This window comes from Microbacterium sp. TNHR37B, from assembly GCF_001620065.1.
In the GTDB taxonomy this organism is placed as follows: domain Bacteria; phylum Actinomycetota; class Actinomycetes; order Actinomycetales; family Microbacteriaceae; genus Microbacterium.
Map to the genome: position 1 here is coordinate 110,896 of NZ_LQGV01000001.1, position 459,267 is coordinate 570,162.

Consider the following 459,267-nt stretch of genomic DNA (forward strand, 5'->3'; position numbering starts at 1 on the left):
GAGAACCTGGCCGAGCCGGAGCTCTTCGACTCCTCGATCGCACCGTTCGGCTACGGCGACGGCGGAGGCGGGCCCACGAGGGAGATGCTCGATCGCGCCCGGCTGACCGCGGACCTGGAGGGGTCACCCCGCGTCGTGGTGGCGGGGCCGCACCGCTTCTTCGACCGCCTGGACGCGGTCCTCGCGGCAGGAAGGGAACTCCCCATCTGGGTGGGCGAGCTCTACCTCGAAGCGCAGCGGGGTGTCTACACGTCGCAGGCGCGAACCAAGGCGGTTCATCGTCGGGTCGAACGCCTCCTGCGCGTCGCGGAGTTGTGGTCGACACAGGCGACCGTGCGAGAGGGTCGTCCTTACCCGGCGGAGACGCTGACGGACGCGTGGCACGAGCTCCTCCTGATGCAGTTCCACGACGTCCTTCCCGGGAGCTCGATCGCGTGGGTGCATCGCGAGGCCGAGGAGCGGCTGGGGCGGGTGGCCGCGCGCCTCGAACTCGTCATCGAGGAGGCCGTCGCCCACCTCACCGGTGGAGGCACAGAGCAGGTGTATGTCAACTCCTCACCGTTTCCGCGGCGTGGGGTGCCCGCGCACGCGATCGGCGCGATCGCCGACCCGCAGGGCGATCGCGGGCCGGTCGCCATCGAGCAAGGTGCGGAGACGGTCACCCTCGCTAATCTGGCGTTCGAGGTCACCGTCGAACTCGCGAGCGGCACGGTGACCTCCGTCATCGACAGAGCGCGGGGTCGGGAGGTGGTGAGCGCCGGTGGACGGCTCCATCTGCCCACACTGCACCGCGACGCGCCCGTCCGGTGGGACGCCTGGGACATCGACTCGTCGATCGATGCGGACGTCGAGACGCTCGACGCCGTCGCGTCGTTGCAGGTCCGAAGGAGCGAGGACGGTGCCGCCGTCGTCGAGGTCGAGCGCGCCTTCGGGCGGTCGCGAATGAGGCAGACCATCGAGCTCCCCCCGGGCGCGGAGCCTCTCCGACTGCGGACCCGCGTCGACTGGCAGGAGAGCGAGCGTCTCCTGAAAGTGGAGTTCCCCGTGGCGATCACGACGGACCGGTGGCAGGCGGAGACCCAGTTCGGACACGTGGAGCGCCCCACGCATCGCAACACGAGCTGGGACGAGGCGAGGTTCGAGGCCTGTGCGCATCGCTGGGTGCGCGTGGCCGAACCCGGGTACGGGGTCGCGATCGTCAATGAACGCACGTACGGATTCGACGCTCGAAGGATGGGCGACGGTGAGGGACGATCGTGGACGCGGCTCCGGGCGTCCCTGCTCACATCGAGTCGTTACCCCGATCCGGAGGCCGATCGCGGGGAGCACGAGTTCGCCTTCGTGATCGTGCCCGCCCCGGATCCGGTCGATGCCGTCGAGGCGGCCAACGGGGTGGCCGCCGAGGGAGGCCCCGTGCGCGGGCGGTGCGTCGCCGCGCTCGCGTGCAGCAGTGAACCGGGTGTCGTCGTGGAGACGGTGAAAATGGCTCACGACGGCTCCGGAGACGTGATCGTGCGTCTGTATGAGTGTCGCGGAGCCCACGCGACGACCGCCCTCGAACTGGGCATCGAGGTGCGCAGCGTCGTGGAAGTCGACATCTTGGAGCGTCCGGTGGTCGGAGCCGAACCGGTGCTCGACCGTCTCGAGTTCGGACCCTTCCGCGTTCGCAGTTTCCGCATTGCCACTGCCGCTGCCCCGTCAGCTGACCGAAAGGAAGACCTGTGAAGACGCTCTGGGACCTCGCCGAGGCATCGTGGACGCTGCGTGGCTGGCGGCAGAACGACTGGCGATGGGAGACGTCGTTTGCCCGCATCGAGTCGAAGACCCCGGAGATCCCGGGAGTGCCGGCACGTGTGCCCGGTTCTGTGCGGGGAGCACTCGTCGCCGCCGGCATCGTGCCGAGCCCCTACGACGGTCTCCGCTCACGCGAGTCCGAGTGGATCGAGAACCGACATTGGACCTTCACCACCGACCTTCCCGAGGGCGTCCGAGAGGCGGCACGGGCGGGCAGTCGCATCGTGTTGAGGGCGCAGAGCCTGGACTACGCCGGCTCCGTCCTCGTCGACGACGAGGAGGTCGCCACGTGGACCGGCGCCATGGTGCCCCAGGCCTTCGACCTCACCGAGGCGATTCGCGGGGGCGGGACGACGCTGACGATCGCCTTCGCGACGCTTCCGGACGAGCTCGGGCAGATCGGTTGGACCAGTCGGATCCGGGCCTGGAAGGCCCGCTTCAATTACGGCTGGGACTGGACACCGCGAATCGTCCAGATCGGGATCGTGGGCTGGCTTCGCCTCGAGGCGACGACCGGCCTCGAGATCGAGGGCTTCGACGTGCGAACCGACTTCGACCCGGACACTGGTCGGGGGATGGTCCGCTGCCGCGTATCGACCAGCCAGCCCGCCTCGGTCTCACTGACCCTGGACGGGCCGACCGGCTCCCAGAGCTGGCAGATCGCGGCCGACGGTGACTGGCACGAGTTCACCGCGGAGGGAGTGCAGCCGTGGCGCGTGCTCGTCGATGACGAGCAGGCCCTGTACACGGTGACCGCGACGGCCTCGGCGCAGGGAGGCGTCGATCACCGCATCCGACGAGTGGGGTTCCGTTCGGTGAGATGGGAACCCACCCTGGATGCTCCCGAGGGGTGCGAGCCGTGGCTGCTCCATCTCAATGGTGCGCCGATGTTCATGGGCGGAGTGAACTGGGTGCCCATCCGTCCCGACTACGCCGACCTCACGCGCGAGGACTACCTCGTCCGGTTGCAGACGTATCGCCGACTGGGGTTCACCGTCCTTCGCGTGTGGGGCGGCGCCGCGCGCGAGTCCGACACGTTCTACGAACTGTGCGACGAGATGGGATTCCTCGTCTGGCAGGAGCTTCCCCTGTCTTCGAGCGGCTTGGACAATCTCCCGCCGTCCGATCCGGCTTTCGCGGCAGAACTCGCAGAGATCGCAGTGGCCTACGTCACCGCGCTCGGCCATCACCCGTCGATCATGCTCTGGGGAGGCGGCAACGAACTCGCCGCGAACGATGCCGACAACGCGGGGTCGGTTCCCGCGACGCGCCAGCAATCGCCCCTCGCGGAGGCAGGCGCGGTGTTCGCGCGAGAGGATCCGCAACGTCGGTTCGTTCCGAGCTCGCCATCGGGCCCCCGCGCGCTGGCCTCGGCGGCGGATTTCGGCAGGGGAGTGCATCACGACGTTCATGGTCCGTGGATGCACGACGGGACGGACGAGCAATGGCGCGACTACTGGGACCACGACGATGCCGTGCTGCGCAGCGAGGTCGGATTCGACGGGGCGAGCGCGTACCCCCTCCTCGCCCGGCACGACCTCGTCGCGCCCACGGCGACGGTCGCGGACCGTGCCCGCGTCGCCGAGCTCTGGACGCACTCCGCCGCCTGGCTCCTGAGGTCCTTTCGCAGGTGGGACGGCGAGGGTGACCTCGCCGATTGGGTCGCTCAGGACCAGCAGAGACAGGCGGACATGCTCGGCTACGCCGCCGCCTCGGCTCGTCGCCGTTTCCCGCGATGTGCGGGGTTCATCGTCTGGATGGGGCACGATACCTATCCGATGCCCACGAGTCTGTCGCTCCTCGACTTCGACGGTCAGCCCAAACCGGCCGCGTGGTCGGTCGCGCGATCGCTCGGGGATGAGCCGGAGTGAGACAGGGGGAGGCGCGGTCGTCTCGACGCGCGTCCTCCCCTTCGCCCTCACGGCAGGGCGACGGCGCGACCCGAATCGTGCGAGTCCAGCGCTGCGGCGATGATGCGATGCGCCTCGAGCGCCTCGTGGGGCGTCGCGCAGCCGAATCGATCGCCGAGCTCTCCGGCGTACTCGGCCAGGAATGCGGACCACATCTGCAGAATGGAGTCGGCGAAACCGAACTCGAACAGCGGACCGGTGACGCTCGGCCATACCGAGACGCTTCCCGTGTCGGCCTGTTGCCAGACCTGCTCGCGTCCGACGCCCGGCAGGTCCACTCGCCGGAAGAACTCCACGCTCTTGGGGTTCTTGGTCGAGTACCGCACGCCGCCCTCGAGTCCCTGGACCTCGAGAGACCAGGTGTTCTTGTCTCCGAGAGAGACGCGCTTCGTCTCGACGCGCAACGAGATCTCTCCACCGGTCGCCGGAACCCGGGCCAGGAGTTCCGCATTCTCGAATGTGTCGACCGGCTCCCATCCGTCGGGCCCTCTCCGTTCCGGAACGATGTCCTGGAGGAGGCCGTACACCGACGCCGGTTCCCAGCCGAGTCGCAAGGGGATGTGCAGAGCGTGCATGCCCAGATCGTTGAGCGCGCCGGCTCGGCCGTTGTACCGTGCCTGACGTTTCCAGTTGATGGGCTTGTCGAGGTCGAGATCACTCGAGTGGAGCATGGCCGCACGCACGGAGAACGGCCGGCCCACGGCGCCGGCGCGGACGGCCTCGACGACCCATTGCGCGCCCGGGTAGAACGGGATCTCACTGGAGCAGCGCACGAAGGCGCCCGGTGTCTCTTCGATCACCCGGACGATTCGCCGCGCGGCCGCGAGATCGATCCCGAAGGGCTTCTCGGCCAGCAGCGCTTTCCCGGCGCGGATGGCGTCGATGTAGAACTGCTCGTGAAGGTCGTGGCGCACGGCGATGTAGACGACATCGATCTCGGGGTCGGCGAGGAGTCGTCGATAGTCCTCGTGGAGGCCGCGCACGGTATCGATGTCCGCGAACCACGAGAGGGCCTGGGGGTTGATGTCGGCCACCGCGGTGAGTCGGGCCTCGACCGGGTGATCCACGAGTGTCGGCCATCGTCGGATCGCGCCGGCGACCTCTCGGCCCATGAGCCCTCCGCCGATGATGCCGACGTTGACGACGCGGCGACTCATGCTGCGGCCTCCACGCGGGCGAGGGCATCCTCGACGGAGAGGTCGTCGTGGAGCATGCCCATCAGTGCGCGCGTGATCCCCGCGGGGTCGCGGTGCTGGACGATGTTGCGGCCATAGACCACGCCGTCCGCGCCTTGATCCAGCAGAGCCCGCGTGCGTGTGAGCAGTTCGCGGTCATCGACCCGCCCGCCGCCTCGCACCAGGATCGGGAGCCCGGAGGCGGCCTGGACGACGAGGTGGTAGTCCTCCACGCGATCCGTCGGGTCGGCCTTGATGAGATCGGCGCCCAACTCGACCGCCTGGCGGACGAGGGCGACGATGCGGGTGGTGTCCCCCTCGACGAGGTAGCTCCCGCGAGGGTTGTCCCGCATGACGAGGGGTTCCACCATGAGTGGCATCCCGTAGCGCTCGGCCTCGGATTTCAGAGCCTGGATCGTTCGGATGTTCTCTGCGCGGATCTCGGGGTGACCGGGGAGGTCCATGAGGTTCGCGACGATGCAGACCGCGTCCATCCGCACCGCGATCTCCACGGCGTCCGGGAAATGGGTGCTGAACAGCAGCGGGTCCAGGGGATGGCCGTAGACGTTGGCCACATCCGCGCGCAGGACCAGCGCCGGCTTGCGCCGATCGGGGATCTGCTGCAGATGCCGAGCTTGCCCCGGCGTCAGTTGGATGGCATCCGGCGCCGCGCCGACGATCGTGGTCACTGCCGCGCTGATGTCCTCGATCCCGGTGAGCACCGAGGGCTCGCCGAAGATCCCATGGTCGATCGCCACGTCGAGCGCGCGCCTCGACGCGGGGTGGAACAGTCGGTGGAGTCGATAAGCCGTCACGGGGTTTCCCTTCGCTCAGGGGACGAAGCCCCGCTGTGACGTCGATGCTATTGTGGCGAGACAACGTTGTCCAGAGGAGGTCGAGGATGACCGGATCTCGCGATCAGGCCGTCATGGTGGTCGGTCACGCCTGCGTGGATCTTCTTCCCCGGATGTCGGGACCCCCGGCTCTGGCTCCGGGCGTGCTGACCGACATCGGCCCGCTCGAGATCCGGTGCGGGGGAAGTGTCGTCAACACGGCAGAGGCGCTTCACGCCTTGGGGCGGTCGGTGCGGGTGGCTGCGGCGATCGGCGACGATCATCTGGGCGTGCTCCTGGAGCGTCATCTGCGACAGGTCGACCCCGACGCCGTGATCGAGCGCGTCGACGACGGAACCTCCTACTCGCTCGTGTTCGAGCACGGTGGAGCGAGCCGTGCGATCTGGCACCATGTGGGCGCGAATGCGCACTTCGTGGGAGAGCGACTCGACTTCCGCGGTGTCGAGCTGGTGCACCTCGGGTACGCCACGGCGCTTCCCGGACTCATCAGGGCAGAGGAGGAGGGCATTCCACCGCTTCTGGACGCCATGGCCGCAGCGGGGGCGACGCGTAGCGTCGACTTCGCGACGGTGGATCCGGCGTCTCCAGAACGTCAAGCCTGGCGAGAGCGTCTTGCCCACCTCCTGCCGCACATGGACGTCGTCAGCCCGAGCGCGGACGACCTGGCCTCGATCGGATGGCTGGCCCCGGGGGCGAAGCCTCGCGACGTGGCCGATGCCGCACGCCGTCTCGTGAACGGGGGAGCGGCAGTAGCCCTCGTGACCGACGGTGCGCGGGGCGCTCACCTGCACACGGCGGATCGCGCGCGTTTGGAGCGCGGCGGTGCCGCGCTGAGGCGCCTTGGCGCGGAATGGGAGGGTGTGAGGGAAGAGTTCCCGGCTGCGCCGGTGGCGGAGGTGGTCGGTACCAACGGAGCGGGCGACACCGCGACGGCGGGGCTGATCCATGCCCTCCTCGCCGGATATACTCCCCGAGATGCCGGTCGTCTCGCCGTTGCTGTCGCGGCTCAGCGGGTGGCAGGCCTGGATCTCCGCATCGAGGATGCATGAGGCGTCCCGGGGGTCCTGATCCGAGGGATGTGCATGGACACGACGCAGGAGGCTCGGCGCCCGACGCTACATGACGTGGCGGCGCTCGCGGGAGTGAGCATCAAGACCGTGTCCCGGGTCGTCAACGGAGTGAGCACCGTCGACAAGGGAATCGCCGAGCGCGTGCGAGAAGCCGTGACGAGCCTCGGCTATCGCCCCAACCAGTTGGCGTCCCGACTGCGGTCGGGTGCGCCGACCGCGATGATCGGACTGGTCCTGAAGGACATCTCCAACGAGTTCTACTCCTCGATCACGCTCGGGGTCGCTTCGTCGGCGCGTGCACGCTCCACGCAGCTGATCACCGCGGCCTCGGATGAGGACGTCGACGCCGCCGAGGAACTGGATCTCATCTTCGATCTCTGTCGTCGCCGAGTGGATGGGATGATCGTGATCCCGCGTGGCGGTGATTACTCGGCCCTCCAGCCGGAGATCGAGTTGGGCACCCCGATGGTCTTCCTCGATCGGCATCCCGAGGAACTGTCCGTCGACTCGGTCATGCTCGACAACGCCGGGGGAAGCCGCGCCGCGATCAACCGTCTCGTCGAACGCGGACATCGTCGAATCGGACTCGTCTTCCACGACCTCGAACTCGAACCGATCGCGGCGCGATTGGCGGGTGTGCGCGACGCGTTCGCGGATGCGGGCATCGAGGAGGACCCGGAGCTGGTGGTGTCGGGGCTGCGCGACCCGGAGTCGGCGCGCGTGGCGGCGCAGCGCATGCTGGAGATGGACGAGCCACCGACCGCGATCTTCTGTGCCTACAACCGTCTCACCGAGGGCGTGTTGACTGCGGTGTGGGAGTCGCGTTCCCAGACCCTCGTCGCAGGCTTCGACGACTTCCGCTTCAGTGGAATCGTGCCGGTGCCGCTGGTCCTCGTCGCCTACGACGCGCAGCGATACGGCCGAACAGCGGCAGACCTGCTGTTCGAGCGCATCGCGGGGGACCGATCTCCCTCCCGCAAGATCATCCTTCCGACGTCCATCGTCGAGACCGGACTCCTCTCCTCAGCTCGTCCTTGACGGGAGCAGACGGTCCTAGTTAAATGGTCGCTCAAGTGAGACAACGTTGTCCACGGTGAGGAGCTGCATGTCCACGTCGGTCTTCGGGCAGCCATCGCGCCTGGACCCGGAGAGCGCACGGGGCATCGTCTCCGCCCTGGGGATCGATGTCGACGCGGCCCGTGCACGGCTGCTGACCGGCGGGGTATCGAGCGTCGTCGTCGCCATCGACGGCGCCCGCGCCGTGGTGGTCAAACAGGCACTCGCCCATCTCGACGTCGCCACGGTCTGGGAGGCCGATCCCTCGCGATCGCAGACCGAGGTCGCTGCCCTGCACCTCTTCCACTCGATCACGCCGAATCACGTCCCCGACGTCCTCGCGTCCGTCCCCGACCGTCACGTGATCGTCATGGAGCGCGCTCCGCGCGGGTGGCGCGACTGGCGAGCCGTGCTCTTGGCCCGGCCCGGCCCGGCTGACGTGGATCGGGGTCGCGCCCTCGGACGTATCGTCGGTTCCTGGCACGCCGCGACGTGGAAAGATGACCGGCTCCGATCGGCGTTCGATCGGGAGACGGCGTTCGATCAGCTTCGGCTCGATCCGTTCCATCGCGAGCTGATCCGGCGCGGCGTGGTCTCCGCCGATGTCCTCGCGCCGCTCATCGACCAGTTGGCGCACACCCGTGAATGCGTCGTGCACGGTGATCTGTCTCCGAAGAATGTTCTTGTCGGAGATCCCGGAATGTGGGTGATCGATGCGGAGGTCGCGCATTTCGGTGCGGCCGTGTTCGACGTGGCGTTCCTGGTCGCTCATCTGGCCGTGAAGTCCTTCCACCTGCCCGACTCGAGCCACGTGCTCCGCGCCGTGGCGCACGCGTTCCGCGAGGGATACGAGGAGGCGAACCCGCAGCGCGTGACGGCCGGTGACATCGTGCGTCACGCGGCGGCGATCATGGCTGCCCGCGTGCACGGGAAGTCGCCCGCTGCCTATCTCGGCGCGTCCGAGGCGGCTCTGGTCGCATCGACCGCCCGCGAGGCGCTGGGAGCCCCCGACCCGGAGTTCGAGATGCTCTGGAACGCGACCGATCGAAGGGACCGACGATGACCACGATCGCCGCCGTCGCGGCATGGGAGGCACTCGACTCGCGGGGCAAGCCCACCGTCGCGGTGGCCGTGACCCTCGACGATGGCTCACGAGCCACCGCGCTGGCACCGTCGGGGGCCTCCGCGGGGTCACACGAGGCGCGGGAGCTGCGAGACGGCGGCCATCGCTATCGGGGCGCCGGCGTGCGGCAGGCGGTGAATCACGTCATCGACCGCATTGCACCGCGGGTCGTCGGTGCCGACGCGGATGAGCCCGCCGACATCGATGCCCTGTTGGTCACGCTCGATCCCCGTGCCGACCTCGGTGATCTCGGCGCCAACGCCGTCCTGGCGGTGTCTCTCGCGACGTGGCGTGCGGTGGCCCGGCGACGCGGGTCTCTGGCCCGGCTCCTGCAACCCGAGGGAGCGCTGCTTCTCCCGATGCCGATGGTCAACGTGGTCTCCGGCGGTGCGCACGCCGGCCGGCTCATCGACATCCAGGACGTGTTGGTCATCCCGAACGGAGCGCCCGATTTCGCGACCGCTCTGGAGTGGGCGTCCCGAGTGCGAGCGGAGGCCGCGGTCCTCGCGCAGGAGCACGGCTACGAGACGGCCGTGCTCGTCGCCGATGAGGGTGGCCTCGGCCTCCCTCTCCCGGGCAATCGCGCCGCGCTGCAACTCGTCGCGGATGCCATCGAACGTGCCGGACTCGAACCGGGGCGTGACGCGTCCATTGCTCTCGATCTCGCAGCCACCCAGCTCGTCCGCGACGGCCTCTACGAGCTCGCCGGCGAAGGCCGTCGGCTCGATTCCGCCGCCCTCGTCGCGGAGGTGGCGGAGTGGGCCGATGCGTTCCCGATCCTGTCCGTCGAGGACCTCCTCGGAGAGGACGACTGGGAGGGGTGGAGTCTCGCCACAGCCACGCTCGGCGACCGCGTGCGATTGGTGGGCGACGATCTCTTCGTCACCGATCCACGCCGCGTCGAGCGAGGAATCCTCGACAGGGCGGCCAACGCGGTGCTCATCAAGGTGAACCAGAGCGGCACGGTCAGCGGCGCGTTCGCGGCTCTCACCCGGGCGCGCGCGGCCGGGTGGGACACGATCGTCTCGGCGCGCTCGGGAGACACGGAGCAGTCCTGGCTCGCCGATCTCGCAGTCGGCTGGTCGGCCGGCCAGATCAAGGTCGGGTCCACGCACCGTTCGGAACGCACGGCGAAATGGAATCGCCTCCTCGAGCTCGAAGCGACCGAGAAGACCGTCTTCGCGCGCTCGCCAATGGGAGTGCGGCGATGATCCCGGAGGCAGCCATCTCGATTCTGAGCGCGTCGGGGAGATCGCGCGAGGCGCGGCGTCTGCTTGCCTTCCCGCAACCGCCGTTTCCTCCACAGGGTGGCGCATACTGGCTCGACGACGACGGTCGGCCCCTGCAGGACGAGCCGGTATGGACGTGGATCACCGCGCGAACGGCGCACGTCTACGGACTCGCTCATCTCGCCGGAGCGCCCGATGCGCGATGGCGAGCAGAGGTCGCGCTGCGCGGCCTCCGCGGGCCCCTTCGAGATGAGCGCGACGGTGGGTGGTTCGAGTCCTCCCCATCGCGAAGGACCCACAAGACCGCCTACACGCACGCGGCGGTGCTCTTGGCGTCGACGACGGCCCTGCGCGCAGGACTGGACATCACCGGAGAGTTGCTCAGGGAGTCGCTGGAGGTGATCGACGAGCGGTTCTGGGACGAAGAGGCAGGGATGTCGCGTGACGCGATGACACGCGACTGGTCCTCCACGTCGGACTATCGGGGTCTCAACGCGAACATGCACCTCGTCGAGGCCTACCTGGCCGTTCCCGACGAGGTCTCCCCACTCGCTCGACAGCGCGCGCTGGGGATCTGCCGGCGGGTCGTGGCGTGGGCGGAGGTCACCGATTGGCGTCTTCCCGAGCACTTCGATCTGGCCTGGGGTCCCGTGCTCGACTACGGCATCGACCGCCCGTCCGATCCGTTCACCCCGTTCGGATCGACGCCGGGGCACGGTTTCGAATGGGCACGGTTGCTCGCGGGCGCATCGGTGGAGGGCTCGGCGAAGGATGCGGCCTGGCTTCGTGAGGCCGCTCTCTCGCTCTACGATCGCGCTGCACGCGACGGATGGGCGCGGGACGGCGAGCCCGGTTTCGTCTACACCGTCGACTGGGAGGGCAGACCCGTCGCTTCACAGCGGTTGTTCTGGGTCGCCGCCGAAGCCGTTGCGGCGGCGGAGGTCCTCCTCAAGCTCACGGGGGATCCGCGGTACCACGACGATCGCCGTGTCTGGTGGCGTTACATCGACGAGTATCTCGTGGATCGTGAGCGCGGCTCCTGGCGGCACGAACTGGACCTCGGGAACCGACCCGCGAGCACGATCTGGGCGGGTAAGCCAGACCTCTACCACGCGTACCAGGCGTGCATCGTCCCCGATCTGCCCCTCTCGGCATCGGTCTCGGAAGGGGTGGCGCGTGCGCGAGTCTGACGCCGTCCGCGCGACGCTCGGTCTCCGCTTCGCCGAGCCGGTCGACGGCGCTCGGCGCTTCGCGGCCCCGGTCGCCGTGGAAGGTATCGAGCGCATCGCGGGCGGCGGATTCGGGCCGGCGGCGTGGCAGATGCCGCACCCCGATTTCACGTTCGGTGACGACTGTCTGACACTCAACGTCTGGGCGCCCGCAGACGCCGAGAGGCTCCCGGTCCTCGTGTGGATCCACGGCGGCGGGTACATCGGCGGCACGGCGGCCCAGCCCGAACTCGATGCCGGTGAGCTCGCCCTGGCACTCGGAGCGGTGATCGTGGCCGTCCAGTACCGCCTGGGGGTGTGGGGCTTTCTCGACATGCGCGCGGAGGCGCCGGGAGCAGTGGCCAACGCCGGTCTGCTCGACGTGCTGACGGCACTGGACTGGGTGCGGCGTCACATCGAGGAGTTCGGAGGAGACCCCGAGCGCATCACCATCGACGGAGCCTCGGCGGGCGCGGGCATCGTCGGAGCGTTGCTCGCTTCTCCCGTGGCGCGCGGGCGAGTGCGGGGGGCGATCCTGCAGAGCGCGCCCTTGGCGACCGTCCAGACGGAAGAGGCGTCAGCCGCCGACGCACGCCGGTTCACCGAGATCCTGGGGCAGGATCCGTCGTCGGCGTCCGTCGAGGCATTGCTGGAGGCGCAGCACCAGTTGACTCTCGAGGTCGCCCGCCAGCGCCCGGGGACGCTCGCGTGTTCGCCCGTCATCGACGGCCGTTTCCTCCACGGCTCACCCGTGGACACGCTCGCGGCAGGGCTCGGGGAAGCCGTTCCCGTGCTCGGAATGTGGAACAGCGACGAGGGGACCGCGTTTCGCGATGACCCCGTCGTCCGCACCGATGCGGCGGCACTCCAGGCGCTCCTGGCCGTGACCGCCGAGGACCTGCGGCGGCGAGAACCGGGCTGGCCGGACGATCCGAGCCGGATGCGGGTGGCCACGGAGGCGTACTTCGCGGCGCCGCTTCGTCGGGCACTCGCCGGGCACGCACGGGTCGCTCCGTCGTGGATGGCGCGGTTCGATCACCGCACCGAGGTGCTCGACCGGCTTGGCCTGGGCGCGTCGCACAGCGCGGAGGGGCCCTTCCTCTTCGGCAACCGCGATCGAGCCGCGTGGGCATTCATCGCGCCCGATGGTCCGACAGACGATGATCTTCGCATCCATGACGAGATGCAATCGATCTGGTCGCGGTTCGTGCGCGGCGGTGCCGCCCCGTGGGCCCCCATAGCGATCGAGGGGAGGCCTGTGGAGCGCGTCATCCGCTGATCCCGGTCGCCGGTCGTCCCGGCGGCATGTACCCGTTCGCCCCCATCGACCCTTCAGGAGTCTCCTGTGTACACCAGCCCTTTTCCGGACATCGAGATCCCCGACACGACCGTCTTCACCTACCTCTTCGGCTCGCTGTCGCCCCACGACGCGGCGCGCACGGCGTTCATCGATCCGGCCGACGGTGCGGAGACAACCTACGCGCAACTCAAGACTCGTATCGAGCTCTTCGCGGGGGCGCTCGCTCGGCGTGGTGTCGGTCCCGGCGCGACGATCGCTCTCCTCTGCCCCAACGTGCCGGCCTTCGCGGTCGCCTTCCACGGCGCTCTCCGCGCCGGCGCGACGGTGACCACCGTGAACTCCCTCTCGACAGCGGCTGACATCGAGAAGCAGCTGCGCGACGCCGACGCCACGTGGCTCATCACGGTCTCGCAGCTCCTGGACAACGCCGCGGTGGCCACGCGGGCGGTCGGAATCCCGAATGAACGTCTGATCGTGCTCGATGGCGCACCGGGGCACCCCGATCTGGCTGGTCTCCTCGCCGAGAGCCACCCCGCGCCCTCGGTGCAGATCGATCCGGCCTCTCACATCGCCGTGCTGCCGTACTCGTCCGGAACGACGGGGACACCGAAGGGGGTGATGCTCACGCATCGCAATCTCGTCGCCAACGTCGAGCAGTGCCGTCCGATCGTGAGCCTCACAGCAGAAGACCGCGTGCTCGCTGTCCTGCCCTTCTTCCACATCTACGGCATGACCATGCTGCTCAATCTCGCGCTGCGTCGTCGTGCGGCTCTCGTCACGATGCCGCGCTTCGTGTTGTCCGACTTTCTCGCCAACATCGAACGCCATCGGTGCACGTTCATCTTCATCGCGCCGCCGATCGCGGTGGCACTGGCCAAGCATCCGTCCGTCGACGATCACGACATGTCATCCGTGCACACGCTGTTCTCCGGTGCGGCGCCGCTGGACGGAGATACGGCCGAGACGGTGGGGCGCCGGCTCGGAGCGCGGATGCTGCAGGGATACGGGATGAGCGAGCTCAGTCCCGTCTCACACGCCATGCCTCACCAGCGGCACGACATCCCCGTCAGTTCTGTCGGAGTGATGCTCCCCAACCAGCAGTGCAAGCTCGTCGACGTGGAGACCGGCGAGGAGATCACAGAGATCGGAGAGGCCGGTCAGACACCGCCCGGCGAGCTCTGGGTCAAGGGTCCGAATGTGATGCTCGGGTATCTGAACCGTCCCGATGCGACGGCAGAGACCCTCGACGGCGAGGGCTTCCTTCACACCGGCGACGTGGCGACCTACCACGAGGGTGGGTGGTTCACGATCGTGGACAGGGTGAAGGAGCTCATCAAGTACAAGGGGTACCAGATCGCGCCGGCTGAGCTGGAAGCACTCCTGCTCTCCCATCCCGACATCGCCGATGCAGCCGTGATCGGCGTCCTCGACGACGAGCGGCAGGAGGTGCCGAAGGCCTTCGTCGTCAGGGCCGGGGGTGCGGGGTTGAGCGAGGCCGACGTGACGGCGTTCGTCGACGAACGCGTGGCGCCCTACAAGAAGATCCGGCGGGTCGAGTTCGTGGACGCCATCCCGAAGTCCGCGTCCGGAAAGATCCTGCGGAGGGAGCTGCGTCAGGGCGAGACGCACGTGGGGACGCCCGGCCCTCGATGACGACGGCGAGCCGGTGACGGGGCGACCTGATCGCTAGGCTGGCGGAGCGGGCGGCCGCGGGTGACGCCCAGACCGGACGGAGAACCATGACGAGATACGCCGACGGAGAACGGATCGGGCGGCGGAGCCTCCGCTGGGATGCCGTGTACTGCGTCGTGCTGGGAGCGGCCGTGCTGGTGGCAGCGCCGTGGGTGGGCTCGGGCGTGGCGCTTCCCGTCCCGGTGATCGCCGGCGTCGGAGCCGCCGTGATCGTCTGGGCCGGGCTCGTCGTCGGGCTGCTCCGGCGGCTCCCGCTGCGGATGGCGTTGCGCATCGTGATGGTGGCGAACGTGGTCGCCGCGGTCGCCGTCGCCTCGGTGTCGGTTGCCGCCGCGACAGGGTTCACGATCCTCGTGGTCCTCGCTGTCGCGGTCGAGGTGGCTCTGTTCGCCGCGAGTCAGGCGGCGGCCCTCCGCCTCCTGCGGCTGGCACCCGCGGGTGTCGCGTCGCGATGAGCGCCGCCGACGCGGGGGAGAGCGAGTCTCGGGCGCACCGCGCGTCCGTCCTCAAAGAGCGCATCTACGTCTCTTTCACGACGCTGGCCGTCGTCATCGCACTCCGGGCCCATGACGACCATCCCTCGGCCAGTGTGGCCCTGGGCACCCTCGCTGTGACGGTGATCGCCACGGTCGTCGCCGTCTACGTCGCCGATGTGCTCAGCCATATGGTCGTCCACGAGGGCCTGCCGCACTCCGCCGAGCATCGCCGGATCGTCACGAGCACGCTCGGCGCCGCGACGGTCTCACTGCCGCCACTGATCAGCTTGGCGCTGGCCGCGCTCGGCCTCTACTCGGCAGCCGCCGGCCTGGTGGCCGCGATGGTGTTGACGATCGCGACTCTGGCTGCCGTCGGGGTTCTCGCGGTGCGAAAGCTGGCGCTGCCGCGAGGCCAGCGGATCGCGATTCTCGTCGGCGAAGTCGCCCTCGCCACCGTGGTCATCGCCCTCGAGCTGCTCGCACATCGATAGGCAGCGCTTCTCGGCCTGCGTCGCGGGCTCGCTCGCCGTGGCCGGGACCCCTGGCCGCATAGACCGATTTCACGGCGCACGCCGCCGACGCGCGAGTCGCTCGCGACATAGGGTGAAGCGAAGAGCAGTCCCGCGCGCACGCCCCCGCTCGCTGCGCGCAGATCCGAGGCAGACGTGGCCGTTCCACAGACACGCGAACAACTCCTCGCCGCGATCGAGAAGACCTTTTGAGAGTCGAAGCGACGAGGAGCTCTACGGGGCGCCGTGGTATCGCACGTGGACGATGGGGCGGATGATCTCCTTCAACACGTCCTCGCCGTATGCCAACGCGCGCGGCCGCCTGCGCGCGTGGCTCCGCGAGCGCGCTCGATAGCCTGGTCGGGTGGAGATCCGCCTGACCGACCCGACCGACCTCCCTCTCGCAGCCGATGTCCTGGCCGACGCGTTCCGGGACTACGCGTGGACGCGTTACATCATTCCCGAAGAGGCATATGACGATCGCCTGCGCGCACTCCAGCTGCTGTATCTGGAGTACGCCAACGACCACGGGCTCGTCGGCATCGCCGCAGGCAAGGACGGCGAGGTCGACGGAGTGATCGCGCTCGTGGCTCCCGGAGCGCCGGATCCCGCGCCCGAGGCGGTGCGGCGGGTGGTCGAACTCCACGGCGACCGCATCGACCGGCTCTCTCACGCCTCCGAGGTCGATGCGCAGGCGTGGCGCCTGGAGACCCTCGGGGTCCGAAGGTCGCGACAGGGCGCCGGCCTCGCCTCAGCGCTGCTGAGCTTCGCCGACTCCCTCGTCGCCGTGCGGGGAGGCGGACCCGTGACGCTGGAGACGTCCGATCCCCGCAATGTGCGGTTGTACGAGCGTCACGGGTTCGGTGTCGTCTCGCACGAACCGGCATCGAGGCGACCGCCGGTGTGGCGGATGCGCGCAGTCATCGACGCGGACCGACCCTGACCCGCGCGGACCGACCCTGACCCGCGCGGACCGACCCTGACCCGCGCCCCGACCTGGCGCTCCCGTCAGGACGCCTGGGCCATCATTCCGACGAGCGCATCCGCGACGTCTTGCGGAGTGAGAGTCGCGAACTGCTTCTCGTCGAGGGAGTTGATCTCCAGAGTGACGATGGTGTCGCTGTCCTCGTCGTGGTACAGCGCCTGGTACCTGCCCTGCGGGTTGGTCGGGTACCACCGGGTGAGCACCCATAGGTCGAGCTTTCCGGACGTGACCTCGGTCACGGTGTTCTCCTGCACGCGAGAGCTCTTCTGGGTACGGAACTGCTCCACGGTGGTCGCTACGGCCTCGGCCGACGCGGCCTGGATCAGCTGGAGCTCGCCGGCGTAGGCGTCAGGTTTCCACAGACTGCAGATGTAGCGGTATCCCGACGCGTCGTCGCCGAACGGCCCCCACCCCGAGTCCGTGAACGTCCCCGTCTCATCGAGGATCTCCGGCGGACTGTCGGCCAGCAGGCACTTCCCGCGCGACATCACCGGTGTGCCGCTCTGGTGCCCGGCGGAGGAGGGCCAGCCCTCAGCGGTGGTGGTGCGCCACGGCTCGGGGACTCCCGTCACGCTGCCGGGATCGACACCGGGTGACGCGGTGCAGGCGGAGACCAGCAGGACGAGGGGAAGGGATGCGGCAGCAGCCCAGGAGGTTTTCCGTCGCATGAGCGTTCACTCTACCCAGGCCAGTGCCCGCGATCGTCGCGGCCGACGAGCCTGGCTGAGGGCCAGGAGGAGGAGACCGGTCCCGATGAGCGCGGTCATGACGGTGGTGCCGCCCGCGAGGAGGAGGACGACGGCGACGATCCCCGAGAGTGCGGCCCGTGCCGCCCGCTGCGGCGATGAGGTCACGCGCGGCAGCCGTCGGCGTTCGACCGCCGAGACCGCGACGGCGATCAGGGCGGTGCCGACCACCACTCCGGCCCACCAGAGGGGACGCGTCAGCCACCACTGCGGAGTCGAGGGAGAGGGAAGCACCATGCCGAAGTGCATTCCGGCCAGCGCGAGCCCGCCCGCGAGGCTCAGGACGACGGGCATGTGCCACAGATAGATCGTCATGGAGCGGGCGTTGACGAAGTCGCTGAACGCGGCGACGCGGCGGCGGGCGCTCACCCGCCCGAGCGCACCGCGTGCGAGCGACAGCACGGCCGTCTGCGCGACACCGAGGAGGAGGAGAGCGGCGGTGGGCGGATTGAGGTTCTCGAACAGGTCGGGGGAGTAGACGTTCGTCGAGACGAGCGCCGCGAGCACTCCCGCCGCGCCCACCGCGCTCCCCCAGCGCACGCGCTGGGGGAGCGCGTCGATGCGGCCGTCGGCGAGGAAGAAGCCGATCTGCTGCAGGGTCAGCCAGACGAACGCGAGGTTGAGGAAGCCGATCGCGTCGATCCCGAGGGTTGCGCGCGCCACGTCCACGAGCACAGCGCTCGCGGCCAGCGCGCCGAGAGTCGCCACCGGCGCCGAACGATGCGCACGGTGCAGCGCGGGCAGGAGCGCCTGACACAGCAGAAACGCCCCGAGGAACCAGAGCGGCTGGGCGAAGCGGAACCCCGCGACCGCGACGATCTCGGGATCGACACCCGCGACAGACAGGGCGGCCAGCGCGGCGCCGACCACCGCGACGACCAGCGCCGCCGGGAGCAAGAGGCGTTGCACCCGCCCCGCCACGAACCCGGTGCCGTCGCCGCCGCGAGCGCGGAGTGCGCCGAGACCGAGGGACCCGGCGAACCCGCCGATGACGAAGAACACCGGCATGATCTGAACCACCCAGGTCAGCGGCGCGAACCACGCGGCGCCATCGGCGGCGTTGAGAAAGACCGGCCCGGTGTCCTCCAGGACGACGCCGGCCATCAGCGCATGCAGCAGCACGACCACGACGACGCAGCCGGCGCGCACGAGGTCGATCCCGCGATCGCGACCCGCCGGGGCGGATGCGGGAGCCGGTCGCCGCGGAGTCGCGACCACGACGGTGCAGGCGATGGGATGGGCGACGGTCATGGAGTCCTCCTCGGGTGGCTCCCGAGGAGGTTATGGAAACGGTCGCACCCGGGGCATCACCCCGAGGTCTTGCGCCGCCCCCTACCGGGGAGGGAGATCACCCCGCGGCAGGCTCGGCCAGTCCGCTGTCGTACGCGAAGATCACGGCCTGCACGCGGTCCCGCGCTCCGATCTTGCCCAGCACCTTGCCGACGTGGGTCTTGACGGTCTGCTCGGCGATGAAGAGCGTGCGGGCGATCTCGCTGTTGGACATGCCCTTGCCGAGGAGGACGAGGACCTCTCGCTCTCGTTCGGTGAGGGTCGACAGGGCCTGGGTAGCCCGGGTGACGCGGGGCTTCTGGGCGGCGAACTGGGCGATCATCCGACGCGTCACCCGCGGCGAGAGGAGTGCCTCGCCCGCGGCGATCACGCGGACGGCCTGGACGAGCTCCTCGGGCAGGGCGTCCTTGAGGAGGAACCCGCTGGCCCCGGCTTGGAGCGCGTCGTACACGTAGTCGTCGATGTCGAACGTCGTGAGCATCAGGATGCGCGGCACGTGTGCGGCGGGATATCCGGGCCCGAGGATGTGGCGTGTCGCGGCGATGCCGTCCATCTCGGGCATCCGCACGTCCATCAGGATCACATCGGGGTCGAGTCGGGCCGACAGAGCGACGGCCTCGGACCCGTCGGAGGCCTGCCCCACGACGCGGATCCCTTCGTGGGCGTCCAAGAGCGCCGCGAACCCGGCGCGGACCATCGCCTGGTCGTCGGCGATCAGCACCGTGATCGTCATCACATCTCCTCTGCGGCGCGCGCCAGGGGGAGGACGGCGGCCACCGTCCATCCTCCGGCAGGATCGGCGGCGGCGCTGAGCGTGCCGTCGAGAAGGGCCACCCGCTCGTGCATGCCGCGCAATCCGTGACCTGCGGTGCGACGCGGGTCGGCGGCGTGGACGGCGGGCGAAGGGGAGTCGCGGCGGGGCTCCGTCGAGCCGGAGTCGTGGACGCGCACGGCCAGCGCGTCATCGCCCCGGCGGAGCGACACCTCGATCGCGGATCCGGGGGCGTGGCGCACGGCGTTGCTCAGCGCCTCCTGAACGATCCGGAAGCCGGTCACCTCGACGCCGGAGGGAACCATCTCCGAGACCCCCTCCATCGTCAGACTCACGCGCACCCCCGTGCGGCGGACGCCGTCGACGAGGGCGGGGATGTCCGACAGGCGAGGGACGGGCGAGAGCGCCGCGGTGTCCTCCTCGGTTCGCAAGACGCCCAGCAGATGCCGCATCTCCGCGAGGGAGGTGCGCGCGGTGGCGGCGATGTCGTCGAACTCCGAGGCGACCGGCTCCGGCAGTTCCGGAAGACGGTAGCGCGCCGTCGACGCCTGCACCTGGATGACCGACAGGCTGTGGGCGACGACGTCGTGGAGTTCGCGTGCGACCCGGCTGCGCTCCTCCACGAGTTCGCGGCGGGCCTGCTCCTGCGCGGTGAGTTCGCGGGAGCGGACGAGTTCGGCGCCGACACGGATACGCGCCGCGATCAACACCCCCACCAGGAGCGCCGCCGCCGTCACCGACGCCGTGACGATGAGATTAGCGGTGGCGGCTCCCACGCTGACGGCATCGGGGAAGATCCAGACCAGCACGAGGGCGCCCGCGTTGCTGACGCTCCACGTGAGCACGCCCCAGCGCCAGTCGTGGCGGATCGTGAGTACCAGCAGCATCAGGACGAAGGCGAGCGTGGCCGCCACCGACCACGGCCATGGCCAGGACGGATCTCGATCGGGAGAGGCCGACCACGGCAATGCGAAGGCGGCGACGCAGAACGCCACGACCGCGGTACGGGGCCGGCTGACCGCCACGAGGGGAGCGGCGCAGAGCGCTGCGCCGAGGATCATCGCCGCGGGAAGCACCGTGCCGGAGAAGACCGCCTGCAGCGGCACCAGCACGCTGAACAGGGCGACGGCGGCGAGGGCGAGAAGGCTCAGCCACACCGTTCGGCGATCGGCGCGGCGCTTTCGAGGAGTCATCGCCGGCATGTCTCCTAGTGTGTCCCACCGGGCGACGAGCCGTGCGCGGTCGCGGGCGCTGCGCGCGCGGCCGCGACCGCGAGGGGTGCGTCGACGGCGGCGACGTCCGCGGCGCTGGCGGCGGGGTCTCCCGTGCCCCTCTCGTTGCCGGCGGCAGCCGCTCGTCGCCGGCGGCGGAGGACGACCGTCCGATCGACGGCTAGCCCGACCGTGAGGGCGGCGACGATCGCCAGCGCCGCGCTCAGCACTGGTTGGTCACCCAGCCACGAGGCGGCCAGCACGCCGATCGCGGCGCTGGATGCCGCCCACCCGATGGCGGCGACGCCGCTCAGCGGAACGAACCGGCGTCGCGGATATCGCACGGCGCCCGCCGACATGTTGACCGCGACGCGGCCGACCGGGATGTACCGCGCGCCCAGGATGAGGACGGCGCCGCGTTCATCCAGGGTCTGCCGCGCGCGAGCGAACACCGCCGCCACCTTCGGCCTCCGCATCCACCGGAACCGCGTCGTCCCCATCGCGCGGCCCAGGGTGTATGCGATGTTGTCACCGATCATCGCTCCCGCCGCGGCCACGAGGCACAGCAGCACGAGCTGCGGGAACGAACCCGTCGAGACGGCCACCGCCGCCGCGGCGACCAGCACCGTCTCGCTGGGGACCGGCGGGAAGAACCCGTCGATCACCGCGGCGGCGAACAGCACGAGCAGGAGCCACGGCGATGCCGCGGCGGCGGTGATGAATGCGTTGACGACCTCCACCCCTCGACGCTAGGAATCGGGAGCGGCCCTCCACATCGCTCGCAGGTATCGACCGTGTCGTTCTCGCGGGTGATTCCCCGCTGCGGCGCGGCCTCAGGCGCGCTCGACGGGCACCTGCAGCTCGGTCAGCCAGTCCGGTCCCGGCTCGTGGCCGTCGGCATGCAGGTACACCTCGCGGCACGCGCCCACGACGCGGTAGCCGTCGGTGACGAGGGTCTCCATGAGGGTCGACCACGACTCGCCGATACCGGTCATGTCTCCGTGGTGGCGCAGGGTGGCGGCGATGGGGATCGCGGGGAGTTCCACCACGTCATACCCGTCGCCGGGCACCGGCTCGGGCTCCGCGGTGTAGGAGACGTGGACGGTCAGGTCGTTGCCGGATGTGGCGTCGTACCAGAAGATCCCGGGTTCGATGAGTCGGCGCCCCGCGGCCTCCAGCGCCCGGTCGAGACCCTCGATGAGCGGACCGATGACGGGTGACACATTCTCCGGCCCACCGCCCGGCGCGACCCCGTGCACCGCGTACACGGTGACGGCGGGGACGTGCGTGTAGACGACATCAGACATGGTGATTCCTTCCAGACGACGGAGGCGCCGCTCGATGCGCGCGAGGTCCTGCTGGGCGGCGGCGACGGACGATGTCAGCTCGCGCCGGCGTGCGTCGAGGACCGCATGCAGGACGCGGTCCTGCTCGTCGGCGTCGACGACCGTCGCGATCGCGTCCAGGCCCACCCCCAGGTCACGCAGCTCCGCGATGCGCAGCAGGACGGGCAGCTGCGCGATCGCGTAGAGGCGGTAGCCGCTTCGCGGGTCGACGCGCGCGGGGGCGAGCAGGCCGATGCTGTCGTAGTGACGCAGCATGCGCACGCTGACGCGCCCCAGCGCGGCGAACTCTCCGATGGTGTACATGATGTCCTCACTGTCGACCCTGACACAGTGTGAGGCTCAAGGTGTTCGCCTCGGCGGTCTGGGCCGATTTAGGTTAGGGTGGCCTTACCTGACCGTCGCGCCGTCTCCCGAGATGCGCCGGTCTCTTCACCCCCCCAGAGAGGTCTTCTTCGCATGCGATCTTCCCTGTCCCGTCGAGCGCTCGCCTGGGCGTCTACCGCGGCGCTCTCCGTCCTCCTGCTGGCCGGGTGCGCCGCGCCGGGCGCCGAGCCGGCGGCCAGCGCGCCCGCGGCGACCCGCACGGTCGAGCACGCGCGCGGCACGGCGACGGTGCCCGACGAGCCGCGGCGGGTCGTCGTGCTCGAGCCGGTGGAACTGGACACGGCCGTCGCGCTCGGGGTGACTCCGGTGGGGGCAGCGGTCGCCAGCAACGTGGCGGGCGTCCCGAGCTACCTCGGTGTCGACGGCGTGGAGCCGGTCGGCACGGTTCCCGAGCCGGATCTGGAAGCGATCGCCGCGCTGAAGCCCGACCTCATTCTCGGCACGGAATCCCGGCATTCGAAGCTGTACGACCAGCTCGCGGCGATCGCGCCGACGGTCTACATGCAGACGCAGGCAGACCCGTGGCAGCAGAACGTGCTGCTGATCGGGGAGGCGCTCGGGCAGAAGGAGCGCGCCCAGCAACTCGTCGACGGCTTCAACGACCGTTGCGCCGAGATCAAGGACCGCTTCGACGTCGCCGGCAAGACCGCCAACATGATCCGGCCCCGGGACGAGACGACGCTCAGCCTCTACGGACCCGTCTCCTTCGCGGGAGGAGCCCTCGAGTGCGTGGGTCTGAGCATTCCGGATCAGGACTGGGAGGACGGGCTGCAGGCCGACCTCTCGCCGGAGAACATCCTCGACGCCCGCGCCGACTACGTGTTCATCACGACCACCGACGTGGACGACTCCTCGACGATTCCGTCCGCCATCACCGAGAACGCGGCGGTGTTCCCCTCGGTGACGCTGGTGGACACGAGCTACTGGGTGTCGGGCGTGGGGCCGAAGGGCGGCGCGCTCGTGCTGGACGACATCGAACGCTTCCTCGACGCGCAGCAGTGACGACGGCCCGACTCGGGCGATCGCGCACCGGCGCGAGCGTGACGACAGGACGGCGAGGCCGGGTGACCCTCGGCTTCGCCGTCCTCGGCGTGCTCCTCATCGTCGCCGTGGCGCTGTCGCTCACCGTCGGGTCGAACCCCCTCGCCCTCGGAACCGTCCTCGACGTGCTGCGGGGCGGAGGGTCGGCGGAGGCTCGATACGTCGTCGCCGAGCTGCGCGTGCCGCGCACGGTGGCGGGGGTGCTCGTGGGCGCGGCGCTCGGAGCCGCGGGAGCACTCATCCAGGCCTACACACGCAATCCGCTCGCCGACCCGGGGATCCTCGGGGTCAATGCCGGAGCCGCGTTCGCGGTCGCGGTCGGCGTCGCGTTCTTCGGACTCCGGGACATCTCGGCGTTCGTCTGGTTGGCCTTCGCCGGCGCCCTGCTGGTCACTCTCGCCGTCTCCGTGATCGGGTCGGCGGGCCGGGGTGCGGCCGATCCTCTGCGCTTGACATTGGCGGGTGTCGCCCTCGGCGCCGTCCTTGCGGGGCTCACGACGGGAATGACGCTCAGCAACCCCGACGCCTTCGATCGGATGCGCTCGTGGAATGCGGGGTCGCTGCTCGGCCGCGACCTCGACGTCGTGGGGGCCGTCGTCCCCTTCGTCATCGCGGGACTCGTCCTCGCGATGCTCCTTGCCCCGGGGCTGAACGCCCTCGCTCTCGGCGACGACGTGGCTCGTGTTCAGGGTGCGAGAGTCGGCGCGATCCGCGTCGGCGTGATCCTCGCCGTCACCGTGCTCGCGGGGACGGCCACCGCCGTGGCGGGCCCGATCTCCTTCGTCGGCCTGATGGTGCCCCACGTCGCGCGCTGGCTGTTCGGGGTCGATCAGCGCCTGATCCTCGCGGTGTCGATGCTGTCGGCGCCGGTCGTGGTGCTGGCCTCGGATGTCCTCGGGCGGATCCTGATCGCCCCCGCCGAGATCCCCGTCGGAATCGTGACGGCGTTCGTCGGCGCGCCCGTCCTGATCGCTCTGGCGCGCCGACGGAAGGCGAGCACGCTGTGACGTCCGCGCCGCCCCGTCCCGTCCCACCCGCGATCGACCCGGGGTATCGCCGTCTCCGGGTGCGCCTGGGTCCGGTGCGACTCGACTGGCGCGTGCGCAGTCTCCTCGTCGGCGTGGTGCTCGCCGTCGTCGTCGCCGTGCTCGGCGTGCTCTCGCTCGGTCTCGGGTCCTACCCCCTCACACCGGAGGCCGTCGTCCGCGCGCTCTTCGGAGGCGGTGAGGCCCTCGACCGCACCGTCGTCACGGAGTGGCGGCTGCCGCGCACGACGGCGGCGATCGCCTTCGGCGCCTTCCTCGCCGTCGCGGGGGCGCTCTTCCAGACGGTGACTCGCAACCCCCTCGCCAGCCCCGACATCCTCGGCTTGTCCAACGGCGCCTTCACGGGGATGCTGCTGACGATGGTGTTCGTCTCCACGAGCTGGCCCGTCCTCATGGCGGGAGCCACCGGGGGAGGGATCCTCACCGCGCTGCTCATCTGGGCGCTCGCCCGACGAGGCGGTGTGCAGGGGTTCCGGCTCATCGTCGTCGGCATCGGCGTCGCGGCCCTCCTGTCGTCGCTCAACACGTGGATGCTCCTGGAGGTGGAGCTGGAGACCGCGATGTTCGCGTCGGCGTGGGGCGCGGGGAGCCTCAACGGTGTCGCGGCCCCCCAGGTCGTCGGCGCGATCGCCTGCGCCGCGCCACTGCTGCTCCTGCTCGTTGCCCTCACCCCACGCCTGCGTCAACTCGACCTGGGCGACGACGTGGCCACCGCGACCGGGGCGACGCCCCAGGGGGTGCGCACGGTCGCGCTGCTCGTGGGGGTCGGGCTGGTCGCCCTCGCGACCGCCGTGATGGGTCCCGTGGCCTTCATCGCCTTCGCCGCCCCGCAGGTGGCGCGCCGGATCGCCCGCACGCCCCACCTCTCCCTCGGAGTCTCGGCCCTCGTCGGTGCGCTCCTGCTGCTGGCGTCGGACGTCGTCGCCCAGCACGTCCTTCCCGTCACCCTCCCCGTCGGCGTCGTCACCGTCTCCGTCGGGGGGCTGTACCTCGTCCTCGTCCTCGTCCAGGAGATCCGCCGCCGTGCCTGAAGAGCTCTCACGCCCCCCATCCGTCTCCGCTCGGCTCCGTGCCGAAGCCGTCCGCCTGGGGTACGACGGCGCGGCCATCATCGAGGAGCTGACCGCCGAGATCCCCGATGGCTCCTTCACCGTCATCATCGGCCCCAACGCGTGCGGCAAGTCAACTCTGCTGCGCGGACTGTCGCGACTGCTCGCTCCACGCTCCGGTGCCGTGATCCTGGACGGGAAGGAGATCACCGAACGACCGGCCAAAGACGTCGCCCGGCGTCTCGGGCTCCTTCCGCAGACCGCGCTCGCCCCCGACGGCATCACCGTCGCCGACCTCGTCGGCCGCGGCCGGTATCCGCACCAGGGCTTCCTGCGTCAGTGGTCGGAACGCGACGAGCAGGCGGTGCACGACGCGCTCGCCGCCACCGGCACGACCGAGCTCGCCCCCCGCCGGGTGGAGGAGCTGTCAGGAGGCCAGCGTCAGCGCGTGTGGGTGGCGATGGTGCTGGCGCAGGAGACGGATCTGCTGCTCCTCGACGAGCCGACGACCTTCCTCGACATCGCGCATCAGGTGGAGCTGATGGAACTGTTCGCGCACCTCAATCGTCAGGGTCGCACGATCGTGGCCGTCCTCCACGATCTCAACCACGCCGCGCGCTACGCCGACCACATCATCGCGATGCGGCAGGGGCGGATCGTCGCGGCGGGGTCTCCCACCGAGGTGGTCACGAGTGAGCGGGTGGAGGAGATCTACGGGCTCCCCAATGTCGTGATCGCCGACCCCGTCACAGGGGGTCCGCTCGTCGTTCCCCGGGGCGTTCCCGTCCCGGCGGTCGAAGGGCCTGTCCCGACCTCTGAAGGAGAGGAGCGGTGAGCTCGGTCGCAGAGGCCGGCCGCCACTGGGAGTACAGCGCCTTCCCGGTGCGGGTCGCCGCCGTCCAGCGCCTCAGCCCCGGCTTCGTCAGGATCACTCTCGCCGGTCCATCCCTCGTCCACTTCGCCGCGTGGGGACTCGATCAGCGGATCAAGCTCGTCCTCCCCATGCCCGATGGCACGCGGCCCGAGTTCGGGCTGCTCGACGAGCCGACGCCGCATCCCCAGGAGTGGTACACCCGGTGGAAGCAGCTGCCCGTGGAACGGCGCAACGTGCTGCGCACGTATACGCCGTCGGCGATCCGCCCCGAGCGCGCCGAGATCGACGTGGACGTGTACGTTCACCAGCCGGCCGGTCCGGCATCGGCGTGGGCGCTCTCGTGCACGGTCGGCGACGAGCTCGTGCTGACGGGCCCCGACGCCCGCGTCGGCTTCACCGGCTACGGCATCCACTACACGCCGCCGAGACCGCCCTCCCGTGTGGTGCTGATCGGCGACGAGTCCGCACTGCCGGCCATCAACAACATCGTCCGACAGCGCGCCGAGAACGTGCGGTTCGAGATCTTCCTCGAGCTGGGCGATCCGGCGGACGACACGCTCGTGCCGGTGAGCGACGGCGACCGAGTGGAGGTCGTGCGGCGTCGGGGCACCGGCGGCGAAGCCCTGGAAAGCGCGATCGCGGGGTGGGACGGTGCCGAGGAGGTGGCCGCCGATCCCGACGCGTACGTCTGGATCGCGGGGGAGACCGGCGCCACCGCGCGCATGCGACGGCACCTGACCGCGGCGATGCGGATCGACAAGGAGCGGGTCGCCTTCCTCGGGTACTGGAAGCACGGCGGTCCGCTCGTCTCCTGAGCGAAGGCTCGGCGGTTCAGCTCCGCTGGAAGACCCGCTCGCCGTCGATCTCCTCGCCGGTCGCGACGAACCCGGCCCCGATGTACAGCGCGATGGCGCGCTCGTTGTCGGGGCGGACGCCGAGCAGGATCCGGTCGCAGCCCTCGAGCGACGACATGCGCGAGAGAATCTGGTCCAGGGCTGCCCGCGCGTACCCGCGGCCTTGGAAGCGCTGATCGATCATCAGGCGGTAGATCCAGTAGTTGCCGTCGTCCGGGTCGAGGGCGCACATCGCGAAGCCCACGATCTCCTCGCCGGCGCGCACGACGAGCGGAGTGCAGAAGGAGTGCTCCGCAGCCTCGTCCAGGGACGCTTCGTTCGTCGCGACGAAACCGTCCTGCTCGGGTCGGACTGAGAGGGCGATGACGACATCGCGGTCCTCCGGCAGGAACGGGGTGACGCGCACCGCGGCGGTGGCACCGTCCGGAACCCGAGTGATCTCGTAGCGGCGTTCGATGCCGGCGGTGGCCGTGCCCCACGTGCTCGCGGCGGCGTTTCGCTGATGTTCGGCGAAGGCGGCCTCGTCGGCGAAGAGTTCCTCGACGCTCCACACCCTCGGGTCGGCCGTCGGGTTCACCTCGAAGCGCAAGCATCCGGGCTCTGCCCGGGTGCGGGCGACGTGGTCGGGGAGATGACGCTCGACAGTGGCGGCTTCGACGTCGTCACGGCAGAGGAGGCGGCCGGTGAGGTGGATTCGGGGCATGTGTGGTCTTTCGTCGTCCTTCTCGGTCCTTCTCGGGCCTTCTCGGTCCTTCTCGGCGGGCCAAAAGCAGGCCGGATCGCCGCCGCACCGCCTTCCCGGCCTCCAGCGGCGGTTCGGGCCTGCTTTTCGCGCGCGGAACACGGGTGACGTCGTCGCCGGTGAGACGGCTCGCGGCGGTGCGCGGTATCCCGAGGCTATCGATACCCCGGAGGGTGGCGGTCACGACCACCGGCGCACCCGGGTAACGTGGAGCCCAACACGTGACACGGGGTGCCCGCCAGGGCTGAGATCACACCCGTCGAACCTGATCTAGTTCGTACTAGCGAAGGGATGTCGCGCCATGACGCGCACGCCACCGCCTCTGATCGACTCCACTTGTGCGGCCTGGGAGGAGGTGCGCTCCCGCTCGCCGCTCGTCCACTGCATCACCAACAGCGTGGTCATTGGGATGACCGCCAATGCCGTCCTCGCCCTCGGCGGCGCCCCCGCAATGGTCGACATCCCAGGGGAGGCGGGCCCGTTCGCGGCGGCGGCATCGGGTCTCCTCGTCAATCTCGGTACCCCCACCACCGAGCAGCGCCAGGCGACGCGTGAGGCCGTCGCCGCCGCGAAGGGAGCCGGAACTCCCTGGGTGCTCGACCCCGTCGCGGTCGGCTCCCTGCCCGTGCGCACCCCGCTCGCTCATGACCTTGCGTCGCAGTCACCCGCGATCGTTCGCGGCAACGCCTCGGAGATCATTGCGCTCGCCGGCGGCGGGGCCGGAGGGCGCGGTGTCGACGCCACCGACGACGTCGAGGCCGCCGCTTCCTTCGCGGTCGCCCTCGCCGCTCGCACCGGCGGCGCGGTCGCCGTTTCTGGGCCCGTCGATCTGATCATCGCCGACGGACGGTCCGCCCGCGTCCGCAACGGTCACGCTCTGCTCACGCGGATGACCGGGGGCGGCTGTGCCCTCGGTGCGGTGATGGCAGCGTTCGCCGCGGTCGAGTCCGACGCGTTCGTCGCCGCGACGGCAGCCTCCGTCGTCTACGGGGTGGCCGCCGACGTGGCGGCCGAAGGCGCCGCCGGTCCCGGGTCCTTCGCGGTCGCCTTCCTCGACGCGCTCGCCGGTCTCACCGCCGACGCGATTCTCGCTCGGGGTGTGGTCGCATGATCGATCTCTCGTTGTCGCTCGTGACCGACTCCGGTATCGCGACCCGCGCGGGGCACGATCTGGCGGACCTCGTGGCCGCGGCCGTGGCGAACGGCGTGACCTCGGTGCAGGTGCGGGAGAAGACTCTGTCCGGCCGCGCTTTCCTGGAGACGGTCTGCCGGATCGCCGAGGTCGTCCCCGACGGCGTTCCCGTCATCGTCAACGACCGCGTGGACGTCTACCTCGCCGCCCGTGCGGCCGGCGCCGCCGTCGCGGGCGTCCATGTGGGGCAGTCCGACCTGCCTCCCCGGCTCGTGCGCACACTCATCGGCGACGACGCCGTGCTGGGTCTGACCGCCGGCACGCCCGGGCAGGTCGTCCGGGCTGCGCGCGACGATGCGCGGATCGACTACGTGGGCGTCGGAGCGCTCCATGCCACGCGGACCAAACCCGACGCGCCGCCCGCGCTGGGGCTCGCCGGCGCGCGGACCGTGCTGGCGGAGTGCACGCTGCCGGCGGTCGTGATCGGTGGCGTCACCGCCGTCGATGTCGCGGGTCTGCGCGCCGCCGGCGCCGCCGGGGTCGCCGTCGTCTCGGCCATCTGCGGGGCCCCGGATCCCGGACCGGCCGCGCGAGAGCTCCGGCGGGCGTGGGAGGAGGCGGCATGAGCCGGGCGCGCACACACATCCCGCGTGTGCTCAGCATCGCGGGAACCGACCCCTCGGGCGGGGCGGGCATCCAGGCCGACCTCAAGAGCATCGCCGCGGCCGGCGGCTATGGGATGGCGGTCGTGACGGCGCTGGTCGCGCAGAACACGCGCGGTGTGCGTTCGGTGCACACCCCGCCGGTGTCCTTCCTCGTCGAGCAGCTGGACGCGGTGTCCGACGACGTCGAGATCGACGCGGTCAAGATCGGGATGCTCGGGGGCGCGGAGGTCATCGGTGCCGTCTCGTCCTGGCTCGACCGGGTCCGTCCGCCGATCGTGGTGCTCGACCCCGTCATGGTGGCCACGAGCGGCGACCGCCTTCTGGAGAGGGACGCTGAAGACGCCCTCCGCGCGCTGTGCGAACGCGTCGACCTCGTCACCCCCAACGTGCCGGAGCTCGCCCTCCTCCTGCGGGAATCGCCGGCGCGGACATGGCCCGAGGTGCGGGCCCAGGCCGAGCAGTTGTCGCGCACGCTCGGGGTGCGGGTGCTGGCGAAGGGCGGCCACCTCGACGGGCCCGACGCCGTCGATGCGCTCGTGGACGCGAGGATCCAGCCCCCAGACGTGGCCGAGTACTCCGCCGGGCGCATCGTCACGACCAGCACGCACGGCACGGGATGCTCGCTCTCCTCCGCGATCGCGGCCCGCGTCGCTCGCGATGGGGACTGGAACACGGCGGTCGCGGAGTCCAAGCGGTGGCTCCTGGAGAGCGTTCGCGGCGCCGACGCGCTGCACGTGGGGTCGGGGAACGGTCCGGTCCATCACTTCGCGGGGCTGTGGGAGCGCGGAGGCCTCCGCACTCGTCCGACCCTCGACGAGGTGCGCGAGGAGTGGTGGCGCTCGATCGCCGACATCCGCGCCGACATCGACCGCCTCCCGTTCGTGCGCGGCCTCGGGGAGGGCACGCTTCCTCGCGCAGCGTTCCTCTGGTATCTCGCGCAGGACGCCCTCTACCTCCGCGACTACGCGCGGCTGCTGGCGGAGGCGAGCCGGCGGGCGCCGTCGCGTGACGAGCAGGCGTTCTGGGCCCGGAGCGCATCGGGCGCGCTGGACGGCGAGCTGCAGTTGCACGACGAGTGGCTTTCCGGGGTCCCGGGCGGCAACGTCGATCCCGCTCCGTCGACCACGGCCTATCTCGACCATCTCCACGCGTCGGCCCGCGAGGGGTATGACGTCCTGATCGCCGCGCTCCTTCCGTGCTTCTGGCTGTACCAGGACGTCGGGGTTCGGCTGGAACGGCACTCGCATGCCGCGCACCCGTACGCCTCGTGGCTGGAGACGTACGCCGATCCGGCCTTCGCCGAAGCGACGGACACCGCCCTGAGATGGGTGACGCGCGCCGCCGCGCGCGCCGACGAGGAACGCCGTCGTCGAATGGCGGAGGCCTTCCGCGCGTCCGCCGTCCACGAGCGCGAGTTCTTCGCTGCTCCGCTGCGGGAGGCTGGCCCGCACGGGGTCGATTCGCGTCCATCCCTCAGTAAGTCTACAGTGTAGATAAATGGGGTCGCGAGAGCCGCGGTCTCGCGACGAAGGAGCAGCATGGGTATGCGAGTGAGCACCGAGAGGAGCGGGCTCCAGGCGCGGGACATCGCCGTGCGCCGCGGAGGCCGGCGAGTGCTGGGCGCCGCGACGCTCGCCGTCGCCCCCGGCGAGGTCGTGGGCCTTCTCGGGGCCAACGGCGCGGGAAAGTCCACGTTCATCGAGGTCGCCGCGGGGCTTCGCGTGCCGGACCGTGGATCGGTGACCATCGACGGCATCCCCGTCGGCGACCGGCGCGCAGCGGCGCGGGTGGGGCTGGCTGCGCAGGACACCGCGGTCTACCCGGTCCTGACCGCGGCGGAGAACCTCGAAGCGGTCGCCCGCCTCTACGGGGCGCGTCGCGCCGCTTCGCGGCGACGTGTTGCCGAGGTCGTGGAGATGCTCGGCCTCACGGCGCAGGCCACGACCCGCGCCGACCGCCTCAGCGGCGGGCAACGCCGGCGCCTGCATGCCGGCATGGCGCTCATTCATCGCCCGTCGGTCCTCTTCCTCGACGAGCCGACGGTCGGATCCGACGTCGAGTCGCGGCGACGGCTCCTCGATCTCGTCGGCGCGCTCGCCGCCGAGGGGGTCGCCATCGTCTACACGACGCACTACCTCCCCGAGCTCGAGGAGTTGAACGCCCGCATCGCGCTCCTGCACGACGGGGCCATCCGGTCGCTGGGCACGGTTCGTGAGGTCGTGGACGAATGGGGGAGCGGCCGCGTCGCGCTCCGGCTGCGCAACCCGCAGGACGCACCACTGCCGCCCGGATGGCGCCGGGAGGGTGATTCGCTCGTACGAGATGCGCGGGGCAGCGACCTGGCACGTGTGCTCGCGTCGGGCATCGACGGGCTCGGCGCACATGCGGGCGAGGTCGTCGACGTCCGCGTGGAGCGCTCTTCGCTCGATGTGGCCTACCTCCGGCTCCGTGAGCGGGCCCAGGCGACGGGTCGCCGCGACGAGGGCGACACGCATGTGGCGGCATAGCGTCGCCGTCGCCGCCATCGACGCGCGGATCCTCTGGAAGGATCCCGCTCCGGTGGCCGTCATGATCGTCCTGCCGCTCCTGTTCGTTCCCTTCTTCGCCCCGGGCGCGAGTGCGCAGCTGGCGACTGCGGGACGGGTCGGCGTCGACGGGGCCGCGTACGCCGTGCCGAGTCTCGCGGTGCTGTTCGCGCTGCTGTGCGTGCAGCAGGTCATCGGTGCGCTTTACCGGGATCGGCAGTGGCGCACCTGGGATCGCCTCCGCGCCTCGCCCGCGCCGCGGTCCGCGATTCTCGTCGGCAAATCGCTGACCGCGCTCGCGGCGCAGGCGGCGCAACTGCTCGTCGTGCTCGGCGGGGGCGCGGTGCTGTTCGGGTTCCGTCCGCGCGGCGATGTGCCGGCCCTGATCCTCGTGGCCGTTCTGTTCGCGACGGTGATGGTCGCCCTCGGCCTCGTGCTGTTCTCCCTGTTCCGCTCGGATGTGCATGCTCTCGTCGTCTGCAATATCGTGGCGATGGTGATGGCGGGTCTCGGCGGTGCATTCGGTCCCGTCACCGGTCTTCCCGCGGCGATGCAGAGCGCCGCCCTCGCCTCGCCGGCGTACTGGGCGATCGATGCCATGACCTCTCTCAGCCTCGATGGCGCGGGCGTGGTCGACGTCCTGCCGGCGGTGGCGATTCTGATGCTGTGGACGGTGGGGCTCGTCGCGTTCGCGGCGCTTCGGCTTCGCCGTCGCCGGGAAGGCTCCTGATGTCGCCGCGACCGGCGCGGTTCACGCGCGAGGATGCCGTCTCGGCCGCGTTCGCCCTCGCCTCTGCGCACGGCGCCGAGCACGTGACGATGCGTCGCGTCGCGGGGGAGCTCGGGGTCGACCCCATGGCGCTCTACCGCCACTTCTCTGCGCGCGACGAGCTCATGGCGGCAATCGCCGATCGTTTCTGGGAGCGGCTGGAGCTGCCGGAGGAGTCCGCGTCGGCGTCGTGGCAGGACTACGCCCACGCCCTCATGGCAGGCCTCCGCGCCCAGCTGGGACGAGATCCCGGGGTGATCCCGATCGTGGCGACCCATCCGATCGGCTCCGCGGCGGCCCTCGCGGCGGCTGACGGGGCTGTGGGTGCCCTGCTGCGGACGGGGGCCCCGGTGCACCCCGCGCTCGGCGACCTCGTGAACGTGCTGGTCATGCTCACCGTGGCCTCGGCGCTGGGCGAGTTCGCCCCCCGCGCCGGATCGCCGCCCGTCGATGCGGCGGCGGAGCGGGACGGGTCGCCCTCGGACGCCGCTGAGGGAGAGGTCGCGATGGCCTCTCTTCCCCATCTCGGCGCGTTGATGGCGGCGGGTTGGCAGGCGTCGCACGAGAGACAGTTCGACGCCGCGATCCGGGCCGTGTTGGCGGGCTGGACATGGCAGCCCTGACGACCCTGAAGAAAGGACGACGCGCATGAGGACGCTCTACATCGTCACCCACCCCGAGGCCACTCATCATGTCGAGGGGCGCGTCGGGGGCTGGTACGACTCCGAGCTCACCCCGACCGGGCTCGGTCACGCCGAGGCGGTGGCGCGCCGGCTGGCGGAGCGGATCCCGCAGGGTGCGGGCGTTCAGCTCTACACGTCCGACCTGCGTCGCACCGCGCAGACCGCGGAGGCGATCGGTCGTCGTCTCGGCGTCGCGGCGATCGAGGACGCGCGCCTCCGGGAGAAGTCCTACGGCGTCGCCGAGGGCCGGCCCCAGTCCTGGCTGGACGAGCGCTTCGTCACCCCTCCGCCGCACGGCGAGCGGCTGGAGCACGACGAAGGGATCGACGGCGCGGAGACCATGGCGCACTTCGGCACGCGTGTGTACGCCGCAATGGACGACATCCTCGCGTCTCCGAGTGAGCACCAGATCGTCTCCACGCACGGCGGCGCGCTGACGTTCGTGGCCGCGGCCTTCCTGCGGCTTCCGCTCGAGGGCCTGCAGTACTTCCGGCTGCGCGCCCAACCGGGCGGGATTACGGTGCTGCAGGAGGACGACCACTTCCACAACCGCTCCCTGCGAGAGCTGAGCGACACGACCCACCTCTCCCCGCTTTCCGCCCCCCGAGCGTCCATGACGCGCCGGGTCTGACAGGCCCGAGTCGGCGCGTCGTGGACACTCACTGGAGGGTTTAGGCGGTGGCCTCGTCCAGGGCGGCGTCGAGCTCGGCGAGGATCTCCGCACACCGGGCGACGTCTTCCGGCGTCCCGGCGAGCTCGAACTCGAAGAGAATGGGTCGACCGGACCGTGCCGCCAGCCGTCGCGCGGCCGCTTGGTAGTAGACGCCGAAGTTGCGGTTGCCGGATCCGATGATGCCGATGAGGCGTCGCCGGTTCATGGGGGAGCGGAGGAACGAGCGCACTCCCGCCGGGAGGGTGACCTCGTTGGCGTTGCCCGCTTTGTATGACGGCGTGAGCAGCACCCACGGCCCGGGAACCTCCGTGCGCCGCACCGGCGCGTGAGCGAGGTTGAACACGTCGCGCCCGTCGAGGCGGGAGAGGGCCTCAGCGAAGCGGCCGGTGAGGTTCGACACCGAGGAGTAGTAGTAGAGCGGCACCTTCGGCATGGCTCCAGTGTGGGCCGGAGCCGCCGCTCTCCGCCGGTCGAATCGACGTGACAAAGCGCGGATCACCGCGGCGCGGCATATTCACGGCGCGAACCTTGTGTGGTCAGACCACAGGGTGCATAATGAGAGGACAAGGGCGGGGAACGATCCCGACCCGAACCAGCAAGGGTGCGGATCCTGCATCCGTGCCGGGTAGGAGAACCCAATGTCCACGTCGATCGATGCTCTGGTCGAACGCGCTCAGGTCGCTCTCGCGGAGTACGCATCATTCACGCAGGAGCAGGTCGACCACATCGTCCGTAAGGCGTCTGTGGCCGCGCTGCACCACCACGGTGATCTCGCGGTGCTCGCGGTGGAGGAGACCGGCCGCGGCCTGTTCGAAGACAAGGCCGTGAAGAACATGTTCGCGTGCGAGCACGTGACGAACTCGATCATCAACCAGAAGACGGTCGGGGTGATCTCCCACGACGAACTCACCGGGATCACCGAGATCGCCGACCCCGTGGGCGTCATCTGCGCGCTCACCCCGGTCACCAACCCGACCTCCACCGCCATCTTCAAGTCGCTCATCGCCCTGAAGACCCGCAACCCGATCGTGTTCGGATTCCACCCCTCGGCGCAGAAGTGCTCCGTCGCCGCGGCCCGCATCGTCCGCGATGCAGCGGTCGCCGCCGGCGCCCCCGCCGACTGCATCCAGTGGATCGAAGAGCCCTCCATGGAGGCCTCCGGGGCCCTCATGAACCACCCCGGTGTTGCCCTCATCCTCGCCACCGGCGGTAACGCGATGGTCCGCGCCGCTTACTCCTGCGGCAAGCCGGCTCTCGGCGTCGGCGCGGGCAACGTCCCGGCGTTCATCGAGCGCACGGCGAAGGTCGGTCGCGCCGTCAACGACATCGTCCTGTCCAAGTCGTTCGACATGGGCATGGTGTGCGCCAGTGAGCAGGCGGTCATCCTCGACGAGCCGATCGCCGAGGAGGCTCTGGCCGAGTTCGAGCGTCTGCACGCCTACCGTGCGACCCCGGCGGAGAAGACGATGCTCGAGGAGTTCATCTTCGGTGTCGCGGCCGGGAGCGAGAACTGCGCGGGTGCGAAGCTCAATCCGACCGTCGTCGGCCAATCGCCGCAGTGGATCGCCGAGAAGGCGGGCTTCACGGTTCCGGAGGACACGTCGATCATCCTCGCCGACGTCACCGGTGTCGGGCCGCACGAGCCGCTGACCCGCGAGAAGCTGGCTCCCGTGCTCGCCGTCCTGCGCGCCGCCACCCCCGACGAGGGCATCGACCTGGCCCGCCAGATGGTCGATTTCGACGGCCTCGGGCACTCGGGTGCGATCCACTCCAACGACCAGGCGGTCATCGCGAAGTTCGGCGAGGTGGTCCGGGCCGTCCGCATCATCGAGAACAGCCCCTCGGCCCTGGGTGGCATCGGTGACATCTACAACGCCTTCATGCCCTCCCTCACGCTGGGCTGCGGCTCCTACGGCCACAACTCGGTCTCCAACAACGTCTCGGCGGTGAACCTCTTGAACGTCAAGCGCATCGGTCGTCGCAACAACAACCTGCAGTGGTTCAAGGTGCCGGCCAAGACCTACTTCGAGCCGAACGCCATCCGCTACCTCGCCGACATGCGGGGCCTCGAGCGGGTGACGATCGTCACCGACGAGACCATGACCAAGCTCGGCTACGTCGACAAGATCATGGACGTGCTGAACCGCCGCGAGAACCGCGTGCAGGTGCAGCTGCTCAACCAGGTGCGTCCCGAGCCGAAGGTCTCCGAGGTCCGGGCGGGTGCCGAGCAGATGCGTCAGTTCCAGCCCGACACGATCATCGCCCTGGGTGGCGGGTCGCCGATGGATGCGTCGAAGGTCATGTGGCTGCTCTACGAGAACCCCGAAGTGGAGTTCTCCGACATGTGCGAGAAGTTCTTCGACGTCCGCAAGCGTGCGTTCAAGTTCCCCGAGCTCGGCAAGCTCGCGAAGCTCGTCTGCATCCCGACGACGTCCGGCACCGGCTCGGAGATGACGCCGTTCGCGGTGATCACCGACGACGAGACCGGGATGAAGTACCCGCTCGCCGACTACGCCCTCACCCCGTCGGTCGCCATCATCGACCCCGAGCTGACGAAGGTGCTCCCGGGCTTCCTCGTCGCCGACGCCGGGTTCGACGCGCTGACCCACGCCACCGAGGCGTACGTGTCGGTCTACGCGAACGACTACACCGACGGGCTCTGCCTCCACGCCATCAAGCTCATCTTCGAGAACATCGAGCTGAGCGCGAAGGCGCAGCCGAACTCCACCGACGCCGCCGAGCTGAGGGCCCGCGAGAAGATGCACAACGCGGCATCCATCTCGGGCATGGCGTTCGGCAACGCGTTCCTCGGGATCGTCCACGCGATGGCTCACGTCACCGGCGCGACGTATCACCTGGTCCACGGGCGGACGAACGCGGTCTACCTGCCGCACGTCATCCGCTACAACGGTCGGGTGCCCTCCAAGCTCACCAGCTGGCCGAAGTACGAGCGCTACGTCGCTCCGGAGCGTTTCCAGGAGATCGCCGCCCACTTGGGCCTTCCGGCTTCGACGCCGGAGGAGGGCGTGGAGAGCTACGCCCGGGCCGTCGAGGCGCTGCGCGACCGCGTCGGGATCGAGCGTTCGTTCCAGCAGCAGGGCGTCGACGAGACCGCGTTCATCGCCGGCCTTCACGACCTCGCCATGGCCGCCTACCGCGACCAGTGCGCTCCCGCCAACCCGCGGATGCCGATGATCGAGGACATGAAGACGCTCATGGAGGCCGCCTACTACGGCACGTCGTTCGACGAGGTGCGGGCCCAGCGCAAGGGCACCCACGCCGAGAGCGAGGCCGTGACCGGCACCGTCAAGACGGTCAAGAAGGGCCGCTCGAAGACCACCGCCTGATCGGACGGGCCACTGCGGGGCCGGGGGAGCATACCCGGCCCCGCAGTGGTGCGCCCAGACCGGTGAGCCCGTGCGCGTCGGGGGCGGCCGCGCCTTTCCTCCCCAGTCGGACTATCGCCGCAGCTCTCCACAGAATTCCGTCTGATCTGCGGTTTCTCGCCGCCGGTGTCAGTGACCGCGAAGAGGATGGAGGGCATGGCGAATGAAGCGACGGTTGCTCCAAGAGACGCGCGGGCGCGCGTCGGGGCACTCGTCGATGCCCTTGCCGACACCCGTCGCCGTCGGGCTGCGCTCGACGCCGAGGAGGTCGTCCTCCTCGCGGAGGCCGTCCCGGTAGCGCAGGAGCAGAGCGACGCCCCCGGCGCGTCCTCCGTGCGTGATATCCCGCTGCGGTCGCTCTGCGCACAGATCGGCGCGATGTGGCGCGTTTCGGATCGGACGGTGCAACGCCGTATGTCCGACGCGGTGGTGCTGACGGCGGAGTTTCCTCTCACCCTCGTCGCGCTCGAGGCGGGGGAGATCTCGCGGGCGCATGCCGTGGTGATCGTTGAGGCGGGGCTTCCCCTCAACGACGACGACACCCGCGGGCGTTATGAGCGATCGGTTCTGGAGATCGCCCGACGCGAGACACCCGGGCGCACCCAGCCCGCCGCGCGGGCTTTCGCTGCGCGTGTCCACCCGATTTCGATCGACACGCGCCACGCGGTGGCCGCGGCGACCAGAGACGTCCTGGTGCGAGATCTCCCCGACGGTGTGGCGGAACTCATCGCCGCGCTGCCCGCCTACCTGGCCCACGGGGTCCGTGACCGTCTCGACGGGCTCGCGCGACGCGAGATCGCCGCGCGCGCCGCCGAGGGTGCGGCGCACGACAGGGGCAGCGGCGCTGCCCTCCTCGACGACGACGTCGCGCCCGACACCCGCGGGATCGGGCAGCTCCGTGCCGACGCCTTCGCCGACCTGCTGCTGACCGGCCATGCGACTTCCGAGATCTCCCACGCCTCCGTTCCCGAGGCCGACGCCATCGTCGCGCACGTGCAGCTCACCGTCGCCGTTCTGACGGCGCCGCCTCCACAGACGGCCACCGCCTGGTGCTCGAGCTGGTGGAGCGTCGCGAGGCGGTGTCGTTGTGACTCGCCCTCTACCCAGCGTTCCGCCCCGCGATCATGGTGATGGTCTTCACAGCGTGCTCAACGATCGCATTTTCAAGGTCCGTGCTTGTGACGCCTCTTGCTTTGATCGCATCGGTCTCGGCGAGGAAACCGGCCGCATTTGGGTTGGCGACGACGTAGGGGGCGAGGCGTCGAGCATGGCTTTCGGTCATGGAGGCAGGGTACCGGCGAGCCGCATAGCGCAGGATGGGCACTCATCAGGGAGTGAGCCGGCAAGCGGTCCTGCGACCTGCAGGCGGATTGACATGATGCTGCAGCACGTACTACCGGTGTTTGCGCGCGTCCTTCAGCGCCTGAAGCTCCTTGCGGTACTCGGATTCCAAGCTCTCCGCGCTCATATCTCCACCCGCCCACGCAGTGAGGACCAACTGCAGCGCGCGAATGCGTTCGCCCGTGTCGCTTCGACCCGGAGCGGCAGCGTTGAGAGCGGCACTGAGCCCGCGGCGCTCTGCCGAATCCGCTTCGATGAGCAACCGCGCCACCGCTCGAGCCCTGGCCTCGAAGGCCACGTGCAGATCTGCATCGTTATCGAACGTGAGCGCGGACCCCTGCGCTGCGTTCGCTGCCAAAACGTCAACCACTGCCTCACGAAGCCGAACCTCCCGCTGGCGCTTCCGCTCCGCACGATCTCGGAACGACTCCCGCGCCCACGGAATCAGAGAAGATCCAGTCAGAGCGACGACCGCGCCCAGCACCACTGCCCAGCCCTGATCCATGCCCGAACTCTAGCGAACCGAGTCTCTCACGGATGACGATGCTCACCTACCGGGAAGCCGCGCGCCGCGTTCACCGTTCGATCAAGACGATCAAGCGGTGGCGCCGCAACGGCATGCCGATGGGGTGGGAGAACCGTAACGGGCAACGATGCCGCGTCGTCGCTGAGGCGGATCTCCTCGCCTGGTGGCGTCGACGGATGACGTCAGACCCTGTTCACCAAGCAAGGCTGCGTCGGGCGCTCGTTACGGCGCCTGCTCCCTCAACTGTTCCACCAGGTCGGTGAGGATGCGCAGCGCACGAAGAAGCTGCTGAGTTTGCCGATCGGTGACGACGGTGCCATCGGTGCCACCTGGACGCGATGTCTCGATTTCGTCGAGGATGCGCTTCACCTGGTCTATGCCGTCATCGCTGAAGGGGTCGGTGGTCATCTCATGAATCTACTCGGATGTGATCTTGGCAAGTACTGCGGTTTGTTCACATGCCCGCAAGGTGACGGAACCTTCGAGCGACACTTGAGACAGGTTTGCTCTCACAGTCTGTGGAGGCGTTCTCGCCCGGAATTACGCGGGCGTAAGACGTTATCCCCAGCCCGACTCCGGCGCTTTCCACAGGCGCTGTACACAGGATCACCGGCATCTGAGTCACCCTCTCCACAGTGTTATCCACAGGCCCAGTTGGAGTTGTCTCCCTGGTGAGGAGAATTGATGCGTAGAAGCAGTGGAGCGGCTCCGAGACGCCAAATCACGGGAGCCGCCCCATACCGGCCACGACCCGACCAGCAGAGGTAAGACCCATGGACGCTCAAGAGCCTAACGAACCCAGCGATGGGGCACAGATTCACGCGGAGCTCATCCGCCGTCGCGCTGCAGCGCTACGCAAGTCGAAACGGGACTACGCCATCGCCTTCGCGAACCACGACATCGAGCCTGAGCGGATTGCCGAGATGCTCGATGAGGATGTGCAGACGGTGGTGAAGCTGATCGCCGCTGACGGACTCCATGTCTGCACCGAATGCCATTACGGCCTCCACGTGCGGTGCACGTTCAAGATCGCCGATCCGGCAGGGAACATCTGGCACTGCGAGTGCCCAGCGTGTCGGACTTGACGCGCGTTCGTTGTACCCCCCTACAGTCATGGTTGTACCGGTGTCGGCAGGGACAGCAGGCCCAGCCCCGACAGCACCCCGTGAGGCCGGATGGCCTGCTCATCCTCTTCCCGAGCACTGTCCGGCCTTCAGTGTTCCCGGTCGGGAGTCGAGCCCGTCGAGCGTAGCGCCCCGACGAGTGGCGTGCGCCGGCTCCTCCCGGCCGGGAACCTAGCCGAGCTGCAACGGCCTCGGCGCGATGAACGAGCTGGTGGTGAGATCGCCCTTCTGGCGACTGACATCGGCGTTCTCCTCGTCCCCCTCGAGAAGGTGCGGCTGTGCGAACACGGAGAGCGCCTCGATCACGTCTACGGTTGCGAACTCTCTTCGGTCGGCGAGGATCTTGGAAACCTCGCGGAGGTGCGGCTGAGGCAGGAGGACCTCTTTCGGCACTCGTGCGGATGCCGCGAGAAAGGCAGTGACCGCCTGTCACGCCTCGTAGAACACCTCCATGAACGCGCCATCATAGGGCACGGGGCAGACCACCAGGTTTCGCGAATCGTCGAGCCGAATGCCATCCCCGCTACCCTGTGACGCTGGCACGACGCCGATACGAAGACCCGCCGCGCCCGCCAACTGGCGCTGGTTGATTTTCACGGTCGTTCCGACCCAGCGGTCGCTGTCCGTCTCGCCAAGGAACAGATCAGCCTTCCATAGCCCGCTGATGCTTTGGGGAAGTTGTGCTCGCTTCCTCGGGCTCCGGAACGCCGCCGCCACTGAGCCCAGATGGCGAGTCAACTTCACGGGTCGTCCCCGCACCCCGCTCATCAGTTGAGAGTCCTTCGTCAGCGTCTCGGTGGCGGTCTCGATGAGCATCTGTGAGCCCGACTTCTCGACGCCGAACATGATAGAAGCCACGTTGTCACCGCGAACTCTGCACTTCGCTAGTGCATCGTGCACACGCTCCACCACCACGGGATCGCAACGCAGCATCGCGTCGTGGATGGCGTACTCGAACGAGATGCCCGCGTCCCCGTCACCAGGCTTCCGCAGGTCAGCCAACATATACAGCGGCACCTTTGCGTAGCCGCCGAGGGGTGCGACGACCTCCTTGCGGAGAGAGTAAAGCGCCGCTTGCAGGATGGGTCTCACAACAGCGATCACCGCCGACACTTCGTCGGCGACAGTCGCGGTCTGGACCTGGTGGCGGATTTCCATTGTCGAACCATAGCGCGAGCGATCAAGGGGCAGGGAGCTGGCTGATGAAGGTGTGCAGCGAGCCCGGATGCCCCACGCTCACCCGCGGATCCCGCTGCACCACGAACCAGCGCGCGAAGGAGCGCGCACGCGGCACCCGCCAGCAGCGCGGATACAACGGCAACCACGACAGGCTCCGCGCCGAGTGGGCACCGATCGTCGCCGCCGGCACCGTCCGCTGCGCGAACCCAACATGCGGGCGCCCCATCCGCCCCGGCCAGGCATGGGACTTAGGCCACACCGAGGACCGCACCGCCTACCGCGGCCCCGAGCACGCGGCATGCAACCGCTCAGAAGGTGGACGAGCCACCCACAGAGCGTGAACCCACGAAAGCCCTCAACGCCGGTACCTTCGGCAGGTCGACCCACAGGCGCGTGCTGTTCGTGTACGCCCCCATCCCCGACACCACGAACGTGTCACCCACCCGGTCAAGCAAAGGGGACAACGCAGCCGCCTTCGCTGCACTCACGTAGCCCACACGCTGCTCCCCCCACCAGACCGCGAGAGCCCACCCGTCGTGCGGGTTACCAGGCTCACGCCGCAACACATACACCGGGCCCCCCATCGACTCACGAAGCTCCTGCGCCACATAGTGCGCCGTCCCTTTCACCCGCACACGCGTCGATTCCAGCCCACGCAAGTCCACAGCCCCGACCGGAACCGACGATGCCGCACGGCGGCGCTTGAACGGCCACATGCCCCACACCCTAGACCCCACCGGACCCAAGCTCGAAGGGGTGGGGGACCACCCCCCCAAGCGCAACACCCACCGGACCGACCGCCCTCTGCCACGATGCCACGCCGGCGATGCTCGCCGGGCGTTCACCGATCGACACCGACACGGCCCTCCGGCTCGCCGGAACCGCGCCCGGCTGGGATCGGGTGCTTACTCACCCCATCAGCGGCGGCGTTCTCGCGGTCGATCGATACCGGCCCAGCGAGCACCTCCGTCGCGTTCTGAGTGTCCGAGACGAGCACTGCCGGTTCCCGGGGTGCCGGGTTCCGGTGCGCCGGTGCGACATCGACCACACGGTGGCGCGGGAACACGACGGGCCGACCGACGTCACGAACCTCGCCCACCTCTGCCGACGGCATCACACGCTGAAGCATCATTCCGCGTGGAGGGTCACGCAGACTCCCGGCGGGGTTCTTCACTGGACGAGTCCACTCGGACGTGACTACCCCGATGCCCCGGCGCGCACTCTCGTGTTCACCACCGACGGAGACACCTCCGGAACCGCCCCCGATCCGCCCCCGTTCTGATCGGCATCCCACCGGTGTCCGCTCCCACTCCTAGGCTGGAGTCATGCACACGCGCGCTCTCGCATCCACGGGCCGGTCGGTATCGTCCATCGGTCTCGGCACCTGGCAGCTCGGAGCCGACTGGGGCGACGTCGACGAGGCCGACGCCTTCGCGATCCTCGACGCCTCTGTGGATGCGGGCGTGACCCTCTTCGACACCGCCGACGTCTACGGCGATGGCCGGAGCGAGTCCCTGATCGGCCGTTTCCTCGCCGACCGACCGGGCCACGGCATCACCGTCGCCACCAAGATGGGGCGGCGCCTGGAGCAGGTCCCCGAGAATTACACACCGGAGAACTTCCGCGCCTGGACCGATCGCTCGCGTCGGAACCTCGGCGTCGACACCCTCGATCTCGTCCAGCTGCACTGCCCGCCGTCGGCCGTGATCGACGACGACGCGACGTACGATGCCCTGGATGCCCTCGTGGACGACGGCGCGATCGCGGCATATGGAGTCTCCGTCGAGACGACTACCCAAGCCCTCTCGGCGCTGCGCCGGCCGCGGCTGACGAATCTGCAGATCATCGTCAACCCGTTCCGGCTGAAGCCTCTCGACGAGGTGCTGCCCCGGGCCGCCGCCGCGGGCGTCGCGGTCTTCGCCCGCGTGCCCCTGGCCTCGGGGCTCCTCAGCGGCAAGTACTCCGCCGACACCCGCTTCGCCGCCAACGACCACCGCACCTACAACCGCCACGGCGAAGCGTTCGACAAGGGGGAGACCTTCTCGGGCGTCGACTTCGAGACCGGGCTGCAGGCCGTGTCCGAGCTCAGCGCGGCCCTGCCCGCCGGAGTGCCTCTCCCCGCCGCGACGCTCGCCTGGATCGCGGCGCTCCCGGGAGTCACGAGCGTGATCCCCGGGGCCCGCACGCCGACGCAGGCGCGGGCCAATGCCGCCGCGGGAGACCTCGAGGTCGACCTCACGGCCTTCGACGCGGCGGTGCGCGACGTCTACGATCGGCTGCTCCGCGCCGAGATCCACCCGCAGTGGTAGTCATCGCTCGCGCGCTTCGCCCGGACACGGAGTCGTGCGCGTCGTGATCGTCGAGTTCACCGCGCCCGTGTTCCGATGGGAGGCCCGCTCCGATGACTGGTACTTCGTCGCCCTGCCTGCCGAGCTCTCCGACGACGTCCGGGAGATCCCTCGTCCGCCCCGCGGATTCGGCGCCGTCGCCGTGCGCGTGCAGGTGGGGTCATCGGCCTGGCGCACCTCGATCTTCCCCGACGCGGAGCGTGGCGCCTACGTGCTGCCCCTCAAGCGCTCGGTGCGGATCGCTGAAGGAATCGCGGACGACGGCGTCGTGACGGTCCGGATGGAGATCCTCGATTCCTGAAGCCGCGCTGGTCGGCGGGCAGGCCCGGACACCCGTGCGCTACCTCAGGAAACACAGATTTCACATTTCTCTCAGAAATCTCATTGACAACAACATGAGAGATCTCTAATGATTGGTGGTGGAGAGGGAGTAACGTCCTCGCGGCGGGCCTCTCGAACCAACCGGCACATGTCTCGGTGACTCCCCCCGGATCCGAGATCCCCCCAGATGTGCACACCCCCCAAAGAGTGCACGCGTGTGTCGTCGTCCTGTTCACACCCCCCAAGGAGAAGGCACGCTCATGCGCACTTTCCGCAACTATGTCCAGGCTGAGAAGGCCCGTCGCGAGGAGACCGGTGACGAGGGCTTCTCGCTCATCGAACTGATCGTCGTCGTCGTGATCCTCGGCATCCTCGCCGCCGTCGCGATCCCGATCTTCCTCAACATCCAGCAGCAGGCGAAGGACAACGCCGCCGCGACCGTCGCCGCCAACGGCGCGACCCAGGCCGCCGCCCAGATGGCGAAGGGCACGGCGGCCAGCGCGGTCAACCTCAACAACCTCAAGACCGGCGACGCGACCAATGTCGTCTTGAAGGACACGTCCATCACCGACATCGACGACATCTGCGTCGTCGTCACGTACACCGGCGTGACCCCCAACAAGGAGTCGGGCCCGGGCTGCACGGCGGCGCCGACCACCACACCGTAGTTCCAGCACTTCGCCGCGAGGCCGGCCCGACCCGCACGGGCCGGCCTCGACGTCTCTCCCCGTCCCACACCTCGTCCCCCCCGGAGGTGCCCGTGCTCGCGCGCGATGACGGCGTCAGCCTCGTCGAGGTCGTGGTCGCCATGCTCCTGCTCGCCGTGCTCTCCCTCGGCGTTCTCCCCTTGATGATCGGCTTGTCGCAGCGCAGCGTCGACAATCGCACCGCACTGTCGGCCACCTCGTTCGGCCGCGACGAGCTCGCCAAGATCCAGGCGGCCTTCCCCGCGACCCCCGGCACGACCACGACGCGCTGCGCCGACCTCCTTGCCCGAGCCTCCGCCCCGGCGGTCACCGACGCCGCGAGCGGGTTCACGGCGCGCGTCACCGTCGGCGTCTCCGCCTGCCCGGCGACCTACCCCGCGGCACTTCCGGTTGCGGTGACGGTGTCCGACGCCGGCCGCGTCGTCACGACGCTCACCTCCCAGGTCCGGGTGGGGGCGCCGTGAGCATCTCCTCGTCGTCGTCCGGGGAGTCGGGTATGTCGCTCATCGAACTCCTGGTCGTCATCGTCGTCTCGGGGATCGTCCTGTCCGTCGTGGCGGCGGTCTTCGTCAACGGGTGGACGGCGCAGCAGCAGGCCTCGGCGCGCAACGCCGCGACGGCGGAGCTCAACGCCATCACCGCCGACGTCACCGAGAGCGTACGCAACGCCACCGTCACGCGGGTCAGCGCCGGCGGGACGCGCCTGGACGCCAAGGTGCTCGGCGCCGACGGCGCGACCTGGCAGTGCCGCGCGTGGCACCTCGACGCCGGTCGGCTGCGCTACAGCTCCGGAACCTCCGCCCGGTCTGCGTCGTCGGCGGCGTGGACCGCGATCGCGTCGGACGTGCGCGGCACGTTCACCGCCGGCGCCGCCTTCAGCTCCTCCGGCACCCGTGTCTCGATCGGACTGCGCATGACTCGCGGCGATGTCTCCGTCACGATCACCAGCGGCGCGGCCGCCCAGGTCGTCCAGGCAGGAGGCCCGTCATGCTGGTGACTCCGTCCCCGTCGCGCGGGCGCCGGCTCCCGCGTGAGGACGACGGCTCCACGCTGATCACGGTGCTCATCGTGATGCTGGTGCTCACCGTCGGTGCCCTCGCCCTCTCCGCCGTCATCGTCAACACGACCGGCATGCTCACCGGGTCCAGCAACCGCGCCAAGGCCCAGGCGGCCGTCGACGCCGGCATCGCCGCACAGACCGTGCGGTTGGAGAACGGCACCCTCGTGTGCGGTGCAGCGGGCGGGTCTGCGAAGGTCAACGGCGCCAGCAGCCCCAGCTACTCATACACGCTCGTCTGCGGAGCCGGGATCGCCACGCTGCGGACCACGGCCCGCGTCGGCGCCGAGGCGGCGACGCGACAGGCGGTGTTCTCGATGGCAGAAGACGCGGCCCTTCCGACCCAGGGCGGACCAGGCCTGTTCTACACCTACGGCATGAGCACCCGGCTCAACTCCTACGTGTTCGACGCCGCGCACAGCGAGGTCGGCATCGACGACTTCGTCGGCTCGGCCGGTGTCTATGCGTCCACGGGCAAGATCGAGTGCGGCTCGGGATCGGTGTTCCCCGGCGATATCTACACCAAGACCGGCGCGCTGCAACTCGATTCGGGATGCACGGTCGAGGGTAACGCCTACATCGGCGACAAGGCGAACGTCAACGGCGGCACGATCAAGGGCTCCCTCATCGCCCCCAAGAACGACAGCCACAACATCGCCGGCACGATCGGTACGACGGCCGGCACCGCGGGAGGCAACGCCTTCCTCGGCGGCACCTTCACACTCAACAACGGCACGGTCTACGGAAGCGTCACCGCCTCGGGATCGGGCACCAGCACCCTCGGAAGCGGCACGATCAAAGGGAACTTCCGCTACAAGGGCAGCTACGGCATCTGGGGCACCCCCGCCAACCAGATCGTCAAGGGGGCTCTCGTGAAGGATGCGGCGCTGGCGGCGCCGACGCTCCCGGAGATCCCCGACTGGCAGGACGTGAGCTTCACGCCCGTCAACTCATCCACACCCCCCGCCGCGTGGGCCGCCGAGGGCTATAAGCTCACCACGGTGTCGGGGACAGCGTGCGAGAAGTGGTCCGGCAACAGCGCCGACGTGACCTCTCTGGCCGGCTCGCTGACGAGCCCCATGATCTTCGACATCCGCCAGTGCAGCGGAGGGTTCGACACGAACGCGGGCGGGGCCAAGAAAGAGGTCAAGGTCAACAAGGACATCGCCGTCATCGCGACGCACTGGTATCTGTCCGGAACCAAGTTCTCCAGCGCCGACGGAAACCCGCACACGATCTTCCTCATCACCCCCGACGGGCAGCCGGCCGTCGCGGGGCCGCAATGCACCCTCCCGGCCAAGGGGTCGGAACAGCTCAACGACTCGAGCGTCGACCCGAAGATCGCGATCTACATCTACACGCCGTGTCAGATGAAGTTCAACAGCAGCCCGGCGACCTTCCGCGGCCAGGTCTACTCCGGACAGTTGGCCTTCGGCGGTGGTGTGAAGGTCGCCTTTGCCCCTCGCCACATCCCCGGGTACGACTTCGGCAAGGACGTCGAGCCGTGGCCGGGCACCGAGGGCGGCACCGGCGCGACGACCTTCACGCTCCTGTCCACGCACGATGTGGCCACGACGCCATGACCGCCGTCTCGTGGTGGGGACTGGCGCTCGGCTTCACGGCGGCGTTCGGACTCGTGATCGGCTCCTTCCTCAATGTGGTCGTCGCGCGCGTGCCCGCCGGCATCCCGCTCACCCGCGAGAGCCGCTGCCCGGAATGCGACCGTCCGGTCACGCCGTGGCAGAACGTGCCGATCGTCTCGTGGATGGTCCTCCGGGCCCGGTGCGCGGCGTGCGGAGGCCCGATCTCGGCCCGCTATCCGCTGGTGGAGGCCGCCACCGCGCTGGCGTTCCTCGCCGTCGTCTGGATCGTCGGCGACCGCGCCAGCGCCGTGGACCCGGCCGGCGTCGTCGCCCTGATCGCCTACCTCTACCTCGCCGCCATCAGCATCGCCCTCGCCCTGATCGACCTCGACACGCACCGACTCCCCAACGCCATCGTCCTTCCGTCCTACGTCGTGATCGGCCTGCTGTTCGCGCTGGCCTGCCTTCTGGGCGCGCCGGGGGAGTCGCTTCTGCGTGCGGCCCTGTCGGGTGCGGTGCTCTTCGCCTTCTATGCGATCCTCCGGGCGGTGCGTCCCGGGGGGATGGGCGGCGGAGACGTGAAGCTCGCGGGAGTCCTGGGGATGGCGCTCGGCTGGGTCGGCTGGGGTGCCCTGGTCGTGGGAGCGTTCGCCGCATTCGTCCTGGGCGGCGTCTTCGGACTCGCGCTCATCGCGACCCGGCGCGCGACGCGCCGGACCGCCGTCCCGTTCGGACCCTGGATGATCGCGGGCGCGTGGATCGGCATCTCCGTAGGTCCCCAGATCGCGCAGTGGTACGTGGGAGCCCTGACCGTCGGCTGAGCCGGAGTCGGAGAGAGAGAACAGCGGATGGCGAAGACGATCGTGGGCCTCGAGATCACCGAGGAGAGCGTGCGGGCGGTGGAGATGTCGACCGGGCGTTCGCCGCGCGTCGTCGCCTTCGGCGCGGTGCCCCTCCCGGAGGGCGCCGCGAAGGACTCCGAGGTGTTCGACACCGATGCGGTGGTCCTGGCTCTCCGTCAGCTCTGGTCGCGCGCCAAGATCACGGGTCGCCGGGTGGTTCTCGGCATCGGCAGCCGTCGGATCCTGGTGCGCGACTACACGACGCAGGCGATGCGACCCGATCTGCTCGCCCAGGCGCTGCCTTTTCAGGTTCAGGATCTCCTGCCGGTTCCGGCCGATCAGGCGGTGCTCGACTTCTATCCCGTCTCGCAGGTGGAGGACCAGGTCTCCGGCCTCCTCGTCGCGGCCGTCGCCGAGACGGTCGACGAGCTCGTGACCGCGGTGTCCCGCGCCAAACTCACCGTCGAGAGCGTCGATCTGGCGCCGTTCGCCCTCACGCGCGCCGTCAGCGGCCTCGCGGCGCCGGGGGAGACCATCGCCGCCCTGCACCTGGGCGACCACACGAGCTACGTCGTCGTGATGCGCGACGGTGTCCCGCGCTTCGTGCGTATCATCCCGATGGAGATCGCCACGGCGGCCGTCCGCGCTCGCTCTGCGCGCGCCGAGTCGTCCGCGGAAGCCGACGCGGAGGCCGAGGCGCCCCGCTTCGAGGAGGCGAGGGAGCCGGTCGCGGTGGGAGCTCCGCTGGTGCGCCGCCGGGCAGACCTGCGGGGAGCGGTCCGTCCCGTGTCGATGACGGAGGCGGAGATCGGGGTCGCGGTCTCACGGCTCGGGAGCACGCTGCGCTTCTACGCGGACCGGTCCGCGGAGGCGCCGGTCACTCGTGTCCTGGTCAGCGGTGCGGGCGCTGTCGTCCCCGGTATCGGCGACGCGCTGGCGGCGAGTCTGCCGGTGCCGGTGGAACTGGTGGGCCTGTCGACGGTGACCTCCTCGACGCTGGCGATTCCGGCCGGCGACCTCGACGTCGACCTCCTCACGACGGGCGGCCTTGCCGGAGCGGGAGTGCGCGCATGAACCCACGGTCCACCTCACCGGCTCTCCTCCTGGGCGGGCCTCCGCGCGTCAACCTCATGCCGCGGGCCGCGATCGACCGCCGGGAGCGCGCGGGCCTCCTCCGTCGCTGGGCGTGGGGTCTCGGGGCCACGCTGCTCACGGTCGCACTCCTCAGCGCCGCGGCGTACGGCCTGCAGACGATGGCCGCGCAGCGCCTCACCGCCGCCAACGCGCACACCACTGAGCTCCTCTCCGACCTCTCCGCCCTCCAGCCCGTGCGGCAGAAACTCGACCTGCAGCAGAGTCTGTCGGACTTCCGGTCCCGCGCCATGGCGTCGGACGTCCGGTGGTCAACGGTGCTCGGTGCCGTCGCCGATCGTCTGCCCGCCGGCGTCTCGATCGCCGATGTCGAGCTCTCGCCAGGCCCGGTTCCGCAGGGTGAGGATCCCACGACGCAGGTCGGCGTCTACGGTCACATCATCCTCACCAGCACGGACCCCGCCGACATCGTCCCGGTGATCCGCCGACTGCGCACGCTTCCCGGCGCCACCGACGTCGACGGATGGACACAGACGCTGGAAGAGGGCGTCTATCGTCACGACATCACCGTGACCCTCGATCAGTCGGTCTACACCGGCGCCTACCGGGCGAAGGACGGCTGAGGCATGAACAGACAGCTCATCAACCTGGCCGGAGTTCTCACCGTCTTGGCAATCCTGGTCGCCGGGGTCGTCGCCATCGCGCTGCCGATGTACGGGACCGCGCAGAGCACCGATGCGCAGACGACGACGGTCGAGAACGCCAACGACGTGTACGAGCAGCAGATCGCCCAGCTGGACCGGGCCGGAGAGACGATCAGCGCAGTCGACAGCGATCTCACAGAACTCCGCCGTGAGATCGCCGCCACCCCGCAGCTCGACGACGTGCAGCAGCTCGTCTCCGATGCCGCCCGCACCGTCGACGTCCAGGTGAAGTCGGTGACGATCGGCGACCCGGTGCCCTGGGCGGAGCGCACGACGATCACCGAGGGGGACTCGGCCTCCGCGCCGGCCGACCCCAGCGCAGAAGGGGCTGGGGCGGAAGGCGTCGAGGAGGCGACACCGGAGGCGACGGACTCCGGCGCCGACGGTACGCCCGACGACACCGCCTCGGCGCCGGCGACCTCGGCCGGCGATCCCGAATCTCCGCAGCAGCAGGTTCTGGTGACGATCGTCATCGATCTCACGGCCTCCTATACAGACACGGGGGACAGCGGTGGCTCGGGTCCGCTCGACGGCAACGCTCTCGCTGAGCGCGCGGGCCGGATGGCGGCCTTCGTCGACGCGCTCGGTCGCGGGCCCCGACTGCTATTCCCCGTGAAGATCTCTACCGACGACAAAGAACTCACCGTGACCGCCCTGACCTTCTTCCAGACGGAGGCACCATGATCGCCGACACCTCTCCTCTCGACGCTCTGCTGCGCGTCGCGGCGGACCTCCGCGCGTCCGACGTCCACCTCACCGCCAACCATCCGCCGCAGATCCGGATCGACGGTGACCTCGCGCTGGTCCCCGGATTCGAGAGCCCGACGAGCGCCAACTGGCTCGAGTCGGCGATCGGGGGGATCCTCACGACGGAACAGGTCGCGGAGTTCCGTGCGTCGGGGGAAGTCGACCTCTCGATCACGGTGCCCGAGGTAGCGCGGTTCCGTGTGAACGTGTTCCGCCAGCTCGGTCAGGTGGCCGTGGCGCTCCGGTTCATCCCGGAACGGATCAAGAGCTTCGAGGAGCTCGGCGTGCCGCGGATCGCGGCGGAGCTCGTCATGAAGCCCCGCGGCCTCGTGCTGGTGACGGGGCCGACGGGCTCCGGAAAATCGACCACCCTCGCCTCGATGATCGACGTCGTCAATCGGAGCAAGCCCGCGCACATCGTCACGGTGGAAGACCCCGTGGAGTTCCAGCACACGAGCAAGCGGGCGCTGATCCACCAGCGGGAGATCGGCAGCGACACCGCCTCGTTCTCCGAGGCCCTGCGCCGGGTGCTCCGCCAAGACCCCGACATCATCCTCATCGGGGAGCTCCGCGATCAGGAGTCGATCTCCACGGCCCTCACCGCCGCCGAGACCGGTCACCTCGTCCTCTCGACGCTGCATACGCAGAGCGCGGCGAAGTCGATCAACCGCATCGTCGATGCGTTCCCCTCCGATCAGCAGAACCAGATCCGGACGCAGCTGGGCGACACCCTCCGGGGCATCATCACGCAGACGCTCCTTCCCAAGGCGCAGTCGGAGGGACGCGTGATCGCCACGGAAGTGCTGGTCAACTCTCCGGCCATCGCCAACCTCATCCGGGAAGGGGAGATCAGTCAGATCTACTCGATGCTGCAGGCCGGCGGGTCCGTCGGCATGCACACTCTCGATCAAGACTTGCAGCGCCTCGTCGCCGACGGGTCCATCTCGCTCACCGTGGCTCGGGAGATCGCCGAGGATCCGCGCAGCTTCGACGAGACGAAGGTGCGCCCCGCCGACTACGACGCGGAGGCCTGGACGATGCACGCCTCGGAGCGCTCGGCCAGTGGCTGGGGTCTCTGATGCCACTCGTCGAGGAGTACGCCTACCGCGCGGTCGACACGACCGGTGGCGGCATCGTGAAGGGAACTCTGGAGGCCTCCAGCCAGGGTGCCGTCGCCGCGAAGCTGCGCGCGCAGGGGCTGACTCCGCTGGAAGTGACCCTCACCTCAAAGACGGGGCTGCACCGGGAGATCACGATCCCCGGCTTCGTCAAACGCGTGAAGGTCGCTACTCTCGCCGTGTTCGCCAAGCAGATGGCGGGACTCATCAACGCCGGGCTGCCCCTGATGCGCACGCTCTCGATCCTCATCGACCAGGCCGAGGACGCTCAGTTGCGTGACGCCCTCGTCAAGGTGCACGCGGCCGTCGAGTCCGGATCGGCCTTCTCGGCTGCGCTCGGTCAGCACCCGACCGTCTTCCCGCCGCTGATGGTGAGCATGGTCCGGGTGGGGGAGTCGGGCGGTTTCCTCGGTCAGTCGCTCAGCACGATCGCGGAGACCTACAAGAACGAGGCCGAGCTGCAGGACAAGATCCGCTCGGCCACGACCTACCCGCTCATCGTCCTCATCATCGCGATCGTCGGCGTCATCGCGATGGTGACCTTCGTCGTGCCGGTGTTCGAGGGCATGTTCGCCAATCTCGGGTCGGAGCTGCCGGTTCCCACCCAGATCATCGTCTCGGTCTCCCACAGCATGGTGTGGGTGCTGCCGACCGTCATCGTGCTCGGGATCGCGTTCTCGATCTGGTGGATGAAGTACCGCACCTCCGACGCCGTCCGTCGCATCGTCGATCCGCTCAAGCTCCGCATGCCGGTGTTCGGCCCTCTCGCCACGAAGATCGCCGTCGCCCGCTTCAGCCGCGGACTCTCGATGATGCTCAACGCCGGCGTGCCTCTCGTCCAGGCGCTCGCGATCGTGGGCGCGGCGTCGAACAACTACCGGATCGAACAGGCTGTGCGGGCCGTCCAGGAGTCGGTGCGTCAGGGCAAGTCGTTCTCGACACCTCTCGCCAAGGCCGAGGTCTTCCCCCCGATGGTTGCGCAGATGGCCGCCGTCGGCGAGGAGTCCGGCACGCTCCCCGACATGCTGGCCAGCATCGCCGACTTCTACGAGGGCGAGGTGCAGACCGCGACCGAGCAGCTGACGTCCTCGATCGAGCCGATCCTCATCGTGGGGATCGGGATCATCATCGGCGGCATGGTGGTCTCCCTGTATCTGCCGATCTTCTCCATCTACGGCGAGCTCGGCCAGTCCGGTTAGGTTTCCCCCAACGGCGGGGCGCGCGGAACTGGGGAGGGACGCGCGCCCCGCTTCCTCTTGCCATGGTGACTCGGGAACGTCGATGTGCCCGGATCGTCAGACGCCACCGTGCCCGGGTCGTCAGAGAGAGACGCGCAAGATCTCTTCGATCGTCGTGATGCCCTCCGACACTTTGGCGAAGCCGTCCTCGCGCAGCGACACCAGCCCCTCGTCGATCGCCGTCGCGCGCAGTTCTGAGCCGGTCGCGTGCGACACCACGAGCTGCTCGAGGCGTTCGGTCACTTCCATGACTTCGTGCAGGGCGACGCGTCCGCGGTACCCCGTGCCGGAGCACTCGGGGCATCCGACGGCGCGATACAGCACCGGGGGATCGAGTGGGTTGTGCGGGAAGCCCACCGAGGTGAGCACGTCAGGGCTTTCCGTGTAGCTCTCCCGGCACTTCGTGCACAGCCGGCGCGCGAGTCTCTGGGCGACCACGGCCGACAGAGCGGTCCCCACCAGGTAGGGCTCGCAGCCGATCTCGACGAGACGAGTGAGGGCGCTGGGCGCATCGTTGGTGTGCAGGGTCGAAAGGACGAGGTGTCCGGTCAGCGCCGCCTCGATCGAGATCGTGGCGGTCTCCTTGTCGCGGATCTCTCCGACGAGGACGACATCGGGGTCCGACCGGAGGATGGAGCGCAGCGCCGCCTGGAACGTCATGCCGGCGCGTTGATTCACCTGCACCTGGTTGATGCCGGCGATGCGGTACTCCACGGGGTCCTCGACCGTGATGACGTTGATCCGCGGATTGGCGACGGCGCCCAGCGCCGTATAGAGAGTCGTCGACTTTCCCGACCCCGTCGGTCCTGTCACGAGCAACATTCCGTGGGGCCTGCCGATCGCGGCCCGGAACTTCTGTTCGTTGCGGAGCGAGAACCGCAGGTCGCTCATCGACAGCGACTGCGCGGAACTGTCGAGGATGCGCATGACGATCTTCTCCCCCCAGACGGTCGGGAGGGTCGCGAGGCGGAGGTCGATCTGGCGGCCGTCGTGATGCACCGAGAGGCGACCGTCCTGGGGGCGGCGGCGCTCGGCGATGTCGATCGCCGACATGATCTTCAGCCGTGAGATCACGCCGTCCTGGATGGCGCGGTCGGCGCGCTGCATCTCATGGAGGACGCCGTCGATGCGATACCGCACCGTGAGGAACTTCTCGCCCGGCTCGATGTGGATGTCGCTGGCCCGATCGTTGATGGCCTGTGCGATGAGAAGATTGACGAACCGCACCACGGGAGCGTCGTCGACCTGCTCCTCGATGGACTCGGTGCCCCCGGTGCCGTCGGAGGCCGCGATCTCGCCGATCTGCTCGGACAGGTCCAACAGCTCCTCGTCGGACCGCAGCAGGCGCGCGAAGGCGGCCTCGAGCGCATCGGCGGCCACCACGACGGGTCTGACGTTCAGCTCGGTGGCCGTGGCGATGTCGTCGATCGCGATGAGGTCGGTCGGATCGGCCATCCCGACGGTGAGGCTGCGCCGGCCCCGGCCCACGGGGATCACCTGGTAGCGGCGGCAGAGGGCGGCCGGCACCGCCGAGACGATGTCGGGGGAGAGGTCCACGTCGGAGAGATCGACGAAGGGGAGTCCGGTCTGGCGGGCGATCGCCTGCGCGAGCTGGCGTTCCGACACGAGCCCCGCGTCCACGAGGCGGCGCCGCAGCTCCGCTCCTTCGCCGACTTCGGCGACGACGTCGGACACCACGTCCGCGCTGATCGCCCCGGTGTGCACCAGGCTTTCCGCGAGTCCCTTCACGGCGCCCCTTTCCCTCGAAGTATCGTATGCCTCCCCGCACGGGCGTGAAAGAACGAGATCAGTGTGAACTCTGTGACAGAAGTGTTTGGCGAGGAGGTCTTGCCCGCCCGCCCGGCTCCCGTCAACCCCCGATCCGCCGTGGGGAGTGTCGCCTAGGGTGGGCGCCATGGATGTCGCGCGCCTCACCGCTCGAGCTCTGTCCCTGAAGCCCGTCCGCGCGTTTCTGCGGTACAGCGAGCATCGTGGCCCGCTTCTGGCGGACAGCGTCACGTATCGGGCTCTCTTCAGCATCTTCGCCGCCGTGCTGCTCGGGTTCTCGGTCGCCGCGCTCTGGCTCGCGGGCGACAAAGACGCGTGGAATGCGCTGCTCGCCGCCATCGATCGAGCGATCCCCGGGCTCGTCGGGCCCGACGGCATCATCTCTCCCGACAACATCGACGCTCCGGCCGGCCTGTCTATTGCGGGGATCCTGTCGTTGGCGGGTCTGGTCGGTGCCGCGATCGGCGCCATCGGGTCTCTCCGCACGGCGCTGCACGTGATCGCCGACCGCCCGACCGACGACGTCGTGTGGTGGGCCGTGATCCTCCGGAATCTCGGGGTGGCGGTCGGTGCCGCCGTGGCGCTCGGGGCATCGGCGGCGATGACCGTTCTGGGAACGGCCGGGCTCGGCGTCGTGGCGGGATGGATCGGCCTCCCGGAAGACCACCCTTTGCTGTCGTGGGGCACGCGAGCACTTGCGATCGTCGTCACATTCGCCCTCGACGCCGTGGCGGTGGCCGCGCTCTTCCGGATCCTTTCCGGCGTCCGCGCCGACTGGCGTTCGCTGTGGGCGGGAGCGCTGCTGGGTGCCGTGGGGCTGACCGTTCTGCAGACCCTCTCCGGACTGTTCGTCGGCGGGGCGACCTCCAACCCGCTGCTGGCTTCTTTCGCCTCGCTCATCGCGCTGCTGCTGTGGGTCAACCTGTCGGCGCAGGTGATCCTCATCGCGAGTGCCTACATCCTCGAGGGGGTCGCCGAGCGACACGACCGGGTGCGGGCGCGGCACGGCGCGGACACCTTCCTGGCGCGCCGGATCCAGCGCGCCGAAGACGCGGTGCGCGTCGCGACGGCCGAGCTCGAGAAGGCCCGCGCCGACGCCGATGACGCAGCGCGCGCGGCGGATGAGAAGGCGCGCTCCGACGACCGGAAGGCACGGTCCGAAGACGAGAATGCGTCGAGTGTGTAAACACTGACGGCGTTCACGGCCCAAGGGGATCGGGCGGCCTCCTCTGAGTGTGTACCTTCGTAAGGTGCCCGAGAACGACTTCGCTGCGGCGCCCGCGTCGCACCCGCTGCATGCCACCCACCCGCTCGCGCTGGCTCCCGTGACCGGACCGGCCAGTTCGGTCGACGGATTCGTCCGCCAGTTCCTCCGCAATCTGAACTACGAACGCGGTGTGCCGTTGTCGGCCTCGAGTGTCACCGACCGCTACTACGCCTTTGCCATGACGGTGCGCGACTACCTCATGGCGCGCTGGCTCGAAGATCAGCGCCGCCAGCGCGAGCAGCAGGCGAAGGGCGTCTGCTACCTCTCCGCGGAGTATCTCCTGGGGAGGCAGCTCGACAACAACCTCTTGGCTTCCGGCCTCACCGACATCGCCACGGAGGCGATGGCCGCCTGCGGGATCGACATCGACGAGCTGCGTGCGCAGGAGGTCGAGCCGGGCCTGGGAAATGGCGGCCTCGGACGCCTCGCGGCATGCTTCATCGACTCGCTCGCCACCTTGAGCGTCCCCAACATCGGCTACGGCATCCGCTACGAGTACGGCATCTTCCGTCAGACCTTCGTCGACGGTCAGCAGGTCGAGCAACCCGACGCGTGGCTCGCGATGGACACTCCGTGGGAGTTCCCCCACCCCGAGGCCGCCCAGGAGATCTCCTTCGGCGGTCACACCGAGACCTATGACGACGACGGTGTGATCCGCAGCCGATGGATCCCTGGCTGGAACGTCCAGGCCCTGCCGTACAACTACATGGTCCCCGGCTACCAGAACGGCCGGGTCAACACCCTCCGCCTCTGGAGCGCGAAGGCCACCGACTCCTTCGACCTGCGCGTCTTCAACTCCGGCGATTACGAGGAGGCGGTGCGCGCGCAGACCTTCGCGGAGAACATCTCCAAGGTGCTCTACCCGGAAGACTCCACGCCTCAGGGCAAGGAGCTGCGCCTCCAGCAGCAGTACTTCTTCGTCGCCGCCTCGATCGCCGACTTCCTCCAGCACCAGCTCGCCGACGGCTTCGATCTCTCCGGGCTCCCGGACCGTGTGATCTTCCAGCTCAACGACACCCACCCGGTCATCGCTGTGCCCGAACTGATGCGCGTGCTGGTCGACGAGAAGAAGCTCGAGTGGGAGGAAGCGTGGCGGATCACGCAAGGCTGCTTCGCGTACACGTGCCACACGCTGCTTCCCGAGGCACTCGAAGTGTGGCCGGTCGACCTGCTCGGCCGGTTGCTTCCGCGGCACCTGGAGATCATCTACCGGATCAACGACGAGTTTCTCGCGGCCGTCCGCGAGCGTTTCGGCGACGACGAGATGCGGATTCGCAACATGTCGATCATCGGAGAGGTGCCGGTCCGCTCGGTGCGGATGGCGTACCTCGCCACGGTCGCCGGGGCCAAGGTCAACGGCGTCGCGGAGCTGCATTCCCAGCTCCTGCGCGACAAGGTCCTGCCCGACTTCAACGAGTTCTACCCGGGCAAGTTCACCAACGTCACCAACGGCGTCACCCCCCGCCGGTTCGTCCGGCTCGCCAACCCCGAGCTGTCGGGCCTGATCACCGAGGCGCTCGGCACGGGCTGGATCACCGACCTGGAGCGGCTCCGCGAGCTGGAGTCCTACGCCGAGGATCCGGAGTTCCGCGCGAGGTTCCGCGAGGTCAAGGCCGCCAACAAACGCCGGCTCTCTCACGTCCTCCACACCCGCGACGGGTTCGACGTGAGCGACGGGCACATGCTCGACGTCATGGTCAAGCGTCTTCACGAGTACAAGCGTCAGATGCTCAAGCTGCTCCACATCGTCACGGCGTACGAAGGGATCGTGTCGGGCCGTGTCGACGTCGCCGAGGTCCAGCCGCGGACGTTCATCTTCGGCGCCAAGGCGGCGCCCGGGTACGTCATGGCCAAGCAGATCATCCACCTGATCAACGCGGTCGGCTCGGTCGTCAACGCCGATCCCCGCGTCGCTGATCGGTTGAAGGTCCTCTTCCCGCCGAACTACAACGTCACGCTGGCGGAGCGGGTCATTCCCGCCGCCGACCTGTCTGAGCAGATCTCACTCGCCGGGAAGGAGGCCTCGGGGACGGGGAACATGAAGTTCGCACTCAACGGCGCCCTGACGATCGGCACGGATGACGGCGCCAACGTCGAGATCCGCGAGCTGGTCGGCGATGACAACTTCTTCCTCTTCGGTATGAGCGAGCCGGAGGTCGAAGCGCTGTGGGCCCGCGGCTACCGGCCGGCCGACTTCTACCAGGCGGACGAAGGCCTGAGGCGTGCGATCGACCTCATCGCCTCGGGAGCCTTCTCCGGCGGTGACAAGAGCGTGTTCGAGCCGATCGTCTCGAACCTCCTCTACGACGACCGTTTCATGGTGCTCGCCGACTACTCGTCCTACATCCAGGCGCAGGCCACGGTCGACGCCGCCTACCAGGATCAGGACGCCTGGACGCGCTCCGCGATCCTCAACGTCGCCCGGTGCGGGTTCTTCTCCTCGGACCGTTCGATGCGCGACTACATCGAGCGGATCTGGCACACCCCGCCCGTCCTCTGACGTCGGGGCTCACCGGGCGTAGCGCTCGACGAAGGCCCGGAGGATCGACGAGGTGTGCGCCACCGGAGTGCGGCGAACGGCGGCAAGGGTGAGATACAGCTCGTCGGCGCCGAAGTAGCCGTGGTCGGCGTAGGCGTGGATGCGGGTGGTGATGCCGTCCACGTCCAGCTCGGGATGGAACTGCGTCGCGTACACGTTGCGTCCCACGCGGAACATCTGCACCGGGCAGGCGTCGCCGCGGGCGAGGAGGGTCGCCGAGGGCGGCAGCACCGTGATCGCCTCCTTGTGGCCGACGAACGCGGTGAACCGGTCGGGGAGCGCGGCGAGAAGAGGGTCGGCGGCGCCCTCGGGTGTCCGCTCGATCTCGACGACGCTGATGGGCTCCCGATACGTGCGATCGATCACGGCGCCCTGATGGGCGCCGAGGGTCCCGACTCCGTAGCAGGCCCCGAGGAAGGGGAAGTCCCGCGCCACGACGTCGTCGAGGAGAGTTCGGAACTCGGCCTCGACGCGTCGTTGCACGGCGCTCTTGTCCTCATCGGGGTCCGAGGCGTTGAACGGGCCGCCACCGACGAAGATCCCCGACCATTCGTCGAGGTCGATGGGGCCGAGGGGGCCCGCTTCCAGGCGCACCCGGACGAGCTCGTCCTCGCTCAGCCCGGTGAAGCGCAGGAAGAGGGCATACTCCTCGTCGGCGGGGACGTCCTCGGCACGGGTGGCCAGCAGCAGGAAGGGTCTCATCGGCTGTCGAGTCTATGCGTCCCGACGGGGGAGCCGTGACGCAGGGGGCTAGGGTGGGAAGCGGAGGTCATCATGGCAATTGCGCGCCTGCACGGCGGTCCCCTCGATGGACAGCTCATCCCGGTCGACGACGTGAGTCAGGACCAGTTGATCCTGCCCTACAGCGAGACCCAGGTGGTGTACGAGCGGGCGGGCGAGGCCGAGAACACCGGGGAGGGCGACGGTCCCACCTCCGCCGACTATCACTACGTCGAGGCGCAGGACGACATCGACCCCGATCCCGACGGCCGCGACGACTGATCTTGGTCGCCGAGCACTCGCTGGAGATCGAGCGCAAGTACGACGTCGACGACGACACCCCGCTGCCTGACTGGAGCGCGCTCCCGGGTGTCGCTGCCGTGCGGGAGCCTGAGCTCCGCTCGCTCGACGCGACCTACTTCGACACCGTCGACGGTGCGCTCGCTCGCGCGGCCACGGCCGTCCGGCGCCGCGAGGGCGGCCCCGATAGCGGCTGGCACGTGAAGCGGTCGACGCCCGACGGCAAACTCGAGACGAGGTGGCCGCTCACGATCGACGACGCAGAACACGGCGGTTTCGCAGGTCCGGTACCCGCGGAGGTCATCGTCGAGGTCGCCTCGGTGGCGGCGCCGCCGTTCGCTCCGATCGCACGTGTGCGCAATCAGAGACTCGCCTTCGCCCTGGTCGATGCCGACGGTGAGCTCGTCGCCGAGTTCGTCGATGATCGGGTCGTCGCCGACGACCTCGGTGCGTCTCAGCAGACGCGGTGGCGCGAGTGGGAGCTCGAACTCGGCCCGCGGGGTCCGGAGGGGGAATCTGCGCGCGCCGCGTTCTTCCGCGCCGCCGATGCCTTGGTCATCGCCGCCGGCGGCCGAGTCTCTTCATCCTCGTCCAAGCTCGGTCGCGCCCTCGGCCGCTGACGTGCCGCCCCGGACGAGGGAACGAGGCGTCACCGCCTCTGAACGACACTGACGCCGCCCCCGGCTTCGGTGGGGCGGCGTCAGTGGGTGGAGGCCCAGGTTACCCGCTCTGGGGGCCCGGGGCCAGCCGATCAGAAGTTGATCATGTGCCCGGCGAGACCGTGGAAGGCCTCCTGCAGGGCCTCGGACAGCGTCGGGTGGGTGTGGACGTTGCGCGCGAGCTCGAGCGCCGTGAGGTCCCACTTCTGCGCGAGCGTGAGCTCGGGGAGGAGCTCCGACACATCCGGTCCGATGAGGTGGCCACCGACGAGCTCGAGGTGCTCGGCGTCGGCGATCAGCTTGACGAAGCCCACCGGCTCGCCGAGGCCGTGCGCCTTTCCGTTCGCCATGAACGGGAAGGTCGCCACCTTGTACTCGCGGCCCGTCTCCTTGTACTGCGCCTCGGTGTAGCCGAACGAGGCGACCTGGGGAGAGCAGAAGGTCGCGCGGGGCATCATCTTGTAGTCGCCGAGCGTCATGGTCTCGGCGCCGCCGATGGTCTCCGCCGCCACGACCCCCTGGGCCTCGGCCACGTGAGCGAGCTGCAGCTTGGCGGTCACGTCGCCGATCGCGTAGATCCCCTCGACGTTCGTGCGCATGTGGTCGTCGATCTCGATGGCGCCGCGGTCGCTGACCTTGACCCCGGTGTTCTCGAGCCCGAATCCGTCGATGCGGGGGGCGAAGCCGATCGACATGAGGACCTTGTCCGCTTCGATCTGGCCGCTCGCGCCGCTCTTGTTGTCCGTGTAGGTGACTGTCACCTTGTCGCCCGAGTCGACGACGGTCTCCACCTTCGTGGAGACGAGGAGGTCGATCCCGTAGTTCTTGTACTGGCGCGCGATCTCCTTGGAGACGTCGGCGTCCTCATTGGGCAGCGCGCGGTCGAGGAACTCGATGATCGTCACCTTGACGCCGTAGTTGGAGAGCACGTAGGCGAACTCCATGCCGATCGCGCCCGCGCCGACGATCACGATCGACGACGGCAGTTCGCGGGAGAGGATCTGCTCCTCGTACGTGACCACGTTCTCGCTCAAGGTGACGCCAGGAAGGAGCCGGACGGTCGAACCGGTCGCGATGATGACGTTGTCGAAGGTGACCTCTTCGACCTGTCCGTCGGACTTGGTGACCGTGATCGCCTTGGGGCCCGTGAACGAGCCGCGTCCCTCGAACTCGGTGACCTTGTTCTTCTTCATCAGGTAGTGGATGCCCTTGACGCGCCCGTCGGCGACCTCGCGACTGCGGTCCCAGGCGACGCCGAAGTCGAGGGTGAACTCACCCGAGATGCCGAAGAAGTCGGCCTTGTGCTTCAGGGTGTGCGCGATCTCCGCGTTCTTCAGCAGGGCCTTGGAGGGGATGCAGCCGACGTTGAGGCAGACGCCTCCCCAGTACTTCTCTTCGATGATGGCCGTGGACAGTCCGAGCTGTGCGGCGCGGACCGCTGCGACGTAGCCACCAGGGCCGGCACCGAGGACGACGACATTGAAATGAGGCATGATTCCAGCCTAGTCCTCGCGCAGGCCCCGTCTCCGCGTCAGGAGCACGACGAAAACCACCGCGACGACGGCGACGACGCCCACCGTGATCCACACCGGCAGCAGCTCCGTGCCATCCGACCCCGCCTCGGCGCTCTGCGCACTCGGGGAGGGGGAGGCGGCACCGCTCGGCGCCGTCGTGGAGCCGGTCCCTGCGCCGGCGACGACGAAGCTGAACTGGTCGGAGATGGGGTGCCCGTCGCTGGAGACCACGCGCCAGGTCACCGTGATCTCGCCGGAGGCGGAGCCGCTGATCGGCTGGATGACGCGAACGCCGTCGACGACGGGAGGCTCGCTGGTCAGCGCCGTCCCCGCCGCGTCGGTCACGACGACGTCGGTGGTCCCCTCGCCGGTGAGGAGCACCCCGCTGAAGGTGAGCGTGACCTCCGTCGGCATCTCGGCGACCTCCGACCCCACGGCCGGGTCCGATCCCACCAACTCGTCGTGCGCGAATGCCGGCGACGCAGCCGAACCGGCGACCAGCGCCGCCGCAAGCGCGAGCATGGCCGTCAGGCGACCTCGCAGACCGAGTCGGGCGGAGGAAACGGGGGGAGCAGAAGGAGCAGGGGTTGTCACGGGATCGACCCTACCCATCGACCCTGGGTGCGTCAGGGGATCGTCATCGGGTCCTCCACAGGGGATCCTCGATCACGGGCGTCTCGGGAGGCGTTCTGCGGCTTGTCGTTGAGCGGCGGATCCGTCAGGCTGGGGGAGCGCCCGCGGACCCCGCTCGAGAGTGTCCCGAGCACGAACTCACGCTCAGGGGGAGCGGCCGATCGGTTAGGGTGAATGAGGAGGAGGCCACCGTGGACGAGAACCGTCGACCCGACGACATCCGGCGTGGAGCCGAACCGCACGAGCGCGTCTCTCACGACACGACGCAGACGTTCGGCCATGATTCGGATCTGTCCTTCATCTCGTTCGGAAGCGAGCTGAGCGAGGTCGAGCGCGAAGCGATCGCCGCACTGCCGTCCCGTTCGGCCATGCTGCTCGTGCGCTCGGGTCCGACGGCCGGAGCGCGTTATCTTCTGGACACCGACGTGACGACCGTGGGGCGCCACCCCGAGGCGGACATCTTCTTCGACGACGTCACGGTGTCCCGCCGCCACGCGGAGCTCAACCGCTCCGGAACGGTCTTCGAACTCGTCGACCAGCGGTCGCTGAACGGCACCTATGTCAACGGTGAGCGTGTCGACCGGGCCGTCCTCACCGACGGAGCCGAGCTGCGTATCGGCAAGTTCCGTCTCAACTTCTTCGCGTCGCCGGCCGATCGCGAGCACGCCGGGTGAGCCCGGCGGCAGCATCTCGCGGTCGCGCGGCGCCGGCGGGACACCTCAGCATCGGTCAGGTTCTCGCACGCCTGACGCCGGAGTTCCCGCTGTTGAGCGCGAGCAAGCTCCGTTACCTGGAGGTCCAGGGGATCGTGTCGCCGGTGCGCACCGATTCCGGTTACCGCAAGTTCTCCCCGACCGACGTCGAGCGTCTCCGCACCACGCTGACGATGCAGCGCGATTACGGCATTCCGTTGGCGCGCATTCGTGAGTATCTCGACGACCCGGCGGGCGAGCTGGCGAGCATGCCGGCGTCGATCGTGCACGCAGCACGTCGATATCGGCGTGACGAGCTCGTGTCCGAGGCCGAGGCGAGTGCGTCGCTTCTCAGCGAGGCCATCAGCGCCGGGCTCCTGCCTGCGGCGGAGACGTTCGACGAACGAGCCCTCTCGACCTTGCGCGCTCTCGTGGCCCTGGATGCCCATGGAATCCAGCCGCGCCATCTGCGTCCTCTGCGGCAGGCGGCCGAGCGCGATGTCGCCCTCGTAGAGAGCGCGCTGGCGCCCCTCCTTCGCAAATCCGACCCGGCTTCGCGCGCTCGCGCACACGAGGTCGCTCCGGAGCTCGTGCGTCGACTCGACGAGTTGCGCGCCGGCCTCGTGCAGGCCGCACTGGAGCGCCTGGCTCCCTGACCACCGCGACACGCCGAGGCGTGAGAGCCCGATGTCGTTGCCGGGTGCCCCTCCCTCCTCTAGCGTGGAAGCGAACCACCACAACGCAGGAGGCGAAATGACCGCGCACGACGCGATCGGCGAGCCGCAGTTCACCACCGAACTGCTCTTCACCGACGGCCTCCCGCAGATGGACGACGAGGTGGGTTACCGTGGCGCCGTCGCCGCGCGGGCCGCAGGAATCACCTACCGCCAGCTCGACTATTGGGCGCGCACCGAGCTCGTCGAGCCCACCGTCCGCGGTGCCTCCGGGTCCGGTTCGCAGCGGCTCTACGGATTCCGCGACATCCTCGTGCTCAAGCTCGTCAAGCGTCTTCTCGACACCGGGATCTCCCTGCAGCAGATCCGCACCGCGGTCGAGCAGCTGCGCGCGGCGGGCATCCGCGACCTCGCCGGCACGACGCTGATGAGTGACGGCGCGTCGGTCTATCTCTGCACCTCGAACGACGAGGTCATCGACCTGGTCAGCCGCGGCCAGGGAGTCTTCGGCATCGCGGTGGGCAAGGTTCTGCACGAAGTGGAGTCGACGCTCCTCGACTTCGACCCGCAGGTGCCCGACCCGGTCGACGAGCTTGCCGCTCGTCGCGCGGTGCGTTCGGCGTAACGACCGGAGCCGTTCGCTCTCAGGCCCGCGCTTCGCCCGCGACCGGAATGCGCCCCGTGCGCATGACGCGGTCCAACAGCGCGTCGAAGTCGCCTGCCAGTTCTTGCGCGGAGTCGCCGGGCCAGATGTGGAGAGGTTTCGCGGCGCCCTGCGCCTGCTGAAGCGACGTGCGCTCGGGGAGTTGCGGCGACAGCACGAGCGGCCCGAACATGTCGCGCAGCTCCTTGATGCGGAACTGATGTTCGATCGACTGCGGACGCACGCGGTTGACGACGATGCCGAGGGGCTGGAGTCGGGGGGACAGGCCGCGCCGGATCTCTTCGATCGCACGAAGGGCCCGGTCGGCGGCGGCGACGGAGAAGAGCCCTGGCTCCGTGACGACGATCACGCGGTCGCTGGCCGCCCACGCCGTGCGCGTGAGCGCGTTGAGGGAGGGAGCGCAATCGACGAGCACGAGGTCGTAGTCGGCCTCGATCGTCGCCAGCGCCTCCTCGAGCTTCCACACATCGCGAACGCTCGGGTGGGGTCCGTCGAAGTTGATGGCGGACGGGCTGCCGATGAGGACGTCGATCGTGCCGGGGTGCACCTTCGCCCAGCCGCTGGATGTGATCGCCTGACGGACCACCTTCTCCTTGGGGTTGGCCAGCACATCGGCGATGTTCAACCGTCCGGCGACCTGGATGTCCATCCCCGTCGACACGTCGGACTGCGGGTCGAGGTCGACGACGAGGGTTCGGACGCCTCGAGCGAACGCCGCGGAGGCGAGTCCGAGTGTCACGGTCGTCTTCCCGACCCCCCCCTTGAGTGAGCTGACGGAGAGTACGTGCACGAGGCTCTACGTTACCTTCCCCTAGGCTGTGAGCACACTCAGGCGCCCCGGCGTCTGCGGCATTCGGGCGTCCGATGAACTGTGCGCCCCGGTCATCACACGTGAGGTGCGTATGTTCCGAAAGATCCTGGTTGCCAATCGCGGCGAGATCGCGATCCGCGCGTTTCGCGCGGCCTTCGAACTGGGTGCCCGTACGGTCGCCGTGTACCCGTACGAAGATCGATACTCTCTCCATCGCCTGAAGGCGGACGAAGCGTACGAGATCGGCACCAAGGGTCAGCCGGTCCGCTCCTACCTCGACGTGTCGGAGATCATCCGTGTCGCGCGGGAGAGCGGAGCCGACGCGATCTACCCCGGCTACGGGTTCCTCTCGGAGAATCCCGAGTTGGCGGCGCGAGCCGCCGAGGCCGGGATCACCTTCATCGGACCGCCGTCGCATGTGCTGGAGATGGCGGGCAACAAGGTCACCGCCAAGGAGCACGCGATCGCCGCAGGCGTTCCGGTCCTCCGCTCGACCGGGGCCTCCGATGACGTCGACACCCTCGTGGCGCAGGCCGACGAGATCGGGTTCCCGATCTTCGTCAAGGCGGTCGCCGGCGGCGGCGGGCGGGGAATGCGACGCGTCGAGACACCTGAGCAGCTCGCCCCCGCGCTCGCGGAGGCCATGCGCGAAGCGGGCAGCGCCTTCGGCGACTCGCGCGTCTTCCTCGAGCAGGCCGTCCAGCGCCCCCGTCACGTCGAGGTGCAGATCCTCGCCGACGGGGCCGGGCAAACGGTCCATCTCTTCGAACGCGACTGCTCCGTGCAGCGCCGCCACCAGAAGGTCGTCGAGATCGCCCCGGCCCCCAACCTGGCCGACGACGTCCGTGATGCGCTTCACCGGCACGCGGTGGCCTTCGCCCGCTCGATCGGCTACCAGAACGCCGGGACCGTCGAGTTCCTCCTCGAGACGGCAGGGCCGCGCACCGGCGAGGTCGTCTTCATCGAGATGAACCCCCGCATCCAGGTCGAGCACACGGTCACCGAGGAAGTCACCGACGTCGACCTCGTGCAGTCGCAGATGCGTATCGCCGCGGGGGAGTCACTGGACGACTTGGGGCTGCGTCAGGAGCAGATTCGGCTTCGCGGCGCGGCGCTCCAGTGCCGGATCACGACGGAGGATCCGACTCAGGGCTTCCGTCCCGACACCGGCAAGATCACCACCTACCGTTCGCCGGGAGGCGCCGGGATCCGTCTCGACGGCGGCACCACGGCGGCCGGCTCTCAGGTGAGCCCGCACTTCGACTCGATGCTGGCCAAGCTCACCTGTCGCGGACGGGATTTCGAGGCCGCCGTCATCCGCTCTCGCCGTGCCCTGGCGGAGTTCCGCATCCGGGGCGTCACGACGAACATCCCCTTCCTCCAGCAGGTACTCGACGATCCCGCGTTCGTCGCCGGCGATCTCAGCACCGCTTTCATCGACGAACGGCCGGAGCTGCTCACGGGCCGGGAGTCCAAGGACCGCGGCTCGAAGATCTTGGCGTGGCTGGCCGATGTCACCGTGAATCGTCCGAACGGCGAGAACCCGCTCACCGTGGACCCGGCCTCCAAGCTCCCTCCGGTCGACCTCGGCGTCGAGCCCGCAGCGGGCTCCCGTCAACGGCTTCTCGAGCTCGGCCCGGCGGGATTCGCCGCCGCCCTGCGCGCACAGACCGCCCTCGCGGTGACCGAGACCACGTTCCGCGACGCGCACCAGTCCCTTCTCGCGACCCGCGTGCGCACCCGCGATCTCGTGAAGGTCGCTCCGTACGTCGCTCGCGCCACACCCCAGCTGCTGTCGGTCGAGGCCTGGGGCGGCGCCACCTACGATGTCGCGCTGCGCTTCCTGGGGGAAGACCCGTGGGAGCGCCTCGACGCGCTGCGCGCCGCACTTCCCAACGTGGCGATCCAGATGCTGCTGCGGGGACGCAACACCGTCGGCTACACCCCTTACCCCACGGAGGTCACCGACGCTTTCATCGACGAGGCCGTCGCCTCCGGCGTCGACATCTTCCGCATCTTCGACGCGCTCAACGACGTGTCGCAGATGCGTCCGGCGGTCGAAGCGGTGTTGCAGACCGGCCGTGCGGTGGCCGAGGTCGCGCTCTGCTACACCGGCGATCTCCTCGACCCCGCGGAAGAGCTCTACACGCTCGACTACTACCTGCGGCTGGCAGAGCAGATCGTCGAGAGCGGTGCGCACGTGCTTGCGATCAAGGACATGGCGGGGCTCCTGCGGCCTGCCGCCGCCACGCGCCTGGTCACCGCTCTGCGCGAGCGCTTCGACGCGCCCGTGCACGTGCATACGCACGATACGGCCGGCGGACAGCTCGCGACGCTCCTCGCCGCCAGCGCGGCGGGTGCCGACGCGGTGGACGCCGCAGCCGCGCCGATGGCGGGAACGACCAGTCAGCCGTCGCTGTCGGCCCTCGTCGCCGCATTGGCGCATACCGAGCGCGACACCGGCATCGACCTGCGCGCGGTGTCCGACCTCGAGCCGTACTGGGAGGCGGTCCGTCACCTGTACCGCCCCTTCGAGTCAGGCCTTCCCGGCCCCACCGGACGCGTCTACCGTCACGAGATCCCGGGCGGGCAGCTCTCGAACCTGCGACAGCAGGCGATCGCGCTGGGCCTGGCGGACGACTTCGAGCTGATCGAGGACATGTACGCAGCCGCCAACGAGATCCTCGGCCGTGTCCCCAAGGTCACGCCGTCGTCGAAGGTCGTCGGCGATCTGGCCCTTCACCTGGCGGCGGTGAAGGCCGACCCGGCCGATTTCGCTCGGAATCCCGAGAAGTACGACGTCCCCGACTCGGTCGTCGGATTCATGGCGGGCGAGCTCGGGGACCTCCCGGGTGGCTGGCCGGAGCCGTTCCGGAGCAAGGTGCTCCAGGGGCGCGAGCCCAAGACCGCCGTCGCGGACATCACGGCGGAGGACCAGGCTGCCCTGGAGGGCGATTCGGTCTCTCGCCGCGGCAAGCTGAACGAACTGCTCTTCCCCGGGCCCACGCGCACGTACCGGGAGACCCGCGCCACCTACGGCGACCTCAGCGTGCTGGACACCGCCGATTACCTGTACGGGCTGCTTCCCGGTTCGGAGCACGTCGTAGAGATCGACCGGGGCGTCCAGCTGTACGTCGGGCTCGAAGCGATCGGCGAGGCCGACGACAAGGGCATGCGCACGGTGATGGCGACCCTCAACGGCCAGCTCCGCCCCGTCTTCGTTCGGGATCGCAGCATCGCCGTCGAGGCCCGTCAAGCAGAGAAAGCGGACACGACGAGGCCCGGCCAGGTCGCGGCTCCCTTCTCCGGCGTGGTGACGCTCAAGGCGGCCGAAGGCGACGTCGTCACCGCCGGCCAGCCGGTCGCGTCGATCGAGGCGATGAAGATGGAGGCGGCCATCACGTCCCCGGTCGGCGGGGTGATCGAGCGCCTGGTGACCGCGGCGACGGCGCAGGTGGAGGCAGGCGATCTTTTGGTCGTCATCCGACCCTCCGAGTAGCCTTGCTCCCTGGGCCGCGACGCGATCTGCGCGTCTGCGGCCCGGAGACCACCTGGAGTGAACAGCAGTGACGCCTGACCGCAACGACAAGACGCCCGACGACCTCGAGAACGGTGTGCTGACCACCGGCAGCATCGACACCGCCGGCATCGGGTTGGTCCGTGGCGCGACCGCACAGGTCGACGTGAGCCTGCCGACGTTGAGTGACGACGATGACGACCTGCTGCCCGACGACGGCGTGGCGCTGTCCGCGGCACCCCTCGAAGCCGAGGTCGTCGACGAGGCCGCCGACCCCGACGGGCCACCCTCCACCCGACGCGAGGCCCACCACCTCGACGACCACGACGCCAAGCACGCGGTCGAGCGGATCCATCCCCGCACTGCCGACGTCCCCCTGCAGTCGCGGCGACTCGGCGAGTTCGAGGCGGGGCGGGAGACCTCCGACCTGCTCACCGCCGACCGGCTCCTCGACCCCGCGCATGTCGTTCGCCCAGAGCCCGAAGGCGGATGGCAGCGGTTCGTCTACTCTGCAACCGCTCGCCGCCTGAACCTCGGGGACAGCAAGCGCGCCCGCGCGCGCAAGGCGCTCGATCGTCGGATCGCGGCACCGCTGGGTGGCGGTGCGAAGTTCGTCCCCATCCTCTCGCGCAAGGGCGGCGTCGGAAAGACGACCGTGTCCACCCTCCTGGGGATGGCGCTCGCGGATGCGCGGGACGATCGCGTGATCGCGATCGACGCGAACCCCGACCGGGGAACCCTCTCGGACCGCATCGGACGCTCCAGCGGGAAGACGGTGCGGGATCTCGTCCGCACGCGGGGCGATGTCGTCGGATTCAACGACCTCTCGGGCATCGTCGCGCGCGACGAGACGCGTCTGGACGTCCTCGCGTCCGACGCCGACCCGCGCGTGTCTGAGGCGTTCAACGACCGCGACTATCACGATGTCGCGTCCGTCGCGGCGCACTACTACTCCATCGTGCTGACCGACACGGGCACCGGCGTCGTGCACTCCGTCATGGAGGCGACGCTCGAACTCGCCGACGTGCTGGTGGTCGTCGCCGGGCTCAGCGTCGACGAGGCGCGCCTGGCGTCCGAGACCCTGACCTGGCTGGAGACGAACGGTTTCGAGGATCAGGTCCGAAACGCCGTCGTCGTCCTCAACACGGCGCGCCCCGGGACGCCCCTCGTGCGGGCCTCCGAACTGGAGTCCCACTTCGGCACTCGCGTGCGCACCGTGGTCCGGATGCCCTACGACGCGCACCTCGCGGCGGGGAGCGCAATCTCGTTCCGCGATCTTCAGCCTGCCACCCGACTGGCCGCCCGCGAGCTCGCGGCCACCGTCGTCGAGGGCCTGCGCATCGCGACGGCCGTCTGATGACAGTTCGAGCGATTCGCCTCTTCGGCGACCCCGTTCTCCGTGCCGTCGCGTCGCCGGTGGAACAGATCGACGATGGCGTGCGCGCGCTGGTCCAGGACCTTCTCGACACCGTGGAGCTTCCGGGACGTGCGGGTGTCGCCGCCCCGCAGATCGGGGTCGGGGTGCGCGCCTTCAGCTACAACATCGACGGAGACATCGGGTACGTCCTCAACCCCGAGCTCGTCGAGGTCTCGGGCGAGCCCCAGCCGACCGGGGAGGGATGCCTGTCGGTGCCCGGACTGTGGCACGACACCCCCCGTTATCCGCACGCCAAGGTGATCGGCATGGATCTCGACGGCAACGAGGTGGTGCTGGAAGGCGACGGACTCCTCGCGCAGGCGCTCCAGCACGAGACCGACCATCTCGACGGAATGGTGTACCTGCAGCGCCTCGACCCCGAGACGCGCCGGGTCGCGATGCGCCAGGTGCGGGAGTCCGACTGGTTCTAGTCCCCGTTCCCTTCGGAGCCGGGGGAGACGATGACGGGCCGAAGAGGTTTCCCTCTCCGGCCCGTCATCATGGCGGCTGGTCAGCCCCGCCCGTCTACCCCAGGGGAACGTTGGTCGTGGTGACCGGAACGCTGTAGAGCTCCTCGATCTGCGGAGCGAAGTCAGTGAGGATGACGTTGCGCTTGATGCTCATCTTGGGCGTGAGGTGCCCGCTGGCCTCGGTCCACTCCGTGTCGAGGATCACGAACTTGCGGATCGACTCGGCTCGCGAGACCGCCTTGTTGGCGATGTCGATCGCCCGCTGCACTTCCGCGCGCACCTTCGGGTCCTTTGCGGCGTCGGCGAGCGACATGTCGGCGGGCAGCTCGTTGTTCGACAGCCACGTGGGCAGCATCTCCGGGTCGAGAGTCACCAACGCCGAGACGAACGGCTTCTGGTCGCCGACGACCACGACCTGGCCGACGATCGGGTTCGCCCGGATCGGATCCTCCAGCGCGGCGGGGGCGACGTTCTTGCCGCCCGCCGTGACGATGATCTCCTTCTTGCGGCCCGTGATGGTGAGGAATCCCTCGGAATCGAAGGACCCGATGTCACCGGTGCGGAACCACCCGTCGTCGAAGGCCTCGGCGGTCGCCTCGGGGTTGCGCCAGTACTCCTTGAAGACGTTGATGCCGCGCACCTCGATCTCGCCGTCCTCGCCGAGGCGCACGCCGACGCCGGGAAGAACGGGACCGACGGTGCCGATCTTCGACTTGGTGGCCAGGTTCACCGTCGCCGGTGCCGTGGTCTCGGTGAGCCCGTAGCCCTCGAGGATCGTGACGCCGAGGCTGTGGAAGAAGTGGCCGAGTCGCGCTCCCAAGGGAGCCGAGCCCGAGACGGCGTAGGTGACCCGCCCGCCCATCGCCTCTCGCAGCTTGCTGTAGACCAGCTTGTCGAACAGGGCGAACTTGACCTTGGTGAGGAGGGGGACCTTCGCCCCGTCCTGCTGCAGTCGTGAGTGCTCGATCGCGGTGCGAGCAGCCGCGCGGAAGATGTTGCCCTTGCCCCCCGCTTCGGCCTTCTGCTCGGCGGAGTTGTATACCTTCTCGAAGACGCGGGGCACGGCCAGAAGGAAGGTGGGCTTGAACGAGCCGAGCGCCGGCAGGAGCTGCTTGGTGTCGGGCTGGTGACCTGTCTTCACGCCGGCGTGGATGTCCAGGATGGAGATGAAGCGGGCGAAGACGTGGGCCGTCGTGATGAACAGCAGCGTGGAGGCGCCGGGCGTCTCCACGACCTCCGCCAGGGCCTTCGCGGAGTTGCGCGCCAGCTCGACGAAGTTGCTGTGGGTGAGGACGCATCCCTTGGGCCGTCCCGTGGAGCCCGAGGTATAGATCAGGGTGGCGATGTCGGAGCCGACGGCCAGGTTGCGGCGGCGTTCGATCTCCTCGTCGGTCACTTCCCCTGCTCGGCCACGCAAGGCGTCGAGATCTCCCGTCGCCGAGGTCCAGACCTCACGCACGAGCGGGATCTCCTCGCGGATCTCGGCGATGCGGGCGGCATGTTCCTCGGACTCGGCGATCACGGCGACCGCGCCGGAGTCGGAGAGGATCCAGCTGATCTGCGAGGCGGAGCTCGTCTCGTAGATCGGGACCATGACGGCGCCGGCGAAGAAGAGAGCGAAGTCGACGAGCGTCCACTCGTAGGTCGTCCGCGCGATGTAACCGACCTTGTCGCCCGGCTGCACTCCTGCGGCGGCCAGTCCCTTCGCGAGCACGATGACCTCGCGTTGGAACTCGGCGGCGGTGATGTCCCGCCAGCCGTCTGCGTCGGGAACCGCGAACAGGGCGAGCGAGGGAGTGGCCTTCACTCGCTCGACGAGCAGATCGGTGGTGTTGGCGTCCGGGTCGGCGGGGACGACCGCGGGGACTTCGAATTGGACGGCGCTCATGGGCGGCAACTCCTTCGGTACCGGTACAGCGTCGGAAAGTGACGGGTTGGGATCGAGTGTAGCTTGCGCTGATACCCGGTCCAGCGGCGCGCGGCGGCCTCGGGGCGCGGACTAGACTTCTGCGGATGCCGTGCGGTTCGCGCCGGCGCGAGAGGAGCAGCGTGCACAGCGTCGGCATCGACATCGGCGGCACGAAGATCGCCGGGGGAGTTGTCGCAGAGGATGGCTCGATCATCGAGCAGCTGCGCGTGAGCACCCCCGACCGGCCGGCGGAGCTCGCCGATGCCGTCGCCGTGATGGTGCGGGATCTCGCGCAACGGCACGAGATCCACTCCGTGGGCGTCGCGGCCGCGGGCTTCATCGACGCGACGCGATCGGTCATCATCCACGCTCCCAACATCGACTGGCGCAACGAGCCGCTCCGCGCCGAGCTCGAGGCGCGCATCGGACGGCCGGTGACCCTCGAGAACGACGCCAACGCCGCCGGGTGGGGGGAGTACCGTTTCGGTGCGGGCCAGGGGTGCGCCAACCTCGTCATGCTGACCCTCGGGACCGGCGTCGGCGGGGCGGTGGTCATCGATGGCCGTCTGCTGGTCGGGGGCAACGGCATCGGCGGCGAGCTGGGGCACATCCGGTTCATCCGCGGCGGTCGTCCGTGCGGCTGCGGTCAGAACGGATGTCTCGAGCAGTACGCGTCGGGCCGTGCCCTCCAGCGTGAGATCGCCGACATCGCCGCCGCCGGGGGCATCGGTGCGGGCCTGGCCGACGTGCAGGACGCTCGCGGCATCGTCCCGGGCGCGGAGATGGCGAGGCTCCTCGCGGACGACGACCCGGGGGCACTCGAAGCCGTCCGCCGCGTCGCGACGGCACTCGGCGAGGCGTGCGGCGAGTTCCAGGCGGTCCTCGACCCCGAGCTCTTCGTGATCGGCGGCGGAGTGGCCGACCTGGGTGAGCGCCTGCTGCACCCCGTTCGCCTCGCGTACGAGACGTCGCTTCCCGGCTACGGGGACCGTCCCGTCGCGGACTTCGCGATCGCGACCCTCGGCAACGATGCCGGAATGATCGGCGTCGCCGACCTCGCCCGTCTTCGGGGGTGAGCGATGTTCTACTGGTTCATGAAGTACGTCGTGATCGGACCGATCGTCAAGGCGATCTTCCGGCCCTGGATCGTCGGGCGGAGCAACGTCCCGAGTTCCGGAGCGGCGATCCTGGCCAGTAACCACCTCTCGGTGAGCGACTCGATCTTCCTGCCGCTCATGATCGATCGCCCCATGTCGTTCCTCGCCAAGAGCGACTACTTCACCGGGAAGGGCATCAAGGGCTGGTCGACCCGGATGTTCATGAAGGCGACGGGCCAGATCCCGATCGACCGGACGGGAGGGAAGGCCTCCGAGGCGTCGCTCAACACCGGACTGCAGGTGCTCGGACGCGGTGACCTCCTCGGCATCTACCCGGAGGGCACGCGCAGCCCCGACGGCAAGCTCTATCGGGGGAGGACGGGACTGGCTCGCATGGCGCTCGAGGCACGTGTGCCGGTGATCCCGGTCGTCATGGTCGACACCGGCACGGTGATGCCGATCGGTCGGTCGATCCCGAGGATCGGCCGCGTCGGCATGGTGATCGGCGAACCGCTGGACTTCAGCCGCTTCCACGGGATGGAAGGGGATCGCTACATCCTCCGCTCGATCACCGACGAGATCATGGTGGCCCTGCAGCGCTTGGGCGAGCAGGAGTACGACGACGTCTATGCCTCGACCGTGAAAGACCGGCGCCCGGCTTCGGTGTGAGGTCCTGAGCCCCGTCACAGAGGGCGGACCGCGTCGTCCGCGCCACTAGACTGAGCGGATGCCCGTAACGCTCGATGCGCTCGACAACTGGCGCTCGCTCCCGATCAAGCAGCAGCCCTCCTGGTCAGATCTCGACGCGGTCGCCGCGGTCTCCGACGAGATCGCCTCGCTCCCGCCGCTCGTGTTCGCAGGCGAGGTCGACAACCTGCGCGAGCGCCTCGCGCGAGCAGCGAGCGGTCGCGCCTTTCTCCTCCAGGGGGGCGACTGCGCCGAGACCTTCGCGGGAGCGACCGCCGAGCAGATCCGCAACCGCATCAAGACGGTGCTGCAGATGGCCGTCGTCCTCACCTACGGCGCGTCGATGCCGGTCGTGAAAATGGGGCGGATGGCGGGCCAGTTCGCCAAGCCGCGCTCCAGCGACACCGAGACCCGGGGAGATGTCACTCTGCCCGCCTACCGCGGCGACATCGTCAACGGATACGACTTCACGGAGGCCTCTCGCGCCGCCGACCCCGGCCGACTCCTCAAGGGTTACCACACGGCAGCGTCGACGCTGAACCTCATCCGCGCGTTCACGCAGGGTGGTTTCGCTGACCTGCGCGAAGTGCACAGCTGGAACCAGGGTTTCGCGAAGAACCCCGCCAACGTGCGCTACGAGCGACTGGCGACGGAGATCGACCGCGCGATCAAGTTCATGGAGGCGGCCGGCGCCAACTTCGATGAGCTGCGCGGCGTCGAGTTCTACACCGGCCACGAGGGCCTGCTGATGGACTACGAGCGACCGATGACCCGCATCGATTCGCGTACCGGGACCCCGTACAACACGTCGGCGCATTTCCTCTGGATCGGCGAGCGCACCCGCGACCTCGACGGCGCGCATGTCGACTACTTCTCCCAGATCCGCAACCCCATCGGGGTGAAGCTCGGTCCGACCACGTCCACCGACACGGCCCTCGCACTGATCGACAAGCTCGATCCCGAGCGGGAGCCGGGCCGGCTCACGTTCATCACCCGCATGGGCGCCGGCAAGATCCGCGACGCCCTGCCGCCGCTTCTCGAGGCGGTCAAGGATTCCGGGGCGACGCCGTTGTGGGTCACCGACCCGATGCACGGCAACGGCATCACGACGCCCACGGGTTACAAGACGCGACGCTTCGACGACGTCGTCGACGAGGTCCGCGGCTTCTTCGAGGCGCACCGCGCGGTGGGGACCTTCCCCGGCGGGATCCACGTCGAGCTCACCGGCGATGACGTCACCGAATGCCTTGGCGGCTCCGAGATGATCGACGAGGCGACGCTCGCCACCCGCTACGAGTCCCTCTGCGACCCGCGTCTGAACCACATGCAGTCGCTCGAGCTGGCGTTCCTCGTGGCGGAAGAGCTCGAGAAGCGCTGACTCAGCGCCGCACGTCGATCGAGATGGTGATCGTCGTCCCGCGCTGCTGCAGGGTCTTGGCGTCAGGGCTCTGAGAGACGACCTCGGTGAGGTCGTTCTGCGCGATGTTCCATGGAAAGACCACGCCGCTCACCTCGAACCCGGCGTCGGTCAGCGTCTGGACGGCGCGGTCGCGGGTCATCCCGCGTACATCGGGGACCTCGAACAGCTGGGGGCCGCGAGAGATGACGAGCGTCACCCTCTCGCCGGGGCGCCACGATCCGCCGCCTTCGCGCTCCTGCATCCGGATGACGCGGCCCTTTTCGACCGACGTGCTGTACTCCTGCGTCGTCGTGACCTTCAGGTCGACCTTCTTGAGGGTGGACGTGGCAGCGGCCTCGGTGTCACCCACGACGTCGGGAACGGGACCGAGTGAGTAGCGGATCTCCGCGCTGGATCCCTGGAGCACGGTGCAGCCCTGAGCGCAGGGGATGGGGTCTGCGACACCGGCTTGAGTGATGAACACGCGGACGACGCGATCCTCGTCGAACGACGTGAAATAGGGGTTCGAGAGGGCGACGTCGATCTGCGCATCGCGCAACAGCTGCGTCACCGTCTCCACGGTCTTGTTCTCGAGCGTGGGGAGTGTGACCTCGGCCGGTCCGAGAGAGACGACGACGGTCACCCGGGTCTGCTTCTCCACTCGCGTCCCGGGCTCGGGATCGGTGCGGATGGTCTCGCCCTCGGCGACCTCGAGACTGTTCCGGCCCTCCTGCACGGAGGTGAGTTCGTGGCTGCGGAGCTCCGCGGCGGCCTCGTCGAAGCTCTTGCCACGGACATCCGGCACGCTCACGAGGGCACCCGGACCCGAACCGAACCACCAGCCCGTGCCGGCTCCCGCTGCGGCCAGCAGCAGGACGAGCACGAGCAGCCACGCGCCTGTGACCGACCGCCGGTGAGCGCGTCGTCGGAGCTTCGTGGCATTGTCGACATCCGTCGTGACGACCGGAGCCGTGAAGGATCCCGGCAACACCTTGGTGAGTTCGCCCGACGGCGCGGTCCCGTCTCCGGTGGTGACGCCCACGGCCGTCGACCGCACGACTTGGGGATGGATCCCCAACTCCTTCTCGATGTCACGCAGGCGATCGAGCATCTCTCGCGCGTCGACCGGGCGCTCATCGGGCTGTCGCTCCGTCGCCCACAGCACCAGTTCGTCGAGCTGTTCAGGAACGCCGGGATTGCGCACGCTGGGGCGCGGGACCGAGTCGGTGGCGTGCTGGTAGGCGATCTGCATCGGCTGCTCGCCCTTGTACGGCTGTTCGCCGGTGAGCATCTCGTAGAGCATGATGCCCAGGGCATAGATGTCGCTGCGGGCGTCGGCCGTCCCGCGCGTGACCAGCTCGGGAGCGAGGTAGGCGATCGTCCCGAGCAGCATCTGACCGGTCGCGGTGTTCGCGCTGGTCGCCCGCGCCAGACCGAAGTCGCCGATCTTGATCCGGCCGTCCTCAGCCAGCAGCACGTTCTCCGGCTTGACGTCGCGATGGACGATCCCGGCGCGGTGCGCCGCGGACAACCCGGAGAGCACGGCATCCATGATCGTGATCGTCTGGGGAATCGAGAGGCGACGCTGCTCCCGGAGCAGCTCCCGGAGCGTGATGCCCGGCAGATACTCCATCACGAGATAGGCCAGATCGTCGTCCTGCCCCTGGTCGAAGACGTTGACCACGTGCGGGTCGGCCAAGCGCGCGGCCGCGCGCGCCTCTTGAATGAACCGGCTCTGGAAGACGGTGTCGTCGGAGAGGTGGCCGTGCATCACTTTGAGAGCGACGCGCCGCTCGAGGCGGAGGTCGGTGGCGACGTAGACGGTCGCCATTCCGCCGCGTGCGATGCGGGCGCGCACGCGGTACCGACTGTCGACCAGGCGGCCGATCAGCGGATCCGTCTGCTGGCCCGTGCTCACGCGTCGAGTCTACGGAGCCGGAGCAGGGAGTCCGGGCAGCGGCTCGCCCCGCGGATGGAGCCGGTCAGCCCAACCGCTCGAGCCACTGGTAGGCCTGTGACTCCCACTGGCCGTAACGGTGCGGATAAGCCGAGCGTTGCACCGCCTGCGCAGCCTCGCTGAACTCCATGTCCTCCCAGCCCGCGATGTCGAGCAGCCCGCGCGTATCCGAACCGTTGGGATCGTCGGGGCCGCCGAAGAAGGCTGCCGCCGCGCGTCGGGGGTCGCGCACCTGGTCCGGCGTGCCCCATCCCGTGCTCGGACGCTGCTGGAACAGCCCCAGCGAGTCGTAGGTGCCGTAGTCGAGGTTTCGGAGCCAGGACTCCACCATCGCGGTGGCGAGGGCAATCGCGATCCCTCGGTCGGAGACGCCGCGTTCGCGTCCGACGGCGATGATCAGACGGGCGTTCTTGGTCTGTTCCGCATCCAGTCGCGCCCCGTGCGTCGCCTTCTGGGGCGAGGACGTGGAGGGTGCCGCTGCGGGACGGGCCGTTGCCTTCGCCGTCGACGGGCGTCCCGGGATCGCGAGCTTCTCACCCGGGTAGATGATCGCGCCGGTCGTGAGATCGTTGGCCCGCAGAAGCGCCGCGAGTGAGCAGTCGTGGCGGTCGGCGATCGCCCAGAGGGTGTCGCCGGAGCGCACCGTGTACGAGGTCGAGGAGGTGTGCGATGCTCGCGTGGAGCTCTTCGAGGGCTTCTCGGCGCCCGCCGAGCCCGTGCTCTTCTCCGCTGCGGAAAGCCGCAGCACGTCACCGGGCCGGATGATCGATCTCCATCCCAGACCATTCCAGGCCAGCACGTCGGCGGTACGGAGCCCGTGCGCCGCGGCGATGGCGCTGACGGTGTCTCCGCGAACCACGGTGTGGGTGCGCGGCGTCCGAGTGGTGGGCGTCGCAACGGTCGCGGACGCAGCGGCCGTGACGGCATTGCCGAGGGCGGCGATCGTCGGCGTCGCCGTCTCCATCGGTACCTCGGGGATGGTGGCGGCCGTGCCGGGGGAGCCGCTGACGGAAAGGGCGATCGTGCCCCAGACGGCGACGGAGCCGGTGGACGTGGACAGCGTCGGCAAGCGTCTCATGGGTGATCTCTCCTCCTCGTGGACCTCGAAAACGCTGTCACGGAAGTCAAGTCGAGTCAATCAAAGAGGCAGAAGTGAAAGATGTGATTTCTGTAATGTTCCGTCGAGCGTGGACCTGTGCTCCTCAGCGCCGGTTCCCTCCCCGCCGGTGCTCGGCCCCCGCGCGGAATGCGATAGTGGAGGGGTGACCGGCTCGACTCCGACGTTTCCCACTGACTGGCTGACCCTCCCCGACCTCGTCGCGGTGACGGGAGAACCGCTCGGCCGTATCCGACGGTTGCTCGATGAGAAGCACCTGGTCGCGTCGCGACGCCACGGTGCTCCCCAGGTGCCCGCAGCCTTCCTCATGGAGGGGCGCCCCGTGACGTCGCTCCGCGGGACCGTGATCGTGCTCCAGGACGCCGGCTTCTCCGACGATGAACTGATCGACTGGCTGCTGACCGAGGACGAGTCGCTCGGCCACGCGCCCATCGAGTCACTCCGCGCGGGTCGCAAGAGCGAGGTCCGCCGCATCGCGCAGGCGCTCGCCTGAGCGAACTCGCTCAGGACGTTCGAGCGACCGCCGCCCGGGCAAGGTCGCGCAGCGCGCCGACCGCGGCATTGTCCAGCGCTGCGCCGCGCAGTGCGCGATCGGCCTCGGACGCGTAGTCCGAGATGACGTCCTCGACGCGTGCGAGGGCGCCGGAGTCGACGATCGTGCGCTGCAGGGACGAGATCTGGTCGCCGGTGAGATCAGGATCGCCCAGCAGTTCGTCGAGGGTGCGTCGAGCGCCCGTGGGGAGGTTCTCCCGCGCGAACGCGATGAGGAGCGTGCGTTTCCCTTCACGCAGATCGTCGCCCGAGGGCTTTCCCGTCACGGAGCTGTCGCCGAACACTCCCAGGACGTCGTCGCGAAGCTGGAAGGCGAGCCCGATCGGCAGGCCGAATCGTCCCAGTGCCTCCCGCTGGTCGGGTGTGGCCCCCGCCAGCTCGGCGCCGATCAGGAGTGGCTGCAGCACGCTGTAGCGAGCGGACTTGTAGGTCGCGACCCGGAGGGAGCGATCAGCGTGCTCCGCGTCGTCCACGGAGAGGGCCGCGGCCTCCTCGGCGAGGTCCAGCAACTGGCCCACCGTCACCTCGCGACGCATGCGCGCGTACTCGAGCCTGGCGGCTGCGGCGGTGCCGCTGTCGCGGAGCCCCTCCTCGAACAGGTCGTCGCTCCACGCCACGAGGAGGTCTCCCAGAAGGATCGCCGCGGAACGTCCATAGGCCGCCCCGTCTCCGCTCCATCCCTGTGCGCGATGTCCGCGCTCGAGCGCCCGGTGTGCGGCGGGGCGACCCCGGCGCGTGTCGGAGTTATCGATGAGGTCGTCATGCACGAGAGCCGCGGCGTGGAAGATCTCCAGTGCCGCTGCAGCCGCGACTGCGGCCGGGTCGACCTCGACCGCGCCGCGTGGTGAGGCCCCCGCAACAGCCCACCATCCGGTGAGGCAGAAGCGGCCGCGCAGGCGCTTCCCGCCTGTGATCGTCTCGGCGGCCGTCCGCACGAATGCGATGGCATCGGGGCCCAGCTCGCGGGCCTCCTCGATGCGGTCTTCGGCGAACCTCTCCATCCGCTGGGAAACGAGCTCGATCAGGTCCACCGAAGGCATCACGGGCCTAGCCTAGTTCTCGAGCACCCGCGTACAATCGAGATCACTCGACACTTCAAGAGGGGGATGCATGCCACTGTCAGAGCAGGAGCAGCGTCTGCTGGACGAGATGGAGCGCCATCTCATGCACAACGACGCCGATGTCGTCAGCGCGCCCCGTGAAGGCCAGTCCCTCAGCTACCGCAACATCGTCTACGGCAGCGTTCTCGTGCTCGTCGGCATCGCCGGTCTCGTCGTCGGAGTGTCGACCTCCCTCATCATCGTGGGAGTGATCGCGTTCCTTGCGATGGTGGCGGGCGTCGTGCTCGCGGCGACCCCCGCGCGCGGCGGCTCCGCACGTCCGCGGTCCCAGGGAACCCGCAAGCCCACGGCCGCGGGCCCGGCCAAGGCCGGCGGCGGCAGCTTCATGGACCGCATGAACGATCGATGGGATCGACGCCGCGGCGAAGGGTGACCCCCTTCTCCGACGGAGAACCACCAGAGCACCGACCTTCGGGTCGGTGCTTTTTTTGTGCCCGCGGCGACGGCGACGTCCACCGCGCATCGTGCCGGCCTGCCTCCGGGGGAGAGCCCGGGCGCGGCTCGGCCACAAATCGATAGGAAAGTGGAGGAAAGTGGAGTAAAGTGGCGCGTACTTCAGGCGGCCGGGCGGAGAAGGGGGTGGGACGCGATGCTGTTGGGCACGTACACCCCGAAGCTCGACGACAAGGGCCGCGTCATTCTTCCGGCGAAGTTCCGCACCGATCTCGGCGACGGCGTCGTCGTCACCCGGGGGCAGGAACGCTGCCTCTACGTCTTCAGCACGAAGGAGTTCGAGCGCGTCTACGAACGGATCCGCGAAGCGCCGCTGACCAACAAGCAGGCCCGCGACTTCCAGCGCATGTTCCTGTCGGGAGCAAGCGATGAGAAGCCGGACGGTCAGAGCCGGATCACCATTCCGCCGCACCTGCGCACCTACGCGAACCTCGGCCGTGAGCTCGTCGTGACCGGTGTCGGAGCGCACGCCGAGATCTGGGACGCGGAGGCGTGGAACGCCTACGCGGAAGGAAACGAAGACAGCTACTCGGAGATGGAGCAGGAGGTGATCCCCGGGCTCTTCTGAGCCGTGGCCCCGACTCCCAGCCGCACGCCCTGACACACTTCCCCGGTGCCAGGTCGGAGCGGATGGGGATCCGGGCTCCGGGTCGGAGGCAGCACAGGTCGATGATCATGAACCCCCGCGACATCCACACTCCCGTTCTGCTCGAACGCTGCGTCGAACTCCTCGCACCGGCGCTCGACCGCGACGACGCGGTCATCGTCGATGCCACCGAGGGGATGGGCGGGCACTCGGAGGCGCTGCTCGAGCGTTTCCCGCACGCCCGCCTGATCGGACTCGACCGTGACACCGACGCCCTGCGGATCGCGGGGGAGCGCCTCTCTCGCTTCGGCGACCGGGTGCACCTGGTGCACACCGTCTACGACGGCATCGCTGAGGCCGTCGCGTCGGTCGGTGTCTCCCAGGTGCACGGAATCCTCTTCGACCTGGGGGTGTCCTCGCTCCAACTGGATGAAGCCGATCGTGGTTTCGCGTACGCGCAGGATGCGCCGCTGGACATGCGCATGGACCAGACCAGCGGCACCACCGCGGCCGATATCGTGGCGGCATACGGCGAAGGCGACCTTCGGCGGATCTTCGAACGCTACGGCGAAGAGAAGCTCGCGGGGCGCTACGCCCGCGCCATCATCGCCGCTCGGCAGTCGCGTCCGCTGCTGCGGTCGTCGGACCTCGTGGAGGTCCTGATCGCCGCCACCCCTGCCGCCGTGCAGCGCGAGAAGTCGGGTCATCCGGCCAAGCGGGTCTTCCAGGCACTGCGGATCGAGGTCAATCGAGAACTGGCCGCGCTGGAGGCGGCGATCCCCGCCGCACTCGAGCTCCTGCCTGTCGGCGGGCGCATCGTCGTCCTTTCCTACCAGTCGCTCGAGGACCGCCTCGTCAAGCGCGTGTTCGCATCGGCCACCGCCTCGACGGCGCCGCGCGATCTTCCGATCGAATTGCCCGAGCACGCGCCGCGATTCCGGCTGCTCGTGAGGGGCGCGGAGCTCGCCTCCGACGAGGAACGCGCCCGCAACCCCCGCGCGACGCCGGCACGGCTGCGCGCGGCAGAACGAGTGAGGGAGGCCGCCGCATGAGCACGAACCTCGCAGAGGACGACGTCTTCGGCGCACTTCCCCGTCCGCTTCCGGGGCCCGAGCGTCGGCTCCACGCCGTCTCGCAGGCGGCCCCGCGCCGCAAGCCCCGCCTCGTCTACGGTCTCGTCGCCGTCCTGGGCGCTCTCACGATCGCCGGGGCGCAGATGGGGCTCTCGATTCTGACGACGCAGAGCTCCTACGAACTGCGCTCGCTGACCACGGAGCAGCGGAGTGTGCAGTGGCAGAAGCAGATCCTGCAGGACGAGGTCGCAGGTCTCAGCTCCCCGCAGTACCTGGCCGCGAACGCCGCCGCGCTCGGGATGGTCACGGGCCAAGCCCCCAACTATCTGCGTCTCAGCGACGGCGCCCTGATCGGCAGCGGCAAGAAGGCCACGACGACCTCCAGCGTCCAGGCGCTGAAAAAGGCCGCGGTCTCCAACGAGCTCCTCAGCGGGCTCCCGCTCGTCACCGACCCCGACGCGAGTCTGGGGTCCCGCACGGCCTCCGAACAGAGCGTCGTCGTCAATCCGGCCTCCCCTCCTGCCATCGCCGACGGTCTGCCGACCCCGAACACGCATTGAGAACATGACCACTCGCGCCACCCGCAGCCCCCGCCGCCGCACCGTGACCGCACTGATGGTCGTCTTGGCGGTCATCGCGGTCTTCGTCGTCCGTCTCGTCGACATCCAGGTCGTCAATGCCGAAGGTCACATCGCCGCCCAGAAGGAGAAGGCGACGCAGACGAGCATCACGCTGGCCGGCACGCGAGGCAACATCGTCGACGAAGGGGGCAGCGTGCTGGCCACCAGCACCCTTCGTTACGACGTCGAGATCGACCCGTTGCTCGCGGCGAACGGGATCGACAAGCGCGACGAGAACGGCGCGATCGTCAAGGACGCCGACGGGAAGAACGAGAAGGTCGCCTGGCCCGAGCTCGCCGCCCGCATCGCGGCCGTCACCGGACAGTCTGCCGAAGAGGTCACCGCGATCGTGGTGGACGCGCTCGCCAAGAACCCCAAATCGCGCTGGGCGCGCGTGACGCGCAATGTCTCCACCGAGACCTACCGAGCCCTGGCCGATATGGGTCTCCCGTTCCTGACATTTCCTCCGATCGCGTCGCGGACCTACCCCGACGGGGCCGTGGCCGGCAACATCATCGGTTTCGTCAGCTCCGACGGAAAGCCCCTCGAGGGCGTGGAGAAGCTCCAGAACAGCTGTCTGGATCCGAAGGCCGGCTCGGTCACCTTCCAGCGTGGTCGCGACGGCGTGCGCATCCCCGGCACCGAGGTGGAGAAGCCTGCCGTGGACGGCGGCACCCTCACCCTCACGATCGATTCCGACCTCCAGTGGTACATGCAACAGCTCATCGCCGAGGAGACCAAGCGGTACAACGCCAACTGGGGCGGGATCATCGTCATGGAAGTCGCCACGGGCAAGATCCGCGCCTTTGCCGAGACACCGACGGTGGACCCCAACGATCCGGCGGCCTCGGATGCCGACGACCGGGCTTCGCGCCTCGCGCGGTTCTCGTACGAGCCCGGATCGACGTTCAAGCCGGTCACCGCGGCAACGGCCATCGAGGCTGCGGGGCTCACGCCGCTCTCGACCGTCAAGACGCCCTCGCGCATGACGTTCCCCAACGGGGCGGTCATCAATGACTCCGATCAGCACGCCACCGAGACCCTCACCCTCACCGGCGGACTCGTGCGCTCCTCGAACGTGGCGATGTCGCAGTTCGGCGCGCGGGTGGACCCCCAGACGCGCTTCGACTATCTGACCAAGTTCGGCGTGGGCCAGCCGCAGGGCCTCAACTGGTCGGGGGAGCCCGAGCAGCTGGGCTTCCGGCTCAAGCCCGCCGACTGGGACAACCAGACCTACTACACGACGACGTTCGGTCAGGCCTTCACCGTCACCGCCACGCAGGTCGCGAGCGTGTACCAGACGATCGCGAACGGCGGCGTCCGCATGCCGGCGCAGCTCGTGGAGTCGTGCACGAAGGCGGACGGCACAGTGGTCACGCCCGACCTCCCCGACCCGGTCCGGGTCATCAAGAAGGAGACGGCCTCCGAGGTCAGTCAGATGCTGGAGAACGTGTTCGCACAGGGCACGCTCGCCGAGGACATCAAGATCGATGGCTACCGCATGGCGGGAAAGACGGGCACGGCGCAGATCTACGACGGCAAGGGGGGCTACAAGAAGAACCTGTACTTCACCTCCCTCGTCGGTTACGCCCCTGCCGAGGATCCGCAGTACGTTGTATTGACGGTCTTCGACGAGCCCAAGAAGGAGCGCATGTCGTCGGCCAACCGCTCGGTCTTCACCAAGGCGATGACTCAGGTGCTCACGCACTACCGCATCATGCCGTCCGGGTCCGAGACACCCCTGCTCCCGGTCACGAAGTAGCTCGGGCGCGGACGAGGAGCACAGCACATGATCTCGATGACGCTCGCCGACGTGGCGGCCGCGGTCGGGGGGACCCTGCACCCCGCTGGCGACGACGGCGCGGAGACGATCGTCTCGGGCGTCGTCGACACCGATTCGCGGGAGATGGCCCCCGGCGGAGTGTTCGTCGCCAAGCGCGGCGAGACGACCGACGGCCACCGGTTCGTCGACGCGGCCGTCGCCGCCGGTGCCGTGGTCGCGATCGTGGAGCAGCCCGTCGACGCCCCCGTCAGCCAGATCGTCGTGGCGGATGCCGTCTCCGCTCTGGCGGACCTCGCGCGCGAGGTGGTCGCGCGCGTGCGCACGCGCGGCGCGCTGCGAGTCGTCGGGATCACCGGGTCGAATGGCAAGACGACCACGAAGAACATGCTCGCCCGGATTCTCGAGGGCGAAGGCGAGACGGTGGCTCCCCGCAACTCCTTCAACAACGAGGTCGGGGCTCCCGTCACGATGCTCCGGGTGACGGAGTCGACGCGTTTCCTGGTCAGTGAGTTCGGGGCATCGCGCATCGGACGCATCGCCGAGCTCGCCGGGCTCGTCACGCCCGACGTCAGCGCGGTCCTCATGGTGGGACTCGCGCACGCGGGAGGTTTCGGCGGCGTGGAGGCGACCCAGCGGGCCAAGACGGAACTCGTCGAGGCGACGCGACCCGGCGGTGTCGCCGTGCTCAACGCCGACGATCCGCGCGTGGCCGCGATGGCCGAGGTCGCCGCTGCCCGCGGCGTCGAGGTGCGATGGTTCGGGCGGTCGGCTCGGGCGCAGATGCGCGCCGAGGATGTCGAGGTGACCGCCGCCGGGACGTCGTGCACGATCGTGACGGAGAGCCAGCGGCTTCCGCTCCGACTGCAGGTGCTGGGGGAGCACCACGTGATGAACGCGTTGGCCGCCTTGTCGGTCGCCGGAGTGCTCGGTGTGTCGCTGGATACCGCGATCACGCGCCTGGAGACGGTCGAGATCGCCGAGAGGTGGCGGATGCAGCCGCTCGGGTCCGAGCGGGTGCGGATCATCAACGACGCCTACAACGCGAGCCCCGATTCCATGGCCGCCGCCCTCCGCACGATCGCACAGATCGCCGGACCGGGAGAGCGCAAGGTAGCCGTCCTCGGCGCGATGAGCGAGCTCGGGGAGCAGGCCGGCGAGGAGCACGATCGGGTGGGTCTGCTCGCGGTGCGCCTGCGATTCGAGCGCATCGTGGTGATCGGCGCCGCGGCGCGGCGCCTCTATCTCGCCGCGATCGGAGAGGGCTCGTGGGACGGCGAGGCGGTGTTCTTCGAGACCCAGGATGAGGCGTACGACTACCTCCTCACCGAGCTCCGCGACGGAGACCGGGTGCTCGTGAAGTCGTCGAACTCGGCAGGGCTCCGTCACCTCGGCGATCGTCTGGGAGAATCGTTCTCGTGAGATCACTGCTTGCCGCCGCGACGATCTCCCTGGCCTTCACGCTCTTTCTCACTCCGCTGTTCATCCGGCTGTTCGAGAAGCTCGGCTGGGGCCAGGTCATCCGCACGCCGGAAGACGGCCACAATCCGAATCACCAGACCAAGCGCGGAACGCCCACGATGGGCGGCATCGTCTTCATCCTGGGATCGCTGACGGGGTACTTCGTCGGGAGCTTCGCAGGAGGCACTCCGCCCACGACCTCGGGCCTGCTCGTCATCTGGATGATGGTCGGCCTCGGTCTCGTCGGCTTCATCGACGACTACATGAAGGTGCGTCAGCAGCGGAGCCTCGGCCTGTCGGGATGGCGAAAGGTGGTCGGCCAGATCCTGGTCGCCGTGCCGTTCGGCATTCTCGCCCTCAACTTCCCGAACGGCTGGGGAGAGACGCCGGCTTCTCCCTACATCTCGTTCTTCCGAGACATCCCGGCTCTGTCGTTCATGGCGCTCGGCGCGGTCGTGGGGTGGATCCTGTACTTGGCGTGGATCTCCTTCATGTCGGTCGCCTGGTCGAACGCGACGAACCTCACGGACGGCCTCGATGGCCTTGCCACCGGCGCCGGCATCTTCACCGTGTCCGCCTACAGTCTCGTGACGTTCTGGCAGTTCCAGCAGCGCTGCCACACGGCGGCTCTCGTCGACGCCTATGCCAGCGCGTGCTATCCCACGCGCGATCCGATGGGACTGACGATCATCGCCGCCTCCTTCGTCGGGGCGCTGGTCGGCTTCCTCTGGTGGAACGCGCCGAAGGCGAAGATCTTCATGGGCGACGTCGGATCGATGGCCATCGGCGGCGTCGTCGTGGCCATGGCGGTCCTCTCGCGCACCGAGATCCTCGCGGTCATCATCGCGGGTGTCTTCATCATCGGTCCGGGTTCGGTGATCCTGCAGCGGTACTACTTCAAGGCGACGGGCGGCAAGCGCCTCTTCCTGATGAGTCCGTTCCACCACCATCTCGAGATGCGCGGCTGGCCCGAGATCACGATCGTCGTCAGGATGTGGATCATCGCCGGGATGCTGGCCGTCACCGGTGTCGGCCTCTTCTACGTGGCCTGGCTCGCGGCGCTATGAGCGAGGATTCCCGTCACGAGCGCCTCGATGGCCTCACGAGCTGGCACGCCGATTGGCGCGGGCTCCGCGTTGCCGTGCTGGGCCTCTCGGTCACCGGGTTCTCGGTCGCCGACACGGTGGCCGAACTGGGTGCCGACGTCCTCGTGGTCACCGAGACGGCCGAGGAGGAGTACCGGCGACTTCTTCCCGTCATCGGGGCGCGCCTATGGACCGGCGACCTGGCTACCGTCCCGGACGAGCTGCGCACGTTCACCCCCGATGTCATCGTCGCGTCGCCCGGCTTCCCCCCTCATCACCCCGTCATCACGTGGGCACGCGAGGCGGGCACGGCGGTGTGGGGCGACATCGAGCTCGCCTGGCGGGTGCGCGACAAGGTCACCCGCGCAGACGGAGAGCCCGCCGACTGGATCCTCATCACCGGCACCAACGGCAAGACCACGACGACGCAGCTGACGGCGTCCATGCTCGCCGCCGGCGGCCTGCGTGCGGCGCCCTGCGGGAACATCGGGGTTCCCGTCCTCGACGCTGTGCGCGACCCGCAGGGCTTCGACGTTCTCGTGGTGGAAGTCTCCAGCCACCAGCTCTGGTATCTCGGGCAGCAGACCGGCGACCGGCGAGTTTCGCCCCACGCCAGCGTGTGCCTGAATCTCGCGGAGGACCACCTGGAGTGGCACGGCAGCTTCGAGGCGTATCGTGCGGCGAAGGCGGTCGTCTACGACAACGTGCGGGTCGCCTGTGTCTACAACAAGAGCGACCTCGCCACGCGCACGATGGTCGAAGAGGCCGACGTCGTCGAGGGCTGCCGGGCGATCGGATTCGATCTCGGTGTGCCCGGCCCCAGTGACCTGGGGATCGTCGACGGCATCCTCGTCGACCGTGCCTTCCTCGATGACAGACACACCAGCGCGCTCGAGTTGACCACGCTGTCCGAACTCCACGAGAGGGGACTGTCCGCGCCGCACGTGGTCGCGAACATCCTCGCCGCGGCGGCGCTGGCGCGCTCGTGCGGCGTCGCTCCGGGGGCCATCCGCGACGCGCTGCAGTCGTTCCGACTCGATCCGCACCGCATCCAGGTGATCGCCGTCGCGGACGGGGTCACCTGGGTCGATGACTCGAAGGCGACAAATCCGCATGCGGCCTCGTCATCGCTGGCGGCCTACCCCGGCGCGGTCTGGGTCGTCGGCGGCCTGCTGAAAGGCGTCGACATCGCCGACCTCGTCGCGCAGCGCGGGCCCGCGACGAAGGCCGCGATCGTGATCGGCGTCGAGCGGGCCGAGATCGTCGCGGCGTTCGAGCGACACGCGCCTGCGGTTCCGCTCTACGAGGTCGACCACGTTCAGACTGAAGACGTCATGGCGCAGGTCGTCGAGCTGGCGGCGCGCGTGGCGGGAACGGGGGACACCGTCCTCCTCGCTCCCGCGGCGGCATCGTTCGACCAGTTCGCCTCGTACGCCGACCGTGGTCACCGGTTCGCGTCCGCGGTTCACACGTGGCTCGCTCGGGCCGAACAGAAGCAGGAGGGTGCTGGTGACGACGACCGACCGCCCCTCCCCGACGACTGAGGCCGCCGCTTCTCGCGGGTTTGCGGCGAGGGTGTCGCTCGGCCGCGCGTTCGCCCCGGTGCCCAACGAGTTCCTGCTGATCGCGTCGACGGCTCTCATCCTGACGATCTTCGGCCTCGTGATGGTCCTGTCCGCCACGATGGCGAAGTCGATCTCGGCCGGTTCCTCTCCGTTCGAGGTCGTCCTCAAACAGGGGATGTTCGCGCTCCTGGGCGTCCCGCTCATGTTCGTCCTGAGCCGATTCCCGGTGACGTTCTGGAAGCGGATCGCCTGGCCTGCGCTGATCGGCGCGATCTGTCTGCAGATGCTCGTCTTCGTGCCCGGCATCGGCATCTACAACGACGGGAACACGAACTGGATCTCGATCGCGGGGGCGCAGATGCAGCCGTCCGAGTTCCTCAAGCTCAGCCTCGCGCTGTGGCTCGGCTATGTCCTGTACCGGAAGCAGACCCTGCTGGGGCTGTGGCGGCACGTCTTCATCCCGGTGGTGCCGGTCGGTGCGCTCGTCATCGGACTCGTCGCCGTGGGAAGCGGTGACCTGGGAACCGGCCTCGTTCTCATGGCGGTGCTGCTGGGTTGCCTGTTCTTCTCCGGAGTGAAGCTCCGGATCTTCCTCCTCCCGCTCATCGGCGTCGTCGTGGCAGCAGCGGTGTTCGCCGTCACGAGCCCCGACCGCATGCGCCGCATCATGAGCTTCCTCAACGTGGATTCGCTCGCGTGCTACTCGGCTGCGACGGGCGACTGCTACCAGGCGCTGCACGGCGTGTGGGGCCTCGCCGGCGGAGGGCTGTTCGGGCTGGGTCTCGGGAACTCCCGCGAGAAGTACGACTGGCTTCCCGCGGCAGAGCACGACTACATCTTCGCGATCGTGGGAGAAGAGCTCGGGCTGATCGGCTGCATCGTCGTCCTGGGCCTGTTCACGCTGTTCGCCGTGGGCACGTTCCACGTCATCCGGAAGACGAATGACCCCTTCATCCGGATCGCCGCGGGCGGGATCACCGTCTGGATCGTGGGGCAGGCGCTTGTCAACATCGGCGTCGTGCTGCGCGTGTTCCCCGTGCTGGGGGTGCCGTTGCCCTTCATGTCCCAGGGGGGCACGTCGCTGCTCTCGGTGCTCATGGCCTGCGGCGTCCTTCTTTCGTTCAGCCGGTCGTTGCCCGCGACGCCGTCGGTGCGGCCGGCGGGGCGCCCGGTAGGCTCGGTGCGGTGACGACGGGCTCTACTTCCACGACATATCTCCTCGCCGGCGGGGGCACCGCGGGTCACGTCAACCCTCTCTTGGCCGTCGCCGACGGCCTCCGTGCCCGATCCGCCGAAGACGTCGTGCTGGTGCTCGGCACCCGGGAGGGGCTGGAGTCCCGGCTGGTGCCGCAGCGTGGGTACGAGCTGCTGATCGTCGACAAGGTGCCCTTCCCGCGTCGGCCCGACGTGGCAGCGGCACGCTTCCCGGTCCGTTTCTCCCGCGCGGTGCGACAGGTGCGTCGACACATCCGTGAGCACCACGTGGACGTCGTGGTGGGGTTCGGCGGATACGCGTCCGCGCCGGCCTACGTCGCTGCGCGTCGTGAGCGCGTGCCGTTCGTCGTTCACGAGGCCAACGCCAAGCCGGGCCTGGCGAACGTGCTCGGCGCGCGCCGAGCCGCAGCGACCGGCGTCGTCTTCGCAGGCACTCCCTTGGCGGGCGCGCGCGTCGTGGGAATGCCGTTGCGGCGGGAGATCGTGGACCTCGATCGTGGCGCGCGCCGCGCAGAGGCGGGAGAACGGTTCGGCCTCGATCCGGCGTTGCCCACGCTCCTGGTGTTCGGCGGTTCGCTCGGCGCCCGCCGACTCAACGCCGCGATGGCCGGCGCGTGGCCGGCGATCGTCGACGCGGGCTGGCAAGTCCTCCACGCGGCGGGGGAGCGCGACGAGATCCTGGATCCCGGCGACGCACGGTACCGCGTGGTGCCGTACATCGATCGGATGGATCTGGCGTTCTCCCTCGCCGACGTCGTGCTCTCGCGGGCGGGCGCCGCCACCGTCAGTGAGATCAGCGCCTTGTCGCTCCCCGCGGTCTACGTCCCCTACGCCGTCGGCAACGGGGAGCAGGCGCTCAACGCTGCTGCTGCCGTGCGCGCCGGCGCGGCGCGGGTGATCCCCGACGGCGAGCTGACCCCGGCGAGATTGCGTTCCGAGCTGGTTCCGCTCCTCGGTGATGTGGACGCACTCTCGCGTATGGCCGCCGCCAGCACCACGGTCGGGACGCGCGAGGGCACCGAGAACGTCATCGCGCTCATCGATGAGGCCGTCGCGCGCTGACGCAGACGCCACCGCTGTGCGGCACCGTGTGCCAGCGCGCCGCGCCGCCGTCCGCCCAGGACGGCGACCTAGACTTGACGGGCCATGATTCGACCCGACCTCAGCCTCCCGATCCCCGAGACCATCACCGCTGCGCACTTCATCGGCATCGGAGGGTCGGGGATGTCCGGCCTCGCGGGGATGTTCCTGGACCGGGGCATCCGTGTGTCGGGCTCCGACCGCGCCGACAGCGCCGCGCTGCAGGCGCTCGCTGCTCGCGGTGCCGAGGTGTTCGTGGGTCACGACGCGGCACACCTTCCCGGCGATGTCGATGCCGTCGTCCACACCGGAGCCATCTGGCCGGAGAATCCGGAGTTCGTGCTCGCGAAGCAGCGAGGTCTGCCGGTGATCCACCGCTCTCAGGCCCTCTTTTGGCTGATCGGCGGGCGCCGGCTCGTTTCTGTCGCCGGCGCTCATGGCAAGACGACGTCGACAGGCATGCTCGTGACGGCCCTGCGGGCCCTCGGGACCGCTCCGACATTCGTCAACGGCGGCGTGATCGCCGACCTCGGGGTCTCGAGCGGCACCGGCTCCGATGAGCTCTTCGTCATCGAGGCCGACGAGTCCGACGGCACCTTCCTGCTCTACGACACCTCCGTCGCCCTCATCACCAACGTCGACCCCGACCACCTGGATCACTGGGGAAGCGGCGACGCCTTCTTCGATGGCTTCGTGCGCTTCGCCGACGCGGCACGAGAGGCCGTCGTGATCTCCGCCGACGATGCCGGGGCGCGTCGGGTCGCCCGCGAGCTCACCCACCCCCGGGTCGTCAGTTTCGGAACTTCTGCTGACGCCGATGTGCGCATCGCCGCCGTGACCACCGACGGTCCCGTCTCGTTCACCGTGCTCCACGGCGAGGAGAGCGCGCACGTCCAGTTGGCGGTTCCCGGAGCGCACAACGCGGTCAACGCGGCGGGGGCGATCGCCGTCCTCCTCACCCTCGGGCATGGACTCGAGGCAGCGGCGCGCGCGGTCGAGTCCTTCGGCGGCACCGTGCGCCGGTTCGAGCTCCACGGCGTCGAGAGAGGCGTGAGCGTCTACGACGACTACGCCCACCATCCGACGGAGGTGGCCGCCGCTCTCGAAGCAGCGCGCACCGTCGTCGGGTCCGGGCGCATCATCGCCCTCCACCAGCCCCACACCTACTCCCGCACACAGCAGATGTATCGGGAGTTCGCCGAGGTGCTGGAGTCCTTGGCCGATCACACGGTGGTTCTCGACGTCTATGGCGCCCGCGAGGACCCGGTCCCGGGCGTCACGGGGGCGCTGGTGTCCGAGGCGTTCGGCGACTCCTCGAAGGTCAGGTATGAGGCCGACTGGCAGGCTGCGGCCGACTACACGGCGTCGGTCGCGCGCGAGGGTGACTACGTCGTCACGCTCGGGTGCGGGAATGTCTACCTGATCATTCCCCAGGTGTTGCAGGCACTGCAGTCGACCCGACCCTCGCCGAGCGAGCGGGACTGACACATGCGCCGGCCGACGCCGCTACCCCCGCCCGAGCGGGAGTCGCGCCCTCGCGATCCTGACGTCGACCTGGATCTCGACGTCCGAGACCTGACGCCGCCGACAACCGCACCGAGTCACGCGCCCGCGCCGGCCACTGATGAGAGTGGCGCCATCGCCGCCGAGGACGAGCTCGCCGAGATCGTCCTGTTCGCGCCGCCGGGGGAGGAGAGGGAGCCCGCCGCCGATGCGCCGCTGGGCGTCCGTGACGTGTGGACGGCGGCGCGCGCGCGTCGACGCGCGTTGCGCGCCGAGGTCCGTCGCTTCACCGCCCGTCAGCGTCATCGCCGAATGGCGTGGATCGTCTCGGTGTCGGCGGTGCTGCTCCTGGTCGTTCTGTCTATCGGCGCCGCCTACAGCCCACTGTTCGCGGTGGAGCGGGTGAAGGTGGTCGGCGCCGCGCAGCTGGACGCCGGCGCCGTGGAACGGGCGTTGGCGAACCAGATCGGGAGACCGCTCGCCCTCGTCGACTCCGGCGAGGTGAAGGCGGCGCTGGTGGCGTTCCCGCTCGTGGAGACCTACACCCTCGAGGCCCGGCCGCCGCACGAGCTCGTGGTGCGTATCGTCGAGCGCCTGCCGATCGGATCGATCAAGTCCGCCGCCGGCTACACGCTCGTCGACGCCGCGGGGGTCGCGCTGTCCACCACGGCCGATCGCCCGAAGGATTATCCGACGATCAGCGTTCCCGGCGGTGTCACGTCGGCAGCCTTCGAGGCAGTGGGCACCGTCTTCCGGTCGCTTCCCGATGACGTCCGGAGCCAGGTCACGGCCCTGAAGGCGACGACCCCCAACGATGTGACGCTGACCCTCGGCGCCACCGACACCGACGTGGTGTGGGGCAACGCCAGCGAGTCCGCTCTCAAGGCAGTCACCCTGGAACGGATCATGATCGAGAGACCGCCCTCCGAGGTGTCGCTCTACGACGTCTCCTCCCCGCGCGCCGTCGTCGTGCGCTGACGCTGCGGCGCGAGTTTTCTCGTCGCGATTCGCGACACGCCCGCCGCCTCGCGGTGCGGGCTGCTCCTGCCGCATACCTTCAATTCAAGAAATACATACTCGGCAATTCTTTAAACCTCTGGTTGAGGTTGAAGGTTGAGCACCGTGGTGGCGAGAGCCGTTCGCCCCGTGTGCGACCAAGATGCGCCGAGCCAGAGGTTCGGGACGATACGGAGGCCGGCATGAGCCAGAACCAGAACTACCTCGCCGTGATCAAGGTCGTCGGTGTGGGCGGTGGCGGCGTGAACGCCGTCAACCGGATGATCGAGCTCGGCCTGCGAGGCGTCGAGTTCATCGCCGTGAACACCGACGCGCAAGCGCTGCTGATGAGCGACGCCGACGTGAAGCTCGACGTGGGGCGTGAGCTCACCCGTGGGCTCGGGGCGGGAGCCGACCCGGAGGTCGGGCGCCGCGCGGCGGAGGATCACGCGGAGGAGATCGAGGAGGCGCTCGCGGGTGCCGACATGGTCTTCGTCACCGCCGGTGAGGGGGGAGGAACCGGAACCGGAGGCGCCCCCGTCGTCGCGCGGATCGCCAAGTCGATCGGGGCATTGACGATCGGTGTGGTCACCAAGCCGTTCTCCTTCGAGGGGCGTCGTCGCCAGAGCCAGGCCGAGGCGGGCGTCGCCAAGCTGAAGGAAGAGGTCGACACCCTCATCGTCGTCCCCAACGACCGTCTCCTGGAGATCAGCGACCGCGGCATCTCGATGATCGAGGCGTTCGCCACCGCCGACCAGGTGCTGCTCGCCGGTGTGCAGGGCATCACCGACCTCATCACCACGCCGGGCCTCATCAACCTCGACTTCGCCGACGTCAAGTCGGTCATGCAGGGCGCGGGATCCGCACTCATGGGAATCGGATCGGCGCGGGGCGCGGACCGGGCGATCAAGGCAGCCGAACTGGCGGTCGAGTCGCCGCTGCTGGAAGCATCCATCGAAGGTGCCCACGGCGTTCTCCTCTCCATCCAGGGTGGCTCCAACCTCGGCATCTTCGAGATCAACGATGCTGCGCAACTGGTCAAGGAGGCCGCGCACCCGGAGGCGAACATCATCTTCGGAACGGTCATCGACGACACGCTCGGCGATGAGGTGCGGGTTACCGTCATCGCGGCGGGCTTCGACGGCGGCGAGCCGCAGGCGCGCATCGAGCCGATGTCGGTCGAGCGAGCCACGCCCGTGATCCCGGCCGTTCCCGCCGACGAAGCGGCACGAGAGGTTCCCGTCCTCGAGGAGAAGCAGTCGGTCGGCGTGACGGCCTCGACGACGTCCCACGACTCCGTGTTCGGCGACGACGACCTCGACGTACCCGACTTCCTCAAGTAAGTGGAGCTCGCCGAACGCCTCGCCGCCCTCGACGCCCGCATCGCCGAGGCGGCGAGGGCGGTCGGGCGCGACCCGCGTGAGCTCACCCGGATCGTCGTTACCAAGTTCCACCCACCTGAGCTCATTACGGCGTTGCGGGGTCTCGGAGTGCGAGACGTCGGCGAGAGCCGGCAGCAGGAGCTCTCCCAGAAGCGATCCCTGCTTCCTGAGACGACCGACCTCACGTGGCATTTCGTCGGGCAGGTGCAGACGAAGAAGGCGCGGGCGGTGCGCGCGGCCGCCGACGTCGTTCATTCCGTCGACCGCCACCGCCTGGCGGATGCGCTTCACGTCGCCGACCCGGAGGCGGACTCGCCGCTCGCCGTCTTCGTGCAGGTGAACCTCACCGAAGACCCCGCTCGCGGGGGTGTCGCCCCCGAGGCCGCGGTCGAGCTCGCGGAACACATCGCCCGGAACTGCGGCTCGCTGTCGCTGCGGGGAGTCATGGCGGTGGCGCCGCTGGAGGAGCCTCCGGCGCGCGCCTTCCAACGCCTGGCGGACGTGTCCGCTCGCGTGCGCGCCGTCGTGCCCGCGGCATCGGCGATCTCGGCGGGCATGTCCGGAGACTTCGCTGAGGCGATCGCGGCGGGTGCGACACACCTGCGGATCGGCTCGGCAATCACGGGACCGCGCCCGCTGCGCGGTTAACCTCGAACCAGACGAGCAAACGGAGGATGCGATGTCGAACCCGCTCAAGAAGACCATGGTGTACCTGGGCCTCGCCGATGAGGAAGAGGTCTACGACGAGCCGGCTGCGGCAACGCCCGCGCCGCGGCGAGACAAGCCCGTCGAGAAGACCGCGCCTGTGACTCCGATCCACCGCCCCGCGGTCGTTCGACAGCCGGCCGCCGGCACCGTCAGCGAGATCCTCACCGTGCACCCCAAGCAGTACCGCGACGCTCAGGGCATCGCGGAAGCCTTCCGGGACGGCGTGCCGGTCATCATCAACCTCTCGCAGATGAGCGACGCGGACGCTCGGCGGCTCGTCGACTTCGCCAGTGGTCTCTCGCTGGGTCTCTTCGGACGCATCGAGCGCGTCACGAGCAAGGTCTTCCTCCTCTCGCCCGAGAACATCGCGGTGTCGGGTGAGGGAGCGGTGGCGCAGGCCGATCCCGAATCGGCGCCCTTCGTCCCGTAGTCGTGGAGGTCGTCCGCCTCGTCGCCGGCATCGCCAACACGCTGCTGGTCATCTACATCCTCACGCTCCTCGCGCGCGTCATCTTCGAGTACATCCCCCTGTTCAACCGGGAATGGCGCCCACGGGGATTCGTTCTCGTCCTCGCCGAGATCGTGTACACGGTCACCGATCCGCCCGTGAAGTTCTTCCGCAGACTCGTGCCGCCCCTCCAGCTCGGCCCGGTGGCTCTCGACCTCGGATTCCCCCTCACGATGCTCTGCTGCTTCGTGCTGCTGTCGATCACCGGGGTGCTCATGCGTGCGTGAGCGCCCACCCGACCTTCCTCGCACCGTGGAAGGTCCCGGACTATGCTGTTCGGGTACGGCTCGCCGACCGCGGGTCGCCCGCATACGGCCCCGTCGTGAAGCTTTGAAAGAGGAAACACTATGGCTCTGACTCCTGAAGACGTCGTCACCAAGCAGTTCCAGCACGTCCGTTTCAAGGAGGGGTTCGACCCCGACGAGGTGGATGACTTCCTCGATGAGATCGTCGTCGAATGGCGCAAGACGATCGCCGAGAACGAGGAGCTGAAGGCCAAGCTGGCCGCCTACGAGTCGGGCGCCGCGCCGACACAGGCCGCTCCCGTCGCCGAAGAGGCGCCCGTGGTCGAAGAGGTGCCGGCTCCGGCTCCGGCTCCCGCCCCCGTGGCCGAGGCGCCCGCCACGGAGTCCGCTCCGGCGGCGGCCTCCGCGGGCATCATCGAGCTCGCTCAGCGCCTCCACGACGAGCACGTCGCCGAGGGACAGGCTCAGCGCGACAAGCTCATCTCGGAGGCTCAGGCCCAGGCCGCAGCGATCGTCGCCGAGGCCGAGGCCAAGGGTCGCGACGAGATGGCGCGCCTGGAGAGCGAGCGCACGACGCTCGAGACGCGCATCAGCGAACTCCGTCAGTTCGAGCGGGACTACCGTTCGCAGCTCCGCGGCTTCATCGAGGAGAAGCTGCGTGATCTCGACGTGGCCGGTTCGTCCTCGGGTGCGACGCCCGTCTCGTCCGCCGGTCACTAGGCCGCGCCTTTGACGGTCCCCGATCTCCGACCCTCCCGGGGTCGCGCTGCGGCGGCCGGCATCACCATCGCTCTTCTCGCGGTGCTGGTGCTGGCCGCCGATCAGTTGTCCAAGAACATCGCCCTGCGCGACCTTCCGTACCAGGAACCCGTCCGGGTGTGGGGGGAGTTCCTGCAGTTCTATCTCACCCGCAATCCCGGCGCCGCCTTCTCGCTCGGTGAGGAGGTCACCTGGGTCTTCACGATCGTGCTGGCAGCCGCGGCAGCCGCGATCGTGGTCCTCGCCGTCACGCGCGTTCGCTCTCGCTGGTGGTCCGTGGTGCTGGGGCTTCTCCTCGGCGGCATCCTCGGCAATCTCACCGACAGGCTCGTGCGGGAGCCCGGATTCCCCGTCGGTCACGTCATCGACTTCATCCACACCCCGTGGATGATGCCCGCGATCTACAACGTGGCCGACATGTTCATCGTCACGATGATGATCGGCGTCGCTCTTCTGGTTCTCGTCGGACTGCGACTGGACGGCACCCGTGAGGTGCGCGCCAGGCGCAGCACCGACGACGACGTCGCCGCCGATGAGTCGGTCGACGCCGGCGGCGAACGGGACTGACGTGCCCACTCGCTCGTTGCCGGTTCCCGACGGCCTGGACGGCTCGCGCGTCGATGCCGCGCTGGCCAAGATGCTGGGATTCTCGCGCACGTTCGCGGCCGAGATCGCCGAGCAGGGCGGTGTCGTGGTGGATGGCCACCCGGCAGGAAAGTCCGACCGGCTCCGTGCGGGTTCCTGGCTCGAGGTGGAGTGGACCGAACGTCGGGATCCGGTCGTCGTTCCGACCGCGGTCCCCGACCTCGGTATCGTGCACGACGATGACGACATCGTCGTCGTCGACAAGCCGGCGGGTGTCGCCGCCCATCCCTCCGTCGGATGGGAAGGGCCGACGGTGCTCGGCGCACTGTCGGCGGCCGGCTTCCGTATCGCCACGACCGGCGCCGCGGAGCGACAGGGCATCGTGCATCGTCTCGACGTCGGCACGAGCGGGCTCATGGTCGTCGCCAAGAGCGAGACCGCGTACACGGCGCTCAAGCGTGCGTTCAAGGAGCGCGAGGTGGACAAGATCTACCACGCCGTCGTCCAGGGTCACCCCGATCCCTTGGCCGGCACGATCGACGCTCCGATCGGGCGGCACCCGTCGCACTCGTGGAAGTTCGCGGTCGTCCCCGATGGCAAGGAGTCGGTGACCCACTACGAGACGCTGGAGGCTTTCCCCGGGGCGTCACTCCTCGAGATTCACCTCGAGACCGGACGCACGCACCAGATCCGGGTGCATATGGCGGCGCACCGGCACCCGTGCGTCGGTGACCCGCTCTACGGCTCGGATCCGACGTTGTCGGCGCGACTCGGACTCACCCGCCAGTGGCTGCATGCGCGCGAGCTCTCCTTCGCTCACCCGGCGACGGGGGAGTGGGTGTCGTTCGTCTCCGACTATCCCGCCGATCTCGCCCATGCGCTGGAGACATTGCGCGGAGACTGACCGCGATGGCCCCGCAGGCGATGTCGGTGGTCGGCGGAAAGATGCCGGCATGGATGAACGGGTCGGGGTGACCGGAGACAGCGTCGATGTGTCGTCAGGAACGCAGGGCGACGACGTCGACCTATCGGGAGCGCAGAGCGGGGGCATCGTCGTGCGGCCGGCAGACCGCTTCGACGACCTGGCGACTTTGGTCGGCCCGAAGAAGCCGATCTCGAACGTCTGCTGGTGCCTGAGCTATCGGATCCCGAACAAGGAGAATCGCGAGCTGCGCGGCGCCGCGCGGGGTGACCGGGTTCGGGAGCTCCTGAAGGCGGGTCCGCCAGGAGTCCTCGCGTACGCCGACGACGAGGTCGTCGGTTGGGCTGCGGTACATCCGCGAGCCGACACGAGCTTCGCGACGAATCGCCGCATCCCGCACGTCGATGACCTCGACGTGTGGAGCGTATGGTGCATCCGTGTGCGACCCGGGTGGCGAGGGAAGGGCATTTCCCACCAGCTCCTCGCAGGCGCCGTGGAGTACGCCCGTGCCCAGGGTGCCCCGGCGATCGAGGGCTATCCGGTCGACAATCAGGGGAGCAGGGTCGATCTCACCATGGCGTACGTCGGCACGCGCGCCCTCTTCGAGAAAGCCGGCTTCCAGGCCGTCGCAGAGACGACCTCGGTGCTGAACGGCTTCCCGCGCGTCGTCATGCGTCTCTCGCTCACGTGACGTGGGTGTCGAGTGGTGCGCGTACCCGTGTGATCGGTCAACGGCCGCCGTGGAAGGATGCGGGATCGTCTTCGGCGATCGCGAGGGCGATCTTGCGCACGTGCTGCGGGTCGACCTCGACCAATTCGCCGAGCCCGTACCATCCGACCTCGGTCAGCTCGCCATCGGCGGGATGCGGTTCACCCGACACCCAATCGCATCGGAACACGAGATCCAGATAATCGACGTGGTCGCCATTGGCGTACGTCACGCGGGGCAGTTGCTGGACCAGGGCGAGACGCGTCGCCCGCACATCGACGCCGGCCTCCTCTCGGCATTCGCGCACCGCGGTGTCGGCGGGCTCCTCGCCCGGCTCGACGATCCCGGAGACGCACTGCCAGGATCCGTTGTCGGCACGCCGGCCGAGGAGCACCTTCTCGTCCTTGAACACGACCGCGGTGACGCCCACGAGCGGTAAGGGCGCATGACCGACTCTCTCGCGCAGGGACAGGACGAACTCAGGGGTGGTCATAGAAGACAGCGTAGGCCGGGCTCACGCTCGCCAACCTTCACCGTCAGCTCGAAGGTGAGGTGAGCTCGAAGGCCACTCCGTCCGATCGGCCACGGTGTCGGGCGCTCTTCGTAGACTCGATACGTGGCATCCGACTCCTTCGTTCATCTGCACGTTCACAGCGAGTACTCGATGCTCGACGGGGCCGCGCGTATCGGATCGATGGTCCAAGAGGCCGTCCGGCTGGGGATGCCGGCCATCGCCGTCACCGACCACGGGAACACCTTCGCGGCATTCGAGTTCTACCGCGCCGCCAAGGACGCCGGTATCAAGCCGATCATCGGCATCGAGGCGTACGTCACTCCGGGCACGCACCGCAGCGACAAGTCGCGCGTGCGGTGGGGCGGTCCCGACCAAAGCGACGACGACGTGTCGGGCTCGGGCGCGTACACGCACATGACGCTGTTGTCGGAGTCCACGACAGGCATGCACAACCTCTTCCGCTTGAGCTCGAAGGCGTCGATCGAGGGCTACTACTTCAAGCCCCGCATGGACCGTGAGCTCCTGCAGACCTACAGTGAGGGGCTCATCGCCACGACGGGATGCCCCTCCGGGGAGATCCAGACGCGGCTGCGCCTCGGTCAGTACGATGCCGCGCGGGCCGCGGCCGCTGAGTTCCAGGACATCTTCGGCAAGGACAACTACTTCGCCGAGATCATGGACCACGGGCTGTCGATCGAGCGTCGCGTGATGAGTGACCTGCTCCGTATCTCGAAGGACCTCTCGATCCCGCTCGTCGCCACCAACGACCTCCATTACACGCACCAGCACGACGCGACCAGCCACGCGGCCCTGTTGTGCGTGCAGTCGGGTTCGACTCTCGACGACCCCAAGCGGTTCAAGTTCGACGGCGACGGCTACTACGTGAAATCACCCGCGGAGATGCGTCAGGTCTTCCGCGACCACCCGGAGGCGTGCGACTCCACTCTGTTGATCGCCGAACGCTGCGAGGTCGAGTTCAATACCTCCGCGAACTACATGCCGCGCTATCCGGTTCCCGACGGTGAGACCGAGGAGAGCTGGTTCATCAAGGAGGTCGAGAAGGGCCTCGAGTACCGATACCCCGCGGGAATCCCCGACGAGGTACGCAAACAGGCGGAGTACGAGACCAGCGTCATCGTGCAGATGGGGTTCCCGGGCTACTTCCTCGTGGTCGCCGACTTCATCAACTGGGCCAAGGACCACGGCATCCGCGTCGGACCCGGGCGTGGTTCGGGGGCGGGTTCGATGGCGGCGTACGCCATGCGGATCACCGACCTCGATCCGCTCCAGCACGGTCTGATCTTCGAGCGCTTCCTCAACCCCGACCGTGTCTCGATGCCCGACTTCGACGTCGACTTCGACGACCGTCGGCGTGGCGAGGTCATCCAGTACGTGACCGAGAAATACGGCGACGAGCGTGTCGCGCAGATCGTGACGTACGGCACGATCAAGGCGAAGCAGGCACTCAAGGACGCCGGCCGTGTCCTGGGATTCCCCTTCAGCATGGGGGAGAAGCTCACCAAGGCGATGCCTCCGGCGGTCATGGGCAAGGACATGCCTCTGGGAGGCATGTTCGATCCTCAGCATCCGCGTTATAAGGAGGCCAGCGAGTTCCGTGCGGTCATCGAGACCGACCCCGAGGCCAAGACCGTCTTCGACACCGCTGTCGGGCTGGAGAACCTCAAGCGGCAGTGGGGCGTCCACGCCGCCGGTGTCATCATGTCGAGCGAGCCGCTGATCGACATCATCCCGATCATGAAGCGGGAGCAGGACGGCCAGATCGTCACGCAGTTCGACTACCCGTCCTGTGAAGCGCTCGGCCTCATCAAGATGGACTTCCTGGGGCTGCGCAACCTCACGATCATCGACGACGCCCTCGACAACATCCGTGCGAACCGTGGCGAGGAGCTGGTCCTCGAAGATCTCACGCTCGATGACAAGGCCTCGTACGACCTCCTCGCCCGCGGCGACACGCTGGGGGTGTTCCAGCTCGACGGCGGGCCGATGCGATCGCTCCTTCGACTCATGCGGCCCGACAACTTCGAGGACATCTCCGCCGTCATCGCCCTGTACCGGCCGGGGCCCATGGGCGCCAACTCGCACACCAACTACGCCCTCCGCAAGAACGGTCTCCAGGAGATTACCCCCATCCACAAGGAGTTCGAGGAGTCGCTGGCCGACATCCTCGACACCAGCTACGGGCTCATCATCTATCAGGAGCAGGTGATGGCGATCGCCCAGCGGGTCGCCGGCTTCAGCTTGGGACAGGCAGACATCCTCCGTCGCGCGATGGGCAAGAAGAAGAAGTCGGAGCTCGATAAGCAGTTCGAGGGCTTCCAGGCCGGGATGCGGGCCAACGGCTACTCCGACGACGCCGTCGGCAAGCTGTGGGAGATCCTGCTGCCGTTCTCGGACTACGCCTTCAACAAAGCGCACTCGGCGGCCTACGGTCTCGTCTCCTACTGGACGGCGTACCTGAAGGCGCACTATCCGGCGGAGTACATGGCGGCGCTCCTGACCAGCGTCGGCGACTCCAAGGACAAGATGGCGGTCTACCTCAACGAATGCCGCCGCATGGGCATCCGGGTGCTCCCGCCCGACGTCAGTGAATCGATCCGGTTCTTCGCCGCCGTCGGCGAGGACATCCGTTTCGGCCTGGGAGCGGTCCGCAACGTCGGAGCCAACGTCGTCGACGGCATCGTCGCGGCGCGCGCCGACGCGCCCTACAGCAGCTTCCACGACTTCCTCGCCCGGGTTCCCCCGCACGTCACCAACAAACGCACCGTGGAGTCGCTCATCAAGGCCGGCGCCTTCGACTCTCTGGGGGCGACGCGGCGGGCGCTCATCGAGATCCATGAGGATGCAACCGAGCAAGCCGTGCTCGACAAGCGTCGAGAGGCCAACGGGGAGGTCGGATTCGACTTCGACAGCCTGTGGGGCGACGACGAGCCGCAGCAGGTTCAGAAGGTGCCGGAGCGTCCCGAATGGACGAAGAAGGACAAGCTCGCCTTCGAACGCGAGATGCTCGGGCTCTACGTGTCCGATCATCCCTTGGCGGGCCTGGAGATCCCGCTGGCGAAGCATGCCAGCACCTCGATCCACGATCTCCTCTCGTCGGACGACGTCAACGATGGAGACCAGGTGACCGTGGCGGGCCTGGTCACCAGCGTGCAGCACCGGGTCGCCAAACAGAGCGGAAACCCCTACGGCATGATCACCGTCGAGGACTTCGACGGCGAGGTGACCGTGATGTTCATGGGCAAGACCTACACGGAGTTCCAGTCGCTGCTGCAGTCAGACGCCATCCTCGTCGTGCGGGGGCGCGTGTCGCGACGGGACGACGGCTTGAACCTCCATGGACAGTCGGCCTTCGTTCCCGACCTCGGCGCGGTCGATGAGTCCGGCCCGCTGATTCTCATGATGCCGGAGCACCGCGCGACCGAGACGACGATCTCTCAGCTGGCGGAGGTGCTCGGACGGCACCCCGGCACCACGGAGGTCACCCTCAAGCTGCACAAGGGCACCACGGCGAAGGTGTTTGAGGTGCCCCACCCCGTCGCGGTCACGGTGGACCTCTACGGCGAGCTCAAGGGGCTCCTCGGCCCCCAGTGCCTCGGCTGAGTGACCACGCCCCCGAGTAGGATTTCCTGGACCGAACAGTCGACCCCGGAAGGACCATGTCGTGAGCGACGAGCACACCTCCCCCCGCCCCAAAGAGGAAACCGGTGGCCGGTTCGACGAACCCGTCGCGGCTGACCTGGATCAGGATGTCGCCGACGACGCCACATCGACGACGGAGCCCGGGTCAGAGCCGGTCTACGGCATCGGGCCCTTCTCCCTGCGGGAAGTCGTGCTGCTGGGTGTCTGGGCGCTCGCGTTCATCGTCTCGTTCTTCTCCGTGTGGGTCGACACCGGCCTGTCCTCGGTGGCCCTGCCGTTCGGCTCTGTCTGGAGCTCGGGGATCGACTGGATCCTGACGATCGGCGTGCCCACGGTCGCCGTGTTCCTCATCGTCCTGCGCCGTTTCTCGCCGGAGGGGATTCGTCGCGTCGGTTCGCTGGCGGTCGATCAGTTCGCCTCGGTGGCCTTCTCCGTGTCGGCCGTCGTGTGGCTGGGTATCCTGTGGACCAACATCACGCGGGGTATTCAGACCGGCATCTGGCTGAGCAGCTGGGTCGTGTGGGTCGAGTTCTTCCTGATGACCGCAGGAGTCTTCCTCACCGTTCTGGCCCCGTTCATCCGACCCTTCGATGAGGACTTCCGCGACCGACCCGAGGTGCCCGCCCACCGGAACGCTCGGCCCGTCCGTGCGGTCATCCCGCGGCCGGCGCAGCCGCGGACCGTGGCTCCGATCGCCGACGGGGCGAGCGACGAGCCCCACGCATCGTACGACGCCGCGTTCGCGCCCCAGACGGACACGGGCGTGGTGGAGACCGCGCCGCCGGCCAGCCAGGCGTTCTGGGCCCTCGCCCCCGAGGAACGAGAGGTCGTGGACGAGAACGGGCTTCCGCTCTTCACCGTTGGCCCCACGGCGTGGGCGCTGGTGATCGAAGACCGCGGATCGAGCTTCGTCGTCCGGCACGAGGACGGACGCGTGGGAGTCCTCACCGACGTGTCCGGCGTGACGCGCGGCTGACGTCCCGCGGGCGCGTCGCGTATCGCCGCGCCGGTACGCTGGAACGATGCTTCGCACGATCGATCTGCGCGGTCGCGTTCTCACGCCGACCGATCTGAGTGCCGCCGTTCCCCGTGCCGCCGCGGCGCGGGACGAGGCCTTCGCCACGGCCGCCCGTATCGTCCACGATGTGGCGGATCGCGGCGAGACGGCTCTGCGTGAACAGGCCGAGCGTTTCGACGGCGTCACTGGTCATGACATCCGGGTCCCGCAGGCGCACCTCGACGAGGCGCTGGCGGACCTGGACCTCGACGTGCGACGCGCACTCGAGGAGGCCATCTCCCGCGTGCGCCGCGCCTCGGAGGCGCAGGTGCCACCGCCGGTCGTCACGGAGATCGCGCCCGGCGCGCGCGTGGAACAGCGCTGGCGGCCCGTCCAGCGCGTCGGGGTGTATGTGCCGGGGGGCAAGGCGGTCTATCCCTCCAGCGTCGTCATGAATGTCGTTCCCGCCCACGTTGCGGGCGTCGCCGAGGTCGCGCTCGCCTCGCCGCCCCAGCGAGATCACGGTGGCCGCGTGCACCCCGTCATCCTGGCCGCGGCACGGCTGCTCGATGTGACCGAGGTCTACGCCATGGGCGGTGCGGGCGCGATCGGTGCCTATGCCTACGGCGTCGATGCGATCGGACTCGCGCCGGTGGATGTGATCTCCGGGCCGGGCAACAATTTCGTCGCGCTGGCCAAGCGCGTCGTGGCGGGTCGCGTCGGCACCGACTCGGAGGCGGGTGCCACCGAGATCCTCATCGTCGCCGATGACAGCGCGCAGCCGCGATGGGTCGCCGCCGACCTCGTCAGCCAGGCTGAGCACGATGAGCAGGCCGCGGCCGTGCTCGTGACCGCGTCGGAGGAGCTGGCTCGCGCTGTCGCCGTCGAGGTCGAGACGTTGGCCGCCAGGACCGCACACGGGCACCGTGTCGCTCAGGCCCTTGCCGGTCCGCAGTCGGCGATCGTCCTCGTCGATGATCTCGCCACCGCGACCTCCTTCAGCAATGCGTACGCTCCCGAGCACCTCGAACTGCACCTGAGAGAGCCTCGCGTGGATGACTTCGTCAACGCGGGAGCCGTCTTCGTCGGCGATCACTCGCCGGTCAGCCTCGGCGATTACCTGGCCGGGAGCAACCACGTGCTCCCGACGGGGGGACAGGCCCGCTACGCGGCGGGACTGTCGGCGTCGACCTTCCTGCGCCCCCAGCAGGTCATCGAGTACGACCGAGACGCGCTCGCGCAGGTGCAGCACGACATCGTGGCACTGTCGACCGCGGAGGCACTGCCGGCGCACGGGGCTGCCGTCACGACGCGCTTCGACGCGGCGGTCGCGCCGTAGGCTGAACTCATGCATTGCCCGTTCTGTCGTCATCCCGACTCTCGCGTGATCGACTCCCGAACGAGCGACGATGGCTTGAGTATTCGCCGTCGTCGCCAGTGCCCGGAGTGCGGCGGTCGTTTCTCGACCATCGAGACCGCGAGCCTCAACGTCATCAAGCGCTCCGGCGTGATCGAGCCGTTCAGTCGCGAGAAGGTGATGTCGGGGGTCCGCAAGGCCTGCCAGGGGCGTCCGGTCACCGACTCGGACCTCGCAGTGCTCGCGCAAGCGGTCGAGGAGGCCGTCCGACAGACCGGCTCTTCGCAGATCGACACGAACGAGATCGGCCTTGCCATCCTCGGCCCCCTGCGCGAGCTCGACGAGGTCGCGTACCTCCGGTTCGCGAGTGTCTACCAGGCGTTCGATTCGCTCGAGGATTTCGAGTCGTCGATCGCCCAACTCCGCGCGGATCACGCGCGCGGGCGGTCGCCCCAGGAGTGACGAGCGGGCGTTTGTCCCGGCGCTGACCTGTCGGCCCGTCGCGGGCAAGAGGCCTAGGCTGAGAGCCGATGTATCCCTTCATCTTCCGCGTCTTCTTCGCTCGCATGGATCCCGAACGGGCTCACCACCTCGTCATGCCGGTGATCCGCGCGTTCGGGGTGTGGCCGATCGCTCCGGTCGTGCGCGCGATCACGCGTCCCGATCCCGCCCTTCGGACGCACGCGCTGGGGCTGACCTTCGACTCCCCGTTCGGAGTCGCCGCGGGTTTCGACAAGAACGCCGTGGCGGTCACCGGACTGCGTGCGCTGGGATTCGGACACGTCGAGATCGGCACGATCACGGCCATCGCGCAGGACGGGAATCCCCGTCCGCGGCTCTTCCGCCTGATCCCCGATCGGGCGCTCATCAACAGGATGGGATTCAACAACGACGGGGCGGCCGCGGTCGCGGTCCGACTGGAACGGCTCCGCCGTCGCCGTCGGCGTCCCGTGATCGGCGTCAACATCGGCAAGAGCCGCGTCGTCGACGTCGACGCCGCGACCGCCGACTATGTCGCCAGCACCGCCCTGGTCGCCGCTCTCGCCGACTACCTCGTCGTCAACGTCTCGTCCCCGAACACCCCGGGGCTGCGAGGGCTTCAGGCCGTCGAGACGCTTCGGCCCTTGCTGACCGCGGTGCGTGATGCCGCGGGGGCCACGCCGCTGCTGGTGAAGATCGCGCCAGACCTCTCGGACGACGAGGTCGCGTCGATCGCCGGGCTCGCGGCGGAGCTGGGACTGGCGGGACTGATCGCCACGAACACGACCATCTCGCGAGACGGGCTGGAGACGGATCCGGCCGCCATCGAGCGCGCCGGCGCCGGAGGGCTGTCGGGCCCTCCGCTTCGCGCGCGCGCACTCGAGGTGCTGCGGCGCGTGAGGTCGGTCGTTCCCGAGGGCTTCTGCATCATCGCTGCAGGGGGAGTTGAGACAGCGAGCGATGTGCAGGAGCGCCTCGATGCGGGCGCTGACCTCGTCCAGGGCTATACCGGCTTCATCTACCGCGGCCCGCTGTGGGCGCGTCAGATCAACCGCGGACTGCGCCGGCGACGCCCCGCCGCGGGAGCGTAGGAGGGTCGTCGGCCACCGCCGGACGGATAAGGCCGGGCGCGGGATCAGGCCGGGCGCTCTCCGCGGCGCACCTGCGGCTTGGGCAGACGCATGAACCGCATCTGGATCGTGCGCATCGCCGCGTACCAGCCGAGACCCTTCTCGCGCCGGTCGCCCCATTTCTGCGTGCCGAGCTTCTTCACGCGGGTCCCGGTGATGATCATGTCGCCGATGACGAACAGGATGAACACCCACAGCCCGATGAATCCGTAGTAGACGATCGCGGGGTTGGGGATGAGGCTCAACAGGATCACGACGATCATCAGCGGCATCACGAGCTCTCCGATGTGCCAGCCGGCGTCGACGAAGTCACGCACGAACCGGCGCTGCGGCCCCTTGTCGCGGACGGGAAGGTAGCGCTCGTCCCCGTTGGCCATCCCGATCCTGGCCTTCTCGCGCTGAGCGGCGAGCTCCGACTTGGCCCGGGCGCGCGCCTCCTTCGTGTCGGCGACGAGGGGACGCTTGCGTGCGGCCTCCCGCTCGGCCCTCGTCGGGGTCGGGCGGTTCTTGCCGGGCCCTGCGGGAGCGCTGGGCTCGGTGTCGGGCGTGGGAGCGGCGGGAGTCTTGGCCACGGGAGCAACCTCGGTTCGGTGGAGAGCGTGCCTTCTAAGATTACCCGTATGACCTCCGAACTCTCCCGGCGGGAGCGCGTGCGCTCTGCAGCCGACGCTGCCGTCCCTTCCGCCCTGGCCGACCTGGGCGCGCTCGTGCGGATTCCGTCGGTTGCCTTCCCCGGGTTCGACCGCGCCGAGGTCGAGCATTCCGCGGAGGCCGTCAAGGCGCTCGTCGAGGGAATCGGCATCTTCGACACGGTCGAGGTGAAGACCGCCCGTGTGGCAGCGACGGGTGAAGAAGGGATGCCCGCGGTCCTCGCCACGCGGCGTGCGCGCAACGGCCGTCCGACGATCCTCCTGTATGCCCACCACGACGTGCAGCCGGTCGGCGACGAAGGCCTCTGGGACTCTCCGGCGTTCGAGCCGACGGTCCGCAACGGACGCATCTATGGGCGGGGTGCAGCCGACGACAAGGCAGGAGTCATGGCGCACGTCGGAGCACTCCGCGCGTTCGTCGACGCCGTGGGAACGGACTTCGACCTCGGCATCAATCTCTTCATCGAGGGGGAGGAGGAAGCCGGCTCCGGCTCGTTCGCGCAGTTCCTGACCGACAACGCCGACGCCCTCCGAGCCGACGTGATCGTCGTCGCGGACTCCGGCAACTGGGACGCCGCCACTCCCGCCGTGACGGTGTCGTTGCGCGGAAACGCGCGATTCCGGATGCACGTGAAGACCCTGGACCACGCCTCGCACTCCGGAATGTTCGGGGGAGCCGTACCCGACGCCATGCTCGCCACTGTCAAGCTCCTCGCCACGATCTGGGACGATGACGGCGCCGTCGCCGTCCCCGGGCTTCACGAGCGCGTCGCGGACACGCCGGAGTACGACGAGGCCACGCTGCGGGACGAGGCCGGAATCCCCGACGGAGTGAGCCCGATCGGACGAGGAACGATCCTCAGCCGCATCTGGAACAAGCCGTCGGTCACGGTCACGGGGATCGACTTCCCCTCCGTCCGCAACGCCTCCAACACGCTCACTCCGGAGCTGTCGGTCGTGATCAGTGTGCGCGTCGCTCCAGGGCAGCGCGCCGAAGACGCGTTCGCGGCCGTACAGGCGCACCTCACGCAGAACGCACCGTTCGGGGCCGAGATCTCCTTCCACGACGTCGACCTCGGCGATGCCTTCCTCGTCGACACGAGCGGATGGGCCGTCGCGCAAGCTCGCGAGGCCCTCGCCGAGGGGTACGGCATCCCCCCGGTCGACATCGGCGTCGGAGGGTCCATCCCCTTCATCGCGGACCTGGTGCGGGAGTTCCCCGGCGCGCAGATCCTGGTGACCGGCGTCGAGGACCCGCACGCACGCGCCCACAGCCCCAATGAGTCGCTTCACATCGACACGTTCCGCCACGCGCTCGTGTCTGAAGCGCTCCTCCTGGAGGGGCTCGAGTCGACGACGCTCTGACCGGGGGACCCCGCGGGGCGATCGGCGTCGTTCGGGCCCCGTGAGGAGCGGGCCGCGTAGAATCGAGTCATCCCGCCGTCCCCGCCTCTCAAAGGCACTGACGGCCCGACCATCGGGAGAGCCATGACCGACATCGCCACGACCACCGCATCCGACACGGCGCCCGCGCATGGTGTCGCGCTGACCGACGCCGCGGCGGCGAAGGTCAAGAATCTGCTCCACCAGGAGAACCGCGACGACTTGCGTCTGCGCGTCGCCGTGCAGCCGGGGGGATGCTCCGGGCTCATCTATCAGCTCTACTTCGACGAGCGCTTCCTCGACGGCGACAAGGCCGTCGATTTCGACGGTGTCGAGGTCATCGTCGACGACATGTCGGTGCCCTATCTCGAGGGCGCGACCATCGACTTCAAGGACACGATCTCGGAGCAGGGCTTCACGATCGACAACCCCAACGCGGCGGGCAGCTGCGCCTGCGGCGACAGCTTCCACTGATCGCGCCTGTCGCCCCCTCCGAGAGTCGGGACATCCTGGGCGGATGGCCTGAATCGCGTGGGAGGTTGCCCTAGACTGGCTGATGTTCGACCTTCATGACCCCGAAAGGTGCACCGTGCGCGTCAAACGTCGCCTCCGCTGGGCCGCAATTCCGCTGGGAGTCGCTTCGGCGATCACCCTCGCGGCCTGCACGCCGACCGAGCTGAACGGATACCTTCCGGGCTTCACCGACGACGGAACCCAGGCGACGAACCACACGCAGATGGTCTCGGGCCTGTGGGTCAACTCATGGATCGTGCTGCTGGTCGTCGGCGTCATCACCTGGGCGCTCATGGCGTTCGCCGCGATCGCGTATCGCCGACGCCGGGGCCAGTCGGGACTTCCCGTGCAGATGCGCTACAACATGCCGATCGAGATCTTCTACACGATCGTGCCGCTGATCCTCGTGGTCGGCTTCTTCGCGTTCACGGCCCGCGACCAGGCCATCCTCGAGGACCAGTACGAGAACCCCGACGCCTGCATCACCGCCATCGGCAAGCAGTGGGCGTGGGACTTCCAGTACACGGGGAGCGACTGCGAAGACGCCTCTGACGCGGTCTGGACCATGGGCGTCCAGGCTCAGACCAACGAGAAGGGCGATGTCACCAGCGAGCTGCCGACGTTGTACCTTCCGGTCGACAAGGAAGTGAAGCTCAAGCTCGTCTCGCGCGACGTCATCCACTCCTTCTGGATCATCGACTTCCTCTACAAGAAGGACATGTACATCGGCAAGGACAACTACTGGTCCTTCACGCCGACCCGTGTCGGGGAGTACGACGGCAAATGCGCCGAGCTCTGCGGCCAGTACCACTCGATGATGCTGTTCAAGGTGAAGGTCGTGGAGCAGGCCGAGTATGACGCCTACCTGGCGTCGCTGCGCGAGGCCGGCCAGACCGGCGACATCAACGACGCCTACGACCGCCTCCAGAACCTTCCCGGCACCGGCGGGAACTCCGAGTCCGAGGGAGAACACTGATGGCGACGACGCTTCCGCTCCAGGGCGAGACGCACAGCCGTCCGACCACTCTGCCGCCGCGTCAGGCTGCTCTGCTGAGCTCCTCCCGGGTCGAGCAGAAGGGCAACGTGATCGTCAAGTGGATCACGTCGACTGACCACAAGACCATCGGGTACATGTACCTGATCGCCTCCGTGCTGTTCTTCCTGCTCGGTGGCGTCATGGCCCTCATCATCCGCGCAGAGCTCTTCGAGCCGGGCATGCAGGTCATCCCGACCAAGGAGCAGTACAACCAGCTGTTCACGATGCACGGCACGATCATGCTGCTGATGTTCGCGACCCCGCTGTTCGCCGGCTTCGCCAACGCGATCCTCCCGCTCCAGCTCGGCGCCCCTGATGTCGCCTTCCCGCGGCTGAACGCATTCGCGCTGTGGCTGTTCATCTTCGGATCGCTCATCGCGATCGCGGGATTCCTCACCCCTCAGGGCGCGGCCGCGTTCGGCTGGTTCGCCTATCAGCCGTTGGCCAACGCCAGCTTCTCGCCGGGCGCCGGCGGAAACCTGTGGATGCTCGGCCTGGGCATGAGTGGTTTCGGAACCATTCTCGGTGCCGTGAACTTCATCACGACGATCATCACGATGCGTGCCCCCGGAATGACGATGTGGCGTCTGCCGATCTTCTCGTGGAACACGCTCGTGACGAGCATCCTCATCCTGATGGCGTTCCCGGTGCTGGCTGCAGCGATCTTCGCCGCCGCCGCCGACCGCGTGCTCGGCGCGCACATCTACGACCCTGCCAATGGGGGAGTGCTCCTCTGGCAGCACCTGTTCTGGTTCTTCGGGCACCCTGAGGTCTACATCATCGCGCTGCCGTTCTTCGGCATCGTCTCCGAGATCCTCCCGGTGTTCAGCCGCAAACCGATCTTCGGGTACAAGACGCTGGTGTACGCGACGATCGCGATCGCCGCACTCTCGGTATCGGTCTGGGCACACCACATGTACGTGACCGGAGCCGTCCTCCTGCCGTTCTTCGCCTTCATGACGATGCTGATCGCGGTGCCTACCGGTGTGAAGATCTTCAACTGGATCGGCACGATGTGGCGTGGCTCCGTAACGTTCGAGACGCCCATGGTGTTCACGCTCGGCTTCCTCGTGTCGTTCGTCTTCGGTGGTCTCACGGGCGTGATCCTCGCCTCGCCGCCGCTGACCTTCCACACGTCGGACTCCTACTTCGTGGTCGCCCACTTCCACTACGTCGTCTTCGGCACCGTGGTGTTCGCGATGTTCGCCGGCTTCTACTTCTGGTGGCCGAAGTGGACGGGACGGATGCTCAACGAGCGTCTGGGGATGGTCCACTTCTGGATGCTCTTCATCGGATTCCACATGACGTTCCTCATCCAGCACTGGCTGGGCGTCGACGGCATGGTCCGTCGTTACGCCGACTACTCGGCTGCGGACGGATGGACCTTGGGCAACCAGATCTCGACCGTGGGGGCGATGATCCTCGGCGCGTCGATGATCCCGTTCTTCCTCAACGTGTGGCTCACCGCCCGCAAGGCACCCCGAGTCACCGTGAACGATCCTTGGGGCTACGGCGGCTCGCTGGAGTGGGCAACCAGCTGCCCGCCGCCGCGGCACAACTTCACGTCGATCCCGCGTATCCGGAGCGAGCGTCCGGCGTTCGATCTCAATCATCCCGAGGCAGGCCTGCCCGTCGGCGTCGGCCCGGCAAAGGACGCGCCCGATGCGCCGGTTGTCGATCTCGCCGAGGGAGAGGTGAAGTAAGTGAAGACCAACGTCAACCTCTGGTGGATCCTCGGGGTCTTCTTCCTCCTGATCACGGTGCTGTACACCGGCTGGAACATCATCGAGCACTCCCAGCTACCGTGGTACAACGCCATCGAGTGGGTCGGATCGACGGCGCTACTGTTCAGCGTGTTCATGTCGGCGATGATCGCGTTCTACGTCGGCCGCGTCCACAAGGCCCAGGGTGGGGAGCTCCCCGAGGACGTGCTGACGTCGGACATCGACGACGGCGATCCCGAGCTCGGCGAGTTCAGCCCGTGGTCGTGGTGGCCGCTCGTCCTCGCCTTCTCCGCAGCCCTGGCGATCGTCGGACTCGCGGTGGGAACGTTCCTCCTGCCGATCGGCGTCGCCGTGTTCGTCGTGGCGATCGTCGGCTGGGTCTACGAGTACTACCGCGGGTACTTCGCGCGCTGATCGGATGACGTTCCGACTCCAGGTCGGTGTTTGCTCCGACGTGGGGCCGCATCGCGAGGACAATCAGGACTCGGCGTTCGGCGCGCCCTGGGCTGCGGCCGTTGCGGATGGTGTCGGTGGTGGCCCCGCAGGGGATCTCGCTTCGTCGGCGTTCTTGCATCGCTTGGTCGCGTTCGGCCCCGAGCTCCGAGGCGTCGACGACTTCGCGATGCGCCTCCGCGGCGCGAACTGGGATCTGGGGGCACACGTGCGTCGAGATCCTGCGCTGGCCGGCATGGCGACGACCTTCACCGGAGTCTGGTTCGATGCCTCCGGTGCGCTCCTGCTCGCCCATACCGGCGACTCCCGTGCGTACCTGCTGAGGCAGTCTCATCTCATCCGCCAGACGCGCGACGACTCCTTCGTTCAGAACCTGGTCGACCAAGGAATCGTCGCCCCCGCGGATGCCATGACGCATCCGCGTCGCAACATCATCACGGCTTCTCTGCGGGGCGACGCCGCCGACGTCATCCGTGTCGTTGAACGAGCACCAGTGAGTGGAGATCGATGGGTGCTCTGCAGCGATGGAGTCAGTGACTACCTCGACGACGACGCGATCGCCGAGGTGGTGAGCGACACAGCTGCGAACGTGCAGGAGCTTGCCGAGCGCCTCGTGGACGTCGCGCTGGAGGCCGGATCCCGAGACAACGTCACAGCGGTCGTGTGCGACGTCATCGACGGCGTTCCGAGCCTGGTGCCGCCCGTCTGGGCGGGCGCCGCCGCCGCTCGCTTCCAGGAGCAGCTCGCCGGCTGAGGCCTGTCAGGCCTCAGGACGAACCCACATCACGAGCGGGTCGAACACGCGGGGGAGCGGTCCCAACGCGCCCTCGGTGGGAAAGCCCTCGCGCACCCAGTACTCATAGCCGCCGATCATCTCGCGCACGTCGTAACCCAGCCGCGCGAACTCCACAGCGCCTTTGGCTCCCGCATTGCAGCCCGGGCTCCAGCAGTAAACGACGACCGGGGTGCTGAGGTCGATCTCTGACGACGCTCGAGCGGCGATCTCGCGGTAGGGGATATGGCGGGCACCGACGATGTGCCCCTGGTCCCACGCGTCACGGCTGCGGACATCGACGACGACCACCGCGTCGCCAGCGCGTTGTGCGGCGTAGAGATCGGAGGCATCGGTCTCATGCTGAAGCTTGCTCTGGAAATACGTCAGGGTATCGGTCATGCTTCGACGCTAGGCCCAGACGCAATGCGGCGAGGAGGGCTTCTCAGCCACTCCTCGCCGCATTCCTGCCGTGTGTCAGAAGTCAGTCGTCGCTGTCCTTCTTCGCGGACTTCTTGGAGCTCCCACCGTCCTCGTCGGGGACGATCACGTTCGAGGGGCGGTTGGCCGTCTCGCTGTTGTGTCCGTCGTCGATCGGGTGCAGCGGTGCGTCGGGAACGCCGGCACGCTCGTGCGCGCCCCGGAGCTCTGCCGCTTCCTCTTCGGCAATGTGGTCGAGCGTGTGATGCTGGTGAGCGCGAGCCTCGTCGATGTCGGCTTGCGTGACCGGCACGAGACGGTCCTCGAAGAACCAGCGCGACAGCGAGGCACGCAGGTTTTCGTGCCACGGGATGCGGCCGCGGTCGTTGGGACGCACCACCAGAGGAGCATTGGTCTCGAAGTCGACCAGCTTGACGAGCTCGTACTCGTCGACCGGCTGGTGCACCTCGATGTACTCGCCACCGGGCAGACGCACGATGCGGCCGGACTCGTAGCCGTGGAGGGCGATCTCACGATCCTTCTTCTGCAGCGCAAGTGCGATGCGCTTGGTGATGAAGTACCCGAAGATCGGGCCGAGGATCAGCAGCGCCTGCAGCGTGTGGATGACCCCTTCCATCGTCAGATGGAAGTGCGTGGCGATGATGTCCGACGAGGCCGCTGCCCAGAGCACGGCGTAGAAGATCACGCCGGCGACGCCGATCGCGGTGCGCGTGGGGGCGTGACGGGGACGCTGGGCGATGTGGTGCTCGCGCTTGTCGCCGGTGATCCACGCCTCGATGAACGGGTACAGCATGACCAGGACGATGAAGAGTCCGAGGCCGCCGAGCGGGATCAGGATGTTGAACGACCATGTGCGGTCGAACAGCACGAACTCAAGATGCGGTGGCACGAGGCGCAGGGCGCCGTCGGCGAATCCGATGTACCAGTCGGGCTGCGTGCCGGCCGACACCGGGGAGGGGTCGTACGGTCCGTAGTTCCAGATCGGGTTGATCGTGAACAGCGCGGCGATGAGGACGATCACGCCGAAGGTGATGAAGAAGAAGCCGCCCATCTTGGACATGTAGACCGGCATCATCGGGTATCCCACGACGTTGCTGTTCGTGCGGCCGGGACCGGCGAACTGCGTGTGCTTGTTCACGATCATCAGCATGAGGTGGACAGCGAGCAGCGCCACGAGGATCGCGGGGAGCAGCAGGATGTGGAGAACGTAGAGGCGGCCGACGATGTCGGTACCGGGGAACTCGCCGCCGAAGAGGAGGAACGAGGTCCAGGTTCCGATCAGGGGGATGCCCTTGATCATGCCGTCGATGATGCGCAGACCGTTCCCCGAGAGCAGGTCGTCGGGGAGCGAGTAGCCGGTGAAGCCCTCACCCATCGCGAGGATGAAGAGGATGAAGCCGATCACCCAGTTGAGCTCGCGCGGCTTGCGGAAGGCGCCGGTGAAGAAGACGCGCAGCATGTGCACGCCGATTCCCGCGACGAACACGAGAGCCGCCCAGTGGTGGATCTGGCGAACAAGGAGTCCGCCGCGGATGTCGAACGAGATCCGCAGCGTCGAATCGAGTGCCGCCGACATCTCCACACCGACCATGGGGACGTAGGCCCCCTCGTAGTGGGTCTCCACCATCGAGGCCTGGAAGAAGAAGGTCAGGAAGGTTCCCGACAGCAGGACGACGACGAAGCTCCACAGAGCGATCTCGCCGAGCATGAAGGACCAGTGATCCGGGAAGATCTTCCGGCCCAGCTCCTTCACGAGTCCCGAGAGGCTCGTGCGTTCGTCGATGTAGTTCGCCGCGCCGGCGACGAAGCGACCGCCGAGCGGCTTCTCCGTCGAGCTGTTCTGCGCGCCGGGGTTCTGTGTTCCTGTCTCAGTGACAGTGGCGGTGCTCAATGGCGCTCCCAGAAGCTCGGGCCGACAGGTTCGTGGAAATCGTCCTGCGCGATGAGGTAACCCTCCGCGTCGACGGTGATCGGGAGCTGCGGCAGCGGCCGCGCGGCCGGCCCGAAGATGACCGCGGCAGAGCGCGACACGTCGAACTGCGACTGGTGGCAGGGGCACAGAAGGTGATGCGTCTGCTGTTCGTACAGGGCGACGGGGCAGCCGACGTGGGTGCAGACCTTGGAGTAGGCCACGATCCCGTCGTACGACCACTCGAGCTTGTTGTGCTCTGCGGGCAGCTGCTCAGGCAGGAGACGCATGAGGAGCACGATGGCCTTGGCCTTCTCCTCCAGATAGCCGTCGTGGTGGCTCATCTTGGCGAGCGGCTCGGGGATCACGTGCACGGCGGAACCGAGCGTCAGGTCGGCGGCCCGGATCGGCTCGCCGCTCGGGTCGTGGGCCAGGCGCATGCCCTTCTTCCACATGGTGTGGCTGAGGAGGGCGACCGGGTCACCGGCGATCTGCTCGCGAGCGTCTCCTGCGGGGTTGCTCTGCGGGGCCAGCCCGCGGAAGAGCACGATGCCGGGTGCCACCGATGCGACGAGCGCGGCGATGAGGGAGTTGCGGATGACGGCACGGCGACCGAACCCGGACTCTTCGTTCGCGTCACGGAATGCTTGGACGGCGCCCTCGCGAGTGGTGTCCCGCCCGCGCGTGGCGTGACGGGGCTCGATGTGCTCCTTGTCCGACATGATCGCCTTCGACCAGTGGATGGCGCCGACGCCGATGGCGAAGAGGGCCAGAGCGATACCGAGACCGACGAACAGGTTGTTGTGACGGATGTCGACGATCTGCCCGCTCTCGATCGGGAAGAGCATGTAGGCGGCGATCGCCCAGATGCTGCCCGCGAGAGACAGGTAGAAGAGGGTGTACACCGTGCGGACCGCGCGCTTCATGGCAGCGGGGTCCTTGTCCGTCGTGCGTGCCCGATGCGGCGGCAGACCGGGGTTCTGCACGGGGTCGGGAACCGCGACTGCGAGCCCGGTAGAGGGCTTCCATGAAGCCCTCTCGTGCTCGAGCGCGTCTTCCTCGTGTGCCATGGTGCTCCTCGTACGTTGCGTCAGTGAAGTGTTGTCGTGGCCGTCGCTCAGTTCGACTTCGCCGTGATCCACACGGTGAGTCCGATCAGCGCGCCGATGCCGAAGATCCAGATGAACAGACCCTCGGAGACCGGACCGAGCGAGCCGAGCGAGAAGCCGCCGGCCGATTCGTTCTGCTGCATCCACATGAGCGCCGAGATGATGTCGCGCTTCTCATCCGTCGTGAGCGTCATGTCGTTGAAGACCGGCATGTTCTGCGGCCCGGTGACCATCGCGGCGTAGATGTGCAGCGGGCTCGTGGACGTGAGCGCCGGGGCGTACTTGCCCTCGGTGAGAGCACCTCCTGCTGCGGCGACGTTGTGGCACATCGCGCAGTTGATGCGGAACAGCTCGGCACCGTTGGCGACGTCGCCCTTGCCGTCGAGGATCTTCGCGGCCGGGTAGGAGGGGCCGGGTGAGGTCGACTGCACCCAGGCAGCGATCGCCTTGATCTGTTCCTCGGTGAACTGAACCGGCTTCTGCGGAGCCTGCGGTCCCTGCATCTGCAGCGGCATGCGTCCCGTGGACATCTGGAACTCGACGGCCAGCTCACCGACGCCGTAGAGAGACGGCCCGTCGGGGGTGCCCTGCATGTTCAAGCCGTGGCAGGTGGCGCAGTTGGCCTGGAACAGTTTCTGGCCGTCGTCGACGGTCAGCGTCGTCGATGCGGCAGTGGCGGGCTCGGTGGCGGCCATCGCGGCGGACGCGCCGGCGTAGACGCCGCCGCTGACGAGCAGACCGATGCCGATCAAGGCGGCGGCGGCCCACTTGCTGCGGCGTCCGGTCTGGCGACGCGTGGTCTTCGATGCCATGGAGGTACTCAGCTCCGCTCTGTTACTTGACGAAGTAGATGACGATGAACAGGACGATCCAGACGACGTCGACGAAGTGCCAGTAGTAGGACACGACGATCGAGGTGGTCATCTCCTTACGTCCGAAGTTCTTGACGGCGTAGGCGCGACCGATCACGAGGAGGAAGGCGATCAGGCCGCCGGTGACGTGCAGGGCGTGGAACCCCGTCGTCAGGTAGAAGGCCGATGCGTAGGAGTCGGCGCTGATGGGCATGCCCTCGGCGACGAGTGTCGCGTACTCCCACACCTGGCCGGAGACGAACACGGCACCCATGATGAAGGTGAGGAAGAACCACTCGACCATGCCCCACTGACGGAACTGCCAGATCGAGCCCCTGCGGTACGGCTGGAACCGCTCCGCGGCGAAGACGCCGGCCTGAGCGGTGAAGGAGGAGAGCACCAGGATCAGCGTGTTGACAGCGGCGAACGGGATGTTCAGCAGCTCGGTGCGGTCGCCCCACAGCTCGGGGGACGCGTTACGGAGCGTGAAGTAGATGGCGAACAAGCCGGCGAAGAACATGACTTCGCTGCCGAGCCAGACGATGGTTCCGACGGCGACCGGATCCGGACGCTTGACGGAGCGCAAGGCTTGGGAATAGGTCGCTGGAGTGGTCGTCACGGATTCATTATGGCTGATTCCGGGAGTGGTTTCCTCATCCCTGAAGGTGGGTTCGACTTTCGGAGGGGATCGGAATCGGATCGATACCCGCCGTGAAGCTGCCGTGAGACTGCCGATAGGATCGGTCCTCATGGCGGAGCTGTACTCGTGGCCCGAGATCCTCACGAACCTCCTCGCACGTCGCGACCTGAGCGTCTCCGAGTCGACCTGGGCGATGCGAGAGGTGATGTCGGGTGCGGCGACACCGTCGCAGCTAGCGGGATTCCTGGTGGCCCTGCGCGCCAAGGGGGAGACGGTCGACGAGATCGTCGGTTTCCGCGACGCGATCCTGGAGGCGGCGCTCCCGCTCCCGGTCCCCGCTGAGGTGCTCGACATCGTCGGCACGGGTGGGGACCGCTTCGGCACCGTCAACATCTCCACGATGTCGGCGATCGTCGCCGCGGCGTCGGGTGTCCCGGTCGTCAAGCACGGCAATCGGGCCGCCAGCTCGTCGTCGGGATCCTCCGATGTGCTGGGTGCCCTCGGCATCGACCTGAGCCTTCCGCCCGAGCGCGTCGCCGAGGTCCTCGAGGAGGTCGGTATCACCTTCGCGTTCGCCTCGGCCTTCCACCCTGGATTCCGGCATGCGGGACCGACGCGGACCGAGCTCGGGGTCCCCACCGTCTTCAACTTCCTCGGACCGCTGTGCAACCCGGCCCGCGCGGAGGCGAACGCCGTTGGCGTGGCCCATCTGGATCGAGTGCCGCTGATCACCGGCGTGTTCCAGACCCGGGGGGCCACAGCGCTCGTCTTCCGCGGAGATGACGGCCTGGACGAACTGACCACGACGGGGCACAACCGGCTGTGGGAGATCTCTCGCGGCGACATCCACGAGCACGATTTGGATCCGCGCGACATCGGCATCCCCCTCGCCGACATCGACGACCTCCTCGGCGGCGACGCTGCTCACAATGCCCGTATCGTGCGCGACGTCTTCGACGGAGCGAGCGGCGCGGTGCGAGACATCGTGCTGTTGAACGCTGCTGCGGGCATCGTCGCGTTCGACCTGTTCCAGGACGCCACTCAGGTGCAGACCCCGATCGTCGAGCGACTCGCCGCCGCGAAGGATCGGGCAGCCGACGCCATCGACGCTGGCGCGGCGAGAGCCACCCTCGAGGCATGGGTCGAGGCGACACGACGCTGATCCCTCCTTTCGGCAGGGGTTTTTCCCGGGAGCGCTCTCTGGCCGTGCGAGACAGGGCCCGCTACCGTGAGATCACCGTCCGGTGACCCGGACGAGTCATCTCCAGAGAGGACCTTCCCCCATGTCCGAAGAATCAGCCGCCACGGTCGACGCCCTCGAGCCGCCTTCGAAGAAGGTCGGGTTCGTGAAGGTCGCCGGAGTCCTCGGCATCCTGGGAGGCATCGCTCTGATCGTCGTCGGCATCGTGGTGTGGACCATGGTGTCGAGCCAGCTGCGCGCGGAGAACATCGTCGTTCCCGACGACGCCGCCGCCTTCCAGGGACAGGTCGTCGCCGGCCCGCTCACGGCCTTCGTGCAGGCCGACATCATCCAGCACCACGCCCTCGAGGCCTCGGGGGGCAAGACCTACGCCGAGCTCGACCGTGAGGACCCCGTGCGCGCGACCATGATGAACGCGTCGTTCCTGCGGGCGTCGCTGTTCACGTCGGTCGTCTCGTTCGGTGTCGCTGCGTTCGCGATGGGGATCGGTTTCTTGTCGATCATCTTCGGGGCGGCGCTCTATCGCTTGGCGCGAGTTCCGGTCGTCGTCAGACGGTCCGCCGTCACGAGCTGACCACGACCGAACGGGCCCGCGCACTGGTGGCGTGGGCCCGTTCGGCGTTTCCACCGATCAGAGGAGGCGGCGATGGAGCCGATCGATGCGCTGAACGAGATCGCGACGTTGCTGGAGCGAGAGAGGGCCTCGCGCTATCGATCGAAGGCGTTCCGCGCGGCGGCCCGCGCGATCGAGGGCCTCGGGTTCGAAGAGCTCTCCGATACGGCAGCGCTTCGCCGCCGGAAGGGGATCGGTGATTCTTCGCTCGCCGTCATCCGCGAGGCGCTCGAGGGTCGTGTCCCTCGGTATCTGGCCGAGTTGAGAGACGCGGACGCTCGGCCGGAGTCGCGCCTCCGAGGGCAGCTGCGGGGTGACTTGCATGCGCATTCGGAATGGTCCGACGGGCAGACGAGCATCGACCTGATGGTGGAGGCTGCTCGCGCGCTCGGCCACGACTACCTTGCGCTGACCGATCACTCGCCTCGACTGCGCGTGGCACGGGGACTGTCCGCGGAACGTTTGCGCGAGCAGCTCACGGTGGTGGACGGGTTTCGGTTCGATGACTTCACCCTGCTCAGCGGAATCGAAGTGGACATCCTCGACGACGGAGGGCTCGACCAGGACACCGGGCTCCTTGATGACCTCGACATCGTCGTGGCGTCCGTTCACTCGTCGCTGCGAATGGAACGCTCACGGATGACGGCGCGGCTCGTGCGCGCGGTGTCGCAGCCGCAGGTCGACGTGCTCGGTCATGTGACGGGCCGGCTCGTGCGGGGTGAGAGAGGGACGAGACCGCCCTCCGAGTTCGATGCCGCCGAGGTCTTCGCTGCGTGCGCGGCCCATGGCGTGGCCGTTGAGATCAACTCGCGGCCCGAGCGCGAGGATCCGCCCGACGAGCTCATTCGGATGGCGATTCAGGCGGGGTGCGTGTTTGCGATCGATTCCGACGCGCATGCCCCGGGTCAGCTGAGCCTGCTCGACGAGGGTGCCGCTCGCGCGGAGCGTCTGGGAGTGCCGTCGGACCGTGTCGTCACGACGTGGTCACGTGAGCGTCTGCAGGCGTGGACTGCCTCCCGCTGACCGCCTCGGCGAGCGCAACCGTCGGAAGCATTCCGTCCGCGCGCGGTGTCAGCTGCGAGCCGCGAGTGCGTCCGTCGCGCGAGTGAGGGAGGCGCCGAGCCCCCACTTCTCGGCGACCGAGGCGACGACGGCGGCATCCGGGCGGGTGATACGGGCGTCGGTAATCCCGACGGGGACTTCCAGGTCGCGGACGACGGCGACCACCCGCGGGGCGACGGCGAGATAGTCGGCGGCCTCCAGGATTTTGGCGCGAACCCCGGCGCTCAGTCGCTCGTCGCTCTCCGCGGCATCGATGATGCCGGCGAGCGTGCCGTATCGGGCGAGAAGCGTAGTCGCCGTCTTCTCTCCGATCCCTGCCACTCCGGGGAGCCCGTCGGAGGGATCGCCGCGCAGGACCGCGAAGTCCGCGTACTGGGAGGGCGTGATTCCGTACTTCTCCGTCGTCGTGTGGCCGGTGTGGACCTCGAGGTTGCTCATTCCGCGGCCGGTGTAGATGACGCGGACGTCGCGATCGTCGTCGATCAGTTGGAACAGATCCCTGTCGCCCGTGACGACGTCGACGGGGATCGTCGAGATGGTCGCGTACGTGCCGATCACATCGTCGGCCTCGTGGTGCGCAACGCCGACCACGGGGATTCGAAGCGCGTGCAGCTCGTCGCGGATGGCGGGGAGCTGGTGCTCAAGCGGGTCGGGAACGACTTCCACGTCGGGAGCCGCGACGATCTCTTCGGCAACGCGGTGTGCCTTGTAACTGGGGATGAGGTCGACACGCCATTGTGGTCGCCAGTCGTCGTCCCAGCAGGCGATGAGGTGGGTGGGTTCGTAGAGTGCGACGAGCTTCGCGATCATGTCGAGGAGTCCGCGCGCGGCGTTGATGGGGCGCCCGTCGGCGCCGGCGACGCTGTCCGGGACGCCGTAGAACGCACGGAAGTAGAGCGACGCGGTGTCGAGGAGCATGAGGCGGTCGGTCACGCAGTCATCCTGTCACGGTGGTTCGTACCGGTGGTGGCTGTTAGCAGCCGGGGGCGTGGGGGGTTTCGTGGCAGGTGTGTTGGACGAGGGCGGTGTGGGCTTCGAGGATGGTGATGCGGGTGGTGTGGGCGGGGATGTCGAGCAGGCCCGGGACGCGGGTCCATCCGTTGCCGAAGTCGACGTCGGCGCGGAAACGGATCGTGACGCGGGCGGTGTAGGTGCCGCGGTGTTCGTAGACGTGGCTAGTGGCGGTGGGAGTCAGTTGTGCTGCTCCGAGCTGGTTCCAGGTGCGGCCCCCGGTCGGGGACTGGCGGGTGGCGCCGTCGCCGTAGTCGAACAGGAACGTCTGCGGCTGGAACCGGACACGGACCGGCAGATCGAACAGCTCGCCCTCACGGATGTGTTCAGCTGCGGCGGCGACCACGTTCACCGGCATCCCCGCGACCCCCACTCCTGCCGGCTCGGGAACCAACGGCGCCACCTCCGGCGCGAACGACGCCACATCCGACAGCGTCGGCTCCGGACGCGTCACCACCTCATAGACACCGCACCTCTGCAGAGGATCGTCGCAGTTGAGTCCGTCATCAGAATCAGATTCGGTGTCTCGACCTCGGGTATCGCCGCGCTCATCTCTGGCTTTGCCGCGCTCGTTGTCCACGCGCGACTTCGAACCACTGTGGCCATTGATGTCGACGGTGCCGTCGCCGACGGACGTGTCAACCGCGCAGAGCCCCGCAGCTCGGCTTGCGGCCGAGCAGCTGCTCGCGGGGACCGTGATCTCAAGCAATCCTGCTACGAGCAACTCTACGAACATACGCCGTCCTTCGCCTTGCTCTCCGAGATGAGCGCAGTGTCCCCTGAGATCAAGAACATGACCTCCAAACCCACGACCGGTGTGCGGTCGGGAGGGGTCACGTCAGTCTCGGTCTCATCGAGGACTCGGGTCTCGCTGACATCGAGACACACATACCCGAGCAATGAGGATGTGTCGCTCCGCACCGGAGTAAGTGAATCGAGTCTGATGGCCCCATCGAGGCGGATTCCCTCACGCTCGAACTGGAGTCGTGAGAGACGTTCGCCTTCCAAAGCGCTGCCCGTGAGGTACTGGTCGGCCTCAAACGTGTGGTTCGTTGTCGCTCGATCCGAGTTGAGCGCTTCTATGTAAGAACGGTAGGTCGCCTCTGCGACGGCGGCGGTCGCAACCTTCGGAGATCGTTCGGGGGACCCCTGCGTGGGCGCAGGAACTCGAGTGGTTTCGGGCACACAGGCCATGAGGCAGATGGCTGACATGACGATGATCAGTCCGCCCGCAGCACGTTGTCTCCCCATGCGCTCACGCTAGTGACGTCTCTCTGCGCCCTTGCAGGGTTATCCACAGCCCGCAAGAGATTCGGCGTCGTAGGCTCGACCAGTGCAGTCTCCTGATGACGGAGCGGCGGCCGCGGGCAACGCCTTCTCCCGCGGAGCGCGGCGGCGCCTCCCCGACGACGCGTCGTGTCCGTGCGGTGGAGGCCGCTTCGGTGACTGCTGTGGGCCGTGGCTGCGCGGTGCCGACGCGCCCTCGGCGGAGACGTTGATGCGGTCGCGATACTCGGCATTCGCGCTTCGCGACGGCGACCACCTCCTCCGAACCTGGCACCCTGCGACCCGACCCGTGCGGCTCGAACTCGACGACCAGCTGTTCTGGGAAGGGCTGACCGTCGACGCGGTGGAAGGCGGTGCGCCGGGGGATCGACGAGGCATCGTCGCGTTCCGCGCGCGCTGGCGGGATGCCGCCGATGGCTCACGCGGAGAGCTTGTCGAACGCAGCAGGTTCCGATCCGATGGCGCCCGTTGGTGGTACCTCGACGGCCAATCGGAGTCCGTCTCAAACAGGTGAAGGATCTGGTTCCACAGTCTGCATCCGGTCTTGCCGGGCGGGGGAGCGGTTCTGATACCCTGGAGTGTCACGCTTGTGGTGTTTTCGCCATGCGTTCGTGACACGCGAATCCCATTCACACCGCTGCTGCCGTGCCTCGCTCGTTTGCGAGGGAGGAAGAAGCGTCCGCTTCGGGGCCGCAGCCCGACACCCAACCCAACAAGGACAACCCACTACATGACTACCGCAACGACCGCCCCGGCCACCAAGCAGGTCGCTATCAACGACATCGGATCTGCTGAGGACTTCCTGGCCGCGGTCGAGAAGACCCTGAAGTTCTTCAACGACGGCGACCTCATCGAAGGCACCGTGGTGAAGATCGACCGCGACGAGGTCCTCCTCGACGTCGGCTACAAGACCGAGGGTGTCATCCCCTCGCGTGAGCTCTCCATCAAGCACGACGTCGACCCGAACGAGGTCGTCAAGGTCGGCGACGAGGTCGAGGCCCTGGTTCTCCAGAAGGAGGACAAGGAAGGCCGTCTCATCCTGTCCAAGAAGCGTGCCCAGTACGAGCGCGCCTGGGGTGATGTCGAGAAGATCAAGGAGAACGACGGCGTCGTCACCGGATCGGTCATCGAGGTCGTCAAGGGTGGCCTCATCGTCGACATCGGCCTCCGCGGCTTCCTTCCGGCATCGCTCATCGAGCTGCGTCGTGTGCGCGACCTCACGCCGTACCTCGGCCAGGAGATCGAGGCGAAGATCCTCGAGCTCGACAAGAACCGCAACAACGTTGTCCTCTCGCGCCGCGCACTGCTCGAGCAGACGCAGTCCGAGTCGCGCACCACGTTCCTCAACAACCTGCACAAGGGTCAGGTCCGCAAGGGTGTCGTGTCGTCGATCGTCAACTTCGGTGCGTTCGTCGACCTCGGCGGCGTCGACGGTCTCGTTCACGTCTCCGAGCTCTCGTGGAAGCACATCGAGCACGCCTCCGAGGTCGTCGAGGTGGGCCAGGAGGTCACCGTCGAGATCCTTGAGGTCGACCTCGACCGCGAGCGCGTCTCGCTGTCGCTGAAGGCGACGCAGGAGGACCCGTGGCAGGTCTTCGCCCGCACGCACGCGATCGGTCAGGTCGCCCCGGGCAAGGTCACCAAGCTCGTCCCGTTCGGCGCATTCGTCCGCGTCGCCGATGGCATCGAGGGTCTCGTGCACATCTCGGAGCTGTCCGGCAAGCACGTGGAGCTCGCCGAGCAGGTCGTCTCCGTCGGTGAAGAGGTCTTCGTCAAGATCATCGACATCGATCTCGAGCGTCGCCGCATCTCGCTCTCGCTGAAGCAGGCGAACGAGTCGGTCGACCCGAACGGCACCGAGTTCGACCCGGCCCTCTACGGCATGGCGACCGAGTACGACGAGAACGGCGAGTACAAGTACCCCGAGGGCTTCGACCCCGAGTCGGGTGCCTGGCTCGAGGGCTTCGACGCTCAGCGTGAGAAGTGGGAGCAGGAGTACGCCGCTGCTCAGGCCCGCTGGGAGCAGCACAAGGCTGCCGTCGCCAAGGCCCTGGAGGCCGAGGCTGCCGCTCCGGCCGAGATCGGCGGATCCTCGTTCTCGTCCGACTCCTCGAACGCCGGTGGCACGCTCGCCGACGACGAGGCGCTGGCTGCACTGCGCGAGAAGCTCTCCGGTCGCTGATCGGACACGCTCAGAAGGGGCCGCGACCATTTGGTCGCGGCCCCTTCCTCGTCTGTCCCGACGGTTGGCTGTAACGTCAGAAGGTGATCATCAGCGCGGCAGCGAGCCCGACCGGCATCATCGGCCGCGGACGTGATCGCTCCCTGCTTCTCAACCAGGTGCTCCTCGGGTCGGTGGTCCTGCTGGCGGCCATTCTCGTCGTGATCTTCGACGCGGTCGCCGACGGAGTTCTCCTCATCCTGGGTGTGACCGCGGTCTTCGTCGCCACCGGGGCCGCCTTCGTGCTCCCATGGAACCGATTCCCGGCGCTCGCAATGCTCGTGCTTCCTCTCGCCGACATCGGGGCGATCGTCCTCATGCGTAGCGCCGCGCCCGATGCGGCACTCGGACTCATGTGGGCCTTTCCTGCGATCTGGATCGCCTCCGCCTTCGGTGGTTGGGGAGCGCTCCTCGGCAGCGGTCTGATCACGATCGCCTACTGGGCGCAGAACCTCGCAGACCCGGCCCAGACGATCAACCCGGGCACCTTCTTGTTTCCGGTGATGATCGGTGGCCTCGCGACGATCGCCGCGATCGGATCGCGGCGAGCGATAGCTCAACGAACACTCCTCGACAAGCAGTCCTTGTTCCTCCAGCGTTCGGTCGACCGTGCCCGTCGGCAGGAAGACCTCGTCACGGAGGTGCTGCAGGCGGTCGATTTCGGTGTGATCCGCTTGACTCCCGACGGATCGATGGTCGTCACTAATGAAGCCCACGGCCGGTTGCAGCGCGCGAGAGCGGAGACCTCGCGTGCGTATGCGGCCGACGGTATATCTCCGCTCGATGACGAGGACCTTCCGCTGGCGCGCGCACGGAGGGGCGAGGTCTTCGAGAACACCCTCGTCTGGCACGGCGATCCCGGGGATGAAAACCGGCGGGCTCTGCGCTCGACCGCACGCCGGCTCGTCGACAAGGACCTCTCAGACGCGGGCATGGTCATTGTCACCCTCGACGCGACCGCGGAGGAACTGGCGCTGCGGGCGCGCGCCGACCTGATCGCGTCGGTCTCCCACGAACTTCGCACTCCGCTGACATCGATCACCGGTTATGTCGAACTCGCACTCGACGATCCGAGCCTCTCGCCCGTCAGCCGCCGGAGCCTCGAAGTCGTGGAGCGCAACGCCGGCCGTCTCCTCGACATCGTGGCCGATCTGCTCACGGCATCCGCGGCATCGCATCAAGGCGTGGAGCTCACGCTTCGTACCGTCCCGACCGACCTGTCGACCGTCGTGGAGGCGGCGGTGGAGGCCGCCCTCCCGCGCGCACAGGAACGCAGAGTGCAGATCGACACATCCGCCGTGGAGTCGGTCTGGGCCATCGCCGACCCCCACCGGATGCGTCAAGTCGTCGACAACCTGCTGTCCAACGCCATCAAGTACAACCACGTCGGCGGACGCGTCGAGGTCGGGCTCACGGGCGACGCGAGTCACGTCTGGCTGGCCGTCAGCGACAACGGGCCGGGGATCGCGGAGTCGGAGCTTCCGCGACTGTTCGAGCGCTTCTTCCGCTCCGGCCTCGTGCGCAACTCGACGACCCACGGGAGCGGTCTGGGCCTCGCGATCAGCCGCGAGATCGTCCGCGCCCACGGCGGTGACATCACCGTTCGCACCGTCCTCCATGAGGGAGCCATGTTCATCGTGCGCCTGCCGGCGTTGTCTTCGAGAGAGGGGACGCGATCGTGATCGACCTCTTCACGGTGAACGTGATCGTGGCCGTCGTGACGATCACCGCCGGAGTGCTGTACCTCGTTGAGACCATCCTGCGCCGCGAGGTCGGAGCCGGTCGCGTGTGGGCGCTCGCGTTCCTGGGCGGCATGCTCACCGTCGTCGCCTATCTCGTGTGGCAGCAGGCGTCGGAGCCGTGGATCGCGATCGCCGTCGGCAATGCGTCGCTCGTAGCCACCTCCGGCTGTTTCTGGCTCGGTTGTCGTACCTTCAATGGGCGCGCGACCAGGTTCGCGGGAACTGCCGTAGCCGTGGTCGCCGTCGCCACGATGCTGTCCGCACTCGTCGCGGGCCCGCGAGGCGGGGAGTGGGCGGGAGCCGAGCTGATGTTCGTCGGCATCGCCGCGTTCGCCGCGCTCGGTTCGTTCGAGTCTCGCCGAGGCGCGATGGGAGCGATGTGGAGCTCGCTCGGCTTCACGATCGTGCTTGCCTTCGTCGCCGTGTTCTACTTCGGTCGGGCGGTCGTCCTCGCCGTCCTCGGGCCAGATAGCGACCTCTTTCGCACGTGGCTCAACTCGAGCATCACCGGCATCGTCTCCATCGTCCTCACCCTGGTCGCGCTCACCACCGCGACGATGCTGCGCAGCGGACGGGTCACGGTGCGACAGGATCACGACGGCAACCTCCTCCGTGTCTCGCCGGAAGGGATTCTGGAGGAGTCATCGTTTCGCGCGGCGCTGCCGACCGTTGCCGCCCGGTCCGAGGCGGCGGGCCGCGTCTTTGCCGTGGTGGCGATGCGTATGGACGACCTTGCACAGATCAGCCTCGCGTTCGGAAGCACGGAGGAGGAGGCACTGCGCACCCAGTTCCGGGCCGGTGTTCGCCGGTTCGCTCCCACGTTCGCGCTCGTCGGTCTCGGAGCCGACAACTCGATGGTGATGGCCTTCGAGCCCGATTCCGCCGCCGAAGCGGGCCGCGTCGCGAGCCGCATCCAGCGCCGACTCCTCGATGGATTCGCCGACCGGGGGAGCGCGGTGATCCCGGTGCTGGGAGTCGGAGTGGCCGTCAGCCTCGATATGGGCTACGACCCCCTCCTCCTGCAGGAGGAGGCAAGTGCCGCTGCCCGACGGTCTTCGACGAGCGTCGACGCGTCGGTGATCTTCGCCGAACCTCCGCGCGACCTGTCGGGCAGCGACGCCGCCATCGCGGGAGAGTAGTGTCCGTGCTCAGACGGCGGACGGCCCTCAGCGGGAACGCTCAGAGGGTCAACCGGTAGCCGATTCCTCGTACGGTCTCGATCCATCGGGGATGCGTGGCAGATTCGCCGAGCTTGCGACGCAGGTTTGCGACGTGAACCTCGATGGCGCGCGTGTCGTGGTCGCTGATGTACGAGATGCCCAGATGGCTCTCACCCCGCAGCATGAGGGCGAGCTCGCCCTTGCCGACCACGCGTCGGCCGGCCGCGAGAAGATCGTGGAGGATATCGAACTCGCTCCGCGTGAGATCGAGCTCGGCTCCGTCGGCGCTCGCGACACGCATGTCGGGATGCAGGCGCAGTCCCTTGTGGTTGAGCCAGCCGGCGTCATCCGGCGTCGTCACGGCCGTCATCGGCCCGGTTGCGGTCGCATCGGTCGTGGTCGTCTCCGTGCCGAGCGTCCGCGGACGCCGCAGCATCGCCTCCACTCGTGCCCGGAGCTCGCGTGGGCGGAACGGCTTGGTGATGTAGTCGTCCGCTCCGGACTGAAGCCCCTGGAGAGTATCGATCTCATCCGCTCGCGCCGTCAGCATGACGATGTACGTGTCGCTGACAGCCCGAATCCGGCGAGCCGTCTCGAAGCCGTCCATTCCGGGCAGGCTGACGTCGAGCGTCGTGATGATCGGCTGATGGTCGCGGATCAACTCGAGGCCGTCCACCCCGGTCCCCGCGGGATGCACCGTGAATCCGGCCTGGTCGAGCACCTCGGAGATGAGCGATCGGATGTCGGGGTCGTCTTCGATGACGACGGCGACCTTCGAATCCGGCACCGGGGATACCTCCGTCTGCCGGTCGACGGTTCTACGGAGGGGACCGGCACCGGCGATGATATCCCAGAAGGAGTGTCGGAACGGGACCGCCGTCGGATGTGTCGCCGGGCTCATCCGCAGACCGCGCCCGTGGAAGAGCGGTCTTCGGTGACCTGGAAGTAGATCGAGCTGCTCTGGCCCCAACCCCAGTTGGTGGGCGTCTTGGCGGTGAGCATGGGCAACTGGGCACAGGACCAACCATTGTCGGGAATGGCTTGTTGTGCCGGGGCGACCAGGCCGGCGGTCGCCCACGAGAACGGTCCGCCCGCGGTGGAGAGATCGATCGTGAACTGGATGTAGCCGCCGCCGGCGTTCGAGTTGAAGACGACCGAGTAGCCACGAGTGCGTGCGCCGGGGTTGCCCCATTCGCCCTGGAGCTGGATCGAGGTCACTGAGCATCGGCCGCCGGGCTTGGGCGTGCCGTTCGGGTTCATGGCGGTGCAGCCGATTGCGGAGGCCGGAACCCACGAGCCGCCCGTTGCAACGACGGACGCCGATGTGCTGTCGGTCCATGCGGCCGAGGTGTCGCCGATCGAGCCGGCCACACCGGCACCCGCGACGAGGCTGCCGAGTGCGATGAGGAGAGCCGTCATGCGCAGGCGCGTCAGTCTCATGAGAGTTCCTCCCTCGCGTCGCGAGACTGAGGCTTTCGACGCGTGGACACGACAACGATGCCCCCGGCCATCAGCAGACCGCTTCCGATGAGGATCAGCACCAGCGGGAGCTGAGCGCCGGTCGCCGCGAGTGCCGGTCCACCGGCCGCCGTGCCGCCGCCGGTCGCTCCCGGTTCCACGGCGCTACTGTCGACCTCGGCCTCGACCAGACTGATCAGGCCGTCCGCGGAGATGTCTGCGGTGCTGGCGTCCTCGGGAACCGTCAAGCCGAGGACGAGACGGTAGTCGCCGGGATCGAGGACCTCGCCCTTCAGCTGAGACAGCTCTCTGCAGACCCCCGTCGTGCCGCATACGGTAGCGGTCCAGGCCCCATCCCCGTCGAGCAGGAACGTGGCGTCGAACACAGCGGCGCGGACGTCGACATGAAACGGCTGCTCGTGGGAGACCGTTTCGCCGGGGAGGACAACGCCGAAGTCATGTGTCAGCGGGACCGACTGAGCGACAGCGGGCGCCGGCTGCGCAAGGGCGGACACGCCGCCGGCGACGAGGACCACGAGGCCCAGTACGAGAATGCGGGTCCCCGTCATCGCTGGGCCAGCTCTCGCCATTGCGCGCGTGTCATCGTGATGCCGGCCTCGAGCTCAGACCGGGGCGCCCCCGACGCCACCGATCCTTCCGCGTCCGCGACGAGCACCGGGCTTGCCGTCCCCCCGACCGCAGTCCCCTCGCGTGCGCCGGCCGGGACCCCCCGTTCCCGCGATGGCCGACGTGTCGGCGCCGGGAGCAACAGCGTGATGCCGAGCAGCGCGACCAGCCCGACCACCAACGGGATCGCGACCCCGGGTGTCGTCAGTCGCTGGACAGCGGATCCCCATCCGCTGAGCTGCACGGCGGGCTGCCACACACGGTCGCCGACGGTGTAATCCAGGGCATCGGACGCGGCGTTGTTGTCGCCCTTCATCGAGACCTGATACGTCCCATCGCCGGTCGCGGCGATCTTCTCGATGCGGTGCGTCACGAGGTTCCCCGTCAGCTCGGACGGAAGGCTCACGACGTCACCCACGTCGAGCCCCTTCGTCTCGACCGGGACGTCGATCAGCAGGTCTCCGGTCATGATCTGAGGCTCCATCGAACCCGAGATCACGATGAGAGGCTTCACGAGCCCCATGGCGGTCGCTCCCCAGAGGACCGCGCAGAGCAGACCCACCGCGGCGAGCGTCCACAGCACGATCTCGGCAAGGCGGCGCAGGATCTGCATCGTCATTCCTCTCTCGTGGTGTCGTTCGTCGCGGTGGGTCTGTCGGGGGTGCTTACGGGGCGACTGCGGTGCCGGTCACCGTGACGATGATCGTGCCCGACTTGCCCTGGTTGCTCGCCGCCCAGTTGCTGTCGGTCGTGACCTTCAGCTGGAACTGGTCGGAGGCGCCGGCCCCGGACTCGGCCGTGAGGGAAGCCGACAGGCCTTCCACGGTGGCGTTCGGGTTCGCGGTGAAGGTGGAGGCGGGGGAGGAAGCCCACTCGACCGTCGGCGTCAGGGCGGCACCGACGCTGCCGAGGTTCTTCACCCACAGGTCGATGGTGCGGGTCTCACCGGGGACGAGGTTCTGAAGCGCCGTGGCAGGGACGACCAGCTGGATCGACCCCTTGGAGTCCGACTCCTGCCAGGTGGTTCCGTTGAGGGAACCCTGGAGGTTGAAGGTCGCCGCCTCCGCCTTGGCGGAGAAGAAGACGTTGTCGCTCCATGCCGCGCTGGTCGCCGCGGCACCGATGCCGCCGACGGCGAGGGCCGCGAGAGTGAAGGCGAGAACAGCGCGCCGCTTGCTCTTGCGCTGCGGCTGTTCGAGAGACGTGGTGTTTTCGGGCGTGCTCATGACGTGCCTTTCGGGCTGAGAGCCGGGCGCCACGGCACGCCGACCGGCCCCCCGTTCCGGCGGGCAGTCGCGTCTGCTGGAACGGGGGATCAGGTCGGTCTGTTCGGGCAGACCGGACTGTTCGGGTAACCGAGTCGGGTTCGGGTCCAGCTCGGTGGGGGCTTCGTTTCGGGTTCGAAGCCAGCAAGGAACACGTTAGAACCCGACTCTCAGGAAACCCTCAAGGCAGGCTCAAGCGTCGCTTCGCCTTATCAGAGAACATCATCAGCGCCGCCGCATGGCATCCTCAGTGTCATGGCTCTCATCGCGCTCACCGGCGGAATCGCCTCGGGGAAGTCGACGATCGCGCACAGACTGAGGTCCCACGGCGCCGTCGTCGTCGATGCCGACGCCGTCGTGCGCGACGTCCAACGGGCGGGGTCCCCCGTCCTGGAGCAGATCCGAGACGCGTTCGGGGACGGTGTCGTCGGCCTGGACGGCGCGCTCGATCGTGCGGCTCTGGCCGGAATCGTCTTCACGGACGATGCAGCGCGCGAACGACTCAACGCGATCGTCCACCCCGCGGTGCGGGCCGAGTCAGCACGGCGGTTCGAGGAGGCGTTCGCCCACGACCCCGACGCGATCGTCGTGTACGACGTTCCGCTCCTCGTCGAGGCGCGCGCCGACGAGCCGTGGGATCTCGTCGTGCTCGCCCATGCGCCGGCGGGGGTGCGACGGGAGCGGCTCGTGAGCCTGCGGGGCATGACGGACGAAGAGGCGCGGGCGCGCGTCGCCGCTCAGACCAGCGACGCGCAACGCCTGGCGATCGCCGATGTCGTCATCGACACGGCGGGTTCTCTGGAGGAGACGCTCGCTCAGACCGACGCCTTGTGGCGTCGCTTGCGGGGTCAGCCGGGTCCGTCCTGAACGGCGGCCGCCTTCTTCCGCGCGGCGACGGAGCGGCGCCGCCGTCGCACGATGAACACCGCCGCGACGATGAGCCCGGCCAGGAGAAGCCCGGCAAGGATCGGCACGAAGATCGCCGAGAGCGTCAGCGCGAACGACGACGCATCCTCCGCGGTGGACACCAGCGGCGCCGCTAGCCCCGCCGTCGCGAGGTTGGCGAGAGGCCGCGCCGCGGCCTTGACGGCGTGAACCGCGAGCGCGAGCAGTACCCCGACGACCACCGGGACCCATCCGTTGTCCGCGAAGAAGGACGCCGGGTCATCGACGCGGACGGCCTGGGAGGCGGAGCCCGCGCCGAAGACGATGCCTCCCGAGGCAGGACGCACGACGGTCTGGATGATGTCGTTCACGGAGTCCACAGCGGGAATCTTGTCCGCCACGATTTCGATGACGAGGAGGATCCCGGTGATCCACAGCGCGATGTCGCTGGAGATCCACGCCCAGGTCTCGGGGATGTGGACCGCTGGAACCACTCGATCTGCAAGCCCGAGCACGAACAGGGGCATCCACGCGTTCAGTCCTGCCGCTGCGGCCAGACCGGACCCCACCAGGAACTCGAGCATGTCGTCCACCCTACGGGTCGCGACATTCTGAAACGGCGAGGCAATCCCTCGTTCATCTCTGCGGCGTATCGTCCGTGCACAGCGCGGAAGGAAGGAGATCGCCGATGCGACGGATGGTCGACGACCACGAGTGGGATGACTTCGCCGTCGGCGACTTCGAGTCCGGCGAAGACGACGAGGTCTGAGCCTCGCCGAGCGCGAACACCGGTCCCGGTGTCGGAGCCCCGGCCTACGCTGGAGGAATGCAGACCACCCGATCCGTGCGCCCGTTCGAGGTCGTCAGCGAGTACTCGCCCAGCGGGGACCAGCCGCAAGCGATCGCGGAGCTGGCGGCGCGCATCAACGCGGGAGAGACCGACGTCGTCCTGCTCGGCGCGACGGGCACGGGAAAGTCGGCGACCACTGCGTGGTTGATCGAACAGGTGCAGCGGCCCACGCTCGTTCTCGCCCACAACAAGACCCTCGCGGCCCAGCTGGCCAACGAGTTCCGCGACCTCATGCCGCACAACGCGGTCGAGTACTTCGTGAGCTACTACGACTATTACCAACCCGAGGCGTACGTTCCGCAGACAGACACCTTCATCGAGAAGGACTCCTCGATCAACGCCGAGGTCGAGCGGCTCCGCCACTCGACGACCAACTCGCTGCTCAGTCGCCGAGACGTCGTCGTGGTCTCCACCGTTTCGTGCATCTATGGCCTCGGCGCCCCGGAGGAGTACCTCCGCGCGATGGTCGCCCTGCAGGTGGGGGAGAGGTACGACCGCGACGCCCTCATCCGTAAGTTCATCGCGATGCAGTACAACCGCAACGACGTCGACTTCTCACGAGGCAACTTCCGCGTGCGTGGAGACACCATCGAGATCATCCCGGTCTACGAGGAGTACGCCGTGCGTATCGAGCTCTTCGGCGACGAGATCGAAGCGCTCTACATGCTCCATCCCCTGACGGGTGAGGTCGTCCAGAAGCTCGACAGCGTGCCGATCTTCCCCGCCTCGCACTACGTCGCGGGCACCGACACGGTACAGCGGGCCATCGGAACGATCGAGACGGAGCTCGCCTCTCGACTGGCCGAGCTCGAGGGGCAGGGCAAGCTTCTCGAGGCGCAGCGGCTGAGGATGCGCACCACCTTCGATCTCGAGATGCTGCAGCAGCTCGGCTTCTGCTCCGGGATCGAGAACTACTCCCGCCACTTGGACGGACGCTCCGCGGGCGAGCCGCCGCACACGCTGCTCGACTTCTTCCCCGACGACTTCCTACTCGTGATCGACGAGTCGCACGTCACCGTGCCGCAGATCGGCGCGATGTATGAGGGAGACGCCTCGCGCAAGCGCACGCTCGTCGATCACGGCTTCCGGCTTCCCAGCGCGCTCGACAACCGCCCGCTGCGTTTCGACGAGTTCAAACAGCGCATCGGACAGACGGTCTATCTGTCGGCCACGCCCGGCCGATATGAGATGGGCATCGCCGACGGGGTGGTCGAGCAGATCATCCGCCCGACCGGCCTGGTCGATCCGCAGATCATCGTCAAGCCCTCGAAGGGGCAGATCGACGACCTGCTGGAAGAGATTCGGGTGCGGGTGGAGCGGGACGAGCGCGTCCTCGTCACGACGCTCACCAAGAAGATGGCGGAGGAGTTGACCGACTTCTTGGGGGAGCACGGGGTGCGTGTGCGCTACCTGCACTCCGACGTCGATACCCTCCGCCGTGTCGAGCTCCTCACTGAGCTGCGGTCGGGTGTCTACGACGTGCTCGTGGGGATCAACCTGCTCCGAGAAGGCCTCGACCTTCCCGAGGTGTCGCTCGTCGCCATCCTCGACGCCGATAAGGAGGGCTTCCTCCGTTCGGGTACGTCGTTGATCCAGACGATCGGTCGCGCGGCGCGCAACGTCTCCGGCGAGGTGCACATGTACGCCGATAACATGACCGACTCGATGCGCTCTGCCATCGACGAGACCGAGCGCCGCCGCGAGCGGCAGCTCGAGTACAACGCGGAGAACGGCATCGATCCGCAGCCCTTGCGCAAGCGCATCGCAGACATCACCGATGTGCTGGCACGAGAGGCCTCCGACACGCAGGAGCTTCTCTCCCGCAAGAACGCCAGCGGCAAAGGCAAGAGCCCCACGCCGCGCTTGCGGCGGGAAGGCATCGCTGCGGAAGGGGCGAACCAGCTCGAGGCGACGATCGCCGACCTGTCGGCCCAGATGCTCGCTGCGGCCGGGGAATTGAAGTTCGAGCTTGCGGCCCGGTTGCGCGACGAGGTTCAGGATCTCAAGAAGGAGCTTCGCGCGATGGAGCGTGCCGGTCACGCGTAAGCGGCGCCACTCGGGCTGGGCTCGCGTCAGCGATCGAGCGACCGGTCAGGGACAGTGCATGAGCGGCTTCGGGCCGCTGCGATCGAAGGTGTGCTCCGACATCGGATGACCGCACAGCGGACACGCGCGGCCGGTGCGCTCCGGCTCCGGCTCGGTGTCATACGGACCGACGGAGGCCGGTCCGGCGAACCGGATGAGCCGGCTGTTGAGGTACGCGTACCAGCCGCCCGCCTCGCGAACGCGTTGGCGAAGGGTCGAATCCGGTTCGCTTCGTGTCATGATGATTAGTGTACTAAGGATTGGATAGGTGGATGGACGCGCGTGACGAGATGCTCGCTCTGGAGAGCCAACTGTGCTTCGCGCTCGTGACGGCCGCGCGGAACGTCGTCTCCCTGTACCGGCCGATTCTCGAGCCACTCGGGCTGACGCATCCGCAGTACCTCGTGATGCTCGCCCTCTGGGAGCAGTCGCCCCGGTCGCTCGCGGACCTCGCGGAGGCTCTCGCGATGGAGCCGGCGACGCTGTCGCCGCTCGTGAAGCGATTGGAGGCTCAAGGCAGGGTCGAGCGCAGCCGCCGCTCCGATGACGAACGCGTTCTCGACATCGCGCTCTCAGCCGACGGGCGGGCATTGCGCGAACGGGCCCTCGAGGTGCCCGGAGCGGTCATGGAACGAGTGGGGATGGACGTCGCGGAGATCGTCGAGCTCCGCGAAGCGCTGGCCAGGTTTGCGGGCCCGCGATCCCGGCATGGCCGCTCCGGAGCCGATGTCGGAACCCCGACCTAGACTTGTCCGGTGCCCATCGTCCCCGTCGCTTCCCCGTCGAAACTGAGTGTCCGTGGCGCCCGCGTCCACAACCTGAAGGATGTCGATCTCGACATTCCGCGCGACGCGTTGGTCGTGTTCACCGGCCTCTCCGGCTCCGGAAAATCGAGCCTCGCGTTCGACACGATCTTCGCCGAGGGACAGCGTCGCTATGTCGAGTCCCTGAGCTCGTACGCGCGCCAGTTCCTCGGGCAGGTGGACCGTCCCGACGTCGACTTCATCGAGGGACTGAGCCCTGCCGTCTCCATCGACCAGAAGTCGACCAACCGCAACCCGCGTTCGACGGTCGGAACCATCACCGAGATCCACGACTACATGCGGCTGCTGTGGGCGCGGATCGGTGTCCCGCACTGCCCGACCTGCGGTGAGCGCATCCAGCGACAGACCGTGCAACAGATCGCCGATCAGCTCGCCGAGCTCCCCGAGCGCACCCGCTATCAGATCGTCGCGCCGGTCGTCTCTCAGAAGAAGGGGGAGTTCGTCGACCTCTTCAAGGAGCTGTCCGCCAAGGGCTATGCCCGCGCGGTGGTCGATGGTGAACTCATTCAGCTCGCCGAACCGCCGACACTCAAGAAGAGCTACAAGCACGACATCGCCGTCGTGGTCGATCGGCTCGTCGCGGCCCCGGATCTCCTCGGCCGCATCACCGATTCCGTCGAGACCGCGCTGGGACTCGCCGGCGGCGTCATGCAGGTCAACTTCGTGGACGCCGAAGGCGACGAGGCATGGCAGAGCTACTCCGAGAAGCTGGCCTGCCCCAACGGTCACCCGCTCCAGCTGACGGAGATCGAGCCGCGCACGTTCTCGTTCAACGCCCCCTTCGGCGCATGTCCGGCTTGCTCGGGACTCGGCACGCGCATGTCCGTCGACGTCGACCTCCTGCTGGGAGATGAGGAGCTCTCGATCAACGAGGGCGCGATCCTGCCCTGGACCACTCAGGGCAAGGGGCTGTTCCAGTACTATGAGCGGCTGCTCGTCGGTCTGGCCGACGACCTCGACTTCTCGCTGGACACACCATGGCGCGACCTCCCCGACCGCGTGAAGGAAGCGGTGCTCCGCGGCGAGAACTTCAAGGTCACGGTCCGATGGAAGAACCGTTACGGGCGCGAGATGCGCTATACCTCGGGGTTCGAGGGCGTGATCCCCTACATCGAGCGTCAGTACACGCAGGCGGAGTCCGACACACAGCGCCAGCGCTGGGCGGAGTACCTCCGAGAGGTCCCGTGCCCGGTGTGTCAGGGCGACCGACTCAAGCCGGAGGTCCTCGCAGTTCGCGTCCACGGGCACTCGATCGCCGACGCATCGCGCATGAGCCTCGGAGAAGCGCAGGTCTACTTCGCGGAACTGGAACTGACCGATCGAGAGGCGCAGATCGCGGCGGCGGTGCTCCGTGAGATCCGCGCGCGGCTCGACTTCCTCATCCAGGTGGGCCTGAACTACCTGAGCCTCGGCCGCTCCGCCGGGTCGCTGTCCGGAGGCGAGGCGCAGCGCATTCGGCTCGCGACGCAGATCGGCTCCGGCCTCACCGGTGTGCTCTACGTCCTCGACGAGCCGTCGATCGGCCTGCATCAGCGAGACAATCGACGTCTGATCGAGACGCTGGTGCGCCTGAAGAGCCTCGGCAACACGCTGATCGTCGTCGAGCACGACGAGGAGACGATCGATGCCGCCGACTGGGTGGTCGACATCGGGCCCCGCGCCGGTGTGCACGGCGGCGAGGTCGTCCATTCCGGCCCCCTTGCGTCGCTCCTGGAAGACGACCGCTCGGTGACGGGCGCCTACCTGAGCGGTCGGCGCCAGATCGAGACGCCTCGCACGCGGAGGAAGATCGACAAGAAGCGTGTCGTCACGGTCGTGGGCGCGCGGGAGAACAACCTCAAGAACGTCACCGTCGACTTTCCGCTCGGCGTGCTGACGGCGGTCACCGGTGTCAGCGGCTCGGGGAAGTCGACCCTCGTGAACGGCATCCTGTATGAGGTGCTGGCGACGCGTCTGAACGGTGCGCGACGGGTGGCGGGCAAGCACACTCGCGTGACGGGTCTGGAGAACCTCGACAAGGTCGTCCACGTCGATCAGGCGCCCATCGGACGCACGCCCCGCTCCAATCCTGCGACCTACACGGGGGTGTTCGACCGCATCCGCACGCTGTTCAGCGAGACGCCGGAAGCCAAGGCGCGGGGGTATCAACCGGGTCGGTTCAGCTTCAACGTCAAGGGCGGCCGCTGCGAAGCCTGTTCGGGCGACGGCACGATCAAGATCGAGATGAACTTCCTGCCCGACGTGTATGTGGATTGTGAGGTGTGTCACGGTCAGCGGTACAACCGCGACACGCTCGCCGTCCACTACAAGGGCAAGAACATCGCTGAGGTGCTCGATATGCCGATCTCTGAGGCGGCGGAGTTCTTCGAGCCGATCCAGGCGATCCACCGGTACTTGCGGACCCTCGTGGACGTCGGCCTCGGCTATGTGCGCCTGGGCCAATCGGCGACGACCCTGTCTGGGGGCGAGGCGCAACGCGTGAAGCTCGCGACCGAACTGCAGCGCCGCTCCAACGGACGCAGTGTCTATGTCCTGGACGAGCCGACGACGGGCCTCCACTTCGAGGACGTACGCCGCCTCCTCGAGGTGCTGGGTGGTCTCGTCGACAAGGGCAACACGGTCATCGTCATCGAGCACAACCTCGACGTCATCAAGTCCAGCGACTGGATCATCGATCTCGGTCCCGAGGGAGGCGCCGGCGGCGGACAGATCGTGGCGACCGGCACCCCCGAGCAGGTCGCCGCTGTTCCCGAGAGTCACACCGGAACCTTCTTGGCGGAGATCCTCCCGACCGGAACGGCAGCGACCGCGCGCAAGGCCGGCTGAGATGGCCTCTCCGCTGTCCTATCGGCCCAAGCCGGGGGAGATCCCCACGGATCCTGGGGTCTACCGCTTCCGTGACGCCGATGGACGCGTCCTGTACGTCGGCAAGGCGAAGAACCTGCGTGCGCGCCTTTCCAACTACTTCGCTCCGCTGCACACGCTCCACGAACGCACGCGGCGGATGGTCACGACTGCCGCGTCGGTGGAGTGGACCGTCGTCGCCACCGACGTCGACTCCCTGCAGCTGGAGTACATGTGGATTCAGGAGTTCTCGCCGCCGTTCAACGTCCGGTACAAGGACGACAAGTCCTACCCCTACCTGGCGGTGACGTTGGCGGACGAAGCACCGCGGGTGATCGTGACCCGCAACCGCAAGATCCCGGGGGCGAAGTACTTCGGTCCTTATCCCAAGGTGTGGGCCGTCCACGACACGATCGACCTGATGATCAAGGTCTTCCCGATCCGCACCTGTAGCGACGCCTCGTACAAGAAGGCGATGGCCACCGGGAGGCCTTGCTTTCCGGGCCAGATCGGACGGTGCGGTGGCCCGTGCTCGATGACGGTGACGATCGAGGAGCACCGCGCGATCGTCGAGGACTTCATCGCCTTCCTGTCGGGGGGTGACCAGCGATTCACGCGCGAGCTCACGGCGCGGATGAGGGAAGCCGCAGCCGCCCTCGACTACGAGTCTGCTGCCGTCTACCGCGACAAGCTGACCGCGATCGATGCCGTGCTCAACAAGAGCGCCCTCGTGCTCGCTTCCGACACCGATGCCGACCTGTTCGGAGTGGCCGAAGATGAGCTGTCCGCCGCGGTCCAGCACTTCGTCGTGCGGGGCGGACGCGTGCGCGGAGTGCGGGCGATGACCATCGACAAGGAGCTCGACATTACGAGCGCTGAGTTGATCGACCAGGTTCTCCAGCGCACCTACGGCGACGCGGTCGCCGCTGACATCCCCCGGCAGGTGCTCGTGCCGCGCCTTCCCGACGATGCCGCCGAGCTGGAGGCATGGCTGCAGGCCCGCAGGGGGAAGCGCGTGTCGATCCAGGTCGCGCAGCGGGGTCGCAAGTCGGAACTCATGAAAACGGCGATGCTCAATGCTCAGCAGGCGCTGATGCTGCACAAGACGCGTCGTACCAGCGACTACACCGCACGCACCCGGGCACTGACCGACCTGCAGGAGGCCCTCGGGATGACCGAGGCGCCGCTGCGGATCGAGTGCTTCGACGTGTCGCACCTCTCCGGCACGAACGTCGTCGCCTCGATGGTGGTCTTCGAAGACGGACTCGCCCGCAAGGACCAGTACCGCTCGTTCTCGGTGGCCGAGACGACCGACGATACCGATTCCCTCTACCAAGTACTGCGCAGACGCCTCGCTCATGTCGATTCCGACGAAGCCGCAGAGGCCGGCGCCGGGGGAGTGGGCGATGCGATGGACACCGACTCGGCGGCGGGCGGCGACGAGGAGGCGGTGGTCGTCACCGCCCGGAAGCGCCCTCGATTCGCTTATCGTCCTCAGCTCCTCGTCGTCGACGGGGGAAAGCCGCAGGTCGAAGCGGCCGCCCGCGCGCTGCGCGACGCCGGGCACGAGGAGATCGCCCTCTGCGGGATCGCGAAGCGACTCGAGGAAGTCTGGCTTCCCGGCGAGGACTTCCCCGTGATCCTGCCGCGCACCTCTGAGGCGCTCTATCTTCTCCAACGCCTGCGTGACGAGGCGCACCGATTCGCGATCACCCACCAGCGCAAGCGCCGTAAGCGCGACATCTCTTCGGTGCTGAGCGAAGTCCCGGGGCTTGGTGATGCACGTATCAAGGCGTTGCTCCGGCATTTCGGGTCGGTGTCGGCCTTGCGGGCGGCGCCGCCGGAGGAGATCACGCAGGTTCCGGGGGTCGGGCCCGCGTTGGCCGCCGCCATTCACGCACATCTCTCGGGATCCTGACCGGGCGCTCGTCGCTCTCCGGCGGGGTATCGATAGGCTGAGACACAGCAAGAGACGGGGGAACACGTGGCAGGCGCGGCAGGCGAGGTCCTGATCGTCACCGGCATGTCCGGAGCCGGGAGGACGACGGCAGCCAACGCTCTGGAGGACATGGGATGGTATGTCGTCGACAACCTTCCGCCGCAGATGTTGCGCCCGCTCCTGGAGATCTCGGAGGCCGCTGCCGGGGCACTTCCGAAGGTTGCCGCCGTGGTCGATGTCCGGGGGAGGGACCTCTTCGGAGCGCTCCCCGCCGTCACGCAGGCCTTGCGGGGCGGCCGACCTCTGCGCGTGCTCTTCCTCGACGCCTCCGACGACGTGCTCGTGCGGCGATTCGAATCGGTGAGACGGCCGCACCCGCTGCAGGACGACGGCACCCTGTTGGACGGCATTCATCGCGAGCGTGAGCGGCTGTCGGCCATACGCGAGGGCGCCGACGTGATCCTAGACACCAGCTCGCTGAACATCCATCAACTGGCGACACGCGTGACCGACCTCTTCCGCGAGGAAGGAGACGCCCGGCACACGCTTACCGTCATGAGCTTCGGCTTCAAGTACGGACTGCCGACCGATGTCGACCTCGTCGCCGACATGCGATTCCTCCCGAATCCGTTCTGGATCCCCGAGCTGAAGGCGCACACGGGGGAAGAGCCCCAGGTGCGGGACTACGTGCTGTCGCAACAGGGTGCGCTCGAGTTCATCGACACCTACGCGCGCGCTGCGACCCGTGCTGGAGGGGTACCAACGCGAGAACAAGCAGCATTCGGTCGTGGCGGTCGGGTGCACAGGGGGCAAGCACCGCTCCGTCGTGACGGCGCTGGAACTGGCTCGCCGGCTGAGCTCCGTGCCCGGTGTCGCCGTGCGCGTGAAACACCGCGACCTCGGTCGCGAGTAGGCTGGATGTTTGCCGCGGAGACCCCGCACCCCGGACAGGAACGAAGGACCGCCGTGTCGTTGACCGCAGACGTGAAGGCCGAACTTGCAACCGTCCGCGACCCTCGCCCCACGGCGCGCGTCGCGGAGCTGACAGCGATTCTGCGCTTCTCGGGCGGCCTGCATTCGATCGCCGGGCGGGTCGCCGTCGAAGCGGAGTTGGAGTCCGACATCCTTGCCCGTCGAGCGGCTCGCGAGATCATGGAGATCTACGGCGTCCGGCCGGAGCTCGTCCACGTGCAGGCCTCCGGCGGCCGTGCCGGCGGCCATTTCGCCGTGCGGGTCATCGAGGGCGGTGAGACACTCGCCCGTCAGACCGGCCTGCTGGATCAGCGGCGACGTCCCGTGCGCGGGCTTCCCAACCGTCTCACCACGGGCTCCCGTGGCGATCTCGCCGCGATCTGGCGCGGCGCTTTCCTGGCCTCCGGCGCCCTGTCGGACCCCGGCCGGTCGGCGGCCTTGGAGATTTCCTGCCCCTCTCCGGAGGCAGCGATGGCCCTCGTGGGGGCTGGCCACCGACTCGGCATCGCCGCGAAGGCGCGCGAAGTCCGTGGTGCTCCCCGTGTGGTCGTCCGCGATGGTGAGGCAATCCGGGCCGCCTTGGCCGAGATGGGTGCCGTCCGCACGGCGCGCGCGTGGGAGGAGTTGCGACAGCGACGTGAAGTGAGGGCGGGCGTCAACCGGCTGGTGAACTTCGACGACGCCAACCTGCGCCGATCCGCGCAGGCTGCCGTCGCCGCTTGCGCGCGCGTGGAACGCGCTCTCGAGATCCTCGGCGAGGACGTGCCCGAGCACCTTCGCCAAGCGGGCGACTTGCGGCTCGCGCACCGCGACGCCAGCCTTGACGAGCTCGGTCATCACGCCGATCCGCCGATGACGAAGGACGCCGTAGCCGGTCGGATCCGTCGCCTCCTGGCCATGGCTGACAAGAAGGCAGCTGCTGAGGGGATCCCCGACACCGAGTCCGCGGTTCCGGCTGGTCTCGACGATTGACCGCACGAGGTCGACAGAAGTTCCCCGCAGCGGGAAGCAACCCCCTGGTGCGGTTGTTGACCACCAATAGACTGGAAAACAGTCCGTTCCGACAGGCCCGCCGCCCACGCGGCGGGGTCCGTCAGATTCCCTGACACGTCACTCGTCGCCGTCGTGCGACACGACAGGAAGAAGAGAACATGGCCACGTACACGCTCCCCGAGCTCCCTTACGACTACTCGGCTCTCGAGCCCAGCATCAGCGGCAAGATCATGGAGCTTCACCACTCCAAGCACCACCAGGCGTATGTCACGGGAGCAAACACGGCCCTCGAGCAGCTCGCCGAGGCCCGCGAGAGTGGGAACCTCGCGAACGTGAACAAGCTCGAGAAGGACCTGGCGTTCAACCTCGGCGGTCACGTCAACCACTCGATCTTCTGGACCAACCTCGCCCCGGCGGGCAACGGTGGGGGTGGCGAGCCCGAGGGCGAGCTGCGCGCCGCGATCGACGAGTTCTTCGGCGGGTTCGACAAGTTCCAGGCGCACTTCACGGCGGCGGCCACGGGAATCCAGGGATCCGGCTGGGCGGTGCTGAGCTGGGACCCGATCGGGCAGCGTCTGATCATCCAGCAGATGTTCGATCAGCAGGCGAACACCGCGATGGGCACCGTTCCGCTCTTCCAGCTCGACATGTGGGAGCACGCCTTCTACCTCGACTACCTCAACGTCAAGGCCGACTACGTGAAGGCGGCGTGGAACATCGCCAACTGGGGCAACGTCCAGGCCCGCTTTGACACGGCTCGCGAGAAGACCAAGGGCCTGCTGGTACTGTCATGATCGTCATGGTCATCCCTCAGAGATGACCTGGCTGGACGCCGTTGTCCACTGTTCGAAACCGCAACAATCGCGCACTCGCGCACGACACACTCAGGAGAATTTCCGTGGCTGTCAAGATCGGAATCAACGGCTTCGGCCGCATCGGACGCAACTTCCTCCGCGCCGCGCTGGAGCAGGGTGCGGACCTCGACATCGTGGCGGTGAACGACCTCACCGACAACAAGACGCTGGCGCACCTGCTGAAGTACGACTCCGTGGGCGGCCGCCTGGACGCCGACGTCTCGTACGACGCGGACTCCATCACCGTCAACGGCAAGGCCATCAAGGTCTTCGAAGAGCGCGACCCCGCGAACCTCCCCTGGGGTGAGCTCGGTGTCGACATCGTCATCGAGTCGACGGGGCGCTTCACCAAGGCCGTGGACGCCAAGAAGCACATCGCGGGTGGAGCGAAGAAGGTCATCATCTCGGCGCCGGGCACCGACGTCGACGGCACCTTCGTCATGGGCGTGAACGACGGCGAGTACGACTCGGCGACGATGCACGTGATCTCGAACGCGTCCTGCACCACCAACTGCCTCGCGCCGCTGGCCAAGGTGTTCAACGACAACTTCGGCATCGAGCGTGGTTTCATGATGACCGCGCACGCCTACACGGCCGACCAGAACCTGCAGGACGGCCCGCACAGCGACCTGCACCGTGCGCGCGCCGCCGCGATCAACATCGTTCCGGCGTCCACGGGTGCCGCGAAGGCGATCGGCCTTGTCCTGCCGGAGCTCAACGGCAAGCTGAGCGGATCGTCCTACCGCGTGCCCGTTCCCACCGGATCGATCGTCGACCTCACGATCATCACCCCCACGGAGGGACTGACCGCCGAGACGATCAACGCGGCCTACAAGAAGGCGGCTGAGGAGGGCGAGCTCGTCGGGTACCTCAAGTACAACGACGACGCCATCGTCTCCAGCGACATCCAGCTCGACCCGCACTCGTCGGTCTTCGACGCCGGGCAGACCAACGTCAGCGGCAACCTCGTCAAGGTCTCGTCGTGGTACGACAACGAGTGGGGCTACTCGAACCGCCTCGTCGACCTCACCGAGCTCGTCGCCGAGAAGCTCTGAGGTAGCTCCATGGCGCTGCGCACCCTCGATTCCCTGGGTTCGCTGGCCGGAAAGCGCGTCATCGTCCGTGTTGACTTCAACGTCCCCCTGAAGGACGGCGTCATCACGGACGATGGGCGTGTCCGGGCGGCTCTTCCGACCCTGAACCACCTCATCAACCAGGGCGCGCGCGTCATCGCGTGCTCGCATCTGGGTCGGCCCGACGGCGCTCCCGACGCCCGGTACAGCCTCGAACCCGTCGCTCAACGGCTCTCTGAACTCCTCGGAAAGCCGGTCGCCTTCGCCCGTGACACCGTCGGTCCGTCCGCGCGTGACGCCGTCGGCGCCCTCGAAGACGGCGACATCGCGGTGATCGAGAACCTCCGATTCAACGCCGGTGAGACGGCGAAGGACGAGGCCACGCGTCACGCCTTCGCTCAGGAGCTCGCCCAGCTCGGCGACGTTCTGGTCTCGGACGGCTTCGGCGTGGTGCACCGCAAGCAGGCGTCGGTGTACGACCTCGCGGAGCTCCTGCCGTCGGCGGCGGGCTACCTGATCGAGAAGGAGGTCGACGTGCTCGACCGCCTGACCGAGAAGCCGGAACGTCCCTACGCCGTGGTGCTCGGTGGATCGAAGGTGAGTGACAAGCTCGGCGTGATCGAGCACTTGTTGCCGCGCGCAGACAAGATCCTCGTGGGCGGGGGGATGCTCTTCACCTTCCTCGCCGCGCAGGGGCACAAGGTCGGCAAGAGCCTCCTCGAGACCGATCAGATCGACACGGTCAAGGGCTACATCGCCACGGCGAAGGAGAAGGGCGTCGAGCTCGTCCTCCCCGTCGACGCCGTGATGGCCTCCTCCTTCTCTGCCGATGCAGATCATGTGGTCGCCGATGCCGATGCCCTGGAGGACACCCCGTTCGGCGCCGAGGGGATGGGCCTGGACGTCGGCCCGCGGACGGCGGAGATCTTCGCCGATGCCATTCGCACCTCCCGCACGGTGTTCTGGAACGGTCCCATGGGAGTGTTCGAGATGCCCGCGTTCGCGGCGGGCACGAAGACGGTGGCCGCAGCGCTGACCGAGGTCGACGGACTGTCCGTCGTCGGTGGCGGCGACTCGGCCGCGGCCGTTCGCCAGCTGGGATTCGCTGATGACCGTTTCGGACACATCTCGACGGGCGGGGGCGCGAGCCTCGAGTTCCTCGAAGGCAAGAAGCTCCCCGGATTGGAGATCCTCGGATGGCAGTGACCCGCAAGCCGCTCATCGCCGGCAACTGGAAGATGAACCTCGACCACCTCCAGGCGGTCGCCTTCGTCCAGAAGCTGCATTGGACGCTGAAAGACGCCAAGCATGAGGACGAATCGGTCGAGGTGGCGATCTTCCCGCCCTTCACCGACATCCGCACCGTGCAGACGCTGCTCGACGCGGACAAGATCCCGTTCGCGCTCGGTGCGCAGGACCTGTCGTCCCAGGACGCGGGAGCGTACACGGGTGAGATCTCAGGCGCGTTCTTGAAGAAGCTCGACTGCTCGTACGTCATCATCGGACACTCCGAGCGCCGTGAGTACCACCACGAGACCGACGCCGCGGTCGCCGCGAAGGTGCAAGCCGCGCTGCGGCACGGCCTCGTTCCGGTCATCTGCGTCGGAGAGACGCTGGAGCAGCGTGAGGAGTCCGGGCCCACGGCCGTCTCGGTCGCGCAGCTGCGGGCGGCCCTCGATGGCGTGCCCGCCGATGCCGACGTCGTTGTGGCCTATGAGCCCGTGTGGGCGATCGGCACCGGCCAGGTCGCCTCGCCCGAGCAGGCGCAGGAGGTCTGTGTCGCCCTGCGCGCCGTCCTCGCCGATGCGCTCGGCGCCGAGGCCGCTGAGCGCACGCGTGTGCTCTATGGCGGGTCGGTGAAGTCGGGCAACATCGCGAGCTTCATGCGCGAACCCGACGTTGACGGTGCCCTCGTGGGTGGCGCGAGCCTGCTCGCCGACGAGTTCGCGGCGATCATCCGCTATCAGAAGCACGTCGGCGTCTGACGCACGGCCCCGCAAGACCCCGGCTGGCGCGACGCCGTCTCGTGTCGCGCCAGCCGGTATACTCAACCCTTGTGCGCCCGGTTTGGTCGGCGCCGCGAAAGGCTTCATCGACTGTGGATATCATCGCGCTCGTGCTGCAGGTGCTGCTGGGCATCACCAGCCTCCTTCTCACGCTCCTGATCCTGCTGCACAAGGGACGGGGTGGCGGCCTCTCCGACATGTTCGGTGGAGGCATGAGCTCGGCGCTCGGATCCTCGGGTCTGGCCGAACGTAACCTCAACCGATTCACGATCGTGCTCGCGCTGGTGTGGTTCGTCACCATCGTGGCGCTCGGGCTCATCACGAAGTTCCAGGGGATCTGATGGCAACGGGAGGAAATGCGATTCGCGGAACCCGCGTCGGTGCGGGTCCCATGGGAGAGCAGGATCACGGACATCACGCCGACCGTGTCGCCGTGTCGTACTGGGACGCGCTGGGCAACGAGACCGTTCGCTATTTCGCTGCCGGGATCACCGAAGAGGAGATCCCCGACGTCATCGACTCGCCTCACTCCGGGCTTCCGGCCGGTCGCGACAAGGAGAATCCTCCCGCGCTGGCAAAGACCGAGCCCTACAAGACGCATCTCGCCTACGTCAAGGAACGTCGCACCGAGGAAGAAGCCGAAGCCCTGCTCGGTGACGCGCTTCAGCAGTTGCGCGAGCGTCGCGGCCAGGACTGACCCGACTCTCCGATCCCACTCCCGTCCGGTTCGGACGAGGAGTCGCGGGGTCCGACGTGCGACAGGCGCTCCCCGGAATCAGAAGTCGCGGTCGATGAGCTCGGCCGGCACTTGCTTGGCGGCGTCCTCGTCGACGAAGAGGACCGTGCGCTTCACGCCTTTGGCACCCGCCGCCGGAACGCTGTCGTAGCTCGCGCCGGCCAACGCCAGTCCGAGGGCCGCTGCTTTGTCGTCTCCCGACAACACCATCCACACGCATCGGGCCGAGTTGAGGACCGGGCGGGTGAGTGTCAGTCGGTCCGCCGGCGGCTTGGGGGCCTCACGGACCGGGAGGACCGTTCGATCGGTGACCTGGATCTCTCCGCGATCCGGGAACAATGACGCGATGTGCCCGTCCGACCCGACCCCGAGGAAGCAGATGTAGAAGCGTGGCCACTCCTGTCCATCGTCGGCGTATCGAGCCAGCTCGTCGGCATAGGACAGGGCGGCATCGTCGAGGGAGATCCCGTCATCAGGAGAGGCCATGGCGTGAACGTTCTCCGACGGCACCTCGATGCGGTCCAGGAGCGCATGACGGGCTCCCCGCTCGTTGCGGTCCGGGTCGGACCGCGGGACGAACCGCTCATCGCCCCACCAGAAATGCACCCGCGTCCAATCGACGTGCGTGCGACGCGGGTCGGCGCCGGCGGCGCTGAGCACCTCGGTGCCGATGGCTCCGCCGGTCAGAGCGATGTGCGTGGTCTTTCCGGCCTCGGAACGCTTGATCAGACGATCGAGGAATCGGCGGGCCACCGCGGCGGCCAGCGAGGGCGCGTCGGGACTGATCACGACGCGCTTCTCGGTGCCGAACTCTGCCATCGCCGCTCCTACTTCGTCGCCTGCGGCGGGCCGAGCAGTTCCCACCCCGTCGTGATCACTCGACCATACAGGAGGTCCGGATCGAGCCGGCGCAGCTCCTCTGCGAGGCACTCACGGAGCGTGCGTCGGGGGAGGACGATGTCGTGCTCGGGTTGTCCGGGCTGGGTCAGAGTGGCATCGACCGGATTGCTCCGCTCGAGGACGATGTCGCCGGAAGGTCGCGTCAGACGCACCCGCTGAATGCCGTGCGGCCATTCGTCCTGCGGGGCGTAGCGCCAGTCCACGGGCACATCGAGCTTGAGGCGGAGCCAGGCGGCGAGAAGTCCCGTGGACGGCGAGGTGCCGCTCCCGACGATCTCCACCGCGGTGACGGGTTCGTACGGCGGCTGATCGAGAACAGCGGCGAGTTGCTCACGCCAGTGGGTGAGACGCGTCCATGCGAGATCGGTGTCGCCCGGCTCATGACACGTGCCGAGGGAGGCGAGGCGGTCGTTCGTGTACGGCGCGGTCGCCGCATCGGTGATCCGGCGCTGCGCCATCCGTCCGATCGGCGACTGGCTCGGAACGGCCGGCGGATTGTCGGGCCACCAGGCCACGACGGGAGCGTCGGGAAGGAGGAGTCCCGTGACGAGGCTCTCCTCGTTACTGGCGGCATCCCCCGACGCCCGCAGGACGACGACCTCGCTCGCACCGGCGTCACCGCCCACGCGGATCTGAGCGTCGAGCTTCGAGGGACCGTCGGGCGCCGTCATCAGCACGATCACGCGCATCGGGTGCTCGCGCGAGGCGTCGTTGGCGGCCTCGATCGCTTCCTCTTCCAGCCCGTGGGTGGTCACGATCACCAGGGTGAGGACACGGCCGAGGGCCACCGCGCCGCCCTCCTCGCGAACACTCACGAGCGACTTCGCGATCGTGGAAACGGTGGTGTCGGGCAGATCGACGATCATGGGCGCCTCCAAACGCGGCCGTCGCGGGCAAGGAGTTCGTCGGCGGACGAGGGACCCCAAGATCCGGGGGAGTACTGCTCCAACGGCTCGGACAGCCCGGCCCAGTACTCCTCGACGGGGTCGAGGATGCGCCAGGAGAGCTCCACCTCTTCATGACGGGGGAACAGCGGCGGATCGCCGAGGAGGACATCGAGGATGAGTCGTTCGTACGCCTCGGGGCTCGACTCGGTGAAGGCGTGCCCGTAGCCGAAGTCCATCGTGACGTCGCGCACTTCGGTGGCGGCTCCGGGCACCTTCGATCCGAACCTGATGGTGACACCCTCGTCGGGCTGGACGCGGATGACGAGGGCGTTCTGGCCGAGCTCGGTGGTCTGGTTGCGGAGGAAGAGGTGCTGCGGTGCGCGCTTGAAGACGACGGCGATCTCCGTCACCCGTCGTCCTAGACGCTTTCCGGTGCGGAGGTAGAACGGCACACCGGACCAGCGTCGCGTCGCGATCTCGAGCTTGATGGCGGCGTAGGTCTCCGTCGTGGACTGCGGGTTCATGCCGTCTTCGTCCAGGAAGCCGGTCACCTGCTCGCCGCCCTGCCAACCGCCCGCGTACTGACCGCGCGCCGTGGCGAGCGACAAGTCATCGGGGAGCCGCACTGCCGCCAGAACCTTCTCCTTCTCGGCGCGGAGATCTTTCGCGTCGAGCGAGATCGGCTCCTCCATCGCGGTGAGGGCGAGCAGCTGCAGGAGGTGGTTCTGGATCACGTCGCGGGCGGCGCCGATGCCGTCGTAGTACCCGGCGCGGCCGCCGACGCCGATGTCCTCGGCCATCGTGATCTGCACGTGGTCGACGTAGTTCGCGTTCCAGATCGGCTCGTAGAGCTCGTTCGCGAAGCGCAGCGCGAGGATGTTCTGCACCGTCTCTTTGCCGAGATAGTGGTCGATCCGGAAGATCGAGTCGGCGGGGAAGGCGACTTCCAGCGCCGCGTTGAGATCGCGGGCCGTCTGCAGATCGCTTCCGAACGGCTTCTCGATCACGACCCGGCGCCACGCGTCAGCGCCGTTCTTGTCGTCGACGAGGCCCGAATCCTTCAGCTGCTTGGCGACGACGGGGAAGTCACGCGGGGGGATGGAGAGATAGAAGGCGTGGTTCCCCATCGTGCCGCGGTCGCGGTCGAGGGCCTCCACCGTCTCCCGCAGACGGCGGAAGGCCTCGGCGTCGCCGAACTCTCCGGAGACGAACCTGATGCCCTGCAGAAGCTGCTTCCACGTCTCTTCGCGGAACGGGGTCCGGGCGTGCTGACGCACGGCGTCGTAGACGACCTGGGCGAAGTCCTGGTCCTCCCAGTCGCGACGTGCGAAGCCGACGAGAGCGAACCCCGGGGGGAGGAGCCCCCGGTTCGCGAGGTCATAGACGGCGGGCATGAGCTTCTTGCGCGACAGGTCTCCTGTCACGCCGAAGATGACGAGCGCGCTCGGGCCGGCGATGCGGTTGAGTCGGCGGTCATCGGGGTCGCGCAGCGGATTGTGGCCGCGCGAGATCTCGGCATTCATCGGGGATTGTGCTCCTACTGGGCCGCTTCGAACAGCGAGAGGACCTGGGTCTGGGGATCGGTGAGGGTGAGGGTGACCACGGGGCGTCCGAGTGCGGTGAGCACCTGGGCGTCACCGGCAGCCTGTGCGCGGATCAGCTCGCCGAACGTGAAAGGACGCCCGGGGATTTCGAGATCGACGTCGGTCGACTCGAGAATCTGCACGAAGACGCCTTCGGCGGGGCCGCCCTTGTGGAACTGTCCCGTCGAATGGAGGAACCGCGGACCCCAGCCGAACGTCGTCGGCCGGCCGCTGTCGGCGGCGACGAGCTCCCGCCAGCCGGCGAGCTGCGGCAGGGATGTGCGATCGACGTAGGCCTGGAGCGAGACGTATCCCGTGGGGGACAGCCGCTCCCACAGGTCGCGCAGGACCCCGGCGAGCGTTCCCGATGCCGCGAGCGAGGGCTCGGACACACGCACCTCGATCCCACCCTCGACGAAGGCCGGTTCGGTGACCGCCGGACGCTCGGCCAGCAGCCCGCGGGCCGCGGTCTTGGCCGCCTCGACGTCGGGCTGGTCGAACGGATTGATCTCCAGGAGGAACCCCGCGATCGCGGTGGCGTACTCCCACACCACGAACTGGGCCCCGAGCGACCCGCTGATCACGATCTCGTCCGGGTGCTGCTCCAGGATCTGGAAGTGGACGGCGTCGTCGACGATCCGGAGGATCTGCATGTCCGCCGGGGTCTGGTCGACCTCGGGCGACAACGGCGCCAGAACCACGGGCAGAATTCCTGTTCCCTGTTTGCCGGTCGACTCGGCCACCAACTGCTCCACCCAGTCAGGAAGGCCCACGATGTGCGTGCCGTCGCTGACGAGACCGAGCTTGTCGCGGCGATGTGTGCCGTCCACGCCCGCGATGGCCGCCGCGAGCACGAGCGCCGGATTGCGCGCGTCGTCGATCGCCACTTCGAGGAGGGTGGCCTCCGCTTCGTCGAGCAGCTCGCCGATGTCGGCACCCGCCAGGCCGGCCGGAACCAGTCCGAACGCCGTGAGGGCCGAATAGCGGCCACCGACGGTAGGGTCCGCGGCGAAGATGTGGTACCCGGCCTCCCGCGCGAGCTCCTCCAGAGGAGACCCCGGATCGGTGACCACCACGGTGCGCTCTGCCGGGTCGATCCCGAGGTCGCGCCATGCGGCCTCGAAGGCCCGCAATGCAGAGTCGGTCTCCACTGTGGAGCCGGACTTGGAGGCGACCACGAGCGCGGTGGCGGCGAGGTCGCCGCGCGCATCACCGTCGATCGCCGCGAGCACCTGGCTGGGGGAGGTGGAGTCGAGCACGACCAAGGGAACCCCCGCCGTCTGAGTGATCACCTCCGGCGCCAGGGACGACCCGCCCATGCCCGCCAGCACGATCCGACTGATCCCGAGGGCGCCCAGCCGCACGCGCAGGGCCTCGATCTCAGCGACCAGAGGCCGCGACACCGACACCGCCTGCACCCAGCCGAGGCGTCGCGCGGCTTCCTCAGCGGCCGCCGAGCCCCACAGGTCCGCGTCCGCCGCTGTTATCCTGCTCGCGACGAGCTCATCGATCAGTCGGGGGACGGTCGCGTCGACCACGTGTGCCACGCGGCCGGAGACATGGATCTCGAAGCTCAAGAGGCGCTCTCGGTCGACGCGGCCAGAGCCGTGCGCACCGTGTTCTGGAGGTCGTGCCACGAGACGATGAACTTCTCGACACCTTCGTCCTCGAGCACCTGGGTGACGTCGGCGAAGTCCACACCGACCCCTGCGAGGTTGTCGAAGACCTCGTGCGCGCCGGCGTAGGCACCGGTGATCGTGTCGCCGGCGATCACACCGTGATCGAAGGTCGCCTCGAGGGTCTTCTCGGGCATCGTGTTCACGGTTCCCGGTGCGACGAGCTCCGTCACGTAGAGGGTGTCGGGGAGCGAGGGGTCCTTCACTCCCGTCGATGCCCACAGCGGACGCTGAACGTTCGCCCCGGCGGCCACGAGCTCCTGAGCGCGGTCCTGAGCGAACTTCTCCTCGTAGAGCTCGTAGGCCAGACGGGCGTTGGCGATTCCCGCCAGGCCCTTGAGAGCGAGAGCCTCATCGGTGCCGATCGCGGCGAGGCGCTTGTCGACCTCGGTGTCCACGCGGGAGACGAAGAACGACGCCACGGAGTGGATGCCGGACAGGTCGGTACCCGCGGCGCGGGCTCCCTCGAGTCCGGCCAGGTACGCCTCGATGACCTCTGCGTAGCGCTCGAGCGAGAAGATCAGGGTGACGTTGACCGAGATCCCTGCGGCGATCACCTCGGTGATGGCGGGAAGGCCGGCCTTGGTCGCGGGGATCTTGATGAGGGCGTTCTCGCGGTCGACGGTCGCCCACAGCTTCTTGGCCTCGGCGACGGTGGCTTCCGTGTCGTGCGCCAGATCGGGGGAGACCTCGATGGAGACACGACCGTCGACGCCGCCGGTCTGGTCGTAGACGGGGCGGAAGATGTCGGCGGCGGCGCGGACATCGTCGGTGGTCAGGGCGAAGATCGCCGCGTCGGCGTCGGCCCCCTCGGCGGCGAGGGCCTCGAGAGCGGACTGGTAGGAGTCGTCCGAAGAGTTGCCGATGGCGGCCTGGAAGATCGACGGGTTCGTCGTCACCCCCGAGACGGTGCGGCTGGAGATCAGCTCGGCGAGGTTCCCGGAGGTGATCCGGGAGCGCGAGAGATCGTCGAGCCAGATGCTGACTCCTGCTTCGGACAGCTGCTGCGTGGGGGTGGTCATGCGTTCTCCTTGACAGTTGCGCGGGCCGCTTCCACGACCGCATCGGCGGTGACGCCGAACTTCTCGAACAGGGTCTTGTAGTCGGCGGAGGCACCGAAGTGGTCGATGCCGACCGAGCGTCCGGCGTCGCCGACGATGCTGCGCCACAGGGGGGTCGCGCCCGCCTCGACCGACACTCGGGCGCGGACATCGGCGGGAAGGACGCTCTCGCGGTAGGCCGCGTCCTGCTCCGCGAACCACTCGAGCGAGGGAGCGGAGACGACGCGGGCCCGCACGCCCTCGGCCGCGAGCGTCTCGCGAGCCGCAACGGCGAGCTGCACTTCGGAGCCGGTCGCGATGAGGATCACATCCGGCTGGCCGCCGTCGGCGTCGACGAGGACGTACGCACCGCGTGCGACGCCGTCCGTCGTGGCGAATCCGTCCTCACCGCGGGGGAACACCGGGATGTTCTGACGGGTGAGCGCGAGGCCGACGGGCCCGTCCTGACGCCGCACGATCTCCGCCCACGCGGCCGAGGTCTCGTTGGCATCGGCGGGGCGCACGACGGTGAAGTTGGGAATCAGGCGCAGCGTGGCCAACTGTTCGATCGGCTGGTGCGTGGGACCGTCCTCGCCCAGGGCGACGGAGTCGTGCGTCCACACGAAGATCGAGGGGATGTTCATCAGGGCCGCCAGACGGACGGCGGGGCGCATGTAGTCGCTGAAGATCAGGAACGTGCCGCCGAAGGGACGAGTCGGCCCGTGCAGCTTGATGCCGTTGACGATGGCGCCCATCGCGTGCTCGCGGATGCCGAAGTGGAGGACACGCCCGTACGGATCGCCCGACCACTCGTGCGTCGACCACTCCGCCGGGATGAAGCTCTTGGCGTCCTTGATCGTGGTGAGGTTGGACTCCGCGAGGTCGGCCGACCCGCCCCACAGCTCGGGCAGCTGCGCCGCGAGTGCGTTGATGACCTGGCCGGAAGCTGCTCGGGTGGACACGTCCTTGCCGGCCTCGAACGACGGGGTGGAGAGGTCTGCGGGCAGTTCGCCGGCCTCGAGGCGGTCCAGGAGCGCCTTGCGGTCGGGGTGGGCCGAGGCCCACGCGTCGAAGGACTCCTGCCACGCGGTGCGCTGCGCGGCGGCCCGGTCGGCGAGAGCGCGGGTGTGGGAGATCACGTCATCGGCGACCACGAAGCTCTCGGCGGGGTCGAAGCCGAGCACCTCCTTGGTCGCGGCCAGTTCGTCGGCACCGAGCGCGGAGCCGTGGATCTTGCCGGTGTTCTGCTTCCCCGGCGAGGGCCAGCCGATGATCGTCTTGAGGATGATCAGCGAGGGCTTGTCGGTCTCGCCCTTCGCGGCCTCGATGGCGGCGAAGAGGGCTGGGACATCCTCGACGTACTCGCCGGTCTGCTTCCAGTCGACCGTCTGCACGTGCCAGCCGTAGGCCTCGTAGCGCTTCTGGACGTCCTCGGTGAAGGCGACGTTCGTGTCGTCCTCGATCGAGATCTGGTTGGAGTCGTAGATCGCGATGAGGTTGCCCAGCTGCTGGTGCCCGGCGAGCGAGCCGGCCTCGGCGGTGACGCCTTCCTGCAGGTCGCCGTCGCCTGCGATGACGTAGACGAAGTGGTCGAAGGGGCTCGTCCCGGCGGGCGCCTCGGGGTCGAACAGGCCGCGCTCGTATCGGGCCGCGTAGGCGAAGCCGACGGCCGAGGCGAGACCCTGGCCCAGGGGACCGGTCGTGATCTCGACACCCTTGGTGTGCCCGTACTCGGGGTGACCCGGGGTGAGGGATCCCCAGGTGCGCAGCGACTTGAGGTCGTCGAGCTCGAGACCGAAGCCGCCGAGGTAGAGCTGCACGTACTGGGTCAGCGACGAGTGGCCTGCCGACAGGATGAAACGGTCACGCCCGAGCCAGTCGGTGTCGCGGGGGTCGTGACGGAGCACCCGCTGGTAGAGGAGATAGGCGGCGGGGGCCAGGCTCATCGCCGTGCCGGGATGGCCGTTGCCCACCTTCTCGACGGCGTCTGCCGCCAGGATGCGCGCCGTGTCCACCGCGCGCCGATCGATCTCATCCCATACCAGCTCTGACACCTGGTCGCCTTTCGTGAGGATGCGCCGGCAGCGGCCACGACCGCGATCGATTCCGAGCATCTCGGTCTCGACGGGGAGTGGGCGGCACACGGGCGCGCGTAGGCTTCCAGCATATCGAAGCGGCATGCCCCGAGGTTCAGCCGTTACGGCGGAGAACCTCCCCCGAGAGGCGGGTGACCGGCCCCTTCTCTCGGAGGGAGGCAGGGCCCGCTCCGGGGAACCGATGCCATAGACTGTGCGGGACTTTTCCAACACCGGCGGGGGCGATGGACATCACGACGACGCACGGCGTCCGGCAATCCGAGGGGCGCCGCTCGACGGGTCGGACCGTGCGCGCGTACGTACAGCTCACCAAGCCCCGGGTGCTCGAGCTTCTGCTCGTGACGACCGTTCCGGTCATGATCCTGGCCCAGAACGGCCTCCCCGATCTCTGGCTCGTTCTGGCCACCGTCATCGGCGGATCGTTGAGCGCGGGTTCGGCGGCCGCGTTCAACATGTACCTGGACCGCGACATCGATGCGCACATGCAGCGCACCGAGAACCGTCCCCTCGTCACCGGCGAGGTGTCCCCGCGTGGAGCCCTGGTCTTCGCATGGACGTTGGCGATCGCCTCCACGGCATGGCTGCTGCTGGCGACGAACTGGCTCGCGGCCGCGCTCAGCGCCTTCGCGATCTTCTTCTATGTCGTCGTGTACACCATCATCCTCAAGCGCCGCACGGAGCAGAACATCGTGTGGGGCGGGATCGCCGGATGCTTCCCGGTGCTGATCGGTTGGTCCGCCGTCACCGGCTCGCTCAGCTGGACGCCATTCATTCTGTTCCTGCTCGTGTTCCTGTGGACGCCCCCGCACTACTGGCCGCTGTCGATGAAGTACAAGGGCGATTACGCAGATGTCGACGTCCCCATGCTGGGCGCGACGCGCGGCGGCACCCAGGTGGGCCTCCAAGTGATCCTGTACGCCTGGGCCACGGTCGCCTCTTCGCTGCTGCTCATCCCGGTCGCGCCCATGGGGATCGTCTACACGGTCTCGGCGCTGGTGTTCGGCGGCTGGTTCATCGTCGAGTCGCATGTGCTCTACAACCGCGCGGTGCGGGGCGAGCAGGCGCGCCCCATGAGGGTGTTCCACGCCTCCATCACCTACCTGACGCTGTTGTTCGTGGCGATCGCGATCGATCCGCTGCTTCCCTTCTGAACCGCGACCCTCGCGTCGGGGGTGGCACCGTCAGCGCAGGGCGCGATGTACCCGGTCGGCGAACGGCGCGAGGGGCCGATACGTCGCCGAGAGCGCGATCACGGCTCGTCCCGTGTCGGGGCAGAGGGACAGGTGCGCCTGGGATCCCCACGTGCCGCCGTCGTGGTGGGCGATCGCGTGCTCGCCTCGTCGGTCCAAGAACCAGCAGTACCCGATCTCGAAACCACTGGACAGCTCGGCTCGCGAGCGGAGTGCGGCGTCGATCCCCCTGACGACGTCTTCTGGTCCGTCGCCGAGCGCCGCGTCGACGAGGCGACGCAGGTCCGCCAGGTCGGAGGCCAGCATCCCGGCCGCCGGCATGTGGTCTCGGAGGTAGGGCATCGGGCGCCCGCGGCGATTGCTTCCGACCTCGACGCGGCCCGCGGGATCGGCCGGTCGGTCGATACCCGTGCGGTCCATGCCGAGCGGTGCCAGCAGCCGCTCTCTGACGAGGCGCTCGTACGATCCGGAGCCCGTGGCGGCGGCGAGCGCGTCGCCGAGGAGGCCGACCCCCAGGCTGGAGTAGGAGAAGGTGCGACGCGGCCGTGCTCGCCTGATGCACTCCTCGCGCTGAGCGGCGAAAGTGGTGGCGTCGATGTCTCGCCACGGGTCCCGTCTGCTGAGACCCCATGCGACGGCGGCTTCTCGCCATTGCAGGCGTGGCAGGGTGTTCGGCAGCCCTGTGTGATGTGTCGCCGCGTCGACCAGGTGCGGCGGCGAGCCCGGGGCATCGCGCCACGGAAGCGCCTGACCGAGCGCATCGTCGATGGGGCTGTGGGGATCCACCTCGCCGGCCCGTGCGAGCACGCCCAGCAGCACTCCGGTGACCGCCTTGGTCACCGATCCGATCTCGTATCTACGGTTCTCAGCACCGGCGGGATGGCCCGCGGCCTCCCACGTGCCGTCGCTATGACGCACGGCGATGGCGACTGCGGCCGGGGAGTCACCCGCCAGAGCGATCGTCTCGGTCGGGAGGTCTCGGAAAGGGATGGAACGGGACACGGCGGCCTCACGGGTCGGAACGGTCAGGAGTCGATCTCCATCCTTCGGGCGATGCCGAGGCACCGCCTCCGTCCCGCGGAGGAGCCGGGTCCTCCTCCGGGACCGATCCGAGCTCAGCGAGGTGCGTCGGCCGTCGCCGGTTCCTTCTTCGCTGCGTCGTATCCGAGGTCGGCGTCGTAGCCGAGCTCCTCGGTCTCGACGCGTGGCTTCGGCTCGTCGGCATCGGACCAGGCGCCGGTGTCGCCGGCGATGTCGTCGTCGGTCGCGGCAGGTTCCGCGGCTGTGGGCTCAGGGGTCAGCGAGCGGAGCGCGCCGAGTGTGAGCGCCAGGGCCAGGCCCACCAAACCCGCACCGATCAGCACCGTGCCCAGGACGGCCCAGATCTGCCCGACGTAGACGTCGTTCGTCGTCGCGGTGCCGTCGGTGAGGCGGGCGTCCATTCCCCCGAGCCGGTCGAGGAGCAGATAGGCTCCGCTTCCCGCCGCGGCGAGGGAACCGACGATCAGGATCCAGAACGGAACGCTGCGCGTGAGACGGGGTGTGCGGGACATGAGGGCTCCTCGGGCGGGCTCGGGGGAGAAGTCGCCGGCTGACGACCTCCGCCACTGTGCTCGCCCGACCCGAGGGGAGCCGATGGACCCACTATGAAGCTGCTGTGTCCTGGGCCGACCGGCGGAGGCGGAGTACGACGACGGTCATGGTCGCCGCCGTCAGGGCCGCCAGGATCATGTGGACGCCCACGGCGAGTTCGGGGAGCCCGTTGCGGGCCTGGTACAGGCCGACGGCGATCTGCACGACTTCGATCGCGAGGAGGGTCGTGACCCATCGGCGCGGCGCGAGCCGGCCCATCCACGCCGCGACGGTCAACGCGAGAGTGAGGGCGAAGAGTGCGTACCCGGGCCAGGCGTGCACGTGCTCGAGCAGCGTCGCGTCGAAGCCGTTGCGCCCGGCCGTCGCATCTCCCGAGTGCGGCCCGGCGCCGGTCGTCAGCACACCGAAGACGATCGTGATCGCGAGCACGAGGGTCGTCACGTGGGTGAGGACCCCGTACCACCGCGGGACCGCTGCCACGCGAGGACCGGGCGGCACCTGCAGCCGGACGAGGAGCGCGGCGGTCACGCACACCAGGATCAGCGAGGCGACGTAGTGGAAGCCGACGATGAAGGGATTCAGCCCCGTCCACACCGTGATTCCCCCGACGACCGCCTGTGCGACGATTCCGGCGAGCACGATCCAGGAGATGGCGAACAGGTCGCGGCGATCGCGCCGCAGCGGCCACACGAGCACGAGAAGAGCCAGCGCGAGCAAGCCCAGCAGCGGGCTCATGAGGCGATTGCCGAACTCGATCAAAGAGTGGACGCCGTCGTCGACGAGGGCGGGGGTGGGAACGAGCGAGTCGGCCGTGCACAGCGGCCAGGTGGGACAGCCGAGGCCGGATCCGGTGAGGCGGACGGCCCCGCCGGTGCCGATGATGATGACGTTGCCGAGGAAGTTCAGCCAGGCGACGACCCGCAAGGGAGTCCCGATCCGCGCGACGCCGGCGCTTCGGGAGGGACGGGAGTGATCCGTCCGTCGATCGGCCTGGACCTCGGACATGGATCGCCTCCTGATATGCCGCCGCAAAGGGCGTTCGGCCACGCCACAGGGAAGGGGTTGCCTGTAGACTTGAGGGGTTGAGAGGTTCGCGCGCCGCGCGTTCTGCTCACCTCAAGTCTAGGCGCGATGTGAGCGCTGGCTGTGCCCGAGCAGTCGGACCAGCGACAACACGACCGGCCCTGAAAGCGGCATCCCCTCCTCGCCCACTCCCGAGGGTGGGGGAATGCCGGAGCGGATGACACCGTTGCGGCCGAGAAGGAGGAAAGCCATGTCGGATGTGCTCATCGACCGCCCGGAGCTCGAAGGGCTGGGGGTGTACGAGTTCGGATGGCACGATGCGGACGCCGCTGGCGCCAGTGCGCGACGCGGTCTCAGTGACGCCGTCGTGCGCGACATCTCCGCGCTGAAGTCGGAGCCCGAATGGATGCTCAAGACCCGGCTGAAGGGGCTCCAGCTCTTCGAGCGCAAGCCCATGCCGACGTGGGGCGCCGACCTCTCCGACATCGACTTCGACAACATCAAGTACTTCGTCCGCTCCACCGAGAAGCAGGCGCAGTCGTGGGAGGACCTCCCCGAGGACATCCGCAACACGTACGAGAAGCTGGGCATTCCGGAGGCGGAGCGCCAGCGACTGGTGGCCGGTGTGGCCGCCCAGTACGAGTCCGAGGTCGTGTATCACCAGATCCGCGAGGACCTCGAGGCGCAGGGCGTCATCTTCATGGACACCGACACCGCGCTCCGGGAGCACCCCGAGTTCTTCGAGGAGTACTTCGGCACGGTGATCCCCGCCGGCGACAACAAGTTCGCCGCGCTGAACACCGCCGTGTGGTCGGGCGGTTCCTTCGTGTACGTGCCGCCGGGCGTGCACGTCGAGATCCCGTTGCAGGCCTACTTCCGCATCAACACCGAGAACATGGGACAGTTCGAGCGGACGCTGATCATCGCCGACGAGGACTCCTACGTCCACTACATCGAAGGCTGCACGGCGCCCATCTACAAGAGCGACTCCCTGCACTCCGCGGTCGTCGAGATCATCGTCAAGAAGAACGCCCGGGTGCGGTACACGACCATCCAGAACTGGTCGAACAACGTGTACAACCTCGTCACCAAGCGCGCCGTGGCCCACGAGGGCGCGACGATGGAATGGGTCGACGGGAACATCGGCTCCAAGGTGACGATGAAGTATCCGTCCATCTACCTCATGGGCGAGCACGCCAAGGGCGAGACGCTCTCGGTGGCCTTCGCCGGTCCGGGCCAGCACCAGGACGCCGGCGCGAAGATGATCCACATGGCGCCGTACACGCAGTCCTCGATCGTCTCCAAGTCGATCGCCCGGGGCGGGGGGCGCGCCGGCTACCGCGGCGAGGTCCGCGTCGACGCCAATGCGCACCACTCGGCCAACACCGTCCGCTGCGACGCGCTGCTGGTCGACACGATCTCCCGCTCCGACACCTACCCGGCCATCGACATCCGCGTCGATGACGTTCAGCTGGGTCACGAGGCGACGGTCTCCAAGGTGAGCGAGGAGCAGCTCTTCTACCTCATGAGCCGAGGCATGCCCGAAGACGAGGCGATGGCGATGATCGTGCGCGGCTTCATCGAGCCGATCGCCCGCGAGCTGCCCATGGAGTACGCCCTCGAGCTCAACAAGCTCATCGAGATGGGCATGGAAGGATCCGTCGGCTGATGACCACAGCGACTCAGACCCCCGCCGCCGCGGAGGGTCACATCGACCCTGCCGCCTCGCTGACGTCCGGTCCCGCCGTCCCGGTGCAGACCCGATCGGAGCGGCCCACGTCGTTCGATCCGGACGATTTCGCGATGCCCACCGGCCGAGAGGTCAACTGGAAGCACACCCCGCTCGCGCTCGTGCGGGATCTTCTGCGCAATGAGCCCGGCCCGACCGGCGTCATCGCGGTCGACGTGTCTGCGCCCGCCGGCGTCGAGCAGCGCCGCCTTGCGGTCGGTGAGGCCCCGCGCGGAGAGGTCTTCCGTCCCGAGGACCTCCCGAGTGCCATCGCGTGGACGCAGGAGGCGGAGGCGCCCCTCATTCGCATCCCCGCCGACACCGAGCTGGAGGAGCCGGTCATCGTCCGGCTCACGGGGCAGGGTGGACTCGCCCACGCCCACGTCGTGATCGAGGCCGAGCGTGGCGCGCGCGGCACCGTCGTCCTTCAGCACGAGGGGCGCGCGCAGCAGGCGCAGAATGTGGAGATCATCGCCCGCGACGGGTCGGCGCTGACCGTGATCAGTCTGCAGCGGTGGGAGTCCGACGCCGTCCATCTCGCGGCGCACCAGGCCCGGGTGGAGCGCGATGCGCACCTCACCCATGTGGTGGTGACGCTCGGTGGCGGCCTCGTGCGGGTCAACCCGTCGGTCGAGCTCGCCGGCGCGGGAGCCGAGGGGCGCCTCTACGGGCTCTCCTTCGCGGATGCCGGCCAGCACTTCGAGAGCCAGGTGTACCTGCACCACAAGGGCGCGCACACGACCGGGGACGTCCTCTATAAGGGTGCCCTCCAGGGAAGCGACGCGCGGAGCGTGTGGATCGGGGACGTCCTGATCGGCCCCGACGCCACCGGGACCGACTCCTACGAGGCCAACCGCAACCTGGTGCTCACCGACGGCGCGCGCGCGGACTCGATCCCGAACCTGGAGATCGAGACCGGGGACATCGTGGGCGCCGGCCACGCGAGCGCGACGGGTCGCTTCGACGACGAGCAGCTGTTCTACCTGCAGGCGCGCGGAATCTCCGAGGACGAGGCCCGACGTCTCGTCGTGCTGGGGTTCCTGGCCGAGATCGTGCAGAAGATCGACATTCCCGCACTCCAGGACGAGCTGATCGCCGCGATCGAGGCCGAGCTCGCGCTCCCCGACGGCGCGGGAGAACCGGAATGACCGCTCAGAAGGTGCTCAAGCTCAGCGAGATGGAGCAGGACACGGCTGTCCGTGTCGAGGTCGACGGTGTGCCGATGGCCGTCGTGCTCGATGCTCAGGGCGAGGTCCACGCGATCGGCGACCTGTGCACCCACGGAGACATCTCCCTCTCCGATGGGTTCGTCGAGGGGGAGACCCTCGAATGCTGGGCCCACGGATCGGCCTTCTCGCTGCGGACCGGCCGCCCCCTCAACCTCCCGGCCTACGAGCCGGTGCCCGTCTACGACGTCACCATCGACGGCGACGATGTGCTCATCGATCCGTCCGTGACCAAAGAAGTGAACTGAAGAAGGTATTTGACATGGCTGTTCTCGAGATCCGCGACCTCCACGTGACGGTCGAGACGGATGCCGGCACGACCCCGATCCTCAACGGCGTCACCCTCACGGTGCGCACCGGTGAGACGCACGCGATCATGGGCCCCAACGGTTCGGGCAAGTCGACGCTCGCCTACACGATCGCCGGACACCCCAAGTACACCGTCACCTCCGGCTCGATCACGCTCGACGGCGAAGACGTCCTTGCGATGTCGGTCGACGAGCGCGCCCGCGCGGGGCTGTTCCTCGCGATGCAGTACCCGGTGGAGATCCCCGGTGTCACCGTGACGAACTTCCTGCGGACGGCGAAGACCGCGATCGACGGGGAGGCCCCGGCGATCCGCGCATGGACGAAGGACGTCAAGGACGCGATGAAGAACCTTCGGATGGACCCGAAGTTCGCCGCGCGCAACGTCAACGAGGGATTCTCCGGCGGCGAGAAGAAGCGCCACGAGATCCTCCAGCTCGAGCTGCTCAAGCCGGCGATCGCGGTGCTCGACGAGACGGACTCCGGTCTCGACGTCGACGCGCTGAAGATCGTCTCGGAGGGCGTCAACCGCGCGAAGGAGGCGACCGACCTCGGGGTTCTCCTCATCACCCACTACACGCGCATCCTCCGCTACATCAAGCCGGACTTCGTGCACGTCCTCGTCAAGGGTCGCGTCGCCGAAGAGGGCGGCCCTGAGCTCGCCGAACGACTCGAGAACGAGGGGTATGACCGCTACCTCGAACCGACCGACGTGGTCGAGGCCTAGGATCGTCGCATGACCGCCACGCTCAGCCCCGAGAAATACGACGAGGTGACCGAGTCCCTCAAGGACGTCATGGACCCCGAGCTCGGCATCAACGTCGTGGACCTCGGCCTGATCTACGACCTGAGCTGGGACGAGGAGAACGACGCTCTCGTCATCCACATGACGTTGACCTCGGCCGGGTGCCCGCTCACCGACGTGCTCGAGGAGCAGACGGCGCAGGCCCTCGACGAGGTCGTGGAGCGTTTCCGCATCAACTGGGTGTGGATGCCGCCGTGGGGTCCGGAGCGGATCACCGATGACGGGCGCGACATGATGCGCGCGCTCGGCTTCGCCATCTGACGCCGCGTGACACCGTCGTCCGTCGGCGGAGCGAGGCTCGATAGGCTCGGACAGTGACTGTCGTTCCCCTCGAAGCCCTCCCTTTGGAGACCCTCCGACGCCGTTCGAGCTCCAAGTGGAGAACGTATCCCGACGATGTCCTTCCGCTCTTCGTGGCGGAGACGGATTTCCCCCTCGCGGAGCCGATCCGGACGCGGCTGGCCGACGCGGTGGAGATCGGCGACACCGGGTACACACCGGCCGATCCTGGCATTCGTGACGCGTATGTGGGCTTCGCCGCCCGACGGTTCGGATGGACCGTCGACCCGCGGCGGATCGTGACGACGGCGGACGTCATGATGGGGGTCGTCGAACTACTCCGCGCCACCACCTCTCCCGGTGACCGGGTCGTCATCACGCCTCCGGTCTACCCGCCGTTCTGGATCTGCATCGAGGAGGCCGGTGGCGTCGCAGAGGAGGTCCCTCTGCTCGACGACGGGCAGACGTGGCGCCTCGACCTGTCGGGCATCGAGGCGGCCCTCGCCGACGGCGCGCGTGCCGTGCTGCTGTGCAATCCCCACAACCCCACCGGCTCGCTCCACGACAGGGAGGCCCTCGCCGCGCTCGCGGAGATCGCCGACCGTTATGGAGCAATCGTGATCAGCGACGAGATCCACGCGCCCCTGGCCGCACCCGACGCGGGCTTCACGCCTTTCCTTGCCGCCGGGCCGGCTGCCGAGCGCGTCGGCTTCGCGGTCACGAGCGCCTCGAAGGCGTTCAACCTTGCGGGCTTGAAGTGCGCCCTCATGATCGCCGCCAGTGCCGAACGGGCCGCCGACCTGACGGGTCTGCCGCGGGAGGTGGCCTGGCGCACAGGATTGTTCGGTGCGCTCGCGGGCATCGCCGCCTTCTCGCCGGAATCTGACGGCTGGCTGGACGCGCTGCTGGTCCGGCTCGAACAGAACCGGCGACTTCTCGGGGAGCTGCTCGCGGAACACCTTCCGCGGGCCGTCTATCGCGCGCCCGACGTCGGCTTCCTCGCGTGGGTGGATCTGTCCGCCTACGGATGGGGCACCGACCCCGCCGCGGCGATCCTGCGGGAGTGCCGGGTCGCGTTCCACCACGGGCCCGAGTTCGGGACCGCCGGCGCGGGCCACGTGCGGATCAACGTCGGGTGCGCGCCGGAGGTTCTGACCGACGCCGTGCGGCGCGTCGCGGCCTTCGCCGCGTCGTGAGCGCGCCCGCCGTCTCGGTCTGGCACGCCCGCTACCTCTGGGTCACCGCGGGCGCGGTCGCGATGATCTTCCTGGCCGCGACGCAGGCGCTGGCCGTCACGACGGTGATGCCGGTCGTGAGCGCCGACCTCGACGGCGCCGGTCTGTTCGCGGTGGCCTTCTCGGGGACACTCGCCACGAGCGTCATCGGCATGGTGGCCGTCGGGGCATGGTGTGATCGCGCCGCGCCGGTCTGGCCGCTGACGACGTCGGTGGTCCTGTTCGTGGTGGGACTGGCCATCGCGGGAAGCGCACCCGACATGCTCACTCTCGTGGTCGGGCGTCTCATCCAGGGGCTCGGGACCGGTGGCCAGACCGTCGCGCTCTACGTCGTCGTCGCCCGCGTGTATCCGTCGACCCTCCACGGTCGCGTGTTCGCGGCGTTCTCGGCGGCGTGGGTCGTCCCCTCGCTGGTGGGACCGGTCCTCGCCGGCGCGGTCGCGGACTATCTGCACTGGCGGTGGGTGTTCCTGGGCGTTGCCGCCCTCACGATGCTCGCCTACGTCGTGGTGTACCTGCGGCTGCGTGGCTTCACGATGACGGTGGATGGCGGGGGAGCGCGGGCGCCGATCGCGGGCCGGCTGGCGTGGGCGATCCTGGTCGCGGTCGCCGCCTTGACGCTCGGATGGGCGGGCGAGTTCGGCTCCGCAGCCCCGCTCGTCGTCGGGGCCAGCGCTCTCGCGCTGATCATCGCGGCGCGGCCGCTTCTTCCCCGGGGCACGCTCCGGGCGCGGCGCGGCCTTCCGAGTGTCATCCTCATGCGCGGTCTGATCGCCGGAGCGCTCTTCGGTGCCGAGATCTACGTGCCGTATCTGCTCATTTCCGACTATGGATTCTCGTCGATGTGGGCGGGGCTCGGGCTGACCGGTGCCGCGCTCCTGTGGGCTCTCGGGGCCGAGGTGCAAGGCCGCTATGGCGACCGACTGGGCAACGCCCGTATCGCGGTGTGGGGGACGGTGCTCCTGGGTGTCGCCACGATCACCGCCGCGGCCTCGGCGATGGCGGACCTGCCTGCCGGTATCGTCATCGGCGGGTGGACACTGGCGGGAGCCGGGATGGGGCTCATGTACCCGAGGCTGACTGTCCTCACCCTTGCGTACTCGACGCCCCACAACCAGGGATTCAACTCCGCTGCCCTGTCTATCTCCGACGCGATCGGCGCCGCGACGACGATCGCGGCCATGGGGCTCACCTTCTCTGCGCTGTCGGCCACCACGGCGGGGTACCCGGTGGTCTTCCTCATCGGCACGGGCCTCGCGATCCTGGCCCTCGTGCCCGGTCTGCGCCTCGGCGACGCGCGGAAGGCGCCGACAACGGCAGTTTGAGCGAAGCGGCAGGTAAGGCTAACCTAAAATCATGCCTTCCTCCTCGACCGCCGTTCGGCCTGCCTACCGACCGTACGCGGTCACCGTATCGTCGGTGACGCGGCTCTCTCCGCACTTCACACGAATCGTGCTCACCGGCGAGGACCTGGAGTGGTTCGGGACCGGCCGACTCGATCAGCGGATCAAGGTCGTCCTCCCTCTCGAACACGGCTACGCCGACTTCGGGCAGGAGGACGGGGCGGGCGACTGGTACGACCGGTGGCGTGCGCTCCCGTCGGCCGAGCGGAACCCGTTCCGCACGTACACGGTGCGGCGGATCGACCCTGCCGCGCGCGAGCTCACCGTGGACTTCGTCGTGCACCACGATGCGGGGCCGGCCGGTTCCTGGGCCGACGCCGCATCGATCGGCGACCAGCTGATCGTCGTCGGCCCCGACGAACGGAGCCCGCACTCTCGGAGCGGTATCGACTGGCACCCCGGCTCCGCACGCCGGTTCCTGCTCGCGGGTGATGAGACAGCAGCCCCGGCCATCTGCGCGATCGTGGAGTCGCTGGACCCCCGCTGCGAGGCCGACGTCTTCATCGAGGTGCCCACCGCCGCAGATGCCCTGCCGATTGCGGCCGGCTCCGCGACCCGCGTGACCTGGCTGCCGCGAGAGGACGCCCCGCACGGCGAGACACTGATCGCCGCCGTCTCGGGGTGGTCGCAGCAGCACGACGAGCTGCTCACGCGCGCCGCCGCGCCCCGTCCGCAGGCCCTCGAGGAGATCGACGTGGACCGCGAGCTCCTCTGGGACAGCCCCGGCGATGGCGACGGTGAGTTCTACGCGTGGATGGCGGGCGAGGCGGCCACCATCAAGGCCCTGCGCCGGCACCTGGTCTCGGGCTGCGGCGTCGACCGCAAGCGCGTGGCCTTCATGGGGTACTGGCGAAACGGGCAGGCGGAACGCACCGAATGAACGCAACGGCTCGCGCGCGTCGGGCGCGCGCCGTGCTGTGGGCGTCGTTGCTGCTGCTGGCGGCCGCGATCGTGCTGAGTCTGACGGTCGGAGCACGAGCGATCGCCCCGGCGGACGTGTGGGCGGCGCTGTGGGCGCCGACCGCCTCCGATCCCGACCACGTCGTCGTGCTCGCCCAGCGCCTGCCGCGGACCGCGATCGGGCTTCTGGCCGGCGCCGCCCTCGCCGTGGCAGGAGCGGTCATGCAGGGGCTGACGCGCAATCCGCTCGCCGATCCCGGGCTCCTCGGTGTGAACGCCGGCGCCTCGGTCGCCGTGCTGGCCGCGATCACCCTCCTGGGAATCGTGACGCCGTCGGGCTTCGTCTGGTTCGCCTTCGGAGGCGCCGCCCTCGCCGCTGTGCTCGTCGCGGTCGTGGGCTCCCGCGGCCCGGATGGCGCGCACCCCGCCAAGCTCGCCCTGACCGGCGCCGCGGTCACTGCGGGGCTCACGGCGGTGTCGTTCCTGATCCTCACGACGCAGCGCGTGGCCCTCGAGGTCTACCGGTACTGGTCCGTCGGAGCACTGACGTCCCGCGGGCTGGACACCGCTGTCCTCATCCTCGGCCCGCTCCTTCTCGGTCTCCTCCTCGCCGTCCTCTCCATGCGCGGGCTCAACCTGATCGCCCTGGGAGAGGACACGGCGCGTGGTCTCGGACACGACGTCGCACGCACACGCGCGATCGGGATCACCGCGACCGTGCTCCTGTGCGGAGCCGCGACGGCGATCGCGGGTCCTCTCGTCTTCCTCGGCCTGCTGGTCCCGCACGCGCTGCGCGCCGTCGTCGGCGACGACTACCGCTGGCTGATCGCAATCGGGGCGCCGTTGGGAGCAAGCGTCCTCATCCTGGCCGACGTGCTCGGGCGCGTGATCGCGCTGCCCGGTGAGGTGCAAGCGGGTATCGTCGTCGCCTTCCTCGGTGCCCCGGTCCTGATCGCCCTGGTGCTCGGCAGACGGCCGGTGACGCTGTGAGCGGGGTCGGGGCCGTGCGCGCGGCCGCGCGCCGCCGCTGGTTCTGGGTCGGTCTCTCCGTCGCCGCGGTGGCGGTGGCCGTGGCGATCGTCTCGCTCTGTCTCGGTGACTACCCGCTGACACCCGGGCAGGTGTGGCGTGCGTTGTGGGGTCACGGCGAGCGCGTGGAGAACTACGTGATCCTCAACGTCCGTGCCCCACGCCTGGCCATGGCGCTCTTGGCCGGCGCCGCACTGGGGCTCGCGGGAGCCGTGCTCCAAGGGCTGCTGCGCAATCCACTCGCAAGTCCCGATCTGCTGGGAATCTCCGGCGCGAGCGGCCTCGCGGCGGTGTTCGCGCTGTTGGTCCTCGGAGTCGGCGGCCCCCTGCTCGCGCTGTGCGCCTTCGGCGGAGGCCTCGTCGTGGCCGTGATCCTCATCTGGGCGGGTCGATCGGCCCATGCCGCGGGGTACCGCCTCATCCTCGCCGGTATCGGCATCGCCTTCCTCGCCTCGGCGATCACGAACTACCTCATGGTGAGCACCCAGATCGAGAAGGCGCAGACGGCCCTCCTGTGGCTCGTCGGATCCTTGTCCGCCACCCCGTGGTGGCAAGTGGCGACGCTCGCGGGGGTGCTCGTCGTCGCCGCGCCACTGCTGCTCGTCGCCGCACGCTGGCTGCCGCTGCACCAGATGGGTGGACCTGCGGCGACCTCGCTCGGCGTGCCTCCCCGACTGGTGTACCCCCTCTGCGTGGGGCTGGCGGTGCTGCTGACATCCACGACCGCGGCCTTCGTCGGTCCCATCTCGTTCATCGCGCTGTGCGCCCCGGCGATCGCCCGTCCTCTCCTGCGTCACGGAGCGCTGGGCCTGGGCACCAGCGCACTCGTCGGTGCGACGCTCCTGGCTGCCGCCGACAGCGTCGCGCAGTTCGCCCTTCCCGGACTCCAGGTGCCGGTGGGCGTGGTCACCGGAGCCTTCGGCTCGGTGTTCCTGCTGTGGATGCTCACGACGTCGAAAGGACGACAGCTGTGACCGGTACCGGATCTGCGCCGCTTCTGCAGGCGCGTGGCCTGTCGGCGGGATACCCCGGCCGTACGGTCATCGACGGCCTCGATCTCACCGTCGCGCCGGGCCGGATCACGATGATCATCGGTGCGAACGCCTCGGGCAAATCGACTCTCCTCGGCACGCTTGCCCGCCTGCGCGCGCCGCTGGAGGGAACCGTCGAACTCGACGGAGCGGATGTCGCCTCGCTGCCCCGACGAGCCTTCGCTCGGACTGTGGGACTCCTGCCGCAGCACCCGGCCGCGCCCGACGGCATCACCGTCGCCGAACTCGTCTCCCGCGGTCGCCATCCCCATCGCGGGATGTTCCAGCGCTGGAGCGCGGAGGACTCCGCGATCGTGGATGCGGCGATGCGGCGCACCGGTGTCGCGGAACTGGCCGACCGTATCGTCGGCGATCTGTCCGGCGGCCAGCGTCAGCGGGTGTGGATCGCGATGGCGTTGGCACAGGCGCCGCGCATCCTCCTCCTGGACGAACCGACCACGTTCCTCGACCTCAGCCACCAGCTCGAGGTGCTGGACCTGCTGCGAGACCTCAACCGCACCGAGGGGACGACCATCGTCGTCGTCCTCCACGAGCTCAATCTCGCGGCGCGTTACGCCGACGATCTCGTGGTCCTCCACGAGGGGCGGGTGGTCGCTCACGGCTCGCCCGTCGATGTCCTCACGGCCGAGGTCGTCGAGCAGGCCTTCGCGCTGCACGCGCTCGTCATGCCCGACCCGTTGACATCCACACCGCTCGTGATCCCTCGACCCGGCGGCGCCCACACGGTCGCCGACGAGACCTGATTCACCCACCGAGAGACCCGATTCACCCACCGAAAGGACCCCACATGTCCCGTACGACCACGCGGTTCGCTTCCGGCGCGATCGCTGCCGCCGCGACCGTCGCCCTTCTCGTCGGATGCGCGAGCACCCCCGACGCGCCTGCCCCCGCGAGCTCTTCCTCGGCCGACGCGGGCTTCCCCGTGACCATCACCGGCGCCCTCGGCTCGACGACGATCGAGTCTGCGCCGGAGCGAGTGGCGACCTGGGGGTGGGGCGCCACCGACGCGGTCATCGCCCTCGGCGTCACCCCGGTCGCCATTCCGTCCGACGACTACTCCGGAGGCGAAGACAAGATCGCACCCTGGGTCAGCGAGGGACTGGAGAAGCTGGGCGGCGAGACCCCGGTGATCCTCGATGGCTCGGCGAGCACCCTGTCCACGGAAGAACTGCTGACGGCCACGCCGGACGTGCTCCTCGCACCGTACTCGGGCCTCACCCAGGAGGAGTTCGACGAGGTCACCGGCGCCGGCGTTCCCGTCGTCGCGTACCCGGAGGCCGTCTGGACGACTCCGTGGCGCGACGCGGTGAAGCTCGTGGGCGAAGCGCTGGGGAAGAGCGCCGAAGCCGATCGCATCCTCGCCGACATGGACGCGCTGGTGGCCGATGCCGCTGCGGCGCACCCTGAGTTCGCAGGCACGTCGATCGCGCTGCTGACCGAGTCGGCGGGAACCTACTACCTCTACCTCCCGGCCGACCCGCGCGTGGAGATCCTGGAGGATCTCGGGTTCGTCACGCCGAAGGGCGTCACCGCGCTCGATACGGGCGAGGGAACGTTCTACACGACGGTCAGCCCGGAGAAGCTCGACGAGATCGACGCCGACGTGGTGCTGGCGTTCGGGGAGACGCAGGATGCGTTCGACACCTTCGCATCGTCCGACAACGCGCGTCTCATCCCGGCGATCTCGAAGGGCGCTGTGGCCGGCCTCATCGGTCCCGAGGAGATCTCGATGCTCTCACCGACTCCGCTGACCCTCCCGTACGGGCTGGACACGATCGTCGAGAAGCTCGCCGCGGCCACCGCCGTCGCGAAGGGCTGACAGAAAGACCACGAAGGCCCCGTCCGCGCGGACGGGGCCTTCGTCGTCGAGGGAGGATGCGGGGCCGTCAGCGCCGCGTGCGACGCTCCGCCGCCCGCACCAGGAGCCACGCCGCCGGGATCAGCCCCGCTGCCAGGGCTGCTTTGATCACGCCGCCGAGGACGAACGGCCACAGGCCGAAGTCGAGGATCTCCGCGACGTTGAGGCCCGCTCCGCCGAAGACGTTCAGGATCAGCGCCATGTAGGGGACACCGAAGAGGAAGGGAATGACGCTCGCGGCGACGAAGCCGACGAAGGCAAGAAGCGGCCGGCGGTCCCAGGCGCGCTCGGCGAACCATCCGGCGACGAAAGCGGCGCCGATGAATCCGATGATGAACCCGAAGCTGGGCTTCGCGACAGCGGCGATGGTCCCACTGAAGCCGGCGAAGACGGGGAGGCCGGCGAGGCCTGCCAGCAGGTAGGTGGTCAACGCCGCTGCACCGCGGCGTGCACCGAGGGCCGCACCGACGACGACCACCGCGAGCGTCTGGCCCGTGATGGGGACCGGCCACAGGGGCACCTCGACCTGAGCGAGGAGGGCGACGAAGGCGGCACCGGCGACGACCAGCGCGGCATCGAGTGCGAGGGCGTGGAGGCGAGCGGACGGACGGGCGATCAGGTCCGTCAGCACAGGGCGTCGGGCGGATGCAGTGAGGGACATCGGGTCTCCTTGCGTATCGGCAATGGCCGGGGGTCGCGACTCATCCTATGGGGGGTAGTGTCACGGTCCTTTGACGGAATCGGCCCACGACCGCCCCTCATCGTTGTCCAGGTTCTCCAATGACCACACGCCACACGCGATGGTGCGGCCGCCCGTGGCGTCCGCGCGAGAGCGAACCGGTCACGCCGCCGGGCCGGGTAGACTCGGAGGCTGGCCATTCGGTCATCTCCCTGCCATCGATGGAACGGACGTCCGCTGTGCTCGCCGTGCACGACCTCGAGATCCGCGTGGGCGCGCGCACGCTCATGTCGGACGTGTCGTTCCGTGTCTCCGACGGCGACAAGATCGGGCTCGTCGGACGCAACGGCGCCGGCAAGACGACCCTGACGAAGGTCCTCGCGGGCGATCTTCTTCCCTCAGAGGGCAAGGTCGAGCGTTCGGGCGAGCTCGGGTATCTGCCGCAGGACCCGCGTTCGGGAGACCCGGAGATGCTCGCGCGCACCCGCATCCTGGATGCCCGGGGACTGGGCTCCCTGCTCCTGGGGATGCACGAGGCGAGCGAGCAGATGGGCTCGGACGACGCCGACGTCGCCTCCCGCGCCATGCGACGCTACGGGAACCTCACGGAGCGGTTCGAGGCGCTCGGCGGTTACTCTGCCGAGGCGGAGGCCGCCTCGATCGCGCACAACCTCTCCCTCCCGGACCGGATCCTCGACCAGCCGCTGAAGACTCTGTCGGGCGGTCAGCGACGCCGTATCGAGCTGGCGCGCATCCTCTTCTCGGACGCGCAGACCATGATCCTCGATGAGCCGACCAACCACCTCGATGCCGACAGCGTCGTGTGGCTGCGCGAGTTCCTCAAGAACTACAAGGGCGGGCTCATCGTCATCAGCCACGACGTGGAGTTGGTCGGCGAGACCGTCAACCGGGTCTTCTACCTCGATGCGATGCGTCAGGTGATCGACGTCTACAACATGAACTGGAAGAACTACCTGCGCCAGCGGGTCGCCGATGAGGAGCGCCGTAAGAAGGAGCGCGCCAACGTCGAGAAGAAGGCGACGGCGTTGCAGCAGCAGGCAGCACGGTTCGGTGCGAAGGCATCGAAGGCCGCCGCGGCCCACCAGATGGTCGCTCGTGCCGAGAAGATGCTCTCGGGTCTCGAGGAGGTGCGCCAGGAGGACCGTGTCGCGAAGCTCCGGTTCCCCAAGCCCGCTCCCTGTGGCAAGACCCCCCTCATGGCCCAAGGGCTCTCCAAGTCGTATGGATCGCTGGAGATCTTCACCGATGTGGACCTCGCGATCGACCGCGGCTCGAAGGTCGTCGTGCTCGGCCTCAACGGTGCCGGGAAGACGACCCTGCTGCGGATCCTGGCGGGAGTCGATCGTCCGGATACCGGCGTGATCGAACCGGGCCACGGCCTCAAGGTGGGCTACTACGCGCAGGAACACGAGAACCTCGACGTGAGCCGATCGGTGCTGGAGAACATGATGTCCGCGGCGCCGGATATCACGGCGACCGAGGCTCGCAAGGTGTTGGGGTCCTTCCTCTTCACCGGCGACGATGTCCTCAAGCCCGCCGGGGTGCTCTCGGGCGGAGAGAAGACGCGGCTGTCGTTGGCGACTCTCGTCGTCTCCAGCGCCAACATGCTCCTCCTCGACGAGCCGACGAACAACCTCGATCCGGCCTCACGCGAGGAGATCCTCGGCGCCCTGGCCCACTACGAAGGCGCGGTCGTGCTGGTGTCGCACGACGAAGGAGCGGTCCAGGCCCTCAACCCCGAGCGGGTGCTGATCCTGCCCGACGGCGTCGAGGACATCTGGGGTCGCGACTACGTCGACCTCATCACCCTCGCCTGACGATCGCCCGCGTCGGCGAGCACCTCACTTCGGGGCCACGGCGTCCAGGAGCTCGTCCTCCGCCTCCATGTCCTGATCGCGGCGGCGCCCGCGACGCGCGGCGGACGGTCCATCCGCTTCGTCTTCGCGTCGGTGTCGGCGTTCGGTGCGGATCATGTACCAGATGAACACGAATCCCATGACGGCGAACAGGATCCACTGGATCGCGTACGACAGATGGGGTCCCGGGTCTTCGGAGGGTGATTCCAGCGCCTGCGGCCGAGTGGGCGGCGCGGGCTCCTCGGACACCATGATCCCGTAGACGTCGGTGAGCATCGCAGACCCGGAGTCCACGCTGGCCGCGATGGTCGGGAGATGGATCGTCGGCACCTGTCCGGCCGGGGCGCTGCGACCCGACCGGGGGAGCGGCTCCCCGGGCATGAGGCGCGCGATGACCGTCGCCTTCCCGGACGGCGGTGCGGGCACAGACTCCGGTTCGGGCCCGTCGGACGCCGGCGGTACCCAGCCCCGATCGACGAGGAGCACCTGACCATCGTCCGTGCGGAAGGGCACGAGCACCTCGAAAGCGCTGGTGCCCCCGTGCGGACGGTTGCGGACGAGGAGCTGCTGGTCGGTGAGGTACTCGCCTCTCAGCGTGACCGGGCGCCACTGGTCGCCGGGCGCGAATGCGCTCCCGGGGGCGACGACGTCGGCGAGGGCGACGGGGGCCGCGTCGTAGTTCTCGGCGACCAGGCGCAGCTGCTCTTCGCGGTCGGCGTTGCGGGTGAACTGCCAGTTCGCGAGGAAGCCGCACGCCACGGCGAAGACGACGGCGAAGGCCACGTATCCCGCCCAGCGCGCGGCCGTCCGCGTGGTCACGTGGCCGTCCTTCCGCTCAGCGGTTCGACCGAGACGGGGAAGTCGCGGGCGGCCAGGTAGTCACGCAGGAACGCGCGGTGCTCGTCGCATGCGGACCAGATCTTCCGGCGCTCCGGTGCGTGGATCCGCGGGTTGCGCCACACAACCTGCCAGACCGCTTCGGCACGGCAGCCGGCGCGCGAGCAGACCACGGCGGCGCCCTCGACGGGCGTACCGGTGGCGAGGCTCATGACTGCTCCGGGGGAGCCGGCCGTGACTCCTCGATCCTGACGACGGCCGGCCGGGCGGGCGACGCGTCGGGCGCGTTCTCGGGCGGCGTGGCGAGTTGACGCTCGGGCGGGACGGCGGAGACCACATCGGTGTCCGACCCCACGTTGGCCACGACGACGGCCAGGTAGGGGAGCAGGACCGCGCCGACGGCGAGGACACCGGTGTGCCAGCCGTACGGGGTGATGACCACCATGAGGACGAAGCAGATCACTCGGACGCTCATCATGATGAAGTACTTCCTCATGCGGGCCTGCGCGTCGTCGTGCGGCGCGCGCCGCAGCGATGTCGCCGACTGCGGCGAGCGCGACTTCATGATGGTTCCGACGTGTTCACGGTCCTTAAAGGCTACGCCCCGAGCCGTCGTCACAGGGCCGCGAAGGCGAACGGCGCAGTGGTGGCCCAGATGACGACCGCGAGCACGGACATCACGGCGAATCCGATGGCGATCCAGCCCACGATGACTCCCGTGAGCGCCATCCCACGTCCGCGTGCGCCGGTCTGACGGATCTGGTTCAGCGCGATGTGGCCCGTGATGACGCCGACGACGACCCCGAGCGCCAGCACCCACGTCCAGGCGAAGACGACGCCGGCGAGCGAGGCGACCATCGAGGTGATCGCCAAGCCGTTGGTCGGTGCGACCGGTGCATAGCCGTAGGGGGTACCGCCGTACGTGGGCACGGGAGGCATTCCGGGGGCCGGCTGACGGTAGGTCGGCGGTGGGACCGCGCCAGCGGAGGGCTGTACGTAGGCCGAGGACGGATAGCTCGGCGGTGCGTACGCCGCGGAAGGGTGCGCATACCCACCCGCGGGAGGCGGCGCGTAGCCGCCGGGTGCGGGAGGCGCATACGGGGCGGCGGCCGGTGGAGCGGGAGGCGCGGTGGCGCCGGAGTCCGGCGCTGCGGCATCGTCGGGACGAGGGGCGATCGGGTCGGTCACGGGGTCTCCTTCACGTCGACTCCAGGCTAGCGTGGCCGGTCCCCCCTCCGCGGGCGAGGGCTCGACGGCGGCGATACGCACGGGGCCCGACAACTAGGCTGGGGTGGTTCCGTCACCGAGTTCCCGGGAGAAGCATGTCCACCGATCGAGTCGTCCTCGTCACGGGAGGAAACCGCGGCATCGGCCGCGCCATCGCCGAGCGTTTCGTCGCGGCGGGGTATCGCGTCGCCGTCACGGCGCGCTCGGGCGAAGGCCCGGAGGGAACGCTGACGGTGCGTGCTGATGTGACCGACGCTGCGCAGGTCGACTCCGCTTTCACGCAGGTGGAGCAGAAGCTCGGTCCGGTCGAGATCGTCGTCGCGAACGCGGGGATCACCCGCGACACGCTCCTGTTGCGGATGAGCGAGGACGACTTCGACTCGGTGGTCGCGACCAACCTCGGCGGCACCTTCCGCGTCGTCAAACGGGCGGCGAAGGGGCTGCTGCGCGCACGATGGGGGCGCGTCATCCTGATCTCCAGCGTCGTGGGCCTGTACGGCTCGGCCGGGCAGGTGAACTATTCGGCGTCCAAGAGCGCTCTCGTGGGCTTCGCGCGCTCACTCACGCGTGAGCTGGGTGGTCGGGGGATCACGGCGAACGTCGTGGCGCCCGGCTTCATCGAGACCGACATGACCGCGGAGCTCGCCGCAGAGACGCAAGCGCAGTACAAGGCGACGATCCCAGCGGGGCGCTTCGCGACCGCCGATGAGGTCGCCGGTGTCGTCACGTGGCTGGCCTCCGACGATGCCGCCTACATCTCCGGCGCCGTGATCCCGGTCGACGGCGGCCTGGGGATGGGGCACTGAGCCCGGCGGTCCCGGAGCCGCAGAGCCTCGCGCTCTACGCTGTTCGCTATGGCACGTCGGAGTTGGCGGAGCACCACGTCTTCGCCGATGGCGATCCGGCTGCGACACGCTCGATCGTATGGAGCTACTACGTCGCCGTACGCGGCAGTGACGTCACGTTGATCGACGTCGGGTTCCGAGACCCGGAGGTCGCGCGGACGTGGGGAGTCGAACTGCTCGACGTGACAGCGGAGGTCCGGGACCTTCTCGCGGGACGCGTCGTCCGGCACATCTTCGTGACCCACGAACACTTCGATCACACGGATAATCTCGACGAGGTCCTCGCCGCGTACCCGGGAGCCTGCGTCACGCTGTCCGAGGCCGCGCACCGCCACCTCACCGCCGAGGGTGCGGCGGCGACCCGTGCGGCGCTCGCGGCCGCGCGCGTGCGCGAGGTCTCGGGAAGTGCCTCCTTCGATGAATGGCGCGTCGAGACGGTCGCGGGTCACACCGCGGGTTCCTCCGTCGTCGTGGTCACCCACGGAGCCCGCCGCTATGTGCTCACGGGCGACGAATGCTATCTGCGGGAGAGTGTCACGAGCGGGCGAGCGGTCGGGGTGCACGTTTCGATGGATCGCAACGTGCACTTCTTGCGCCGGCTCGCCGCGGAGGGAGACACGGTGCTCCCGTGCCACGACCCCATGGTCTTCGAGGAGTACGAGGCGGTCAGCACGAACGTGGTTCGCGTCTTCTGATCGACGCGGACCGGCGGTGCGCCGCGATCACCTCCAGCCTCACGCGGCGGGGGGCAGCAGGGGGATGACCTCGCGGAGGTCGACGCGTTCGATGACGAGGTCGGCGCGCGCACGCACCGCGGGCTTCGCATTGAAGGCGAGACCGAGTCCGGCAACCCGCATCATCATCAGATCGTTCGCGCCGTCGCCGATCGCGACCGTGCGCGCGAGGGGGATGCTGCGCTCCCGCGCCCAGTCCGTCAGCGCCTCCGCCTTGGCGGCGGCGTCGATCACCGGCCCCGACACCACACCGGTCAGCGCACCGTCGGCGGCTCCCAGGCGATTGGCCCGCCAGAGATCGACGCCCAAGGCTGGTGCCACGTGGTCGAGGATCTCGTGGAACCCACCGGAGACCACCGCCACGGTCCCGCCACGCTGATGGACCGCCGCGATCAGTTCGCGTACCCCCGGGGTCGGTTCGATCCGCGATCGCACACGCTCGAACGCGGCCAGCGGGACGCCCCGGAGTGCTTCCACCCGCGACGCGAGGCTCTGCGCGAAGTCGACCTCCCCGCGCATCGCCGCCTCGGTCGCGGCGGCGACTTCCGCACCCCGTCCCGCTTCGTCGGCGATGAGTTCGATGACTTCGTTACGGATCAGGGTCGAGTCGGCGTCGAGCACGACGAGGAAGCGGTCACCGGGCACGCCTCCAACCTACCGGTGTACCGGTGCTCGTCCGTGCCGCTCGCGGGGGTTACGGCTCAGACCGTCACGTGGACGTTCTTGCCGACCACGGTGATACCGCTGTCGGTGACGGTGAAGCCGCGGGCCAGATCGCGTTCGCGGTCGACGCCCACGGTTGCCCCGGGATCGAGGATGACGTTCTTGTCGAGGATCGCGCGGTGGACGCGCGCGCCCGAACCCACGCTGACGTGATCGAACAGCACAGAGTCGGTGATGGTCGATCCGCCGCCCGACAGCGTCCACGGCCCCACGACGCTGCGCTCGAGATGAGTGCCCGAGAGCACCGAGCCGAGCGAGACGATCGAGTCGATCGCATTGCCCATGCGACCCACTCCGTCGCGGACGAACTTCGCCGGCGGGGAGTTGAGCGCCTGGGCGTGGATCGGCCACGCGGTGTTGTAGAGGTTGAACACCGGGAGCGTCGAGATGAGATCCATGTGGGCGTCGAAGAACGAGTCGAGGGTACCCACGTCGCGCCAGTAATCGCGATCGCGTGCCGTGGACCCCGGCACGTCGTTGCGTTTGAAGTCGTAGACCGCGGCCTCGCCGCGTTCGACGAAGTAGGGGATGATGTCGCCGCCCATGTCGTGATTGGACGTGGGGAGCTCACCGTCGGCTTCGACGGCTTCGATCAGGGCTTGCGCGTCGAAGATGTAGTTGCCCATCGAGGCGAGCACTTCGTGCGGACTGTCGGAGAGACCGGTCGGGTTCTGCGGCTTCTCCAGGAAGTCCCGAATCGTCACATTGTCGGTCGGGTCGACGTCGATCACGCCGAACTGGTTGGCGAGGCCGATCGGCTGGCGAATGCCAGCCACCGTGGCGCGCGCCCCCGACTCGATGTGGTGATCCAGCATCTGCTGGAAGTCCATCCGGTACACGTGGTCGGCGCCGATCACCGCGACGATGTCGGGCTTCTCGTCATGGATGAGGTTGAGCGACTGAAGGATCGCGTCGGCCGATCCCGAGAACCACCGCTTGCCGAGGCGCTGCTGCGCCGGAACGGAGGTCACGTAGGAGTCGAGGAGCGCTGACATCCGCCACGTCTGCGAGACGTGACGATCCAGGCTGTGAGATTTGTACTGCGTCAGAACGACGATCTGCCTCAGCCCGGAGTTGATGAGGTTCGAGATCGCGAAGTCGATGAGTCGGTACTGCCCGGCGAAGGGCACCGCCGGTTTGGCTCTGTCCACCGTCAGGGGCATGAGTCGCTTTCCCTCACCACCGGCGAGGATGATTCCGAAGACCTTCGGCGCTGCAGGCATGGCACCAGACTATGCCCGTCCCAGCACGTGTACTAGCGTTCACGACATGCGCGTCGACATCATCACGAAGGAGTACCCGCCGGAGATCTACGGGGGCGCGGGGGTCCACGTGACGGAGCTGGTGCGCGCGCTGCGGAAACGGATCGAGGTCGCCGTCCGCGCCTTCGGTGCCCCCCGCGACGAGGCGGGAACGACCTCCTATGGAGTTCCCGCTGAGCTCCTGTCCGCCAACGGTGCGCTGCAGACGCTCGGCACCGACCTCGAGATCGTGGGCGATGTCGCGGGGGCCGACGTCGTGCACAGCCACACCTGGTACGCCAACTTCGCCGGGCACCTCGCGTCGCTCCTCCACGGCATCCCGCACGTGATCACGGCGCACTCCCTGGAGCCGCTGCGACCGTGGAAGGCCGAACAGCTCGGCGGCGGATACGCCGTGTCGAGCTTCATCGAGAAGACCGCCTACGAAGGGGCGGCCGCCATCGTCGCGGTCAGCGACGGCATGCGCCGTGACATTCTGCGCAGCTACCCCGCTCTCGACCCCGAAAAGGTCCGCGTCATCTACAACGGCATCGACGTCGAGTCCTGGCGTCCCGTGGAGGACTCCGCGCTGCTCGACCGGTTCGGAATCGACCCCTCGCGTCCGTCGGTCGTCTTCGTCGGACGCATCACGCGGCAGAAGGGACTGCCGTACTTCCTGCGGGCCGCCTCGATGCTGCCGCACGACGTCCAGGTCGTCCTGTGCGCGGGAGCCCCCGACACTCCCGAGATCCTCGCCGAGGTGGAGTCGCTCGTGCGCGACCTGCAGGCCGAGCGCGACGGCGTCGTCTGGATCGACGAGTTCCTCCAGCGCGACCAGTTGTGCGCTCTTCTCACGGCAGCGACCACGTTCGTGTGTCCGTCGATCTACGAGCCGCTGGGCATCGTGAACCTCGAGGCGATGGCGTGCGGGGCCGCGGTGGTCGGAACGGCGACGGGCGGGATTCCGGAAGTCGTCGTGGACGGAATGACCGGTCGTCTGGTCCCCATCGACCAGGTCCAGGACGGTACCGGGACACCCACCGACCCGGATCGGTTCGTGGCCGACCTCGCCGCGGCGCTCACGGAGGTCGTCTCCGACCCGGAGCGAGCGCGGGAGTGGGGGCGGGCGGGCCGGGAACGCGCCGCGTCGGAGTTCAGCTGGGAGGCGATCGCGGATGCGACTGCCGCCCTTTACCGCGAGGTGACCGGGAACGGAGCACCGCGCCGATAGGCTGGTGACATGACGCTGGTCTTGGAGTTCGCCGATGTCGTCGTCCGCCGTCACACGAGGAACATCATCGATCACCTCGATTGGAGCGTCGATGACGACCAGCGGTGGGTGATCCTCGGTCCGAACGGCGCCGGGAAGACCACCATCCTGCAGCTCGCTTCGACGCTCCTGCACCCGACCTCCGGCACCGTCACCATCCTGGACGAGCAGTTGGGTCGATCCGACGTCTTCGAGTTGAGGCCGCGAATCGGGTTTGCCTCGTCCGCGATGGCCCGCCGCGTCCCGCCCGAGGAGACGGTGCTCGACGTCGTGCTCACGGCGGCGTTCTCGGTGCTGGGACGATGGAACGAGCAGTACGAGTCGATCGACGAACGTCGTGCGCGACGCGTGCTGGGGGAGTGGAAGCTCGACCACCTCGCCGACCGGAGCTTCGGGACGCTCTCCGACGGTGAGCAGAAGCGTGTGCAGATCGCCCGAGCGGTCATGACCGACCCGGAGCTGCTGCTGCTCGACGAGCCGTCGGCGAGTCTCGACCTCGGCGCGCGTGAAGAGCTTCTGAGCCTCCTGAGCGGCTTCGCGCAGGCGCCCACGACTCCTGCCATGGTGATGGTCACCCACCACGTCGAGGAGATCCCCGTCGGGTTCACCCACGTGCTCCTGCTCCGCGATGGCGCGGCGGTCGCCCAGGGGCCGATCGCCGAGACGCTGACGGCCGAGAACCTCACGGCCACCTTCGGCGCCGAGATCGTTCTGACGCAGGCCGAGGGGCGTTACGCGGCGCGGGCGGCCCAGCCGTCCTGACCCGCGACATCGCTCGACGGGGATCGGTGATAGAATCTCTCTTTGGTGCGCTCGCACCGCAGACTTCCGTCGTCCCTGGCCAAATCCAGGGCACCTTGTGAGGAACCCCATGAAGACTGACATCCACCCCGACTACCAGGCGGTCGTGTTCCGCGACCTCGGCTCGGGCGAGACCTTCTTGACCCGTTCGACCGTCTCCAGCGACAAGACGATCGAGCTCGACGGTGTCACCTACCCGGTGATCGATGTCGAGATCTCGTCCGCGTCGCACCCGTTCTACACGGGCAAGCAGCGCATCATGGACTCGGCTGGTCGCGTCGAGAAGTTCAACCAGCGCTTCAAGAACTTCGGCGGCTCCAGCAACTGACAGCCGTCCGACGAAGCCCCGCTCCGGCGGGGCTTCGTCGTCTCCGGACGGGGGCGATGACAGGCTAGAGGCATGACCGCCGATGCCGACCTCCTCGCTGATCTGCGCCAGAGAGCCTACGGACGGGGTGGGGCGCCGCTCACCGCGCGCGAGTGGCAGCAGCTGGCGCGGCTCGAAAGCAGCCGCTATCCGTCCGGGCCGCAGCTCGATGCGGCCCCAGCACCACCGGTTGCGACGGATGAGGAGCCGACGCGGGTCGAGATGCCCGCCGCCGATCTGGCCACGCCTGCCCGGCGGACGCGACCGGTGGGACTGATGATCGCTGTCGTGGTTCTCGCGATCCTCCTCCCGGTGGCTGGCTGGGCGGGATTCCTGGCCGCGACGGCCGTGCAACCCGCCGCCGCGCCGCAACCGGTCCCCACCCCGATGCTCGCCCCCGGGCTCGAGGATGCCCTGGTGGACCAGAGCCGGGAGCGCGCGCTGACCGTCAACGAGTGGGACTCCGCCCTCACGCTGCTCAGCGCCGACCAGAGGGCGCTGGTGTGGTGGGGCGAGGTCGGCGACCAGACGTGTGTCGTCGTCGACCTCGTGCCCGACGGCCCGCTCGGCTCGTGCGCCGACACGTCCGCAGTGAAGGCGACGGGTATCCGCCTCGATGCGAGCCTCATCAGGATCGACGACGAGTACGAGTACGAGTATGAGGGCGAGCGCGAGGTGCCGTCGAGCGGCCCCTCGGTGGCACTCCTGGCTTACCCGTACGAGGGTCGGCTCATGCTCCGCATCGACGGCTGACACTCGCGCCGCGGGGGAGTAGGCCGATCAGCGGACGGGCCAGCTGCCGTCCAACGCGCCTTCGGGGTCGAGTCGGCCGATCTGGATGAAGTACTCGGTCAGGCTCTCCGCCTGCGCGCGTGCCCATCCGATCTGCCGGACGTGGAGTTCGTGGGCGGAGGACGCCAACTCGAATCGAGCGGCCAGTGCCAAGGCGACCCGCCCGGCGGCGATCGCATCGGCCGACGCCTCATGGGCGGCATCGAGCGTGACCGCATAATGGCGCGCGACGACATCGAGCGTGCGTTTGCCGCGACGGTAGCGGTCGAGCGCCTTGTCGAGAACCAGCGGGTCGATGACCGGCGCGGGGTCGATGAGGGGCGGGATCCCGTGACGCAGCGCCTCGTACTTCAGCAGGGAGAAGTCGAACGCTGCGTTGTAGGCCACCACGGGCACACCGGCGCTGAGGAGCGCACCCAGCTCTGCCACGATCTCGGCGACGACGACCGCCGCCGGCACGCCCTCCTCGCGTGCGCGCTGGGTCGTGACACCGTGGATGGCGGTGGCGCCCGCGGGGATCTCCACACCGGGGTCGGCGAGCCAATCGCGCGCGCTCAGGACGTGTCCGGCGGCGTCGAGCACGCCGACATGGGCGGTGACGATCCTGTCGTGGACGACGTCGACGCCCGTCGTCTCCAGATCGAAGACGCCGATCCGATCGAGCCACGGGTGCGTGGCGGAGCCAGGAGCCTTCGAGGGAGGGGCAACGGGAGACGCGGCGACAGGACGAGAGGAGGGCGTCGAGCGATCCGCGAACCAGGAGTCGTCGTCCCAGAGCCGTCCATCCACGCGATCGAGGCTACGACGAAGCGGCGACATGGCACGTCAGCGCCACGCGCGCTCGTAGACTCGGGTGGTGTCCCGCTCCGTTCCACACCCCTACGCCGCGCGCCTGGAGTCGATACCGGTCCTCCGCCGCGAGGTCGAGGTGGAGGGCGGACGGACCGCCTACTGGACGTATGGGCCTGAGGACGCGGCGACGACGATCGTCGCCGTCCACGGTTTCCGTGGCGAGCATCACGGACTGGAACCGGTCGTCGCTCACCTGGAGGGCATCCGTGTCCTCTCTCCCGATCTCCCCGGTTTCGGAGAGACGCCGCCGCTTCCCGGGCGTCGGCACACCCTCGAGGCGTATGCCGCATGGCTCACCGATTTCGTCGCCGAAGTGGCGCCGGGCGCGATCGTGCTGGGACACTCGTTCGGATCGATCGTGGCGGCGGCAGCGGTCGCCGGAGGGCTTCCCGCACCCCGCCTCATCCTCGTGAATCCCATCGGTGCTCCCGCGCTCGAGGGGCCACGGGGGGTGTTGACGAGGCTCGCGGTGTTCTACTACTGGGCGGGCGCCCGACTCCCACGCCGCCTCGGCGATGCGCTGCTGCGCAGCCGGATCATCGTGCGGGTCATGAGCGTGTCGATGGCCAAGACGAGAGACCGCGACCTGCGCCGCTTCATCCACGATCAGCACGACCGGTACTTCTCCCGTTTCGCCGACCGTGACGTTCTTCATGAGGCGTTCGTCACCTCGGTCTCCCACGACGTCAGCCAGTTCGCTCCCGCCATCACGACGCCGACGCTCCTGGTGGCCGCCGAGCGCGATGACATCACGCCGATCGAGGCCGAGCGACGGCTCCGCGGTCTGTTCCCCCGGGCCGAACTCGTCGAGATCGCCGGAGTCGGCCACCTGATCCATTACGAGACGCCGCGCGAGGCGGCCGAGGCGATCAGCCGGTTCCTGCGGACTTCCGCCGACGATACGCGTTGACGTTCATGCGGTTCCCGCAGTTGCCGGTGTCGCAGTAGCGCTTGGATCCGTTCTTGGAGTAGTCGACGTACACCCCGTCGCAGTCATCGGCTGCGCAGCGCCGGACGCGGTCCCACTGATCGGTCCGGATCACCTCTGCGAAGGCCATCGCCGCTTCCACGAGCATGCGCGTCGCCAGCGGCGCCGATGCCTCGGTGGCGTGGATGTGCCAGTCGTAGCCGTCGTGGATGACGAGCTGGGGCAGCGCATGGCCGTCGCGAAGCATCGCATTGACGAGGGGGACGGCGCCGACGCGATCCACCTCCCAGAGTCCGCGGATGCGGGGGCGGATGCGTCGCACGGCGGCGAGTTCCTCCTCGTCCCGGACGATCGCGCCGGTGTAGGGGAATCCCCGGAGGTAGTCGTCGAGATCGGAGGGTGACACCAGGCCGTCGACCCCCTCCGCGTTCGTCTCGGGGAGGGTGTTCACCAGAGCGACGGCCGCCCGCAGGGACAGCTCGGTGTCACGGATGAAAACCATGTTGACTCCTGACGCTCTTCGGCAGTACTGTCACCAGTGTAGCCAATGGTCACTCATGACAGGTGAAGCGCCCGTGACCCACACCAGAACCGTCGCCGTCTCGCCGTCCGGGCGTCCCGCCGCAGCGCTCTCGCGCAGCCGCAACGCAGGTCTCGTCCTGGCGGTGGTGTCCGCGCTCGCCTTCTCCTCGAGCGGGCCGCTCGTCAAGCCGCTGCTGGAGGAGGGCTGGTCGCTGTCGGCCGCGTTGATCGTGCGGATGGGACTCGCCGGTGCCATCCTGTCGCCGGCGCTCGTGCGCGCCGTGCGGCGCGAGTCCTCGTTCTTCCGGCGCCACGGACTCTCCCTCCTCGCCTTCGGCCTCATTCCCGTCGCCGGCTGCCAGCTTCTCTTCTTCTCGGCGATGCAGCGGATGCCGGTCGCCGTCGCGCTTCTCATCCAGTACCTCGCTCCCGTGTTCCTCGTCCTCTACGTGTGGCTCCGCACGCGGAAGGCCCCGTCCCGGCTCGTTCTGGCCGGAGCGGTGATCGCGGTGGTCGGTCTCATCCTCGTCGTCGACGTCTCGGGAGCTCGCTTCGACCCGCTGGGCACCGTCTTCGCCCTCGGCGCGGCGCTGTGCGTCTGCGTCTATTTCGTGATGTCGGAGCGCACGGGCGACGACCTCCCCGCCCTCGCGCTTGCCGCCGGCGGATTGCTGTGCGGGGCCGCGATCATGGCGGTGCTGGCGCTGACGGGCCTGCTGCCCTTCGCTGCTCCGGCGGTGACGGTCGTCTTCCGCGGCGTTGAGGTGCCCGGCTGGATGCCGTTGCTCTGGGTGGGCGCCGTCGGCACGACCGTCGGCTACGCATTGGGGATCATCGCAGTCCCGCGCGTCGGTGCGCGCTTGGGCTCGTTCGTCGGCCTGTCCGAGGTGCTCTTCGCGCTCCTGTTCGCCTGGCTGCTCCTCGGCGAGGCGCCCGGACTCGTCCAGTTCCTCGGCGGGGCGTTGATCCTTCTCGGCGTCGTCCTCGTGCGCCTCGACGCCGGGGCGCCGGACCTGGCTACTGTTCCCGTCGAGCCGCTTCCAGCAGAGGTCGCACCCGATAACCGATGACCTCGCCCATGACCAGCGAGGTCTCCGTGCGTTCGATCCCGTCGATCGCGAGGATCCGCGCGTCGACGGCGAAGAGGTGCTGTGTGTCGCGGGCCGCCACACGAGCCAGCAGGTCGACCTGGCCGCTCAGTCCGTGCGCGTGCAGGACCTCCGGGATGAGTGACAGCTCTGCCGTGATCCGCGGGAGATCGGCCTGGCGGACGACGATACTGATCATGGCCTCGATCGGATAGCCGAGAGCAGCGGGGGAGACGGCGCGTTCGAAGGAACCGAAGACACCGGATCGCTCGAGCTTCGCCATGCGCGCCTGCACCGTGTTGCGGGAGAGCCCGAGGCGATCGGCGAGCGCCACGACCGTTGCGCGGTGATCGTCGGCGAGCGCGCTCAGGAGTTCGAGGTCGACGTGGTCCAGGGATCCCATAGTGCGAAACGGTAGCAGGTCGGGAGAGTCAGAACTGCGCAACATGCTCAATGGGGTCCTGGTTGCTTGAGCTAGGTGCGACTGCGACGTAGTGTCGCGGCATCCGGAGCATGATCCCGGATGCCCGGCGACGATGCCGAGACGCTCTCCGCTGTGTCGTTCACGAGACGACCTGGCGGACAGAAGGGATGACGATGACGTATACCCCGACCACACAGGAGAGATCCTCCGTCGATCTGGATCTGCCTGCCCAGTTGCTGACCCCCGAGGGCGAGCGGATCAGCGATGAGCGCCTGGACCGCTGGGCCGCCGACCTCGACACCGACAGCCTGCGGACGCTCTACCGCGACATGGCGGTCGCGCGACGCGTGGACGCCGAAGGCGTCGCACTGCAGCGGCAGGGCCAGTTGGGGCTCTGGGCGCCGGCGCAGGGTCAGGAGGCGGTGCAGATCGGAACCGCGCGCGCGTGCCGGGCCGACGACTTCCTCTTCACGAGCTACCGAGAGCTCGGTGTCCTCCTTGTCCGCGAGGCCGCTCCCGCCGACCTGGTGCTGACGTGGCGGGGAGAGGCCCTTTCCACCATCGATCCGTACGCCCTCCACGTCGCTCCGCCGCAGATCATCATCGGCGCGCAGACGCTGCACGCGGTCGGATACGCGATGGGCATTCAGCGCGACAGGTCCGACCAGGTCGCGGTCGCCTACTTCGGCGACGGGGCCACGAGCCAGGGCGACGTGAACGAGGCCATGGTCTTCGCGGCCTCCTTCGGGGCGCCCGTGGTGTTCGTCTGCTCGAACAACCACTGGGCGATCTCGGAGCCGGTCTCGGTGCAGGCTGCTGTGCCGCTCGCCGCCCGGGCTCCGGGATTCGGCATCCCGAGTCTCCGGGTCGATGGAAACGACGTGATCGCCTCGACCGCGGCGATGCGGTGGGCGCTCGACCATGCGCGAAGCGGCGGCGGCCCGGTGTTCCTCGAGGCAGTCACCTACCGCATGGGGCCTCACACGACCTCGGACGACCCCACCCGCTACCGCTCCGCCGAGGAACTGGAGATCTGGCGTGCGCGCGATCCGCTGCTCCGCCTCGAACGACACCTCACCGCCGTCGGAGCGTTCGACGAAGGGTTCCGAGCCGAGATCGACGCGGTGGCGGGGGAGTTCACGTCTCGGATGCGTGCCGCCGCGATCAACGCCGTCACACGGCCGGCTATCGAGGTGCTCGACGACGTCTATGCCCAGCCGCATGCGGGGATCGACGAGCAGCGCGCGGCTTTCGCCTCGTACCTGGCGGGCTTCGCGCCCGACGAAGGGGGTTCTCGATGACGGAGTCGACGCGAGCCAGTGAACTGACCATGGGGAAGGCTCTCGGTGCCGGCCTCCGGCGCGCCATGCGCGACGACGAGCGCGTGCTCGTGATGGGCGAGGACATCGGCCGCCTCGGCGGAGTGTTCCGAATCACGGACGGACTCCTCGACGAGTTCGGCAGCGACCGTGTGGTGGACACCCCTCTTGCCGAGTCGGGAATCGTCGGTACCGCTGTCGGCCTGGCGTACCGGGGGTACCGGCCGGTGGTGGAGATCCAGTTCGACGGGTTCGTCTACCCCGCCTTCGATCAGATCGTCTGCCAGGTGGCCAAGCTCCAGTACCGCACACAAGGGCGAGTGAAGATGCCGATCACGATCCGTATCCCGTGGGCCGGGGGCGTGGGGGCGGCCGAACACCACTCCGAATCTCCCGAAGCGTACTTCGTCCACACCGCGGGGCTCCGAGTGGTGGCGGTCTCCCATCCCCAAGACGCGTACACCATGCTCCGGCAGGCGATCGCGTGCGACGATCCGGTCGTGTTCTTCGAGCCCAAACGCCTGTACCACGCGAAGGGTCCCGTCGACCTCGACGGCGACATCGCCGATGCGCCTCCGATGGGCGTGGCCAGAGTCGTGCGCCCGGGCGAAGACGTCACGATCCTCACGTACGGCGCACAGGTGACGACGGCGCTGGATGCAGCCATCGCGGCGGAGGACGAGGGCGTCTCTCTCGAGGTCATCGATCTGCGTTCGCTGTCTCCGGTGGACTACCGGACGATCACCGCATCGGTGCGCAAGACCGGTCGCGTCGTGGTCACGCACGAGGCGGCGCGAGAAGGCGGCGTCGGAGCCGAACTGATCGCGTCGGTGACCGAAAGGTGCTTCCCCTACCTCGAGGCCGCCCCGTTGCGGGTGACCGGCCACGACATCCCCTATCCGCCCGCGAAGCTCGAGAAGCACCATCTTCCCGATCTTGACCGGCTTCTCGACGCCGTCGACCGGGTGCGGGACGTGCCCCGCGCGGGAGCGGGGGTGGTCGCGTGATCGCCGAGTTCCGTCTGCCCGATCTCGGTGAGGGACTCCCCGAGGCCGAGATCGTGCAGTGGCACGTGGCGCCCGGAGATGAGGTGGCTCTGAATCAGACGCTCGCCGAAGTGGAGACCGCGAAGGCCGTCGTCGAGCTGCCCTCGCCGTACGCCGGCGTCGTCGCCCATCTGCAGCACCGAGAGGGAGACGTGGTCGCCGTCGGCGATCTTCTGGTCTCCTTCGATGTCGACACGGGCGACGAGTCCGCGTCGTCGGAGGAGTCGGGTGAGACACGTGCGGTGCCCGAACGCGACGCCGCCGACCCGCCCAACCTCGTGGGGTATGGTGCCCCTCAGCGATCGTCGGAGCGCCCACGCCGTCGGCCGAGACGAGCACCGCACGAGGGGGCGCCAGACAGCGAGATCGATGCCCGCGCGGCCGCCCCGCACGATGCCGTCGATGCGCTTGCCGAGGACGGTTCCCTGTCGGAGCGTCCGCGCTCCACGCCGCCCGTTCGCGCGCTCGCGAGAGACCTGGGCGTGGACCTCACGGCCATCGAGCCCACGGGTCCCGACCGACTGATCACACGCGCCGACGTCGAACGCGCGGCGGCAGCACGACCGGCCGTTCACGACCGACCGACGGTGCCGGTGGGGGCGGAGCGCGAAGCGTCCGGCGGGAGGGCGGCCATCGACGAGACGCGGATCCCGATTCGCGGTGTCCGCAAGGCGACGGCCGCCGCCATGGTCGAGAGCGCCTTCACCGCGCCGCATGTGACGGTCTTCCTGAGCGTCGACGTCACGCGCTCGATGCGTTTCCTCGACGACCTGCGTGAGGACGGCGCCACCGGCGAGGTCCGCGTCGGAGTGCTGGCCCTCGTGGCGAAGGCGGTGTGCCTCGCGCTTCCTCGACATCCCGAGCTCAATGCCCACTGGGACGACGCGGGCGGGGAGATCGTCCAGTACCGACACGTTCATCTCGGTATCGCCGCCGCGACCGAGCGGGGGCTCGTCGTCCCGCACATTCCTCACGCCGAGGGGCTCTCGCTCGTGGAGCTGGCCGAAGCGATCGGCGATCTCGCGCGCACCGCTCGTGACGGGCGGACGCCTCTCGACCGCCTCCGGGGGAGCACCTTCTCCCTCACGAACTTCGGTGTCTTCGGCGTGGACGCCGGCACTCCGATCCTCAATCCCGGGGAGACCGGGATCCTGGGGGTCGGCACCGTCCGACGGCAGCCGTGGGAGCACCGAGGAGAGGTGGCATTGCGCGACGTGCTCACGTTGAGCCTGTCCTTCGATCACCGTGTGGTCGACGGGGAGCAGGGTGCGAGGTTCCTTCACGCCGTCGGCGAGGTGCTGCACGATCCCGCGCGCACGCTCCTGCTCGCCTGATCGGTCGATGCCCTCGCAGGGAAGACGAGCATCACGCCTGCAGTGCGGCGAGCGCCATCTCCCGGAGGACGCCGTGCACGGACTCCTGGCCGCCGGAGCGGAGGGTCGACTCCCGGGCGCGGCGGGCGCTGTGGGGCGTCGAGTTGATCAGGCCGATCGCGGCCAGCGCCCGCGTCCGGTTCTCGGGGACGGGGCGATCGGGGCGGAGCTGGTGGAGGACGTCCACCCAGATGTCGAGGTACTCCCGCTGGAGCTCTCGCACCCGCGCGCGCGTCTCCGGCGCCAGCTGATCGAGATCGCGATCCTGGACGCGGATGACGTCGGCGTCGGCCAGGGCGAACGCGACGTGGAAGTCGACGAGTGCGGGCAGGGCCTCGGCGGCGATGGAGTGCGCGTCGCGCGCGGCGCGTCCGCCGGCGAGGAGGCGTTCGCTGACCCCCAGCAGGATCTCGGCCAGGAGCGCCTGCTTGTTCTGGAAGTGGCGATAGAGGGCGGGACCGCTGACCCCCACTTGGGCGCCGAGATCCTCGAGCGTCGCCCCTACGTATCCTCGCTCGGCGAACAGGCGTGCCGCGGCGCGCACGAGCGATCGGTGTCGGTCCGCCTTGGCGCGCTCGCGGTCGGTGACTCCCATTGCCATCTCAGTTAACCCTCGCTAACCTCGGGGTGTCGGTGAGTGAAAGCTAACCGAGTGCGTCTCTCGCCAGCAAGCGCCGGGGGCCTTCGTGACGTCGATGGAGATGACATGAACATGACCGAAGAGGAGCGCGAGCTCGCAGCGCTCGTGCGCGATTTCGCGGAGCAGGTGGTCGCTCCGCGGTCCTACGAGGCCGATCGCACGAAGACCCTCCCGCTGGACGTCGTCGCAGGGATGGGGGAGCTGGGCCTGTTCGGATTGCCGTTCCCCGAGGAGTACGGGGGTCAGGGCGGCGACTACTTCGCCCTGTGCCTGGCGATCGAGGCCATCGCCCGCGTGGATCAGTCGCTGGCGATCACCCTGGAGGCGGGCGTCGGGCTCGGTGCGATGCCGGTCTATCGCTTCGGCACCGAGGAACAGAAGCGGGAGCTCCTCCCGTCGCTCCTGCGAGGCGAGGCGCTGGCCGGGTTCGGCCTCACCGAGCCCGAGGCGGGATCCGATGCCGGCGCCACGCGCACGATGGCGCGACGAGAGGGCGAAGAGTGGGTGATCGACGGTGCGAAGCAGTTCATCACGAACTCCGGCACGCCGCTGACGCGCTTCGTCACCGTGACCGCCGTCACCGGCGAACACGATGGTCGCAAGGAGATCTCCACCCTGATCGTCCCGACCGACGCGCCGGGCTTCCAGGTGGGGCCGGCGTACGACAAGGTCGGCTGGCACGCGTCGGACACCCACCCCCTCACCTTCGATGGCGTGCGGGTGCCGGTGGCGAACCTGCTCGGCGAGCAGGGGAGGGGGTATGCGAACTTCCTGAACATCCTCGACGAAGGTCGTATCGCGATCGCTGCACTGTCCACGGGGGCGGCGGAGGGATGTCTGGAAGAAGCGCTCGCCTACGCCACGTCCCGCCGCGTCTTCGGCGAGCCGCTCGCCTCCCGGCAGCACGTACAGTTCACCCTCGCCCGCATGCGTCAGCGCGTGCACAACGCCCGGCTCGGATGGCAGCACGCCGCTCGCCTTCGTGACAGCGGACTGCCGTTCAAGGCGGAGGCGGCGATCGCGAAGCTCACGGCCAGTGATGCGGCGATGGACAACGCCCGCGACGCCACGCAGATCCTCGGCGGCAACGGCTTCATGAACGAGTACGCATCGGCACGGCACTTCCGCGACTCGAAGGTCCTGGAGATCGGCGAGGGGACGACCGAAGTACAGCTGCTCGTGATCGCCCGCGCGCTCGGCGTCGCCTGACGGATAGCCTGACGAGGTGAGCGAGACGAGTCGGAGCTTCGATCTGGGCCCCGCCCTGCTGTTCTGTCCCGCGGACCGGCCGGAGCGTTTCGAGAAGGCGATGGAGCGCTCCGACGCGGTCATCCTCGACCTCGAGGACGCCGTGGCGGACAGCGCGAAAGCCGCCGCGCGCGGCCACCTGATCGATCAGCCCCTCGACCCGTCACGGGTGGTTGTCCGGGTGAATCCGGTGGGAGGGGAGTCCTTCGCCTCCGATCTCGCGACCCTCTCGCAGACGGACTACCGCACGATCATGATCGCGAAGGCGGAGTCCCCGAAGCGCATCGGGCGGATCGACCCACGCTTCCGTGTGATCGCCCTCTGCGAGACGGCGCGCGGGGTCGCGGCCGCGGAGCGACTCGCCTCCCGTGAGAACGTCGTCGCCCTCATGTGGGGGGCCGAAGACCTGGTCGCCTCTCTCGGGGGGACCTCCAGCCGGAAGCCACGCGGCACGTACCGTGACATCGCGCGCTACGCCCGCTCGCGCGTGCTCCTGGCTGCCGGTGCCGCGGGGAAAGCCGCCATCGACGCGGTCCACCTCGACATCGCCGACGTGCGCGGGCTCCGCCGTGAGGCCACCGATGCGGCGGCCAGCGGCTTCACGGCGACGGCTTGCATCCACCCTTCTCAGGTGGAGACGATCCGTGAGGCCTACCGCCCGAGCGACGCCGAGCTGACCTGGGCGCGCGACGTGATCGCCGCCGCGGCGACCGAGGGTGGAGTCTTCCGATTCCGTGGACGGATGGTCGATGAGCCGGTGCTGCGGCACGCGCGCACCGTGCTCCGCCGCGCGGTCGCATAGCCCGGGATCACCGGCTGCGGGTCGCGCGATCGCGATCTCGGTGACGTGCAGCTAGGACGCGATGCCCGCGTAGTCGAGCAAGCTCAACCGATCACGCTCCATGAGGAAGGTGTGCGCGGACCCGTTGGCGAGGCGTTCGCCAGCAGCAGGGAAGGCACCGCCGGTGGCGTGACGGATGAGTTCCCGGATGAGCGCACCGTGCGAGACGACCACGAGCGACGGCGCGAGCGGGAAGGTGTCGCGGCGGGCGTCGCGGATCGCCGTGCGCAGGCCTGCGATGGCACGCACCCGCACGTCGGCCCAGGCCTCCGCGCCCGGGACGACCGCGTCTTCCCACGCGCCCCAGGTCTCGCGGAACTGCTCGATGCCGACGCCCTCGGCCTCCCCGTAGCCCCTCTCGCGGAGGGCCGGGTACGCGCGCGGGGCCGTCGCCCCGAGGACGTCCGCGATGATACTCGCCGTCTCCCGCGCGCGGGAGAGGTCGCTGGACGCGACCACGAGTGGTGCGTCGAGGTCGAGACGCGATCGCAGGCTCTCGGCCGCTTCTCGTGCCTGCTGCCGGCCGGTGTCGTTGAGGGGGATGTCGGTCGAGCCTTGGATCAGCCGTCGGGCGTTCCAGTCGGTCTCTCCGTGCCGGACGAGGGTCAGCGTGGTCACCTCTCGAGCCTAACCTCGACGCCCGGGGAGGAGCGCCCGGTCAGCCGGTGAGCGCCACGGACAACGCGTGCAGCACTTCGGTCGTTCCGGCATCGACCTTCACCGTCGCGGTGCTGTCGGCGCGGGTCTGGCCGCGGTTGACGATGACGATCGGGATCCGGCGGCGTCGGGCGCGTTCGACCAGTCGCACGCCGGAGTTGACCACGAGTGAGGAGCCCGCCACCAGGAGAGCGTCGCTTCCGCGGAGCAGCTGCTCCGCCTCGCGGAACTTCTCCAGGGGGACGAACTCGCCGAAGAACACGACATCGGGCTTGAGCAGTCCACCGCACACTGTGCAGGCGGGCACCCGGAATCCCTCGGTGCTCTCGGGAAGGACGTCGCCGTCGGGTCCGAGAGCGACGCGCTCGGGCACGGTGATCCAAGGGTTGTCGGCTTCGACGCGTGCGGCGAGATCCCGCCGGTCGAAGACCTGTCCGCAATGGGTGCAGAAGACGCGGCGCATCGTGCCGTGGAGTTCGACGACCCGGTGGCTTCCGGCGCGAAGGTGAAGGCCGTCGACGTTCTGGGTCACGACGCCGCTGACCGCTCCGGCGCGCTCCATCTCGGCCAGAGCGATGTGGCCGGCGTTGGGGGTGGCGGCGGCGAAGGTGCGCCACCCGAGGTGGCTTCCGACCCAGTAGCGCCGGCGGGCATCGTCGTTCGCGAGGAACTGCTGCGCCGTCATCGGCGTGCGCACCGGTGCTCCCTTGCCGCGGTAGTCGGGGATACCGGAGTCCGTCGATACGCCGGCTCCGGTCAGGACGGCGACACGACGCCCGGCGAGGGCTTCGACGGCGCGGTCGATATCCGCCGCCGTCGCCGCGTCGTCGTGCACCACCGTCGTCATCGCGCTCGCCTTCTCCCCAGGTCGTCGACTGCACTCTACGCCGTCCGGTTTTCGGTTGTGTTTCGTCGGCCCGCACGCCTGCGTCGGCCGAGAGGATCATGCCGTGACACAGTGGAGGCGTGCCGATCCCCGCGTCCGAGCCGACCACGCCGCCCCCCTCCGTGACGATCGACGATCCTGCCGACCCGCGTCTGTCGGACTATCGCGACCTGACGGACGTGGCGCTGCGGCGGGTGCGTGAGCCACAGGAGGGGCTGTACATCGCCGAGTCGGCGAAGGTCATCGCGCGCGCCCTGGCCGCCGGTCACCACCCGCGATCCGTGCTGGTGCAGGAGAAGTGGCTCGCCGACATCGGCGGTCTGCTCTCGGCGGCTGGCGTCGTCGATGTGCCGGTGTACGTCGTCTCCGACCGGGTCGCCGAACAGGTGACGGGATACGCCGTCCATCGCGGTGCCCTCGCCGCCATGCATCGTCCCGCGCTGCGTTCGGTCTCCGAGGTGGTCGCGGGGGCACGGACGGTTCTGGTGCTGGAAGACATCGTCGACCACACCAACGTCGGGGCTGCCTTCCGGGGCGCGGCAGGTCTCGGGGCCGATGCCGTGCTCGTGACGCCGCGGTGCGCCGACCCCCTCTATCGGCGGAGCATCCGGGTGAGCATGGGTACCGTCTTCCAGGTTCCGTGGACGCGTCTGCCGGAGTGGCCGGAGGCGCGCGAGCAGGTGCATGCCGCGGGGCTCCATATCGCCGCATTGGCCCTCGCCGAGGAAGCAGTGACGCTCGACGCCTTCGCGGCGAGCCGTCCGCCGGGGGTGGCACTCGTCCTCGGCACCGAGGGCGACGGCCTCTCGCGCCGGGCCCTGGAGGCAGCCGACACCGTCGTGACGATTCCGATGGCCGGCGGAGTCGACTCACTCAACGTCGCGGCAGCATCCGCGGTCGCGCTCTGGGCGCTCCGCTGACTTCCCAGACCGCCGACGTCTCGTCTAGGCGGGGCTCCCCGGACGCGCGTCGCGGTCTGCGCCGGGGGCGACCGTCTCGATCGGCAGCGGCTCAGGTCGCTTCGCGGTGATGTGGTCGCCCGACGACTGGTGACGCACGCGCCGGAGCACCCACGGCACCAGGTGCTGCCGCGCCCACACGATGTCGTTCGCCCGCGCCTCGCGCCAGGTCAGCGAGGGGAGGGGGTCGGGCTGCATGGGCTGGAGATCGTTGGGAACGTTGAGGGTGCGCAGCACCATCCGCGCCATCTCGTGATGCCCCAGAGCGTTCAGGTGAAGCCGGTCATCGTCGAAGAACCGCATGTCCTGCACTTCTTTCAGCGCCCACTGGTCGGCCACGACGCAGTCGTAGCGCTCGGCGATGGCCCGGATGTTCTCGTTGTAGATGGCCACCCGCCCGCGGATGCCCCGGAAGACGGGCGTGAAGTTGGTGTCGATGCCGGTGAAGACGACGAGTGTCGCGCCGCGCGACGACAACCGGACGACCGCGTCCTCGAACAGTGCGGCGACCGCGTCCGGGTCACCTCCCGGCCGGATCACGTCGTTGCCTCCGGCGGAGAACGTGATGAGGTCGGGATTGAGAGCGATCGCCGGCTCCACCTGGTCGGCGACGATCTGGCCGATGAGCTTTCCGCGGACGGCGAGGTTGGCGTAGGCGAAGTCGTCGACCTGAGAGCCGAGCACTTCGGCGACACGGTCGGCCCAGCCCCGGTGCGCGCCGGGCGTGCCCGGGATGGGGTCGCCGATCCCCTCGGTGAACGAGTCGCCGAGCGACACCATGCGCCGCCACGGATGGGGCGAGTCGTTCGGGATGTAGGGGGAGCGGTGATCGTCGGGTGTCGGTTCGTTGTTGCGCATCTGTTCCTCGACTCGTGGTCGTTTCGAGGCTACCCCTCGCGCCCAGCGTTTAGGGTGGTCACTCGTGACGGCGGACGAGCAGGCGGGAAGCGAGGGGTCCCATTTCGGGAGCTTCGCCGCCGAGCACCTGTCACCCGCCTTCCCGCAGCGAGCGCCGTGGGGGACCGCGCAGAACCTCCGTGCCTGGCAGGCCGAGGCCCTGGAAGCGTACTTCGACGCCGATGGACCCGACGGAGTCGGCAAGGGCCCGCGCGACTTCCTCGCCGCCGCCACCCCCGGCGCCGGAAAGACGACCTTCGCCCTCCGGCTCGCCTCCGAGCTCCTCCGACGCGGGGTCATCGATCGCATCGTGGTCGTCGCTCCGACCGAGCACCTGAAGACGCAGTGGGCTGACGCGGCCGCCCGGGTGTCCATCCGCCTCGACCCCCGCTTCAGCAACCGCCACCATGCCCCGGCACGCCACTACCACGGCGTGGCGGTGACCTACGCGCAGGTCGCCGTGAAGGCCTCCGTCCATCAGCGCTTGACGATGGACGCCCGCACGCTCGTCATCCTCGACGAGGTCCATCACGGAGGCGACGCGCTCAGCTGGGGCGACGCTCTCCGCGAGGCCTATGGACGGGCCACGCGCAGGCTTCTGCTGTCAGGAACGCCCTTCCGCAGCGACACCGCGCCGATCCCCTTCGTCGAGTACCACCCCAACGAGAAGGGCATCCGGCTCTCCCGCACCGACTACAGCTACGGGTACGGGCGGGCGCTCGCCGACGGCGTCGTGCGTCCTGTGCTCTTCCTCGTCTACGCCGGGAAGATGCGCTGGCGGACGCGGGCCGGCGACGAGCTGGAGGCCCATCTGGGGCAGGACAACACGAAGGACGTGACGTCGCAGGCCTGGCGGACGGCTCTCGATCCCGAAGGCGACTGGATTCCCGCCGTGCTGCAGTCGGCCGACCGGCGGTTGTCGGAGGTGCGCCAGGAGGTTCCCGATGCGGGCGGCCTCGTCATCGCCACGGATCAGACCGCCGCCCGCGCCTACGCCGCGATCCTGCGCGACATCACCGGGGAGGCGCCCACCGTCGTCCTCTCCGACGACAAGGCCGCCTCGGGACGGATCGAGACGTTCTCGCAGTCAACCAGTCGTTGGATGGTCGCCGTGCGGATGGTGTCCGAAGGAGTGGATGTTCCTCGCCTGTCCGTCGGGGTCTACGCCACGAGCGCGTCCACGCCGCTCTTTTTCGCCCAGGCGATCGGCCGGTTCGTGCGGGCCCGCCGGCGCGGCGAGACGGCGTCGGTCTTCCTTCCGCACGTGCCGCCGCTCCTGAACCTCGCGGGGGAGATGGAGCGGGAGCGCGATCACGCGCTGGACCGGGAGAGCGACGGGGAAGACGGGCTCGACGACGATCTCCTCGAATCGGCCGAGCGGGAGGAGAGCGCCTCCGACGCCCTGACCGAGGAGTTCACGTACCAGGCGCTCGGATCCGTCGCGCACTTCGACCGGGTGCTCTACGACGGCAAGGAGTTCGGTCAGCTGGCGGTACCGGGGACGCCCGAGGAGGAGGAGTTCCTGGGTTTGCCGGGGCTCCTGGAGCCCGAGCACGTCCACGAGCTGCTGATGCAGCGGCAAGCGCGCCAGTCGCGCCACCGGCGTGCACGGGAACGGGCGGCCGGCGCAGCCGAGACCACCGAGGGCGAGGAGTCTCTCCCCGCACCCCTGCACCGCACCCTCCGCGAGCAGCGGCAGCTCCTGAACAGCCTCGTCGGGCTGTACGCGCGTCAAAGCGGAGAGCCTCACGGCGCCGTTCACGCCGAACTGCGTCGGATCTGCGGCGGACCCGAGGTGGCCCGAGCGACCGTGGCGCAGTTGCAGGCGCGCATCGACGTGCTCCGTTCGCGCGTGCGCTCCTGACCGGTCGGTCCCGGAACGACGGGAGGAGCGGGTTCCTGCGGTCGCCCGAAATGCTGGCAGTTCCGCCGAACGCGACGTCCCGCGCCTCGCGCCTGGATACCGTGGATCGTCCCCCTCACCCATCTGGAGAGAGCCGTGAACGCCGCCCCCCTCACCGAGCCGTCCGCTCGAGACCGTCGCCGCTGGGCGCAGTACCTCGCCGACGAGCGGGCCGAGGCACAGGTCTACCGGGAGCTCGCCGGAAGGCGGACGGGAGAGGAGCGCGAGATCCTGCTCGCCCTCGCCGAGGCGGAGGGCCGTCACGAGGAGCACTGGCAGGAACTGCTGGGAGGCGAGCCCGAGCGGCTGCCGCGGGCCAGCACTCGATCCCGGGCGCTGGGATGGATGGCCGGGAAGTTCGGCTCCATCTTCGTCCTCGCGCTCGCGCAGAACGCCGAAGCGCGCTCGCCCTATGACACCGAGCCGTTCGCCACACCGCGCATGGTGGCCGACGAGAAGATCCACGGGGAGGTCGTCCGCGGCCTCGCAGCCCGCGGGCGACGCCGCTTGTCCGGCACCTTCCGCGCGGCGGTGTTCGGGGCCAACGACGGCCTCGTCTCCAACCTCGCCCTGGTCATGGGGATCGGCGCGACCGGCGTGGCTCCGCAGTTCGTCCTCTTCAGCGGCATCGCGGGCCTTCTCGCGGGCGCGCTGTCGATGGGCGCGGGGGAGTATGTCTCGGTCCGTTCGCAGCGTGAGCTGCTCGATGCGACCGAGCCCAACACGTACGGCCACGATGTGCTCGCCGATCTCGACCTCGACGCGAACGAGCTCGCCCTCGTCTATCGCACTCGCGGCATGGACGCGGAGGAGGCTCTCGAACACGCCCGTTCGATCGTCGGCGCGGCCCAGCGCTCGGACGGCTCGGCCCCCTTCATCCGGCCGCGCGAAGCCGCCGGCGAGCACGAAGTGGTCGGCAGCGCCCTCGGGGCCGCGGGATCGAGCTTCCTCTTCTTCGCGTCTGGTGCGATCATCCCCGTCGTCCCGTGGCTGTTCGGCCTGTCGGGTCTGTCCGCGGTGCTCCTGGCTCTGGCGCTGGTCGGACTCGCCCTCGTCGCCACGGGCGCGACCGTCGGCCTGCTCTCGGGCGCACCGCCGCTGCGACGCGGGCTGCGCCAGCTCGCGATCGGTTTCGGAGCTGCGGCGATCACGTATCTGCTCGGCCTCCTCTTCGGGGTGTCGGCCGCGTAGCCGGTTCGTCGGGCCGCGCCGGACGTGCTAGGCTCGGTCCTCGGTTGGTGACAACCACACACCCATGCGCGGGTGGCGGAATAGGTAGACGCGCTAGCTTGAGGTGCTAGTGCCCTTTAACGGGCGTGGGGGTTCAAGTCCCCCCTCGCGCACAGAGAGAAAACAACCCCCGACCGGGGATTATCCGGCCGGGGGTTGTTTCTTTGCCGCCCCGCCAGCCTCGCCCCAGCCCCACCCCACCCCGCTCAGGTGGCGCGTTCTGTCGTCTCATTCGCAGCGAGGCAGCACGTTGCGCCACCTGAGGGTTCCTGGCCGTCGCGTCGAACGGGGCGTGGTCGCGCCGACCCGGTACCGTGGAGCGCATGCCCGAGATTGACGATCTTCCCGAGGTCGCGCGCGTCGCCCGAGATCTGATCCGTTTCGACACCACCAACTGGGGGGAAGGGCGCGCACGCGGCGAGCGCGAGGCGGCGGAGTATGTCGGGGCGTTCCTCGAGTCGCTCGGGCTGCAACCCGAGTACTACGAGCCGATCGACCGTCGGACGAACCTGAGCGCGCGTGTTCCGGGACGAGACCCGTCGCTTCCGGCTCTCGTACTCCATGGACACCTGGACGTGGTCCCTGCGGTCGCCGAGGACTGGAGCGTCGACCCGTTCGCGGGCGTGATTCGCGACGGCATGCTCTGGGGCCGTGGGGCCGTGGACATGAAGGACATGGACGCCATGATCCTCACCTCGGTCGCCGACCTCTTGCGCGCCGGCGAGCAACCCGCCCGCGACCTCATCGTCACCTTCTTCGCCGATGAGGAGAACGGCGGCGTCGAAGGCTCCGAACTGGTCGTCCGGGACCGGCCGGAGTGGTTCCGGGGCGCCACGGAGGCGATCAGCGAGGTGGGCGGGTACTCGATCCCGGTGGCGGGACAGCGCGCCTACCTCCTCCAGGTGGGGGAGAAGGCGCTCGTGTGGCTTCGGCTGCGGGCGCGGGGCACGGCCGGCCACGGCAGCAGGTTCCACCCCGACAACGCCGTGACCCGCCTCGCCGAGGCCGTCGCCGCTCTCGGGCGCACCTCCTGGCCGATCGCGCTGACGGACACGACCCGTCAGACGATCGACGGGCTCGCCGCCCTGTGCGGCGGTGACCCCGCCGATCCCGATGCCGTCGCCGACGCAACGGGCGCCGCGTCGGGTTTCCTGAAGTCCACGTTGCGCACCACGACCAACCCCACGGGGCTCACCGCCGGGTACAAGCACAACGTGATCCCCGATGCCGCCGTCGCCACGATCGACGTTCGCACGCTGCCGGGGCGTGAGGACGAAGTACTGGCCGAGATCCAGCGGATCGTGGGAGATGACATCGTCGTGGACGTCTCGCACCGTGACATCGGGCTCGAGGTGCCGTTCTCCGGTCCCCTCGCCGAGGCGATGGTCGCGGCCCTCGGCCGCCACGACCCCGGCGTCCCCGTGATCCCGTACCTCATGGGCGGCGGCACCGACAACAAGGCGCTCGCGCAACTGGGCATCGCCGGCTATGGTTTCGCGCCGCTGCGCCTGCCCGCCGACCTCGACTTCACGGGCATGTTCCACGGCGTCGACGAGCGCGTTCCCCTCGACGCCCTCGTCTTCGGCCAGCAGGTTCTGACCGATCTCATCCGCGACTACTGAGAGGCCACCATGGGCTCGTTCTTCGACGCGATCATCCTGGGCATCGTCCAAGGCTTGACCGAGTTCCTCCCGATCTCCTCCAGCGCGCATCTGCGGATCGTGGGGGAGTTCCTCCCCGCCGCACAGGACCCCGGAGCCACCTTCACCGCCATCACGCAGATCGGCACCGAGCTGGCCGTCCTGGTCTACTTCTGGAGCCGCATCACCCACATCATCGCGCAGTGGTTCCGGTCGCTGTCCGGGCGCGTGCCGCGCAACGACCCGGACGCCCGGATGGGCTGGATCGTCATCATCGGCACGTTGCCCATCGGAGTTCTCGGATTCCTGTTCCAGGACGTCATCCGCGACACGTTCCGAAACCTGTGGCTCGTGGCGATCGTCCTGATCGTCTTCGGCCTCATCCTCGGTATCGCCGATGCCCTCGGCGCACGTAATCGCACCGAGAAGGACCTCACCTACCCGCACGGTCTCGCCCTCGGTTTCGCGCAGGCGCTCGCCCTCATCCCGGGCGTCTCTCGATCCGGCGCAACCACCACGATGGGGCTGGCGCTCGGGTACACGCGTCCCGCCGCCGCGGAGGTCGCCTTCCTTCTCGCCGTCCCTGCGGTGTTCGGCAGCGGCCTGTACGAGCTCTTCCACGCGTTGCGGGAGCCGGGGACGCAGGCCTTCACGATGCTGCAGACCGGGGTGGCGACGGTGGTCGCGTTCGCCGTGGGGCTGGCGGTCATCGCCTTCCTCATGCAGTACCTCAAGCGCGGCAGCTTCCTGCCGTTCGTGCTCTACCGGCTGGTCCTGGGCGTCGTGCTCCTGATCCTGCTGGCGACGGGCGTCCTGCAGGCGTACTGAGCCTGACGCACCCGGTTCGTCCGTCGGGCGGGAGGGCCCTCAGCGGCGGGGGTCGTCGCGCCCGGGCTTCGACGGCCCCTCGCCGCCGCGACGCAGGTAGCGTTCGAACTCCTGCGCGATCGCATCACCGGAGGCCTCGGGGGAGTCCCAGGTGTCTCGCGTCGCCTCGAGTTGCCGGATGTACTCGGTCATCTCTTCGTCGTCCGCCGCGGCCGCATCGATCGAGGCTTCCCACGCGAGCGCTTCGGCCGGGAGCTCGCCACGGGGAATCTCCGCGCCGGTGATGTCGCCGAGGCGGTCCAGGAGCGCGAGGGTCGCCTTGGGGGAGGGGGAGTGCCCGGCCACGTACGCGGGGACGCTCGCCCAGAGGGCGACGCTCGGGATGCCCGCGTCCTCGGCGACGGCGGCGACGACGCTCAGGATGCCGACCGGCCCCTCATAGGTGGGGCGTTCCAGACCGAGCGAGGTGCGCAGGTTCTCGTTGTCGCTTCCGGCGAAGACGGAGATGGGGCGGGTGTGAGGGACATCCGACATCATCGACCCGAGCGCCACGATCCCGGTCACGTCCTCACTCAGGGCGGCGTCGACGATCTCCGAGGCGAAGGCCTGCCAAGCCCGTGCGGGCTCCACACCGCTCAAGAGCCAGAGCCGGGGTGCCGTGGCGGCCGAGGCGGGTGGGCGCCACAGCGTGGCGTCGGGCCAGACGATCTCGCGCGCGCCCTCAGAGGTGAGGCGGACCTGGGGTCGGGTGTACTGATAGTCGAAGTACAGCTCGGGGTCGACGCTGTACGACTCCTCATACGTTCCGGAGGCGCGCAGATGCGCGACCGCGGCCGATGCGGCCTCACCGGCATCGTTCCAGCCGTCGAAGGCGATCACCAGCACGCGCTGACCGAGACCGTCCACTCCGCTCCTTCCGTCCGGGAGATGTTCACCCACGATACGCCGCGCGCTGGTCGCGGGGGCGCGTCGGCACCGCGCCGGCGCCTGGATACGATGGAACGATGAGTTCCGCCCTCCCCGCCGCCGTTCTCTGGGACATGGACGGGACCCTCGTCGACACCGAACCGTACTGGATGGCCGCAGAGGGCCCCCTCGTGGAGAGCTTCGGGGGCGAGTGGACGCACGAGAAGTCGCTCGAACTCGTCGGTCTCGGCTTGGACGACGCCGCCCGCGTCCTACAGCGGGCCGGTGTGCGCCTGGCGGTGCCCGAGATCGTCGATCGCCTTACCGACGAGGTTCGCGCCTCGCTCCGCCGCGAGGGCGTTCCCTTCCGCCCCGGCGCGCGCCAGCTCCTCAGCGACCTGCGCGACGCGGGCGTCCGGACCGCCCTCGTGACGATGTCGCTGCGGCGCATGGCGACCGAGATCGTCGAACTCATCGACTTCGAGGCCTTCGACCTCGTCATCGGCGGCGACGACGTCCCCCGCCCCAAGCCGTTTCCCGATCCGTATCTCCAAGCCTGCGAGATCCTCGGTGTGGCTCCCGGGGAGTGCGTCGCGATCGAGGACTCGCCCAACGGTGCCCGGTCCGCCGTCGCGGCGGGAGTGACGACCATCGGGGTTCCCAACGTGGTCTCGCTGGCCGGTTCCGGCGTGACCGAGATCTGGCCGACCCTGGAGGGCTGCACGCCGCAGGACCTCGCCGATGCCCTCGCCCGACACCACCGGAAGGCCCGCGCGTGAACACCGACCTCCGTCCCCGTGGGCCGTTCCGCTACGGCGATCGTGTCCAGCTAACCGGCCCGAAGGGCCGTATGCACACCGTGACCCTGCGCGAAGGCGGAGAACTGCACACGCATCATGGTGTCCTTCCGCACGCGAAGATCGTCGACCTCCCCGACGGTTCCGTCGTCAGCAACAGCGCCGGCCACGATTACCTGGCCCTGCGGCCGCTCCTGCGCGACTTCGTGATGTCGATGCCGCGAGGGGCAGCGATCGTCTACCCCAAGGATGCAGCCCAGATCCTCGCCGCTGCCGACATCTTCCCGGGGGCGCGCGTCGTGGAAGCCGGCGTCGGCTCGGGGGCGTTGTCCTTGTGGCTGCTCCGGGCGATCGGTGCCGAGGGCACGCTCACCTCCTTCGAAAGGAGAGAGGAGTTTGCCGACGTTGCGAAGGCGAACGTCGAGACCTTCCTCGGGCACGTGCCGGAGAACTGGGACGTCGTGGTCGGCGATCTGGTCGAACAACTGCCCTCCACCGCTCAGCCCGGGTCGGTGGATCGGGTCGTCCTGGACATGCTCGCTCCGTGGGAGTGCATCGACGTGGCGGCCGATGCCCTGGCTCCCGGCGGGGTCGTCCTCTGCTATATCGCGACGGCGACGCAGCTGAGCCGTGTCGCGGAGTACCTCCGCGGCACGGGACTGTTCACGGAGCCCGAGGCCACCGAGACGATGGTGCGGGGATGGCACGTGGAAGGGCTGGCCGTCCGACCCGATCACCGGATGGTCGCCCACACCGGGTTCCTCATCACGGCACGTCGTCTGGCGCCGGGCGCGATTCCGCCCGACGTGCGCAAGCGGGCGTTGAAGAAGCCGTCCTACTCCGACGAGGACGTCGAAGTCTGGACTCCGGGGGCCGTCGGCGATCGCGAGATCACCGACAAGAACCTCCGCAAGCGCGTGCGGGAAGCCCAGCGCGCGGCAGGTGGCGGGCGGGCGTTGACCGAGAACTCCACGGGTGACGACGTAGACTGATCCGGTGCTGCGTCGGATCTCTGCTGTTGTCGCCGTCATCGGGCTCTCCGCCTTCGCCTTGGTGGGCTGTTCGTCGTCCGCTCCGAACGCGTCCTGCGAGCGTCCGCACGCCGAGTCGAGCGCCCTGGGGCTCATCGACGCGTCCGGCGAGGTCGGGAAGCCGACCCTCTCGGTCAAAGACCCCGTGCACGTCTCCCGCACCTCGTTCGTGGACGAGACGGTGGGCACCGGCACCCGGGTGACCGCTGAGACGCAGGACGTGGCGTTCTCCATCACGCTGGCCAACGGCGCGACGGGAGAGACGCTCGTGGCTACACCCACCGACGCCCGTCCTCTGTCGGGCTGGCGTGAGCACTACGCCGGGCTGGCGGACATGATGATGTGCGCCACCGAAGGCTCGCGCATCGTCGGCGCCATGCCCGTTGATGCGGTCTCACCTGAGGCGGCATCGAGCATGGGCCTGAGCAAGGGCGACTCCATCGCCGTGGTGCTCGACCTCCAGCGCGTGTACCTCGCCGCTGCCGACGGAGCCCCGCAGTACAACGATCGTCCCGGGATGCCGTCGGTGGTTCTCGCTCCCTCTGGTGCCCCCGGCATCATCGTCCCGGATGCCGCGCCGCCGGCAGATCTCGCGGTCGAGGTGCTCAAGCGCGGCGACGGACCCACAGTGACGGACGCCGACTCGATCCGCGTGCAGTACACCGGCGTCACGTGGGCCGATCGGAAGGTGTTCGACTCCACGTGGGAGTCCGGAGCCTCGGCCGTCGTCACCCTGGATGGCGTCGTCCCGGGCTTCGCGAAGGCGCTGGAAGGTGCGACGGTCGGATCGCAGATCCTCATGGTCATCCCGCCGGAGCTCGGTTATGGCGAGAAGGGCAGTGGGGCCATTCCCGGCGGCGCGACGCTCGTGTTCGTCGTGGACGTGCTCGGCGTCGACCAGAAGCCTGCTGCTTCTCAGTAGTCCCCACGCTCGCCACGACCACCGGTCCCCGCCGACGGGTCCGCGCGGCGGGCCGCCGACCCGCGTTGCCGGGATCGACCTAGGATGAATCGCGTGGCCACCGAATCGACGCGCATCGCTCCCGAGGAGCGGTTGGTCAACCTCGTCGTCGCGCTCTTGGCCACCGAGCAGGGGCTGACCAAGGACACGATCCTTTCCTCCGTGTCGGGCTACCGCGAGCAGGTCGAGGCGGGGGCGAGCAAGGACGCTCTCGAGAAGATGTTCGAGCGGGACAAGGAGAATCTCCGCGGGCTCGGCGTCCCGATCGAAACGATCGGGGACTACTCCGATCCGGATGATCTCCGAGAAGCGCGCTATCGCGTTCCCACGAGCGAGTACGAGCTCCCCGTGGACATCGACTTCACTCCGGCCGAGCTGGCCGTCCTCAATCTGGCCGGTGGGGTGTGGAGTGAGAGCTCCATGTCGGCGCAGGCGCGCAGCGGGCTGCGCAAGATCCGCGCTCTCGGCAACGATGTCGATGCGCCGATCATCGGCTACTCGCCGCGGATCAACCTCCGAGAGCCCGCCTTCGTTCCGCTGCAGCGTGCGATCGAGCAGGCGCGGGTCGTCGAGTTCGACTATGTCAAGGCGGGGGAGGACGCGGCGCGGCGACGTCGACTTCGCCCCCTGGCCCTGGTCGAGTACGAGGGACGGTGGCACGTCTTCGGATTCGATCTCGACCAGCAGGCCGAGCGCACCTTCCTCCTGTCGCGGGTGTCCTCGGACGTGCGGATCACCAAACGCGAGTTCGATCCCGCGCTGCGAGACGGCGCCGGAGACCGTGCGCTGCGGGGGCTGCGCGAGGTGGCCGATCGGCAGCAGGCGCTGCTGGAGGTCGACCCCGGCACCGAGGCGGCGCTTCGTCTGACGCGTCGAGGTGCGACCGCGGAGCAGGGGATCCGGGTGCCCTACGTCGATGCCGAGGTGTTCGCCGACGAACTCGCCTCGTACGGTCCCGAGGTGCGCGTGGTCGAGCCGGCCGATCTGCGCGCCAAAGTCATCCGTCGCCTCCAGCGCACTCTCGAGCTCCATGAGGGGAGTCCCGCGTGAACACGAAGCCGCTCTTGGCGACCGATCGCGCCGCACTCATCCTCCAGCTGGTCCCGTATCTGATCGGCAAGGGGGAGGTCTCGCTCGCTGAGGCGGCTGCCGAGTTCGAGGTGTCCGAGGCGCAGATGCGCGCCATGGTCGAGAAGCTCACCGTCATCGGGCTGCCGGGTGACAGCGGTTTCTGGCAGATGGCGAACGACCTGTTCGACATCGATTGGGATCTGCTGGACCAGCACGGCGTCATCTCCATCACCAACACGGTGGGCCTGGAGCGCACGCCGCGACTGACGGCGAGAGAAGCGGCAGCCCTGCTGGCCGGTCTCCAGCTGGCGGCCAGTCTTCCCGGCGTGGGGGATAGCGGCGTCGTCCAAGGTCTCCTCGCCAAGCTCGCGCGGGGTGCCTCCGGGGTGCCGGCCGAGGTGATCGTCGCGCCCGAAGCGGTCGACGACGTGCGTGTGACCGTCGCCGACGCCGTTCGAGCGGGGGTCGCCGTCACGTTCACCTACAAGGCTCCCGATTCGCCGGTCACGACCCGCACGGTGGACCCGGTCAAGGTTCACATCGCGTCCGGGCAGTGGTACCTGCAGGGCTGGTGTCATCTCCGTGAGGCGATGCGGACATTCCACCTGGACCGGGTGTCCGACGTGCGGCTGAGCGACATCCCCATCACTCACGGGGGCGAGCGCGTGCCGGAGCTGTTCGAACCGAGCGACACCGATGCCGTCGTCGACCTGCGCGTGCGCGCCGCGACATTGCCCCTGCTCGCCGAGTACCTCGACGCCTCTTCGGTGACGGGGGAGGGCGACATGCGCAGCGCCCAGATCCGGGTGGCGGACGAGCGCTCCCTCAAACGGGTGGCGACCCGTCACGGCGGTGACGTCGAGGTGCGCTCGCCCGACGAGGCGCGACGAGCGGTCGCCGCGTGGGCCGAGGCGGGGCTCGCGCAGTATCACTGAGGCCGCGCGGGCGCGGGTCGGTTACACTGGCCGTACCTCCATTCCGAACGGGAAGAGATCATCATGGGACCTCATGGGTGGCAGTGGCTGCTGATCCTCGCCGTCGTTCTGCTGTTGTTCGGCGCGGCCAAGCTGCCCGCCCTGGCAAAGAGCCTCGGTCAGTCCGCCCGCGTCTTCAAGGGTGAGATGAAGGCCATGAAGGACGACGACAAGCCGGCCGACACCGCGTCGACAGCGGCTCCGACGGTCGCGACGCCGCTCTCCGAGCCGGCCGCCTCCCGCGCCGATACGGGCGATTCGCCGCGCACGTCCTCCTGACGACGGAGCGTGGTGACCGAGCGGACGACCCGCCCCCGCGTCAAGAAGCCGCGTCCTGACCGACGCGAGAAGCGGATGTCCCTCGCGGGGCATCTCGTTGAGTTGCGCAACCGCCTGTTGATTGCGGCTGCGGCCATCGTCGTGGCGATGGTGATCGCGTACTTCCTCACCGACCCCTTCATGGAGTTCATCACGCGCCCCGTGCGCGAGATCGCGATCGCGCGCGGTGAGGAGGCGAAGATCGAGGTCATGTACACGACCGTGACCGGTGCCTTCGACCTGAAGCTGCGGATGTCGTTCGCCATCGGCATCCTGCTCGCGGCACCGGTGTGGTTGTGGCAGATCTGGGCCTACATCATGCCCGGGCTCAGCCGAAAAGAGATCCGCTACACCGTCGGATTCCTCCTCGCCGCGATCCCGCTGTTCTTCGCCGGGGCGCTCACGGGCCTCCTCGTGATGCCCAACATCGTGAAGCTCATGGCGGAGTTTCTCCCCGAGGGCACGTCGGCCTTCTACGAAGCACGCACCTACTACGATTTCGTGCTGAAGCTCATGCTCATCGTCGGGGTCGCCTACGTGCTCCCCGTCTTCCTCGTCGCGCTGAACTTCGCCGGGATCATCTCCGGCAAGGCGATTCTCAAGGCGTGGCGGGTGGCGGTCGTGATCGCCGTCGTCGTCGCCGCCATCGCGACCCCACCCGCTGACGTCGTCTCCACCTTCCTCTTGGCCGGGATCCTCGTGGTGCTCTTCTTCGCCGCGGCCGGCTTGTCGATGCTCTTCGATCGACGTCGCGCGAAGCGCACGGCCGCGGAGTTGGGTACGGCTGCGTGACCGACCCGGCCGAGAGGTTCGCGCGGGCGGAGGCCGCGCGCGCGCACCCGGTGACGACGTGGTTCGCCGATGCGCAACGGTTCGACCTCGATCCGTTCCAGATCGCCGGATGCCATGCGCTCGAAGAGGGGCGAAGCGTCCTGGTGGCGGCACCGACCGGGGCGGGCAAGACGATCGTCGGGGAGTTCGCGATTCACCTGGCGATGCGCGCGCCCGGCGACAAGGCCTTCTATACGACACCTATGAAGGCGCTGTCCAACCAGAAGTTCCGCGAGCTCCAAGAGGTGTACGGCGAGAGCGAAGTGGGACTGCTCACCGGTGACACCAACATCAACGGCAACGCCCGCATCGTCGTGATGACGACCGAGGTGCTCCGCAACATGCTCTATGCGGACTCCTCTGCGCTCCGGGGCTTGCGCTACGTCGTGATGGACGAGGTGCACTACCTCGCCGACCGCTTCCGCGGTGCGGTGTGGGAAGAGGTGATCATCCACCTTCCTCCCGAGGTGCGTCTGGTCTCCCTCTCGGCCACGGTCTCCAACGCCGAGGAGTTCGGAGACTGGCTCGACACCGTCCGTGGTGACACGGCGGTCATCGTCTCCGAGACCCGCCCGGTGCCGCTCGAGCAGCATGTGCTCGTCCGCGGCGACCTCCTGCCCCTGTTCGACGACCGCGCCGGAGTGGCCACGGCTCAGGTCAATCAGGAGCTCATGCGGATCCGCTCGTTCACCGGATCGCGCTTCGACAACAACCGGCGCGCGCAGCAGATGCGGTCGCAGCCGTCGTACGAGGCGACGCGCCGTCGACCGCAGCGCGGAGGGACCCGCCCGGTGCGTCCGTCGAACGTCCACCGCATCGAACGCCTGGACCGGCCGGACGTGGTCCAGTTGCTCGGGCGTGCCAACCTCCTCCCGGCGATCTTCTTCATCTTCAGCCGCGTTGGTTGCGACTCCGCCGTGCAGCAGGTGCGACGGTCGGGCGTGCGGCTCACCTCGCGGGAGGAACGTGACGAGATCCGGCAGATCGTCGACGAGCGCACCCGCACCCTCCACGACGAAGACCTGGCGGTCCTCGGGTTCTGGGAGTGGCGGGACAATCTGGAGCGCGGTGTCGCGGCCCACCACGCCGGCCTCCTCCCGGCGTTCAAGGAGATCGTCGAAGAGCTCTTCCAACGCAAGCTCGTCAAGGCCGTCTTCGCGACGGAGACGCTGGCGCTCGGCATCAACATGCCGGCCCGGACCGTCGTGCTGGAGAAGCTCGAGAAGTTCAACGGGGAAGCGCGGGTCGCCATCACAGCGGGCGAGTACACCCAGCTGACCGGTCGCGCCGGCCGCCGCGGGATCGACGTCGAAGGGCACGCGGTCATCCAGTGGACGGAGGGGCTCGACCCGCAGTCGGTCGCAGCCCTGGCTTCGAGGCGGACATATCCGCTCAACTCGAGCTTCCGCCCCACGTACAACATGGCCGTGAACCTCATCGATCAGTTCGGCAGGTCTCGCGCGCGCGAGATTCTGGAGTCGTCGTTCGCCCAGTTCCAGGCCGACCGGGCTGTGGTCGGACTCGCCCGGCAGGTCAAAGAGGCGGAGCAGTCCCTCGCGGGCTACGAGAAGGCGATGGCCTGCGACCGCGGCGACTTCGTGGAGTATGCGGATCTGCGCCGGCGTCTGAGTGAGGCAGAGAAGCTGAACCGCGCCGACCGCACGGCCTCCGCCAAGACGCGTCAGCACCGCCAGAATGAGATCCAGTCGCTGCGGCGGGCGCTCCAGCGTCATCCCTGCCACTCCTGCCCGGATCGTGAGAACCACGCGCGCTGGGGGGAACGCCATGCGAAGCTCTCGCGCCAGGTGGCGAAGCTGCGTCATCAGATCCAGACGCGGACGGGCACGGTGGCGAGGATCTTCGATCGCGTCGTCGACGTTCTGACGGCTCTCGATTATGTCGAGCGCGACCGCGCGGGCACCACGCGGCTGACCGCTGCGGGCGCGACCATGCGGCGGATCTACGGAGAGCGCGACCTCCTGGTGGCCGAGTCGCTGCGCCGGGGACTGTGGGACGAATTGGACGCCCCTTCGCTGGCGGCGCTGGCGTGTTGTCTGGTCTACGAACCACGACGTGACGATGCGAGCGATCCGAGGCTTCCCCGCGGCGCTTTCCGCACGGCGCTTCACCGCACTCAGGAGCTGTGGGCCGTACTCGACGACATCGAGCGCGAACACCATCTCCCCGGCTCGGAGGCTTTCTCGCCGGGGCTCGCGCAGGCCATGCACTCGTGGGCGCGGGGCATGGCGCTGGAACGGGTCCTGGAGGAGGCCGATCTCGCGGCGGGCGATTTCGTGCGCTGGGCCAAGCAGACGATCGATCTGCTCGATCAGCTTTCCCTCGTGGCGCAGCCGCCCGTGGCCACGACCGCGCGAGCCGCGCTGGACGGCGTGAGGCGGGGGATCGTCGCGTACTCGACGGTCTGAGCGCCGCCGGCTTCCATCCGCTCGCATAGGCTCGTCACGTGCGTTCCGATCCCCGACCCCTGCTGCCGTTATGGGCCGCGATCCTCGTCGCGATCGCGGGCGGAGCCATCCTCGACCTTGCTTTCCCCGACGTGGGCTGGTGGCCGCTGGCCTTCGTGGGAGTGGGAGCATCGCTTCTGACGCTGATCGGCCGCTCGGCGGGTGGAGCCTTCGTCGTCGGGTTCGCTTTCGCAGCGTCGTTCTACCTGATTCACATCGTATGGATCACCCGCTACCTGGGTGTCGTCCCTTGGTTCGCCCTGGCGGGGATCGAGACCTTGCTGAGCGCGATCGGAGCCATCGCGATCGCGTTGGCCTACCGTTGGCTGCCGCGCCTCCGTGGGGGTACCTGGGCCCGTCTGGTGCTGCTTCCCGCGTTGGTGGCGGGGCTGTGGACGGCCCGGGAACTATGGCTCGGTGCGTGGCCCTACACGGGATTCCCGTGGGGCAGGATCGGGATGAGTCAGGCGGAGAGTCCGCTGGCTCATGTCGCCTCCTGGACCGGCGTGACCGGGCTCACGTTCCTGATGGTCTTCGTCGTCGCGGCCGTCGGCGAGATCGTCCGGCTGCGTGCGTGGCGCGCGCCGGTCAGGATGACTCCCGCCGCACTCGTGCTCGCGGCGCTCGTGCTGGTTCCTCAGTTCCCCACCTTCGACGCGGGAACGATCCGCGTGGGTGCCGTGCAGGGGAACGGCCCGGCCGGCTACTTCGACACGCGTGAGCCCTACGCGGTGCTGCAATCACAGCTCGACGCGACGGCGCAGCTCTCGGGGCAGGATCTCGATGTCCTGTTGTGGCCGGAAGGGGGGATCGATGCTGACCCCACTCGGAATGCCTCGGTCGCACGAGTCCTGGATCGACTGTCCGGCGAGTTCGATGCGCCTCTCATCGTCAATGCAGCGACCGAGCGCGGCGATCAGACGTTCAACACGTCCATGCTGTGGCACGTCGGCGAGCACAACCCCGTCGCCATTCACGACAAGAGCCATCCGGTGCCGATGGGGGAGTACGTCCCCGACCGGTGGTTCTTCGAGATGCTCGCCCCCGACCTCATCGGCCTCATCCAGCGGGAGTACACTCCCGGCACCAACCCGCCGTTCTTCGATGTGGACGGCGTCGGGGTGGGCCTCGCAATCTGTTTCGATGTCATCTACGACGACGTCATCTGGAGCGGGGCGCGCGACGGCGCGGAGGTCTACATGTTCCAGACGAACAACGCCGACTTCCGCGACACCGACGAGAACCTGCAACAGCTGGCGTTCGCGCGGATGCGGGCGATCGAGACGGGGCGGGCCGTGGTCAATCTCTCGACCGTCGGCACGAGTCAGGTCATCGCCCCCGACGGGTCGACGGTCGAGTCGCTCGCCGCAGGCGTGCCGGGTGCCATGATCACCGACGTCCCGCTCCGGACCGGTCTGACTCCGGCGGTGATCATCGGACCCGCTGTCCAGGCGCTGCTGGGGTGGGGCATCGTGCTCGCGTTCGGCGTCACGGGCGTCTTCGCGATCCGCCGAGCCCGGTCCTCCGCACAAGGATGACGCCGGCTCCCAGGGAACCGGCGTCATCGATGGCGTGTGCGTTATGCGGAGAGGCGCGCCTTCTCTTCGCCACCGCGACGGGCGCGCAGCAGAGCGAGGCGCTCTTCGAGCAGTTCCTCGAGCTCTGGAATGGTCCGGCGCTCCATCAGCATGTCCCAGTGGGTCCGCGGCGTCTTGTCGCCGGAATGGTCCACCTCGACGACCGTGTCTCCCACACGGAGCACGGCCTCGGCGCCGCACGTGCGGCACTCCCAGACCTCCGGGGCTTCCGCGTCGGCGGCGAAGGTCATGACGGTCTCTCGTGCGCACTGCGTGCACACGTAGGTGAAGTTCGCGCGCTCATGGAAAACGACGCCATCCTCGCTCTGTAGGCTGGATGCGCCGATCCGCATGCCGCGCAGGCTGCGATCTGCCATTGTGTGGTCCTCTCGTCCTCGTCAGGTATAACGCCCTGACCTGTGCGCGTCATCCGAACGGGCGGCCTGGGCGGCGCTTTCACAGCCGATGCCCAGAATGCCCAGACGCCCTGGCGCGTCGGCCTTCCGAGCTGCCGCCGTGTGACGACTCAGGACCGCGAGCGGAGGACGGCCAACGCCCGATCCGCGCGGTCGGTGACGACACCGTCGACGCCGAGCTCGAGGAGCTCCGCCATGAGATCTTCGTCGTTGATCGTCCACACGTGGACCTCGACTCCGGCAGCGTGCACCGCATCGATGAAGCGTCGACGGACGATGGGCACGGGGCCTTGCCGGAGCGGCACTTGCACGGCGTCGACCCCGTCCAGGACTCGCCGGACGGCCCGGGACGAGCGCGTGGCGACGGCGGCGAGAGTCCGAGCAATGACGCTGCTTCCCGCGGAGGTCGCCGGCCGGCCGCCGAGGGCGCGCGCCGCATCGAGGGCCAGGCGTCGACGGCGGTCGGAGAAACTCGTCAGCAGCACTCTGTCGGAGTGACGTGCTACGTCGCGACCGACCTGCTCTGCAGCATCGGCGGCCTTGACGTCGAGGTTGAATCGGAGGGTCGGGAAGCCGTCGAGCGCCTGCGCGAGGGTCACGAGCCCACCCCGCGTGGACATCAGCTCTTCGAGCTCCCGCACCGTCACATCTCGCACGCTTCGCGGGTCGCCGGCGACCCGTTGGAGGTCGGCGTCGTGGAGGAGAACGACGACGTCGTCCGCCGTCAGGTGGCAGTCGGACTCGACGTACTCCGCGCCGACGGCGTGCGCCCCGGCCAGCGCGGCCAAGGAGTTCTCGACGACTCCTTCCGCGTCATCGGGAACGAATCCGCGGTGGGCCAGGATGCGCGGGCGGTCAGGAAGGAACCAGGGATGCGTCACGCGGCGGAGATCAGGCGGTGGGGGGAGTGCTGGATGCGGGCGGCGCCGGCGGTGTGCTCGATCCGCCGTCTGCACCGGCCGGCGCGGCGGGAGGGATCTTCGCGGCGAAGCCGGAACTGAGCCCCTTGAGCGCCTCGGTGAACTCGCTCGGGATGATCCAGAGCTTGCTCGATGCGCTGTCGCTGATCTTCGGGAGCGTCTGCAGATACTGGTAAGCCAGGAGCTTGTCGTCGGGCTGGCCGGCGTGGATCGCGTGGAAGACGGAGGTGATCGCGGCCGCTTCGCCTTCCGCGCGGAGGATGGCGGCCTGCTTGTCGCCTTCCGCGCGGAGGATCTCGGCCTGTCGGCGACCCTCAGCCTCGAGGATCTGCGATTGCTTCGAGCCTTCGGCCGTCAGGATTGCAGCGCGGCGGTCACGCTCCGCGCGCATCTGCTTCTCCATCGAATCCTGGATCGAGTGGGGCGGATCGATCGCCTTGAGCTCCACCCGCGAGACGCGGATACCCCACTTGCCGGTGGCTTCGTCGAGCACGACGCGCAACTGGCCGTTGATCTCATCACGACTCGTGAGCGCCTCTTCCAGGTTCAGCCCGCCGACGACGTTTCGGAGGGTCGTCGTGGTCAGCTGCTCCACCGCTCCCAAATAGTTGGCGATCTCGTAGGTGGCGGCGCGCGCGTCGGTGACCTGGAAGTAGACCACCGTATCGATGGAGACCACGAGGTTGTCCTCGGTGATCACGGGCTGCGGCGGGAACGAGACGACCTGCTCCCGCATGTCGACGAGGGGTCGAAGCCGGTCGATGAACGGCACGAGCAGGTTCAGACCGGGGGAGAGGGTTCGCTGGTAGCGGCCCAGGCGCTCGACGACGCCGGCGTAGGCCTGCGGGATGATTCGGATCGACCGGAAGACGACGACGATCACGAAGATCGCGACGACGACCAGGAGGACGATGATGAAGATCTGTCCGATGAATGCGCCGAGGTCGATGGGCATCAGTCCGCGCTCCTCTCTCCGGGGGTGGGGTCTGGGGGCAGGGATGGGGTCTCTGTGGGAGCGACCTCGACCGTGGCGCCGCGCACCGCAGTGACGACGACGCGGGAGCCAACGTCCAGTCCGGGGTCGGGTCCGACCAGCCGTGCGGTCCAGGTCTCGCCGTTGTCGAGCTTGACCGATCCGGCGGAGTCGGTGAAGGGGGCAAGGACACGTGCGCCGAGACCGTAGAGGGCATCGACGTTGGTGGGTTGCGGCTGACTGCTCCGATGGAGGGCGCGCAAGAGCAGGGGGCGGATCGTGAAGAGGAGGAGCGCGGCGATGGCGGCCGCGGCCAGCACCTGTGCCCACCACGCGCCGCCGAGGAGGTTGACGCCGAGTCCGCCGATGAGCGTGCCTCCGGCCAGCATCAGGAACGTGAACTCCAACGTCAGCAGTTCGATGATGACGAAGAGCAACGCGAGCACCAGCCAGACGATCCAGAGATACTGGGTGAGGTCAGGCAACACCGTTGCCTCCTTCCGCGAGTGCTCTCTCGAACCCTAACACCCCGGTGCGACGCGGGGAGGGGGAAGGGGCGGTTGATAGGCTGAACGCCATGTCTCAGCCCATTCCTGCCGGCGCCCTCGCCGGTCGCACCGCGCTCGTGACCGGCTCCTCTCGGGGAATCGGGGCCGACACGGTGCGGTACTTCGCCCAGGCCGGCGCAAACGTCGTGATCAACTTCCGCAACAAAGCGCCTCGCGCGGAGAAGCTGGCGGCGGAGTTGCGCGAACTCGGCGTCGAGGTGCTCGTCGTCGGTGCAGATCTTACCGACTCCGCCTCCGTTGCCGAGATGTTCGCCGCCGTCAAGGATCGGTTCGGCTCGCTCGACATCCTGGTGCTCAACGCCTCGGGTGGTATGGAAGGCGGCATGGCCGAGGACTATGCCATGACCCTCAACCGGGATGCGCAGCTCGGTGTCCTGGACGCCGCCCTTCCCCTGCTCGACGACGGCTCCCGCGTGGTTTTCGTGACCAGTCACCAGGCCCACTTCATCCGCACCACCCCGACCATGCCGGAGTATGAGGTCGTCGCACTGTCCAAGCGCGCCGGTGAAGACGCCCTCCGTGAGCGCATCCCCGGTCTTGCGGAACGGGGCATCGGGTTCGTCGTCGTCTCCGGCGACATGATCGAGGGAACGATCACCGCGACGCTCCTCGAGCGCGCCAATCCGGGAGCGATCGAATCGCGCCGGGAATCGGCAGGCAAGCTCTACAACGTCTCGGAGTTCGCCGAGCAGGTCGCTCTGGCAGCCGTCGAACCCATTCCTGCCGACAACACCCGCCTGATCGGCGATGTGAGCTCGTTCGGGGGTCAGTGACCCTATCCGCACATGCGATGCGGCGGCCCGTTGGGAGATGTTCCTCCGGGCCGCCGCATCGTAGGAGGACTACTTTCCGAACGTGAAGGCGCGTACGAGGTTGAGCACGCCCATCGCGATGAGCATGATCCCCAGAAGCCACCAGAGCACGACGGCTGCCCAGAGGGGCGACAGCAGGAGGTAGGCGCCGGCGATCACGCTGACGATGGCGAAGAGGATCGTCCAGGCCTTGGACTTCGCGTCGCCCAACGTCGAGAGCGAGACGACGCCCTCCACGATCCAGGCGATCCCGATGAACACCGAGACGAAGACGGCAAGCCACACGGTCGTGGCGGCGAGGTTCGCGAAGGCGATGATGCCCGACGCGACGAAGAGCAGGCCCAGGACGATGTGTCCGACGCGCACCCACCCGCCCTTGGTCTTGCTGAAGATCCCGAGGCCGGCGTACACCAGCCCGGTCGCGATGACGTAGATGGCGAGGATCCCGGTGACCACGGCGGCAGTCTGACCCGGCCAGACCAGGATCAGGATCCCGGCGATCAGGGTGAGGATGCCGGCAAGGCCCAGCGTGACGCGGATGCCGGTCACGGCGTCCTTCTCGAAAGAGGTTGCGGTAGACATGACGGTGCCTTTCTGGGAAATCCCTGTGAGGGAACGCTCCCAGCGTAGTCCTCGGGCCGTGCCGGGGGGAGTGGGTGCGTCAGAACGTGACGACTGATCGCCTACAGCAGCCAGGTGATCAGCAGCAGCACGGGAACGCATCCGAGGGTCGTCACGAAGACGGTGTCGCGGGCGATCGGCTCGCCGATATCGAAGCGTTGCGCGTAGTTGAAGACGTTCTGCGCGGTGGGAAGCGCGGCCAAGACGGTCACGATGAGCACGTCGGCGGGGGAGAGGTGGAGCAGATGCGCGGCGACCGCCCAGGCGACGATCGGCATCACCGCGAGCTTGAGGACGCTCGCGACGAGTACGTCGCGACGGCGACCGGGCACGCCGAGGACCCGCTGCCCGTGCAGCGAGATGCCGTAGGAGATCAACAGCACGGGCACGCATGCGTTCGCGATCAGCAGCAACGGCTCGATCGCGACCGGAGGAAGTGCGATCCCCGACACCGACACGAGCATGCCGAGCACGGACCCGACCACGATCGGGTTCGTGGCGGTTCGGCGAAGGATCGCTCCCGGCCGTCGCTGCCCCGTGGAGACGGCTTCGAAGATCGCCATGCTGATCGGAGTGAAGATCACGAGCTGCATGAGGATGACGGGCGCGGGGTACGCCGCGCTGCCCAGCAGATAGAGCGAGAGCGGGATGCCGATGTTGTTCGAGTTCACCTGACCCGACGACAGGGCGCCGATGAGCGTCTCACCGACGCTGCGCCGCCACCAGAGGCGTGCGACGAGCACATAGATCGCGAACACCGACACCGCCGCGATCGCCGATACCGGCAGGAGCGCGGAGAAGAGGGTGTGCACGTCGGCGCGTGCGAGGACGACGAACAAGAGGAAGGGCGACAGGACGAAGAAGGTGAGTCTTCCCAGCACGTGACGCGCGTGGGGCCCGAGGAGATCGATCCGTCCGAGCAGCCAGCCGAGAGCGATGGCGAGACCCACGACGACGAAGCCGGTCAGTGCGTCCCACATGGTTCGAGCCTAGGGCCAGCGGCGAGTCGCTTCGCGCGCGGCCGAAGGAGCAGACTGTGCTTATGGACCTGACCGCCGTCTTCCCGCCGTTCGGGCTACGCGTAGAGGCGGGGCCGGTGATCCTCAGGCCCATCACCGACGATGTGCTTCCCGCGCTCATCGACCTCGCCGTCCGTGGAATCCACGATCCCGACGTCATGCCCTTTCACTATCCCTGGACCGATGCCCCCGTCGACGAGCTTCCTCACCAACTCGCGCAGTATCACTGGGGTACGCGAGCCCGGTGGTCGCCCTCGGCGTGGTCGCTCGAGTTCGCCGTGGAGTACGAGGGCACTGTGGTCGGGACACAGGGATTCTCCACGCAGCAGTACCTCACGACCCGGACGGGCGAGACGGGATCGTGGCTCGGACGTGAACACCACGGGCGCGGCGTGGGAACCAGGATGCGTCAGGCGATCTGCGCCTTCGTCTTCGACCATCTCGATGCGGTCGAGGTGACATCCGGAGCGTTCGTCGACAACGCCGCGTCGCTCGCGGTGAGCCGCAAGGTCGGTTACCGCGACGATGGACGTCAGCGTCTCGCGCGACGTGGTGAGGCCGCGGTGTCGCGACGTCTCGTGCTGACCCCAGGCGATTTCGTCCGCGGCGAGCCGATCCGGGTGAGCGGCGCCAAGGAGTTCCGTCGCTTCATCGGTCTCGACGCTGCGCGTGATGACAACGAGCCTAATAGCCGATAATGCACATTATGTCAGTTTGTTGGGCTGACCGGCTGACGGGCTGACCGGCGCGCTCCCCGAGACCTGTTCGGTAGTGTCGAGGAGTGACCTCCCGCGCCATCTACGTGGAGATCGAGATCTCCGCTCCGGTCGAAGAGGTGTGGAGACGGACGCAGGACGCGGCGCAGCATTCGCGCTGGGACATTCGTTTCTCGCGCATCACCCCGGCGGAGCCAGATGCGTCCGGTGTGCAGTCGTTCTCGTATGCGCGACGGGTTCCCTTCCACACGATCGAGGGTGTCGGCGTGAGCATCGGTGAGAGATCCCGCCCCGACGGCAGTCGGACCTCGGCGCTCAAGTTCTTCACGGGTGACCGGATCTCCCCGATCCGTGCGGGGCGCGGATACTGGCGCTATGTGCCGTCGGGTGACGACCGCACACGTTTCATCACAGGCTATGACTACACGCCCGGGTGGGGGCGCTGGGCCGATGTCGTGGCTCGACCCGTCTTGGCCTGGGCCACGGCGTGGAGCTTCGATCGGCTGAGGATCTGGATCGAGCGCGGAGAGGAACCGGAGGCCTGGCCCCTGCACAGCGCGCTGTGGTTCTGGAACCGGCGGCGTCCGCGCGCGGCACGGTGCCGCCGTTCCCCCGAAGGCGGCTCCCGGCGCGGCGATCATCTGAGTGACGCGCCGGCGACGCTATCCTCCCTCCACTCCCCTGAGACGGCGCGATGACGTCGATCTTCGAACGCGTGATGGGCGAGGACTTCACCCGGCTCCACCCCCAGCTCCAGCGACGCTTCGGCGTCGGTCTCGATCGCGGCGAGGCCTGCATCGGACGTGGCATCATGACGCAGATTCGGCGAGGACCGTGGTGGACGGTGCCGTTCCTCCAGATCGGGCGACTCCGCAACATCCTGATCCCGGACACGGGCACCGACGTCCCTTTCGTCATCGAGAACTATCCCTATCTCGATCCGTACGGCCGGGAGACCGTGACCTTCGTCCGCGAGTACGCGATCGGCGCGCGGCGGCGGCGGTTCGACGCCACGATGGTCCACGACGCGGGCCGCATCGTCGATTATCTGGGAACTCATCAGCACCTCGCCGTGGATCTGGATCTCGCGGTCGACGAGGACGGCGCGCTCGTGTTGACCTCGCACGCGCAACGCTTCTACGAAGGGCCGGTCGCCTTCGCCTTCCCGCTCCTCTTCAGCGGCCGCGCGCGCTTGCGCGAGTGGTTCGATGACACCGAGGAACGATTCCACGTGGACCTGGAGGTGCACAACGAGCGCTTCGGCTTCCTCTTCGGCTACCGCGGGTCGTTCACCTGCGAGTGGACGCCCGCATCGCACATTCCCGCGCGCCTGCTCCCCCGCCGTCACGAGCGACGCACCTAGGGCGTCGCGAACGACCGCTCGCCGCGGGGTGGGTAACGTGGACTCGTGACCGCTTCGCCCGCTCCCCGCGTCGCCGGAGCGCGGGCCTGGCTCATCTGGACCGTCGGCGTGGCGGCGTACGTCCTCGCGATCACCAACCGAACCTCGCTCGCGGCGGTCGGTGTGGACGCCGCCGAGCGCTTCCAGGCCGATGCGGCGACGCTGTCGTTGTTCGCCGTGGTCCAGCTTGCGATGTACGGCGGCATGCAGATCCCCGTCGGGGTTCTGCTGGATCGCTACGGCGCACGTCCGATCATGACGGCGGGGATGATCCTCATGGCCGCCGGGCAGCTGACGATGGCCCTCTCCCCCAGTGTCGGCGTCGCCATCCTCGCCCGGGTTCTGCTCGGCGCCGGCGATGCCGCGGTGTTCCCGGGCGTTCTGCGGCTCATCGCCCTCTGGTTCCCGGCACAGCGCGCGCCGCTCATGGTGCAGCTGACCGGCATCGTCGGTCAGGGCGGGCAGCTCCTGGCTCTCGTTCCCTTGGCGGCCTTCCTCCACGCCACGTCCTGGAGCATCGCGTTCGGCAGCATCGCAGGTCTCGGGGTGCTCTTCGCCGTCCTCGTCTTCGCCCTCATCCGCAATCGACCTGCGGCCCTCGCCGCCGACGTCAGCGTCAACACCGACACCGGGGCGATCCGCGTGGTGACCTCGTCGGTGGACACCGGCGTGGGAATCCGCGCCGCGTGGGCGCATCCCGGCACCCGGTTGGCGTTCTGGTCGCACTTCACGACGCCGTTCGCCGGCTCCGCCTTCATCCTCCTCTGGGGGATGCCGTTCCTCACGGCGGGAGAGGGACTCTCGCGCACGGCCGCCGGAGCGGTGATCTCCACGTATGTGATCGTCGGCATGGCGCTGGGGCCGGTCATGGGTGAGCTCTCCCGCCGCGTTCCCCACCTGCGCTCGCGTGTCCTCGTGCTGCCCGCCATCGCCGTGCAGCTCATCGCGTGGGTAGCGGTGATCGTGTGGCCGGGTGCTGCGCCGCACTGGCTTCTGTACGGGCTCGCGATCGCGCTGGCGATGGGCGGTCCGGCCTCGATGATCGCCTTCGATCACGCCCGCACCCACAACCCCGCTCACCGCCTCAGCACGGCAACGGGCCTCACGAACGCCGGAGGGTTTCTGGCAGCGCTGATCGCGGTCTTCGCGATCGGGATGGCTCTGGACCTCCAGGGGGCGGGCACCCCGGCGACCTACTCGATGGATGCGTTCCGTCTCGCCTTCCTGACGCAGATCCCGTTGTGGGTCATCGGAGCGGTCTTCATCGTCATCGAGCGATCCCGGACCCGCGCGCACATCGGATGGACCAAGCCGCCGCGGAGACGCTGACGAAGGAGAGGGCGACCGCGCCGTGGCGGTCGCCCTCTCCTCTCCCCCACCGTCAGACGGCGGTGGAGTCTCCTGACGTGCTGGTCTCGGTGCGAGTCACGCGTTCCCCGACCGCCGGATCGACGGTACGGGTTACGGACTCGGTGGAACGACGGCGCGCCAGCAGGATGATGCCGATCACGAAGATGACCGCTCCCGCGCCCATCAGGATGTAGCCGATCATGTCGAGGTCGACGTACTGCACGTCCACGTCGACGGCGAACACGAGGATCGCTCCGATCACGAACAGGGCGATTCCGGCACCGATGCTCATAACGCACTCCAATCACGAAGGTGGTGGGACCATCGTGAGGGCGTCAAATGCGTGATGTCTGCTCCCTTGACAGCGCCGCGACGCCTGTGGTTAGCCCGGGGGGATCTCGATCCACTCCGGGTACTTCGGTTCGCGGCCGTCTCCCGACGACGTGCCCGTCAGGCGTCGCCGCATCCAGGGTCCGAGGTGCTCACGGAAGTACTCGCTACGCCGCAGCCGTGCCGCCTCGGGCGACTCTGGCAGAGCCCACCAGTTCTCCGGCGGCCGCTCGCCGACCGCCTCCAGCACACGTGCCGCGACGCGGTGGTGACCGCGGGCGTTCATGTGCAGGCGGTCCTCCGACCAGTACGACGGACGCGACAGCTCGCTGTCGGGCCAGTTGAGGGCGCGGATCACGTCGTCACGGCGGGCGACGCGATCGAGCACCGCCATCGACATCAGGTCGCCCCGACGCTGGATCACCCGTCCGAGGGGCAGTCCGGCGGCGGGGTTCGCACCCGAGAGCAGGATAAGGGTGACCCCCTCTTCATCGCAGCGTCGCAGGACGTGGCTGAAGGCATCGGCGATGTGCGCGATCGAGGTGCGGGGCCGCAGCATGTCATTGCCGCCGCCGTTGAACGAGAGGTGCGTGGGTCCCAGTGCCAGAGCCCGCTCCAACTGCTCGCGGACGATCGGCCACACGAGCTTCCCGCGAATCGCGAGATTGGCGTACGCGATCGACTCCCCGCGTGAGGCCGCCCAGCCCTGCGCGGCGAGGTCCGCCCATCCACGGACGTAGCCTTCGGGATGGTCCGCGTCGCCGGGGAGCTCGTCTCCGACGCCCTCGGTGAAAGAGTCGCCGATGGCGACGAACCGAACCGAGGACATGACGGCCAGCCTACGCGCTGCGTCTCCCCTCGGTGGTCGCGGGCAGCTCGGTGTGGCGAGCGGCTCAGGCCTCGCCGGCGGCCAGGATCTCTCGCACTCGCGGCACCACGCGTGTGCCGTAGAGCTCGATCGAACGCATCAGTCGGTCGTGCGAGAGGGTGCCGTTGGAGAACTTGAGGTCGAAGCGATCTGCACCGAGCGTCTGCAGGGTCGCGGCGATCTTCTGGGCCACCCGATCCGGGGAGCCTGCGTATACGGCGCCTTCCGGTCCCACATCGTGCTGGAACTGGAGGCGGCTGTACGGTGGCCACCCGCGCTCCGCGCCGATGGCGTTACGGTTGGCTTCCATCGCGGGGTACAGCTCCTCCCACGCTTGCTCGTCGGTGTCGGCCACGTGCCCGGGCGAGTGAACGCCGACGGGGCGCCGGTCGTGACCGAACTCGTTCAGCGAGTGGTGGAAGAGATCGACGAAGGGCCGGAAACGCGCCGCCGAACCGCCGATGATCGCCAGCATGAGCCCGTACCCGTACTTCGCCGTACGGACGACCGATTCGGGAGAGCCTCCGACCCCCACCCACGCGGTCAGGCCGTTCTCCGTCTTCGGGAAGACGTCGGCGCCGGTCAGGGGCGCCCGCGTCGTTCCCTGCCAGGTCACCGGCTTCTCACCGAGCAGGTGGGCGAACAGGTCGAGCTTCTCTTCGAAGAGCACTTCGTAGTCGCGGAGGTCGTACCCGAACAGCGGGAAGGACTCGATGAACGAGCCGCGGCCGAGGATGACCTCGGCCCGGCCGCGAGAGACAGCGTCGAGAGTCGAGAACCGTTCGAATACCCGGACCGGGTCGTCGCTGGAGAGCACGGTGACGGCCGTCCCCAGGTGGATCCGCTCGGTGCGGGCCGCAGCGGCCGCCAAGACGATCTCGGGGCTGGAGATGGCGAACTCCTGCCGGTGGTGCTCCCCCACGCCGAAGAAGTCGAGCCCTACCCCGTCGGCGAGCACGGCTTGATCGACGGTGTCGCGGATCGCCTGAGCGTCGCTCACGCGCTGCCCCGTCGCATCGATCGTGACGTCTCCGAACGTGTCGAGCCCGAACTGCGGATGTGACATCACGACCTCCTGTGAGGAGCCCCGACCGGCCCGAGGACTCCGAACGAACAGTTTCTATTCGAGCGAATGTAACCGACGGGAGGGGCGCGGTATTCCCCGCGCCCCTCCTTTCCATCGGTGGGGACGTCAGGCGTCGAGGATGGCCATCCGCAGCGTGTCGAGACCGACGCCTCCCAGGCGCAGCGCACGCATGTGGAAGCGCTTGATGTCGAAGCCCGCACCCTCGCGTTCGGCCACGTCGTCGCGGATCTGCTCCCAGATGCGCTGACCGACCTTGTATGACGGGGCCTGGCCCGGCCAGCCGAGGTAGCGGTTGACCTCGAACTGGATGAACTCGTCGGACATGTTGACGTTGCGACGCATGAAGTCGAGCGCGTAGCCGGCGTCCCACGTGCCGGTGCCGTCGAGGCGCGGCTTCTCGAGGTGCACGCCGATGTCCAGCACCACGCGCGCGGCGCGCATCCGCTGGCCGTCGAGCATCCCGAGCCGGTCGGCCGGGTCGTCCAGGTAGCCGAGCTGCTCCATCAGTCGCTCGGCATACAGGGCCCACCCCTCGGCGTGGCCGCTGGATCCCGCGAGGAGGCGCCGCCAGGAGTTCAGCTCCGCGCGGTTGTACACCGCCTGGGCGATCTGGAGGTGGTGTCCCGGAACGCCCTCATGGTAGACCGTGGTCAGCTCGCGCCACGTGTCGAACGAGTTCACTCCTTCGGGCACCGACCACCACATGCGCCCGGGGCGGGAGAAGTCGTCGGTGGGTCCGGTGTAGTAGATCCCACCCTCGTTGGTCGGCGCGATCATGCACTCGAGACGCCGAATCGGTTCCGGGATGTCGAAGTGCGTCTTGCCGAGCTCGGCGACCGCGCGGTCGCTCGTCTCCTGCATCCAGCGCTGCAACGCGTCGGTGCCGTGGAGCTTCCGGCTCTCGTCCGCCTCGAGGAAGGCGACGGCCTCTTCCACCGAGGCTCCGGCTTTGATCTCCCGGGCGATGGACTCCTGCTCGGCGACCATGCGGGCGAGCTCCTCGATCCCCCACTCGTAGGTCTCGTCGAGGTCGATCACGGCACCCAGGAAGCGGCGGGAGTGGAGCGCGTACAGATCGCGTCCCACCGCGTCCTTGTCGTTCGCGGCCGGGGCGAGTTCGGTGGAGAAGAAGGCCGCGAGGCCGTCGTACGAGACGCGCGCGGCGTTCGCGTTGTCGGTGAGGTCGCGGGCCAGGGACGCGGGGAGGTTCCCTTCCTCGGGCGCGGCCTCTCCGGCGAAGGTGGCGAAGAAGCCGTTGTCGGCGGTGTAGCGCGCGATCTGGGTGATGACCTCGGTCACCTGGCGACGTGCGGGCACCACGCCTTCGGCGATGCCGGAGCGGAGGGTCTCGATGTAGCCGTCGATCGCCGCCGGAACCGCCTTCAGCCGCGCCGAGATGACCGACCAGTCCTCCACCGTGGCCGTCGGCATCAGATCGAAGGTGCTGCGGATGTCCTGCGCCGGGGAGGCGATGACATTGAGATCGCGGAGGTGACTGCGGGCCTCGTGAAGATCGATGTCGAGCTGGAGGTCGCCGGCGAGGTCCGCCTTCGTGACGACGTCGACCTCGTCGGACGGCTCCGCGGCCTGCAGAGCAGCCAGCGTCGCTCGCGCCGCCTGGTAGGCCCGCTCGTGGCCCTCGGGAGAGAAGTCGTCGAGCCGATCGTTGTATTCGAACCGGCCGATGTAGGTCGCCAGACCCGGTGACAGTTCGGCTGCGGTGTCGACCCAGGCGTCCGCGATCGCGTCGATCTGGGTGGGAGTGCGCTGTGCGTCAGTCATCCTTCGAGCCTAGTCCCGAGCCCGATCTCGACGGGAGCGCGCGGCCCCCTCCCCGGCCCGTCGGCGTGTCTCAGTGCCCGGCGGCATCCCAGTTGGCGCCGCGGCCGATCTGCACGTCGAGCGGCACCGTGAGCTCTGCCGCATCGCCCATGCGTTCGCGGACGATGCGCTCGACCTCGTCGCCCTCGCCCGCCGCGACCTCGATCACGAGCTCGTCGTGGATCTGGAGGAGCACGCGAGACTCCATCTGCGCTTGGCGGAGCTCTTGATGGATGCGGAACAGCGCGATCTTCATGATGTCGGCGGCGCTCCCCTGGATCGGGGCGTTCAGCGCCGCGCGCTCGGCGTTCTCCCGCAGCACGCGGTTCGGGCTCCCCAGGTCGGGGAACGGGCGACGGCGGCCGAAGATCGTCTCGGTGTATCCGTCGATCCGGGCTTGGGCCACGGAGGAGCGGAGGTAGTCGCGCACCGCACCGAACCGCGCGAAGTACTCGGTCATGAGCTGCTTGGCCTCCGCCTGCTCGATGCGCAGCTGCTTGGAGAGCCCGAACGCGCTGAGCCCGTAGACGAGCCCGTACGACATCGCCTTGACCTTCGTCCGCATGGCGGGAGTGACGTCTGCGGGATCGACCCCGAAAACGCGCGCACCGACGAAGCGGTGCAGGTCCTCACCGGAGTTGAACGCCTCGATGAGGCCGGGGTCGCCGGACAGGTGCGCCATGATCCGCATCTCGATCTGCGAGTAGTCGGCCGTCAGCAGCGTTTCGTATGCGGCGCCCACCTCGAAGGCGGCGCGGATTCGGCGCGACTCCTCGGTGCGGATCGGGATGTTCTGGAGGTTCGGATCGGTGCTCGACAGCCGCCCGGTCTGACTGCCGGTCTGGAGGTAGGTCGTGTGGACACGACCGTCGGCACCGATTGCAGCATCCAGCGATTCGATGATCTGCCGCATCTTGGTGGCTTCCCGGTGCTGGAGAAGGAGGTCCAGGAAAGGATGCGGGTGCGACTCCTGCAGATCGGCGAGCACGGCGGCATCGGTGGAGTAGCCGGTCTTCGTCTTACGCGTCTTCGGCAGCTGAAGCTGCTCGAACAGAACCTCTTGCAACTGCTTGGGAGAGCCGAGGTTGACCTCGCGATCGATCTCGGCGAAGGCCCGCTGCGCCACGGCATCGGCCCGCACGGCGAGGTCGGATGAGAACGCGGACAGGAGCTCATGCGAGACGGCGACGCCGGCCAGCTCCATGTCGGACAGCGCGTCGAGGGTGGGCAGCTCGATATCGGTCAGTACCGTGTGCACCGATTCGGGGAGTTCGGGACGCAGCGCCGCGACGACGCGGAGGATGTACCAGGACAGTTGACCGGGCGTGGCCCCCTCGGTCTCGGGAATCAGTTGCGTCGGATCCGCCTCGGGCAGCTTCTCGTCGAGATAGCGTTCCACGAGATCGGCCAGGGACTTGTCGGGGAAGCTGGGGCGCAACAGCCACCCCGCGAGGATCGGATCGAACACCAGTCCGCCCATCCGCACGCCGGCCCGACGCAGTGCCTTCACCTGTGGCTTGGCGTCGGCGAGAATCTTCGGCGCGGCGCTCTCGAGCCACGGTGTGAGGGCTTCGGCGAGCTCGTCCGACCACGATGCTTCGACGACCGCATCGAGCGTCGCCAGACCGATCCGGTCGGGAAGGCCGCCGACAGTCGTCAGCGTCACTCCGATGCCCTGCACGGCCCCCTCGTCGACCGCGTCGGCCGTGTGCGCCGCGATCCACGCGGCCATACCCAGCGCGTCGGGCTGGCTCGGCGTCGGGGCGCTGACCGAGGGGGTGTCGTGAGTCGGGGTACCCGCCTCCCCCGCCGCCTCGAAGACGCGGGGCAGCAGGGTGCGGAACTCGAGACGGGCGAAGATGTCGCGTACGGCTTGGGCGTCCAGCGGCTTCACGACCAGGTCGTCGGGCGTGACGCCGAGCTCGACATCGCGCAGGAGCGTGTTGAGGCGGCGATTGCGCCGGACGTCATCGAGGTGCTCGCGCAGGTTGCCCCCGACGACGCCCTTGATCTCGTCGGCGCGCGCGAGGAGGTCGTCGAGAGTGCCGAACTGCGTGAGCCACTTGACGGCCGTCTTCTCCCCCACTTTGGGGACGCCGGGAAGGTTGTCGCTGGTCTCGCCGACGAGAGCGGCGATGTCGGGATAGTTGGCCGCCGGAAGACCGTACTTCTCGACGACGGCCTCGGGCGTGTAGCGCTTGAGCTGAGAGACGCCTTGCACGCTGGGGTACAACAGGGTGACGTCATCGGTCACGAGCTGGATCGTGTCGCGGTCGCCCGAACACACCAGCACATCGAAGCCCTCCGCGGCCCCCTGGGTGGCCAGGGTCGCCAGGATGTCGTCGGCCTCGACTCCCTCTTTGGTCAGCACCGTCACGTTCATCGCGGCGAGGCATTCCTGGAGCAGCGGGATCTGGCCCTTGAACTCGGCAGGCGACTCGGAGCGGTTGGCCTTGTACTCGGCGTACTCATCGGTGCGGAACGAGTGGCGAGACGTGTCGAATGCCACGGCCAGATGCGTCGGCTTCTCGGCCTTCAGGAGGTTCACGAACATGGACAGGAAGCCGTAGATGCCGTTGGTGTGCTGGCCGTCCTTGGTGGAGAAGTTGTCGACCGGCAGTGCGAAGAACGCCCGGTACGCCAGCGAATGGCCGTCGACGACGAGAAGGGTAGGCTTTGCGGAGTCCGTCACCCTGCAAGCCTAGACGGGGGTGCGGACACCACGAACGGTCCACTTCGAAGGTGAGCGATGACGTCCGATTCCACTTCCGCCGACCTCTCCGGGCTCGAATGGGCCACGCAGCGAGGGATGGGGGCCCTCGCCGAGAAGATGGGGATGGAGTTCCTCGAGTTCTCCACCGAGCGGTGCGTGGCCACCCTGCCCGTGGAGGGCAATACCCAACCGGTGGGCCTCATGCACGGCGGCGCGTACGTCGTGCTGGGCGAATCGCTCGGCTCGATGGCCGCGAATCTCCACGCCGGTCCTGGACGCCTCGCGGTGGGGGTCGACATCAACGCCACGCACACGCGCTCGGCGACAACGGGCATCGTCACGGGTGTCTGCACACCCGTCCATCTGGGGCGCAGCATCACGGTGCACGAGATCGTCGTGACCGATGATCAGGGGCGGCGCTGTTCGACGATCCGGATCACCAACATGATCCGGGACCTCCCCGCCTGACGCGGCCGTGCGGCCTCGGGCGAGGAGCCGTCAGCCCTTCTTCGGCGAGAGCTGCTCGATGATGGCCTTGGCGACGTCCTGCATCGTCAGGCGGCGGTCCATCGATGCCTTCTGGATCCAGCGGAAGGCCTCCGGCTCGCTCAGGCCCATCTTCTCGTTGAGCAGCCCCTTGGCGCGGTCGACGAGCTTGCGGGTCTCGAAGCGCTCGACCATGTCGGCGACTTCGGCCTCCAGCGTGATGATCTGCTCGTGACGAGCGAGGGCGATCTCGATCGCGGGAAGCAGGTCGTTGGGAGTGAACGGCTTGACCACGTAGGCGAGCGCGCCGGCCTCGCTCGCACGCTCCACCAGCTCCTTCTGACTGAACGCGGTGAGCAGGACGACGGGGGCGATGTGGGCCTTGCTCAGCTTTTCAGCGGCGCTGATGCCGTCGAGCACGGGCATCTTGACGTCCATGATCACGAGGTCCGGGCGAAGCTCGGTCGCCAGCTGCACGGCGGTCTCGCCGTCTCCGGCCTCGCCGACGACATCGAATCCGTTGTCGCGGAGGATCTCGACGATGTCGAGGCGGATCAGCGACTCATCCTCGGCGACGACGACGCGTCGCGGAGCGGAGGACGAGGCGGCGGTGGTCTGTTCCTGCTCTGTCACTCGTCCATCCTAGAGCCACGTCGCCGCCCCGGCGGCCAGGAGCACCCGCCAGACTGCGGTATCGTCGTGAGTCGTGCGCCGGTGTGGCGGAATGGCAGACGCGACCGACTCAAACTCGGTTGCCCGAAAGGGCGTGTGGGTTCGACTCCCACCACCGGCACGAGAACGACGGAGGGCGGGAACCGCATGGTTCCCGCCCTCCGTCGTTCCGGTCCGACCCGGTTACTTCTCCGCCTGGTAGATCGGCGCGTTGCCGTGCACGGCATCGCCGATCTTGTGCACGCGGATGTCGTTGGTCGACCCGATGATTCCGGGAGGCGATCCGGAGATCACCACGACCTTGTCGCCTTCGGAGGCGAGCTTGTTGCCCAGGAAGAACTCGTCCACCTGGAGGAACATGAGGTCGGTGTGGGCGACGTGCTCGACGAGAGTCGACTGCACTCCCCAGGTGAGCGCCATGCGGCGTCGGATCGCAGGATCCACGGCGAAGGCCATCATCGGGATGCCGGGGCGCAGTCGCGACATGCGACGGGCCGTGTCACCCGACTCGGTGAAGATGCAGATGAACTTCGCCTCGACGAACTCTGCGACCTCGTTGGCCGCGAGGGTGATGATGCCGCCCTGCGTGCGGGGCTTGGCGGAGAACGGGCGGATGCGTTCGAGCCCGTGCTCCTCGGTCGAGGCCACGATGCGGGCCATCGTCTCCACGACGACGATCGGGTACTTCCCGACGCTCGTCTCGCCCGACAGCATCACGGCGTCGGCACCGTCGAGCACGGCGTTGGCGACGTCGCTGGTCTCGGCGCGCGTGGGCACCGGGTTCTCGATCATCGACTCGAGCATCTGCGTGGCGACGATGACGGGCTTGGCCATGCGGCGGCAGAGCTCCACCGCTCGCTTCTGGACGATCGGCACCGCCTCCAGGGGGAGCTCGACGCCCAGGTCGCCGCGGGCGACCATGATGCCGTCGAACGCGTCGATGATCTCCTCGAGATTGTCGACGGCCTGCGGCTTCTCGATCTTCGCGATGACGGGAACCTTGCGTCCCTCCTCGGCCATGATCTCGTGGACGCGGGTGACGTCGGCGGCGTTGCGCACGAACGACAGTGCGATGATGTCGGCTCCGGCCTTCAGGCCCCAGCGGAGGTCGGCCTCGTCCTTCTCGGACAGCGCGGGCACACTCACGGCGACACCCGGCAGGTTGATCCCCTTGTTGTTGGAGACGGGGCCGGCGACGATCACCTTGGTCGTGACGACGGGACCGTCGACGCTCTCGACCTGGACGCGCACCTTGCCGTCATCGATCAGCAGGAAGTCGCCCGGCTTGACGTCTCCGGGCAGACCCTTGAAGGTCGTGGAGACCAGTTCCTTGGTCCCGGGGACATCCTCGGCGGTGATCTTGAAGATGTCTCCGACGGCGAGTTCGTGCGGACCATCCGTGAACTTGCCGAGGCGGATCTTGGGCCCCTGGAGGTCCACGAGGATCGCGACGGCTCGACCCGAGTCTTCGGCTGCCTTACGGACGTTCGCGAAACGCACTTCGTGCTCCGCGTACGAGCCGTGGCTCAGGTTCATTCGGGTCACGTCGACACCGGCGTCGATGATCGCTCGGATCATCTCGTACGACTCGGTGGCGGGTCCCAGGGTTGCGACGATTTTCGCGCGTCTCACTGACTGACTCTCCGGTCTGTGTTCGATTTTCGGGGGTGGTTCCAGCCTACGCGGGCTGGAGGCCGATCGCGATGTCGTGAGGACGCACCGGCGACGGCAGGTTCGTCCGCCCCATCAGGTACTCGTCCACCGAGGCGGCCGCCGCGCGGCCCTCGGCGATCGCCCACACGATGAGCGATTGACCGCGGCCGGCGTCGCCCGCGACGAAGACGCCCGGGGTGGTCGACTGGTAGTCGTCGCCGCGCTCGACGTTGCCGCGGCCCGAGAACACGGTACCGAGCTGGTTCTCCAGCGCGCTGCGCTCCGGGCCGGTGAAACCCATCGCGATGAGGACGAGATCGGCGGGGATCTCCCGTTCGGTGCCGCTCTTGGGGACGCGACGACCGTCCTGGGTGTACTCGGTCTCCGCGATGCGCAGCGCGCGCACCTCTCCCGCGGCGTTTCCGAGGAACTCGACGGTCGAGGCCAGGTAGGTGCGCTCTCCGCCTTCCTCGTGAGCCGACTGGACCTCGAAGATCGTCGGCATCATCGGCCAGGGCTGGTGGTCGGGGCGCTCTGACGGCGGCTGCTTGCCGATCGCGAGGTTCGTGACGCTGAGCGCCCCCTGGCGATGGGCCGTGCCGATGCAGTCGGCGCCGGTGTCACCGCCGCCGATCACGATCACGTGCTTGCCCTCGGCGTGGATCTGATGGGGTACCTGGTCCCCCGCGACCGCCTTGTTCGACTCGATCAGGTACTCCATGGCGAAGTGGACGCCGTCGAGGTCCCGCCCGGGGATCGACAGGTCGCGCGGCACGGTGGAGCCGGTGGCCACGACGACCGCGTCATAGCGGGCCCGAAGCTCGTCCCAGGAGATGTCCTTGCCGATCTCAACCCCCGCGCGGAAACGCGTGCCCTCGTCCTGCATCTGGCGCAGACGCGACTCGAGATGACGCTTCTCCATCTTGAAGTCCGGAATTCCGTAACGCAGGAGCCCGCCGATGCGGTCGTCGCGCTCATAGACGGCGACGGTGTGGCCGGCGCGCGTGAGCTGCTGAGCGGCGGCGAGTCCAGCCGGCCCGGACCCCACGACGGCGACGGTCTTGCCGGTCAGGCGTCCCGGCGGCTCCGGCTCCACCCATCCGTTCGCGAACGCGTCGTCGATCGTCGAGACTTCGATCTGCTTGATCGTGACGGCGGGCTGGTTGATGCCGAGCACGCAGGAGCTCTCACACGGCGCGGGGCAGAGCCGACCCGTGAACTCGGGGAAGTTGTTGGTCGCGTGCAGCCGCTCGATCGCGGCACGCCCCTCCCCCCGCCACATCAGGTCGTTCCACTCCGGGATGAGGTTGCCCAGCGGACACCCCTTGTGACAGAACGGGATGCCACAGTCCATGCAGCGTCCGGCCTGGCGTCGGAGGACGGCCGAGTCGCCCGGTTCGTAGACCTCTTTCCAGTCCATGATGCGGACGGGAACCGGACGGCGCGCGGGCAGCTCGCGTTCGGTGGTCTTCAGGAAGCCTTTGGGATCAGCCACCGGTCACCTCCAGGATGCGGGTCCAGACGACGTCGCCGTCGGGGTCGAGCCCCTCGGCGGCCGCCTCCTGGCGGGTCTGCAGGACCGCGGCGTAGTCGCGCGGCAGGACTCGGACGAAGTGGGACAGCTCGTTCTCGAAGTCGTCGAGGAGTGCCGCGGCCAGGGTCGATCCGGTCTCCTCGACGTGTTGCTCGAGCAGGTCGCGGAGCATCTCCGCGTCGCCCGCGCCCAGTGAGAGCAGCTCGAGCTCTCCGGAAGCGAGCGCTTCCCGGTTCACGAGGCTCTTGTCGAGCTTGTACACGTAGGCCGATCCCCCCGACATTCCTGCGCCGAGGTTGCGCCCCGTCGTTCCGAGGATCACCGCGAGGCCACCGGTCATGTACTCCAGTGCGTGGTCACCCACGCCCTCGACGACCGCGGTCGCGCCGGAGTTTCGCACCAGGAAACGCTCACCGACCACGCCGCGAAGGAAGAGGGACCCTTGCGTTGCGCCGTAGCCGATCACGTTGCCCGCGATGACGTTCTGGGAGGCGTCGAAGGTCGCCCCCCGCGGCGGGCGCACGACGACTCGGCCCCCGGAGAGGCCCTTTCCGACGTAGTCGTTGGAGTCGCCCTCCAGGCGCAGCGTGATCCCGGCTGGGAGGAAAGCGCCGAAGGACTGGCCCGCCGAGCCGGTGAGGTTCACTTCGATCGACCCGGTCGGAAGCCCGTTCGCACCGTGGGCGAGGGTGACCCGGTTGCCGAGCATCGTTCCGACGGCGCGCTCCGTGTTGCGGATGGGGAGGTCGATCGTCACGTGACCGCCGTGGGCGATGACGTCCTGCGCGCGCTCGATGAGCTGCACATCGAAGTGCTCGTCGAGCTCGTGGTCCTGGGTGCGCATCGCTCGCCGCGGGGCCGTCTCGGCGAACGCGGGACCGTGCAGGATCGGAGCGAGATCGAGCCCGTTCGCCTTCCAGTGCTCCACCGCGCCGTTCATGTCGAGCAGCTCGTTGTGGCCGACCGCCTCGTCGAGGCTCCGGAATCCGAGCTCGGCGAGATACTCCCGCACCTCTTGCGCGATGAACTCCATGAAGTTCACGACGAACTCCGGCTTACCGGAGAACCGGCTCCGCAGCACGGGGTTCTGCGTCGCGACGCCCACCGGGCAGGTGTCGAGGTGGCAGACGCGCATCATGATGCAGCCCTCGACGACGAGCGCGGTCGTGGCGAACCCGAACTCCTCGGCGCCCAGCAGCGCCGCCACGATGACGTCGCGGCCGGTCTTGAGCTGGCCGTCCGCCTGCACGACCACACGGTCGCGCATGTCGTTGAGCATCAGTGTCTGCTGCGTCTCGGCGAGCCCGAGCTCCCACGGCGTCCCCGCGTGCTTGAGGGAGTTCAGCGGGCTCGCACCTGTTCCGCCGTCATGGCCGGAGACGAGGATCACGTCGGCGAGGGCCTTGGCGGTGCCGGCCGCCACGGCGCCGATCCCCGATTGGCTCACGAGCTTGACGTGCACGCGCGCCGCGGGGTTGGCCCGCTTGAGGTCGAAGATGAGCTGCTTGAGGTCTTCGATCGAGTAGATGTCGTGGTGCGGCGGAGGCGAGATGAGTCCCACGCCGGGCGTGCCGCCGCGGGTCCGCGCGATCCACGGGTACACCTTCGCCGGCGGCAACTGGCCGCCTTCGCCGGGCTTCGCACCCTGAGCGAGCTTGATCTGGATGTCGTCGGCGTGCGTGAGGTACATGCTCGTCACGCCGAACCGGCCGGAGGCGACCTGTTTGATGGCGCTGCGACGTTCCGGATCGAGGAGCCGTTCGACGTCCTCGCCGCCTTCGCCCGTGTTCGACTTCGCGCCGAGGCGGTTCATCGCGATCGCGAGAGTCTCGTGGGCTTCCTTCGAGATCGAGCCGTAGCTCATGGCGCCCGTCGAGAAGCGTTTCACGATGGCAGAGACGGGCTCCACCTCGTCGATCGGCACCGGCGGGCGCTGGCCGGTCTTGAGACGGAACAGGCCGCGCAACGTCTTCAGCTCGGCCGCCTGGTCGTCGACGAGCTTGGTGTACTCACGGAAGATGTCATACCGCCGCGTGCGGGTCGCGTGCTGCAGGCGGAACACGGTGTCGGGGTTGAAGAGGTGAGGGGCGCCGTCGCGTCGCCACTGGTACTCGCCACCCGTCCACAGTCGCTCATGAGCGCGAGCCGCGCCGTCTTCGGGGTAGGCGAAGTCGTGACGGGCCTCGTTCTCCGCGGCGATCTCGGCGATCCCGATGCCGCCGAGCTTCGTCTCGGTGCCGGTGAAGTAGCGGTCGATGAACTCCTGAGAGAGGCCGACAGCTTCGAACACCTGCGACCCGGCGTAGGAGGAGACCGTCGAGATCCCCATCTTGGACATGATCTTCAGAACGCCCTTGCCCAGGGCGTAGATCAGGTTCTTGACCGCCTTCTCGGGCGTCACCCCGGTGATGAAGCCGGCGCGCACGAGGTACTCGACGGTCTCCATCGCGAGGTAGGGGTTCACCGCCGAGGCGCCGTAACCGATGAGGGTCGCGACGTGGTGCACCTCGCGCACATCGCCGGCCTCCACCACGAGACCGACCTTCATGCGGTTCTCGCGGCGGATCAGATGGTGGTGCACGGCGGACAGCATCAGCAGCGACGGGATCGGGACGAGGTCCTTATTGGAGTCCCGGTCACTCAGGATGATGAACTCCGCACCCTCGGCGATCGCCTCGTCCACCTCCGCGCACATCGCGTCGAGACGGGCCTCCATCGCTCCCGGACCCTGATCGAAGTGGTACAGGCCGCGAATGGTCACCGAGCGACGGCCCGGAAGCGCCTTGTCGATGTTCTGGAGCTTTGCGAGCTCGTCGTTGTCGATCACGGGAAAGTCCAGCGTGATGGTCCGCGTGTGCTCAGGACCCCACTCCAGGAGGTTGCGCTCGGGCCCGAGACCCAGGGCGAGCGAAGTGACGACCTCTTCGCGGATCGAGTCCAGCGGCGGATTGGTGACCTGCGCGAACTGCTGCGTGAAGTAGTCGAACAGCAGACGTGGACGTTCGCTCAGCACCGCGACCGGGGTGTCCGATCCCATGGCGCCCAGAGGCTCGGCACCGGTCTGTCCCATCGGCGTGAGGAGGATCCGAACCTCCTCCTCCGTGTATCCGAAGGTGCGCTGGCGGCGCGTGATCGAGGCGATCGGATGGACGATGTGCTCGCGCTCGGGCAGTTCCTTCAGGCGCACCCTGCCCGCGTCGAGCCACTCCTGCCACGGGTGGAGGTCGGCGAGCTGCTGCTTGACCTCGTGGTCTTCGATGATGCGCCGCTGGGCGGTGTCCACGACGAACATGCGCCCCGGGCGCAGCCGGCCACGACGCTTGATCCGCTCGGGAGCGAAGTCGAGGACGCCGGTCTCGCTTCCGATGACGACGAGGCCGTCGGTGGTCTCGGTCCAGCGCCCGGGCCGCAGGCCGTTGCGATCCAGCGTCGCCCCCACGAGGGTGCCGTCGGTGAAGATGAGCGCGGCGGGGCCGTCCCACGGCTCCATCTGCATCGAATGGTACTCGTAGAACGCCCGGAGCTTCGGGTCGATGTCGGCTTGCTTCTCGTACGCCTCCGGGACCATCATCATGATCGCGTGGGGAAGGCTCCGGCCGGTGAGGGTGAGCAGCTCGAGCACCTCGTCGAACGAGGCCGAGTCGCTGGCGCCCTCCGTGCAGATCGGCAGGAGCGGACGGATGTCGCCGATGAGCTCGGACTCCAGCTGGGACTGCCGGGCCCGCATCCAGTTCCGGTTCGCGCCGACCGTGTTGATCTCGCCGTTGTGGGCGAGCATCCGCAGGGGCTGCGCCAGCGGCCAGGACGGGAACGTATTGGTGGAATAACGCGAGTGCACGACCGCGAGCTCGGTCGCGAAGCGTTCGTCCTGGAGGTCGGGGTAGAACGGCTCGAGCTGGAGCGTCGTGACCATCCCCTTGTAACCGATCGTGCGGCTGGACAGGGACACGAAGTAGACGTCGTGCTCGCGCCGTGCCCGCTTGCGCAGCCGGTACACGCGACGGTCGAGCTCGATGCCCGACAGCGCGGGGGCGTCGCCGACCGCGGGCCGGGAGACGAACACCTGCTCGAAGGCGGGGCGCGCCTCGAAGGCGAGCTTCCCCAGGTGCTGGTCCTCGACCGGGACCGTACGCCACCCGAGGACCGTCAACCCCTCGGCCGCGGCGATACGTTCCACGCCCGCCTTCATCTCGGCCCGAGCGTCCTCATCGCGGGGCAGGAAGGCCATGCCGGCGGCATACTCCCCCACCGGAGGCAGGTCGAAGTCCACGACCGCGCGCAGGAAGGCATCGGGCATCTGCGTCAGGATCCCCGCGCCGTCGCCGGTGCCGGCGTCGGAACCGATGGCACCGCGGTGCTCGAGGTTGCGCAGCGCGGTGAGGGCGAGCTCGACGATGTCGTGTCCCGCCTCGCCGCGGAGCGTGGCCACCATGGCCAGCCCACACGCGTCCTTCTCGAACGCGGGGTTGTACATGCCCTGCTTGGCGGGAAGACCGGCCAGCGCGCGGGCGCCGTTGTCGCCGGGGCTCGAGGGCATACGGGTGCTCGAAGGCATGTATACCGTCCTCACTTGATGCTCAACTGGGACGACGTCGGCCCTGCGGACTACTTCACGTTGGGTGCGCGATCGCTACTTCGCGCTGACGGTGCTTGTGGCGGCGTCTTCGACGGACTCGGACTGCGGGGGTGCGCTGATGTCCACGAAGTCGTCGGTGTTCTGCGATTGTACAGCCCCGCCGCCGGTCCATTCGCGCCCCGGGACGTAGGGCGACGGCTCGAAGCCGAGGTGACGCTTCTTCTGGACGAAGAAGATCACCGCGCCGATGACCACTCCGGCGATGGCCGCCCACACGTTCGTCCGCAATCCGAAGTACACCTCGCTCGGGTCGATGCGGATCGACTCCCACACGATGCGACCCGCCGAATACCAGATGAGGTACAGCGCGAACAGACGGCCCCACTGCAACCGGAATCGCTTGCCGGCCCACAGCAGGACGACGACGCCCATCACGTTCCACACGACCTCGTACAGGAAGGTGGGGTGGAAGAGCGTGTCCTCCGGGAGCCCCGCGGGCCATGCCGAGTTCGGGTAGTCGATCTTCAGACCCCAGGGCAGGTCGGTCGGCAAACCGTAGAGCTCCTGGTTGAACCAGTTGCCGAAGCGGCCCATGGCCTGGGCGAGAAGGAGGCCGGGGGCCAGCGCGTCGGCGAAGCTCCAGAAGCGGATGCCCGTCCAGCGACACCCGAGCCAGGCGCCGATCGCGCCGCCGATGAGCGCGCCGTAGATCGCGATCCCACCCTCCCAGATGCGGAAGACCGCCCAGAAGTCCTTGCCCTCGCCGAAGTAGAAGCCGGGGTGGGTCACGACGTGGAAGATTCGCGCGGCGATGATCGCGAGGGGCACCGCGAGCAGAGCGATGTCGATGACGACCCATGGCTCCGCGCCGCGCCGGGTGAGCCGGCGATTGGTCATGAGCGTGGCCGCCACGATCCCCGCCAGGATGCAGAGGGCATAGAAGTGGATCGTGAGGGGCCCGATCGCGAACGAGCTGATCCCGGGGCTGGGGATGCTCAGCGGGACACCGGCCAGGAGAGAGGGTGAAAGCACGAAGGGCAGTCTACTTCGGCTGACTACCGCCGCGTGCCGTGCGACAGGCGTTGCGCTTCGGCGGCCAGCCCCTCGACTCCCCCGTCGCGGAGGGCGCGCACGAGAGCGGTTCCCACGATCGCGCCGTCCGCGTACTCGAGAACTCCACTGACCTGCTCGGCGGTGGAGATGCCGATGCCGACGCAGGCGTGGCTCACGCCGCGCGCGCGCAGGCGGTCCACGAGCGTGCGTGCTGCGGCGTCGAGCTGGGCGCGCTCCCCCGTGATCCCCATGGTCGAGACGGTGTAGACGAACCCGGTCGAGGCGGCCGCGATGAGGTCGAGGCGTTCGTCGGTCGAGGTCGGGGCGGCCAGGAACACGCGGTCCAGGCCCGTGCGCTCCGACGCGCGGATCCACTCCGCTGCCGCATCGGGCGTGATGTCCGGCGTGATGAGCCCCGCCCCGCCGGCGGCCAGGAGATCGTCGGCGTAGCGGTCGACGCCATACTGCATCACGGGGTTCCAGTAGGTCATGACCAGCACCGGCACGTTCACGCGAGCGGTGATCTCCCGCACCGCGGTGAAGGTGTCGCGCAGCTTGAAGCCGCGGGCGAGCGCGGTCTGCGTGGCCTCCTGGATCACGGTGCCGTCCATCACCGGATCGGAGTAGGGCGGACCGAGCTCCAGCACGTCCGCACCGTTGTCCGCGAGGGCGACCGCCGCGTCGATGCTCGTCTGGAGGTCGGGGAAGCCGAGCGGCAGGTAGCCGACGAGGGCTCCCCGCCCCTGTGCCTGGGCGGCGTCGATGGCCGCCGCGACGCGAGAGGTCATCGCTGTGCTCCGTCGTCGTACAGATCGAACCACCGCGCGGCGGTGTCCATGTCCTTGTCACCGCGGCCGGAGAGGCTCACGGCGATGAGGGCGTCGGGGCCGAGCTCGCGGCCGAGCCGCAGTGCGCCGGCGAGGGCGTGGGCGGACTCGATGGCGGGGATGATGCCCTCGGTGCGGGACAGCAGCCGGAGGGCATCCATCGCCTCGGCGTCGGTGGCCGGAATGTAGTCGGCGCGCCCGATGTCGGCGAGCCACGCGTGCTCGGGGCCGACCCCCGGGTAGTCCAGCCCGGCCGAGATCGAGTGCGACTCGATCGTCTGGCCGTCCTCGTCCTGGAGGACGAAGGTCTTGGCCCCGTGGAGGACGCCGGGACGCCCGCGCTCGATCGAGGCGGCGTGGCGCTCGGTGTCCACGCCGTCGCCGGCGGCCTCGACGCCGTAGAGCCTGACGCCCTCATCGTCGAGGAAGGCGTCGAACATGCCGATCGCGTTGGACCCGCCGCCGACGCACGCCACCACGGCGTCGGGCAGTCGTCCCGTCTCGTCGAGGAGCTGCTGTCGGGCCTCTTCGCTGATGATCTTCTGGAAGTCGCGCACCATGGCGGGGAACGGGTGCGGGCCGGCGGCCGTGCCGAAGATGTAGTTGGTCGTCTCGACGCTGGCGACCCAGTCGCGGTAGGCGTCGTTGATCGCATCCTTCAGCGTCCGGGAGCCCGTCGTGACGGGCACGACCTCGGCGCCGAGGAGTCGCATCCGGGCGACGTTGAGCGCCTGGCGCTCGGTGTCGACCTCGCCCATGTAGATCGTGCAGTCGAACCCGAACAGGGCCGCAGCCGTGGCCGTGGCCACTCCGTGCTGTCCGGCGCCGGTCTCGGCGATGACGCGCGTCTTGCCGAGCCGGCGGGTCAGCAGAGCCTGCCCGAGGACGTTGTTGATCTTGTGGGATCCGGTGTGATTGAGGTCCTCGCGCTTGAGGAAGATGCGCGCTCCCCCGGCGTGCTCGGCGAAGCGAGGCACCTCGGTGAGGGGCGACGGGCGGCCTGCGTACGAGTGCAGGAGGCTCCGGAACTCGGCGTCGAAGGCGGGGTCGGCCTTCGCGGCCTCGTACTCGGCGGTGAGCTCATCGATGGCCGCGATGAGCGACTCGGGCATGAAACGCCCGCCGAAGTCGCCGAAGAACGGACCGTGGGCGTCGCGCAGGCTCATCTGCCGGCCTCCAGGAATGCGTGCAGGGTCGTCACCGGGTCGTTGGTGACGAGGGCTTCGCCGATCAGCACCACATCGGCGCCGGACGAACGGTAGTGGGTGACGTCCTCGGGTCGCAGGACGGCCGATTCCGCGATCTTCACCGCATCGGCGGGGAGATCGTCGTGCAGCTTCGCGAACAGGTCGCGGTCGAGCTCGAACGTCGAGAGGTCGCGGGCGTTGACACCGATCAGCCGGGCGCCCAGGTCCGCCGCGCGATGGACCTCGTCGCGGGAGTGGGTCTCCACCAGCGGCGTCATGCCGAGATCGAGCACGAGATCGTGCAGGCGCTGGAGGACGGGCTGGTCGAGAGCCGCGACGATGAGGAGCACGAGGTCGGCTCCGGCGGCGCGCGCTTCGAGCACCTGGTACTCGGTCGCGATGAAATCCTTGCGCAGCACCGGCACGCCCACGCGGCTCTTGACCGCTTCGAGGTCGGCGAGGGAGCCCTTGAAACGTCGTCCCTCGGTCAGCACGGAGATCGCGGATGCGCCGCCCTCTTCATACCGTGCTGCCTGCAGAGCGGGGTCGGGGATACGGGCCAGGTCGCCACGGGAGGGACTGGCGCGCTTGACCTCGGCGATGATCTTCACTCCGTCGGCCGGAGCGAGAGCGGCGAGGGCGTCGAGTGCCGCGGGGCGATCCTGGGCGTCGCGTTCCACGGCCGCCAGCGAGCGCGTGATCCGGCGCTCCTCGGCGTCCGCGACTGCGCCGGCCGTCAGGTCGGCGAGCACGTCAGTGCTGCTTCGGCAGGTACTTGGGACCGTTGACGCCGTAGCCGGCCTTCGCCAGGACCCAGCCCGAGAGAGCGCCGACGACGAGCAGGACCACCGAGGCCCAGACCAGCGCGGGCATTTCGAGGAAGAAGAACAGCGTGCCCAGCGAGATCGCGACGAGCATGATCACCACGGCCGTCCACGCAGCCGGGGAGTGTCCGTGGCCGGGTTCGTCGGTGGCGTTGCTCATGGTTCTCCTTCGCAGGCGGGCGGGATACGGCCAGTCTAGCGGGAGCCGGCTTGCTCGCCGGCCCTCAGGCGGTCGGGTCGTCGCCGCGGGAGAGGTCGTCCCACGAGTCGATCGCATCGTGCGGACGGCTGCCGGAGACGTCGGCACGACGCGCCTCCTCCGTCCGGTAGCGGCGTCCCGCGCCGGGCCACCGGCGCGCGGTGAGGAGCGTGAACACGCTTCCCGCGATGACGGCCAGAGCGGCCACCGCGGTGACAGCGGGCCAGGGCGTCGCCGTCACGGTGTGGACGAGGCCCGCGATCGTGTCGGTTCCGCTGAGGCCGGTCGACTCGGTGACCGTCGAGGCGACGGTGTCGAGGGGCGCGGCGATCGCGATGCGCAGCGCCGAGACGACGAGGGAGAGACCGATCGCCGCGCCGACCACGGCGAACACGTACCGAAGCACGGGGCCGACGATCGTGAGGGCGAGCCCCAGGGCGAGGGCAGCCAGGCTCAGCGGCGCGAGGAGAGGCACAGCCACCGCGCCTGCCACGGCGAGGGGCGTGACGGCAGCGTCTCGCAGGACCACGTCGAGCCAGGTCTGCGTCGACGCGATCAGCGCCAGCGCTCCGCCGACGAGGATCGTGACCACGGCGAGCGACCGCGAGCGCCGGTTCACGCAGGCCTCGGCATCGTCACGGGGTGGAGGTCGCCGGCGTCGAAACACGTGCGGTCGCCCGTGTGACAGGCCGCTCCCACCTGGTCGACCGAGATGAGGAGGGCGTCGCCATCGCAGTCCAGCCGGGCACCCTGGACGTACTGCGCGTGTCCGGACGTATCGCCCTTGCGCCAGTACTCCTGTCGGGAACGCGACCAGAAGGTCACACGACCCGTGCTCAGCGTGCGCCGGAGGGCTTCGGCGTCCATCCACCCGAGCATGAGCACCTCACCGGTGTCGTGCTGCTGGATGATCGCCGGCACCAGTCCGTCGGGTCCGAACGAGACCCGCGCCAGGAGGTCGGAGATGTCCTCGGTCATGACCTCACCTCGATGCCGCGATCCGACAGCGCCGCCTTGACGTCGCCGATCGTGAGTGCGCCCGCGTGGAACACCGAGGCGGCAAGGACAGCGTCGGCGCCGGACTCGACCGCGGGCGCGAAGTGCTCGGCCGCGCCCGCTCCCCCCGACGCGATCACCGGCACCGAAGAGGCCTCGCGCATGAGGCGGACCAGTTCCAGGTCGAACCCGTCCTTGGTCCCATCGGCATCGATCGAGTTGACCAGGAGCTCCCCCGCGCCGCGCTCGATCGCCTCACGGGCCCACGCGATCGCATCGAGCGTCGTGAGGGTTCGGCCGCCATGGGTCGTCACGACGAAACCGGAGGCGGTGCCGGGGGCCCGCTTGACGTCGAGGGACAGGACGAGCACCTGCGCTCCGAAGCGGTCGGCGATCTCGTCGATCAGGGCGGGACGAGCGATGGCGGCGGAGTTGACCCCGACTTTGTCGGCGCCCACGCCGAGCAGCCGCGCGACGTCGTCGGCCGAGCGCACCCCGCCTCCGACCGTGAGCGGGATGAAGACCTCTTCGGCCGTCCGGCGGACGACGTCGTACGTGGTCGAGCGATCGTCCACCGTCGCCGTCACGTCGAGGAAGGTGAGCTCGTCGGCGCCCTGCGCGTAATAGCGCTGGGCGAGCTCGACGGGGTCACCCATCTCCCGGAGATTCTCGAAGTTGACGCCCTTGACGACCCGGCCGTCCTTGACGTCCAGGCACGGGATCACTCGGCAGGCCAGACTCATGACCGCACGTCCTCAGAAGCGTGCATGGTCTCAGAGCCTCGCGTTGTGGATCGGCGTCACCAGGATCGCGCGCGCCCCGATCGCGTAGAGCGCGTCCATCACCTGGTTCACCGTCCGTCTCGGGCTCATGACCCGCACCGCCACCCACGCCGGGTCGCGCAGCGGTGAGATCGTCGGCGACTCGATGCCGGGGGCCAGGGCCACCGCCGCATCGACGAGGTCGGCGGGGAGGTCATAGTCGATGAGCACGTACTGCCGGGCGACCATGACGCCCCGGAGACGGCGCAGCAGGATCTCCGTCCCCTCCGCCTCCTCCGGCGCACCGATCAGCACGGCTTCGGACTCCAGCAGCACCGGCCCGAAGATCTCGAGCCCTGCCTGCTTGAGGGTCGTCCCGGTCGAGACGACGTCGGCCACCGCGTCGGCCACGCCCAGCTCCACGGCCGATTCCACGGCACCGTCGAGCGGCACCAGGTCGACCGCGACGCCGTGCTCGTCGAGATAGGCGTCGACGAGTCCGGGATAGGCCGTCGCCACCCGGACGCCGTCGAGGTCGGTGAGCTCGTGGAACCGCCCGGGAGGGCCGGCGAAGCGGAAGGTGGAGGCGCCGAAGCCGAGCTTCTCGATCTCGCGGGCGCCCGGCATGCGGGCGTCCAGGAGCAGATCGCGTCCCGTGATGCCGACGTGCAGGGCACCGGATCCGACGTAGGTGGCGATGTCCTTCGGCCGGAGGTAGAAGAACTCGACCTCGTTCACGGGGTCGATGACGTGGAGGTCTTTGGGGTCGCGACGGCCGGTGTATCCGGCCTCGGCGAGCATCTCGGTCGCGGTCTCGGCGAGCGATCCCTTGTTCGGCACGGCGATTCGCAGCATGGTGCGGGCTTTCGATGTCGGAGTCGGAGGAGGAATCGGGAGTGCGGGGCGTGGAGGCGCCGGCCGCCCTCAGAGATGTCGGTAGACGTCCTGCAGGGACAGGCCCTTCGCGAGCATCAGCACCTGCAGGTGATAGAGCAGCTGGGAGATCTCCTCCGCCGTCTCGGCGTCGGACTGGTACTCGGCGGCCATCCAGACCTCGGCTGCTTCCTCGACGATCTTCTTGCCGATCGCGTGGACACCGCGGTCGAGCTGCGCAACCGTGCCGGAGCCGTCGGGACGCGTCCTGGCCGTCTCGGTGAGCTCGGCGAACAGGGCGTCGAAGGTCTTCACCCTCCCAGGCTACCGTCCCGCGCGTCGCGTCTGGCGCCGTCCGGGACAGCGTCGCCCCGACGCTCCGGCGGGATCAGTGCCGATGGGCGCCGGCCGCGCTGCGGAGAGACTCGATCGCGCGGGAAGGATCGTCCGCACCGAAGACGGCGGAACCGGCAACGAAGGTGTCCGCGCCGTTCTCGGCGGCCTGGGCGATCGTGTCCTCCCCGATCCCACCGTCGACCTGAAGCCAGACGTGGGAGCCCCGGCGCCGCGCCTCCTGGCTCAGACGAGCGAGCTTGGGCATCTGGTCGGCGAGGAAAGACTGCCCGCCGAACCCGGGCTCCACCGTCATGACGAGGATCTGGTCGAACTCGTCCAGCACGTCGAAGAGCCCTTCGACCGGGGTGGCCGGCTTTACGGCGACTCCCGCCCGCGCGCCGATCTGCCGCAGGCGCCGTGCCAGTGCCACGGGCTCGGTGGCGGCCTCGAGGTGGAAGGTGACCGACGCGGCGCCGAGCTCTGCGTAGCCCGGTGCCCAGCGGTCGGGGTCGGTGATCATGAGGTGCACGTCCAGCGGCACGGGACTCGTTGCCTGGATGCGTTCCACCATCTGCGGACCGAAGGTGAGATTGGGGACGAAGTGGTTGTCCATCACGTCGACATGCACGAAGTCCGCATTCGCGATCCGGCCGAGCTCCGCCTGCATGTTGACGAAATCGGCGGCGAGGATGCTGGGATTGATTCGGAGGTCGTCGCCGGTCACGCCGACCACCCTATCGGGCGTGTGTGCGCCGCGCGGATCCCGCGATGCCCGCTCTTCTCGGCGCGTCACCGGCGACGCAGGAGGCTGATCGACATGGCGTCTGTGCCGTGGCGGTGAGGCCACAGCTGCGCCCGTCCGGAGCCGTCGGCAGAGGGCGCCAGGTCGATGGGCGACGCGGACAGGGAAGCGATGACCTCGCGGGCGTTCAGCTCCTCGAGCTCGATGTCACTCGCGCGGCGGACCTCCGCGACGATCGCGGCGGTCTCCGCCAGATGCGGCGAGCACGTGACGTAGGCGACGACGCCCCCGGGGACGAGGGCCCTCGCCGCGGCACCGAGGAGCTCGGTCTGCAGCGTCGCGAGTTCCGGAACGTCCGCAGGCGACTTGCGCCAGCGCGCCTCGGGGCGGCGCCGGAGGGCACCCAGCCCCGTGCAGGGGGCGTCGACGAGGATGCGGTGATAGCGGCCGTGCGCGGCGCGGGTGCGTCCGTCCTCCTCGGAGACCGGGACATCGACGGGGACACCGGACACCGAGTCTCGGACGAGGCCGGCGCGCGCGGCCGAGACTTCGTTCGCCTCCAGCCGCGCGCCGGACGCGAGCGCCTCGGCGGCGAGAACGGCCGTCTTGCCTCCGGGGCCGGCGCACAGGTCCAGCCAGCGTTCGCCGTCGGCGACGGGGAACGCCCGGGCGAGCGCGAGGGCAGCCAGCTGCGACCCCTCGTCCTGGACGCGGATCCTCCCGCCCGATCCTGCGACGAGGCGGGTGGGGTCTCCCCCGCCGTGGCGGAAGCCGATCGGCGAGTAGGCCGTGTGCTCGGCTCCCTCGGGCGCTTCGGCGAGGCCCGGGAGCGCCGCCATGGTCACCGCGGGGGCGACGTTGTCGGCGGCGAGGAGGGCGAGGAGCTCGTCGGCGCGGCCCTCGGCCGCCAGCGCGCGCCGGAAGGCGCGGATGATCCAGACCGGATGTGCGTAGCGGAGTGCCAGACGCTCGTCGTCGGAGCGGGCGCCGGCCTCGATACGCGTGATCCACTCGTCGGAGGAGCGCTCCGAGACCCTCCGCAGCACCGCATTGGCGAAGCGGGCGGGGCCGGGACCGGCGGCCGCACGCACTTGGCGTACGGTCTCGTTCACGGCGGCGTGGGCCGGGATCCGCATCGACAGCAGCTGGTGCACCCCGAGGCGCAGGGCGTCCAGGATCACGGGGTCGATCTCCCCCACGGGCCGGCCGGCGGCGTCGGCGATGATCGCGTCGTAGGTGCCCTCGCGGCGGAGAGTGCCGTAGGTCAGTTCGGTCGCGAGGCCGGCGTCGGCGGCGGAGAGTCCCGCGCGGGCGATCTCGGTCGGAAGCAGGAGGTTGGCGTAGGCGTCGGAGTCGTGAACGGCTCGCACGGTGTCGAACGCGACCCACCGCGCAGACGTCACGACGCGCCCCCGTGGTCCACGTCGAGGTGATCCCGGCGCACGCCGCGCCACCAGTCCGTCGCCGCCATGGCGGACTTTCCGGCCGGCTGCACCCGGGTGAGCACGACGGTTCCGTCGGTCGTGCCCAGGAGGATGTCGCGCTCGCGGGCGACGATCCGTCCCGGCGTTCGCTCGGCCGGCGAGAGGTCTGGACCCCGGTGCGCACCCAGCACTTTGAGTCGCTCGCCCCCCACGGACAGGTGTGCCCCCGGCTCCGGCGTCGTGCCGCGGAATCGGTCGATCAGCGCGTCCGCTCCGGTGCTGACATCGAGCGCGCCGTCGGCCAGCGAGAGCTTCGGAGCGAAGCTCGGCTCTCCCTGCTGCGGTCGGGCGACGGCGGTCCCGGCGGCGATGCCGTCGACGACGTCGGCGAGCAGGGCGGCGCCGCGCTCGGCGAGGGCGTCGAGGACGTCCCCGGCTGTCTGGCCGCGGGGGATGTCATAGACCACCTCGCCGTAGACGTCGCCGGCGTCGAGCTCGGGGACGAGCTGGAACACGGAGGCACCGGTCCGGCGATCCCCCGTGATGAGGGCGTGCTGGACCGGCGCCGCGCCCCGCCATCGCGGCAGGAGGGAGAAGTGCAGATTGATCCAGCCATGACGGGGCGTCGACAGGAGCGGCTCTCGGACGAGGCCTCCGTAGGCGACGATGACGCCGAGATCCGCGTGCAGCTCCGTGATCGCGGCGGTCGCCTCATCGTCGAGGCGATCGGTCTTGATGACCGGGACGTCGAGCCCCTCCGCTGCTGCCGCCACCGGTGAGGGCGTCAGCACACGCTTGCGCCCGAGCGGCGCGTCGCGACGGGTCACGACGCCGACCAGCTCATGGGCCGACGAGGCGAGGGCGAGCAGGGAGGGAACAGCCGGCTGCGGCGTTCCGGCGAAGACGATGCGCATGGATACCTTCGGGCGTCTCGGACCGGTCACAGATCGAGCTCGGGGACGTCGAGCCGCACCCTGAGTGTAGTCCGCGCCGATCGCTCTCCCCCGTTGCGGGCCGCTCGCGCGGCACGGCTGCGGCTGGCAAGCGCCTCCTCCACGACGGAGGCCCGCAGCGACTCGGCGACGGCCTTTCCCGCGGCGTAGTCGAATCGGACGAGTGCGCGCACGATTCCGTCCTGCTGGGGCACCGGGCCGAGGACGGCGTCGGCGGGAAGGCCCGGCAGGCGGTCTCGCACGTGGCCGATCGCAGTGTGCACGGCGCCGGCCGTTCCCTCGATCGTGGCGACCCGCACGGTGGGCGGCATGTGCAACGGGGCTCGTTCAGCCAGTTCAGCGCGCGCATACGCCGACTGGGTCCAGGTGGCCAGCGCCCGCGCCACGGGTCCGGCCACCCCCACGAGGTGTACGGGGGCGCCGGGCGCTGCCAGTGCTGCGGCATTGGACCACCACCGCAGGCACGACTCTCCGATCCGCAGCTGCTCGGCCAGCAACATCTTGTCCGCATCGAGCAGGAGGATGGCGCGGTACCCGCCGCGCGCGATGGGCTCGGCGCCCCGCGTGGCGATCACGAGCGCGGGTCGCTCGTCGACCTCGGTGACCGGGTGGGCGCCGTCGGAGACGATCACTCGGGTGAGGGGAAAGGCACGGCCGAGCTCGTCCGCCGTGCGCTCACTGCCGGAGGATGCCATCCGCAGGCGTGTCGATGTGCAGTGCGGGCAGGTCCATCGCGGATACGTGCGCCCGCACCAAGTGCAGTCGGGGGCCCGCCCCGGCCTCGTCGCGCGCAACGGTCCGCCGCAGTGCGTGCAACGAGCGGGAGCGCGGCAGTCGGCGCACACGAGCACGGGTGCATACCCGGGGCGGGAGACCTGGACGAGCACGGGACCGTGCGTGAGGGCCTCGCGCGCGGCGGCGAATGCCGCCGAGGGCACCCGCTGACCGGGAGCCGCGCCCTCGTGCGTTCCGGAGAGCACGACGCGGGGGCTCTCTCGCCGCGCCGCGGGGATCTCTCTCACCCACCCGCGCTGGACGAGACGCTCCACGTCGGTCGTGCGGGTGTGTCCGACGAAGGCGAGAGCGGATCCCTCGAGCTCTTGACGGATGAGTGCGGCGTCCCGCGCGTGGACTCCGGGGCTCAAGGGCTCCGAGAGAAGAGGATCGCCGTCGTCCCACACCACCACGAGCCCGGTGTCGTGCGCGGGCGCATACACGGTGGAACGGTTACCGACCACGATCACCGGCACCGGGTGGCGCAGGCGCAGGTAGGACGCGTAGCGCTCTGGACCGGAGCGATCGGCGTCGTCGCGCACGACTGCCTCATCGGGGAGCCAGCGCTGCAGGGAGGCGATCACCTGGGCGCGATCGCGATGATCGGGAAGCGCCAGGACGACGCTTCGCTCTCGCGACAGGACGAGAAGGCTCTGCGCGGCCAGCAGGTCGGCCCATGCCCCCCAGGGCCCCGAGGGGCTCGGGCGGGGTGGCGCGTCGACCGCGACGCGCTCGCCGTCGCCGAGGGCTTCGGCCAGGCCCGGGAATCCGGACAGCTCCGCCTCGGCCCAGGCGAGGGCGTCACCCGGCACCGTCGGCGCTTCGGGGACGGGGGCTGCCAGCCAGGCCTTCTCCGCGCGCACCATCCGTTTGGGGACGACGAGTCGCAAGACGTCGATCGCCGATCCTGCGGCGCGGTCGGCGGCGCGACGGGCCAGGCTGTAGAGCTCCCGCGGGAGCACGACGACGCTCGAGACCACGCTGTCGATCTCCGACAGTCGACGTTCGGGCTGTGCGATGTCGACGACCTCGATCACCCACGCCTCGATCATGCGGCCAGCGCTGCGCAGCGGCACCTTGACCCGGACGCCGGGGACGATCTCGGGGCTCAGCGGATCGGGAACCGCATAGTCGAACAGGCGGTCCAGCTGCGGCAGCGGCGAGTCGACGAGGACGCGCGCGACGGTCACCACGGGTCAGAGGCCGGCGGCCGCGCGCAGCTCCTCGACGCGGTCGGTGCGCTCCCAGGTGAAGTCGGGAAGCTCGCGACCGAAGTGTCCGTAGGCAGCCGTCTGCGCGTAGATCGGGCGCAACAGGTCGAGGCGATCGATGATCGCCTGCGGTCGCAGGTCGAAGACCTCGCGGATCGCCGAGGAGATCGCCTCGTCGGAGACGTGACCGGTTCCGAAGGTCTCGACGTAGAGTCCCACCGGCGCGGCGCGGCCGATCGCGTAGGCAACCTGGACTTCGAGGCGGTCGGCGAGGCCTGCCGCGACGGCGTTCTTGGCCACCCAGCGCATCGCGTACGCGGCGGACCGATCGACCTTCGAGGGGTCCTTGCCGCTGAAGGCTCCCCCGCCGTGCCGTGCCGCGCCACCGTAGGTGTCGATGATGATCTTCCGCCCGGTGAGACCCGCGTCCCCCTTGGGTCCTCCGATGACGAACGGTCCGGCGGGGTTGATGACGTACTCCACGTCGCCGATGTCCAGACCCGTGCGCGCGAGGACGGGGTCGATGACCTCCGCACGGACGGCCGCGCGCAGCGCCGTCAGCGAGATGTCAGGCTGGTGCTGGGTGGAGACCACGACCGTCTCGACCGTCCGCGGAACGTGGCCGTCGTAGCCCAAGGTGACCTGGGTCTTCCCGTCGGGACGGAGGAACGGCAGCGCACCCGAACGCCGGGCCTCGGTGAGGCTCTCGGCCAAACGGTGCGCCGTCCAGATCGCCATCGGCATGAGCTGCGGGGTCTCGTTGGTGGCGTACCCGAACATGATTCCCTGGTCACCGGCTCCCAGCGCATCGGTCGGATCGACCGAGCCCTCTTCGCGGTGCTCGAGGGCATTGTCGACACCCGCCGCGATGTCGCCCGACTGCTCTCCGATGGACACGGTCACCCCGCACGAGTCGCCGTCGAACCCGGTCTCGCTCGAGGTGTATCCGATCCGGTTGACCACACCGCGGACGATTCCCGGGATGTCGACGTAGCCGTCGGTGCGGACCTCGCCGGCGACGTGGACGAGGCCCGTGGTCACGAGCGTCTCGACGGCGACGCGGCTTCCGGGATCGACCGTCAGGAGCGCATCCAGCACGCTGTCGGAGATCTGGTCGCAGATCTTGTCGGGGTGCCCCTCGGTGACGGATTCGGACGTGAACAGACGCAGCTGTGTCATCGGTGCTCCAGGAGACGGGCGCGAACAGGGGTGAAAACCATCATGCCCGCGATCCCCGACACGTCGGGTCTCGCGGGCACGGCGACGCCACACGGCGTCATGGTCAGTCCAGCGACCGCAGGCGGAGCTTGTCCTCGTGGATCTCGTGCAGCGCGATCGTGAGGGGCTTGTCCTCGACGGTGGAGTCGACGAGAGGGCCCACGTTGTCGAAGAGGTTTCCCTCGTGCAGGTCGGAGTAGTAGTCGTTGATCTGGCGAGCACGCTTGGACGCGTAGATCACCAGCTGGTACTTGGAGTCGACCTTGTCGAGCAGCGCGTCGATCGGCGGATCGATGATGCCCTTGTCGCGAGTGGCCATGAGGGACCTCCTGAATCGGATGGCGGCGGAAGTTCGAGGGCGCACGCTCGTCATCGACGAAACGGCGGCATCGAACCATTCTACAGGTGGACGGCCCCTCAGCGCGCGAGGGCGGCCACCTCTTCGGCGGCACGGGCCACGTCGTCGTTGACGACGTGATGGTCGAACTCGCCTTGTGAGGCCAGCTCGACCCGCGCCGTCCGCAGGCGCCGGGCGCGTTCCTCGGCGTCCTCGGTGCCGCGTCCGACGAGCCGGTCGACGAGCTCGTCCCAGCTGGGCGGCAGGAGGAAGACGAGGTTGGCGTCCGGAGCGGCCGCTCGGACCTGCCGTGCGCCTTGGAGGTCGATTTCGAGCAGCACCGTGCGTCCGTGCTCCAGCGCCGCCGTGATGGGGGCCTTCGGGGTTCCGTAGCGGTACTTGTTGTGGACGGTCGCGTGCTCGAGGAGCTCGCCGTCCCGGATCAGGCGGTCGAACTCCGCGTCGTCGACGAAGTAGTAGTGCTCGCCGTCCACCTCGCCGGGGCGGGGAGAGCGGGTGGTCGCCGAGACGGAGAGGAGGATGTCCGGGTGATGGTCCTTGATGTGCGCGGCGACAGTCCCCTTCCCCACTGCGGTCGGCCCGGCCAGCACGAGCAGTCGGCTGCGACCGGATCGGGGCTGCGGCTCGGGCCACCGCGAATCGAGGAACGTGCGGAGGGCGTCGCGCTGGCGGCTGCCGAGCCCGCCCAGGCGCTTGACCGGAGAGATCCCGAGATCGGCGAGGATCCGGTCCCGCTTGCTCTCACCGACGGCCGGTATGGCGGTGAGGAACTCGGTGACGCGCATGGCTCCCGCCGCCGACGAAGGGTCGGCGAGGGCGCGACGCAGCAGCTCCTGCGGACTGATGACCCGCGTGGTGACGTCGCGCTTGAGGGCGGCCCGCTCTCGTCGGGCCGCCACGGCGCGGCGGGAGGCGGCCGCGCGGTCGACCTCCGGGGGGCGGCGGGCGTCAGACATCGAGTGCTCCCTCGAGCTCGCGGACGTGGTCGTCGATGGCCTCTTCGATCCCCGCCGGGCCGGCACGCAGGACACTGCGGCTGACGCTGGCGAGAACGTAGGGCGAACGGGGGCCGAAGAGGGCGGCGATGTCGGCGAGGCGCGCGCCCTGTGCCCCGAAGCCGGGCGCGAGGACGGGGCTGGCAACGGACCGCGGTGCCTCATCGGGGGTGACGAGACCGTACTCCTCCGCGGCGACGGTCGCGCCGATGACGAGCCCGACCGTTCCGAGCCGACCACCGAAGGAGCCGTTCATCGCGTCGACCTCCGCAGCGACCTGCGCGGCGACGGAGCGCCCGCCCGCCTCGGGGGTGACCGCTCGCTGGAGCGAGGCGCCCTCCGGGTTGCTCGTCGCCGCCAGCACGAACACGCCCTTGCCGGCCTCGCGCGCCCGCTCGAACGTCGAGGTCAGGGCGCCGACGCCGAGGTACGGGCTCACGGTGAGGGCGTCAGCCTCCAGGGGGGCGCCGGGCGTGAGCCAGGCGGCGGCGTACGCGTCCATCGTCGTCCCGATGTCGCCGCGCTTGGCGTCCGCGATGACGAGCAGTCCCGCGGAGCGAGCCCGTCCCATCACCTCTTCCAGGGCAGCGATGCCTGCCGATCCGTAGCGCTCGAAGAACGCGACCTGGGGCTTGACGATCCCGACGCGACCCACGGCGGCCTCGACGACCCGAAGGCCGAACGTGCGCACGCCCGACGCGTCCGCGTCCAGGCCCCACGATCGCAGGAGCTCCTCATGCGGGTCGATGCCCACACACAGTCGCCCCCGCGTGTCGATCGCCCGCTGCAGGGCCTCGCCGAATCCCGTCATGCCGTCGTCTTCCGGTCCTCCGCGAACTCCTGCAGGCTCCGCACGGCAAAGCCCTCCCGGAGGACGGGCAACGCACTCACGGCCGCGCCGAGGACGGCCATCGTCGTGAAGAGCGCCTTGTCGGCGGCCACTGCGGCTGCGCGGATCTCGTAGCCGTCGGCCCGGGCGATTCCTCCCGAGGGGGTGTTGACGACGATGTCGATCTCTCCGGCGTTGATGAGGTCGACGACGTTGCGTTCGCCGGACTCCTGGGTCGCCGAATACTTCGCGACGACGTCGACACGGATGCCGTTGCGGGCGAGGATCTCCGCCGTGCCCTCCGTGGCGGTCAGTCGGAATCCGAGCTCCTGCAGGCGGTGGGCGGGCAGGATCACCGCACGCTTGTCGTCGTCGGCCACCGAGAGGAAGACGGTGCCGGACGTCGGCATCCCGCCGTAGGCGGCCGCCTGGCTCTTGGCGAAGGCGGTCGGGAAGTCGCGGTCGATGCCCATGACCTCCCCGGTGGAGCGCATCTCGGGGCCGAGCACCGAGTCGACGGTGTGCCCGTCGGCGGTGCGGAACCGCTTGAACGGCAGGACCGCCTCCTTCACCGCGACGGGAGCATCCAGCGGCACGCGCGAGCCGTCCTCGATCGGGAGGAGACCCTCCTCCTTCAGCTCCGCGATGCGGGCGCCGGCCATGATGCGACTGGCCGCCTTCGCGAGCGGGATCCCCAAGGCTTTCGAGACGAACGGCACCGTCCGCGAGGCCCGGGGGTTGGCCTCGATGACGTAGAGCACGCCCGCCGAGACGGCGAACTGCACATTGAGGAGACCGCGCACCCCGACACCCTCCGCGATCGCGAGGGTCGCGGTGCGGACCCGGTCGATCTCGGTCCGGCCGAGCGAGATCGGCGGGAGCGTGCAGCTGGAGTCGCCGGAGTGGATACCGGCCTCCTCGAGGTGCTCCATGACGCCGCCGATGTAGAGCTCCTCCCCGTCGAACAGGGCGTCGACGTCGATCTCCACGGCGTCGTCGAGGAACCGGTCCACGAGAAGCGGGGCACCCTCGCCGATGATCGCCTGGTCCGCGATGCGCGCGAAGTAGTCGTGGAGGCTCGGGGTGTCGTAAACGATCTCCATGCCCCGGCCTCCGAGCACGAAGCTCGGCCGCACGAGGACGGGGTACCCGATCTCCTCTGCGATCCGCACCGCACCGGCCTCGTCGATGGCCGTCCCGTTGCGCGGGGCGACGAGTCCCGCGCGGTCGAGCAGCCGCGAGAACAGCTCGCGTTCCTCAGCGAGGTCGATCGCCTCGGGCTGCGTCCCGAGGATGCGGTAGCCGGCCTCTGCGATGCCCTTGGCCAGGCCCAGCGGCGTCTGCCCGCCGAGCTGGCAGATGACCCCGAGGATCTCGCCGGAGGCGGCTTCTGCGTGGAGCACCTCCAGCACGTCCTCGAGGGTCAGCGGCTCGAAGTAGAGACGATCGCTCGTGTCGTAGTCGGTGGAGACCGTCTCGGGGTTGCAGTTGACCATGACCGTCTCGAACCCGGCGTCGGCGAGGGCGAACGAGGCGTGGACGCACGAGTAGTCGAACTCGACGCCCTGTCCGATCCGGTTGGGCCCTGAGCCGATGATGACGACTTTCTGCCGATCGCTCGGAGTGACCTCGGTCTCGACGTCGTACGAGGAGTAGTGATACGGCGTCAGGGCAGGGAACTCCCCCGCGCAGGTGTCGACCGTCTTGTAGACCGGGCGGATGCCCCACGCGTGGCGGATGCCGCGGATCTCCCGCTCGTCGTCACCGCGCAGCTGGGCGATCTGCGCGTCGCTGAAGCCGTGCTCCTTGGCGACACGGAGCGTCGCGGAGTCCAGTTCGGCGGCGTCGCGCACATACTCGGCGACCTCGTTGATGAGCACGATCTGGTCGATGAACCACGGGTCGATCTTGGTGGCGTCGAACGCCTGCTCGGCGGTCGCGCCCTTGCGCAGCGCCTGCTGCAGCACGACGATGCGGCCATCGGTCGGCGTCTTCGCGATCTCCAGCAGCTCGTCGACGGATCGGGGCTCCTCACCCCAGTGGAAGCTGGACCCGCGCTTCTCGAGGGAGCGCAGCGCCTTCTGCAAGGCGGTGGCGTAGTTGCGGCCAATCGCCATGGCCTCCCCCACCGACTTCATCGTGGTCGTGAGCGTGGTGTCCGCGTTCGGGAACTTCTCGAAGTTGAATCGCGGCACCTTCACGACGATGTAGTCGAGCGTGGGCTCGAAGCTGGCCGGCGTGACCTTCGTGATGTCGTTGGGGATCTCGTCGAGGCGGTAGCCGATGGCGAGCTTCGCGGCGATCTTCGCGATCGGGAAGCCCGTGGCCTTGGAGGCCAGCGCCGAGGAGCGGGACACGCGCGGGTTCATCTCGATGACGATGATGCGGCCGGTCTCGGGGTCGACCGCGAACTGGATGTTGCAGCCGCCGGTGTCCACGCCCACCGCGCGGATGATGTCGATGCCGATGTCGCGGAGCTTCTGGTATTCGCGGTCGGTGAGCGTGAGGGCGGGGGCGACGGTGATCGAGTCCCCCGTGTGCACGCCGACGGGGTCGACGTTCTCGATCGAGCAGACGACCACGGTGTTGTCAGCGGAGTCGCGCATGAGCTCGAGCTCGTACTCCTTCCAGCCGAGGATCGACTCCTCCAGCAGGACCTCGGTGGTCGGAGAGTCCCGCAGGCCCGCCCCGGCGATGCGCCGGAGGTCGGCCTCGTCGTAGGCGAAGCCCGATCCGAGGCCCCCCATCGTGAAGGACGGACGGACCACGAGCGGGTAACCCAGCTCGTCGGCGGCGGCGAGCACGTCGTCCATCGTGTGCGCGATGCGCGACGCAGCGACGTCGGCCCCGGCGTCCAGCACCAGCTGCTTGAAGATCTGGCGGTCCTCGCCCTTCTGGATCGCGTCGACCTTCGCGCCGATGAGCTCGACCCCGTACTTGTCGAGGATCCCCTGCTCGTGGAGCGCCATCGCCGCGTTGAGGGCGGTCTGCCCGCCGAGGGTCGGCAGGATGGCGTCCGGCTTCTCCTTCGCGATGATCGTCTCGATCACCGCCGGGGTGATCGGCTCGATGTAGGTGGCGTCGGCGAAATCAGGGTCGGTCATGATCGTCGCCGGGTTGGAGTTGACGAGGATCACTCGCACGCCCTCTTCGCGCAGCACGCGACAGGCCTGGGTGCCGGAGTAGTCGAACTCGCACGCCTGACCGATGACGATCGGGCCGGAGCCGATGACGAGGACGCTCGTGATGTCTGCGCGCTTAGGCATTCTTCGTGGTCTCCAAAGTGGTGCGCACCAGGTCGGCGAACCGGTCGAAAAGGTAGTTGGCGTCGTGGGGTCCGGCAGCGGCCTCGGGGTGGTACTGCACGGAGAAGGCGGGGATGTCGAGGGCTCGCAGGCCCTCCACGACGTTGTCGTTGAGGCCTACGTGGCTCACCTCGACGCGGCCGTAGCCGTGGGGGCTGTCGACGGTGCCGTCGATGGGCGCATCAACGGCAAAACCGTGGTTGTGTGCCGTGATCTCCACGCGTCCGGTCTGCTTGTCCAGCACCGGTTGGTTGATGCCGCGATGGCCGAACGGCAGCTTGTAGGTGCCGAATCCGAGGGCGCGGCCCAGGAGCTGGTTGCCGAAGCAGATGCCGAAGAAGGGCAGGTGGTCATCGAGTACCGCGCGGAGGAGGCTCACGTGGTCGTCCGATGCCGCGGGGTCTCCCGGACCGTTCGAGTAGAAGACCGCGACCGGCTCGATCGCGCGGATGTCGTCGATCGTCACGTCCTGCGGCAGCACGTGCACGTCGAAGCCTCGGGCGGCGAGGTTGTCGACCGTCGCCTGCTTGACGCCGAGATCGAGGACCGCGAGAGCGCCGATCCGCTCGGATCCCTCGTGCGCGGGGGTCACCTCCGCGGCGGACACGGAAACGGCGGCCGAGAGGTTCTGGCCCGCCATCTGCGGCGCCTCGCGCACGATGCGTAGCTGTTCGTCCTCGGGAAGTCGGGTTGCCTCGCCGGAGAAGATCGCCCCGCGCATGCTTCCGACCGAGCGCAGCCGGCGGGTGATGGCTCGGGTGTCGATCCCGCTGATGCCGACGACGCCGTCCTGAGCGAGCGCCTCATCGAGCGACGAGTCGGCGCGCCAGTTGGACACCACACGCGAGGGGTCGCGCACGATGTAGCCGGCGACCCAGATTCGGCGCGACTCGGGGTCCTCGTCGTTCATGCCGGTGTTGCCGATGTGCGGCGCCGTCTGGAGCACGATCTGTCCGGCGTAGGAGGGATCGGTGAGGGTCTCCTGGTAGCCGGTCATGCCGGTCGCGAAGACGACCTCACCGATCGTCGTCCCGCGCGCGCCGTACGCGCGTCCGGCATGGCGGGTGCCGTCCTCAAGGACGAGGACTGCGGGGTCGAGCGTCTGTGCGAAAGTCGGGGTGGTCATTCGTCGGATCCCGTCGGAGTGGTCGAGGCTGGGGTCGGAAGGAGTGTCGCGATCGCGTCGGCCAGCGCACGCGCCGTGCTGTCCTGCGGTCGGAAGTACAGGTCCACGAGCGCGTCGGCGTCGGTCGCGGCGAGGGGGCGCCAGGTCACCCGGGCGAGGCCACCCTTCTCGACCACGCGGTCGATCGCGACGGTGGCCACATCGGCCCCGGCGATCTGCGCGGTCGGGAGGAAGAAGCGTTCCGCCCCCGGAAGGTCCACCGCCACGCCGTGGTCGGTGACGATCACATCGGCGCGCGAGCGGAAGGCGAGACCGCGGATCGCCAGACGCTCCAGCGGTTGGTTGTGGCGCGTGGCCGCGACGTAGAAGCCGTGAGCTGTCGTGATCACCTCCGCGCCGGCGGGCACCTCACCATGCGGCGGCACGATGCCGTCGTCTCGGCGCGCGCGTCGGCGCCATGCCCAGACGCCGAGGCCGAGGAGTACGAGCGTGACGGCGACGACCACGAGGAGGGCGAGCTCGCGGGTCATGCGATGCCCGCCGGATCGTCGGTCACGACGCCGGACGCGAGCGTCGTGCGTCCGCGGTAGAAGGTCCACTGCACGGCGCCGGGGAGCTCGCGCCCGAGGTACGGGGAGTTGCGGCTCCGGCCGCGCAGGTCGGTGGGGCCGAAGGACGACGATGCGGCCGGGTCGTAGAGCGTCAGCGACGCGGGGGCGCCGGGCTCCAGGGGCGTTCCCGCCGCAGCGAGACGCCCGATCCGGGCCGGCGCGAACGACATCACGCGGGCGACATCGGCCCACTCCAGCAGTCCCGTCTCCACCATCGCGCGATGGACCACGCGGAGCGCCGACTCCAGGCCCACCATCCCGTGTGCGGCCGCTTGCCACTCACAGGATTTGCTCTCGTCGGGGTGCGGAGCGTGATCGGTGGCGACGATGTCGATCGTGCCGTCGGCGAGGCCTTCGCGCACCGCCAGGACATCCTCTTCGCGTCGCAGCGGGGGATTCACTTTGTAGCGCGGGTCGTATCCACGCACCGACTCCTCGGTCAGGAGCAGGTGGTGCGGGGTCACCTCCGCGGTCACCGCGATCCCGCGCTTCTTCGCCCACCGGATGATGTCGACCGACCCCGCCGTGGAGAGGTGGCAGACGTGGAGCCGGGATCCCACGTGCTCGGCCAGCAGCACGTCGCGCGCGATGATCGACTCTTCGGCGACGGCGGGCCAGCCGGCCAGCCCCAGCTCGGCCGAGACCGTGCCCTCGTTCATCTGCGCGCCCTCGGTGAGTCGCGGGTCCTGCGCGTGCTGGGCGACGACTCCATCGAACGCCTTCACGTATTCCAGCGCGCGTCGCATGATGAGCGGATCGAAGACGCAGGAGCCGTCGTCGCTGAACACGCGGACCCGGGCGCGGGAATCGGCCATCGCCCCCAGCTCCGCCAGACGCTCGCCCTTCTGGCCGATGGTGACGGCGCCGATCGGCTGCACGTGGACATACCCGGCGGCCTCGCCCAGGGCCAGCTCCTGTTCCACGACGCCGGCGGTGTCGGCGACGGGCGAGGTGTTGGGCATCGCGAAGACGGTCGTGTAGCCGCCGGCGGCGGCGGCGCGGGAGCCGGTGAGGATCGTCTCGGACGCCTCGAATCCGGGCTCGCGCAGGTGGGTGTGCAGGTCGACGAGGCCGGGCAGGGTCAGGAGCCCGTCGGCGTCGACGACCGTCGCGCCGGCGCGGCTCAATCCGGACCCGACCTCCTCGATCACTCCCCCGGAGAACACGATGTCGGTGACCGTGCCCTCGACCGTGCGGGCACCGCGGATCAGTGTCGAGGTCATCGGGCGTCTTCCTCTGCGTTGGTGTCGGTGCGTTCCCCGGCCAGGAGGAGATAGAGCGCCGCCATCCTCACGGACACTCCGTTGGCGACCTGCTCGAGAACCGTTGACCGGGGTGAATCGGCGGCGTCGGCGGAGATCTCCAGGCCACGGTTCATCGGGCCCGGGTGCATGACAATGCTACCGTCCGGCAGAGCGGCCAGGCGCTCCGCGTCCAGACCCCAGCGCCGGGAATACTCCCGTTCAGTCGGGAAATACGCCGCGTTCATCCGTTCCAGCTGGATCCGCAGCATCATGACGGCGTCCGGAGCCGCGGCGATCGCCTCGTCGAGGTCGTAGACCACGCGAGCCGGCCACGCCGAGACATCCTGTGGCACGAGGGTGGGCGGGGCCACCAGCGTGACGCGGGCCCCGAGGAGGGTGAGGAGCCACACGTTGGACCGCGCCACCCGGGAGTGCAGGATGTCGCCGACGATGGCGACGTGCATCCCCGCGAGATCCCGACCGCGGCTGTCGTCACCGAAGGCACGCTTGCGGATCGTGAAGGCATCGAGCAGCGCCTGGGTGGGGTGCTCGTGGGTGCCGTCTCCCGCATTGATCACGCCCGCGGTGATCCAGCCGCTCGTGGCGAGCGTGTGCGGCGCGCCGGACGCGCCATGGCGGATGACGACGGCGTCTGCCCCCATCGCCTGGAGCGTCTGCGCCGTGTCCTGCAGCGACTCGCCCTTGGAGACCGACGACCCTTTCGCCGAGAAGTTGATGACGTCCGCCGAGAGCCGCTTGGCGGCCGCCTCGAAGGAGATTCGTGTGCGCGTGGAGTCCTCGAAGAAGAGGTTCACGACCGTCTTGCCCCGAAGCGTCGGAAGCTTACGCACCTCGCGCGACTGCGTGTCGCGCATGTCCTCGGCCACATCCAGGATCCGAAGGGCCTCGGCGCGGTCCAGCGAGGCGGTGTCCAGCAGGTGCCTCATGATTCGATCGTCACCTCCTCGACACCGTCGGTGTCGGCGAGATGGACGTTGACGCGTTCGTCTCGAGAGCTCGGCAGGTTCTTGCCCACGAAGTCGGGGCGGATCGGCAGCTCCCGGTGCCCGCGGTCGACGAGGATCGCCAGACGCACCGCCGCCGGTCGGCCGATGTCGTTGAGGGCGTCAAGGGCAGCCCGGATGGACCGGCCCGAGAACAGCACGTCGTCGACCAGGACGACGGTGCGACCGTCGACACCGCCGGCGGGGATGCGGGTGCGTTGCGGTGTCCGGGTGGGGTTTCGGTGTAGATCGTCCCGGTACATGGTGACGTCGAGAGACCCGACCGGCACCGTCTGGCCGGAGACATCGCCGACGAGGGCTCCGATGCGCTCGGCGAGGGTGACTCCGCGTGTCGGGATTCCGAGGATGACGAGCCCCTCGGGGCCCTTGTTCGACTCGAGGATCTCGTGCGAGATCCGAGTCAGAGCACGGGCGATATCTGCGCCGTGCAGGACGGTTCGTGATGCCCCGGTGCGCACAGGCTCCTGGGTACTCATCCGCCGCTCCCTTCTCCGCCTCACAGGACGGTGTTAAAGGTTGCTGTGGTTCGCCCGCCAGCCTATCGGATCCGGCCGCGAGGCGAGATCATCCGGATCACACGGTGGGGACGCCGGGAGCCAGCAGTCGCCGCACCAGAGTGCGAGAGGCCGTGAGTCCGAGCACGAGGAACGTCACCGACCAGAATCCCCCCAGCGAGACCGCCTCGCCGAACAACCAGTCTTCCAGCCACAGCACGACGAACTTGCTGCCCGGCAGAATGAGCGCGAGCATCATCGCCGAGGTCACGCGTCGTCCGGTGGTCGAGGCGGCGCGCAGGCGCGCGACGACGACCTTCTTGAGACGCAGCACTGCCTCCAGGACGAGCTTGAGCATCACGGATGTCGCCAGCGAGACCGCGAAGCTCTCCGCGACGACGCCCGGGACGAACTGAGCGGTCAGATTGAGGACCACGAGGTAGACGAGGACGTCCACGAGGTGCAGTGGGTCGAATCTCATGGCGGTCCGGCGTGCGTCTCGGGATCCTGGGTGCATCTGCGCGCGAGTGGAAGAGGATTCAGACGACGGCGGACTCCGACGTCCGTGCGGCGCGGATGGGATGACCTTGCGAGGTCAGGCAGCGGCCGGTGGCGAGGTCCCACTTCCAGTCGTGGAGCGAGCACGTGAGCACGCCGTCCTCGATCTTGCCGGTCTTGGTGAGGTCGGCGCGCAGGTGCGGGCAGCGCCGCTGCACGGTCCACTCGCCGAGCTCGGTGTCCTCGGTCTGATCAGACTGCTCCGCGTACCAGTTCTCGACGTACTCGATCCGGTCGCGAGACAAGCACTTCAGGAACGTCGTGAGGAACTCGTTGAACTTCCCGCTGCGCCCGACGTCGAACTGCATGGAGAGGAAGATGGAGTTCGACCAGTCGATCTCATGGTCGGCGATGTTCGTGGAGACGAGGTCGGCGGGGATCGTGTACCAGTAGATGCACTCCTCCCCCGCGTACTCCCGCACCTTGGCCTTGGGGAAGTCGACGACCATGTCGAGCTCGCCGATGCGGAAGCGGACGTTGCCGCCGACGCCGTTGCGGATGGTCCGCGCGCGCCGGAGGAGCGGCTCCCACCACTCCTTGATGGCCAGCAGCATCTCCTCGGGCGGAAGGACCGCGGCGCGCGAGCCCTCTTCGCGGCGGATCTCGTCCTGGCGGGAGTCGCGCTGTTCGGCGAGGTAGGCCCACTTGTCGTCGAAGACGCGATCGATCTCCGCCTCGCTGTAGAGGGTCTGGGTGACCGAGATCTCGCCGTGGTTCAGATCGACCTGGGTGCCCGGAACGAACTCGTAGCCCTTCTGCTCGGGGCGCAGCTCACGCATATGGGCGAGGAACTGACGCTGATCCGTGAAGATCGAGTCGTCCTCCAGGCCCCAGCCGTTGTAACGGAACAGCTCCTCGCGAAGGAACATCGGGGGGCCCGCCATCGGGAACACGTGCTCCGCGTCGACCTTCTCGATGTAGTACATCGCCCGCTTGTTCTGCGCGTCGCGCTTGAGCTGAGCGAACGTCTGCTTCGAGTCCTGGGGAAGGTCGTAGACCATCGGCCACCAGATCGCTCCGGAGACCTGGGTGAAGTAGGCGTCGGGCTTCGTGAACGACAGCAGCTTCTCCAGGTCGAGGGGGTGCGAGTCGTTCTGGTTGAGCACACTCGCCGTGCCGTCGAACACACTCAGCGACGAGTCGCCGATCGGTCCGTCGCTCGGTGCGCGCAGCGGCGTGACCATCACGTGCAGGTCGCCGAACTCCAGCGGCACACCGGCCTGCGTGTAGACGATGTTCTCGTACCCCAAGGCTCGGATGTCCTTCTCGAGGTCGTCGGTGGGATACTCCGGCAGCAGCACCCTGATGTCCTTGCGGACGTAGCGGTTCAGCAGTGCGGGGTCGAAGTGGTCGCGGTGGCGGTGCGAGATGTACAGGAAGTCCGCCGCCCCGAAACGCTCCCAGTCGAGCGCCCGGTTGTCGGGGAAGGGGAACCAGGAACCGAAAAAGCTCGGGCCGATCACCGGGTCGCAGAGGATGCTGCCCCCTGCCGTCTCGATGAACATTCCCGCGTGGCCCAAGCCTGTGATCCGCATGATGGCTACCTCCTGTCGAGCCCGACGAGTCTACGCGAGCCGGTTCGCCGGACCCTGGGCGACGGGCCGTGTATGCGTCGCGCCTCAGTCGAGAAGCCGCCGGATGTCGTCGGCGCCCAGCGCCTTCGAGAACGCACCGTCGGCGTCGATGACGGAGTGGAACAGGTGAGCCTTGCGCTGCTGCAGCTCGAGCACTTTCTCTTCGATCGTTCCGGAAGCGATGAGCCGGTAGACCGTCACCGGACGCGACTGTCCGATGCGGTGGGCACGTCCGATCGCCTGTTGCTCGGCGGCCGGGTTCCACCACGGGTCGAGGAGGAAGACGTAGTCCGCCTCGGTCAGCGTCAGCCCGACCCCGCCGGCGGTCAGGCTGATGAGGAAGACCGGCGCGGATCCGTTCCGGAACGCGCGGATGACGTCCTCACGGCGCGTCGTCGCGCCGTCGAGCCGCACGAGATCGAGCCCGTGCGCGCGCAGATCGCGCTCGACGAGGTCGAGGTAGGAGGTGAACTGGCTGAACACGAGCGCCCGGTGACCCTCCGCGGCCAGCTCCATGAGTCGCTCACGGAGGGCGTCGAGCTTGCTGGACGCGATGCCGGGGCCCCCGGCGTCGACGAGGGACGGGTCGAGCGCGAGCCTTCGGAGAAGGGTGAGCGAACGGAAGACGATGAAGCGATGACTGTCGAGGTCGTCGAGGAGTCCCAGCACTTTCCGTCGCTCCCGCTGAAGCACCCGGTCGTACACGGCACGGTGACCGCTGGTGAGGTCGATGCGCACGTCTTGCTCCTGGCGTGGTGGCAGGTCGGCGGCCACGACGTCCTTGGTCCGGCGGAGGAGGAAGGGCCGCAGCCGTCGCCGCAGCCGCTCGAGCCGCCGACGACGCGAGGCCCCTTCGTCGCCATCGTGCCGTCCGTCACCGCGCTCGATCGGTTGCACGTACTCGTCGCGGAAGCGCCGGGCGGAGGCGAAGAGACCGGGTGAGGTCAGCGACAGGATCGCCCAGAGATCGACGAGGCTGTTCTCCAGCGGGGTACCGGTCAGCGCGAACCGCGCGCGGGCACGCAGACCCTGGGCGGCGCGGTGCACACGGGTGCGGGGGTTCTTCAGCGCTTGCGCCTCGTCGAAGACCACGACCGACCAGTCCGACCCGGCATAGGCGGCCTCATCCAGGCGGAGAAGCGCATAGGACGTCACGACGATGTCGGCGGTGAGGTCGGCAGGACGGATACCGGTGGCTGTCACGACCTGCACGGTGAGACCCGGCGCATGTCGCGCGGCCTCGTCGCGCCAGGTCGACACCACCGAAGTCGGGGCGACGACCAGCGCGGGGCGGGCCGGTCCTGAGGCGCTCGCGTGACGGATCAGCGCCAGGGTTTGGAGTGTCTTGCCGAGGCCCATGTCGTCGGCGAGCACGCCGCCCAGCCCGGCGTCCCACAGGGCCGCGAGCCATCGGAAGCCCTCGCGTTGATACGGCCGCAGGTCGCTCGCGAGACCGGTCGGAAGGGTCGCGTCAGCGGGCGCGGCGGCGCGCAGTGCCGCGGTGGCCTCCCGCCAGGCGACGGCCGGCGCGGCGACGTCGGCGGCGTCCTCGAAGTCCTCCCAGAAGGGCAGGTGATAGCGGCTCAACCGCGGCCCCGCCTCCCATTCGACGAGATCGCGGGAGTCGTCGATGAGATCGCGGAGTCGGTCCAAGGAGCGATGGGCCAGCGAGAAGTAGGCGCCGTCCGAGAGGAGGATCCGCTTCCGCCGCTGAGCGAGCGCGGTGAACAGCGGAGCGAAGGGGATACGGCGGCCCTCGATCTCCACGAGCACGCCCAGGTCGAACCAGTCGGCCTCCCTCGAGGGAACGGTCGTGATCGTCACCCGCGGATCCCCCCGCAGTTCCCGGTAATCACGGCGGATTCCGGACGTCTCGATCCGCACGCCGTCGAGCTCTGCGAGGGCCGGCAGCAAGAGCGCGACGAACTCCGCAGCAGCGATGCCCGATGCGCGCCCGGAGGCCTGGAAAGGGATGTCGAGCGATGAGTTCCAGGCCGCCTCCGCGGCCCGTCGGCGACGGTGCAACGCGGGGTCGCGCTCGCCGTCGGTCGCCAGCGCGATGCTTCCCGTGACGTCGTCCTGCCACGTGATCTCCCACGAGACGACGTCGCGGGGCTGCAGATCCACCCGCACGAGCAGGACCGCCGGGCGCTGAGGAGGGAGCTGGACGCGCGGGCCCGCGGCCACGACCGTTTCTCGCGCGATCCGAGGATAGGCCTCTCGGAGGAACTCCTCGCGCTCGCCGTCGGGGACAACGACGGGCCCGCCAGAGCTCAGCAGCGCATGAGCCGTCTCGCCGAGCGCGACCGGTGCCAGTCGCAGGTGCAGGGCCTCCCCCTCGCGACGGACGGCATACAGGCCCACGTGACCGATCGGGCGGATCACCGAGGTGGGCCCCGGGTCCTCCCCGTCGATCGTGATCTGCGCCGCAAGTCGGAGCCCGGCTCCCTCCGCGTCGACGCGGAGGTCCACCGTCGCCGCGACGGCGAACGAGACGTCCTGGTCGGCGCGGGTGGGAACGATCGGGATGCCGAGGGCATCGGCGGCGGTGAGATGCGGCCACAGGAGATCGGAGTCGACGCCGTCGAGCGTGAGCCACTCGGAGTCGCCGTAGCCTCCGAAGACCCGCACGTCGTGAGCGATGCCGTGGAGGGCGGCGAACCATCGGCGCCGAGCGGCGTCGACGCGCCACGCTCCGCGTCGCAGCGACTCCCAGGTCTCTGCTCCCTGCACCCACGCACCCGTCGCCGTGCTCCGCACGAGCGGACGCACCGCGAGGCGGAGCTCTCCCGACGACGTCTCGACGCTTCGCGCGGTCGCCGGTCGCACGCGACGGGGCCCCCAATGGGCTTCGTCACCCTCGCGCTGGCGCAGCTGAACGCCGAGGGCGACCTCGATCGGGTCGGCGACGGCGGCAGGCAGCACGGCGCGCCACGAGCGGGGCCGTGCGGAGGTCATGGCAGATATCCTCGCCCCGGCCTCCGACGCTGCGGCTCGGTCAGCTCGCTCGCGCGATGCGGGCGAGCACGCCGTGGACGAATGCGCCGGAATCGTCGGTCGACAGTTCCTTCGCGAGCTCCACCGCCTCGTCGATCGCCACCGCGGTGGGAACGGCGTCGTTGAACAGGATCTCCCAGACCCCGATCCGCAGCACCGCGCGATCGACCGTCGGCATCCGCTCGAGCTTCCAGTCTCGTGCGTGGCTGACGATCTGCTCGTCGATCTCGTCGCGGTTGTCGATGATGCCGTCGACGATCTCCCGCGCGTAGAGCCACGACGCCTCCCGGGCCGGCTCACTGGCGGCGCGACGGGCTTCGGCGGCGAGGGTGGAGGCCAGATCGTCCCCGCGGACGTCGCTCTGGTACAGGATGTCGAGGGCGCGTTTGCGCGCCTTACTCCGGGCGCTCATACAGTCGGCGTGGGGCGATCAGTTGACGCGGCCGAGGTAGTCGCCCGTGCGGGTGTCGACCTTGACCTTCGTGCCCGTCTCGAGGAACAGCGGCACCTGGATCTCGTATCCCGTCTCGACGGTGGCGGCCTTCGTGCCGGCCGACGAGCGGTCGCCCTGCAGGCCCGGCTCGGTGTAGGTGATCTCGAGCACGACGGAGGCGGGAAGCTCGATGTAGAGCGGGTTTCCGTTGTTCAGCGCGATCTGGACCTGCTGGTTCTCCAGGAGGAAGTTCGCGGCGTCGCCGACCGTGGCCGCACCCACCGTGATCTGGTCGTAGTCGGCCACGTCCATGAACACGAAGCCCTCACCGTCGTTGTACAGGTAGGTGAAGTCGCGTCGGTCGACGTTCTCGAGCTCGACCTTGGCGCCGGCGTTGAACGTCTTGTCGACGACCTTTCCGGTCATGACGTTCTTGAGCTTGGTGCGGACGAAGGCGCCGCCCTTGCCGGGCTTGACGTGCTGGAACTCCACGACGCTCCAGAGCTGTCCATCGATGTTGAGGACGACGCCGTTCTTGATGTCTGCGGTGGATGCCATGAGAGTGGAGGTTTCCGTTCGTGTGGGTTTCGGGGCCGCTCGCCGAGGCTCCGGTCGCAGGCCGACAGTCGATTCTACGGGATCGCTCGCTCGGCACCGTCGGTGCGGCCCTCGATCACGTCGAGGAGATCGCGAGTCGCGCGGGCGTATCCGGCGACGCCCTCGCCGACGACGTGGACCACTGCCACGTCGCGGATGAAGGAGTGATGCCGGAACGGCTCCCTCGTGGAGACGTCGGAGATGTGTACCTCGGCGACGGGGAGCGCCACGCCCGAGAGGGCGTCGCGCAGGACCACCGAGGTATGCGTGAGGCCTCCGGGGTTAATCACGATGCCCGCACAGTCGATGCGTGCGGCATGGATCGCGTCGATCAGGACGCCTTCGTGGTTGCTCTGGATGCTCCGCACCTCGGCGCCTCGCTCGAGAGCGGTCTCCCGCACCAGCTCTTCGACATCGGCGAGGCTCTCGCGGCCGTAGATGTCGGGCTCCCGGATGCCGAGGAGGTTGAGGTTGGGACCGTTCACGAGGAGCAGCCGGACGGGAGAGGGCACAGGCAGCACCTTAGTCGTCGCCGCTCGCCCGGGGCGCGGGAGCCACGTCGCGACGCATCTCGATCTCGGGACCGATGCTGCTCGTGAACGTCACCCCGGTCGGCTCGAAGCCGAGTCGGTGATACGCGCGTCGTGCCCTCTCGTTGTCGCGATGCACATCGAGTGTCAGGGCCGTCGCGCCGCGGGCACCCGCCCAGTCGCCGGCCGCGTCGACGAGACGGCCCAGGATGCCGGCCCCGCGATGATCCGGGGCGAGGTAGACCCCGACGACGTCGGCCCGTCGCGTGAGCACCGCACGGCCGTGGTGGTCGACAGTGCGCGCTTCGCGGAGAAGAAGCGTCGCGGAGCCCACCCACCGGCCGTCGCTCTCGGCGATGAACTGCGCTGCGTCGTCGCTGTCGGCGGCGTGGGCGGCGCGATCCCGCCAGAACCCGTCGTCATGCGCAGACTCCTCCTCGAACGTGTGCAGGAAGGCCAACGGGGCGGCCGGATCGCTGACCGCTTCGAGACGGAGCGCGCGCACGTCGGCCCACTCGTCGGCACGAATGCGCCGGACGGCGACCTCCGGCCTCACTCGGCCACCTCCTGGTAGGCCGCGAACAGCAGCGACTCGTCGGGCGCCTGGAGGACCGTCGGTTTGGCGATGTCATCGAGCACGATGAAGCGCAGGAGGGAACCGCGCGTCTTCTTGTCCCGCTGCATGGTGGCCAGCAGCTGGCTCCACGCTCCGCCGCGGTACGAGGTCGGCAGACCGAGCGTCTCGAGGATGTCGCGGTGCCGCTGGGCGCCGGCATCACTGAGACGGCCGGCGAGCCGCGACAGCTCCGCCGCGAACATCATCCCCACCGAGATCGCCGCCCCGTGGCGCCACCGGTAACGCTCGGCGTGTTCGATCGCGTGACCGAGGGTGTGTCCGTAGTTCAGGACCTCGCGCAGACTCGCCTCGCGCAGATCCTCGCCGACGACGCGCGCCTTCATGTCGATCGCCAGCTCGATGCACCGGCGGAAGACGTCGCTGCCGGGGTCGACGGCCGCCGCAGGATCGGCTTCGATCAGATCGAGGATCTCCGGGTACCAGATGAAGCCCGCCTTGACGACCTCGGCGAAGCCCGCCACACGCTCGTTCTCCGACAGCGTGTCCAGCAGATCCAGATCGCAGACGACCGCGCGGGGCGGCCAGAAGACGCCCACGAGGTTCTTGCCCTCGGCCGTGTTGATCCCGGTCTTGCCGCCAACGGCGGCGTCGACCATCCCGAGGACCGTCGTGGGAACCTGCACCACCGCCACACCGCGCAGCCAGGTCGCGGCGACGAACCCGGCGAGGTCGGTGACGGCGCCCCCACCGAAGCCGATCACGGCATCCGTGCGCGTGAAGTCGGCCTGGCCCATCACCTGCCAGCAAAAGGCGGCCACCTCCACGCGTTTGCCCTGCTCGGCGTCCGGGATCTCGGCCAGAAGCACCTGGCGCTCGTCCGACAGGCGTGCGCGGAGGTCTTCCGCCTGAGCGGCGAGGGTCGGGGGGTGGACGATCAGCACCTTGCGCGCCTCAGGCGGCAGAGCCGCACCGACGAGGTCTCGCACACCTCGACCGATCGTGACCTCGTACGGCTGCTCGCCGCCCACGGGGATGACGGTGGTTGCGCTCACGCGGTGTCTCCTCTCACCCAGGACGCAACGGCGGTCACCACGTCCTGCAGTGGGCCCACCGATGTATCGAACGCCGCGTCCGCCAGGCGTTCGTAGGTCTCTCGTCGTTGCTCGTACAGTGCGTTCCAGCGCGCGACGGGATCCTCGTCCTGCAGGAGCGGACGTCGGGTGCGCCGGATGCGCGAGGGCACTGTCTCGGGTCGGACGGTGAGGAGCACGACACGGTGTGCGGACAGGTCCCGCTGCGTCTCCGGATCGAGGACGGCTCCCCCGCCGAGCGACACGACTCCGCCCTGCGCGAGGCCGGCTCGCACCGCGCCGCGCTCGAGCGCGCGGAAATGCGCTTCGCCGTGCTCCGCGAACAGTCGGTCGATCGGACCGTGCTCGCGGACGACCGCCGCGTCGCTGTCGTAGAAAGACAGGCCGAGCTCCTTCGCCAGCCGTTTGCCGACGCTCGTCTTGCCCGCGCCCATCGGGCCGATGAGGACGATCGCGCGCTCGGTCATCCCAGCGATTCGTCGCTCGCGGACGCTGTCGCCAGGGACTCCGGAATCGCGGCGACGTAGCTCTGGAGGTTCCGTCGCGTCTCGGCCACGCTGTCGCCGCCGAACTTCTCCAGGACAACGTCGACGAGGGTGAGGGCCACCATCGCCTCCGCTACGACGCCTGCGGCGGGAACGGCACAGACATCGGATCGCTGGTGGTGTGCCGTGGCGGCCTCGCCGGTGGCCACATCGACGGTTCGCAGCGCCCGCGGGACGGTCGCGATGGGCTTCATCCCGGCGCGCACGCGCAGCACGGTGCCGGTCGACATCCCTCCCTCGGTGCCTCCGGCGCGGTCGCCTGCGCGGGTGATCCCCTCTCCGGCCGAGAAGAGCTCGTCATGGGCCGCCGAGCCGCGGCGACGCGTGGTCTCGAAGCCGTCGCCGACCTCGACTCCCTTGATGGCCTGGATGCTCATGAGCGCCTGGGCCAGCTTGGCGTCGAGGCGCCGGTCCCAGTGCACATGCGAACCGAGGCCCGGCGGGAGCCCGTAAGCCAACACCTCGACGATCCCGCCCAACGTGTCGCCGTCTTTGCGTGCAGCATCGACCTCGGCGACCATCGCGGTGCTCGTGGCGGGGTCGAAACAGCGCAACGGGTCGGCGTCGAGCGCGGCCACGTCGTCGGGTGTCGGGAGCGCCGCCCCGTCGGGCACGCGTACGGGGCCGATCGACAGGGTGTGACTGACGAGCCGGATTCCGAGCTCGGACAGGAAGGCGCGGGCGACGGCGCCGAGCGCGACACGTGCCGCCGTCTCGCGCGCACTGGCGCGCTCGAGCACGGGGCGCGCCTCATCGAAGCCGTACTTCTGCATGCCCACCAGATCGGCGTGCCCCGGGCGCGGACGCGTGAGGGCGGCGCCGCGGCCTCGCGAGCGATCGGTCAGCTCTGCGGGCTCGGGGCTCATCACCTCGACCCACTTGGGCCACTCCGTGTTGCCCACGCGCAGAGCGATGGGGCTTCCCAGGGAGAGGCCGTGGCGGACGCCGGCCGAGATCGTCAGCTCGTCCTCTTCGAACTTCATCCGCGAACCGCGACCGTAGCCGAGCTTCCGGCGAGCGAGGTCCTCCTGGATCGCCGCCCGCGAGATCGGCACTCCGGCCGGGAGTCCCTCCATGACGGCGACGAGTTCGGGGCCGTGCGATTCGCCGGCCGTGATCACGCGAAGCATTCGACTATCCTCCCACGAGCGCGCGGCGCATGACGGCCAGCACGACCGCCTCGTCGGGCAGGGGTTCGGAGACATCGGCGGTCGCGAAGATCCGAATCTGCAGGAGGGCTTGATGCAGCAGCAGCGCCTCTCCCGACACCACGAGGGCGCCCGTCTCGTGCCATGCGGCGGTGAGGGTGGTGGCTCCGTGGCCGTACCCGACGTCGAAGAGTGCGCCCCCGGCGTCGGCGAGGGCGCCAGCGGTGGTGGAGGCCATCGCCGCGTCGGCGGGGATCGTGGAGACCGTCAGCTCACGCGCGTCCGGAGAGCTCGCCATCAGTGAGCCCGTCCGCACCGCGACGCCCAGCCGCTCTCCCCGCTCGACGAGTGGTCCGGCCGCCGTCGGACGTCGCGCGAGGATCTCCACCTCCCGCGCACCCATCTCGGCAAGGGCGACCAGCGCCGAGGTAGCCGTCGCCCCGGCGCCCAGGATGCGGACGCGTTCCACCGCTGTGATGCCGTGCTCGGTGAGCGCCCGGACCATGCCTCCGACATCGGTGTTGTATCCGCGCCGACGACCTTCCGTGAGCAGCAGTGTGTTGACGGCCCCCGTGAGCTCCGAGCGGTCGTCGCGAGACTCGGCCGCCGCGAACGCGACCGCCTTGAGCGGCATGGTGCACGACAGCCCGCGGTGACGATCGTCCAGCCCCGCCAACTCGGCGGCGAACCGGTCCTCACCGACGCGCCGGCGACCGTAGGTCCAGTTCCAGCCCAAGTGGGCGTACGCGGCCGTGTGCAGAGACGGAGAGAGACTGTGGGCGATGGGATCTCCCCACACCTCCAGGATCTGGCCGGACATCCGTCAGCAGCCGGAGTCGGGGTTCTCGGCGCACCACGACTGCCATTGCTTCACGTACTTCTGGTGCTCCTGGTACGTGTCGGTGAAGATCGTCTCGCCGGTGTCCAGGTTGACGGTCACGAAGTACAGCCACGGTCCCTCCGCAGGGTGCATCGCGGCGTCGATCGCGAGGTCTCCCGGATTGGCGATCGGTCCCACCGGCAGGCCCTTGCGCACGTACGTGTTCCACGGGTTGTCGTCGTACTGCGCCTCCGCGCTCGTGCTGGCCGAGCCGTCGTGCATCTCGCCGTACCCGTACTGGGCGGTCGAGTCCATCTGCAGCAGCCCGTGCGTCTCCTGGTTGGAGCTGTCGAGCCGGTTCTGGATCACGCGCGAGACCTTGAAGAAGTCGTCCTCGAAGCGCGCTTCACGCTGGATGATCGAGGCGATCGTGAGGATCTCCTCACGGCGGTCCTTCGGCACGTCCGCGCGGTCGAGCGACGTGATGGTGCGATCGACGAGCGTCTTGATGACGTCCTTGGCCGTGGCCTCGGGGCCGAACGTGTAGGTGGCCGGGAACAGCCAGCCCTCCAGGCTGTCGGCCGACACGCCGTAATCGGCGGGCGTGGCGACGGCCTTCTGGAGGTCTTTCAGGGGAATGCCCGTGCCATCGGCCAGGATCGGAAGCGACTGCTCGACGGTCAGCCCCTCACGCAGCTGCGCGGTGTTCTCCATCTTGTTGGCGGGGTCCTCCAACGCTTCGAGAGCGGCGGCGGAGGTCATCTGCTTCTGGAGCCGATAGGCGCCCGGGTAGAACTCCGTCGCCACGGCATTGGAGATGAGATAGTCGTAGAAGGCCCCGCTGGTCTTGGTGACGCCGGCCTCATACAGCCGCTGGGAGATCGAGGACCCGGTGTCGCCTTCGACGATCGTGACGACGGCCTCGCCGTTGGCCTGTCCGGCCTCGTAGTCCTTGGGCTCTTCCCACCCCATGAAGGCGCGGATCTTGTCTTCGTAGGTCGTCCAGACGTAGAAGCCGCCCGCAACGACGCCCCCGAGGAGGAGGAGGACGATCCCCAGGATCACCCACCCGGCGATGCGTCCCTTGCGGCGGTCGCGGGCATGGCGCTTGTCGTGCACGTGATCCGACGCGGCGGCGTCGGCGCCGAACAGCGCGTCGATCGTGGCCGGCGAGCGGGGCGGCTCGGGCGCGGCGGCGCGGGTCTCGCCGCGGGCAGCCTCGCCTGACGCACGCGGCGTTGCTGCGTGATCCGCCGCCGTGACGGGAGCGGCGGCGACGCCTCCCGCGGCGAGGTGCAGCTCGGAAGCCTCGGCATCGCCGCGTGCGGCGGCTTCGCGGGCTGCGCGTCGACTCAAGGGCTGCTCGGAAGGACGATCAGGCGGCGACTTGCCGTCCGGACGAGAAGGAACGGCGCGTTGCGGAGCCGGCAGTTTGCCGAACAGGTCGGCGAACTGATCGTCGGACGACGGGGTCTCGGGCATCAGACGGGCTCCGGGGGGTTGTGCAGAGCACCGGCCGGGTTGCCCGTGCTCTTCTCGACGTCGATCGCCTGCTGGAGGAGGACGACCGCGGCGACCTGATCGACAAGCTTACGAGAGTTTCGCTGCGTACGACCCGAATCGCGCAGCGCCGCATGCGCGGACACCGTGCTCAGACGCTCGTCCACCAGGCGGACCGGCAGCCCCGTCGCCTGCGCGATCTGTCCGGCGACCTCACGCGCGTCCGAGGTGGAAGCGGTCTCACTCCCGCTCAGACTGATCGGCAATCCGACGAGGATCTCCAGCGGCTCGTAGTCGGCGACGAGTTCGACGATCCGAGGGATCGTCGAACGGCCTCGGGGAACCGTCTCGACCGGAACCGCGAGCATGCCGTCGGGATCGCATCGTGCCACGCCGACGCGTGCCTTTCCGACGTCGATGCCGAGGCGAACCCCGCGTCGGAAACCGGTCACGCGACCGCTGACCTCAGCTCCGCGACGACGGCGTCGAGCGCGCGGGCGAGCGCGCTGGCGTCGGGTCCGCCGCCCTGGGCAACGTCGTCGCGTCCGCCTCCGCCGCCGCCGAGCAGGCCCGCGGCGGTCTTGGCCAGCACGCCCGCCTTGGCTCCGGCGTCTCGAGCGGCCTCGTTGGTCGCAACGATGACGACGGGGCGGTCGTCGCCGACCAGCGCCCCCAACGCCACCACCGCGGGCTCGGATCCCATCCGATCCCTGACCTGCAGGGTCAGCGTGCGCAAGTCGTCGGCCGCGCCGACGGCTCCGATGGCATGAGCCACGACGCGCACCGGCCCTACCTGCTGCGCACGCTCGACGAGCCCGGGGATCCGCTCCCCCAGCGCCTTCGCCTCGAACTGTGCGATGCGCTTCTCGGCGGCCTTGAGGCTCGCCTGAAGCTCCGCGATGCGCGCGGGAAGCTGATCCCGGGGCGCCTTGAGATGCGTCGTCAGCTGCGAGACGATGGCGCGCTCCGCCGCGAGCTCGCGGAACGCGTCGAGTCCGACGAGGGCCTCCACGCGGCGGTTGGAGGCACCGACGGACGACTCGCTGACGAGGCTGATGAGTCCCACCTCGGCGCTGCGACCCACATGGGTACCCGCGCAGAGCTCCCGGGACCACGGTCCGCCGATGTCGACCATGCGCACCGTCTCGCCGTACTTCTCCCCGAACAGGGCCATGGCTCCGAGGGACTTGGCCTCGTCGAGCGGCAGCACGCGCGTGGTGACCTCGAGGTTGTCGCGAACGGCGTTGTTCGCGATCTCCTCGATCTCGCTCTTCGTCGCCTCCGACAGCGCCTGGTTCCAGGAGAAGTCGAACCGCATGTAGCCGGCACGGTTGAGAGAGCCCGCCTGCGTCGCCGACGTCCCGAGGGTGTCGCGCAGTGCGGCGTGCACGAGGTGGGTCGCCGAATGCGCCTGCTGCGCGGCGCGGCGGTTGACCGCGTCGACGACCGAGGTGGCCGGTTGCCCGAGCCCCACCTCTCCCGAGACGACCTCGACGGTGTGACTGATCAGGCCGGGCACGGGCTTTTGGACGTCGATGACATCGAGCTCGAAGCCGGGCCCCACGATCACGCCCTTGTCGGCCACCTGGCCGCCCGATTCGGCGTAGAGGGCCGTCTCCGCGAGGATCACTTCGGCGATCTGCCCCTGCGTCGCGCGCGTCGCCGGCTGTCCGTCCACCAACAGCCCGAGGACGGACGATGCCGTCTCCAGGTCGCTGTATCCCGTGAACACCGTCTCGCCGTGGGCGCGGAAGTCGCGGTACACGCTGGTGTCGGCGAGCTGACGCTTGCGCGAACGCGCGTCGGCCTTGGCCCTCGCCCGCTGCTCCTGCATCAGGGAGTCGAAGGCTGCGCGATCCACCGAGAGCCCCGCTTCTTCGGCGATCTCCATCGTGAGGTCGATCGGGAACCCATACGTGTCGTGGAGGAGGAACGCCTCGCTCCCGCTCAGGCTGCGACCGCCCGCGCGGCGGGTCTCCTCGACGGACGCGTCGAGGAGCTCGGATCCGGCCGCGAGCGTACGCAGGAACGTCGCCTCCTCGGCGAGGGCGTACTGCGACAGGCGGGGGTAGTCGGCTTCGACCTCCGGGTAGGCCTCCTTCATCGCGTCGCGTGACGCCGCGAACAGCTCCGCGAAGGTGGGGCCCTCGACACCCAGGAGACGCATGGCGCGAATCGCCCGACGCATGAGCCGGCGGAGGATGTAGCCGCGCCCTTCGTTGGAGGGTGTCACGCCGTCGGACAGCAGCATGAGCGACGAGCGCACGTGGTCGGCGACCACCCGGAAGCGGACGTCGTCCTCGTGCACCTGGCCGTACGTCTTGCCCGACAGCTCCACCGCCTTGTCGAGGACGGGGCGCACCTGGTCGGTCTCGTACATGTTGTCGACGCCCTGCTTGAGGAAGGCGACGCGCTCGAGGCCCATCCCGGTGTCGATGCTCTTGGCCGGCAGCTCCCCGACGATCGTGAAGTCGTACTTGGACCGGACGTCGGTGATCTCGTACTGCATGAAGACGAGGTTCCAGATCTCGACGTACCGGTCGTCGTCGGTCGCCGGTCCCCCGTCGATGCCGTACTCCGGGCCGCGATCGAAGAAGATCTCCGAGCAGGGCCCCGCCGGCCCCGGAAGGCCTGTGCTCCAGTAGTTCGAGTCCTTGCCGAGACGCTGGATCCGCTCTTCCGGGATGCCGGTGAGCGTCAACCACAGCTCCCGGGCCTCGTCGTCCTCCTCGTAGACGGTCACCCAGAGGTCCGCCGGATCGAAGCCCAGACCACCATCGTCCTCGGGCGTGGTCAACAGCTCCCACGCGAAGCGGATCGCCCCTTCTTTGAAGTAGTCCCCGAACGACCAGTTGCCGAGCATCTGGAAGAAGGTGCCGTGGCGAGGGGTCTTGCCGACCTCGTCGATGTCCAGGGTGCGAATGCACTTCTGATTGTCTGCGACACGGGAGTACGGCGAGGGGACGTCACCGCTCAAGTAGGGGATGAACGGCACCATTCCGGCCACGGTGAACAGCAACGCAGGGTCGTCGGTGACCAGTGAGGCCGACGGGAGGATGGTGTGGCCGTTCTTCTCGAAGTAGTCGAGGTAGCGCCGGGCGATCTCAGCGGTCTTCATCAGGGGTATGTCCTCGGGAAAGCATGCGGGTGCGTCGTGCCCGTCCGGGCAGAGCGGGGTGGTGCCTCAGTCGGTGAGACGGGCGGCGCCGTCTTCTGCCGCGTCGGCGACGGCGTGGGCCGCGTCGGCGACGGCGTCCTTCGCGGAGTCGAGGGCGTCGGTGGCGGCGGTCTTCGCATCGGCGACCAGGCCCTCCATCTTCGCTTCCTGCGCGCGATAGGCATCGCCGATCCGCTCGGTGAACTCGGAGATACGCGCGTCGACCTCGGCGAGGACTTCGTGTCCGCGCGGATCCTTGTTCACCAGGTGGGCGGCGACGAAACCGCCGGCGAGCCCGAGCACGAACCAGAACGCGTTCTTCATGCGTTCCATGTTAGGTGCAAACGACGAAGGGCGCCGGGTGTCCCCGGCGCCCTTCGCGCGATCGTCACCGACTCAGCGAGCGGCGTAGTACTCGACGACGAGCTGGACGTCACAGGTCACGGGGACCTCGGCGCGCTTGGGGCGACGCACGAGACGTGCCTGGAGCTTGTCGAGTTCGACCTCGAGGTAGCCCGGAACGGGCGGCAGGACCTCGGCGTGACCGCCGGCGGCCGCCACCTGGAAGGGCTCGAGCGCTTCGCTCTTCGGCTTGACGTGGATGAGCTGGCCCGGCTTCACGCGGAACGACGGGCGGTCGACGAGCTGGCCGTCGACGAGGATGTGACGGTGCACGACGAGCTGGCGGGCCTGCGCGGTGGTGCGGGCGAAGCCGGCGCGGACGACGAGGGCGTCCAGACGCATCTCGAGCTGCTCGACCAGGTTCTCACCGGTCAGGCCGTCCTTGCGGCGGGCCTCTTCGAACTGGATGCGCAGCTGCTTCTCGCGGATGCCGTACTGCTCGCGCAGACGCTGCTTCTCGCGCAGACGGACGGCGTAGTCGCTGTCGGCCTTGCGCTTGGTGCGGCCGTGCTCGCCGGGCGCGTAGGGGCGCTTCTCGAGGTAACGGGCAGCCTTGGGGGTGAGCGCGACACCGAGTGCGCGCGACAGGCGGACCTTGCGGCGGTCCTGGGACTTCGTAGCCACGAAGTGATCCTTCCGATGACGTGGTCGTGTCTCTCACGACTCACGGACGTATCCCCCGCTCTTCGCCCGATCTGGACTGCACGCCGGAGCACGCCAGATGGTCTGTGTCGGAAGAGGGAGATGCCCGAAAACCCGGTTTCGAGCCGCTCAAGTCTATCAGAGCTGCCGTCTCCGCCGAGAGCGGGCTCTTCGCGACCCGGATCGGACGCTCTCGGGCCTCACGGGAGGAAGTCGAGCACCCCGTCGGGGTACACGGGTTGGTTTCCGCGTCGGAGGTCCGCGACCGAGTGCCACGCCACGAATGTGTCGCTGTCCTGAACAGGGAGCCGGTCGCCGATCGGGAGGCGCTCCAGGTCTCGCGAGGCCACCTCGAACACGTGGACGATCTCGTGTCCGCGCCTTCCGTGCGCATCGAAGATGTTCTCTGTCACCGCCCGGAGAGTGGCGCTGTCCAGCGTCGCGCCGAGCTCCTCGGCGAACTCCCTGCGGATCGCTTCGGCGGCCCGCTCTCCGATCTCGATTCCTCCTCCGGGCATCCGGAGAAACCCCGCGTGGTGCGCAGTGGGCGGGTACTCCTCCGCAAGGACGTGCCCGTCGTGCACGAGCAGGCCGACCACGATGCTACGAACACGTTCGGCCTGTCGGAGCTCGCCCGCGTACGCCTCGACGGCTCGCGTATACGCCGGAAGGTGGGGAGCGAGCGCACGGAGGGCGAGGCGCAGGGCCTCGGCGGGCTTGCCGTCGTCGTACAGAGCGAGCGAGCGGAACGCGGCGGCCGCATCGGCCAGCGGGTCATCGGCGCCGATGTCGCGCAGCACACTCAGCGCGGCCGAGGGCTCTCCGACGTTGCGCAGCGAGCTGGCGAGCTGGATCCGGGCTTCGGTGCGGGCCCCACCCGCAAGGCCTCCGCCCAGCGCTTCGCGGTAGAGCGGGATGGCGCGGTCTTCCTCGCCGAGATAGTCGTGCAGCGACGCGCGCTCGAACAGGGCGTCCGGATCGGTGGCGGCGCGCTCGACCAGGATCGCCTCGAGACGAGTCCACAGTCGCGCCGCATCCTGTCCCTCGGCGTCCCGCCAGAACGCTCCGATCCGGCCCTCCCACGTGTCGGACATCTGCTCACGCCTCCCGTCCATCGGCTTGTTCAGTCCCCCAGGATCTTCCGGATCTTCTCGAGCCGTGCGGCGATGTCACGCTCGAGTCCGCGGCCGGAGGGGCGGTAGTACTGGCGGTCGCGCAGTTCGTCAGGAAGATACTGCTGCGTCGCGACCCCTACCTCGAGATCGTGGGGGTAGACATAGCCCTTGCCATGCCCCAACCGCTTCGCGCCCGGATAGTGGGCGTCTCGCAGATGAGGGGGCACCCGGCCGAAGCCGCCCGCCCGGACATCGGCGATCGCACGGTCGATCGCGGTGTAGGCGGCATTGGACTTCGCGGTGGTCGCCAGATACGCGGTCGCCTCGGCAAGGGGGATCCGTCCTTCCGGCATCCCGATGAAGGCGACGGCGTCGGCGGCGGCGACGGCGATCTGCAGTGCCTGGGGGTCGGCGAGGCCGATGTCCTCGGCCGCCGAGATCACCAGGCGACGAGCGATGAAACGCGGATCCTCCCCCGCCTCGATCATGCGGGCGAGGTAGTGCATCGCTGCATCGACATCGGATCCACGGATCGACTTGATGAACGCACTGATGACGTCGTAATGCTCATCCCCCTGCTTGTCGTACCGCAGGAGCGCGCGGTCGACGGCTTGGGCGACGTGATCGGCCGTGATGACGGGAGGATCCTCCGCCGCGTCGGCATCGTCCTCGGTGGCGGGCGTCACCATCGCGGCGGCGGCCTCGAGCGACGTCAACGCGCGCCGCGCGTCACCCGATGCGAGATGCACGAGCGCGTCGCGGGCTTCCGGCGAGAGCGCCACGGCTCCCGCCAGACCCCGGGGATCGCTCACGGCGCGATCGATGAGACCGCCGAGGTCGGCGTCGGTCAGGGGCTGGAGCGTGAGCAGCAATGATCGGGAGAGCAGCGGCGAGATCACAGAGAACGACGGGTTCTCCGTCGTCGCTGCGATGAGGATCACCCAGCCGTTCTCCACACCGGGAAGCAGCGCGTCCTGCTGGGCTTTGGTGAACCGGTGGATCTCATCGAGGAAGAGGATCGTCGAGGCGCCGTAGAGGTCACGCTGTGTCATCGCCTCCTGCATGACCTCGCGCACGTCGCGCACTCCGGCGGTCACGGCGGACAGCTCGACGAAGCGGCGTCCCGACGTCCGCGCGATCGCTTGAGCGAGCGTCGTCTTGCCCGTGCCGGGCGGTCCCCAGAGGATGACGGAGACGGCGGAGCGGGTGGTCGTGCTCCCGTCGGCGAGGGCGACCAGGGGAGAGCCGGGACGCAGGAGATGGGCCTGACCGGCCACTTCGTCCAGTGACACGGGCCGCATGCGCACAGCCAGAGGCGTCTGCCCCGAGAACAGGGCGCTGGGGGTGGTCACCGATACAGGCTAGCCGCGGTCACCGACGCCGGCCGCGTTTGTCGCCCGCGGCAGGCTCCCCGTAGGCTTTCCCTGCCCCGGGCGTCCGGGAATCGAGGGAGGTCCTGTGGCTCTGGGGTCGGGAAAGAAAGGTGCGCGCGACGCGCGCGCCGCACGTGAGCGCGCGCGTCTCTACCAGGCGCGTCAAGAGTTCCAGGCCTCGATCGTCCGGCGCCGTCGCCGCGACAACCTCTGGGCCGGGGTCGCCGGTGGCGCGCTCATCCTCGCGGTGATCGGTGGTCAGGTCGCGTACTACACGCTGGGCCCCGGTCAGCCCGAACCCGTGCCGACTCCGACTCCGACCGTCGGTTCCCCGGTGCCGAGCGACACGCCGGCGCCCAGTGACAGCCCGACGCCCACTCCCACTCCCTGACGGCTGCCGTATAGGCTGGCAGCCGACCGAACCCCCAGGCGGCGTGTGCCGCGACGAGGTGCTACCCGTGACTTCCGCTTCCCCTGACTCCGCATCGAACGACACCCCGCTCGAGCAGTCATCCTCCCCCGTCCCGACCCCCGCCACCATTCCGGTCCCGCGGCCGCCGGCAGGGTCCCCGCGACCCGCCGCCGTGTCGGCTCCGAGTGAGACCTGGGGGCGCGTCGATGACGACGGAACCGTGTCGGTGCGCGAGGGCGACGAATGGCGCGTCGTCGGACAGTACCCCGACGGCACACCTGCCGAGGCGCTCGCGTACTTCGAGCGCAAATACGTCGACCTCGCCGGCGAGGTGACCCTGCTGGAGGTCCGTCACCGTCGCGGTGGCGCGTCGGCGTCGGATCTGCGATCGACCCTCCAGGCGGTTCGGGAACGGGTCGTCGGTGCCGCTGCGGTCGGAGACTTGGCGGCCCTCGGGGCGCGACTCGACGCGCTCGACGGCGCGCTGAGCGAAGCATCGGCCGAAGAGGCCCAGGCGCAGCGCGAGGCGGTGGATGCGGCCATCGCCGAACGCACCGCGCTCGTCGAGCAGATGGAGGCGATCGCGGCGCGCGATCCCCGCTCGATCCAGTGGAAGCAGACCACCGCCGATGTCTCGGCCCTTTTCGAGCAGTGGCAGTCCCACCAGAGCGCGGGGCCGCGCCTGCCGAAGTCGGTGGGACAGCAGCTGTGGAAGCGGTTCCGTGACGCTCGTGCGATCGTCGACAAGAACCGTCGTGAGTTCTACGCCGCCCTCGACGAGACCCACAAGTCGGCCCGCGACGCCAAGGCCGCGCTCGTGGAGCGTGCAGAGGCTCTCGCGCCGCAAGGCGAAGACGGCATCGTCGCCTATCGCGGGCTCCTCGATCAGTGGAAGCGCGCGGGACGGGCCGGCAAGAAGGCAGACGATGCCCTCTGGGCGCGCTTCAAGGCAGCCGGTGACGCGCTGTACGCGGCTCGTGCCGAACGCGAGGAAGCCGACGCCGAGGCGTCGCGGGAGAAGATCGAGGCCAAGAAGCAGCTCCTCGCCGAGGCCGCGGGCATCCCGCGGGAGAAGGACACCGCCAAGGCGCGCGCGCTCCTCACGGGCATCCAGCGGCGCTGGGACGAGATCGGCCGCATCTTCCCGCGCGAGGCCGAGCGGAGCCTCGATGACGACCTGCGCAAGATCGAGCAGTCCGTGAAGGCTCGCGAGGACGCGGATTGGAAGAGCAACAACCCCGAGACCAAGGCGCGTCAGAACGACATGACGCAGCAGTTGCACGATGCGATCTCCAAGCTCGAGGAGGAGCTCGCCGCCGCCGTGGCCTCGAAGGACAAGCGCAAGATCGCCCAGGCCGAGGAGGCGCTCGAGGCGCGGAAGGCGTGGTTGCGGGCGCTCGGCGGCTGACCCTCCCCGGAGGCGGCACCGGACGGACTGTCCACAGTCCGCGCCACGACGACGTCTCCCCGGGTCCCGCGTACGCCAGAGTCGAGGGGTGATTTCCCCTTTCCTCTACTACTGCGGAGACCGCCTCAGTCATGCCGAGCTGATGTCGGCGCGACTCGACGGCGATGTCGTCGAGATCGGAGAGGCCTACATGCCGGCCGATGCGGTGGAGACGGCGGAGATCCGGGCGGGCTCGCTCCGCGACCTCGCCGGTGAGAATCTCGCTCTCACACACGAGTCGGCAGCATGGGTCTACGGGGCTCTGGATGATCCGCCCCAGCGGCACAGCATCCAGCGGTACGCGCCGACGCGTCCTCACCACATCCTCGACGCGCGGGTCCGTTACCGCGATGTCCGCCTTCCCGCGGCCGACGGTCGCGTCTTGGCCGGGGTGATCGTCAGTACCCCGGTGCGCACGGTGATCGACCTCCTCCGCGACCGTGTCATCCGCGACGGTGCGAGCACCACCACGGTCGAGGGGCTGCTGCGTGGCGATGCAACCCTCGCGGCGGCCGCCATCGAGTGGAGCGTCCACTCGGCGCCACTGCCGCACAAGCGAGCTGCGGTGGCGTTCCTGCGGGAATGGGAGCTCAGGAAGACGTGACGCGATAGACGTCGTAGACGGCGTCGATCCGGCGCACCGCGTTGAGCACCCTGTCCAGGTGCACGATGTCGCCCATTTCGAAGACGTAACGGCTGAGGGCGAGGCGATCATTGTTGGTCTGCACCGACGCCGAGAGGATGTTCACGTGGTGCTCGCTGAGTACCCGGGTGATGTCGCTCAGCAGCCCCGAACGGTCCAAGGCCTCCACCTGGATGTGGACGAGGAAGACGCTCTTGGTCGTGGGCGCCCAGGACACCTCGATCATCCGCTCGGGATCGTCTTTGAGCGAGCGCACGTTCGTGCAGTCGGCCCGGTGGACCGACACACCGCTCCCCCGTGTCACGAACCCGACGATCTCGTCGCCGGGCACCGGAGTGCAGCACTTCGCGAGCTTGACGAGGATGTCGGGCGCTCCGCGGACGAGGACGCCCGAGTCGCCTCCTCGCGGGGCCCGGGAACGTCCCACGGGCGGAAGATCGATCGGCCCCGTCGAGGTGTCTTCTTGCGCGCCGACGAGCGCGGTGACCTTCTCGATCACCGATTGCGTCGAGACGTGCCCCTCACCGACGGCGGCGTACAGGGCGGTCACGTCCTCGTAGCGGAGCTGATGGGCGACTTCGGTGAACGAGTCCTGGCTCATCAGTCGCTGCAGCGGCAGGTTCTGACGACGCATCGCGCGCGCGATGGCATCCTTGCCCTGGTCGACGGCCTCCTCGCGCCGTTCCTTGGTGAACCATCCGCGGATCTTGCTGCGCGCTCGCGTGGACTTGACGAAGCCGAGCCAGTCCTGGCTGGGACCGGCGTCGGGGTTCTTCGACGTGAAGACCTCGACGACATCGCCCGAGTGCAGTTCGGACTCGAGGGGCACAAGGCGTCCGTTGACTTTGGCGCCCATCGTCCGGTGGCCCACCTCGGTGTGCACCGCGTAGGCGAAGTCGACAGGCGTGCCGCCCGCGGGAAGCCCGATCACCCGGCCCTTCGGCGTGAAGACGTAGACCTCCTTCGCCCCGATCTCGAAGCGGAGGGAGTCGAGGAACTCGCCCGGGTCGGCGGTCTCGGCCTGCCAGTCCGAGATGTGCGCGAGCCACGCCATGTCGGTGTCGAGGGCCTTCTCGCCCGTCTTTCCGCCATTGACGCGTTCCTTGTACTTCCAGTGCGCCGCGACCCCGTACTCCGCCTGCTGGTGCATCTCGTTCGTGCGGATCTGGATCTCGACCGTGCGTCCTCCCGGCCCGATCACGGTCGTGTGCAGCGACTGGTACAGGTTGAACTTGGGTGTGGCGATGTAGTCCTTGAAGCGGCCCGGAAGGGGCGTCCACCGGGCGTGGATCGCGCCGAGCACCGCGTAGCAGTCGCGGACGGTGCCCACGAGCACCCGGATGCCGATGAGGTCGTAGATGTCGTCGAACTCGCGGCCACGCACGACCATCTTCTGGTACACGGAGTAAAGCTGCTTCGGCCGGCCCATGATCCGGCCCCGGATGCGCAGATCGCGCAGATCCGCCTCGACCGCGTCGATCACCGTCTGCACGTACTGCTCGCGTTGCGGCGTGCGTTGCTTGACGAGGCTGTCGATCTCGACATAGAGCTTGGGGTGGAGCACGGCGAACGAGAGGTCCTCGAGCTCGCTCTTGATCGCCTGGATTCCGAGTCGATGCGCCAGCGGCGCGTAGATCTCGAGAGTCTCCGTCGCTTTCTTGGCCGCCTTCTCGGGCGGTACGAAGCCCCACGTCCGCGCGTTGTGCAGCCGGTCGGCGAGCTTGATCAGAAGCACCCGGATGTCCTTGGACATCGCGACGATCATCTTGCGGACGGTCTCGGCCTGGGCGGCGTCACCGTACTTGACTTTGTCGAGCTTGGTGACGCCGTCGACGAGCATGGCCACCTCGTCGCCGAACTCGGCGCGGAGCCGGTCGAGCCCGTAGTCGGTGTCTTCGACGGTGTCGTGCAGCAGGGCGGCCGCGATCGCGCGCGGACCGAGCCCGAGGTCGGCGAGGATCTGTGCGACGGCCAGCGGATGGGTGATGTAGGGCTCGCCGCTCTGGCGCTTCTGTGAGGAGTGGGCCGCGGCGGCCACCTGATAGGCGCGCTCGATGATCGCGAGATCACCCTTCGGGTGATGTGTCCGCACCGTGCGGATGAGTTGCTCGACCCCGTTGCGCGACGGCGCCCGCGAGAACAGGCGCGGCACGAGCCGGCGGAGCGAGCTCTGGGGAGGGTTCTGCGCCGATGAGGAGACCGTCTCGGTCATCGAGTCACCTCCGCCGCTTCAGAATCCACTCATCCTACGCTCGTGAGAACCGGGTCAGGCCGCCGCGAGAGCCTTCTCGCGCGCCGCCAGAACGCGGGCATCCCGCTCCTTGATCTCGGTCTCGTTCTCCCTCATCAGCGAGAACAGAGGAGCCGCGACGAAGAGGGTCGAGTAGGCCGCCACGATCGTTCCGACGAAGATCGACAGGGAGATGTCGGTGAGGGTCTGCGCTCCGAGCCACAACGCGCCGATGAACAGGATCGCCCCGGTGGGAAGAGCCGCCACGACGGTCGTGTTGATCGAGCGCACCAGGGTCTGGTTGACCGCGAGGTTGACCGATTCGCCGAAGGTGCGTCCCGACTTCTCGCCGTCCTCGCGCGTGTTCTCCCGGACCTTGTCGAACACGACGGTGGTGTCGTAGAGCGAATAGGACAGGATCGTGAGGAACCCGATCACCGCCGCCGGCGAGATCTCGAATCCGAAGACCGCGTAGACGCCGACCGTGATGACGAGGACGTCGACGAGGCCGATGATCGCCGCGACCGACATCTTCCACGTGCGGAAGTAGATCGCGAGGATGAGGAAGGTGAGCGCGAGGAAGATCGCGAGTCCCCACAGCGACTGACGGGTGACGTCCTGTCCCCAGCTGGGGCCGATGAAGGACGAGCTGACCTTGGACTCGGCGACCTTGTACGCCTCCGCGAGCGCTGTCGTGACCTCGCGCGTCTCGGCGTCGGTCATCTGATCGGTCTGCACGCGGACGGCGTCGTCGCCGATCGTGGTGACCTTGGTCGTGGAGCCGGGGACGACCGACTGCACGGCTGTCGTCGCGAGGGTCTGGTCGGGAGCGGTCACGCCGCTCACCGTGAACTGTGATCCCCCGGTGAACTCGATCGAGAACTGGATCGGCCGGAAGACGGGCACGAGCGCGGCTCCGATGACGAGCACGGCGGCGATGACGAACCACAGCCGACGCCGACCGACGAAGGGGAAGGAGGTCTTCCCCGTGTAGAGGTCGTTACCGAATTCGTTCATGGAGCGCATCAGTCGTCTCCCTCCGTCGTGGAGCGGCTATCCGCGGACTGCTGGGCGAGCTTTCGCTCGGCGATGGTCTGTCGACGTTCGGCCTCGCCGCGTGAGCGCGACGCCCGACGCTGAGCGGCACTCCGGCCGCCGGCCTCCACGGGCGAGCGGAACTGTGCACGGCCGCGATAGACGGCTCCGAGCGCCTCCGGGTCGAGCCCCGACAAGCGGTGCCCGCCGCCGAAGAAGCGTGTGCGTGCGAGGAGCTGCAGCACCGGGTGGGTGAACCAGATGAAGATCAGGATGTCGATCAGGGTCGTGAGGCCGAGCGTGAAGGCGAAGCCCTTCACGGTCGCGTCCGCGAGGATGTAGAGCACGACGGCCGCGAGGATGTTGATCGACTTCGAGATGTAGATGGTCCGCTTGGCGCGGCCCCAGCCGTCCTCGACGGCACCCGTGATCGACTTGCCGTCACGGAGCTCGTCTCGGATGCGTTCGAAGTACACGATGAACGAGTCGGCGGTGAAGCCGATCGTCACGATGAGGCCCGCGACGCCGGCGAGCGACAGGCGGAAGCCCATGCGCCACGCCAGGATGCACAGGGTGATGTAGGTCAGGACGCCCATCACGGCGAGCGACGCGATGATGACGAAGCCCAGGGCGCGATAGACCACGAGCGAATAGACCGCGACGAGCGCCAGCCCGATGAGGCCGGCGATCAGGCCGATCTGCAGCTGCTGCGAGCCGAGCGTCGCGGAGATGGAGTTCGAGCTCTGCACCTCGAAGCTCAGCGGCAGCGCGCCGTACTTGAGCTGGTCGGCGAGGGTCTTCGACGTCTCCTGCGTGAAGTTCCCGGTGATCTGCGGCTTGCCGTCGAGGATGACGGCGTTCATCGACGGCGCCGACAGCACACTGCCGTCCAGCACGAACGCGAACTGGTTCCGCGGCGCGGTCTCGCCGAACAGACGCTGGCTGATCTTGCCGAAGACCTCGGTGCCCTTGGCGTCGAAGACGATGTTGACGGCCCACTGGTTGTTCTGCGTGTTGAGGCCGTTGGTGGCGTCGGAGATCGACGAGCCGTCGAGCTCCACGGGACCCAGGATGTACTTCGCCGTCCGCGTGTCGTCACACGTGATGAGCGGCTGGTCGGCCGGCTCGTTGGCGGGGTCGTTCGCGGCGTCCTCACAGTTGTAGGCGAGGAACTTCGCCTGCAGCTCGTCGGTGATCCAGCTCGGGTCGCTGCCGTTGGTGGGCGCGGCGGTCGGGGTCGCGTTGAGCGTCGCAGCGGGGCTCGGGTACGGCGTCTCCTTGCCGTCCTCGCCCACGAAAGAGGTCGCGGGGTTGCCGGTGAAGAGCACGGCGCGCAGCTGCAGCTGCGCGGACGACTGGATGCGGTTGCGCGTCTCCTCGTCGGCGGGTCCGGGCACCTGCACCACGATCTGGTTGCCGGCCTGCGTCGTGATGTCGGCCTCGCCGACACCGGAGGCGTCGACCCGCTGACGGATGATCGATGCCGCCTGGTTCATCTGCTCCGCCGAGGGCTGCGCGCCGTCCGGCGTCTTCGCCGCCAGGATGATCTGCGTCCCTCCCTGGAGGTCGAGCGCGAGCTCGGGCGCCCAGGAGCTGGCGGGGTTGCCTTCCGCGTCGGTGAAGGCGAACACGCCGAGGGCGTTGATGCCGAACAGGAGCGCAGTGAGCACCAGCAGGCTGGTCAGGGCGCGCCAGGCATGTCTGACGGGAGTGGGAGCGGCCACGGAAGGTCCTTCGGGATGAACGACGGTGGAGGACGATCAGCCCTTGGGCTTGTCGTCCCCATCGGGCTGGACGTCAGCGGAGCCGGAGCTCAGACCCGGCTCGGGGTCGACGGCTGCCTGCTCGGTGTCGCTCTCGATGAAGTCGTCTTCCGTGAGTGTCGGCTCCTCGGGCTCGACGACGCGGAGCACGGCCTGGCTGTGCACCTCGATCGGCACGCCGGGAGCGATCTCGACGACCGCGGGAAGGGAGAGGTCTTCGGCGTCGAACGACACGAGCGTGCCGTACAGGCCGCCCTGCAGGAGCACCTTGACGCCGGGCACCATGGCCTGCTGCTTCTTCTCCTGCTCGACCTTCATGCGCTGCGCCCGACGACGCGAGCTCCAGAACATGAACACGATGAGCGCGAGCAGCAGGAGGAGCAGACCGTAGTTGGCGAAGAACGACTCCACCGGACCGAGCTGCTGTGCGGGCGGGGTCTGGGTCGAGGCAAAGAACATGAAGGTGAGTGCGCCTTTCGCGGGTGCTCGTCGCGAATCGCGACAGGGGAAATCGGCGGCCTGAGCCTTCAGTGATTATAGGTCATCGAATCTCAGCGACTCGTCGGACCGCGGAATTCGCAGATGCGCATACGCTTCGGGCGTCGCGACGCGGCCGCGGGGGGTCCGTCCGAGGAAGCCGATGCGGACGAGGTAGGGCTCGACGACCGACTCGATCGTCTCTGCTTCCTCCCCGACGGTCACCGCAAGCGTGTTGAGGCCCACGGGCCCGCCGCGGAAGCGACGGATGACCGCATCCAGCACGGCGCGGTCGAGGCGATCCAGGCCGATCGCGTCGACGTCGTAGAGGTCGAGCGCCGCAGAGACATCGCTCTCGGTCGCGCTGCCGTCCTCTGCACCATGCACGATGACGAAGTCGCGCACGCGGCGCAGCAAGCGGTTGGCGATGCGGGGGGTGCCGCGCGATCGTCGTGCGATCTCCTCCCGCGCCGGGCCCGGCACATCGACGGCGAGCATTCCCGCCGATCGCGCGATCACCCGCTCCAGCTCCTCCGGCTCGTAGTACTCCAGGTGTGCGGTGAAACCGAAGCGGTCCCGCAGCGGATTCGGGAGGAGCCCAGACCGTGTGGTGGCGCCCACCAGTGTGAAGGGGGCGAGATCGAGCGGGATACTCGTCGCGCCGGCTCCCTTTCCGACCATGATGTCGATGCGGAAATCCTCCATCGCGAGGTAGAGCATTTCCTCGGCCGACCGCGCCATGCGGTGGATCTCGTCGATGAACAGCACTTCGCCGGGGACCAGGCTCGACAGCAGCGCCGCGAGATCTCCGGCGTGCTGAATGGCGGGACCGCTGGACATCCGCAACGGTCGCTCGCTCTCGTGGGCGACGATCATCGCGAGCGTCGTCTTGCCGAGGCCGGGCGGGCCCGACAGCAGAATGTGGTCCGGTGGTCGCTGCTGGATGCGCGCCGCGTCGAGCAGCAGCTGGAGCTGGCCGCGAACCTTCTGCTGCCCGACGAACTCCTGCAGCGACATCGGGCGGAGGGCGCCCTCGACGGCGAGCTCCGTCTCGTCCTCGGCCAGGCCCGGATCGCGCGGCTCAGCCACGACCCGCCTCCTGTCGGGCGGGACCCAGGTGGGCCAGGGCGAGCTTGAGGAGTCCTGGCACCGATCCGCGCGCGTTCGCGTCTGCATCGGCGGCGACCGCGGTGACGGCTTCGGTGGACACGCGTTCGTTCCAGCCGAGCGCAACGAGGGCGGCCACCACCTGTGCCGTGATCTCCGGGCCGCGAGCGCCACCTGAACGGCCGCTCGCCGGAGCGGCGGCCGTCACCGTGAGCTTGCCCGCCAACTGCACGACGATGAGCTTCGCTGTCTTGGGCCCGATCCCCGACACGCGCCGGAACGGGGCGTCGTCCTCGGCTGCTACGGCGTCGGCGATCTGGGCGACAGTCAGGGCGGAGAGCACTCCGAGCGCCGACTTGGGTCCCACCCCCGAGACGCCGAGGAGCTGGGCGAACACGGTGAGCTCCTCGCGATCGGAGAACCCGTACAGCGACAACGCGTCTTCGCGCACGATGAGCGACGTGTGCAGGGTGATCTCGTCGCCGACGTGGAACTCGCGCGCGAACTGCGGGGTCACGGCCACCGCGAAGCCGACGCCGCCGACGTCCACGACGACGCTCTCGGACTCCACGAGAAGCGCGCGCCCGCGCAGCGAAGAGATCATGCTCCGAGCCTAGGCGAGCGTTCGCATCTATGTTCGATCGACACGCGGTCAGCGGCGGGCGAGCCGTTCCGCGTCCGCCCATGCCTGCTGTGCCGGAGTGAGGCTGGATGTCGCCGGACCCGCGCCGCCACCACGGCGCCACGCGTGGCACAGGGCGATCGCGAGAGCATCGGCGGCGTCGGCAGGTTGTGGAAGCGTCTCGAGGCGGAGAACGCGCGCGACCATCGTCTGCACCTGTCGCTTGTCGGCCGATCCGTAGCCGGTGATCGCCGCCTTCACCTCCGACGGCGTGTGGGTGGCGGCGGGAAGCCCGCGCTCCCCCGCGATCAGGAGTGCGACGCCGCTGGCCTGAGCGGTGCCCATGACCGTCTGCCGGTTCTGCTGCGCGAACACGCGCTCCACGGCCACGACGTCCGGGCCGTGCGCATCCAGCACCTCACGCAGGCCGGCCGCGATCGTCGCGAGGCGCTCGTGGATGGGTGCTTCGGGATCGCTGCGGACCACCCCGACGTGCACGAGCGAGGCCGAGCGATCCCGGCGCACGTCGACGACCCCGACACCGCAGCGGGTGAGGCCGGGGTCGATCCCGAGGACACGGAGGGGTGCAGCCATGGCGCTCACGCTAGGGCTCGCCGCAGCGGGAGGCCCCCAGGCGCGCCCGTCAGTCGTCCGACTCGAGTTCGGCCTGCACGTCGGCGCTCAGGTCGAAGTTGCTGAAGACGTTCTGGACGTCGTCGCTGTCCTCGAGGGCGTCGATGAGCCGGAAGATCTTGCGAGCCGTGTCGGCGTCGATCTCGACCTTGAGGTTCGGAACGAACTCGACGTCCGCCGACTCGTACTCGATCCCCGCGTCGGCGAGGGCGGAGCGGACGGCCACGAGGTCGGAGGCCTCGGTGATGACCTCGAACCCCTGTGCGTGCGGCTCGACCTCCTCGGCCCCCGCTTCCAACGCTGCCATCATGACGTCGTCCTCAGTGGTGCCCTCGTCGGAGACCACGATGACGCCCTTGCGGGTGAAGTTGTACGCGACCGATCCGGGATCGGCGAGCGTTCCCCCGTTGCGGCTGAGGGCGGTGCGCACCTCCGCGGCCGCGCGGTTCTTGTTGTCGGTCAGACACTCGATCATGAGCGCGACGCCGTTGGGGCCGTAGCCCTCGTACATGATCGAGGAGTACTCCACCGACTCGCCGCCGATGCCGGCGCCGCGCTTGATGGCGCGATCGATGTTGTCCTTGGGGACCGAGGTCTTCTTCGCCTTGAGGACCGCGTCGAAGAGCGTGGGGTTTCCCTGGAGGTCCGGGCCGCCGAGCTTGGCGGCGACTTCGATGTTCTTGATGAGCTTGGCCCACGACTTGGCACGGCGCGCGTCGATGACGGCCTTCTTGTGCTTGGTCGTTGCCCATTTGGAGTGTCCGGACATATCGACGAGTTTACTGGTGCGCGTGGACGGCGTCGTGCGCGGCGGCGCGTTCCTGGATCAGATCGAGGAGCAGTCGATGAAAGCGCAGGTCTCCGGTGACCTCCGGGTGGAACGACGTACCGAGGACGGACCCCTTTTGCACCGCGACGATGCGGCCGTCAGCCAGCGTCGCGAGGACCTGGACGTCACCGGCGACATCGACCACGATCGGGGCGCGGATGAACACTGCCCGCACGGGCGGCGGCTCCCACCCGGATACCGAGAGCTCCGTCTCGAAGGAGTCGAGCTGACTGCCGAACGCATTCCGCTGCACCGTGACGTCCAGGCCGCCGAAACTCCGCTGGCCCGCGGCGGCGTCCAGGATCCGGTCGGCGAGGAGGATCAGCCCCGCGCAGGTGCCGTAGACGGGAAGTCCGGCCGCGATGGCCTGCCGGATCGGCTCGTGCAGACCGAACGAGCGCGCCAGCTTGTCGATCACCGTCGATTCGCCACCGGGAAGCACGAGACCAGCGACGGACGCCAGCTCATCGGGCCGCCGCACCGGGACGGCGACGGCTTCGAGGCGCTCCAGCGCGCGGAGGTGTTCGCGGACGTCGCCCTGCAGGGCGAGTACGCCGACGCGCGGGTTACCAGCCACGCTCGGCGAGCCGGTGCGGGGCGGGAAGGTCCGAGACGTTGATTCCGACCATCGCCTCCCCGAGGCCGCGCGACACCTCGGCGATCACCCGCGGGTCGTCGGCGAACGTCGTCGCCTTCACGATCGCCGCAGCGCGCTGGGCCGGATTGCCGCTCTTGAAGATGCCCGAGCCCACGAATACGCCATCGGCGCCCATCTGCATCATCATGGCCGCGTCGGCCGGGGTGGCCACTCCCCCGGCGACGAAGAGGACGACTGGCAGCGCCCCCGTCTCGGCCACCTCGGCGACGAGGTCATAGGGGGCCTGCAGCTCCTTCGCCGCGACGTACAGCTCGTCACGGGAGAGCGCGCGCAGCGACGCGATCTCGGAGCGGATCGTGCGGATGTGCTTCATGGCCTCCGAGACGTCGCCCGTCCCGGCTTCCCCCTTCGACCGGATCATCGCCGCGCCCTCGGTGATGCGACGGAGGGCTTCGCCGAGGTTTGTCGCGCCGCAGACGAAGGGCACCGTGAACCCCCACTTGTCGATGTGGTGCACGTAGTCGGCCGGCGAGAGGACCTCGGATTCGTCGATGTAATCGACGCCCAGTTCTTGCAGCACCTGCGCCTCCACGAAATGCCCGATGCGCGCCTTCGCCATGACCGGGATCGACACGGCGTCGATGATGCCGTCGATCATGTCGGGATCGCTCATCCGTGACACGCCGCCCTGGGCTCGGATGTCCGCCGGAACGCGTTCGAGTGCCATCACCGCGACGGCACCCGCGTCTTCCGCGATGCGCGCCTGCTCCGGCGTGACGACGTCCATGATGACGCCACCCTTGAGCATCTCGGCGAGACCGCGCTTGACGCGCGTGGACCCGGTGCGGGCGGAGGAAGACTCAGTGCCGGCGGCGTGTTCGTTTGACATAGGCCAAAACCTAGCATGGTCTGTCACATAGACTCATCAGGTGACCGATGCCCCGCCGACCCGCGCTGTGCGCATTCTCGGTGCGACGGCGACGGAGATCGCCGACTGTGTGCGTGAGCAGGTGGAGCGCGGCGCGCTCTCGCCTGGCGACGTGCTGCCGCCGGTCCGTGCCCTCGCGGAGGATCTCGGCGTCAATCGCAACACGATCGTCGCCGCGTACCGCCTCCTGACGCAGGCCGGGATCGTCGAAGCGCGCGGCCGCGCCGGAACGCGCGTCGCCGTACACACCCCCGTCGCCCAGGAGGGCTTCGCCCAGGGCACGGTGCTGCGCGACCTCGCCGCGGGGAACCCCGATCCGCGGCGCCTCCCGGATCTGCGTGAGGCCCTGGGCCGGATCGCCGCTCGCCCCGTGCTGTACGGGGAGCCGGTGATCGACAGGGAGCTGGAGGCGTGGGCCCAGACGTGGATGCGCGACGCCGTCGGTGATGACCGGCCGCTGCGGCTCACGATCACCGGGGGCGCCTCGGACGCGATCGAACGCCTGCTCGCGCAGACGCTCACGCGCGACGACGCCGTCGCGCTGGAGGACCCGTGCTTCCTCGCCAGCCTGAACACCGTGCGCCTGGGGGGTTACCGGCCCGTCGCGGTTCCCGTCGACGAAGAGGGAATGACGGTCGAGGGACTGCGCTCTGCGCTGCAGGCCGGTGTCCGTGCGGTGCTGCTGACACCGCGCGCCCAGAACCCCACCGGAGCGAGCCTGAGCGCCGCGCGGGCGGCGGCGCTGCGGGAGCTGTTGAGCGAACACCCGTACGTCCTCGTCATCGAGGACGACCACTTCTCGCTGCTGTCCTCGCGGCCCCTTCACTCGGTGGTCGGTCCCGACCACCGGCGCTGGGCGCTGGTGCGTTCGGTCTCGAAGTTCCTCGGCCCGGACATGTGTCTCGCGATCGTCGCCTCCGACCCCGAGACCGCCGAGAGGCTCGCCCAGCGGCTGAATCCGGGGGCCACCTGGGTGAGTCACCTGCTGCAACGCCTCGCGCTCGAGCTCCTGACCGACAGCGACGCGGTCCGGGCGGTCGCCGACGCGTCCACCCACTATGCCGAGCGCAACCGGGCCGCCGCCCAGGCGCTGTCGGGGCGAGGCATCGCCGTCGGTGCGGGGGACGGCTTGAGCCTGTGGGTGCCGCTTCCCGTGCCCGCGCGCGCGGTGTCCGAGCAGCTCATGCGCCGTGGCTGGCTCGCCCGCCCCGGCGACGAGTTCGTCTTGGAGCACGATCTCGCCGCGCGGCACCTCCGCCTCACCGTCCACGACCTGACCGACGCCGAGCTCGAGCGTCTGGTCGCCGACCTGGCCGCCGCCATCGCCGCGGCCGCGACCCCGAAAGCAGGATGATCCCGCGATGAAGATCCTCTCGATCCAGTCCGCCGTCGCCTACGGACACGTCGGAAACTCCGCCGCCGTCTTCCCGCTGCAGCGCATCGGCGTGGAGGTGCTCCCCGTCTACACCGTGAACTTCTCGAATCACACCGGATACGGTGCGTGGCGCGGGCCGTTGATCTCACCCGACGACGTGCGCGAGGTGATCACCGGCATCGAGGAGCGCGGTGTGCTCGGCGATATCGATGTCGTGCTCAGCGGATACCAGGGTGGTGAGGGAATCGCCGACGTCATCCTGGACGCCGTCGCCCGCGTGAAGGCCGCCAACCCGTCGGCCGTCTACGCGTGCGATCCCGTCATGGGCAATGCCAAGAGCGGCTGCTTCGTCGCGCCCGCCATCCCGGTGCTCCTGCGTGATCGGGTGGTTCCGGCGGCGGACATCATCACCCCCAACCAGTTCGAGCTCGGGTTCCTCACCGACACCGACCCGCACGATCTGGCCTCGACGCTGGCGTCGGCAGACGCGGCACGGGCGATGGGTCCGCGAACGGTCCTCGTCACCTCGGTGGAGCGTCCGGACGCGCCCGAGGGGACGATCGAGATGCTGGCCGTGACCGACGAGGGGGCCTGGATCGTGCAGACTCCGCGGATCCCCATGAAGGCCAATGGCTCCGGCGACGTCACCGCCGCGCTGTTCACGGCGCATCTGCGGGCAACGGGCGATCCTGCTGACGCCCTCGGCCGAACGGTCTCCAGCGTCTACGACCTGCTCCAGACCACCTTCGACTCGGGCGAGCGTGAGCTTCAGCTCGTCGAAGCTCAGGAGTTCTACGCTCACCCCCGTCTGCAGTTCGAGGTGCAGCGGGTGCGCTGATGTCCGCCGGCGGTTGCCGTACACGCGTGCTCCGCCGTCGGGCCTCAGGGCGGAGGAGGTCCCGCGTTCAGACCGGTGCGTAAGGCCAGCGGGCGGTGAGCTCGGGCGAGATCGCCTCCATTCCGGCGCGGAGGCGTGCCACGTCGAGATCGGTGGGCTCATCGATCTGCTCGAACGCCCCGAGGAGATGCCCCGTCATGATCCACTCCGTGACAGACAGGTGCATCGCTTGCAGGCGTGAGACCGACCGCTCGCCCTCCGTGTGATCGAGGAACCAGACGTCGCCACGCGGCCCGAGCCACCATTCGTCGCCTTGCCCGTTGTCTCCGATGAGGAACCAGTCGGCGGCGACCTCCAGATCGACCCAGTAGATCGGATCTTGCCGCTCGCGCGTCTCCGCGACGGCCCGTCGCGCGTCGAACGCGGTGACATCGCCGCTCAGCTCCCTGACGCTGGCCGGCAGGTCGCGCAGCCGGTGGTCGACGGCATCGAGGCCGGTCGCCCGATCTGCCCTCATCGTGCCGGCCAAGCGGCGGCGAGGGACTCCCGCACCTCCCCCAGGAGCTGAGGGAGGGCCTTGGTCCGGGCGATGATCGGGAAGAAGTTCGCATCCGACGCCCAACGCGGCACGATGTGCTGATGCAGGTGCTCGTCCACGCCGGCACCGGCGACGGCGCCCTGATTCATCCCGATGTTGAACCCGTCGCAGCGAGAGACCTCGCTCAGGACCCGCATGCCGGTCTGGGTGAGAGCACCGATCTCCGCGACCTCCTCCGATGACGCCTGGTCGTAGGTGGCGATGTGGCGGTAGGGGCAGACGAGCAGGTGCCCCGAGTTGTACGGGAAGAGATTGAGCAGGACGTAGGCGCTCTTCCCGCGATGCACGATGAGGCCGTCGGCGTCCGACTTCTGCGGCGCCGCGCAGAACGGGCATCCGGAGCCGCGCAGGGCGTCGGCGCCGGTGTTGATGTACGCCATCCGATGCGGCGTCCAGAGTCGCTGGAAGCCGTCGGGGACGCCGGCGAACGCGCTCGCCTCTTCGAGGCGGCCGTCGCCGGCGTCCGCCTCGCTCACGCCAGGTCCTCCGCGGAGTTGACCAGAAGCTTGTCGGCGATGGCCGTCGTGATCTTGGCGATCGCCTCCTCGACCGGGATGCCGTTGGTCTGCGAGCCGTCGCGGAAGCGGAACGACACGGTGCCGGCGCTGCGGTCCTGCTCCCCCGCGATCAGTTGCAGCGGCACCTTCTGAGTCGTGTGCGTGCGGATCTTCTTCTGCATGCGGTCGGCCGAGTGGTCCACCTCGGCACGAACGCCGGCGGAACGCAGCCGCGCGACGATGTCGTCGAGGTAGGGGGCGAAGTCCTCCGCGACCGGGATGCCCACCACCTGGACCGGCGCGAGCCACACCGGGAAGGCGCCGGCGTAGTGCTCCAGGAGGATCGCGAAGAACCGCTCGATCGAGCCGAACAACGCCCGGTGGATCATGATGGGGCGGTGCTTCTCGCCGTCAGGCCCCGTGTACTCCAAGCCGAAGCGCTCCGGCAGGTTCGGGTCCACCTGCACCGTTGACAGCTGCCAGGTGCGCCCGATCGCGTCCTTCGTCTTCAGATCGATCTTCGGACCGTAGAAGGCGGCTTCTCCCGGCACTTCGGTGAGCTTCAGGCCACTGGCCAGGGCCACGTTGCGCAGGGCCTGCGTGGAGGAGGCCCAGAACTCGTCCGACCCGATCCACTTCTCCTTTTCGTCGTCGCGCATCGACAGCTCGAGCTCGAACTCATCCAGCCCGAAGTCCCGCAGCATCGAGATGACGAACTCCAGCACGCGGGTCGCCTCGCTCTCGAGCTGATCGGGTGTCACGAACAGGTGCGAATCGTCCTGGGTGAAGCCGCGCACGCGAGTGAGCCCGTGCAGCGCGCCGGAGAGTTCGTTGCGGTACACCGTCCCGTTCTCGGCGAGCCGGAGGGGCAGGTCGCGGTAGCTGCGCGCACGCTCCTTGTAGATGAGGATGTGCATCGGGCAGTTCATGGGCTTGAGGTAGTAATCCTGGCCCTGCTTGGTGACCGTACCGTCGGCGGCCCGTTCCTCGTCCATCCGGATCGGGGGGAACATGCCCTCCTTGTAGGTGACGAGGTGGTTGGAGGTGAGGAAGAGGTCTTCCTTCGAGATGTGCGGCGTGTAGACGTATGAGTAGCCGCCCTCGATGTGACGGCGCCGCGCGTGCTGCTCCATCTCACCGCGCACGATGCCCCCCTTGGGGTGCCACACGCTCAGGCCCGAACCGATCTCGTCGGGGAACGAAAAGAGGTCGAGTTCCTTGCCGAGCTTGCGGTGATCGCGCTTGGCCGCCTCTTCGAGGCGCTGCTGGTAGGCGCGAAGTTCGTCCTTCGTGGCCCACGCGGTGCCGTAGATCCGCTGCAGCTGCGGGTTCTTCTCGCTGCCCCGCCAGTACGCGCCCGCGATCCGGGTGAGGTCCCAGCCGTTTCCCACGATGCGGGTGGAGGGGACGTGCGGCCCTCGGCAGAGGTCCTTCCAGACGGTCTCGCCGTCACGCGCGACGTTGTCATAGATGGTGAGCTCGCCTGTGCCGACCTCGACGGATGCTCCCTCGGCCGCTTCCTTCGTGCCGCCCTTGAGACCGATGAGCTCGAGCTTGAAGGGCTCGCCGGCCAGCTCTTGGCGAGCCTCGTCGTCGGACACCACGCGGCGGACGAAGCGCTGCCCCTCACGGACGATGCGCTCCATCTCCTTCTTGATCGCCTTCAGGTCTTCCGGCGTGAAGGGCTCGTCCACACCGAAGTCGTAGTAGAAGCCGTCGACGATCGGCGGGCCGATGCCGAGGTTGGCCTGGGGGCGGACGCGTTGAACGGCCTGAGCCAGCACGTGGGCCGTGGAGTGGCGGAGGATGGACAGGCCGTCGGCGCTGTCGATCGTGACCGGCTCGACGTCGTCGGTGGAGCGGACGACCGTGGCGAGGTCTTTCAGCTCGCCGTTCACGCGCAGGGCGACGATGGAACGGTCGGGGTACAGCGCGAATCCGTCGGTCGGATACGACACTTCGGCCGGGGTGATGGCGTCAGTCAAGGGAACTCTCCCGTCAAGGCTCGAATCAAGGCTACTCAGCTTCGAGCGCATCGCGCTCCGCCCGCTCAGGCGTGAAGCGTTCGCGTGCCGATGACGGTGCCCGCCCTTGTCGACCTGATCCGGAGCGGTTCCATGCCGCTCAGTCTACCGAGGGGCCGCGGGGGCGCGGACGCGCCCCCGCGGTGCACGGTCACTGCGAGCAGAGCGTCCCGAGCTTGGTGCTGGAGTCCTGGATCGCGGTGGCGGCAGGCTCGAACTGGTCGAGCTTTCCGCTCAGGCCCTCCATGTCGCCGTCCTCGAGCCCGTCGAACAGCGTCGCGAACTTGTCGACGCTCGCGGAGAGATCGTTGACCGCCGTCTTGACCTCTTCGTTGGTGATCTTTCCGGACGCCTCGTCGAGCTTGCCCTTGAGGGTGTCGAACAGCCCCGAGACCTTGGAGAACTCGCCGGCCGAGGCGTCCGCGGAGACCGAGGCGACGTCGGTCTGGACCTCGGAGACGGTGGACTCTGCGATCTTGCACGCGTCGGCGACGGACTGCTGGCCGGAGCAGCCGGTCAGCGCGGCGACGGCGAGCCCGCCGACGAGAAGGAGCGACAGAGAGGAGGTGGTGCGCATGCGTATCCATTTCTTCGAGCTCGGGGCCTGTCGCCCGAGCGATGCGGTGATGACCCTCGGGGGCCGGTGCGAGTCTAGACGGATGGGGCGACCGGCGTGGCGCGTTCTGCCGTCGGCTGCGGCGGTGCCGCATGCCAGATGATGGATCCCGTGAAGCTCGTCCTCGTCGGATCCTTCCTGATCCTCGCCTCCGCTGCCGCAGTGATGGCCGGCGTGCTTCCCCTCGACGAGGTGGCGGTCATCGCAGAACGGGTCTGGCCGATCCTCGTCTTCGTCGTCGCGGTCACCGTGGTCGCCGAGCTGGCGTCGATCGCGGGTGTCTTCGACGTCGCGGCCGGCGCTCTTGCGCGCCTCTCGCGGGGGCGGACCATCGCGTTGTGGCTTCTCGTCGTAACGTTGGCGACCGCCTCGACGGCCTTCCTGTCGCTGGACACCACCGCGGTGTTGCTGACACCTGTCGTCGTCGCGGTCGCGCGGGCGAACGGGCTCTCCCCACTGCCCTTCGCCTTCGCCACCGTCTGGCTCGCCAACACCGCCTCGCTCGTTCTGCCGGTCTCCAACCTCACGAATCTCCTCGCCGTACATCGCCTGGGCGGCGCGGATGCCGGCGCCTTCATCGGATTGCTGGGGCCGTCCGCCGCCATCGCGGTGGGTGTGACGGTGGCGCTGCTCCTCGTGGTCCACCGGCGTGACCTGCGGGGGCGGTTCCTTCCCGCGGCTCCCCCGCTGATCTCGGATCGTCTGCAACTGCGCATCGCCTCGCTCGTGGTCGTGGTCCTCGCGCCGCTCCTCGTCGTCGGAGTGGAGCCGTGGATCCCGGCCACCGCGGGAGCCATCGTCCTGCTGGCTCTGTTCGCGTGGCGGTCTCCCCGCGTCCTGCGGTTCTCGCTCGTGCCGTGGTCCCTGCTCGTCTTCGCCATCGGGCTCTTCGTCGCCGTCGGGGCGCTCGAACAGGTCGGGCTTCGCACGATCGCCGCCGCGATGACCGGTACCGGGGAGAGCCCTCTCGCGTTGTGGCAGATGTCGGGTGTGGGGATGCTCACCGCCAACGCCGTCAACAACCTCCCCGCCTACGTCGCGCTGGAAGGGGCAGCGGACACCCCGCGACGGCTTGCCGCGCTGCTCATCGGCGTCAACGCCGGTCCGCTCATCACGCCCTGGGCGTCGCTGGCGACGCTGCTGTGGCACCAGCGCCTGACCGCCGTGGGAGTCCACGTCCCGTGGCGCACCTACGTCCTCTGGGGCTTGGTCGCCGCACCGCTCACGGTCGCCGCCGCGGTCGTCCCCTTGACGGTGCGGTGAGCCGAGGACGCGTCAGCCCAGGTTGAGGTCCACCTGGATCTCGTCGGCCAGGCGCTCCAGCGCCGCCACGATGGGAGCGGCATCCGCGTCGGCAGGCACCCGCACCGAGACGACCGCCTCGAAGAGGAGACCGCCCGCCATCGGCGCGTCGATCGTCCGGCTGGTGAAGGCGTCGATGCTCACGGCGTGCTCGTTGATCGCGTTCGTGACGTCGCGCACGATGCCGGGCCGATCGTTGCCCAGCACCGTGAAGGTCAGGAGGCGCCCGGGAGTGGCCGGAAGCGTCGTGCCGCTGTGGGCGGTCACTCGCAGGAGCCCATCGAGACGGGCGAGCGCAGAGGTCAGCTCCTCCCGACGCTCGTCGGGAACGGAGACCAGCACGATGCCGGCGAATGCACCCGCGAGTTCCGTGAGTTCGCTGCGCTCCCAGTTGCCCTCGTGGGCGGCGATCGTGTCGGCGAGGGCACGGACGAGACCGGTGCGGTCGTCGCCGACGACGGAGAGGACGAGGTGAGCCATACCGCCGAGCCTAGCCCGCGACCCCGGGCGCGACCGAGGTCCCCTCGATGCCCTGCGCCGGAAGCAGGGAGGGGACGAGCCGCACCCACACGACCATCCCGACGAGTTCCACCAGCGTCTGGGTCACCACGACGCTGCCGGCGACGGCAAGCCCCTCGGGGAGCGCGAGCGCCAGCGGCAGCACGACGAGCGAGTTGCGTGTGACGCCGGAGAAGACCACGGCGCGGGCGGGGACTGCCTGCTGCCGGAAGACGCGCGCCGTGAGAACGCCGAGCGCCGTCATCACCCCGAGGAACACCACGAAGAGAGGAATCACGCGGACAAGGGCCGCGGCGTCGGAGCCGAGACGGGGGACCTGAGCGGCGACGACGATGACGAGCGTCAGCGTCATGATCGGCACCATCGCCGTGTCCGCAGAGCGGACGAGGGTGCGCGCGGGCCGCCATCGCGCGGCAGCCCACTGCGCGGCGGCAGCGAGGCCCAGGGGAACGGCGATGAACAACATGAACGCCTCGGCGAACGGTCCCGCATCGATGCCGACCATCGTGTCGGCGCCGGCGAAGAGGACGAGCCAGAGCGGCAAGAGCAGGAACTGGAGGATCATCAGGAGCGGTGTCGCGGCGAGGAGCCGATCTGCCGCTCCCCCGGCCATTCGGGTGAAGACGATCACGTAGTCGACGCAGGGCGTGAGGAGCACGAGCAGCACGCCGACGAGGAGCGCGGCGTCGTCGGCGACGAACCTGCTGAGGATGAACACCACGCCGGGCGCGACGGCGAAGTTCAGGACCAGTACGGCGGCGAGGAACCGCACGTCCCGACCGGCTTCGGCCAGGCGTGCAAGCGGAACGCTCAGGAAGGTGGCGATGAGCAGCATCATGAGGGCGGGGGTCACCAGTGCCGGGAACGGAAATGCCGACGCCGGCACGAGGAGACCGACAGCGGCACCGGCCATCATCGCGCCGAGGTACAGCGCGAGCTGGTGACGCTGCATCCTCATCCTCACTCGCCCAGCCTACGGACCGTCGCCGCCCGTGCCGCGAGCGGACCACCTGTCAACCCCCGTCTCCGCTCGAACGATCGTCCCTAGCCTCGCTCCATGACCACGACGAACCAGACCCTTCCGGCAGAGACCGCTGCATCCGCTCCGCGTGCCATCGTCACCGCGTCCGATTCCGGCATCGGCGCCGCGACCGCCATCGCGTTGGCCGAGTCCGGGATGGATGTCGGGATCACCTGGCACACCGACGAAGAGGGCGCCCGTCGCAGATCACCGTCAACGCGGTGGCCCCGGGCGAGATCGCCACGCCCATGAATGACATGGAGTCTGACGACGCCGACGTGACACATCGTCCCGGCATTCCCCTCGGGCGACCGGGCCGGCCGGAGGAGATCGCCGCGGTCGTCGCCTTCCTCGCCTCCCCGGCCGCCTCCTATGTGACCGGTGCCAGTTGGGCCGTGGACGGTGGCATGCTCCAGATGGGGCCGCAGGCAGGATCCCATCTCCGGGACGACTCCTGGCGAGAGGGCTGAGGATCTGAACGCAGAAGGACCCCTGAGAGATCAGGGGTCCTTCTCGTGTGTGCGCGATACTGGGATCGAACCAGTGACCTCTTCCGTGTCAGGGAAGCGCGCTACCGCTGCGCCAATCGCGCCCGTGTGGGCTATTCAGTTTGTGCCGGAGAGGTGGCGACGGGATTCGAACCCGTGTAAACGGCTTTGCAGGCCGGTGCCTAGCCGCTCGGCCACGCCACCGTGTGTGGTTCGACCCACGTGTCGGGATCTCTCCGAAGACAGATCCTCGCACTCGAGCGGATGACGAGACTCGAACTCGCGACCCTCACCTTGGCAAGGTGATGCGCTACCAACTGCGCTACATCCGCGTGCTCCCGAGTTGCCCCGGGCGCTTGATCGACTTTAGTCGACGAACCGCCAAGTGCAAAACCGGACGGCCTCCGCGCGTGTCCCGGTTCGGATTCGGTGCATGCCCGTCGATCCGGTAGCATCGGTTGTCGGCCCCTTGGGGCGACGGGCGATTGGCGCAGTTGGTAGCGCGCTTCCTTCACACGGAAGAGGTCATCAGTTCGAGTCTGGTATCGCCCACTCCTCTCTTCCTGCCTCTTCCCGACCACTTCCCGCCTCGGCGAAGGTGGCGATGGTCATGAACACTCCCGGTCGAGCGCTGGACAGTTCCGCCGTGCGCCGCGCGTAGGCGGCGGCGCCCGGGGCCGATTGCGCCGCCGAGAGATGCTCCGCACTGTCCCAGCGCGCGACGTTGATGATCCGCGTGCCGTCGGTGCTCAGGAGCAGCTCGAGCGAGACGAAGCCGGCGCACCTCGAGAACACGGTCGCCGCGCCCTCCCGGAGATGTGCGATCACCTGGTCCCGGGTGTCCGGGTCGATGTCGAGGACGTTGACGAAGGTCACCGGTCCAGTCATGTGGATCCTCCAGATCTGCGATGAGACGAGCACGTCGGTGGGCGGCTCTCCAGGTAGACGACACGACCCGCCGATGTGTGAGGTTCGGCGGCGAATCCGACCTCACGGTCTGGGTGGCTGCGTCGTCTCGTTGTCGAGAAGATGGGGCGAGGCGCGACGTGTGGCACCGGTGCCTGCCCCGACGGAAGGAGGGCGCAGTGGACGAGGACACCCACGCCCCGGATGCGGACGCGGCCGCGGCGAGCGAGCGCTCGGCACTGCGCGGGCTGGCGTATCGGATACTCGGGTCGGTCGCCGATGCCGAGGATGCCGTACAAGAGACCTACGTCCGGTGGTACCGGATGACGCCGTCGCAACGGCGGGAGATCCGCTCCCCTCGCGCCTGGCTGATGACGACGGCAGGGCGCATCGGCGTGGACATGCTGACCTCGGCGCGCGCCCGGCGGGAGCGCTATAGCGGGCCCTGGCTTCCAGAACCCGTGCCCGGCGGCTCCACGTGGACGAGCGGCGGGGCAGCCGCGGTCGACCCGGCCGATCGGATCAGCACGGACGAGTCCGTCTCGATGGCCGTGCTGGTCGTGTTGGAGGCGATGACACCTGCCGAGCGTGTCGCCTTCGTGCTGCACGACGTCTTCGGCTACACGTTCCCGGAGGTCGCCGAGGTGGTCGGGAGGTCGCCGGAAGCGTGCCGCCAGCTGGCCGCGAGCGCCCGTCGACGGGTCCAGGGTTCCCGCCGGCGCCCTGTCGAGCCCGACGAGCATGCCGCAGCGGTGCGAGCGTTCCGGCTCGCGTGGGAGACGGGAGACACCGAGAACCTCATCGGTCTTCTCGACCCGAACGCGACCGCCGTCATCGATGGCGGGGGCGTCGTCTCTGCCGCTTCCGAACCGGTGGTCGGTGCCGAGGCGGTCGCCGCGCTCCTGATCGGGGTCCTGGCCCGACAGCCCGGTGTCACGGTCGCCGAAGATGTCGTGAACGGCCGCCTCGGCCTCCTGGCTCGCTCGGACGGCGAGATCAGGGCCGTCATCAGCGTCGACCAGGTGGATGGCCGGTTCGTGGGCCTGTGGGTCGTGCGAAACCCCGACAAGATCCGGGCATGGCGGACCGAGCCCTGACAAGGCTCAGCGCTCGATAGGCCAGCCCCAGCGACGATGCAGCGCGTCGGCCACGATCCGGTAGCGCGCCTCGTCGAGAATCGCCGCCTCTCGGCGCAGCCCGTCCCGATGGACGCTGTACACCTGGTCCAGGTCCAGCCATGACGCCCGGCCGGCGCTGTCCCAGTCGCCGGTTCCGATCGGGAGGAAGTCGCGGTCGCCGTCGTGGGCCTTGCTCGTGAGCTTGACCGCGAAGACACGCGACGCGTCCTGGCGCGCGATCACGAGTACCGGGCGGTCCTTTCCGCGACCGTCGTTCTCGGCATAGGGAACCCACGTCCACACGATCTCGCCGGCGTCGGGATCACCGTCGAGCTCCGGGGCGTAGCCGATCTGCAGGCCGTCTGCGGGCGGTGGTGCGACCTCGACGGTGGCCGTGCCCGCGTCCTGCGGCGGCGTGGCCGTGCGTCGCGATGGGAAGGTGTCCGGAGCCGGGTCCGACGGCCGGAGCCGAGCCTTCGCCGTCCGCACGATTCCTGCGAGGAGATCTCGAACGGTGCGCGGGCGCGGCGAGGACGGCGTCATGGCCGACAGGCTAACAATCCTCGACGTGGCGGGCCGTGAGACACGAACGCCGAGGGGCGCCGGACCGGTGTCCGACGCCCCTCGACGTGCTGTGTCCTGCTGATCGCGGGGATCAGTCGACGAGGGCGTAGCCCTCTTCGCCGTGAACGACCGTGTCGATGCCGGCGATCTCGTCCTCGTTCTTGACGCGGAAACCGAGCGTCTTCTCGATTGCGAAGCCGAGGACGTAGGCCACGATGAAGGAGTACACCGCGACCACGATGGAGGCGATCACCTGGAGGAGCAGCTGCCCTCCGTTGCCGCCGGTGAACAGGCCCGTGTTGATGGCGAAGAAGCCGAGGTACCAGCAGCCGATGAATCCACCGACCATGTGGATTCCCACCACGTCGAGCGAGTCGTCGTAGCCGAGCTTCCACTTCAGCTCGATCGCGAGGGCGCAGACCGCTCCGGCGATGAGGCCGAGCACGAGCGCCCAGATCGGGTCGAGGTTCGCACAGGCCGGCGTGATCGCGACGAGACCGGCGACGGCGCCCGAGGCGGCTCCGACCGACGTGGCCTTGCCGTCCTTGAGCTTCTCGACGATGATCCAGCCGAGGATCGCTGCGGCGGTTGCACCGAGCGTGTTGATGACGATGAGGCCCGCACCCGTGTTCTCCTCGCCGAGGAGGTTGAAGGTTCCTTCGGCGCCGGCGTTGAAGCCGAACCAGCCGAACCACAGGATGGCGGCGCCCAGCATGACCAGAGGCACGTTGTGCGGCTTCTGGATGCCCTTCTGGAAACCGACGCGCTTGCCGAGCACGAGGGCCAGCGCCAGGGCTGCGGCGCCGGCATTGATGTGCACGGCCGTGCCGCCCGCGTAGTCGATCGTGCTGTAGTCGAAGCCGAAGGCCTGACCCAGGTTGAAGATCCAGCCGCCGGCGCCCCACACCCATGCCGCCACCGGGAAGTAGACGAGGGTCGCCCACAGGCCCGCGAACAGCAGCCAGGAGCCGAACTTGGCCCGATCGGCGATCGCACCCGAGATCAGGGCGACGGTGATGATCGCGAAGGTCGCTCCGAAGGTCGCGCCGACCAGCTCGGAGCTCGTGTATCCGGCCAGGGCGAAGTGCTCACCGAACGGGTTGCCGGAGAACTCGAAGCCCCAGCTCTCGCGCTCGCTGATGCCGGCCATGTTGAATCCGTACAGGATCCACAGGACCGCGACGAGCCCCATCGCGCCGAAGCTCAGCATCATCATGCTGACGACGCTCTTGGCCTTGACGAGTCCGCCGTAGAAGAACGCCACACCGGGCGTCATGAACAGTACCAAGGCGGTAGCCGCGATCGACCAAGCGAAATTGCCTGAATCCATGAGAATCCTCATTCGTGTCGTGTTACTCAGATCCCGTAGCGACCGCGGGCAATCGGGTGTGCGGCTTTCCGGGCGCGACCAGTTTCGCGAGGCGGGGTTACCGCTGGCACACGTGTCGTGTTTCCAGTCGGTTACGGGGTCGGTGCCTACGTAAACTTCACGTTTCGTGCCGCCGGACGGAGGCCGGGAATCGGCTCAGGCGTGCGTGAGAGCGACCAGGCGCGAGATCGCGCGCAGGTACTTCTTGCGGTATCCGCCCGCCAGCATGTCCTCGGAGAAGACCTCGTCGAGCGGGGTACCGGTGGCGCGGATGGGCAGTTGTGCGTCGTACGCGCGATCCACGAACGCGACGAAGCGCAGCGCTGCCGACTGATCGGTCAGTTGTGACACATCGCGCAGCCCGACGAGCGAAAGGCCGTCGATGAGACGGATGTAGCGGGATGGGTGCACCGATGCGAGGTGACGGATCAGATCGGGGAACGCGTCATCCGATGCGACCCCCGGGGTGCTGGCGATCGCTTCCGCGTAGCTCTCCTCGTCGCACGTGGCAGCGTGCCCGTCGACGGCGCGCTGGCGGTAGTCGGTGCCGTCGATGCGGATCGTCTGGAAGCTCGCCGCCATCGCATGGATCTCTCGAAGGAAGTCCTGCGCGGCGAATCGCCCTTCCCCGAGCGCGTTGGGAGGAGTGTTGGAGGTCGCGGCCAGTTTCGTGCCGCCCGGGACCAGCTCGCCCAGCAGGCGCGTCATGACCATGGTGTCTCCCGGGTCGTCGAGCTCGAACTCGTCGATGCACAGGAGGTCTGCCCCGCGGAACAGCGCAACCGTCTGCTGGTAGCCGAGCGCCCCGACCAGGGCGGTGTACTCGATGAACGAGCCGAAGTACTTCCGGCGAGCGGGAACTGCATGGTAGATCGCCGCCAGCAGGTGCGTCTTGCCGACGCCGAACCCGCCGTCGAGGTAGACGCCGGGCTTGAGCTCTGCAGGCTTCTCCCGTCGGCGGAACAGCCCGCCCCCGCGGGGTGCTGCCGCTCCCGTGCCGCTGAAGGCCATGAGGAGATCCTTCGCGGCTTGCTGGGAAGGGTATTCCGAATCGGCGCGGTAGGTATCGAACGTGGCGTGGTCGAACTGTGGCGGCGGGACGAGGGCGGCGACCATCTCGCTTCCGGTGACCTGCGGAGAACGGTCGGTCAGGTGCACGATGCCGGCCGGGACGTTGCTCACCCGTCAAGCCTAGACGGGCGATGTGTTACAGGCGCGACGCAGCGGGGGGCTGCGGGATCAGATCGTGGCCCTCGAGCCATTCGGTGATGCTCCGACTCCAGCGGTCCTGGTCGTAGTTCCAGAGCTTGGTGTGACGGGCCACCGAGAACGTCTGCATCTCGACCAGGTCCGGCCGCGCCGCGGCGAGGTCATACGACGCGTCGGGCGGGACGAATCCGTCGTCGTCGCTGTGCAGGATGAGCACGGGGTGGCGCAGCTCCCCCGCACGGGCGACGACGTCCAGCCGTTCAAAGGGGATGCGTGCTTCCGTTCCGGTCAGAGGCGTCGCCCAGTCGGTCCCCAGCGCTCCGATTGCGAGGCCGGCCACGCCCGCCGGGAGGCCGAGCTGACGCGCCTGATAGGAGAGCACGCGTCGCCAGTCGATCACGGGTGACTCCAGGACGATCCCGGCGAGCAGATTCCGGTGCGCGGAGTTCAGGGCTACCTGAAGAGCGATGGCGCCGCCCATCGACCACCCCATGACGATGATCCGTCGCGCGCCCCGCCGCCGCGCGACGCCGAGGGCAGCGTCGACATCGCGCCACTCCGTGGCTCCGAGCGCGTAGGCACCCGAACGGCTCCGCGGGGCGGAACCGTCGTTGCGGTACGACACCAGCATCGAGGTGATGCCGAGCCCCTGGAAGAGCGGAACCGCCCGCAGGCACTCGGCGCGCGTCGTGCCGCGCCCGTGGACCTGGATCACCCACGTGTCGGACGGCTGTGCGCTCGGGAAGATCCAGGCGGGACACGGGCCGACGGCGGCGCCGACCAGCTCGGACTCGAACGGGAGATGCAGCTGCTCGGGGTGGTCGAAGTACCATCCGCTGAAGGCGGCGTCGGCCGCCAGGCGCGAGTCCGATCCGATATGGGTCAGAAGCTTGCGTGTGACGGTGGATTCGTCGTCGGAGAGGACCGATCCGACCTTCACATAGTCCGCCGTGCCTGCTGTGAACAGCCCGTAACGCCCCGGGAGAACAGTGTCGGCGGTCTTGCTCAGTGTGATGGTCTGCGCCGCGACATCGACATCGACGATGCGCGTGTCGGCGAGCCGGCCCGCGGGTGTCACCACGCGCCGCGCCATGCGCCCGGCGACGGCGGCGAGAAGGGCCAGGGAGGCACCGAGGGCCACCGTGAGCCCCACGATCAGGGCATGGAGCACGGCCGGAGACGGTGCTGCGCCAGCGGCGCGCCTGGAGGCGTTCATCGAGGCCTCACTTTAGTCTGTCGCTGTGGATGACACCCGTCCCCCGCGCGACCTCGGTTTCGCGCAGGCCGCCGAGGCGCTGCGAGCCCTCACGTTCCGTGATGACTTCGTGGTGCGGGAGATCGCGGCCCCGGCCTCGCTCGCACCTGACGCCGTGGCGTTCGCCGGGGACGTGCGGCCTTCTGCCGACGGGGTCGATTCCGAATACGGCACGGGACGATTCGTCCTCCTCCACAACGACGAGGAGCCCGACCAGTGGGGAGGCCCGTGGCGGATCGTGTCGTTCGCCCAGGCGCCGCTGGAGCCGGAGATCGGAACCGACCCGCTGCTTGCCGATGTGGCCTGGTCGTGGCTCGTCGACGCGCTCTCGGCACGCGGTGCGGCCTTCCACGCCGCCTCCGGGACAGCCACGAAGACGCTCTCGAAGGGATTCGGTACGCTCGCGGAGGAAGGTGACGGCGCGCAGATCGAACTGCGGGCGTCCTGGTCTCCCGCCGGAGACCTGACCGCTCATCTCTCCGCGTGGGCCGAACTGGTCTGCATGCTGGCGGGGTTGCCGCCCGGATCGGAAGGAATCGCCGTCTTCGGCGCGCACAGGAACACACGTGGCTGACTACATCGTTATCGCCGACCCGGAAGGAATGCTCGACGCTGCTGCGGCGCTCGCCGCCGGAGAAGGGCCGGCTGCTGTCGACGTCGAGCGGGCGTCCGGCTTCCGCTACTCTCAACGCGCCTACCTGATCCAGGTCTTCCGGCGTGGCGCGGGCGTCTTCCTCTTCGATCCGCCGGCGATCGGCGACATGTCTGCGCTCCAGGAGGCGATCGGTGACGTCGAGTGGGTTCTCCACGCGGCGAGCCAGGATCTGCCGTCGTTACGCGAAGAGGGCCTGGAGCCGCCCACGATCTTCGATACCGAACTGGCGGCCCGGCTTCTCGGCCACGACAAGGTGGGGCTGGGTGCGGTCGTGGAGGACACGCTCGGGATCACGCTGGCCAAGGCCCATTCGGCCGCTGACTGGTCCACGCGTCCCTTGCCCCAGGCCTGGCTCGAATACGCCGCCCTCGATGTGCTCCATCTGATCGACGTCCGTGACGCATTGGCCGTCGAGCTCGCCGAGCAGGACAAGTCCGACATCGCCGCGCAGGAGTTCCACTCCGTGTTGACGCGGCCCGCCAAGCCGCCGAGGGAAGAACCGTGGCGCCGCTTGAGCGGTCTGCACACCGTGCGCGGCCGGCGGTCGTTGGCGGTCGCTCGCTCGTTGTGGCAGGCGCGGGAGGACTACGCGCGCGACGAGGACGTCTCCCCCGGTCGTCTGGTGCCGGACCGCTCGCTGGTGGCCGCTGTCATCGCGGACCCCGCGACCAAGCAGGACCTCGCACGGCTCAAGGAGTTCACCGGCCGTGCCAGCCGGACGCAGCTGGACCGGTGGTGGTCGGCGATCGAGGCGGGACGCGCCGCCGAGAGCCTGCCGTTGGAACGGACGCCCGGCGAGGGGTTGCCGCCGCCCCGTGCGTGGGTCGACCGCAATCCGCCCGCCGACGTCCGCCTGAAAGCGGTCCGTCCGCGCATCGAGCAGCTGGCGCTGGATCTCCGGATGCCCACGGAGAATCTCCTTACACCGGAGACGCTTCGCCGCGTCGCGTGGGCGCCGCCGGAGCCCCTCAGTCCCGAAGCCGTTGCCGACGCTCTGGCCGGCCACGGCGCGCGCCCGTGGCAGATCGAGCGCACCGTCCCGGTGATCGTCGAGGCGTTTGTGGAATCCGTTCAGCCCTCGTCGCAGGCGCCGGAAACCGCTTCGTAGGTTCGATCCAACGGTTTTCGCGAGACCCGGTTCCACTTTAAGCTGGACTCGATCTCAATCTTTGGAGGCAGTGTGGCCGAGCTCACCGACGTCTACTTCATCGACGGCATCCGCACCCCGTTCGGGCGCGCCGGCGAGAAGGGCATGTACTGGAACACCCGCGCCGACGACCTGGCGGTGAAGGCGACCATCGGCCTGATGGAGCGCAACCCCGGCGTCCCGGCCGACCGCGTCGACGACGTCGCGATTGCGGCGACGAGTCAGACCGGCGACCAGGGACTCACGCTGGGTCGCTCCGTCGCGATCCTCGCCGGACTCCCCCAGACCGTGCCCGGGCTGGCGATCGAGCGGATGTGCGCCGGTGCGATGACGAGCGTCACGACGATGGGCGCATCGATCGGCGTGGGGATGTACGACGTCGCCCTCGCCGGCGGTGTGGAGCACATGGGGCATCACCCGATCGGTTCGAACGCCGATCCGAACCCGCGATTCGTGGCCGAGCGCATGGTCGACCCGGGCGCGCTGAACATGGGGGTCACCGCGGAGCGGATCTTCGATCGCTTCCCCCACCTGACCAAGGAGCGCTCCGACCGTTTCGGCATGCTCAGCCAGCACAAGGTGCAGGCCGCCTACGACGCCGGCAAGATCCAGCCCGACCTGGTGCCGGTCGCGGTGAAGGGCGCCGACGGCGCATGGGGCCTGGCGACAGAGGACGAGGGGCGGCGGCCCGACACGACGATGGAGGACCTCGCCGGGCTGAAGACGCCCTTCCGCCCCCACGGGCGAGTGACGGCCGGCACGTCCTCACCGCTGACCGACGGCGCGACGATGTCGCTGCTGGCCGGGCGTCACGCGGTGAAGGAGATGGGTCTGGCGCCGAAGATGCGCATGGTCTCGTTCGCCTTCGCCGGAGTGCAGCCGGAGATCATGGGTATCGGGCCGATTCCGTCGACCGAGAAGGCACTCGCGAAGGCCGGGCTCGCCATCTCCGACATCGGTCTGTTCGAGCTCAACGAGGCGTTCGCGATCCAGGTGATCTCCTTCCTCGACCACTTCGGCATCGCCGACGACGATCCCCGGGTCAACCCGTGGGGCGGGGCGATCGCCCTCGGTCACCCGCTCGCGGCGTCCGGCGTGCGGCTCATGATCCAGTTGGCGGCGCAGTTCGCCGAGAGGCCCGACGTCCGCTACGGAGTGACCGCGATGTGCGTGGGCCTCGGTCAGGGCGGCACGGTCATCTGGGAGAACCCCCACTTCGACGGCAAGAAGCGCTGAGGAGCATCGCACATGAACGGATACGAGACCATCGACTTCTCCGCCCTCGACGAGCTCTCCGCCGACGAGGTCGTCACCCACGCACCCGTCCGCGACGTCCGGCTGCCGTCGGGGCGCACACTCGCGCTGATCACGCTCGACAACGGTCGTGATCACACTCGCCCGAACACGCTCGGACCGAAGACCCTCATCGCGCTCGGCGGGACTCTCGACGAACTCGCACGCCGTGCTGCCGCCGGCGAGATCGACGCGGTCGCCATCACGGGCAAGCAGTACATCCTCGCCGCCGGCGCCGATCTGTCCGACATCACGCGCGTCGGATCGAAGGACAACGCGCGCCGGATCGCCCAGCTCGGCCACCATGTGCTCGGGAAGCTGAGTGAGCTCGGCGTTCCGTCCTTCGCCTTCGTCAACGGTCTCGCCCTCGGCGGCGGCCTCGAGATCGCCCTCAACTCGACCTACCGGACCGTGGACGCCTCGGCCGCCGCGGTGGCGCTGCCCGAAGTGTTCCTCGGCATCATCCCCGGGTGGGGTGGCGCCTATCTCCTCCCCAACCTCATCGGCATCGAGAACGCGCTCGAGGTGGTGATCAGCAATCCGCTCAAGCAGAACCGGATGCTCAAACCGCAGCAGGCGTTCGATTACGGGATCATGGACGCGATCTTCCCGCCCGCCAACTACCTCGAGGACTCCCTGCGGTGGGCGGACAGTGTGCTGGCGGGCGAGGTGAAGGTCGTCCGCAAGAACGAGCCGGGGAAGATCGAGCGGCTCACCAAATGGCCGATCGCGATCAAGATGGCGCGCGGCATGCTGCAGTCCAAGATCGGAACGGTGCCGCGCTCCCCCTATGTCGCGCTGGACCTCCTCGACAAGGCGAAGTCCGGCTCGAAGGCCGAGGGCTTCGCACGCGAGGACGAGGCGCTGGCAGACCTCGTCACGGGCGACCAGTTCGCCGCCTCCATGTACGCCTTCGATCTCGTGCAGAAGCGCGCCAAGCGGCCCGTCGGCGCCCCTGACAAGTCGCTCGCGAAGAAGGTGACGAAGGTGGGCGTGATCGGAGCCGGCCTGATGGCCAGCCAGTTCGCGCTCCTGTTCGTGCGCAAGCTGCAGGTTCCCGTGCTCATCACCGACCTGGACCAGGCCCGCGTCGACAAGGGTGTCGCCTACATCCACGAGGAGATCGGCGCGCTGGAGGCGAAGGGGCGTCTCGATGCCGACACCGCCAACAAGCTGCGCGGCCTGGTCACCGGCACGACCCACAAGAGCCTGTATGCGGACTGCGACTTCGTCATCGAGGCGGTCTTCGAGGAGGTGGCCGTCAAGCAGGCGGTCTTCGGCGAGATCGAGCAGATCGTTGCCGAGGACGCGATCCTCGCGACCAACACCTCCTCGCTGTCGGTGACGGAGATCGGATCCGCGCTCCGTCACCCCGAGCGGCTGGTGGGGTTCCACTTCTTCAACCCCGTGGCCGTCATGCCCCTCATCGAGGTGGTCCGGACGGAGGCGACCACCGATGCCGCGCTCTCGACGGCGTTCGTGGTGGCGCGCGGCCTCGGCAAGAACGCCGTGCTCACCGCCGACGCGCCGGGGTTCGTGGTCAACCGCCTTCTCGCGAAGGTGATGGGCGAGGCCGCGCGGGCAGTCTATGAAGGGACACCGGTGGCCGAGGTGGAGAAGGCCTTCGCCCCGCTCGGGCTTCCCATGGGCCCGTTCCAGCTCATCGACCTGGTCGGATGGAAGGTCGCCGCCCACGTGCAAGACACGATGGTGCGCGCGTTCCCCGATCGGTTCTACGCGAACGAGAACTTCCATGCCCTGGCGGAGCTGCCCGCCGTCGTGGAGAAGGACAAGGGCGGCCGCGTCACCGGATTCACGAAAGAAGCGGAGAAGGTGGTCGCTCCTGCCGTCGGGTCCACCCCCGCCGCCGCGGAGACGATCCTGCGGAGGGTGCAGGACGGGCTCGCCGGAGAGATCAAGCTGATGTTGGACGAAGGCGTCGTCCCGGAAGTGCAAGACATCGACCTGTGCCTGATCCTCGGAGCGGGATGGCCGTTCATCGACGGCGGCGCTTCGCCGTATTTGGATCGCGAAGGTGCGTCTGAGCGCGTCTTCGGGGATACCTTCCACCACCCGCCGATCCGCGGCATCGACCACTGATCCTCGACGTCGTACTCACGTGACGAGGCTCCGGGGCATCCGCCCGGGGCCTCGTTCCGTCCCTCCGGGCCGCCGTCAGCCGTGGGGCTGCATGCTCTGCACACGGAGAGCTCGGGCGAGTCCGTCACGCTGCTCGATCACCAGACGCCGGAGGGCGCCGGGAGCCTCGCGATGCGAGGCGAGCCACGCGTCCACGTCGTCGAGGCGATCGGCGGCCGGGAAGAGGCCGCGGACCAGTCGAGTCGCGATCTCGATGCTGCGGCCCTGCCACACAGCGCCGATCCGGGAGAAGTAGTCCGCGTCGAGGTCGGCGATGAGATCACGGCGCCCACCGGCACGGATGCCCGCGATCGTGGCGTCGAGATGGTCGTTGGAGAGCGTGTCGTCGGTCCACGCGGACGACCATGCGGCTCGTCGCACGGCCGCGTCGGGACGAGCGGCGATGACCGTTCGGTGTGCGCTCGCACCCCGCGACGACCGATCCGCCGCGAGTTCACGATCAGCGTCTGATGGTGTCGCATGCCCCGTCGCCGACAGCGCAGCCAGCCAGCTCCAGCGAAGATCGGGATCGAGGACGAGACCGTTCGGAGTCCGCGTCGTCCCGGCGAGCATCGCCGTGAGCTCACCGGCCCTGTCCGCGCAGACGGCCGCGGCAGTTCCCACCGCTCGCGACCACGCGACTTGCGCGTCGCTGCCGGCGGGGGCCTCGTGCAGTGCGCCCCACACCGTCTGCAGCCACGACGCCTGGAGCGTCTTCCGCTCGCGGGGAGCCGCGTACCGCGCGATCGCGAAGCCGGCGTGGGTGATCGCGTCGCCGAGAAGCGTCGCGTGCGGTTCGCGAGGCGCGTGGCGCGCGACGATGTCGAGATAGTCGACAACGGGCAGCCTGCCGTCGCGGACGGCATTCCACAGTCCGGCCCAGATCACCGAGCGCGCCAACGCATCGTCGAGCGTGTGCAGTCCGCGCGCAACGGTGGCGATCGAGCGATCGTCGAGGACGATCTTCGCGTAGCTCCGGTCGTCGTCGTTGGGCACGACGAGCGCCGTCTCCGGCAGCACGGGAGGCGTCACCGCGGTGCGCGTCGCCGCCACCTCGACCTCGACACCGCCACGGCGAACGAGCTCGTCACCCTCCAGGTCGTAGAACCCGATCCCCAGGCGGTGCGGTCGCGCGTCGCTCTGGATCACCGTCACAGGTGAGTGTCGATCGACTCGGACCTCCGGCACGCCCGTCGTCTGGAGCCAGCTCGCGCTCCAGGACCGCACGTCGCGTCCTGTCGCGGCGCCCTCCAATGCCGTGAGCAGATCATCGAGCCGGGTGTTGCCGAAGGCGTGCGCGGTGAAGTAGTCCCTGACGCCTCGGAAGAAGGCCTCCTCCCCCACGAAGGCGACGAGCTGCTTGAGGAGCGAGGCGCCCTTGGCGTAGGTGATGCCGTCGAAGTTGAGCTTGGCGGCCTCCAGATCGGGGATGTCGGCGACGACGGGGTGTGTCGTCGGCAACTGATCCTGCTCGTAGGCCCACCCTTTCCGGCGACTGGCGAAACTCACCCACGCGTCGGGGAATCCTCCCGCCCGCGCTGCGACATGGGTGCCCATGAAGTCGGCGAAAGACTCTTTGAGCCAGAGGTCGTCCCACCACTGCATCGTGACCAGGTCGCCGAACCACATGTGCGCCATCTCGTGAAGGATCGTATTGGCTCGTGTCTCGTGCTGCGCCGCCGTCGATGCTCCGCGGAAGATGTAACTCTCGGTGAAGGTCACGAGCCCCGGGTTCTCCATGGCGCCGAGGTTGTACTCCGGCACGAAGATCTGGTCGTACGTGTCCCCCCACGGATACGGGCCGCCGAACACGTCTTCGTAGTAGGCCAGGCCTCGGCGCGTGACGTCGAGGATCTCCTCGGCATCGAGGTGGGGCGAGAGCGAGGCCCGGCAGAGGACACCGAGTGCGATCTCGCGCTCCCCCGAGCGGTACGCGGAGGCGACCCGGTGGTACGGTCCGGCGGCCACGGCGGTGATGTAGCTGGACAGCGGCGGCGTCTCTGCGAACGTCACCCGGTCCGTGCCCGCAGCGGAGTTGGTCTCGCGGGCCGTCTGCGCGCCGTTGGAGAGGATGTGCCACGGCGTGGGGGCGGTCACCGAGAACCGCCACCGCGCTTTGAGGTCGGGCTGCTCGAAGCACGGATAGACCCGGCGACAGTCGGCGGGCTCGTACTGCGTATAGAGGTAGACCTCGTCGTCGACGGGGTCGCGGAATCGGTGCAGCCCCTCGCCCGACGAGCTGTAGAGTCCGCGCGCGCGGATGACGACGACGTTCTCCGACTGGAGGCCGTCGAGCCGGATCCGCGCCCCATCCCACTCCACCGCACGCGGCTCCCCGTTGACGGTGACCTCCTCGACGGCTGCGCCGATGAAGTCGATCCAGGTGGAATCACCCGTCGCCCCGAAGGTCAGCACGGACGTCGTCGGGAAGTCGCGGCGCCGGAGATCCCGGGCGTCGCTCAGGTCGAGGTCGACGGAGATGGTCTCCAGACGCAGGCGAGAAGCGCGATCCGCCGTCTCGTCACGGGTGAGGTTCGCGGAGGCAGATGAGGTGGTGTCGGGCACCCCTCCATGCTGTCACGGCCGGGTGGCCGGACCGTCGCGTGCGGGGCGTCAGCGGGTGCGGTGCGCGTCCTCGGACTCGTCGGTCGCCATCCAGCGCGGCGCCGGCTCGACGGGGGGACGCGCGACCGGGATGCGGGTGCCGAGAACCTGTGCCACGACATCGTGGGCGATCTTGGCCGCGGACAGTCCGGCGTCCGCGAGGATCTGCTCACGCGAGGCGTGGTCGATGAACTCATCGGGCAGGCCCAGTTCGTCCACGGCGGTGTCGACGCCGCCCTCGCGCAGTACCTGCCGGACTCGGGTGCCGATCCCTCCCACGCGGATGCCGTCTTCGATCGTGATCACCAGGCGATGGCGGGCGGCCAGTTCCACGACCGACGGGGCGACGGGCACCACCCAGCGGGGGTCGATGACCGTCGCGCCGATGCCCTGCGCACGCAGGCGCTCGGCGACCTCCATCGCCAGCTGGGCCATCGGCCCGATGCCCACGAGAAGCACGTCTTCGCTGTCGGATCGGAAGAGGACGTCGACGCCGTCCGGCAACCGCTCGATGGCCGGCAGATCGTCGGAGACCGAGCCCTTCGGGAAGCGGACGACTGTCGGCGCATCGTCGACGGCGAGGGCTTCGTCGAACTCTTCGCGCAGTCGGGCGGCGTCGCGTGGTGCCGCGATCCGGATGCCGGGAACGAGCTGGAGCATCGCCAGGTCCCAGATGCCGTGGTGGCTCGGACCGTCGGGTCCGGTCACCCCCGAGCGGTCGAGGACGAAGGTGACTCCGGCCCGGTGCAGTGCCACGTCCATCATCACTTGGTCGAAGGCACGGTTCATGAAGGTGGCGTAGATCGCCACCACGGGGTGCAGCCCGCCGAAGGCCAGGCCCGCAGAGGCGGCGACAGCGTGTTGCTCGGCGATCCCGACGTCGTACACGCGGTCCGGGAACCGCTGCGCGAACGGCTGGAGTCCCGTCGGGCGCAACATGGCCGCGGTGAGGGCGATGACGTCCTCGCTGCGCTCTCCCGCCTCGACGAGCGACTGCGCGAAGACGTCCGTCCACGTGAGTGCGCCAGAGGCGCCCAGAGGCTCTCCGGTCACGGGGTCGATCTTCCCTACGGCGTGGAACTGGTCTGCTTCGTCGTTGCGCGCCGGCTCGTACCCACGGCCCTTCTCCGTGATCGCGTGCACGATGACCGGCGAGCGATACTCCTTGGCGAGCTGGAGCGTCTCCAGAAGGGCGTCGAGATCGTGTCCGTCGATCGGGCCCAGGTACTTGATGTCGAGATTCGAGTACAGGGCCGCGTTGTTCGTGAAGCGCGAGAGGAACCCGTGCGTACCGCCGCGCACGCCCCGGTAGAGGGCGCGCCCCATCGGTCCGAGCTTGCGGAAGAACGAATCCGACCCGCGGCGCAGGTGCTGGTAGCTCTCCGCCGTCCGCACACGATTGAGATATCGGGCCATGCCGCCGATCGTCGGGGCGTAGGAACGACCGTTGTCGTTGACGACGATGACGAGGTTGCGGTCGTTGTCGTCGGAGATGTTGTTGAGCGCCTCCCACGTCATACCGCCGGTGAGCGAGCCGTCACCGACGACCGCGACCACATGACGGTCCTTGCGCCCCGTGCGCGTGAGGGCTCGGGAGATGCCGTCCGCCCAACTGAGCGAGCTGGACGCGTGTGACGACTCGACGACGTCGTGCGGGCTCTCGGATCGTTGCGGGTAGCCCGCCAGTCCCCCGCGACTGCGCAACGCGGCAAAGTCTTGGCGGCCGGTGACGAGCTTGTGGACGTAGGACTGGTGCCCCGTATCGAAGACGATGGGGTCGCGCGGCGAGTCGAACACGCGGTGGATGGCGAGAGTGAGCTCGACGACACCCAGGTTCGGCCCCAGATGTCCGCCCGTGCGGGCGACGTTCTCGACGAGGAAGGCCCGGATCTCGTCCGCCAGCTCCCGCAGCTGGTCGGTCGTGAGGGCATCGAGATCACGGGGACCGGAGATCGACGCCAGGAGACTCATTCCACGATTGTATGCGGCTGAACGTGGACCGGTCGTGGGGACACGGAAAGGCCCCGCCCCGCGCGGTTCACGCGGAGCGGGGCCTTCCGACGGTGTCAGACGAGCGAGCGCAGCACGTACTGGAGGATGCCGCCGTTGCGGTAGTAGTCCGCTTCACCGGGCGTGTCGATGCGCACCTTGGCGTCGAAGACGATCGTGTCCTTGCCCTCCGGGGAGAACTCGCTGGGAGCCGCCGTGACCTTGACGGTCTTGGGCGTCACGCCCTCATTGAGCTGCTCGAGACCTTCGATCGAAATGATCTCGGTCCCGTCCAGCCCGAGCGACTTCCACGAGGCTCCCTCGGGGAACTGCAGCGGCACGACCCCCATGCCGATGAGGTTCGAGCGGTGAATGCGCTCGAAGCTCTCGGTGATGACGGCCTTGACGCCCAACAGACTCGTGCCCTTCGCTGCCCAGTCGCGCGACGAGCCGGAGCCGTACTCCTTGCCGCCGAAGACCACGAGCGGCGTGCCCTGGGCCTGGTAGTTCATGCACGCGTCGTAGATGTAGGACTGCGGACCGCCCTCGCGGGTGAAGTCGCGCGTGTATCCGCCCTCGACGACCTGCCCGTCATTGACGGCCGCGACCAGCTCGTTCTTGAGGCGGATGTTCGCGAAGGTGCCGCGGATCATCACCTCGTGATTGCCGCGTCGCGATCCGTAGGAGTTGAAGTCCTTCTGGGCCACGCCGTGCTCGGTGAGGTACTGGGCGGCGGGCGTGCCCGCCTTGATGTTGCCGGCCGGAGAGATGTGGTCGGTCGTGACCGAGTCACCGAGGGCCGCCATGACGCGCGCGCCGTGGATGTCGCTCACCGGGGTGAGGTCCATCGTCATCCCGTCGAAGTACGGCGCCTTGCGGACGTACGTCGAATCGGCGTCCCATTCGAAGACCGGACCGGTGGGCGTGGGCAGGTTCTTCCAGCGCTCATCGCCATCGAAGACGGTCTCGTACTGCTTGATGAACTGCTCACGCGAGATCGAGGAGTCGATGATCTCCTGCACCTCGTCGGGAGCCGGCCAGATGTCCTTCAGGAAGACGTCGTTGCCCTCGGCATCCTTCCCGAGCGGATCTGTCTCGAAATCGAAGTTCATCGACCCGGCCAGCGCGTACGCCACGACGAGCGGCGGCGAGGCCAGGTAGTTCATCTTCACGTCGGGGCTGATCCGGCCCTCGAAGTTGCGGTTCCCGGAGAGCACAGCCGTCACGGCGAGGTCGTTCTCATTGACCGCCTGGGAGACCTCTTCGATGAGCGGACCCGAGTTGCCGATGCAGATCGTGCAGCCGTAGCCGACGGTGTAGAAGCCGAGGCCCTCGAGGTCCTTGTCCAGGCCCGACTTCTCGTAGTAGTCGGTGACGACCTTCGAACCGGGACCGAGCGTCGTCTTGACCCACGGCTTCTGCGTCAGCCCCTTCTCGCGCGCCTTGCGTGCCAGCAGGCCCGCCGCGATCATCACCGACGGGTTGGACGTGTTGGTGCAGGAGGTGATCGCCGCCAGCGTCACGGCACCGTTGTCCAGGATGTAGGAGGAGCCGTGCGGAGGTGTGACGGTGACGGGGCGGGAAGCGGCCGCCGGAGCGCCGCTGTTGATGTGGACCTCGCGGGTCTCGGGCTCTTCATCGCCGGGCGCCCCGCCCGGGTCGGAGGCCGGGAAGGAGTGCTTGGACTCGAGGTCGACGACGTCGTTGGAGACCGACGGCGACGCGTAGTTGAGGATGTCCTTCTCGAACTGCGACTTCGCTTCGGACAACAGAATGCGGTCCTGGGGGCGCTTCGGCCCGGCGATGGAGGGGACGACCGTGGAGAGGTCCAGCTCCATGTACTCGCTGAAGGACGGCTCGGCCGACGGGTCGTGCCAGAGCGACTGCGCCTTGGCGTACTGCTCCACCAGCGCGATGGCAGCGTCATCCCGGCCGGTGAGACGCAGGTAGTCCAGCGTCACGTCGTCGATCGGGAACATGGCGGCCGTGGAGCCGAACTCGGGGCTCATGTTCCCGATGGTCGCGCGGTTGGCCAGCGGCACCGACGCGACGCCGGCGCCGTAGAACTCGACGAACTTGCCGACCACGCCGTGCTTGCGCAGCATGTCGGTGATCGTGAGGACGACGTCGGTCGCCGTGACGCCGGCGGGGATGTCGCCGGTGAGCTTGAAGCCCACGACACGCGGGATGAGCATCGACACGGGCTGTCCGAGCATCGCGGCCTCGGCCTCGATCCCGCCCACGCCCCAGCCGAGCACGCCGAGTCCGTTGACCATGGTGGTGTGCGAGTCGGTGCCGACGCAGGTGTCGGGGTAGGCGCGCAGCGTGCCGTCGACGGTGCGGTCGTAGATGACCTTGGCGAGGTGTTCGATGTTGACCTGGTGCACGATGCCCGTTCCCGGCGGAACGACCTTGAAGTCGTCGAACGCGGTCTGACCCCACCGCAGGAACTGGTAGCGCTCACCGTTGCGCTCGTACTCGATCTCGACGTTGCGCTCGAGGGCGTTCTCGGTGCCGAAGAGATCGGCGATGACGGAGTGGTCGATGACCATCTCGGCCGGCGAGAGCGGATTGACGCGGGCGGGGTCTCCCCCGAGGGCCGTGACGGCCTCGCGCATCGTGGCGAGGTCGACGATGCACGGAACGCCGGTGAAGTCCTGCATGACCACGCGTGCCGGAGTGAACTGGATCTCGGTGTCCGGCTCGGCATCGGGATCCCACGATCCCAGCGCCTCGATCTGCGCCTTGGTGACGTTGGCACCGTCCTCGGTGCGCAGCAGGTTCTCCAGCAGCACCTTCAGGCTGAACGGGAGCTTGTCGTAGCCCGGGACTGTGTCGATGCGGAAGATCTCGTAGTCGGTATCGCCGACCGTCAGGGTGCTCTTGGCTCCGAAGCTGTCAACTGTGGACACGTCTGGTCTCCTTCGTCGGCGGACGCAGGCGCACGGCCTGTCGATTCCATCTTCCCGCTGCTCCGACGCGCAGGCTAGTGAGGTAGCCCTTACCGGGGCGGGAGAGATATTTATCTTGATGTCGAGATAAATCTATCACGCCGCGGGTGGCTCGACGCGCCGGTACAGAGCGCGGACCGTCAGCCAGGTGACCGCGACCAGGGGCGCGAACAAGGGCAGACCCATCACGAGTTTCAGGGTGCCGAGCGTGGTGACGTCCCTGGCGAGGTAGAGCGGGAACTGCACGGCGAGGCGGAGGAAGAACAGGGCCGCCCACGCGATCGTGAGCCAGAAGAAGACCCGTCGTTTGCGGCGATCGGCGCGCCAGCTGGTTCCCTCGTTCATGAGGAAGCCAACGGCCAGACCGATCAGAGACCAGCCGACGAGGGCGGAGATCAGGAGGGCAGAGCCGTAGGCCGCATTCGTGATGAGGCCCGGCACGAAGTTGTCCTCGCCGCGGCCGGTCCACAGCGCGAGCCCCGCGGCGACGGCGGCAGCGACCAGGCCTCCGAGGGCCGCGCTGAGGGTGGATCGCTGCACGAGTCGGATGACGGTGAACAGCGCGGCCGATCCGACCGAGACGACGAGGGAGAGCACGAGATCGCGGGTGATCGTGAACAGGATGACGAAGGCGAGCCCGGGGACCACCGACTCGAAGATGCCGCGCCATCCGCCCATCGCGGCCCAGACCACGTGACCGGTGCTGGCCTCACGGGAAGGATCGAGGCCGGCCCGTCGAGCCGCCCCGCCGAGCGCTTGGCTGATCAGTTCGGACGCGGTGGGCTCGGGGGGCGTCAGCCCGGGAGCAGTCGCTGCCGCGCCGCGCTCCGACGAGCTCTCGTCTGCCGGACCCGAGCCGATCGGCGCGCCGCCCTGAGTGTCGCGGGCGTCGCTCATGCCGAACCGGGCGCGGCCGGCATCTTAAGCGGAATGAGATCACGGGGAGGCATGGGAGTGCTGCCCCGGACCACGACCAGGGAGCGGAAGAGGTCCTCGACCTTCTCAGCCGCGGCGACGTCCGCCGCGGCGGCGCCACCGATGACGCCGCGAAGGAACCACCGGGGGCCGTCGATCCCGACGAAACGTGCGATGCGCTTGCCGCTGGCGCCTTCCGCGCCGGCCACGACGGGCACTTCGGCGAGCAGCTCGGGGCCGAGCGGGCCCTCGCGCTCCTCGACGCGGCCGCCCTGCTGGCGGATCTGCTGTCGGATCTGCTCTCGCGTCTCATCCCACAGCCCGCTCGACCGAGGAGCAGCGAACGGCTGGACCTGAAGGGTGGACTCGGCGTAATCGAGTCCGACCGCCACGATCCGCTTGGTCTGCTCTTCCACCTCGAGACGGAGGTTCAGGCCTTCCCGAGGAAGGACCTTGATCCCGCCCAGATCGATGTACGGCCGTACCGGATTGGCTTCGGACTCGTCGAACGGCCCGGCGCTGGCCCGGTCTGTGGGTGCTGCCTTCGGACGGTCGCCGGGAGCGGGAGCCGCAGGTGACGTCGGATCGGTCATGAGGTGCGTCCTGTCTGGTAGCCGGTGGAGCCGAAGCCGCCCTCCCCGCGCGTGCTGTCGGGGAGCTCGTCGACCGGGAGGAAGGTGGCACGGGTGACGGGCATGACGATCATCTGCGCGATGCGGTCGCCGGGCATGACCTCATAGGCGTTCTCGGTGTCCGTGTTGAGGAGGGAGACCTTGATCTCGCCACGATATCCGGCATCGACGGTGCCGGGTGAGTTCACGATCGTGATCCCGTGCTTGGCCGCCAGCCCGCTGCGCGGCACGACGAAAGCCGCGAAGCCCTCGGGGAGCGCGATACGTACGCCGGTCCCCACGAGAGCGCGCTGCCCCGGAGCCAAGGTCACGGCTTCGGCGGCGACCAGGTCCGCCCCCGCGTCGCCGGGGTGGGCGTAGGTCGGGAGGAGCGATGCGATGATGGGGATGTCCACACTTTGGATCACTCCACGAGGGTAATGCACAACGCCATGACCGAACTGAGACCGTCCGCCGTCGAATATCGGGAGCGGTTGAGCCCATCGTTGTGGGTACTCGTCGCCGCGGCCGTCAGCGCGCCCATGGTCGCGCTCGTGTTCACCCCCATCGACGCGACGCTCGCGCTGGTGGCCGGTGTCGTTGTCGCGGTGGCGGTGACGGGCGGTTTGGTGGCCTCAGCCCCTGTGGTCGAGGTCCGGGACGGCGAGCTCCGCGTCGGCCCCGCACACATCCCCGTCGACCTCCTCGGCGAGGCCGAGACGGCGACGGGCGAGGATGCACGGCAGGCACGAGGGCCGGGCCTCGCCCGCACGGCGTGGCATCTGTTGCGTCCGGGGATCGACGGCGTGGTTCGGGTTCCCGTCGACGATCCGCGTGATCCGGTGACCGAGTGGGTGTTCTCCTCGAGGACGCCGGATCGAGTGGCGGCCGCCGTTCGCCGCGCGAGGACGGCCGCCGTCAGCGGCTGATCAGGCCGCGCACTCCACGCATACCGCCCCTGCGGCGGACTCGTGGTCGATCTGGGTACGGTGCTTCACGAGGAAGCACTCGATGCAGGTGAACTCGTCCTCCTGCGGGGGCAGCACGACGACGTCCAACTCCAGGTCGGACAGGTCGGCGCCGGGCAGCTCGAACCCCGAGGGGTTGTCGGCGTCCTCGGAGTCAACCGATCCGGACAGCTTGTCGGGGACGCGTTCCTTCAGAGCCTCGATCGACTCGCTGTCGTCTTCGGTCTTGCGGGGGGCGTCGTAATCCGTAGCCATGCTCGAACGTCTCTACTTCCAGGGTTTGCGTGGGGTCGCGGCCCGAATCGGGCGGCCATAGTTTGCACGACGCCACCACATTTCGCAAATGCCGCCCGGATCCCACTGATTTCCGGCGGGTGCGTCGCGTGAAACTCGCGGCGCGCCCCCGATATTCCCGACCATGTCGAGTGCCTGTGACACCATGGGCGCACACCCAGGATCTGGAGGCGCGTTTCCGCATGGAACAGCTCAAAGTCATCGGCATCGAAGACGGCGTGCTCGTGCTCGCCACCGAGTCGGGCGACCGCTTCTCGTTGCCCGTCGACGAGACGCTCCGGTCGCACCTGCGCCGCGTGACGCGCGACCACGAGTCGCGTGCGGCCCGTCCCAGCCCTCGGGAGATCCAGTCCCACATCCGCGCCGGCATGTCGGCGGAAGAGGTCGCGACGCTTCTCGGCGTCCGGGTCGAGGACGTGGCCCGCTTCGAGGGTCCTGTCCTCGCCGAGCGAGAGCACATCGTGGGTCAGGCGCTCGCGGTCCCGGTTCTCATCAGCGGCGAGCTCGATCCCGACGCGCAGCCGACATTCGGCGCCGCGGTCCGCGCGAAGCTCGCCGAGGCGGGAGCGACCGGTGAGCGCTGGACCAGCTGGCGGGAGCAGAACGGCTGGATCGTGAAGCTCGAGTTCACGGCGGGCGACGTCGACCACGACGCCCGGTGGACGTTCGATCCGAAACGGGCCACCCTGGCCCCGCAGAACGCCGATGCGACGCAGCTGTCTCGGCAAGGCTCTCTGCCGGAAGGGCTCATCCCGCGGCTGCGGGCGCTGGACTCCTCCGGGGTGAAGGACGCGTCCCGGTTCGACAGTGGCGCTTTCGGCCCGCGCCGTGTCCCGGATGCGCAGTTGGAGACGCCCGAGGTCCGCGAGCCTGCCAGCCCGGCGGTGCAGCAGGCCGCCATCAAGCGGGCTCCCGAACAAGGCGTGACCTCCACCGACACGGCCGATCTCCTCGAAGCCCTCCGTCGGCGGCGCGGGCAGCGCGAGGCCATGCCGGCGGAGCCGGCGTCATCCGACCAGCGCGTCGACTCCTCGCCCGTGGCCCTGTTCGACGCTCTGGAGCCCGGCTACGAGGAGGCGGCTCCCCAGACGGACGCTCCGTCTTCGGACGATCCAGCGCCGGCGAATGTGAATGGCGACGGAGCGGCCTCGGCGGAATCCTCTCGCCGTAAGGGGCGCACGTCCATGCCGTCCTGGGACGAGATCGTCTTCGGCGCGCGCACCGAAGACGGCTGAGGCCGACCGGTCAGCGGCTGAACGCCCCGAGTCGGACGAGCGGAACAATGCGCTCCTGATCGGTGAGTGAGCCGTGCTGCCCGATCATCCGCTGGGGCTTCTTGTCCGGCTCTCGGTCGTCGTAGTACGCAATCGCGCTGCGCGCGGCGACGAGCACATCACCGATCCGCGGCGCTACCGCCTGCTCGACGCGGGGTCCGAACAGGCCTGCGTCGATGGCCTCCGCTCGTGACATCACCCACGACCTCGCGTGCTCGCTCTCTCGCCAGCGGGAGAGGACACGATCAGCGGAACCGGTCTCGGTGTAGAGGTGCAGCATGCGTGGCTCCCCCGCGACCACGTCCACCTCGTCGACGAGCGGATCGCCCTCCCGCAGGAGGACGTGCTTGTGCGCAGGCACGTCGACCATGCCGTGATCCGCGGTCACGAGCGCGCCGGTGCCCGCTGGCAGCGCCCGGGTGAACGTCTCCAGGTCCCGGTCGAGGTCCTCCAGAGCGGTCAACCATCGAGTGCTCTCCCATCCCGACGCGTGGCCGACGGTGTCGAGTTCGGGCACATAGACGTAGACGAGGGCGCCGTCGTGCACACGCACCGCCTCCACCGCCCTCGCCAGCCGCTCCGCTACCGAGCCGGCCGCGAGGAAAGTGGCGCCGCGCTGGATCGCCGTCGTGAACCCGGTTCCGGCGTACAGCCCCTTGGAGACGACGAAGCACGGCCTCCCCCGCGAGGCTTCGAGCTCGAAGAGAGGAGAGGACCGTTGCCACAGGAGCGGGTCGAGGCCGTCGCTCTCCCACCCCTTGAGCTGGTTGACCGCTCTTCCGGTCTCGGGCACGCGCACGCGGTATCCCACGATGCCGTGTTCACCGGCCGGCCGACCGGTCAACAGGCTCGTGAGCGAGGTCGCGGTCGTGGAGGGAAAGCCGGCGCGCACGGCATCGGCTTTCGCCAGTCTCGACGACAGGAAACGCGCGTGGCCGGAGCGGGCGGTGAGGTTGGCGCGGCCGAGCCCGTCGACGAGGACGACGATCGCCGACCGCGCGGGTGGGAACCAGTCCCCGCCACCCTCCAGCGCGGCAATCGTCTGTGACACGACGTCGGTGAGGCTCCGGGCGCTCGGCGGGTCCGCGGGTAGGCTGAGTGGCATCGGGGTCAGTCTCGCACACGGCACCCGTTCCCCCGCGGATCGCGGGATCGGCTCGACGATCCCGCGCCGCCCGCTCGTCCCGGAGGACCACTCGATCCATGGCCGCCTCGCGCAACAGCCCCGTGCCCGCTGGTGAACGTATCGAGGACGTCGACGTCTCCGCCGAGATGCAGGGATCCTTCCTCGAGTACGCCTACTCGGTCATCTACTCGCGTGCGCTCCCCGACGCGCGCGACGGTCTCAAGCCCGTCCAGCGACGGATCCTCTTCCAGATGGCCGATATGGGATTGCGTCCCGATCGCGGGCACGTCAAGAGCGCCCGCGTCGTCGGCGAAGTGATGGGCAAGCTCCATCCCCACGGCGACTCCGCGATCTACGACGCCCTCGTGCGGCTCGCGCAGGACTTCGCGCTGCGCGTGCCGCTCGTCGACGGGCATGGGAACTTCGGCTCGCTCGACGACGGCCCGGCGGCGGCTCGCTATACCGAGGCGAGGCTGGCTCCCTCGGCGCTCGCGCTGACGGAGAACCTCGACGAGGACGTGGTGGACTTCGTCCCCAACTACGATGGCCAATTCCAGCAGCCCGACGTGCTGCCGGCGGCCTTCCCCAATCTCCTGGTCAACGGGACCACGGGCATCGCGGTGGGGATGGCGACGAACATGGCGCCGCACAACCTCATCGAGGTGGTCTCGGCGGCCGTGCACCTGCTGGACAACCCCGATGCCACGCTGGAAGAGCTGATGGAGTTCGTCCCCGGCCCCGACCTCCCCGGCGGCGGCGTCATCGTGGGGCTCGACGGTGTGAAAGACGCCTACGCGACGGGTCGCGGGACGTTCCGCACGCGCGCGAAGGTATCGGTCGAGTCGCTCGGTCCGCGCCGCACGGGTCTGGTCGTGACCGAGCTGCCCTACATGGTCGGACCGGAACGTGTCATCGAGAAGATCAAGGACGCGGTCGGCGCGAAGAAGCTCACCGGGATCGCGGACGTCGTCGACCTCACCGACCGCAACCACGGGCTGCGGCTGGTCATCGGGATCAAGACCGGCTTCGATCCTCAGGCCGTCCTGGAGCAGCTGTACCGACTGACTCCGCTCGAGGACTCCTTCGGCATCAACAACGTCGCCCTCGTCGACGGGCAACCGCAGACGCTCGGGCTGAAGGATCTGCTCCGGGTCTACCTCGACCATCGCATCCAGGTCATCACTCGCCGTAGCCGCTTCCGGCTCGCTCGACGCCGCGAGCGTCTCCATCTCGTGGAGGGGCTCCTCATCGCGATCGTCGACATCGACGAGGTGATCCAGGTGATCCGCACCTCGGATGACGGGGAGCAGGCGCGGTCCCGGCTGATGGATGTCTTCGACCTCTCGCAGCCGCAGGCGGAGTACATCCTCGAGCTGCGACTGCGGCGGCTGACGAAGTTCTCCCGTATCGAGCTCGAGAACGAGCGCGACGCTCTGAACGCGGAGATCGCCGCGTTGGAGGAACTGCTCGCCAGCGAGACCCTGCTGCGCGGCCAGGTCGCCCGCGAGCTCGAGGCGGCCGCGGAGGCGTACGGCACTCCCCGTCGGACGCTTCTGCTCAATGGCGGACCGGTTGCCGCACGGTCGCGTTCGGCGAAGCCGGCCGATCTGCAGATCGCCGACGCGCCTTGCCGCGTGTTCCTCTCTGCGACGGGGCGCATGGTGCGGGCGGAGCTGAGCGATGACCTGCTCGGAGGAGGGGGCGTCGTGCCGCCGACGCGGCGCTCCAAGCACGACGCCGTCCGGGCGGCCGTCGACGCGACGACGCGGGGCGACGTGGGCGCGATCACGACGTCCGGCCGCCTGATTCGCTTCTCCCCCGTCGACCTTCCCTCCGTGCCGGCGAACTCGGTACAGCTGGCCGCGGGGGCCCGAGCCGACCAGTACCTGGCTCTCGGTGCGGGCGAGCACGTCGTCACGATCGTGCCGCTGACCGAGGGGCCTCCGATCGCACTCGGAACGGCGCAGGGCATCGTCAAGCGCGTGTCGGCCGCGGAGCTTCCGGCAGGCAAGCATGACGTCGAGATCATCTCCCTCAAGCCCGGGGATCGTGTGGTCGGGGCGGGGCCCGCCCCCGACGACGCCGAGCTGCTGTTCGTCACGAGCGACGCCCAGCTGCTGCGCTTCGATGCGTCGGCGGTCCGGCCGCAAGGGCGTGCGGCGGGAGGCATGGCGGGGATCCGGGTGGCGGACGGAGAGCGAGTCATCTTCTTCTCGCCGCTGTCGGCCCGCGACGATGCCGTCGTGGTGACGGTGGCCGGTTCGACCGACTCGCTGCTGGGTGCCGACGCGGGAAGCGGAAAGGTCTCCGCCCTGTCCGAGTTCCCGGCGAAGGGTCGTGCCACCGGTGGTGTGCGCGCCCAGCGCTTCTTGAAGGGTGAGAACACCCTCAGCCTCGCCTGGGTGGGAACCGACCCGCGCGCTGTCGGTCCGGATGGCGCGGTGCGGTCGCTGCCCGACGCCGGAGCGAAGCGCGACGCGTCGGGTGTCGCGCTCGACGCGGTGATCGGCGCCGTAGGCTCCCCGATCGGCTGAGCGTCCGGCGGCCTCGGCCGTCCGGCCGGACAAGGCCGGCGGCACGCGGGGCCGGGTCAGGCGTCGATAGCCTCGCGGTCCAGGCGGTCGGCGGAAGACACGATGAAGTCGCGTCGGGGTGACACGTCGCTTCCCATCAAGAGCTCGAACACGTGGGCGGCGGCCTCGGCGTCCTGCACGCGGACCCGCCGCAGAGTGCGACCGGCGCGGTCCATCGTCGTGGTCGCGAGCTGATCGGCATCCATCTCGCCCAGACCCTTGTACCGCTGCACGGGCTCCTGCCAGCGTCTGCCCGACTTCTGGAGGCGGTTGAGCAGCGCGTGGAGCTCCTGCTCGCTGTAGGTGTAGATCGTCTCGTTCGGCTTGGAGCCCGGGTTGATCGCGATCACCCGGTGCAGCGGGGGCACGGCGGCGTAGACCCGCCCCTCCTCGATGAGAGGGCGCATGTAGCGGAAGAACAGCGTCAGCAAGAGCGTACGGATGTGCGCGCCGTCGACGTCGGCGTCGCTCATCAGGATGATCTTTCCGTACCGGGCGCCGGCGAGGTCGAAAGAGCGCCCCGACCCGGCGCCGATGGTCTGGATGATCGCGGCGCACTCTGCGTTGGAGAGCATGTCGCTGATCGAGGCCTTCTGCACGTTGAGGATCTTTCCTCGGATGGGCAGCAGCGCCTGGTACTCGCTGTTGCGCGCGTGCTTGGCCGTGCCGAGGGCCGAGTCGCCCTCGACGATGAAGAGCTCCGACTCGGCGACGTCGTTGCTGCGGCAGTCGGCGAGCTTCGCCGGCAGCGAGGACGATTCCAGCGCGTTCTTCCGGCGCTGGGTCTCCTTGTGCGTACGCGCAGAGATGCGCGCCTTCATCTCGGCGACGACCTTGTCCAGCAGCAGCGCCGTCTGAGCCTTGTCGTCGCGTTTGGTCGACGCGAACCGAGCGTTCAGCTCCTTCGTCACGACGCCCGCGACGATCGCGCGAACGGCGGGGGTGCCGAGGATCTCCTTCGTCTGCCCCTCGAACTGGGGCTCCGGCAGCCGCACCGTCAACACGGCGGTCAGACCGGCGAGGATGTCGTCCTTCTCGATCTTGTCGTTGCCGACCTTGAGTCGTCGAGCGTTCTGGTCGACCTGGGTGCGAAGCACCTTCATCAGACCCTGCTCGAAGCCGGCTTGGTGAGTGCCGCCCTTGGGCGTCGCGATGATGTTGACGAAAGAGCGGAACGTCGTGTCGTACCCCGTCCCCCACCGCAACGCGATGTCGACGTGACACGTCCGCTCCACATCGGTCGGGATCATGGCGCCGCTGTCCTGCAGCACGGGAACGGTCTCGGTGAAGGTTCCCTCACCGGTCAGTCGCCACGTGTCGGTCACGGCCGCGTCGGCGGCGAGGAAGTCCGCGAACTCGGAGATGCCCCCGTCGAACCGGTAGCTCGTCTCGGTGCGTTCCTCGCCTCGCTCATCCGCGATGACGATCTCGAGACCCGGCACCAGGAACGCGGTCTGCCGCGCGCGCTGCACGAGCTCGTCGAGATGGAAGGACGCGTCTTTCGTGAAGATCTGACGGTCGGCCCAGTAGCGGATGCGTGTGCCGGTGACACCCTTGGCGGTCTTTCCGATGACGCGGAGCTCCGAGGACGCCTCGAAGGGCCGGAATGCGGCGTCCGGCTCGGGCCCGTCGAAGACGCCCGGCTCGCCGCGATGGAACGACATGGCGTAGGTCTTGCCGCCGCGGTCGACCTCGACGTCCAGCCTCTCGGAGAGCGCGTTGACGACCGAGGCGCCCACGCCGTGGAGCCCTCCCGATGCGGCGTAGGAACCGCCGCCGAACTTGCCGCCGGCGTGAAGCTTGGTGAAGACCACTTCGACGCCGGTGAGCCCTGTTCGGGGTTCGACGTCGACGGGGATCCCGCGCGCGCGGTCGCGGACCTCGACGCTGCCGTCGGCGTGGAGGACGATATCGATCCGGTCACCGAAGCCGCCCAGCGCCTCGTCGACCGCATTGTCGATGATCTCCCACACGCAGTGCATGAGACCGCGCGAATCGGTGGAGCCGATGTACATGCCGGGACGTTTGCGGACCGCTTCGAGCCCTTCGAGCACCTGAAGATGGTGGGCGGAATACTCGGAGGTCACAGTGCTCAAGGATATCCGGGGCTCCCGACCCCGCGAGCGCGACACACGTCGCGGCCCGCGATGTCCCGCGACCTTGCCGAAACACCGTACGCGCAGAGCGAAATGTGACCGGGGGCGGGCATGCTCGACGGCATCGCGTGGTTGTATTGCACAGATCCCAACTGGAGTTCAGGCACTGAGGAGGCACCCAGAATGAGCATCTCGACAACCGCAGAGCAGGGCGTCCTCGAGCACCGCCTGACCGCGGCCGACCGCTGCGATTCCTGCGGGGCGCAGGCGTACATCGCGGCGGAGGTCAATGGCAGCGAACTGCTCTTCTGTGCGCACCACGGGCGCAAGTACGAGGAGAAGCTGCGCAGCGTCGCGACGTCGTGGCACGACGAGACCGATCGCCTGCTGGCCTGAGCCGGCCCGTCTCTTCCCGCGGCCCGGTCAGAACCCGACGGCCGCCTGGTACACCGGGAGCAGTCCGGTGCGCACTCCGGAGGCCGACGGCTTCGGCTGGAAGACGCTGGAATTGTGGTTCCCCTCGATCACCACAGGCCCGTTCGGCGTGATCGCGAGGTCCCATCCCACGTAGGGGGCTTCCGGCGTGCGTCGGGCGAGCTGTTCGGTGATCTCGAGGACGCGGTCGTACATCGGCACCCGGAACCCGACGATGGGCGTCCCGGTGACGGGGTGCTCGCGGTACACGTTGCTGCGCTTGTCCACGCCAGGGTAGAGGGCGACGCCGTCGTCATCGAGCATGGTGAACATGCCCCCGGAGGCGAAGTTGTCGATGACGTCGCCGTTGCCGATCCGCAGCACCGCGGCCAAGAGTCGTACGCTGCCGCCGGGCTCCGGACCGCGCTGATCCAGGAACGTGATCATCCGCACCGTGTTCACGCTGTCGGGGTAGAGCGCGCTCATCTCCGGATGCTGGACGATGAACTCATCGATGATCGTCTGTCCGGCAGCGGTCACCTCCTCGCGGAACGCGGCGACGTCGGTGACGTTCTCGTGGAGGGTGATTCCGCCGCCGCCCTGACCGTCCAGCGGCTTGGCGAGCACCTTCGGGTGGCGGGTGAGGAAGCCCGCCAGCGTCGTGTCGTCGACGTCGCGCACATCGATCGTCTCCCGACCGAGGAGGTCGGCGTATTCGCGCGCGAAGCGGCGCTTGTCCTCCAGCTTCGCCCGTCCCTCGGCGGTGTTGTACATCCGGGTGATGCGGAACGACTTCGGGTGGGTCATCCACGTCTTCCGCTCCTTCGCCGTGAGGAGACGAATGTCCCACACGGCGTAGTCACGGAACCCCATGTCGTATCTCACGGAGCACCAGAGCATGTCCGCGATGAGCACGGGCAACGGAGCCTTCGACACCTTCTGGGCCTGCCGAGCGAACTCGACGAGGTTTCCGGGACGGAGCTTGGCCGCGCGGCGCGCGAGGTAGCGCAGGCGAACGGTGGCTCTGCTCATGGGCTGGTCATCCTTCCGGGGCGCGTGCTCAGAAGCGCATCGCAGCGCGGTATCTCGGCAACAGCCCGCGCCGGATGCCCGAGACGGAGGGCTTGGACTGGAAGACACCCGTGTTGTGGTTGCCTTCGATCACGACGGGGCGTTCGGGCGTGATCGCGATGTCCCAGCCGATGTAGGGCATTGCCGGAACACGCCGGGCCAGCCGGTCGACGAGTTGCAGGATCTCGCCGTACAGCGGCACCTGATATCCGCTGATCCGCTCCCCCGTGACGGGGTGAGTCTCGAACGGGTGACCTTCTTCGTCGCTGGCGGCGTGGAGGGCCCGGCCGTTCTCGTCGAGCATCGTGTACATGCCGCCGTTGCTGAAGTTGTCGATGACGCCGCCGTTGCCGATCTTCAACACCCCCGCGAGGACGTGAACCGTTCCGACCGGGTCGAGATAGGTGACCATGCGTAGGGAATTGACGCTCCGCGGGTAGAGGCGCGCCATCTCCGGGTGCTGTTCCAGCACTTCTTCGACGAGGGTCTGCCCCGATGCGAGGAGCTCACGGCGCAGCTCGCTCACATCGGTGATCTCCTCGCGGTCGCGCATCGTGATGCCGTTACCGCCGACGCCGGTCGGGTTCTTCGTGATGATGCGCGCATGGCGTCCGACGAAGGCCTCGAGGGCGGCGACATCAGTGGTCGAGACGTCCAGCCACTCCCTGCCCAGCTCGTCACCGAACTGCTCGGCGAATCGGAGCTTGTCGTCGAAGATCGCCCGTTGACTGTTGTCGTTGAGCTTCCGCGAAAGGTGGAACGACTTGGGGTCGGTCATGTACGTCTTGCGCTCGCGGGCGCGAAGAATCCGGAAGTCCCACTCGGAGTAGTTCTCGAAGGTGGTCTCGTAGCGCACCGCGCACCACGCCATGTCCAGCACGACCCACCACAGCGGAGCTCGCGAGAGAGACCTGGACTGACGCGCGAACTGCAACACCCGTTCGCGGTCGAAGGAGACGATGCGCTTCACGAAGAAGCGCGCGCGTCGATAGAGCCGATTGACCGCGGACACGTCAGTTCCCGTCGGACGAGGTCGCGCGGCGGATGATGCCGAGCGGGGTGGACTGGTGTCCCTGACCGAGCGGATTGTCGCTCAGGATCTCCACGAGCCGCCGTTCGCCGGCCGCATCGAGCGTCGAGCCGAGGATGTTGCCGCCGATGTCGTTGATGTCGACGACCGCGACCTCGTTCTCTCCACCCAGGAGCTGCTTGAGGTGCGCAGCGACCTTGTCGGGCTCCTTCGGACCGAGCACGACGGCCTTGTTGTATGGCGGAATGGTGTGGCGAGTCGGACCGTCGATCGAACGTGCCTTGTCGCCCGCGATGCGATAGAAGTCACCGCGTCGCCCGACGAGCTTCCCCACGGCGCTGACGGCGGCCGCGAACAGGATGCGCGGTGTACCGCACTCCCGCAGCGCCATCTCCATGGTCTCGGGCATGCCGAGGCCGATCCCGTACGACGTCTTGACGACGTAGCGCGACAGGAATCGCGCGAGCGGCCGCGGGGTGATCTCCTCCACCAGGAAGGAGCGCCCCTGCGTGATCGCGACGATCTTCTCCGTCACGAAGAGGAGATCGTCCGCTCGGAGCTGCGGACGCGCGTACTCGAGGACGAACGCGTCCAGGTCGTCCCCCGGCATGACGACTCTCGTCCGAATCGGAAGCCGCGCAAAGCGCGTGCCGTCGACGGCGATCTCCAACGATTTGCCGTCGTTGGCCTGTGCACTCATTCGAGGTAGTCCCGCAGCGACTGCGAACGCGACGGGTGCCGCAGCTTCGCCATCGTCTTGGACTCGATCTGACGGATGCGCTCTCGGGTCACTCCGAAGGTGTCGCCGATCTGGTCCAGCGTCTTCGGCTGACCGTCTCCGAGACCGAAGCGCATGCGGATGACTCCCGCCTCGCGCTCCGACAGGGAGTCCAGGAGCGCCTCCAGCTGACGCTGGAGCATCGTGAACCCCACGGCGTCCGCGGGAACGACCGCCTCGGTGTCCTCGATCAGGTCGCCGAACTCGCTGTCGCCGTCCTCGCCGAGAGGCGTGTGCAGGGAGATCGGCTCGCGGCCGTACTTCTGCACCTCGATGACCTTCTCCGGGGTCATGTCGAGTTCGCGGCTGAGTTCCTCGGGCGTGGGCTCGCGCCCCAGGTCCTGCAGCATCTGTCGCTGCACGCGCGCCAGCTTGTTGATCACCTCGACCATGTGCACGGGAATGCGGATGGTGCGCGCCTGGTCGGCCATGGCGCGTGTGATGGCCTGACGGATCCACCACGTCGCGTAGGTCGAGAACTTGAACCCCTTGGTGTAGTCGAACTTCTCGACGGCGCGGATGAGACCGAGGTTCCCCTCCTGGATGAGGTCGAGGAACTGCATCCCGCGTCCCGTGTATCGCTTGGCGAGGGAGACGACCAGTCGGAGGTTCGCGCCGAGGAGGTGACTCTTGGCGCGCTGGCCATCGCGCGCGACCCACTGGAGGTCGAGGCCCAGCTGCGACGACTTCTCGCTGGCCGACATCTGCGACAGCTTCTCTTCGGCGAAGAGGCCTGCCTCGATGCGCATGGCGAGCTCGACCTCTTCGGCCGCGTTGAGGAGCGGGACCTTGCCGATCTGCTTGAGGTAGTCCTTCACCGGGTCGGCCGTGGCGCCGGTGATCTGGGTCGAGTAGACCGGGACGTCGTCCTCGTCGCTCGAGGAGATCACGATCGCGCCGGTGGGAAGCGGCTCCGTGAAGGCGGGCTTCGCGGCGCCCTCCTCGTCTTCGTCGTCGTCCTCGGAGTCGGCCTTCTTGGCCTTCTTGTCGGCGGGCGCGTCGGTGGTGTCGTCCTCGGTGTCGTCGTCGTCGGTGTCGGTGACCTCGTCGATGTCGCCCTCGTCGTCGAGGTCGGGTTCGTCGTCGTCCTTGGCGGTGGCCTTGCTGGCGCGAGCCTTCGCCGGGGCGGCCTTGGTCTTGGCGGCACCGGACTTGGTCGCGGTCTTGCGCGCCGGCTTCTGGGCCGGGACTGCGGTCGCCTCTTCGGTGTCCTCAGCCTTGCGGGTGCGGGTGCTCTTCGTGCCTGACGTCACGTCTCGCCTTTCACCGACGATGGTCGTCGGGGTTTCGGACACTAGTAAGACCCTTGTCAAGTCCTCCGGGCCGTCGAGCGGACGACGAAACGGGGATGACAACGGGTCAGATGTCCTATTCTCTCACAGTTCTCCGCGGGAACCAGTCCAGCGACACCGCGGAGACCGTGGCCTTCCACCGATACAACGCTCACGCGCTCTCCGGAATTCCGCGGAGGGACGACGCGATCGGATCCGAGCGGCCGCTCAGCGGCGCTCGTGCTTGTCTTCGTCGCCGGGCGGACGCGTGGCGAGGAACCGCTCCAGTTCGGCCGCGAGCTCATCCGCGCTCGGAAGGTCGCCCGTGTGGATGATCGGCTGGGCCTGGGTCGAGCCCGCCATGTAGGCGTCGTAGCGCTCCTCCAGCCCGTGGAGCATCGCGGTCAGCTCGTCGCTGCCGGACACCTGCTCGGTGACCTTCTCGAGGTATTCGCGGTTCTCCTCGCGAAGGTCGTCGAGGTCGAACACGAGGCCGGTCGCGACCGAGATGCTGTCGAGCCCGGCGATGGCGGCGGCGGGGTAATCCGTGTCGCCCAAGTAATGAGGGACGAGGAGGGCGAACCCCGCGACCTCGGCACCCGCCTGCGCGAAGCGGTACTCCAAGAGGTGCCCGATCGTCGCGGGAACCTGCGTGTGGGGCTTCCAGACGGAGTGGGCCTCGGTGAGGTCGCGGCGGGTGCCGCTGACGGTGGTGCCGATCGGCCGGGTGTGCGGCACCGGCATGGGGATCGCGTGGACCCACGTGACCGAGGACACCTGCAGTCCTTCGGCGAGGCCGACGACGGTCTCGGTGAACGCTTCCCACGCGAAGTCGGGTTCGAAGCCCGCGAGGAGGACGAAGGGCTGCCCGAGCGAGTCGTGCGCGAGGGCGAGTTCCAGCCGTTGCGGGCGGTACCCGCTCAAGTGATCGGCTTCGAACGTGATGAGCGGACGTCGGGCGCGGTAGTCGAAGAGCACGTCGGCGGAGAACGCGACGACCGGGGCCGGGTCGAGGTCGTCACGGAAGTAGGCCAGCATACGTCCGGCCGCTCCTCCCGCGTCGGTGAATCCCGTCAGGGTCACCACGAGAGGAAGGCCGCTCGGGATCGGCGGGGCGCTGGCGACACGCTCGTAGAGAGGACCCTGCAGTGGCATGCCTCCACTGTACGAGCCCTCCGCGACGCGAGGCTTGCGTGACGGCCCTCGCATACCGCTGACAGCGAACACGGGTCGAGTGGCGTGGCCTCGGGCCATCCGGGGCAAAACTAGGATGGACGACATGCCGTTCCCGGAGCTGTCGTACACCACCGCTGCCCTGACCGACATCGATGCCGATGCCTGGGTGCTCGCACTCCCTCCGTTGGACGACGCGATCGCGGCGCTGGTGGACTTTCCGGGCCTGGACGACGCGCTGTCGGCCGTGGGCTTCACGGGGAGCGCAGGCTCAGTGGCGCGAGTCTTCGCACCCGAGACGACGACGCGGCCGCTGTTCGTGGTCGGCACGGGCGCGCAGCCCACGGCGGACGCTCTCCGCGATGCCGTCGGCACCGCCGTGCGGACGACCACGGGCTTTGCGACGCTGGCCGTCGCCGCGCCGGGTGTGGCCGGACGAGAACGCGCGATCGGCGAAGGAATCGTGCTCGGCGGTTACCGCTTCGACGACTACAAGTCGGATCGCGGCGCCCAGCGCGCTGCCCGCGTCGTGGTCTCCAGTCCTCATTCTGTCTCCCCCGACGACCTCGCCGCTGTCATGGCGATCGGTTCCGCGTCGGCCCTCGTCAAGGACCTCGTGCACACGCCGGCTGAGTGGCTCGGCCCGCAGGAGTTCGCCGAGCGTGCGATCGAAGCGCTCTCCGGGCTCCCTGTGACCGTGGACGTCCTCGACGAGGCGGAGCTGGCTGCCCAAGGCTTCGGCGGAATCCTCGGCGTCGGAAAGGGATCCGACCGACCGCCGCGCTTCGTCCGACTCGATTACACGCCGGCCGATGCCGTCGACGCCCGCCACGTGGCCCTCGTCGGCAAAGGCATCACCTTCGACACCGGCGGCCTCTCACTGAAGCCGCCCGCCAGCATGGTGGGAATGAAGTACGACATGTGCGGTGCCGCCACGGCGCTCGCCGTCGTTCGGGCGGTCGCCGAGCTCGCCCTCCCGGTGCGCGTGACCGGGTGGCTCTGCATCGCCGACAACATGCCGTCGGGACGGGCGACGCGCCCGGGCGACGTCGTGCGCATCCTGGACGGCACGACCGTCGAGGTACTCAACACCGACGCGGAAGGGCGACTGGTCCTCGCGGACGGTCTCGTGGCCGCCAGTCGCGCGCAGCCCGACGTCATCGTCGACATCGCGACCCTCACAGGCGCCATCACGGTCGCGCTCGGCAATCGTTATGCGGGCGTGATGGGCGACAACGACGCCGTGGCGGCATACCTTGCCGCCGCGCAGCGCGCCGGTGAGCTGGCGTGGCAGCTCCCCCTCCCCGATCACATGGAGGACGAGCTCGACTCGCCGATCGCCGACCTGCAGAACGCGAAGATCGGCGATCCGGCGGGCGGGTCCCTGTTCGCGGGACTGTTCCTCCGTCGCTTCGTCGGGCGGACGTCCGAGGCCGACGACGCCCCACGCATCCCGTGGGTCCATCTCGATATCGCGGGCGCCGGGACGACCAAGGCGGCCTTCGGGGCGACCGACAAAGGCCCCACGGCGGCGACGGTGCGGTCGCTCGTCGAGTTCATCGCAGGAGGCGCACAGTGAGCGAGCACGCATTCGACATCGTCGTCCTCGGTGGGGGCAGTGGCGGGTACGCCGCAGCGCTGCGCGCCCGCGAGCTGGGCAAGACCGTCGCGGTCATCGAGAAGGACAAGGTGGGCGGCACCTGCCTGCACCGCGGCTGCATCCCCACGAAAGCCCTGCTCCACGCGGCGGAGGTCGCCGATCACGTGAGGGACGCCGCGAGCGTCGGCGTTTCGGCCACGTTCGTCGGTATCGACACGGCAGCCGTGACCTCGTACCGAGAGGGAATCGTCGCGAAGAAGTACAAGGGGCTGGAAGGCCTTCTTGCGGCGCGCGGCGTGACGGTCGTCGCCGGCGAGGGGCGACTCCTCCCCGATCGTGCGATCCAGGTGGGGGACGACGTCTATCGAGGTGCGGACGTGATCCTCGCCACGGGGTCGTACAGTCGAGTGCTTCCCGGCATCACGATCGAGGGCCGGGTGCTCACCAGTGAGCAGGCCCTCGCACTGGACGAGGTCCCGGACCGCGTGGTCATTCTCGGTGGTGGCGTGATCGGCGTCGAGTTCGCGAGCGTGTGGCGGTCGTTCGGTGCAGAGGTCACGATCGTCGAGGCGCTGGATCACCTCGTGCCGCAGGAAGACATCGCTCTCAGCAAGGCCCTCGAGCGGGCGTTCCGCAAGCGCGGGATTGCGTCCCGCCTCGGGACGCGATTCGCGTCTGTCGCGCAGGACGAGAGCGGCGTCGTCGTCTCGCTCGAAGACGGCAGCACGGTGGAGGCGGACTACCTCCTCGTCGCGGTCGGACGCGGCCCCGCGTCGTCGGGACTCGGCTTCGAGGAGGCCGGCGTCCGCATCGACCGCGGGTTCGTCGTCGTCGACGAGGCGCTCCAGACCACGGTCCCGCACGTGTGGGCCGTCGGCGACATCGTGTTCGGACTGCAGCTGGCCCATCGCGGCTTCCAGCAGGGGATCTTCGTCGCCGAGCACATCGCGGGGTTGTCGCCTTCGCCGATCGTCGAATCCACCATCCCGCGCGTCACCTACAGCAGCCCGGAGGTGGCGTCCGTGGGGCTCACCGAGGCCCAGGCCCGCGCCGAACACGGCGATGCCGTCGTGGCCTATGAGTACAACCTGGCGGGGAACGGGAAGAGCGAGATCCTCGGTACTGCCGGCCTTGTGAAGGTCGTCCGTCTGGTCGATGGCCCCATCGTCGGTGTCCACCTCGTGGGCGATCGCGTCGGAGAGTTGATCACCGAGGGGCAGCTGGTGGTCGGCTGGGAGGCCCACCCAGAGGACCTCGCGCCCCTCATCCACGCTCACCCGACCCAGAGCGAGGCACTGGGCGAAGCGTTTCTCGCTCTTGCCGGCAAGCCGCTGCACGCCCTCTGACGACCCGCTCGCGCAGGTCACTAAGCTTAAGAAGACATCGACACGTCTAAAGGAGACACACCTATGAGCACACCCGTGGTCCTCCCCGCGCTCGGCGAGAGCGTCACCGAGGGTACGGTGACCCGCTGGCTCAAGCAGGTCGGTGACACCGTCCAGGCCGACGAAGGTCTCTTGGAGATCTCGACCGACAAGGTCGACACCGAGATTCCGTCTCCGGTGAGCGGCGTGATCGAGGAGATACTGGTTCAGGAGGACGAGACCGTCGAGGTCGGCGCCGTCCTCGCCAAGATCGGTGATGGCTCCGGCGCCGCCGGCGCCGACGATGCCCCCGCGCAGGAGCAGCCCGAGCCCGCAGCCGCCGAGCCCGCGCCGCAACCGGAGCCCGAGCCCGCCGCGCAGCCCCAGCCCGCCGATGACCAGCCCGCCGCCCCGGCCGCCGGTGGCGATGCGAAGGATGTCGTCCTTCCCGAGCTCGGCGAGAGCGTCACCGAGGGCACCGTCACCCGCTGGCTCAAGCAGGTCGGTGACGACGTCGCCGTCGACGAGCCGCTGCTGGAGATCTCCACCGACAAGGTCGACACGGAGATCCCCTCGCCCGTCGCTGGGACGCTCCAGGAGATCGTCGTCGGCGAGGACGAGACGGTCGCCGTCGGCGCTGTGCTGGCGCGGATCGGCTCGGGGGCTCCCGCAGCGCCCGCGCCCGAACCTGCCGCTGCTCCCGCACCGGCACCGGCAGCGGAGTCCGCTCCGGCTGCTGCCGCTGCCGCCCCGGCTGCTGCCCCCGCTCCGGCTCCTGCCGCCGCCCCCACTCCTGCTCCGGCACCGGCCCCCGCCGCGGCAGCCGTTCCGTCTTCGCCCTCCGACCCGTCGGCAGACGCGGACGACGACGGCCCCACGTACGTGACCCCGCTCGTGCGTCGCCTCGCTCAGCAGCAGGGTGTGGACCTGGCGTCGGTGACCGGCACCGGTGTCGGTGGCCGGATTCGCAAGGAAGACGTCCTCAAGGCTGCGGAAAACGCCGCGTCTGCTCCTTCGAGCGCTCCCGCGTCCGCGGCGCCGGCTGCACCGGCCCGCGAGGTCTCCGATCTGCGCGGAACGACGCAGCCGATGTCGCGTCTGCGCAAGGTCCTCGCCGAGCGCGCCGTGGCCTCGATGCAGCAGACGGCGCAGCTGACGACGGTGATCGAGGTCGACGTCACGAAGCTGTCCAATTTCCGCGACTCGGTGAAGGGCACCTTCCAGCAGAAGACCGGAGACAAACTGTCGTTCCTGCCGTTCTTCGCGCTGGCCGCCGCGGAGGCGCTGCAGGCGTACCCGATCATCAACGCGACGGTCGATGGCACCGACATCGTCTATCCGGCGACCGAGAACCTTTCGATCGCCGTCGACACGGAGCGCGGACTCCTCACTCCGGTTCTGCGGGATGCCGCGTCGAAGAACCTCGCTCAGATCGCTCACGAGATCGCCGACCTCGCCGCGCGGACGCGTGACAACAAGCTCAAGCCGGACGAGCTCGCGGGAGGAACGTTCACCCTCACCAACACCGGCTCGCGTGGTGCGCTCTTCGATACTCCCGTCGTCTTCCTGCCGCAGTCCGCAATCCTCGGTACGGGCGTCGTCGTCAAGCGTCCGGGCGTTGTGAACGTGGACGGCAAGGACGCGATCTCGGTGCGCTCGTACGTGTACCTCGCGCTGTCGTACGACCACCGCACGATCGATGGCGCCGATGCTGCTCGCTTCCTCGGTGCGGTCAAGTCTCGCCTGGAGGCGGCCGACTTCGAGGGCCAGCTCGGCATCTGATCCGGCTCCGTCATGGCTGGTCCGCGACGTCGAACACGTCGCGGACCAGCCATGAGTCGTTCGTGCGGATGATGACGGCGTATTGCGCTGCGTGACCAGGAGCCTCGATACGAAGGACCGCCACGCCCCCGTAGCGTTCGACCACCGTTGTCGTGCGGTCCGCATCCGGATCGTTCGCCACGCCGCGCGGGAAGGTGTCGCGTGGGTCTTCCACGACGCTCGTGCCGCACGTCGCCGCGCAGGCGGCGTACGTCTCGATCAGCTGGCTGGCTGTGTGCGCGAGCGTCGATGTGCCCTCCTCCAAGGCGTCGCCCGTCGGCGCGTCATCCGCCCGCACCTGGGCCGGGCTATCGCTCGGGGCGGAGCGCGGCGGAGGCGTCGGCGGCGCCGTGGGTCCGTCGTCGCGGGGGATATCGGCGGTCTCGGTGCCGCCATCGGCCGCCGTGTCGCCGTCGGGCCAGCTCACTCCGATCACGAGCACCGCGGCCATGACCGCCGCTGCCACCAGGAGCGGACGCCGTGAGGTGCGCGCACGCGTGCGTGGCCGCGCCCGCTCGCTCCGTGCCGACGGAGGCCGCTCGGTCCGCACGATCAGACGGTTGAGCCGTTCGACGATCGGGTGATCGACGAAGCCGTGCAGCGCGGACGGGAGCCGACCTCGAGCCTCCGAAGCCGCCTCGGACGTCGTCCGTTCCTCGTGAGCGGTGAGGCGGCGTGCAGGAAGCGAGACGAACTCGGTGACGAGCGGGGTCGGCTCTGCGCCAGCGAACAGTCGAGCCTCCAGCTCCTCCATCGCCGCAGCGTGGCCAGGGGACGCGATCGCGCCCGATACGTCGCTCAGCACCTCCGCGAGGAGACTCGGCGAGAGTGCGACGAGGTGCGACAACACGTCGCGCGTCGTCTCTCGCCAATCGCCCGGGCCCACGCCTGCGAGAACCGGGCGGCCGTCGGAGGTCACCCACCACTCACCCCGCTCCAGGCCGCGCTCGTGCGCGGATGCGCTCCCCCGCAGGATGCTAACGCCGAGGGTCACGATCTCGCCGTCGTCAAGGCGCGTCCGCCGGCCGAGCCACTCGTCGAGGCGATGAGGGCAATGGGGTACCGCCACGATCGGGCCGTCGTCGGACTGGCCGAGGTCGACGGGAGCGAGCAGGTGATCGGCCCCGTCGGCGTCCCAGCAGCGGTCGTCTCGCCACAGCGCGCCCGACGTCCACACCACGGGAGGGTCACCGGCCACGAGGTCGCCGGGATACGGTGCTTCTGCCGGCCCGAGCCGGCGCAGCGGGCTCGGATGCAACGAATCGGACATGGCAGAGAGTCTCACGCGCTGGCGCCTCGCGATGACGTCCTCGATCGCCGCCTGTGCACAATCGGCGTGAGGCGCGCGCTGTGACGTCGGCCCCGCGGCGAAGGTAGGCTGGTGCCCATGTCATCGCGCAGTTCCGCACCCGAGAAGCGGCCCGGTTTCTTCAGCCAGATCCGATCCCTGCTGACCTTCACCAAGGACGTCTATCCTTGGACGCCGTGGGTGCTCCTGGCGATCCTCGTCGTCGGCGCGACCCTCGGCGTGGTCGCGGGCTTCCTCATCCCGCCGGCTCCGCTGTGGAGCATCATCCTGTGGGGCGTGACGGGACTCCTTTTCGGACTGCTGGCGGCGATGATCACCCTGACCCGGGTCTCCACGAAGGCGATGTACAAGAAGATCGACGGTGTTCCGGGTGCGGCCGGGCATGTCCTGTCCACGGGGCTGGGGCGCCGTTGGGTGGCGTCGGACACACCCGTCGGCGTCAACCCGAAGACCCAGGACGCCGTCTATCGCGTCATCGGACGCGGCGGCGTCGTCATCGTGGGCGAGGGCGCGCGCGGACGGCTGACGCGGCTCATCAACGACGAACGGGTGAAGGTTCAGCGGGTCGCCTCGGGCGTCCCGGTCCACGTCCTGCACATCGGTCACGGCGAAGGCGACGTGCCGATCGGCAAGCTCGCCTCGACCATCAAGGCGCTCCCGAAGAAGGTCGATCGCGTCACGATGGCCGCTGTCGTCAAGCGCGTGGACTCGGTGTCCCAGTCGGTGACGTCTCTGCCGATCCCGAAGGGCATCGACCCGATGAAGGCCCGCGCTCAGCGGCCGCGCTGACCCGTCTCGCCTCGAGGGAGCCGCTCTAGCCGCGGATGAGGATCGTCCCGGCCGCCTTGTCGTGGAGCCCGCGCTGATCGGGGTCCCAGATCACGGCCGGGATCACGAGGACCAGGAGAGCGGTCCGGACGATCGGCCGCCACAGCCCCACCCATCCTCCGTGCAGGCGCTGCAGCCGGAGGCCGACGAGGCGGTGTCCGGGACTTCCGCCGAGGGTCGGCAGGAAGAGCACCTGGACGATGGCGAACACCGCGGTCGTCGCGAGGGCGTCGTACGAGAAGAAGGCGATCGACACGATCACGGCACATGCCCAGTCGATCGCGAGCGCCGCGATGCGCCTGCCCGGTCGAGCGACGCTCCCCCGGCCTTCGGCGGGCATCCCGAGTCGTTGGCCGGGGTACGCGTTCTCGGTCGGGGTCACCGCTCCAGCGTATCGACGTCCGTGTAACATGCCCGAAACACAGGAGATACTGCCGGGCAACCCGCCCTCGCTAGGTTCGGGAGGAGCCTGGCAGCGTCAGGCCGATACCCACCCGATCTTGGAGACTCCATGTTCAAAGATTCATCCGAGGTGCTCAAGTACATCAAGGACGAGGACGTCAAGTTCCTCGACATCCGTTTCACGGACCTTCCGGGTGTGCAGCAGCACTTCAACATTCCCGCTTCGACCGTCGACGAGGAGTTCTTCACCGTCGGTCAGCTCTTCGACGGCTCCTCGATCCGTGGGTTCGCGAACATCCACGAGTCCGACATGCAGTTGATCCCCGACGTCTCCACGGCCTACCTCGACCCGTTCCGCGAGGCCAAGACGCTGGTGATGGTCTTCGACATCTACAACCCGCGCAACGGCGAGATCTACGCGAAGGACCCGCGTCAGGTCGCCAAGAAGGCGGAGAAGTATCTGGCGTCGACCGGCATCGCCGACACGGCATTCTTCGCCCCTGAGGCCGAGTTCTACATCTTCGACGACGTGCGCTACTCGGTGACGCAGAACGCCAGCTTCTACAGTGTCGACTCCGAAGAAGGCGCCTGGAACACCGGCCGCGAGGAAGAAGGCGGCAACCTCGCCAACAAGACCCCCTACAAGGGCGGCTACTTCCCCGTCTCCCCCGTCGACAAGACGGCCGACCTCCGTGACGACATCTCGCTGCACCTCATCGACGCGGGCCTGCACCTCGAGCGGGCACACCACGAGGTCGGCACCGGTGGACAGCAGGAGATCAACTACCGCTTCGACACCATGGTGCATGCGGCCGACGACATCCTGAAGTTCAAGTACATCGTCAAGAACGTCGCCGAGCAGTGGGGCAAGGTCGCGACCTTCATGCCCAAGCCGCTCTTCGGCGACAACGGGTCGGGCATGCACACGCACCAGTCGCTGTGGCTGAACGGCCAGCCCCTCTTCTATGACGAGAAGGGCTACGGGGGTCTCTCCGACACGGCTCGCTGGTACATCGGGGGCCTCCTGGCCCACGCGCCGGCGGTCCTGGCCTTCACCAACCCGACGCTGAACTCCTACAAGCGTCTGGTCAAGGGCTACGAGGCGCCGGTGAACCTCGTCTACTCGGCCGGTAACCGCTCGGCGGCCATCCGTATCCCCATCACGGGATCCAACCCCAAGGCGAAGCGCATCGAGTTCCGAGCGCCCGATGCCTCGGGAAACCCGTACCTCGCCTTCGCCGCGCAGATGATGGCCGGCCTCGACGGCATCAAGAACCGCATCGAGCCGCACGAGCCGGTGGACAAGGACCTCTACGAGCTGCCGCCCGAGGAGGCCAAGAACATCCCGCAGGTTCCGAACTCGCTGCTGGACTCGCTCGAAGCGCTGCGCGCAGACCACGAGTTCCTGCTCGCGGGTGGCGTGTTCACGCCTGAGCTGATCGAGACCTGGATCGAGTACAAGATCGAGAACGAGATCAAGCCGCTCGCCGCGCGTCCGCACCCGTTCGAGTACGAGCTGTACTTCGGGGTCTGACCACCTGGCGCGAAAGAGCCCTCGGAGGATCACCTCCGGGGGCTCTTTCCGTGTGAGATCGTCGGTCCGCGGTGCGCCTCTTGTCAGCGGCGCGCCGCGGGCACTTTCGGTGCCAGGGCCCCGACCGGGCCGGGTACCGGTGGCGGGGTGAGCGCCGTGACGCGGGCGTTCGGCGCGAAGGTCCAGAGCACCGCACCCTTGTCGTTCTGGAGGCGCCACCAGCCTGCGTACGAGCCGGTGAGGATGTAGGACGTGCCCTTCGCGACCGACAGCCGCCCCTTCGCGCACGACGTGGAGGGTGCCGTGCGAACGGTCGTCGCATTCGCGATGACGGTCGCGACATCCGCCCGCGTGAGGACCTCAGCGCGCGGAGGAGTTGTGCATGCCCCGATCGTCGACGGCGCGCCCGTCGTGGTCTTGACGCCCTTGGCGAACCAATCGACGTAGTAGTTGTAGAAGTTGCGATTGCCGTAGCTGGAGCAGGGGTCACCGGACCCGTAGCCTGCCGCGAGGGCAGAGATGTTGGGCCGGTACGGCGTGTAGTTGTACAGGTTGGCGGTGGCCTGATTCTTGATGAACACCCGGGAGGCTCCGCAGGCCGCATCGGGATGCCACTTGATCGTGTTCGTCTGTCCCGCGCGATAGCGGAACGACGAGGGCTTCTGGGTATAGATCTGCATCTGCCGGGCGCCGAGATACACCTGGTTGACGAAGCCCGCGGCTGCAGCCGCGCACGGCGCAGTGTCGGGACAGTCCTGTCCCATGGCCGCGCGATAGGACCACGCGGTCGGGGCGGTGGCGGTCACGAGACCCTGTTCCTTCTGCAGCATGACGAGGATCACTCGGGGGCTGATCCCGCAGGCCGCCGCAATGCTGGTGATGATGTCGGCTGCCCGCGCTCTCGTCTGTTTCGGCAGCGCAGTGCAGTAGGCATCGGCGGCCCGAGCGGGAACGTCGGCCACGAAGTCCTTGAGACATTTCGGCGCCCCTGCGGTTGCGCGGCAGGTGGGCACTCTCGCGCGGAGGAAGGTCTGCACCTGGGCCGCCGTCATCGATCGTGCCGAGAAGAACTCGGCATCGCTGATGAGGTATCCGCCATCGCGGATGTTGCCGGGAAGCGGCGCCGTCGCCGCGGCGGCGGGAGCCGTACCCGACAGGAGGGCGATGACGAGCGCGACGACGACGACCAGGGGACGCTGTGCGCGGTGAAGGAAACGGGGCATCTCCCTGCCGATGCTATCGGTCGGGAGGGTGCGTCTCGCGGTCAGCCGTAGAAGAGCTTCTCGAACACCCGACGGGCCCGGCGTGAGCGGCGCAGCCACTCCTCCTCCACGAGCGTGGCCGACCGCGGGGGGTACTCGAGCAGGCGCCCGATGCCGTCGAGCTTCGCGCGGTCCACCGGGAGCACGTCGCTGGTCTGTCCGGAAAGAAGGGTGTTCGCCGACCGCAACCGACTAGCGAGCCGCCAGCTCGCGGCGAGCCGGTCGGCTGCGGCATCGGGTACCAGTCCGGCTTCGCGCGCCGCGGAGAGCGCGTCGATCGTGGAGGTCGTGCGCAGGCCCGGCAGACGGTGCGCGTGCTCGAGCTGCAGGATCTGGACGAGCCACTCGACGTCGCTGAGTCCGCCCGGACCCAGCTTGAGATGGCGACTGCGGTCACCCCCTTGGGGAAGCCGCTCGTTCTCCACCCGCGCCTTGATGCGCTTGATCTCCCGCAGCGCCTGCGGATCGACGCTCGCCGGGTAGCGCACGTCGTCGGCGAGGGCCATGAACCGCCCGATGAGCTTCGTGCTTCCCGCGACTCCCCGAGCACGGAGGAGCGCTTGCGCCTCCCACGACAGCGACCACCGCCGGTAGTACGCCGCGTAGGACTCGAGGGAACGCGCCATCGGTCCGTTTCGCCCCTCCGGCCGGAGATCCGCGTCGAGCTCGAAGGGAAGGCGGTGGTCCTCCGAGTAGGTGCGCAGTCCCGCGACGATCTGCAGCGCGAGCTCTTGCGCCCGGTGCGGCTCGACGCCGTTGGGCTCATAGACGTACATCACATCGGCGTCGGAGCCGAACCCGAGCTCCGCTCCCCCGAAGCGTCCCATCGCGATCACCGCGAAGTCCAGGTCGTCATCTTCTTCCGGCACGACTTCTCGGCGAACCGCCCGCAGCGTCGCCTGGATCGTCACCTCGCTGATCGTCGTGAGCGCCTGGGCCAGCTCTTCGATCGTGACGGTGTCGAGGATGGCGGCCAGCGCCAGTCGCAGCAGTTCCCGTCGGCGGAGGGCACGGACCGCGCTCATCGCGTCGTCGATGGAACGGTGGCGCGTCTGGATGGCGCGAGCCTCGTCCTGGAGGACCACTCCCGAACGCGGACGCAGATGTTCGTCAGCATCGAGCCACGCGACCGATTCAGGGATCCACTCCATCAGCTCGCCGACGTATCGCGAGCCCGACAGTGCGCGCGTCAGACGCTCGGCGGCGCCTGCCGAGTCGCGCAGCATGCGGAGGAACCAGGGCGTGTCTCCGAGGCGTTCGCTGACTCGACGGAAGGCGAGGAGGCCGTAATCGGGATCGACGCCGTCGGCGAACCACCTGATCATCACGGGCATGAGGTGGCGCTGGATCGTCGTCTTGCGGCTGATCCCGCTGGTCAAGGAGCCGATGTGGCGGAGCGCACCGGCGGGGTCGCGGAAGCCGATTGCGGCGAGGCGGTCGTGGGCGGCCTGCGCCGAGAGCGTCTGCTCGTCAGCAGGAAGCGCTGCCACCGCCGAGAGCAGCGGTCGATAGAAGAGGCGGACGTGAATCTCGCGGACTTCGCGCTTGATTGACTCCCAGAGCTCCCAGACGCCCGGTCCGGAACCCGCCAGCCGGGAGGCGCGCGCGAGCGTGCGCAGTCCCTCCGGGATCGACGGCATGAGGTGTGTACGTCGGAGTCCGGAGAGCTGGAGGCGATGCTCGAGCACGCGAAGCGATCGGTAGTGCTGCGAGAAGGTGGCCGCTTCGGAACGACCGATGTATCCCTCGGCGACCAGGGCATCCAGCGCCGAGAGCGTTCCGCGCTGACGGACGTTCTCGTCGGCGAGTCCGTGGACCAACTGCAGCAGTTGGACCGTGAACTCGATGTCCCGGATGCCACCCGGGCCGAGCTTGAGCTGGTACGCCACCTCCCCCGCCGGGATGTGCTCGGTCACCCGCTCCCGCATGCGTTGGACGCTGTCGACGAAGTTCTCCCGTGCGGCGCTCGTCCACACCTTCGGCTGTACGGCGGAGACGTACGCCTCGCCCAGGGTGGCATCGCCCGCGATCGCGCGCGCCTTCAGGAGCGCCTGGAACTCCCAACTCTTGGCCCATCTCTCGTAGTACGACAGATGCGACTCGAGGCTTCGGACCAGCGCCCCCTGTTTGCCTTCCGGACGCAGGTTGGCATCCACCTCCCACAGCGGCGGCTCGATCTCCATACCGGAGATGCCGCGCATCGTGTGAACGGCGAGGCGGGTGGCGATGTCGATCGCCCTGCTCTCGCTCAGACCGTCGCCATCCGCGCGGTGCGTGCCGCCGACGAAGATGACGTCGACGTCACTGACGTAGTTGAGCTCGCGGGCTCCGGTCTTTCCCATTCCGATGATGGCCAGCCGCGTCGCGGCGACCTCTTCGCGGGGGAACAGGCCGCCGACCCCTCCGTGTCCCGAGATCCGCGTGCGCGCGACGCTCAGCGATGCCTCCAGTGCGGCGGCGGCCGCATCCGCGAGCGACGCGGCCACCTCAGCCAGGACGGCGGTCGCGTCATCGGCGGCGAGATCGTAGACGGCGATGCGGGCGACCAGGCGCCGGTACCGCACCCGCAGCGCCACCCACGCGTCCTCGTCCCCGCGCGCCGCAAAGCCCGCGTCGTCGGATCCGACGGCGGCCAACAGCTCGTCGTGCAGCTCCTGAGCCGTCGGGAGCGCCGACCGCACGCCGAGGTCCCGGAGCTCTTCGGGGTGACGGAGGTAGAAGTCCGCGAAGCCTTCAGAGGCGCCCAGGAGCGACCAGGCCGCTCGTGGTTCTCGCTCGAGCACCGCACGGACCTCGTCGGCGGAGCGACGGGCCACGCGGACGAGGGCGGAGAGCGCCGCGTCAGGATCAGCCGCCCGCTCAGCCTCGCGCGCGATGTCCTCTCGGGCGAGCCCGACCAGCGAGGAGAGCTCGTCGAGCAGCGCGTCGGCCTGCCCGAACTCGCTGAAGCCCGCGCGTGCGAGTCCCGTCAGCGATGACGATCGCGCGTGCGCCGACATGAGACCTACAGCATCTCCAGGTTGCTCTTCAGCTCGAAGGGGGTGACCTGCGCGCGGTACTCCTGCCACTCGCGGCGCTTGTTGAGCAACACGTAGTTGAAGACCTGCTCGCCGAGGGTCTCGGCGACCAGCTCCGACTCCTCCATGTACTCCAGTGCGTGATCGAGGCTCGCCGGCAAGGCTTCATATCCCAGGGCGCGGCGCTCGGCGTCGGTCAGCGACCAGACGTTGTCCTCGGCCTCGGCCGGCAGCTCGTACCCCTCTTCGATGCCCTTGAGCCCCGCGGCGAGCATGAGCGCGAAGGACAGGTACGGGTTGGCGGCAGAGTCCAGCGCGCGATATTCCACGCGAGTCGACTGACCCTTCTTCGGCTTGTACATCGGCACGCGGACGAGAGCGGAACGGTTGTTGTGCCCCCAGCAGATGAAGCTGGGCGCCTCGTCCCCGCCCCACAACCGCTTGTACGAGTTGACGAACTGGTTCGTGACGGCGGCGATCTCGTTGGCGTGGCGCAGGAGGCCCGCGATGAACTGCCGCCCGGTCTGCGACAGCTGGTACTGCGCGCCCTCCTCGTAGAAGGCATTGACGTCGCCCTCGAACAGCGACATGTGGGTGTGCATGCCACTGCCGGGGTGACCGCTCAGGGGCTTCGGCATGAACGTCGCGTAGACGCCCTGCTCGATCGCCACCTCCTTGACGACCGTGCGGAACGTCATGATGTTGTCGGCAGTGGCGAGGGCGTCGGCATAGCGGAGGTCGATCTCGTTCTGTCCGGGCCCGCCTTCGTGGTGGCTGTACTCGACCGAGATGCCGAGGTCCTCCAGCATCCGCACCGAGCGCCGACGGAAGTCGTGCGCGGTCCCGCCCGGGACGTTGTCGAAGTACCCCGCAGAGTCCACCGGCTCGGGCCCGCCCGGCCCGAACGACGACGACTTCAGCAGGTAGAACTCGATCTCGGGGTGCGTGTAGAAGGTGAACCCCGCGTCGGCCGCCTTGGCGAGTGTCCGCTTGAGGACGTGGCGCGGGTCGGCCACCGCCGGCTGTCCGTCGGGTGTCGTGATGTCGCAGAACATCCGCGCGGTCGGATCGATCTCCCCGCGCCACGGCAGCGTCTGGAACGTGCTGGGGTCGGGATGGGCGAGCAGGTCGGACTCGTACGAACGCGTGAGTCCCTCGATGGCGGAGCCGTCGAAGCCCAGTCCCTCGGCGAAGGCCCCCTCGACCTCGGCCGGAGCGATCGCCACCGATTTGAGGGTACCGATCACGTCGGTGAACCAGAGGCGCACGAATTTGATGCCTCGTTCCTCGATCGTGCGCAGTACGAAGTCCCGCTGCTTGTCCATCGCGTCCTCTCCGATGCCGTGGATGTCAGACTATCGGCCCGAGTCGCTTGCGCCATCCGGCGCCGCGCCGCCCTTCGCTGCGTCCTCCCGCGCCTCTTCCTCGGCCCAGGCGCGAGATCTCGCCGCGATCACCTCGGGCGCTCGGGCCGCTTCCGCCTCCGTGTCGAACGGGCCGGCGCGATCGACCGACGGCGACTCGAAACCGCGCTCGACGCGTCCGGTCTTGAGGTTGTACCAGTACTTCTCGTCGGCTGCGGTCATGACGACTCCTCAGGGCTGTGACGGTTGTCCTGGTCGATCCTAACGAGGGCCCGGTTCGCTCTCGATAGGCTGAGGCCATGGCGAGCAAGGCGACCCGCGCAGTCGGGGTGGACATCGGCGGTACGGGAATCAAGGGGGCTCTCGTCGATCTCGAACGCGGTGCCCTCCTGAGCGATCGGGTGAAGGTCGCCACGCCCGCGGGAGCGGAGCCGGTGGACGTCCTCGTCGCCGTACGAACCGTGCTGGAGACCCTCGGGGTGTCCGAGGCGGAGGTGCCGCTGGGCGTCGCGTTCCCGGCGATCGTCAAGCACGGACGGACGCTGTCGGCCGCGAACGTGTCGGATGCCTGGATCGGATTCGAGGCAGAGCGCTTCTTCGAGGACGGGCTCGGACGGGAGATCCACTTCGCCAATGATGCGGACGTCGCCGGCGTCGCCGAACTGCGTTACGGGGCTGCCGCCGACCAAGACGGTCTCGTCATCCTCACGACACTCGGCACCGGCATCGGAACCGCGATGCTCCACAACGGCACGCTCATTCCGAACTCGGAACTGGGTCACCTCCAGCGGGCCGGCCACAAGAAGGATGCCGAGGCGTGGGCGGCGTACTCGGCTATGGAACGGGACGAGCTCGATTGGGCGGAGTGGTCGCGGCGCCTGCAGTGGTACTACAGCCACCTCGAGTTCCTGCTGAGCCCGGACCTTTTCATCGTCGGCGGTGGCGTGTCGAAGCACGCGCAGGAGTTCCTGCCGCTGCTCGATCTACAGACGCCGATCGTTCCCGCGGTGCACCGCAACAACGCCGGGATCATCGGAGCTGCCGCGCTGGCCGTCTCCTGATCCACGGCACCGGCGATCTCCGTCGGCGGGGCGAATGGGCCGGCCTGTACGCCGGGTTCTGTCCGGGGGCGTGAGCCCCGTGGACGGTCATCTCTCTCGGCGACACGTTGCCGTGCCGCTCCAGCGGCCTACCCGGGGACTCGGCGGGCCGCGTCGTCATCCCCTGTCTGGCCTTGCTCCGGGCGAGGTTTGCCGTGCGGGCCGTGTCACCACGGCCCCGGTGGTCTCTTACACCGCCCTTTCACCCTTACCCGCCGAAGTCGGCGGGCGGTCTGCTCTCTGTGGCACTGTCTCGCGGATCGCTCCGGGTGGGTGTTACCCACCGCCCTGCCCTGTGGAGCCCGGACGTTCCTCGGGGCGGTCTCCCGCCACGCGACCGTCCAGCCGACCCATTCGCGTCGGTGAGTCTAGCGCGTGCAGTGGGGAAGTAGTGTAGAGTCCTCGATGTGTGGGCCCTCTGGGGTTGGGCCCGATGAGCAGGCTGGGGGGCTTGTCATGAAAAAGTCTGTGTTCGCGCGCGCTGTCTTCGCGGGGGTGCTGTTGCTGTCGCTGCCGACGGCGGCGCACGCTGCGACGGGAGACGACTACACGCCAGGGGTCGGCGGCAGCGTCACGCTGGCCGGATCCGATGTCTCGAGCGTGTGTGAGAACAACGTTCCGTGGATCTCGTACTCGGTGACTCTGACCGATCCGGACAACCAGGTCACCGAGCGTGACGCGCACTTGGTCATCTCGGACGCATCGCACTCGACGACCATCGATCTGGGCGATCTCGGCGACGACGGTCAGCTCTCGGGCCGCGTCCTGTGGCCCGGTGCCTCGGTGGCCGGCGACGGCTCGGCGAACGGCTGGCCGGGATTCGCCAAGATCGACGACACGTGGGTGCAGACGTCGGACAACTTCGCGTGGACGCGCGGGGACATCTCGGCCAAGGTCGTCGTGAACCCCGAGGTCGAAGTGGCCCTGAGCTACCCCGCCGGGAACTGTGGGCCGGCGGTGACCGGTGCGCCCGCGGGCGTCAGTGCAGAGTCCACGCTGGCGGTGACCGGCTCGAACGCCAGCACGCTGCCGTTCCTGCTGGGCGGTGGCGCCGTGCTGCTCGTCGGCGCGGGGCTGTTCGTCTACAGCCGCCGTCGCGCACACTGATCCGTCTCCGGAGTCATGGAGGACGCGCCGTCTGAGAATCCCCGCCGCCGTGTGCGGCGAGTGATCGGATGGACGGCGCTGGCCGTACTCCTTGTCGTCATCGCCGCCAGCGCGTGGGTCGTCACCCGCGTGCTGGCGGTGAACGGTGAGGCGCAGGCTCTCGCGACACTCGAGGGTGACGCGAGAACCGCCATCGCGAAGGGAGACGTCGGCCGACTCGACGCGATTGCGCGGGAGTTCGATACACGAACCGAGGCCGCCGCGGCCGCGGTGGGCGATCCGATCTGGCGCGCCGCTGAGATCGTTCCTCTCGCGGGACCGAACCTACAGGCGATTCGTGTCACCGTGGAGCAACTCCGCACGCTTTCGACGTCGGTCGCCTCACCCACGGCTCAGGCGCTGGAGGGCATCGGTGACCGCGGCCTCATGGCGGACGGCGCCATCGACCTCGCCGTGGTGGAGTCGCTCCATGAGACCGCGGCCCGCGCCTCCACGTCGCTGGAGAAGGTGCGCTCCCGACTAAACGCGATATCGACCGGCGCGACGGTGGATCAGGTCCGTGACGGCGTGGATCAGGCGCGTCGCCTGACGACGACGTTGTCGGCGTCACTCGGTCCGATGGCCGACATCACGGGCGTTCTGCCGGCCGTGCTCGGCGGCGATGAGGAACGCACGATCCTCGTGATGTTCCAGAACAACGCCGAGTTGCGCTCCGGAGGCGGCATCACCGGTTCGTTCGCGGAGATCCGCGCCAAGAACGGAGCCCTGCGACTCGTGCGCCAAGCCGACTCGAGTGACTTCCGTCCTGCGGATGAGGATGTCGAGCCGGTCCCGGAGACCACGTCGGCCGTCTACGGCGATACGGTCGGCCGGTTCGTCCAGAACGCGACCTCGACACCCGACTTCGATCTGTCTGGCCGACTTGCGTCGACGTGGTGGAAGAAGCTCACCGGACACGCGCCCGACGTGGTGATCGCCATCGATCCCATCGTCCTGCGGGCGCTGCTCCCGGTGACCGGCGAACTGACGCTCCCCGACGGCACGGCGCTGACGCACGACACGTTCGTTCGCGACGTCCTGGTCGATCCCTACCTCGCGCTCACTGGATCGGAGCAGAGCGAGTACTTCGCCGCTCTCACCGAGCGCTACTTCACCGCGCTGACTTCGTCGCCCACGTCGCCGTCCGCGTTCTTCTCCGCCCTCCGCACGCCGGTCGAGCAGGGACGTGTCTCCGTCTGGAGTGCGCACGACGACGAGGCGGCGGTCTTCGCGGCGAGTGTCTTCGGTGGTCCCCGCGCCCGCCACATCGCCGCCGGTCCCGGTGCATTCGCCCTGTACTTCAACGACAGCACGGGCGGAAAGATGGACAGCCGTCTCGGCGTCGCGGTCGGCGCCGTCTCGGCGACCTGTCGCGCGGACAACCATGCCGTCGTCGCGGTGCAGGTCACGCTGCGCAACGACGCCCCCGCCGATGCCGGCTCGCGTTGGCCGTTGAGCATGACGGGCGGTGGGCATTGGGGCGTCGAGGCTGGACACATCGGCACGGTCGTCTCCGCCGCGGCGCCGTCGGAGTGGTTGTTCGGGGGCACACGGAAGAACGGCGAGCTGGCCGGGGCGGTCGACGTCATCGACGGAGGGAGTCCGACCAGCGCGCTGGAGGTCGATCTCGCCCCCGGGGAGTCGGTGGAGCTGGAGTTCCGCTTCGTCTCCCCCGTCGCCGGCGCGGTCGAGCCGACGCTGCTGCGCACCCCGCTCCTGCGGGCGGCTGATGAGCGGGAGCCCGCACCACTGACGTGCGGGTGAGCGCCGCCACGGAGTCGTCCAGCGTTCGCGCGCGGTGTTCAGGACTTCGCGGCGTCGTTCGAGATCCGCAGGTCGAGGGCGAAGTCGATGGGGAACCCTCCGAAGAGCAGCTCCCCCGCGGCGGCGGCGCTGTCTCTCACGGCCTCGGTGACGGCGTCGGCATCGCGCTCGGGGCAATGGACGATGATCTCGTCGTGCAGGAAGAAGGCGAGATGAGCACGCCGTCCGAAGACCGGCCCGGATGCTGCGGCTGTCGAATCCGTCGGCGGAAGCGTCCGCAGCCGCGTGCGGAGCTCGGCGAGCCAGCAGAGAGCCCACTCGGCGGCCGTTCCCTGCACCACGAAGTTGCGGGTGAAGCGGCCGCGGTCCCGCGCCGAACGACGTGCCGCTTCGGCGGCGTTCGCCGGCGCCTCAGGATCGCTCGCATTCGCCTGTAGGTGTCTCCACCGTTCCGACGGACCGGGACTGGTGCGACCGAGCCACGTCGTGACCGCCTCGCCCCGCTCGCCCGCGCGAGCAGCGTCGTCCACGAGCCCCATCGCGCGTGGATAGGCACGACGAAGAGCGGGCACCAGTCGGCCGCTGTCTCCGGTCGTCGCGCCGTACATGGCGCCGAGCACCGCGATCTTCGCCTCTTGCCTCGTCGTCACGACGCCGCCCGCGACGATGCCGGCGTACAGGTCCGTTCCGCGGGCTGCGTTCGCGAGCGCCGTATCTCGGGACATGGCCGCGAGCACCCTCGGCTCCAGTTGTGCCACATCGGCCACCACGAACACCCACCCCGGATCGGCACGGACGGCAGGTCGGAGCAGACGTGGCAGCTGCAGGGCTCCCCCGCCGGATGAGGCCCACCGACCTGTGACGACGCCCCCCGGAACGTAGACAGGCCGGAACCTCCCAGCTGCTGCCCACTCGTCGAGCCACGTCCACCCGTTCGCCGTGAGCAGCCGCGTGAGCTTCTTGTAGGCCAGGAGCGGAGGGATCGCGGGATGGTCGTACTGCGTGAGCTCCCACCGGTTGGTCGTCTGTGCCGCGATGCCCGCTCGATGGAGCGCGCGCAGCAGCTTCGGCTGCGAGTCGAGGCTGGCGTGGGGGTCACCGAGCGCCGCACGCACCTCGTCCGCGAGCCGTTGCGCCTCTCGCGGAAGGGTGCCGGGGGCGGGTCTCGGGCCGAGGAGATCCTCTAGGAGGGCTTCGTGGGTGGGGCGATGCCAGGGGAGGCCTGCGGCGTGTAGTTCGGCCGCGAGCAGCGCACCGGCGGATTCGGCGGCAAGCAGGAGGCGGAGCCGGTCGGGTTGGGTGGCGGACTCGAGTGCGCGCCGTTGGCGGTCGAACTCGGCCTGCACCTCATCGATGTCGTCGGGCAGTCGTTCGCGGTCGTCCACGAGGTCGAAGAGAGCATCGCCACCAGCGGGTGCGGGCGCCGCCGCGGCCCAGGCCGTCGCGGCCCGAAGCTCCGCCGGATCGGTGACGAGGGTGCTCAACTGCAGGATCGCGTGAGAGAGGCGCAGATCGTGGCATCGCTCGATCTCCACGCCGTCGGCCAGGAGAGCCGGGTACCAGGCCGCGGTGTCGTTCCAGACCCATCGGAGCCCCGGTGACGACTCCCGGACCCACCGGGTGAGCTCGGCATCCGCGACGACGTGTCGACGCTGCTCGGCGCCTGCGGGGTCGAGGTCGACGAGCACCGTGTCCCCCGCAGCCTGGTGTGCGACCAGGCGCCATCGCGCGTCGGTCACGGGTGGATGGCGAGTGCCCTCATGAGAGGCCCGACTCCTCGGTGCGCACGAGGATGCAGCCGCATTCCGGGCAGGTCACGACGTCGTCCTCCGCTGCCTGGGCCAGGCGGTGCAGGTCGGAGCCGGCCAGCACCATGCGACAGCCTTCGCAGGTGCGCTGGCGGAGGAGCCCGGCGCCGATCCCCCGCGCGGCGAGCCGGTCATACATCGACAGCAGATCCGCCGGGACGGTCGCCGCGACGGCGTCGCGGTCGCGCGAGGCCCCGTCGTAGGTGGCCGCTGCGCTCTCGACCGCAGCTTTGCCCTCGGCGCTGAGGCGAGCACCCTCGTCGTTGGTGGCGGCGATGAGCGCTTCCTGCGCGGCGATCTCGGATTCCGCTGCCTCGATGCGCTCCATGACCTCGAGTTCGGCCTCTTCCAGATCGTTCTTGCGCTTGGCAAGCGAGGCGATCTCGTGTCCGAGTCCTTGGGCGTCCTTCGCGCTGCTCGTGGCCGCCAGCAGTTCGGCGTCACGTGCCGCACGAGCATCCACGACGGCCACATCGGACTCGATCCGCGAGAGCTCGGCGGCGAGGTCATCGCGTGCGCCGAGAAGTCTCGTCAGCTCGACCGACTGGGCCTGGCGCTGGGCGAGGAGCTCCTGAACCCGTTGCGCCTGAGCGGGGTTCTTGCGCGCATGGTCGGCCGCGCGCAGCGTGACATCGAGCGCGGCGAGGTCGAGGAGGCGGCGCTGGTCCGTGGGGCTGGCTTTCACGCAGTCCAACCTATCGCGCGTATCCACACGCCGGCGGCCCGCTCCCCCGACGGGATCTCGCTCGGGTCTACGATGTGGTGCGGACCCGCGGAGGGAGCAACACGATGAGCGTGATGCGGACGAAGAGCGTCGAGAGATCCATCGCCGATACCGAGGAACCTGAGTTCCGTCTGAAGAAGTCCCTGTCCGCGTTCGATCTCACCGTCTTCGGTGTCGGTGTCGTCATCGGTGCCGGAATCTTCACTTTGACCGGCCGCGTCGCCCACGAAGTGGCGGGCCCTGCCATTGTCGTGAGCTTCGTCGTCGCGGCCATCGCGTGCGGCCTGGCGGCCATGTGCTACGCGGAGTTCGCGTCCACGGTCCCGGTTTCCGGATCGGCCTACACCTTCTCCTACGCGTCATTGGGCGAGTTGTTCGCGTGGATCATCGGATGGGATCTGATCCTGGAGATGTTCCTGGGCGCGGGCGTGGTGGCCCAGGGGTGGAGCGCCTATCTCGGTGTGCTCCTCGAGCAGCTGGGTCTGCCGATCCCCGAGGCCATCGGTTACGGCGGCACGGTGGACGTGATGGCGATTCTCCTCGTGATCGTCCTCGGCGCCCTGATGACGTACGGCATTCGCGAGTCGATGCGCGTGAACATGGTGCTCGTCGGCCTCAAGCTGTTCATCGTCCTCTTCGTGATTGTCGCGGGGCTGCTGTTCGTCAATCCGGCGAACTACACGCCCTTCATTCCGGATTCCGCCCCTCGAGAGACGGCGACGGGGCTCACTCAGCCCCTCCTGCAGTTCGTGTCCGGCATCGAGCCGATGGCGTTCGGTCTCGGCGGGATCTTCGCCGGCGCCGCATTGGTCTTCTTCGCGTACATCGGCTTCGACGTCGTGGCGACCACGGCCGAGGAGACGAAGAAGCCGCAGCGGGACCTCCCGATCGGGATCATCGCCTCGCTCGTCATCTGCACCGTGCTCTACTGCGCGGTCGCGCTCGTCGTGACCGGCATGGTCTCCTACGCGGATCTCGACCCGGCAGCCGCCCTCGCGAACGCCTTCGCCCACCACGGTCAGGCCTGGATGGCGACCGTGATCTCGGCGGGTGCTGTAGCTGGGCTCACCACGGTCGTCCTGACCCTCCTCATCGGTGCCACGCGCATCATCTTCGCGATGTCCCGCGACGCCCTCCTCCCCCGCTCGCTTGCGAAGGTCCACCCGACGCGCCGCACACCATGGGTGATCTCGATCATCGTCACCGTCGTGGTCGCCCTCGTCGCCGGCCTCACCCCGGTCGGGGTCCTCGAGGAGATGGTGAACATCGGGACGCTCTCCGCGTTCGTCCTGGTGTCGATCGGCGTCATCGTGCTCCGACGCACCCGCCCGGATCTGAAGCGGGGGTTCCGCGTGCCGTGGAGTCCTGTGCTTCCCGCGCTCTCCGCGGCCATCTGCACCTATCTCATGCTCAACCTGACTGTCGAGACGTGGCTGCGGTTCCTGATCTGGCTCGCCCTGGGATTCGTCATCTACTTCGCCTACGGCCGAGGTCACTCCCGTCTGGGTGCGGACGACGCGCCGTACTTCAATCCCGCTGAGCCGAAGATCGTCGGACGCGACGGCTGATCAGGACGTGTCCCGAGGAGAATTCCGCTCAGCGCGTCTGGATCGTGAGATCCGCGAACGGGTGAACGATGGCTGGACAGTCGTGGAGCGGCGCCCCGATGGGGTGCTCCTGACACACCCCGCGCCGCCGCCCGCATGGTGGGTCCTCTGGGCGTGAGCCGTGGCGGGACCGGGCGGTGACGTCGACGGACAGCGGAGGAGAGAGAGGGGGGCTCCGCGGTGGGCGGGGATGATGGGTGGGCCCTGCCGGGATCGAACCGACGACATCCACGGTGTAAACGTGGCGCTCTACCAGCTGAGCTAAAGGCCCGCGGTGTCGAGTCTAGCGGCGCGGCGCAGCGCCGCTCTCGACCCCGCCCGACGGCGCCGGGAGGGGCGGTGAGTGACTAGGCTGATCCAGGATGCGTTGTCGTTGCTTCACAAAGCCCGGCGCCTCCACAGCCCCATCCCTGGTATGACCTGCCAGAAGACGAAAGGTGTCCCGTGACTGTCAACGATCAGGATCCGTACTCCCAGGGCCCGCAGGACAGCGATCCCGAAGAGACGCACGAATGGCAGGAATCCCTGCATCAGCTCGTCGACGCCAAGGGTGCCGGCCGGGGTCGCGAGATCATGCTGAGCCTGCTGCAGGCATCGCGTGAGCTGCAGCTGAACGTGCCGCAGATCCCCACGACCGACTACATCAACACGATCGCGCCGGAGAACGAGCCCGAGTTCCCCGGAGACGAGGAACTGGAGCGCCGGTATCGCCGGTGGATCCGCTGGAACGCGGCGCTGACCGTTCACCGTGCGCAGCGCCCCGGCATCGGCGTCGGCGGCCACATCTCCACCTACGCCTCGTCTGCCTCTCTCTACGAGGTCGGCTTCAACCACTTCTTCCGGGGCCTCGACGACCCGAGCGGTGGCGACCAGGTGTTCGTGCAGGGCCACGCCTCCCCCGGCATCTACGCGCGGTCGTTCCTCGAGGGGCGCCTCTCCGCCGACCAGCTCGACGGATTCCGCCAGGAGAAGTCGCAAGCGCCGCTGGGCATCCCCTCCTACCCGCACCCGCGGCTGATGCCGGACTACTGGCAGTTCCCCACCGTGTCGATGGGTCTTGGACCGATCAACGCCATCTACCAGGCGATGACGAACAAGTACCTCACCAACCGCGGCATCAAGGACCTCTCCGACTCCCACGTCTGGGCGTTCCTCGGCGACGGTGAGATGGACGAGGTCGAGAGCCGTGGTCAGCTGCAGGTTGCGGCCAACGAGGGCCTCGACAACCTGACCTTCGTGGTCAACTGCAACCTGCAGCGCCTCGACGGTCCCGTCCGCGGCAACGGCAAGATCATTCAGGAGCTCGAGAGCTTCTTCCGCGGCGCCGGCTGGAACGTCATCAAGGTCGTCTGGGGCCGCGGCTGGGATGAGCTGCTGGAGAAGGACCGTGACGGTGCGCTCGTGCACCTCATGAACACGACCCCCGACGGCGACTTCCAGACCTACCGCGCCGAGGACGGCAAGTTCATCCGCGACCACTTCTTCGCGCGCGACGAGCGGACGCTCGAGATGGTGAAGGACTGGTCCGACGACGACATCTGGGGCAAGCTCCGCCGTGGTGGCCTGGACTACCAGAAGGTGTACGCCGCGTACAAGACGGCCGTCGAGCACAAGGGCCAGCCCACCGTCATCCTCGCCAAGACGATCAAGGGCTACGGGCTCGGTCACCACTTCGAGGGGCGCAACGCGACGCACCAGATGAAGAAGATGACGCTCGACGACCTCAAGCACTTCCGCGACTCGATGCGTATCCCGATCACCGACGCGCAGCTCGAGGAGAACCCCTACCTCCCGCCGTACTTCCACCCCGGTATGGAGGACGAGACGATCCAGTACATGGTCGAGAAGCGTCGTGCGCTGGGAGGCTTCCTCCCGGAGCGCCGCACGCACCACGTGCCGATCGCCCTCCCCGATGACAACGCCTACGCGCTCCCCAAGAAGGGCTCCGGCACGCAGGAGGTCGCCACCACGATGGCGTTCGTCCGGTTGCTGAAGGACCTCCTGCGGGTGAAGGACTTCGGTCACCGGATCGTCCCGATCATCCCCGACGAGGCGCGCACCTTCGGGCTCGACGCGTTCTTCCCGACCGCGAAGATCTACAACCCCAACGGCCAGAACTACACCTCGGTCGACCGCGAGCTGCTCCTGGCCTACAAGGAGAGCCCGCAGGGTCAGATCATGCACGTCGGCATCAACGAGGCGGGAGCCGTCGCGGCGTTCACGAACGTCGGCACGGCGTACTCGACCCACGGCGAGCCGCTCATCCCGGTCTACATCTTCTACTCGATGTTCGGATTCCAGCGCACGGGTGACGCCCAGTGGGCAGCCGGCGACCAGATGGCCCGCGGTTTCATCATGGGCGCCACCGCCGGTCGCACGACGCTCACCGGTGAAGGGCTCCAGCACGCCGACGGGCACTCGCACCTGCTCGCCTCGACCAACCCCGCCACCATCTCGTACGACCCGGCCTACGGCTACGAGATCGCGCACATCGTGCGCGCGGGAATCGAGCGGATGTACGGCGGCAACCACCCCGACCCCAACGTGATGTACTACATCACCCTCTACAACGAGCCGCTCGTGCAGCCGGCCGAGCCCGAGGGTGTCGACGTCGAGGGCATCGTGCGGGGCATGCACCGGATCTCGACCGGCGAGGGCGACGGCCACCGTGCCCAGCTCCTCGCCTCGGGCGTCGGCGTGCCGTGGGCGCTGGAAGCGCAGCAGCTCCTCAAAGACGACTGGGGCGTCGTGGCCGACGTGTGGTCGGTCACGAGCTGGACGGAGCTGCGTCGCGACGGTCTCGCCGCGGACGAGCACAACTTCCTCCACCCGCTCGACGAGCCGCGGTCCGCCTACGTGTCCGACCGGCTGCGGGAGACCGAGGGCCCCGTCATCGCGGTCAGCGACTTCATGCACGCCGTGCAGGATCAGATCCGTCCGTGGGTGCCGCGTCGCTTCGCGACTCTCGGCGCCGACGGCTTCGGCTTCTCCGACACCCGGCCCGCGGCCCGGCGATACTTCAAGATCGACGGCCCGTCGATCGTCGTCCGCACGCTGCAGGCGCTCGCGGAGGACGGTCTGGTCGACCGCTCCCTGTCGGCGCAGGCGATCGAGAAGTACCGTCTGCACGACGTGACCGCCGGCACGAGCGGGAACGCAGGCGGCGAGAGCTGAGCTCGCGCATGCCGACCAGACCCACCCCGCAGGAGAAAGCCGAGACGCTCGCGTGGTTGCGTCGCATCTCGGGAGACCTCGCGACGGCGACGATCCAGCGCCTCGAGGACACCCTTCCGTGGTACGCGGAGATGCCGCCCGCGCGGCGCTCCGCGGTGGGTCTGGTCGCGCAGGCGGGGATCTCGGCATTCATCCAGTGGTATGACGACCCCACGGCCCAGCCGTGGATCGCGGCCGACATCTTCGCCGCGGCGCCGCGCGAGCTCCTCCGCAGCGTGAGCCTCACGCAGACCCTTCAGCTGATCCGGGTCACCGTGGAGGTGACCGAGGAACGTGTCGCCGGTCGCGGTGAGGATCTGCGCGAGAGCACTCTGCTCTACTCGCGAGAGGTCGCCTTCGCTGCCGCCGACGTCTACGCCCGGGCGGCCGAAGCCCGAGGGCTGTGGGACGCGCGACTCGAAGCGCTCGTGGTCGACTCGATCCTCACCGGTGAGTCCGATGAGGAGCTGCCGAGCAGGATCGCCGCCCTCGGTTGGCACGGCCACGGCGAGGTGGCGGTGCTCGTGGGCACCACTCCCCCTCAGTTCGACGTGGACCACCTGCGTCGGCTGGCTCGCAAGCTCGGCGTCGACGTGCTGATCGGTGTGCAGGGTGTCCGCCTCGTCCTCGTCATCGGTCGCGCCGATCCACCCGGAGCGAGCGAACGCGAGGACAAGCTCTCGTTCCCGGAGATCGCCAAGCGCCTCGAGCCGGGCTTCGGCAGCGGACACCTGGTCCTGGGCCCCCCGGTCCCCGCGCTCGTCGATGCCGGCCAGAGTGCGCGCGCGGCCCTCGCGGGCTTCGCCGTCGCGAAGGCCTGGCGTCACGCACCTCGTCCGGTCGAGGCGGACGATCTGCTCCCGGAACGGGCTCTGGCAGGCGATCCCCTCGCGAAGGCGACGCTGGTCGAGCGGATCTACCGGCCGCTCCAGGCGCATTCGACCGATCTCGTGGCGACGCTCTGGAGCTACCTGGACAACGGCCGGTCGCTGGAGGCGACGGCGCGCGAGCTGTTCGTCCATCCGAACACCGTGCGGTATCGCCTCAAGCGGGTTTCGGACGTGATCGGCTGGGACGCGACGGGGCCGCGGGAGGCGCTCATCCTCCAGACCGCGCTCATCATCGGATCGATCGGCACCGACGTCACCCGCCGGCGTTCGCCCGCGCCGCGGCGAGGCTGAGTCGGGCGGTATCCTGTCCGACGCGCACAAAGGTCTTCGTGTTTCTTGTGACTGTCTCGCCAGTCGGCGAGCATCTGTTCTTGGGAGGATAGGGAAGTGATCATTGCTGTCTTCCCCGGTCAGGGGTCGCAAACACCGGGTTTCCTCGAGCCGTGGCTCGAGCTCGACGGTGCACGCGAGCGGCTGGCCGGGTTCTCCGAGCTCGCCGACGTCGACCTCGGGGCGGCCGGGACGACGTGGGACGCCGAGCGCATCCGCGACACGCGCGTCGCTCAGCCGCTGATCGTCGCCGCCAGCCTCCTGTCCTGGCACGCGCTCGACAGTCGCGCTCCGGCCCTCCCTCAGGGTGTCGCCGGGCATTCTGTCGGGGAGATCTCTGCCCTGGCCGCCGCGGGCGTCCTCACAGACGCCGACGGCATGCGCCTGGTCGGCATCCGGGGTCGTGCGATGGCGGATGCTGCTGCTGCCGAGGAGACCGGGATGAGCGCAGTCCTCGGCGGTGATCAGGACGCGGTCGTCGCCCGACTCGAAGAGCTCGACCTCACCCCGGCCAACTACAACGGCGGCGGCCAGATCGTCGCCGCCGGTGCCGCATCTGCGCTCTCCGCGTTGTCCGAGACGCCGCCGCCGGCCACGCGCGTCATCCCCCTGTCCGTCGCGGGTGCGTTCCACACGCGCTTCATGGCGCCTGCCGTCGAGACGCTGCGAGCTGCGGCCCAGGGTGTGAACCCCGCCGCTCCGGCGCGGACGCTCTGGACGAACCGCGACGGCTCCGTCGTCACGGATGGCCGCGCCGCGCTCGACCTGCTCGTCGAACAGGTCGCTTCGCCTGTCCGCTGGGACCTGTGCATGGCCTCGTTCGCCGAGCACGAGGCACACGGGATCATCGAGTTCGCACCGGCCGGCGCGCTGACCGGTCTCGCCAAGCGAGCGCTGCGCGGTGTTCCCACCGTCGCGCTCAAGACGCCGGAAGACCTCGATGCGGCCATTGCGCTGCTCTCCACCGACAACGACACCCAGGGAGGCGCCGCGTGACCGTTACGCTCAAGCAGTCCACCGGTCCCGCGCACACGCGCATCTACGCCTACGGCGCGGCACGGGGCGAGAACCTCGTGCCGAACGATGACCTCGTGGGCCCGATCGACTCGAGCGACGAATGGATCCGCCAGCGCACCGGCATCGTCACACGCGCACGCGCGAGCAGCGACGTCACGGCGATCGATCTGGCCACCGACGCCGTCGCCGAGGCGATCGCCCGTTCCGGGGTGGCGCCGTCGGACGTCGATGCCGTGATCGTCTCCACCATCTCCAACCCGAAGCAGACGCCGTCAGTGTCCGCGATCGTGGCCGACCGCGTCGGCGCGAACCCGGCAGCAGCGTACGACGTCAACGCCGCGTGCGCGGGCTTCGCGTATGGAGTGGCGCAGGCCGACGCACTCATCCGCGCCGGCGCCGCGACGTATGTCGCGGTCGTCGGCACGGAGAAGCTCAGCGACATCGTCGATCCCACCGACCGGTCCATCTCGTTCCTTCTCGGAGACGGCGCGGGAGCCGTCATCGTCGGGCCGAGCGACTTCCCGGGGATCGGACCGACGGTGTGGGGCTCGGACGGTTCGAAAGCCGATGCTGTCGGGATGAACCACACGCTCGTGGAGTTCCGCGACGGCGTAACACCGTGGCCGACGCTCCGTCAGGAGGGCCCCACGGTGTTCCGCTGGGCAGTGTGGGAGATGGTGAAGGTCGCCCGTCGCGCGCTCGAAGAGGCAGGCGTGGAGCCCAGCGATCTCGCGGCCTTCATTCCGCATCAGGCGAACATGCGCATCATCGATGAGTTCGCCAAGCAGCTGGGGCTGCCGGAGAGCGTCGCGATCGGTCGCGACATCGAGACCACGGGGAACACGTCGGCGGCATCCATCCCGCTGGCCACCCACCGCTTGCTCGAGGAGCGGCCGGAGCTCTCGGGCGGCCTCGCCCTCCAGATCGGCTTCGGTGCCGGGCTCGTGTTCGGGGCGCAGGTGGTCGTCCTCCCGTGAGGCGACTCGTCGCGCACCTAGACTTGCTACCGGCCGTGTGCCGGTGACACCTCATCCAGACCATCAGAAAACAAGGAGACATCCCATGGCATTCACCAACGACGAGGTCCTCGCAGGGCTCGCCGAGCTCATCACCGACGAGACCGGCATCTCCGCCGACGAGGTCGCGCTCGAGAAGTCCTTCACCGATGACCTCGACATCGACTCCATCTCGATGATGACGATCGTCGTCAACGCCGAGGAGAAGTTCGGCGTGACCATTCCCGACGAAGAGGTCAAGAACCTCAAGACCGTCGGCGACGCGGTGACCTTCATCACGTCCAACCAGGCCTGACCTGCACGAGCCCCGACGGGGACGGTGCGGGACTCGCATCCGTCCCCGTCGCCGCAGTATGAGGAACACATGAGCAACAAGCGCATCGTCGTCACCGGAATCGGCGCGTCCAGCCCCATCGGCGGAACCGCCCCCGAGAGCTGGGAGGCTCTCCTCGCCGGTGCGTCCGGCACGAGCACCCTCGAGTACGACTGGGTCGAGAAGTACTCGCTTCCTGTCACCTTCGCCGCCCAGGCCAAGGTGCGGCCCGACACGGTGCTGGAGCGACCGGTCGCCAAGCGACTCGATCCGTCGTCTCAGTTCGCCCTCGTGGCCGCGATGGAGGCGTGGGCCGATGCCGGCTCCCCCGAGGTCGAGCCCGAGCGTCTCGGGATCGACTTCGCCACGGGGATCGGCGGACTGTGGACCCTGCTGGACGCGTGGGACACGCTGCGCGAAAAGGGACCTCGTCGCGTTCTGCCGATGACCGTTCCCATGCTCATGCCCAACGCCGCGGCCGGGAACCTCTCGCTCCACTTCGGTGCCCGTGCCTACGCGCGGACGGTGGCCAGTGCGTGCGCCTCCAGCACCGAGTCGCTGGTCAACGCCGTCGAGCACCTGCGGGCCGGCCTCGCCGATGTCGTGATCGCCGGGGGGACCGAATCGGTCATCCACCCGATCACCATCTCCTCCTTCGCATCGATGCAGGCGCTGTCGCGTCGCAACGACTCCCCCGAGACCGCTTCTCGCCCGGCCAGCATCGACCGTGACGGCTTCGTCATGGGCGAGGGGGCCGGCGTGCTGATCCTCGAGACCGAGGAGCACGCCAAGGCGCGCGGTGCCAAGATCTACGCGGCCGTCGTCGGAGGCGGCGTCACGGCCGATTCTTACCACATCACGGCCAACGACCCCGAGGGGACCGGTGCCGCGCGCGCCGTGCACCTGGCGCTCAGCGCCGCCGGACGGTCCGTGGACGAAGTCACGCACGTCAACGCGCACGCCACCTCGACGCCCGTCGGCGACCCGAACGAGTACGTGGCTCTCCACAGCGTCTTCGGCGATCGGATCGACGAGATCCCGGTCTCAGCCACCAAGGCCTCGACGGGGCACCTTCTGGGCGGCACCGGCGCGCTGGAGGCCATCTTCACGGTCCTGGCGCTCCGCGACCGCGTGGCGCCTCCGACGATCAACCTCACCGAGCAGGATCCCGCTGTTCCCTTCCGCCTCTCGGGACAGCCCATGCCGCTCGGTGCCGGTGACCAGCTCGCGATCAGCAACTCCTTCGGGTTCGGTGGCCACAACGCCGTCGTGGCCTTCGAATCGGTCTGACCAACCTGCCCAGACGAAAGGACGCCCTCCGCGAAGCCAGCGGAGGGCGTCCTTCTTTCGGGTGAGGCGGCCGGCACGTGTTCCCACTCCCCGGGAAGCCGTCCGAGGGCGGTACTGGCGCTCCCGCGCCGCCTGGTGTGTGAAGTTGTGCCGACGGCCCGATGAGCCCCTCATCAGAGAGGTGTCGGGGCCGGTGGGTCCGTCTCGCGCGGCCTCAGCCGACTTTGTGGAGCCAGACCACGGGTGCATCGTCGCTGGCGTGGCGGAAGGGCTCGAGCTCCTCATCCCACGCCGCGCCGAGGGCGACATCGAGTTCGCGCTGGAGCTCGGCGACATCGCCGGCCGCGATCTCCATCGCGTAGCGAATGCGGTCCTCCCCGATGACGACGTTGCCGGCAGTATCGGTCTGGGCGAAGTGGATGCCGAGACCCGGCGTGTGCAGCCAGCGCCCTCCGTCGCTGCGGGGCGTCGGGTCCTCCGTCACCTCGAAGCGCAAGTGCTCCCACCCGCGGATAGCGGTGGCCAGGGCGGCGCCGGTACCGACGTTGCCCTCCCAGTAGAACTCGGCGCGGCGACTGCCCGCGAGCACCGGCTGGTCCGCCCAATCGAAGTTGACGGCGTGGCCGAGGGCGCGTCCCACCGCCCACTCCAGGTGGGGGCACAACGCGCGTGGCGCGGAGTGAATGAAGATCACTCCACGCGCTTGATGTGTCGCCATCGTTCTCTCCGTTTCGTCAGGTACGTCTTCCCCTACGACCTGAACGGTGCGAGCCGATGTGCGGCGATGTATGTGGTTGTGCATTCAGTATGACGGACGCGCTGGACGAATGACAAGCCTGTCATTCGTCATGTAGGGCGGGTGGGACTTGAACCCACGATCGTCGGGTTATGAGCCCGCTGCCTTGACCAGCTTGGCCACCGCCCCTCCCGGCGTGAACGCCGGCCGCGGCCACTGGGGCCGCTCCCCCGAGCCTACCGGTGTGGGGGCTACCGCCGCGGTCGCAGATCCTTGTCGTCGTCCACGGGCGGATCAGGCCAGACCTTGGAGACGGCCTCCGTGATCCGGATCGAGCCGGTCTTCGTCGACGGCAGGTCGGACAGCGAGCCGCTGCTCCCCCGCGCGATGGGGATCTCCTGGCTGTTGCTCACGACCTCGGGGTGGTAGCGGGCGAGCTGGAAGACGCCGGCGACGGCCAGCGCCCCGGCCGCGGCGAATCCGATGTAGGCACCGAAGGGCGCCCCCTCCGCCTCGCGCAGCACGACGAGTCCGATCACGATGGCGATCATGGGGTCGACGACCGTCAGCCCCGCGATCACGAGGTCGGGGGGGCCAGAGGCGTAGGCGGTCTGCACGAAGTAGGCACCGACCGCCGTCCCGGCCAAGAGGGCGGCGACACACAGCATCGTGAGCCACTCGAAATCGCCCGAGGAGATCCGGCTGATGACGACCTTTGCGAGGGTGGCGACGAAGCCGTAGACGATGCCGGCCGCGACGATGTAGAAGAGCGCGCCCATACGGTGTCTGAGCCACGCCCACAGCCCTGAGAGGACGAGCACGACCGCCGCGAGGATGATCAGCACCGTGATGAGCTGCCCGTCCGAGATGGGCGTCTCGGTGGCGTAGAGAGCGGCGATGGTGACGAACACCAGAATCCCGCCGACGCACATGGTGATGGCCGCGATCGAACGTCGGGTGGGGCGGTGGCCGGAGATCCGTGCATTGAGGAGCGTCGTGATGACCAGCGAGACGGCCCCGAGGGGCTGCACCAGGATAAGGGGGGCGTAGGTGAGCGCCGCGAGCTGGCAGACGATCGCGAGACCCAACATGAGGGTGCCGATCACCCACGACGGACGGCGCAGGAGGTTGAGGAGCTGTCCACCGGTGAGACCGGTGCCGCCATCGACCTTCGTCAGGCGCTCGACCTTCTGCACACCGCGGTGCTGGTACTGGGCGCCGAACGACATGAACACGGCGCCGAGAAGGGCGAGGGGGATGCCGATCAGGATCCCGGGGTCGCGAAAGACCCCCACGAGCTCCTCGGTGAGGTCATCGATGGCAAGCTCCGCGATTCCCACCCCTCGACACTAACGGCAGCGCGCCTGGATAGGCTGAGGACGTGGCTGTTCTCCCGATTCGCATCATGGGCGATCCCGTCCTGCACGCTCCCGCCAGTCCCGTCGGCGAGGTCGACGACGAGGTGCGCCAGCTCGTAGCCGACATGTTCGAAACGATGGATGCGGCGCCTGGAGTAGGTCTCGCGGCACCGCAGGTCGGCGTTGGGCTCCGCATCTACACGTACAGCTATGAAGATGACGAAGGTGCGCCTTGGCGCGGTGTCATCGTGAACCCGGAGCTCTGGATGCGTCCGCTGGAGCCGGGCGAACCCGACCCCGAGGAGGAGTCGGAGGGGTGTCTGTCCGTCCCCGGCGAGCGGTTTCCGCTCCGCCGGTCCGATTCGGTCATGGTCACCGGAACCGACCTCGACGGCGCTCCCGTCCGCATCGAGGTCGACGGCTGGCGCGCGCGCATCATGCAGCACGAGTTCGACCACCTGGATGGCGTTCTCTACATCGACCGGTTGTCCGGCGCCGACGCGAAGACGATGCAGAAGGTCGCGCGGAAGCGTGGGTGGGGGCGCCCTGGGCTCTCGTGGATGCCGGGCGTGGACGACCTCGACGCCTGACGCGTTCACAGGGCCGTCCGCGGAGCCCGTGCCGATCAACGTCACGCAGCTGAAGGACACCTACTGACATGAGCACTCGCGCAAAACTCACCTCGGTGGCAGCCGCCGTCCCCCTCGTTGCTGTCACCGGCTGCGCGGAGGTCTCGGCCGTCGCTGAGAACTCCGAGTCCGCACGGCCTCGCTCCTCCTTGGCGGGGCACGAGACAGTGTTCTCGGAGGGGCTGGATGCCCTCCCCTCGGAGACACTCACGGACTGGGTCAGTTACGCCGACGCAGTTGTTGTTGTGCGCGTGAGCACGGAGACGAGCGGAAAACTGACGAGCGACGAGGAGCAGGCCGGCGAAGGGCTGGAACTGCGCTACGTCGATCTTGACATCCTCGCTACCCTCTGGACCGGGCCGCGAGGTTTGACGCCCGATTCACAGATCACGGTATCTCCGAACGCGTGGGTCGTCAGCGCCGGTGAGAAGGATCGGCTGCTCGTCTTCGCAGAGGCGTCACGCATGGAGGTCGGGCGGGAGTACCTTGTTCCCCTCGTCCACGATGACGCGTTCGATCCGGCCTGGCAAGCGCTCGCGATCACATCCGTGTTGCCCTTCGACGGTGGAGTGGTGGGGCAGGGGGAAGTGCTGCTCGACGAGACAGGTGCCACGGTACTGCCGGAGGAGCTGTCGAACGCGGCGCAGAGCCTGTGGCGTGCCGGGCGGGAAGATGTCATCCGGCTGCTGGAGTCGCCTCCGCCCGACGCCACCGCGAAAGAGCTGTCTTCGCTCGCGCCCACTGACCGTTTCCGCGAGGTGCAGAAAGCGGCAGGTCCGGAGGAGTGAACAGCGGACCGTAAGGTCTCCTCTCAGCTCTGCCGGAATGGTGTGTCCGGGAGCCGCAGCGGATCAACCGGCAGCGCCGCGCCGATCTGCGATGCTGCCTCTGGATCCTGGTAGGGGTGAGTGGGCCGACTGCGCCCCAACTGGGCGTCGGAGTACTCATCTGAGGCGTAGAGCTCGGGCGTGCCTTTGCGACGAGGAGTGGGAAGAGAGAGCGCCGCGATGAGAAGTAGCCCGACCCCGATCACTGTGGGAAGAAGCCAGACGGGCCATCGCAGGATGGTGGCAGTCAGACACAGTCCCAGACCACCGAGAACCACAGCGACGATCCCGATCCTTCGCCAGCGAATTCCAGCCATGGCCTCACGCTAGCGCTCCTCCTCCGAGGAGGCATACGACAGTGCCGCAGCGCGTTGACAGGGGACATCCGCGGAACCTCGCCGCGCAATCACGGGCAAAGAGAAACGGCCTCGAGGTGGAGCTCGAAGCCGTTCAGCTCCCCGGCTTGGACTCGAACCAAGAACCTATCGGTTAACAGCCGATTGCTCTGCCAATTGAGCTACCGAGGATCAGCCCGCCTCGCGGTGGGCAACCCGACTATCGTAGCAAAGCTCGCGGGCTCCCGATGACACCGCTCGGCACGGGCGCGTCGTCACGAGGCGAGCGGCGTGGTCCCGTCGGGCGTCCAGATGAGGCCGTCCACGCTGGGGCCGTAGCCGACGACGTGGCCGGACTTGAGCACGAGCACGTCGGCGTCGAGCTCGGCAATCGACTCGGGGTCGTTCATGACCACGATGGAGGACATTCCGTAGTTCGCCCGCCGCCGTCGCAGCGCGTCGCGCGCGGCGACACGCACCTCGACATCCAGGTTGCCGAAGGGCTCATCTCCGACGAAGACGCGGGGGTCGAGGACGAGAGCACGAGCGAGCGCGACGCGCTGGCGCATGCCGGCGCTCAGCTCATACGGGTACTTCCCCGCTGCTCCGAGCGGCAGTTCCAGCTCGTCGAGCAGCGACGCGACGCGGACCGCCAGGGCGCGGGAGTTCACACGCCGGTCGCGAGACGTGATCGGCGCGGCGATCACTTCCGACACCGTCAAGCGGGGCGGGAGGGTCGCGCCCGCGGCCTGCGCCATGTAGCCGGTCAGATACGTCCGCATCCGGCGCGTGCGGCCGGCCTTGCGCACCGAGAGGCCCGCGACGGACGCCTCGCCTCCGAGCACTCGAAGCTCCTCGTCGGCGCCGGCGAGGAGGGCCGCGAGAGTCGACTTGCCGGCGCCGGTCGGCCCCATGATGGCGAGGACTCCCCCTGTGGAGAGGTCGAACGTCACGCCGTCGACGACGCGCTCGCCACTCCCCCGTCCGATAGAGAGGTCACTCGCGCGGACGGCGGCATCGTCGTCGGGTCTGCGGGGCATGCGACCCATCCTGCCTCGTCTGAGCGGACGGGGCTACTGGAGCTCCGCGAGCGCTCGTCGCTGCCCGTCGAGCTCGCGGAGCGTCATGCGCACCGTGCGTCCCTCCTCAGAGTCCGGAGCGACCCTCTGGATCGCGGACAGCAAGGCGCGCTTGCGGGCATCGATCGCGCGGATGCGCAGTCGTCGGCACATCGCCAGAGCGGAGTTGGCGGCCTCCGCCTCGGTGAGCGCAGGGAAGGCCGCCGTCAGCAGTTCGACCGCGAGTGAGCGGTAAGGCTCGCGAACCGACTCCACGGCGTCTGAGGCCCACCCCGCACGTGTCCGATCGTCGTGGGCGAGCCTTGCGACGATGGCCTGCCGGACTGCGTCGAGCGCGGGATGCTGCAGCGGGATGCTGAGTGCCGCATCGACCTCACGGGGATCGATCGCGTGACCGTACTGGAGTACACCCATGAGGGCATCCCGTTCCAGGGCCACATCCGCCGTACGCGGCAACGATGAGAGGGTGACGCGGGTGCTCGGAGGCGGTGCGTCGGTGCCGGGGCCGTCCGCCGATGCCGGCATCTGCCCGGACGTCTGTGTGGCGCTCCGGTCGCTCGCGTCCCGATCGGACGCCGGCTTGCCCTCTCCCCCGCGTTGGGCGGCGCGAACGACCGCACGGTGCACTTCGGAGAGCTCCTCGCCCAATCGTTTGGAGAGGAGATGCTCGTATCGGCTGCGCACGCCCCCGTCACGGATCTCGGCAACGATGGGCGCGGTAGCCCGGAGCGCCGCCAGACGCCCTTCGACCGACTCGAGGTCGTGTTCACCGATGCGCCGGTCGATCACGAACTCGAAGAGCGGCGACTTGAGATCGACCATCGAGCGCACGGCCGCATCGCCTCGCTCGAGGCGCAGATCACACGGATCGAGACCCTCCGGGCCAACGGCCACATAGCTGCGCAGCGATGACCCACGCGCTTCGGCGAACGCACGCACGGCGGCCTTCTGCCCGGCGGCATCGGGATCGAACGTGAAGATGATCTCTCCCGACGCATCGCCGCCGACGACCCGCCCCACCACGCTCATGTGGTCCGAGCCGAAAGCCGTACCGCACGTGGCGATCGCCGTCGTCACGCCGGCGAGGTGGCACGCCATGACGTCGGTGTAGCCCTCCACCACCACGACGCGGTGGTCCCGGCTGATGGCCTTCTTCGCGATGTCGAGGCCGTACAGAACTTGGGCCTTCTTGTAGATCAAGGTCTCGGGGGTGTTCAGGTACTTGGGGCCCTGATCGTCGTCATACAGGCGTCGCGCGCCGAAGCCGATGGTCTGACCGGTGATGTCGCGAATGGGCCAGATGAGCCGACCGCGGAATCGGTCGTAGACGCCGCGCTGGCCCTGCGAGACGACTCCCGCGGCAGACAGTTCTTCATCAGTGAAGCCTTGCGAGCGGAGGGCATCCCGCGCTCCGTCCCATCCCCGTGGCGCATACCCGATCCCGAAGTGCGCGGCGGCGCCTGCGTCGAAGCCCCGCTCCCCCAGGAACCGTCGCGCGGTCTCCGCCTCGGGCGAGGCCAGCTGAGCCCGGAACCACTCCGCGGCAGCGGTGTTGACGGCGTACAAGCGCGTGCGTCCACTGGTCTCGGGCGCCGGACCACCGTCTTCGTAATGGAGCGTGAACCCCAAGCGGGCGGCGAGCTTCTCCACGGCCTCGGTGAAGCTCAGATGATCGATGGCGCGCAGGAAGGAGTAGACGTCGCCGGATTCGCCGCAGCCGAAGCAGTGGTAATACCCCACTTGGGGTCGGACGTTGAAGCTCGGGCTCTTCTCGTCGTGGAATGGGCAGAGCCCCTTGAGCGAGCCGACGCCGGCAGACTTCAGTGCGACTCGTTCGCCGATGATGTCGGCGATGTTGGTGCGTGCCTTGACCTCGTCGACGTCGGCCTGCCGGATGCGTGCCACGGTCAGAGCCCTTCGAGGGGCTCGGGGAGGGCGAAGGCGTGCGATATCGTCGCGCGTCCGTCGCCTGAGACGAGACCCAGCTCCCGGAGGTCGACGGGACCGATCAGACGCGAGTGCCACTCGATGGCGAAACGGTCGGTGAGCGTGGCGACCTGATCGACCACCACCCGTCGCTTCGCCGCGTCGTCGTCCGCGCTCGCGAACTCACCGGCGTGGATGGTGTCGAGTTGGTCGGGGCGCTCCCACAGCGCCGTCGCCAGACGCTTGAGCACACGGCGCTGCTCCTTGTAGAGCCCCTTACGCCCGTCGATCGAGACGACGAAAGCCCCGAGGACTCCCTTGAGCACCGCCATCTCGACCTCGATCACGCGCGGGACGACGACTCGGCCTCGATAGCGAGTGAGCACCGGAGACTCGAAGTGCTCGCGAGTGGCGGCCGTCGCCGCCCGCGCGAAGCGGCCGATCAGGTCGGACGTGAGATTCTTCAGCCGGGCGACGGCACCGCGTGAGCCGTCGAAGTCGCTCAGCCACTCCGGAAGCCGGGTGAGGCGGTACAGCGCATCGGCCAGCTCGTCGCGGGTGTAGCCGTATCCCACCCACGACTGGATGGCGGTCAGCAAAGCCTCCCGCTCGCGCGGATCGGCAAGTCGACGCGGGTCGAGGTAGCCGTTGAGGATGGCGTCCTCGAGATCGTGCACCGAGTACGCGATGTCGTCGGAGAGGTCCATGACCTCCGCTTCGATGCAGCGCACGCGGCCCGGAGCGTGGGCCCGCATCCAGTGGAAGACGCTCTCGTCCTCGGGATACACGCCGAACTTCTGGCGCCCGCCGGGATCGGGCACCGCGTGGTCCGCGGTCCACGGATACTTGCAGGAGGCGTCGAGGCTCGCGCGGGTCAGGTTCAGTCCATAGCTCTCGCCGTCGGCGCCCAAGACCTTGGGCTCGAGTCGGCTGAGGATGCGGAGGGTCTGGGCATTGCCCTCGAAACCGCCGATGTCGTGCGCCCACTCGTTGAGCGCCCGTTCGCCGTTGTGCCCGAAGGGCGGGTGACCGATGTCATGGCTGAGGCAGGCGGTGTCCACGACGTCGGGAGACAGCTCCAGCGCAACGGCGAGCTCGCGACCCACCTGGGCCACTTCGAGGGAGTGGGTGAGACGATTGCGCGCGAAGTCAGCGGGGCTCGCGGGGCTCAGGACCTGCGTCTTCGACGCGAGCCGGCGCAGCGCCGCCGAGTGCAGCACCCGCGCACGGTCGCGGGCGAAACTGTCGCGCTGGGACCGGTGCGTCTCGGGATGGAAGCGTTCCGCATCGTGGTCGTCGTATCCGGCGGGACGGCCGGAGGAGACGCCCACGCTCCCGCCGGTGCCGGAATGCACCATCGCGTCAGCCACCGCTGTGCTCCAACTCGGCATCAGCGATGGCGCTGGACTCGGCCGCGTCGAGGTCGCGTGACTCCAGCCAGCGATCGGGCAGGGCCGGTCGTTTTGGCGTGCCCGCCCGGCCCCGCTGGCCTTCCGCCGCCGCGCCCGGATACGGGGCATCGCTGTCGAGCTCCGCAAGAATCACGTCGATCTCTGCCAGCGTCGAGACCGTCGCCAGACGTGCGCGGGTCTCTCCCCCGACCGGGTACCCCTTGAAGTACCAGGCGACGTGCTTGCGGATGTCCCGGCAGCCGCGGTCCTCGCTGTCGAAGAACTCCACCAGAAGCTCCGCGTGCCGCCGGAAGGCCCGGCACACGAACCCCAAGGTCGCGTCGACGGGTTCCCCGGCAGCGGCGTTCGGGCCGCCGAGCGCACGGGCGAGATCGCCGAACAACCAGGGCCGGCCGAGGCAGCCGCGACCCACGACCACGCCGTCGCATCCGGTCTCTGCCATCATGCGGGCAGCGTCGTCGGCCGACCAGATGTCGCCATTGCCGAGCACCGGCACGCTCGTGACCGCGCGCTTGAGCTCGGCGATCGCTTCCCAGTCGGCGTGGCCCGAGTAGAACTCCGCGGCGGTACGTGCGTGAAGAGCGACGGCCGCGACACCGGCGTCTTCGGCGATCCGTCCCGCATCGAGGTAGGTGAGGTGATCGCTGTCGATGCCCTTGCGCATCTTCACCGTCAGGGGGATGTCGCCTGCCGCGCGCGCAGCCCGCGTGACGATGTCGCGGAAGAGGTCGAGTTTCCAGGGCAGCGCCGCTCCGCCGCCCTTGCGGGTGACCTTGGGTACCGGGCAGCCGAAGTTCAGGTCGATGTGATCGGCGTGGTCTTCGGCGACGATGATGCGGACCGCGGCTTCCACGGTGGCCGGATCGACGCCGTAGAGCTGGATCGAACGCGGCGTCTCAGACTCGTGATGCCGGATGAGCCGCATCGTGGTGGCGTTGCGCTCGACCAGGGCACGGGTCGTGATCATCTCGCTGACGTAGAGCCCGGCCCCGTACTCGCGGCAGAGCCGCCGAAACGCGGTGTTCGTGATTCCCGCCATCGGTGCCAGCACCACCGGCGCGTCGAGGGCGATCGGCCCGATGCGCAGGCGGGCGGGCGAGGTGACAGTGGTGGACATCCTTGACATTCTCCCAGACAGCGCGGCCCCTCCGGCAGCTCTGGCGGGCATATCGTGGTCGATATGGCCGATAGCTCATCTGTGGAGATCCGTTCGATTCCGTTCCACGACGCGGAGGGAGCCGAGAAGACGCTCGCCGACTTCGGCGATGGTCCCGTTCTCATCGTCAACGTCGCCTCGAAGTGCGGTCTGACCCCCCAGTACGAGCAGCTGGAACAGCTTCAGCGTGAGTACGGTGATCGCGGACTTCGGGTGCTCGGCTTCCCGTGCAACCAGTTCATGGGTCAGGAGCCGGGGTCGATGGAGGAGATCCTCGACTACTGCGCCGTGACGTGGGGCGTGAGCTTCCCGATCATGGACAAGATCCGCGTCAACGGCTCACACGCAGCGCCGCTGTACAAGGCGCTCAAGAAGGCCCGCAACCACGAGGGCGCCAAGGGGCCCGTGATGTGGAACTTCGAGAAGTTCCTGCTGACGCCCTCGGGCGAGGTGCATCGATTCCGTCCGCAGACCAAGCCCGACGCGCCCGAGGTCATCGCCGCGATCGAGGCGAGCCTGCCTGCCTGATCAGGCGGCGGTCGTCGGCGACGCCTTCCGCTCGTTCCAGACCTGGCGCGCGATCTGCGCGAAGGCCTCGGCGGGCTGGGCGCCGCTGACGCCGTACTGGCCGTCGATCACGAAGAACGGCACGCCCTGGATCCCATACGCCTGTGCCTGTGCCTGATCGGCACGAACAGCGTCGAGGTATCGGCCTGACTCCAGTGCGGCGCGCACGTCGTCGCGATCCAGACCGACCTCCGCCGCGAGGTCGACCAGGTCGTCGATCCGCCCCACGTGGCGTCCTTCGGTGAAGTAGGCGGACATCAGTCGCTCGGCGACCTCGTGCTGGCGGCCCTGCTCCTTGGCGTAGTGGAGCAGCTCGTGCGCCTTCACCGTGTTCGTGTGCTGGAGCAGGTCGAAGCGATACTCCAGGCCGGTATCCGCCGCGACACCGGTGACCCGGTCGAGCATCTGGACGACCTGCTCGCGCGGCAGACCTTTGTGCCCGGCGAGGAAGTCGATCTCATCGCCTTCGAAGTCGACCGGGGTGTCGGGAGAGAGCTCATAGGAGTGGAAGGTGACCTCGACGCGGGGGGCGTCCTCGTCACCCGCCGTCGCGGCGATTCCCTTCTCGAGGTTGCGCTTGCCGATGTAGCACCAGGGGCAAGCGATATCGCTCCACACGTCGATCTTGATGGCATCCGTCACGAGGGAGACAACCTCGCCACGTCGCCCATCTATTCCCGACCGGAGCGATCAGACTCCGGCGTCGCTCGCCGCGTTCGGTCGGTCGACCGCCCCGCCGAACCGCCGGTCGCGGTTCGCGTAGGTCGCCATCGCATCCCAGAGGTCGGTGCGGGAGAAGTCCGGCCACAACCGATCGAGGAAGACCATCTCCGCGTAGGCGGACTCCCAGAGCAGGAAGTTCGAGGTGCGCTGCTCCCCCGACGAACGGATGAACAGGTCGACATCGGGCATGTCGGGGACGTACAGGTGCCGGCGGATGGTCTTCTCGGTGATCGCCCGCGGTGCCAGCCTCCCGGCAGCGACCTCCGTGGCGATCGCACGCATCGCGTCGACGAGCTCGACGCGACCGCCGTAGTTGACGCACATCGTGAGGGTGAGCACATCGTTGTCCGCCGTCAGCCGCTCGGCGAACTGCAGCTCCTTGATGACGGATCCCCACAGCCGGGGCTTGCGACCGGCCCACCGCACGCGCACTCCCCATTCGTTGAGCTGATCGCGGCGGCGGTGGAGGACGTCACGGTTGTAGCCCATGAGGAACCGGACCTCGTCGGGCGAGCGGTTCCAGTTCTCCGTGGAGAACGCATACACGCTCAAGTGCCGGACCCCGGCCTGGACGGCACCGGCGACGACATCGAGGAGCACCTCCTCACCCGCACGGTGCCCCTCGATCCGCGTGAGGCCTCGACGGTTGGCCCACCTCCCGTTGCCGTCCATGACGATCGCGACATGTCCGGGGACGCTGCCCGCGCGGAAGTCGGGCGGATACTGGCCGGTCCAGTCGAGCGGACGGTAGGGGACGGCGTCGCGGTGCGTGTAGGGCTTGGGCGTCATCGGTGCTGTTCCATGTGGGAGAGGGAGCGGATCCCCCGCTCGAGGTGCCACTGCGCGTAGGCGGCGACGAGACCGGAAGCGGCAGCGGTGGCACCGTCCGTAGCGGCGTCGACGATGTCCCACTCTCCTGCCATCAAGGCACGCAGGAGAGAACTCGTCTCGGGCTGGAGCCGTGCGGCCCCTGTCGGTGCACAGGCGCTGCAGACGGTGCCGCCCAGTTGCGCGACGAACCATTCCTGAGGTCCCGCCGCGGAGCACCGGGCACACTCGCTGAGCGCCGGCGCCCAGCCCGAGAGGGCCATGACACGCAGGAGATACGAGTCCAGAACGGACCGGGGCGCGTGGTCGCCGCGTGCCAGGGCGCGAAGGCCCCCGACGAGGAGCAGATACTGCTGCGCCGTGGCCTCGGCTTCGTTGAGCCGGTCGGCCGCTTCCACCATGGCGTGGGCGGCGGTGTAGCGGTCGTAGTGGGCCGCGATGTCGGCTCCATAGGCGCCGATCGACGAAGCCTGCTGCACCACATCGAGGGTGCGGCCGCGGTACAGCTGCACATCGGCCACCATGAATGGCTCCAGCCGGGCGCCGAAGCGCGAGGACGTGCGCCGAACACCCTTCGCCACGGCGCGGACCTTGCCGTGCCGGCGACTCAGGAGGGTGAGGATGCGGTCCGCCTCACCGAGTTTGTGGGTGCGCAGGACCACGACCTCGTCGCGGTAAGTCGGCATCTATCGATTCTCTCGCACCCCACGATTATGAGGGCGACCGGCGACAATAGAGGCGTGACAGAGCCGCTCTTCGTGATCCCCCTGTGGGCCGACCTCCTCGCCGTGGGCCTCGGCGGCGTGCAGGGGGCCCTCTTCGCTTCCGGGTTCGTGGGGCAGCGTCGTCTCGACCTGCTGGGCGTGACGATCATCGGGATCGTGATGGGGATGGGAGGAGGTCTGATCCGAGACCTTCTGCTCAACGTCGAACTGGCGACGATGCAGAGCAACTGGTATCTCATCACGGCGGGCGCCGCCTCGCTGATCGGGATGCTGCTCGCCAACGTCTTCCAGCGTCTGAACGGCGTGATCGTGGCGCTCGACGCCCTAGTGATCGGATTGTTCGGCGCTTTCGGCACGGCCAAGGCACTCGCGATCGGACTCCCGGCCGTTCCCGCGGTCTTCGTCGGGGTCTGCGCGGCTGTCGGCGGGGGCATCCTCCGCGACGTCTTCATGGGGCTCCCCGTGGCGATCATGCACGTGGGATCGCTGTACGCCGTGGCCGCCGGTGTCGGTTGTGCCGTCCTGGCGGCCACTCACGGCCTGGGCGCGCCGCTCGTGGCGGCGGCGATCACGTGCGTGGTGGTCACGACGGTGATCCGTCTCCTGGCGGTCCTCTTCGACATCTCACTTCCCGAGCAGCGCGCACTCCACCGCCGCAAGGTGGCGCTGGAGACGTCGGCGATCCCGATCATCCGGTCCTGACCGGTAGCGCGACCGCGACGACGCCGTCGGGAAGTCAGACCGCGCTGAGGACGCCGGACTCCGAGCGCGTGCGGATCGCGCGGTTGACCGCCGACACGATCGCCTTCAACGACGCCGTCGAGATGTCTCCATCGATCCCCACGCCCCACAGGCGCTCGCCATCGACCTGCAGCTCGACGTACGCGGCGGCCTGGGCGTCGCCGCCGGCACTCAGGGTGTGCTCGACGTAGTCGTACAACGTGATGTCGAAGCCCTGCGCCCGGACCACCTCGAGGAAGGCCGAGACCGGGCCGTTGCCCACACCGGAGGTGGCGATCTCTTCCTCGCCGTCGCGGAGGGAGACCTCCAAGGTCACCTCGCCGGACATGTCGCTCTCGGTCCGGGTGGACAGCAGCTCGAACCGGCCCCATTTCGCGTCGTCGTCGGAGGCGGGGAGATACTCGTCGGTGAAGATGTCCCAGATCTGACGGCTGGAGACTTCGCCGCCTTCCGCGTCGGTCTTGGCCTGCACCACGCCGGAGAACTCGATCTGGAGCTTTCGCGGTAGGTCGAGCGAGTGGTCGCTCTTCAACAAGTAGGCGACGCCGCCCTTGCCGGATTGCGAGTTCACCCGGATCACCGCTTCGTAGGAGCGGCCGAGGTCCTTGGGATCGACGGGCAGATACGGGACCGCCCACTCGATGTCGTCGACGGACACGCCGGTCTCCTCCGCCCGCGCCGCCATCGACTCGAAGCCCTTCTTTATCGCGTCCTGGTGCGAGCCGCTGAACGCGGTGAAGACGAGGTCGCCCGCCCACGGGCTGCGCTCGTGCACGGGAAGCTGGTTGCAGTACTCAGCGGTGCGCTTGACGTGGTCGATGTCGCTGAAGTCGATCTGCGGATCGATGCCCTGCGTGAACATGTTGATACCGAGCGCCACCAGGTCGACGTTTCCGGTGCGCTCTCCGTTGCCGAAGAGGCAGCCCTCGATCCGGTCGGCGCCGGCGAGGTATCCGAGCTCCGCGGCTGCGATCGCCGTGCCACGGTCGTTGTGCGGGTGCAGGGAGAGGATCACGTTCTCCCGGTGATGGAGGTGCCGGCTCATCCATTCGATGGAGTCGGCGTAGACGTTGGGCGTTGCCATCTCGACGGTGGCCGGAAGGTTGATGATGACCTTCCGATCCGGGGTGGGCTCGAAGACCTCGAGCACCTGATTACACACGTCAACGGCGAACTCGAGCTCGGTGCCGGTGTACGACTCCGGCGAGTACTCGTAGTAGACCTTCGTCTCGGGGATACGGGTTTCGAACTTCCGGCACAGACGAGCGCCTTCCAGAGCGATGTCGATGATGCCCTGACGATCGGTGCGGAAGACCACCTCCCGCTGCAGCACGCTCGTCGAGTTGTACAGATGCACGATGGCCTGCCGCGCGCCCGCGATCGCCTCATACGTGCGCTCGATCAGGTGTTCGCGCGCCTGCGTGAGAACCTGGATGGTCACGTCGGCGGGGATCAGGTCGTCCTCGATGAGCTGGCGGACGAAGTCGAAGTCGGTCTGGCTCGCGCTGGGGAATCCGACCTCGATCTCCTTGTACCCCATCTGCACGAGCAGCTCGAACATGATCCGCTTGCGCTCGGGGCTCATCGGGTCGATCAGTGCCTGGTTGCCGTCGCGCAGGTCGACCGCGCACCAGCGTGGAGCCTTTTCGATGCGCTTGTCGGGCCAGGTGCGGTCGGGCAGATCGACGCGGATCTGCTCGTGGAAGGGCCGATACTTCGAGATCGGCATGGTCGACGGTTGCTGGTTGTTCTGCATGATGGTGTCGCTTCTTCTCTTCGCGGAGGAAACGGGCCGACGACGATCTCCGCGACGAGGAGGGCCCTGTTACGAGGTCTCGTCGCGGCGGCTAAGAAGAAGGAGAACGCCCGCGCGCATGAAAGTCACCCTACACCCGATCGCTTCCGCTCGGCGGGACCCGGGCACCGCTTCTGTCCGCGGCACCTCCGCCTGAGACGAAACCACCGGCGGCGACACTCGGGAGGTATGAATCGTCGCGGAGCCGTCGTCGTCGCCACTCTCACCCTGGTCGTCCTGCCGCTCGCCGCGTGCGCGGCTCCGGCGTCGCCGGCCGGATCCTCCCCCGACGTCGGGTGGAGCGATGCCCGGCCCGGGCTCCCGGAGGGCGAGGTCCGCGCACAGGGGACGGTCCTCGACGACGGCTCGACCGTGTCGTTGTGCCTGGGCGCCGTCAGGGAGTCCGCTCCCCCGCAGTGCGAGGGGATACCGTTGATGGGCTGGGACTGGGACGGGGTCGACGGAAGCACGACGACAGGGGGAACGACCTGGGGTGCCTACGCGGTGCGGGGCACGTACGACGGCGCCGGTCTCACGGTCACCCAACCTCCGATCATGCTCGCGCTGTATGACCCCCTGCCCCCGGTCGACCCCACCGGAGGCGTGCGCGGTGAGGCGACAGCGGCCGAGGCGGAAGCGATCTCCCGCGAGGTGAGTGGCCGCGTGGGCGAGTCGTTCCTCGGTGCGCAGGAGCGGGACGGCTGGGTGTGGCTGGATGTCGTGTGGGACGACGGCACGTGGCAGGACGCCGCGGACGGTGAGTTCGGTGCGCGGAAGGTCGTCGTCCGCTCCGCGCTGCAGGAGATCGCTACGCCGTGAGAAGCCGAGGTCGTCGCGCTGAGGCTCCGCAGCGGGGGGTGGGCTCCTGCTCTCAGGTCAGGAGCGCGATCTTTCCTCCGGGATGCCCGGTCGCGAGCTCGCGGAGGGCTTCTGGCGCCGCGGCGAGCGGATAGGTCCGCGCAACGGGCACGATGAGCGCACCGGAGGCGGCGAGGTCGACGAGCCCGCCGCGAGCGGCGTCGCGGAATCGTGCGCTATCGGGAAGGGCGCCGGCGATCCACCGCAACCCGTCGGCGTGCGCCCGGTCCGGAGCCGCGATGGTGACGATGCGGCGGCGGTCGTGGACGAGTGTCTCGGAGACCTCGACGGCCTCGTCGGTTCCGACGGCGTCCAAGGCGGCGGCGAAGGGTGCCTCTCCGGCGAGGTCGCGCAGGCGAGCCAGGAGGCCGTCCCCGTAGGCGACGGCCTCTGCGCCGAAGCGTGTCACCCGGTCGAAGGAGGCCGGAGACGCCGTGCCGATGACCCGCAGCCCCTGTCGTCGGGCCAGCTGGACGACGGCGACGCCCACCGCCCCGGATGCTCCGTGCAGGAGGATCGTCTCGCCTCGGGATGCCTCGACGACCGCGAGCATCTCCGCGGCGGTCGTGCCGGCGAGGAGGAGATTGGCGGCCTCGGCGTGCGAGAGGGCTCCGGGCTTTCGCAGGACCTTCTGCGACGCCACGGTGATCTCGGTGGCGTATCCGCCCTGTACACGGAAGGCCAGGACCTCGTCGCCCACGGTGGCAGGCTCGCCCGAAGCGAGAACCGCGCCGTCTCCGACAGCGACGAGCTCCCCCGAGACCTCGTATCCGATCGGCACAGGGAAGGTCACTCCGCGGCGCGGATGCAGCACGTGCTTGACGTCGGCCGGATTGACGCCGGCCGCGCGCACGCGGATGGTCACCTCACCGGGCGCGGGCGGAGCCGGATCCACCGCCTCGAACGTCCACGTCTCGGGGCCTCCGGGTCGGTGGGCGATCCATTGCCGGGCCACCTCAGAACCCCAGCCGTCCCAGGTGTTTCGGGTCCCGCTGCCATTCCTTGGCGACACGCACGTGGAGTTTCAGGAAGACCTTGGTTCCGACGAGCGGCTCGATCTGCGCTCGCGCGCGGGCGCCCACGTCGCGGAGGCGGGAACCCCGGTGACCGATGATGATGGCCTTCTGGCTGTCGCGCTCGACCACGACGTTGGCGAAGACATCGGTGAGCTCCCCCTCCTCGCGTCGGGAGATCTCCTCGATGGTGACCGCGATCGAGTGCGGCAGTTCGTCACGCACGCCTTCCAGAGCCGCCTCGCGGATGATCTCGGCGATCCGATCCTCGAGCGACTCGTCGGTCACGACGTCATCCGGGTAGAGGGCCGGTCCTTCCGGCAGAAGGCGCAGGACCTCGTCGGCGAGTACATCCAGCTGAACGTCGGTGACCGCGGAGAGCGGGATGACGGCTGCCCAGTCCTCGCGCAGGCTGTCCACCTCCATGAGACGCTCGGTCACCTCGTCGCGGCCGGCCACATCGACCTTCGTGACGATCGCAACTTTTGCGGCCCGTGGATACCCGTCGAGGGAGGCAGCGATGCGTCGGTCACCCGGACCCACCTTCTCGGTGGCGGGGACCAGGAAGCCGATCACGTCGACGTCGCCCAGGACCTGTTCGACCAGATCGTTGAGCCGCTGCCCGAGAAGAGTGCGGGGCTTGTGGATGCCCGGCGTGTCGACGATGACGATCTGCCCGCCCGGGCGCGTCAGGATCCCCCGGATGGCCCGGCGCGTGGTCTGCGGCTTGTCCGAGGTGATCGCGACCTTCTCGCCCACGAGAGCGTTCGTCAGTGTCGACTTGCCGACGTTCGGGCGCCCGACGAACGTGACGAAGCCGGAACGGAACGGGGTGGCGGGCGGCGTGCTCACGAGTCCTCCTGAGCGGGTTCGGTGTCTCCGGCGTCACGCGCGGACGCCTTCTGAAGTGCCTCGAGGGCGGGGCTGCGCTCGACGAAGACCGTGGCCAGTCCCCGCCCTCGCCCGAGGGATGTTCCGCCGGTGATGAGGAGACCGTCGTGCTCTGCGGTGGACCCCGGTAGCGGCACGCGCCCCAGCAGCTTGCCGAGGAGCCCGCCGATGGAGTCGACATCGTCGTCTTCCAGGTCGATGCCGAACAGCTCCCCGACCTCGTCCAGCCCGAGACGCGTGCTGACGCGGTAGCGCCCGTCGCCCAGATCGACCACTTCGGACGAGCGCGGGTCGTACTCGTCGGCGATCTCGCCGACGAGCTCCTCGATGAGGTCCTCCAGCGTCACCAGGCCTGACACTCCCCCGTACTCGTCGACGACGAGGCAGACGTGCACCGCGTCACGCTTCATCTGCTGGAGCAGGGTCTCCGCCTTCATCGACTCCGGCACGAAGACGGCCGGACGGGCGATACGGCTCACGGGAGCCTGGCGCCAGGCGGTCTCGTCGCGATAGGCGAAATGCACCAAATCCTTGAGGTACACGACGCCGACGATGTCGTCTGCGTCGTCGTCGGCGACGGGGATGCGCGAGACGCCCTTGTCGAGGAAGAGCTGCATCGCCTCCTGCGTCGTCGCGGCCGCGTCCATGGTCACCATGTCGGTGCGCGGCACCATGACCGCGCGCACGAACGTATCGGTGAACTCGAACACCGAGTGGATGAGGTCGCGGTCATCCTCCTCGATCAGGTCTTGCGAGGCGGCCTCGTCGACCATGCTCAGCAGCTGCTCCTCCGACGCGAACGACGTGCCGCGCGCGACACCGGGTGTGACGCGGTTGCCGACGATGACCAGGAGGTGGGCAAGCGGCCCGAGGAGGATGCGCGCGGCGCGGACGATCGGAGCGAAGCCGCGCAGCATGCCCTTGGCATGTTGGCGTCCGAAGCTTCGGGGGCTGGCTCCCACGAGCACGAACGACACCGCGCTCATGAGGACGGCCGCAGCCAGCATCGCCCACCAGATGTTGTCGAACAGGAGCGTGAAGGCGGCGGTCACGAGCACGGCCGCGGTGGTCTCGGCCAGGATGCGGATGAAGACCACGGCGTTGCCGTGTGCCTCGGGGTCGGCCGCGATGCGCTGGAGCGCCGATCCGTTGCGTCCCGTCAGGGAGAGCTCGGCGATATCGAGCCGGGAGGTGACGCCGAGGGCGGCATCGAGTGCCGCCATGAGCCCGCCGAGACCGACCAGCAGGACGGCGGCGACGAGAAGCAGCGCCTCCGTCATGCGCGTCGTCGACGCTCGGAGGCGTGGAACGCGGCAATCAGCTCACGCTGGAGTCCGAACATCTCACGCTCCTCCTCCGGCTCGGCATGGTCGAAGCCCAGGAGGTGGAGGAGGCCGTGGGTGGTCAACAGGATCAGCTCATCGAGAGTCGTGTGTCCCGCCGCCTCGGCCTGCGTCTCGGCGACCTGTGGGCAGAGCACGATGTCTCCCAGGAGGCCGGCGGGCGTCGGCTGTTCCTCCGTGCCGGGGCGCAGTTCGTCCATGGGAAAGCTCAGGACGTCCGTCGGCCCGGGCTCGTCCATCCACTGCACATGGAGGGCCTCCATCGCGCCCTCGTCGACCAGGAGGATGGCGACGTCGGCGTCGGGGCTGACGTGGAGCTCCGCGAGGTTGTTCTCCATCAGCCGCAGAAGGACGGTCTCGTCCACGGCGGCACCGGACTCGTTGGTGATCTCGATCGTCATGAGCGTCCTCGCGGGGGGAAGTGGTCGCGCGGTCCCTTTGCGCGGCGGGGGTCACGGGGGTCGTGGGCCTTGCGGCGCTCGGCCCGGTTGGCGAACTCGGCCGCCTCCTCGCGTTCGCGACGCGAGGCGAGTCGCTGCTCGTCGTACTCGGTGTACGCATCGACGATCCGGCCGACCAGCGTGTGACGGACGACGTCGTCGCTCGTGAGGTAGCTGAAGTGGATGTCGTCGATGTCCTTCAGGACGCGAGTGACCAGACGCAGCCCCGACGCGCCCTGCGGGAGGTCGATCTGGGTGATGTCGCCGGTGACGACCATGCGGGTTCCGAAGCCGAGGCGGGTGAGGAACATCTTCATCTGCTCGGGGGTCGTGTTCTGGGCCTCGTCGAGCACGACGAACGAATCGTTGAGCGTGCGTCCGCGCATGTAGGCGAGAGGGGCGACCTCGATGGTGCCGGACGCCATGAGCTTGGGAACCAGCTCCGGATCGAGCATCTCGTTGAGCGCGTCGTAGAGCGGGCGCAGGTACGGATCGATCTTGTCGGTGAGACTGCCCGGGAGGAACCCGAGCCGTTCGCCCGCTTCGATCGCCGGCCTGCTCAGGATGATCCGGCTGACCTCTTTGCGCTGGAGGGCCTGGACGGCCTTCGCCATGGCGAGGTAGGTCTTTCCGGTGCCGGCGGGGCCGATGCCGAAGACGATCGTGTTCTCCTCGATCGCGTCGACGTACGCCTTCTGCCCGAGCGTCTTCGGCCGGATGACACGACCGCGCGAACTGAGGATCGGCTCGCCGAGCACTTCGGACGGACGCGTTGCCGTATCGGCCCGCATCATGCGGCTGGAGGCGCTGACGTCGGCGGGGTCGAGACCCTGCCCGGCACGCGCCATGGCGATGAGCTCCTCGACGAGCGCGCGGGCGGCCGCCACGTCGTCGGCCGCGCCGGAGAGGGTGATCTCGTTCCCACGCACGTGGACGAGGACGTCGGGGTGTTCCCGCTCGACGACGCGCAGCAGCCGATCCTGCGGGCCGAGCAGCTGCACCATGGCGACGCCGTCGGCGTGGATCTGCGCGACGGTCGGTTCGGGGGCGTCAGCCACCGAGGCTCCCTTCGTCGAGGTCGCCCGCCAACACGTGTGCGTGGACGTGGAAGACGGTCTGCCCCGCGGCCGGGCCGGTGTTGAAGATGAGGCGGAAGTCCCCGCCGGCGTGTTCGCTCGCGAGCGAGTTCGCCAACCCGATCATCTCGGCGAGGAGCGCCGGATCGCCCGCCGCCAGCTCCACCACGTTGCGGTACTCCGCCGACTTGGGGATCACCAGGAGATGGACGGGAGCCTGCGGGGCGATGTCACGGATGGCGAAGGCGTTCTCGGTCTCGGCGATGATCTCCGACGGGACCTCACCCTCGAGGATGCGCGTGAAGATCGACGGCTCACTCATGCTCACGAGTCTATCCGCGGTGGCGCGAGCGGAGGAGGCGCTCACCAGCGGCCGAGTCGTCCGTTCAGCAGAGCGAGGGCTGCGGGGCCTGCGGTCGAGGTACGCAGGATGGTCGATCCGAGCCGCACGAGCGTGGCCCCCGCCTCGTCCAGTCGCTGCAGCTCGTCGGGTGCGATGCCCCCCTCGGGGCCTACGACGAGCACGATGTCCTCCGCAGCGGCGGGCCCCCACGCGCTGAGCGCCGTCTGCGCGGTGGGCTCGAGCACCAGTGCCGCCGGAGCGAGCGAGAGGAGCTCGACCGTCGAGAGGGGTGCCTCCACGCGCGGCACCCATGCGCGATGGGCCTGCTTGGCCGCTTCGCGGACGATGGACTGCCACCGTGCGACGCCGCGGTCGCGCTTGGCGGCCTCCCACCGGGAGACGCTTCGGGCGGCCTGCCACGGGATGATCCGGTCGACGCCGAGCTCGGTCGCCGCCTGGATGGCGAGCTCGTCGCGGTCTCCCTTGGCCAGCGCCTGCACCAGGGTGACGCGGGGCGCCGGGCGTTCCTCATGGCGGACCGAGCGCACGCGCACCGAGACCTCGCGTGCGGACGCCGTCTCCACGACCGCCTCGACCCACGAACCGGCGCCCTCCCCGAGGGTGACCTCTTCCCCGGGGCGAACGCGACGCACCGTCGCCGCGTGGTGCGCCTCGGCTCCCCCGAATGTCACGACGTCGCCCGTCGCGGCTGTCGAGAGATCCCGGTCGTCGAGGAGGAAATGCAGTGCCACGGATCAGCCGTTGCGGAAGCGGTCGCGCAGCTTCGAGAAGAGCCCCTGATGGAACTCCGCCAGCCGCGGCCCGGGGGCCTTGGTCTTCTTGGCGAACTCCTCGATCAGGGCTCGTTCGCGTGCATCCAGGCGTGTCGGTGTGACCACGTGGATACCGACGCGGAGGTCGCCGCGCTGACCGCCGCGCAACGGCGTGATCCCTCGTCCCCGCGTCGTCAGGACCTCGCCCGACTGTGCTCCGGGCTTGATCTCGAGCTCGACGGGACCGTCCAGCGATTCGATCGTCGTCGTGGTTCCGAGGATGGCGTCGGGCATGGACACCTCGAGCGTCGCCAACAGGTCGTCGCCCTCCCGGCTGAACACCTCGTGAGGCGTGACGGTGACCTCCAGATAGAGGTCGCCGTTGGGTCCTCCCGCGGGACCCACTTCGCCCGATCCGGGCAACTGCAGACGGAGGCCGGTCTCGACGCCGGCGGGGATGTCGACCGAGACGGTGCGACGCGCGCGGACGCGTCCCTGGCCGGCGCACGTCCCGCACGGGTAGGGAATCGTGGTGCCGTACCCCTGGCAGGTCGTGCAGGGCTGGGAGGTGACGACGTTGCCGAGGAGGCTCCGTACCGTCCGCTGGACCTGACCCGAACCATGGCAGATGTCGCACGTGACCGGCTGGGTGCCCGGCTGGCAGCACGACCCCTGGCAGGTCTCGCACAGCACGGCGGTGTCGACCTCCACGTCGCGGTGGGCGCCGAAGACGACGTCGCCGAGATCGAGGGTCACGCGCACGAGGGCGTCCTGACCGCGCTCGCGCCGCGAGCGGGGGCGTCCGGCCCGGGCTCCCCCGCCGCCGAAGAACGCCTCGAACACGTCGCCGAACCCGCCGAATCCCCCGGCGCCCCCGCCGAACGGGTTGTTGTCACCGCCGAGGTCATACCGCTGGCGTTGCTCAGGGTCGCTCAGCACGTCGTAGGCGTGCGTGACGAGCTTGAACTTCTCCGCCGCGTCCTCGCCCGGATTGACGTCGGGGTGGAGCTCGCGCGCCAAGCGACGGTACGCCTTCTTGATCTCGTCGGGCGTCGCCTCTCGCGACACTCCGAGCACCTCGTAGTGGTCAGCCACAATCGCCTTTCCCGCCGCTCAGGGCGCGGTCTGCCGTCGACGGCGTCACCGGGACTTCTCGTCCTCGTCCAACAGCCGGCTCAGATAGTGCGCGACGGCGCGGACCGCCGCGAGGTTGGTGGGGTAGTCCATGCGCGTGGGTCCGAGCAGACCCACCCGCGCACGGGTTCCGGTCGCGTCGTAGTCGCCCGCGATGACGGAGGCTTCGGGAAGCCCGAAGGGCTCGTTCTCCCGCCCGATGCTCGCCGCGAGACCCTGCTCGTCGGCGACCATCTCGCCCATGAGACGGAGGAGCGTCACCTGCTCCTCGATCGCCTCCAAGAGCGGGTAGATACTGCCTCGGAAATCGGATTCCCGTCGCGCCAGCGTCGCGCTCCCGGCCATGACGAGCCGGTCCTGGCGGAACTCCTCGAGCTCTTCCGCCACGATGCCGGCGACGGTGTGCACCGCACGATCGATGCGGGTGGCGCCGGCCGGTCGCGAGAGGAACTCGCTGAGCGCCTGGGTGCCGTCCCGGACGCTCCGCCCCGTGACGAGGTCGGCGATGGCGACCTTGACCCGGGCGACCTCCGCCTCGTCGAGCTCTTCGGCGAGGAAAGCGAGGCGCTGGGACACACGGCCGGTGTCGGTCACGACGATGACGACGATCCGAGTCGCGCCCAAGTGGACGAACTCGACGTGGGAGACATTGGCGCGGGCGAACGACGGATACTGGACGATCGCCACCTGCCCGGTCAGCTGCGTCAGCGATCGGACGGTGCGCACGAGCAGGTCGTCGAGATCGACGGTGCCGTCGAGGAACGACGAGATGGCCGCGCGCTGCGCGGACGTGAGCGGACGGAGCTCGGCGAGGTGGTCGACGAAGACCCGGTAGCCCTTGTCGGTGGGGACCCGTCCGGAGGACGTATGGGGAGCCACGATCAGCTCCTCGTCCTCCAGCAGCGCCATGTCGTTGCGGATGGTCGCGGCGGAGACGCCGAACTGATGGCGATCGACGATCGATTTACTCCCCACCGGCTCGTGGGTGTCGACGTAGTCCTGGACGATGGCGCGGAGGACCTGGAGACCGCGTTCCGAAACCATGACCCCTCCTCGCTGGCACTCCCGACGTGTGAGTGCCAATTCTAGCGCGCGCAGCCCCGATCGTCGGTCGCCGGGCTCATGAGGTGAGGGCGCGCACGACAGCGTCGGCCAGTAGCCGACCACGCAGGGTCAGCACGATGCGACCGCGCACCGCCGCCGCCCCGTCGACCAGGCCGTCGGCGATGAGCCCGGCGACGGCGGGACGCGACGGTGCCGCGAGCTCGTCGATCGGGAAGCCCTCGGCGATGCGGGTGCGCAGGAGCACGCTCTCCAGCTCGCGAGACTCCTCGTCCGGGCGCTCCCGCCCTGCGGCCGGCGACTGTCCCGCGGCGAGCCGCTGCGCGTAGGCGGCGGGGTGCTTGACGTTCCACCAGCGCAGGCCCGCGATGTGGCTGTGCGCACCGGGTCCGTAGCCCCACCAGTCGTCCCCTCGCCAGTACGCGAGATTGTGCCGCGACCGATCGTCCGGCCGACGTGCCCAGTTCGACACCTCGTACCAGGTGTACCCCGCCCCGGCCAGTGCCGTGTCGGCCGCCTCGTACATCGCCGCCTGCAGATCGTCATCGGGCTCCGCGACCTCGCCTCGGCGGATCTGCCGCGCGAGTTTGGTTCCCTCTTCGATGATGAGCGCATAGGCCGAGACATGATCGGGCGACAGCGCGATCGCGGTGTCCAGAGACTGCTGCCAGTCGGCTTCGCTCTCCCCCGGCGCTCCGTAGATGAGATCGAGGCTCACGGCGAGTCCCGCCTCCCGGGCCGCGTGGACAGCAGCGGCGACGTTCGCGGGATCGTGGGTGCGATCGAGCGCGGCGAGGACGTGCGCAACGGCGGACTGCATGCCGATCGAGACCCGCGTGACGCCCGCCTCGGCGAGCCGGTCCGCCACCGCCTGATCAAGGGTGTCGGGGTTCGCCTCCACCGTGATCTCAGCCTGGGGGGTGAGGCCGAAGGACGATCGGACTCCGTCGAGCATCCGGGCGAGGTCACCGGGGGGAAGGAGGGTAGGGGTGCCGCCCCCGAAGAAGACCGTGGAAGCGGGGCGGAGTGCCCCGCGCGCCGACAGCACGCCGACGGACAGGTCGATCTCGCGTCTCACCTCGTCGGCGTAGGTGTCCTGACGCGCGCCGCGCAGCTCGGTGGCCGTGTAGGTGTTGAAGTCGCAGTACCCGCACCGGACCCGGCAGAAAGGGACGTGCAGGTAGACGCTGAAGGGTGTGCCGGGATCGGCCGCCAGATCATCGGGCAGAGCGCCGTCGGAGGGAGCGGGGTCGCCGAGGGGAAGTGCGGATCCCATCAGCTCGGTGAGGCGAACAACGGCGAGACCGCGCGCAGGTATCCCTGGAACAGTTCTCGGCGTCGGCGACGCACGAGCGGTGGGAGGAGCCGGTAGACCGCGGCGACGGGGCGGTCGAAGGCGCGCACCGTGAACCACACCTCGTCGTTGTCGCGCCAGTCGACGGCGAACGACTCCTCGCCGCTGACGACGGAGCCGTCGACCGTTCCGAGGGCGTATCCCACGCGCCGCGGTTCCTCGGTGACGGAGATCACCCGCAACTGCGCGTCGGCCCGAAGGCCTTTGACCCGGCCGTGCACGCGGATCGTCGTGCCGGCGCCGACGTAGGGCGTGCCGTCCGCGTCGAAGCGCTGGTCCGCCTCCAGCCGGCTCGGGGCCACCGGGGCCCCTTCGGCATCGAAACTGACTCCCGAATACATGGGTCCCGATGCGGGGCGGACGTCGCTGACCCGCAAGCCGGCTCCGCGCAACGGTGCCCAGGACAGCAGGGTGTCCGCCGACGTCGTGAACCGCGCTTCGCCGCTGCCGATGCGCCAGCTCGCTTCGGCGGGGATGCTCTTCTCGGGCGGATAGCCCATCAGGTCGGCGGCCTGGGTGGCCCCGACAGCGGCGTAGTCCACCGTGCCTTCCTGGAAGCTCCCGCGACGCATTCGACCACCCTATCCTCGCTGTGTATCGCCTACTTCTTGTCCTTGCCTTCGACGTCACCGGACAGGGCGGCGATGAACGCCTCCTGCGGAACCTCGACCCGGCCGACCATCTTCATGCGCTTCTTGCCCTCCTTCTGCTTCTCGAGGAGCTTGCGCTTGCGGGTGATGTCACCGCCGTAGCACTTGGCCAGCACGTCCTTGCGGATGGCGCGGATGTTCTCACGCGCGATGATCCGTGCGCCGATCGCGGCTTGGATGGGCACTTCGAACTGTTGCCGGGGAATCAGCTTGCGCAGCCGCTCGGTCATCATCGTGCCGTAGGAGTACGCCTTCTCGCGGTGGACGATCGAGCTGAAGGCATCGACCTTCTCGCCCTGCAGCAGGATGTCGACCTTGACGAGGTCCGCGGTCTGCGAGCCTGCCGGCTCGTAGTCCAAGCTCGCGTATCCCTGCGTCCGCGACTTGAGCTGATCGAAGAAATCGAAGACGATCTCGCCGAGAGGCATGTTGTAGCGGAGCTCGACGCGGTCTTCGCTGAGGTAATCCATGCCCAGGAGAGTGCCGCGTCGCGACTGGCAGAGCTCCATCACGGTGCCGACGTAGTCCTTCGGAAGGAGGATGCCGACCTTCACGACCGGTTCGGACACCGAGGCCACGCGCCCGTCGGGGTACTCGCTGGGGTTGGTGACCGTCACCGTCTCCCCCGTGTCGGTGGTGACCTCGTACGTCACCGACGGAGCTGTCGTGATGAGGTCCAGGCCGAACTCGCGCGACAGGCGCTCGGTGATGATCTCGAGGTGCAGGAGGCCCAGGAAACCGCACCGGAAACCGAATCCGAGCGCCACGGAGGTCTCCGGCTCGTACTGCAGCGACGCATCGGAGAGCTTCAGCTTGTCGAGGGCCTCGCGAAGGTCGGCGTAGTCGCTGCCATCGATCGGATAGATGCCCGAGAACACCATGGGCTTCGGGTCGGTGTAGCCGGAGAGTGGCACCGTCGCGGGCTTGCGATGGTTGGTGACGGTGTCGCCGACCTTGGACTGACGCACATCCTTCACGCCGGTGATGAGGTAGCCGACCTCTCCGATCCCGAGCCCCTTGGTCGGTACGGGCTCCGGGCTGGAGACACCGATCTCGAGCAGCTCGTGGGTGGCCTTGCTCGACATCATCTGGATGCGCTCGCGCGGCTCGAGCTTCCCGTCGACCATCCGGACGTAGGTCACGACCCCGCGGTACGAGTCGTAGACGGAGTCGAAGATCATTGCTCGCGCCGGGGCGGTGGGATCTCCCGTGGGAGCCGGAATGCGCTCGACGATCCGGTCGAGGAGCTCCTCCACGCCGTGCCCGGTCTTGCCACTCACCCGGAGAACATCGTCGGGGTCGCCACCGATGAGCCCGGCGAGCTCGGCCGCGAACTTCTCGGGGTCGGCGGCGGGGAGGTCGATCTTGTTGAGCACCGGGATGATGTGGAGGTCGTTCTCCAACGCCAGATAGAGGTTGGCGAGGGTCTGCGCCTCGATGCCCTGCGCCGCATCGACGAGCAGGATCGCTCCTTCGCAGGCCGCGAGACTGCGCGAGACCTCGTAGGTGAAGTCGACGTGTCCGGGCGTGTCGATCATGTTGAGCGCGAAGGTGGCATCTCCCGAGGCCCACGGCATGCGTACGGCCTGGGACTTGATGGTGATCCCTCGCTCGCGCTCGATGTCCATCCGATCGAGGTACTGCGCCCGCATGTCGCGGTCGGAGACGACGCCGGTGATCTGCAGCATGCGGTCGGCAAGCGTCGACTTCCCGTGATCGATGTGGGCGATGATGCAGAAGTTGCGGATCAGCTCTGGAGGGGTCGCAGACGGCTCGAGAGGCTTCAGGGCGCGCGGTGACATGTCCCGAGCAGTCTACCGGCGAACCGCACCGCCGACCGCGGGCACGACGTCGGTGCGCCGGACCCTACCCGAGCACCATCGGGACACGCCAGCAAACGGGTACATGAGAAAGAGTTAACCGATTTGACACTTGTCGCGGGCTGCGAACCCCAACAATGCTCAGTTTGGCGGCCGATGGCTGCGCGATCCTCCTCCCGCGCGCGGACCGCCTCCAGGAGACGTCGTGACGCACGCAGCACTCAGCCCGCACGCCCATCGTCCCGCTCGCCGAGGGGTCGCCGTCGTGATGACGGCAGCCTTGTCGCTGGCTGGGCTCGCCCTCGCCCCCACCGCCGCCCAGGCGGCTGTCGGGCCTGATGCCCCGGTGGTGATCTCCGAGGTCTACGGGGGTGGCGGCAACAACGGAGCCGCTTTCAACCGGGACTTCGTGGAACTGGTCAACACGTCAGCCGACGCGGTCGACCTCGACGGGTGGAGCATCCAGTACGCGTCCGCGACCGGGTCGTCATGGCAGGTGACGCCCCTCGCCGGTGTGAACGTCCCCGCGGGGCAGAACCTGCTCGTCGGCCAGGCGTTCGGGGAGAACCGGTCGCTGCCGTCGTTCGAGGCGGACGTCGAGGGCTCGATCCCGATGAGCGGGAGCCAGGGCAAGGTCGCGCTGGTCTCCTCCACCACCGCGCTGTCCGGCGCGACCGGCATCGCCGCGCGTGACGACGTGATCGACCTCGTGGGCTGGGGCGGTGCGACTCACTTCGCAGGATCGGCGCCGGCTCCTGCCACGACGAACGCGACGAGCATCGCGCGGATCGATGGCGCCGCCAACACCGCCGACAACGCGGCTGACTTCCGGACCGGGGCTCCGACGCCGGAGGGCCTGGACTCCGACGGTCCCTCGCCATCGCCCAGCCCGACAGCGACTCCCTCGCCGACCCCCACGGAGACCCCGAGTGAGCCGGAGCCGGTGCCGACGTTGAGCATCGCCGAGATCCAGGGCGAGGGTGACACCTCCCCCGTCGCCGGCACCACCGTGACGACGACGGGCGTCGTGACGGCGCACTATCCGACCGGGGGCTACGACGGCTATGTCGTGCAGACGCCGGGGACCGGGGGCGAGCTCGACCTCACCACGCACACGGCCTCCGATGCGGTCTTCGTCTACGCCCCCGGTGCCACCGGCGAGGTGGCACTCGGTGACACGGTGGAAATCACCGGCGTCGTGTCGGAGTGGAACGGGCTGACCGAGATCACGGTCGCCCCCGGCGACGCGCGCGTGGTCGCCGATGCCGAAGCGCCCGTCCCCGCGTCGGTCACGTGGCCCACGAGCGCGGCGCAGCGTGAGGCCCTCGAGTCCATGCTGATCGCACCGACCGGAGACTTCACGGTCAGCAACACCTACGCGACCAACCAATACGGCGAAGTGGGCCTCGCCTCCGGGACCACTCCCCTGCGTCAGCCCACCGACGTCGCCCGCCCCGGCAGCGACGAGGCGGCAGCGGTCGCCGAGGACAATGCGGCGCGCGGCGTCGTCCTCGACGATGGCACGAGCATCAACTACCTCTCCTCGGCGAACTCGTCACTGACCCCGGCGTACGTCTCCCTCGCCGAGCCGATCGTCGTCGGGGCATCGGTCACCTTCACGGAGCCGGTGATCGTCGATTACCGCAACAACACGTGGAAGCTCAATCCCACCGAGCCTCTGGCCGGCGACGGGTCCGGCTCCGACGGCGTCGTGTTCGAGGATCCCCGCACGTCGGCACCTGCCGCGGTGGGCGGCGACGTCACCGTCGCGTCGTTCAACGTCCTCAACTACTTCACGACGCTCGGTACGGAGAACGCGTCGTGCGTGCCCTACCGCGATCGCTTCGGCGACGGTGTCACGGTGCGCGAGGGATGCGCCCAGCGCGGGGCGTGGGACGCCGACGACCTGCAGCGCCAGCAGGACAAGATCGTCACCGCGATCAACGCGCTCGACGCCGACGTGGTCGGTCTCATGGAGATCGAGAACTCGGCGGCCCTGGGCGAAGAGACCGACGAGGCCACCGCGACGCTCGTCACTGCGCTCAACGCGGCCGCGGGCGAGGAGCGGTGGGCATTCGTCCCGTCCTCGAGCGAGCTTCCTCCGGCCAGCGAGCAGGACGTCATCACCAACGCGATCATCTACCAGCGTGCCGCGGTGGCGCCGGTGGGCGCCTCCCGTGCCCTCGGGGATCAGAGTGGCGCGGGCCAGGCCTTCGTCAACGCCCGTGAGCCCATCGGCCAGGTGTTCGAGCCGGTCGATGGCGGGGCGCCGCTCCTGTTCGTCGTGAACCACTTCAAGTCGAAGAGCTCGGTGGGCCCCTGGCCCGGCGACGTCGACGCCGGCGACGGTCAGGGCGAGTCGAACGAGTCCCGGGTCCGCCAGGCCACGGCGCTGCGCGACTGGGTCGGCGAGATCCAGGGAGACGTCTCGGCTGTTGCGCTGGTCGGCGACTTCAACTCGTACGGCAAGGAAGACCCGCTGCAGGTGCTGTACGACGCCGGTTACACCGACGCCGCCACGCACTTCGACGTCGACTCCTCGTCCTACGTCTTCTCCGGCCTGTCCGGGTCGCTGGATCACGTGCTGCTCAACGAGGCGGCGCTGGGGCGCGCGTCGGGTGCCGATGTGTGGAACATCAACTCGGGAGAGTCCGTCGCGCTCGAGTACAGCCGCTTCCGCAGCCACGGGACGGAGTTCTACGCGGACGACGTGTACCGCTCCAGCGACCACGACCCGGTGATCGTAGGCCTGTCCGCCGAGCAGTCGGACACGGAGCTGACGCTCCTCGGCATCAACGACTTCCACGGCCGGATCGACAACAACACGGTCGCCTTCGCCGGAACGGTGGAGGAGCTGCGGGCACAGGCGAACGGGCCCACGCTGTTCCTGTCCGCCGGTGACAACATCGGGGCCTCGCTCTTCGCCTCCTCGGTGGCTCAGGACCGTCCCACCATCGATGTGCTGAACGCGCTCGGCCTCCAGGCCTCGGCCGTCGGAAACCATGAGTTCGACCGCGGCTGGGACGACCTGGCCGGGCGGGTGACCGACGCCTCCGAGTATCCGCAGCTGGGAGCCAACGTGTATCTGGCCGGCACGGACACCCCGGCGCTTCCGGAGTACGCCCTGCTCGATGCCGGGGGCCTGACGGTCGGGGTCATCGGTGCCGTCACCGAGGAGACACCTACCCTCGTCTCCCCCGCCGGGATCGAGGCGCTGGAGTTCGGAGACCCGATCGAAGCGGTCAACCGGGTCGCTGCCCAACTCTCCGACGGCGACACCGCCAATGGGGAGGCCGACGTGATCGTCGCGCTGTACCACGAGGGCGCCGGGGCGGGAACGCCCGACGGGTCCACCCTCGATGAGGAGCGCGCGGCGGGCGGGCCGTTCGCCGCTCTCGTCTCGGATACCTCCCCCGAGGTCGACGCCATCTTCACGGGCCACACGCACAAGGAGTACGCGTGGTCGGCGCCCATCCCCGGCACCGACCGCACGCGTCCCGTCGTCCAGACGGGCTCCTACGGAACGAACATCGGTCAGATCGTCCTGACGGTGGACGGGGAGAGCGGCAACGTCGCTGCGCACACCGAGCAGCTCGTGAAGCGCACCACCACTGCGGCGGCAGACCTCATCGCCACCTACCCGCGCGTCGCGGAGGTCGACGCGATCGTGAAGGACGCGCTCGCGGCGGCCGCCGAGATCGGGAACACGGCCGTCGGAGAGGTGTCCGGCGACATCACCACTGCGTTCGCGGGGGGATCGTTCGTCGACGGCGTGTGGACCGGCGGAACGCGCGACGACCGGGCGTCGGAGTCGGCGCTCGGCAACACGGTGGCCAACATGCTCCGCGACTCGCTGTCGACACTGCCGCAGGGCGCGCAGATCGGCGTCACGAACCCCGGCGGCCTCCGCGCAGACCTGTGGGACACGCAGGCGGAGTTCGGGGCGACGGCGATCCCGGGAATGGCGGACGGGACGGTCTCCTTCTCGCAGGCGAACGCGGTGCTGCCCTTCAACAACACGCTCGCGCTGGTGAGCCTGACGGGTGAGCAGTTCACGACGCTGCTCGAACAGCAGTGGCAGCGGGCGGCCGACGGTTCTGTCCCCCAGCGGCCGTACCTGCAGCTGGGGCTCTCCGACAACGTCGCCTACACCTATGACGCGGACCGTCCGGAGGGCGACCGCATCACGTCGGTGACAATTGACGGCGAGCCGCTCGATCCGCAGGCCGAGTACCGCATCGGCACCTTCTCCTTCCTGGCGACCGGTGGAGACAACTTCCGCATCTTCACCGAGGGAATGAACTACGTCGACACCGGTCTCCTCGACTACGAGGCGTGGATGGACTACATCGCGGACAACTCGCCGCTTGCGCCGGACTATGCCAAGCACGCGGTGGAGGTGACCGGGGTGCCGGAGACGGTGACAGCCGGTGAGGAGATCTCTTTGGAGGTCAGCGGGCTGAACATGACCAGCCGTGGTGCCCCGGAGAACACCTCTCTGAGTGTCGCTCTCGGTGACGCCGCCCTCGGCGAGAGTGCCGTGGCGGGCGGCAGCGCGACCGTCTCGGTCACGGTGCCGGCGGGACAGGCGGCGGGGCAGGCGGTGCTCACCCTGACCGTGTCGCCATCGGGCACCGTGGTGCGCGTCCCGATCACGATCGAGGCCGGAGTGACAGCGCAGGAGACGTCGACGACGCTCGTTCCCGTTCTGCCGCTCCACATCAACCGGTTCCTGCCGACGACGCTCGTCGCCCTGGTCGGCCAGGCGGAGGGGACGCCGGAGGGCACCGTCGAGTTCCGCGAGGGGACGACGGTCGTCGGAACCGCGACCGTGCGACGGGGAGTGGCCACCTTCACTCTCGGGAAGCTCAGTCGCGGCACGCACACCTTCACGGCGGTGTATGTACCGAAGGACCCGAGCGTGTCGGCCGGGTCGACCAGCAACGCCGCGAAGGTCGTCGTCCTCTTCTGACGATCGATGGCGGGAGGGCGGAGCACGGTCACGGTCGGCGCTCCGCCCTTCGTCGTTGGCGCGATCTAGGCTGAACCCATGGCCCCCCTGGCTGATGCGGCGTCTCCGGCTCCTCCCCCGGACGGGGGCAGGGGCGCGGTGCAGGTGGTCCTCGTGCACGGGATTCGCACGTCGGCGACCATGTGGCGGGCGCAGATCGCGCACCTGCGCCATCGCGGGGTCGCCGCGGTCGCGGTGGACCTTCCCGGACACGGCACACGGATGAACGAGCTGTTCACCCTCGAAGGAGCAATGCGGACGATCGGCGACGCGGTCAGCGATGCGGCGGATCGTGGCCCCGTCGTCCTCGTCGGGCATTCGATGGGGGGTCTCCTCTCCATTGCATTCATGGGCACGGAGCCGGCGCCGCCCGTCTCCGCGTTCATCGCCGCCTCGTGCACCGCGATACCGCGGGGGGTCGGATTGGCGACCTACCGTGCCCTCGCGCGCGGATTCGACCGCCTCCCGGGACGGGGCCAGCGCATCGCCGACTGGGTGCTCGATCGCACGCTCCCCGAGGAGACACGTCCCGACTTCGGCGCCGGCGGATACGCCTACGACGCACAGGACGTCGCGCTGAAGAGCCTGTCGGTGCTCGACCTGCTCGCAGCCCTGCGCCGCATCCACGTGCCCACGTGGTTCATCAACGGACAGTACGACCAGTTGCGGGTGAGCGAGCGACTGTTCGTCTCGCTCGTGCCGGATGCCGAGCTGATCGTCGTCCCTCGCACCAGCCACCTGGTCACGGCGATGCGTCCCGGGGTCTTCAACGCCCTTCTCGACGTCGCGACGGCGACGGCGGCACGGTCGCCCTCAGCGAGCGGCGCGGTGTCGCACCCGGAGGGTCATCAGGCCGCCGACAGCCGATAGGACGGCGCCGACGAGGAAGAGGAGCCAGAACCCTCCCACCGCTGCCACGAGCCCGGCGCCCACGAGCGGCCCCACGAGTTGTCCCAGGCTGGCTGCGACGTTGACGAAGCCGAGGTCACGCGCGTGGTCGTCGGGAAACGGCAGAACCTCGGTCGCGAGGGCGAGCCCGACGGACATGTACGCGCCGTAGCCGATGCCGAGGAGCGCCGCCGCGACGAGCGCCGTCTCGAAGGCCGGGACCACCGCGAGGAGGAGAGAAGCCGCGGCCTGGACGAGCGCTGCGGCCACCGTGATGCCGATCCGTCGTCCGAAGCGGTCGGAGAGGCGGCCGCTGACGACCGAGGCGACCACGACGAAGAGGGTGTAGACGACGATGAGCAGGAGGAGATCGTCCTCGGCGTGAGTGGGGCCGCGATCGAGCCCGTAGAGGAGGAAGAACAGCAGCAGCCCCGTGCCGAGCGCGTTGCCGATGTTCACGACGAGGCGGCCCCCGAGGATCCACGCGAAGTCGCGATCGCGGAGGGCCGCGGTCCGGTCCCGGAGCGAGCGGACGCCGCGGGCCGCCCGCGTCGCCTCCTGCGCGGGCGGGTCGGGAAGGAGAAGCGCGGCACCGGTGCCGACTACGAGCAGGGTCACCGCGAGCACGAGATACCCGCTCCAGACGCTGAGGCCGCCGACGACGATGACGCCGACTCCGACCACGATCCCGAGGGCTTGCGCCGAGGAGACGGCCGCCGAGGCTACTCCCCGCTGGGTGTCGAGCTGATCGGCGATGAGCGCGGTGAAGGCGGCGGAGGCGACGGCGACACCGACCGAGACACCGACCCAGGCCGCCCCCACGCTCCACGCGTCCTCGGCGGAGGCGAGGACGACGAGAGAGGCCGACGAGACGAGGCTTCCCGCCACCGCCCAGGGGCGTCGTCGCCCGCGGCGGCCCCGCGTCCGGTCGGAGAGGCCGCCGGCGACCGGTCCCGCGACCACGCCCGCCAAGCCCCCGATGGCCAGGACCATCCCCGAGGAGACGACGCCGGAGATCCAGCCGCCGGCATCGTCGGGCGTGTCGAGCTGCAACGGGATCAGCAGCTGCAGCGGCGTGAGCTGCACCGTCCACAGGGCCAACCACGCCGCGGTGAAGAGCGCGAACCAGGTAGCGCCCACCCGCCGCGCGTTCATGCGCCCGCTCCTGCCTCGTGCTGCGCGCGGCTGGCGGCGATGCGGTCTCGGAACCAGGAGTAGGACGCTTTCGGGGTTCGGAGCGAGGTGTTGTGGTCGACATGAACGAGACCGAAGCGCTGAGTGAACCCGTCCGCCCATTCGAAGTTGTCCAGGAGAGACCAGACCGTGAACTCAGCGATGTCGAGTCCGTCGTTCCTTGCCGCTTCGACCGCATCGAGGTGTCGCGCGAGATAGTCGATGCGCTCGGCGTCGTGGATCGTGTGCGATGAGTGGTCGGGCTCGGGGAAGGACGCCCCGTTCTCGCCGATCACGATCGGTGGCAGCGCGTCGCCGTAGCGGTCCGCGAGTTGGCCGAGGACGGCGCGGAGCCCCTGGGGGTCGATCGGCCAGCCGAAGCCGGTCGTGGGCGCGCCCTCGATCGGGAGGATCTCGAACGGAATGGGACTGTCGGGCGCAGCGGCGCCGACACGGGTGGGGTTGTAGTAGTTGACGCCGTAGAAGTCGGACGGGCGCGAGATCAGGGCGAGGTCTCCGTCCTCGACGGGCAGGTCGGGAACGCCGAGCATCGAGAGATCGGGATACTCGCCTCGCAGGACGGGATCGGCGAACAGGCGATTGTGGAGGAGGTCGTAGACCTCGGCGGCGGCGAGATCTTCGTCCCGTGCCGACGCGGGGCGCACGGCGGTGTGGTTGTTGACGATCCCGACACGCCCGGAACCGGCGGAGCGGATCACCTGTTGCGCCAGGCCATGGGCCAGCAGCTGGTGGTGAGCGGTGGGGAGGGCGCCGAACAGAAGGGTCCGGGCGGGGGCCAGTTCGCCGATCGCATAGCCCTGCAGGGTCGTCGACACCGGCTCGTTGATCGTGTACCAGTCGGCGACGCGGTCTCCGAGCGCATCGACGACCGTCTGCACGTACTCGGCGAACGCGAAGGGCGTGCGCCGGTCGAGCCAGCCGCCGTGCTCCTCCAGCACGGAGGGAAGATCCCAGTGGTAGAGCGTGACGAACGGGGCCACTCCGGCGTCCAGGAGCGCGTCGACCATGCGGGAGTAACGGTCCAGGGCAGCTCTGTTCGCGGGCCGTCCGTGTTCGGGTCGCACACGCACCCACGAGAGCGAGAAGCGGTAGCGGTCGACGCCGAGCTCGACAGCCAAGGCGATGTCCTCCCGCCAGCGGTGCCAACTGTCCGGGCCGGGTTCTGCCGTCGAGCCGTCCAGGACGGCGCCGGGCATCTCGACGAAGTCGTCCCAGATGCTGCGTCCTCGACCATCCGCATGTCGCGCTCCCTCGATCTGAAAGGCAGCGGTGGCGACCGACCAGCGGAGCGGGGCGAGGCGGCGAGGACGACGCGAGCCGGGAGGATCGTCTGTCACGGGTTCTCCTTCGTTGGAGCGGCGCGCATGCGCCCGATGTCACGATCATGCCGGGTGCACGGGTGTTCCCGCACCTGCCGCGGATGATGTCGGTCGTCACGGGCGCGGGAGTGAAACCTGGTAGACTCGGCTTTTGGCTTGCGTGTGGGCTTCTCCCTCACACGACCGTCGCGAGACAGCCCTCTTCTGTCGCGTGACACATCCATCGAAAACTCCGAACGAAAGAACCGTCGAACGTGGCGAACATCAAGTCGCAGATCAAGCGCAACAAGACCAACGAGAAGGCCCGCGAGCGCAACAAGGCCGTCAAGAGCGAGCTCCGCACCGAGGTGCGCCGCACCCGCGAGGCCGTGGCAGCCGGCGACAAGGCCGCTGCCGAGCAGGCACTCGCCAAGGCGTCCAAGAAGCTCGACAAGGCCGTGAGCAAGGGCGTCATCCACGAGAACCAGGCAGCGAACCGCAAGTCGGCCATCGCCAAGCAGGTCGCCGCGCTCTGAGCCATCTCCTGCAAAAGGCCCGCCCTCGACGAGTGGCGGGCCTTTTCCGTGCGCCGTGCCGTGTCTGAGACGGGAGCGCGGTCAATCGCCGAAGGGCGCCCGCGTGGCGATCACGGTGACGAGCCGTTCGACAGCGAACACCGGATCCCGGGAGGCGCCTTTCACCTCGGCATCGGCCCGCGCAGCAGCTTGAATCGCCATCCCGAGGGACCTCTCGTTCCAGCCGGACAGATCGCGACGCGCGCGGTCGACCTGCCAGTCCTTCATCCCGAGACGCGACGCCAAGGCCCCAGCGGGCTCTCGGGAGCCTGCCACGCGCGCCATCGTGCGCAGCTTCGAGGCGATCGCCGCAACGAGGGGAACCGGGTCGGCTCCGCTGGCGAGTGCGTGGCGCAGGGCGATGAGAGCGTCGCCGTACCGGCCAGCGATCGCGGTATCGGCCACGGTGAAGGCCGTGGTTTCCACACGGCCTCCGTAGTATCGCTCGACTGTCTCGACGGCGATGTCACCGGGGACATCGGCGATCAGCTGCTGACATGCGGCGGCGAGTTCGGTCAGGTCGTCGGCGAACGCGCTGACGAGGGCGCGCAGCGCCGCAGGGGCGATGCGCTTACGCGCCGTCTGGAACTCGCCAGCGGCGAAATCGAAGCGGTCGGAATCTCGCTTGACCGCGGGGCAGGCGATCTCCACTCCCCCGCCCCGACCGGCGCGGATCGCGTCGAGGAGCTTCTTGCCGCGCACCGAGGCGCCGGTGTGCCGCAGCACGACGGTCGCGCCCTCCTGCGGTGACTCGAGGTATGCCAACGCTTCGGTGAGAAAGGCATCGGAACACTTCTCGACCCCCGCCACGCGCACGAGCCGAGGCTCGCCGAACAGCGACGGCGACGTCGTGGTGAGCAGCGTCCCCGCGGTGTAGTCGTCGGCGCGGACGTCGGACACTTCGAGGCTGTCGTCCTCGGCCCGCAGGAAGTCGCGGACTCCCGCGATCGCGCGCTCGGCGCAGACCTCTTCGGGCCCGGAGACGAGGACGATCGGAGCCGGCTGGGGTGCGCGCCAGGAGATCTGCGGGATGGCCGTGGCGGCGCGCCCTGCGGGTTTGCGGGAGGTGGTCGCCATTCCTTCAGCCTACCGAGCGCCATCGACACCCCGTTCGCCCCAGAGCTGGATATCGCTTCCGTCGCGCCACAGCGCGAGGGCCGCGGAACGGTCCGTGCGCAGGACGCGCGCGCCGAGATCCGTCATGAGATCGAGCGTCTCCTGTCGCGGGTGGCCGTACGTGTTCTCGCCGACGCTGAAGATCGCGACGCCCGCTCGGATCCGCTCGTAGAGCGGGGGTGCCTGATCGGCGCTTCCATGGTGGGCGACCTTGACGACGTCGTAGGGCGGCCGGACGCGGGCCGACAGCGCCTGCTGGGGCGTGGCGGAGAGATCGCCGAGCAGGATGGTCGAGGGCATCCGCCCACCCCGGATGTCGATCACCACACTCGCATCGTTCCCTTCGTAGCCGGCGGCGCCGGCGCGTGGCCACAGCACTTCCCAGACGGCGTCGCCCAGCGGGCCCGAGTCTCCCGCGACCGCTTGCTGCAGCCGCGCTCCCTCACTCGCGACCGCTGCCAGTGCGCGTGCCGCGTCGGCGTCGGGAACCGGGCCGTGGAGGAGGAGGTCGACGCGGCCGTGCAGGCCGGGCAGACCTCCGCGGTGATCCGCGTCGAAATGCGAGAGCACGAGCACATCCACGCGACCGACGCCGAAGCGATCGAGGCACCGGGTGAGGGCGTCGGGATCGGGCCCGGTGTCGACCAAGGCGATGCGTCCCGCGTCTCGGAGCAGGAGCGCGTCGCCCTGCCCGACGTCGCACGCGGCGACCGCCCACGAAGCTGGGGTTCGCCACCGTTCGACGACGGTCAGGATCGGGCCCACCGCGAGGACAACCCCAGCGACCGCCGCGAGGAAGAGCACCGCCGTGGACCGCACGGGGCCCCGGCGGATGGTCACCGCGATGACGAGCGCGCCACCGCAGAGGGTGAGTGCCGCGAGTCCTGGGAGCCCTTCCCACCACGCCACCGTCGCCTGGGGAAGGCCCGCGATCGTCGACGCCGTCGCGGCGATCCACGCGGCAGGTACCCACGCCAGGGCCGCAAGACCGTGCCCGATCACGGGCATCCCCGCGCACAGGCAGGCGAGGAGGCCGAGCACCGTGGCTGCCGGCGCCGCGGGGCCTGCGAGAAGGTTCGCGGCGACGCCGTAGAGGGGAATGGCGGGGGTGACGAGAATGAGCAGCGGCCCGCAGGCCAGCTGCGCTGCGGCGGGGACCGCCAGGGCGAGCGCGAGGGGCTCGGGCATCCAGCGCGTCAGGCCACGCGCGAGCGCGGGCGCCAGCAGAAGCAGCGCTGCGGTCGCCGCCGCGGAGAGCGCGAACCCGAGCGAGACGGCCAACCACGGGTCGGCGATCAGGCACACGATGACGGCGGCGCCGAGGACGGAGACTCCCATGGCCCGCCGTCCGACGAGCACCGCGATCATCGCGACCCCCGCCATGGCGGCAGCGCGGACGACACTGGGCTCGGGCGTCACCAGGAGGACGAACCCGCCGAGGGCCGCCGCCGAGAGGGCGATCCTGCCGCCGCGCGGGAGCCGCATCAGGGCGCCCATACCGAAGGCCGCGGCGGCGACGAGAGCGCAATTGGCGCCTGAGACAGCGGTGAGGTGGGACAGCGAGGACGTCTTCATCGCGTCGTCGAGCTCCGCGGTGACCAGCGACGTATCCCCGACGGCGAGGCCGGGAATGAGCTGCGCGCCGGGATCCGGCAACCCGGCGACCACGCGCAAGAGACCCCTTCGCAGCGAGGCAGCGGTGTCGAAGAGCCCCGCCGCGGGCCGGGTGATCTGCACCTCATCGTGCGCCGTGACGATGAGGACCTCGCGCCGAGCCGCCTCGGCGCGTTCCGCAGCGCCCGCCATAGCGACGGTGGCGCCGATCTGCAGGTCCTCTGGGTGAGCGGAGACGCGCACGACGACGGGCACCGTGAGGACGTGCGCGTCGTCGCCGATGCGGACGGAGTGGGTGATGGCGTCGAACGCCCATCCTCGTGCCCGGGGCTCGATCTTGCCGACCACGACCGCCTCGATGGTGACCGCTCTGCCGCCGTCGACGGGGAGTTGCGCGGCGGCTGCCCGGTCTGGCGCTGCGGCCGCCACCTGAGCGGCGACGGCGGTCGCCGCGGCGAAGGCGACGGCACAGAGCGCGACCACGGCGGAGACCGGGCGACCCCTGCGGTGGATGGCGACGGCGAGGGCGGCGAGGGCTGACCCCACCGCCACCGCGCCGATCACGGCCGAGACCTGCGGAGCAGCCACAGCGGCACCCGCTGTTGCCCATGCGGCCGCGGCGATCGGCAGCAGGCGAAGATCTCGCGGTGCGAGCGTGTCGTTCACACCGTCACCAGGTCCCGGAGGCCGGCCAGGAGACGTTCGCCAATGCCCGGGACGGCCAGGAGATCATCCACGCTGCTGAATCGACCGTTCTCCTCCCTCCAGGCGATGATCCGCGCCGCCAGCGCGGGCCCGATCCGGGGCAGCGCCTCCAGCGCGGTCGCGTCGGCGGTGTTGAGGTTCACGAGGGTGGGACCGACGGAGGTCGAGGGTGGCGGACTCTCCCCTTCGCGCGGGACGAGGAGCTGTTCGCCGTCGATCAGCTCCCGGGCGAGATTGACGCCCTGCCGGTCGGCGTCGCGGGTGAAGCCGCCCGCCGCACCGACGGCGTCGACCACACGGGATCCGGGATCCAGTCGGTACAGGCCGGGCTCCGCCACCGCACCGTCGACCTGGACATACAGCGGGGCGTCAGAGGCCGGCGTCGCTCCCGGTGTGGGCGCGAGGGACGAAAGATCCTCGACCGGGGACCCGGCGGTCCGCACCATCCCGATGACGACGGTCACCGCGAGGGCGACGATGACGAGCACGATCGCAGCGCCGACGCCGAGCCGGCGCGCTCCCCCGGCCTTCGTCCCGTCCATCCCGACAGGCTGGCAGGCCGCGGGCGGGGCCCGACGCACTCATGCGGCCCACCGGGGGGCCCGAGCGAGCTCGGTCTCCTGGGGAGTCGTCGATGGTCGACGCCGCCGCAGTGGACGGCACCGCAGCGCTCAGCCGGTGGTGAAGCTGACGACCTTGGGGGCACGAACGACAGCGCGGACGATCTCTCGACCGCCGAGAGAGCGCTGCACCTTTTCGTCGGCGCGCGCGAGGGCTTCGAGCTCATCGGCCGAAATGCGTGCGGGAACAGTGAGAGTGCCGCGGACCTTGCCATCGATCTGCACGACCGCGGTGACCGATTCCTCGACGAGCAGCGTCGGATCGGCCGCACGCCACGGCACGAGTCCCACGAACGGCTCGTAGCCGAGGATCTCCCACATCTCCTCCGCGGTGTGCGGGGCGAAGAGGTCGAGGATCATCGCGGTGGCCTCTGCAGCCTCACGAACCGCGGGGTCGGCGGGGCCGGCACCGGAGTCGATCGTCTTGCGCGTGGCGTTGACGAGCTCCATCAGGCGGGCGACCACGACGTTGAACTTCGTCTGCTCGACCAGGCCCGGGGCATCGGCGAGGAGCCGGTGCGTCACACGGCGCAACGCCACGTCGCCCTCGGCCCACACGACATCCGGCGCACTGCTGACGTCCTTCGCGACGCGCCATGCCCGGGCGAGGAACTTCTGGGCTCCCGTCGTCGAGACGTCCTCCCAGTTGATGTCGTCCTCGACCGGGCCTGCGAAGGCGATTGCGACGCGCACCGCATCGGCCCCCGGGTCGACCATGCTCGCCGCGAACTCCACCAGGTTGCCCTTGCTCTTGGACATCTTGGAGCCGTCGAGCAGGACCATGCCCTGGTTGATGAGTGAGCTGAACGGCTCGGTGAAGTCGATGAGCCCCATGTCGAACAGCACCTTGGTGATGAATCGCGCGTAGAGGAGGTGCAGGATGGCGTGCTCGACTCCGCCGATGTACGAGTCCACCGGCGCCCAGCGGGCGGCCTCCTTCGGTGAGAACGCCTCGCGCGGGTCGCCGGGCGAGAGGAACCGCAAGAAGTACCACGAGCTGTCGACGAAGGTGTCCATCGTGTCGGGGTCGCGGAGGGCGGGCTCACCGGTCTCGGGGTCGGTCGTCTGCATCCACTCGGTCGCGCCACCGAGGGGCGAGGTGCCCTTCGGTGCGAGATCGAGGCCGTGCGCGTCCGGAAGGGTGAGCGGAAGCTGGTCCTCGGGAACCGGAACGATACGTCCGTCGGACGTGTGGATCATCGGAATCGGCGTGCCCCAGAAGCGCTGACGCGAGATGAGCCAGTCCCGCAGTCGGTACGACTTCGCGGCGCGACCGGTACCGAGCCGTTCCAGCTCGTCGATCGCACGCGCGATCGCGTGGCGCTTGCTCAGGCCGTTCAGCGCGCCGGAGTTGATCATGCGCCCCTCCCCCGTGAGCGCCGTCCCCGTGACAGCGGGGTCGATCTCCGACAGGTCGCTTCCCGGATCGATGGGGTTCCCGTCCTCGTCGAGGTCGATCACCGTGATCGCCCCGGTGACGGGTGCTGTCGTGTCGACGACGACCTTCACCGGAAGACCGAAGGCGCGGGCGAAGTCGAGGTCGCGCTGATCGTGCGCGGGTACCGCCATGACCGCACCGCGCCCGTAGTCGGCCAGCACATAGTCGGCCGCCCAGATCGGCAGCCTCTCGCCGTTGATGGGATTGATCGCATAGCGATCCAGGAACACCCCGGTCTTGGGGCGGTCGGTCGCCTGGCGTTCGATCTCGCTGGCCTTGCCCACCTGGTCCAGGTAGTCCTGGAAGCGCATCCGCACCTCTGCGCTCGAGCCCGCCGCCAGCTCCGCCGCCAGATCGCTGTCGGGAGCCACGACGAAGAACGTCGCGCCGTGCAGCGTGTCGGGCCGCGTCGAGAAGACGGTCACCTTCTCGGGATGCCCCTCGATCTCGAAGTCGATGTCGGCACCCACGGAGCGACCGATCCAGTTGCGCTGCATCCGGATGACCTTCGAGGGCCAGAAGCCCTCCAACTGGTTCAGGTCGTCGAGCAGGCGATCGGCGTACTCGGTGATCTTGAAGTACCACTGGGTGAGCTTCTTCTTCACGACCTCGTGGCCGCAGCGCTCACACCGGCCATCGACGACCTGCTCGTTGGCGAGCACGGTCTGGTCGTGAGGACACCAGTTGACCGGGCTCTCCTTGCGATACGCCAGTCCACGCTCATAGAGCTTCTGGAACAGCCACTGGTTCCAGCGGTAGTAGTCGGCGTCGCTCGTGTGCAGGACGCGGCTCCAGTCGTACGACGTGCCGAAGTGCTGCAGGCTCGCCTTCTGCTGCGCGATGTTGGCGTAGGTCCACTCGCGGGGATCCGCGCCGCGCTGAATGGCGGCGTTCTCCGCCGGAAGACCGAACGAGTCCCAGCCGATCGGGTTCAGGACGTTGTACCCGCGATGGCGCCAGAAGCGCGCGACGGAGTCGACGTAGGCGTAGTTCTCCGCATGGCCCATGTGCATGTCCCCCGACGGATACGGGAACATGCCGAGCACGTACTTACGGGGACGCGTGTCGTCCTCGCCGCCGGCGCGGAACGGGTCAGCGGCGCGCCACCGCTGCTGCCACTTCTCCTGGATCCCTGCCGGGTCGAAGCCGCCGTTCTCGGTCACCCCGGTGTCGTGAGCAGACCCGGTCCCGGAGGCAGGAACTGACGGAGAGGCCGAAGGGGACGTCGCAGACACAGAGCACCAATCATGGAAGTTCGGGAACGCGCGAAGGCGTCCTTCCAGATTAGCGGACCCGGCTCAGTCCCAGCCGGGTGGGAGCGTTGCGCCGAGTGCGGCCAGCGGGCCTCGCGCCTTCACACCGACCTCCGCCACCTCGGCGCTCGCATCGGAGTGCCACGTGATCCCCCCGCCTGCTCCCACGTAGACGCCCTCGCGCTCGAAGACGATGGACCGGATGACCATCGCAAGGTCGGCCGCGCCGTCCTGTCCGATCCATCCGAAGCACCCGGCGAAGACGCCTCGCTCCGCGCCCTCCAGGGCATGCAGGATCGACATCGCGGAGAGCTTCGGCGCCCCGGTCATGCTGCCGGCGGGGAAGGTGGCGTCCAGGACCTCGCCGATCCGGGCGCCGGCGGTGAGGGTCCCCGAGATCGCGCTCACCAGCTGATGCACGGCGGCGTACGACTCGACGTCTAGGAGGCGGTCCACGACGACCGAACCGGGCACGCACACACGCTGCAGGTCATTGCGCATGAGGTCGACGATCATCACGTTCTCGGCACGTTCCTTCGCGCTCGCGCGCAGCTCATCGATCAGCTGCCGATCCTCCTCCCCCGTCGCGCCCCGGGGCCGCGTGCCTTTGATCGGATGTGTGCGGACGGTTCCCGCCGAGATCTCGAGGAACCGCTCGGGACTCGCGCTCACCAGGGAGCGGGGGCCCACCCGGATGATGCCGCCGTGATGGGAGGGGGTCGCGGCGCGGAGCCGGAGGTACGCCGTCACGGGGTCCACCACCGCCTCGACGGTGAAACGGGTGGTGAGGCAGAGCTGGTAGGCGTCGCCCTCCCTGATCGCCTCCCGGCAGCGGCCGATCAGACGGGCGTAGGCAGCGGCGGTGTGCCGCGCGATGGCAGGGACGGGTTCTGGCGCGCGGAGCGCAGGCAGGGCGCGTCGCCACGATCGAACCGTCAGCTCGAAGGCATCGAGCTCGTCGGTCGGAGCGCAGAGCCACAGCCGTCGCGTCGCGTGGTCGGCGGCGACGAGTCGGCGCACGTGCACGCCCGCGCCGCCGGGGGCCGCGGAACCGCGGTGGGACGGGGCCCCCGCGCGAGCCGCCGCGTCGTCGTAGTCGAGCCAGCCGACCCAGCCGCCCTGGAACGGGGGCGCTCCGGCCACCGCCGACTGCCCGCCGATGGCGAGATCGCGGGGCGCCCCGGCGGCGGAATCGCCGATGCCGAGGTAGCTCCAGCCCGTGCCGGCGTCCTGCCCCGCATCCAACCAGAACCCGAGATCGTCCTGGGCCGGGCCGCCGAGGTAGAGCTCGACGGGCTCGATCCACTCCCCGAAGGGGCGGCTGACGAGAGGTGACGGCACAGTACCAGGCTAGATCGTCGAGCCGTGCGGCAAAGGCTCAGTCGCCGCCTCACCTCCGACGTAGGCTGGAGCGGTGAACGAGTTCCTCACCTGGCTGCTCGACGCCGTGCAGAGTGTCGACCCGGTGGTGAGGACATTGCTGGCCGGCGTCGCCATCATGCTCGAAACGAGTGTCCTCATCGGTCTGATCGTTCCCGGAGACACCGTCGTCATCGTGGCAGGCACCGCGGTGGCATCGCCGTGGGAGGCCGGCGCCCTCATCCTCGTCGTCATCGTGGGCGCTCTGGCCGGCGAGAGCATCGGCTTCTGGCTGGGCCGCTGGCTGGGACCTCGCATACGCTTCTCGCGCCTGGGCGCCAAGGTCGGCGAGGACAACTGGACCCGTGCGGAGCTGTATCTGCGACGGCGCGGCGGCCCCGCCATCTTCTTGTCGCGCTTCCTTCCCGTGCTGCATTCGCTCGTGCCCCTCACCGTCGGCATGAGCGGCTTCTCGTATCGTCGCTTCCTGGCGTGGACCGCGCCGGCGTGCACCCTGTGGTCGATCTTGTACGTCTCGGTCGCCGCCGCAGCCGCGGGCACTTACCGCGAGCTGGCCGACCGCATCCACTTCGCGGGCTACATCTTCGTCGCTGTCATCGCGCTGTTCCTCATCCTCGTGTACGTGGCCAAGCGGGTGATCGTCGCCCGGGAGTCGCGTCATCTGCGCCTCGACGACGAGGAGAACCGCAACGCCGACGAGCGGGCATGAAAGACTGAGACGATGTCTGGCGCTCCCCCCTCTCGCCCGAAGGTGCTGTGGCTTGCCCGGTGGGAGTACCGCTTCCACGCGTGGCGCGAGCGGCGCGCCCGCGCCCGCGGTCAGAAGCCGACGGTCGCGGCCTTTCCGGGCTACGGCGGCGAGGACTGGGTGCGCGTTCTCGGACGCGTGCTCATCGTTCCGCCGCTGCGGTCGCGTCGTGGCGGCGAGTTCGCGAGCGTTCGGGGGTGGCGCAGCTTCGCGTCGGTGCCCGTCGGCTTCGCCCAGGTGACCGTCACGATCGACGGGGTCTCTCACGAGGTGGTGGCCGATCGCGGCGGTGTCATCGACACGGTGCTTCCGGCGAAGCAGGCTCCGGGATGGCAACCGCTCACGATGTCGGTCGAGGGCAGCGACCCGGTCGAGACTCGGGTCTTCGTCGTGGGCTCGGACACGTCCTTCGGGATCGTCTGCGACGTGGACGACACGGTGATGGTCACTGCCCTGCCGCGGCCGCTCGTGGCGGCATGGAACTCGTTCGTGCTCGACGAGCACGCGCGGCAGCCCGTCCCCGGCATGGCCGTGCTCCTGGAGAGACTCGTGCGCGATCATCCCGGTGCCCCCGTGGTCTATCTCTCCACCGGCGCCTGGAACGTCGCGCCGACGCTCGTCCGCTTTCTGCGGCGCCATCTCTTCCCGCCCGGAGCCTTGCTCCTGACCGATTGGGGCCCCACTCACGATCGGTGGTTCCGGAGCGGAAAGGCGCACAAGAGTGAGAACCTCCGTCGATTGGTGCGCGAGTTCCCCCAGGTGAAGTGGATGCTGATCGGCGACGACGGGCAGCACGACGACGACCTGTACACCGCGTTCACGAGCGACTTCCCCGACCACGTCACCGCGGTCGCCATCCGCCAGCTGTCGGCCGCCGAGGCCGTTCTCGCAGGAGGCCGCACGGCGGTGAACGACCACTCGGCCGCACGTGTGCCCTGGGTCACCGGTCCCGATGGTGCGGAACTCCTGGAGCGCCTCGCCGACGTGGGGATCGTCGATCAGGCTCCCTGACGCGCTGCCGCCGGGTGTCGGCGGCCCTGTCTAGGCTGGGCTCATGTGCGGTCGCTTCGTCGTTGCCCAAGACGGTTCTGAGCTCGTCGGCGTGCTCCGCGTCGACGTCGTGGCCGACGACCTCCCCGGGCCATCGTTCAACATCGCGCCGACGGATCGCGTGGCGATCGTCCTCGACTCGGCCAAGACCGAGCCTCCCACGCGTCGGCTCGAGGCCGCCCGGTGGGGCCTCGTTCCGTCCTGGGCGAAGGACCCGTCGCTGGGCGTCCGAGCCTTCAACGCGCGTTCGGAGGAGGTCGAGGACAAGCCGATGTTCCGTCAGGCGCTCATCAAGCGTCGCGCGATCGTTCCCGCAACGGGCTACTACGAATGGCACACCGAGGCCGGCGTGAAGACCCCCTACTTCATCTCCCCCGCCGACGGCGACCCACTGCTGTTCGCCGGCCTGTACGAGTGGTGGAAGGATGCGGCGAAAGCAGACGACGATCCGGCTCGCTGGCTGCTGAGCTTCACCATCATGACGCGCGCCTCGGTGGGCGAGCTCGGCTCGATCCACGACCGCATGCCGTTGTTCCTCGATGTGGACCACGCCGACGCGTGGCTCGACCCGACGACGGACAACGTCGGCGACGTGCTGGACGCGGCCATCGATGCCGCACCGCTTCTGGCCGAGTCGATGACCCTTTATCCGGTCAGCTCTGCGGTGGGCAACGTCCGCAACAACGATGCCTCGCTCATCGCCCCGGTGGCGTGAGCGAGGCATCGTCGATCAGGTCAACTCGACGAGCGCCGTCTCATCGTTGACGATCACGATCGGGGTGATCGGCGACAGCCCGGCGGCGCGGATCTTGTCGACGTCGAAGCGCAGGAGCGGTGTGCCCGCCGTCACGTCGTCGCCCGCCGCCACGAGGGGCTCGAAGCCGTCTCCCTTGAGGGCGACGGTGTCCACTCCGACATGGATCAGCAGTTCGACGCCGTCCGCCAGCTGGAGCCCGATCGCATGGCCGGTCGGGAACACCGAGGCGACCGTGGCATCGGCGGGCGCCACGACGGTGTCGCCCGTGGGATCGACGGCCACGCCCGGACCCATCGTCCCCTGCGCGAACATCGGGTCGGGAACCTCTGCGAGGGGCAGCACGCGGCCGGCGAGGGGTTGACGGAGGCGGACGACCTTCCCGCGCGAGCGCAGACGCTGCTCCGCGGCCGCCCCCGCAGCGACGGCGGCCGCTGCGACGTTCGGAAGGCCCACGGCGGTGGCGAGACCCGCGACCGCACCCGTCTGTCCGGCATCCGCCCCACGGAACGCTTCGATCCGCTCGGTCCGGTCGTTGATGATGTCCTCCATCGCGTCCTTGACGAACTGGACGTTGAGGCCGTAAACGACCTGCACGGAGTGGCCGCCTGCCTTCATCGTTCCTGCGGCGCCGGCGCGTTTGAGTGCATGCTCGTCGACCTTCGACACGTCCGCGATCTCCATGCGGAGCCGCGTCGCGCAGTTGTCGAGCTCGACGATGTTGTCCTTGCCTCCCAGCCCCGCGATGAACTTCTCGGCGGTGCCGTGGTATCCGGAGAGCGAGGTGCCGATGTTGTCGGCGTCCTGTGCGTCGGCGTCGTCCTCGCGCCCGGGAGTCTTCAGCCGGAAGCGCTTGATGAAGAAGTAGAACGTGAAGAAGTAGATGAAGAACCAGCCCACACCCATCAGCAGGAGAATCCAGGGGTTCTGGGCGAGCGGATTGGCCCATTGGAGCACCATGTCGATGAAGCCGCCGGAGAAGCCGAACCCGAGGCGTGTGGGCAGCAGCGCCGCGAGCCCGACGGAGATGCCGGTGAACACGGCGTGGATGAGGTAGAGCCACGGGGCGACGAACATGAATGCGAATTCCAGCGGCTCGGTGACCCCCACGAAGAACGACGCGAACGCCGCCGAGAGCATGATGCCATAGGTGACCTTGCGGCGCTTGGTCTGCGCCGTGAGATACATCGCCAAGGCGGCACCCGGGAGACCGAACATCATGATCGGGAAGAAGCCCGCCATGTACTGCCCCGTCACGCCGTACTCGCCGGTGTCGTTGAGGAAGTTCGACAGGTCGTTGATCCCTGCCACATCGAACCAGAACACCGAGTTCAACGCGTGGTGGAGGCCGGTCGGGATCAACAGTCGATTCATGAACCCGTAGATGCCCGCGCCGAACGGTCCGAGCGTCGCGATCCACTCTCCGAAAGCCACGAGCCCGCCGTACACGACCGGCCAGATGAACAGCAGGAGCACGGCTACGATGAGCGAGACGCCTGCCGTGACGATCGCGACAGATCGGCGGCCCGAGAAGAACGACAGGGCGTCGGGGAGCTTCGTGTCTTTGAACCGGTTGTAGCACCAGGCGCCGATCAGCCCCGCAATGATGCCGACGAAGACATTCTGGACACGGCCGAAGGCGGGGTCGACGGTCTCGGGGTCGGCAACGTTAAGCAACCCGGCAACGTTCGCGGGACTGAGGAGCGTGACGATCGTCAGCCACGACACCAGCCCGGCCAGAGCAGACGTCCCATCGGTCTTGTTGGCCATGCCGATGGAGATGCCCACCGCGAACAACAGCGGCAGATTGTCGAGGAGTGCTCCACCGGCGGCGCCGAGGAACGTGGAGACGACGTTGCCTCCGGTCACCGACGCGATCCAGTAGGAGACGCCCGAGAGGATCGCCGCGACGGGAAGCACGGCGACCGGGAGCATGATCGATCGACCGAGACGTTGAAAGAACTTCATCCGTGAAACTCCATCCGTGAGGACCACGCGACCGCATCGTCACGTGTGCCACGAACGTACCGCCGGCTCGGGTTCGCGCACCACCGGCCACTCCGCCCACGCCGTGACGCGTTGGTGCGACAGCCGCACGCAGCCGCACGCAGCCGCGCTCGCGGACGACCGGCACGCACCGTACTGAGAAATGACAAAAACCCCGGATGAACCGGGGTTTTTGTGGACCTGAGGGGACTCGAACCCCTGACCCCCTGCATGCCATGCAGGTGCGCTACCAGCTGCGCCACAGGCCCATGGTCGCCGCTCGCGGCAACTCCACCAGCTTACTACATCAGAAAGCCGGCGACGAACCACTCACTCCGCGGCGACGGCGCGGGGAACGCTGACGGGGATGATGGGGCAGTCCTTCCACAGGCGCTCCAGGCCATAGAAGGCGCGCTCCTCCTCGTGGAAGACGTGGACGACGAGATCGCCGAAGTCCAGCAGGATCCACCGTGCCTCGTTCCGCCCCTCGCGACGCAGTCGCTTCACTCCGGCCTCGAGCATCGCTTCCTCGACCGCGTCGGCAATCGCTGCCACGTTCCGCTCGCTCGTCCCGGTGACCAGAAGAAAGGCGTCCACGAGCGGAAGTGGTTCGGAGACGTCGAAGGAGACGAACTCCTCCCCACCCTTGGCGGCCGCGGCAGCCGCGGCCACCTGTACGAGCTCGACGGTCGTGTCGGCAACGGTCATCAGAAGACTCCTGTCGTGATGGCGACGATCAGCACGCCGGCCAGGGCAACGGCGAGCACCCCCGCCGTGATGGCGAGCACGACCATCAATCGGCTGCCTCTTTCGGGGGCAGGCGGCTTGATGATCTCTTCGGCGGATTTGATCGTGCTGATGGCGGCACTGGCCGCGATGGGGGTGGGTGAAGAGGCGGCGGGCAGCTCCCCGTCGACGAGCACGGCGTCGACGTCGGAGCCTTCCGAACGGCCGGGCACGGTCCCCGTCGACCCGTAGGTGTCGGGAAGGGCGAATGTCCCGGTGATGAGAACTTCGCCCGTCGCTGTGATCGGTGAGACCAGGGACGGCCCCGATTCCGGAGTCTGCGAAAGGATGAGCGCATTCGGCATCGACAGCGCGCCCGTCGCGGCGCTTCCGCGCGTGAGCAGCTGATCGAAGGAGGCGGGCACCTCGACGTCGCCACCCTGACCCGCGAGCAGGTCGGCTCCGAGGTCCGGAGCGACCGTGCGTCGCTCCTCCCCCGCGTTCGCTTCCTCGGCGGCTGCGGGCCCCGTCTCATCGGCGGCCGCGTCCGCGGCCGGGTCCGCCACGTGCTCGGGAGCCTCTCCAGGACCGTCCTCGACCGCGCGGTCATCAGCGTCGTCGGTCGTCGAAGCGGCCGGTTCGCCGAGCGCGGAGGCGTCCTCGTCCGACGAAGCGCTCGTCTCGGCGATCTCCGCCTCATCGGGGCTCTGGCTCTGTGGGGTCGCCGGTCCCCACGCCGCAGGAGGGGTCCACTCGGTGTCGACCGACTTCCCCGTTGCCGCGGAGGTCTCCGGTTCGCTGATCGGCTCGACGACGTCCGAGTCCCCTGCGACCACGGCCGTGTCGCGCTCGGCGGCATCGCGCTGGGCGGCGATGACGTCGGAGGTGATCACCGGGACCGAGGCCGTCCGGAGGCGCTCGCGCTGACGCACTTCGCGCCGCGTCAGCTGCCTCTCGCCGGTGTGTCCCGCGGCAGGAGCCTCCGCCGGCGCAGGCAACGACACCGGTTCGGCGGCGCGCGGCAAGGGAGCGACCGGCTCCGGGACCGCCGCGGGGGCAGGATTCTCGGTGATGATCTGGTTCGCCGCGGTGTTGCGCAGCTCGCGCAGCTGTCGCCGGGTCAGCTGCGGTGGCTCTTCGGGTGTGCTCATGGCTTGCTCCGGTAGAGGTGGTGCTTCGCGATGTATTGGACGACCCCGTCGGGAACGAGGTACCAGACCGGCTCTCCGCGACGGACCCGTTCGCGACAGTCGGTCGAGGAGATGGCCAGGGCGGGGATCTGCAGTTGGCTCACGTCGTCGCTGGGGAGTCCGTCGGTGCTCAGCTCGTGCCCCGGTCGAGAGACGGCGACGAAGTGAGCGAGGTCCCACAGCTCCGCGTGGTCCCGCCAGCCGAGGATCTGTGCGATCGCGTCCGCCCCGGTGATGAAGAAGAGGTCGGCGTCGGGCCGCTGCTTCTTCAGGTCGCGCAGGGTGTCGATCGTGTAGGTCGGTCCGGACCGATCGATGTCGACGCGGCTCACACTGAATCGTGGGTTGGACGCCGTGGCGACGACGGTCATGAGGTAGCGGTGCTCGCTCTCGGTGACATCTTCCTTCTGCCACGGCTGGCCCGTGGGGACGAAGAGCACCTCGTCGAGGTCGAACGACTGCGCGACTTCGCTGGCGGCCACGAGGTGTCCATGATGGATCGGGTCGAACGTCCCTCCCATCACCCCGATCCGCGGAGCGCGCGCCGATGCCATCACGGCGGCCTAGTGGTGGCCGTGTCCCGCCTGCGAGAGTTCGGTGGCGTGCGACTTCGCGTAGGCGTCGGCCTTGTGCGAGTGCCGGTTCGCGACATTCCGGTAGGACAGCGTGACCAGCCCGAGCAGCAGGAAGATGACGAACGCGATCACGCCGAAGATGAACGTCTCTGCCTGGACGTTTCCGTGGTGCTCCGCCTCCCCTGCAGCAAGGGCGACGATCGTGGCGAGGGTCATTCGGGCTCCGTTCGGTTCGGGTGCGCAGGTTCCAGTTTAGGCGGTCAGTCGCGGATTTGCCCGGCACCGCGGGCGAGCCACTTCGTGCTGGTCAACTCCGGCAGGCCCATGGGGCCTCGAGCGTGCAGCTTCTGCGTGGAGATCCCCACTTCCGCCCCGAAGCCGAACTCGCCACCGTCGGTGAACCGGGTGGAGGCGTTGGCCATCACCACGGCGGCATCCACCTCGGCGAGGAAGCGCTCCGCGTGGTCTGTGTCGGCCGTGATGATGGACTCGGTGTGCTGGGTGGAGTAGGTGCGAATGTGCGACAGGGCCTCGTCGAGATCCTCGACGACGCGCACCGAGATGTCGAGGCTCATGTGCTCGGTCGCCCAGTCGGCGTCCTCCGCCGGTACGGCCTCCGGCACCAGTGCGCGCGTGTGCTCGTCGCCGTGGATGGTCACGCCGCGCTCCAGGAGTGCGCGGGAGACCTCCGGCAGGAGTCGGGACGCACCGTCGCGGACGACGAGGAGGGTCTCCACCGCGTTGCACACGCTCGGCCGCTGCACCTTCGCGTTGACGACGATGTCGCGCGCCCATTCGAGCGGAGCGGACGCGTCGAGCACGATGTGGACGACACCCGCACCGGTCTCGATCACCGGAACGAGCGACTCGGTGACCACGGTCTCGATGAGCTGAGCGCTGCCACGCGGGATCAGCACGTCGACGAGCCCACGTGCGCGCATGAGCGCGCGCGCGCCGTCCCTCCCGAAGTCGTCGACGCTCTGGAGAGCCTCGGGATCGATCCCCGCGTCTGTGAGCGCCTCTCGCATCACGCGGATGAGGGTGGCGTTCGTCGACTGGGCGGCGCTCCCGCCGCGCAACACGACCGCGTTGCCGCTGCGGAGAGCCAGAGCCGTGATGTCGACCGTGACGTTCGGGCGCGCCTCGTAGATCGAGCCGACGACGCCGAACGGGACTGACACTTTGTGAAGAGAGAGCCCGTTGGGAAGCGTCCGCTCCTCCAGTACGCTTCCCACGGGATCCGGCAGGGCAGCCACATCGCGCACGGCGGCGGCAAGAGCCCGCACCCGCGACTCGTCGAGGCGGAGCCGGTCGAGCAGTCCCGCTCCGATCCCGTCGGTCTCGCCGCGCTGAAGGTCCACAGCGTTCGCGGCGACGATGTCGGCGATGCGGCTTTCGATGCGGTCGGCGATCCGGTGCAGCAGACTCGCCTTCTCGGCGTCGGTCAGCAGTCCGATCTGACGCGACGCCTCCTTCGCGCGCGCCATCCGTTCCTGAGCGGTATCGCGAGGGGAGGTCATCGCGTCAGTCTATCCAGCGGTCGGAGCCCACCCGACGGTGCGCACGGCGCCGGCGACCGTCATGAGGTGCGGATGGGAGCCGTTCCCACCGGTCGCACGGCGGCCGGGTCGGGGGCGAACCACGTGCCGACCGGGGCGCCGGTGAGGGCCTCCGCGACGAGGTCGGCGCCGGTCACCAGCACGCCGATACCGGCTGCCGAGGCGAGTTTGGCCGCCGACGCCTTGGTTGCCGCCCCGCCGGTTCCGACGGAGTTGACGACGACGGATCCGAACTCGTACGCGGAGAGGTCGTCGTCGGGCGCGACGCGATCGATGGGCTCCGCGCCCGGTTCGCTCGGGGGGCGGGTGTAGAGGTGCGCGATGTCACTCAGCAGCACCAGGGCATCGGCACCCACGAGGTCGGCGACGAGGGCGGCGAGTCGGTCGTTGTCGCCGAAGCGGATCTCGTGCGTCGCGACGGTGTCGTTCTCGTTGACGATCGGGAGGATGCGAAGACCCAGCAGCCGCTCCATCGCGCGTCGTGCGTTGGAGCGGTGGGTCGGGTTCTCCAGATCGCCGGCGGTCAGGAGCACCTGGCCCGCGACGATCGCGAAGGGGCGAAGCGCCTCCTGGTAGCGGTAGATCAGGATGTTCTGGCCTACGGCGGCAGCTGCCTGCTGGGTGGCGAGGTCGCTCGGGCGTTCATCGAGGTTGAGGAAAGGCATGCCGGTGGCGATAGCACCGGAGGAGACGAGAACCACCTGGGTGCCTCGACCATGTGCCTGCGCGAGCGCTTCGACGATCGGGCCGATCTTGTGCGCATTCTCCCCGCTGATCGAGGACGACCCCACCTTCACGACGACCCGTCGCGCCCCGAGCAGGCCTGCGCGCTCCTGAACGCTCACTCCGCGTCGTCCTCGCCGTCGCGTCCGCCGGAAATGCGCTCCGCTTCCAGCTCGGCTCGAGCCTCCGCTTTGGCGTCCATGCGCTCGCGATAGCGCTCGCGCCGCTGCGACGTGGTCCGCCGGGGATTGAGGTCCAGCCGGGGATCGGTGCCGCGGGGCGCCGTCATCAGTTCCGCCGCCGACGACAGCGTCGGGTGCCAGTCGAACACGATGCCGTCGCCTTCGCCGATCACGACGGTGGAGCCCGCGACCGCGCCTGCGCGGTAGAGCTCGTCTTCGACGCCCAGCTTCTCGAGCCTGTCGGCGAGGAATCCGACTGCTTCCTCGTTCTGGAAATCGGTCTGCTGGACCCACCGCACCGGCTTGGCGCCCAGAATGCGATAGATGTTGCCGTAGGTGCCGCCTTCGACGCGCACGGTGAAGTCGCGATCAGCGCCGCGCGGCCGGATCACGATGCGCTCGGGCTCCACCGCGGCTGCCTGCGCGGTGCGATGCTGGGCGACGATGTCTCCCAGCGCGAAGGTGAGCGGACGCAATCCATCGTGGCTCACCGTCGAGATCTCGAACACGCGGTAACCGCGCTCTTCGAGATCGGGGCGAACCAGCTCGGCGAGATCGCGGGCCTCCGGCACATCGACTTTGTTGAGTGCCACCAGCTGGGGCCGCTCCAGCAACGGAACCTGTCCCTCGGGCACCGGGTAGTTCCGCAGTTCCTCCAGGATGACCTCGAGGTCGCTCAGAGGGTCACGCCCCGGATCGAGGGTGGCGCAGTCGAGGACATGGACGAGCGCGGTGCACCGCTCCACGTGACGCAGGAACTCCAGTCCCAGGCCCTTGCCTTCGCTCGCCCCCTCGATGAGGCCGGGCACGTCGGCGACGGTGAAGCGCGTGTCACCGGCCTGGACGACGCCGAGATTCGGGTGCAAGGTCGTGAACGGGTAATCCGCGATCTTGGGGCGTGCGGCCGAGATCGCCGCGATGAGGCTCGACTTGCCCGCCGAGGGGAAGCCGACGAGCGCCACGTCGGCGACGGTCTTGAGCTCCAGAAGGACGTCGCCTTCCCACCCCGGAGTGCCCAGCAGCGCGAAGCCCGGAGCTTTGCGCTTCGGCGACGCGAGAGCCGCATTGCCCAATCCGCCCTGACCACCGGGGGCGACGACGAACCGCGTTCCCGGAACCACGAGATCGGCGAGCACCTCGCCGTCGGCGTCTTTCACGACCGTGCCGACCGGGACCGGGAGCTCGACGTCCTCCCCCGCGGCGCCGGAGCGATTGTCGCCCATGCCGAAGCCCCCGTTGCCCGCGGAGCGGTGTGGGGAGTGGTGATAGGACAGCAGGGTGGTCACCTGGGGGTCGGCGACCAGCACCACATCACCCCCGTTGCCCCCGTTGCCGCCATCGGGGCCGGCGAGGGGCTTGAACTTCTCGCGACGGACCGACACGCAGCCGTTCCCGCCCTTGCCGGCACGCAGGTGCAGCGTGACCCGGTCGACGAACGTCACCATGTCGGTCTCCTCAGAAAAACACGCGAGGGACGAGCCGAAGCCCGCCCCTCGCGTTGGGTGTGCAGCACGGTGTGCTGACGTAGCCGGTGTCTGGCGCGGTTACTCCGCGGCCGGAACGATGTTGACGACCTTCCGGCCGCCCTTGGTGCCGAACTCCACCGCGCCCGCAGCGAGAGCGAACAGCGTGTCGTCACCGCCGCGCCCCACGAGAGCGCCGGGGTGGAAGTGCGTGCCGCGCTGGCGGACGAGGATCTCGCCGGCGTTGACGGTCTGGCCGCCGAAGCGCTTCACGCCCAGTCGCTGAGCGTTGGAGTCACGACCGTTGCGGGTGGAGCTTGCGCCCTTTTTGTGTGCCATCTGAAGTGTCTCCCCTGGCTTACTTGATGCCGGTGATCTTGACGCGCGTGAGGTCCTGGCGGTGCCCCTGGCGCTTCTTGTAGCCGGTCTTGTTCTTGAACTTCTGGATCACGATCTTCGGGCCGCGCTCCTCGCCGAGAACCTCGGCGGTGACGGTCACCTTCGCGAGCTTGTCGGCGTCGGTCGTCACGGCATCACCGTCGACGAGCAGCACCGCGGGGAGGGAGAGCGTGTCTCCCACCTTCGCCTGCTGACGGTCGAGCACGACGATCGTGCCGACCTCGACCTTTTCCTGACGGCCACCGGCGCGCACAACTGCGTAAACCACTTCACACCTGTTTCTTCTGTGGAGCGCACGGCTCCGATTGTCTGTATGAGACTGGGAAGTCTGCGGTGCGGTCTCGACAGGGCACTCTCGAGAAGCAGGATGCATCGCCACGGAAGGCGACGCGGACGCACCGAGGTTCTACTTTACCGGATGCCGCGGGTATGGGCAAAAGCCCGCGGACCGCGTGTCGCCGTAGGATCTCATTGATGGCCATTCTGATCGATGACGCGCGCTGGCCGGCTCACGGCAGGCTCTGGGCACACCTCGTCAGCGACGACAACCTCGACGAGCTGCACCGCTTCGCTCGCGCGCACCAGATCCCGCGTCGCGCCTTCGACCTCGACCACTACGACGTCCCCGAGGAATCCGTGGAGCGACTGATCTCCGGCGGCGCGGAGCACGTCAGCGGCCATGAGCTCGTGCGGCGCCTCATCGCCTCCGGCCTGCGAGTGACCGCGCGCGAACGGCGCGGCCACTGATTCGACTCAATCCTCGTCGGCGCGGGGCGCGTCGGCGACGGCGGACACGGGCGTGCCGCTGAGCGCCGCCGTCGTGACGCGTCGACGAGAGCGTCCCTGTCCGGGGGCCTTGGGCTCGGGGAGCGCATTGAGGACGGAGTCGAGGAGCAGGTCCTTTTCGGTGCGCGGCTTCTCGGGACGCTTCTTGCGCGGCTTCTTCGCGCGTTCGGGGGCCTCGGCTTCCGGCAGCTCGATCGGAAGCTCGACGGCGGGCGTCGAGGCCGCCGCTGGCTCGCTCGCCGAGGGATGGATCGTCGACGCCGCGATCTGCGCGAGGGCCGACTTGGCCCCCTCGGTGATTACGTGGGTGCCGCCGTTCTGTCCCTGTGCGCCGCCGGCCGCTCCCCCGCGGGAGCGTCGTCCCGACCCGTTCTGCGACGATGACCGGTGCTTCACCACGGGGTCGTGGTGGACGATCACGCCGCGCCCCGCGCAGACCTCGCACGGCTCGCTGAAGGTCTCCAGGAGGCCGAGACCCAGCTTCTTGCGGGTCATCTGGACGAGTCCGAGAGAGGTGACCTCCGCGACCTGATGCTTCGTGCGGTCACGGCTGAGGCACTCCACCAGGCGCCGCAGCACGAGGTCGCGGTTGGATTCGAGCACCATGTCGATGAAGTCGACGACGATGATGCCGCCGATGTCCCGAAGCCGCAGTTGACGGACGATCTCCTCGGCGGCCTCGAGGTTGTTCTTGGTGACGGTCTCTTCGAGGTTGCCGCCGGAGCCGACGAACTTGCCGGTGTTGACGTCGACGACGGTCATCGCCTCGGTGCGGTCGATGACGAGGGAACCGCCGGACGGGAGCCACACCTTGCGGTCCAGGGCCTTCTCGATCTGCTCGGTGACGCGGAACTCGTCGAAGGGATCATGGTCGCCCTCGTACTTCTCGACGCGCTCGAGGAGGTCGGGAGCGACGCCGGTGAGATACGCGGTGATCGTCTGGTGCGCCTCCTCGCCCTGGATCAGCATCTTGGAGAAGTCCTCGTTGAACACGTCGCGGACGATCTTGACCAGGAGGTCGGGCTCGGAATGCAGCAGTGAAGGTGCTTGGCCCGACTCGGCCTGGGAGCTGATGTGCTCCCACTGAGAGGTGAGCCGCTGCACGTCGCGAGTGAGCTGGTCTTCGGTCGCCCCTTCGGCGGCGGTGCGCACGATCACTCCGCTGGACTCCGGGAGCACCTCTTTGAGGATCTTCTTGAGGCGCGACCGCTCGGTGTCGGGGAGCTTGCGCGAGATCCCGTTCATCGCGCCACCGGGGACGTAGACGAGGTAGCGACCGGGGAGGGAGATCTGGCTCGTGAGCCGGGCTCCCTTGTGTCCCACCGGATCCTTCGTGACCTGGACCAGGACCCGATCGCCCGACTTCAGCGCGAGCTCGATCCGGCGCGGCTGGTTGCCGGTCTCCACGGCATCCCAGTCCACCTCGCCGGAGTAGAGCACCGCATTGCGCCCGCGCCCGATGTCGACGAAGGCCGCTTCCATGCTCGGGAGCACGTTCTGCACGCGTCCCAGATACACGTTCCCGATCAGAGAGGCGTCCTGGTTGCGGGCCACGTAGTGCTCGACCAGGACGTTGTCCTCCAGCACCGCGATCTGGACACGACCGTTCTTGGACCGGACGATCATCACCCGGTCCACAGCCTCCCGGCGGGCGAGGAACTCTGCCTCGGTCACCACCGCGCGCCGACGTCCGGCCTCGCGCCCGTCCCGCCGGCGCTGCTTCTTCGCCTCCAGGCGCGTGGACCCCTTGATGCGCTGCGGCTCCGTGATGAGCTCCACCGCACGCCGGCGCGGTGCACTGCTCCCGGGTTCCGCGTCACCATTGCCCCCGGCACCGCCGCCTCGACGCCGATTGCGGCGCCGAGCGCTGGATGAACCGTCGTCTCCGGCGTCGTCGTCCCGCTCTGTTCCGGGACGAGCCGGCAGGGGGACGATCTCGGGGGCGTAGAAGTGCAGCGTGGTCGAGACGGTGGAGACGAACTCCGCCGGGAGGAGGCCGAGCGAGACGGCGGTGACCGGCTCCTGCGTCGGTGGCTCTTCGGCCGGGGCCTCCGGGACCTCGACGCCCGCGACATCGCCGGCATCCCCAGCGGTCGCCTCCTCGTCGGCGGCATCCTCGCCCGCTCCGGCCGGCTCGGCCGAGACGTCTGCGGCAGCGGGAGTCGCCGGCTCCACGTCGCGCGCGTCGGCGGCGGCGGCTGGAGTCGCGGGGGGCTCCACGGCGATCGGTGCGTCGTCATCGCCCGCCGGGGCAGCCTCCGCCGGCGCATCCGCGGGCGGAGTGCCGGTGAGGGGCGGCGTCAGCGCCGTCTCGGACTCCGCCGGCTCGGGGGTGTTCTGGTCGTCGTGTTCATCGGCCATCACTGGCTTACTCCTAGCCGACGGCTCCGCGCGCCGTCTGGCGTAAATCTGGCGGCGCCGCTCCGTAGGGACGAGCCGCGAACTCTCTCGGTCTGCAGCAGGCGCGAGGCTCTGGCTGCGAAGGGCGTTCATCGCCCGAAGTCTCTGTATGACGCGGGTGTCGGCGCGGCCGCACGAGCGTCGACAGCCATTATCGCACCATCCGAACCGAATCCGCGATCGACCCGTGCACGGCGCGCCCCGCGCGGACGTCACAGCGGGGTCATCAAGACCGGGTGGAATACTGAGCGGATGACCACGGCCCCCTCGCACCGCCGCCCCCGCGGACTCGCCGTCTGGCTGATCATCGCGGGTGTGATCGGCTGGATCGCCGCCTTCGCGCTCACCCTCGAGAAGTTCCATCTGCTCGAGAACCCGGGCTCGTCAGCGTCGTGCGATTTCAGCCTGCTCGTGCAGTGCGGAGCGAATCTCACCTCGTCGCAGGGCGCGGTCTTCGGGTTCCCCAACCCGCTGCTCGGCCTGGCGGGGTGGATGGCGCCGTTCGTCGTGGGGGCGGCGATCCTCGCGGGGGCGCGGTTCGCTCGGTGGTTCTGGCTCGCGTTCTGGGCAGGCATGGCCTTCGCGTTCGGATTCGTCATCTGGCTGATCAGCCAGAGCATCTTCGTGCTCTCCACGCTCTGCCCCTGGTGCATGGTCACCTGGCTCGTCACCATCCCGAGCTTCTATGCGGTCACCCTCCACCTGTTCCGGGCCGGTGTCGTCCCGATCGGCGCGCGTGGGCGGGCCACGGCGTCCACCCTGATGGGATGGACGCCGCTCCTGACGATCCTGAGCTACATCGTGGTCGCGGTCATCGCACAGGCGCGTCTCAACTGGATCGCCGAGGTTGCGAGGCTCTTCGGCCTGTAGAGGCGGCCGCGACGCCGGCCGTCAGAACCAGATGGCGAGTTCTCGAGACGCAGATTCCGGGCTGTCGCTGCCGTGTACCAGGTTCTGCTGAACCTTGGCGCCCCAGTCGCGACCGAAGTCGCCACGGATGGTGCCGGGAGCCGCCGTCGTCGGGTCGGTGGTGCCGGCAAGCGACCGGAACCCTTCGATGACGCGGTTGCCGGCCAGGCGGATCGCCACCGAGGGGCCGGAGAGCATGAACTCGAGAAGGGGCTCGTAGAACGGCTTGCCGGCGTGCTCGGCGTAGTGCTTCTCGAGGGTGTCGCGGTCGGGTTCGACGAGCTTGATGTCGACGAGGGCGTAGCCCTTGGCCTCGATCCGGGCGAGGATCGCTCCCGTGAGTCCCCGTGCGACGCCGTCGGGCTTGATGAGGACGAGGGTCTCTTCGGTGGGCATGTCAGTCTCCGTTCGTCACGTCTGCGGCGCGTCGCGCATTGCGGCGATCGAGTTCGCCGCCCTTGATCGTCGCATACGCATACAGGCCGCCGAAAACCAGCGCGACGATCCCGAGCGCCGGAACCAGGATCGCACCGAGCGCGACGACGAGCTGCAATCCCCAGCCGACCCCGATCCCCCACGAGTGACGCACCCAGCGGCCCGCGAGGATCATCACGATCGCGAGCGCCGAACCCGCAACGATCCCCCACCAGTCGGGGATTCCCGCGGGGAGGACGCGCAGGCCGAACACGACGAGCCCGCCGAGGAACACGATCACCGATTCGAACCCGAGGACCACGGACGCCAGCGACTCGCGCGCGCCGCGCGGGCGACGGTGACGAGATGACCCGGCGGTCGTCATCCGCGCCACCCGTCCTTCCAGTCCTCGTCGGCGGCGAGCTGGAGGGCTTCGCCGGCCAGCACGACACTCCCGGCGATGACGACGGCGCGACGGTCCGACGATGCCGCCCACTCGCGGGCCGCGTCGGCAGCATCCGCCAGAGCCGGGTGCACGGTGACGGGGACCCCCGATGCCTCGACGATGTCCGCAAGGGCGTCGGGGTCGGCGGCGCGGTCCGAGTCGGGCGCGGTCGCGAAGACCCGCGTGGCGGCGGGAGCCAACGTCGTCACGATGCCGGCGGTGTCCTTGTCTCCGAGGATCCCCAGCACGACCCCCCACTCGTCGAAGTCGAACGATTCGTTGAGGGCGGCCACGAGCGACCTCGCCCCGTGCGGGTTGTGCGCGGCATCGACGAGGACGGTCGGTGCCACCCCGAGGAGCTGAAGCCGGCCGGGCGAGGTCACCTGGGCGAGCCCCTCGGTGAGGACCTCGGACGCGATCGGCTGCGATCCGTCACCGATCAACGACTCCACGGCGGCGATGGCGAGGGCGGCGTTGTGGCCCTGATGTGCCCCGTAAAGAGGGAGATAGAGCTCGTCATACACCGCCGCGCGCCCGCGCACGGAGAGCTGTTGCCCGCCGACGGCCAAGCGCTGCGCCTCGAGGCCGAATCCCTCGCCCTCCACGGCGAGGGTTCCCCCTGCCGCGCGAGTCGCCTCGTCGATGACCGCGCGCGCATCGCGCTGCTGGGCGGCGGAGACCACGGTGGCCCCGGGCTTGATGATCCCGGCCTTCACGGTCGCGATCTCCCTGATCGTCTCTCCCAGACGGTCCGCGTGGTCGATGTCGATGGGGGCGAAGACAGCCACATCGCCGTCGGCGGTGTTCGTGGAGTCCCATGCACCGCCCATGCCGACCTCGACCACGGCAACGTCCACGGGCGCGTCGGCGAAGACGACGAAGGCGAGCACCGTGAGCAGTTCGAAGTACGTGAGTGGGGCATCGCCGGCGGCGGCGAGCTCCGCATCCACGAGATCGACGAACGGCCCGACCTCGTCCCAGGCGTCGGCGACGGCCGCATCGTCGGCGGGTTCGCCATCGATCATGATGCGCTCGGTGAACCGCTCGAGGTGCGGACTCGTGAACAGGCCCGTCCGCAGACCGTGGGCGCGCACGATGCTCTCGATGATGCGGCTCGTCGACGTCTTCCCGTTGGTGCCCGTGACATGTACGACCCGGTACGTCCGCTGCGGGTCGTCGAGAAGCTCGAGCACCCGGCGAGTGCGTTCGACCCGAGGCTGCACCCAGCGCTCCCCCTGACGGGTGAGCAATGCGGCGTAGACCGCATCGGCACGATCCTTGTCGTTCACGCAGGTCCTCCGATCTTCGTCACGGCGATGGTGAACTCCCCCGCGTTGGCGAAGTCTCCCGCGGCGACCGTCACGACGTGATCGGCGTCCACCGTCCTGCCCGAGGCCAGCACCGAACCGTCTCCCATCAGCACGTCGCCATCGGGACCGACGACGGCGTAGTCCAGCGCGAGGGTCTCCGCAGCGACCTGCGCCGTCTCGAACGCGTCGGCGACGGCACGGGCGTCGCTCTCGTCGGTGAAGAGCAGCTGCAGCCGGATGCGATCGCTCACCTCGAAGCCCGCGGCCTTGCGCGAGTCCTGCACGCCACGGATCACATCGCGGGCGAGCCCCTCCGCCTCCAGTTCCGGCGTTGTCACGGTGTCGAGGAGCACGAAACCACCCGGGCGCTCGGCGCTCCCCTCCAGCAGCGCGATCGCCGTGCCCTCCTGGACGCCGCCCGCCTCGAGGGTCAGCTCGTACTCGCCGTCTTCCAGAGCCACGCCGTCGACGACGACCGTGCCGTCCTCGACCGTCCAGATCCCGGCGCGTGCTCCAGCGATCACGTGCTGGACCTGCTTGCCCAGGCGGGGCCCGGCCGCCCGCGCGTTCACGGCGAGGCGCTGGCTGATGCCGTAACTCTCGCCGAGGCCGTCTACCAGCTCGACCAGCCGCACCTCCTTGACGTTGAGCTCGTCCCGAAGGATGTCCTCGAACTGTGCCAGTGCCTCGGCGTCGCGCACCGCGACCGTCAGCGAGGACAGGGGCAGGCGCACGCGCTTGCCTTCCTTCTTGCGGAGTCCGTTGGCGACCGAGGAGACCTCGCGCACGGCGTCCATCGCGGTGCGGATGTCCGCGGCCGCAGGGAAGGTTTCCGGGTCCGGCCAATCGGCCAAGTGCACGCTGCGCTCTCCCGTGAGCCCCTGCCACACCTTCTCCGCCACCAGCGGAATGAGCGGCGCAGCGACGCGCGTCACTGTCTCCAGGACCGTGTACAACGTGTCGAACGCCTCTGTCGAGGCCGCGTCGGAATCGTCGACTCCCACCCAGAAGCGATCGCGTGAACGGCGGATGAACCAGTTGGTGAGGGCTTCGCCGAACTCCCTCAGCGCGGCTGCGGCCATCGTCGAGTCCAGCGCGTCGAGGTGTCCCGCGACGTCCCGCACCAGGTCGCCCGTGAGCGCGAGAATGTACCGGTCGAGCACATGGGTAGAGTCGGTGCGCCACCGGGCCGTGTAGCCGGCCCCGTCGGGGCCGCCGTCGGCGTTCGCATACGTGGCGAAGAAGTACCACGCGTTCCACAGCGGCAACAGGAACTCGCGGACTCCCGCCCGGATCCCTTCCTCGGTGACGACGAGGTTTCCGCCGCGCAGCACCGAGGAGCTCATGAGGAACCAGCGCATCGCATCGGATCCGTCGCGGTCGAACACCTCGCTGACGTCGGGATAGTTGCGCAGCGACTTCGACATCTTCTGGCCGTCGCTGCCGAGGACGATGCCGTGGCAGGCCACCCCCGCGAACGCGGGCCGATCGAACAGCGCGCCCGAGAGGACGTGCATCACGTAGAACCAGCCGCGGGTCTGGCCGATGTACTCGACGATGAAGTCCGCGGGAGCGTGCGAGTCGAACCAGTCGCGGTTCTCGAACGGATAGTGCACCTGCGCGTACGGCATGGACCCCGAGTCGAACCACACGTCGAAGACGTCCTCGATCCGGCGCATGGTGCTGCGGCCCGTGGGATCGTCGGGGTTCGGGCGGGTCAGGCCGTCGATGTAGGGACGGTGCAGATCGACCTCTCCCGCCTCGTTGGTCGGCAGCCGGCCGAAGTCCCGCTCCAGGTCGGCGAGAGAGCCGTACACATCCACGCGCGGATACGCCGGGTCGTCGCTCTTCCATACCGGGATGGGCGAGCCCCAGTAGCGGTTGCGACTGATCGACCAGTCGCGCGCGCCTTCGAGCCACTTACCGAACTGTCCGTGCTTGACGTTCTCGGGTGCCCAGGTGATCTGCTCGTTGAGCTCGACGAGGCGGTCCTTGATCGCGGTCACCCGCACGAACCAACTCGACACCGCTTTGTAGATCAAGGGGTTGCGGCAACGCCAGCAGTGCGGATACGAGTGCTCGTAGCTCGCCTCGCGAAGTAGACGCCCCTCAGCGCGCAACAGGCGGATGAGGGGACGGTTCGCCTCCATCCAGAGCTGTCCGGCGACGTCGGTGACCTGCGGGAGGAAACGCCCGCCATCGTCGAGGCTCATGATGAGCGGGATGCCTGCGGCCTCGGTGACGCGCTGGTCGTCCTCACCGTATGCGGGCGCTTGATGCACGATGCCGGTGCCGTCGCTCGTCGTGACGTAATCGTCCACGAGCACACGCCAAGCATTCTGCGTGCCCCACGTCTCCGTGTCGGCGTAGTAGTCGAAGAGCCTGTCGTACTGGACGTCGGCGAGCTCTTCCCCGCGGAGAGTCCTCTCGACGGCGGCGTGCGCCTCCTCCACCGACCCGTAACCGAGGTCCTTCGCATAGCCGCCGAGCAGCTCCTCCGCCAGCAGGTAGCGGTGGGAGGCGCCCTCGGCGCGATCCTCGTGCACGTCGGCCGCTCCGGCGGGCCCTCCGGGCACCACGACGTACGCGATGGCCGGGCCGACCGCGAGGGCGAAGTTCGTGGGGAGCGTCCATGGCGTGGTCGTCCACGCCAGCGCACGCACGCCCGTCAGGCCGAGGCTCTCCGCCTTCGCACCGACGAGGGGGAATGTCACCGTGACGGAGGGATCCTGACGCATCTTGTAGACGTCGTCGTCCATGCGCAGCTCGTGATTGGACAGCGGAGTCTCGTCGCGCCAGCAGTACGGCAAGACGCGGTGGCCCTCGTAGGCGAGTCCCTTGTCCCACAGCTGCGCGAACGCCCACAGCACGGATTCCATGTAGCCCGTGTCGAGCGTCTTGTATCCCCGTTCGAAGTCGACCCAGCGGGCCTGGCGGGTGACGTAGTCCTCCCACTCCCGGGTGTACTCGAGAACGGAGGACTTCGCCTTCGCGTTGAACGCGGCGATCCCCATCTCCTCGATCTGACTCTTCTCGGTGATCCCCAACTGCTTCATCGCCTCGAGCTCGGCGGGAAGCCCGTGCGTGTCCCAGCCGAAGACGCGGTCGACCTTCTTGCCGCGCATCGTCTGGAACCGCGGGAAGAGGTCCTTCGCGTAGCCGGTGAGCAGGTGACCGTAGTGGGGCAGTCCGTTTGCGAACGGCGGGCCGTCGTAGAACACCCACTCCGGGGCACCCTCGCGCCGAGCGATGGAGGCGCGGAAGGTGTCGTCCTCGCGCCAGAACTCGAGGATCTCGGCTTCGATCGCGGGGAAGCGGGGGGTCGGGACGACGGCAGCTGGCCCGAAGGCGGCTCCGTTCGCGGCTGAGTCGGCCGACGGACGTCGTGGGTAGGTCATGTCACTCCAGCAGGTTGCGTCGCTTCCTGCGAGGACGACCCGTGGGTGTGACGGGCCGCGGTACCACCCCGCGTTGCCCACATCCGTGGGCCTCTCTCACTGCGGCTGTCACGGGCCTGACCCGCTCGGTTCTAGTGACCACCGAAGTGGCGTTCTTCCGAGAGCTCCCCGGTGATGGCCGGTTCACAGCTGATCCGACCATCATACGCGGCGGATAGGGTCGCAGGATGGCAGCACGCTCCTCCGTTCCGACTCCCCCGCGTCGCGTCGTCCCCGATCTGCCGAGCGTCTTGGATCCGGCGGACGCCATCGAACGGCACGCCGACATCGCGGGGGCCCGGATCACCGGCCTGACGGGCGATGTGGATGCCGCCCACGCGCGGATCGTCGAATGCGCATGGGAGGAGTCGACGCTCGCCCGCCTCGATGTCCGGGGAGCCGTGCTGACCGATGTCGTGTGGCGCGAGCCCCGCATCACTGAGCTGATCGCACGCGACTCCCGCTGGCGCGACGTCCAGGTGATCGGTGGCCGCCTCGGCGCGCTCGACCTCGTGCGCGCCGAACTGGCCGGCGTGGTGCTGCAGGGCGTCAGGATCGATTACCTCTCGATGGCCTCCGCCACCCTCACCGATCTCCGCCTCGTCGATTGCCGGATCGGCACCCTGGATCTTCCCGAGGCGCAGCTGCAGCGCGTCGCGTTCGAGGCGTGCGTCGCCGACGAGGTCGACTGCCGTGGCATGCGCGCATCCGATGCCGACCTTCGCGGCCTGGAGGCGCTGGCGTTCACCGACTACACCGCGCTCCGCGGTGTCGCCCTCGGCGTGGAGCAGACGCGTACGCACGCCCCGGCGCTGGCTGCCACGCTCGGCATCCGGGTTCTCGACTGAGCTGCCGTCGTTCGGGTGGACTCAGCGCCCGATTCCGAACAGTCCGCGTCGAAGGATCGCGCGCCGAAGACGCAACGGAAGGCGGTGCCAGACGGCGCGCAGCCACGGCGGTCTCGCCGCGCGCACCCGAGTGATCCACCGGGGAGGTTCGGCGGTTCCCGTTCGTACGCGGCCGCGGCGGTCGATCGAGTAGAGCGTGCGGGACGGCACCCCGCCCAACTGGATGGAGAACGGCGTGCGCGACGGAGCGTCCCCGCGGATCTCCAGTCCGGACGGGCCGACGGCCGCACGGCAGGAGCCCACGACCCGCCCCGAGCGCGTCACGAGGCGGCCGGCGATGTCCACGTCGCCGTGCACCTCCACGTGGGGCAGCGCGAGGACGAAGCCGTGCCCGTGTGTGCCCGGGAGGCTCCGGGGTGGCTCCGGAGCCTCATCCACCGCAGTCATGACCTGCTCGCCGACATCCACGGCGAGATTGCCGGCCTGACTCCGGTAGGCGACGGCGAGACGTCCCGCGACGGCCGCCCAACGATGATTCGTGAACACCGCCTTGACGGGCCGCACGACGCGCGTACGCATGAACGTCGAACGCAGATGCGCGTCCCAGACCGAATCGTGCAGCCGTCCGTCTTCGGACATCCGCCACTGCACACGGATCGTCTCCGTCATCAGCGGATCGATGCCGCCCGTGACGGCGGGTGCGCTGCCCCGCGCCCACGCCCAATCGACCTTCTGCGCTCGGGAACGACGCTCCAGCGACCATCCGGCCTCCGGGAGGAGCTCCGTCACGTCGTCGGTCAGCCCCGCCGCCTGGGCGAACTCGGCGACCTCGGGTGCGAGCTCGAGGACGACGCGACCGTCGCGGTAGCGCACGGCGCTCCCCGATTCGGTCTGCGATCGCCACTCCACCTCGACGGAGAAGTCCAGCCCCGCCGACGTCCAGATCGGCTCGCGAACGGTCGGCGCCACCCGGAGCCGCGGCATCGTGGCTTCGTGGATCGGCACGAGATCGAAGCGACCGGCACGCAGGAGCGCGACTTTGATCCGCCGCCATGGGTCGAGATGAACGTCGGCCTCGGGGGCGATCCGCGGAAGCAGGTCCGTCACGAACGCGCGGATCCGCTCCTGATCCTCCTCGCTCCGCGGCGCTCCGCTGAAGAGCGTGAGCACGCGCATGTGGAGTTGATAGGCGAGGAACCGCGGGTAGAGCTCGGCGAAGCGAGGCTGTCGCAGGTCGTCGTCGATCCACGTGAAGACCCGGGACACCGCGTCGAGGTACTCTCCCAGATCGTCGTGGAACGACGCACTCGTCGTCGCGGTCGGCGTGCGGTTCCACAGGTAGTACGGCGTCTCGACCATCAGGGAGACGACCTCGGCTCGCGCGTGCGCCGCGATGTCGAAGGCGATGTCCTCCCAGATCTGGCGCCCGCCCTCGGGGAAACGCACCTCCTTGTCGCGCAGGAACTGCGTGCGGAAGAACTTGTGCGGGTTCATGGGCAGCAGCGGGTGGGTGTCGGTCCAGTCGATCGCGTTCTCGACGTCGTGATCGACGTCGCGCATCGCCCAGCCCGGAGTGTTGCTCTTGGACTCCTTGCCGTCCACGACGTCCGCCCCCGTGCGTGTCGCAAGGTCGTACGCCGCTCGGAGCGCGTCCGGATAGAGACGGTCATCGTGGTCGATGAAGGCGATGTACTCGCCACGCGCCTGATCGATGCCGTGATTGCGTGGCCGCGATGGCCATCCCGACGGGGGCAGCTCGAACACCCGGTAGTTCGGGCGCGTGGCAGCGAAGGCCCGGAGCCGCTTCGCGGTGTCGTCGGGCGAGCCATCGTCGATCAGGAGGACCTCGATGTCCTCCTGCGGCATGGTCTGGCGGTCCACGCTCGCGACGAGCTCGTCGAGATGGTGGCTGGAACGGTAGGTCGGGACGACAACGGTGACCTTGGGCACCGCGCCAGGCTATCGGGCCCGGCGCCGATCAGCAGCCGCGGCGCGGCGGCTAGAATCGATCGGAAACCCACATTCAGGCACGCTGACACAGTGCCGCACATACCGTTCGAGGAGAGACCCATGCCGCAGATTCCCGACAAGCCCGCGCTGGAAGGCCTCGAGCAGAAGTGGGATGCCGAATGGTCCGCACGGGGCACGTACCTCTTCGACCGTGAGGCCGCAAAGGCCGTCGGGCGCCCGGGTGTGTTCTCGGTCGACACTCCGCCGCCGACCGCGTCGGGCTCGCTGCACATCGGCCACGTCTTCAGCTACACCCACACCGATGTGAAGGTCCGCTTCGAGCGGATGCGGGGCAAGACGGTGTTCTACCCGATGGGATGGGACGACAACGGCCTGCCGACCGAACGCCGAGTCCAGAACTACTACGGGGTGCGCTGCGACCCCTCCCTTCCCTACGACGCCGACTTCACGCCGCCGTTCGCCGGAGACGCCAAGAGCCTCAAGCCGGCCGACCAGGTGCCGATCAGCCGCCGGAACTTCATCGAACTCTGTGAAGAGCTGACTCTCCAGGACGAGAAGCAGTTCGAGGACCTCTTCCGCCAGCTCGGTCTGTCGGTCGACTGGACCCAGACCTACCGGACCATCTCCGACGAGACGATCCGCACTAGCCAGCTGGCCTTCCTCCGCAACCTCGAACGGGGCGAGGCCTATCAGGCGCTCGCACCGACCCTGTGGGACATCGACTTCCGCTCGGCCATCGCGCAGGCAGAGCTCGAAGATCGCGAGCAGCAGGCCGCCTACCACCGCATCGCCTTCCACAAGACCGACGGCTCGGGCGACATCCACATCGAGACCACGCGACCCGAGTTGCTCGCCGCGTGTGTCGCGCTGGTGGCCAACCCCGACGACGAGCGCTATCAGCCCGTGTTCGGCACGACGGTGCGCACGCCCGTCTTCGATGTCGAGGTGCCCGTCCTCGCCCATCCCTTGGCGCAGAAGGACAAGGGCTCGGGGATCGCCATGATCTGCACCTTCGGCGACGTCACCGACATCATCTGGTGGCGCGAGCTCGATCTCCCGAACCGCACGATCCTCGGCAAGGACGGGCGCGTGCTCCCGGACGCCCCCGACGCGATCGTCTCGGAGGAAGGCAAGGCCGCCTATGCCGAGCTGGCGGGGAAGACCGTCTTCAGCGCCAAGAAGCGTATGGTCGAGCTGCTGGAGGAGTCGGGTGAGCTCATCCAGGTGTCGGCCCCGTTCGCGCACCCCGTCAAGTTCTACGAGAAGGGCGACCGTCCGCTGGAGATCGTCTCCACCAGGCAGTGGTACCTGCGCAACGGCGCCCGTGATGCCGACTTCCGCGCCCGTCTCATCGAGCTCGGTCGGGAGATGGGATGGCACCCGGACTTCATGCGTGTGCGCTACGAGAACTGGACCAACGGCCTGACGGGCGACTGGCTGGTCTCGCGGCAGCGGTTCTTCGGCGTGCCCATCCCGGTGTGGTACGGCCTGGACGAGAACGGGGAGCGCGACTATGCACGTGTGATCACGCCCGACCTGGGACAGCTGCCGGTCGATCCGACGATCGACGTGCCGGCCGGTTACGACGAGTCGCAGCGCGGTGTCCCGGGCGGGTTCGAGGCCGAGAAGGACATCTTCGACACGTGGGCGACATCGTCGCTCACCCCGCAGCTCGCGGGAGGCTGGCAGCGCGACGACGAGCTCTGGTCGCTCGTGGCGCCGTTCGACGTGCGTCCTCAGGGCCAGGACATCATCCGCACGTGGCTCTTCTCGACGATGGTCCGTTCGGCCCTGGAAGACGGCCGCGCGCCGTGGTCCGACGCCGCGATCTCCGGCTTCATCGTCGACCCCGACCGCAAGAAGATGTCGAAGTCGAAGGGAAACGTCGTCACGCCCGCCGACATCCTCTCCTCGCACGGCACCGACGCGGTGCGCTATTGGGCGGCGTCCAGCCGGCTGGGGGCGGACGCGGCCTTTGATCCGCAGAACCCGACACAGGTGAAGATCGGACGCCGGCTGGCGATCAAGGTGCTCAACGCCGCGAAGTTCGTGTTGTCCTTCCCCGTGCCCGACGAGGCGCGCATCACCCACGACCTCGATGCGTCGATGCTCGCGACGCTCGACCGGGTCGTTCGCGAGGCGACCCGCGCGTACGAGGAGTTCGACCACGCGCGTGCGCTCGAACTCACCGAGGCCTTCTTCTGGACGTTCTGCGACGACTACCTCGAGCTCGTCAAGGAGCGCGCCTACGACCAAACGGATGCGGGGCAACCCTCGGCGGCGTTGGCGCTGCGACTGGCGCTCTCGTCTCTGCTCCGACTTCTCGCACCGGTCCTCTCGTTCGCGACGGAGGAGGCGTGGTCCTGGTTCGAGGAGGGCTCGATCCACACCGCCGCGTGGCCCGCTCCGCTCGAGATCGAGGGGAACCCTGCGGTCCTGCGGATCGTCGGGGAGGCGCTGATCGGAGTGAGGCGCGCCAAGACCGAGGCCAAGGCCTCGCAGAAGACCCCCGTCGAGACGGTCACCCTGTCGGGGCCCGACGACGTGCTCGCCGCTCTGCAATCGGCCGAGGGCGACCTCAAGGCCGTCGGCCGGATCGCCCAGGTCTCGTACCAGAGCGCGGATGAGTTCTCGGTCAGCGGCGTCGTGCTGGCCCCGGTGGAGGGCTGACATGCGATTGGGGACGCGCTGGCTCAGCGGCGATCCGGTTCCTGCGGCCGTGCCGAGCGAGCTCCACGCCCAGATCGCGGCGGTCGACACGGCGATCGCCCGTGACCTCCTCGGTCAGCCGCGGCCGTCGTGGACGCTGACCTTCTTGGAGAACCGGCCCGTCGCAGAGCTGGACACCGGAGTGCTCGTGGAGCTCACCTCATCGGGCGAGGTCGTCGTGCGGCACGACATCGACGACGACTTCGCCTGAGTCGTCGCCGGGCGCAGAATCCGCCTCCGCGCCCGCTCGACGGGTGCCGCCGACGACGAGCGGAAGGGCGAGGAGAGACACCGCGACCACGACCGCTCCGCCGATCCAGAACGGCAGGCGCAGGTCGATGCGACCCACCATGCCCCCGACGAGCGTGGCGACGGGAAACAGGCCCCACGTCACGGTGCGGATGACGCCCAGGACGCGCCCGAAGATCTCCTGAGGGACGATCTGCTGCCGGAGGCTCCCCCACGGCACGTTCCACACCGACACCGCTGCGGCGGAGACGGCGAACACCGCGACGGCGACCCAGGCCGTCGGAGCGAGGCCGGTCAGCACGAGAGTGATGCCGGTCGTGATCATGGCGACAGCCATCACCGGGCCCCGCCCGAAGCGACTGACGAGGCGAGAGGCCACGAGAGAACCGAGGAGGGCGCCCGCTCCGATGCCGGCGGTGACGAACCCGACGGCGACGAGCGGCACGTCGAGGGTGTCGAGGAAGAAGAGGATGAGCACGGCCTGCGCGAACGCCAGCGAGGAGCCGATGACGGACGTGAAGACCACCATCGCCCGCAGATAGCGGTGGTCCCAGAGATAGCGCAGAGCCTCGCGCGTCGTGATCGGTGCGGGGGCGAGGGCACCCGTGAGCGGCTCCAGCACGGCGCCCGCCGCCAGGTCGCCGTCATCGCGCGCGGATGCCTGCGGCCGATCGCGCAGCGGTCGTGCGGCCGACAGCGGAAGGAACAGCGCGAGGGCGATCGGGATCAGATAGCCGGCGCCCCCCACCCAGAGGGGCAGTGCCAGCGCCGCCGCGAAGAGCACCCCGGCGATCGGTGTGGCGATGAAGCTGTCGATCGTCACCTGGGCGGCCTGCATCCAACCGTTGGCTCGATCGAGTTGGTCACGCCGCACGACGCCAGGGATCACCGCGCTCGTGGCGTTGTCGAACAGCGTCTCCCCCAGGCCGAAGATGACCGTCGCGACGAAGAGCGCCCACAGTGACAGCTGGCCGCTGACGGCGAGGACCGCGAGCCACACGGCCACCCCGCCACGGAGGGCGTTGGCGAGTGCCATGATCACGCGCCGGTCGTAGCGGTCGACGATCATCCCCGCGGGCAATCCGAAGACGAGCCAAGGGAGAAACGCCAGAGCGCCGATGACCGAGATCAGCAGAGGATCGCGCGTGAGGGTGGTGGCGGCCAGCGGAACGGCCGTCCGTCCCAGACCGTCGGCGAGGTTGCTGAACGCGGCTGCGGTCCAGAGCTTGCGGAAGTCGCCGCCCAGAGGCAGGCGGCGGGTGGTCGATGAATCGCGCATGTCAGTTGCTCTCAGGAGGGAGGGGAAAGAGGTCGACGCGGAGCGAGAAGGGAACGACGCCTTCGCCCTCCTGGTCACGGAAGCGATCGCTCGCGTCGCTCAGGACCTTCGTGAGCTGTTCTGCGAGCTCACGGGCCTGCTCTTCGGTCACGCGGATCGTCGTGCTGGAGATCACCGCTGCGGCGTCGTACAGGTCTTCCGGGGTCTTGATGCTGTCGCCGACATACCGCATGAGCTGCTGATGCCGGCGGTTGAGGAACTCGCTCATGATGACCTGGGTGGCCGCTCGCCCGGACGGGGTCTTCATCACGGCGGGGTTGGTGAAGGAGACAGAGCCTCTCGGCCGCTCCCACCAGCGTTCCCTCGCCGACCCTCGGCCGGCGACCTCCCGGATCAGATCGTGCTTGGCGAGCGCCCGGAGGTGATAGCTCGTGGCCCCCGATGACTCCCCCGTCAGCTGTGCGAGTGAGCTCGCGGTCTGCGGACCGAACTGGGAAAGGATGTCGTACATCCGCACTCGCAGAGGGTGGGCGAGCGCCCGCAGGGCGCCAGCGTCGAGCACGCGTTCGGGGCTGGGGATGTCGGCCGGTTCGGTCATGAGTGCAAAGATACCTTTGCAAGCTATACTTTGCAAAGAACTCTTTGTCCAGAGCGAAGCGAGCCGCACCTAGGCTGGACGCATGACGGATGCCTCCTTGTCCAGCCCCCTCCTCTCTCTCGTCTCCGAGTTGCCGTACGGCCTGCCGGACTACCGCGCCATCCGTGTCGAGCACTATCTGCCGGCCTTCGAGCACGCGTTCGCCGAGCATCGTCGAGAGATCGAGGCGATCACGCGGGTGCGGTCGATGCCCACCTTCGACAACACGATGCTTCCTCTAGAGCGCTCGGGGGCGCTTCTCGGACGCATCGCGAGGACGTTCTACACGGTGTCTTCGGCCGACGCGACACCCGAGATCCAGGCCATCGATGAAGCCCTGGCCCCCCTGATGGCCGCGCACCACGACGCCATCCAGCTCGATCCCTCGCTCTTCTGGCGTATCCGCACCCTTCACGAGCAGCTCGAGAGCCTGGACCTCGACGACGAGTCTCGCTACCTCGTGGAACGCCATTTCCGCGAGATGTCGCACGCAGGAGCCGGACTCGACGACGAGCAGAAGGTCCGTCTGACGGCGCTCAACCAGCGCCTGTCCGTGCTGACGACGACCTTCGAGAAGAACCTGCTCGCCGATACCAACGATCTCGCCGTCGTCTTCGACGAGGCTGAGGAACTGGACGGTCTGACCACGGGTGAACTCTCCGCGGCCGCGCGGGCAGCAACCGAGCGCGGCCTCGAGGGCAAGTATGTCGTGACGCTGACGCTCTTCACCGGTCACCCCTATCTCTCCACGCTCACCCGGCGACAGAGCCGCCAGCGCATCATGACGGCATCTCGCTCGCGAGGCTCCCGCGGCAACGCCAACGACAATCGCGGTGTGCTGCGGGAGATCGTGCGCCTGCGCGCCGAACGGGCGGCGCTCCTCGGGTTCGACAGCCACGCGGCGTATGTCACCAGCGACGAGACGGCGGGCACTCCCGGTGCCGTTCACGACATGCTGCGCCGCCTGGCGCGCCCCGCCGCGGCCAACGCGCGCGACGAGCAGCGTGCGTTGCAGGAGATCATCGACGCGAGCGACACGCCGTTCTCCCTCGACGCCCATGACTGGGCGTACTACACCGAGCGTGTCCGCGCGGCGCGATTCGACCTGGACCACACGGCCCTCCGCCCCTGGTTCGAGGCGGAGCGGGTGCTCGTAGACGGCGTCTTCCGCGCCGCGACGGCGCTGTACGGCGTGACCTTCACGGAACGCCCGGACATCCCGGGATACCACCCGGACGTGCGGGTGTTCGAGGTGATCGAGGAGGACGGTACCGGGCTGGGGCTCTACCTTCTCGATCTGTACACGCGCGACACCAAACGGGGCGGGGCGTGGATGAACTCCATCGTTACGCAGTCCCGGCCGGAGGGAACCGCCCCCGTCGTGGTCAACAATCTCAATGTCCCGAAGCCCGCGACGGGCGAGCCGACGCTGTTGACACTCGACGAGGTCACCACGCTCTTCCACGAGTTCGGGCATGCGCTGCACGGGCTGTTCGCCTCGGTGACCTACCCGCACTTCGCCGGGACGAACGTGCGGCGTGATTTCGTGGAGTTCCCGAGCCAAGTCAACGAGATGTGGATCCTGTGGCCGGAGATCCTCGCGGCGTACGCGACGCACGTCGACACGGGAGAACCTCTCAGCGACGACGTGGTGGCCAGGTTGCACGCCTCGGAACGCTTCAATCAGGGGTTCGCGACGAGCGAGTACCTCGCGGCGTCGTGGATCGACCAGGCGTGGCACTCGCTCGATGTCGACTCCGCCGCGGCGGACATCGACGTCGCAGACTTCGAAGCCCGCGCGCTCGCAGAGGTCGGCCTCGACAATCCGCTGGTGCCGACGCGATACTCGTCGACCTACTTCGCCCACGTGTTCTCGGGCGGCTACAGCGCGGGCTACTACTCCTACATCTGGAGCGAAGTGCTCGACGCTGACACCGTCGAGTGGTTCCGTGAGAACGGCGGTCTCACCCGCGCGAACGGGGAGCGGTTCCGTCGGCGGCTGCTCGGCGTGGGCGGTGCGAAGGATCCGCTGGAGGCCTACCGGGACTTCCGCGGTCGCGACGCCCGCATCGAGCCCCTATTGGCCCGACGCGGGCTCGACGCGGCGTCCGAAGCCTGATCGCGCGTCAACCCGACCTCTCCACGCGGTACACCACACGCGCGAATTGGCCCGCCGCCGTCGCCGACACCAGTCGGAGGGAGGAGGCCTCGACCCGCCGCGGGAGCAGCGGGGCGCCGCCGGTCAGGAGCACCGGCGCGAAGGAGACCGCGATCTCGTCGAGTTCCCCGGCGTCGAGGAACTGACCGGCCAGGTCGCCCCCTCCGACCACCCAGATGTCTCCCTCCCCCGCGGCGTCGCGAATCGCGGGCATGGCCTGCCGGACATCGTCGGAGACGAACCGCACATCGGCGCCCTCGGGGACGGGCAGAGACCGGCGGGTGAAGACGAACGTCGGCCGATCTCCGTGGAACTCCTGCCAACGGTCGGGGTGGGTCAACAGGTCGGACTCCCGAAGGAGCCATTCGTAGGTCGTGGAGCCTTCCACCAGCACGCTCGCGTTCTGCGGCAGCAACGATGCGTCGGGCTCGGTTCCGCCGTCGACGTCGAAGAGCCATTGCAGCGAGTTCTGCTCATCGGCGATCCAGCCGTTGAGCGACGAAGCGGTATCGAAGAGGACGCGAGTCATCCCGTCAGCCTAGGAGCTCCCTCCGACACCGGCTCGCGCCCGTCCCCCGGACGGGAGACGGGCGGTCAGGCGCTCTTGCGCTTCTGGCGCAGCACGAGCGTGGGAGGAGCCCCCTCGTTCACTGCCGCTCGCGTGACGATCACCTTGTCGACGTCTTCGGTGGACGGAATCTCGAACATGATCGGACCGAGGACATCCTCCAGAATCGCCCGCAGACCGCGTGCGCCCGTCTTGCGAGCCACGGCGAGATCCGCGATCGCGCGCAGGGCGTCGTCTTCGAACTCCAACTGCACGCCGTCGAGCTCGAACATGCGCTGATACTGCTTCACGAACGCGTTCTTGGGGCCCGTAAGGATCTCGATCAGCGCCTTCTGGTCAAGCGGCGACACCGACGTGACGACCGGAAGGCGACCGATGAACTCGGGGATGAGTCCGAACTTGTGGAGGTCTTCGGGCTGAACCTCGCTGAACAGGTCGAGGTCCTTGCCCTTCTCATGGAGCGGAGCGCCGAACCCCACCCCGTGCTTGCCCACGCGGGACGAGATGATCTCCTCCAGTCCGGCGAAGGCGCCGGCGACGATGAAGAGCACATTCGTCGTGTCGATCTGGATGAACTCCTGGTGCGGGTGCTTGCGCCCGCCCTGCGGGGGCACGGAGGCGACGGTGCCTTCGAGGATCTTCAGGAGTGCCTGCTGGACGCCTTCGCCGGAGACGTCGCGCGTGATCGAGGGGTTCTCGGCCTTACGGGCGATCTTGTCCACCTCGTCGATGTAGATGATGCCCGTCTCTGCACGCTTCACGTCGAAGTCGGCAGCCTGCAGGAGCTTCAGCAGGATGTTCTCGACGTCCTCTCCCACGTACCCGGCTTCGGTGAGCGCGGTGGCGTCGGCGACGGCGAACGGAACGTTCAGGCGCTTGGCGAGAGTCTGCGCCAGGTAGGTCTTTCCGCAGCCGGTGGGTCCGAGCAACAGGATGTTGCTCTTGGCGATCTCGACCTCGTCGGCGCGCTGCTCCGCGGGCTGGAGCGTCCCGTGCGCGCGCACGCGCTTGTAGTGGTTGTACACGGCAACGGCGAGGGCCCGCTTGGCGGGATCCTGCCCGACGACGTACTCCTCCAAGAAGGAGAAGATCTCCCGCGGCTTGGGGAGGTCGAACTCGGCGACGGCACCGTCGGTCGATTCCGCCATGCGCTCTTCGATGATCTCGTTGCACAGCTCGACGCATTCGTCGCAGATGTAGACGCCAGGGCCCGCGATGAGCTGCTGGACCTGCTTCTGGCTCTTGCCGCAGAAGGAGCATTTGAACAGATCGGCGCTCTCACCGATTCGTGCCATGATCAACCTCCTGTGCCCCGACCGGCCACCCGAGTCGCGGTGCTTATCATCCAGGCAATTCCCAGAACCTGTTCGAGCCTAACCTCTGGCAGAGACATGGCGGCGGATTGAGACGGGTCTGTCACCCGGGGCTCGCTCGATGACACGGCGGAGGGCCCCGACGATGTGTCGGGGCCCTCCGTCTGCGCAGCTGTACCGGTTGTGTTACGCCGTGATCGCCGCAGGGGTGCGCTTGCGCGACGTGAGCACCTGGTCGACGATGCCGTACTCGAGGGCTTCAGCCGCGGAAAGGATCTTGTCGCGATCGATGTCCTTGTTCACCTCGGCCTGCGTCTTCTTCGTGTGACGGGCCATGGTCTCCTCGAGCCACGTGCGCATCCGGAGGATCTCGGCGGCCTGGATCTCGATGTCCGACGCCTGTCCGTGACCGGCCTCGCCGACGGCGGGCTGGTGCATGAGGATGCGGGCGTTGGGGAGGGCGAGGCGCTTGCCGGGAGCACCGGCGGCCAGAAGCACGGACGCGGCGGAGGCGGCCTGGCCGAGAACCACCGTCTGGATCTCGGGAGAGACGTACTGCATGGTGTCGTAGATCGCCGTCATCGCCGTGAAAGAGCCGCCCGGCGAGTTGATGTACATGATGATGTCGCGGTCGGGATCCTGCGATTCCAGCACCAGCAACTGCGCCATCACGTCGTCGGCCGAGGCGTCGTCGACCTGCACGCCGAGGAAGATGACGCGGTCCTCGAACAGCTTGTTGTACGGGTCCTGGCGCTTGTATCCGTACGCGGTGCGCTCCTCGAATTGAGGAAGGATGTAGCGGCTGGACGGCATCTGCACGCCCTGCGGCAGGCCGAAGGTGGGGGTGTTCATTCTGTGTGTCCTCCGGTCTCAGTTCTCGGTGCCGCCGCCGCCGACCACGTCGGTCGCGGACTCACGGATGTGGTCGACGAAGCCGTACTCCAGTGCCTCCTCGGCGCTGAACCAGCGGTCCCGGTCCCCGTCGGCGTTGATCTGCTCGACGCTCTTGCCCGTCTGGGCCGCGGTGATCTCCGCCAGACGCTTCTTCATGTCCAGGATGAGCTGGGCCTGCGTCTGGATGTCGCTCGCGGTACCGCCGAAGCCGCCGTGCGGCTGGTGCAGCAGCACGCGGGCGTTCGGCGTGATGTACCGCTTGCCCTTGGTGCCGGCCGTCAGGAGCAGCTGCCCCATCGAGGCGGCCATGCCGATGCCGACGGTGACGATGTCGTTCGGCACGAACTGCATGGTGTCGTAGATCGCCATACCCGCGGTGATGGAGCCGCCGGGAGAGTTGATGTACAGGTAGATGTCTTTCTCGCTGTCTTCGGCGGCGAGAAGGAGGATCTTGGCGCAGATCTCGTTCGCGTTCTCGTCACGCACCTCCGACCCGAGCCAGATGATGCGGTCTTTCAGCAGCCTGTCGAAGACGCTCGTCGCGACAAGTGGTTCAGCCATGAATGCTCCTGATTCCGGGTGGTCCGTTCGTCATCGAATCTATCGGCGCGCCGAGGGCGACCCGCCCGTGTTCGCCGTCGGCATAGTGCTGCCCGGCGACGGTGATGCGGGCCGGGTCGGCGCCGGGGCCGGAGATGACGGTGGGGCCGGGCACCGAAGCACCCGACCCCACCCATCGATCACGAAGGCTTACTCGCTGTCGGCCTTCTTGGCGGTCGACTTCTTCGCCGGAGCCTTCTTCGCCGGAGCAGCGTCGGCGTCGTCGGCCTTGGCGGCGGCCTTCTTCGCGGGAGCCTTCTTGGCGGCAGGCTTCTTCGCGGGCTTCTCCTCCGCGGCCTCCGCAGTCTCGCCGTCGGCGTCGCCGTCGGTGGACTCTTCGTCCTCCACCGCGATGAAGCCGGTGAGGTCCACGGCCTTGCCGTTGGTGTCCACGACCTTGACCTTGCCGAGCGCGATCGCGAGCGCCTTGTTGCGGGCGACCTCGCCGACCATGAGCGGCAGCTGTCCGTTCTGCTGGAGCGCGTCGACGAACTCCTGGGGCGCCATGCCGTACTGCGCCGCGGACTGGATCAGGTACTGCGTCAGCTCGTCCTGCGACACCTGGACGTTGCTCGACTCGGCGAGCTTGTCGAGGATCATCTGGGTGCGGAACTGCTTCTGGCTGGCCTCGGTGACCTCGGCGCGGTGCTCGTCGTCTTCGAGGCGACCCTCGCCTTCGAGGTGCTGGTGCACCTCGTCCTCGACGAGCTGAGCCGGAACCGGGATGTCGACCTTCTCGATGAGAGCGTCGACGAGCTTGTCGCGCGCGGCGGCGCCCTGCACGTACACCGAGTGCTCGGCGAGGCGGGTGGCGATGCTCTCGCGCAGCTCGGCGATCGTATCGAACTCGCTCGCGATCTGGGCGAAGTCGTCGTCGGCCTCGGCGAGCTCGCGCTCCTTGACCGACGTGACCGTCACGGCCACTTCGGCTTCCTCGCCGGCGTGGTCGCCGCCGACGAGCGTGGAGCGGAACGTGGTCTCCTCACCGGCGGTGAGCGACTCCACGGCCTCGTCGATGCCCTCGAGGAGCTCACCGGAGCCGACCTCGTACGACACGCCCTGGGCGCGGTCGATCTCCTTGCCGTCGATCGTGGCGACGAGGTCGAGCTCGACGAAGTCGCCCGTCGATGCCGGACGGTCCACCGTGACGAGTGTGCCGAACCGGCCGCGCAGACGATCGAGCTCGGCCTCGACGGCGGCGTCGTCGGTCTCCACGGCGTCGACCTCGACGGTGATGTCGTCGAACGACGGAAGCTCGAACTCGGGGCGGACGTCCACCTCGACCTCGACCTTGAGGTCGCCCGAGAAGTCCTTGTCGCTCGGCCACTCGATGATCTCGGCGGACGGGCGGCCCACGATGCGGACCTCGTTGGCGTTGACGGCCTCGCGGTAGAAGCCGTCGAGTCCCTCGCTGACCGCGTGCTCGATGACGGCGCCGCGACCGACACGCTGGTCGATGATCGGAGCGGGGACCTTGCCCTTGCGGAAGCCGGGGATCTGGACGTCCTGAGCGATGTGCTCGTAGGCGTGCGCGATGCTGGGCTTCAGCTCGTCGGGGGTGACCGTGATGTGCAGCTTCACCCGCGTCGGGCTGAGCTTCTCTACGGTGCTGGTGACCATGCCTGTTCGTTCTCCTCGTGTCCAGCCGCGCACACGGGCGCAGCCGCTGGTGGTCTCTGGGTCTGTGGGCCGTGGTCGGGGCGACAGGATTTGAACCTGCGGCCTCCCGCTCCCAAAGCGGGCGCTCTACCAAGCTGAGCTACGCCCCGGGGCGCCGACGATCTCGTGCGTGCACACGGCCGTGTCGAGTCTAGCCGACGAAGCCCTGTACACTGTTCGAGTTGCCGTTCGCACGGCTCCGGGGATGTAGCTCAATGGTAGAGCCTCAGTCTTCCAAACTGATGGTGCGGGTTCGATTCCCGTCATCCCCTCCACATACTGTCGCGACACTCGCGTGTCGCTCACGGTCCCTTGGGGTGCAGCTACACCGGTCGCGCCGCGGCATGCGTCGCTGAGTGAGCGCGGTAGACGTCGGCGTTCCGCAGCAGCGCGTCGCGCTCCTCATCGGTCAGCGAGCGACGCACCTTTGCCGGCACTCCGGCCACGAGCGAGCCGTCCGGAATCTCTGACCCTTCGAGGACGACCGCTCCCCCGGCAACGAGGCACCCGCGACCGATGCGGGCTCCCGAGAGGATCACGCTCCCCATGCCGATGAGCGAGCCGTCGCCGATCGAGCACCCGTGCACGACCGCGTTGTGCCCGACGGAGACGTTCTCACCGATGATGACCGGCGAGCCCGCATCGACGTGGACCGCGACGTTGTCCTGAAGGTTGCTTCCCGCGCCCACCGTGATCGATGCGCTGTCGCCACGCAGCACGGCGTTGTACCAGACGCTGCTCTCCTCATGGAGGGTGACAGCACCGATCAGTCTCGCGCCGGAGGCCACGAAGGCCGACGGATGGAGGACGGGGGCACTGCCCGCAAGGGCGAGGATCGAGGCGTCTTCGGCGATCGTCATACCCCCGAGGCTACACAGCGACCTCTCGCCGGGCCGTGATGAGGACCGCGGAAACACGCGGTAAGACGAGCCTTCTCTTGGTTGCGGAATGCCTGACGCCGAGTAGCGTTTCCTCTAGGGCAGGGCACATCCCCTGCCGACATGGAGGGTGAGAGATGACCAAGACGCAGACCATTCCCGCGACCATCACCGACTCGGAGGCCGCCGCGAGCACCGCTCAGCTGCTGACCCCCGTCGTCCTGGGCCTCCAGGCCCTCGCTGTCAACGGCAAGCAGGCGCACTGGAACGTGCGTGGCGCGAACTTCATCGCCATCCACGAGCTTCTCGACACGCTCGTCGCCAATGCTCAGGGTTTCGCAGACCTCGCCGCCGAGCGGATCGTGGCTCTCGGGCTTCCGATCGACGCGCGTGTGTCGGCCGTCGCCGAGAAGACGACGACGGCCGTGCCGGCGGGCTTCGCCCAGTGGCAGGACGAGATCAAGGCGGTCATCGCCGACATGGACGCGGTGATCGCCGACGTGCAGGCCGCGATCGACGGCCTCGACGAGACCGACCTCACGAGCCAGGACGTCGCCATCGCGATCAAGGCCGGGCTCGACAAGGACCGCTGGTTCCTCTTCGCGCACGTCGCCGAGTGAGACACCGCGAAGGCCCCGGGAGCATCGCCTCCCGGGGCCTTCGTACTGCCTGCGACAACCGTCAGGCGAGGTGCGTGAGACGCCCCTCCAGAAGCGTGGCCGCCACTTCGGTGGCGCGCAGGTCCTGCTCCCCTGCGATCAGCGGGTCGGTATCGACGATGATCAGGTCGGCGGCAAGGCCCGGTTCCAGCGCGTTCCCCGTGGCCGTTCCACCCGCGCTGGAGGCCGCCAGGGCCGTCGCGGCGTCGACGCCCTCCTCGGGTCGCCAGGCGGGACGACCGTCACGGGTGCGGTGGACGGCGGCAGCCATGGTGGCCCAGGGATCCAGCGGTGCCACAGGCGCGTCCGAGCCGAAGAGCAGGGTCGCCCCCGCGTCGGCGAGAGAACGCAGCGGGTAGGCGATCGCGGTCTGGTCGCCCCAGATGGAGTCGGTCATGTCGCGGTCATCGATCGCATGCTCCGGCTGCACGCTGGCAGCCACACCGAGCCGCGCGAAACGGGCGATGTCGGCATGCGCCACAAGCTGCGCATGCTCGATGGTGCCCCGCGCACCGGTGGCGGCGAAGGCGTCGAGCGCGTGGGTGTTCGCCAGGTCTCCGATCGCGTGGACGGCGACATCGAGACCGGACCCGGTGGCGCGTACCAAGAGGTCCTGCAACTGCGCGGGGGGAACGGTGAGGACGCCGTGGTTGTGGGGATCTCCGGGATAGGAGTGGGAGCAGGCCGCCGTGCGTGTGCCGAGCGAGCCGTCGGTGATCACCTTGAGCGGGCCCATCCGTACGAGGCCGGCCGGATCGAGCGCGTCGCCGGTGGCCAGGCCCTCGCCGATCGCACGATCCAGGAGAGCGGGATACACGCCGAACGAGATCCTCGTCGTATCGAACCCTGCGGCCAGCCGACGGGCCCATGCCTCGGCGTTCCACGCCATGTCGAGGTCGACGACGCCGACCACGCCTCGTCGTGCGGCCTCGGCCAGCGCCTCCGCGACCAGGCGATCCCCCACCGCCGGATCGGCCGCATTGAGGCGACGCGACACCTCGAAGGCGAGCTCTTCTCTCAGCACGCCGGTCTCGTCATGCGGCAGACCCTCACGACGAAGCGCGGCGGAGTTCAGCCACACGCTGTGCACGTCCGCGTTGATGAGATAGGTAGGGACGTCTCCACTGCGCGCGTCGAGGAGCTCCAGTGTCATGGCGTCCGGCCACAGGGCATCGCGGAAGCCGGTGCCGACGCGGCGGCCACCGGCGAGGATCGGGGCGTCGGCCATCAACGCGGCGGCGTGGGCGGCCGAGGTCGCCGCGCCCAGTGGCACCCGTTGAGCGACGAGGGCCCATTGGACGGTGTGGACGTGGTGATCCCACAGGCCGCGCGTGACCCACCCGCCGCCCGCATCGATGACCCGTCCGCGGCGCGGGAGAGCTCGCGCGGGCGCGATGTCCACGATCACGCCGTCGCGCACGTGAATGTCCACCGGGTCGGCGCCGAACGGATCGAGGCGTTCGCTCCCCGTCAAACGGGCATCGGCGATGACGTCGACCGTCTCACCGACCGTCACACCCGCGGTCATCGCTTCTCCCTCGCGGCACGAAGGCGGTCGTGTGCGCGCTGCATCTCGGCAGGAAGGCGGGGGTCGGTGTAGGGACCGCTGCCCGCGGAGAGCTCGCGGATGATCGTGTCCACCACCGCGTCGGGCTTGTTCTGGCTGAGCTTTCGCTTTGCGACGACACGGTTCGGAGTCAGTCGGAACCCGACCGTTCCTCTCTCCAGCCCTCGGACGAACGTCTCATCGTTCGGCAGCTCCCACATGCGTCGCGGATGGGGCATCCTCGATTCGAACCGATCGACCAGGCGATCGAGAACCTGGAGGTTCTCCTCTGGGGTGAGGATCTCGGGGGTGCCGCTCAGATGCACCGAGACGAAGTTCCACGTCGGTACCGACGGTGCGTCGCCGTACCACCCCGGAGAGATGTAGCCGTGGGGCCCCTGGAAGATCAGCAACACCTCCCGGTCACCCAAGCCGTGGATGGCGTCATCGGGCCGGCCCACGTGGCCGACGACGGTGAGATCGTCTCGGTCTCGATCGAGGAGCACGGCGTAGTGCGAGGCCACCAGCCCCTCGTCGGTATGACTGACGAGGGTGGCCCACGGATGTTCGTCGATGATCCGGCGGATCTCCGGGACATCGGTCATCGCGAAGCTGGGGTTCTGTCTCATCCCGCCCTCTCGTCGTCGTTCGTGTCGGCCGGTCTCAGCGCTGGCAGGACGGGCACCAGTAGAGCTTCCGCGCCGCCATCTCTTCCACCACGATCTCGGTGCCGCAGATCCGGCAGGGAAGCCCGGCGCGATGGTAGACCCAGTGGCGGTCGTCTCGGCTGCTCATCGCGCGACGGTAGGCCTCCGGATCGAGGTCGTCCATCGTCATCATCTGGCCGGTCTCCACTCCGATGGCCAGCAGCCGCACCCAGTCGCGCCACAGCGCGCGCACCGTCTCCTCGGGTACGTCGCGCCCGGGAGTGTGGGGATTGAGGCGGGCGCGGAAGAGCATCTCCGCGCGGTACACGTTGCCGATCCCGCTCACGACCGTCTGATCCATGAGAAGCAGCCCGATCGGCGTGGGCTTGCGCCTGACCACGCGGGTAAACCGCTCCTCGCCGTCCGCGACGTCACCGACGAGCGGATCCGGGCCGAGCTTCGCGACGGTGGCGAGCATCTCGTCGGGAGTCTGCAGCTGGCATGCCGTCGGACCCCGAAGGTCTGCGCTCGTCACGTCGGTCAGCAGCCGGAGGCGCACCTGCCCCACGATCGGCGGCGGCCAGGTGCCATCCTCGTCGTCCAGGCCACGGGTCTGCTCGCTCATCCGCACGCGACCGCGGGCCTGTCGAGGCGCGCCGATCGAGGTCAGCGAATTCTCGCCCGCCGCATCGAAGACGACCCCCGGGTCGGTCCCCCGCTGGTTCGTCTGACCCATCCGACCGTTCGCCGAGGCGATGGTGGGATCGATCAGGATCTCACCGGCGAAGTCCCACGCGCCGTACATCCCCAGGTGCACCCGGAGCCAGAGGTCGTGGTCGAACTCGAGGAACATCTGCTTGCCGACCGCTCGGACCTCCGTCGGCGTGCGGCCGTCGAGGATCGCTGCCCCCTCCGCGAATCTGCCCTGCGGACTCGTCGCGCCGACACGGCGCCCCACGAAGTTGCGGTCGAACTGACGCGCGATGCGGTGGACGGAGTGACCCTCGGGCATCAGGACGCGCGCGGGTCCGGCTCGAGGGTGCCGTCGGTCTCGTACGCGGCGAGCTGACCGATCCGCCGCGCGTGGCGCTCCTCCCCGGAGAACGGCGTCTGGATGAACCGGTCGATGAACGACACGGCCTCCTCGAAGGTGTGCTGGCGGGCACCGATCGCGATCACGTTCGCGTCGTTGTGCTCGCGCGCGAGCTCGGCGGTCGCGAGATTCCAGGCGAGGGCGGCACGCACGCCGCGGACCTTGTTCGCCGCGATCTGCTCGCCGTTGCCGGAGCCGCCGAAGACGACGCCGAGCGCCTCCCGACCCTCGGCCTGGTCGGCGACAACGGCCTGTGCCGCCCGGATGCAGAACGCGGGGTAGTCATCGAGGGGGTCATACTCGATCGGCCCGTGGTCCACGATGTCGTGTCCCTGTTCCGCGAGGTGGTGCTGCAGACGGGTGGAGAACTCCAACCCCGCGTGGTCGGTCGCGATATGGATGCGCATGGAGACCATCCTAGAGATCCGGCGACCTTCGCCGGCCCGTGACATGATGGTTTCATCATGTCGATAAGTCAGCGCCAGCGACCGCTCTATGAGGTCAAGGCGAACCTGTTCAAGGGCCTCGCTCATCCGTTCCGCATCCGGATCCTGGAACTGCTGGCCGCCGAGCCGGAGGTCTCGGTCGCTGCGCTCCACGCGGACACCGGCCTGGAACCCTCTCATCTGTCGCAGCACCTCTCCGTGCTCCGGCGGCACCGCCTGGTCGTCAGCGAGCGGCGCGCGAGCCATGTGTTCTACCGCCTGACTGATCCGGCCGTCGCGCGACTGCTCGCCACAGCCCGGGAACTCCTTCTCGAAGTGGTATCCGACGACGGAGCGCTCCTGGTCGACGCGCGCTCCCTCCCCCGCCTCCCAGAGGTCCCCGGGAGCCCGTGATGACGGTCTCGACCCCCATCGCGATCGTCGGCCGGTCGTCCCGCCGCGCGCGGCTGCGATCGCTCCTCCCCTCGCGCGCGGACTACACCGTGGCTCGCCGTTCGTGGCGGTCGGACCTGACCGCGGGCGTCACCGTGGGCATCGTCGCGCTTCCGCTCGCCCTCGGCTTCGGGGTCAGTTCCGGGCTCACGGCAGAGGCGGGGCTGGTCACCGCCGTGATCGCGGGTGCCCTCGCCGCCTTCTTCGGGGGATCCCACGTGCAGGTGTCGGGTCCAACCGGGGCGATGGTCGTGGTCCTCCTGCCGATCGTCGCGGCACACGGGGCACCCTCGGTCGTGGTCGTGACGCTCATCGCCGGCGTGCTGCTCGTGGCGGGAGGACTGTTCGGGTTGGGGCGCGCGGTGTCGTTCATCCCCTGGCCCGTGATCGAGGGGTTCACCCTCGGGATTGCGACGATCATCTTCCTCCAGCAGGTGCCCTTGCTCCTTTCGCCGCACATCGCGACGGCAGGGCAGCACAGCACGAACGCGGCGATCGCCGCCGTCGAAGCGGCCACGACGGCAGACCCGGACTATCTTCTGTGGTCAGGCGGCGTCGTGGCGGTGGTCGCCGGCTGCATGGTCCTGGCCCCGCGCGTGCATCGCGCCATTCCGGGCTCGCTCGTGGGAATCGTCGTGACGACGGCGATCGTGGCCGCGGCGCCCACGCCGCTCGCCACGATCGGCCCGCTCCCCGCAACACTGCCGCTCCCGACTCTCCCGGAGATCGACCCCGGATCGCTGGCGCCCCTTCTCCTGCCGGCCGTGACGGTCGCCGTCCTCGCCGCCATCGAGTCTCTCCTGTCGGCACGAGTGGCCGCCTCGATGGCGGACACGGGCCCCTACGACCCCGACCGCGAACTCGTCGGCCAGGGCATCGCCTCGATCGGCTCCGGCTTGTTCGGCGGAATGCCCGCCACCGGCGCGATCGCGCGTACGGCGGTCAACGTCAAGTCGGGCGGCCGCTCGCGCCTGGCCTCCCTCACTCACGCGGCGGTGCTCCTGGTGGTGGTGTTCGCCCTGGCGGGGCCGGTGGGCCGGATCCCGCTCCCGGCACTGGCCGCCGTGCTGATGGTCACGGCGGTGCGCATGGTGCATGTCTCCACGGTTCGGATCATTCTCCGTTCGACAAGGAGCGATGCCGCGGCCTTTATCCTCACGGCACTCATCACGGTGGCCTTCGACCTCATCGTCGCCGTCGGGATCGGTGTTCTCGTGGCCGGCCTGTTCGCCTTGCGCAGTCTGGCGCGGCGTGCGGGCGTGCAGCGCGAGACGATTCAGGGCGACGCGGTGGCCGGCGACGAGAGGATCGCGATCATCCGTTTCGACGGCCCCCTCTTCTTCGCCGCCTCCGATCGCGTCTTCGAGAAGGTCAACGAAGTCCGTGACGTCTCGGTCGTCATCCTGCGCATGAGCCAGGTGGAACTCGTCGATGCCACCGGCGCCCGCATCCTCGAGGAGATCGTGCAGACGCTCGAGCGTCGCGGCGTCACCGTCCTGATCAAGGGCGTGCAGCCTCGTCACGACCGTCTGTTCCGGCGCATCGGCGTGCTCGACGCGCTCCGCGACCACCGACATCTCTTCCTTTCGCTACCGGACGCGATCGCACATGCCCGAGATCATGTGCGTCGGGAATCGGCGTCGGCGTAGGCTTGTCAGGTTGTCGCAGACGCCAGCAGCGCCTGCCCGCGGCATCCACCCTCACCCTTGGGAGACACCAACGTGCCTGGAGAGAACCTCACCCGCAGCGAAGCGCAGGAGCGCCGCTCGATCGTCGACACGTCCTCGTACGAGGTCACACTCGACGTGACGACCGGACCGGAGGTGTTCCGTTCCCGCTCCGTCGTGCGCTTCAGCGCCGTCGCGGGCGCGTCGACCTTCATCGACCTCATCGCTCGTGATGTCCACACGATCACGCTCAACGGCCGCTCCATCGATCCCGCTCGTGCTTTCGCCGACTCCCGCATCGCGCTGGACGGTCTCGCGGCGGAGAACGAGCTCGTCGTCGAGGCCGACTGCCCTTACACGAACACCGGCGAGGGACTCCACCGGTTCGTCGACCCCGTCGACGGCGAGGTCTACCTCTACTCACAGTTCGAGGTGCCCGACTCGCGGCGCGTCTTCGCCGTGTTCGAGCAGCCCGACCTCAAGGCCACCTTCCAGTTCACCGTCACCGCGCCCAGCGCGTGGAAGGTCGTGTCGAACTCGCCGACCCCCGAGCCGACGCCCGCTGACGATGGCGCCTCGACCTGGTCGTTCGCGCCCACTCCCCGCATTTCGTCGTACATCACCGCGCTCGTCGCCGGGCCCTACGAGGCGACCTTCTCCGAGCTGACGAGCGCTTCGGGGCGGGTGATCCCCCTGGGCGTCTACGGCCGTAAGAGCCTCTGGCAGCACTTGGACGCCGACTACATCTTCGAGAAGACTCGGCAGGGTTTCGCGTACTACGAAGAGAAGTTCCAGGTCCCCTACCCGTTCGAGAAGTACGACCAGCTCTTCGTCCCCGAGTTCAACGCGGGCGCTATGGAGAACGCGGGGGCGGTGACCTTCACCGAGACCTACGTGTTCCGCAGCAAGGTCACCGACGCGGTCAAGGAGCGTCGAGTCGTGACGATCCTCCACGAGCTGGCACACATGTGGTTCGGCGACCTGGTGACGATGAAGTGGTGGAACGACCTCTGGCTCAACGAGTCGTTCGCCGAGTGGGCGTCGACGATCGCCACCGCCGAAGCCACCGAGTGGACCGAGGCGTGGACGACCTTCAACGCCATGGAGAAGTCGTGGGCCTACCGCCAGGATCAGCTGCCCTCGACCCACCCGGTCGTCGCGGAGATCAACGACCTCGAAGACGTGCAGGTGAACTTCGACGGGATCACCTACGCGAAGGGCGGATCCGTGCTCAAGCAGCTCGCCGCGTGGGTGGGGATCGAGGCGTTCTTCGGCGGCGTGTCCGCGTACTTCCAGAAGCACGCCTGGGGGAACACCGAGCTGCGTGACCTGTTGGTGGAGCTGGAGGCCACGAGCGGCCGCGAGCTGACGAGCTGGTCGAAGAAGTGGCTGGAGACGGCCGGGGTGAACACGCTCGCTCCCGAGATCAAGACCGACGGCGCGGGGGTCATCACGCGCTTCGCGATCGTGCAGACGGCGCCGGCGGACTACTCGACGATCCGGCCGCACCGCCTCGGCGTGGGTTTCTACACCCTCCAAGACGGTGCACTCGTGCGGACGCACCACGTGGAGATCGACGTCGATGGAGACCTGACCGAGGTCTCCGAGCTGGTCGGCCTCGAGCGACCCGACCTCGTGCTGCTCAACGACGAAGACCTCGCGTACGCGAAGATCCGCCTCGACGACCGGTCTCTCGCGACCGCCATCGAGCACCTGAGCAAGATCAGCGACCCGCTTGCTCGCTCGCTGGTCTGGGGCGCCGCGTGGGACCAGACCCGCGACGCTGAGGCCTCCGCCTCGGACTACATCGACCTCGTTC

Annotated in this window: 427 protein-coding genes, 12 tRNA genes, 1 other RNA gene, 2 pseudogenes and 1 riboswitch (2 of these 443 cut by a window edge); of the genes and pseudogenes, 209 read left to right on the forward strand and 233 right to left on the reverse strand. The window is 68.7% G+C overall.

The window, feature by feature from the left end; translation table 11 throughout:
• Both AVP41_RS00540 and AVP41_RS00545 read left to right on the forward strand, forming a co-directional pair.
• On the forward strand, positions 1–1,725 hold the 3' portion of the coding sequence (locus AVP41_RS00540; RefSeq protein WP_067159253.1) for an alpha-mannosidase. It extends 1,344 nt beyond the left edge of the window; 1,725 of the gene's 3,069 nt are visible here — the last part of the coding sequence; its start codon lies beyond the left edge, outside the window; the stop codon is at positions 1,723–1,725.
• A complete protein-coding gene (locus AVP41_RS00545) occupies positions 1,722–3,665 on the forward strand; it encodes a glycosyl hydrolase 2 galactose-binding domain-containing protein (RefSeq protein ID WP_067159255.1) in 1,944 nt (647 codons plus the stop codon). Before AVP41_RS00540 ends, AVP41_RS00545 begins: the two co-directional genes overlap by 4 nt.
• Positions 3,666–3,712: 47 nt before the next feature.
• On the opposite strand, the gene AVP41_RS00550 is transcribed toward AVP41_RS00545, so the two are convergent.
• Both AVP41_RS00550 and AVP41_RS00555 read right to left on the reverse strand, forming a co-directional pair.
• The gene (locus tag AVP41_RS00550) at positions 3,713–4,861 is read right to left on the reverse strand and encodes a Gfo/Idh/MocA family protein (RefSeq protein ID WP_067159259.1); all 1,149 of its coding nucleotides are present in this window, start codon (positions 4,859–4,861) and stop codon (positions 3,713–3,715) included.
• The gene (locus AVP41_RS00555; RefSeq protein WP_067159262.1) at positions 4,858–5,694 is read right to left on the reverse strand and encodes a class I fructose-bisphosphate aldolase; all 837 of its coding nucleotides are present in this window, start codon (positions 5,692–5,694) and stop codon (positions 4,858–4,860) included. The genes AVP41_RS00550 and AVP41_RS00555 overlap by 4 nt, the downstream gene beginning before the upstream one ends.
• 86 nt (positions 5,695–5,780) lie before the next feature.
• Here AVP41_RS00555 and AVP41_RS00560 point away from each other — a divergent pair, with 86 nt between their 5' ends.
• The 11 genes from AVP41_RS00560 to AVP41_RS00605 all read left to right on the forward strand — a co-directional run bounded on the left by AVP41_RS00560 (position 5,781) and on the right by AVP41_RS00605 (position 16,339).
• A complete protein-coding gene (locus tag AVP41_RS00560) occupies positions 5,781–6,782 on the forward strand; it encodes a carbohydrate kinase family protein (RefSeq protein ID WP_067159265.1) in 1,002 nt (333 codons plus the stop codon).
• A gap of 33 nt (positions 6,783–6,815) precedes the next feature.
• On the forward strand, positions 6,816–7,841 hold the full coding sequence (locus tag AVP41_RS00565) for a LacI family DNA-binding transcriptional regulator (protein WP_197464230.1): 1,026 nt from the start codon (positions 6,816–6,818) through the stop codon (positions 7,839–7,841).
• A gap of 67 nt (positions 7,842–7,908) precedes the next feature.
• A complete protein-coding gene (locus AVP41_RS00570; RefSeq protein ID WP_067159271.1) occupies positions 7,909–8,922 on the forward strand; it encodes a phosphotransferase family protein in 1,014 nt (337 codons plus the stop codon).
• Positions 8,919–10,193 (forward strand): phosphopyruvate hydratase, encoded by a 1,275-nt coding sequence (gene eno / locus AVP41_RS00575; RefSeq protein ID WP_067159274.1) that lies wholly within the window; start codon positions 8,919–8,921, stop codon positions 10,191–10,193. Before AVP41_RS00570 ends, eno begins: the two co-directional genes overlap by 4 nt.
• Positions 10,190–11,401 (forward strand): AGE family epimerase/isomerase, encoded by a 1,212-nt coding sequence (locus tag AVP41_RS00580; protein ID WP_067159276.1) that lies wholly within the window; start codon positions 10,190–10,192, stop codon positions 11,399–11,401. The genes eno and AVP41_RS00580 overlap by 4 nt, the downstream gene beginning before the upstream one ends.
• Positions 11,388–12,698 carry a carboxylesterase family protein gene (locus AVP41_RS00585; protein ID WP_067159279.1) on the forward strand — a complete coding sequence of 437 codons (1,311 nt, stop codon included), beginning with the start codon at positions 11,388–11,390 and terminating at the stop codon, positions 12,696–12,698. Before AVP41_RS00580 ends, AVP41_RS00585 begins: the two co-directional genes overlap by 14 nt.
• Positions 12,699–12,764: 66 nt before the next feature.
• A complete protein-coding gene (locus AVP41_RS00590; RefSeq protein ID WP_067159282.1) occupies positions 12,765–14,372 on the forward strand; it encodes an AMP-binding protein in 1,608 nt (535 codons plus the stop codon).
• A gap of 86 nt (positions 14,373–14,458) precedes the next feature.
• Positions 14,459–14,866: a hypothetical protein gene (locus AVP41_RS00595; protein ID WP_067159285.1), complete on the forward strand. Its 408-nt coding sequence runs from the start codon at positions 14,459–14,461 to the stop codon at positions 14,864–14,866.
• A complete protein-coding gene (locus AVP41_RS00600) occupies positions 14,863–15,378 on the forward strand; it encodes a hypothetical protein (protein ID WP_067159288.1) in 516 nt (171 codons plus the stop codon). The genes AVP41_RS00595 and AVP41_RS00600 overlap by 4 nt, the downstream gene beginning before the upstream one ends.
• A 112-nt stretch (positions 15,379–15,490) precedes the next feature.
• Positions 15,491–15,751 (forward strand): ClbS/DfsB family four-helix bundle protein, encoded by a 261-nt coding sequence (locus AVP41_RS17035; RefSeq protein ID WP_331709366.1) that lies wholly within the window; start codon positions 15,491–15,493, stop codon positions 15,749–15,751.
• A 9-nt stretch (positions 15,752–15,760) separates the two neighbouring features.
• Positions 15,761–16,339, forward strand: coding sequence for a GNAT family N-acetyltransferase (locus AVP41_RS00605; RefSeq protein ID WP_067159291.1), 579 nt, complete (start codon positions 15,761–15,763; stop codon positions 16,337–16,339).
• Between the two features lie 65 nt (positions 16,340–16,404).
• Here AVP41_RS00605 and AVP41_RS00610 read toward each other — a convergent pair whose 3' ends face one another.
• The 6 genes from AVP41_RS00610 to AVP41_RS00635 form a co-directional block, all read right to left on the reverse strand.
• A complete protein-coding gene (locus AVP41_RS00610) occupies positions 16,405–17,049 on the reverse strand; it encodes a hypothetical protein (protein ID WP_067159294.1) in 645 nt (214 codons plus the stop codon).
• 6 nt (positions 17,050–17,055) lie between these two features.
• A complete protein-coding gene (locus tag AVP41_RS00615) occupies positions 17,056–18,378 on the reverse strand; it encodes an acyltransferase family protein (protein WP_082828951.1) in 1,323 nt (440 codons plus the stop codon).
• A gap of 97 nt (positions 18,379–18,475) precedes the next feature.
• Positions 18,476–19,150, reverse strand: coding sequence for a response regulator (locus AVP41_RS00620; protein WP_067159297.1), 675 nt, complete (start codon positions 19,148–19,150; stop codon positions 18,476–18,478).
• Entirely contained in the window at positions 19,150–20,382 is a 1,233-nt protein-coding gene (locus AVP41_RS00625) for a sensor histidine kinase (protein ID WP_197464231.1), read from the reverse strand. Before AVP41_RS00625 ends, AVP41_RS00620 begins: the two co-directional genes overlap by 1 nt.
• 14 nt (positions 20,383–20,396) lie before the next feature.
• Positions 20,397–21,140 carry a DedA family protein gene (locus AVP41_RS00630; protein ID WP_067159303.1) on the reverse strand — a complete coding sequence of 248 codons (744 nt, stop codon included), beginning with the start codon at positions 21,138–21,140 and terminating at the stop codon, positions 20,397–20,399.
• Positions 21,141–21,233: 93 nt separating this feature from the next.
• Entirely contained in the window at positions 21,234–22,049 is an 816-nt protein-coding gene (locus AVP41_RS00635; RefSeq protein WP_067159306.1) for a MerR family transcriptional regulator, read from the reverse strand.
• A 153-nt stretch (positions 22,050–22,202) separates the two neighbouring features.
• Here AVP41_RS00635 and AVP41_RS00640 point away from each other — a divergent pair, with 153 nt between their 5' ends.
• The 5 genes from AVP41_RS00640 to AVP41_RS00660 all read left to right on the forward strand — a co-directional run bounded on the left by AVP41_RS00640 (position 22,203) and on the right by AVP41_RS00660 (position 26,955).
• Complete coding sequence (locus AVP41_RS00640) at positions 22,203–23,132, forward strand: ABC transporter substrate-binding protein (protein WP_067159309.1); 930 nt, start codon at positions 22,203–22,205, stop codon at positions 23,130–23,132.
• A 62-nt stretch (positions 23,133–23,194) separates the two neighbouring features.
• Positions 23,195–24,178 carry an iron chelate uptake ABC transporter family permease subunit gene (locus AVP41_RS00645; RefSeq protein ID WP_082828952.1) on the forward strand — a complete coding sequence of 328 codons (984 nt, stop codon included), beginning with the start codon at positions 23,195–23,197 and terminating at the stop codon, positions 24,176–24,178.
• The gene (locus tag AVP41_RS00650; RefSeq protein WP_231902635.1) at positions 24,175–25,248 is read left to right on the forward strand and encodes a FecCD family ABC transporter permease; all 1,074 of its coding nucleotides are present in this window, start codon (positions 24,175–24,177) and stop codon (positions 25,246–25,248) included. The genes AVP41_RS00645 and AVP41_RS00650 overlap by 4 nt, the downstream gene beginning before the upstream one ends.
• The gene (locus AVP41_RS00655; protein WP_067159317.1) at positions 25,241–26,101 is read left to right on the forward strand and encodes an ABC transporter ATP-binding protein; all 861 of its coding nucleotides are present in this window, start codon (positions 25,241–25,243) and stop codon (positions 26,099–26,101) included. The genes AVP41_RS00650 and AVP41_RS00655 overlap by 8 nt, the downstream gene beginning before the upstream one ends.
• Positions 26,098–26,955 (forward strand): siderophore-interacting protein, encoded by an 858-nt coding sequence (locus tag AVP41_RS00660; protein WP_067159320.1) that lies wholly within the window; start codon positions 26,098–26,100, stop codon positions 26,953–26,955. Before AVP41_RS00655 ends, AVP41_RS00660 begins: the two co-directional genes overlap by 4 nt.
• A gap of 16 nt (positions 26,956–26,971) precedes the next feature.
• On the opposite strand, the gene AVP41_RS16770 is transcribed toward AVP41_RS00660, so the two are convergent.
• Positions 26,972–27,697: a GNAT family N-acetyltransferase gene (locus AVP41_RS16770; protein ID WP_197464233.1), complete on the reverse strand. Its 726-nt coding sequence runs from the start codon at positions 27,695–27,697 to the stop codon at positions 26,972–26,974.
• Between the two features lie 256 nt (positions 27,698–27,953).
• Positions 27,954–28,045: riboswitch (TPP riboswitch) on the forward strand.
• Here AVP41_RS16770 and thiM point away from each other — a divergent pair.
• The 7 genes from thiM to AVP41_RS00705 all read left to right on the forward strand — a co-directional run bounded on the left by thiM (position 28,038) and on the right by AVP41_RS00705 (position 34,141).
• Positions 28,038–28,847, forward strand: a complete 810-nt coding sequence (gene thiM / locus AVP41_RS00675) for a hydroxyethylthiazole kinase (protein WP_067159323.1) — start codon at positions 28,038–28,040, stop codon at positions 28,845–28,847. Its footprint overlaps the riboswitch before it by 8 nt.
• Positions 28,844–29,494, forward strand: coding sequence for a thiamine phosphate synthase (gene thiE / locus AVP41_RS00680; protein ID WP_067159326.1), 651 nt, complete (start codon positions 28,844–28,846; stop codon positions 29,492–29,494). The genes thiM and thiE overlap by 4 nt, the downstream gene beginning before the upstream one ends.
• Positions 29,491–31,026: a bifunctional hydroxymethylpyrimidine kinase/phosphomethylpyrimidine kinase gene (locus AVP41_RS00685; protein WP_067159329.1), complete on the forward strand. Its 1,536-nt coding sequence runs from the start codon at positions 29,491–29,493 to the stop codon at positions 31,024–31,026. The genes thiE and AVP41_RS00685 overlap by 4 nt, the downstream gene beginning before the upstream one ends.
• A gap of 45 nt (positions 31,027–31,071) precedes the next feature.
• Entirely contained in the window at positions 31,072–32,040 is a 969-nt protein-coding gene (locus AVP41_RS00690; protein ID WP_082828953.1) for an ABC transporter ATP-binding protein, read from the forward strand.
• Complete coding sequence (locus AVP41_RS00695; RefSeq protein ID WP_067159334.1) at positions 32,027–32,788, forward strand: ABC transporter permease; 762 nt, start codon at positions 32,027–32,029, stop codon at positions 32,786–32,788. The genes AVP41_RS00690 and AVP41_RS00695 overlap by 14 nt, the downstream gene beginning before the upstream one ends.
• Positions 32,788–33,450, forward strand: coding sequence for a TetR/AcrR family transcriptional regulator (locus AVP41_RS00700; protein ID WP_067159337.1), 663 nt, complete (start codon positions 32,788–32,790; stop codon positions 33,448–33,450). The genes AVP41_RS00695 and AVP41_RS00700 overlap by 1 nt, the downstream gene beginning before the upstream one ends.
• Positions 33,451–33,475: 25 nt before the next feature.
• On the forward strand, positions 33,476–34,141 hold the full coding sequence (locus AVP41_RS00705; protein WP_067159340.1) for a histidine phosphatase family protein: 666 nt from the start codon (positions 33,476–33,478) through the stop codon (positions 34,139–34,141).
• A gap of 40 nt (positions 34,142–34,181) precedes the next feature.
• On the opposite strand, the gene nrdI is transcribed toward AVP41_RS00705, so the two are convergent.
• On the reverse strand, positions 34,182–34,616 hold the full coding sequence (gene nrdI, locus AVP41_RS00710) for a class Ib ribonucleoside-diphosphate reductase assembly flavoprotein NrdI (RefSeq protein WP_067159343.1): 435 nt from the start codon (positions 34,614–34,616) through the stop codon (positions 34,182–34,184).
• A 205-nt stretch (positions 34,617–34,821) separates the two neighbouring features.
• Between nrdI and adhE the strand changes: the two genes are divergently transcribed.
• Both adhE and AVP41_RS00720 read left to right on the forward strand, forming a co-directional pair.
• Complete coding sequence (gene adhE, locus AVP41_RS00715) at positions 34,822–37,530, forward strand: bifunctional acetaldehyde-CoA/alcohol dehydrogenase (RefSeq protein WP_067159346.1); 2,709 nt, start codon at positions 34,822–34,824, stop codon at positions 37,528–37,530.
• 195 nt (positions 37,531–37,725) lie between these two features.
• Positions 37,726–38,700, forward strand: coding sequence for a DUF222 domain-containing protein (locus AVP41_RS00720; RefSeq protein ID WP_067159349.1), 975 nt, complete (start codon positions 37,726–37,728; stop codon positions 38,698–38,700).
• Here AVP41_RS00720 and AVP41_RS16525 read toward each other — a convergent pair.
• The 3 genes from AVP41_RS16525 to AVP41_RS00730 all read right to left on the reverse strand — a co-directional run bounded on the left by AVP41_RS16525 (position 38,669) and on the right by AVP41_RS00730 (position 39,844).
• Positions 38,669–38,851 carry a hypothetical protein gene (locus AVP41_RS16525; protein ID WP_157532356.1) on the reverse strand — a complete coding sequence of 61 codons (183 nt, stop codon included), beginning with the start codon at positions 38,849–38,851 and terminating at the stop codon, positions 38,669–38,671. The two genes, AVP41_RS00720 and AVP41_RS16525, sit on opposite strands and share 32 nt — an antisense overlap.
• A gap of 111 nt (positions 38,852–38,962) precedes the next feature.
• Positions 38,963–39,415: a hypothetical protein gene (locus AVP41_RS00725; protein ID WP_157532357.1), complete on the reverse strand. Its 453-nt coding sequence runs from the start codon at positions 39,413–39,415 to the stop codon at positions 38,963–38,965.
• 243 nt (positions 39,416–39,658) lie between these two features.
• Positions 39,659–39,844, reverse strand: a complete 186-nt coding sequence (locus AVP41_RS00730; protein WP_067159355.1) for a hypothetical protein — start codon at positions 39,842–39,844, stop codon at positions 39,659–39,661.
• A 365-nt stretch (positions 39,845–40,209) separates the two neighbouring features.
• Between AVP41_RS00730 and AVP41_RS00735 the strand changes: the two genes are divergently transcribed.
• Positions 40,210–40,521, forward strand: a complete 312-nt coding sequence (locus tag AVP41_RS00735; RefSeq protein WP_067159358.1) for a hypothetical protein — start codon at positions 40,210–40,212, stop codon at positions 40,519–40,521.
• A 468-nt stretch (positions 40,522–40,989) separates the two neighbouring features.
• On the opposite strand, the gene AVP41_RS00740 is transcribed toward AVP41_RS00735, so the two are convergent.
• Complete coding sequence (locus AVP41_RS00740; RefSeq protein WP_157532358.1) at positions 40,990–41,718, reverse strand: hypothetical protein; 729 nt, start codon at positions 41,716–41,718, stop codon at positions 40,990–40,992.
• A gap of 329 nt (positions 41,719–42,047) precedes the next feature.
• The gene (locus tag AVP41_RS17075; RefSeq protein WP_082828957.1) at positions 42,048–42,455 is read right to left on the reverse strand and encodes an HIRAN domain-containing protein; all 408 of its coding nucleotides are present in this window, start codon (positions 42,453–42,455) and stop codon (positions 42,048–42,050) included.
• Between the two features lie 609 nt (positions 42,456–43,064).
• Between AVP41_RS17075 and AVP41_RS00760 the strand changes: the two genes are divergently transcribed.
• From AVP41_RS00760 to AVP41_RS00815, 12 genes are all read left to right on the forward strand, one after another.
• Positions 43,065–44,048, forward strand: coding sequence for an aldo/keto reductase (locus AVP41_RS00760; protein ID WP_067159370.1), 984 nt, complete (start codon positions 43,065–43,067; stop codon positions 44,046–44,048).
• 34 nt (positions 44,049–44,082) lie between these two features.
• Entirely contained in the window at positions 44,083–44,388 is a 306-nt protein-coding gene (locus AVP41_RS00765; protein ID WP_442922766.1) for a DUF1905 domain-containing protein, read from the forward strand.
• 280 nt (positions 44,389–44,668) lie between these two features.
• Positions 44,669–45,076, forward strand: coding sequence for a type IV pilin protein (locus AVP41_RS16980; RefSeq protein ID WP_067159373.1), 408 nt, complete (start codon positions 44,669–44,671; stop codon positions 45,074–45,076).
• 92 nt (positions 45,077–45,168) lie between these two features.
• Entirely contained in the window at positions 45,169–45,579 is a 411-nt protein-coding gene (locus AVP41_RS00775) for a type IV pilus modification PilV family protein (protein ID WP_067159376.1), read from the forward strand.
• A complete protein-coding gene (locus AVP41_RS00780) occupies positions 45,576–46,112 on the forward strand; it encodes a type II secretion system protein (RefSeq protein ID WP_269454405.1) in 537 nt (178 codons plus the stop codon). Before AVP41_RS00775 ends, AVP41_RS00780 begins: the two co-directional genes overlap by 4 nt.
• Complete coding sequence (locus AVP41_RS00785; protein ID WP_067159382.1) at positions 46,103–47,755, forward strand: hypothetical protein; 1,653 nt, start codon at positions 46,103–46,105, stop codon at positions 47,753–47,755. Before AVP41_RS00780 ends, AVP41_RS00785 begins: the two co-directional genes overlap by 10 nt.
• On the forward strand, positions 47,752–48,576 hold the full coding sequence (locus AVP41_RS00790) for a prepilin peptidase (RefSeq protein WP_067159384.1): 825 nt from the start codon (positions 47,752–47,754) through the stop codon (positions 48,574–48,576). The genes AVP41_RS00785 and AVP41_RS00790 overlap by 4 nt, the downstream gene beginning before the upstream one ends.
• Positions 48,577–48,603: 27 nt before the next feature.
• Positions 48,604–49,671, forward strand: coding sequence for a type IV pilus biogenesis protein PilM (pilM, locus tag AVP41_RS00795; RefSeq protein WP_067159387.1), 1,068 nt, complete (start codon positions 48,604–48,606; stop codon positions 49,669–49,671).
• The gene (locus AVP41_RS00800) at positions 49,668–50,312 is read left to right on the forward strand and encodes a hypothetical protein (protein ID WP_067159390.1); all 645 of its coding nucleotides are present in this window, start codon (positions 49,668–49,670) and stop codon (positions 50,310–50,312) included. The genes pilM and AVP41_RS00800 overlap by 4 nt, the downstream gene beginning before the upstream one ends.
• 3 nt (positions 50,313–50,315) lie before the next feature.
• Positions 50,316–51,077 (forward strand): hypothetical protein, encoded by a 762-nt coding sequence (locus AVP41_RS00805; RefSeq protein WP_067159392.1) that lies wholly within the window; start codon positions 50,316–50,318, stop codon positions 51,075–51,077.
• Positions 51,074–52,219 carry a type IV pilus twitching motility protein PilT gene (locus AVP41_RS00810; RefSeq protein ID WP_082828958.1) on the forward strand — a complete coding sequence of 382 codons (1,146 nt, stop codon included), beginning with the start codon at positions 51,074–51,076 and terminating at the stop codon, positions 52,217–52,219. The genes AVP41_RS00805 and AVP41_RS00810 overlap by 4 nt, the downstream gene beginning before the upstream one ends.
• Positions 52,219–53,457 carry a type II secretion system F family protein gene (locus tag AVP41_RS00815; RefSeq protein ID WP_067159395.1) on the forward strand — a complete coding sequence of 413 codons (1,239 nt, stop codon included), beginning with the start codon at positions 52,219–52,221 and terminating at the stop codon, positions 53,455–53,457. Before AVP41_RS00810 ends, AVP41_RS00815 begins: the two co-directional genes overlap by 1 nt.
• A 120-nt stretch (positions 53,458–53,577) precedes the next feature.
• Here the strand turns inward: AVP41_RS00815 and AVP41_RS00820 are convergent, their stop codons facing one another.
• Positions 53,578–55,245: a GspE/PulE family protein gene (locus AVP41_RS00820; protein ID WP_067159397.1), complete on the reverse strand. Its 1,668-nt coding sequence runs from the start codon at positions 55,243–55,245 to the stop codon at positions 53,578–53,580.
• Between the two features lie 166 nt (positions 55,246–55,411).
• Here AVP41_RS00820 and AVP41_RS00825 point away from each other — a divergent pair, with 166 nt between their 5' ends.
• Together AVP41_RS00825 and AVP41_RS00830 are read left to right on the forward strand one after the other, a co-directional pair.
• Positions 55,412–56,470: a YihY/virulence factor BrkB family protein gene (locus AVP41_RS00825; RefSeq protein WP_067159400.1), complete on the forward strand. Its 1,059-nt coding sequence runs from the start codon at positions 55,412–55,414 to the stop codon at positions 56,468–56,470.
• A gap of 106 nt (positions 56,471–56,576) precedes the next feature.
• The gene (locus AVP41_RS00830) at positions 56,577–59,051 is read left to right on the forward strand and encodes a glycogen/starch/alpha-glucan phosphorylase (protein ID WP_067162654.1); all 2,475 of its coding nucleotides are present in this window, start codon (positions 56,577–56,579) and stop codon (positions 59,049–59,051) included.
• Between the two features lie 9 nt (positions 59,052–59,060).
• Here the strand turns inward: AVP41_RS00830 and AVP41_RS00835 are convergent, their stop codons facing one another.
• Positions 59,061–59,792: a glutamine amidotransferase gene (locus tag AVP41_RS00835; protein WP_067159403.1), complete on the reverse strand. Its 732-nt coding sequence runs from the start codon at positions 59,790–59,792 to the stop codon at positions 59,061–59,063.
• Positions 59,793–59,864: 72 nt separating this feature from the next.
• On the opposite strand from AVP41_RS00835, the gene AVP41_RS16775 reads away from it, so the two are divergent.
• Positions 59,865–60,092 (forward strand): response regulator, encoded by a 228-nt coding sequence (locus AVP41_RS16775; RefSeq protein ID WP_067159406.1) that lies wholly within the window; start codon positions 59,865–59,867, stop codon positions 60,090–60,092.
• Between the two features lie 2 nt (positions 60,093–60,094).
• A complete protein-coding gene (locus AVP41_RS00845; protein ID WP_231902636.1) occupies positions 60,095–60,730 on the forward strand; it encodes a CYTH domain-containing protein in 636 nt (211 codons plus the stop codon).
• Between the two features lie 131 nt (positions 60,731–60,861).
• On the opposite strand, the gene lpdA (AVP41_RS00850) is transcribed toward AVP41_RS00845, so the two are convergent.
• Together lpdA (AVP41_RS00850) and AVP41_RS00855 are read right to left on the reverse strand one after the other, a co-directional pair.
• Positions 60,862–62,262: a dihydrolipoyl dehydrogenase gene (gene lpdA, locus AVP41_RS00850; protein WP_067159409.1), complete on the reverse strand. Its 1,401-nt coding sequence runs from the start codon at positions 62,260–62,262 to the stop codon at positions 60,862–60,864.
• Positions 62,263–62,271: 9 nt separating this feature from the next.
• Positions 62,272–62,805, reverse strand: coding sequence for a copper resistance CopC family protein (locus AVP41_RS00855; RefSeq protein WP_067159412.1), 534 nt, complete (start codon positions 62,803–62,805; stop codon positions 62,272–62,274).
• Positions 62,806–63,107: 302 nt separating this feature from the next.
• On the opposite strand from AVP41_RS00855, the gene AVP41_RS16885 reads away from it, so the two are divergent.
• The 3 genes from AVP41_RS16885 to AVP41_RS00870 all read left to right on the forward strand — a co-directional run bounded on the left by AVP41_RS16885 (position 63,108) and on the right by AVP41_RS00870 (position 64,907).
• On the forward strand, positions 63,108–63,590 hold the full coding sequence (locus tag AVP41_RS16885) for an FHA domain-containing protein (RefSeq protein WP_067162658.1): 483 nt from the start codon (positions 63,108–63,110) through the stop codon (positions 63,588–63,590).
• Positions 63,587–64,264 carry a transcriptional regulator FtsR gene (ftsR, locus tag AVP41_RS00865; protein ID WP_067159415.1) on the forward strand — a complete coding sequence of 226 codons (678 nt, stop codon included), beginning with the start codon at positions 63,587–63,589 and terminating at the stop codon, positions 64,262–64,264. Before AVP41_RS16885 ends, ftsR begins: the two co-directional genes overlap by 4 nt.
• Positions 64,265–64,361: 97 nt before the next feature.
• A complete protein-coding gene (locus AVP41_RS00870) occupies positions 64,362–64,907 on the forward strand; it encodes a MerR family transcriptional regulator (protein ID WP_067159418.1) in 546 nt (181 codons plus the stop codon).
• 19 nt (positions 64,908–64,926) lie between these two features.
• Here the strand turns inward: AVP41_RS00870 and AVP41_RS00875 are convergent, their stop codons facing one another.
• A complete protein-coding gene (locus AVP41_RS00875; protein WP_067159421.1) occupies positions 64,927–65,736 on the reverse strand; it encodes a ParA family protein in 810 nt (269 codons plus the stop codon).
• Positions 65,737–65,848: 112 nt separating this feature from the next.
• On the opposite strand from AVP41_RS00875, the gene AVP41_RS00880 reads away from it, so the two are divergent.
• From AVP41_RS00880 to def (AVP41_RS00890), 3 genes are all read left to right on the forward strand, one after another.
• Positions 65,849–69,256, forward strand: coding sequence for a pyruvate carboxylase (locus tag AVP41_RS00880; RefSeq protein WP_067159423.1), 3,408 nt, complete (start codon positions 65,849–65,851; stop codon positions 69,254–69,256).
• Positions 69,257–69,323: 67 nt separating this feature from the next.
• Positions 69,324–70,631 (forward strand): MinD/ParA family ATP-binding protein, encoded by a 1,308-nt coding sequence (locus AVP41_RS00885; RefSeq protein WP_067159426.1) that lies wholly within the window; start codon positions 69,324–69,326, stop codon positions 70,629–70,631.
• Positions 70,631–71,122 carry a peptide deformylase gene (gene def, locus AVP41_RS00890; protein WP_067159429.1) on the forward strand — a complete coding sequence of 164 codons (492 nt, stop codon included), beginning with the start codon at positions 70,631–70,633 and terminating at the stop codon, positions 71,120–71,122. Before AVP41_RS00885 ends, def (AVP41_RS00890) begins: the two co-directional genes overlap by 1 nt.
• Positions 71,123–71,216: 94 nt before the next feature.
• On the opposite strand, the gene AVP41_RS00895 is transcribed toward def (AVP41_RS00890), so the two are convergent.
• Positions 71,217–73,049 carry an AMP-dependent synthetase/ligase gene (locus AVP41_RS00895; RefSeq protein WP_067159432.1) on the reverse strand — a complete coding sequence of 611 codons (1,833 nt, stop codon included), beginning with the start codon at positions 73,047–73,049 and terminating at the stop codon, positions 71,217–71,219.
• Between the two features lie 161 nt (positions 73,050–73,210).
• Here AVP41_RS00895 and AVP41_RS00900 point away from each other — a divergent pair, with 161 nt between their 5' ends.
• The 3 genes from AVP41_RS00900 to AVP41_RS00910 are packed head-to-tail and all read left to right on the forward strand — an operon-like array spanning position 73,211 to position 76,232.
• On the forward strand, positions 73,211–74,146 hold the full coding sequence (locus tag AVP41_RS00900; protein ID WP_067159435.1) for an ROK family glucokinase: 936 nt from the start codon (positions 73,211–73,213) through the stop codon (positions 74,144–74,146).
• Positions 74,147–74,149: 3 nt separating this feature from the next.
• Positions 74,150–74,836, forward strand: coding sequence for a lysophospholipid acyltransferase family protein (locus AVP41_RS00905; RefSeq protein ID WP_067159438.1), 687 nt, complete (start codon positions 74,150–74,152; stop codon positions 74,834–74,836).
• A gap of 58 nt (positions 74,837–74,894) precedes the next feature.
• Positions 74,895–76,232 carry a class II 3-deoxy-7-phosphoheptulonate synthase gene (locus tag AVP41_RS00910; RefSeq protein WP_067159441.1) on the forward strand — a complete coding sequence of 446 codons (1,338 nt, stop codon included), beginning with the start codon at positions 74,895–74,897 and terminating at the stop codon, positions 76,230–76,232.
• A gap of 1 nt (position 76,233) precedes the next feature.
• Here AVP41_RS00910 and pknB read toward each other — a convergent pair whose 3' ends face one another.
• Both pknB and AVP41_RS00920 read right to left on the reverse strand, forming a co-directional pair.
• Complete coding sequence (gene pknB / locus AVP41_RS00915; RefSeq protein WP_067159444.1) at positions 76,234–78,171, reverse strand: Stk1 family PASTA domain-containing Ser/Thr kinase; 1,938 nt, start codon at positions 78,169–78,171, stop codon at positions 76,234–76,236.
• 64 nt (positions 78,172–78,235) lie between these two features.
• Positions 78,236–79,288, reverse strand: coding sequence for a LysM peptidoglycan-binding domain-containing protein (locus AVP41_RS00920; protein ID WP_067159446.1), 1,053 nt, complete (start codon positions 79,286–79,288; stop codon positions 78,236–78,238).
• Positions 79,289–79,472: 184 nt separating this feature from the next.
• On the opposite strand from AVP41_RS00920, the gene AVP41_RS00925 reads away from it, so the two are divergent.
• Positions 79,473–79,820, forward strand: a complete 348-nt coding sequence (locus AVP41_RS00925) for an Rv2175c family DNA-binding protein (protein WP_067159449.1) — start codon at positions 79,473–79,475, stop codon at positions 79,818–79,820.
• 10 nt (positions 79,821–79,830) lie between these two features.
• Here the strand turns inward: AVP41_RS00925 and AVP41_RS00930 are convergent, their stop codons facing one another.
• Positions 79,831–80,922, reverse strand: coding sequence for a polyprenyl synthetase family protein (locus AVP41_RS00930; RefSeq protein ID WP_442922767.1), 1,092 nt, complete (start codon positions 80,920–80,922; stop codon positions 79,831–79,833).
• Between the two features lie 67 nt (positions 80,923–80,989).
• Between AVP41_RS00930 and AVP41_RS00935 the strand changes: the two genes are divergently transcribed.
• The 20 genes from AVP41_RS00935 (at position 80,990) to AVP41_RS01030 (ending at position 100,217) form a co-directional block, all read left to right on the forward strand.
• Positions 80,990–81,373 (forward strand): DUF3040 domain-containing protein, encoded by a 384-nt coding sequence (locus AVP41_RS00935; protein ID WP_067159455.1) that lies wholly within the window; start codon positions 80,990–80,992, stop codon positions 81,371–81,373.
• A gap of 216 nt (positions 81,374–81,589) precedes the next feature.
• Complete coding sequence (gene mraZ, locus AVP41_RS00940) at positions 81,590–82,021, forward strand: division/cell wall cluster transcriptional repressor MraZ (protein WP_067159458.1); 432 nt, start codon at positions 81,590–81,592, stop codon at positions 82,019–82,021.
• Positions 82,022–82,128: 107 nt separating this feature from the next.
• Positions 82,129–83,091, forward strand: coding sequence for a 16S rRNA (cytosine(1402)-N(4))-methyltransferase RsmH (gene rsmH, locus AVP41_RS00945; protein ID WP_157532409.1), 963 nt, complete (start codon positions 82,129–82,131; stop codon positions 83,089–83,091).
• Positions 83,088–83,672, forward strand: a complete 585-nt coding sequence (locus tag AVP41_RS00950; protein WP_067159463.1) for a hypothetical protein — start codon at positions 83,088–83,090, stop codon at positions 83,670–83,672. Before rsmH ends, AVP41_RS00950 begins: the two co-directional genes overlap by 4 nt.
• Positions 83,673–83,676: 4 nt before the next feature.
• Positions 83,677–85,494 (forward strand): peptidoglycan D,D-transpeptidase FtsI family protein, encoded by a 1,818-nt coding sequence (locus AVP41_RS00955; RefSeq protein WP_067159466.1) that lies wholly within the window; start codon positions 83,677–83,679, stop codon positions 85,492–85,494.
• A 27-nt stretch (positions 85,495–85,521) separates the two neighbouring features.
• Complete coding sequence (locus AVP41_RS00960; RefSeq protein ID WP_067159469.1) at positions 85,522–86,934, forward strand: UDP-N-acetylmuramoyl-tripeptide--D-alanyl-D-alanine ligase; 1,413 nt, start codon at positions 85,522–85,524, stop codon at positions 86,932–86,934.
• The gene (gene mraY, locus AVP41_RS00965; RefSeq protein ID WP_067159472.1) at positions 86,931–88,040 is read left to right on the forward strand and encodes a phospho-N-acetylmuramoyl-pentapeptide-transferase; all 1,110 of its coding nucleotides are present in this window, start codon (positions 86,931–86,933) and stop codon (positions 88,038–88,040) included. The genes AVP41_RS00960 and mraY overlap by 4 nt, the downstream gene beginning before the upstream one ends.
• Complete coding sequence (gene murD, locus AVP41_RS00970; RefSeq protein WP_067159476.1) at positions 88,037–89,602, forward strand: UDP-N-acetylmuramoyl-L-alanine--D-glutamate ligase; 1,566 nt, start codon at positions 88,037–88,039, stop codon at positions 89,600–89,602. Before mraY ends, murD begins: the two co-directional genes overlap by 4 nt.
• Complete coding sequence (gene ftsW / locus AVP41_RS00975; RefSeq protein ID WP_067162660.1) at positions 89,565–90,812, forward strand: putative lipid II flippase FtsW; 1,248 nt, start codon at positions 89,565–89,567, stop codon at positions 90,810–90,812. Before murD ends, ftsW begins: the two co-directional genes overlap by 38 nt.
• Positions 90,809–91,900, forward strand: a complete 1,092-nt coding sequence (locus AVP41_RS00980; RefSeq protein ID WP_067159479.1) for a UDP-N-acetylglucosamine--N-acetylmuramyl-(pentapeptide) pyrophosphoryl-undecaprenol N-acetylglucosamine transferase — start codon at positions 90,809–90,811, stop codon at positions 91,898–91,900. The genes ftsW and AVP41_RS00980 overlap by 4 nt, the downstream gene beginning before the upstream one ends.
• Before the next feature lie 84 nt (positions 91,901–91,984).
• The gene (murC, locus tag AVP41_RS00985; RefSeq protein ID WP_067159482.1) at positions 91,985–93,403 is read left to right on the forward strand and encodes a UDP-N-acetylmuramate--L-alanine ligase; all 1,419 of its coding nucleotides are present in this window, start codon (positions 91,985–91,987) and stop codon (positions 93,401–93,403) included.
• Between the two features lie 3 nt (positions 93,404–93,406).
• Positions 93,407–94,399, forward strand: coding sequence for an FtsQ-type POTRA domain-containing protein (locus tag AVP41_RS00990; protein ID WP_067159485.1), 993 nt, complete (start codon positions 93,407–93,409; stop codon positions 94,397–94,399).
• Positions 94,400–94,620: 221 nt separating this feature from the next.
• A complete protein-coding gene (gene ftsZ / locus AVP41_RS00995; protein WP_067159488.1) occupies positions 94,621–95,760 on the forward strand; it encodes a cell division protein FtsZ in 1,140 nt (379 codons plus the stop codon).
• Complete coding sequence (locus AVP41_RS01000) at positions 95,761–96,447, forward strand: YggS family pyridoxal phosphate-dependent enzyme (RefSeq protein WP_067159491.1); 687 nt, start codon at positions 95,761–95,763, stop codon at positions 96,445–96,447.
• 31 nt (positions 96,448–96,478) lie between these two features.
• Entirely contained in the window at positions 96,479–96,937 is a 459-nt protein-coding gene (locus AVP41_RS01005; protein ID WP_067159494.1) for a cell division protein SepF, read from the forward strand.
• 2 nt (positions 96,938–96,939) lie between these two features.
• Positions 96,940–97,242, forward strand: a complete 303-nt coding sequence (locus AVP41_RS01010; protein ID WP_067159496.1) for a YggT family protein — start codon at positions 96,940–96,942, stop codon at positions 97,240–97,242.
• Between the two features lie 120 nt (positions 97,243–97,362).
• A complete protein-coding gene (locus AVP41_RS01015) occupies positions 97,363–97,980 on the forward strand; it encodes a DivIVA domain-containing protein (RefSeq protein ID WP_067159499.1) in 618 nt (205 codons plus the stop codon).
• Between the two features lie 9 nt (positions 97,981–97,989).
• Positions 97,990–98,586 (forward strand): signal peptidase II, encoded by a 597-nt coding sequence (gene lspA / locus AVP41_RS01020; RefSeq protein WP_157532362.1) that lies wholly within the window; start codon positions 97,990–97,992, stop codon positions 98,584–98,586.
• A gap of 1 nt (position 98,587) precedes the next feature.
• On the forward strand, positions 98,588–99,508 hold the full coding sequence (locus AVP41_RS01025; RefSeq protein ID WP_067159502.1) for an RluA family pseudouridine synthase: 921 nt from the start codon (positions 98,588–98,590) through the stop codon (positions 99,506–99,508).
• A 49-nt stretch (positions 99,509–99,557) separates the two neighbouring features.
• A complete protein-coding gene (locus AVP41_RS01030) occupies positions 99,558–100,217 on the forward strand; it encodes a GNAT family N-acetyltransferase (RefSeq protein ID WP_082828962.1) in 660 nt (219 codons plus the stop codon).
• Positions 100,218–100,254: 37 nt separating this feature from the next.
• Here AVP41_RS01030 and AVP41_RS01035 read toward each other — a convergent pair whose 3' ends face one another.
• Positions 100,255–100,728: an NUDIX hydrolase gene (locus AVP41_RS01035; RefSeq protein WP_067159505.1), complete on the reverse strand. Its 474-nt coding sequence runs from the start codon at positions 100,726–100,728 to the stop codon at positions 100,255–100,257.
• A 171-nt stretch (positions 100,729–100,899) separates the two neighbouring features.
• On the opposite strand from AVP41_RS01035, the gene dnaE reads away from it, so the two are divergent.
• The 5 genes from dnaE to AVP41_RS01060 all read left to right on the forward strand — a co-directional run bounded on the left by dnaE (position 100,900) and on the right by AVP41_RS01060 (position 108,334).
• Positions 100,900–104,370, forward strand: coding sequence for a DNA polymerase III subunit alpha (dnaE, locus tag AVP41_RS01040; protein WP_067162667.1), 3,471 nt, complete (start codon positions 100,900–100,902; stop codon positions 104,368–104,370).
• 61 nt (positions 104,371–104,431) lie between these two features.
• On the forward strand, positions 104,432–105,385 hold the full coding sequence (locus AVP41_RS01045) for a hypothetical protein (protein WP_067159508.1): 954 nt from the start codon (positions 104,432–104,434) through the stop codon (positions 105,383–105,385).
• A 46-nt stretch (positions 105,386–105,431) separates the two neighbouring features.
• A complete protein-coding gene (hisD, locus tag AVP41_RS01050; protein WP_067159510.1) occupies positions 105,432–106,745 on the forward strand; it encodes a histidinol dehydrogenase in 1,314 nt (437 codons plus the stop codon).
• Between the two features lie 9 nt (positions 106,746–106,754).
• On the forward strand, positions 106,755–107,225 hold the full coding sequence (gene nrdR / locus AVP41_RS01055) for a transcriptional regulator NrdR (protein WP_067159514.1): 471 nt from the start codon (positions 106,755–106,757) through the stop codon (positions 107,223–107,225).
• Between the two features lie 68 nt (positions 107,226–107,293).
• Positions 107,294–108,334, forward strand: coding sequence for a quinone-dependent dihydroorotate dehydrogenase (locus AVP41_RS01060; protein WP_067159517.1), 1,041 nt, complete (start codon positions 107,294–107,296; stop codon positions 108,332–108,334).
• A gap of 44 nt (positions 108,335–108,378) precedes the next feature.
• Here the strand turns inward: AVP41_RS01060 and AVP41_RS01065 are convergent, their stop codons facing one another.
• The gene (locus AVP41_RS01065; RefSeq protein WP_067159519.1) at positions 108,379–108,945 is read right to left on the reverse strand and encodes a DUF3043 domain-containing protein; all 567 of its coding nucleotides are present in this window, start codon (positions 108,943–108,945) and stop codon (positions 108,379–108,381) included.
• Positions 108,946–108,993: 48 nt separating this feature from the next.
• On the opposite strand from AVP41_RS01065, the gene AVP41_RS01070 reads away from it, so the two are divergent.
• From AVP41_RS01070 to AVP41_RS01095, 6 genes are all read left to right on the forward strand, one after another.
• Positions 108,994–110,388 (forward strand): dipeptidase, encoded by a 1,395-nt coding sequence (locus AVP41_RS01070; RefSeq protein WP_067159522.1) that lies wholly within the window; start codon positions 108,994–108,996, stop codon positions 110,386–110,388.
• A 123-nt stretch (positions 110,389–110,511) separates the two neighbouring features.
• A complete protein-coding gene (gene erpA / locus AVP41_RS01075; protein WP_067159526.1) occupies positions 110,512–110,880 on the forward strand; it encodes an iron-sulfur cluster insertion protein ErpA in 369 nt (122 codons plus the stop codon).
• A gap of 115 nt (positions 110,881–110,995) precedes the next feature.
• On the forward strand, positions 110,996–111,895 hold the full coding sequence (gene ctaC / locus AVP41_RS01080; RefSeq protein ID WP_082829074.1) for an aa3-type cytochrome oxidase subunit II: 900 nt from the start codon (positions 110,996–110,998) through the stop codon (positions 111,893–111,895).
• Positions 111,895–113,658 carry an aa3-type cytochrome oxidase subunit I gene (gene ctaD, locus AVP41_RS01085; protein ID WP_067159532.1) on the forward strand — a complete coding sequence of 588 codons (1,764 nt, stop codon included), beginning with the start codon at positions 111,895–111,897 and terminating at the stop codon, positions 113,656–113,658. The genes ctaC and ctaD overlap by 1 nt, the downstream gene beginning before the upstream one ends.
• Positions 113,659–114,093, forward strand: coding sequence for a cytochrome c oxidase subunit 4 (locus AVP41_RS01090; protein WP_067159535.1), 435 nt, complete (start codon positions 113,659–113,661; stop codon positions 114,091–114,093).
• Between the two features lie 4 nt (positions 114,094–114,097).
• Positions 114,098–114,886 carry a PP2C family protein-serine/threonine phosphatase gene (locus AVP41_RS01095; protein ID WP_067159538.1) on the forward strand — a complete coding sequence of 263 codons (789 nt, stop codon included), beginning with the start codon at positions 114,098–114,100 and terminating at the stop codon, positions 114,884–114,886.
• 6 nt (positions 114,887–114,892) lie between these two features.
• Here AVP41_RS01095 and AVP41_RS01100 read toward each other — a convergent pair whose 3' ends face one another.
• The 5 genes from AVP41_RS01100 to ctaE all read right to left on the reverse strand — a co-directional run bounded on the left by AVP41_RS01100 (position 114,893) and on the right by ctaE (position 119,833).
• Positions 114,893–115,306 carry a rhodanese-like domain-containing protein gene (locus AVP41_RS01100; RefSeq protein ID WP_067159541.1) on the reverse strand — a complete coding sequence of 138 codons (414 nt, stop codon included), beginning with the start codon at positions 115,304–115,306 and terminating at the stop codon, positions 114,893–114,895.
• A gap of 82 nt (positions 115,307–115,388) precedes the next feature.
• A complete protein-coding gene (gene qcrB, locus AVP41_RS01105) occupies positions 115,389–117,236 on the reverse strand; it encodes a cytochrome bc1 complex cytochrome b subunit (RefSeq protein ID WP_067159544.1) in 1,848 nt (615 codons plus the stop codon).
• Positions 117,233–118,324: a cytochrome bc1 complex Rieske iron-sulfur subunit gene (gene qcrA / locus AVP41_RS01110; RefSeq protein WP_067159547.1), complete on the reverse strand. Its 1,092-nt coding sequence runs from the start codon at positions 118,322–118,324 to the stop codon at positions 117,233–117,235. Before qcrA ends, qcrB begins: the two co-directional genes overlap by 4 nt.
• Positions 118,325–118,371: 47 nt before the next feature.
• Positions 118,372–119,175, reverse strand: a complete 804-nt coding sequence (gene qcrC, locus AVP41_RS01115) for a cytochrome bc1 complex diheme cytochrome c subunit (protein WP_067159550.1) — start codon at positions 119,173–119,175, stop codon at positions 118,372–118,374.
• A 22-nt stretch (positions 119,176–119,197) separates the two neighbouring features.
• Positions 119,198–119,833, reverse strand: coding sequence for an aa3-type cytochrome oxidase subunit III (gene ctaE / locus AVP41_RS01120; protein ID WP_197464234.1), 636 nt, complete (start codon positions 119,831–119,833; stop codon positions 119,198–119,200).
• A 130-nt stretch (positions 119,834–119,963) separates the two neighbouring features.
• On the opposite strand from ctaE, the gene trpD reads away from it, so the two are divergent.
• The 3 genes from trpD (at position 119,964) to AVP41_RS01135 (ending at position 122,691) form a co-directional block, all read left to right on the forward strand.
• Entirely contained in the window at positions 119,964–121,016 is a 1,053-nt protein-coding gene (trpD, locus tag AVP41_RS01125) for an anthranilate phosphoribosyltransferase (protein ID WP_067159553.1), read from the forward strand.
• 121 nt (positions 121,017–121,137) lie between these two features.
• Positions 121,138–121,629: an aromatic ring-opening dioxygenase LigA gene (locus AVP41_RS01130; protein ID WP_067159556.1), complete on the forward strand. Its 492-nt coding sequence runs from the start codon at positions 121,138–121,140 to the stop codon at positions 121,627–121,629.
• A gap of 72 nt (positions 121,630–121,701) precedes the next feature.
• Positions 121,702–122,691 (forward strand): PHP domain-containing protein, encoded by a 990-nt coding sequence (locus AVP41_RS01135; RefSeq protein WP_067159560.1) that lies wholly within the window; start codon positions 121,702–121,704, stop codon positions 122,689–122,691.
• A 48-nt stretch (positions 122,692–122,739) separates the two neighbouring features.
• Here AVP41_RS01135 and AVP41_RS01140 read toward each other — a convergent pair whose 3' ends face one another.
• The 3 genes from AVP41_RS01140 to AVP41_RS16530 form a co-directional block, all read right to left on the reverse strand.
• A complete protein-coding gene (locus AVP41_RS01140) occupies positions 122,740–123,663 on the reverse strand; it encodes a 5'-3' exonuclease (RefSeq protein WP_067159563.1) in 924 nt (307 codons plus the stop codon).
• A gap of 40 nt (positions 123,664–123,703) precedes the next feature.
• Entirely contained in the window at positions 123,704–124,195 is a 492-nt protein-coding gene (locus AVP41_RS16890; protein ID WP_231902637.1) for a hypothetical protein, read from the reverse strand.
• A 272-nt stretch (positions 124,196–124,467) separates the two neighbouring features.
• Positions 124,468–124,992, reverse strand: a complete 525-nt coding sequence (locus AVP41_RS16530) for a hypothetical protein (RefSeq protein ID WP_157532363.1) — start codon at positions 124,990–124,992, stop codon at positions 124,468–124,470.
• An 82-nt stretch (positions 124,993–125,074) separates the two neighbouring features.
• Here AVP41_RS16530 and AVP41_RS16895 point away from each other — a divergent pair, with 82 nt between their 5' ends.
• The 4 genes from AVP41_RS16895 (at position 125,075) to AVP41_RS01170 (ending at position 130,130) form a co-directional block, all read left to right on the forward strand.
• The gene (locus AVP41_RS16895; RefSeq protein ID WP_082828965.1) at positions 125,075–125,542 is read left to right on the forward strand and encodes a YchJ family protein; all 468 of its coding nucleotides are present in this window, start codon (positions 125,075–125,077) and stop codon (positions 125,540–125,542) included.
• Positions 125,543–125,758: 216 nt separating this feature from the next.
• Positions 125,759–127,210, forward strand: coding sequence for a 30S ribosomal protein S1 (gene rpsA, locus AVP41_RS01160; RefSeq protein WP_067159574.1), 1,452 nt, complete (start codon positions 125,759–125,761; stop codon positions 127,208–127,210).
• A gap of 83 nt (positions 127,211–127,293) precedes the next feature.
• Positions 127,294–128,931 carry a sensor histidine kinase gene (locus AVP41_RS01165; protein ID WP_067159577.1) on the forward strand — a complete coding sequence of 546 codons (1,638 nt, stop codon included), beginning with the start codon at positions 127,294–127,296 and terminating at the stop codon, positions 128,929–128,931.
• Positions 128,928–130,130 (forward strand): GGDEF domain-containing protein, encoded by a 1,203-nt coding sequence (locus AVP41_RS01170; protein ID WP_067159580.1) that lies wholly within the window; start codon positions 128,928–128,930, stop codon positions 130,128–130,130. The genes AVP41_RS01165 and AVP41_RS01170 overlap by 4 nt, the downstream gene beginning before the upstream one ends.
• A 40-nt stretch (positions 130,131–130,170) precedes the next feature.
• Here AVP41_RS01170 and AVP41_RS01175 read toward each other — a convergent pair whose 3' ends face one another.
• The 5 genes from AVP41_RS01175 to AVP41_RS01195 form a co-directional block, all read right to left on the reverse strand.
• Positions 130,171–130,938: a response regulator transcription factor gene (locus tag AVP41_RS01175; RefSeq protein ID WP_067162671.1), complete on the reverse strand. Its 768-nt coding sequence runs from the start codon at positions 130,936–130,938 to the stop codon at positions 130,171–130,173.
• A gap of 110 nt (positions 130,939–131,048) precedes the next feature.
• Positions 131,049–131,591, reverse strand: a complete 543-nt coding sequence (locus AVP41_RS01180; RefSeq protein WP_067159582.1) for a hypothetical protein — start codon at positions 131,589–131,591, stop codon at positions 131,049–131,051.
• Complete coding sequence (locus AVP41_RS01185) at positions 131,588–132,178, reverse strand: hypothetical protein (RefSeq protein WP_067159585.1); 591 nt, start codon at positions 132,176–132,178, stop codon at positions 131,588–131,590. The genes AVP41_RS01180 and AVP41_RS01185 overlap by 4 nt, the downstream gene beginning before the upstream one ends.
• Positions 132,175–132,855, reverse strand: coding sequence for a signal peptidase I (locus AVP41_RS01190; protein ID WP_067159588.1), 681 nt, complete (start codon positions 132,853–132,855; stop codon positions 132,175–132,177). The genes AVP41_RS01185 and AVP41_RS01190 overlap by 4 nt, the downstream gene beginning before the upstream one ends.
• 46 nt (positions 132,856–132,901) lie before the next feature.
• Complete coding sequence (locus AVP41_RS01195) at positions 132,902–133,462, reverse strand: hypothetical protein (protein WP_067159591.1); 561 nt, start codon at positions 133,460–133,462, stop codon at positions 132,902–132,904.
• Between the two features lie 294 nt (positions 133,463–133,756).
• Here AVP41_RS01195 and coaE point away from each other — a divergent pair, with 294 nt between their 5' ends.
• Positions 133,757–134,368 carry a dephospho-CoA kinase gene (gene coaE / locus AVP41_RS01200; protein ID WP_067159594.1) on the forward strand — a complete coding sequence of 204 codons (612 nt, stop codon included), beginning with the start codon at positions 133,757–133,759 and terminating at the stop codon, positions 134,366–134,368.
• On the opposite strand, the gene AVP41_RS01205 is transcribed toward coaE, so the two are convergent.
• A complete protein-coding gene (locus tag AVP41_RS01205; RefSeq protein ID WP_067162672.1) occupies positions 134,350–134,970 on the reverse strand; it encodes a DUF4126 domain-containing protein in 621 nt (206 codons plus the stop codon). The genes coaE and AVP41_RS01205 overlap by 19 nt on opposite strands.
• A 242-nt stretch (positions 134,971–135,212) precedes the next feature.
• Here AVP41_RS01205 and uvrB point away from each other — a divergent pair, with 242 nt between their 5' ends.
• Positions 135,213–137,282 (forward strand): excinuclease ABC subunit UvrB, encoded by a 2,070-nt coding sequence (uvrB, locus tag AVP41_RS01210; protein ID WP_067159597.1) that lies wholly within the window; start codon positions 135,213–135,215, stop codon positions 137,280–137,282.
• 45 nt (positions 137,283–137,327) lie between these two features.
• Here uvrB and AVP41_RS01215 read toward each other — a convergent pair whose 3' ends face one another.
• Positions 137,328–137,561 (reverse strand): hypothetical protein, encoded by a 234-nt coding sequence (locus AVP41_RS01215; RefSeq protein WP_067159600.1) that lies wholly within the window; start codon positions 137,559–137,561, stop codon positions 137,328–137,330.
• 32 nt (positions 137,562–137,593) lie between these two features.
• Here AVP41_RS01215 and AVP41_RS01220 point away from each other — a divergent pair, with 32 nt between their 5' ends.
• From AVP41_RS01220 to AVP41_RS01265, 11 genes and pseudogenes are all read left to right on the forward strand, one after another.
• Positions 137,594–138,067, forward strand: coding sequence for a MarR family winged helix-turn-helix transcriptional regulator (locus AVP41_RS01220; RefSeq protein ID WP_067159603.1), 474 nt, complete (start codon positions 137,594–137,596; stop codon positions 138,065–138,067).
• A gap of 9 nt (positions 138,068–138,076) precedes the next feature.
• Complete coding sequence (gene uvrA / locus AVP41_RS01225; protein ID WP_067159606.1) at positions 138,077–140,971, forward strand: excinuclease ABC subunit UvrA; 2,895 nt, start codon at positions 138,077–138,079, stop codon at positions 140,969–140,971.
• Between the two features lies 1 nt (position 140,972).
• Positions 140,973–142,907 carry an excinuclease ABC subunit UvrC gene (uvrC, locus tag AVP41_RS01230; protein WP_067159609.1) on the forward strand — a complete coding sequence of 645 codons (1,935 nt, stop codon included), beginning with the start codon at positions 140,973–140,975 and terminating at the stop codon, positions 142,905–142,907.
• A gap of 105 nt (positions 142,908–143,012) precedes the next feature.
• Positions 143,013–143,841: pseudogene (gene rapZ / locus AVP41_RS16250) on the forward strand (RNase adapter RapZ).
• Positions 143,842–143,894: 53 nt separating this feature from the next.
• Positions 143,895–144,872, forward strand: a complete 978-nt coding sequence (gene whiA / locus AVP41_RS01235; RefSeq protein WP_067162674.1) for a DNA-binding protein WhiA — start codon at positions 143,895–143,897, stop codon at positions 144,870–144,872.
• Positions 144,873–145,051: 179 nt separating this feature from the next.
• Positions 145,052–145,687: a superoxide dismutase gene (locus AVP41_RS01240; RefSeq protein ID WP_067159612.1), complete on the forward strand. Its 636-nt coding sequence runs from the start codon at positions 145,052–145,054 to the stop codon at positions 145,685–145,687.
• 104 nt (positions 145,688–145,791) lie between these two features.
• The gene (gene gap, locus AVP41_RS01245) at positions 145,792–146,802 is read left to right on the forward strand and encodes a type I glyceraldehyde-3-phosphate dehydrogenase (protein ID WP_067159615.1); all 1,011 of its coding nucleotides are present in this window, start codon (positions 145,792–145,794) and stop codon (positions 146,800–146,802) included.
• 9 nt (positions 146,803–146,811) lie between these two features.
• The gene (locus AVP41_RS01250) at positions 146,812–148,026 is read left to right on the forward strand and encodes a phosphoglycerate kinase (RefSeq protein WP_067159618.1); all 1,215 of its coding nucleotides are present in this window, start codon (positions 146,812–146,814) and stop codon (positions 148,024–148,026) included.
• Positions 148,017–148,805, forward strand: coding sequence for a triose-phosphate isomerase (gene tpiA / locus AVP41_RS01255; RefSeq protein WP_067159622.1), 789 nt, complete (start codon positions 148,017–148,019; stop codon positions 148,803–148,805). Before AVP41_RS01250 ends, tpiA begins: the two co-directional genes overlap by 10 nt.
• 113 nt (positions 148,806–148,918) lie before the next feature.
• Complete coding sequence (gene secG / locus AVP41_RS01260; RefSeq protein WP_067159625.1) at positions 148,919–149,167, forward strand: preprotein translocase subunit SecG; 249 nt, start codon at positions 148,919–148,921, stop codon at positions 149,165–149,167.
• A complete protein-coding gene (locus tag AVP41_RS01265) occupies positions 149,167–149,523 on the forward strand; it encodes an RNA polymerase-binding protein RbpA (protein ID WP_067159628.1) in 357 nt (118 codons plus the stop codon). Before secG ends, AVP41_RS01265 begins: the two co-directional genes overlap by 1 nt.
• 78 nt (positions 149,524–149,601) lie before the next feature.
• Here the strand turns inward: AVP41_RS01265 and pgl are convergent, their stop codons facing one another.
• Genes pgl through tkt form a run of 6 tightly spaced genes read right to left on the reverse strand, consistent with a single transcriptional unit; the run spans position 149,602 to position 157,702 of the window.
• On the reverse strand, positions 149,602–150,381 hold the full coding sequence (pgl, locus tag AVP41_RS01270; RefSeq protein ID WP_067159631.1) for a 6-phosphogluconolactonase: 780 nt from the start codon (positions 150,379–150,381) through the stop codon (positions 149,602–149,604).
• A gap of 8 nt (positions 150,382–150,389) precedes the next feature.
• Complete coding sequence (locus tag AVP41_RS01275) at positions 150,390–151,328, reverse strand: glucose-6-phosphate dehydrogenase assembly protein OpcA (protein WP_067159634.1); 939 nt, start codon at positions 151,326–151,328, stop codon at positions 150,390–150,392.
• Positions 151,325–152,872 (reverse strand): glucose-6-phosphate dehydrogenase, encoded by a 1,548-nt coding sequence (zwf, locus tag AVP41_RS01280; RefSeq protein WP_067159637.1) that lies wholly within the window; start codon positions 152,870–152,872, stop codon positions 151,325–151,327. The genes AVP41_RS01275 and zwf overlap by 4 nt, the downstream gene beginning before the upstream one ends.
• Before the next feature lie 14 nt (positions 152,873–152,886).
• Positions 152,887–154,509, reverse strand: coding sequence for a glucose-6-phosphate isomerase (locus AVP41_RS01285; RefSeq protein ID WP_067159640.1), 1,623 nt, complete (start codon positions 154,507–154,509; stop codon positions 152,887–152,889).
• Entirely contained in the window at positions 154,506–155,630 is a 1,125-nt protein-coding gene (tal, locus tag AVP41_RS01290) for a transaldolase (protein ID WP_067159642.1), read from the reverse strand. The genes AVP41_RS01285 and tal overlap by 4 nt, the downstream gene beginning before the upstream one ends.
• On the reverse strand, positions 155,627–157,702 hold the full coding sequence (tkt, locus tag AVP41_RS01295; protein ID WP_067162676.1) for a transketolase: 2,076 nt from the start codon (positions 157,700–157,702) through the stop codon (positions 155,627–155,629). Before tkt ends, tal begins: the two co-directional genes overlap by 4 nt.
• 266 nt (positions 157,703–157,968) lie before the next feature.
• Here tkt and AVP41_RS01300 point away from each other — a divergent pair, with 266 nt between their 5' ends.
• Positions 157,969–158,895, forward strand: a complete 927-nt coding sequence (locus AVP41_RS01300; protein WP_067159645.1) for a heme o synthase — start codon at positions 157,969–157,971, stop codon at positions 158,893–158,895.
• Between the two features lie 30 nt (positions 158,896–158,925).
• On the opposite strand, the gene AVP41_RS01305 is transcribed toward AVP41_RS01300, so the two are convergent.
• The 4 genes from AVP41_RS01305 to AVP41_RS16535 all read right to left on the reverse strand — a co-directional run bounded on the left by AVP41_RS01305 (position 158,926) and on the right by AVP41_RS16535 (position 161,802).
• Positions 158,926–159,936: a serine hydrolase domain-containing protein gene (locus AVP41_RS01305; RefSeq protein WP_197464235.1), complete on the reverse strand. Its 1,011-nt coding sequence runs from the start codon at positions 159,934–159,936 to the stop codon at positions 158,926–158,928.
• 113 nt (positions 159,937–160,049) lie between these two features.
• Positions 160,050–160,487, reverse strand: coding sequence for a hypothetical protein (locus AVP41_RS01310; protein WP_067159651.1), 438 nt, complete (start codon positions 160,485–160,487; stop codon positions 160,050–160,052).
• 91 nt (positions 160,488–160,578) lie between these two features.
• A complete protein-coding gene (locus tag AVP41_RS01315) occupies positions 160,579–161,532 on the reverse strand; it encodes a COX15/CtaA family protein (RefSeq protein ID WP_067159654.1) in 954 nt (317 codons plus the stop codon).
• Positions 161,533–161,649: 117 nt separating this feature from the next.
• The gene (locus AVP41_RS16535; protein WP_157532364.1) at positions 161,650–161,802 is read right to left on the reverse strand and encodes a hypothetical protein; all 153 of its coding nucleotides are present in this window, start codon (positions 161,800–161,802) and stop codon (positions 161,650–161,652) included.
• On the opposite strand from AVP41_RS16535, the gene sufB reads away from it, so the two are divergent.
• The 12 genes from sufB to AVP41_RS01375 are packed head-to-tail and all read left to right on the forward strand — an operon-like array spanning position 161,801 to position 173,333.
• The gene (gene sufB / locus AVP41_RS01320; RefSeq protein ID WP_067159657.1) at positions 161,801–163,219 is read left to right on the forward strand and encodes a Fe-S cluster assembly protein SufB; all 1,419 of its coding nucleotides are present in this window, start codon (positions 161,801–161,803) and stop codon (positions 163,217–163,219) included. The two genes, AVP41_RS16535 and sufB, sit on opposite strands and share 2 nt — an antisense overlap.
• Positions 163,219–164,427 carry a Fe-S cluster assembly protein SufD gene (gene sufD / locus AVP41_RS01325; protein ID WP_067159660.1) on the forward strand — a complete coding sequence of 403 codons (1,209 nt, stop codon included), beginning with the start codon at positions 163,219–163,221 and terminating at the stop codon, positions 164,425–164,427. Before sufB ends, sufD begins: the two co-directional genes overlap by 1 nt.
• Entirely contained in the window at positions 164,424–164,753 is a 330-nt protein-coding gene (locus AVP41_RS01330) for a non-heme iron oxygenase ferredoxin subunit (protein WP_067159664.1), read from the forward strand. Before sufD ends, AVP41_RS01330 begins: the two co-directional genes overlap by 4 nt.
• Positions 164,754–164,767: 14 nt before the next feature.
• The gene (sufC, locus tag AVP41_RS01335; RefSeq protein WP_067159667.1) at positions 164,768–165,538 is read left to right on the forward strand and encodes a Fe-S cluster assembly ATPase SufC; all 771 of its coding nucleotides are present in this window, start codon (positions 164,768–164,770) and stop codon (positions 165,536–165,538) included.
• A gap of 9 nt (positions 165,539–165,547) precedes the next feature.
• Positions 165,548–165,877 carry a metal-sulfur cluster assembly factor gene (locus AVP41_RS01340; RefSeq protein WP_067159671.1) on the forward strand — a complete coding sequence of 110 codons (330 nt, stop codon included), beginning with the start codon at positions 165,548–165,550 and terminating at the stop codon, positions 165,875–165,877.
• Positions 165,878–165,930: 53 nt separating this feature from the next.
• A complete protein-coding gene (locus AVP41_RS01345) occupies positions 165,931–167,091 on the forward strand; it encodes a MalY/PatB family protein (protein WP_067159674.1) in 1,161 nt (386 codons plus the stop codon).
• Positions 167,088–168,455, forward strand: coding sequence for an MFS transporter (locus AVP41_RS01350; protein ID WP_067159677.1), 1,368 nt, complete (start codon positions 167,088–167,090; stop codon positions 168,453–168,455). Before AVP41_RS01345 ends, AVP41_RS01350 begins: the two co-directional genes overlap by 4 nt.
• A gap of 31 nt (positions 168,456–168,486) precedes the next feature.
• Positions 168,487–169,413 carry a siderophore-interacting protein gene (locus AVP41_RS01355; protein WP_067159680.1) on the forward strand — a complete coding sequence of 309 codons (927 nt, stop codon included), beginning with the start codon at positions 168,487–168,489 and terminating at the stop codon, positions 169,411–169,413.
• On the forward strand, positions 169,410–170,423 hold the full coding sequence (locus AVP41_RS01360) for a FecCD family ABC transporter permease (RefSeq protein WP_067159683.1): 1,014 nt from the start codon (positions 169,410–169,412) through the stop codon (positions 170,421–170,423). Before AVP41_RS01355 ends, AVP41_RS01360 begins: the two co-directional genes overlap by 4 nt.
• Positions 170,420–171,436: a FecCD family ABC transporter permease gene (locus AVP41_RS01365; RefSeq protein ID WP_067159686.1), complete on the forward strand. Its 1,017-nt coding sequence runs from the start codon at positions 170,420–170,422 to the stop codon at positions 171,434–171,436. Before AVP41_RS01360 ends, AVP41_RS01365 begins: the two co-directional genes overlap by 4 nt.
• A complete protein-coding gene (locus AVP41_RS01370) occupies positions 171,433–172,257 on the forward strand; it encodes an ABC transporter ATP-binding protein (RefSeq protein WP_067159689.1) in 825 nt (274 codons plus the stop codon). Before AVP41_RS01365 ends, AVP41_RS01370 begins: the two co-directional genes overlap by 4 nt.
• A 44-nt stretch (positions 172,258–172,301) precedes the next feature.
• Positions 172,302–173,333 (forward strand): ABC transporter substrate-binding protein, encoded by a 1,032-nt coding sequence (locus AVP41_RS01375; RefSeq protein WP_067159692.1) that lies wholly within the window; start codon positions 172,302–172,304, stop codon positions 173,331–173,333.
• 67 nt (positions 173,334–173,400) lie between these two features.
• On the opposite strand, the gene AVP41_RS01380 is transcribed toward AVP41_RS01375, so the two are convergent.
• The gene (locus tag AVP41_RS01380; protein WP_067159695.1) at positions 173,401–174,033 is read right to left on the reverse strand and encodes a biotin transporter BioY; all 633 of its coding nucleotides are present in this window, start codon (positions 174,031–174,033) and stop codon (positions 173,401–173,403) included.
• A gap of 257 nt (positions 174,034–174,290) precedes the next feature.
• Between AVP41_RS01380 and AVP41_RS01385 the strand changes: the two genes are divergently transcribed.
• Entirely contained in the window at positions 174,291–175,889 is a 1,599-nt protein-coding gene (locus AVP41_RS01385; protein ID WP_067159698.1) for an ABC-F family ATP-binding cassette domain-containing protein, read from the forward strand.
• A 24-nt stretch (positions 175,890–175,913) separates the two neighbouring features.
• Here AVP41_RS01385 and AVP41_RS01390 read toward each other — a convergent pair whose 3' ends face one another.
• From AVP41_RS01390 to AVP41_RS16540, 4 genes are read right to left on the reverse strand one after another with little or no spacing between them, the layout of a single operon-like run.
• Positions 175,914–176,747: an SURF1 family cytochrome oxidase biogenesis protein gene (locus tag AVP41_RS01390; protein WP_067159701.1), complete on the reverse strand. Its 834-nt coding sequence runs from the start codon at positions 176,745–176,747 to the stop codon at positions 175,914–175,916.
• Positions 176,744–176,977, reverse strand: coding sequence for a hypothetical protein (locus AVP41_RS01395; RefSeq protein ID WP_067159704.1), 234 nt, complete (start codon positions 176,975–176,977; stop codon positions 176,744–176,746). The genes AVP41_RS01390 and AVP41_RS01395 overlap by 4 nt, the downstream gene beginning before the upstream one ends.
• Entirely contained in the window at positions 176,974–177,330 is a 357-nt protein-coding gene (locus AVP41_RS01400; protein ID WP_082828968.1) for a DUF3099 domain-containing protein, read from the reverse strand. The genes AVP41_RS01395 and AVP41_RS01400 overlap by 4 nt, the downstream gene beginning before the upstream one ends.
• A 50-nt stretch (positions 177,331–177,380) precedes the next feature.
• Positions 177,381–177,953, reverse strand: coding sequence for a DUF4190 domain-containing protein (locus AVP41_RS16540; protein WP_231902638.1), 573 nt, complete (start codon positions 177,951–177,953; stop codon positions 177,381–177,383).
• Between the two features lie 134 nt (positions 177,954–178,087).
• Here AVP41_RS16540 and fabG point away from each other — a divergent pair, with 134 nt between their 5' ends.
• Together fabG and AVP41_RS01415 are read left to right on the forward strand one after the other, a co-directional pair.
• The gene (gene fabG, locus AVP41_RS01410; RefSeq protein WP_067159710.1) at positions 178,088–178,798 is read left to right on the forward strand and encodes a 3-oxoacyl-ACP reductase FabG; all 711 of its coding nucleotides are present in this window, start codon (positions 178,088–178,090) and stop codon (positions 178,796–178,798) included.
• 62 nt (positions 178,799–178,860) lie between these two features.
• Positions 178,861–179,532, forward strand: coding sequence for an MBL fold metallo-hydrolase (locus tag AVP41_RS01415; protein ID WP_067159713.1), 672 nt, complete (start codon positions 178,861–178,863; stop codon positions 179,530–179,532).
• 39 nt (positions 179,533–179,571) lie between these two features.
• On the opposite strand, the gene serB is transcribed toward AVP41_RS01415, so the two are convergent.
• Complete coding sequence (serB, locus tag AVP41_RS01420; RefSeq protein ID WP_067159716.1) at positions 179,572–180,216, reverse strand: phosphoserine phosphatase SerB; 645 nt, start codon at positions 180,214–180,216, stop codon at positions 179,572–179,574.
• Between the two features lie 56 nt (positions 180,217–180,272).
• The gene (glgC, locus tag AVP41_RS01425; RefSeq protein WP_067159719.1) at positions 180,273–181,517 is read right to left on the reverse strand and encodes a glucose-1-phosphate adenylyltransferase; all 1,245 of its coding nucleotides are present in this window, start codon (positions 181,515–181,517) and stop codon (positions 180,273–180,275) included.
• 46 nt (positions 181,518–181,563) lie between these two features.
• Here glgC and glgA point away from each other — a divergent pair, with 46 nt between their 5' ends.
• The 4 genes from glgA (at position 181,564) to AVP41_RS01445 (ending at position 184,726) form a co-directional block, all read left to right on the forward strand.
• Positions 181,564–182,766 carry a glycogen synthase gene (gene glgA, locus AVP41_RS01430; protein ID WP_067159722.1) on the forward strand — a complete coding sequence of 401 codons (1,203 nt, stop codon included), beginning with the start codon at positions 181,564–181,566 and terminating at the stop codon, positions 182,764–182,766.
• A 9-nt stretch (positions 182,767–182,775) separates the two neighbouring features.
• Positions 182,776–183,567, forward strand: a complete 792-nt coding sequence (locus AVP41_RS01435) for an ABC transporter ATP-binding protein (protein ID WP_067159725.1) — start codon at positions 182,776–182,778, stop codon at positions 183,565–183,567.
• 109 nt (positions 183,568–183,676) lie between these two features.
• Positions 183,677–183,934 (forward strand): type B 50S ribosomal protein L31, encoded by a 258-nt coding sequence (locus AVP41_RS01440; protein ID WP_067159728.1) that lies wholly within the window; start codon positions 183,677–183,679, stop codon positions 183,932–183,934.
• A gap of 72 nt (positions 183,935–184,006) precedes the next feature.
• Complete coding sequence (locus tag AVP41_RS01445; protein ID WP_067159731.1) at positions 184,007–184,726, forward strand: hypothetical protein; 720 nt, start codon at positions 184,007–184,009, stop codon at positions 184,724–184,726.
• 27 nt (positions 184,727–184,753) lie between these two features.
• Here the strand turns inward: AVP41_RS01445 and AVP41_RS01450 are convergent, their stop codons facing one another.
• Positions 184,754–185,419 (reverse strand): exonuclease domain-containing protein, encoded by a 666-nt coding sequence (locus AVP41_RS01450; protein ID WP_231902695.1) that lies wholly within the window; start codon positions 185,417–185,419, stop codon positions 184,754–184,756.
• Positions 185,420–185,621: 202 nt separating this feature from the next.
• On the opposite strand from AVP41_RS01450, the gene AVP41_RS01455 reads away from it, so the two are divergent.
• Positions 185,622–186,527, forward strand: coding sequence for an alpha/beta fold hydrolase (locus tag AVP41_RS01455; RefSeq protein WP_067162679.1), 906 nt, complete (start codon positions 185,622–185,624; stop codon positions 186,525–186,527).
• On the opposite strand, the gene AVP41_RS01460 is transcribed toward AVP41_RS01455, so the two are convergent.
• Complete coding sequence (locus tag AVP41_RS01460) at positions 186,487–187,047, reverse strand: CGNR zinc finger domain-containing protein (RefSeq protein ID WP_067159738.1); 561 nt, start codon at positions 187,045–187,047, stop codon at positions 186,487–186,489. The genes AVP41_RS01455 and AVP41_RS01460 overlap by 41 nt on opposite strands.
• 73 nt (positions 187,048–187,120) lie before the next feature.
• Between AVP41_RS01460 and AVP41_RS01465 the strand changes: the two genes are divergently transcribed.
• A complete protein-coding gene (locus AVP41_RS01465; protein WP_442922768.1) occupies positions 187,121–188,137 on the forward strand; it encodes an EamA family transporter in 1,017 nt (338 codons plus the stop codon).
• On the opposite strand, the gene AVP41_RS01470 is transcribed toward AVP41_RS01465, so the two are convergent.
• Positions 188,085–188,558 (reverse strand): Lrp/AsnC family transcriptional regulator, encoded by a 474-nt coding sequence (locus AVP41_RS01470; RefSeq protein ID WP_067159744.1) that lies wholly within the window; start codon positions 188,556–188,558, stop codon positions 188,085–188,087. The genes AVP41_RS01465 and AVP41_RS01470 overlap by 53 nt on opposite strands.
• A 188-nt stretch (positions 188,559–188,746) precedes the next feature.
• Here AVP41_RS01470 and AVP41_RS01475 point away from each other — a divergent pair, with 188 nt between their 5' ends.
• Genes AVP41_RS01475 through AVP41_RS01485 form a run of 3 tightly spaced genes read left to right on the forward strand, consistent with a single transcriptional unit; the run spans position 188,747 to position 192,278 of the window.
• Entirely contained in the window at positions 188,747–189,880 is a 1,134-nt protein-coding gene (locus AVP41_RS01475; RefSeq protein ID WP_067159747.1) for a thiamine pyrophosphate-dependent dehydrogenase E1 component subunit alpha, read from the forward strand.
• Positions 189,877–190,905 carry an alpha-ketoacid dehydrogenase subunit beta gene (locus tag AVP41_RS01480; RefSeq protein ID WP_067159750.1) on the forward strand — a complete coding sequence of 343 codons (1,029 nt, stop codon included), beginning with the start codon at positions 189,877–189,879 and terminating at the stop codon, positions 190,903–190,905. Before AVP41_RS01475 ends, AVP41_RS01480 begins: the two co-directional genes overlap by 4 nt.
• Positions 190,902–192,278, forward strand: a complete 1,377-nt coding sequence (locus AVP41_RS01485) for a dihydrolipoamide acetyltransferase family protein (protein WP_067159753.1) — start codon at positions 190,902–190,904, stop codon at positions 192,276–192,278. The genes AVP41_RS01480 and AVP41_RS01485 overlap by 4 nt, the downstream gene beginning before the upstream one ends.
• A 31-nt stretch (positions 192,279–192,309) precedes the next feature.
• Here the strand turns inward: AVP41_RS01485 and AVP41_RS01490 are convergent, their stop codons facing one another.
• On the reverse strand, positions 192,310–192,918 hold the full coding sequence (locus AVP41_RS01490; protein WP_067159756.1) for a TetR/AcrR family transcriptional regulator: 609 nt from the start codon (positions 192,916–192,918) through the stop codon (positions 192,310–192,312).
• Positions 192,919–193,023: 105 nt separating this feature from the next.
• Here AVP41_RS01490 and AVP41_RS01495 point away from each other — a divergent pair, with 105 nt between their 5' ends.
• Both AVP41_RS01495 and AVP41_RS01500 read left to right on the forward strand, forming a co-directional pair.
• Entirely contained in the window at positions 193,024–194,166 is a 1,143-nt protein-coding gene (locus AVP41_RS01495; RefSeq protein ID WP_067159760.1) for an acyl-CoA dehydrogenase family protein, read from the forward strand.
• A 16-nt stretch (positions 194,167–194,182) separates the two neighbouring features.
• On the forward strand, positions 194,183–195,007 hold the full coding sequence (locus AVP41_RS01500; protein ID WP_067159763.1) for an HpcH/HpaI aldolase/citrate lyase family protein: 825 nt from the start codon (positions 194,183–194,185) through the stop codon (positions 195,005–195,007).
• Positions 195,008–195,058: 51 nt separating this feature from the next.
• Here the strand turns inward: AVP41_RS01500 and AVP41_RS01505 are convergent, their stop codons facing one another.
• Positions 195,059–195,664, reverse strand: coding sequence for a histidine phosphatase family protein (locus tag AVP41_RS01505; protein WP_067159766.1), 606 nt, complete (start codon positions 195,662–195,664; stop codon positions 195,059–195,061).
• A 40-nt stretch (positions 195,665–195,704) separates the two neighbouring features.
• Positions 195,705–196,550 carry a Sir2 family NAD-dependent protein deacetylase gene (locus AVP41_RS01510; protein ID WP_067159769.1) on the reverse strand — a complete coding sequence of 282 codons (846 nt, stop codon included), beginning with the start codon at positions 196,548–196,550 and terminating at the stop codon, positions 195,705–195,707.
• A 119-nt stretch (positions 196,551–196,669) separates the two neighbouring features.
• Here AVP41_RS01510 and AVP41_RS01515 point away from each other — a divergent pair, with 119 nt between their 5' ends.
• Entirely contained in the window at positions 196,670–197,509 is an 840-nt protein-coding gene (locus AVP41_RS01515; protein ID WP_442922769.1) for a TrmH family RNA methyltransferase, read from the forward strand.
• Positions 197,510–197,533: 24 nt separating this feature from the next.
• On the opposite strand, the gene AVP41_RS01520 is transcribed toward AVP41_RS01515, so the two are convergent.
• Positions 197,534–198,406 carry an SGNH/GDSL hydrolase family protein gene (locus AVP41_RS01520; RefSeq protein ID WP_067159773.1) on the reverse strand — a complete coding sequence of 291 codons (873 nt, stop codon included), beginning with the start codon at positions 198,404–198,406 and terminating at the stop codon, positions 197,534–197,536.
• A gap of 64 nt (positions 198,407–198,470) precedes the next feature.
• Here AVP41_RS01520 and AVP41_RS01525 point away from each other — a divergent pair, with 64 nt between their 5' ends.
• The 5 genes from AVP41_RS01525 (at position 198,471) to AVP41_RS01545 (ending at position 204,046) form a co-directional block, all read left to right on the forward strand.
• The gene (locus AVP41_RS01525; protein WP_067159776.1) at positions 198,471–200,309 is read left to right on the forward strand and encodes a DEAD/DEAH box helicase; all 1,839 of its coding nucleotides are present in this window, start codon (positions 198,471–198,473) and stop codon (positions 200,307–200,309) included.
• 135 nt (positions 200,310–200,444) lie between these two features.
• Positions 200,445–201,539, forward strand: coding sequence for a VIT1/CCC1 transporter family protein (locus AVP41_RS01530; RefSeq protein ID WP_067159779.1), 1,095 nt, complete (start codon positions 200,445–200,447; stop codon positions 201,537–201,539).
• A 66-nt stretch (positions 201,540–201,605) separates the two neighbouring features.
• Positions 201,606–201,691, forward strand: a tRNA-Leu gene (locus tag AVP41_RS01535).
• A 210-nt stretch (positions 201,692–201,901) separates the two neighbouring features.
• A complete protein-coding gene (locus tag AVP41_RS01540; RefSeq protein ID WP_067159783.1) occupies positions 201,902–203,200 on the forward strand; it encodes a M20/M25/M40 family metallo-hydrolase in 1,299 nt (432 codons plus the stop codon).
• 9 nt (positions 203,201–203,209) lie between these two features.
• The gene (locus AVP41_RS01545) at positions 203,210–204,046 is read left to right on the forward strand and encodes an undecaprenyl-diphosphate phosphatase (protein ID WP_067159786.1); all 837 of its coding nucleotides are present in this window, start codon (positions 203,210–203,212) and stop codon (positions 204,044–204,046) included.
• A gap of 39 nt (positions 204,047–204,085) precedes the next feature.
• Here the strand turns inward: AVP41_RS01545 and AVP41_RS01550 are convergent, their stop codons facing one another.
• Positions 204,086–204,952: a PAC2 family protein gene (locus AVP41_RS01550; RefSeq protein WP_067159789.1), complete on the reverse strand. Its 867-nt coding sequence runs from the start codon at positions 204,950–204,952 to the stop codon at positions 204,086–204,088.
• 98 nt (positions 204,953–205,050) lie between these two features.
• Here AVP41_RS01550 and AVP41_RS01555 point away from each other — a divergent pair, with 98 nt between their 5' ends.
• The 9 genes from AVP41_RS01555 (at position 205,051) to lnt (ending at position 214,938) form a co-directional block, all read left to right on the forward strand.
• A complete protein-coding gene (locus tag AVP41_RS01555; protein WP_067159792.1) occupies positions 205,051–205,731 on the forward strand; it encodes an HAD family hydrolase in 681 nt (226 codons plus the stop codon).
• Entirely contained in the window at positions 205,728–206,741 is a 1,014-nt protein-coding gene (locus AVP41_RS01560) for a tRNA (adenine-N1)-methyltransferase (RefSeq protein WP_067159795.1), read from the forward strand. The genes AVP41_RS01555 and AVP41_RS01560 overlap by 4 nt, the downstream gene beginning before the upstream one ends.
• Positions 206,742–206,745: 4 nt before the next feature.
• Complete coding sequence (locus tag AVP41_RS01565) at positions 206,746–207,702, forward strand: FKBP-type peptidyl-prolyl cis-trans isomerase (RefSeq protein ID WP_231902639.1); 957 nt, start codon at positions 206,746–206,748, stop codon at positions 207,700–207,702.
• Between the two features lie 93 nt (positions 207,703–207,795).
• Positions 207,796–208,791 carry a helix-turn-helix transcriptional regulator gene (locus AVP41_RS01570; protein WP_197464236.1) on the forward strand — a complete coding sequence of 332 codons (996 nt, stop codon included), beginning with the start codon at positions 207,796–207,798 and terminating at the stop codon, positions 208,789–208,791.
• On the forward strand, positions 208,788–209,747 hold the full coding sequence (locus AVP41_RS01575) for a helix-turn-helix transcriptional regulator (RefSeq protein ID WP_067159801.1): 960 nt from the start codon (positions 208,788–208,790) through the stop codon (positions 209,745–209,747). Before AVP41_RS01570 ends, AVP41_RS01575 begins: the two co-directional genes overlap by 4 nt.
• Before the next feature lie 63 nt (positions 209,748–209,810).
• On the forward strand, positions 209,811–210,065 hold the full coding sequence (gene tatA / locus AVP41_RS01580; RefSeq protein WP_067159804.1) for a Sec-independent protein translocase subunit TatA: 255 nt from the start codon (positions 209,811–209,813) through the stop codon (positions 210,063–210,065).
• A 75-nt stretch (positions 210,066–210,140) separates the two neighbouring features.
• Positions 210,141–210,896 carry a twin-arginine translocase subunit TatC gene (tatC, locus tag AVP41_RS01585; RefSeq protein ID WP_067162685.1) on the forward strand — a complete coding sequence of 252 codons (756 nt, stop codon included), beginning with the start codon at positions 210,141–210,143 and terminating at the stop codon, positions 210,894–210,896.
• Positions 210,893–213,361: a DEAD/DEAH box helicase gene (locus AVP41_RS01590; RefSeq protein WP_067159807.1), complete on the forward strand. Its 2,469-nt coding sequence runs from the start codon at positions 210,893–210,895 to the stop codon at positions 213,359–213,361. Before tatC ends, AVP41_RS01590 begins: the two co-directional genes overlap by 4 nt.
• Before the next feature lie 38 nt (positions 213,362–213,399).
• Positions 213,400–214,938, forward strand: coding sequence for an apolipoprotein N-acyltransferase (gene lnt / locus AVP41_RS01595; RefSeq protein WP_067159811.1), 1,539 nt, complete (start codon positions 213,400–213,402; stop codon positions 214,936–214,938).
• Between the two features lie 41 nt (positions 214,939–214,979).
• Here the strand turns inward: lnt and AVP41_RS01600 are convergent, their stop codons facing one another.
• The 4 genes from AVP41_RS01600 to AVP41_RS01615 form a co-directional block, all read right to left on the reverse strand.
• Complete coding sequence (locus AVP41_RS01600; protein WP_067159814.1) at positions 214,980–215,354, reverse strand: RNA polymerase-binding protein RbpA; 375 nt, start codon at positions 215,352–215,354, stop codon at positions 214,980–214,982.
• A gap of 149 nt (positions 215,355–215,503) precedes the next feature.
• A complete protein-coding gene (locus AVP41_RS01605) occupies positions 215,504–216,274 on the reverse strand; it encodes a glycerophosphodiester phosphodiesterase family protein (RefSeq protein WP_067159817.1) in 771 nt (256 codons plus the stop codon).
• Positions 216,275–216,284: 10 nt separating this feature from the next.
• Positions 216,285–217,268 (reverse strand): SPFH domain-containing protein, encoded by a 984-nt coding sequence (locus AVP41_RS01610; protein WP_067159821.1) that lies wholly within the window; start codon positions 217,266–217,268, stop codon positions 216,285–216,287.
• A complete protein-coding gene (locus AVP41_RS01615; RefSeq protein WP_067159824.1) occupies positions 217,268–217,774 on the reverse strand; it encodes an NfeD family protein in 507 nt (168 codons plus the stop codon). The genes AVP41_RS01610 and AVP41_RS01615 overlap by 1 nt, the downstream gene beginning before the upstream one ends.
• Before the next feature lie 89 nt (positions 217,775–217,863).
• Here AVP41_RS01615 and AVP41_RS01620 point away from each other — a divergent pair, with 89 nt between their 5' ends.
• Entirely contained in the window at positions 217,864–218,628 is a 765-nt protein-coding gene (locus AVP41_RS01620; RefSeq protein ID WP_067159827.1) for an SDR family oxidoreductase, read from the forward strand.
• A gap of 69 nt (positions 218,629–218,697) precedes the next feature.
• Here the strand turns inward: AVP41_RS01620 and AVP41_RS01625 are convergent, their stop codons facing one another.
• Positions 218,698–219,249 (reverse strand): HdeD family acid-resistance protein, encoded by a 552-nt coding sequence (locus tag AVP41_RS01625; protein WP_067159830.1) that lies wholly within the window; start codon positions 219,247–219,249, stop codon positions 218,698–218,700.
• Between the two features lie 101 nt (positions 219,250–219,350).
• Complete coding sequence (locus AVP41_RS01630; protein WP_067159835.1) at positions 219,351–220,268, reverse strand: AEC family transporter; 918 nt, start codon at positions 220,266–220,268, stop codon at positions 219,351–219,353.
• Between the two features lie 62 nt (positions 220,269–220,330).
• On the opposite strand from AVP41_RS01630, the gene AVP41_RS01635 reads away from it, so the two are divergent.
• The 4 genes from AVP41_RS01635 to AVP41_RS01650 all read left to right on the forward strand — a co-directional run bounded on the left by AVP41_RS01635 (position 220,331) and on the right by AVP41_RS01650 (position 223,754).
• Positions 220,331–221,005 (forward strand): GNAT family N-acetyltransferase, encoded by a 675-nt coding sequence (locus AVP41_RS01635; RefSeq protein WP_067159838.1) that lies wholly within the window; start codon positions 220,331–220,333, stop codon positions 221,003–221,005.
• 83 nt (positions 221,006–221,088) lie between these two features.
• Positions 221,089–221,721 (forward strand): SRPBCC family protein, encoded by a 633-nt coding sequence (locus AVP41_RS01640; RefSeq protein ID WP_157532365.1) that lies wholly within the window; start codon positions 221,089–221,091, stop codon positions 221,719–221,721.
• Positions 221,718–222,386 carry a DUF4166 domain-containing protein gene (locus AVP41_RS01645; RefSeq protein ID WP_067159841.1) on the forward strand — a complete coding sequence of 223 codons (669 nt, stop codon included), beginning with the start codon at positions 221,718–221,720 and terminating at the stop codon, positions 222,384–222,386. The genes AVP41_RS01640 and AVP41_RS01645 overlap by 4 nt, the downstream gene beginning before the upstream one ends.
• Before the next feature lie 45 nt (positions 222,387–222,431).
• Complete coding sequence (locus AVP41_RS01650) at positions 222,432–223,754, forward strand: MFS transporter (RefSeq protein ID WP_067159844.1); 1,323 nt, start codon at positions 222,432–222,434, stop codon at positions 223,752–223,754.
• A 52-nt stretch (positions 223,755–223,806) separates the two neighbouring features.
• Here the strand turns inward: AVP41_RS01650 and AVP41_RS01655 are convergent, their stop codons facing one another.
• The 5 genes from AVP41_RS01655 to polA form a co-directional block, all read right to left on the reverse strand.
• Positions 223,807–224,067, reverse strand: coding sequence for a DUF6458 family protein (locus tag AVP41_RS01655; RefSeq protein WP_067159847.1), 261 nt, complete (start codon positions 224,065–224,067; stop codon positions 223,807–223,809).
• A gap of 90 nt (positions 224,068–224,157) precedes the next feature.
• Complete coding sequence (locus AVP41_RS01660; RefSeq protein WP_067159850.1) at positions 224,158–224,934, reverse strand: SGNH/GDSL hydrolase family protein; 777 nt, start codon at positions 224,932–224,934, stop codon at positions 224,158–224,160.
• A 64-nt stretch (positions 224,935–224,998) separates the two neighbouring features.
• A complete protein-coding gene (locus AVP41_RS01665; protein ID WP_067159853.1) occupies positions 224,999–226,039 on the reverse strand; it encodes an LLM class flavin-dependent oxidoreductase in 1,041 nt (346 codons plus the stop codon).
• 126 nt (positions 226,040–226,165) lie between these two features.
• A complete protein-coding gene (locus AVP41_RS01670; RefSeq protein ID WP_067159856.1) occupies positions 226,166–227,842 on the reverse strand; it encodes a DUF885 domain-containing protein in 1,677 nt (558 codons plus the stop codon).
• Between the two features lie 70 nt (positions 227,843–227,912).
• Positions 227,913–230,573 carry a DNA polymerase I gene (gene polA / locus AVP41_RS01675; protein WP_067159859.1) on the reverse strand — a complete coding sequence of 887 codons (2,661 nt, stop codon included), beginning with the start codon at positions 230,571–230,573 and terminating at the stop codon, positions 227,913–227,915.
• Positions 230,574–230,630: 57 nt separating this feature from the next.
• On the opposite strand from polA, the gene AVP41_RS01680 reads away from it, so the two are divergent.
• Positions 230,631–231,062, forward strand: a complete 432-nt coding sequence (locus tag AVP41_RS01680) for a PaaI family thioesterase (RefSeq protein WP_067159862.1) — start codon at positions 230,631–230,633, stop codon at positions 231,060–231,062.
• A gap of 30 nt (positions 231,063–231,092) precedes the next feature.
• Here AVP41_RS01680 and AVP41_RS01685 read toward each other — a convergent pair whose 3' ends face one another.
• Positions 231,093–231,713 (reverse strand): ANTAR domain-containing response regulator, encoded by a 621-nt coding sequence (locus AVP41_RS01685; protein WP_067159865.1) that lies wholly within the window; start codon positions 231,711–231,713, stop codon positions 231,093–231,095.
• Between the two features lie 77 nt (positions 231,714–231,790).
• Between AVP41_RS01685 and AVP41_RS01690 the strand changes: the two genes are divergently transcribed.
• Positions 231,791–231,873, forward strand: a tRNA-Leu gene (locus AVP41_RS01690).
• A 62-nt stretch (positions 231,874–231,935) separates the two neighbouring features.
• Here the strand turns inward: AVP41_RS01690 and pyk are convergent.
• The 45 genes from pyk to AVP41_RS01915 form a co-directional block, all read right to left on the reverse strand.
• Positions 231,936–233,384 carry a pyruvate kinase gene (gene pyk / locus AVP41_RS01695; protein ID WP_067159869.1) on the reverse strand — a complete coding sequence of 483 codons (1,449 nt, stop codon included), beginning with the start codon at positions 233,382–233,384 and terminating at the stop codon, positions 231,936–231,938.
• 46 nt (positions 233,385–233,430) lie between these two features.
• Positions 233,431–234,900, reverse strand: coding sequence for a glutamate synthase subunit beta (locus tag AVP41_RS01700; RefSeq protein WP_067159871.1), 1,470 nt, complete (start codon positions 234,898–234,900; stop codon positions 233,431–233,433).
• Complete coding sequence (gene gltB / locus AVP41_RS01705) at positions 234,893–239,476, reverse strand: glutamate synthase large subunit (protein ID WP_157532412.1); 4,584 nt, start codon at positions 239,474–239,476, stop codon at positions 234,893–234,895. Before gltB ends, AVP41_RS01700 begins: the two co-directional genes overlap by 8 nt.
• 93 nt (positions 239,477–239,569) lie before the next feature.
• Entirely contained in the window at positions 239,570–240,556 is a 987-nt protein-coding gene (gene lgt / locus AVP41_RS01710) for a prolipoprotein diacylglyceryl transferase (RefSeq protein WP_197464279.1), read from the reverse strand.
• Between the two features lie 14 nt (positions 240,557–240,570).
• A complete protein-coding gene (gene trpA / locus AVP41_RS01715; protein WP_067159879.1) occupies positions 240,571–241,356 on the reverse strand; it encodes a tryptophan synthase subunit alpha in 786 nt (261 codons plus the stop codon).
• The gene (gene trpB, locus AVP41_RS01720) at positions 241,353–242,561 is read right to left on the reverse strand and encodes a tryptophan synthase subunit beta (protein WP_067159882.1); all 1,209 of its coding nucleotides are present in this window, start codon (positions 242,559–242,561) and stop codon (positions 241,353–241,355) included. Before trpB ends, trpA begins: the two co-directional genes overlap by 4 nt.
• Positions 242,558–243,334, reverse strand: coding sequence for an indole-3-glycerol phosphate synthase TrpC (gene trpC, locus AVP41_RS01725; RefSeq protein ID WP_067159885.1), 777 nt, complete (start codon positions 243,332–243,334; stop codon positions 242,558–242,560). The genes trpB and trpC overlap by 4 nt, the downstream gene beginning before the upstream one ends.
• 1 nt (position 243,335) lies before the next feature.
• Complete coding sequence (locus tag AVP41_RS01730) at positions 243,336–243,566, reverse strand: DUF6704 family protein (RefSeq protein ID WP_067159889.1); 231 nt, start codon at positions 243,564–243,566, stop codon at positions 243,336–243,338.
• A 64-nt stretch (positions 243,567–243,630) separates the two neighbouring features.
• Positions 243,631–244,224 carry a Trp biosynthesis-associated membrane protein gene (locus tag AVP41_RS01735; protein ID WP_067159892.1) on the reverse strand — a complete coding sequence of 198 codons (594 nt, stop codon included), beginning with the start codon at positions 244,222–244,224 and terminating at the stop codon, positions 243,631–243,633.
• Positions 244,221–244,583 (reverse strand): phosphoribosyl-AMP cyclohydrolase, encoded by a 363-nt coding sequence (hisI, locus tag AVP41_RS01740; protein ID WP_067159895.1) that lies wholly within the window; start codon positions 244,581–244,583, stop codon positions 244,221–244,223. Before hisI ends, AVP41_RS01735 begins: the two co-directional genes overlap by 4 nt.
• Positions 244,580–245,344 carry an imidazole glycerol phosphate synthase subunit HisF gene (gene hisF / locus AVP41_RS01745; RefSeq protein WP_067159898.1) on the reverse strand — a complete coding sequence of 255 codons (765 nt, stop codon included), beginning with the start codon at positions 245,342–245,344 and terminating at the stop codon, positions 244,580–244,582. The genes hisI and hisF overlap by 4 nt, the downstream gene beginning before the upstream one ends.
• Before the next feature lie 30 nt (positions 245,345–245,374).
• Positions 245,375–246,217 (reverse strand): ATP phosphoribosyltransferase, encoded by an 843-nt coding sequence (gene hisG / locus AVP41_RS01750; RefSeq protein ID WP_067159901.1) that lies wholly within the window; start codon positions 246,215–246,217, stop codon positions 245,375–245,377.
• 69 nt (positions 246,218–246,286) lie between these two features.
• Positions 246,287–246,550: a phosphoribosyl-ATP diphosphatase gene (locus tag AVP41_RS01755; protein ID WP_067159904.1), complete on the reverse strand. Its 264-nt coding sequence runs from the start codon at positions 246,548–246,550 to the stop codon at positions 246,287–246,289.
• Positions 246,551–246,623: 73 nt separating this feature from the next.
• Complete coding sequence (rpe, locus tag AVP41_RS01760) at positions 246,624–247,295, reverse strand: ribulose-phosphate 3-epimerase (RefSeq protein WP_157532366.1); 672 nt, start codon at positions 247,293–247,295, stop codon at positions 246,624–246,626.
• A gap of 65 nt (positions 247,296–247,360) precedes the next feature.
• Entirely contained in the window at positions 247,361–248,716 is a 1,356-nt protein-coding gene (locus AVP41_RS01765) for an RsmB/NOP family class I SAM-dependent RNA methyltransferase (RefSeq protein WP_067159909.1), read from the reverse strand.
• The gene (fmt, locus tag AVP41_RS01770; RefSeq protein WP_067159912.1) at positions 248,713–249,651 is read right to left on the reverse strand and encodes a methionyl-tRNA formyltransferase; all 939 of its coding nucleotides are present in this window, start codon (positions 249,649–249,651) and stop codon (positions 248,713–248,715) included. The genes AVP41_RS01765 and fmt overlap by 4 nt, the downstream gene beginning before the upstream one ends.
• Positions 249,652–249,677: 26 nt before the next feature.
• Complete coding sequence (locus AVP41_RS01775) at positions 249,678–251,657, reverse strand: hypothetical protein (protein ID WP_067159915.1); 1,980 nt, start codon at positions 251,655–251,657, stop codon at positions 249,678–249,680.
• Positions 251,658–251,660: 3 nt separating this feature from the next.
• Positions 251,661–252,854: a methionine adenosyltransferase gene (metK, locus tag AVP41_RS01780; RefSeq protein WP_067159918.1), complete on the reverse strand. Its 1,194-nt coding sequence runs from the start codon at positions 252,852–252,854 to the stop codon at positions 251,661–251,663.
• Between the two features lie 103 nt (positions 252,855–252,957).
• Positions 252,958–253,212, reverse strand: coding sequence for a DNA-directed RNA polymerase subunit omega (gene rpoZ, locus AVP41_RS01785; RefSeq protein WP_067159920.1), 255 nt, complete (start codon positions 253,210–253,212; stop codon positions 252,958–252,960).
• A 98-nt stretch (positions 253,213–253,310) separates the two neighbouring features.
• The gene (gene gmk, locus AVP41_RS01790; RefSeq protein WP_067159925.1) at positions 253,311–254,207 is read right to left on the reverse strand and encodes a guanylate kinase; all 897 of its coding nucleotides are present in this window, start codon (positions 254,205–254,207) and stop codon (positions 253,311–253,313) included.
• A complete protein-coding gene (gene pyrF, locus AVP41_RS01795; protein WP_067159928.1) occupies positions 254,200–255,057 on the reverse strand; it encodes an orotidine-5'-phosphate decarboxylase in 858 nt (285 codons plus the stop codon). The genes gmk and pyrF overlap by 8 nt, the downstream gene beginning before the upstream one ends.
• The gene (carB, locus tag AVP41_RS01800) at positions 255,054–258,341 is read right to left on the reverse strand and encodes a carbamoyl-phosphate synthase large subunit (RefSeq protein ID WP_067159931.1); all 3,288 of its coding nucleotides are present in this window, start codon (positions 258,339–258,341) and stop codon (positions 255,054–255,056) included. The genes pyrF and carB overlap by 4 nt, the downstream gene beginning before the upstream one ends.
• Positions 258,334–259,506 (reverse strand): glutamine-hydrolyzing carbamoyl-phosphate synthase small subunit, encoded by a 1,173-nt coding sequence (carA, locus tag AVP41_RS01805; protein WP_067159934.1) that lies wholly within the window; start codon positions 259,504–259,506, stop codon positions 258,334–258,336. The genes carB and carA overlap by 8 nt, the downstream gene beginning before the upstream one ends.
• On the reverse strand, positions 259,503–260,036 hold the full coding sequence (locus AVP41_RS01810; RefSeq protein ID WP_067159937.1) for a PH-like domain-containing protein: 534 nt from the start codon (positions 260,034–260,036) through the stop codon (positions 259,503–259,505). Before AVP41_RS01810 ends, carA begins: the two co-directional genes overlap by 4 nt.
• The gene (locus AVP41_RS01815) at positions 260,033–261,340 is read right to left on the reverse strand and encodes a dihydroorotase (protein ID WP_067159940.1); all 1,308 of its coding nucleotides are present in this window, start codon (positions 261,338–261,340) and stop codon (positions 260,033–260,035) included. Before AVP41_RS01815 ends, AVP41_RS01810 begins: the two co-directional genes overlap by 4 nt.
• Entirely contained in the window at positions 261,337–262,308 is a 972-nt protein-coding gene (locus tag AVP41_RS01820) for an aspartate carbamoyltransferase catalytic subunit (RefSeq protein WP_067159943.1), read from the reverse strand. Before AVP41_RS01820 ends, AVP41_RS01815 begins: the two co-directional genes overlap by 4 nt.
• Complete coding sequence (gene pyrR, locus AVP41_RS01825) at positions 262,305–262,862, reverse strand: bifunctional pyr operon transcriptional regulator/uracil phosphoribosyltransferase PyrR (protein ID WP_067159946.1); 558 nt, start codon at positions 262,860–262,862, stop codon at positions 262,305–262,307. The genes AVP41_RS01820 and pyrR overlap by 4 nt, the downstream gene beginning before the upstream one ends.
• 97 nt (positions 262,863–262,959) lie before the next feature.
• Positions 262,960–263,361 (reverse strand): hypothetical protein, encoded by a 402-nt coding sequence (locus AVP41_RS01830; protein WP_067159953.1) that lies wholly within the window; start codon positions 263,359–263,361, stop codon positions 262,960–262,962.
• A 58-nt stretch (positions 263,362–263,419) separates the two neighbouring features.
• The gene (locus AVP41_RS01835; RefSeq protein WP_067159956.1) at positions 263,420–264,973 is read right to left on the reverse strand and encodes a Rieske 2Fe-2S domain-containing protein; all 1,554 of its coding nucleotides are present in this window, start codon (positions 264,971–264,973) and stop codon (positions 263,420–263,422) included.
• Between the two features lie 84 nt (positions 264,974–265,057).
• Positions 265,058–267,970 carry a DEAD/DEAH box helicase gene (locus AVP41_RS01840; RefSeq protein ID WP_067159959.1) on the reverse strand — a complete coding sequence of 971 codons (2,913 nt, stop codon included), beginning with the start codon at positions 267,968–267,970 and terminating at the stop codon, positions 265,058–265,060.
• A gap of 40 nt (positions 267,971–268,010) precedes the next feature.
• Positions 268,011–268,421 carry a transcription antitermination factor NusB gene (gene nusB, locus AVP41_RS01845; RefSeq protein ID WP_067159962.1) on the reverse strand — a complete coding sequence of 137 codons (411 nt, stop codon included), beginning with the start codon at positions 268,419–268,421 and terminating at the stop codon, positions 268,011–268,013.
• Positions 268,422–268,439: 18 nt separating this feature from the next.
• Positions 268,440–269,000, reverse strand: a complete 561-nt coding sequence (efp, locus tag AVP41_RS01850; RefSeq protein WP_067159965.1) for an elongation factor P — start codon at positions 268,998–269,000, stop codon at positions 268,440–268,442.
• 74 nt (positions 269,001–269,074) lie between these two features.
• The gene (locus AVP41_RS01855) at positions 269,075–269,551 is read right to left on the reverse strand and encodes a type II 3-dehydroquinate dehydratase (protein ID WP_067162689.1); all 477 of its coding nucleotides are present in this window, start codon (positions 269,549–269,551) and stop codon (positions 269,075–269,077) included.
• A 10-nt stretch (positions 269,552–269,561) separates the two neighbouring features.
• Positions 269,562–270,125 carry a GNAT family N-acetyltransferase gene (locus AVP41_RS01860; RefSeq protein ID WP_067159968.1) on the reverse strand — a complete coding sequence of 188 codons (564 nt, stop codon included), beginning with the start codon at positions 270,123–270,125 and terminating at the stop codon, positions 269,562–269,564.
• Positions 270,122–271,198 carry a 3-dehydroquinate synthase gene (aroB, locus tag AVP41_RS01865; protein WP_067159971.1) on the reverse strand — a complete coding sequence of 359 codons (1,077 nt, stop codon included), beginning with the start codon at positions 271,196–271,198 and terminating at the stop codon, positions 270,122–270,124. The genes AVP41_RS01860 and aroB overlap by 4 nt, the downstream gene beginning before the upstream one ends.
• Positions 271,195–271,704, reverse strand: coding sequence for a shikimate kinase (locus tag AVP41_RS01870; RefSeq protein ID WP_067159974.1), 510 nt, complete (start codon positions 271,702–271,704; stop codon positions 271,195–271,197). The genes aroB and AVP41_RS01870 overlap by 4 nt, the downstream gene beginning before the upstream one ends.
• Positions 271,701–272,912 carry a chorismate synthase gene (gene aroC / locus AVP41_RS01875; RefSeq protein ID WP_067159978.1) on the reverse strand — a complete coding sequence of 404 codons (1,212 nt, stop codon included), beginning with the start codon at positions 272,910–272,912 and terminating at the stop codon, positions 271,701–271,703. The genes AVP41_RS01870 and aroC overlap by 4 nt, the downstream gene beginning before the upstream one ends.
• 4 nt (positions 272,913–272,916) lie before the next feature.
• Positions 272,917–273,750 (reverse strand): shikimate dehydrogenase, encoded by an 834-nt coding sequence (locus AVP41_RS01880; RefSeq protein ID WP_067159982.1) that lies wholly within the window; start codon positions 273,748–273,750, stop codon positions 272,917–272,919.
• Positions 273,751–273,753: 3 nt separating this feature from the next.
• The gene (gene mltG, locus AVP41_RS01885; RefSeq protein ID WP_067159985.1) at positions 273,754–275,232 is read right to left on the reverse strand and encodes an endolytic transglycosylase MltG; all 1,479 of its coding nucleotides are present in this window, start codon (positions 275,230–275,232) and stop codon (positions 273,754–273,756) included.
• A complete protein-coding gene (gene ruvX, locus AVP41_RS01890; RefSeq protein ID WP_067159988.1) occupies positions 275,232–275,702 on the reverse strand; it encodes a Holliday junction resolvase RuvX in 471 nt (156 codons plus the stop codon). The genes mltG and ruvX overlap by 1 nt, the downstream gene beginning before the upstream one ends.
• A complete protein-coding gene (alaS, locus tag AVP41_RS01895) occupies positions 275,699–278,368 on the reverse strand; it encodes an alanine--tRNA ligase (RefSeq protein ID WP_067159991.1) in 2,670 nt (889 codons plus the stop codon). Before alaS ends, ruvX begins: the two co-directional genes overlap by 4 nt.
• A 66-nt stretch (positions 278,369–278,434) precedes the next feature.
• Entirely contained in the window at positions 278,435–278,731 is a 297-nt protein-coding gene (locus AVP41_RS01900; RefSeq protein WP_067159994.1) for an ATPase, read from the reverse strand.
• A gap of 72 nt (positions 278,732–278,803) precedes the next feature.
• Positions 278,804–279,433 carry a 30S ribosomal protein S4 gene (gene rpsD / locus AVP41_RS01905; protein ID WP_067159997.1) on the reverse strand — a complete coding sequence of 210 codons (630 nt, stop codon included), beginning with the start codon at positions 279,431–279,433 and terminating at the stop codon, positions 278,804–278,806.
• Positions 279,434–279,651: 218 nt separating this feature from the next.
• Complete coding sequence (locus tag AVP41_RS16255; protein ID WP_231902640.1) at positions 279,652–280,545, reverse strand: tetratricopeptide repeat protein; 894 nt, start codon at positions 280,543–280,545, stop codon at positions 279,652–279,654.
• A gap of 29 nt (positions 280,546–280,574) precedes the next feature.
• Positions 280,575–281,918 (reverse strand): replication-associated recombination protein A, encoded by a 1,344-nt coding sequence (locus tag AVP41_RS01915; protein WP_231902641.1) that lies wholly within the window; start codon positions 281,916–281,918, stop codon positions 280,575–280,577.
• 106 nt (positions 281,919–282,024) lie between these two features.
• Here AVP41_RS01915 and AVP41_RS01920 point away from each other — a divergent pair, with 106 nt between their 5' ends.
• The 3 genes from AVP41_RS01920 to AVP41_RS01930 all read left to right on the forward strand — a co-directional run bounded on the left by AVP41_RS01920 (position 282,025) and on the right by AVP41_RS01930 (position 284,402).
• Positions 282,025–282,330: a dioxygenase gene (locus AVP41_RS01920; protein ID WP_197464237.1), complete on the forward strand. Its 306-nt coding sequence runs from the start codon at positions 282,025–282,027 to the stop codon at positions 282,328–282,330.
• Between the two features lie 241 nt (positions 282,331–282,571).
• Positions 282,572–283,759, forward strand: coding sequence for a DUF349 domain-containing protein (locus AVP41_RS01925; protein WP_442922778.1), 1,188 nt, complete (start codon positions 282,572–282,574; stop codon positions 283,757–283,759).
• Between the two features lie 88 nt (positions 283,760–283,847).
• A complete protein-coding gene (locus AVP41_RS01930; RefSeq protein ID WP_067160003.1) occupies positions 283,848–284,402 on the forward strand; it encodes a type IV toxin-antitoxin system AbiEi family antitoxin in 555 nt (184 codons plus the stop codon).
• Here the strand turns inward: AVP41_RS01930 and AVP41_RS01935 are convergent.
• From AVP41_RS01935 to pdxS, 10 genes are all read right to left on the reverse strand, one after another.
• A complete protein-coding gene (locus tag AVP41_RS01935) occupies positions 284,389–286,653 on the reverse strand; it encodes a RelA/SpoT family protein (RefSeq protein ID WP_067160006.1) in 2,265 nt (754 codons plus the stop codon). The two genes, AVP41_RS01930 and AVP41_RS01935, sit on opposite strands and share 14 nt — an antisense overlap.
• Positions 286,654–286,707: 54 nt before the next feature.
• Positions 286,708–287,697: a protein translocase subunit SecF gene (gene secF / locus AVP41_RS01940; protein ID WP_067160009.1), complete on the reverse strand. Its 990-nt coding sequence runs from the start codon at positions 287,695–287,697 to the stop codon at positions 286,708–286,710.
• On the reverse strand, positions 287,697–289,430 hold the full coding sequence (gene secD, locus AVP41_RS01945; protein ID WP_067160012.1) for a protein translocase subunit SecD: 1,734 nt from the start codon (positions 289,428–289,430) through the stop codon (positions 287,697–287,699). Before secD ends, secF begins: the two co-directional genes overlap by 1 nt.
• Before the next feature lie 36 nt (positions 289,431–289,466).
• Complete coding sequence (locus AVP41_RS01950; protein WP_067160015.1) at positions 289,467–289,928, reverse strand: preprotein translocase subunit YajC; 462 nt, start codon at positions 289,926–289,928, stop codon at positions 289,467–289,469.
• Between the two features lie 75 nt (positions 289,929–290,003).
• Positions 290,004–291,035 (reverse strand): Holliday junction branch migration DNA helicase RuvB, encoded by a 1,032-nt coding sequence (gene ruvB, locus AVP41_RS01955; protein ID WP_067160018.1) that lies wholly within the window; start codon positions 291,033–291,035, stop codon positions 290,004–290,006.
• The gene (gene ruvA, locus AVP41_RS01960) at positions 291,028–291,657 is read right to left on the reverse strand and encodes a Holliday junction branch migration protein RuvA (protein ID WP_067160021.1); all 630 of its coding nucleotides are present in this window, start codon (positions 291,655–291,657) and stop codon (positions 291,028–291,030) included. Before ruvA ends, ruvB begins: the two co-directional genes overlap by 8 nt.
• Before the next feature lie 48 nt (positions 291,658–291,705).
• A complete protein-coding gene (gene ruvC, locus AVP41_RS01965) occupies positions 291,706–292,269 on the reverse strand; it encodes a crossover junction endodeoxyribonuclease RuvC (RefSeq protein ID WP_067160023.1) in 564 nt (187 codons plus the stop codon).
• A gap of 49 nt (positions 292,270–292,318) precedes the next feature.
• Entirely contained in the window at positions 292,319–293,077 is a 759-nt protein-coding gene (locus tag AVP41_RS01970; protein WP_067160026.1) for a YebC/PmpR family DNA-binding transcriptional regulator, read from the reverse strand.
• A gap of 10 nt (positions 293,078–293,087) precedes the next feature.
• A complete protein-coding gene (gene pdxT, locus AVP41_RS01975) occupies positions 293,088–293,714 on the reverse strand; it encodes a pyridoxal 5'-phosphate synthase glutaminase subunit PdxT (RefSeq protein ID WP_067160029.1) in 627 nt (208 codons plus the stop codon).
• Positions 293,704–294,624, reverse strand: a complete 921-nt coding sequence (pdxS, locus tag AVP41_RS01980; protein WP_067160032.1) for a pyridoxal 5'-phosphate synthase lyase subunit PdxS — start codon at positions 294,622–294,624, stop codon at positions 293,704–293,706. Before pdxS ends, pdxT begins: the two co-directional genes overlap by 11 nt.
• A 40-nt stretch (positions 294,625–294,664) precedes the next feature.
• Between pdxS and AVP41_RS01985 the strand changes: the two genes are divergently transcribed.
• Both AVP41_RS01985 and pdxY read left to right on the forward strand, forming a co-directional pair.
• A complete protein-coding gene (locus AVP41_RS01985) occupies positions 294,665–296,017 on the forward strand; it encodes an aminotransferase class I/II-fold pyridoxal phosphate-dependent enzyme (RefSeq protein ID WP_082828974.1) in 1,353 nt (450 codons plus the stop codon).
• Between the two features lie 7 nt (positions 296,018–296,024).
• Positions 296,025–296,876 (forward strand): pyridoxal kinase PdxY, encoded by an 852-nt coding sequence (gene pdxY, locus AVP41_RS01990; protein WP_067160035.1) that lies wholly within the window; start codon positions 296,025–296,027, stop codon positions 296,874–296,876.
• 67 nt (positions 296,877–296,943) lie between these two features.
• On the opposite strand, the gene AVP41_RS01995 is transcribed toward pdxY, so the two are convergent.
• The 4 genes from AVP41_RS01995 to AVP41_RS02010 form a co-directional block, all read right to left on the reverse strand.
• Entirely contained in the window at positions 296,944–297,393 is a 450-nt protein-coding gene (locus AVP41_RS01995) for a hypothetical protein (protein WP_067160038.1), read from the reverse strand.
• Entirely contained in the window at positions 297,390–297,950 is a 561-nt protein-coding gene (locus AVP41_RS02000) for an HIT family protein (RefSeq protein ID WP_067160041.1), read from the reverse strand. The genes AVP41_RS01995 and AVP41_RS02000 overlap by 4 nt, the downstream gene beginning before the upstream one ends.
• Entirely contained in the window at positions 297,947–300,007 is a 2,061-nt protein-coding gene (thrS, locus tag AVP41_RS02005) for a threonine--tRNA ligase (RefSeq protein ID WP_082828975.1), read from the reverse strand. The genes AVP41_RS02000 and thrS overlap by 4 nt, the downstream gene beginning before the upstream one ends.
• A 139-nt stretch (positions 300,008–300,146) precedes the next feature.
• Positions 300,147–300,572, reverse strand: coding sequence for a hypothetical protein (locus AVP41_RS02010; RefSeq protein WP_067160049.1), 426 nt, complete (start codon positions 300,570–300,572; stop codon positions 300,147–300,149).
• Positions 300,573–300,710: 138 nt separating this feature from the next.
• On the opposite strand from AVP41_RS02010, the gene AVP41_RS02015 reads away from it, so the two are divergent.
• Positions 300,711–301,874, forward strand: coding sequence for an SLC13 family permease (locus AVP41_RS02015; RefSeq protein ID WP_067160052.1), 1,164 nt, complete (start codon positions 300,711–300,713; stop codon positions 301,872–301,874).
• Between the two features lie 12 nt (positions 301,875–301,886).
• Here the strand turns inward: AVP41_RS02015 and AVP41_RS02020 are convergent, their stop codons facing one another.
• Both AVP41_RS02020 and AVP41_RS02025 read right to left on the reverse strand, forming a co-directional pair.
• Positions 301,887–302,393, reverse strand: coding sequence for a glycine cleavage system protein R (locus AVP41_RS02020; protein ID WP_067160054.1), 507 nt, complete (start codon positions 302,391–302,393; stop codon positions 301,887–301,889).
• Between the two features lie 10 nt (positions 302,394–302,403).
• Positions 302,404–303,384, reverse strand: a complete 981-nt coding sequence (locus AVP41_RS02025) for a bile acid:sodium symporter (protein WP_197464238.1) — start codon at positions 303,382–303,384, stop codon at positions 302,404–302,406.
• Between the two features lie 105 nt (positions 303,385–303,489).
• Here AVP41_RS02025 and AVP41_RS17080 point away from each other — a divergent pair, with 105 nt between their 5' ends.
• Both AVP41_RS17080 and AVP41_RS17085 read left to right on the forward strand, forming a co-directional pair.
• Positions 303,490–303,705, forward strand: coding sequence for a hypothetical protein (locus AVP41_RS17080; protein WP_442922783.1), 216 nt, complete (start codon positions 303,490–303,492; stop codon positions 303,703–303,705).
• Positions 303,660–303,923: pseudogene (locus tag AVP41_RS17085) on the forward strand (SDR family oxidoreductase); the annotation flags it as partial. The gene AVP41_RS17080 and the pseudogene AVP41_RS17085, both read left to right, overlap by 46 nt.
• Before the next feature lie 50 nt (positions 303,924–303,973).
• Here the strand turns inward: AVP41_RS17085 and AVP41_RS02035 are convergent.
• The 3 genes from AVP41_RS02035 to AVP41_RS02045 form a co-directional block, all read right to left on the reverse strand.
• Positions 303,974–304,045, reverse strand: a tRNA-Val gene (locus AVP41_RS02035).
• 29 nt (positions 304,046–304,074) lie between these two features.
• Positions 304,075–304,145 (reverse strand) — tRNA-Cys (locus tag AVP41_RS02040).
• Positions 304,146–304,200: 55 nt separating this feature from the next.
• Positions 304,201–304,273, reverse strand: a tRNA-Gly gene (locus AVP41_RS02045).
• A 147-nt stretch (positions 304,274–304,420) separates the two neighbouring features.
• Between AVP41_RS02045 and AVP41_RS02050 the strand changes: the two genes are divergently transcribed.
• Positions 304,421–304,493, forward strand: a tRNA-Val gene (locus AVP41_RS02050).
• Here the strand turns inward: AVP41_RS02050 and AVP41_RS16265 are convergent.
• Positions 304,470–304,829: an antibiotic biosynthesis monooxygenase family protein gene (locus AVP41_RS16265; RefSeq protein ID WP_082828976.1), complete on the reverse strand. Its 360-nt coding sequence runs from the start codon at positions 304,827–304,829 to the stop codon at positions 304,470–304,472. The genes AVP41_RS02050 and AVP41_RS16265 overlap by 24 nt on opposite strands.
• Before the next feature lie 197 nt (positions 304,830–305,026).
• Here AVP41_RS16265 and sigJ point away from each other — a divergent pair, with 197 nt between their 5' ends.
• Positions 305,027–305,944, forward strand: coding sequence for an RNA polymerase sigma factor SigJ (gene sigJ / locus AVP41_RS02055; protein WP_067160063.1), 918 nt, complete (start codon positions 305,027–305,029; stop codon positions 305,942–305,944).
• A 6-nt stretch (positions 305,945–305,950) separates the two neighbouring features.
• On the opposite strand, the gene AVP41_RS02060 is transcribed toward sigJ, so the two are convergent.
• The 4 genes from AVP41_RS02060 to AVP41_RS02075 form a co-directional block, all read right to left on the reverse strand.
• Entirely contained in the window at positions 305,951–306,508 is a 558-nt protein-coding gene (locus AVP41_RS02060) for a type II toxin-antitoxin system PemK/MazF family toxin (RefSeq protein WP_067160066.1), read from the reverse strand.
• A 112-nt stretch (positions 306,509–306,620) separates the two neighbouring features.
• Positions 306,621–307,859: an ammonium transporter gene (locus AVP41_RS02065; RefSeq protein WP_067160069.1), complete on the reverse strand. Its 1,239-nt coding sequence runs from the start codon at positions 307,857–307,859 to the stop codon at positions 306,621–306,623.
• Positions 307,860–308,054: 195 nt separating this feature from the next.
• Positions 308,055–309,080 carry a cell division protein ZapE gene (gene zapE, locus AVP41_RS02070; RefSeq protein WP_067160072.1) on the reverse strand — a complete coding sequence of 342 codons (1,026 nt, stop codon included), beginning with the start codon at positions 309,078–309,080 and terminating at the stop codon, positions 308,055–308,057.
• 25 nt (positions 309,081–309,105) lie between these two features.
• Complete coding sequence (locus tag AVP41_RS02075) at positions 309,106–310,323, reverse strand: alpha/beta hydrolase family protein (RefSeq protein ID WP_067160076.1); 1,218 nt, start codon at positions 310,321–310,323, stop codon at positions 309,106–309,108.
• 25 nt (positions 310,324–310,348) lie between these two features.
• Between AVP41_RS02075 and AVP41_RS02080 the strand changes: the two genes are divergently transcribed.
• The 4 genes from AVP41_RS02080 (at position 310,349) to AVP41_RS02095 (ending at position 315,557) form a co-directional block, all read left to right on the forward strand.
• A complete protein-coding gene (locus AVP41_RS02080) occupies positions 310,349–310,936 on the forward strand; it encodes a DUF3000 domain-containing protein (RefSeq protein WP_067160079.1) in 588 nt (195 codons plus the stop codon).
• Positions 310,929–312,125, forward strand: coding sequence for an HRDC domain-containing protein (locus AVP41_RS02085; RefSeq protein WP_067160082.1), 1,197 nt, complete (start codon positions 310,929–310,931; stop codon positions 312,123–312,125). Before AVP41_RS02080 ends, AVP41_RS02085 begins: the two co-directional genes overlap by 8 nt.
• Positions 312,126–312,197: 72 nt before the next feature.
• A complete protein-coding gene (locus AVP41_RS02090; protein WP_067160085.1) occupies positions 312,198–313,400 on the forward strand; it encodes a thiolase family protein in 1,203 nt (400 codons plus the stop codon).
• Positions 313,401–313,412: 12 nt separating this feature from the next.
• Positions 313,413–315,557: a 3-hydroxyacyl-CoA dehydrogenase NAD-binding domain-containing protein gene (locus AVP41_RS02095; RefSeq protein WP_067160089.1), complete on the forward strand. Its 2,145-nt coding sequence runs from the start codon at positions 313,413–313,415 to the stop codon at positions 315,555–315,557.
• A gap of 75 nt (positions 315,558–315,632) precedes the next feature.
• Here AVP41_RS02095 and pepN (AVP41_RS02100) read toward each other — a convergent pair whose 3' ends face one another.
• The 6 genes from pepN (AVP41_RS02100) to dut form a co-directional block, all read right to left on the reverse strand.
• Entirely contained in the window at positions 315,633–318,161 is a 2,529-nt protein-coding gene (pepN, locus tag AVP41_RS02100; protein WP_067160092.1) for an aminopeptidase N, read from the reverse strand.
• A 48-nt stretch (positions 318,162–318,209) separates the two neighbouring features.
• Positions 318,210–320,171 (reverse strand): 1-deoxy-D-xylulose-5-phosphate synthase, encoded by a 1,962-nt coding sequence (dxs, locus tag AVP41_RS02105; RefSeq protein ID WP_067160095.1) that lies wholly within the window; start codon positions 320,169–320,171, stop codon positions 318,210–318,212.
• Between the two features lie 95 nt (positions 320,172–320,266).
• Positions 320,267–323,101 carry an aconitate hydratase gene (locus tag AVP41_RS02110; RefSeq protein WP_067160098.1) on the reverse strand — a complete coding sequence of 945 codons (2,835 nt, stop codon included), beginning with the start codon at positions 323,099–323,101 and terminating at the stop codon, positions 320,267–320,269.
• Positions 323,102–323,236: 135 nt separating this feature from the next.
• Positions 323,237–324,037 (reverse strand): DUF3159 domain-containing protein, encoded by an 801-nt coding sequence (locus tag AVP41_RS02115; protein WP_082828978.1) that lies wholly within the window; start codon positions 324,035–324,037, stop codon positions 323,237–323,239.
• Complete coding sequence (locus AVP41_RS02120) at positions 324,034–324,648, reverse strand: DUF3710 domain-containing protein (protein WP_067160101.1); 615 nt, start codon at positions 324,646–324,648, stop codon at positions 324,034–324,036. The genes AVP41_RS02115 and AVP41_RS02120 overlap by 4 nt, the downstream gene beginning before the upstream one ends.
• Positions 324,645–325,094, reverse strand: coding sequence for a dUTP diphosphatase (dut, locus tag AVP41_RS02125; protein WP_197464239.1), 450 nt, complete (start codon positions 325,092–325,094; stop codon positions 324,645–324,647). The genes AVP41_RS02120 and dut overlap by 4 nt, the downstream gene beginning before the upstream one ends.
• Positions 325,095–325,106: 12 nt before the next feature.
• Between dut and AVP41_RS02130 the strand changes: the two genes are divergently transcribed.
• The gene (locus AVP41_RS02130; protein ID WP_067160108.1) at positions 325,107–325,595 is read left to right on the forward strand and encodes a DUF3093 domain-containing protein; all 489 of its coding nucleotides are present in this window, start codon (positions 325,107–325,109) and stop codon (positions 325,593–325,595) included.
• On the opposite strand, the gene AVP41_RS02135 is transcribed toward AVP41_RS02130, so the two are convergent.
• Positions 325,596–325,889: a DUF4193 domain-containing protein gene (locus AVP41_RS02135; RefSeq protein ID WP_067160111.1), complete on the reverse strand. Its 294-nt coding sequence runs from the start codon at positions 325,887–325,889 to the stop codon at positions 325,596–325,598.
• Positions 325,890–326,110: 221 nt separating this feature from the next.
• On the opposite strand from AVP41_RS02135, the gene sepH reads away from it, so the two are divergent.
• Positions 326,111–327,163 carry a septation protein SepH gene (sepH, locus tag AVP41_RS02140; protein ID WP_067160114.1) on the forward strand — a complete coding sequence of 351 codons (1,053 nt, stop codon included), beginning with the start codon at positions 326,111–326,113 and terminating at the stop codon, positions 327,161–327,163.
• 10 nt (positions 327,164–327,173) lie between these two features.
• Here the strand turns inward: sepH and AVP41_RS02145 are convergent, their stop codons facing one another.
• Complete coding sequence (locus AVP41_RS02145) at positions 327,174–328,307, reverse strand: alkaline phosphatase family protein (protein ID WP_067160117.1); 1,134 nt, start codon at positions 328,305–328,307, stop codon at positions 327,174–327,176.
• A gap of 98 nt (positions 328,308–328,405) precedes the next feature.
• Here AVP41_RS02145 and AVP41_RS02150 point away from each other — a divergent pair, with 98 nt between their 5' ends.
• Complete coding sequence (locus AVP41_RS02150) at positions 328,406–330,862, forward strand: DNA gyrase/topoisomerase IV subunit A (RefSeq protein ID WP_067160120.1); 2,457 nt, start codon at positions 328,406–328,408, stop codon at positions 330,860–330,862.
• Positions 330,863–330,918: 56 nt separating this feature from the next.
• Here the strand turns inward: AVP41_RS02150 and AVP41_RS02155 are convergent, their stop codons facing one another.
• On the reverse strand, positions 330,919–332,988 hold the full coding sequence (locus tag AVP41_RS02155; protein WP_067160124.1) for a DNA gyrase/topoisomerase IV subunit B: 2,070 nt from the start codon (positions 332,986–332,988) through the stop codon (positions 330,919–330,921).
• A 192-nt stretch (positions 332,989–333,180) separates the two neighbouring features.
• Between AVP41_RS02155 and AVP41_RS02160 the strand changes: the two genes are divergently transcribed.
• Positions 333,181–333,393 carry a DUF7455 domain-containing protein gene (locus AVP41_RS02160; RefSeq protein WP_067160127.1) on the forward strand — a complete coding sequence of 71 codons (213 nt, stop codon included), beginning with the start codon at positions 333,181–333,183 and terminating at the stop codon, positions 333,391–333,393.
• Between the two features lie 27 nt (positions 333,394–333,420).
• Here the strand turns inward: AVP41_RS02160 and AVP41_RS02165 are convergent, their stop codons facing one another.
• The 5 genes from AVP41_RS02165 to AVP41_RS02185 form a co-directional block, all read right to left on the reverse strand.
• Positions 333,421–334,443 (reverse strand): sugar-transfer associated ATP-grasp domain-containing protein, encoded by a 1,023-nt coding sequence (locus tag AVP41_RS02165; RefSeq protein WP_067160131.1) that lies wholly within the window; start codon positions 334,441–334,443, stop codon positions 333,421–333,423.
• 28 nt (positions 334,444–334,471) lie between these two features.
• A complete protein-coding gene (locus AVP41_RS02170; RefSeq protein ID WP_067160134.1) occupies positions 334,472–335,494 on the reverse strand; it encodes a sugar-transfer associated ATP-grasp domain-containing protein in 1,023 nt (340 codons plus the stop codon).
• Between the two features lies 1 nt (position 335,495).
• Positions 335,496–336,212: a coenzyme F420-0:L-glutamate ligase gene (locus tag AVP41_RS02175; RefSeq protein ID WP_067160136.1), complete on the reverse strand. Its 717-nt coding sequence runs from the start codon at positions 336,210–336,212 to the stop codon at positions 335,496–335,498.
• Positions 336,209–337,543, reverse strand: a complete 1,335-nt coding sequence (locus tag AVP41_RS02180) for an RNA polymerase sigma factor (RefSeq protein ID WP_067160139.1) — start codon at positions 337,541–337,543, stop codon at positions 336,209–336,211. Before AVP41_RS02180 ends, AVP41_RS02175 begins: the two co-directional genes overlap by 4 nt.
• A 246-nt stretch (positions 337,544–337,789) precedes the next feature.
• Complete coding sequence (locus tag AVP41_RS02185; RefSeq protein ID WP_067160142.1) at positions 337,790–338,716, reverse strand: proteasome assembly chaperone family protein; 927 nt, start codon at positions 338,714–338,716, stop codon at positions 337,790–337,792.
• 124 nt (positions 338,717–338,840) lie between these two features.
• On the opposite strand from AVP41_RS02185, the gene AVP41_RS02190 reads away from it, so the two are divergent.
• The 3 genes from AVP41_RS02190 to sucB all read left to right on the forward strand — a co-directional run bounded on the left by AVP41_RS02190 (position 338,841) and on the right by sucB (position 343,480).
• Positions 338,841–340,313, forward strand: a complete 1,473-nt coding sequence (locus AVP41_RS02190; RefSeq protein ID WP_067160145.1) for a leucyl aminopeptidase — start codon at positions 338,841–338,843, stop codon at positions 340,311–340,313.
• Complete coding sequence (gene lpdA / locus AVP41_RS02195; protein WP_067160148.1) at positions 340,310–341,680, forward strand: dihydrolipoyl dehydrogenase; 1,371 nt, start codon at positions 340,310–340,312, stop codon at positions 341,678–341,680. The genes AVP41_RS02190 and lpdA (AVP41_RS02195) overlap by 4 nt, the downstream gene beginning before the upstream one ends.
• A gap of 63 nt (positions 341,681–341,743) precedes the next feature.
• Complete coding sequence (sucB, locus tag AVP41_RS02200; RefSeq protein WP_067160151.1) at positions 341,744–343,480, forward strand: 2-oxoglutarate dehydrogenase, E2 component, dihydrolipoamide succinyltransferase; 1,737 nt, start codon at positions 341,744–341,746, stop codon at positions 343,478–343,480.
• A 10-nt stretch (positions 343,481–343,490) separates the two neighbouring features.
• Here sucB and AVP41_RS02205 read toward each other — a convergent pair whose 3' ends face one another.
• On the reverse strand, positions 343,491–344,789 hold the full coding sequence (locus tag AVP41_RS02205) for a hypothetical protein (protein ID WP_067160153.1): 1,299 nt from the start codon (positions 344,787–344,789) through the stop codon (positions 343,491–343,493).
• 117 nt (positions 344,790–344,906) lie between these two features.
• Between AVP41_RS02205 and AVP41_RS02210 the strand changes: the two genes are divergently transcribed.
• Entirely contained in the window at positions 344,907–345,617 is a 711-nt protein-coding gene (locus AVP41_RS02210) for a DUF4191 domain-containing protein (protein ID WP_067160155.1), read from the forward strand.
• Between the two features lie 25 nt (positions 345,618–345,642).
• On the opposite strand, the gene AVP41_RS02215 is transcribed toward AVP41_RS02210, so the two are convergent.
• Positions 345,643–346,068, reverse strand: coding sequence for an RDD family protein (locus AVP41_RS02215; protein WP_067160158.1), 426 nt, complete (start codon positions 346,066–346,068; stop codon positions 345,643–345,645).
• Positions 346,069–346,167: 99 nt separating this feature from the next.
• On the opposite strand from AVP41_RS02215, the gene glnA (AVP41_RS02220) reads away from it, so the two are divergent.
• On the forward strand, positions 346,168–347,592 hold the full coding sequence (gene glnA, locus AVP41_RS02220; RefSeq protein WP_067160161.1) for a type I glutamate--ammonia ligase: 1,425 nt from the start codon (positions 346,168–346,170) through the stop codon (positions 347,590–347,592).
• A gap of 83 nt (positions 347,593–347,675) precedes the next feature.
• Here the strand turns inward: glnA (AVP41_RS02220) and AVP41_RS02225 are convergent, their stop codons facing one another.
• The 4 genes from AVP41_RS02225 to AVP41_RS02240 are packed head-to-tail and all read right to left on the reverse strand — an operon-like array spanning position 347,676 to position 353,457.
• Positions 347,676–348,815, reverse strand: coding sequence for a hypothetical protein (locus AVP41_RS02225; protein WP_067160164.1), 1,140 nt, complete (start codon positions 348,813–348,815; stop codon positions 347,676–347,678).
• Between the two features lie 41 nt (positions 348,816–348,856).
• Positions 348,857–351,853 carry a bifunctional [glutamine synthetase] adenylyltransferase/[glutamine synthetase]-adenylyl-L-tyrosine phosphorylase gene (locus tag AVP41_RS02230; RefSeq protein WP_067160166.1) on the reverse strand — a complete coding sequence of 999 codons (2,997 nt, stop codon included), beginning with the start codon at positions 351,851–351,853 and terminating at the stop codon, positions 348,857–348,859.
• A 5-nt stretch (positions 351,854–351,858) separates the two neighbouring features.
• Complete coding sequence (glnA, locus tag AVP41_RS02235; protein WP_067160169.1) at positions 351,859–353,196, reverse strand: type I glutamate--ammonia ligase; 1,338 nt, start codon at positions 353,194–353,196, stop codon at positions 351,859–351,861.
• Between the two features lie 30 nt (positions 353,197–353,226).
• Positions 353,227–353,457 carry a hypothetical protein gene (locus tag AVP41_RS02240; RefSeq protein WP_067160172.1) on the reverse strand — a complete coding sequence of 77 codons (231 nt, stop codon included), beginning with the start codon at positions 353,455–353,457 and terminating at the stop codon, positions 353,227–353,229.
• 77 nt (positions 353,458–353,534) lie between these two features.
• Between AVP41_RS02240 and ppgK the strand changes: the two genes are divergently transcribed.
• Positions 353,535–354,296 carry a polyphosphate--glucose phosphotransferase gene (gene ppgK / locus AVP41_RS02245; RefSeq protein ID WP_067160174.1) on the forward strand — a complete coding sequence of 254 codons (762 nt, stop codon included), beginning with the start codon at positions 353,535–353,537 and terminating at the stop codon, positions 354,294–354,296.
• 31 nt (positions 354,297–354,327) lie between these two features.
• Here the strand turns inward: ppgK and rnpB are convergent.
• An RNA gene (gene rnpB / locus AVP41_RS02250) (RNase P RNA component class A) lies at positions 354,328–354,688 on the reverse strand.
• 103 nt (positions 354,689–354,791) lie between these two features.
• Here rnpB and AVP41_RS02255 point away from each other — a divergent pair.
• Both AVP41_RS02255 and AVP41_RS02260 read left to right on the forward strand, forming a co-directional pair.
• Positions 354,792–355,442, forward strand: a complete 651-nt coding sequence (locus AVP41_RS02255; RefSeq protein ID WP_082828979.1) for an LPXTG cell wall anchor domain-containing protein — start codon at positions 354,792–354,794, stop codon at positions 355,440–355,442.
• Positions 355,443–355,493: 51 nt separating this feature from the next.
• Positions 355,494–357,245 carry a DUF4012 domain-containing protein gene (locus AVP41_RS02260; RefSeq protein WP_067160177.1) on the forward strand — a complete coding sequence of 584 codons (1,752 nt, stop codon included), beginning with the start codon at positions 355,494–355,496 and terminating at the stop codon, positions 357,243–357,245.
• Between the two features lie 38 nt (positions 357,246–357,283).
• Here the strand turns inward: AVP41_RS02260 and AVP41_RS02265 are convergent, their stop codons facing one another.
• Together AVP41_RS02265 and AVP41_RS02270 are read right to left on the reverse strand one after the other, a co-directional pair.
• The gene (locus AVP41_RS02265) at positions 357,284–358,984 is read right to left on the reverse strand and encodes a bifunctional 3'-5' exonuclease/DNA polymerase (RefSeq protein ID WP_082828981.1); all 1,701 of its coding nucleotides are present in this window, start codon (positions 358,982–358,984) and stop codon (positions 357,284–357,286) included.
• 19 nt (positions 358,985–359,003) lie between these two features.
• Positions 359,004–359,738 carry a zinc ribbon domain-containing protein gene (locus AVP41_RS02270; RefSeq protein ID WP_067160180.1) on the reverse strand — a complete coding sequence of 245 codons (735 nt, stop codon included), beginning with the start codon at positions 359,736–359,738 and terminating at the stop codon, positions 359,004–359,006.
• A gap of 104 nt (positions 359,739–359,842) precedes the next feature.
• Here AVP41_RS02270 and AVP41_RS02275 point away from each other — a divergent pair, with 104 nt between their 5' ends.
• Positions 359,843–361,345, forward strand: a complete 1,503-nt coding sequence (locus AVP41_RS02275; protein WP_067162698.1) for an amino acid permease — start codon at positions 359,843–359,845, stop codon at positions 361,343–361,345.
• 237 nt (positions 361,346–361,582) lie between these two features.
• On the opposite strand, the gene AVP41_RS02280 is transcribed toward AVP41_RS02275, so the two are convergent.
• Positions 361,583–361,655, reverse strand: a tRNA-Val gene (locus AVP41_RS02280).
• A gap of 173 nt (positions 361,656–361,828) precedes the next feature.
• Here AVP41_RS02280 and aceE point away from each other — a divergent pair.
• The 6 genes from aceE (at position 361,829) to AVP41_RS02310 (ending at position 369,453) form a co-directional block, all read left to right on the forward strand.
• Positions 361,829–364,558: a pyruvate dehydrogenase (acetyl-transferring), homodimeric type gene (aceE, locus tag AVP41_RS02285; protein ID WP_067160183.1), complete on the forward strand. Its 2,730-nt coding sequence runs from the start codon at positions 361,829–361,831 to the stop codon at positions 364,556–364,558.
• Positions 364,559–364,566: 8 nt separating this feature from the next.
• Positions 364,567–365,778 carry a PucR family transcriptional regulator gene (locus tag AVP41_RS02290; RefSeq protein WP_067160187.1) on the forward strand — a complete coding sequence of 404 codons (1,212 nt, stop codon included), beginning with the start codon at positions 364,567–364,569 and terminating at the stop codon, positions 365,776–365,778.
• 96 nt (positions 365,779–365,874) lie between these two features.
• Complete coding sequence (locus AVP41_RS02295; protein WP_067160190.1) at positions 365,875–366,813, forward strand: ACP S-malonyltransferase; 939 nt, start codon at positions 365,875–365,877, stop codon at positions 366,811–366,813.
• A complete protein-coding gene (locus AVP41_RS02300; RefSeq protein ID WP_067160193.1) occupies positions 366,810–367,811 on the forward strand; it encodes a beta-ketoacyl-ACP synthase III in 1,002 nt (333 codons plus the stop codon). The genes AVP41_RS02295 and AVP41_RS02300 overlap by 4 nt, the downstream gene beginning before the upstream one ends.
• Before the next feature lie 85 nt (positions 367,812–367,896).
• Complete coding sequence (locus tag AVP41_RS02305; protein ID WP_028495632.1) at positions 367,897–368,145, forward strand: acyl carrier protein; 249 nt, start codon at positions 367,897–367,899, stop codon at positions 368,143–368,145.
• Positions 368,146–368,214: 69 nt separating this feature from the next.
• Positions 368,215–369,453, forward strand: coding sequence for a beta-ketoacyl-[acyl-carrier-protein] synthase family protein (locus tag AVP41_RS02310; protein WP_067160196.1), 1,239 nt, complete (start codon positions 368,215–368,217; stop codon positions 369,451–369,453).
• A 214-nt stretch (positions 369,454–369,667) separates the two neighbouring features.
• Here the strand turns inward: AVP41_RS02310 and AVP41_RS02315 are convergent, their stop codons facing one another.
• The 3 genes from AVP41_RS02315 to AVP41_RS02325 form a co-directional block, all read right to left on the reverse strand.
• Complete coding sequence (locus AVP41_RS02315) at positions 369,668–370,171, reverse strand: DUF3145 domain-containing protein (RefSeq protein WP_067160199.1); 504 nt, start codon at positions 370,169–370,171, stop codon at positions 369,668–369,670.
• Positions 370,172–370,304: 133 nt separating this feature from the next.
• Positions 370,305–370,378: transfer RNA gene (locus tag AVP41_RS02320), tRNA-Ile, on the reverse strand.
• 62 nt (positions 370,379–370,440) lie between these two features.
• Positions 370,441–371,523, reverse strand: a complete 1,083-nt coding sequence (locus AVP41_RS02325; protein ID WP_442922779.1) for a DMT family transporter — start codon at positions 371,521–371,523, stop codon at positions 370,441–370,443.
• Between the two features lie 47 nt (positions 371,524–371,570).
• On the opposite strand from AVP41_RS02325, the gene def (AVP41_RS02330) reads away from it, so the two are divergent.
• Positions 371,571–372,137 (forward strand): peptide deformylase, encoded by a 567-nt coding sequence (def, locus tag AVP41_RS02330; RefSeq protein ID WP_082828982.1) that lies wholly within the window; start codon positions 371,571–371,573, stop codon positions 372,135–372,137.
• Positions 372,138–372,205: 68 nt separating this feature from the next.
• Positions 372,206–372,964, forward strand: coding sequence for a hypothetical protein (locus AVP41_RS02335; RefSeq protein ID WP_067160202.1), 759 nt, complete (start codon positions 372,206–372,208; stop codon positions 372,962–372,964).
• 23 nt (positions 372,965–372,987) lie between these two features.
• On the opposite strand, the gene AVP41_RS16545 is transcribed toward AVP41_RS02335, so the two are convergent.
• From AVP41_RS16545 to dusB, 6 genes are all read right to left on the reverse strand, one after another.
• Positions 372,988–373,320 (reverse strand): hypothetical protein, encoded by a 333-nt coding sequence (locus tag AVP41_RS16545; protein ID WP_157532367.1) that lies wholly within the window; start codon positions 373,318–373,320, stop codon positions 372,988–372,990.
• Positions 373,321–373,457: 137 nt separating this feature from the next.
• A tRNA-Asn gene (locus tag AVP41_RS02340) sits at positions 373,458–373,530 on the reverse strand.
• A gap of 83 nt (positions 373,531–373,613) precedes the next feature.
• Positions 373,614–374,378 (reverse strand): ATP-binding cassette domain-containing protein, encoded by a 765-nt coding sequence (locus tag AVP41_RS02345; RefSeq protein WP_067162703.1) that lies wholly within the window; start codon positions 374,376–374,378, stop codon positions 373,614–373,616.
• Positions 374,379–374,411: 33 nt separating this feature from the next.
• Positions 374,412–376,322: a DNA primase gene (gene dnaG, locus AVP41_RS02350; RefSeq protein ID WP_067160204.1), complete on the reverse strand. Its 1,911-nt coding sequence runs from the start codon at positions 376,320–376,322 to the stop codon at positions 374,412–374,414.
• Positions 376,323–376,324: 2 nt separating this feature from the next.
• A complete protein-coding gene (locus tag AVP41_RS02355; RefSeq protein ID WP_067162705.1) occupies positions 376,325–377,701 on the reverse strand; it encodes a deoxyguanosinetriphosphate triphosphohydrolase in 1,377 nt (458 codons plus the stop codon).
• Positions 377,702–377,705: 4 nt separating this feature from the next.
• Positions 377,706–378,872: a tRNA dihydrouridine synthase DusB gene (dusB, locus tag AVP41_RS02360; protein WP_067160208.1), complete on the reverse strand. Its 1,167-nt coding sequence runs from the start codon at positions 378,870–378,872 to the stop codon at positions 377,706–377,708.
• Between the two features lie 63 nt (positions 378,873–378,935).
• Between dusB and AVP41_RS02365 the strand changes: the two genes are divergently transcribed.
• Entirely contained in the window at positions 378,936–379,439 is a 504-nt protein-coding gene (locus AVP41_RS02365; protein WP_067160211.1) for a glutathione peroxidase, read from the forward strand.
• Here AVP41_RS02365 and AVP41_RS02370 read toward each other — a convergent pair whose 3' ends face one another.
• The 3 genes from AVP41_RS02370 to recO are packed head-to-tail and all read right to left on the reverse strand — an operon-like array spanning position 379,440 to position 381,715.
• Positions 379,440–380,120, reverse strand: a complete 681-nt coding sequence (locus AVP41_RS02370) for a DsbA family oxidoreductase (protein WP_067160214.1) — start codon at positions 380,118–380,120, stop codon at positions 379,440–379,442.
• A 48-nt stretch (positions 380,121–380,168) separates the two neighbouring features.
• Positions 380,169–380,990: an isoprenyl transferase gene (locus AVP41_RS02375; protein ID WP_067160217.1), complete on the reverse strand. Its 822-nt coding sequence runs from the start codon at positions 380,988–380,990 to the stop codon at positions 380,169–380,171.
• A complete protein-coding gene (gene recO / locus AVP41_RS02380; protein ID WP_067160221.1) occupies positions 380,987–381,715 on the reverse strand; it encodes a DNA repair protein RecO in 729 nt (242 codons plus the stop codon). The genes AVP41_RS02375 and recO overlap by 4 nt, the downstream gene beginning before the upstream one ends.
• A 54-nt stretch (positions 381,716–381,769) precedes the next feature.
• Here recO and AVP41_RS02385 point away from each other — a divergent pair, with 54 nt between their 5' ends.
• A complete protein-coding gene (locus AVP41_RS02385) occupies positions 381,770–382,456 on the forward strand; it encodes a trimeric intracellular cation channel family protein (protein WP_067160224.1) in 687 nt (228 codons plus the stop codon).
• A 34-nt stretch (positions 382,457–382,490) separates the two neighbouring features.
• On the opposite strand, the gene leuA is transcribed toward AVP41_RS02385, so the two are convergent.
• On the reverse strand, positions 382,491–384,251 hold the full coding sequence (gene leuA / locus AVP41_RS02390; protein WP_067160227.1) for a 2-isopropylmalate synthase: 1,761 nt from the start codon (positions 384,249–384,251) through the stop codon (positions 382,491–382,493).
• A 228-nt stretch (positions 384,252–384,479) separates the two neighbouring features.
• Here leuA and AVP41_RS02395 point away from each other — a divergent pair, with 228 nt between their 5' ends.
• The gene (locus tag AVP41_RS02395; protein WP_067160230.1) at positions 384,480–385,109 is read left to right on the forward strand and encodes a hypothetical protein; all 630 of its coding nucleotides are present in this window, start codon (positions 384,480–384,482) and stop codon (positions 385,107–385,109) included.
• A 52-nt stretch (positions 385,110–385,161) separates the two neighbouring features.
• Here AVP41_RS02395 and AVP41_RS02400 read toward each other — a convergent pair whose 3' ends face one another.
• The 12 genes from AVP41_RS02400 to lepA form a co-directional block, all read right to left on the reverse strand.
• Positions 385,162–386,103 carry a quinone oxidoreductase family protein gene (locus tag AVP41_RS02400; protein WP_067160233.1) on the reverse strand — a complete coding sequence of 314 codons (942 nt, stop codon included), beginning with the start codon at positions 386,101–386,103 and terminating at the stop codon, positions 385,162–385,164.
• A gap of 1 nt (position 386,104) precedes the next feature.
• Entirely contained in the window at positions 386,105–387,013 is a 909-nt protein-coding gene (gene era, locus AVP41_RS02405) for a GTPase Era (RefSeq protein WP_067160236.1), read from the reverse strand.
• Complete coding sequence (locus AVP41_RS02410) at positions 387,010–388,332, reverse strand: hemolysin family protein (RefSeq protein WP_067160239.1); 1,323 nt, start codon at positions 388,330–388,332, stop codon at positions 387,010–387,012. Before AVP41_RS02410 ends, era begins: the two co-directional genes overlap by 4 nt.
• Positions 388,329–388,796: an rRNA maturation RNase YbeY gene (ybeY, locus tag AVP41_RS02415; RefSeq protein WP_067160242.1), complete on the reverse strand. Its 468-nt coding sequence runs from the start codon at positions 388,794–388,796 to the stop codon at positions 388,329–388,331. Before ybeY ends, AVP41_RS02410 begins: the two co-directional genes overlap by 4 nt.
• Complete coding sequence (locus AVP41_RS02420) at positions 388,793–389,839, reverse strand: PhoH family protein (protein ID WP_082829079.1); 1,047 nt, start codon at positions 389,837–389,839, stop codon at positions 388,793–388,795. Before AVP41_RS02420 ends, ybeY begins: the two co-directional genes overlap by 4 nt.
• Before the next feature lie 46 nt (positions 389,840–389,885).
• Entirely contained in the window at positions 389,886–390,233 is a 348-nt protein-coding gene (locus AVP41_RS02425) for an HIT domain-containing protein (RefSeq protein WP_067160248.1), read from the reverse strand.
• Between the two features lie 41 nt (positions 390,234–390,274).
• Positions 390,275–391,006, reverse strand: coding sequence for a 16S rRNA (uracil(1498)-N(3))-methyltransferase (locus AVP41_RS02430; RefSeq protein ID WP_067160251.1), 732 nt, complete (start codon positions 391,004–391,006; stop codon positions 390,275–390,277).
• Positions 391,007–391,009: 3 nt separating this feature from the next.
• Complete coding sequence (dnaJ, locus tag AVP41_RS02435; protein WP_067160254.1) at positions 391,010–392,122, reverse strand: molecular chaperone DnaJ; 1,113 nt, start codon at positions 392,120–392,122, stop codon at positions 391,010–391,012.
• A gap of 45 nt (positions 392,123–392,167) precedes the next feature.
• The gene (gene hrcA, locus AVP41_RS02440) at positions 392,168–393,205 is read right to left on the reverse strand and encodes a heat-inducible transcriptional repressor HrcA (RefSeq protein ID WP_067160257.1); all 1,038 of its coding nucleotides are present in this window, start codon (positions 393,203–393,205) and stop codon (positions 392,168–392,170) included.
• Between the two features lie 76 nt (positions 393,206–393,281).
• Positions 393,282–394,499 carry a radical SAM family heme chaperone HemW gene (hemW, locus tag AVP41_RS02445; protein WP_067160260.1) on the reverse strand — a complete coding sequence of 406 codons (1,218 nt, stop codon included), beginning with the start codon at positions 394,497–394,499 and terminating at the stop codon, positions 393,282–393,284.
• The gene (locus AVP41_RS02450) at positions 394,499–395,149 is read right to left on the reverse strand and encodes a DUF1990 family protein (RefSeq protein ID WP_067160263.1); all 651 of its coding nucleotides are present in this window, start codon (positions 395,147–395,149) and stop codon (positions 394,499–394,501) included. Before AVP41_RS02450 ends, hemW begins: the two co-directional genes overlap by 1 nt.
• Before the next feature lie 29 nt (positions 395,150–395,178).
• Complete coding sequence (lepA, locus tag AVP41_RS02455; RefSeq protein ID WP_067160266.1) at positions 395,179–397,029, reverse strand: translation elongation factor 4; 1,851 nt, start codon at positions 397,027–397,029, stop codon at positions 395,179–395,181.
• A gap of 286 nt (positions 397,030–397,315) precedes the next feature.
• Here lepA and AVP41_RS02460 point away from each other — a divergent pair, with 286 nt between their 5' ends.
• Together AVP41_RS02460 and AVP41_RS02465 are read left to right on the forward strand one after the other, a co-directional pair.
• On the forward strand, positions 397,316–402,019 hold the full coding sequence (locus AVP41_RS02460; RefSeq protein WP_067162707.1) for an ExeM/NucH family extracellular endonuclease: 4,704 nt from the start codon (positions 397,316–397,318) through the stop codon (positions 402,017–402,019).
• A gap of 78 nt (positions 402,020–402,097) precedes the next feature.
• Positions 402,098–402,928 carry an alpha/beta fold hydrolase gene (locus AVP41_RS02465; protein ID WP_082828983.1) on the forward strand — a complete coding sequence of 277 codons (831 nt, stop codon included), beginning with the start codon at positions 402,098–402,100 and terminating at the stop codon, positions 402,926–402,928.
• On the opposite strand, the gene AVP41_RS02470 is transcribed toward AVP41_RS02465, so the two are convergent.
• Complete coding sequence (locus AVP41_RS02470; RefSeq protein ID WP_331709378.1) at positions 402,872–404,158, reverse strand: MFS transporter; 1,287 nt, start codon at positions 404,156–404,158, stop codon at positions 402,872–402,874. The two genes, AVP41_RS02465 and AVP41_RS02470, sit on opposite strands and share 57 nt — an antisense overlap.
• Positions 404,098–405,477: a GH1 family beta-glucosidase gene (locus tag AVP41_RS02475; protein ID WP_067160272.1), complete on the reverse strand. Its 1,380-nt coding sequence runs from the start codon at positions 405,475–405,477 to the stop codon at positions 404,098–404,100. The genes AVP41_RS02470 and AVP41_RS02475 overlap by 61 nt, the downstream gene beginning before the upstream one ends.
• A 236-nt stretch (positions 405,478–405,713) precedes the next feature.
• Here AVP41_RS02475 and rpsT point away from each other — a divergent pair, with 236 nt between their 5' ends.
• On the forward strand, positions 405,714–405,974 hold the full coding sequence (gene rpsT / locus AVP41_RS02480) for a 30S ribosomal protein S20 (RefSeq protein WP_067160275.1): 261 nt from the start codon (positions 405,714–405,716) through the stop codon (positions 405,972–405,974).
• Between the two features lie 81 nt (positions 405,975–406,055).
• On the opposite strand, the gene holA is transcribed toward rpsT, so the two are convergent.
• From holA to AVP41_RS02505, 5 genes are all read right to left on the reverse strand, one after another.
• On the reverse strand, positions 406,056–407,090 hold the full coding sequence (gene holA, locus AVP41_RS02485) for a DNA polymerase III subunit delta (protein ID WP_067160279.1): 1,035 nt from the start codon (positions 407,088–407,090) through the stop codon (positions 406,056–406,058).
• Between the two features lie 9 nt (positions 407,091–407,099).
• Positions 407,100–409,409, reverse strand: a complete 2,310-nt coding sequence (locus AVP41_RS02490; RefSeq protein WP_067160282.1) for a ComEC/Rec2 family competence protein — start codon at positions 409,407–409,409, stop codon at positions 407,100–407,102.
• Positions 409,406–409,990, reverse strand: coding sequence for a helix-hairpin-helix domain-containing protein (locus tag AVP41_RS02495; RefSeq protein ID WP_067160287.1), 585 nt, complete (start codon positions 409,988–409,990; stop codon positions 409,406–409,408). The genes AVP41_RS02490 and AVP41_RS02495 overlap by 4 nt, the downstream gene beginning before the upstream one ends.
• Before the next feature lie 129 nt (positions 409,991–410,119).
• Positions 410,120–412,669, reverse strand: a complete 2,550-nt coding sequence (gene leuS / locus AVP41_RS02500; RefSeq protein WP_067160290.1) for a leucine--tRNA ligase — start codon at positions 412,667–412,669, stop codon at positions 410,120–410,122.
• 135 nt (positions 412,670–412,804) lie between these two features.
• Positions 412,805–414,100: an anthranilate synthase component I family protein gene (locus AVP41_RS02505; RefSeq protein ID WP_067160293.1), complete on the reverse strand. Its 1,296-nt coding sequence runs from the start codon at positions 414,098–414,100 to the stop codon at positions 412,805–412,807.
• A gap of 73 nt (positions 414,101–414,173) precedes the next feature.
• Here AVP41_RS02505 and AVP41_RS02510 point away from each other — a divergent pair, with 73 nt between their 5' ends.
• The 3 genes from AVP41_RS02510 to AVP41_RS02520 are packed head-to-tail and all read left to right on the forward strand — an operon-like array spanning position 414,174 to position 416,652.
• Positions 414,174–414,848 carry a DedA family protein gene (locus AVP41_RS02510; protein WP_067160296.1) on the forward strand — a complete coding sequence of 225 codons (675 nt, stop codon included), beginning with the start codon at positions 414,174–414,176 and terminating at the stop codon, positions 414,846–414,848.
• Positions 414,849–414,860: 12 nt separating this feature from the next.
• Positions 414,861–415,898, forward strand: a complete 1,038-nt coding sequence (locus AVP41_RS02515) for an App1 family protein (protein ID WP_067160298.1) — start codon at positions 414,861–414,863, stop codon at positions 415,896–415,898.
• A gap of 43 nt (positions 415,899–415,941) precedes the next feature.
• Positions 415,942–416,652: an SOS response-associated peptidase gene (locus tag AVP41_RS02520; protein ID WP_067160303.1), complete on the forward strand. Its 711-nt coding sequence runs from the start codon at positions 415,942–415,944 to the stop codon at positions 416,650–416,652.
• 15 nt (positions 416,653–416,667) lie between these two features.
• Here the strand turns inward: AVP41_RS02520 and nagE are convergent, their stop codons facing one another.
• The 11 genes from nagE to rplU all read right to left on the reverse strand — a co-directional run bounded on the left by nagE (position 416,668) and on the right by rplU (position 425,762).
• Positions 416,668–418,659 (reverse strand): N-acetylglucosamine-specific PTS transporter subunit IIBC, encoded by a 1,992-nt coding sequence (gene nagE, locus AVP41_RS02525; protein WP_067160306.1) that lies wholly within the window; start codon positions 418,657–418,659, stop codon positions 416,668–416,670.
• Between the two features lie 214 nt (positions 418,660–418,873).
• Positions 418,874–418,946, reverse strand: a tRNA-Ala gene (locus AVP41_RS02530).
• 61 nt (positions 418,947–419,007) lie between these two features.
• Positions 419,008–419,385, reverse strand: coding sequence for a ribosome silencing factor (gene rsfS / locus AVP41_RS02535; protein ID WP_067160309.1), 378 nt, complete (start codon positions 419,383–419,385; stop codon positions 419,008–419,010).
• Positions 419,385–420,554, reverse strand: a complete 1,170-nt coding sequence (locus AVP41_RS02540) for a hypothetical protein (protein WP_067160312.1) — start codon at positions 420,552–420,554, stop codon at positions 419,385–419,387. Before AVP41_RS02540 ends, rsfS begins: the two co-directional genes overlap by 1 nt.
• A complete protein-coding gene (gene nadD, locus AVP41_RS02545; RefSeq protein WP_067160315.1) occupies positions 420,551–421,147 on the reverse strand; it encodes a nicotinate-nucleotide adenylyltransferase in 597 nt (198 codons plus the stop codon). The genes AVP41_RS02540 and nadD overlap by 4 nt, the downstream gene beginning before the upstream one ends.
• 9 nt (positions 421,148–421,156) lie before the next feature.
• A complete protein-coding gene (locus AVP41_RS02550) occupies positions 421,157–421,384 on the reverse strand; it encodes a hypothetical protein (RefSeq protein ID WP_067160318.1) in 228 nt (75 codons plus the stop codon).
• A gap of 44 nt (positions 421,385–421,428) precedes the next feature.
• The gene (locus AVP41_RS02555; RefSeq protein ID WP_067160321.1) at positions 421,429–422,688 is read right to left on the reverse strand and encodes a glutamate-5-semialdehyde dehydrogenase; all 1,260 of its coding nucleotides are present in this window, start codon (positions 422,686–422,688) and stop codon (positions 421,429–421,431) included.
• A 59-nt stretch (positions 422,689–422,747) separates the two neighbouring features.
• Positions 422,748–423,572, reverse strand: a complete 825-nt coding sequence (gene proB, locus AVP41_RS02560; RefSeq protein ID WP_067160324.1) for a glutamate 5-kinase — start codon at positions 423,570–423,572, stop codon at positions 422,748–422,750.
• Positions 423,569–425,077 carry a GTPase ObgE gene (obgE, locus tag AVP41_RS02565; RefSeq protein WP_067160328.1) on the reverse strand — a complete coding sequence of 503 codons (1,509 nt, stop codon included), beginning with the start codon at positions 425,075–425,077 and terminating at the stop codon, positions 423,569–423,571. Before obgE ends, proB begins: the two co-directional genes overlap by 4 nt.
• A gap of 99 nt (positions 425,078–425,176) precedes the next feature.
• The gene (gene rpmA, locus AVP41_RS02570; protein WP_067160331.1) at positions 425,177–425,434 is read right to left on the reverse strand and encodes a 50S ribosomal protein L27; all 258 of its coding nucleotides are present in this window, start codon (positions 425,432–425,434) and stop codon (positions 425,177–425,179) included.
• A gap of 19 nt (positions 425,435–425,453) precedes the next feature.
• Entirely contained in the window at positions 425,454–425,762 is a 309-nt protein-coding gene (rplU, locus tag AVP41_RS02575; RefSeq protein WP_067160335.1) for a 50S ribosomal protein L21, read from the reverse strand.
• Between the two features lie 206 nt (positions 425,763–425,968).
• Between rplU and AVP41_RS02580 the strand changes: the two genes are divergently transcribed.
• Positions 425,969–426,241, forward strand: coding sequence for a DUF4031 domain-containing protein (locus AVP41_RS02580; RefSeq protein ID WP_067160338.1), 273 nt, complete (start codon positions 425,969–425,971; stop codon positions 426,239–426,241).
• Positions 426,242–426,247: 6 nt separating this feature from the next.
• Here AVP41_RS02580 and AVP41_RS02585 read toward each other — a convergent pair whose 3' ends face one another.
• Positions 426,248–428,641 carry an Rne/Rng family ribonuclease gene (locus AVP41_RS02585; protein WP_067160340.1) on the reverse strand — a complete coding sequence of 798 codons (2,394 nt, stop codon included), beginning with the start codon at positions 428,639–428,641 and terminating at the stop codon, positions 426,248–426,250.
• Between the two features lie 291 nt (positions 428,642–428,932).
• Between AVP41_RS02585 and AVP41_RS02590 the strand changes: the two genes are divergently transcribed.
• Entirely contained in the window at positions 428,933–429,550 is a 618-nt protein-coding gene (locus AVP41_RS02590) for a vitamin K epoxide reductase family protein (RefSeq protein WP_067160343.1), read from the forward strand.
• A 21-nt stretch (positions 429,551–429,571) separates the two neighbouring features.
• On the opposite strand, the gene ndk is transcribed toward AVP41_RS02590, so the two are convergent.
• From ndk to ileS, 4 genes are read right to left on the reverse strand one after another with little or no spacing between them, the layout of a single operon-like run.
• Positions 429,572–429,985, reverse strand: a complete 414-nt coding sequence (ndk, locus tag AVP41_RS02595) for a nucleoside-diphosphate kinase (RefSeq protein WP_067160346.1) — start codon at positions 429,983–429,985, stop codon at positions 429,572–429,574.
• Between the two features lies 1 nt (position 429,986).
• On the reverse strand, positions 429,987–430,388 hold the full coding sequence (locus tag AVP41_RS02600; RefSeq protein ID WP_067162711.1) for a DUF4233 domain-containing protein: 402 nt from the start codon (positions 430,386–430,388) through the stop codon (positions 429,987–429,989).
• Entirely contained in the window at positions 430,385–431,737 is a 1,353-nt protein-coding gene (locus tag AVP41_RS02605; protein ID WP_067160349.1) for a bifunctional folylpolyglutamate synthase/dihydrofolate synthase, read from the reverse strand. The genes AVP41_RS02600 and AVP41_RS02605 overlap by 4 nt, the downstream gene beginning before the upstream one ends.
• Positions 431,734–435,156: an isoleucine--tRNA ligase gene (gene ileS, locus AVP41_RS02610; RefSeq protein ID WP_067160352.1), complete on the reverse strand. Its 3,423-nt coding sequence runs from the start codon at positions 435,154–435,156 to the stop codon at positions 431,734–431,736. The genes AVP41_RS02605 and ileS overlap by 4 nt, the downstream gene beginning before the upstream one ends.
• Positions 435,157–435,383: 227 nt before the next feature.
• Between ileS and AVP41_RS02615 the strand changes: the two genes are divergently transcribed.
• On the forward strand, positions 435,384–436,043 hold the full coding sequence (locus tag AVP41_RS02615; protein WP_067160355.1) for a pentapeptide repeat-containing protein: 660 nt from the start codon (positions 435,384–435,386) through the stop codon (positions 436,041–436,043).
• A 21-nt stretch (positions 436,044–436,064) separates the two neighbouring features.
• On the opposite strand, the gene AVP41_RS02620 is transcribed toward AVP41_RS02615, so the two are convergent.
• Positions 436,065–437,993, reverse strand: a complete 1,929-nt coding sequence (locus tag AVP41_RS02620) for a glycosyltransferase family A protein (protein WP_067160358.1) — start codon at positions 437,991–437,993, stop codon at positions 436,065–436,067.
• Positions 437,994–438,113: 120 nt separating this feature from the next.
• Here AVP41_RS02620 and valS point away from each other — a divergent pair, with 120 nt between their 5' ends.
• Positions 438,114–440,684 (forward strand): valine--tRNA ligase, encoded by a 2,571-nt coding sequence (gene valS / locus AVP41_RS02625; RefSeq protein ID WP_067160361.1) that lies wholly within the window; start codon positions 438,114–438,116, stop codon positions 440,682–440,684.
• A 1-nt stretch (position 440,685) separates the two neighbouring features.
• A complete protein-coding gene (locus AVP41_RS02630; RefSeq protein WP_067160365.1) occupies positions 440,686–440,934 on the forward strand; it encodes a hypothetical protein in 249 nt (82 codons plus the stop codon).
• Here AVP41_RS02630 and AVP41_RS02635 read toward each other — a convergent pair.
• Both AVP41_RS02635 and AVP41_RS02640 read right to left on the reverse strand, forming a co-directional pair.
• A complete protein-coding gene (locus AVP41_RS02635; protein ID WP_067160368.1) occupies positions 440,884–442,251 on the reverse strand; it encodes an MFS transporter in 1,368 nt (455 codons plus the stop codon). The genes AVP41_RS02630 and AVP41_RS02635 overlap by 51 nt on opposite strands.
• A gap of 1 nt (position 442,252) precedes the next feature.
• A complete protein-coding gene (locus tag AVP41_RS02640) occupies positions 442,253–442,849 on the reverse strand; it encodes a winged helix-turn-helix domain-containing protein (RefSeq protein WP_067160371.1) in 597 nt (198 codons plus the stop codon).
• A gap of 82 nt (positions 442,850–442,931) precedes the next feature.
• On the opposite strand from AVP41_RS02640, the gene AVP41_RS02645 reads away from it, so the two are divergent.
• Positions 442,932–445,007 (forward strand): M3 family metallopeptidase, encoded by a 2,076-nt coding sequence (locus AVP41_RS02645; protein ID WP_067160374.1) that lies wholly within the window; start codon positions 442,932–442,934, stop codon positions 445,005–445,007.
• 7 nt (positions 445,008–445,014) lie between these two features.
• On the opposite strand, the gene AVP41_RS02650 is transcribed toward AVP41_RS02645, so the two are convergent.
• From AVP41_RS02650 to AVP41_RS02675, 6 genes are all read right to left on the reverse strand, one after another.
• Complete coding sequence (locus tag AVP41_RS02650; protein WP_067160376.1) at positions 445,015–445,575, reverse strand: dihydrofolate reductase family protein; 561 nt, start codon at positions 445,573–445,575, stop codon at positions 445,015–445,017.
• 65 nt (positions 445,576–445,640) lie between these two features.
• Positions 445,641–446,909: an ATP-dependent Clp protease ATP-binding subunit ClpX gene (gene clpX / locus AVP41_RS02655; protein ID WP_067160379.1), complete on the reverse strand. Its 1,269-nt coding sequence runs from the start codon at positions 446,907–446,909 to the stop codon at positions 445,641–445,643.
• 204 nt (positions 446,910–447,113) lie between these two features.
• Entirely contained in the window at positions 447,114–447,779 is a 666-nt protein-coding gene (locus AVP41_RS02660) for an ATP-dependent Clp protease proteolytic subunit (RefSeq protein ID WP_067160382.1), read from the reverse strand.
• Between the two features lie 18 nt (positions 447,780–447,797).
• A complete protein-coding gene (locus AVP41_RS02665) occupies positions 447,798–448,382 on the reverse strand; it encodes an ATP-dependent Clp protease proteolytic subunit (RefSeq protein WP_067160384.1) in 585 nt (194 codons plus the stop codon).
• Between the two features lie 189 nt (positions 448,383–448,571).
• On the reverse strand, positions 448,572–450,041 hold the full coding sequence (tig, locus tag AVP41_RS02670; RefSeq protein ID WP_067160387.1) for a trigger factor: 1,470 nt from the start codon (positions 450,039–450,041) through the stop codon (positions 448,572–448,574).
• Between the two features lie 72 nt (positions 450,042–450,113).
• Positions 450,114–450,190: transfer RNA gene (locus AVP41_RS02675), tRNA-Pro, on the reverse strand.
• 91 nt (positions 450,191–450,281) lie between these two features.
• On the opposite strand from AVP41_RS02675, the gene AVP41_RS02680 reads away from it, so the two are divergent.
• A tRNA-Gly gene (locus AVP41_RS02680) sits at positions 450,282–450,355 on the forward strand.
• A 48-nt stretch (positions 450,356–450,403) separates the two neighbouring features.
• Here the strand turns inward: AVP41_RS02680 and AVP41_RS02685 are convergent.
• Entirely contained in the window at positions 450,404–450,940 is a 537-nt protein-coding gene (locus AVP41_RS02685) for a gamma carbonic anhydrase family protein (protein ID WP_067160390.1), read from the reverse strand.
• A 155-nt stretch (positions 450,941–451,095) separates the two neighbouring features.
• On the opposite strand from AVP41_RS02685, the gene AVP41_RS02690 reads away from it, so the two are divergent.
• Positions 451,096–451,578 (forward strand): Dps family protein, encoded by a 483-nt coding sequence (locus tag AVP41_RS02690; protein ID WP_067160393.1) that lies wholly within the window; start codon positions 451,096–451,098, stop codon positions 451,576–451,578.
• A gap of 61 nt (positions 451,579–451,639) precedes the next feature.
• Here the strand turns inward: AVP41_RS02690 and AVP41_RS02695 are convergent, their stop codons facing one another.
• Genes AVP41_RS02695 through AVP41_RS02710 form a run of 4 tightly spaced genes read right to left on the reverse strand, consistent with a single transcriptional unit; the run spans position 451,640 to position 455,310 of the window.
• Complete coding sequence (locus AVP41_RS02695; protein WP_067160396.1) at positions 451,640–453,145, reverse strand: amidohydrolase; 1,506 nt, start codon at positions 453,143–453,145, stop codon at positions 451,640–451,642.
• Positions 453,142–453,792, reverse strand: coding sequence for an FMN-binding negative transcriptional regulator (locus AVP41_RS02700; RefSeq protein WP_067160399.1), 651 nt, complete (start codon positions 453,790–453,792; stop codon positions 453,142–453,144). The genes AVP41_RS02695 and AVP41_RS02700 overlap by 4 nt, the downstream gene beginning before the upstream one ends.
• A gap of 34 nt (positions 453,793–453,826) precedes the next feature.
• On the reverse strand, positions 453,827–454,822 hold the full coding sequence (locus AVP41_RS02705) for an Fpg/Nei family DNA glycosylase (protein ID WP_067160403.1): 996 nt from the start codon (positions 454,820–454,822) through the stop codon (positions 453,827–453,829).
• Positions 454,822–455,310: a ribose-5-phosphate isomerase gene (locus AVP41_RS02710; protein ID WP_067160406.1), complete on the reverse strand. Its 489-nt coding sequence runs from the start codon at positions 455,308–455,310 to the stop codon at positions 454,822–454,824. Before AVP41_RS02710 ends, AVP41_RS02705 begins: the two co-directional genes overlap by 1 nt.
• Positions 455,311–455,367: 57 nt before the next feature.
• Between AVP41_RS02710 and AVP41_RS02715 the strand changes: the two genes are divergently transcribed.
• The 3 genes from AVP41_RS02715 to pepN (AVP41_RS02725) all read left to right on the forward strand — a co-directional run.
• The gene (locus AVP41_RS02715) at positions 455,368–455,742 is read left to right on the forward strand and encodes an ArsR/SmtB family transcription factor (protein WP_067160410.1); all 375 of its coding nucleotides are present in this window, start codon (positions 455,368–455,370) and stop codon (positions 455,740–455,742) included.
• Positions 455,742–457,430 (forward strand): SulP family inorganic anion transporter, encoded by a 1,689-nt coding sequence (locus AVP41_RS02720; protein ID WP_067160413.1) that lies wholly within the window; start codon positions 455,742–455,744, stop codon positions 457,428–457,430. Before AVP41_RS02715 ends, AVP41_RS02720 begins: the two co-directional genes overlap by 1 nt.
• Positions 457,431–457,502: 72 nt before the next feature.
• Positions 457,503–459,267, forward strand: the 5' portion of a protein-coding gene (gene pepN / locus AVP41_RS02725; protein ID WP_067160416.1) for an aminopeptidase N. 782 nt of this gene lie beyond the right edge of the window; only the first 1,765 of its 2,547 coding nucleotides appear in the window; the start codon lies at positions 457,503–457,505; its stop codon lies beyond the right edge, outside the window.

Bases quoted from the DNA above. Each gene is read 5' to 3' on its own strand.
- AVP41_RS02425 (WP_067160248.1), bottom strand. From the start codon at position 390,233: ATGAGTGAGCCGTCGATCTTCACGCGCATCCTCGAGGGTGAGGTCCCG.
- nrdR (WP_067159514.1), top strand. From the start codon at position 106,755: ATGCATTGCCCGTTCTGTCGTCATCCCGACTCTCGCGTGATCGACTCC.
- AVP41_RS00640 (WP_067159309.1), top strand. From the start codon at position 22,203: ATGCGATCTTCCCTGTCCCGTCGAGCGCTCGCCTGGGCGTCTACCGCG.
- AVP41_RS02685 (WP_067160390.1), bottom strand. From the start codon at position 450,940: ATGACGATCGCCGAAGACGCCTCGATCCTCGCCCTTGCGGGCAGTGCC.
- AVP41_RS02275 (WP_067162698.1), top strand. From the start codon at position 359,843: ATGAGCGTGATGCGGACGAAGAGCGTCGAGAGATCCATCGCCGATACC.
- AVP41_RS01995 (WP_067160038.1), bottom strand. From the start codon at position 297,393: ATGAGGGCAGATCGGGCGACCGGCCTCGATGCCGTCGACCACCGGCTG.
- AVP41_RS01060 (WP_067159517.1), top strand. From the start codon at position 107,294: ATGTATCCCTTCATCTTCCGCGTCTTCTTCGCTCGCATGGATCCCGAA.
- AVP41_RS01545 (WP_067159786.1), top strand. From the start codon at position 203,210: ATGGGCTCGTTCTTCGACGCGATCATCCTGGGCATCGTCCAAGGCTTG.
- AVP41_RS02025 (WP_197464238.1), bottom strand. From the start codon at position 303,384: ATGCAGCGTCACCAGCTCGCGCTGTACCTCGGCGCGATGATGGCCGGT.
- AVP41_RS02660 (WP_067160382.1), bottom strand. From the start codon at position 447,779: ATGAACACCCCCACCTTCGGCCTGCCGCAGGGCGTGCAGATGCCGTCC.
- lpdA (WP_067159409.1), bottom strand. From the start codon at position 62,262: ATGCCTCATTTCAATGTCGTCGTCCTCGGTGCCGGCCCTGGTGGCTAC.
- AVP41_RS01435 (WP_067159725.1), top strand. From the start codon at position 182,776: ATGACGCTGGTCTTGGAGTTCGCCGATGTCGTCGTCCGCCGTCACACG.
- AVP41_RS02465 (WP_082828983.1), top strand. From the start codon at position 402,098: ATGGCCCCCCTGGCTGATGCGGCGTCTCCGGCTCCTCCCCCGGACGGG.
- AVP41_RS00835 (WP_067159403.1), bottom strand. From the start codon at position 59,792: ATGAGACCCTTCCTGCTGCTGGCCACCCGTGCCGAGGACGTCCCCGCC.
- AVP41_RS02460 (WP_067162707.1), top strand. From the start codon at position 397,316: ATGACGGCAGCCTTGTCGCTGGCTGGGCTCGCCCTCGCCCCCACCGCC.
- AVP41_RS00685 (WP_067159329.1), top strand. From the start codon at position 29,491: ATGAGCCGGGCGCGCACACACATCCCGCGTGTGCTCAGCATCGCGGGA.
- AVP41_RS01830 (WP_067159953.1), bottom strand. From the start codon at position 263,361: ATGAGATTCGACCCACTGCACCTCGTGGACGTCCTCGTCTACCTCGTG.
- AVP41_RS01665 (WP_067159853.1), bottom strand. From the start codon at position 226,039: ATGTCACATCCGCAGTTCGGGCTCGACACGTTCGGAGACGTCACGATC.
- AVP41_RS00570 (WP_067159271.1), top strand. From the start codon at position 7,909: ATGTCCACGTCGGTCTTCGGGCAGCCATCGCGCCTGGACCCGGAGAGC.
- AVP41_RS01215 (WP_067159600.1), bottom strand. From the start codon at position 137,561: ATGACACGAAGCGAACCGGATTCGACCCTTCGCCAACGCGTTCGCGAG.
- AVP41_RS02255 (WP_082828979.1), top strand. From the start codon at position 354,792: ATGAAAAAGTCTGTGTTCGCGCGCGCTGTCTTCGCGGGGGTGCTGTTG.
- rsfS (WP_067160309.1), bottom strand. From the start codon at position 419,385: ATGACCGTTGCCGACACGACCGTCGAGCTCGTACAGGTGGCCGCGGCT.
- AVP41_RS01035 (WP_067159505.1), bottom strand. From the start codon at position 100,728: ATGACCACCCCTGAGTTCGTCCTGTCCCTGCGCGAGAGAGTCGGTCAT.
- AVP41_RS01005 (WP_067159494.1), top strand. From the start codon at position 96,479: ATGTCGAACCCGCTCAAGAAGACCATGGTGTACCTGGGCCTCGCCGAT.
- fmt (WP_067159912.1), bottom strand. From the start codon at position 249,651: ATGCGCATCGTCTTCGCCGGAACGCCGCAGCCGGCTGTTCCCTCCCTG.
- AVP41_RS02335 (WP_067160202.1), top strand. From the start codon at position 372,206: ATGAGCACTCGCGCAAAACTCACCTCGGTGGCAGCCGCCGTCCCCCTC.
- pgl (WP_067159631.1), bottom strand. From the start codon at position 150,381: ATGGCAGAGTTCGGCACCGAGAAGCGCGTCGTGATCAGTCCCGACGCG.
- AVP41_RS02375 (WP_067160217.1), bottom strand. From the start codon at position 380,990: ATGACGCCCAAGCCCTACACGCACCGCGACGCCGTCCCCTACCGTCCG.
- glnA (WP_067160161.1), top strand. From the start codon at position 346,168: ATGTTCAAAGATTCATCCGAGGTGCTCAAGTACATCAAGGACGAGGAC.
- hisD (WP_067159510.1), top strand. From the start codon at position 105,432: ATGCTTCGCACGATCGATCTGCGCGGTCGCGTTCTCACGCCGACCGAT.
- AVP41_RS02225 (WP_067160164.1), bottom strand. From the start codon at position 348,815: ATGCCCCGTTTCCTTCACCGCGCACAGCGTCCCCTGGTCGTCGTCGTC.
- AVP41_RS02520 (WP_067160303.1), top strand. From the start codon at position 415,942: ATGTGCGGTCGCTTCGTCGTTGCCCAAGACGGTTCTGAGCTCGTCGGC.
- AVP41_RS01835 (WP_067159956.1), bottom strand. From the start codon at position 264,973: ATGCGGATCACAGGCTTGGGCCACGCGGGAATGTTCATCGAGACGGCA.
- AVP41_RS02365 (WP_067160211.1), top strand. From the start codon at position 378,936: ATGGCCGATAGCTCATCTGTGGAGATCCGTTCGATTCCGTTCCACGAC.
- AVP41_RS00740 (WP_157532358.1), bottom strand. From the start codon at position 41,718: ATGGAAATCCGCCACCAGGTCCAGACCGCGACTGTCGCCGACGAAGTG.
- AVP41_RS01520 (WP_067159773.1), bottom strand. From the start codon at position 198,406: ATGCGCAACAACGAACCGACACCCGACGATCACCGCTCCCCCTACATC.
- sucB (WP_067160151.1), top strand. From the start codon at position 341,744: ATGAGCACACCCGTGGTCCTCCCCGCGCTCGGCGAGAGCGTCACCGAG.
- carA (WP_067159934.1), bottom strand. From the start codon at position 259,506: ATGACCACCCCGACTTTCGCACAGACGCTCGACCCCGCAGTCCTCGTC.
- glgC (WP_067159719.1), bottom strand. From the start codon at position 181,517: ATGCCTGCAGCGCCGAAGGTCTTCGGAATCATCCTCGCCGGTGGTGAG.
- holA (WP_067160279.1), bottom strand. From the start codon at position 407,090: ATGGCGACCACCTCCCGCAAACCCGCAGGGCGCGCCGCCACGGCCATC.
- AVP41_RS02355 (WP_067162705.1), bottom strand. From the start codon at position 377,701: ATGGTGCATTCCGGCACCGGCGGGAGCGTGGGCGTCTCCTCCGGCCGT.
- AVP41_RS16530 (WP_157532363.1), bottom strand. From the start codon at position 124,992: ATGGGGAGACAACGTGCTGCGGGCGGACTGATCATCGTCATGTCAGCC.
- AVP41_RS01820 (WP_067159943.1), bottom strand. From the start codon at position 262,308: ATGAGGCACCTGCTGGACACCGCCTCGCTGGACCGCGCCGAGGCCCTT.
- AVP41_RS02720 (WP_067160413.1), top strand. From the start codon at position 455,742: ATGACGGTCTCGACCCCCATCGCGATCGTCGGCCGGTCGTCCCGCCGC.
- tatA (WP_067159804.1), top strand. From the start codon at position 209,811: ATGGGACCTCATGGGTGGCAGTGGCTGCTGATCCTCGCCGTCGTTCTG.
- AVP41_RS00990 (WP_067159485.1), top strand. From the start codon at position 93,407: ATGCGCCGGCCGACGCCGCTACCCCCGCCCGAGCGGGAGTCGCGCCCT.
- hemW (WP_067160260.1), bottom strand. From the start codon at position 394,499: ATGGGATCCGCACTTCCCCTCGGCGACCCCGCTCCCTCCGACGGCGCT.
- AVP41_RS02210 (WP_067160155.1), top strand. From the start codon at position 344,907: ATGTCATCGCGCAGTTCCGCACCCGAGAAGCGGCCCGGTTTCTTCAGC.
- AVP41_RS00855 (WP_067159412.1), bottom strand. From the start codon at position 62,805: ATGCTCGCGCTTGCGGCGGCGCTGGTCGCCGGTTCGGCTGCGTCGCCG.
- valS (WP_067160361.1), top strand. From the start codon at position 438,114: ATGCCGCAGATTCCCGACAAGCCCGCGCTGGAAGGCCTCGAGCAGAAG.
- thrS (WP_082828975.1), bottom strand. From the start codon at position 300,007: ATGCGCTCGAAGCTGAGTAGCCTTGATTCGAGCCTTGACGGGAGAGTT.
- AVP41_RS01880 (WP_067159982.1), bottom strand. From the start codon at position 273,750: ATGTCCGGCCAGATCCTGGAGGTGTGGGGAGATCCCATCGCCCACAGT.
- AVP41_RS01935 (WP_067160006.1), bottom strand. From the start codon at position 286,653: ATGACCGAGACGGTCTCCTCATCGGCGCAGAACCCTCCCCAGAGCTCG.
- dnaE (WP_067162667.1), top strand. From the start codon at position 100,900: ATGCTCGACGGGGCCGCGCGTATCGGATCGATGGTCCAAGAGGCCGTC.
- AVP41_RS00620 (WP_067159297.1), bottom strand. From the start codon at position 19,150: ATGACGATCACGGTGCTGATCGCCGACGACCAGGCGATGGTCCGCGCC.
- pyrR (WP_067159946.1), bottom strand. From the start codon at position 262,862: ATGAGTACCCAGGAGCCTGTGCGCACCGGGGCATCACGAACCGTCCTG.
- AVP41_RS01445 (WP_067159731.1), top strand. From the start codon at position 184,007: ATGACCGCCGATGCCGACCTCCTCGCTGATCTGCGCCAGAGAGCCTAC.
- sufB (WP_067159657.1), top strand. From the start codon at position 161,801: ATGTCGGATGTGCTCATCGACCGCCCGGAGCTCGAAGGGCTGGGGGTG.
- AVP41_RS01275 (WP_067159634.1), bottom strand. From the start codon at position 151,328: ATGATCGTCGATCTGCCCGACACCACCGTTTCCACGATCGCGAAGTCG.
- mraZ (WP_067159458.1), top strand. From the start codon at position 81,590: ATGCTGTTGGGCACGTACACCCCGAAGCTCGACGACAAGGGCCGCGTC.
- AVP41_RS16770 (WP_197464233.1), bottom strand. From the start codon at position 27,697: ATGCCCCGAATCCACCTCACCGGCCGCCTCCTCTGCCGTGACGACGTC.
- trpB (WP_067159882.1), bottom strand. From the start codon at position 242,561: ATGAGCCTGCGCGACGCCCACGGTCCGTTCTTCGGCGACTTCGGCGGG.
- ndk (WP_067160346.1), bottom strand. From the start codon at position 429,985: ATGCCCACCGAAGAGACCCTCGTCCTCATCAAGCCCGACGGCGTCGCA.
- AVP41_RS01265 (WP_067159628.1), top strand. From the start codon at position 149,167: ATGGCAACGGGAGGAAATGCGATTCGCGGAACCCGCGTCGGTGCGGGT.
- AVP41_RS01510 (WP_067159769.1), bottom strand. From the start codon at position 196,550: ATGACGACGGTGGTGCACGACGACGCGGCGACGGCGGCGGATATCGAC.
- tpiA (WP_067159622.1), top strand. From the start codon at position 148,017: ATGGCAGTGACCCGCAAGCCGCTCATCGCCGGCAACTGGAAGATGAAC.
- AVP41_RS01635 (WP_067159838.1), top strand. From the start codon at position 220,331: ATGGACCTGACCGCCGTCTTCCCGCCGTTCGGGCTACGCGTAGAGGCG.
- AVP41_RS02130 (WP_067160108.1), top strand. From the start codon at position 325,107: ATGCACAACGCCATGACCGAACTGAGACCGTCCGCCGTCGAATATCGG.
- AVP41_RS02310 (WP_067160196.1), top strand. From the start codon at position 368,215: ATGAGCAACAAGCGCATCGTCGTCACCGGAATCGGCGCGTCCAGCCCC.
- AVP41_RS02135 (WP_067160111.1), bottom strand. From the start codon at position 325,889: ATGGCTACGGATTACGACGCCCCCCGCAAGACCGAAGACGACAGCGAG.
- AVP41_RS00705 (WP_067159340.1), top strand. From the start codon at position 33,476: ATGAGGACGCTCTACATCGTCACCCACCCCGAGGCCACTCATCATGTC.
- AVP41_RS01100 (WP_067159541.1), bottom strand. From the start codon at position 115,306: ATGACCGATACCCTGACGTATTTCCAGAGCAAGCTTCAGCATGAGACC.
- AVP41_RS02630 (WP_067160365.1), top strand. From the start codon at position 440,686: ATGCGATTGGGGACGCGCTGGCTCAGCGGCGATCCGGTTCCTGCGGCC.
- pilM (WP_067159387.1), top strand. From the start codon at position 48,604: ATGGCGAAGACGATCGTGGGCCTCGAGATCACCGAGGAGAGCGTGCGG.
- ileS (WP_067160352.1), bottom strand. From the start codon at position 435,156: ATGACCTACCCACGACGTCCGTCGGCCGACTCAGCCGCGAACGGAGCC.
- AVP41_RS01950 (WP_067160015.1), bottom strand. From the start codon at position 289,928: ATGTTCTTTGCCTCGACCCAGACCCCGCCCGCACAGCAGCTCGGTCCG.
- mltG (WP_067159985.1), bottom strand. From the start codon at position 275,232: ATGCCCGAGACCCCGTCGTCCGACGATCAGTTCGCCGACCTGTTCGGC.
- AVP41_RS02585 (WP_067160340.1), bottom strand. From the start codon at position 428,641: ATGGCCGATGAACACGACGACCAGAACACCCCCGAGCCGGCGGAGTCC.
- sufC (WP_067159667.1), top strand. From the start codon at position 164,768: ATGGCTGTTCTCGAGATCCGCGACCTCCACGTGACGGTCGAGACGGAT.
- AVP41_RS01395 (WP_067159704.1), bottom strand. From the start codon at position 176,977: ATGAGCCTCGCCACCGGTACGCCCGTCGAGGGCGCCGCCGTGGTCTGC.
- AVP41_RS00625 (WP_197464231.1), bottom strand. From the start codon at position 20,382: ATGACTCCTCGAAAGCGCCGCGCCGATCGCCGAACGGTGTGGCTGAGC.
- AVP41_RS01870 (WP_067159974.1), bottom strand. From the start codon at position 271,704: ATGACCGAGCGCGCGATCGTCCTCATCGGCCCGATGGGCGCGGGCAAG.
- hisI (WP_067159895.1), bottom strand. From the start codon at position 244,583: ATGACCGAGGACATCTCCGACCTCCTGGCGCGGGTCTCGTTCGGACCC.
- AVP41_RS00905 (WP_067159438.1), top strand. From the start codon at position 74,150: ATGTTCTACTGGTTCATGAAGTACGTCGTGATCGGACCGATCGTCAAG.
- AVP41_RS00805 (WP_067159392.1), top strand. From the start codon at position 50,316: ATGAACAGACAGCTCATCAACCTGGCCGGAGTTCTCACCGTCTTGGCA.
- AVP41_RS00700 (WP_067159337.1), top strand. From the start codon at position 32,788: ATGTCGCCGCGACCGGCGCGGTTCACGCGCGAGGATGCCGTCTCGGCC.
- AVP41_RS01600 (WP_067159814.1), bottom strand. From the start codon at position 215,354: ATGGCAGATCGCAGCCTGCGCGGCATGCGGATCGGCGCATCCAGCCTA.
- AVP41_RS02205 (WP_067160153.1), bottom strand. From the start codon at position 344,789: ATGTCCGATTCGTTGCATCCGAGCCCGCTGCGCCGGCTCGGGCCGGCA.
- AVP41_RS00610 (WP_067159294.1), bottom strand. From the start codon at position 17,049: ATGCGACGGAAAACCTCCTGGGCTGCTGCCGCATCCCTTCCCCTCGTC.
- AVP41_RS01095 (WP_067159538.1), top strand. From the start codon at position 114,098: ATGACGTTCCGACTCCAGGTCGGTGTTTGCTCCGACGTGGGGCCGCAT.
- AVP41_RS02290 (WP_067160187.1), top strand. From the start codon at position 364,567: ATGCCGACCAGACCCACCCCGCAGGAGAAAGCCGAGACGCTCGCGTGG.
- AVP41_RS01310 (WP_067159651.1), bottom strand. From the start codon at position 160,487: ATGTCCCGCACACCCCGTCTCACGCGCAGCGTTCCGTTCTGGATCCTG.
- AVP41_RS02015 (WP_067160052.1), top strand. From the start codon at position 300,711: ATGATGGATCCCGTGAAGCTCGTCCTCGTCGGATCCTTCCTGATCCTC.
- AVP41_RS01380 (WP_067159695.1), bottom strand. From the start codon at position 174,033: ATGTCCCTCACTGCATCCGCCCGACGCCCTGTGCTGACGGACCTGATC.
- AVP41_RS01970 (WP_067160026.1), bottom strand. From the start codon at position 293,077: ATGTCCGGACACTCCAAATGGGCAACGACCAAGCACAAGAAGGCCGTC.
- ppgK (WP_067160174.1), top strand. From the start codon at position 353,535: ATGGCGAGCAAGGCGACCCGCGCAGTCGGGGTGGACATCGGCGGTACG.
- ruvA (WP_067160021.1), bottom strand. From the start codon at position 291,657: ATGATCTCTTCGCTGCGCGGGCGCGCGCTTCTCGTGGAGTCCGAGAGC.
- AVP41_RS00810 (WP_082828958.1), top strand. From the start codon at position 51,074: ATGATCGCCGACACCTCTCCTCTCGACGCTCTGCTGCGCGTCGCGGCG.
- erpA (WP_067159526.1), top strand. From the start codon at position 110,512: ATGACCGACATCGCCACGACCACCGCATCCGACACGGCGCCCGCGCAT.
- AVP41_RS00880 (WP_067159423.1), top strand. From the start codon at position 65,849: ATGTTCCGAAAGATCCTGGTTGCCAATCGCGGCGAGATCGCGATCCGC.
- AVP41_RS02305 (WP_028495632.1), top strand. From the start codon at position 367,897: ATGGCATTCACCAACGACGAGGTCCTCGCAGGGCTCGCCGAGCTCATC.
- AVP41_RS02095 (WP_067160089.1), top strand. From the start codon at position 313,413: ATGAACGGATACGAGACCATCGACTTCTCCGCCCTCGACGAGCTCTCC.
- gltB (WP_157532412.1), bottom strand. From the start codon at position 239,476: ATGCCCTCGAGCCCCGGCGACAACGGCGCCCGCGCGCTGGCCGGTCTT.
- AVP41_RS02065 (WP_067160069.1), bottom strand. From the start codon at position 307,859: ATGGATTCAGGCAATTTCGCTTGGTCGATCGCGGCTACCGCCTTGGTA.
- qcrC (WP_067159550.1), bottom strand. From the start codon at position 119,175: ATGGCATCGAAGACCACGCGTCGCCAGACCGGACGCCGCAGCAAGTGG.
- AVP41_RS16775 (WP_067159406.1), top strand. From the start codon at position 59,865: ATGGCAATTGCGCGCCTGCACGGCGGTCCCCTCGATGGACAGCTCATC.
- AVP41_RS01070 (WP_067159522.1), top strand. From the start codon at position 108,994: ATGACCTCCGAACTCTCCCGGCGGGAGCGCGTGCGCTCTGCAGCCGAC.
- AVP41_RS00935 (WP_067159455.1), top strand. From the start codon at position 80,990: ATGCCACTGTCAGAGCAGGAGCAGCGTCTGCTGGACGAGATGGAGCGC.
- AVP41_RS01475 (WP_067159747.1), top strand. From the start codon at position 188,747: ATGACGATGACGTATACCCCGACCACACAGGAGAGATCCTCCGTCGAT.
- thiE (WP_067159326.1), top strand. From the start codon at position 28,844: ATGATCGATCTCTCGTTGTCGCTCGTGACCGACTCCGGTATCGCGACC.
- AVP41_RS02175 (WP_067160136.1), bottom strand. From the start codon at position 336,212: ATGAGTGCACAGGCCAACGACGGCAAATCGTTGGAGATCGCCGTCGAC.
- ruvC (WP_067160023.1), bottom strand. From the start codon at position 292,269: ATGGCTGCACCCCTCCGTGTCCTCGGGATCGACCCCGGCCTCACCCGC.
- AVP41_RS02705 (WP_067160403.1), bottom strand. From the start codon at position 454,822: ATGCCCGAGGGTCACTCCGTCCACCGCATCGCGCGTCAGTTCGACCGC.
- AVP41_RS01900 (WP_067159994.1), bottom strand. From the start codon at position 278,731: ATGAAGAACGCGTTCTGGTTCGTGCTCGGGCTCGCCGGCGGTTTCGTC.
- hisG (WP_067159901.1), bottom strand. From the start codon at position 246,217: ATGCTGCGAATCGCCGTGCCGAACAAGGGATCGCTCGCCGAGACCGCG.
- AVP41_RS01680 (WP_067159862.1), top strand. From the start codon at position 230,631: ATGACGTCCGATTCCACTTCCGCCGACCTCTCCGGGCTCGAATGGGCC.
- trpD (WP_067159553.1), top strand. From the start codon at position 119,964: ATGGCGGAGCTGTACTCGTGGCCCGAGATCCTCACGAACCTCCTCGCA.
- nadD (WP_067160315.1), bottom strand. From the start codon at position 421,147: ATGGCATCGGCGCGCGCTCCGCGGATCGGGGTGATGGGAGGGACGTTC.
- AVP41_RS02540 (WP_067160312.1), bottom strand. From the start codon at position 420,554: ATGAGCACACCCGAAGAGCCACCGCAGCTGACCCGGCGACAGCTGCGC.
- AVP41_RS01250 (WP_067159618.1), top strand. From the start codon at position 146,812: ATGGCGCTGCGCACCCTCGATTCCCTGGGTTCGCTGGCCGGAAAGCGC.
- sepH (WP_067160114.1), top strand. From the start codon at position 326,111: ATGGAACAGCTCAAAGTCATCGGCATCGAAGACGGCGTGCTCGTGCTC.
- AVP41_RS02420 (WP_082829079.1), bottom strand. From the start codon at position 389,839: ATGGTGCAGCTGCTCGGCCCGCAGGATCGGCTGCTGCGCGTCGTCGAG.
- AVP41_RS02410 (WP_067160239.1), bottom strand. From the start codon at position 388,332: ATGACGGAGGCGCTGCTTCTCGTCGCCGCCGTCCTGCTGGTCGGTCTC.
- AVP41_RS01660 (WP_067159850.1), bottom strand. From the start codon at position 224,934: ATGTCCTCGGTTCGGTTCGTCGCCATCGGCGACTCTTTCACCGAGGGC.
- AVP41_RS00895 (WP_067159432.1), bottom strand. From the start codon at position 73,049: ATGAGCGCCGTCCAATTCGAAGTCCCCGCGGTCGTCCCCGCCGACCCG.
- zwf (WP_067159637.1), bottom strand. From the start codon at position 152,872: ATGAATGCCGAGATCTCGCGCGGCCACAATCCGCTGCGCGACCCCGAT.
- AVP41_RS02115 (WP_082828978.1), bottom strand. From the start codon at position 324,037: ATGAGCGACGCCCGCGACACTCAGGGCGGCGCGCCGATCGGCTCGGGT.
- AVP41_RS00960 (WP_067159469.1), top strand. From the start codon at position 85,522: ATGATCTCGATGACGCTCGCCGACGTGGCGGCCGCGGTCGGGGGGACC.
- ctaD (WP_067159532.1), top strand. From the start codon at position 111,895: ATGGCGACGACGCTTCCGCTCCAGGGCGAGACGCACAGCCGTCCGACC.
- leuA (WP_067160227.1), bottom strand. From the start codon at position 384,251: ATGCAGAACAACCAGCAACCGTCGACCATGCCGATCTCGAAGTATCGG.
- AVP41_RS02615 (WP_067160355.1), top strand. From the start codon at position 435,384: ATGGCAGCACGCTCCTCCGTTCCGACTCCCCCGCGTCGCGTCGTCCCC.
- AVP41_RS02665 (WP_067160384.1), bottom strand. From the start codon at position 448,382: ATGGCTGAACCACTTGTCGCGACGAGCGTCTTCGACAGGCTGCTGAAA.
- aroC (WP_067159978.1), bottom strand. From the start codon at position 272,912: ATGCTTCGCGTGATCACGGCCGGCGAATCGCACGGCCCCGAACTCGTC.
- AVP41_RS02555 (WP_067160321.1), bottom strand. From the start codon at position 422,688: ATGACCTCCCCTCGCGATACCGCTCAGGAACGGATGGCGCGCGCGAAG.
- AVP41_RS02715 (WP_067160410.1), top strand. From the start codon at position 455,368: ATGTCGATAAGTCAGCGCCAGCGACCGCTCTATGAGGTCAAGGCGAAC.
- AVP41_RS01185 (WP_067159585.1), bottom strand. From the start codon at position 132,178: ATGACGGGGACCCGCATTCTCGTACTGGGCCTCGTGGTCCTCGTCGCC.
- glnA (WP_067160169.1), bottom strand. From the start codon at position 353,196: ATGGACAAGCAGCGGGACTTCGTACTGCGCACGATCGAGGAACGAGGC.
- hrcA (WP_067160257.1), bottom strand. From the start codon at position 393,205: ATGGTTTCGGAACGCGGTCTCCAGGTCCTCCGCGCCATCGTCCAGGAC.
- pyrF (WP_067159928.1), bottom strand. From the start codon at position 255,057: ATGACGGGATTCGGCGAGGCCCTGCAGCGGGCGATCGACACGCGGGGG.
- AVP41_RS01840 (WP_067159959.1), bottom strand. From the start codon at position 267,970: ATGACCTCCGCACGGCCCCGCTCGTGGCGCGCCGTGCTGCCTGCCGCC.
- lepA (WP_067160266.1), bottom strand. From the start codon at position 397,029: ATGTCACCGCGCGCCCTGAAGCCTCTCGAGCCGTCTGCGACCCCTCCA.
- secF (WP_067160009.1), bottom strand. From the start codon at position 287,697: ATGCGCTCCATGAACGAATTCGGTAACGACCTCTACACGGGGAAGACC.
- ftsZ (WP_067159488.1), top strand. From the start codon at position 94,621: ATGAGCCAGAACCAGAACTACCTCGCCGTGATCAAGGTCGTCGGTGTG.
- AVP41_RS01030 (WP_082828962.1), top strand. From the start codon at position 99,558: ATGGATGAACGGGTCGGGGTGACCGGAGACAGCGTCGATGTGTCGTCA.
- AVP41_RS00800 (WP_067159390.1), top strand. From the start codon at position 49,668: ATGAACCCACGGTCCACCTCACCGGCTCTCCTCCTGGGCGGGCCTCCG.
- AVP41_RS02645 (WP_067160374.1), top strand. From the start codon at position 442,932: ATGACGGATGCCTCCTTGTCCAGCCCCCTCCTCTCTCTCGTCTCCGAG.
- AVP41_RS00730 (WP_067159355.1), bottom strand. From the start codon at position 39,844: ATGACCACCGACCCCTTCAGCGATGACGGCATAGACCAGGTGAAGCGC.
- AVP41_RS01240 (WP_067159612.1), top strand. From the start codon at position 145,052: ATGGCCACGTACACGCTCCCCGAGCTCCCTTACGACTACTCGGCTCTC.
- AVP41_RS02635 (WP_067160368.1), bottom strand. From the start codon at position 442,251: ATGCGCGATTCATCGACCACCCGCCGCCTGCCTCTGGGCGGCGACTTC.
- dusB (WP_067160208.1), bottom strand. From the start codon at position 378,872: ATGTCCACCACTGTCACCTCGCCCGCCCGCCTGCGCATCGGGCCGATC.
- AVP41_RS02395 (WP_067160230.1), top strand. From the start codon at position 384,480: ATGAATCGTCGCGGAGCCGTCGTCGTCGCCACTCTCACCCTGGTCGTC.
- AVP41_RS00560 (WP_067159265.1), top strand. From the start codon at position 5,781: ATGACCGGATCTCGCGATCAGGCCGTCATGGTGGTCGGTCACGCCTGC.
- rpsA (WP_067159574.1), top strand. From the start codon at position 125,759: ATGACTACCGCAACGACCGCCCCGGCCACCAAGCAGGTCGCTATCAAC.
- uvrC (WP_067159609.1), top strand. From the start codon at position 140,973: ATGGCCTCTCCGCTGTCCTATCGGCCCAAGCCGGGGGAGATCCCCACG.
- AVP41_RS02120 (WP_067160101.1), bottom strand. From the start codon at position 324,648: ATGACCGATCCGACGTCACCTGCGGCTCCCGCTCCCGGCGACCGTCCG.
- clpX (WP_067160379.1), bottom strand. From the start codon at position 446,909: ATGGCACGAATCGGTGAGAGCGCCGATCTGTTCAAATGCTCCTTCTGC.
- AVP41_RS02550 (WP_067160318.1), bottom strand. From the start codon at position 421,384: ATGACCCTCGCCACGATCGTCGCCCTTGCTGCAGGGGAGGCGGAGCAC.
- carB (WP_067159931.1), bottom strand. From the start codon at position 258,341: ATGCCTAAGCGCGCAGACATCACGAGCGTCCTCGTCATCGGCTCCGGC.
- metK (WP_067159918.1), bottom strand. From the start codon at position 252,854: ATGACACAGCTGCGTCTGTTCACGTCCGAATCCGTCACCGAGGGGCAC.
- rpmA (WP_067160331.1), bottom strand. From the start codon at position 425,434: ATGGCACACAAAAAGGGCGCAAGCTCCACCCGCAACGGTCGTGACTCC.
- AVP41_RS01670 (WP_067159856.1), bottom strand. From the start codon at position 227,842: ATGACTGACGCACAGCGCACTCCCACCCAGATCGACGCGATCGCGGAC.
- AVP41_RS01620 (WP_067159827.1), top strand. From the start codon at position 217,864: ATGTCTCAGCCCATTCCTGCCGGCGCCCTCGCCGGTCGCACCGCGCTC.
- tig (WP_067160387.1), bottom strand. From the start codon at position 450,041: ATGGTCACCAGCACCGTAGAGAAGCTCAGCCCGACGCGGGTGAAGCTG.
- AVP41_RS02160 (WP_067160127.1), top strand. From the start codon at position 333,181: ATGAGCATCTCGACAACCGCAGAGCAGGGCGTCCTCGAGCACCGCCTG.
- AVP41_RS01205 (WP_067162672.1), bottom strand. From the start codon at position 134,970: ATGCTCGAGTTCCTGGTGGGGTCCGGTCTGGCCGCAGCGGCAGGACTG.
- uvrB (WP_067159597.1), top strand. From the start codon at position 135,213: ATGCAGACCACCCGATCCGTGCGCCCGTTCGAGGTCGTCAGCGAGTAC.
- AVP41_RS02185 (WP_067160142.1), bottom strand. From the start codon at position 338,716: ATGCCACTGCAGGGTCCTCTCTACGAGCGTGTCGCCAGCGCCCCGCCG.
- AVP41_RS01810 (WP_067159937.1), bottom strand. From the start codon at position 260,036: ATGACCCGCGAGCTCGCCCTCCTCGTGGTCGTCGCCGTCACGCTCGTA.
- AVP41_RS02215 (WP_067160158.1), bottom strand. From the start codon at position 346,068: ATGTTACACGGACGTCGATACGCTGGAGCGGTGACCCCGACCGAGAAC.
- pdxS (WP_067160032.1), bottom strand. From the start codon at position 294,624: ATGTCAAACGAACACGCCGCCGGCACTGAGTCTTCCTCCGCCCGCACC.
- AVP41_RS02230 (WP_067160166.1), bottom strand. From the start codon at position 351,853: ATGTCGGCGCACGCGCGATCGTCATCGCTGACGGGACTCGCACGCGCG.
- AVP41_RS02240 (WP_067160172.1), bottom strand. From the start codon at position 353,457: ATGACCGCAGCCGACGAGAAGTACTGGTACAACCTCAAGACCGGACGC.
- AVP41_RS01730 (WP_067159889.1), bottom strand. From the start codon at position 243,566: ATGAGCAACGCCACCGACGAACCCGGCCACGGACACTCCCCGGCTGCG.
- AVP41_RS01300 (WP_067159645.1), top strand. From the start codon at position 157,969: ATGGACATCACGACGACGCACGGCGTCCGGCAATCCGAGGGGCGCCGC.
- AVP41_RS01360 (WP_067159683.1), top strand. From the start codon at position 169,410: ATGAACGCAACGGCTCGCGCGCGTCGGGCGCGCGCCGTGCTGTGGGCG.
- AVP41_RS00635 (WP_067159306.1), bottom strand. From the start codon at position 22,049: ATGTACACCATCGGAGAGTTCGCCGCGCTGGGGCGCGTCAGCGTGCGC.
- AVP41_RS02515 (WP_067160298.1), top strand. From the start codon at position 414,861: ATGTCTGGCGCTCCCCCCTCTCGCCCGAAGGTGCTGTGGCTTGCCCGG.
- AVP41_RS02695 (WP_067160396.1), bottom strand. From the start codon at position 453,145: ATGACCGCGGGTGTGACGGTCGGTGAGACGGTCGACGTCATCGCCGAT.
- sufD (WP_067159660.1), top strand. From the start codon at position 163,219: ATGACCACAGCGACTCAGACCCCCGCCGCCGCGGAGGGTCACATCGAC.
- AVP41_RS02315 (WP_067160199.1), bottom strand. From the start codon at position 370,171: ATGGCGACACATCAAGCGCGTGGAGTGATCTTCATTCACTCCGCGCCA.
- AVP41_RS02020 (WP_067160054.1), bottom strand. From the start codon at position 302,393: ATGGCTCACCTCGTCCTCTCCGTCGTCGGCGACGACCGCACCGGTCTC.
- AVP41_RS00720 (WP_067159349.1), top strand. From the start codon at position 37,726: ATGGCGAATGAAGCGACGGTTGCTCCAAGAGACGCGCGGGCGCGCGTC.
- AVP41_RS01625 (WP_067159830.1), bottom strand. From the start codon at position 219,249: ATGTCTACCGCAACCTCTTTCGAGAAGGACGCCGTGACCGGCATCCGC.
- AVP41_RS17080 (WP_442922783.1), top strand. From the start codon at position 303,490: ATGACCACGACGAACCAGACCCTTCCGGCAGAGACCGCTGCATCCGCT.
- thiM (WP_067159323.1), top strand. From the start codon at position 28,038: ATGACGCGCACGCCACCGCCTCTGATCGACTCCACTTGTGCGGCCTGG.
- AVP41_RS01655 (WP_067159847.1), bottom strand. From the start codon at position 224,067: ATGAGCATCGGTGCCGGAATCGCCCTGTTCGTGATCGGAGCGATCCTC.
- AVP41_RS01355 (WP_067159680.1), top strand. From the start codon at position 168,487: ATGCCTTCCTCCTCGACCGCCGTTCGGCCTGCCTACCGACCGTACGCG.
- tatC (WP_067162685.1), top strand. From the start codon at position 210,141: ATGTCCCTCGCGGGGCATCTCGTTGAGTTGCGCAACCGCCTGTTGATT.
- AVP41_RS00690 (WP_082828953.1), top strand. From the start codon at position 31,072: ATGGGTATGCGAGTGAGCACCGAGAGGAGCGGGCTCCAGGCGCGGGAC.
- AVP41_RS16525 (WP_157532356.1), bottom strand. From the start codon at position 38,851: ATGACCGAAAGCCATGCTCGACGCCTCGCCCCCTACGTCGTCGCCAAC.
- AVP41_RS01315 (WP_067159654.1), bottom strand. From the start codon at position 161,532: ATGTCCGAGGTCCAGGCCGATCGACGGACGGATCACTCCCGTCCCTCC.
- AVP41_RS02640 (WP_067160371.1), bottom strand. From the start codon at position 442,849: ATGACCGAACCGGCCGACATCCCCAGCCCCGAACGCGTGCTCGACGCT.
- murD (WP_067159476.1), top strand. From the start codon at position 88,037: ATGAGCGAGGATTCCCGTCACGAGCGCCTCGATGGCCTCACGAGCTGG.
- AVP41_RS00870 (WP_067159418.1), top strand. From the start codon at position 64,362: ATGACCGCGCACGACGCGATCGGCGAGCCGCAGTTCACCACCGAACTG.
- pdxY (WP_067160035.1), top strand. From the start codon at position 296,025: ATGAAGATCCTCTCGATCCAGTCCGCCGTCGCCTACGGACACGTCGGA.
- AVP41_RS01330 (WP_067159664.1), top strand. From the start codon at position 164,424: ATGACCGCTCAGAAGGTGCTCAAGCTCAGCGAGATGGAGCAGGACACG.
- AVP41_RS02010 (WP_067160049.1), bottom strand. From the start codon at position 300,572: ATGCGCACCACCTCCTCTCTGTCGCTCCTTCTCGTCGGCGGGCTCGCC.
- AVP41_RS16255 (WP_231902640.1), bottom strand. From the start codon at position 280,545: ATGTCCGACACGTGGGAGGGCCGGATCGGAGCGTTCTGGCGGGACGCC.
- tal (WP_067159642.1), bottom strand. From the start codon at position 155,630: ATGACCACCCCCACGCAGCAGCTGTCCGAAGCAGGAGTCAGCATCTGG.
- AVP41_RS01470 (WP_067159744.1), bottom strand. From the start codon at position 188,558: ATGGGATCCCTGGACCACGTCGACCTCGAACTCCTGAGCGCGCTCGCC.
- AVP41_RS02710 (WP_067160406.1), bottom strand. From the start codon at position 455,310: ATGCGCATCCATATCGCGACCGACCACGCGGGGTTGGAGTTCTCCACC.
- ybeY (WP_067160242.1), bottom strand. From the start codon at position 388,796: ATGACGATCGAGATCACCAACGAGTCCGGTGCCGCCGTGGACGAGACC.
- AVP41_RS17075 (WP_082828957.1), bottom strand. From the start codon at position 42,455: ATGTGGCCGTTCAAGCGCCGCCGTGCGGCATCGTCGGTTCCGGTCGGG.
- hisF (WP_067159898.1), bottom strand. From the start codon at position 245,344: ATGAGTCTGGCCTGCCGAGTGATCCCGTGCCTGGACGTCAAGGACGGC.
- AVP41_RS00785 (WP_067159382.1), top strand. From the start codon at position 46,103: ATGCTGGTGACTCCGTCCCCGTCGCGCGGGCGCCGGCTCCCGCGTGAG.
- trpA (WP_067159879.1), bottom strand. From the start codon at position 241,356: ATGACCTCTCGCGTCGCGGCGGCCATCGACGCCGCCCAGGCACAGGGG.
- AVP41_RS00550 (WP_067159259.1), bottom strand. From the start codon at position 4,861: ATGAGTCGCCGCGTCGTCAACGTCGGCATCATCGGCGGAGGGCTCATG.
- AVP41_RS00725 (WP_157532357.1), bottom strand. From the start codon at position 39,415: ATGGATCAGGGCTGGGCAGTGGTGCTGGGCGCGGTCGTCGCTCTGACT.
- AVP41_RS01440 (WP_067159728.1), top strand. From the start codon at position 183,677: ATGAAGACTGACATCCACCCCGACTACCAGGCGGTCGTGTTCCGCGAC.
- dxs (WP_067160095.1), bottom strand. From the start codon at position 320,171: ATGAGTCTCCTGGCGTCGATCTCCGGTCCCCGTGATCTCGATGCCCTC.
- AVP41_RS01400 (WP_082828968.1), bottom strand. From the start codon at position 177,330: ATGAAGTCGCGCTCGCCGCAGTCGGCGACATCGCTGCGGCGCGCGCCG.
- fabG (WP_067159710.1), top strand. From the start codon at position 178,088: ATGTCCACCGATCGAGTCGTCCTCGTCACGGGAGGAAACCGCGGCATC.
- nagE (WP_067160306.1), bottom strand. From the start codon at position 418,659: ATGAAGTTCTTTCAACGTCTCGGTCGATCGATCATGCTCCCGGTCGCC.
- AVP41_RS02450 (WP_067160263.1), bottom strand. From the start codon at position 395,149: ATGCGTCGCGGGAGCTTCCAGGAAGGCACGGTGGACTACGCCGCTGTC.
- AVP41_RS01490 (WP_067159756.1), bottom strand. From the start codon at position 192,918: ATGGCAATGGGAGTCACCGACCGCGAGCGCGCCAAGGCGGACCGACAC.
- AVP41_RS02650 (WP_067160376.1), bottom strand. From the start codon at position 445,575: ATGACTCGCGTCCTCTTCGATACCGCTTCGTCGCTCAACGGCTGGATC.
- AVP41_RS00950 (WP_067159463.1), top strand. From the start codon at position 83,088: ATGAGCACGAACCTCGCAGAGGACGACGTCTTCGGCGCACTTCCCCGT.
- rpoZ (WP_067159920.1), bottom strand. From the start codon at position 253,212: ATGGCCACTCGCGACAAGGGCATCATCGATCCGCCGATCGACGCGCTG.
- AVP41_RS00600 (WP_067159288.1), top strand. From the start codon at position 14,863: ATGAGCGCCGCCGACGCGGGGGAGAGCGAGTCTCGGGCGCACCGCGCG.
- AVP41_RS00695 (WP_067159334.1), top strand. From the start codon at position 32,027: ATGTGGCGGCATAGCGTCGCCGTCGCCGCCATCGACGCGCGGATCCTC.
- adhE (WP_067159346.1), top strand. From the start codon at position 34,822: ATGTCCACGTCGATCGATGCTCTGGTCGAACGCGCTCAGGTCGCTCTC.
- AVP41_RS01540 (WP_067159783.1), top strand. From the start codon at position 201,902: ATGCCCGAGATTGACGATCTTCCCGAGGTCGCGCGCGTCGCCCGAGAT.
- AVP41_RS02590 (WP_067160343.1), top strand. From the start codon at position 428,933: ATGACCACGGCCCCCTCGCACCGCCGCCCCCGCGGACTCGCCGTCTGG.
- nusB (WP_067159962.1), bottom strand. From the start codon at position 268,421: ATGAGCGCCCGGAGTAAGGCGCGCAAACGCGCCCTCGACATCCTGTAC.
- AVP41_RS01220 (WP_067159603.1), top strand. From the start codon at position 137,594: ATGGACGCGCGTGACGAGATGCTCGCTCTGGAGAGCCAACTGTGCTTC.
- AVP41_RS02600 (WP_067162711.1), bottom strand. From the start codon at position 430,388: ATGACGACCGCCGGGTCATCTCGTCACCGTCGCCCGCGCGGCGCGCGC.
- coaE (WP_067159594.1), top strand. From the start codon at position 133,757: ATGGCTCTCATCGCGCTCACCGGCGGAATCGCCTCGGGGAAGTCGACG.
- AVP41_RS02190 (WP_067160145.1), top strand. From the start codon at position 338,841: ATGCCGTTCCCGGAGCTGTCGTACACCACCGCTGCCCTGACCGACATC.
- AVP41_RS02580 (WP_067160338.1), top strand. From the start codon at position 425,969: ATGGCCATTCTGATCGATGACGCGCGCTGGCCGGCTCACGGCAGGCTC.
- AVP41_RS01480 (WP_067159750.1), top strand. From the start codon at position 189,877: ATGACGGAGTCGACGCGAGCCAGTGAACTGACCATGGGGAAGGCTCTC.
- murC (WP_067159482.1), top strand. From the start codon at position 91,985: ATGATTCGACCCGACCTCAGCCTCCCGATCCCCGAGACCATCACCGCT.
- AVP41_RS02345 (WP_067162703.1), bottom strand. From the start codon at position 374,378: ATGCCCCGCAGACCCGACGACGATGCCGCCGTCCGCGCGAGTGACCTC.
- AVP41_RS01630 (WP_067159835.1), bottom strand. From the start codon at position 220,268: ATGTGGGACGCACTGACCGGCTTCGTCGTCGTGGGTCTCGCCATCGCT.
- alaS (WP_067159991.1), bottom strand. From the start codon at position 278,368: ATGAAGACCGCTGAGATCGCCCGGCGCTACCTCGACTACTTCGAGAAG.
- def (WP_067159429.1), top strand. From the start codon at position 70,631: ATGACAGTTCGAGCGATTCGCCTCTTCGGCGACCCCGTTCTCCGTGCC.
- glgA (WP_067159722.1), top strand. From the start codon at position 181,564: ATGCGCGTCGACATCATCACGAAGGAGTACCCGCCGGAGATCTACGGG.
- AVP41_RS01460 (WP_067159738.1), bottom strand. From the start codon at position 187,047: ATGGTTTTCATCCGTGACACCGAGCTGTCCCTGCGGGCGGCCGTCGCT.
- eno (WP_067159274.1), top strand. From the start codon at position 8,919: ATGACCACGATCGCCGCCGTCGCGGCATGGGAGGCACTCGACTCGCGG.
- AVP41_RS02495 (WP_067160287.1), bottom strand. From the start codon at position 409,990: ATGGACGGGACGAAGGCCGGGGGAGCGCGCCGGCTCGGCGTCGGCGCT.
- AVP41_RS00735 (WP_067159358.1), top strand. From the start codon at position 40,210: ATGGACGCTCAAGAGCCTAACGAACCCAGCGATGGGGCACAGATTCAC.
- AVP41_RS01180 (WP_067159582.1), bottom strand. From the start codon at position 131,591: ATGAGACTGACGCGCCTGCGCATGACGGCTCTCCTCATCGCACTCGGC.
- AVP41_RS02165 (WP_067160131.1), bottom strand. From the start codon at position 334,443: ATGAGCAGAGCCACCGTTCGCCTGCGCTACCTCGCGCGCCGCGCGGCC.
- AVP41_RS00615 (WP_082828951.1), bottom strand. From the start codon at position 18,378: ATGACCGTCGCCCATCCCATCGCCTGCACCGTCGTGGTCGCGACTCCG.
- qcrA (WP_067159547.1), bottom strand. From the start codon at position 118,324: ATGGCACACGAGGAAGACGCGCTCGAGCACGAGAGGGCTTCATGGAAG.
- AVP41_RS02690 (WP_067160393.1), top strand. From the start codon at position 451,096: ATGACCAAGACGCAGACCATTCCCGCGACCATCACCGACTCGGAGGCC.
- AVP41_RS02060 (WP_067160066.1), bottom strand. From the start codon at position 306,508: ATGACGCCGTCCTCGCCGCGCCCGCGCACCGTTCGAGATCTCCTCGCA.
- AVP41_RS00580 (WP_067159276.1), top strand. From the start codon at position 10,190: ATGATCCCGGAGGCAGCCATCTCGATTCTGAGCGCGTCGGGGAGATCG.
- AVP41_RS00815 (WP_067159395.1), top strand. From the start codon at position 52,219: ATGCCACTCGTCGAGGAGTACGCCTACCGCGCGGTCGACACGACCGGT.
- AVP41_RS02075 (WP_067160076.1), bottom strand. From the start codon at position 310,323: ATGAACGCCTCCAGGCGCGCCGCTGGCGCAGCACCGTCTCCGGCCGTG.
- AVP41_RS00790 (WP_067159384.1), top strand. From the start codon at position 47,752: ATGACCGCCGTCTCGTGGTGGGGACTGGCGCTCGGCTTCACGGCGGCG.
- AVP41_RS01015 (WP_067159499.1), top strand. From the start codon at position 97,363: ATGGCTCTGACTCCTGAAGACGTCGTCACCAAGCAGTTCCAGCACGTC.
- AVP41_RS00565 (WP_197464230.1), top strand. From the start codon at position 6,816: ATGGACACGACGCAGGAGGCTCGGCGCCCGACGCTACATGACGTGGCG.
- AVP41_RS16980 (WP_067159373.1), top strand. From the start codon at position 44,669: ATGCGCACTTTCCGCAACTATGTCCAGGCTGAGAAGGCCCGTCGCGAG.
- AVP41_RS01495 (WP_067159760.1), top strand. From the start codon at position 193,024: ATGAACATGACCGAAGAGGAGCGCGAGCTCGCAGCGCTCGTGCGCGAT.
- nrdI (WP_067159343.1), bottom strand. From the start codon at position 34,616: ATGCCGAAGGTGCCGCTCTACTACTACTCCTCGGTGTCGAACCTCACC.
- recO (WP_067160221.1), bottom strand. From the start codon at position 381,715: ATGCCGACTTACCGCGACGAGGTCGTGGTCCTGCGCACCCACAAACTC.
- AVP41_RS01645 (WP_067159841.1), top strand. From the start codon at position 221,718: ATGACGTCGATCTTCGAACGCGTGATGGGCGAGGACTTCACCCGGCTC.
- AVP41_RS01340 (WP_067159671.1), top strand. From the start codon at position 165,548: ATGACCGCCACGCTCAGCCCCGAGAAATACGACGAGGTGACCGAGTCC.
- AVP41_RS02700 (WP_067160399.1), bottom strand. From the start codon at position 453,792: ATGAGACAGAACCCCAGCTTCGCGATGACCGATGTCCCGGAGATCCGC.
- AVP41_RS16265 (WP_082828976.1), bottom strand. From the start codon at position 304,829: ATGACTGGACCGGTGACCTTCGTCAACGTCCTCGACATCGACCCGGAC.
- AVP41_RS01190 (WP_067159588.1), bottom strand. From the start codon at position 132,855: ATGACGATGCAGATCCTGCGCCGCCTTGCCGAGATCGTGCTGTGGACG.
- AVP41_RS00595 (WP_067159285.1), top strand. From the start codon at position 14,459: ATGACGAGATACGCCGACGGAGAACGGATCGGGCGGCGGAGCCTCCGC.
- AVP41_RS02145 (WP_067160117.1), bottom strand. From the start codon at position 328,307: ATGCCACTCAGCCTACCCGCGGACCCGCCGAGCGCCCGGAGCCTCACC.
- efp (WP_067159965.1), bottom strand. From the start codon at position 269,000: ATGGCATCCACCGCAGACATCAAGAACGGCGTCGTCCTCAACATCGAT.
- gmk (WP_067159925.1), bottom strand. From the start codon at position 254,207: ATGTCTGACGCCCGCCGCCCCCCGGAGGTCGACCGCGCGGCCGCCTCC.
- AVP41_RS00825 (WP_067159400.1), top strand. From the start codon at position 55,412: ATGGATGTCGCGCGCCTCACCGCTCGAGCTCTGTCCCTGAAGCCCGTC.
- obgE (WP_067160328.1), bottom strand. From the start codon at position 425,077: ATGGTGACGTTCGTCGACCGGGTCACGCTGCACCTGCGTGCCGGCAAG.
- AVP41_RS01815 (WP_067159940.1), bottom strand. From the start codon at position 261,340: ATGACCTCGACACTGATCCGCGGTGCCCGCACGGTCGAGGGCACGGTC.
- AVP41_RS01130 (WP_067159556.1), top strand. From the start codon at position 121,138: ATGTCCGAAGAATCAGCCGCCACGGTCGACGCCCTCGAGCCGCCTTCG.
- AVP41_RS00920 (WP_067159446.1), bottom strand. From the start codon at position 79,288: ATGAGACGCTTGCCGACGCTGTCCACGTCCACCGGCTCCGTCGCCGTC.
- AVP41_RS01610 (WP_067159821.1), bottom strand. From the start codon at position 217,268: ATGCCCATCGACCTCGGCGCATTCATCGGACAGATCTTCATCATCGTC.
- AVP41_RS16535 (WP_157532364.1), bottom strand. From the start codon at position 161,802: ATGGCTTTCCTCCTTCTCGGCCGCAACGGTGTCATCCGCTCCGGCATT.
- AVP41_RS00910 (WP_067159441.1), top strand. From the start codon at position 74,895: ATGCCCGTAACGCTCGATGCGCTCGACAACTGGCGCTCGCTCCCGATC.
- AVP41_RS00955 (WP_067159466.1), top strand. From the start codon at position 83,677: ATGACCACTCGCGCCACCCGCAGCCCCCGCCGCCGCACCGTGACCGCA.
- AVP41_RS01135 (WP_067159560.1), top strand. From the start codon at position 121,702: ATGGAGCCGATCGATGCGCTGAACGAGATCGCGACGTTGCTGGAGCGA.
- AVP41_RS01375 (WP_067159692.1), top strand. From the start codon at position 172,302: ATGTCCCGTACGACCACGCGGTTCGCTTCCGGCGCGATCGCTGCCGCC.
- AVP41_RS01555 (WP_067159792.1), top strand. From the start codon at position 205,051: ATGAGTTCCGCCCTCCCCGCCGCCGTTCTCTGGGACATGGACGGGACC.
- AVP41_RS01195 (WP_067159591.1), bottom strand. From the start codon at position 133,462: ATGAGCACGCCCGAAAACACCACGTCTCTCGAACAGCCGCAGCGCAAG.
- AVP41_RS00760 (WP_067159370.1), top strand. From the start codon at position 43,065: ATGCACACGCGCGCTCTCGCATCCACGGGCCGGTCGGTATCGTCCATC.
- rsmH (WP_157532409.1), top strand. From the start codon at position 82,129: ATGAACCCCCGCGACATCCACACTCCCGTTCTGCTCGAACGCTGCGTC.
- AVP41_RS16545 (WP_157532367.1), bottom strand. From the start codon at position 373,320: ATGGCTGGAATTCGCTGGCGAAGGATCGGGATCGTCGCTGTGGTTCTC.
- AVP41_RS02150 (WP_067160120.1), top strand. From the start codon at position 328,406: ATGGCCGCCTCGCGCAACAGCCCCGTGCCCGCTGGTGAACGTATCGAG.